This is a genomic window from Actinomadura sp. WMMA1423, from assembly GCF_006547145.1.
Lineage (GTDB): Bacteria > Actinomycetota > Actinomycetes > Streptosporangiales > Streptosporangiaceae > Spirillospora.
In genome coordinates this window covers 1,848,097-2,299,982 of the sequence record NZ_CP041244.1, presented here as the reverse complement: position 1 = coordinate 2,299,982, position 451,886 = coordinate 1,848,097, and the positions used below count along the sequence as shown (strand labels likewise).

Here is a 451,886-nt window from a genome sequence, read left to right as displayed (position 1 = left end):
TGCGCGCGTTCGACGACGAGCAGAAGTTCGTCTCGCAGACGTTCGTCGCCGTCCAGCCCGACGGCCTCGACCCGTGCGACCTGCGGATCCGGCACGGCGACGCGGCGGTGCGCGACCTCGTGGCGTCCCGGCTGCCGCTGTTCGAGTTCGCGGTGCGCAGCGCGATCGAGCAGCACGACCTCGACACGGTCGAGGGCCGGCTCGGCGCCCTGGACGCGGCCGCCCCCGTCGTCGCCGCCATCAAGGACCGCTCCCGCCGCCACATGTACGCGGTCAACCTGGACCGCTGGCTCGGGATCATGGACGAGCAGTTCGTGCTGCGCCGCGTCCGAGAGCTGGCCAACCGCGCGCACGCCCGGACCCAGGCGGGGCACGGCCGCGGCCGGGGCGGTGACCGGGGCCAGAACGGGAGCGCCCGCGGGCAGGACGGCAACGGCCGGGCGAACGGCACCGGCGCGGAGAACGGGCGGAACGCCGACGGGGCCGCCCAGGCGCCCCGGCGCCCCGCGTTCGACCCCGCCGACCCCGAGGTCCAGCGCGAGCGGGAGCTGCTGAAGCTGGCGGTCCAGCGCCCGGCGCTGCTCGGCCCGGCGTTCGACGAGGTCCCGGTCGAGGCGTTCATCGCGCCCCCGCACGCGGCCGTGCGGGCGGTGCTCGCCGACGCGGGCGGCGTCACGGCGGCCGGGAACGCGGCCGAGTGGGTCGCGCTGCTGCTGGAGCGGGCCCCGAACGAGCAGGTCAGGGATCTGGTGACCAGGCTCGGGGTGGAGCCCGTCCGCTCCGCCCAGGAATCGGATGACCGTTATGCCGCGGAATTGCTGGCCAGAATCCAGGAACGCCAGCTCACGCGCATGATCGCGAACGTGAAATCTAAACTCGGGCGGCTGAATCCGGTCGAGGCGGCCGAGGAGTACAACCGGCTCTTCGGTGATCTTGTCGCGCTTGAGCAGCAGAGACGGGTGTTGCGGGAGCGAGGGCTTGGATCGCAGTAGGCGGCCTCTCCGCGAAAATGGGTCCTGTGATCTAGGCCCCATTTGACGCAAACTGTCTGCGTGGGCCCTTCGGTGCTGCCAAGCGAGGCGCCATCGGTTGATCAGGTGGCGGACCTCGTCGCACGCGGCAGAGAGCGCGGCGGTGTGACCGTCGAGGACGTCGCTGCCGCGCTCGATCGCTCGGACTTGCCGGACGACTCCCTGGAGCGGGTCGTCCGGATGCTCGCAGAGCAGGGGGTGGAGGTCCTCGAGTCTCAGCAGGAGACCGAGGACGTCACGCGAGCGGATGAGGGAGACCTCGGCAAGCGGGCGCCGACGAGCGACCTGGTTCGGATCTACCTGAGAGAGATCGGTCGCGTACCGCTGCTCACGGCAGAAGATGAGGTAGAACTCGCGAAATCGATCGAGGCGGGACTGTTCGCCGAGGAGAAGATGGCGCGCACCGCCGTCCTCACCCGCGGCGAACTGCTCGACCTCGAACTGCTCTCCCGCGAGGGGGCGCGGGCGAAGCAACGGCTGATCGAGGCCAATCTGCGGCTGGTCGTCTCGATCGCCAAACGCTATGTCGGCAGGGGAATGCTGTTCCTCGACCTGATCCAGGAGGGAAATCTCGGACTGATCCGCGCGGTCGAGAAGTTCGACTACACCAAGGGGTTCAAGTTCTCGACCTACGCCACCTGGTGGATCCGGCAGGCGATCACCAGGGCGATCGCCGACCAGGCCCGGACGATCCGCATCCCGGTGCACATGGTGGAGACGATCAACAAGCTGGTCCGCGTGCAGCGCCAGATGCACCAGGACCTCGGCCGGGAGCCGAGCCCCGAGGAGATCGGCCTGGAGATGGGCCTGTCGCCCGTCCGGGTCGTGGAGATCCAGCGGATCGCGCAGGAACCGGTCTCGCTGCAGTCGCCGATCGGCGAGGAGGACTCCGACCTCGGCGACTTCATCGAGGACGCCGACGCCGTCGTGCCGATGGAGGCCGCGGCGTTCATCCTCCTGCAGGACCAGCTGGAGGACATCCTCGGCACGCTGTCGGAACGGGAGCAGCGCATCATCCAGCTGCGCTTCGGCCTCTCCGACGGCCACCCGCGCACCCTGGAGGAGGTGGGGCGCGAGTTCGGCGTGACGAGGGAGCGGATCCGACAGATCGAGTCCAAGACGCTGGCGAAGCTGCGCCACCCGTCCCGGGCCCAGATGCTCCGCGAGTACCTGGACTGAGGCGGGCCCGAGAGGCCGGCGGAGCGCCGGCCGTCCTCCCGGCCGGTCCGCCGGGAGGACGGCCGCCCGCGCCGGGGCCGGTCCGTGCGCGGTGCGGCGAGATGGTCGAGAACCGGCTTTTACGTCGCTTTTCGTCCGGAGCGTGTCCTACCGTGGTGACCATGCTGATCGTGACGACTGATGGCGTGGCCGGGTACGAGATCAGGAGCGTGCTCGGAGAGGTCCTCGGGGCGGCCGTCCAAGCCGATCAGGGCGGGGTGCCCCAGCCCGGGCAGGGCGGGAGCAGCGCGACGTTCCGGGTGACGGGGGAGAGGCCGGCCGCCGGCCTGGCCGCGGCGCGCCGCGAGGCGGTGGACCGGCTCGGCGAGGAGGCCCGCCGCAAGGGGGCGAACGCGGTGGTCGGCATGCGGTACGACACCGCCGCGCTGGGCGGCGGCGTCGAGGTGTGCGCCTACGGGACGGCCGTCTGGGCGGAGCCGGCCGCCAAGCAGCGCGAGCAGGCGCCGCAGTACCAGCAGCAGCCGCAGCACCCGGGGCAGCTGCCCCCGTACGGCGACCCGCAGGCCGGCGGCCCGCCGATGGCCGCGCGCAACCTCACGATGGGCCTGCACGACCGCCCGCGCTGAGGCTTCCCGGCGTGGGATGACTCACTGTCTCCGGGCCCACTTGACGTGCTGAGGTTAGCTTTCGCTAACTTAGGAAAGCCTAACCATGTTGCACGCCCTCTGGAGACCCTGATGCGTCCTGTGTCCGTCCTCGCGCTCGCCGGCGCCGCCGCGGTGTCGATGTCCCTTCTGACGGCGTGCGGCGGTGACGGGGACGAGGCGGGCGCGACGGGCGCCATCCCCGTGACGGCCACCGACGACACCTGCGAGGTCGCCAAGGCCGACCTGCCCGCGGGCAAGACCACCTTCAAGGTCACCAACAAGGGCTCGAAGGTCAACGAGTTCGAGGTGCTCAAGCCGGACGGCAAGATTCTCGCCGAGCGGGAGAACATCGGCCCCGGCACCAGCGTCGACTTCGTCGTGAACCTGCCCGCGGGCGAGTACAAGCTGCTGTGCAGCGCCGGGCAGACGGGCAAGGGCCCGTCCCGGAACGTCACGGTCAGCGGCGGCGCGGCGGGCGGGGCGGACGCGCGCCTGGACAAGGCCGCGGCCGACTACAAGGCCTTCGTCATCGTCCAGACCGACGACACGATCGCCAAGACCAGGAAGTTCGTCGACGCGGTCAAGGCGGGCGACGTCGACAAGGCCAAGGAGCTGTACGCGCCGTCCCGCGTGGGCTGGGAGACGATCGAGCCCGTCGCCGAGAAGTTCGGCGACCTCGACCCCAAGGTCGACGCGCGCGAGGCCGACCTCAAGCCGGAGGAGAAGAAGGACTGGTCCGGCTGGCACCTGCTGGAGAAGGCCCTCTGGAAGGACGGCTCCGTCAAGGGCAAGGAGAAGTACGGCGACCAGCTCCTGAAGGACCTCGACACGCTGAAGTCGCGGCTGCCCGGCCTCACCCTCGACCCGGTGAACGACATGGCGGGCGGCGCGAAGGAGCTTCTGGACGAGGTCGCCACCGGCAAGGTCACCGGCGAGGAGGAGGCGTTCAGCCACACCGACCTCGTCGACTTCAAGGCCAACGTGGACGGCGCCAAGAAGATCCACGAGCTGCTCAAGCCGGTCGTCCAGGAGCGGGACGCCCAGCTCGCGAAGGACCTCGACGACAACTTCGCCGCCGTCGAGGCGCTGCTGAAGAAGCACGAGAAGGGCGACGGCTACGTCTCCTACGACAAGGTGGGCGAGAGCGAGCGCAAGGAGCTGGCCGACGCGGTGAACGCGCTGGGCGAGCCCCTGTCCAAGCTCGCCGGCGCCGTCGCGAAGTGAGCGCGAAGTGATCGGGACGAGAGGAACCGTGGCGCCATGACCGGCGAAGGAACGCAGGAGCGGCCCGGCATGTCCCGCCGGCGGATGCTCGGGTTCTCGGGTGCGAGCCTGCTCGCCGGGGCCGCCGCCGGGGCCGGCATCGACCGGGTCGCCGCCGCGCAGGAGGACGACGGCGCGGCCGCCGCGATCGCCTTCCACGGCGCGCACCAGGCGGGCATCGCCACCCCCGTGCAGGACCGGCTGCACTTCGCGGCGTTCGACGTGACGACGGGCGACCGCGAGCGGCTCGTGCGGATGCTGAAGGAGTGGACCGCCGCGGCGGCCGCCATGACCGCGGGCCGGCCGGTCGGCGACGGCGCGGTCGGCGGCCCCGCGGTGGCGCCGCCCGACGACACCGGCGAGGCGCTCGGGCTGCCGCCGTCCCGGCTCACGCTGACGATCGGGTTCGGCCCGTCGCTGTTCGACAAGGACGGCGAGGACCGGTTCGGCATCAGGTCGCGCCGCCCCGCCGCCCTCGTCGACCTGCCGCACTTCCCGGGCGACAACCTCGACCCGAACCGCAGCGGCGGCGACATCGCCGTGCAGGCCTGCGCCGACGACCCGCAGGTGGCCGTGCACGCCATCCGCAACCTCGCGCGCATCGGGTTCGGCGTGGTCGCGGTCCGCTGGTCCCAGCTCGGGTTCGGCAAGACGTCCTCGACGACGCCGGACGCGCAGACCCCGCGCAACCTCTTCGGGTTCAAGGACGGCACCGAGAACATCGCCGGGACCGAGGGGGCGCTGCTCGACCGGCACGTGTGGGCGGCCGGGGGCGACGGCGCCGACTGGATGGCGGGCGGCTCCTACCTCGTCGCCCGCCGCATCCGGATGCACATCGAGACCTGGGACAGGACGTCGCTGCGCGAGCAGGAGGACATCTTCGGACGCGACAAGGGCGAGGGCGCCCCGGCCGGGCTGAAGAAGGAGCGCGACAAGCCCGTCCTCTCCGAGATGAAGCCGGACGCGCACGTCCGGCTCGCGCACCCCGACTCCAACCAGGGGACGCGCATCCTGCGGCGCGGCTACTCGTTCACCGACGGGTCGGACGGCCTCGGGCGGCTGGACGCGGGCCTGTTCTTCGTCGCCTTCCAGCGCGACCCGCGGACGGGCTTCATCCGCGTCCAGAAGTCCCTGGCCACCGACGCCCTGAACGAGTACATCCAGCACGTCGGGTCCGGCGTCTACGCGTGCCCGCCGGGCGTGCGGGAGGGCGGGTACTGGGGCGACACCCTCTTCGGCCGCCAGGCCTGAGCCCGCGCCGGCCCCGCTTTTCCGCCCCGCGGACCGGGGCGGGGAACGCCGTTACCAAGTCCGGGTGATTGAGCCGCTTTCCAGTGGATAAGACGGCATATGTTTTGTGTCGGCGTGGAGATTCCGCGTGCGACGACTGCGCACCGTGAACCGGACGAGGACGTGATGGACGAAGACAGGCAGCCCGCGGAGACGCGGCGCCCGGGCCAGGGCGACGAGGTGGTCCGCCCCACCTCGGTCGAGCGCGCGCGCCCCGCCTCGGCCGTGTCCGCACGGGATCTGAGCGGGCGCCCGATCGGCATGCGGCGCCCGATGGAGCCGCAGCGCGCCGGTGACGGCGGACTGGCCCACGTGGTGGAGGTCCTGCTGGACAAGGGGCTGGTGATCAACGCCGACATCATGGTGTCGGTCGCCGGCGTGGAACTGCTCGGGATCCGGCTGCGGGCGGCGCTCGCCTCCTTCGAGACCGCGGCGCGCTACGGCCTGGAGTTCCCCTCGGGGACGAACCTGGAGACGGCCGCCTGGAAGGAGACCGAGGACCCGAAGGAGACCTGCCCCGAGTGCAACAAGCGGTCTCCCACCAAGCAGCTGCTCGAGGAGTACTGCCCGTGGTGCGGCTGGCGCAGCGCCAAGGCACTGACCGAGGCCGCGCGCGCGGGCCGCGAGGACGACGCGCGGCGGGACGGCGAAGCCGGCTGAGATGCGATCTGGACCTCCGATGGGCCGGCCGTCGGCGCCCCTGCGCCCCACCCGCGACCCGCAGGTCACCCTGGACGACCTGCTGGAGGTCGTCCTGAACAAGGGCGCGGTGCTGCACCTGGACCTCATCATCGCGGTCGCCGACATCCCGCTGATCGGGGTCAACCTCCGGGCCGCCATCGCCGGCATGGAGACCATGCTGGAGTACGGGCTGCTGAAGCAGTGGGACGCCGACACGCGCGCCTGGGCCGAGCGGGCCACCGCCGCGACGCCCGACCTGGAGGAGGGCGAGCGGGTGGTGATCCGGTCGTTCGGCGGCCACTACGACGACCGCGGCTCGGCCCACATCTGGCGGCCCGGCACCCTCTTCCTCACCGACCGGCGCATCCTGGTCTACCGGCGGGAGCCGCGCGAGGCGCTCTGGGAGGCCCGGTTGGAGGACGTCGCCGCCACCCGGCTGCAGAGCGAGCGGACGCTGGGGGGCGAGGAGAGGCTGCGGGTGCGCGTGGAACTGGCCGACGGGGGCGGCGCTCTCCTGTCCGCCGCGAAGCCCGAGGAGTTCGACGAGAGCCTGCGCCGGCTCGCCCCGCACGTCCGGTCCCGCGAGCCCCGGCCCCTCGCCTCCGGGGACGACGCCCCCGAGTGCGAGGGCCACGTGTGGTACCACGAACCGCGCCGGGGCGGCGCGACGTGGCGCGGCGGCCGGGCCCGCGTGGAGAAGGGCCGCCTGACCTGGCAGTCGCCGACCGACGGGCGCCCGGCGATCGTCCTCGACACCGGTCGGATCAGCGATGTGCGGCTCGAACCCGGCTCCACCCCGTCCGGCGGCCTGGACCGCCTGGTCGTGGAGACTCCGGGAGAGCGGATCGTGCTGGCCGTCGAGAAGGCGTCGCGCTGGAGGCGGGCCCTGGCCCCGAGCGCCCCGGCGGCCGGCGCCGACCGTGACCGGAAGGAGGCCCATGGCCATCACCGTTGACGAGAACAGCCTGAAGAACGGCGTGCTCACGCTCGTCGTCACCCTGGTCGAGGTGATCCAGGAGGCGCTGGAGCGGCAGGCCGTGCGCCGGATGGAGGGCGGCGACCTCACCACCGAGGAGCTGAACCGGCTGGGCGACGCCCTGCTGGAACTGGACGAGGCCATGAAGGAGATCAAGTCCGAGCACGGCATCACCGCCTCGGTGGCCGACCTGCACCGCGGCCTGGACGAGGTCGTCGACGAGGTCGTCGACCGGCTGTCCAACCCCAGGCGCTGGGCCGAGGAGGTCGAGGGCGGGGGTGAGCGGCGGTGACCCGCGAAGCGCTGTACGTGTACGGGCTGGTCGCCGATCCCCCGGCGGGCGCGGAGCCGCCCGGCGAGGGGATCGACGGCGCGCCGCTGCGGCTCGTCCGCGCCGGGGACTGCGGGCTGGCCGCCCTCGTCCACGAGGCCCCGGCGCACCCCTACCAGGGACCGGACGACGATGTCCGCCGGTGGATCCGCGCCCATGACGACGCTGTGGAGGCCATGCGCCGCGAGGTGGGCGGCGTGCTGCCGATGACCTTCAACGTGCTGGTCGCCCCCGGCCCGGACGGCGACGCCGCGAGCCGCCTGCGCTCCTGGCTGCGGCAGAACCGCGACGACCTGCACGCCCGCCTCGACCGGCTGCGCGGGCGCGCCGAGTACCGCGTGGAGATCGTCCTGGAGTCCGCGGCCGTGCCCGCCGGCGACGACTCGGTGCGGGAGATCGAGGAGCGCATGCGCGACAGCCCGCCGGGCATGCGGCGGCTGCTGGGCAAGCAGCTGGAGGCCAAGCGCAGGGCGGCGGCGGAGTCCCTCGCCGACGAACTGCACGCCGACGCCCGGCGGCGGCTCGGCGCCGTCGCCGAGGACCTGGCCGACCGCCGGGCCGCGACGCGCCGTCCCGAGGAGACCGAGGTGCTCTCCCTCGCGCTGCTGGTGCACGACGACGATGTCGAGGACGTGGGGCTCATCCTCTCCGAACTGCAGGAGAGCCACCCGGCCGTCCGCGTGCGCTTCCTCGGCCCGTGGCCTCCCTACTCCTTCACGGGGGACGAACTCGAGACGCCGGACGCCGCCCCTGCCGCGCCCTCGCAGTGAAGCCCGACCCCGGCCGCCGGGACCCGGGCAGGGACCGCTCGCCGTGAGCGGCGCGGCACCGGCTAGCGCTGCTGGCCGCGCTCCGCGCGGATCCGCGTGACGACGTCGCCCGCGGCCGTCTTGATGGCCTCCAGTTCCTGGAGGTAGGCCCAGTAGTCGGGATGGGCGCCCGTGAGCCGCTGCGGCGCCCTCTCCAGCCGCTCGACGAGCGAGTCGAGCACGCGGGCGTGCTGGGGCGGGGCCCCGCCGGGCTGCGCCATGGCGAGCCGCTGTGCGTCGCGCACCGCGAACCGGACGCTCTCGGCGGGCCCCGCCGGATCCTCGGCGACGGCCCGCAGCTCGTCGACCCGCCCGGTGACCTGACCGGCGCGCCGGTCGGCGGCGTTCAGCTCGGTGCGCGCCGCGGTGAGCGCCTGCTGCGCCTGCTGCCACTCGGTGCGGCCCGCGTGGGCGGACGCCTCGTTCAGCCGCTCGCGGGCCCGCGTGACGCCCGCCTCGATCGACTCGGGGGCGCCCTTGAGGTCCTGCCAGCACGCCTGCGAGTAGCCGCGCACGAGGACGCGCATCGCCTCCTGGACGGGCCCCACGCGGTTCGCGACGGCGTCGGCCCGCGTCCGGACGGAGGAGAGCGAGTTGCGGACCTTCTGCGCCAGCAGGGGCAGCTCCGCGGCCGCCTCCAGCGCCCGCTCGGCGATGCCGCGGACCTCCTCGGCCTTGCGGATGGCGCCGTCCAGGCCGAGCCCACCGAGCCCCTGCGAGCCGAGCTGCGCCAGCACCTGCCGGGCGCGGCCGAGCTCCGCCTCCGGCTCGGAGGCGTCCATCCCGGCGGCCTTCGCCTCCGCCACGGCCGCGTCGGCGGCGGCCACGGCGTCGCGGGCGGCGGTGAGCCGGGGCGGGAGCTGGTCGAGAGCGGACTCCAGCCGGGCCATCCGCGGGGCGAGGCGCTCGGCGAAGCCGTTCAGGTCGCGGGTGATGTGCTGGAGCCGCTCGGTGGAGGCCACGAACGCGCGCCGCGCGGCGTCGTACTCGGCCGGTGACCGGTCCTGGTCATCGAGGTCGTGGGCGTCCAGGACGGAGATGTAGGCGATCGAGGCGGCGTCGGCGGCCTCGGAGAGCCGGGTGAACTCCCGGCGGGCGGGCTCGGCGGCCCTCGCGTCCAGGTCCTCGAACACGGTGACCCGGCCGTCGATGTACTTCTGCGCCTGGTCCATGTCGTAGAAGGCGGCCGCGGCCGCCTCCCTCGCCTCGACGGCGCCGGCCGCCGCCTGTGCACCGCGGCCGCCCCGGCGGCGCTGGTCGCCCGGTCCCCGCAACGCAGCCTCCCTTCGTCCGCCCCCCAGTCTGGCGCAACCCGCCCGGGTTTCGTCCATCGGCGAAGGCCTGCCGGGCCGGGGCGGCGAGCGAATCACAAAGATTGTCGCCATCCCTTCATAAAGGATGGAACGGATAGCATCACTGCTACGTCGATAAGGCTGGGCGCCGGTTCGGCGTCCGATCCGGCATGCGATCTTGGAGGCTCATCGTGCCCGTCAGCCTGAGCAAAGGCGGCAACGTCTCGCTCACCAAGCAGGCCCCCGGCCTGTCCGCGGTGATCGTCGGTCTCGGCTGGGACCTGCGCACGACGACCGGGACCGACTTCGACCTGGACGCCTCCGCGATGGTCCTGGACGCCTCCGGAAAGATCATCACCGACCAGCACTTCGTCTTCTTCAACAACCTGCGCACGCCGGACGGCGCGGTCGAGCACACCGGCGACAACACCACCGGTGCGGGCGAGGGCGACGACGAGCAGCTCAAGGTCAACTTCGGGGCGATGCCCGCCACGGCCGAACGGGTCGCGTTCGCGGTGTCGATCTACGACGCCGACAGCCGCGGGCAGAACTTCGGGCAGGTGCGCAACGCCTTCATCCGGGTCGTGAACCAGGCCGACGGGGCGGAGATGGCCCGCTACGACCTGACCGAGGACGCGTCGATGGAGACAGCGATGGTGTTCGGTGAGCTGTACCGCAACGGGACGGAATGGAAGTTCAGGGCGGTGGGCCAGGGGTACGCGTCCGGCCTGGCCGGCATCGCGGCCGACTTCGGCGTCAACATCTGAGCAGTCCGAGCAGTCCGGACAGCCCGAGCAGATCAGACAGGAAGGGAGCAGCCCGCACATGGGGGTTTCACTCGCCAAGGGCGGCAACGTCTCGCTGACGAAGGCCGCGCCGAACCTCACCGCGGTCACCGTCGGCCTCGGCTGGGACGTGCGCGCCACCACCGGCGCCGACTTCGACCTGGACGCCTCCGCGCTGATGCTGGCGAGCACCGGCAAGGTCATGTCGGACCAGCACTTCGTGTTCTTCAACAACCTGCGCAGCCCGGACGGCTCGGTGGAGCACACCGGCGACAACCTGACCGGTGAGGGCGAGGGCGACGACGAGTCGATCAACGTCGACCTCCGCGCGGTGCCGCCCGAGTGCGACCGCATCGTCTTCCCCGTCTCGATCTACGACGCCGACAACCGGCAGCAGAGCTTCGGGCAGGTGCGCAACGCCTTCATCCGGATCGTCAACCGGACCGACGGCAACGAGCTCGCCCGCTTCGACCTCACCGAGGACGCCTCCACCGAGACGGCGATGGTCTTCGGTGAGCTCTACCGGCACAGCGGCGAATGGAAGTTCAGGGCCGTCGGCCAGGGGTACGCCTCCGGCTTGGCGGGCATCGCCATGGACTTCGGCGTCAACGTCGGCTGACAGCCGGCGACCCCGCACCCCGGCCGCACCGCCCGGCCGCCCTCTCTAGCAGAAATACGCGCATGATTCTTCGCACCTTCGGGTGGTCCTTCGGCGTCACGGTCGTCGGCCTGCTCATCGCCTTTCTCTACGACGGGCCGACCGGGCTCGCGCTGGTCGCCGTGCTGGCCATCCTCGAGGTCTCGCTGTCGTTCGACAACGCCGTGGTCAACGCCAAGGTGCTCGACCGGATGAGCGACTTCTGGCGGAAGATCTTCCTCACCGTCGGCATCGCGATCGCGGTGTTCGGCATGCGGCTGGTCTTCCCCCTGCTGATCGTGGGGATCACCGCCAAGCTGAACCCCGTCGAGGCGGTCGACCTGGCGCTCAACGACTCGCACCGCTACCACGAGCTGATGACCGGCGCCTACCCGATGATCGCGGCGTTCGGCGGCATGTTCCTGATGATGCTGTTCCTGGACTTCGTGTTCGAGGAGCGCGCCGACAAGTGGCTGCCGTGGCTGGAGCGCCCGCTGGCCCGCATCGGCAAGCTCGACCAGCTGGCGGTCGTGGTGGCGGGCGGCTCGCTGGCGTTCGTGGCCTGGCTGTCGGCCGACGACCCGGGCAGCGTCATGATCGCGGGCGTCCTCGGCATGGTGACCTACATCCTGGTCAACGGGCTCGGTGAGCTGTTCTCCGAGGCGGGCGACGACGACGAGGACGAGGACGAGGAGCCGGGCGCGGAAGCGGAGAAGGGCGGCGGACGGTCCGGGCCGAGCTCCCTGGCCCTCGCCACCGGCAAGGCGGGGTTCTTCCTGTTCCTGTACCTGGAGGTGCTGGACGCCTCGTTCAGCTTCGACGGCGTCATCGGGGCCTTCGCGATCAGCACCGACCCGATCGTCATCGCGCTGGGCCTCGGCATCGGCGCCATGTACATCCGGTCCCTCACGGTGTTCCTGGTCCGCAAGGGCACCCTGCACGAGTACGTCTACCTGGAGCACGGCGCGCACTGGGCCATCGGCGCCCTCGCGGTCTGCATGCTGGTCAGCATCGGCCACCACGTCCCCGAGTGGATCACCGGGGGGCTCGGCGCGGGTCTGATCATCGCCGCGTTCGCCAGCTCCGTGGTCCGCAACCGGAGCCACGGCGGCGACTCTCCCGGGTCCGCCGGGGGCGGCGACCGGTCGCTGCACTCCACCCAGGTCTGACCGGCGTACCCGCCGCCCCGCGGCGCACATCGACCACCGAAGGAGTCGACGATGTCCATATCGCTACAGAAGGGGCAGAAGGTCTCGCTGGCCAAGCCGGGCGGGGGCACCCTGACCAGGGTCAGGATGGGCCTCGGCTGGGACGCCGTCGCCAAGAAGGGGCTGTTCGGCAAGGGCAAGGCGCAGTCCATCGACCTGGACGCCTCGTGCCTGCTCTTCGACGCCTCCGGCAACCTCGCCGACCAGGTGTGGTTCCGGCAGCTGCGCAGCAAGGACGGCTCCGTCCAGCACACCGGCGACAACCTGACCGGCGAGGGCGAGGGCGACGACGAGGTCATCAACGTCGACCTGCAGAGCGTCCCCGCGAACGTGACCCAGCTGGTGTTCACCGTGAACTCCTTCACCGGCCAGGACTTCACCCAGATCGCCAACGCGTTCTGCCGCCTGGTGGACGAGAGCACCGGCCAGGAGATCGCGCGCTACGACCTGAGCGGCGCGGGCCAGCACAACGCCCAGATCATGGCCAAGGTGTCGCGGGACGGCCAGGGCTGGTCGATGACGGCGATCGGCGCGACCGCGACCGGCCGTACGTTCCAGCACCTGCTGCCGGCCGTGGCGACGCACCTGTGACCTGGCCCGACTCCGCCGCCCGGGCGCGACCCCCCGCGCTCCCGGCCGAAAGCACCGTCTGACGGGGGGTTCATGCGGCATTTCGACCACATCGACGCCGCGCGTCGCAAGCACCTGTTCTACCGGCATCCGCGCCCGTTCGGCCGGCACGACGACCCGGCCGTGCTGGCGGTCGCGCTCGGCGCGACGCTGTACTGCCCCGCCACGCGCCCCCTCCTCGCCGCCGACATCGAGCGCGCGGCGAGGCGGGGCGTGATGAGCATGGTGGTGTGCCTGGAGGACGCGATCGGCGACGACGAGGTCGAGGCCGGGGAGGCCAACCTCGTGGCGCAGCTGCGGACGCTGCACGGCTGCTCCGGTCCGCGCGACGTGGAGGGCCCGCTGCTGTTCGTCCGCGTCCGCGACCCCCGGCAGATCGGCGACCTGGTCGGCCGGCTCGGCGACGCGGCCGAGCTCGTCAGCGGGTTCGTGCTGCCCAAGTTCACCGCGCCCGCCGGTGGAGCGTTCCTGGACGCGCTGGCCGACGCCTCCGACGCCTCCGGCCTGCGGCTGCTGGCGATGCCGGTCATCGAGAGCCCGGAGGCCGTGTACGCCGAGACCCGCTCGGAGATGCTGCACGACATCGCCCGGCTCCTCGCCAAGCACCGGTCGCGGATCCTCGCCGTCCGGCTGGGGGCGACCGACATGTCCGCCGCGTACGGGCTGCGCCGCCCGCCCGACCTCACGATCTACGACATCCGGCCCGTCGCGGGCGTGATCTGCGACGTGGTCAACATCCTCGGCCGCGCCGACGGCACCGGCCACGTGGTGACCGGGCCCGTGTGGGAGTACTTCGCGCAGGGCGAGCGGATGTTCAAGCCGCAGCTGCGCCAGTCGCCGTTCGAGCGGCAGCACGCGGCCCCGCTGCGGCAGCGCCTCATCACCTCCGACCTGGACGGGCTGATCCGGGAGGTGCACCTCGACAAGGCCAACGGGCTCACCGGCAAGACCGTCATCCATCCGAGCCACGTCGCGGCCGTCCACGCCCTGTCGGTGGTGACGCACGAGGAGTACAGCGACGCCGCCGACATCCTCGGCCTCGCCGGGGGCGGGGCGATGGCGAGCTCCTACGCCAACAAGATGAACGAGGCCAAGCCGCACCGCGCGTGGGCGCAGCGGCTGATGCTGCGCGCCCGGGTGTTCGGGGTGGCGGCCGAGGGCGTCACGTTCGTCGAGCTGCTGGAAGCGGCGGACAGCCCGTGACCGGTTCCTGGGTGGGCTCGCGGCTGGGCGTGCGCCTCGTCGACGGCGCGCGGCCGGCCGGTGCCGGGCTCTCGTCCCTCGTGGGGCTGGCCGTACGCCGCAATCCGAAGCGCGCGCATCTGCTGGTGTCCGCGGTGCTGGGCAAGCACGTGCCGACCGACCCGCGCCTCGTGTACGGGTCCGGGCTGCTGCTGGGTGAGCTCGTGCGCGCGCGCCTGCGGGGCGACGAGCCGTCCCGTCCCGGTTCGCTGCTCTCGGACGGCCTGCGCGGTGAGCCGAACGCCGCTGCCGCGCTACGAGACCTCATGCGGGTCCCACAAGCCCCGGTAGACGCGGTCGTCCTGGGCTATGCCGAGACCGCGACGGCCTTGGGGCATTCAGTGGCGGACGCTCTGGGCGGGGCCTACTACCTGCACTCCACGCGGCGTCCCGTCGAGGGGTTCACCCCCTACGGCGGGTTCGAGGAAGAGCACAGCCACGCCACGAGCCACCTGCTGCTGCCCGCAGGCACCGAGCCGCTCGATCGCGACGTACCGGTGGTGCTGGTGGACGACGAGCTCTCCACAGGCCGGACGGTGCTGAACACCATCGAGGCCCTGCATGCCGTTCGTCCCAGGAGCCGCTACGTGCTGGCCGCCCTGGTCGACCTGCGGAACCCTGCCGATCGGGCCCGCATGGACGATCTCGCCGTCCGCCTGGGGGTCCGCATAGACGCGGTGGCGCTGGCCGGGGGCCGGGTCGAGCTTCCGGAGGGCATCCTTGAGGCGGGGAAAGCGCTCGTAGAGGGGATCTCGTCCCCGCCGACCATGCCCCAGGGCGAGTCGGGCTTCGATGTCGCTCGTGTCGAGTTGGATTGGCCGACCGGAGTGCCGGAGGGCGGGCGCCACGGGTTCCTGCCCGAGCACCGCACGCGGCTGGAGAAGGAACTGGCCCGGATGGGCGACGTCCTAGCGGCGGGCCTCGGGGCTGATGCCTCCCGCGTCCTCGTCCTGGGCTTCGAGGAGCTGATGTACGCGCCGCTGCGCCTCGCGGAGGCGCTCGCCGATGCCCGGCCGGACGCGGACGTCCGCTACTCCACGACGACGCGTTCCCCAGTGCTGGCGGTGGACGACCCCGGCTACGCGATCAGGACCCGCCTCGTGTTCCCCTCCCATGACGACCCTGCCGACGGGCCGGGGGAGCGGTACGCCTACAACGTCGCCCCTGGGGCGGGCCAACGCCGCTTCGACAGGATCGTCTTCGTGGTGGACGACACAGGCGACACCCCGGCGCTAGCCGAGGGCCTCCTGGAACGGCTGCGCGCGCTCGCCCCCGTGACGGTCGCCACCGTCCCGTCCTACAGGAGGGCATCGTGAAGCCGCTGTACGGGCCTGACTTCGGCAGCTACCCGGCCGAGGACGTCGCCTGGCTGCTCAAGGACCTCTCCCAGGCGCGGCTGGAGGCGCCCACGGAGGAGCGCGAGGCGGCGATCCAGTCGGGACGGGCGCACTACGCCGAGTCGCTCCCGGTCGAGTACCAGCCGGGCCCGGAGTACCGGAAGCTCTTCCACGAGGCCCTGGCGGCGTCCGCCGAACGGCTCGCGTACGCGACCGGGCTGGTCACCGAGATGATCCTCGCCGAGCGCGGCCCGGACGCCGTCCTGGTGTCGCTGGCGCGGGCCGGGACGCCGGTCGGCGTCCTGATGCGCCGCTGGGCGCGGTACGCGCACGGCCTCGACGTCCCGCACTACGCGGTCAGCATCGTCCGCGGCCGGGGCATCGACACGGTCGCGCTGCGGTACCTCGCCGAGCACCACGACCCGGCGTCCGTCATGTTCGTGGACGGCTGGACGGGCAAGGGCGCCATCACGAAGGAGCTGACCGCCGCGCTGGCGGCCCACCCGTTCCCGTCCGACCTCGCCGTGCTGGCCGACCCGGGACGGTGCACCTCCCTGTACGGCACCCGCGACGACTTCCTGATCCCGTCCGCCTGCCTCAACTCCACCGTGTCGGGCCTTGTGAGCAGGACGGTCCTGAACGACTCCCTCATCGGGCCCGGCGACTTCCACGGGGCGAAGTTCTACGCCGAGCTCGCCCCTGACGACGTGTCGGCGGTCTTCCTCGCAGAGGTCTGCGAGCGGTTCGGTCAGGTGGCCGAACGCGTCGCCGAGGACCTGCCGGGGTTCCGCGCGGCCGACCGCGCCCCCGACTGGTCGGGATGGGATGCCGTGCGGCGCTGCGCCGACGCGGAGGGCATCGACGACCTGAACCTCGTCAAGCCGGGGATCGGCGAGACCACCCGGGTGCTGCTCCGGCGCGTCCCGTGGAAGGTGCTCGTGCGCGCCGACGCCGGGCCGGATGTGGCCCACATCAGGCTGCTCGCCCGCGAGCGGGGCGTGCCCGTCCACGAGGTCGAGCCAGGCAGGTTCCCCTACGCGTGCATGGGGTTCATCCATCCCCGGTTCGGCAAGGGGGCCGCGCAGTGACCGTCCTGGTGTGCTCCGACCTGGACCGCACGCTCATCTACTCGACAGCGGCCTTCGCCTTGGACGGCCCAGACGAGACCATGCCGCGCCTACTGTGCGTGGAGTTCTACCAAGGCGCGCCCCTGTCGTACATGACCGAGGCCTCCGCGCGCGCACTTGAAGCCCTCGCGAGGGCGTCCGCGTTCGTCCCGACGACCACGCGCACCCCCGAGCAGTACCGGCGCGTCCACCTCCTGGAGAAGCCGCCTCCGTACGCCATCTGCGCGAACGGGGGGCACATCCTCGTGGACGGTGAAGACGACCCGGACTGGGCGGCGGCCGTCCGGGAACGGGTCGCCGAAGGGTGCGCACCCCTCGCCGACGTCCAGCACCACCTCGCCGGCAGCGGCGGCGAGTTCGTCCTCAAGCGGCGCACCGCGTCCGACCTGTTCGCCTACACCGTCGTGGACCGGGCCGCCCTGCCGCCCGGCTGGGTCGAGGACCTCACCGGATGGTGCGCCGAACGCGGCTGGCGGACGTCCCTCCAGGGCCGCAAGGTCTACTGCCTGCCGGCGGGCCTGACCAAGGCCGCCGCCGCGCGGGAGGTCGCCCGCCGCGCCGGCGCGTCCACGATGATCGCCGCCGGGGACGCGCTGCTGGACGCCGAGCTGCTGGAGGCCGCCGACCTGTCGATCCGCCCCGCCCACGGGGAGCTGCACGACACCGGCTGGACGGCCGCCGCCACCGCCGTCACCGCCGCGCGGGGCATCGCCGCCGGCGAGGAGATCGCGCTGTGGCTCCTGGACCGCGCGGCGGCGCCGCAAATATTCACGGGACGTGCCCGCGGCCGGTAGACAACCGCCACCGCCGCGGGGGTCGCCGTGACCGCCATCTGAGGCGACAATCAAGATGCACCCTTCTCGCGCGCAGGGGAGGCCACCTGGACCACATGACCTCCCGTCTCACCGGCGACGAGACCGCGCTGTGGAAGGCCGCGGCCCGGGTCCTCGACGCGAACTGGACGGGGACCGCCACCGCCGCCTCGCCCGGCCTCTACCCGCACCAGTGGAGCTGGGACTCGGCCTTCATCAGCATGGGCCTCGCCCGCCACCGCCACGACCGGGCCGAGGCCGAGCTGCTCTCCCTGTTCCGCGGCCAGTGGGCGGACGGGATGGTCCCCCACATCGTGTTCAACACGCGCCTCGACCGGCGCGCCTTCTTCCCCGGGCCCGAGCTGTGGCGCAGCGACCGCCAGCCGGGCGCCCCGCGCGGAGTGCACACCTCCGGACTCACCCAGCCGCCGCTGCACGCCCTCAGCGCCCTCCGCCTCCACGAGTGCGCCGCCGACAGGGAGAGCAGCAGGGCGTTCCTGGCGCGCCTGTACCCGATGCTGACCGCCCAGCACGGCTACCTCTCCGACTGCCGCGACCTCGGCTCCAGCGGCCTCGTCGCCATCTGCCACCCGTGGGAGTCGGGCCTCGACAACAGCCCCGCCTGGGACCGCCCCCTCGGCGCGCTCCCGCTCCCGCCGTCGTCCTACGCGCCCGGCCTGCGCCCGCACACCCTGCCGACCGGCGAGGACTACGACCGCTACGTCCGGCTCGTCGCGCTCATGCGGGACGAGGGCTACCGGCCCGGCTACCTCCGCGACGCGCACCCCTTCGCCGTCGAGGACCCGCTCGTCAACGCCGTCTACCTCGCCTCCACGCACGCCCTGGCCGCCATCGCCGAGATCATCGGCGCCGACCCCGTCCCGCACCGCGAACGCGCCCAGCGCGTCCACCGCGCCGTCCTCGACCGGCTCTGGGACGCCGACACCGGCTGCTTCCGCGCCCGCGACCTGCGCGACGACCGGCTCCTCCCCGTCGTCACCGCCGGCTCGTTCGGTCCGCTCCTCGACCCCGACCTCCCGGAGCCGGTCGTCCGGAGCCTCGTCGACCTGTTGCTGTCGGCGCGCTTCGCCGGAGCCGCCGGCTACCCCGTCCCGACCTGCGACATCCAGGCGCCCGCGTTCGACCGCGCCGGCTACTGGCGCGGACCCACCTGGATCAGCACCAACTGGCTCGTCTGGTACGGCGCCCTCGGCCACGGCCTGCCCGTCGTCGCCGACCTGCTCTACGGCTCCACCATGCGGCTCGTCCGCCAGTCCGGCTTCCGCGAGTTCTTCGACCCCTTCGACGGGACCGGGCGCGGCAGCCACGACTACGCCTGGTCGGCGGCGCTGGTCCTGGACCTCCTCGGGGCCCGCCGCGCCTCCAAGGCCGCCTGATCGCCTACCGTGGGGGCATGCGCCTACACCGGGGCCCGCTGCCCGCCGAGGTCCGCGACGCTCTCGCGCTGGAACGCGGCGAGCGCGTTCTCGCGGCGGCCCCCACCCGCGGCGGGTCCTACGTCACCGCCACCGTCCTCGCCCTGCACGTGCCGGCCCCGTCCGGCGGCTTCACCCGCGTCCCCTGGGAGCGCGTGGACCAGGCCACCTGGAAGGACGGCTGGCTCCACGTGAAGGAGACCTCCGGCGGGGCCGAGCACCACGTCCGGCTCACCGACCCCGGCTCGGTACCCGAGACCGTCCGGGAGCGGGTCACCGCCACCATCGCCGTCACCCACCAGGCGATGCTGCCCGGGGGCGGGAAAGTGCGCATCGCCGGCCGGCGCCCCGCGGCCGGCGGCGATGTGCGGTGGACGTTCGTCTTCGATGCGGGGCTCGACCCGTCCGACCCGGGCCTGCGGGCCCAGGCCGAACAGGTCCTCGAAGAGCTGCGCCGTCAGACCGGCCTCTAGCCGGGGTACGGCTGCTCCTCCTTGCGGCCGCCCGTGACCTGCTCGGGCACCCGGTCCTTCAGGTGGCCCGCCTTGTCGCGCGCGGCCCCGGCGAACGTCTCGCCCTTCGTGCGCAGCTTCCCGGCGGCCTCCTGCACGTTCGGGTTCTCCGAGACCTGCTTGGACAGCTGCTTGAGCTGCTCGTACCGCTCGCGCCCGGCCTTCGTCCCGAAGACGTAGCCGATCGCGGCGCCTGTGATGAACATCGTGCGAGCCTTCATGTCCAACTCCTACTGACGGCGGAATCGTGACACCCCCTATACCCGCCATCGCGGCCTCAATCCCCGCGCGTGCGCGAACAGCCCCGGACATGCGCTAACCTAGACCCGCCGCCAGGGGCCACGGCCCTCACGGACGCACGGTCCCGCGTAGCTCAATCGGCAGAGCAGCCGGCTGTTAACCGGCAGGTTATTGGTTCGAGTCCAATCGCGGGAGCTTCCTTACCTCAGCGATACCCCAGCTCAGGCCCGCTTCCCGTGTGAGAAGCGGGCCCGACTCGTCTAATGAGTACCGAGCCGAGTATCAGACGCCTATTGGGCTGTGGCCCACCAGCAGTGCGATCTTGTCGAGCATCATCCCGCCGTCCGACAGCAGGCAGACGAAGCTGTGCCGCAGCTCACGGGGCGTCCAGGCGTCCGGGTCCATCCCCGTCGGCGCGATGACCTCCCAGCGGAACGCTCGCTGAACGGTCATCCCCCCCGCACGCCGCCGGTCTCACCGGGGAACAGCAGCGCTTCCGGGGCAAGTGGCTGAGAGAGAGTTGCCCAGAGGTCCTTCCCGCACGGTCATATGCCACGGCAGGCGCGAAGAACAGCAGAGGTCACGGGGCCGCACGAAGACGGAGATCGGTCACGGGGCCGAGCTGACCACGCCCGTTCCGCTGGCCGGTTCCCGACTTGCGCGGGGACTCCGCGCGGGGCCTCACGACGGGCCGGTGCGGGCAGGGAGCAGCGCCAGCCCGTCCGCCGGTCCAGGTTACGAGGCCCCCGCAAGTCCGGAACCATCCAGCTTCCGTAACGTCATGGTCCGGCAGGGACCGTTACGCCCGCCCAGCGGCTGCTCAATGAGATCTGGGAAACAAAGACCGGCCCCCGCGCACACGCGCGAGGGCCGGCCGATCAATCAAAAAACTCAATCGTCAATCAGTCGCACTTGGGGCACACCCAAATGGTGTTGCCGTTGTCGTCCTTCTTGCCGATCAAGCGTCCGCCGCAATTGCTGCACGTCATATGAATCTCTCCTTTATAGGCAACATTGTGATGCATTGGCAGTCCTTGGCCGCCAACAATGCGAGTTAAGCAGTCGGAGGCTTCAGATCTGCTTCATTTTTGCTTCGTCGCTGGTCACAGCTTGACCGACCTTGTTGGGTACTCCGGTGTCAACGACCTCATGACGGTCGATCGATCGGTGATGAACGAGACGTCACGCCTGAGTGCCGGCCCAGGGGGACGACCCCGGGCCCCCGGCGGGCGGATCTGTCATGCTCGAATCATGCTCGAACGGCATGAAAGTGAACGGGATCTCTGGGCGCGGCGACGGCGAGTTCACCGAACTCGCGCGCCTGGAAGCCCCCGCCGATGGGCTGTGGCGAAGGAACATCACGTTCCTGCTGGAGGCTACCGAAGCCTTGGACTTCCCGAAGATGGCCTGGACCGACATGGCCGCGATCTTCGGAGCATCGATCGCTGCGGCGCTGGTGGAACTCGCGTTCGGACCGCGTAACGAACTGCCTACCCTGGCGTCCGTCGTCCTGCGCAAGCAAGACGAGGTGTCCGAGGTGTGGCGGCTCGTGGTCACCATGCCCTTTCGCCTTTCCGAGGAGAAACTGAGCCGCGCCGTCCCCGGTGAGGAGCAGTCGGTCGCCACGACAATGGTGGAGATCGTCAACATGCTCAGCAGGGGCAGGTGGGGTTACCGCATCGCCGATGAAGAGTCGGTGATCTGGGCCGAACCGTGGTGTACCTGACCAGGTCGCGCCCGCATGACCGCTGCCTTCGCGGCGGTCATGCCACCTGAAGCCCCCCGGCCGCGGCCGGGGGGCTTCATGCTGAGCTTTGTGGCAGGCCCAGAGCACCCCTGGGAGGCGGCCGGGCGGAAGCGCGCTACTCGCGTCCTGCCTGCCGCATTCGGCAGGCAGGGCGGCGTGCTCCAGGCGGCATACCCATGCCGGTCAGCGTGGCCGGGGGATGTATTTTCGTTTGTCGCCGTTCGGGCGGGGGACCAGACTCGCTCTCGTGATGGACGTGCGCGGTGGGGTCCGTACGGGCGGGCGGGGGACGGTGACGTTGTGGCGTCCTGTCGGTCCCGCGGAACTGTCGTTGCTGCGTGCGTCGGGGTGGCGGGCCTGGCCGCCCCGGCTGCCGGATCAGCCGATCTTCTATCCGGTGCTGAACGAGGCCTACGCGGTGAAGATCGCTCGGGATTGGAACGTCCCGGCGTCGGGCGCCGGTTTCGTGACGCGGTTCGAGCTGGACGCGGGCTTCGCGCGCCGCTACCCCGTCCGGCAGGCCGGCGGGCGGAGCATCCTGGAGCTGTGGGTGCCGGCGGAGGAACTGGAGGAGTTCAACGCGCATCTCGCCGGGCCGATCCGTGTCGTCCGCGAGTTCCACCCCGGCTACGTCGGGCTGGCGATACAGGTCATGGAGGCGGCCGCGGGCCGGCGGCCCCCGGACGAGGTCACGGCGATGTTGGCGGTCGCGTCCGCGGCGACGTGGATCGGACTCGACCGGGCGCTGCGCTCTCCTGAGGTGGAGTACGGCGAGAGCGCTGCCATGGCGAAAGTCGGGCTGGTGGAGGACGAGCGGCTTTCGCGGCTCGTGGCGGCCTGCTCCCCGGACGGCCGCCGCCGGCAGTCGGCGGTCGCGGACCCGGTGATGCGCGCCGATGAGGTGCTGCTGCCCGCTCTGGTGCTGCGGACCGCCGACTGGGTGCCGCAGGTGCGCGAGCCTGCGCGCCGGTCGCTGGCCGTGGCGTTGCAGTCGGCGGGTGCCGCGGCGTTGTCGGCGGCGGCCGGTGCGGCGGTGGCGATCGCGTCGTGGGAACGCGGCGGACCTGCTCTGGAGGCCGTCGCCGGGGCGCTGCGCGCGGCGCCGGACGAGGTGCTGGCGTCAGTTCGAGGGCACCGGGACGCGGGGGTGCGGCGGCTGGCGTACCGATCGTGGTTGGCGTCGGGCCGCACCCGGTACGAGGAGGTCCTGCGCGCTGCTTTGGGTGAGCGGGATGTGGTCTGCCAGATGCAGTGTGCGGAGTGGCTGGTGTCCGATGCCCTCCGGCACCGGCGTGCCGACGTACTGGAGAAGCTGCTGAGCCGAGGCAGCGCGAGGTCCGGTGTCGAGGCGCTCACCGCACTGGTGGAACTCGGCCGTCCCGAAGCGGGTGTGGCTCACCTGGCGGATCGGTCGGCGATGATGCGCGCCACCGCGCAATGGGCCGCGCGTCGCGCCGGTCGCGTTCCCGCCGCGATCTACCGCGACGCCCTGGCTTCGGAGCGGGCGCCCGGCCGGGTCCGCGCGCTGGTCGCCGGGCTCGGGGAGTGCGGCACGCGCCAGGATGCGGATGTGCTCCTGCCCTTCCTGGAGGACGCGAGTCCCCGGGTGCGGGCCGAAGCGGTGCGGGCCGTGCGCCGCCTGGGCGGCCCCTCCGCTCCGATCGTCGGCATGCTCGCCGATCCCGCCCCGGTGGTCGTCCGAGCGGTCAAGCGGGCACTGCGGGGCGAGCCCGATGCGGTGCCCGCCTCCCGCCTGTGGGATCTGCTGGCCGCCGACTCGCCGCCGCACGTCCGCCTGGGGGCTTACGAGCAACTGCGCGGCATGGACACCTGGACCCGCGTCCAAGTCGACCTCCACCTCCTGGCCGCCCGGGACGCGGAACTCGGCGGTCGCGCGCGTACCGACCTGATCGAGTGGTCACGCCGCGGGGCCGCCACCGCGTACCGCATGCCGTCCGAGGAGACGGCGCTGCGCCTCGGACAGCTGATCGACATGGCCGAGACGGTGCTCGGTGCCGAGCAGGCCGGCCGGCTGCGCTGGCTCCTCGGCATCGGCTGACGTTCCCGCGTCACCGACCCGGGGCTTGCACGGTGCTTTCAATGATCTGATATGCCGGGGCCCGGTACGGCTGAACGGCAGTCGGGGGCTAATTCGAAGCGGTGGCCTGGTGAAACGGGGGCGGTGTTTCCACGGTGACGCCCATTCGGGCCTGCGGATCTTATGGCCGAATGCGGACGTCGTCCCTCAGTGCGGTTGGAGTTTCCGCGAGTAGCGTGTGTGGCAGGCTACTGAGAGTCCCTGAGTGGAGTGGCTTGCGGAGTGCGGATGAATATGGGGAGCAAAGAAGATCAAGAAATGCGGCGGAAGATCCTCGCGGAACTCCAGGAGGAACTTCGGCGTAAGCCGCTGACGATCGGCGTGGTCGGTGTTTCCGGGGTCGGGAAATCCACTCTGGTGAACACCATGTGCAAAACCGATCTGCCGACGAGCCCCACGGTGGCCTGTACGAGGGAATTCGAGAGCCAGGACGTCAGCATCACCGTGCGGGGCGGGGTCGTCGAGGGGTACCGGGCGAAGCTGAGGGTGGTCGACGCGCCGGGGCTGGGGGAGAGCGTCGAGCAGGACCCCGGTTACCTGGAGATGTACCGGCGCGAGCTTCCGAAGTGCGATGTCGTGCTCTGGCTCAGTGCCGCGAGGAACCGGGCGATCGCCCTGGAGCAGCAGTACCTCGCGGAGCTCGTCGGTGTGAACGACCGGATCGTCTTCGGTCTCAGCCAGGTCGACCTGGTCGATCCCCTCGACTGGAACACCGAGGTGAACCTTCCCTCCGGCGAGCAACGCAAGAACATTCAGGAGATCTGCCGGGACAGGTCAGAAAGATTCTCGGCGACGATCGGATCGACGGTGGAGTTCGTGCCCGTCTCCGCCGGCAGGAGATACAACCTCCAGCCCCTCTTCTCGGCTCTCCTGGAAAGGGCCCCCGACGAGCGCGCCTGGATATTCTCGGGCGTCAAGGCGTTCACCGCGGGGGACTGGGTCCCGGAGAAGTATCGGGGAAAGGTCATGAGGGGCTCGGGCGGGGCTGGGAGTTCCAGTAAGTGGGCGTCGCTGCTGAAGCTCTTCCAAGGAAAGTGGTGAGACGCCGCTTCGGCAGTCTTTCTTTGACGGGGTGGTTGCGGAGGCTCCACGGTGGAGATCCGCCGCCGACGGAGTTATAAGGGGTGAAAATGGCGGGCTCCGAAGAGAACATGATCCGCAAGGAGCTGGATCGCTACAGCGCGAGCGAGCAGAGGGAGATCGCGCGCACGCGGTCCTCGCTCGAGGACTGGGCCAGGAGACTCAAGGTCGTCAAGGACATCGCGATGTCGGTGGCGGACATCGTGAAACTGGCCAAAGAGTTGCTGGACTGGTGGAACGACCGGAGGTGACGGGGCACTTCACCGCCGCCTCCTGACGCGAGCCGGTCAGCGCAAGGAGGCGGCGAACTCCATCAGGCGGGCTGGGTCGCCGTAGGGGCTGATCAATAGGTCCGTGGCGCCGGCGTCGGCGAAGCGGCGCAGGTGGCGGGCGACCGTTTCCTCGTCTCCCGCGATGACCGTCTCGTGGACGCCGGACAGGCCCTGGCGGTCGAGGACCGCGCGGTAGGCGGGGAAGTCCGACGCCGGGCCGAAGAGGCCGGCCAGTTCGCGGCGGACGCCGTCCGGGTCGCGGGTGAGGGCGACCACCGCGCCCGCCAGCACGCGCGGCGCGGGGCGTCCCGCCGCCTCGGCGGCCTTGGTGATCGACGGGACGATGTGGTCGGCGATCGCGTCGGCGCCCACCCAGGTCGTCACGGTGCCGTCGGCGAGTTCCCCGGCGATCCGCAGCATCGCCGGGCCCAGCGCCGACACGAGCACGGGGGGTGGGGTCGTGCCGGGCGCGTCCACGGCTCCTACCGCGGTCAGCGTCTCGCCGCGGTAGTCGACGTCCTCACCGCGCAGCAGTGGACGCAGGGCGGACAGGTATTCGCGGACGTGCCGCGCCGGGCGCTCGTAGGCGATGCCGTGCGAACCCTCGATGACCTGCGGGTGACTCGGCCCGACGCCCAGGGTGAAGCGGCCGCCCGTCATCGCCTGCGCGGTGAGCGCCTGGCTCGCCAGCGCGAGGGGGTGGCGCGGGTAGGTCGGGACGATCGCGGTGCCCACCTCGATGCCGGGGACCTCGCGTCCGGCGACCGCCGCGGTCATGAGGGCGTCCCACGACGCCGTGTGCCCGAAGAAGACGCTGTCGAGGCCGGTGTCGCGGGCGAGGCGGACCTGGGCGACGAGATCGTCCAGGGGCGCCGCTCCGGCGATGGCGAACAGTCCGATGCGCATGAGCCGCTCCAAAGGTGAATCGGATCTTCCGGTTCTGGTTGTGCAGGATAACCTGAATCTCTTGTTCCGGTTACCGCTGGAGGAGGACGATGCGGGCCGACGCGAAGCGCAACCGCGAGCGGATCGTCAGCTGCGCCCTCGAACTGTTCGTGGAGCGGGGGCCCGGCGCCGGCATGGAGGAGATCGCGCGGGCCGCCGGCCTAGGCGTGGGCACTCTGTACCGGCACTTCCCGGACCGGAGAGCGCTTGTCGAGGAGATCGCGCGCACCGCCCTCCAGAGCCTCGGTTCGGAGATACGCCTGCTCCGCGAGCAGAGGCTTCCGCGCTGGGACGTGCTGGCCGAGGTGGTCGCCTTCTGCGCGGGCCAGCCCTTGGCCCTCGTGAAGTCCGTCGCCGAAGAGGACGAGATCCCCAAGGAGCGGCTCGCCCTGCAAGGCGAAGTCGACGGACTCCTCCTGGAGCTCGTCCGAGAGGTGCAGAAAGAGGGCACGATGCGCGACGACATCAGCCCGTCCGAGGCCGTCGAGATCCTCAGCACCGCCGTCTGCCGACCAGGCGCCCAGGCAGGCGACGCCGTCACCCGCGTGATGCTGGACGGCCTCAGATCCAAGAACTCGAAGTCGTGAGGTGGCCGGGGGCTGAGGCGGACTGCGGGGACTCTTCAAGCAGTCGAACGGCGCGTTCCACGGCCGCGGGATCGGCGGCGCGAATGAGGTCGCACAGCCCCTCGACGGTGCTGGACGAGATCAGGACTCGCCCGGACGCCCTCCACACCCCCTCGCGGTCCACCGTGATCGACCACCCGGGGAAGAGGTGTTGAAGCAGCAGCAACGTGACGCTCATTGTCTCCTCGCAAGCAGAGGCCCCGTTCCTGTCGCACCGGGGCCCGTGCGGTTCAGGTGGCGGGCAGCTTCGCCCAGACGACCTTTCCGCCCTCAACCAGAGGGCGGACGCCCCAGCAGTTGTCGACGTACTCGGCGACCAGTTGCAGACCCCGGCCCGAGATGGCGGTGGCATTCTGCGGACGGACGGCGGGGCGCCCCTCGCCTGCGTCCCACACTTCGATCACGAGATGCCCGTCCTGTGCGTCACGGGGGAGGCGGACGACGATCGGCCCCTCCCCGTGCCGGTAGGCATTGGTGACGAGCTCGCAGACGATCAGTCGGCCCAGATGGTCGTCGGTGATCCCCCAGTCGGCGAAGCACTTGGCGAGGAACTCTCGTGCGAGGCGGGGCGCGGTGGCGGTGGGGTCCAGGACGAGTATCGGGTTCTCGGGCGATGGCGCTGTCGCAGTCATCAGTACGACCTTCTGAAACGTCTCCGATTGGTACGGCACATTCAGCCACTAGGGCTGTACGGTGCGTAACAAAGCAGAAGAGTCCTGGCCACAAGTCGCAGGTGCGAGCCCCTCTTGGTTGTGTCCGGTTGAGTCGCGCTTGTGTGGCATGCACCCCCCGGGAGCCCAGATGGCGACACGCCGCAGACGAAGCACGACGAGTCCGACGCTGGTGGCGTTCGGGCGGCGCTTCAGGCGCTTCCGAGAAGCCAAGGAGTGGACCCAGGAGAGTGTTGCTTCGCGAGCGCACGGAGGGGCGGGGGTGAAGCCCCAGTACATCGGAGCCATCGAGAACGGCCGGGCCAGGTGCACCGAGAAGTTCGCCGCCGAGATGGACGAACTGCTGGGGGCTCGCGGCGAGTTGATCAGCCTGTGGCACGACCTCGCCATGGACTCTGTGTTTCCCGCATGGTTCGACTGGGTGGCTGTCGAAGGCGACGCGATCGTCCTCTCGTCCTACAGCCTGTCCGTGGTCCATGGGCTGCTTCAGGTGCCCTCCTACGCAGAAGCGATCCTTCATGGGGATAAGGACGCGGTGACGGCTCGCATGTCCCGGCAGGCGATCTTCACTCGCTCCGACCCGCCCCCACCGGACGCCTCGTTCCTACTGGATGCGCAGACGCTTGTTCGCCCGGTGGGGAACCCGGACGTCATGATCGAGCAGCTCGACCACCTTGCCGCGAGGATTGAGGAAGGGATGCAGATCCAGATCATCTCGTCCGATGGGACGCATCTGGGGAACACCCACTCGTTCACCATCGCGACGCTGGAGGACATGCAGCAGGTCGCTTACGTCGAGACGGTGGCGCGTGGATTCACGATGGCAGAACCAGCTGACCTTGTAGCCTTCGGAAGGGCGCTGCGGCAGGTTCAGGGGCTGGCGCTCCCCGTGGCGCAATCTCTGGACGAGATCCGCAGGAAGGCGCAGACGTGGAAGCAGGCAAGATCGTCATCTGGCGGAAGTCGAGCCGTTCGACCTCTACCGGAGGCGAGTGCGTAGAAGTGGCCGACCTCGGCGAGGGCATCGGTCTCCGAGACTCGAAGGACCCCGTTGGGGGGCACCTCGTCGTCACCCCCGAGAGCTTCGGGGCGCTGATCGCTGAGTTGAAGCGCTGACGTCCCCTCGCTCGGTGTTGGAGCGCCTGGCCCGTGTGCGGGTCGGGCGCTCTTTGTGTGTCGGTGCTGTTGGGCGCTTCGCGGCCTTCTCATACGGCTGGATGGTCGTTTCGGGGGTGATGATCGGGTAGATGGGGAGCGACGTGCCTTGCGGAGGGGGGCTGCGGCGGCATGCTCGCGCTGGTTCTGGCCTATGCCGTCGTCGCGGTCGTGGTGCCCTGGGCGCTCGGGCGGCATCGGCGTGTGATGGCGTGCGCCGCCGCGGTGCTCCCGGCGGCCACCGCCGGGTGGGCCGCCGCGCGGGTCGGGCGGGGAGAGCTCACGGCGACGCTGGACTGGGCGCCGGATCTGGGGCTGGTGTTCGACTTCCGGCTGGACGCCCTCTCCATCGTCATGCTGCTGCTGATCGGCGGGGTCGGGGCCCTCGTCCTCTGCTACGCGGGGTGGTACTTCGAGCGGTCCGAGAGGCTGATGATCGGGACGCTCGTCGCGTTCGCGGGGGCGATGACGGGGCTGGTGCTGTCGGACAACCTGCTGGTCCTGTACGTGTTCTGGGAGCTGACCACGCTCAGCTCGTTCGTGCTCATCGGCGCGCCGCGGCCGGAGCGGGCGGAGGACCGGCGGGCCGCCGCGCAGGCGCTGCTCACGACCACCGCGTTCGGGCTCGTCATGCTCGCCGGGTTCGTGCTGCTCGGGCAGACCGCCGGGACGTACCGGATATCGGAGATGGTGGCCGATCCGCCGGGCGGCGGCCTGGCGACCGCGGGGGTGGTGCTGGTCCTGCTCGGCGCGTTCGCCAAGTCGGCGCAGGTGCCGCTGCACGCGTGGCTCCCCGCCGCGATGGTGGCGCCCACCCCGGTCAGCGCCTACCTGCACGCCGCGGCGATGGTGAAGGCAGGCGTCTACCTGGTCGCGCGCCTGGCGCCCGCCTTCGCCGACGCCGGGGTGTGGCGCCCGCTGGTGGTGAGCGTGGGGCTGCTGACCCTGCTGACGGGCGGCGTCCTCGCGCTGCGGCAGCATGATCTGAAACGGCTGCTCGCCTACGGGACGGTGAGCCAGCTGGGCTTCCTCATGGTCCTGCTGGGGGACGGTACGCGGATCGCGGCGCTCGCGGGCACCGCGCTGCTTCTGGCGCATGGCCTGTTCAAGGCGCCGCTGTTCCTGACGGTCGGCGCGCTGGAGCACGAGACGGGCACGCGGCGCGCCGACCGGCTCTCGGGGGCGTGGGGACGGCTGCCGGTGCTGGCGGTCGCGGCGACGGCGGCCACGGCCTCCATGATCGGGTTGCCGCCCTTCCTGGGGTTCGTGGCGAAAGAGGCCGCCATGGAGGCCTTCGCGCATGGCGGTTGGGACGCGGTCGTCCTTGCCGGGGTGGTGGCCGGGTCAGCGCTGACCGTGGCTTACGGTGTGCGGTTCCTGTTCGGTGCCTTCGGTGGGCGGGCGGACCTGTCGCCCAGGGAGCGCTGGGGGCTGGTGGGGCCCGTCGTGGTCCTGGCCGTGGCCGGGTTCGTCCTGGGGTTCGTCCCCGGGGTGATGCAGAAGCTCGTCGGGCCGTACGCGGACACGCTGCCGGGCGACGGCGAGTACAAGCTCGCCCTGTGGCACGGGATCGCACTGCCGATCGCCCTGTCCATGCTCGCGCTCGTGCTGGGCGCCGTGGTGTTCTTCCTGTTCGGCCGGACGTTCCCCGTCAGGCGGGCGCGGTGGCGGATCCTGGACGCGCAGCGCGGCTACGACGCCGCGGTGGAGGGGATCCTCGCCGGGGCGCACGCGCTCACCGTGCGCGTGCAGATCGGCTCGCTGCCCGTCTACCTCGGTGCGATCGGGGCCATGGTGCTGGTCGTGCCCGGCTCGGCGCTGGTTGCGGGCCTGGCCCGGGGCACGTGGCCGGGCATCCCGGTCGACCGGCTCCGCGCCTGGGACGATCCCGCGCAGGTCGTCCTCGCGATCGTCGTGATCGTCTGCGCGCTCGCGGCGCTGCGGGCCCGCCGCAGGCTGACGGCGGCGCTGCTGCTGGCGGGGACGGGCTACGCGGTCGGCGGGCTGTTCGTGGCGCAGGGCGGGCTCGACCTCGCGCTGACGCTCTTCGTCGTGGAGACGCTGTCGCTGATCATGCTGGTGCTGGTGCTGCGGCGGCTGCCCGTCCGCTACCCGCCGCGGCGCCGCACGGGTCCGGCCAGGGCGGCGGCGGGACTGATCAGCGTGTGCCTGGGCGGATTCGTCGGGCTGTTCCTCGTGGTGGCGGCGTTCAGCCGGAACACCCCGCCGACCGGGGCCGGATACGCCCGGCTCGCGGCCGAGGAGGGGGCCGAGAACATCGTGAACGCGATCCTGGTCGAGATGCGGGCGCTGGACACCCTCGGCGAGATCGCGGTGCTGGGCGTCGCGGCGATGGGCGTCGTCGGCCTGGTGACCAGCGGGCGGCGGCTGCCGAGCGCGTCCGGCGGCGAGCGCGGGCCCGAGGAGGCGAAGAGCCGCTGGCTGGCGGCGCCGGGGCGGCCCCCGCTGGGCGGTTCCTCGGTGGTCCTGGAGGCGGCGGCGCGGCTGATCGGCCCGACGACGCTGGTGTTCTCCCTCTACCTGCTCGCCGCGGGCCACGACCACCCGGGGGGCGGGTTCGTGGGCGGGCTCGTGGCGGGCATGGCGTTCGTCCTGCGCTACCTGCCGGGCGGACGGCGGGAGCTGGCGAGCGCCCTTCCGGTGCGGCCGAGCGTGCTGATCGGCGGCGGGCTGGGACTGGCGGTCGCCACGGGCGCGGCCGGCTGGGCGGCCGGCGGGTTCCCGCACGGGGAGTTCCTCGAGGGCGAGGTCTGGCGCGCGTCACCGCCGGTCCTCGGTGAGGTGAAGGTGCCCACCAGCCTGTTCTTCGACATCGGCGTCTACCTGCTGGTGCTCGGACTGGTCCTGACGATCCTCACCACGCTCGGCGCGAGCCTGGAGGAGGAAGACGAAGGCGAAGAGGAGGAGACGGCATGACCGGGCCCGCGCTCGTCCTCGTGCTGGCGGTCGCCGTGCTGTTCGCGGCCGGATTCGACCTGCTGATGCAGCGGTCCCTCATCCGCGTCGTGGTCGGCTTCATGCTGCTCGGGCACGGCGCCAACCTCGTCCTGCTGCTGGCGGGCGGCGCCGCCGGGGCGCCGCCGCTGCTCGGCGGGAGAGCCGAGCGCGCGATGGCCGACCCGCTGCCGCAGGCCATGGCGCTCACCGCCATCGTGATCACGTTCGGCGTCACCGCGTTCCTGCTGGCGCTCGCCTACCGGAGCCGGCGGCTGCTCGGCGAGGACGAGGTGCAGGACGACGTCGAGGACCGCCGGATCTGCGCCGAGCGCCGCCGCGCGTCATGGGACGCCCCGCCCGAAGCGCACGACCCCCTGGAGGAGGACGAGAGCGGATGAACGTCCTGCTCCCCCTGCCGTTCGCGCTGCCGCTGCTGGGCGCGGCCCTCGCGATGGCCAGCCGCCGGCGCCGGTCCTGGCTGCGGATCCTCGCGCCGCTCGTCGGGGCGGGCGTGGTCGCGGCCAGCGTGGCGGTGCTGGTCGGCGTGGCGCGCGAGGGCGTCGTCGCCGTCCAGGCCGGGGGCTGGGCGGCCCCGCTCGGGATCACGCTCGTCGCCGACCGGCTCTCGGCGCTGCTGCTCGTGGTGTCCAGTACCGTGCTGCTGGCGATCATGCTGCACGCGGTGGCGGAGGGCGCGGGCGCGCTGGAGCGCCGGACCGAGCCGGGGGTGTTCCATCCCGCCTACCTCGCGCTGACCGCCGGGGTCAGCCTGGTGTTCCTCGCCGGGGACCTGTTCAACCTGTTCGTCGCCTTCGAGGTGATGCTCGCGTCGAGCTACGTGCTCATGACGCTCCAGCCGACGGCCGAGCGCCTCCGGGCGAGCATGACCTACACGGTCGTCAGCCTCACGTCCTCGATCCTGTTCCTGACCGCGCTCGGCCTCACCTACGCGGCGGCGGGGACGGTGAACCTCGCCGACCTGTCCGAGCGCGTCCCGGGCCTGCCGGCGGGCACCCGCACGGCGCTCGGGCTGCTGTTCCTCGTGGTGTTCGGGATCAAGGGCGCGATCGTGCCGATGCACCTGTGGCTGCCCGACAGCTACCCGGCCGCCCTCACCAAGGTCACCGCCGTGTTCGCCGCGCTGCTGACCAAGGCCGCGGTCTACTCGCTCATCCGCGTCCAGACGCTGGTGTTCCCCCGTGAGCACGGGTCGTGGGTGATGCTCCTGCTCGCCGCCGGGACGATGCTCGTGGGCACCCTCGGCGCGCTGGCCAACGACGACATCCACCGGGTGTTCTCGTTCACCCTCGTCGGCCACATCGGCTACATGCTGTTCGGCCTCGCGCTGTTCAGCGTCGCCGGGCTCACCGGGGCGATCCTCTACCTCGTCCACCACATCGTGGTGCAGGCGACGCTGTTCCTGGTCAGCGACCTGATACAGGCCCGCACGGGGGAGACGTCCCTGCACCGGCTCGGCGGCATGGCGCGCCTGTCGGCCTTCATCGCCGTGCTGTTCTTCATCCCCGCGATGAGCGTGAGCGGGGTGCCGCCGACGTCCGGGTTCGTCGCGAAGCTCGCGCTGTTCCAGGCGGGCCTCGGGTCGGGACGGCCGCTCGCGTACGCCGTCACGGGCTTCGCGGTGCTCGCGAGCCTCCTCACGCTCATGGCGATGGCGCGGATCTGGGCGCTCGGGTTCTGGCGCCCCCGCCCGGACGAGGCGGGCGAGCCGCCCGCCGCCGAGCCCTACACGCGCGGCGGTGTGCGGGCCATGCAGACGGTGACCGCCCTGATGGTCGCGGGCGGGCTCCTCATCGCCCTGTTCGCCGGGCCGCTGTCGTCGTGGAGCGCGCGCGCCGCCGCGGACCTGGTGGAGCCCACCGCCTACCGGCAGGCCGTGCTCGACGGGAGGACGCCGTGACCCGCGCGCTCCGCAGGATCGGCGCCCGGCTGGGCATGGCGGCGTGGCTGCTCGCGGTCTGGGTGCTGCTTTGGGGGAAGGTCGACGCCCTGACCGTCGCCGGCGGGATCGTCGCGGTGGCCGTCGCCTACGCGGTGAGCAGGCTGCCCGCCGTCCCGCTCGTCAGGCGGATCCGGCCGCTGCGCCTCGCCGAGGCCGGCGCGGAGCTCGCGTGGGACCTGCTCGTGTCGAGCCTCGTCATCGGCTGGCACGCGCTGCGGGCCCCCCGCCGGGTCAAGGGGGCCGTGATCGAGGTGAGCGCCACGACGCGCTCGGAGCTCGTCCTGCTCGCGGTCACGACGAGCATCTCCCTGCGCCCCGGGACCCTGCTCGTCGACCTGGACTGGGAACGGTCGATCCTGCGCATCCACGGCATGCCGGTCCGCGACCGGCGGGAGGCCGACGCCGTCCGCGACAGCGTGCTGCGCACGGAGCGCAGGCTCATGCAGGCCCTCGTGACACCCGAGGACACAGCGGAGGAGACAGGAGAACAGCGATGACCGCCGTCTACGCCGTCACCATGGCCCTGCTGGGCGCGGCGATCCTGATGACCGCCGCCCGGCTCGTCCGCGGCCCGACGTCCTTCGACCGGATCATGGCAGTGGACGTCATCGCGGTGCTGCTGGTCAGCGGGATCGCGGTGCACTCGGCCGTGTGGGGGGAGCCCGCGCAGGCCACGATCCTGGTGGCCGTCGTGCTGCTGGGGTTCGTCGGATCGGTCACCGCCGCGCGCCTCGCGGCGCGGCGGGAGGGGGGGTCGTGAACGCCGGCGACGTCGCCACCGCCGTCCTGATGCCCGCGGGCGCCGCCTTCTGCGCGGTGGGCGCGCTCGGCGTGCTGCGCTTCCCCGACCTGCTCACCCGCCTGCACGCGGCGACGAAACCGCAGACGATCGGGCTCGTGCTGGTCCTCGCGGGCGCGGCGCCGCAGGCGGAGTCCGTCGCGGCCGCCGCGCCGCTGCTGCTGGTCGCGATATTCCAGCTGCTCACCGCGCCCGTCGCCGCGCAGACGATCGGCGCCGCCGCCTACCGCGCCGGCGCCCTCGACCGGTCCGTCCTCACCATCGACGAGACCGGCCGCGAACCCTGAGCGCCGCCCCGCTCACTCCTCGGTGGCGGGGCTGCCGCCGGCGACGACCTCGGCGAGCAGGTCCTCCTCGGTGGCGCCGCGCCTCCAGTAGCCGGTGAAGGTGACCGCGCGGCGGTCGAGCCCGCGCTCGTTCACCAGGTGCCGGCGCAGCGCCTTGACCGCGGCGGACTCGCCCGCGATCCACGCGTAGGCGCCGGCCGGGACCTCCGCCGCGCGCACGGCCTCCAGGAGGCCGCCGGGGGAGACCCAGTCGACCCGCGCGGCGGACGCGGTGGGCAGGTCCTGCCGGTCGCCGGGATGCGGGACCTCGATCCACACCTGCGCGGGCGTCCCGGCGGGCAGCCACGCGAGGTTCCCGGCGATGGCGGGCAGCGCGGTCAGGTCGCCCGCCATCACGACGGGGGCGCCGGGCGGCGGCCGGAAGTCGTAGCCGCCGTTGTCGGGGCCGGTCGGGCCGAGGACGGTGACGCGGTCGCCCGCGCCCGCCGCCGCGGCCCAGCGGGCGGCCGGTCCCGACGCGCCGTCCATGTGCAGCGCGAAGTCCACGTCGAGCTCGCCGGGGCGCTTGTCGCGGACGGTGTAGGACCGCATGATGCCGCGCTCGGCCGGGTCCAGCGCCCGCCAGTCGGCGAACCACGTGTCGTCGCCGCGGCCGCGCGGCATCACGGGGGCGTCCTGGTGCGGGTGCGGCAAGAAGATCTTGAAGCGCTGGTCGCGCCCCGCGGTGACGAAGCCGTCCACCGACTCGCCCCCGAAGGTCACGCGCACCATGGACGGGCCGAGCCGCTCGGACCGCAGGACGCGCAGGTCGAAGAAGGCGTACGGGTGCGCCGGGGTCCTCGCCATCGCAGGCCTCTCAGACCGTCTTCTTCGCGGACCGGATGGACGCGGCGAGCGCCTCGACGACCGGCGCGCAGCCCTCGTAGGAGAAGCGCGGCTCGGCCTGCCAGGCGATGACCTGGCCCGCCTTCACCGCGGGCAGGTCCTTCCAGGACGGCTTGGAGCCGAGGTCCTTCGGCTGGAGCGCCTGCGTGCGGGAGTCGAGCAGGATGACGTCGGCCTTGTACTTGTCGGCGTTCTCCCAGCTCAGCTCCTCGAAGTAGCCGTCCTTGCCCGGCTTCTCCGGGACGATCAGTTCGACGCCGAGCTCCTTGAAGTAGATGAGGTCGGTGTTCTTGGCCGGGCTGGAGGCGTAGAAGAGGTCGGGGCTCGCTGACGCCGCCAGCACCTTCAGCCCGGGCTTGGCCCTGGCCGCCGCGCGCAGCGACTCGGCCGCCTTCTCGAACCGGGCCTTGGCGGCGGTCACCTTCGCCGACCTCAGGTCCGCGCCGAGCGCCGCGGCGAGCGCGGCGGTCCGCTCGATCGGCTTCGGCAGCGGGACGGCGCCCGTGGAGATGCCGGCGGAGGCCGCCAGCGCGAAGATCTTGTCCTTGCTCTCGGCCGGGACGTAGAACAGCTCGCCCGGCACGAACATGTTGTCGACGAGCAGCTCGGGGCGCAGCGCGGCGTACTTCTCGATGTTGAACTCGCCGTAGGCGTTGCCGATGATCTGCAGGCGGTCGACGGGCAGGTTCCCGGCCTGCGGGTCGGGCCTGCCGTCGGCGAGCTTCGTCGGGCCGTACACGCCGACGAGCTGCCGGTCCACGCCGAAGTCGTAGAGGGCGGCCGCGGCGCCGACGTACGCCACGACCCGCTGCGGGCGCGCCTTGAGCCGGATCCGCGTGCCGCGGTCGTCGGTGAACGTCCAGGCGCCGCCGCCCGGCGAGGCCGTCCCGCCCGCGTCGTCACCCCCTCCGCAGGCGCTGATGAGCGCCCCGAGCGCGAGCGCGCCGCCCGTGCCGAGCAGGCCGCGGCGGGTGAGGTGATGGGCCCCGATGTTAGACATTTCCGACGTTCTCCCAAATCAAGGTGCACGGCCGGATGGTCGGCCGATGGGAGCTTAGGTTAACCTAACCTAAGATCTTGTCCAGAGTGGGGACCGTCACGGTGGTCCCCGGCCGTCCCCCCGGAGCCCGCCACGTGTTGTCGACGAAGCCGCCGCCGGCCGCGCCGCCCGCGGAGCCGGTGCCCGCGCGGCGCCCGCCGGGCGCGCGGTGGGCCGCCGGACTCGCCGTCGCCCTGCTGCTCCTGCTCGCCTCCGTCGTACTGAGCCTCGGTGTCGGCGCGAAGCCGCTCTTGCCGGGCGAGGTCTGGGACGGGCTGCTGCACGCCGACTCGCCCGCGTACACGCTCGTCCGCGAGATGCGCCTGCCGCGCACCCTCCTCGGGCTGCTCGCGGGGACGGCGCTCGGCCTCGCCGGCGCGGTCATGCAGTCGCTCACCCGCAACCCGCTCGCCGACCCCGGCATCCTCGGCATCAACGCGGGCGCCGCCGCCGCGGTCGTGTCGGCCATCTCCTTCCTCGGCGTCACCTCGTTCACCGGGTTCGTCTGGTTCGCGTTCGCCGGCGCCGGGGCCGTCGCCGCGCTGCTCTACGCGGTCGGCGGCGGCCGGGCCGCCACCCCCGCCCGGCTCGCCCTCGCCGGGGCGGCGCTGAACGCCGCGCTCTACTCCTACGTGAACGCGGTGCAGCTGCTCGACACGGCGTCCCTCGACCGAATGCGCTTCTGGACGATCGGGTCGCTCGCCGCCGCGCAGGGCTACACCGTCGTCCGCGTCGCGCCGTTCGTCCTGGCCGGGCTGGTGGCGGCGCTGCTGCTGGCGCGCCCGCTGAACGCGATGGCGATGGGCGAGGACGCGGCCCGCGCGCTCGGCGCCCGCCCCGCGCGCGTCCGGATCGCCGCGATCGTCACCGTCACCCTGCTGTGCGGCGCGGCGACGGCGGCGTGCGGGCCGATCGTCTTCGTCGGGCTGATGGTGCCGCACCTCGTCCGCGCCCTGACCGGCCCCGACCTGCGCCGGCTGGTCCCGTACTGCGCGGTGCTCTCGCCCGCCCTGATGCTCGCCGCCGACGTCCTCGGCCGCGTGGTCGTGCGCCCCTCGGAGCTCCAGGTCGGGGTCGTGATGGTCGTCGCGGGCGGGCCGGTGTTCCTCTACTTCGTCCGGCGGCCGAGGAGGTCGCTCTCATGACCAGGGGGCCGCACTTCGCCGTCGTCCGGACGCCGGGAGCCTCGTTCCGGTTCCGGCCGCGCGCCCTGGCCGTCGCGGGGGCCTGCCTCGCCGTCGCGCTCGGGACGGGCGTGCTGCTCATCGGCAGCGGCGACTTCCCGATGAGCCCGGCCGACGTCGTCCGGACGCTGGCCGGGCGGGGCTCGCCCGCCGACTCGATCATCGTGAACGAGATCCGGCTGCCGCGGGTGGCGGCCGGGCTGGCGGTCGGCGCGGCGCTCGGGCTGGCCGGCGCGATCTTCCAGTCGCTGGTCCGCAACCCGCTCGGCAGCCCCGACATCCTCGGCTTCACCCAGGGCGCCGCCACCGGCGTCCTCGCTGTGATCGTGCTGACCGGCGCCGGCAGCCTCGCGGTCGCGGCCGGCGCGGCGGGCGGCGGCCTGCTCACCGGCCTCGCCGTCTACGCGGTCGCCGGACGGCGCGGCGCGCACGGGCAGCGGCTCATCCTCGTCGGCATCGGCGTCGCCGCGATCCTCACCGGCGTCAACGGCTACCTGATCACCCAGGCGCAGATCACCGACGCGGCCCGCGCCGTGCTGTGGCTGACCGGCAGCCTGGACGGCCGCGACTGGGCGGACGCGGCGCCCGTCATCGCGGCGCTCGCGGTGCTCGGCCCGCTCGTCCTCGCCGGGTGCGGGCGGGCGCTGCGGATGCTGGAGATGGGCGACGACGCGGCGCACGGGCTCGGCGTCCCCATCGAGCGGGTCCGGCTGCTGCTGCTCGCCGCGGCCGTGCTGCTGACCGCGCTCGCCGCGGCCGCGGCCGGGCCGGTCTCGTTCGTCGCGCTGACGGCGCCGCAGCTCGCCCGCCGCCTCACCCGCACGACCGGCCCGAACCTGCTCGCGGCGGCGTGCATGGGCGCCGCGCTGCTGGTGGCCGCCGACTGGGCGGCGCAGCGCGGATTCCCCGGCCACCAGCTCCCGGTCGGTGTGGTGACCGGGCTGCTCGGCGGCGGGTACCTGGTCTGGCTCCTCGTGACCGAACGCAAGACGGGACGGATGTGATGAAGGACGCGACCGCGCGGCTCGCCGGCACCGGGCTCACCCTCGGCTACGACAAGCGCACCATCGCCGAGGACCTCGACGTGGCGGTCCCGGAGGGCTCGTTCACGGTGATCGTGGGCCCGAACGCCTGCGGGAAGTCGACGCTGCTGCGGGCACTGGCGCGGATCCTCAAGCCCTCGGCCGGGACGGTCGTGCTCGACGGGCGGCCCATCGCCGACTGGCCCGCCAAGAGGCTGGCGCGGACGCTCGGGCTGCTGCCGCAGTCGTCCATCGCGCCGGAGGGCATCACGGTCGCCGACCTCGTCTCGCGCGGCCGGTACCCGCACCAGAGCCTGCTGCGGCAGTGGTCGAGGGAGGACGAGCGGGTCGTCGCCGAGTCGATGGCCGCGACGGGGGTCGGGGACCTCGCCGACCGGCACGTGGACGAGCTGTCGGGCGGGCAGCGCCAGCGCGTCTGGATCGCCATGGTGCTCGCCCAGCAGACGCCGCTGCTGCTCCTGGACGAGCCGACGACCTTCCTGGACATCGCGCACCAGATCGAGGTCCTCGACCTGTGCGCGCGGCTGCACGAGGAGGGCCGGACGGTCGTCGCCGTCCTGCATGACCTCAATCACGCCGCCCGCTACGCCACGCACATGATCGCGATGCGGGACGGCCGGATCGCGGCCGAGGGCGACCCGTCCGCCGTCGTCACCTCCGAGCTGGTGGAACGGGTCTTCCGGCTGCCCTGCCGGGTGATCGAGTGCCCGGAGACCGGGACCCCGCTGGTCGTCCCCGCCGCCCGCGCCCGCATCGCCGCGCCGAACTGAGGCGCCCGCGGGCGGGCCCCGCCGGACGGGACACCCCGGGAATCGTTGTAGCCTTCTAATGGTTGTATGGCTATAACGATTGGAGGCGGCGTGCCCGAACTGAGCCCCCGGCGCCGGCTTGCGGTGCTGGCCATCTGCTGTCTGAGCCTCCTCATCGTCAGCCTGGACAACACCATCCTCAACGTCGCGCTCCCGTCGCTGCAGCGCGACTTCGGCAGTTCGCTGTCGGGGCTCCAGTGGACGATCGACGCGTACCTGATCGTCCTGGCGTCCCTGCTGATCCTGTCCGGCTCGACCGCCGACCGGATCGGGCGGCGCCGCGTCTTCCAGACCGGGCTCGCCCTGTTCTCCGCCGGGTCGGTGCTGTGCAGCCTCGCGCCGTCCCTCGGCCTGCTCGTCGCGGCCCGTGTCGTGCAGGCGGTCGGCGGGTCCATGCTCAACCCGGTCGCGATGTCGATCATCACGAACGTGTTCACCGGCCCGCGCGAGCGGGCCCGGGCCATCGGCGTCTGGGGCGGTGTCGTCGGGCTCAGCATGGCGATGGGGCCCCTCGTCGGCGGGCTGCTGGTCGACTCGGTCGGCTGGCGGTCGATCTTCTGGCTGAACGTGCCGATCGGGCTGGCCGCGCTCGTGCTGACCGCCCTGTTCGTGCCCGAGTCGCGCGCCCCGCGCCCGCGCCGCCCCGATCCGCTCGGCCAGGCGTTCATGATCCTGCTGCTCGGCACGCTGACCTACGCGATCATCGAGGCGCCCGGCCGGGGCCTGGCCGACCCGCTGGTCTACGGCGCCGCGCTCGTCGCCGCCGCGTCCCTCGCCGGGTTCGTCGTGCACGCCCTTCGCGCCCCCGAACCGCTGATCGACCTGCGCTTCTTCCGCAGCGTCCCGTTCTCCGGCGCGACCGTCATCGCCGTCAGCGGGTTCGCGGCGCTCGGCGGGTTCCTCTTCCTCAACACCCTCTACCTGCAGAACGTGCGCGGGATGTCGGCGCTGCACGCGGGCCTGTTCCTGCTGCCGATGGCGGCGATGACCGCGGTGTCGGCCCCGCTGTCGGGACGGCTCGTCGGCGGCCGGGGCCCGCGGCTCCCGCTCCAGATCGCGGGGGCGGCGATGCTCGCGAGCACCCTGCTGTTCGCCGCGTTCGACGCCGAGACGCGCGACGGCACGCTGCTGGCCGCGTACGTGCTGTTCGGGCTCGGGTTCGGCATGGTCAACTCGCCGATCACCAACACCGCCGTGTCGGGGATGCCGCGCGCCCAGGCGGGCGTCGCCGCGGCCGTCGCCTCCACCAGCCGGCAGATCGGCCAGGCGCTCGGCGTCGCGGTCATCGGCGCCGTGCTGGCGGCAGGGACGTCCGCCGCGGGCGCCGCCGCGCCGGCCTTCGTCTCCGCCGCCCGTCCGGCATACTGGGTCCTCGCGGGGTGCGCCGCCGCCGTCCTGGTGCTGGGCACGGCCACCACGGGCCGGCGGGCCGCCCGCAGCGCCGCGCGCACGGCCGACCTGTTCGGCGCCGGCGAGCCGGCGCCGGACGCACGCGATGTGACGGGAGCCAGTGCGCGATGACCGAGCCCGCTGTCCAGCACGCCGAGACCGCCGCGCGGGCGTGGCACAACCTGCGGGTCCTGCTGCTCGAGCGCGGCGACCGGCGCCGCGAGGTCACCGAGGCGCTCGGCATGAGCTTCTTCCGGGTCAAGGCGCTGCGCCACATCGCCGCCGCGTCCGAGCCGCTGACGCTGCGCGGCCTCGCCGAGCTGCTTCTCACCGACCGCCCCTACGTCACCTTGGTGGTGGACGACCTGGTCGGGCGGGGCCTGGTCGAGCGGACCGAGAACCCCGCCGACCGCCGCTCCAAGATCGTGACCGCGACGGAGGCGGGGCGGGCCGCCGCGGCGGAGGCCGAGCGGATCCTGGACACCCCGCCCCCCTCGCTCTACGACCTCCCGGCCGAGGATCTCGCCGTCCTCGACCGGGTCGCGGCCCGTCTCGTCTCCGAAGGCTGACCGGGGGCCGGATCCGCCCCGGGTCCTCAGGAGCCCGCGGGGACCTTGTAGGTCTCGGCGGCCTCCGACTCCATGGGCTGCCGCTCGACGACCAGGCCGCCGAGGGCCTTGGCGTCGGTCCGCAGGATGTAGGTCTTGCGGGTGCCGGGCTCGTCCACCTTCGAGAAGTCCATGGGAGTTCCGTAGCCGCCGTCGTGGGCGGTGGTGGAGCGGTGCGCGTTGATCAGGCCCTCGCGGGTGAGGTCCTTGGCCGCGCACGCCTTCTTCAGCGCGTCCGCGAAGATCACCGCGCCCGTGTAGCCGTTGACGACCGCGCTGTCGCGCGGTTGTCCCGGGTACTTCCTGCCGTAGTCGTCCGCCAGCTTCCTGATCGGCGCCAGGTCGGAGGAGATGGGCGCCCCGGCGCTGGCCAGGTAGAAGTCCTTGAGCAGGGCGGGCGCCGCGGCGGTCTGCAGGAGCTGCGGCGAGAACCCCGAGTTGCTCGCCACGATCGGCGCCGTCATGCCCTTGGCGCGGGCGAGGCCCGCCAGCGACGCAGACTGCCGCGGCCCGGCGCTCATGAGGATCGCCTTGACGCCCGCGCTCTTCAGCGCCGCGACCTGGGCGGACATGTCGTTGTCGGTCGCCTTGATCTTCTGCTCGACCAGGGTCAGGCCGAGCTCGCCCGCCGCGTACTTGGACCCGGCGAGCGCGCTCTCGCCGTAGTCGCCCTCGAAGTACACGTGCCCGACCTTGTCGCCCTTCGCGATGCCCTTCTCCCGGGTCAGGAAGTCCAGCGCGTTGATCATGTCGATGTCGTAGGTGGTCCCGGTGACCTGGATGGACCTGCTGCCGAGCAGCGTCGTCGACCAGGCGTTCGGGATGACGAGCATCTTGTCGGCGGTGATGCGCCCCTTGAGGGCCGTCACCATCGGCGAGCCGACGAACTGGGCGAGGCCGATGACGCTCGACTGCATCTCGCTGTACCCGGCGACGGCCTTCTGCACGTCGTAGCCGTGGTCGCGGACGACCAGCTCGATCTTGCGGCCGCAGACGCCGCCCTGGGCGTTCAGCTGCTCGAAGTACATCTGCTGCGCCTGGGTGAGGCTCTTGCCGAGCGGCGCGTACACGCCGGTCAGGTCGGTCTCCGCGCCGACGCGGATCGTGTCGTCGGTGACTCCGGGGCCGGTCCTGACGCCGTCCTCGCCCGTGCCGCCCGACCCGCCGGACGCCTTGCCGCTGCAGCCCGCCGCCATGGCCAGCGGCAGCGCCGCGGCCAGTGCCGCCGCGACGAGCCGGGCCGCGCAGGGCCTTGTCATGCGTTTCATACCGGTTGCTCCTCTTGCTCGAATCGGGTGAGGGGACGGGCGGCCCGGCGCCGGACCGCTGCGGCGCGCAGCCGCGTCCAGGCCCCGGTCAGGCCGCCGGGCAGGAACAGCACGACGGCGACGACGGCGGCGCCGTAGAGGATCCGGGCGGCCTCGGCGGGGGAGACGCCGCCCGAGCCCGGCGCGGCGACGAGCGGCAGGTCGTCGCCGAAGCGGGTGAGGAGCTGGGGCAGGACGGAGACGAACACCGCGCCCGCGACGGCCCCGGCCGCGCTGCCGAGCCCGCCGATGACGATCATGGCGAGGTAGTCCAGGGACAGGAAGACGCCGAAGTAGTCGGGCACGGTCCGCCGGAACGCCAGCGCCAGCAGCGCCCCGGCCGCGCCCGCGTACATCGACGACAGCACGAACACGCCGGCCCGGTAGCGCGCCACCGGGACGCCCATCACCGCCGCCGCGGTCTCGTGGTCGCGGATGGTGTTCATGGCCCGTCCCGGGCGGCCGCGCAGGATGCCGCGCGCGATCCACACGGCGGGGACGAGCAGCGCGACGGCGAGGAACCACAGCCGCTCCAGCGCGCCCAGCGGCACGGCGAACACCACCAGTCCGGGCGCGTCGTCGAAGCGGAACCCGGCGATCTCCAGCGGCGGGACGTCCCGCCCGTTGAACCCGCCGGTGACGCTCTCGGCGTTGAACAGCAGGTGCTGCCCGATGAAGATCAGCGCGAGGGAGGCGATGCCGAGGTAGGTGCCGCGCAGCCGCCCGGCGATGGGGCTGAACAGCCCGCCCGCGACGCCCGCGAGGACGACCGCGCCGGCGAACGCCAGCGGGGTCGGCAGCCCGAGCCCGGCCAGCCGCGGCCCGGAGTCCGACGCCAGGTAGACGTACCCGTACGCGCCGACCGCCAGGAAGAAGGCGTGCCCCATCGACAGCTGCCCGGTGGCGCCGGTCAGCAGGTTCAGGCCGATCGCGCCGACCGCCGCCGACATCGCGAACAGGCCCGTCTGGAGCCAGAACGCGTCCAGGTAGAAGGGCAGGGCGAGCAGGACGAGGGTGCCCGCGGCGGCGGCCGCCAGGCGGATCCGGAGGTCAGACACGCGACAGCTCCCTCGTCCCGAACAGCCCGGCGGGGCGGACGAGCAGCACCGCGAGCATCACCAGGAACGGCGCCACGTCGCCGATGCCGCGCCCGAGGAACGCGAGGTCGCCCTGGTAGCCGGTCACCAGCGACTCGGTGAGCCCCACGGCGAGGCCGCCGACGAGCGCGCCCGTCGTGGAGTCCAGGCCGCCGAGGATCGCGGCCGGGAACGCCTTCATCGCGGCGAACGAGGTGGCCCGGTCCAGGCCCGGGGTGGGGAACACGGTCAGGAACAGCGCCGCCACCGCCGCGAGCGCGCCCGCGACCGCCCACGCGGCGAGCGAGACGCGGGTCAGCCGGACGCCCATGAGCGCGGCCGTCTCGCCGTCCTCGGCCGCCGCCCGCATCGCCACGCCCCACGGCGTGAAGCGGAACGCCAGCAGGAACGCGCCGATCAGGACGGCCGCGGTCACGAAGGCGGCGATGCGCGTCTGCGCGATGCCGACGCCCCCGACGTGGACGATCCGGTCGCCCCACGGATCGCCCAGCGACAGGACCTGCGTGCCGATCTCGCGGGTCAGCGCCGTGGTCAACACGATGTCGACGCCGATCGTGACGATCGCCAGCACCGAGTGGTCCTCGACCCGGGCGCGCCGCAGCACCAGCAGCTCCACCAGCGCCCCCGCGGCGGCCGCCGCGGCGACGCCCGCGCCGAGCGCCGGCAGGAACCCGATGTCGTCGTGCAGCACGGCCGTGACGTAGCCGCCCGCGAGCAGCAGCGACGCGTGCGCGAAGTTGACCACCTCGGTGGCCTTGAAGATGATCACGAAGCCGAGGGCGATCAGCGCGTACACCGATCCCGCCGAGACCCCGTTGACCACCAGCTCGATGAACGTGCTCAAGGATTTCCCTCCGAATCGGGGGCGGCCGCGGGCTCGTGCGCGGCGCCGAGATAGGCGCGGAGCACGGCCGGGTCGCGTTGCACCCGCGCGGGCGTGCCGCCCGCGATGCGCCTGCCGAAGTCCAGGACCGTGACCTCGTCGGCCAGCCGCATGACCATCCCCATGTCGTGCTCGACCAGCAGGACCGACAGGCCGAGGTCGGCGCGGGCGCGGGAGACGACCCCGGCCATTCGCCGCCGCTCCGCTCCGTTCATCCCGGCCACCGGCTCGTCCAGGAGCAGCAGCCGGGGTTCCATGGCGAGCGCGCGGGCCAGCTCGACCCGCTTGCGCACGCCGTAGGGCAGCAGCCCGACGGGCGCCGCCAGGTGCTCGCCGACGCCGACGAACCCGGCGATGTCGCGGACCCGGGCCCGGTGCCGGGCGTCCTCGCGGCGCGCCCAGGGCATCCGCAGGCCCGCCGAAACGAACCCGGCCCGGGTGAGGCGGTGCCGCCCGAGCATCAGGTTGTCCTCGACGGACAGGTGCCGCGACAGCGCGATGTTCTGGAACGTCCGGGCGACGCCGAGGGCCGCGATCCGGTGCGGCGGCAGCGCGGTCAGCTCCGCGCCCGCGAACCGCACGCTGCCCCCGCTCGCCCGGTAGACGCCGGACAGGACGTTGAAGCACGTCGACTTGCCCGCGCCGTTCGGCCCGATGATCGCGTGGATGCTGCCGGGCGCGACGGTGAAGCCCACCCCGTCCAGCGCCGTCAGCCCCGCGAACCGCACCGTCAGCCCGCTGACGCGCAGCTCGCCCGCGTCCGGCCCGGCCGTTTCGGATCCGCCCGCCTCCGATCCGCCCCCGCTCATCCGGCGGACCACCGCTCCAGCGAGGGGCCGTCCTCACGGCCGGGCGCGCCCGCGTCCTCGCCGCCGACGCCGAGGTAGCGGCGCCTCACCTCGTCGCTCGCCGCCAGCTCCGCCGACGGGCCGTGCAGCGTCACCGCGCCGACCTCCAGCACGTGCGCCGAGGACGACAGCTCCAGCGCCAGCGCCGCGTTCTGCTCGATCAGCAGGATCGCGGTGCCCTGCAGGTTGATCTCCCGGACGGTCTCGGCGATCCGCTCGGCCATCAGCGGCGCGAGGCCGAGCGTCGGCTCGTCCAGCAGCAGGACGGCCGGGCACGCCATGAGCGCCCGCCCGATCGCGAGCATCTGCTGCTCGCCGCCCGACAGCAGCCCGGCGCGCTGGCGCGCCCGCTCCGCCAGCAGCGGGAACAGCTTGAGCACCCGCGCGCGGGCCTTGGCCGCGTCGGACCGGCTCGGCGCGCCGAGCGCGCCCGCCCGCAGGTTCTCCTCGACGCTGAGCCGGCCGAACACCCTCCGGCCCTCCGGTACCTGCACCACCCCGGCCGCGACGACGGTGGCGGGGTGCAGCCCCACGAGGGGCCGCGCGCCGAGTTTCACCGTGCCCGCGTCCACCGCGCCGCGGTGGAACGGCAGCGTGCCCGAGATCGCGCGGAGCAGCGTCGTCTTGCCGGCCCCGTTCGCGCCGAGGACGGCCGTGACCGATCCCGCCGGGACGTCCAGCGAGACCTCGCGCAGGGCCCGCACCGCCCGCCCGTAGCTCACCGACAGCCCACGGACCGCGAGGGTCCCGTTCGCCATGCGCCCCTCCAGAAGACTCGTGTGACCGGCACCCCAGCACGGGGCCCCGACCTGCGTCCACGGGCCGCGGGCAAGACGTGGCGGGCGTCCAATCGAACATCGTTCGGGTTGTGCGGGGAGCACAGTGCGGGCCGATTCGGGCGGATGTTCGTCCTTCCGGGGGCCCAGGCGCGTATGACCCGTCATGAGGCAGACGGCACGGAACCGTTCGCGGCGGCCCGCCGCTCTCGCCGGCGCGCTCGCGCTGGCCGCCGCGCTCACGGGAGCCTGCGAGTTCGACCCCGCCCAGGTGGGCGCGTCCCGGCCCGCCGCGCAGGGCGCCCCGGCCGCGTCCGGCGCGCCCGCCGCGCGGACCCCCGCCAGGATCGACGAGGCCGAGTTCAAGGAGGACATGGAGTCCGCGGTGACGATCACCGACGACTACTGGCGGCGGCACTGGGACCGCCTGTTCACCGGCGAGTACGGCTCACCCCGGGTCGCCGGCCTCTACGACGGCCGCGACCCCGCCTCGGCGCCGGTGTGCGGCCGCGAGCGGCTCGAACCCGACAACGCGGCCTACTGCCCGGCCGGGGACTTCGTCGCCTGGGACGCCCACCTGATGCGGTCGGGGTACGCGCGCGGCGACGCGTGGGTCTACCTGGTGATCTCCCACGAGTGGGGCCACGCGATCCAGAACCGGCTCCGCCGCGGGCTGGTGTCGCCCGCCGCCGAGCTCCAGGCCGACTGCCTCGCGGGCGCGGTCCTCTACGGGTCGTCCGACGACGGGACGCTGAAGTTCGAGGACGGCGACGAGCAGGAGCTCGTGGAGGCCTTCAAGGTCATCGGCGACAAGGCGCCGTGGACCAAGCCCGGCGACCACGGCTCGGCCGTGCAGCGGCTGCGCAGCTTCTCGCGCGGCGGCGAGAACGGCGTGCGGGCCTGCTTCACCTGAGGCGGCGCTCCACCGACTCGACCTTGGCGTCGAGCGCGCCGGTCACGCCGGGCCGGATGTCGGCCTTGACGACGAGGCTCACCCGCGGCGCGCGGGCGGCGACCGCGTCGGTGGCGGCCTTCACCACGGCCATGACCTCGTCCCACTCGCCCTCGATCGTGGTGAACATGGCGTCGGTCCGGTTGGGCAGGCCGCTCGCCCGCACCACCCGGACCGCCTCGGCGACGAGCTCGCCGACCTCCTCGCCCGCGCCGAGCGGGGTGACCGAGAACGCGACGAGCATCGCGCACCTCCCGAGATCTAGGGCTGGACGACCTGCCGTACCACGATCTCATCCAGCCGCCGCTCGACGACCACCCCCACCGGCCAGTCGCGCACGAGGCAGCGCAGCAGCGCCGCCTCGTGCTCGGCGAAGGAGGCGTCGCAGCCCTGCTGCTCCAGGCTGGAGCGGATCGCCAGCACGTAGTCGGCGTCGGTGAAACCGGGGACCTCGCGGACCATCGCGGTGGTCGTGGCGCGGTGGGAGTTGAGCCCCGCGAACGAGCGGCCGCACCCGCAGCCGCCGTCGGGGTCGTCGCGGTCGCGGGCGCAGACCGTGCCGATGTGGACCAGCTCGCCTTCGATGCACCAGTCGAAGTCGTTGCCGCGGAATCCCTGGCTGGAGTTGGTGGCGGTGAGAAGTTTCAAGGCCATGCCCCCCTCGGCTCGTGGACGCCCGCCCACCGTACGACGAGGGTCTGACGTAACGTCGGAAGCATGAGCGACGACGACGTCCTGCTGCACCGCGACGGTCCCTTCACCACGATCACGATGAACCGGCCGCGCCGCCGCAACGCGCTCTCCCGCGCCTTCCTCGTCCGGCTCACCGAGGCGTTCCGGGAGGCCGGGGCCACCGACGCCCGCGGGCTCGTCCTCGCCGCGAACGGTCCCGTCTTCTCCGCCGGGCACGACTTCGCCGACATGGCCGGGGCGTCCCACGCCGACGTCCGCGACCTGCTGCGGGTGTGCACCGAGCTGATGCGGACGATCCAGTCCGTCCCGCAGGTGGTGGTGGCGCGGGTGCACGGCCTCGCGACCGCCGCCGGCTGCCAGCTCGTGGCGAGCTGCGACCTGGCCGTCGCCGCGCGGAGCGCGGGCTTCGCCGCGCCCGGCGGGAAGGGCGGGTGGTTCTGCCACACGCCCCTGGTGGCGATCTCCCGCAACGTCGGCCGCAAGCGCGCCGCCGAGATGGCCCTCACCGGCGAGGTCGTCGACGCCGCCACGGCCGCCGAGTGGGGCCTGATCAACTACGCGGTGCCGGACGAGGAGCTCGACAAGGCCGTCCACGACCTCCTGCGGCGCGCCACCCAGGGCAGTCCGCGCAGCAAGGCCCTCGGCAAGCAGGCGATGTACGCCCAGTTCGACCGTCCCGAGCAGGACGCCTACGCCTACGCGGTCGAGGTCATGGCCGCCTCCAGCCAGACCCCGGAGGCGCAGGAGGGCATGACGGCGTTCCTGGAGAAGCGCCACCCGGACTGGCCCGCTTAGCCTCGTGCTCTTCCCCGGCGGGGGGAGCCGCAATATCCCCTGCGAATTCCGCCAGTCATCATGGCGAACAATCATGAACTCGCCGCTTGACATCCAGAGCCGCATCCTGCAAACCCTGAATTAGGCCGCGCTCGACGAGCTTGCGGTTCAGTCTGACGACAGGCCGTTCGGCAGCGCCCACCGTGAATACGCCGCGAGCCGCGGAGCTGGCCTTACTCGCCGTGGCCCGCAATATCGGCCCATGCGCGCAACCCCTCTCAAAGGAATGCCGAGTTGCGCCAGAGCACGGCTGGAGCGGTGGTTGCGGGCGTCGGTCTCACAATTCGACACGGGCGACGCCGAGGGTGGCGAACGCACACGCCGGCGGCAGCGATATCGCTTCGGTTCTGATGCCGGTGCCCTGCGCCGAAGCGGCCTGACCCGGCGACCCGTATCGCGAGCACCTGCGGGCCGTCGCGTCTCCGATCCCACCGCCGTGGCGCCTCCCGTGAAAGATCGTCATCGCGGGCCGCCGCAGGCGGCGGCTCCAGGGTCGCCTCGCTCGGCCTTCACCGCCGGAGTCGTTCCGTGAGATATAACAGCATCGGTATAGGTATAAGGAAATTTGTTATTTGACCATCATACCGCCAGGTCGCACACTTGCTCACACATCAAGATCGGTCACAAGCGAAAAGGGGCGGACTGCCAGTCCACGGCGTCGGAAACTCGAAGGGAACAGGTCATGGTCGGTAACAGCGGCCCGGGCGAATCCACGAACACACCCCCCACTCTGAAGCGTGTGGCCATCGCCAGCATGGTCGGCACCACCCTGGAGTGGTACGACTTCTATCTCTACGGCACCGCGGCGGCGCTGGTCTTCGGCAAAGAGATCTTCTCGTCTCTCAGCCCCGTGTCCGGAACGCTTGCCGCATTCGCGACATTCGCGGTCGGATTCTTCGCCCGGCCCTTCGGAGGAATCATCTTCGGCCATTTCGGCGACCGGGTGGGCCGGAAGAACATCCTCGTCATCTCGCTGGTGACGATGGGGCTGGCCTCGACCTTGATCGGGCTGCTTCCCACCTACCATTCCATCGGCATCTGGGCGCCGATCCTGCTGGTGACCCTGCGACTCGTCCAAGGGATCGCCCTCGGCGGGGAGAGCAGTGGCGCGGTCCTCATGTCCGTGGAGCACGCGCCGAAGGGGCGCAGCAACCTTTTCGGCGGGCTCCCGCAGATGGGAGTGCCGGCCGGGCTCGTACTGGCCAATCTCGCCTACCTCGCAGCCACCTCGTTCTCGTCCGATGAGGCGTTCGTGGCGTGGGTCTGGCGGGTGCCGTTCATCGCGAGCACGATCCTCGTGCTCGTCGGACTGTTCGTCCGACTGCGAATCACCGAGTCACCGAGTTTCGTGGACGCGCGCGACCGGGACGAGATCGTCCGGGTGCCCGCGGTGGTCGCCCTCAGGACGGAGTGGCCGAAGATCATCGCCACGACCCTCATGGTCATGGCCGCCGCGACCTGTTCCTACGTCTTCACCGTCTTCTCGTTGTCGTACGGCTCGACCACTCTGGGGCTCGAGCGTCAGTCGCTCCTCGTGGGCATCACCCTCGGCAGCGTGGCGTGGCTGCTCTCCATCCCCTTCTGGTCGCGAGTCGCGGATCGCTACGGCCGCCGCCGGGTCTTCCTGTTCGGCTCCGTCGTGCTGCTGGTCGCGGCCGCCGCATACTTCCCCGTATTCGATGTCGGCACGATCGGCGCCGCCGCCGCGGCGTTCGCGTGCATGGCCCTGTCCACCCCCATCTCCCATGCCCTTCAGGGCAGCATCATGGCCGATGTCTTCCCGACGGCGACGCGCTATTCGGGCATGGGAATCATTCTCGGACTCGGTTCGCTGATCGGCGGGACGGCTCCCCTGATCGCCACTGCCCTGTTCGCCATCGAGAACACGACGCGCCTGGTCAGCCTCTATCTCGTCGGTATCTGTGCGATCAGCGTGGTCGCCGCGCTGGTCCTGTTCCGGCTGGCGCCGAAGATCGATGGGGGACAGCACCTCGGCGTCCCGGTTCCGCCGCTGGCGAAGGAGACCGAATCCGCCGCTTGACCCCCGTCGCGCTGTGCCTGGCGGTCAGCGGAGGCCAAGCCCGCACAGTGCCGCGAACGGCCCTCCCAAGGAAAGGAACGATCATTGTGGACCTGCTCGTCATCGGTGGCGGTTTCGCTGGAGTGTGGAGCGCGGCAGCCGCGGCCAAGGTACGCAAGGAGACAGGCTCGAAGCTGGACATCACGCTCATAGCGCCCGGTGATGATCTGGTCATCCGACCGCGACTGTACGAGGCCGACCCGGCCAGGATGCGAGTGCCGCTGAACCGCATCCTGGAGCCGATCGGGGTGCGGCACGTGAAGGCCACCGTGACCGGTCTCGACGTGGCCGGTGGTCTGGTCACGGCGGCCGATCGAGACGGAGGGCGACAGAGGCTCGGGTACGAGCGACTGGTGCTGGCCGCCGGCAGCCGGTTGCGCCCGGCCGGGGTTCCCGGGGCCGAACGGATCCACGACGTCGACACCATCGAGAGCGCGGCCCGTCTGGACGAGCACCTGCGAGGCTTGCCCGAAGGCCCGGGCCGCCTTACCGCGGTGGTCGTCGGAGCCGGTTTCACCGGACTCGAGGTGGCCACCGAGCTCGTCGGGCGGCTGGCTGCGCATTCGACCGGACCAGCTGATCGTCCACGAGTGGTCCTGGTCGAACTGGCCGATGAGGTCGGCCCGGACCTCGGCGCCGGCCCCCGCTCGGTCATCGTCTCCGCACTCGAACGATTGGGGATCGAGGTGAGGCTCGGGCAGAGCATCGCTTCGGTCGAGCCAGGCCTCGTGTCGTTCACGGACGGCGACCAGATCGCGGCGGACACCGTCGTCTGGACGGCCGGGATGCAGGCCAGTCCCCTCACGGCGGAGGTCCCAGGGCGGCGCGACAGGCTTGGCCGCCTCTACGTGAACGAGCACCTCCAGGTCCCGGAAGCTCCAGAGATCCTCGCGGCGGGCGATACCGCCGCCGCCGTCGCCGAGCCGGGCCAGTTGGTGCTGCAGTCCTGCCAGCACGCGATCCCGCTGGGAAAGTTCGCCGGTCACAACGCCGCTGCCGACCTGCTCGGCCTTCCGCTCGCACCCTTCGCCCCGGCGCCCTATGCCACCTGCGTCGACCTCGGCGCTGCCGGCGCGGTGCTCACAAGCGGCTGGGAGCGAACCGTCCAGAGCACCGGCGAGGTCGCCAAGAAGCGCAAGATCACCACGAATCGGGAACGCATCTACCCCCCGCTCGATGACGCCGAGGAGATCATGCGGGTGGCCGACTACCGGGTCGGCGTCCGGCCTCCTGGGGCCCGCATCTAGGCGTACGAGCGGCCCGAGTCCCGCCATGTCGGTGGGGGCCGAAGAGTCACCACCGGCATGGCGCCCGATGTGGGCGGCCGGACTTCAGACCACGAGGTGGCGGGCGAGCTGATGGAGATGCGCGCGAAATCTCTTCAAAGTGGCCGGATCGGTGGGTTCGTGGCGGACCGCGGAGGTGTCAACGATCCCTTTCTGGGAGAAAGCGAGGATGGTATAGGTGAGTGTGCGCATCACCATCCCGGCATCCAGATCATCGGCGATGGCCTTGCGTACCATTTCTATGGTCCGGCCGAGTTCGGGACCGCCGAACATGGTGTCCAGTCCGGGGATGTCATCGGCGTCGGACAGCCAACGCTGCATCCACAAGGCCCCGAGCTCGGGGGTCTCCATGCACAGATCCAGGTATTCGTCCAGCAGCCGGGTCAGGCCGTTCAGGTCCGGAGTGTAGACGGCATCGAGTGCTCGAATACGCTCGATGCGCCGCCGGTGGGCGCGACGCAGGACCGCCATGTAGATGTCGCGCTTACCGCCGTACCGTTCGGTCACCACCGCGAGATCGATGCCGGACGCCTCGGCGATCATCGTGTTGGTGACCGAGTCGTAGCCGAGGCCGCTGAGCAGCTTCGCAGCCACATTGAGCAGTTGTTCGGTGCCCGGCTCATCGATGTTGGTCATGATGCTCCCCTCGCAGATCGGCGGGCTCCACGTCCCATGGTAGGGGAGTTTTCGCAGGTCACTCGGTGGTCCGGCTTTTCCAGAGCGCGTCATCTTGCCTGCGGCCGGGCGCCGCGCACCGTCCGGCCGCGCACGGCCAGGTCGGTCGCCGGCGGATGTGGCGCTGCCGGGTAGGTAGGGCGGGCGGGACTCGAACCCGCGACCGGGAGATTATGAGTCTCCTGCTCTGACCAGCTGAGCTACCGCCCCGAGGCGTCCCCCGCACCGTCCGGGGCGTCCGCCGGCTGCAATCCTAGCGGCGGGCGTTTCACGGCGGCCACCGCGAACCGCGATCTCCTACCTGAGAGGGATGTCACCGGTTCTTCTTCGAGAGTGCCCCAGCCTCCACGCAGGGAGGAAATGGGCTCTTGTGGAGCAGGTCGGGGATGGCGGGGTGTTTCGGCGTCCGCCGGGCGCTGAGACACCTTCAAACCGCGTTCACCAACTTCTTCGCCAAGCGTGCCGCCTACCCGCGGTTCAAGTCGCGCAAGCGGTCGCGTTGCTCGGCCGAGTACACCCGCAGCGCCTTCACCTGGCGTGACGGGAGGCTGACGCTGGCCAAGATGGCCGAGTCGCTGGATGTCCGCTGGTCGCGTCCCCTGCCTGAAGGGTCGGAGCCGAGCACGGTAACGGTGTCGTGCGACGGCGCCGGACGCTGGTTCGTCTCGATCCTTTGCCAGGACACCATCCCCGCCGCTGCCTTCACGGACGCGGCGGTCGGGACCGACGCCGGGATCAGCTCCCTGGTGACCCTGTCCACGGGGGAGAAGATCGCCAACCCCCGGCACGAGCGCCGGGACCGCGCCCGCCTGGCCAAAGCACAGCGCAGCTTGTCCCGCAAAGCCCCCGGTTCGGTTAACCGGGACAAGGCGCGCCGCAAAGTTGCCCGGGTACCCGCGCGGATCGCCGACCGGCGCCGCGACTTCCTGCACAAGCTGTCGACCCGTCTCGTCCGTGAGAACCAAACGGTCGTGATCGAAGACCTCACCGTCGGCGACATGCTCAAGAACCACACGCTGGCCCGCGCCATCTCCGACGCGGCGTGGCGGGAACTGCGCCGCATGCTGGAGTACAAGTGCGCCTGGTACGGCCGCGACCTGGTCGTGGTCGACCGCTGGTTCCCCTCCACCAAGCTGTGCGGAACCTGCGGCACGACCCACGCGAAGCTGCCGCTGGACGTCCGCGAATGGACGTGCGAGTGCGGCAGTGTCCATGACCGCGATGTGAACGCGGCGCGCAACATCCTGGCCGCCGGGCTGGCGGTGTCCGCCTGTGGAGACGGTGTAAGACCTCAACGGGGTTCCTCCCGGACGGGGCGGTCGTCGGCGAAGCAGGAAACCCAGTGGGCGACCACCGGGACCCTCCGCCTTCAGGCGGAGGAGGAAGTCAAACCCTGTACCGAGTGACGGGCGCCGGTACCCGTCGGTAGGGTCCCGCGTATGTCCAGACGCATCCTCGCTCTCGTGCCCGTCCTGCTGGCGCTGGTCTTCGCCGGCGCCTGCGACGGCGGGTCCGGCGGGCCCGCTAAGAAGGCGGACTTCGACGCCGCCCAGACGCTCCGGCAGGCCTCGCAGGCCATGGGGGCGCTGAAGAGCGTCGCGTTCACCCTGGAGTCCGAAGGCAAGACGCCGGTGATGGTGAAGAGCGGCGACATGAAGCTGCTCCGCGGCGGCGACGCCGAGGGGACCCTGACGGTGGAGCAGCAGGGCCAGAACGTCGAGATGAAGGTCGTCGCGGTCGGCGACAGCATCTACCTGGACGCGGGGACGGGCGGCTGGCGCAAGCTGCCGAAGAGCCTGGCGGCGAGCGTGTACGACCCGGCGGCGGTGCTGGACCCGCAGCGGGGGATCGCGAAGCTGCTGTCGTCGGCGCGCGAGCCCTCGCCCGAGGCGGTGGAGAAGGTCGACGGCAAGGAGGCCTACCGGGTGGCCGCGAAACTGCCCAAGGAGCAGATCGCGGGCCTGATCCCGGGCATCGACGAGGACATGGACGGCCAGGTGTGGGTGGCCAAGGCCGACCACCGGCTGCTCAAGGTGCGGGGGGCGTTCCCGAAGGGTCAGGGCGCGGTGGTGATCAGGTTCACGGAGTTCGACGCGCCCTACAAGATCAGCGCGCCGCGGTGAGCGCGCGGCGCCGCGTCGCGATCGGGGCCGGCGGCGCGGTGGTGCTGCTGGCCGCGCTGGACGCCTACGTCGTCACGACGATCCTGCTGCCGGTCGTCAAGGACCTCGGCATCCCGGTGAACCGGCTGGAGCGGGTGACGCCGGTCCTCACGGGGTTCCTGCTGGGGTACGTGGCCGCGATGCCCCTGCTCGGGCAGCTGTCGGACAGGTTCGGGCGCCGGCCGGTCCTCCAGGTCTGCCTGGTGCTCTTCGCGGCCGGGTCGGTGGTGACGGCGCTGGCGCACGGCGTCCCGGTGCTGACGGCGGGCCGGGTGGTGCAGGGCGTGGCGGGCGGCGCGCTGCTGCCGGTGACGATGGCGCTGGCGGGCGACCTCTGGGAGGAGCGGCAGCGGCCGGTCGTGCTCGGCGCGGTGGGCGCGGCGCAGGAGCTGGGGAGCGTGCTGGGCCCGCTGTACGGGGCGGGGATCGCGGCGGCGCTCGACTGGCGGGCGGTCTTCTGGATCAACCTGCCGCTCGTGGCGGTGGCGATGGCTGCGGTGCAGGTCGCGGTGCCGGGCGGGCGGCGGGCCGGCCCTGAGATGAGCGAAGCGAACCGGGGGGTGTGGGGGGTCGACTCCCCACAGGAAGCGCGGCTGAGCGAAGCGAACCGGGGGGTGCGGGGGGTCGACTCCCCACCGGAAGCGCGGCCCGGTGTGGACGTCGTGGGCGGCCTGCTGCTGGCGCTCGGGCTCGGGCTGCTGGTCGTGGCCGTCTACAACCCGGAGCCGCAGGAGGCGGCGCTGCCGTCGTGGGGCCTGCCGGTGCTGGGCGCGGGCGCCGTGGTCCTGGTGCTGTTCGTGCTCTGGGAGATCAGGTCGAGGACGCGGCTGCTCGACCTGTCGGGCGTGCGGCGGGGGCCGCTGCTGGCGACGCTCGGCGTGAGCCTGCTGTCGGGCGCCGCCCTGATGGTGACGCTGGTGGACGTCGTGCTGGTCGCGCAGACCGTCCTGCACAAGGACGCGACGGACGGCGCGCTGCTGCTCACGCGCTTCCTCGTCGCGCTGCCCGTCGCGGCGGTGGCGGGCGGCCTGGTGGCGCGCCGGGTGGGGGAGCGGTGGCCGATGGCCGCGGGGATGGCGGTCGCCGCCGGCGGCTACCTGCTGATCGCCGGCTGGCCCGCGGACCTGGCGAGCGCGTCGTACGGGCCGCTGCCGAGGATGGACGTCGACCTCGTGGTGACCGGCCTCGGGCTCGGCCTGGTGATCGCGCCGGTGTCGTCGGCGGTGCTGGCGTTCGTCCCGGCGGCGCGGCACGGCGTCGCGTCCGCGGCCGTGGTGGTCGCGCGGATGATGGGGATGCTGCTCGGGATCTCCGCGCTGACCGCGTGGGGGTTCCACCGGTTCCACGCCCTCACCGCCGACCTGAAGCCGCCGCTGCCGTTCCTGATGTCCAAGGACGAGTTCGCGCGGCAGATGAAGATCTACAATGCGGCGCTCCAGGACGCGCTGCGGACCGAATACCAGGAGATTTTCTGGATCACCGCCGGCCTGTGCCTGCTGGGAGCGCTGCTCGCCCTGGCCACCGGAGCGCCGCACGGGACCGGGAAACCGCCGGAACGCGGGCCCCGGGACGATGGCCGGATTCGGTCATCGGCCCGCTATAACGGCCCTGAAATGGGAAATGATTCGGCCACCGGTGATGTGCCGATCAACGATCGCGGGAATATCCTGGGAAAGGACGGCTAAAGGCCTCTTGCCGGGAGGGCACACCCGGGGAGGTGAACGCAGATGCGCAGGTCCGGCATCGGCCCGGGAGACACGCCGCTCACCAGGCTGCGCCGGCGGCTCGGCCTGGAGCGCAGCGAGCTGCGCCGCCCGGTCGACCGCGTCCAGCGGCTGGCGGCCCTCGTCCTGCTCCTGCTCCTGCTCGCCGTCGCCCCGCCGCTCGCGGCCTGGACCGCGGCCTGGTCCTACTCCGCGGGGACCCGCGCCGAGCAGGCCGAGCGGGCGGAGCGCCGCCAGGTCGTCGCCACGGTCACCTCGACCGGCGGCATCGGCTCCTCCGGCGACCGCTACATCCACGAGACCGTCCAGGCCAGCTGGCCGGGCGCGAACGGCCGGCTCCACGTCGGGACGCTGCCGAGCTGGAAGAACGCCAAGGTCGGCGCGCACCGGACCATCTGGGTGGACCGGCAGGGCGAGCCGACCGTCCGGCCCCGCGCCCACAGCCGCACCGTCACCGACGCCGCGTACGCGGGCGGCGCCACCGTGCTCGGCTGCGCGGTCCCCCTCCTGTGCGCGTACGCCCTCGTCCGCCGCCGCTGCGACCGGCACCGCGACGAGTTGTGGGAGGCCGACTGGGCGCGCCTCGACGCCGCGGGCCACAACCCGCGCTCCTGATGTCGCCCGCCGGCCCTAGGGAATGAGGGCGCGGGCCGTCTGGATCAGGACGGCGTTGTCGCCGGCGGGCGAGCCGTCGGGCAGTTCGAGGGTGTCCTCCAGCCCGATGCGGACGTCGAGGTTCAGCCGGGCGGCGAGCCGCAGCACCGGCCAGGCGCCGCCCTCCTCGCCGTGCAGCAGGATCGGGCGCGACAGCCGGGACCCGAGGTCGTGCAGGAGCGCCTTGGCGGTGTCGGTCGCCGTCTCCGGGTCGGTGTCGGTGACCTCCGCGAGGATGCGCAGCACGTGGTGGGCGTGCGGCCAGCCCAGGAACCGCTCGACCGCGTCGGTGCCGGAGAAGATGCCGGCCTCGATCGCGACGCCGCGCTCGAAGAGCGCCTCGGCGACCAGCTCGGCGCCCTCCTCGTGGAAGTTCACCGACGCGTGGTCGGGGAGGACGGTCCAGGAGCGCACCAGCGCGGCGCGCTCGACCGGGTCGGGCGCGGCCCAGGCGCCGGTGGTCACGCCGACGGGCATCGACGGGACGGCGGCGCGGACGGCGGCGACGGTCTCGGCGACGCGGGGCGCGTGCAGCGTGTCGGCGCCCGCGTCGTCCTTCGGGTGCAGGTGGGCGTCCTCCGCGCCCACGTCGGCGGCGGCCCGGACCGCGGCGGCGATCTCCTCCGGGGACGTCGGCACGCCGTCGGTCCGGCTTCCGTTCGGGCAGACCTGGAGCATGCTTCCGATCATCTCAGGTCCGGGTCAGGGCGTGATCACGCAGGGGCCCCCGCCGCAGACGTCCACGACGGCGCCGGTCGTGAGGAACACCGCCTTCTGCCGGCGGGCCTCGGCGTTGCTGCGCGGATCCGAGTGGGGGTCGCGGCCCTCGGTCGGAGGCGTGTTCGTGAGCGGCGGGACCGGCGAGCCGCTGTCCCACACGACCATCGCGGATCCGTCGTGCGACGAGCCGAACGTCGGGATCCCCCAGTAGGGCGCCTTGTCCGGGGAGCGCCCAGGGACGACCGTGGGAGCGTGGACGCGGGCGCCGATGGTGCGCGCCTCGACCTCGGCGGCGACCGGGGCGACCTGGTGGTCGCCGAAGGCCACGTGCATCAGGACACGGTGCTCCGGCGTGTTCGGGAGCGGATCGTCGGTCATGTGCCAGGCGTAGCCGTTGGCCTCGCCGCGGTCCCACAGCATCTGGATCAGCGCGAGACCGATCTGCTGGTCGAGCCGGTCCGGGTAGAACAGGTCGAGGACCTTCGCGTACTGGGGGAAGTCGGCGCTGCGGTTGAGCAGCGTGCTGTAGTTCATCGCCGGGACGCCGAGGACGGCGCGCCGGATGTCGGGCGAGACGGCGGTGAGCGCGCCGCCCATGATGCCGCCCTGGCTGTTGCCGTCGTAGGTGAGCTCGGCCCCGGTGTCGATCAGGGGCGCGCCCGCGCCGTTCTGGAACGCCTTGTTCCCGGCGAACCCGCGGGTCATCGCGCGCCCGAGGAAGGTGAAGTTCACGAGGCTCTGCTGGAGGCGGTCCGCGACCGTCCGGAAGCGGGTGAGGTCGGCGAGCGCGGAGACCACGTTCGGGACGTCCTCGTCCGCCATGCCGATCCACTTGGTCGCGCAGAACACGAAGCCGTGCTCGGCGGCCATCGCCTTGACGTTGCCCGCGTCGACCTCTCCCTCGCCGCCGAGCAGCCCGTGCCCGTAGAGGGCGGGGCGCGCGGGCCGGGTGAGCGCCGAGCGCGGGATCTCGCACTGGAACGGGACCGCCTGGGAGTTGCCCGGCAGCCGCGAGGGCAGGCCGTCCGCGCCGCGGTGCAGGGACGAGCCGGGCACCCCGCCGTACTGGTCGAGGTAGCTCGGGGCCCAGACGACCCCCTTCACCTCGCGGGCGATCTTGTCGTCCACGTCGTCGGTCACCTGCGTGACGAGGAACGACGGGGAGCGGTCGCCGAGGCCGCGCAGCGCGTCGTCGCGCATGTGGAGCACGGGGCCCGTGAGGCTCTGGCGGCTCGCGACGGTGAAGTCCCAGGCGAGGTAGAGGCCGTCCCTGCCCACCCCGCGGGCCTGGAGCGCGGAGAGGACCCGCTTCTCCTCGCGCTGGCGCGCCGCGAGCGGGTCGCCGGGCGGCAGGTCCGGTCCGAGGATCTTGGCGAAGGAGGCGTTCGGCCCGATCGGGTTCCCCGACGCGTCGCGCAGGTTGCGCAGCGCGACGGCGTAGCGGTGGCCCTCGCGGAAGTTGCGGGCCGGGCGGACGATCAGCGCCCGGCGGTCGGCGGGCGCGTTCGCGTCCAGTTCCGCCCAGTACGGCCAGCGCTCGCCCGTCGCGGTGTCGACGATGACGATCGGGGCGTCGTCGCGCAGCGAGGCGCCGATGTCGGTGACGGGCGCGGCGCCGGTGCGGGCGAGGTCGAGGCCGGGGACCCGGCTGAGCAGCATGGAGCCGGGGGAGAAGCCGTCCGAGCGGTTCCACTCGCCCGGCGACACGGGAACGCCGAGCGAGTTCTTCAAGGTCGTGGTCAGGTGGACGCGGCGGCCGGTGGCCGTCCCGCCGTCGGCGACCGTGTGCCAGTCGTTCGGGAACGGCAGCAGGCACGCGGCCGGGTCGATCGGGTCGCAGCCGTCGCCGGTCTGGGCCGCGGCCGGCGGCGCGGCGGCCGGGCCGGTCAGCAGCGCGGCCGACGCGGCGAGCGCCGCGAGGGCCGACAGGGTGCGCTGGGGGAGACGCAACGTCCACCTCCGGAGATCCGCGGCGTTAGCGGGATCTTGGTCTCAGCGAACGCTCAGGTCAATGGGTGTCCAGAAGTGGTCAGCCCTCTTGTCGGCTGAGGTGGGGCCGTACGACCGCAGGACGACGGGCGCGCCCAGCGCGCCCTCGATCGTGTCCACGGGGTCGCCGAGCGGGGCGTAGACGGGGCGCGCCGCCAGGAGGCGGCGGGTGAGGGCGGCCTGGCGGTCCAGGTCGGGCGGTCCTGTCTCCAGGCGCCCGACGCGTTCGCCGTCCATCTCGTAGGAGCGGCAGACGCGCAGGTCTGGACGTGCCCCCGCTACATCCAGGTGCGTGACCGCCAGGCCGTCCACGCCGCCCGCCACCTCCAGCGCGTACCGGAGGGCGACGGCGTCGAGGTGTCCGACGCGGAACGCGCCCTGCCAGCGTCCCGTGCCGTTGTGCGGATCGGGGAGGTCCGCGGTCAGCGCCGGGTCCTCGGTGACGAACGGGCCGGGGCCGTGGCGCGTCGCGTACGCGCGCAGCACCCCGAGGCGCGTCGCGGACGCGCCGGCCTCGGCCAGCAGCGTCTCGGCGTTGGCGAACGTCGTGGTCGACCACGTCGTGTACGGGTGGAAGCCGTGCCACTCGTCCAGCAGCACGCCCTGGGCGCCCTCGAACACCACGTTCCCGCTGCGGAGCAGGGCGCGCAGGTGGCCGGGGCCGACGATGCGCACCCGCTCGGCGAAAGCCGTGAACGCGTCGGCGCAGGCCCCGGCGTCCGGGACGTCCTCGCCGCCGGGGAACGCCGCCAGGTACCAGTCGCGGACGGCGGCGAGGCGGCGCCGCAACCGGGCGGGCGACAGGCAGTCGCCCGCCCGCGGCGCGTCGCCGTGCTCCAGGGCGTAGGACGCGGTCTCGCCGATGCCCATCCCGCACGACCCGTGCCGGGCCGCGCCGCGCGCCGACTCCCTCGCGCGGTTGGCGGCCCGGTGGTAGGGCGTCGTCAGCAGGGCGTCCCGGTCGACGGTGAGCCGGTCGAGCGCGTCCGGGACGCCGACCGCCCGCAGGTGGTCGGCCTCGGCCGCGAGCGCCAGCGGGTCGACGAGCATGAAGCGCGACAGGTGCGTCCGGACGCCCGGCACGAACGTGCCCGAGCCGAACTGGGCGAAGGTGTGGTGCCGCCCGTCCGGGGCGACGACGTTGTGCGCCGCCTGTGCGCCGCCGTTGAACCGCACGACCGCCGTGACCTTCTCCATGGGGAGACGGCCCCTGAGGGGCGCGGGCGAGCCGGGGCCCGCGGGGGGCGCGCCGGTGCGGCAGAGGTGGTCGACCACCGTGCCCTTGCCCGCGTCGCCGTAGCCGAGGTCGACGACGATCATGTAGCCCATGGTCAGAGGCGGGTCGTCGCGGACGGGCCGGCGGAGTCCAGGCCTGGCGGCGTGGAGGAGACCGCGACCGGGGCGCGTGCGGCGTCCAGCCGGGCGAGCGCCCGCGACACCGACTCGCCGGCGTCCGATCCGGCCTCCGCCAGGTGCTCCAGGCCCTCGCCGAGGTCGATGGCGTCCTCGGCGAGCCCGATCGTCAGCGCGATCGTCTCGCAGACCGCGTCCAGGTCGTCCAGGTAGAGCACGTTCTGGCCGAGCAGCCCCTGCCAGAAGTCCTTCAGCTCGCGGCTGCCGGAATGGTAGGCGCCCTCCGGGATGATGAAGTACACGTCGTACCTGCGCTGCAGTTCGCGGACGAGTTCGGCGATCGGGACGTCCTCGTCAGGCTCGCCGCCGATCACCGCGGCGATCTCGCGCCGCTTCGCCTTCGGGTAGGCCAGCTCGTCCCCGATCATGAACAGGTAGCCGCGCTTCCCCCGCTTGTCGAAGCAGTCGATCGAGGTGTGCCGCGCCATGAAGTACATGGCCAGCTCGTAGGACTCGCGCATCTGGCCGCCGCCCCCGCCCTCGAGGAGGATCTTGCCGAGGTCGTCGTCCATGCGGTTGTCGGCCTCGAACTGCCCGATCTGCAGCGGCGCCCGGTCGCAGGTCGCGTCGCCGACCGCTCCGAACAGGATGTGCGGGTGCTCGACGTACCCCTTGCGCAGCAGCAGCCCGAGCAGGTCGGGGAGCTTGGACTGCAGGGTCCGCGGCACGGTGCCCATCGAGCCGGTCACGTCGAACAGCACGCCGATCGCGAGCGACTCGGGGTGGTCGCCTGAGTCCCGGCTCTCCCGGGCGGTCACGCCGCGCGGGTCGAGGTCGGGGTGGACGGAGGTGGCGCCGCCGTCGGAGTAGGCGAACGCGCTGGCGCCGGTGGACGCGCGGTAGCTCGCGCGGGCGGCGTAGACGTCGGTGGACCAGTTTCCGCTTCCCATGATCTGTCTCCTTCAGCGGGTGGCGGGCAGGTGGAAGGGGCGGAAGCGGCGCGGGCCGTAGAGCCGCTCCAGCAGCTCGTCGAGCTCGGCCAGCAGCCGCCAGGCGTCGGCGGGGCGCCGGTTCTGCGCCGGCAGCGTGCAGCCGCGCGCGAACGAGCGCATCGCCTTCGGGGCCTTGTCGCCCATCAGGTCGGTCATGCACCGGGTGGCCATGAAGATGTCGGTCGCCGGGCTCGCCGGCCGCCGTCCCGGCACCTCGGGCGGGTACCAGCCGGCGTACCGGTCGACCATCGCCGGGACCCGGCCCGAGGGGTCGGTGTGCGCGTAGCAGCCGGGGACGGAGTAGCACCAGTCGACCAGGACCAGGCCGTGCTCCTCCGGATGGATCATCACGTGGTCGGGGAGCACCGCGCCGTGCAGGACGCCCGCGCGGTGGGCGAAGCCGAGGCCCGCCAGCAGCCGCCGCCACATCCAGGCCGCGTCGCGGGGGTCGACGCCGCCGGGGTGGGCGCGCCGGACCTCGGCGAGGGTGTGGAAGCCGTCCAGCGCCTCGATCACGTTGACCTGCCGCTGCGTCCCGGTGGCGGCGTCCCGGTGCCGGAACGACTCGACCAGCCGCGGGACGTACGGCAGGAACCGGGCCTCGCCGTCCTTGGGGAGCTGGCGCAGCGCCACGGCCTCGCGTTCGAGCAGGTCGCCGTCGGCCGGGTCGCGCGGCATCTTCAGCAGCACCTCGCGTCCGGGCTCCGGACGCGCCGCGTACAGCAGCGCGAGGTCGCCGCCGGCGGGGTCGCCCTCCAGCCGGTAGGCGTGGCGGCGCGTGGTGATCAGCGTCTCGTCGCCGCGGTTGTAGGCGCGCCAGAGCGAGGTCAGCCTGACGAACGCCTCCCGGGTCCGGCCGGCGGTGGCGTCGGGGTGGACGAGCCGGGCCAGCCGCCGGTAGCGCCGCACCGCCTCCGCATCGTCGTCGCCGAACAGGTCCGCGGGCCCGCGCGCCCGGTCGACCCGCGCCAGCGCCTCCTCCAACTCACCGACGCTCATCTGTGCCTCCTGTGGGGGGCGACCCCCCCACGCCCCCCGGTTCGCTTCGCTCATCTGTGCCTCCTGTGGGGGGGCGACCCCCCACGCCCCCCGGTTCGCTCCGCTCATCTGTGCCTCCTGTGGGGGGGCGACCCCCCACGCCCCCCGGTTCGCTCCGCTCATCTGATCTCCTCCTCGCGACTGGGCCGCAGGAGGGCGGGGTGCAGGAGGCGGGCGTCGCCCGCGCGGTACAGGCGGGGGCGCGGGCCGCCGCGCCTGCCGCCGCGGTCGGACGTCGCACCGGTGCTCTCCACGAACCCGGGCACCGACAGGACCTTGCGGTGGAAGTTCCCCGCGTGCAGCTCCTCGCCCCACACCGCCTCGTACACCGAGCGCAGTTCGGGGATGGTGAACTCGCCGCCGCAGAACGCCGTGGCGAGCGGCGTGTACTCCAGCTTCCCGCGGGCCCGCTCCAGCCCGTCCGACAGGATCCGCGCGTGGTCGAACGCCAGCCGGCGGGTGGTGCCAGGGCGCTGGTCCCCGGACTCGGTCAGGCCCAGCGCGTCCACCGGGACCCACGCGGCGTCGGCGGCGTCGCCGCCCGCCTCGGGGTCCGGCAGTTCGGGCGCGAACGCCAGGTGGGCGACGGAGATGACGCGCATCCGCGGGTCGCGGCCGGGGGAGCCGTAGGTGCCGAGCTGCTCCAGGTGGACGCGGCCGAGCATCCCGCCCTTGGCGCTGAGCCCGGTCTCCTCGGCCAGTTCCCGGACGGCCGCGTCGGGCAGGTCCTCGGCGTCGGTGCCCTGGAGCGGGCCGCCCGCCTGGACGAACCCGCCGGGCAGCGCCCACATCCCTTCGTAGGGGGCGTGCCCCCGCCGCACCAGCAGGACGTGGAGGGCCCCGTCGCGGATGGTGAGCGCGACCACGTCCACCGTCACGGCGACCGGGTCGTAGTCGTGCGGATCGTAGTTCGCGAGGAACTCGCTCTCGTCGCGCCTCGGCTCGGGGGCCATCCGCTTCCTCCCGTCGATCTCGGGGTGAGTAAGTCTCAGGTTGAGTTCATCTCGGTATGAGAAGAACATAACCCCGACGGCGGCCGCTGTCCAGCCCGCTGCGGGAGACGGAACGAGGGCGCCGCCCCCCGGGAAGGGGGCGACGCCCTCGGTCGAGACGTCCTCAGGTGCCCGGCGGGTCCGCCGTTCGGCGGAACTTCACAAGATTGAAGTTCTCGGGTCCGGCCTCGTCAGCGCCGGTGCCGGCCGCCGTGCGGGGGCTCGTGGTGCTCCCCGCCCTGGCCGGGCCCGCGGGGCGGGCCGTACGGACCGCCCCGGTGGCCGCCGGAGTCGCGGCCCCCGGCGGGGTGGCCGCCGGACGAGTAGGGGTCCGGCACGCCCGGGTCGAGCGCGTACGGGTCGTCCGGAGCGGGCGGGTGCGGCTCGCCGGGGCGGGGGTCGCGGGCGAACTGGCCGCCCGGCTGCCGTCCCGTCGAGTAACGGCCGGTCGGGTAGGGGCTCTCCGGCGGCCCGGCCCGCCACTCGGCCTGCCAGGGTCCCGTCCCGTACGGCCCGGGGGCGGCGAAGGGGTCCCGCGCGCCGGGGGGCGGCGCCATGCCGGGGGGAGGGGCCATGCCGGGGGGCGGGGCAGGGGCGAGGCGCGCGGCGGCCGGGCGCTCGGGCGGCGCGTCCAGGAGCAGCTTCATCTGGCTCTTGCGGCGCCCGTAGAGGAGGTAGAGGACGAGCCCGACCGCCATCCAGACGGCGAAGTACCCCCACGTCCGCACGTTCAGGTTCAGCATCAGCCAGCCGACCGCGACGATCGTCACGAGGACGACCAGCGGCGCCGCGGGCATCCGGAACGGCCGGTGCAGGTGGGGCTGCGAGCGGCGCAGCGCCAGCACCGCCGCCGCGACGAACAGGAACGCGAACAGCGAGCCGATCACGACGAGCTGCTCCAGCGTGAGCACGTCGATCGTCTGCGACATCACCACCGCCGCGCCGCCGGCGATGAGCGTGGCGCGGGAGGGCACCTTGTAGCGGCTCATCGCGGCCAGGGGGCGCGGGAGCAGGCCGTCCCGCGAGATGGAGAACACGACCCGGGTCAGGCTGATCATCAGCACCAGGATCACGGTGGTCAGGGCGAGCATCGCGCCGACGTCGACGATCTTGCCCATCGCGCCGGCGCCGACCGAGTCGAACGCCGCGGCGAGCAGCAGCTTGTCGGAGTTCAGCTTGGCGATGCCGTCCATCCCCATCATGCCGACCAGCGCGAACGCGACGGCCACGTACAGCACGATCGCGGTGACCAGGGCGGTGAGGATCCCGCGGGGGACCTTGCGCGGCGCGTCGTCGGTCTCCTCCGACGCCGTCGCGATCAGGTCGAACCCGATGTAGGCGAACGCGATCGCGGGCGCCGCCGCGAGCATGCCCCAGGTCCCGAAGACGTGCGGGGTGCCGCCGCCGAACGCGCCCAGCACCGCGTCCAGCACCGTCTTGCCGCCCTCGGGCGCGGGCCGGGACGGGGGCAGGAACGGGGTGAGGTTGCCGGGGTGGAAGAACTTCAGCGCGGTCGCGATCACGAGCCCGATCACGATGACCTTGGCCATCACCATGAACCACAGGGACTTCAGGCTCAGCCGGCTGCCGCTGGCGAGCATCAGGACCACCAGCAGCAGGATGCCGAGCGCGAACAGGTCCGGCCCCTTCTGCTGCCCGATCAGCTCGCCGAGCCAGCCGGGGATCGGGACCCCGAAGTCGTGCAGGGCCTGCGTCGCGTACAGCGACCAGACCCGCGCGAGCACCGACGCGGCCAGCAGCAGCTCCATGATCAGGGCCCAGCCGACGACCCAGGCCCAGACCTCGCCGAAGGCGACGTAGCTGAAGGAGTAGGCGCTGCCCGCGACCGGGATGATCGAGGAGAGCTCGGCGAAGGCGAGCGCCGCCAGCACGCACACGCCGCCCGCGATGAGGAACGACACGAGCACGCCGGGCCCGGCGGTGGAGGACGCCTGCTCGCCGGCGATCTTGAAGATGCCCGATCCGATCATGACGCCGAGTCCGAGCACCACGAGATCGCGGGTCCGGTAGACCACGCGGAGCCGGTGCCGTCCGCCGTAGAGCCGGCCGGTCGCCTGCTCCACGGGCAGCCGGCGGAACATGTTGTTGCGCATGCGCATGTCCAAGGTCATAGGTGGGTCCCTCAAGGCCTGAACCCGCGCCGCTGTTCGCGAGGTGACGGCTTGTCGAAGCCCCTAAGAATTCACCAAGTATGGGCAAAATAGCAACGTTTTGTAGGTGTTTCCTGTAGTCGAGCCGTTGGCGGATCCTGCCAAACCGCAGGTCGACGACGTGCAGGGCCCCTCACGCTCGGCACATGGAGGCCGAATCCCTTTCTGGTGGAGCGTTCCGAGCGAATACGCCTCATTTCCAATGGGGAAAGCGCTTAATGATCTTTAGGGCGCATGGGCCGTCCGGACGGGGCGCGACCGGGGTCGGCCGACCCGGACGGTGGCGCGGGCCGAAGATCGATGACAACGTAGGGACGCCGCGTTCGTCTGGAGGTCCGGTGTTGCGCTCCCCGTCGCCCTCGCAAGCGTCGTCGCCCACGCAGGCGTCGCCCCCGTCCCGCACGCCGGCGCCGCGGGCGCGGACCCGGCGCCGCACGGCCGTCGTGGCCGCGCTGACGGTCGCCGCGTCCCTCACCGTCCCGGTCGCCGCGGGCGCCGCGCCGGCCCCGAGGCCCGCGCCGGGGCGCCCGGCGCCGGCCAAGAACCCGGTCGCGACCGGGTTCGGCGGAGCGGTCTCCACCGTCGACCCGGACGCCAGCCGGACGGCCCTGGAGGTCCTCAGGCGCGGCGGCAACGCGATGGACGCCGCGGTCGCGTCCGCCGCGACGCTCGGGGTCACCGAGCCGTACGTCTCGGCCATCGGCGGCGGCGGGTACATCACCTACTACGACGCGAGGACGCGCCGCGTCCACACCTTCGACGGCCGCGAGTTCGCGCCGAAGCGGATGCGGCCCGACTCCTTCGTCGACCCGGCGACCGGCAAGCCGCTGCCGTTCGACCAGGCCGTCACCAGCGGGCTGAGCGTCGGCGTGCCCGGCACCCTCGCCCAGTGGGACCTCGCGCTGCGCAGCTTCGGCACCCGCGACCTCGGCACCCTGCTGCGTCCGGCGATCAGGGTGGCCGACCGGGGCTTCGTCGTCGACCAGGAGTTCCACGACCAGACCGCGGTGAACGAGGCGCGCTTCCGCGACATCGCCCCGACCCGCGAGCTGTTCCTGCCCGGCGGGAAGGTGCCCGAGGTCGGCTCGGTGTTCCGCAACCCCGACCTCGCCGGCACCTACCGGCAGCTGGCGAGGCGCGGCCCGGACTGGTTCTACCGGGGCGGGCTCGGCGAGGAGATCGCCCGGACGGTGGCCAGGCCGCCGGTGGACCCGAAGGCGACCCGGAACGTGCGCCCCGGCCTGATGGAGCGCGGCGACCTCGCCGCCTACCGGGCGGTGCCCCGCAAGCCCACCCACGTCTCCTACCGGGGAGCGGACGTGTACGGCATGCCGCCGTCGTCGTCCGGAGGCTCCACGGTCGGGGAGGCCCTCAACATCCTCGGCAACTTCCGGCTCGACCCGCGCGACCCGGTGACGGCCCTGCACTACTACCTGGAGGCGTCCAAGCTCGCCTACGCCGACCGCGGCCGCTACGTCGGCGACGCCGACAAGGTCGACGTGCCGCTGGAGGAGCTGCTCTCCCCCGGGTTCGCCCGCGAGCGCGCCTGCCAGATCAAGCCGGACCAGGCCGCCGCCGCGCCGGTCGCCCCCGGTTCGCCCGACGGGCGCTACGAGCCGTGCGTCCCGGCGGGCACCCAGACCAGGGCGCTGGCGTTCGAGGGCCCGCAGACCACCCACCTCGTCGTCGCCGACAAGTGGGGGGACGTCGTGTCCTACACGCTGTCGATCGAGCAGTTCGGCGGCAGCGGCATCACCGTCCCGGGACGCGGGTTCCTGCTGAACAACGAGCTGACCGACTTCTCCTTCCAGCCGCCGGCGCCGGGCCAGCCGTCCGACCCGAACCTGCCCGGCCCGCACAAGCGGCCGCGCAGCAGCATGTCGCCGACCCTCGTGCTCAAGGACGGGCGCCCGATGCTCGCGGTGGGCACGCCCGGCGGTTCGACGATCATCACCACGGTGCTGCAGATCCTGATGAACCGCCTCGACCTCGGCATGGACCTGCCCACCGCGCTCGCCGCCCCGCGCGCGACGCAGCGCAACACCCCGCAGGTGTTCGCCGAGCAGGGGTTCATCGACCGGTACGGGCGCGACCTCGCGGCCCGCGGCCACCGGCTGGAGCTGTTCCCCGGCCCGCCGCAGGGCGTGATCGGAGCCGCCACCGGGCTGGAGTTCCTGCGGCCCGGCCTCGTCCAGGCGGTCGCCGAGCCGACCCGGCGCGGCGGCGGCAGCGCGCTCGTCGTCCGCCCGGCCCGTTGACACTTGCCTACCCGGGTGCGTGCCCCGGCCGGTGAACGGGAAGGAGTCGTGCCATGGCGCACTCATACGTGCAGGTGACGACCGCGACCGACTCCCGCGCCGAGGCGGCCGAGCTGGCCCGGTCGGCGGTCGCCGAGCGGCTCGCGGCCTGCGCGCAGCTGGTGGGCCCGATCGCCAGCACCTACTGGTGGGAGGGCGAGATCGAGTCGGCGGAGGAGTGGATGGTGCTCTTCAAGACGTCCGCCGACCGGTTCGACGAGCTGGCCTCCCTGATCACCGAGGGGCACTCCTACGACACCCCGGAGATCATCGCCACGCCGGTGGTGGCGGGCAGCATGGACTACCTCGCCTGGATCACCGAGCAGACCGAGCCGGGGGAGCGGGACGAGGCGATCGCCGAGGACGAGCAGGATTGATCGTGTGATGCCCGCCGTGGCAGGGTAAGGCTTCATTTACACGGCGGGGCGACGCCCTGCCGCGGCGGCGGAAGGCGGTCGAGGTGCACGAGATGAACGGGGTGCCCGAGGCCGGCGGGGCGAACGGGGCCGGCCGGGCACACGAGCCCGGCGTCCACGGGCTCGACGTGGTGGGCCAGGACCACGGCCTGTTCGGTCCCGGCTCGGTGACCTGGCACGTGATGGGCGAGCCCGTGCTGATCGTCGGCGGGATCAGGGCCCTGCTGCTCCAGGCGCTGCACCCGCGCACGATGTGGGGGACCGCGCAGAACTCCGAGCTCATGGACCCCTCCGCGGCCTGGTCGCGGCTCGTCCGCACGGTCGAGTTCGTCCGCGTCCGCACCTACGGGACGCACGAGGAGGTCGAGCGGGTGGGACGCCGCGTCCGCCGCCTGCACTCCAAGCTGACCGGCCTCGACATGCGCACCGGGGAGGCGTTCCCGGTGGACGACCCCGAGAACCTGCTGTGGGTCCACATGGGCGAGGTCGACTCCTACCTCGACGTGGCGCGCCGCGCCGGGGTGCCGCTGACCTCCCGCGAGGCCGACGAGTTCGTGGACGAGCAGCGCCGCGCCGCCGCGGTCGTCGGGCTCGACCCGGCGGACGTGCCGGCCACCGTCGCGGAGATGCGCGACTACTACGCGCGGATGCGGCGGCAGATCTGGGCGTGCCGGGAGGCGCGCGAGGGCCTGCGCCGCATGTTCAGCCCCGCCGTGCCGCGTCCGCTGCTGCCGCTCAAGCTCGCCGCGCCCGGCCTCGGGGTCCTGGTCGTGTCGACGCTGCCGCGCTGGGCCCGCCGCATGTACGGGCTGCCGGGGCTGCCGACGTCGGACCTGGCCGCGACGGTGACGCTGAAGGGCCTCTACCGCACCTCGCAGGTCGTCCCGGAGCGGTTCCGGTACTCGCCGGACGCCCGGCGGGCCAGGCGCCTCACGCGCGAGCAGGAGACGGGCCCGGCCACCTGGTCGATCGCCTCCTGAGCCGCACCCCCCGGGGGCGCGGCACGACCGCGGGCGCCGTGCCGGCCGACCGCCGGGCCGGACGGCGAGGACGCCCGGGGGCGTTCGCTCAGCCGCGGCGCATGAGGCGTCCGACGGCGGCCATCAGCTCGGTCGACATCGCCTCGCCCTTGCCCTCCTCGGCGCCCTCGGCCACGCAGTGCCGGACGTGCCCGTCCAGCAGGCCGAGCGCCACCTTGTCCAGCGCCGCCTGGACGGCGCTGATCTGGGTGAGGATGTCGATGCAGTAGCGGTCCTCCTCGACCATCCGGTCGATGCCGCGCACCTGCCCCTCGATCCGGGCGAGCCGCGTCTGCAGCTGGTCCTTCGTGGCGGTGTACCCGCGGGTGGGGGTCTCGCTTGTCGCCATCGCCGTCCTCGCAATCCTTTCGGGGGCGCACGCCCGGGTACCCCTGGGGGACATCCCCCAACAAGTACCTTATGTGTTCGACGCGCGCTCAGGGTGACGGCACGTTCCAGGCGCTGACGACCGGCCGGTCGTGCTCGGTGCCCAGTGCCGAGACGGTCCCGGTGTCCAGCGCGAACAGCCTCCCGAGCGCGGGCTCCAGGCCCAGCCACCGGGCCGTCAGCACCCGCAGGACGTGCCCGTGCGCGACCAGCGCGACGTCGCCGCCGTCCAGCAGCGGCCGCGTCCGCGCGAGGACCGCGTCCGCCCGCGCGCCGACCTGCTCCACCGTCTCGCCCGGGTGGGCGGCGTCGCCCGGGACCACGCCGTCGTCCCACAGGAACCATCCGGGCCGCTCCTCGCGGATCTCCTCGGAGCTGACGCCCTCGTAGCCGCCGTAGTCCCACTCCCAGAGGTCGGCGTCGGTCCCGTCCACCCGCAGGCCCGCGAGCTCGGCCGTGCGCCGCGCCCGCTCCGCCGGGCTGACCAGCGTCCGCGCGAAGCTCCGCCCGGCCAGCGCGCCGCGCAGCGCGGCGGCCTGCTCCTCGCCCCGCGCGGTCAGCGGCAGGTCCGTCCGCCCGGTGTGCCGGCGCGCCCGGCTCCACTCGGTCTCCCCGTGCCGCACCAAGATCAGTTCACCCATGCCCGGCTGTCTACCCGGCGGGCCGCGTCCGAAGAACCCCCGAACGGGTGAGGGGACGGGGGAGGCCGTCAGCCGAGGACCGAGGCGAGGGGCGTGCGGGTGAGGCCGTGGGCCTCGGCGACGTGGTCGTAGACGAGCGCGCCGGCGTGGGTGTTGAGGCCGAGGGCCAGGGCGGGGTCGGCCTTCAGCGCCTCGCGCCAGCCCAGGTCGGCGATCTGGACGGCGTAGGGGAGCGTCACCCCGGTCAGGGCGTAGGTGGAGGTGTTGGGGACGGAGCCGGGCATGTTCGCGACGCAGTAGAACGTCGAGCCGTGCACCTTGTAGGTGGGGTCGGCGTGCGTGGTGGGACGGGAGTCCTCGAAGCAGCCGCCCTGGTCGATGGCGATGTCGACCAGCACCGAGCCGGTCTTCATGCCGGCCACCAGCTCGTTGGAGATCAGCTTGGGCGCGCGGGCGCCGGGGATGAGGACGGCGCCGATGACGAGGTCGGCGGCGCGGGCCTCCTGCTCGACCGTGTAGGCGCTGGACACGAGGGTGTGCAGCCGGCCCTGGTAGATGGAGTCGATCTCGCGCAGCCGGTCGAGGTCGACGTCCAGGACGGTGACGTCCGCGCCCATGCCGACGGCGATCTGCGCGGCGTTGAGGCCGGACACCCCGCCGCCGATGACGACGACCTTGGCGGGCGCGACTCCGGGCACGCCGCCGGGCAGGACGCCGCGGCCCCCGTTGGACGACATCAGGTTGTACGCGCCGACCTGCGGCGCGAGCCGCCCGGCGACCTCGGACATCGGGGCGAGCAGCGGCAGCGAGCCGTTCGGGAGCTGCACGGTCTCGTAGGCGATCGCGGTGACGCCGGCCGCCAGGAGCGCGTCGGTGCACTCGCGCGACGCGGCCAGGTGCAGGTAGGTGAACAGGACCTGCCCCTCGCGCATCCGGTGGTACTCGGGCGCGACCGGCTCCTTCACCTTGAGGATCAGCTCGCCCTCGGTCCAGACCTCGTCGGGGCCGTCGAGGATCTTGGCCCCGGCGGCGGCGAAGTCGTCGTCGGGGATCGCCGAGCCGGTGCCGGCGCCCCGCTCCACGAACACCTCGTGGCCGTGCCGCGTGAGCTCGTGCGCGCCCGCGGGCGTGATCGCCACCCGGTACTCGTGGTTCTTGATCTCTCGTGGGACGCCGATCTTCACCGGGGGCTCCTCTGTCAACGCTGACCAGGACGTACGCCTCCAGCGTGCGGCGCCGGGACGAACTCCGGCTATGTGCAGTCTGTCAAGGCCTCGACCCTTTCGACGACATGGTGTAAAGCCCCGTCCGCCCGGCCCGGCCGTTGGAGCGATCCGGGACTAGGCCGCGCCGGGGGGCAGCCACTCGTCGGCGATGGCGACCGTCAGCTGCTCCAGCAGCGGGCCCGCGCGGCGGACGCGGCGCTCGTCGTCGGGCTCGATGTCGGCCAGCGCGTAGGCCGCCTGGATCCGGGCCTTGCGGAGCTGCTCGCCGGTGAGGCTCCGGCGGCCGGCCACCGCGACGACCGGCGCGCCCGCGCGGGCGGCGGCGCGGGCGACGTGGACCGGCGCGCCGCCGCGCAGGGACCGGGCGTCGAGGACGCCCTCGCCGGTGACGACCAGCCGGGCGCCGCGCGCCTTCTCGGCGAATCCCAGCAGGTCGAGCATCAGGGCCGGGCCGGGCTCGATCGTCGCGCCGAGGAAGGTGAGCGCGGCGAACCCGACACCGCCCGCCGCCCCCGCGCCGGGCAGGTCGCGGGCGGCCTTGCGGGCCGCCGCCTCGGCCAGGTCGGCCCACCGGCGCAGGCCCGTGTCCAGCAGGCGCACCTCGTCGCGGGTCGCGCCGCGGCGCGGCCCGTCCACGGCGGCGGCGCCGGTGCGGCCGAGCAGCGGCCCGGCGGGCTCGCCCGCCACCACCACCTCGATGCCCGACATGTCGGGAAGGCCGCGCAGGTCGAGGGCGTGCAGCGACCGCAGCGCCGCCCCGCCGGGCGGCAGGTCCCGGCCGAGCGCGTCGAGGAGCCGCCCGCCGAGGCCCTGGACGAGGCCCGCGCCGCCGTCGGTGCACGCGCCGCCGCCGAGGCCGAGGACGATGCGGCGCGCGCCGAGCCGGACGGCGTGCGCGAGCAGCTGCCCCGTCCCGAGGCTGGAGGCGGTGAGCGGGCGCTGCCGGCCGCCGGGCAGCCGCCGCAGCCCGGACGCCTCCGCCAGCTCGACCACCGCGCGGTCGCCGTTCAGCGCCAGCCGCGCCGTCACCGGGCGCCCGGTCGGCCCGCACACCTCGACCTCGACCCGCCGCCATCCGGCCGCCACCGCGGCCTCGACGGTGCCGTCGCCGCCGTCGGCCACGGGCAGCTCCACGAGCGCGACGCCGGGCCGCGCGCGGCGCAGCCCGACCGCGAGATGACGGGCCGCCCGCGCCGCGGTCAGCGCTCCCGGGAACCTGTCAGGCGCCAGCAGGACGTGACCTGGCGGAGACGGGTGGGAGGGAGAGTCCGCGGACACCACAGCCACGCCTTTCACGCCGGGGGGTAAGGCCCTACCTTCTGCTTACGCCATGAAGGCACTATTTGACACCCGCAACGGCCCCCGAGACTTCCGAACGGGCGAGTTCCGTCGCGGAGCGGTCACCGTGCGTCCCGGTGTTTCCCCGGCGGGGGCCGATCGCGCGCGGGCGATCCGGCGGGATCAGGTGACGCCGAGCCACTCCTCGATCGGATGGATGGCGAAGAAGACCACGAAAAGGGCGGCCACGATCCACAGGGCGGGGGAGACCTCGCGCGCCTTCCCGCGGGTGGCCTTGATGACGGCGTAGCCGACGATGCCCATGCCCAGCCCCGTGGTGATCGAGAAGGTGAAGGGCATCAGCACGATGGTGAGGAAGGCCGGGATCGTGATCTCCAGGTCGTTCCAGTCGACCTTGGCGACCTGCGTCATCATCAGCGCGCCGACGACCACCAGGGCGGGGGCCGCGGCCTGCGCGGGGACGGTCGCCGCCAGCGGGGTGAGGAACAGCGTCACCGCGAACAGCGCCCCGGTGGCGATGTTGGCCAGGCCCGTGCGCGCGCCCTCGCCGACGCCCGCGGCCGACTCGACGAACACCGTGTTCGCGGACGAGCTGGTGAGCCCGCCGAACGCGGCGGACAGGCCGTCCACCGACAGGATCCGGCCGAGCCGCGGCACCTCGCCGCTCTCGCTCACCAGGCCCGCCTCGTCGCTGATCCCGAGGATCGTGCCCATCGCGTCGAAGAACCCCGACAGCACCAGCGTGAAGAGCACGACCAGCGCCGTGATGACCCCGGCCCGGCCGAACCCGCCGAACAGGGAGATCTCGCCGAACAGCCCGAAGTCGGGGGCGGCGAACAGCTTGTCGGGCATGTCCGGGGTCACCACGCCCCAGCCGCCCTGCTTGACCGAGGCGTTCTCCTGGATGACGACGGCCGCGACCGTCCCGGCGACGATGCTGATCAGGATCGCGCCGGGCACCCGGCGCACGTACAGCACGATCATCAGCAGCAGGGTCGCGGCGAACACCAGCGTCGGCCACGTCTCCAGGCGGCCGCCCGTGCCGAGCGACAGCGGCGGGCTCGTGGCGCTGGAGGTGACGAACCCGGCGTCGTAGAGGCCGACCAGCGCGATGAACGCGCCGATCCCGACCGCGATCGCGTGCTTGAGCGCCAGCGGGATCGAGTTCATGATCCGTTCGCGGATGCCGGTGACCGCCAGCAGTACGATGACCGCGCCCTCGATCACGACGAGCCCCATCGCCTGCGGCCAGGTCATCACCGGCGCCGCCTGGAAGGCCACGACCGCGTTGATGCCGAGGCCGGCGGCCAGCGCCAGCGGGGCGTTCCCGACCAGCCCCATGATCACGGTGGTGACCGCGGCCGACAGCGCGGTCATCGTGGTCAGCTGCGGGATCGACAGGGTCGCCCCGGTGACGTCCTTCGCCCCGCCGAGGATGAGGGGGTTCAGCAGGATGATGTAGGCCATCGCGAAGAACGTGGTGACGCCGCCGCGCAGCTCGCGAGGGACGGTGGTATCGCGCGCGGTGAGGTCGAACAGCCGCTCCAGCGGCCCGGACCCGCCGGCCGGCGGTGAATCGTCGGCCGGTCCGGCCTTGGTCTTGGACATGAAGGGCGCTCCGCTTTCAACGGCAGGGTCTTCGGAAACGGCGTGCACAGGGTAGCCCTACAGGGGGCGCTTGTGGCCACCCCCTCCCGTGGGGGCCGCGAGCACCCGCTGAGCGGAGATTTCGGGAAGTGATTCCCGCCCTCCGCAGCGTGACGGGGGCGATGCGTCCGCTATAGCCTGCCCTGGTGCGAATGCGAGACTCCGCCGGGGCGACGGCCCTGGACTCCTACGCGTGGCTGCTGGCGTCCGTCCCCGAGCGGACCCGGTCGTCGTTCCGCGCGCGGATGCTCGGCCCCCTGGAGGAGTACGACACCACCAGGCAGGCCGATCTCGTGCACACGCTGGAGGTCTTCCTGTCCTGCTCGGGTTCCTGGAGCCGCACCGCGGCCCGGTTGCACGTCCACGTGAACACGCTTCGGTACCGAATCCGGAGAATCGAGGACCTGACCGGCAGGGATCTCGGCAGACTTGAGGACCGAGTCGACTTCTTCCTCGCCCTGCGCGCGGCGAGCACCTTGTAGGCGGTGGTCAAACGATGGATCGGGAGACACTGGGGCAGCGCATCCGCGCCCTGCGGATCCGGCAGGGCGTGAGCCAGGCGCAGCTCGCCTTCCCCGAGCTGTCCGACAGCTACATCTCGCTGATCGAGAGCGACAAGCGGGTGCCGGCGCCGAGCGTCGTCGAGCTGCTGGCCGCGAAGCTGAACTGCTCGGCGACCTACCTCGTCAGCGGCGTCAGCGAGGACGTCGTCGACGATCTGCGCGTCACCCTCGACTACGCCGAGATCGCGCTCAGCAACGGCGCGGCGGCCGAGGCGCGGGCCCGCTACTCCGAGGTGCTCGCCAGCGCCGACGCGGTCGCGCTGCCCGAGATGCTGCACCAGGCGCGCTGGGGCCACGCGCTCGCGCTGGAGGCCGAGGGCGAGCTGGAGGGCGCGATCGAGGAGCTGAAGGCCCTCACCGAGCAGGCCTCCGCCGAGGCCGACCTCGACCACTGGGCGAAGGTGCACGTCGCGCTGAGCCGCTGCCTGCGCGAGCGCGGCGACATCAGCGCGGGCGTCGAGGCCGCCGAGACGGCGCTGCGGCACCTGATCGCCACCGGCGCCGACTCCACCGACGCCGCCGTCGACCTCGGCGCGGCGCTGCTGTCGGCGTTCATCGAGCGCGGCGACCTCGTCCGGGCCCGCCAGCTCGCCGCCCAGCTCGTCGAGCGGGCCGAGCGGATCGGCAGCCCCCGCGCCCGGATGGTCGCCTACTGGGAGGCCGCCTACGTCGCGGAGATCCGCGGCGAGTACGACGAGGGCGTCGCGCTCGCCGAGCGGGCGCTGATGCTGGCCGGCGACGGCGAGGACCCCCGCAACCTCAACCGGCTCCGCGTGATCTACGCCGGGCTGCTGCTGCGGGCCCGGCCCGACCAGGCCGCCCGCGCCCGCGAGCTGCTCGCCCGGGTGCGCGGCGAGATCAGCGCCAGCTCGTCCGGCGAGATCGACGTCGCCTGGTGCCTGACCGAGCTGGCCCGGGCCGAGACCGCGCTCGGCCGCCCCGCCGAGGCGGTCGCGCTCGCCGAGGAGGCCCTCGACCTGCTCGGGGACGCCCCGCGCCGGGCCACCGCCGGCGCGCTGACCGTGCTCGGCGAGGCGTCGGTGCGGCTCGGCCGGCACGACCGCGCGGTCGAGGTGCTGACCCGGGCCGCGACCTGCCTGGAGGAGATGGAGTCCTCCCGGGAGGCCGCGCAGGCGTGGTTCGACCTCGCCGAGGTGCTCGCCGGGACGGGGACCTCCGACGAGCCCCGCATGGCCGCCTACCGCCGCGCCCTGACCTGCGTCGGGGTGTAGCCGAACCGTCCCGGGCGCTGCCGCGTCAATGAATAATGCTGCGGTTGGCCTGAGATGGGGGAGTTGTTCGTGTTCGGTGTTGTACGACCGTGCCGTCATGTTCTGTGCGGGTCGCTGTTCGAGGACTGGATGGCCCACCTGTGCGGGCTGTGCCTCACGCTGAGGGCCGAGCACGGCCAGGCGGCCCGGCTCGTCACCAACTACGACGGGCTGCTCGTCTCGGTGCTGGTGGAGGCCCAGTCCCCGGAGCTGTCCCCGCGTCGCAAGGCGGGACCGTGCGCCCTGCGCGGGATGAGGACCGCCGAGGTCGTCACCGCCCGGGCCCAGGGGGCCCGCCTCGCCGCCGCCGCCTCCCTGCTGCTGGCGGCGGGCAAGACCCGCGACCACGTCGCCGACGGCGACGGGCCGTACGCGCGCGGGCTCGTCGCCGCGGCGGCCGGGCGGATGGCCGACCGCTGGGACGCCGCAGGCGGCCGCTCGGGCGCCGCCGTGGGGTTCGACCCGGCGGTGCTGCGCGACGCGGTCGCCCGGCAGCCCGCACTGGAGGCGGCACCCGGTCTCGGGCTGCTCGACCTGACCGAGCCCACCGAGACGGCCGTCGCGGCGGTGTTCGCGCACACGGCCGTCCTCGCGGGCAGGGAGGCCAACGCCGAGGCGCTCGCCGAGGCGGGCCGCTTCTTCGGGCGCCTAGCGCACCTCCTCGACGCCGTCGAGGACCTCGCCGCCGACGAGGAGGCGGGCGCCTACAACCCGCTCCCCGCCACCGGCACCACCCTCGCCGAGGCCCGCCGGCACGCCGACGACGCGCTGCACGGCCTGCGGCTCGCGCTCGCCGACCTGGAACTGGAGCGGCCGCGCCTCGTCCGGGCCCTGCTGGACCGCGAGGCGGGGCGCTCGGTCGAGCGCGCCTTCGCCGGCTCCGTGAACCTGGCGAAGGGGCCGCGCCCCCCGCGTCCCGGATGGCCGATTCCCTGCTTCACCGGCTCGCTCGTGTGCGCCACCTGCGGGATCTTCCAGCCCGAGTGGAGCGAGCACCACGGCGACTCGTGCGATGACCGGTGCTGGTGCACCCGGCACGCCGACGGCTGCGACGGGAGTTGCTGCGACTGCTGCGACTGCTGCGACTGTGACTGCTGCGACTGCGACTGCAACTGCTGCGACTGCTGAGCGCGAGCGGCCGGCACCCGTCTGTTCCCGATCACCGTCTCTTCCCGATCAGCGTCTCTTCCCGATCACGGTCTGCCCGATCACGCCATGGCGCGACCCGGGACGTGCCATGGTGGCGGGCTCAGTAGGGTAGACGAAGCCCTTCGAATCACTAGAGAACCCGGCCATCCATGAACATGTTCAAGTCCCGCCGGCCGCTGCGCCGCCTCGGCCTGATCGCCACCGCCGCACTCGCCTTCGGCGCCTTCACCGCGCCGCCCGCGCTGGCCCACACCAAGCTCGTCGGCAGCACGCCCGAGAAGGGCAAGGCCGCGGACTCGGTCACCGAGGTCACCCTCGTCTTCAGCGACAAGATCAGCGTGGCGAAGGTCGTCGTCAGCGACGGGCAGAAGAAGGAGTTCCAGGCGGGCGCGGCCGAGCGGGCCGGGACCAAGGTCACGCAGAAGCTGACCGGCCCGCTGCCCGCGGGGTCCTACACGGTCGCCTACCGGGTCGTCGGCGAGGACGGGCACCCGATCGAGGGCGACGACCTGGCCTTCAGCGTCACCGGGGGCGGCGAGCCGGCCGCCTCGGCCGCGCCGTCGGAGGGCGGGGTCGGCGCCGCGGAGCAGACGGGTGCGGCGGCCAACGCCGACGAGCAGCCGCTGAAGGCCGACCAGGAGGACGCCGACTCCGACGAGGACTCCGGCCCCGGGATGCTCCTGTGGGTGCTGATCGGCGTGGGCCTCCTCGTCGGCGTCGGCATCGGCGTGGCCATCGTGTTCCGCGCCAAGCGCAAGCACCAGGCGGCCACCGGCGGTGAATAGGGGGAGCCTGGCCGTCTGGCGGGCGGGGGCGGCCGTGGTGGCCGCGTCCGCCGTCCTGCTGGTGGCCGGGCTCGTCCTCGGCGGCTCGGTCACCGAGAAGGTCATCCCCGGCCTCGGCGACGCGGGCGCGCTCACCCGGTGGGGCCTGCCGGTCTCCCGGACGGCGATGGACCTGCTGTCCGCGCTGACCGTCGGCGCCCTGCTGGCCGCGGCGGCGTTCCTGCCCGTCGAGGGCGGGCGCACCGCGCCGCGCCTGTCGAAGGACGCCCTCCGCTACCTCGGCGCCGCCTCCTGGATCGCCGCCGCCTGGGCCGCCGCCGCGGCGGCCACGCTGGTGTTCACCGTCGCGGACGTGCTCGGCCAGCCGGTCGGCGACGTCCTCACCGGCAGCGAGCTGAGCAGCTACGTCGGCTCGCTGCCGCAGGGCACCGCCCTCATGATCGTGGTGCTGCTCGCCGTGGTGGTGGCGCTGCTGGCGCGCACCACCACCACGCCCGCCGCCGCGTTCGGGCTGCTCGCCATGGCCGGGATCGCGCTGCTGCCCGCCCCGCTCACCGGGCACTCGGCCTCGGCCGCCAACCACGCCACCGCGACGACCGGCGTGGCCCTGCACGTCGCCGCGGTCGCCCCGTGGGTCGGCGGGCTCGCCATCGCGTGCGTCCACGCGCTGCTGCGCCGCGACCGGCTCCCGCTGGTCGCCGACCGGTTCAGCCGGATGGCCCTGTGGTGCTACGTCACCGTCGGCGCCAGCGGGCTGGTCAACGTGATCGCCCGCCTGCCGGACCCGCGGGAGCTCGTCGAGACCGACTACGGGCGCCTCGCCCTCGGCAAGATCATCGCGTTCTGCGTGCTCGGCTGGTTCGGCTGGTGGCACCGGAGGCGGACGCTGCCCGCGGTGGCGGGCGGCAGCCCGGGGGCGTTCGCCCGCCTGGCCTCCGTCGAGGCCGCCGTGATGGGCGCCGCCATGGGCCTGGCCGTCGCGCTGGCCCGCACCGCGCCGCCCGCGCCGGCCGAGCCGGAGTCCGCGGTCGAGTCGCTGCTCGGATACGACATGCCCCCGCAGGTCACCCCGGTGCGGCTGCTCACGCTCGGCCAGTTCGACCTGTTCTTCGCCGCCCTCGTCGTCGTGCTCGGCGGCCTCTACCTCGCCGCCGTCGTCCGGCTGCGGCGGCGCGGCGACTCCTGGCCCCTCGGGCGCACCGCCTCCTGGCTCATCGGACTCGCGACGATCGTCGCCGTCACCCAGACCGGCGTCGCGAGGTACGCGCCGATCCTGTTCAGCGTCCACATGGCGCAGCACATGGTCCTCAACATGCTGACGCCGATCTTCCTGGTCGTCGGCGCGCCGGTGACGCTGGCGCTGCGGGCGCTCAAGCCCGCCCGGCAGCGCGGCGACCGCGGCCCGCGCGAGTGGCTGACCGCCGTGCTGCACAGCCGGTACCTCGCGGTCGTCGCCCATCCCGCGGTCGCGACCCTCGTCTTCGTGGTGAGCACGTTCGTGCTCTACTTCACGCCGCTGTTCGAGGCCGCGATGCGCAACCATCTCGGCCACATCGCGATGATGGTCCACTTCCTGGCCAGCGGGTCGCTGTTCTTCTGGGTGCTGCTCGGCGTCGACCCCGCGCCGCGCAAGCTGCCCTACCCGGCACGGCTGCTGCTGCTGTTCGTCACGATGCCGTTCCACGCGTTCTTCGGCATCGCCCTGATGAACATGAGCCAGGCGCTCGCCCGCGGCTGGTACACCTCCGTCGACCCGCCGTGGGGCACCACGATCCTGCACGACCAGCACACGGGCGGCGCGATCGCGTGGGGCTTCGGCGAGGTGCCGACGTTCATCGTCCTGATCGTGCTGGCGTTCCAGTGGTACGTCCACGACCAGCGGCAGGCGCGGCGCATGGACCGCAAGGCCGACCGGGCCGCGGCGCCCGGCGGGCGCGCCGAGGACGACGAGCTCGCCGCCTACAACGCCCGCCTCGCCAGGCTCGCCGGGCGCGGCGGCGCGGCCGGCAAGGGCCGTACCGCCGAGGACAAGGGCGCAGCCGAGAAGGACGGCGCCGTGGAGGAGCAGGCCGGCGCGCAGGAGAAGGACCGGGCGTGAGCGCGGGCTCCCCCGCGCGGGGGAGTGCCCGGGCCGCCCGTTCTGCCAGGATCGAGGCGTGTTCGGAGTGCTCCGCCCGCTGATCGAGCCGGTGACCTGGCGGCGCTGGTCCCACCTCGTCGTGGGCGGCGCCCTGCTGATGCCGTACTGGTTCCTCGCGATCAGCGTGATTCCGCTGCTGCCTATGCACAACGGCCTGTTCAAGGCCGTGCTGATGCTGGTCGTGATGCCGGCCGCGGCGACGTTCGTCACCGGGCTCGTGCCGACGGTGCGGCTGCTGGAGAGCTCGCTCGCCAAGGAGCTGCTGAGGGGACCGGCCGCCGCGCTCGCCCCCGGCTCGGCGGTCTCCTGGGAGAGCCGCGTCCGAGCCGCCGCGTGGTTCACGCTGCACCTCGGCACCGGAGTGGTGGTCAGCGGGCTCAGCCTGGCCGTGCCGCCCGCCGCCGTCGTGATGGTCCTCGCGCCGGCGGTGCGCTGGGACACCCGGTTCCTGGAGTCCTGGGGCTGGCAGGGCGCCTGGCACCAGTGGCCGGCGCCGCCGATCGGGCTGGCGGCGCTGGCCCTGCTGCTCGCGCTGATCGTCGGGGCGGGCGCGCTGCTGGCCCGGCTCGCGCCGGTGTTCCTCGGGCCGTCGGCCGCCGAGCGGCTGGCCGGGATGCGGGCCGAGGCGGTCCGGCTCGCCGAGCGCAACCGGCTGGCGAGGGAGCTGCACGACTCGGTGGGCCACGCGCTGAGCGTGGTGACCCTGCAGGCCGGCGCGGCCGGGCGCGTGCTGGACAGCGATCCCGGGTTCGCCCGCGAGGCGCTCGCCGCCATCGAGGAGTCGGCCCGGGCGGCGCTGGAGGACCTCGACCACGTGCTCGGGCTGCTGCGCGACGACCGGTCCCGCCCGGCCCCGCAGGCCACGCTGAAGGACCTCGGGCGGCTGCTGGAGCAGACGCGGATCGCCGGGGTGGCGCTGGACGCGGAGGTGGGCCCTGAGGTGGAGCACGTCCCGGCGGCGGTGTCGCGGGAGGCGTACCGGATCGTCCAGGAGGGCCTGACGAACGCCCTCCGGCACGCGGGGAAGGTACCGGTGCGGCTCCGGCTCGGCACCGACGGAGAACGGCTGGAGGTCGAGATGACCAATCCGCTCGGCGCGACCCGCGGCGAGGGCGCGGGCCACGGCGGCGGCCGCGGCCTCGGCGGCGTCCGCGAGCGCGTCACCGTGCTGCGGGGCGAGATGAGCGCCGGGGCCGACGGCGACCGCTGGCGCCTGCGCGTGTCGCTGCCGCTAAGGTCCGGATCATGACGATCAAGGTTCTGCTGGTCGACGACGAGCGGCTGATCCGGGCGGGGCTAGCCGCCATCATCGACGCCGAGGACGACCTGGCCGTCGTCGGCGAGGCCTCCGACGGCTCGGAGGTGCCGGGGGAGGTGCGGCGGCTCCGCCCGGACGTCGTCCTGATGGACGTGCGGATGCCGCGGCTCGACGGCATCCAGGCGACCCGGCACATCCTCGCCACCGCCGCGGAGCCGCCGCGGATCATCGTCGTCACCACGTTCGAGAACGACGAGTACGTCTACGACGCGCTGAAGGCCGGCGCCCACGGCTTCCTGCTCAAGCGGACGCGGCCGGAGGAGATCCTGCAGGCGATCCGGATGGTCGCGCACGGCGACAGCCTGCTGTTCCCGGCCGCGATCCGGGAGCTGGCCGGGCGGCACGCGGCGTCCGGCGCCGGGGGCGCGGCCTGGCACGGCCGGCTGACCGGGCGGGAGGGGGACGTGCTGCGCCTGATGGCCAAGGGCCACTCCAACGCCGAGATCGCCGAGGAGCTCTTCGTGAGCCCGCAGACGGTGAAGACGCACGTCGGCAACATCCTCGCCAAGACGCAGGCCCGCGACCGGACGCAGGCGGTGATCTTCGCCTACGAGACGGCCTTCATCACGCCCGGGTGAGATGGCAGGGTGACCGCATGAGGGACTTCCGCTTCGGGTTCAACGTCTTCGACATCGCCTCCCGGGAGGACTTCGCCGAGCGGTGCCGCCGCGGCGAGCGGTACGGCTACGACGTCGCGCTCGTGCCCGACCACCTCGGCGCCCCGGCCCCGTTCCCCACCATGGTCGCCGCCGCGGACGCGACCGAGCGGCTGCGCGTCGGCGCTCTCGTGCTGAACGCCGGGTTCTGGAACGCCCACCTGCTCGCCCGGGAGGTCGCCACCGCCGACCGGCTCACCGGAGGGCGGGTGGAGCTCGGGCTCGGCGCCGGGCACATGAAGTGGGAGTTCGACGCGGCGGGCATCCCGTGGGAGCCGTTCGGCGCGCGGGCGGAGCGGATGACCGCGCTGATCGAGGACCTGGGCCGGCTGTTCGGCGGGGGCGACTACGCGCGGCACCGGCCGGTGGCCGAGTTCTTCGGGCTGGCGGAACTGGCGCCCGTGCAGCGCGCCGGGTTCGGCGGGTCGGGGCCGCCGCTGCTGGTCGGCGGCACCGGCGACACGGTCCTGCGGGCGGCCGCGCGCCACGCCGACATCGTCGGGATCGCGGGCGCGTACCAGATGAGGGGAGAGCCGCCCGGCACGTTCCGGTTCGGCACCGCCGAGGAGGCCGACGAGCGGGTCCGGTTCGCGCGCGAGCACGCCGGGGACCGGGCGTCGCGGATCGAGTGGAACGTGCTCGTCCAGCACGTGCAGGTGACCCGCGACCGGCGGGCCGAGGCCGAGCGGATGCGCGCCGAGCGCGTCCCCTACATGACGGTCGAGCAGATCCTCGACACCCCGTTCGTCCTGCTCGGGACGGAGGCGCAGATCGCCGAGCAGATCCGGGAGCGGCGCGAGCGGTACGGGTTCTCCTACATCACGGTGCACTCGCCCTTCATGGACGTCCTCGGCCCGGTGATCGAGCGGGTCTGAGCGCACCGGCGACGGGGCGGCCGGTGGGCCGGGCCCGGGCGGGCGGTGCGTTCCTCGGCCTGCAATTCGAGCAGGGCTTACACCTCATTTACCCACAAGTAGCTACAAAAGAGACAGAAAGGAACGAGAGCGACGATCGGGGGATCATGGACGCCGTTACCCTGTCCGGGCTGCGCAAGCCGAGGCCCTATCCGGCGGTGTCGGTGCTGATGCCGACGCACCGCTCCGCCCGGGACGGCCGGGAGGACCGCATCCGGCTGCGGAACCTCCTGGGCGAGGTCCGGCGCCGCCTCCACGACGATCCCAAGGTGGCGCCCGACGCCGCCGAGCACGTCGTCCGGGGGCTGGAGCGCGCCGCGGGCGAGGTCGATCCGCGGCACGCCTCCGACGGGCTGGTGCTGTTCGCCGCCCCGCACGGCGAGCACCACGCGTTCACGATCGGCCAGCCCGTGGACGAGCGGGTCGTCGTCGACAGCGGCTTCGCCACCCGCGACCTCGTCGCCGACTTCACCCGCACGCCGCGCTACTGGCTGCTGTCCCTGTCGGACCACTGCACGCGGCTCTGGAGCGGCCTCGGCTCGGAACTGGTCGAGCACGCCCGCGGCGGCTTCCCCGTCGAGCCGCCGCCGATCGACGAGGCGAGCGCCGGCCGGCTGGCCCGCCGTTCCGCCCAGGGCGGCGACGGGGAGCGCCGGCGCCAGGCCATGCGGGACGCGGTGTCCGCGCTCGAACACGTCCTGGCCCGGGACCGGCGCCCGCTGGTCGTCGCCGGCGTCACCCGGCACCAGGCGCTCTTCGACGAGGTCGCCGGACCGCACGTCACCGTGGCGGGCCGTGTCGACGGCAGCTTCGAGGGAGCCGCGCCGAGCACGCTCGCCGAGGCCGCCCGGCCCGCGCTCGCCGCCTACGAGGACCTCCGCGAGGTGGGGGTGCTGTCGGAGCTGGAGGCGGCGCGCAGTATCCAGCGGTACGCGGGCGGGCTGTGCGAGGTGACGGAGCTGGTCGAGGAGGGGCGCGGCGAGCACCTGGTCGTCGAGCGCGGCTACTACGCGTCCGCGGTGCGCAGCGGCGGCGAGCTGATCCCGGTGGACGGCATGCCCGGCGTGCTCAAGGGCGCGGACGTCGTCGACGACGCCGTGGACCACGTCATCGAGACGGCGCTGGAGTACGGGGGCGAGGTCACCTTCGTCTCCGACGGGTTCCTGATCGACCACGACCGGATCGCGCTGGTGACGCGCTACTGAGGGGCGGCCCCGCAGGACGGGTCGTGCCAGCCCACCCAGCCGAACGACCAGAACCGGCCCGCGTGCGGCCGCCAGCCCGCCGGGTGCGCGGGCCATGACGCCTCCGGCGCCGTCCCGTCCGGGAGGGGCACGACGACCGTGCACACGCCGGGCGCGGGCGGCCGCCCGGCGCGGACGTCGAAGGCGCCGATCCGCGTCCACCACACGGGGTACATCAGCGCGGTCCTGACCGCCCAGTTGAGCGAGGCGTCCGCGACGACCCCGCCGGACGCCGGGCCGGCGAGCGGGGGCTCGGGAGGGACGCGCCGCGCGTGCGGTCCCATGACGAAGGCCAGCGCCGCGAGGTTCACGCCCGCGACCGCCACGGCCGTCAGGGCCGTCCCGCTCAGCCTGGACGCCAGGAGAAGGACGCACAGCAGGGCGAGCGCGGTGAGCGTCGCCTCGCGCAGGTGCAGCGCGCCCCGGTCGTCGGTCAGGAACATGACCTCGGGGAAGTCGAACCCGATGAAGAGGTGGGTGCGGAGCCGCTCGCCCGCGTAGGCGGCGACCCAGAGGCCCGTTCCGCCCAGCAGGAGCGCGCCGCCCGCCCCCAGGCCGACCGCCCGGCGGGCGGTGAGGCGCGCGAGCGCGGCGGCTCCGGCCAGCGCGTACACCAGCGCCACGCACGCCAGGTAGCGGCCGTAGGCGAAGTTGCCCACCCGGTGCTCGTCCGGCAGGGCGGCCGAGGAGGCGTAGGCGATGCCGCACGTGACGGTGAGCAGCACGCCCGCCATGATCCTTTCCGCCCGGGGCGTCCGTCGCCGCACGAGGGACGCCGCGACGGCCACCAGCCCGGCCCCGGCGAGGCCCCAGGTGGACGCGATCAGGTACCAGAGCTGCCCCGCCGCGCCCGAGAGCGCCCATTCCTGCCCCGGAACCGTGGTCAGCCGGGACGTGAGGAGCCCGGCGAGGTCGCGCGTGCCGCGCGGATACAGCTCGGCGCGGATGTGCGCGTTCAGCGCCGCGCCCGCCGCGTATCCGGCGAGTGCGACCGCGCCGCCGGCGAGCGCGGCGCGGATCCTCCGGCGCTCTGGTGTGAACACCAGGGCCGTGCACACCAGAGCGGCGGCGTGGACGGCGAGCAGGACCGTCCCCCGGGTGTGCACGGCCGCCGCGAAGGACGCGACCAGGCTCGCGAGGGCGGCGTTCTGGATCCGGCCGTCGCGGACGAAGCGGTCCAGAGCCAGCAGCCAAGCCAGGAAGAGTGTCGGCAGGACGGCGTCGGCGAGCGCGAAGGCCCCGAAGAACGTCGTCGCGGGCAGCAGCGCCACCGCGAACGCCAGCGGCAGCGCGGACCGGCGGGCGAGCCCGAACCGGCGCGCCGCCGCGTACCCGAGCGGGAACAGCGCCGCGCCCAGCACCGCGTTGATCGCCATCACGGTCGTGTAGACCGTCGCGGGGTCGTGGGAGAACCAGTAGGCGGGCGCGAGCACGACGGGATACCCGCCCTGGTAGAAGGTGTTCCCGGACAGGTCGCCGCCGGGGCCGCCGGCCAGCAGGCGGGCGGCGAGCAGGTAGCCGGTCTCGTCCGGGTTCGCGGCGGGGCCCGTCCGCGGCCAGGCGAACCAGAGCCGGACGACCGCCTGCGCGAGCACGCCCGCCGCGAGCAGCCAGGGCAGCGCGCGGGGGGACCGCCGGGCGCGCCCCGGCGGGGCGGCCGGCGCCTGGAGGCGGGGTGGGAGCAGCGCGAGCGTCATGCGCCCCACGCTTCCGCCGGCTTGTCATGATCACGTGCCGGTGATGTCCGGATCTTGTGACACAGCGCACCAGATGATCGGGAGCGGCCGATAATGTGCGGGTGGCGAGCATTCTGTTCATCGAGGATGATCCGTCCGCGCGGGCGGCGCTGGAGCTGGCGCTGACCCGCCAGGGGCACGGGGTGACGTCCCGGGCCACCGGCGAGGACGGGCTGGAGGCGCTGCGGGCGCGGCGGCCCGAGATCGCGATCCTGGACGTGATGCTGCCCGGCATCGACGGCATCGAGGTGTGCCGCCGCATCCGCCGCGACGACGCGCTGCCGGTCATCCTGCTGACCGCGCGGGGCGACGACCTCGACGTCGTCCTCGGCCTGGAGGCGGGCGCCGACGACTACGTGGTCAAGCCCGTCGAGCCCCGCGTCCTGGACGCCCGGATCCGCGCGGTCCTGCGCCGCGCCGACCAGACCCGCCTGGACCGGTCCGTCTACGGCGGCCTCGTCATCGACCGGACCTCGCTGAAGGTCACCAAGGACGGCGCCGACCTCCGCCTCACCCCGACCGAGCTGCGGCTCCTGCTGGAGCTGACGCGGCGGCCCGGCCAGGCGCTCACCCGCCAGCACCTGCTGGCCGAGGTGTGGGAGCACACCTACCCGGGCGACTCGCGGCTCGTGGACGCGTGCGTCCAGCGCGTCCGCGCCAAGATCGAGGACGAGCCGGCCGAGCCGCGGCTGATCGAGACCGTCCGGGGCTTCGGCTACCGGTTCACCGCGCCGTGAGGTGGCGCCCGCGGTTCGGGCTGCGGATGCGGCTCGCGGCCGCGTTCACGGCGGTGGCGCTGCTGGCGTCCGTGCTCGCCTCCGGCATCTCCTACGTGCTGCTGCGGCGGGTGATGCTCCAGCGCGCCCAGGACGCGGTGCTCAACGACGTCCGCGACACCCTGGCCCAGCGGATCCCGCCGACCCTCCCGCCCGACGCCGAGCCGCTGATCTCCGGAGCCCTGGAGGAGGCGCTCGGCACGGCCGAGGGGCGCAAGGCGGTCGCGGTCCCGGTGCCGCTGCGCGGCGAGTCCGGCCTCCCGCCGCCGGGCTCGCTGGACGTTCCGGTGACCCGGGAGTTCGCCCGGCGCGCGCTGTGGGGCATCGTCTTCCAGCGTGTGAACCGGAACGGCACGCCCTACCTGCTCGTCGGCGCCCACGTCACCGATTACGAGACCACGGTGGACGAGCCGTGGCGGACGTCGCCGCCGGTGGTGTTCGTCTCCGCGAGCCTGCGCCGGGAGGCCGCCGACCTGCGGCTGTTCACCCGCACCCTGCTGATCGCGGACGCGGCGGCGCTGGCGGCCGCGCTCGGGCTCGCGCTGCTGGCCACCGGGGGCGTGCTGCGCCCGGTGCGCCGCCTCGGCGCCGCCGCCCGCGCGCTCGGCGAGGGGAGGCTGGACATCCGCGTGCGGGTGCGGGGCCACGACGAGCTCGCCGACCTCGCCGCCACGTTCAACCGCACCGCTGAGGCGCTGGAGCGGACGGTGACGGAGCTGCGGGCGATGGAGGCCGCGTCCCGCCGGTTCGTCGCCGACGTCTCCCACGAGCTGCGCACGCCGCTGACCTCGATGATCGCCGTGACGGGCGTGCTGGCCGAGGAGGCCGGGGAAGAGGGCGAGGGGGCCGCGGTCCGGCTCGTCGCGGAGGAGACCCGGCGGCTCGGCCGGCTCGTCGAGCACCTGATCGAGATCAGCCGGTTCGACGCGGGCGCCGCCGCCCTCGTCCTGGACGACGTCAACGTCGCCGACGCGGTCGGCGCGACCCTGGAGGCGCGCGGCTGGAGGGACGAGGTGGACGTGGAGGGCCCCGCGGACCTGTTCGTCCGGCTGGACCCGCGGCGGTTCGACGTCATCGTCGCCAACCTGGCCGGCAACGCCCTGAAGCACGGGCGCCCGCCCGTCTCGCTGCGCTTCGGGCGGCCCGAGGACCCGGACGCCGGCGGCGTCCGGGTCGTGGTCGCCGACCGGGGTCCCGGCCTCCCCGGCGACGTGGTCTCCGTGGTCTTCGACCGGTTCGTCAAGGCGGAGGCGGCGCGCTCGCGCAGCGAGGGCAGCGGCCTCGGCCTGTCGATCGCCAAGGAGAACGCACTGCTGCACGGGGGGACGCTCGAGGCCGCCGACCGGCCGGAAGGCGGTGCCGTGTTCACCCTGTGGCTGCCCGACGGAGACGCGGACGAGCGCCCATGAGACGAGCGCTCCTGGCGCTGGCGGCCTGCGCCGCCCTGGCCGGCTGCGGGATCCGGCCCACCGGGATGATCGGCGCGGGAGCCCCGCCGATCGCGCAGGGGCACACCGCCCCGATCACCGTCTACCTCGTGCGGGACGGGAAGCTGGTACCGGTGACGAGGCCCGGCCTGCCGGGCGAGCCGCACCTGGCCATCCAGCAGCTGACCGTTCCGCCGACCGAGAGGGAGAGGAGGATGGGCCTGCGCACCGACGTCCACGACGAGCTCGACGCGTACTCGGTCGAGGACGTCTCCAGCCCGGTCGGCCATCCCGCCCAGCTGGTCGTACGGCCGGCCGACCATCGGGCCGGAACGAAGGACTGGTCGCGGACGGCCAAGGCCCAGATCGCGTGCACGGCGCAGACGATCCAGGGCATCCGGCGCGTGAACCTGTGGAGCACGCTGAACCCGACCAAGAACAGATGGGAGTTCCTGACCTGCGGCCAGTTCTCCGACCTGCTCGATTGAGCGGCCCCGCGCGGACGCGGTGCGCTTCGCCGCGAGACGGCACGGGACGGGCCGCGGGGAAGGGGCGGCCAGATCCGGCCGCCGGCCCCCGGGAGAGATGAGGAACCATGAGCCGGTGGCCCGCCCGGTGGAAGGCCGCGACGGCGCTGGCCGCCGCGGCCGCCGTCCTGGCGGTCCTGGCGGCCGGGTTCCGGGCCGCCTACGGCATCCGGCCCACCGGGATCATCGAGGCGGGAGGCCCGCCTCTCGCGGCGGCCAAGGCCGATCCCATCACCGTCTACCTCGTCGAGGGCCGGCGGCTCGTCCCGGTCGTGCGTCCGGGACTCCCCGGCCGCCCGTATCTGGCCCTGAGCCAGCTCGGCGTCCCGCCCACGTCCGCGGAGGTGCGCAGGGGGCTCTCCACCGAGATCCCGGGGCCGGACGGGCTCAGCGTGCGGCAGGAGGGCCTGCCCGGAACGATGGTGGTCGACGTGATCGGTGAGGCCGGGGGCGTGGTTCCCGCCAGGCTCTGGTCGCGCCTCGCCAGAGGGCAGGTCGCGTGCACGGCGCAGACCATCCCCGGGGTGAAGCGGGTCGTCCTCACGGGCGTCTTCAACGCCGAGAGGTCGGCCTGGGCGGTCGTTCGCTGCCGGGATTACGAGGACCTGGTCGGGTGACGGCCCGCACGGGGACCCGGGACCCGCGGGTCAGCCCCGTGTCAGCCACTCGGCGGTGATGTCGCCGAGGACGGAGCGGACGGTGAGGATCGCGATGCCGAGGATCAGGACCGGCATCACCACCCACCGCTCCACCTTGCCGTCCGTCCGCGGGATGACGGGCAGCTCGATCCGCCAGGGCAGCGGCCAGAACACCGGACAGCCCCTCGGCGTCAGGCAGTCGCCCGCGATGTGGGCCAGGCAGCCGAGCGTCACCGCGAACCCGACGAAGCTCATGTCGATGTTGCGCATGAGCCAGACGGCGATCAGGGCCAGCGCGCAGTCGGCCAGCGCCGACTGCGGCTCCTTGCCCTCGAAGTCCAGCCCGATGCCGCGCAGCCCGAGGCCCACGATCATGAACAGGCAGGCCCACCAGGCCCAGAGGTAGTGGGTGGCCAGGGTGTCCATCGCCCAGCCGAGGCCGACCGCGAACAGGATCGAGTGGGTGGCCTGCCGGTGCCCGCCCGACACCTTCCCGATCCACTTGCACATGTGGTTGGTGATCGGCCCGAACGTGTTGGCGATCCGGCCGTTGTGGTGGTCGATGTCCGGCAGGATCGCGGCGCCCGCGCACACCACGGCGCCCGCCATGACCTGCTCCGGCGACAGCGTCACCGCGTGGTCGCCGAGCAGCCGCTCCTGCGCGATGACCGGGACGGCGGCCAGCCACGCCAGCGTGCCGCTCAGGGCATGCGTCTTGCCCATCATCGTGCCGTTCCCCCGCTTTCCAGCGCGTATCGCCGCCCGTCTCAGGGCGGGACTCTAATCCGCTCCTGATCGTTTTCGGCGAAGACGCGCCGTACGGGGCGTCACGTCCCTTTGATGCGCGGAGGGAGCCGCCGGTTCCGCCCTCAGACGGCGTTGCGCTCCCGGGCGGAGACGACCGCCCCGACGTTCTCCTCGGCCCACTCGGTGATGGCCCCGATGGGCCCTCGGAGCGAGTGGCCGAGCGGAGTGAGGGTGTACTCGACGCGCGGCGGCACCTCGGCGAAGACCTCCCGGGTGAGGAGGCCGTCGCGTTCCATGGCGCGGAGCGTCTGGGTGAGGACCTTCGGCGTGACGCCGCCGATCAGGTCGCGCAGCTCGGTGAACCGGCGGGTGCCGTCGCTCAGGATGAGCACGACGAGGACCGACCACTTGTCGCCGATCCGGTCGAGGATCAGCCGGGTCGGGCAGTCGGGGTCGAACGCGTTGCCCTTCATGGTTTCCCTAAGGTACCAATGTCTCGTTGAAGTAACCAGTATCCGATGGATACCTTCGTCGGCGACGACGTTCCAGGAGGTCATTCATGAGGATTCTGCTGATCGGCGCGACCGGCATGGTCGGCCGGCGGATCGCCGGCGAGGCCCGCGACCGCGGTCACGAGGTGACCGGCGTCACCCGGAGCGGGAACGAGGGGACGGCCGGGGCCGAGGCGGCCGACGCCGCCGCGATCGCCCGGCTGGCCGAGGGGCACGACGCCGTCGTGCTGAGCGTCCCGCCGCCCCGGGACGGGTCGGAGACCGAGGGGCCGCTGCTGGAGGTCACCCGCGGCGTCCTGGACGCCCTGCGGCGCTCCGGCGTCCGCCGCCTCGTCGTGGTCGGCGGCGCCGGAAGCCTGGAGGTCGCGCCCGGGGTCCGGCTCGTGGACACCCCCGAGTTCCCCGCCGTCTACAAGAGCGAGGCGCTCGCCGCGGCCGCGCAGCTCGGCGTCATCCGGGCGGAGGCGGGCGACCTGGACTGGACGTTCATCTCGCCCGCCGCGGTCATCGCGCCCGGCGAGCGCACCGGCGCCTTCCGCCTGGGCGGCGACCGGCTCCTCGCCGACGCCGACGGCGCCAGCCGCATCAGCGCCGAGGACTACGCCGTCGCCCTGGTCGACGAGCTCGAGAAGGGCAACGCCGTCCGGCGGCGGATCACGGTCGCCTACTAGGTCAGGATGGGATGAACCGCCAGGCGCTGGACTCCTCGCCCGGTTCGTAGGGGGAGTCCAGGCGCTTGGCGACGATGCCGGGCAGCCCCTGGTCGCGCGCCGCGTCCCGGACGGCGCCGCCCTCGCCGGGGAACCAGGGGGCCGTCTGCCACCGCGGACCCGACAGCCCGAGGCCGTCGAGCCGCTCCCGCCGCTCCCGGTACGGGACGTCCAGCAGCGGGTGCCCGTCCAGGTGCAGCACGTCGTAGAGCATGTAGGTCTCGCGGCCTTCGAGGACGGCCAGCTCCCCGTCCAGCAGGGCGGGCCGGACGCCGAACTCCGCGCCCAGCCGCGAGCCGAGCCCGCCGGGTCCGTCCACGGCGCGGCCGCGCCCGTCGGTGAACCGCGTCCGCCCGCCCTCGACGTAGGCGGCCAGCCGCCTGCCGCCCCAGGCGAACTCGAACCCCCACGCCTGCGGGTCGCGGGGCAGCCGGGCCCGCTCGGACGGGCGCATCGGGCGCAGCGACTCCGGCAGCGGCCCGGCGTCCGGGTCCGCGGGCGGGTCCATCCGGTGGATCATCCAGTTCTTCCCGCGCGTCCGGAACAGCACGTACCGGCCGGACACGCGCGAGCCGTGGATGACGACCTTCACCTCGCGCTCGGACCACTTCTCCGTCTCGTAGGTCCCGCGGTCCCAGACGGTCATCTTCCCGGCGCCGTACTCGCCGCGCGGGATCTCGCCCTCGAAGGCGGCGTACTCCAGGGGGTGGTCCTCGGTGTGCACCGCGAGGTGGTTGGTGTCCGGGCTCCACGGCAGGCCCTTCGGCACGGCCCACGAGACGAGCACGCCGTCGCGTTCGAGCCGCAGGTCCCAGTGCAGGCTGGTGGCGTGGTGCTCCTGGATGACGAACGTGTCGTCGTTCCCGCGCGGGAGGGCCGCGTCCTCGGGGACGGGCTCCGGCGTCCGCCCCGCGTCCCGCCTGCCCCGGTACTCGGCGAGCCGGTCGCCCTCGCGGGCCGGGGGAGCCGCGCGCTTCTTCGGCTTCTTCGGGGTCACGCCCGCTGCATACCCGCGCTCAGCGGATGAAGACGGCGTAGTCGGCGACATCGCCGGTGAGGGAGGGCGGGAGCCCCGCGACCGCGGACAGCTCCTCGGCCGACACGAACCCGCCCGTCTCGGACCGCACCCGCTCGATCACGGCCGCCAGTTCCTCGGTGATGCCGGGCAGCAGCGTCAGCGCCTCCGCGGAGGCGTGGTTGACGTCGACCAGCCCGCCGTCGTTGTACTCGCGCGGCAGGTCGGGCCGCCCGATGCGCAGCTCCCTGGCGAGCCCCGGGTCGGACGCGGCCAGCGCCCGCGCCCTCTCCCGCAGCAGCCGCTGCCGCTTGACCCGCTCCACCACGGCCTCGTTGTCGACGCCCGACAGCCCGTGGGGGTCGAACACCCCCCGCCGGATCAGGAAGGCGTGCCCGCAGCCCACCACCGCCAGCAGGGCCATGAGCATGCCGGTGAACCGCTGGTCGCCCCGCTCCCCGCCGGCGGCGGAGAGCTGGGAGACCAGCAGCGCGAACACCCCGGCGTACGCGACCGTGGACACCAGCAGGTGCAGGCTCCGGCGCCACAGCAGCACGGCGGCGAAGGCGAACGGCGTGCCGAAGCCGAGGGTCAGGAACGGCAGCGCCGCCCACGTCACGCTCAGCGCCGCCCGCCCCGGCGGCATGGTGTCGGACGGAACCCTCGGCTCGTACGGCGCTGGGGCGTTCATCTCTAGAGAGTCTCCCGGCCGGATGTGGGGCGAATCGGACTCTAGATCGAGGGGTGGGTCACGGCAGGGTGAGGATTTCGTGGCCGTCCTCGGTCACCAGCAGCGTGTGCTCGAACTGCGCCGTGCGCCCGCGGTCCTTGGTGACGACCGTCCAGCCGTCCGCCCACATGTCGTACTCGTGGGTGCCGAGGGTCAGCATGGGCTCGACCGTGAACGTCATGCCCGGCTCGATGACCGTCGTGGCGCTCGGGTCGTCGTAGTGCGGGACGACGAGGCCCGAGTGGAACGTCGTGCCGATCCCGTGCCCGGTGAAGTCGCGCACGACCCCGTACCCGAACCGCTTGGCGTAGGACTCGATGACCCGCCCGATCACGTTCAGCGCCCGGCCGGGCTTGACCGCGCGGATGCCGCGCATCGCCGCCTCGCGGGTGCGCTCCACCAGCAGCCGCGACTCCTCGTCGACGTCGCCGCACAGGAACGTCGCGTCGGTGTCGCCGTGCACGCCGTCGATGTAGGCCGTGATGTCGACGTTGATGATGTCGCCGTCGCGCAGGACCGTGTCGTCCGGGATGCCGTGGCAGATCACCTCGTTGATCGAGGTGCAGAGGGACTTGGGGAACCCGCGGTAGCCCAGCGTGGAGGGGTAGGCCCCGTGGTCGAGCATGAACTCGTGCCCGACGGCGTCGAGCTCGTCGGTGGTGATCCCGGGCCGGACGTGCCGGCCGACCTCCTCCAGCGCCTGCGCGGCGATCCTCCCGGCGACCCGCATCCGCTCGATGATCTCGGGAGACTTGACGTCGGGCTCGCCCGTCCGCGGTTGCTTCTTCCCCACGTACTCCGGGCGCGGGATGTTCGAGGGCACCTTGCGCATCGGGGAAACGCGCCCGGGCCGGAGCGACTGCGTCGTCATAGTGATGGAGTGTAGTCAGCGCCATCGGGGCAACAATGCCCTGCCGACGCGTGATCGAGAGGAGCGCCCATGACCGCCGACGACGGTGACTGGTGGTTCTGCCTGAAGCACATGAAGGTCGAGCACGGGGCGGGCTGCCCCGGCAAGGACCGCATGGGCCCGTACAGGACCGAGGGCGAGGCCGCGGACGCTCTCGCCCTCGCCCGCGAGCGCAACGAGGCGTGGCGCCGGCAGGACGGGGACTGACTAGTCCAGGACGGGGCCGGAGACGGCGTCGAGGAACCTGGCGATGCGGCGCCGGAGCCCGCGCGGCGTGCGCGCCGGCTCCCGGCCCGCGGCCGCGCTGACGAGGTGCTGCGCCCCGTCGAACGACATGAGGGCCCCGTCGGGCGGGACGGTCAGCGCCTCGTGGGCGAGGCCGCGCAGCTCGCGGTCGCCGCACTCCAGCGCGAGGACGGTCGCCCCGGTGCGGCGCGCGTCGTCGACCCGCTCCAGCAGCGGGACGGGCGCCTCGTCCTCGGCGACGACGAACAGCGTCTCGCCGCGCCGCGCCGCCTCCAGACGCTCCAGCCCGATCCGCAGGTGCGCGGGCGCGCCGGCCGGCGGCTCCCAGCGCACCAGCGTGGGCGCGAGGCCCGGGGCGCCGCCGAGCCGGCTCTCGTCGTCGAGGTGCGCCGCCAGATGCCACGGGTCGCCGGCGGGCGTGCCGACCAGGAGCAGCCCGCCCGGGGTCCGGGAGGTGACGCGCAGCGCCCGGCCGAACTCGTCGGTCCGCTCCAGCCAGCCCGTCGTCGACAGGACCTCGCGCAACATCGTCATCTGCTCGGCGTCCACGGGCTCCATGGTGCCTCACGCACCGTCGTGGGAAGGCCCCTTTCCGCGACGCGGGGGCTCGGCGGCGGGGGGCCCGGCGGCGGGGGCCCGGACCGCCGCCTGGCAGACTCGGCCGCATGACTGAGCAGCAGAAGACGCCCTACGACCTTCCCGACGCGAGCGGCCTGTCCATCGGCATCCTGGGCGGGACGGGGGACCAGGGCAAGGGCCTCGCGCGCCGCTTCGCGCTCGCCGGGCACCGGGTGACGATCGGGTCGCGCAGCGCCGAGCGCGCCCAGGCGGCCGCCGACGAGCTCGGCGCCGGCCTGCCGGTCTCCGGCGCGCCGAACCCCGTCGCGGCCGGGGAGTCCGACGTCGTGATCGTCGCGGTCCCGTGGGAGGGCCACAAGGCCACGCTGGAGTCGCTGCGCGCCGAGCTGGCCGGCAAGATCGTCGTGGACTGCGTGAACCCGCTCGGCTTCGAGAAGGGCAAGGGCGCGTTCGCGCTGCCGGTCGAGGAGGGCAGCGCCGCCGAGCAGGCCGCCGCCGTGCTGCCGGACAGCCGGGTCGTCGCCGCGTTCCACCACGTGTCGGCCAGGCTGCTGCTCGACCCCGGGGTGGACGAGATGGAGCTGGACGTCCTGGTGCTCGGCAACGACCGGGAGGCCACCGACCTCGTCCAGGCCCTCGCCGGGCGGATCCCCGGCATGCGCGGCGTCTACGGCGGGCGGCTGCACAACGCCCACCAGATCGAGGCGTTCACGGCCAACCTCATCTCCATGAACCGCCGCTACAAGGCCCACGCCGGACTCCGGATCACCGACGTCTGACCGGTCCCGGGCCGGTACGGTGCCAGGATGATGCCGGGATGAACGGTCGGGACGCCGCGCAGCGGCCCTTCGTGATGCTGCCGTCGGCCAAGGCGGGGCCGCTCCGCGCGGTGGCGAGGCGGATCCTGCTGGCGCTCTTCCTGCTCCTGTCGGTGGTGGCCGCCGTCTACGCCGACCGCGGCGGGTACCGCGACAGCGGCGACGGGCGGCTGTCCCTGCTCGACGCCTTCTACTACGCCTCGGTGACCGTGTCCACGACCGGGTACGGCGACATCACGCCGGTCAGCGACGCCGCGAGGCTCGTCAACATCGTCTTCATCACGCCCGTGCGCGTGCTGTTCCTCATCGTCCTCGTGGGCACGACCCTCGAGGTGCTGGCGGAGCGCACCCGCGACGACTGGCGCAAATCCCGCTGGAGGGCACGCGTGCGCGACCACGTGGTGGTGGCCGGTTACGGAACGAAGGGCCGCAGCGCCATCCGGACCCTGCTGAGCACCGGGGTGCCGCCCGAGTCGATCGTGGTCGTGGACCCGGACCCGCGGGTGGTGGCCGAGGCCGCCGAGGCGGGCTTCGCCGGGATCGTCGGGGACGCGACCCGCAGTTCGGTGCTCAGGCAGGCGTCGGTCCACCGCGCGAGCGAGATCGTGGTGGCGAGCGCCCGCGACGACACCGCGGTCCTGATCACCCTGACCGCCCGCCAGCTCAACCCGCGCGCCGGCATCCAGGCCGCGGTCCGCGAGTCGGAGAACGTCCCGCTGCTGCGCCAGTCGGGCGCCGACCACGTGGTGACCTCGTCGGAGGCGGCGGGACGGCTGCTCGGGGTCTCCACCACGCAGCCGAACGTCAGCGAGGTCATCGAGGACCTGCTGGACCAGGGGAGCGGCCTCGACCTCGTGGAGCGCGAGGTCCTCCCGGACGAGGTGGGCGGCCCGCTCAGGGCGGTCGGCGACCCCGCGCTCGCGGTGGTCCGCGGCGGCCGGCTGCTGCCGTTCGACCACGCGGGCTGCGCCGCCCTCGAACCCGGCGACCTGCTGATCGTGGCGCGGTCCTCCGCCCCGCGCGGCCGTCCGACCGGCCAGGACGGGACCGCCGCCCCCGGCGGCCCGGGGGAGCGGACTTCCTGACGCGGACGGGAGCGGTTTCGCCCCGCGCCGCGTCCTACTCCTGACGTACCATCGGCAGTGGCGACAGGCAGGGTGGAGATGAGAGAGAACCGGTCGGCAGACCCGTGGAGCGCGTTCCTGGCCCCTTCCGGGCGGAACGACGGGGTGCGGCCGCCGGGGGCGTCCCCCGCCGGCGAGGCCGGCATCGCGGGGTACATCGAGCCGGGCGCGGAGGACGCGTGCCGCCGCGTGCTGGCGCAGCTGCGGGCGGCCGGGGGCCCGATGTCGCTGGAGCAGATCCACCACGCGACCCGGCTCGGGCTGCTGGAGGTCGCGGACGCCGTCGACGCGCTGCGCGAGCGCGGCATGGTCGCGGTGGAGCGCGAGATCGACGAGGTCGTCCGGCTGACCGGCGAGTGACCGCGGCCCGATGATCGGATACGTCGTCGCCGTCTCGCTGAGCTGCCTCGTCGGCGTCGCCGAGCTGGTCAGCCGGTACCGCGACCGCCCCACCACGCTGGTCCGGGTGCCGAGCACCTGGGCGTACGTGCTGATCAACGGGGGAGCGGGCGCGGGCTCGCTGCTGCTCCTGCACACCTTCGACTGGCGGTTCGGCGTCCAGTCGGCGCACGTCGCGGAGGCGACGCAGGTGCTCGTGGCGAGCCTCGGCTCGATGATGGTGTTCCGCAGCGCGGTGTTCACCGTCCGGGTCGGCGACGAGGACGTCGCGGTCGGGCCGAGCACGCTGCTGACCTCGCTGCTGGCCGCCGCCGACCGGGGCGTCGACCGGATGCAGGCCAAGACCCGCGCGCACGAGGCGGGCGAGATCATGCGGGGCGTCTCGTTCGCCAAGTCCCGGCTGGCGCTGCCGACGTACTGCCTCGCCCTGCTGCAGAACGTGCCCGCCGAGGACCAGGCCGACCTGCGCACGGCCGTGGACGCCCTCGCCGGCAGCGAGATGACCGACGGGCAGATGGCCCTCAACCTGGGGCTGCTGCTGATGAACGTCGCCGGCCCCGACGTGCTGCGCTCCGCGGTCGACACGCTCCGCGACGAGATCACGACCGGCGAGGAGCCCCCGCGCCGCGTCCCGCCGCCGCGCGACGGCCAGGCCCACGAGGGCGGCCGGGCGCGGCCCGAGACGGTCCGCTCGGACCCCGACCAGTAACGAACGTCACACGGCACCGGGACGTCGTACGGCCCCGGCGCAGGGCGCCGGGAACGACACACGGCCGCGCCGGGAACGACACACGGCCGCGCCGGGGACGGCGCGGCCGTGCGGGGGTGGGCCCGGTCGTCGCGGGGGTTCCGCGCGGGCTAGTGGTAGGTGTGCTCCGGCGCCGGGAAGGTGCCGCTGACGACCTCGTCGGCGTAGGCGCGGGCGGCCTCGCCGAGCAGGGTGTTCATGTCGGCGAACTTCTTGACGAACTTCGCGGTGCGCGGGGTGAGGCCGGCCATGTCCTGCCAGACGAGGACCTGCGCGTCGGTCTGGCCGCCGCCGCCGATGCCGATCGTCGGGATGGACAGCGACGCGGTGACGCGGGCGGCGAGGTCCTCGGGGACGCATTCGAGGACCACGGAGAACGCGCCCGCGGCCTCCAGGGCCTTGGCGTCGGCCATCAGCTCGTCGCCGTCCTGGCCGCGGCCCTGCACCCGGTAGCCGCCGAAGGCGTTCACCGACTGCGGGGTGAGGCCGAGGTGGCCCATCACCGGGATGCCGGCCGCCACCATCGCCTCGGCCTGCGGGAGGACCCGGCGCCCGCCCTCCAGCTTCACGGCGTGGGCGCCGGTCTCCTTGAGGAACCGGGTGGCGGTCGTCAGTGCCTCGGCGACGCCCGTCTGGTACGAGCCGAACGGCAGGTCGGCGACGACCATGGCGCGCTTGGAACCGCGGACGACGGCCGCGGTGAGCGGGATCAGGTCGTCCACCGTGACGGGGATGGTCGAGTCGTAGCCGTAGACGACCATCGCGGCGGAGTCGCCGACGAGCAGCACGGGGATGCCGGCCTCGTCGAAGATCCGCGCGGTGAGCGCGTCGTACGCGGTGAGCATCGGCCACTTCTCGTGCCGCTCCTTGGCCGCGGCGATGTCGCGTACGGTCACCCTGCGCCCGCTCGTACCGCCGTAGAGTGCGGTCGGCTGCGCCGGTGATGCGACGGAAGAAGACATGCAGTACCTCCGCTGGTCTTGAGGCGCCACTGTGGCGTACCCAGACGCAATCGATGGTGCCACCTGACCGGCGATTCGGATACCCCTCCCCATTTCGAAAATTCTTCGCCGGATCGGGAAGAGATTCCGAAACGATACCGTTGCGTATCGACATGGACCCCCAGACGATCCAGCGCCGCCGGTGGTACATCCTCGGCGTCCTGACCATGAGCCTGCTGGTGGTGGTGCTCGACAACACCATCCTCAACGTCGCGCTCAAGACCATCGCCGACCCGGACAAGGGCCTCGGCGCCACCCAGAGCCAGCTCGAGTGGGCGATCAACTCCTACACGCTCGTCTTCGCGGGCCTGCTGTTCACCTTCGGGGTGCTCGGCGACCGGATCGGCCGCAAGCGCGTGCTCGTCGGCGGCATGGCGGTGTTCGCCCTCGCCTCGCTGGCCTCGGCCTACGCCCAGTCGCCCGAGCAGCTCATCTACGCCCGCGCCCTGATGGGCCTCGGCGGCGCCGCGGTCATGCCGCAGACGCTGTCGATCATCACCAACGTCTTCGAGCCGCACGAGCGCGCCCGCGCCATCGGCATCTGGGCCGGCGCGGTCGGCCTCGGCGTCGCCATCGGCCCGCTCACCGGCGGCCTGCTGCTCGCCCACTTCTGGTGGGGCTCGGTCTTCCTCATCAACGTGCCGGTCATCGCGGCCGGCGTCCTCCTGATGGCGTTCCTGGTGCCCGAGTCGCGCAACCCCGCCCCCGGCCGGCTCGACCCGGTCGGCGTGGTGCTGTCGGTCATCGGCCTGGTCGTCCTGTCGTACGGGATCATCCAGGGCGGCGAGAAGGGCGACTGGCTCCAGTTCCCCGTGCTCGGCCCGATCCTCGCCGGCGCCGCGTTCCTCGCGCTGTTCGTGTGGCACGAGGCCCGCACCGCGTCCCCCGCGTTCGACGTCCGGCTGTTCAAGGACGCGCGGATGTCGGCCGCCGTCGCGTCCATCGCGCTGTGCTTCTTCGCGGCGACCGGCGTGTTCTTCTTCGCCAACTTCTACATGCAGTCGGTGCGCGGCCTGACGCCGCTGCAGTCCGGCGCCATGGTGCTGCCCTTCGCGGTCGCGCAGCTCGCCTTCGCCCCGCGCAGCGCCGCGATGGTCCGCCGGTTCGGCGCCAAGGCGGTCTGCACGGCCGGGCTGCTGCTGGTCAGCGTCGCGCTCGCGAGCTACCAGTTCGTCGGCGTCCACACCTCCATGTGGATCCTCGGCGCGATCTTCTTCGTGCAGGGCGTCGGGATGGCCAACGTGATGCCGCCCGCAACCGAGTCGGTCATGTCGGCGCTGCCGCGCGAGAAGGCCGGCGCCGGATCGGCCATCAACAACACCGCCCGCCAGGTCGCGGTCGCGATGGGCGTGGCCGTGCTCGGCTCCGTCGTCGCCTCGGTCTACCGCGGCGACCTGCGCGACGAGCTCGCCGCGCTGCCCGCGGGCGCGCGGGAGGCCGCGGCCGAGTCGATCGAGGGCGCGCACGCCGTCGCCGCCGGGATGGGCCCCGCCGGCCAGGGCCTGGTCGGCCCCGCCGACGCCGCGTTCGTGCACGCCATGCACGCCGCCTCCGTCGCCGCCGCCGTGATCTCCTTCGTCGGCGCCCTGGTCGTGCTGAAGTGGATGCCGGGACGCGGCGCCGCCTCGCCCGCCCCGGCACCGGCCGAGCGGCGGCCGGAGAAGGCCGCCGTGTGACGCGGCCGGTGTGGCAGGGTGAGGGGATCATGACCGGGACCGAGCGGCGGCACGCGGGGCGGCCTCGCAGCGAGCGCGCCGACAAGGCCATCGTCGAGGCCACCCTGGACCTGCTGGCCGAGGAGTCGGGGGTGGCGGGCGTGTCCATCGAGGCGGTGGCCGCCCGCGCCGGCGTCGGCAAGACGACCATCTACCGGCGGTGGCCCAGCAAGGAGGCGCTGATCGTGCACGCGCTCGGCGCGGTCAAGGAGCCGCTGCCCGAGCCGTCCGGCGCCACCGCCCGCGACGAACTCGCCGAGATCGCGCGGCGCCTCGCGGGCGACCGGCACCGCCGCTACTCCCGGTGCTTCTGGAACGTCGTCGGCGGCGCGGAGAAGCACCCCGAGCTGTACGCCCGCTACCTGCAGGACGTCATCGAGCCGCGGCGCGACGTCGTCCGCAGGGTGATCCAGCGCGGGGTCGACTCGGGGGAGCTGCGCGCCGGCCTCGACGTGGAGGTCGCGATGTCGCTGCTGCTCGGCTCGCTGACCGGGAAGAGGCCGCAGGAGACCTTCCCCGAGGGGTACGCGGAGGCGGTCGTCGACACCCTCATCGGCGGCATCGGGAGCCCCCGGGCACGCCGACCGGAAGCGGACGAGGAGCCGTTTTCGGCGCGGTAAGCGCGATCTTCTCCCCTGAGCGGCGCGTCATGCCCCATACTGTCGCTGGGTAGTGGTGAGACGACCGGCTGTCTGGAGCGCGTAGGTGAGATCCGTCATGGCGCCGCGCGGCGATGCGCCCGCCACCGATTCGGCGTCCCGGACCCTTGTCCTGGGCATCGACGGTGCCCGGCACATCGTGCAGTGCGGCCCCAACGCCAAGGCCGTCCTCGGCCGTCCCCCCGAGGAACTGATCGGCCGCCCGGCCACCGACCTGGTCGGCGACGAGGCGAAGGCCGAGCTCGAGACGCTGCTCGAGGCCAACGACGCCGGCCAGGAGCGCAACGGCGTGATGGGCGTGCTGCGCGGCGACGGCGGCCCGCCCGCCGACGCCCTGGTCACGGTGCAGCCGATGCTCGGCGGCGGCCCGGGCGCCGGGCCCGCCGCGCTGCTGTTCGTCCGGGTCGAGCTGCCGCCGAGCGAGCGCTACCAGGACCCGGCCCTCATGCGCCGCGCCCTGATGGACGACCCGCTCACCCGGTTCGGGGCGACCCTCGACCTCGACCAGTCCGCCCGCGGCCTCGTCGACGTCGTCGTGCCGCACTTCTGCAACGTCGCGTCCGTGCTGGTGCTGGAGAGCCTGGTCGCCGCCGACGAGGTGCACGCCGAGTCCGGCTCGGCGGTGCTGCGCCGCATCGCGGTCACCTCCGACGACGGCAACCCGGCGTGGACGTCCACGTTCCCCGTCGGCGAGGTGCTCGTCTTCCCCGAGGGCACCCCGTACCGGCAGGTGATGGAGACCGCCCGGCCCGTCCACCTCCCGCACATCACCCTGGACGCCGCGAGCGAGATAGGCCGCCTGTGGCGGCGCGGCCCGGCGGGCGAGCTGCTGTCCGACGTCTCGATGGTGCTCCTGCCGATGATCGCCCGCGACACGCTGCTCGGCTTCATCGCCTGCACCCGCATCCCCGGGTTCCGCAAGTTCGACGCCTACGACGTCGAGATCGGCATGGAGTTCGCCGCCCGCGCCGCCATCGTCATCGACAACGCCCGGCTCTACAGCCGCGAGCGGGCCACCGCGCTCGCCCTGCAGCGCAGCCTGCTGCCGATGCGGCTGTCCGCGCCGTCCTCGGTCGAGGTCCGGCACCGCTACCTGCCGGGCAGCAAGCTCGTCGAGGTCGGCGGCGACTGGTACGAGTCGATCGCGCTGCCCGGCGCCCGCGTCGCCCTGATCGTCGGGGACGTGGCGGGGCACGGCGTCCGCGCCGCCGTCACCATGGGCCGGCTGCGCACCGCCCTGCACACGCTCGCGAACCTGGAGCTGCCGCCCGCCGACGCCCTGCACGTCATGCACGAGCTGATGATCGAGCTGGGCGAGCAGGAGCCGCACTTCGCCACCTGCGTGTACGCGGTGTACGACGCGACCACCGGCACCATCGAGATCGCCTCGGCCGGGCACCTGCCGCCGCTGCTGGCGAACCCCAGCGGCGACAACGAGTACCTGAAGGTCCCGCCCGCCCCGCCGCTCGGCGTCGCGGGCGGCGCCGCCATCGAGAGCCGCGAGTTCACCGTCGAGGACGGCAGCCTCTTCGTGATCTACACCGACGGCCTCGTCGAGAACCGGGGCCGCGACATCGACGACGGCCTCGCCCGCCTCCAGAAGATCTTCGGCCGCGACTCGGTCGACCGCTCCATGGAGGACCTCGCCAAGACCACCCTCGCGGGCGTCTACGCCGACCAGCACCGCGACGACATCGCCGTCCTGATCGCCCGGCTGCGCCGCCTCCCCCCGGACCGCTACTCCTCCTGGACGCTGCCCGCCGACCCGGCCGCCGTCCGCCGCGCCCGCGGCCTCGTCCGCGCCCGCCTGGCGGAATGGGGCCTGGAGGACCTCGACTACACCACCGAGCTGCTGGCGTCCGAGCTCATCACCAACGCGCTCCGCTACGCCCCCGGCGCGATCGAGCTGCGCCTCCTGCTGGAGCGCACCCTCGTCCTGGAGGTCCTGGACCGCTCGGCCGCCCTGCCGCGCCTCCGCCGCGCCGAGGACGACGACGAGAACGGCCGCGGCCTGCTGGTCGTCAGCCAGCTGGCCCACCGCTGGGGCAGCCGCCGCACCGCCGCCGGCAAGGTCGTCTGGTGCGAGCAGATCGTCCCCGGCGTGGACCCCGACGCCTCAGAACAGGTCCCCGCCTGGCCCGAGGAAGCCTGGCCAGGCCAACTCCACCACAGGGAGTAAAGGGGGGCTGTGTCTTCCCAGGGGGGCGACCCCCTGGAACCCCCGTCACGAGCCGGGCGATCCTCACGCCACGGTTTTGGTTCTTGTGCCCGTGCGGGTTGGTGCGTGGCGCTGCGGTCGCCCGGCTCGGCGGGTCGGGCGACCTCCAGGCGCTTAGAGCGCCTTCCGGCCGCCCAACCCGCACTGTCGCCCAGGTCTACTCCAAGAGCGTGACGGGGTGGCACGTCCAAGAGCGTTGGGCGTGGACGGTCCACACCCTCTTGGACTTGGTGCTCAGCCGGGGTGCGGGCAGGCGCGTGGAGCGAGTGCAGCGAGCGCAACGCGCATGCCCGCCGACGCAGGCGACCGCAGCGACGCCACACGAACCGCAACAGGCACGGAGACCGTAACGGCGGCGTGAGGATCGCCTGCGTCGCAACGGGGGTTCCAGGGGGTCGCCCCCCTGGGCTAGGACTGCTCTTTCCAGCGGTTGGTTATGGGGAGGCGGCGGTCGCGGCCGAAGTTCTTCGGGGTGATCTTGGGGCCGGGCGGGTACTGGCGGCGCTTGTACTCGGCGATGTCGACGAGGCGGATGGCGCGTTCGACCAGGTCCGGGTCGTGGCCGGCGGCGACGAGGGCGTCGCGGCCCATGTCGCGCTCGACGTAGTCGGTCAGGATCGGGTCGAGGAGGGCGTACTCGGGGAGGCTGTCGCGGTCGCGCTGGTCCGGGCGCAGTTCGGCGGACGGCTCCTTGACGATGATCGCCTCGGGGATGGGCTCCTGCTCGAACGGGTGCAGGAGCGGCGAGTCCGCGCCCACCTGGGCGTTGCGCCAGCGTGCGAGGTCCCAGACGGTGAGTTTGAAGACGTCCTTGATGGGGCCGAACCCGCCCGCGGAGTCGCCGTAGAGGGTGGAGTAGCCGGTGGCCAGCTCGCTCTTGTTGCCGCCGGTGAGCACGAGGTGGCCGTCCTCGTTGGACAGGGCCATCCAGACGTTGGCGCGGATGCGGGCCTGGAGGTTCTCCTCGGCCAGGCCGTGCAGGTCGAGCTGCTCCTCGAACGCCTCGACCATGCCGGCGATGGGGACGATGCGCGAGTTGATCCCCTGCCGCTTCACGAGCTCCTCGGCGTCCACGACGGAGCCCTCCGAGGAGTAGCGGCTCGGCAGCAGGACGGCGTGCACGTTCTCCGGGCCGATCGCGTCGGAGGCGATGGTGGCGACGAGGGCGGAGTCGATGCCGCCGGACAGGCCGAGGACGACCGTGCGGAAGCCGTTCTTGCGGATGTAGTCGCGGGTGCCGAGGACGAGCGCCGCGTACACCTCGGCGAGGTCCTCCAGGGGCCGCGCGACCGCCGGCTGCTCCGCGGGGTACGCGGGCAGCGGGTCGGCGGACAGGACGTGCCGGTCGATCGTGATCGTGGTGCCGTCCTGGGCGTCGACGCGGGCGGGGCCCTCGTCCGCGGCCGGGCCGGCGGCGGGCAGGTCGAGGTCGGCGACGAGGAGGTGCTCGACGAACTGGGGGGCGCGGGCGAGGGGGGAGCCGTCCGGGCCGACGATGACCGAGTCGCCGTCGAAGACGAGCTCGTCCTGGCCGCCGACCAGGTTGACGTAGGCGAGCGCGCAGCCGGCCTCGCGGGCGCGGTCGGCGCACAGTTCGAGGCGGACGTCGTCCTTGTTGCGCTCGTAGGGGGAGGCGTTGACCGACAGCAGCAGGCCCGCGCCCGTGGCGCGGGTGACGCCGACCGGGCCGCCGTCCTGCCAGAGGTCCTCGCAGATGACGGTGGCGACGTCCACGCCGTGCACCCGGACGACGGGCAGCCGGTCGCCGCGGGCGAAGATCCGGTACTCGTCGAACACGCCGTAGTTGGGCAGGTGGTGCTTGGCGGAGCGGACGAGCACCTCGCCGCCGTGCAGCCACGCGGCGGCGTTCAGCGGCAGCCCGGGCCGCCCGGCCCGGGTCCCGGTCGCCGGGGCGTCGAGGTAGCCGGTCACGACGGGCAGATCGCCGAGGCCCTCGTCGGCGAGGCGGCGGGCCAGGCGTTCGAGGACGTCGCGGGACGCCTCGACGAAGGACGCGCGCAGCGCGAGGTCCTCCACGGGATAGCCGGTCAGCATCATCTCCGGGAACGCGACGAGGTGCGCGCCGGCCTCGGCGGCGCGGCGCGTCCACGCCACTATCCGGTCGGCGTTGCCGTCCAGGTCGCCTACGGTCGAGTTCACCTGCGCGAGCGCGAGCCTTAGTTGTGCCACGGTCCAAGGGTAGAACGCCGGACCCGGTTTCGTCACTTTGACGAGAAGTGGGCGTCGAGCACGGCGGCCCGCCGCCGCCGGATCGCGGGGCCCAGGGCGAGCTGCGCCGCGGCGGCCGCCAGGGCGAGACCCGCGCAGGTCAGCCACAGTGCGGGCGCCCCTCCGGCGCCCAGCAGCTGGGTGCCGCCGAGCGGCGCCAGCAGGAAGCCGCCCGACCACGCCATCCCGTACAGGCCGCCGTACCGGCCGCGCAGCCGCGCGGGCGCGAGGTCGGCGACCACGGCCTGCAGGACGGACGCCGCGGTGATCTCCCCGAGCGTCCACACCAGGATCGTCGCGGTGTAGGCCTGCACGGAGGAGGCGAGCGAGGTGAGCCCGTAGCCGGCCCCGACCAGCACGAACCCCGCCACGAGCACGAGGCTGTGGTCGCGCCGGGCCAGCCACGCGTTCACCAGCGGCTGGACGATGATGATCAGCACGCCGTTGGCGGCGATCGCCAGGCCGTAGGAGCGCGGGCCGAGCCCGTCCTCCTTCATGGCGAGCGGCATCGTCGTCATGCCCTGCATGAGCACGAACGTGTAGACGAGGGTGACCAGCACGTAGCCGACCATCACCCGGTCGCGCAGGACCCGGCCGAACCCGCCCGCCGGCGCGGCGTGGACGTCCCGCACGCGCGTCTCCGGGACGGCCCGCCACACGAGGAGCCCGAACGCCGCGCAGGTGAGGGCGTCGATCCAGAACAGCCAGAGGAAGCCCTCCTGCGCGAGCGTCCCGCCGAGCACCATGGCGACCGCCCAGCCGAGGTTGACCGCCCAGAACAGCAGTCCGAAGGCGCGCGGGCGGTCGGCGGGGGAGATGATGTCGGCCACCATCGCCTGCGCGGCGGGCCGGTACATGTCCAGCAGGAGGCCGAGGACCAGCGCCGTCGCGAGGATGGCGGGCAGGCCCTGGGCGTAGCCGAGCGCGAGCATGGCCGCGCCGGTGCCGACGGTCGCGAACGTCAGCGTCACGCGGCGGCCGAGGCGGTCGGCGAGCGCGCCGCCCGCCAGCTGCCCGGCGAGCGACCCCGCGCCCAGCACGGCCATCGCCACCCCGGCCTGGGCGAGCGACAGCCCGCGCACGGTCGTCAGGTACAGGCCGAGGAAAGGCTCGACCATGGTCCCGAGGCGGTTGAGCAGGGTGCCCGCCCACAGCACCCAGAACGGCCGGGGGAGGCCGCCGACCCGGGGCGCCAGGAACGCCGCGAACCTGCCGGGAGCGGGACCGGCGGGAGTCTCTTCCAGAGTGGTCACTTTCCCGATGGTGGTGGCCTCGCGCGCGCCGAGACATTTATTTAGTCTGGGCTAAATGATCGAGTTCCTCCTCGCGCCGGACGACGTGGCGCGGGTGCGGTTCGCGTTCTCGCCGCTGTGGGAGCTGGTGCGCAGCGTGCGGGTGCTCGCCGACCCGTCCGGCCACGCGCTCCACCTGCCCTGGGTGCGCCGGGTCCGGCCCCGCCTGCGCGGGCTCGGCGTCGAGCCGCTGCTCGAGGTCGTCTCGGCCGCCGGGTACATCCCCGACTTCCTCACCCCGCCTCCGGACACGCCGCTGCCCGACCTCGGCGCGGAGCTCGCGACCGTGCGCGCCGCCCCGCCCGAGGTCGTCGCCGCGGAGCTGAGCTGGGCCGGGCCCGGCCGTCCGCTCGCTCCCGCCCGCCGCGCCATGGCCGCCGATCCGGTCCGCGCCCTGGAGACGCTCGCCGACCTCCTCGAGAGGTACTGGGAGGCCGCCGTGGAGCCGTTCTGGCCGCGCGTCCGCGACCTCCTGGAGGGGGACGTCCTGCGCCGCAGCGGAGCGCTGGCAGCCGAGGGCGCGGCGGGCGTGTTCGCCGACCTGCACGAGGCCGTCTCCTGGCGCGCCGGGACGCTCACCGTCGACCGCCCCTGGGACTTCCGCGGAGAGCTGGCCGGGCGCGGGATCCTTCTCGTCCCGAGCGCGTTCGTGTGGCCGCAGGTCTCGGTGATGGTGCCCCCCTACCAGCCGATGCTCAGCTACCCGCCGCGCGGCGTCGCGACGCTGTGGGAGACCGGCCCGGCGGAGGGGCCGCGCGCGGGCGCCCTGGCCGCGCTGATGGGACGCCGCCGCGCCGAGCTGCTCACGGCGCTCGCCACGCCCGCCTCCACCACCGACCTCGCGAGGCGGACGGGGGTGACCGCGGGGGCCGTCAGCCAGCACCTCGGCGTGCTGCGCGCCTGCGGCCTCGTCACGGGGCACCGCATGGGCCGCCGGGTCCTGTACGTTCGCACGCCGGCCGGGGACGCCCTCGCCGGCGCTCAGCGCAGCGACGCGAGCGCGTCCAGGCGCGGAGGCGCGGGGGAGGCGTCCGGTCCGTAGCGGCCGGACTCGGCGAGCCAGTCCATGTGCGCGCGCGGCGTGTCCAGCAGGACCTTGACGACCTGCGCGGCGGCGGAGCGCTGCGCGACCGTGAGGTCCAGCCGGTCGAGCATCTCCGGCAGCCTGCGCGCCGCCGACCACGCCTCCTCCAGCCGGTCGGCGATCCGGTCGGCCACCAGGGCGGCCGCCCGCGCCTCGTCCAGCCCGCGCGCCCTGGCGAGGACGGCGGGCAGGTCGTGGAAGTCGCCGCGCTCGGCCTCCAGATCGTGCGAGGCGAGGTCGTTGGCCCAGGCGAGCACGTCGGCGACGCCGTCGGCGAGGGTCTTCCAGGCGGGCGTGCGCAGCAGCCGCGCGGGCAGCTCGACGCCGAGGACGACTTCGATCAGGTCGAACAGGAACGGCCCGCACGCGCGGCGGCGCAGCGCCGGGTACTCCGCCTCGGTCGGGACGTGCCCGATCCGCCGGTTCACCGCCTCCTCGGCGCAGCCGTCGCGGTGCGCCTCCAGGTGCAGCATGAACCGGCGGCGCCAGTCGCGGCTCATCCCCTTGGACGTGGCCTGCCACAGCTCCACCAGCGCCGCCTCCAGCGGGCGGGCGCCGGGCCGGGCGTGGCCGCGCCGCATCGCGCGCAGCAGGTCGTCGCAGAGCGCGTGCACGGCGCTGCCGCTGTCGGCGAGCGGCGGGTGGTCCAGCGTGTCGTCCAGGGCCAGCGCCCAGGTGAGCCAGCGGGCGAACAGGTCCACGGCGGCGAGGTCGGCGGACGGCAGGACGCGGGCGGCGAGCCGCTCGCAGCGCGCCCGGCCGAGCGGGGAGGTGTCGGGATCCCCGAGCACCAGGCCGCGGCCGCGGGCCCAGGCCTCCACCTGCGCGCACAGCTGCCACGACTCCGGATGCATGGCCGACGGGGTGGCCAGGGCGCTCACCCGGTCGGTCATCGAGAGAAGAAGTGAGATGTCCACGACAGCGCCCACGCTAACGATCACCGCCGCGGCCGCCGATGATCGCCACGTCAATTTCCGGGAAACGGATATCCGGGGACGGTCACGGGCGAGTCAGCCCCGCCCCTGCCGCCCACCCGGGCGGCCGTGCGATAGTGCGGGGATCCGAAGACAGATGATCAGGAGGAAACGTGTCGAGACGGACGACACTCGGGGCGCTCGGCGCGGGGCTCGCGGCCCTGGCGCTGACGGCCTCGGCGTGCGGCGGCGACGAGGGCGCGACGGTGCAGGGCGTGAAGCTCATCGAGAAGGGCGCGCTCACCTCGTGCACGCACCTGCCCTACCCGCCCTTCCAGTCGGAGGACAAGAAGAGCGGCAAGGTCGTCGGCTTCGACGTCGAGCTCATCGACCTCGTCGCCAAGCGGCTCGGCGTCACCCAGAAGATCGTGGACACCCCGTTCGAGACGATGAAGACGGGCTCGGCGCTGAACGCCGGCAAGTGCGACATCCAGATGGGCGGCATGACGATCAAGCCCGACCGGGTGAAGTTCATGGACGTCTCCTCCCCCTACTTCGACGCCACGCAGTCGCTGATGGCGAAGAAGGGCAGCGGGATCACCTCCCTCGACGACGTCAAGGCCAAGAAGCTGAAGCTCGGCTCGCAGGCGAGCACCACCGGTGAGGACTTCGTCAAGGGCAAGGGCTTCGACCCCCGCTCGTTCGACAACTCCAACGCCGAGCTGGACGGCCTGCGCACCGGCCAGGTGGACGTGATCGTGCAGGACGACCCGGTCGTCAAGGGCTGGCTGAAGGACCCGGCGAACTCCGCCTTCGAGATCGCCGCGAACCTCAACACCGGCGAGCAGTACGGGTTCTGGATGCGCAAGGGCCACAACCCCGAGTTGGTGAAGATGACGAACGACGTGATCGCCAAGGCGAAGTCGGACGGGACCTACAAGCGGATCTACGAGAAGTGGATCGGTCCAATGCCGCCGAGCGCCGGCAGCGGCTCGTGACCGCCGAGCCGGCCGGGGCGGCGGTGCCGGGCGGGCTGACCCGCCGGCGCCGCCGGCAGCTCTCCCTCGGCGGCCAGTACGGGCTCTTCGTCGTCGTCGTGGTGGTCGTCGCGGCGCTCGCGGACTGGGGCACCCTGCGGCTGAACTTCGCCAACTGGGAGGTCGCGAAAAGCCTGTTCCCCGACGTCATCACGGTCGGGCTCCGCAACACCGCCGTCTACACCGCGGTCGGGTTCGGCCTCGGCCTCGGCGGCGGGCTGGTCGTCGCCCTGATGCGGCTGTCGTCGGTCCCCCCGTACCGGTGGTTCGCCACCGCCTACATCGAGGTCTTCCGCGGCCTGCCGCTGCTGCTGATCTTCATCTTCGTGGGCGTCGGGGTGCCGCTGGCCTTCCCGGGCACCAACATCCCCGGCGGCGCCGCGGGCCAGGCGGGCCTCGCCCTCGGCCTCGCCGCCGCGTACATGGCCGAGACGATCCGGGCCGGGATCGAGGCCGTCCCGAAGGGGCAGCTGGAGGCGGCGCGGTCGCTCGGCATGTCGCACACCCGCGCGATGCGCTCGATCGTCATCCCGCAGGCGTTCCGGATCATCATCCCGCCGCTGACCAACGAGCTGGTGCTGCTCTGCAAGGACTCCTCGCTCGTGCTGTTCCTCGGCATCACCCTCGGGGAGCGGGAGCTCACCAAGTTCGGCCGCGACCTCGCCGGCCAGCAGGGCAACACCACCCCGATCATCGTGGCCGGGGTCTGCTATCTGCTCATCACGATCCCGCTGAGCCTGCTGGCCCGGCGGCTGGAGGCGCGGCAGCGCAGGGGGCGGCGATGACGAGCCTCGTCGAGGACACCGGGAGCACGGCGGCCATCGAGATCAGCGGCCTGCGCAAGTCGTTCGGGTCGAACGAGGTGCTGCGCGGCATCGACTTCCGTGTCGAGGCCGGGGAGGTCGTCTGCGTGATCGGCCCCTCCGGCTCGGGCAAGTCCACGCTGCTGCGCTGCGTCAACCTGCTGGAGGAGCCCTCCGCCGGGACGGTCCGGGTCGGCGGCGCCGAGGTCACGGGCCCCGAGGTCGACATCGACGCCGTCCGCCGCCGGATCGGCATGGTCTTCCAGGCGTTCAACCTCTTCCCGCACCTGACCGCCCTCGGCAACGTCATGATCGCCCAGCGGAAGGTGCTGAAGCGGGAGAAGGCGGAGGCCGAGCGGATCGCCAGGGAGAACCTGGAGCGGGTCGGGCTGGCCGACAAGGTCGGCGCCTACCCGGCGCAGCTGTCCGGCGGCCAGCAGCAGCGCGTGGCGATCGCCCGCGCGCTCGCGATGGGCCCAGAGGTGATGCTGTTCGACGAGCCGACGTCCGCCCTCGACCCCGAGCTGGTCGGGGACGTCCTCGGCGTCATGCGCGGGCTCGCCGAGGCGGGCATGACGATGCTCGTCGTCACCCACGAGATGAGCTTCGCCCGGGAGGTGGCCGACCGGGTGGTGTTCATGGACGGCGGCGTGGTCGTGGAGGAGGGGCCGCCCGCCCAGGTGATCGGCGATCCCGGCCACGAGCGGACGAGGACCTTCCTTTCGCGCGTCCTCGACCCGGTCGCGGCGCGGATCGAGGACGGTCCCGCGTCGGATATGTTCCGATCACCGGCCGCGGACGCGTAACGTCGCGGTAACAGCGGCCGGGCATACTGCAGGTGTGGCCGGACCGCTCAGCACGGCCGGCATGCCGGGCCCGCGTCGTCGACAACGCAGTCTCGCCGACAGGGCAGTACCGAGGGAGAGGGCATTGGACCGTCAGCAGGAGTTCGTGCTCCGCACGCTGGAGGAGCGCGACATCCGCTTCATCCGGCTGTGGTTCACCGACGTGCTCGGGTTCCTGAAGTCGGTGGCCGTCGCCCCCGCCGAACTGGAGGGCGCCTTCGGCGAGGGCATCGGCTTCGACGGATCGGCGATCGAGGGCTTCGCCCGGGTCTACGAGGCCGACATGATCGCCAAGCCGGACCCGTCCACCTTCCAGGTGCTGCCCTGGCGGTCGGAGTCCCCGGGCGTGGGCCGCATGTTCTGCGACATCCTCATGCCGGACGGGACGCCGAGCTTCGCCGACCCCCGCTACGTCCTCAAGCGGGCCCTGGCGCGGGCCGCCGACCTCGGGTTCACCTTCTACACCCACCCCGAGATCGAGTTCTTCCTCCTCAACGACAAGCCCGAGGACGGCCGCGAGCCCGAGCCGGCGGACTCGGGCGGCTACTTCGACCACACGCCGCACAGCGCCGCGCACGACTTCCGGCGCAACGCCATCACGATGCTCGAGGCGATGGGCATCTCGGTGGAGTACAGCCACCACGAGGGCGCCCCCGGCCAGCAGGAGATCGACCTCCGGTACGCCGACGCGCTCACCACCGCCGACAACATCATGACGTTCCGGCTCGTCATGAAGGAGGTCGCGCTGGAGCAGGGCGTGCACGCCTCCTTCATGCCGAAGCCGTTCACCGAGTACCCCGGCTCCGGCATGCACACCCACATGTCGCTCTTCGAGGGCGACCGCAACGCCTTCTACGAGCCCGGCGCGGAGTACAAGCTCTCCAAGGCGGGGCGGGCGTTCATCGCCGGGCTGCTGCGGCACTCCGCGGAGATCACCGCCGTGTGCAACCAGTGGGTCAACTCCTACAAGCGCCTGTGGGGCAACGTCGGCTCCGCCGCGGGCCTTGGGGGAGAGGCCCCCTCCTACATCTGCTGGGGGCACAACAACCGGTCCGCGCTGATCCGCGTCCCCATGTACAAGCCGCACAAGGGCCACTCGACCCGCATCGAGTTCCGGTCGCTGGACACTGCCGCCAACCCCTACCTGGCGTTCGCGGCGATCCTCGGCGCCGGCCTCAAGGGGATCGAGGAGGGCTACGAGCTGCCGCCGGGCGCCGAGGACGACGTCTGGGCCCTCACCGTGGCCGAGCGGCGCGCCCTCGGCATCGAGCCGCTGCCGCAGAACCTGGACGAGGCCATCCACGCGATGGAGCGCAGCGAGCTGATGGCCGACGTCCTCGGCGAGCACGTCTTCGACTTCTTCCTGCGCAACAAGCGCCAGGAGTGGGAGGACTACCGCCGCCAGGTGACCGAATTCGAGCGGAAGCGGCTGCTGGCCGTCCTCTGAGGGCCCTTACGGGAATACGGTTGGTCCTGTGACCGAGTCCTGGACTTCCGACCGCCGTCCCTCGCTCGCCGGACGCCTGGCGCGGCTCGGCTTCACCCACGCGGCGCGGGCCGAGCGGCTGATCGCCGAGGCCGAGCGGGACGGCTCGGCGCCCGGCGACGGCCTGCTCGACGCCCTCGGCGGCACCGCCGACCCCGACCTCGCCCTCGACGGGCTGCTGCGCCTGCTCCCGGCGGCCGGCGGCGACCTGCGCGCGGCGCTCGTCACCGAACCCGGGACGCGCGAGCGGCTGACCGCCGTCCTCGGGGTGAGCGCGGCGCTCGGTGACCACCTGGCCCGGCATCCGGACCACTGGCGGGTGCTGCGCGACGGCGTCGCGGGCCCGCTCGGAAGCCCCCGCGCCGGCCTGCTGGCCGCCGTGGGCGCCGACCCGTCCGCTGAGGAGCCGGTGGCCCGGGACGAGGACGCGCTCCTCGCGCTCCGCGTCGCCTACCGCCGCCGCCTCCTGGCCCTGGCGGGACGCGACCTGATCGGTCTGGCGGACGTCGCCGAGGTCGCCGCGGAACTGGCCGACCTCGCCGCCGCCGCGCTGGAGGCCGGCCTCGCGATCGCCCGCGCCGAGGTCCCCGGCCACGAGGCGTGCCGGCTCGCCGTGATCGGCATGGGCAAGTGCGGGGGGCGCGAGCTGAACTACGTCAGCGACGTCGACGTGGTCTTCGTGGCCGAAGCGCGGGAGGGGCGGGACGAGGACGCCGCGCTGCGCACCGCGACGCGCCTCGCGTCGGCGATGATGCGGGCCTGCTCGGCCACGACCGAGGAGGGCGCGCTCTGGGAGGTCGACGCGGCGCTGCGCCCGGAGGGCAAGGCCGGGCCGCTCGTGCGGACCCTCGCCAGCCACCGCGCCTACTACGAGCGGTGGGCCAAGACGTGGGAGTTCCAGGCGCTGCTGAAGGCCCGTCCCGTCGCGGGCGACGCGGACCTCGGCGCCCGCTACCTCGAGACGATCACCCCGATCGTGTGGAAGGCGGCCGAGGGGGAGAGCTTCGTCGAGGACGTCCAGGACATGCGGCGCCGCGTCGAGACCGACCTGAACCAGCGCACCGCCGACTCCGAGCGGCAGCTCAAGCTCGGCCCGGGCGGCCTGCGCGACGTCGAGTTCGCGGTGCAGCTCCTCCAGCTCGTCCACGGCCGCGCCGACACGACGCTCCGCAGCCCGACCACCCTGGACGCCCTCGCCGACCTGTCCCGGGGCGGCTACGTCGCGCGCGACGACGCGGCGGCGCTGGCCTCCGCGTACCGGTTCCTGCGGCGCGTGGAGCACCTCGTCCAGCTGCACCGGCTCCGCCGCACCCACCTCGTCCCCGACGACGAGGCCGGCCTGCGCCGCCTCGGCCGCGCCCTCGGCCTGCGCACCGACCCGGTCGGGGAGTTCACCGCGCTGTGGCGGCGGCACGCCCGGGAGGTCCGCCGCATCCACGAGAAGCTGTTCTACCGGCCGCTGCTGCGGGCCGTGGCGCGGCTGCCCGGGGAGGAGGCCCGGCTCACCCCGGAGGCGGCCCGGGCCCGGCTGGAGGCCCTCGGCTACGCCGACCCGGGGGGCGCGCTCCGGCACATCGAGGCGCTGACCGCGGGCGTGTCCCGGCGGGCCGCGATCCAGCGGACGCTGCTGCCGGTCATGCTCGGCTGGTTCGCCGACGCGCCCGACCCCGACGCGGGCCTGCTCGGTTTCCGGCAGGTCAGCGACGCCCTCGGCACGACGCCCTGGTACCTGCGGCTGCTGCGCGACGAGGTCACCGTCGCCGAGCGGATGGCGTGGGTGCTCGGCTCCAGCCGCTACGCCACCGACCTGCTGCTGCGCGCCCCCGAGGCGGTCGCCCTCCTCGGCAGCGACACGGGCCTGGCGCCGCGCCCCTTCGAGGCCCTGCGCGCGGAGGCGCTCGCCGCCGTCCGCCGCCACAACGAGGCGCCGGCGGGGCCCGCCGCGCAGGAGAAGCGGGCGAGCGGAAGCCCGGCGGAGGAGGCGGCCGGGGTGGTGCGGGCGCAGCGGCGCCGCGAGTTGTTCCGCGTGGCCGTCGCCGACCTGCTCGGCCTCGTCGACGTCCGCACGGTGGGGGAGGCCCTCACCGGCATCTCCACCGTCACCGTCGAGGCCGCTCTCCAGGCCGCGATCAACAAGATCGAGATGGAGTCCCGCGGGCCGCTGCCGACCCGGATGGCGATCGTCGCGATGGGCCGCTTCGGCGGCCACGAGCTCGGCTACGGCAGCGACGCCGACGTGATGTTCGTGCACGACCCGCTGCCCGGCGCGGACGAGCGCGCCGCCGGGCGCGCCGCGCACGCCGTCGCCGAGGAGCTGCGCCGCCTCCTCGCGCTGCCCGCCCCCGACCCGCCGCTGGTGATCGACCCGAACCTGCGGCCGGAGGGGCGGCAGGGGCCGCTCGTGCGCACCCTCGCCTCCTACGCCGCCTACTACGCCCGCTGGTCGGAGCCCTGGGAGGCGCAGGCGCTGCTGCGCGCCGACCCGATGATCGGCGATCCCGGGCTGTGCGAGCGGTTCCGCGCGCTGATCGACCCCGTCCGCTGGCCGGAGGACGGGATCGGCGAGGACGCCGTCCGGCAGATCCGGCGGCTGAAGGCGCGGATGGAGTCCGAGCGGCTCCCGCGCGGCGTCGAGCGGCGCCTGCACACCAAGCTCGGGCCGGGCGGGCTCGCCGACGTGGAGTGGGTCGCGCAGCTGCTCCAGCTCCGGTACGCCCACGAGGTCCCCGCGCTGCGCACCACCCGCACCCTGGACGCGCTGGACGCGGCGGTCGACGCCCGCCTCCTGGACGCCGAGGACTCCGAGGTCCTGTCGGAGGCGTGGTGCATGGCCACCCGGATCCGGGGGGCGCTCATGCTGGTGCGGGGCCGGGCCTCCGACCTGCTGCCCACCGACCACCGCCGCGAGCGCAGCGCCGTCGCCCGCGTCCTCGACTATCCCGGGACCGGCGACCTCCTGGAGGACTACCGGCGGCACGCCCGCCGCGCCCGCGCCGTCGTGGACCGCGTCTTCTACGGCGCCGAGTGAGCGCCGGAACCGGGTGATCCACGCGGGGCCGCGGGGCGGCGTGTACTCCCTGGGATGTACGTGGGCCCGGAGTTGTACGCCGGTCAGGGCCGGGTGGCGCCTCCGGTGGCGGCGGAGCCCGCCCCGGAGCCGCCCGCGCGCCGCCCGGTCCACTGGTGCAGCCGGCCCGTGACGTGGGCCCGCGCGAGTATGAGCGGCGCCGGGCAGCGCGTGTACAGGATCCACGACACCCAGAGCGCGCCGCCGATGAGCGCCATGCCCGCCACCGCGTCCAGCACGTAGTGGTTGGCGGTGGACAGGATCACGATCACGGTGGTCGCGGGGTAGAGCACGCCGAGGAGCTTGGCCCACGTCTGCGACGCCAGCTTGACCAGGACGAGCCCGCACCACAGCGACCAGCCGGCGTGCATGGACGGCATGGCCGCGTACTGGTTGGTCAGGCTCCCGGAGGCGTCGCTGGCGTACAGGCCGAGCGAGTGCAGCGCGGTCACCGGGTCGACGAAGCCCTCGCTGTGCAGGAACCTCGGCGGCGCCAGCGGGTACAGCCAGAACCCGATCAGCGCCACGCCGGTGGCGACCATGATGGAGGTGCGGAGCCACCGGTAGTGCTGCGGCCGGTAGCGGTACAGCCAGACCACGACGGCGAGCGTCACGATGAAGTGCATCGTGGCGTAGAAGACGTTGGCGGTCCGAGCCAGCCAGGGCACGGTCAGCAGCGTCTGGTTGAGGTGCAGCTCGATGTCCAGCCCCAGATAGCGTTCGACGCGCAGGATCTCGTCGGCGTGCGCGAACGCCGGCCCGGTGCCGTCCTGAACCAGGACGATGCGCGTCAGCGTATAGCCGGTGTAGAAGATGACGACCAGCAGGAGCTCGCGCCAGACAGGGGGCGCGGTGAGGACCCGGCGCCGCGTCGCGGTGGCGCCGGCCTCGCTTCTGCGAGCCGCTGGGGGGGCGGGTTGAGCCATGGTACCTATCTTCGCCGCAGGGCCCCCGAATGAGATCACCGCGACGAATGGTCTTCATCTCAGACCTGAGTAGTACGACCCTGATGCGGTATCCGGACTTTCGGGGGAGGGCCTCAGGGACGCCGGGGTGATCCCGCCGCCGCCACCCCTCCCGGGGAGCCGATGGAGTCGGCCAGGAGTCAGCATAGGGGGCCCTGGGTAGATCCCGATCGCTTCACGCGATGCGAACGGGGGGAATGAATGGCCAGGTATCGGGGGAGATCCGGCGCGGTGCCGGCGGTCGGCACGGCTCTGGCCGTCTTAGTGCTCCTCTCCCTCTCCGGAGGGACGGGACGCGCCCGCACGGCGGGCGGCGCTCCGGCGGCGGCCGGGTCCGGGGCGGGTGACACCCCGCCCGCGGTCGTCCTGGCGGGCACCGCGCCGCAGCCGGCCTGGGGGCGCTGCACCGGCCTGCCGGCCCCGGGGCCCGGGAGCAAGCGGCCCCGCGGGTTGCGGTGCGCGACGCTCCAGGTGCCGCTCGACCACGCGCGGCCCTCAGGGGAGCGGATCGGCCTCGCGCTGATCAAGGTGCCGGCGACCGACCCGCGCGGCCGCATCGGCTCGCTGGTGTTCAACTTCGGCGGCCCCGGCGGTGAGGGCGTCGACACCCTCGCCCAGAGCGCGGACCAGTACGCCGAGCTCCGCTCCCGCTACGACCTGATCGGCTTCGACCCGCGCGGCGTCGGCCGGAGCGACCCGGTCGCCTGCGTGGACGCCCGCCGCATGGACGCGCTCGCCGCCATGGACGACAGCCCCGACACCGCCGCCGAGGAGCGGGCCTACACGGCGGGCCGCGCCGCCTTCGTGCGCGGCTGCGAGGCCCGGTCGGGGCGGCTGCTGCCGCACGTCGGGACCGTCGACGCGGCCCGCGACCTGGAAATGGTCCGCGCCGCCGTCGGCGACGAGCGGCTCCAGTACTTCGGGGTCTCCTACGGCAGCAGGCTCGGCGGCAGCTACGCGCACCAGTTCCCCGGCAGGGTGGGGCGGGCCGTCCTGGACGGGGCCGTCGACACCGGGCTCAGCTCCGCGGATCTGGCGCGCCAGCAGGCGGCCGCGTTCCAGCGCGCTCTAGGCGCCTTCGGCGACGCCTGCGCCCGGCTCGGCACGAAGGAGTGCCCGCTCGGTAAGGACGGGCCGTCCGTCGTCGCGTCCACCGGCCGGTTCCTGGCGGGCCTCGACCAGAGCCCGCTGCGCACCTCGTCCGGGCGGAGGCTCACCCAGAGCCTCGGCACGACCGGCGTCGCCGCCGCGCTGTACTCGCGGGACGCCTGGCCGTACCTCGCCCAGGGCCTGGTCGACGCGGTGAAGCGCCGTGACGGGAGCCTGCTGCTGATGCTCGCGGACGCCCAGAACGGGCGGCGCCGGGACGGCGCCTACAGCGGCCTCTCCGCCGCCAACACCGCCATCACCTGCGCCGACAGCACCGACCGCTACACCGCCGGGGACGTGCGGCGGCTGCTGCCGCGGTTCCGCGCCGCCTCACCGGTCTTCGGGGCGTCCCTGGCGTGGGGGCTGCTGCAGTGCACGGGCTGGCCGGTACCGGGAGACCCCGCATCACGCGAGGTGTCCGCTCCGTCCGCCGCGCCGATCCTCGTCGTCGGCAACACCGGCGACCCCGCCACGCCGTACGCGTGGGCGCCCGCGCTCACCCGGGCGCTCGGCGGCCGGGCCGCCCTCCTCACGCTCGAAGGGGAGGGGCACGGCGCCTACGACACCGGCGACCCCTGCGTCCGCGAGGCCGTGCACGCCTACCTGCTGCGCGGCACGGTACCCGAGCGGGGCGCCACCTGCCGCTAGCCGTGGAGCGCGGCCGGGCGGCGCCCCGGCCGCGCTCCGAAGGTCCCGACTCCTACACGACCTGGTCGACCTTCGTCGGCTCGCGGAGGGCGTTGCCGACGGTGCAGTACTTCTCGTGGACGCGGGCCGCCACGGCCTTCAGGACGTCCTCGGCCTCGCCGTCCCCCTCGGGCAGCTCGACGTCGTAGGTGACCGTGATCGTGCCGAGCGTGCTCGTCGCGATCTTGTCGGCCTGGACGGTGGCGGCGAGCCGCGCCATCCGGTGCCCGCGCTTGGCCGTCAGCGGCTCGACGGTGACCAGCTCGCAGCCGCCGAGCGCCGCCAGCAGCAGCTCGACCGGCGTGAAGACGCCCTCGGAGTCCCCATCGCCGATCGCGACCGCCGCGCCCCGGCCGTTGACGGCCCGGAAGCCGTCCTCGGTGCGCTCAACCCTGACCTCAGCCATGGAATCCCCTTCGATCGACGGCCTCGCCCGCCTGAACACCGGCCCGCCCCGCGTTCTTCCCTACGTCCCGAGCCTCTGCTGCTCCTCGGCGACGATCTGCCGGGCGAGGTCGCGCTCGGAGATGTCGACCGCGTCGGGGGTCTGCTCCGCGAGGTCGCTGCGCCGCGCGTACTCGTCGAACAGCATGGTCTTGACGTGCAGTATCTCCAGCATCCGCTCGTCCACACCGCCGGGGGTGAGCAGCCGGTGCACCTGGACGGTCCGCACCTGCCCCATCCGGTGCGCCCGCCCGATCGCCTGCGTCTCCATCGTCGGCTTCACCTGCGGCTCGCAGAGGATCACCACCGACGCCGCCTGGAGGTTCAGCCCGACGCCGCCGGCCTGGATCTGGGCGAGCAGCACGGCGTGCCCCGGCTCGGCGGTGAACGCGTCCACGATCTCCTGCCGCCGCGCCGGCGGGGTCTCGCCCGAGATCGGCCCGCGGGTCTCCGGACCGAGCGCCTCCCCGACGGCGGCCAGCACGTCGCGGAAGTAGGAGAACACCACGACCTTCAGGTCGTTCTCGGCGGCCTCGACCACCAGCTCCTTCAACCGGTCGAGCTTGGCCGACCTCTTCGGGACGGCGTAGGCCGCCCGGCGCATCGCCATGAAGTTGCCCGCCGCCACGGCCTTGCGGTAGGCGGCCGCGTCCGCCCGGCTGAACTCCTCCAGCTCGTCGACGTGCACGACCTCGGGCAGCTCGACGAGCACGTCCCGCTGGTTGCGCCGCAGGTAGACCGGCGCCACGGCCGACCGGAACGCCCGCGCCCCCACCGCCGCGTCGTGCGGGCGGATCCGCTCGGCGACCTCGGGCCGCAGATGGGCGACGAGGCTCCGGAACTCCTCGACCCGGTTCTCCATCGGCGTCCCGGTGAGGAACAGGACGTTCTCCGCCCTGCGGCACCACTGCGCGACGGCGCGGGCGCGGCGCGTCTCGTGGTTCTTGGCGTAGTGGGCCTCGTCCACCACGAACATGCCGACCTCCACCTCCTCCGGGACGTTCAGGGCGTGCAGCGTGGCGAGCGTCGTGACGGCGATGCCGCCGTCCCCGGCCCACTTGCGCAGCGCCCCCGCCCGGCCGGACCCGTGCACCGGATGCGCGGCGATCGTGCTGCGGGTCTCGATCTCCCGGAGCCAGTTGATCAGCACGCTCGCCGGGCACGCCACCAGGAAGTGCGTCACGCCCCGCGCCCGCAGATGGGCCATCGCGGCGATGGCCTGGACCGTCTTCCCGAGCCCCATCTCGTCGCCCAGGATCACCCGCTTCTGGACGAGCGCGAACCGCGCCCCGAACGCCTGGTACCCGCGCAGCGACACCCGCCGGAACCGGTCGTCGAGCGGCTGGGCCTTCACCCGCGCCGCGAGGTCGCCCGGCAGGAACCCCTCGGCGGCGTCCTGCTCCGGCTCCGCCGACGCGAGCTCGGCCAGGAGCGTCTGGTAGTCGGCCGCGCGCAGCTCGAAGTCGATCCACGCCTCGTCGGCCGACACGTGCGGGCGCAGCAGGTCGACCGAGGCCTGGGAGACCAGCAGCCGGGTGCCGCGCGCCTCCTCGGCGGCGAGCGCCTCGGCGAGCTCGCCGACCGCCGACCGCGCCCGCTCGCGCCGCGCGGGCGGGGCGAGGAGCCTGCGCCACCACGACCCGGCGGGCCGCGCGTCCTGCACCAGCGGCCCGACGCGCTCGTCGACCTCCTCGGCGACCGCGCGCGCCCGCGGCAGCTCCGGCCCGGCGTTCACCAGCCGGTGCAGCGCGACGACGGCGGGCGTCATCGCCTCGTCCCGCCGGTCGACGTCGAGCCGCACCGTCACCGACCGCTCGGCCGCCTCGGCCAGGCTCCCCGCCGCCGCGTGCAGCTGCTGCGCCGTCTGGGGACCGATCCCCGGCAGCAGCTGGAGCTTGTAGGGGGTCGAGGCCAGCACGTCCGCGACGTTGCCGAAGCCCGCCTCCTCCAGAGGCCCGAGCCGCAGCCGCCCGTCCGTGACGTCCTTCAGCCGGGCCAGCGGAATCGACGCGAGCTGCTCGCGCGCCGCCTCGCTCCGCAGCGGCGCCAGCGCCGCGCGCACGTCGGCCAGCGCCCGCCGGTGGTCGGCGACCAGCCCCCGCGCGGCGTCCAGCAGCGAGAACCCGCCCCTCAGGACGTCCTTGGCCTCGTACGCCATCCCGCCCCCTCACCCGCGCGCTCGGCCCACATGATGCCAGCCCCGCGCCAGTGCCACGGCCACCTCGTCCCAGTGCCCGCACGACACGATCCGATCTACCAAGCCCCCCACGGTAGGCCGCCCCACCGACACCCCGGCGGGGCAGCGCGGCTTCAGGGCGCGTAGGGCTCCGCCAGGGTCATGGGAGTGCGCGCGATCTCCAGCGCCTCACCCTGCGGAGCAAGCTTGGAGGCACGCTCCAGCTTCGGCATCGATCGCCTCGCCGCCCCAAGGCCGACCACAGAAAGGCCGTCGGCCGTGCCCTCCGGTGAAGGAAGGACACGGCCGACGGCCCGCAGACGGCCCAGGAGAGCGGAAACTCGCTCTGACCTGCGGCGATCCTAAATGTCGTAGTAGAGCTCGAACTCGTGGGGGTGGGGGCGCAGGCGGATGGGGTCGATCTCGAACTCGTTCTTCATCGTGATGTAGGTCTCGATGAGGTCCTGGGTGAAGACGCCGCCTTCGAGCAGGTAGTCGTGGTCGGCCTCCAGGGCGGCGAGGACCTCGGGGAGGCTGCCGGGGACCTGCGGGATGGCGCGGGCCTCCTCGGGCGGCAGCTCGTAGAGGTCCTTGTCGACCGGCTCCGCGGGCTCGATCTTGTTCTTGATGCCGTCCAGGCCGGCCATCAGCATGGCCGAGAAGGCCAGGTAGGGGTTGCAGGACGGGTCCGGCACGCGGAACTCGATCCGCTTGGCCTTCGGGTTGGAGCCGGTGATCGGGACTCGGATGCAGGCCGAGCGGTTGCGCTGGGAGTAGACCAGGTTGACCGGGGCCTCGTAGCCGGGGACCAGGCGGTGGTAGCTGTTCACCGTCGGGTTGGTGAAGGCCAGCAGGGACGGGGCGTGCTTGAGCAGGCCGCCGATGTAGTAGCGGGCGTTGTCGGACAGCCCCGCGTAGCCGACCTCGTCGTAGAAGAGGGGCGAGCCGTCCTTCCACAGGGACTGGTGGCAGTGCATGCCCGACCCGTTGTCCGCGAAGATCGGCTTGGGCATGAACGTGACGGTCTTGCCGGCCGCGCGCGCGACGTTCTTCACGATGTACTTGTAGAGCAGCAGGTTGTCGGCCGTCTTCAGCAGCGTGTCGAAGCGGAAGTCGATCTCGGCCTGGCCGGCGGTGCCCACCTCGTGGTGCTGCATCTCGACGTGGATGCCCGACTCCAGGAGCTGGGCCACCATCTCCGAGCGCAGGTCGGTGTAGTGGTCCATCGGCGGGACGGGGAAGTAGCCGCCCTTGTAGGGGGGCTTGGCGCCGAGGTTGCCGCCGGGCTCCTCGCGGCCGGTGTTCCAGGCGCCCTCGACGGAGTCGAGGTAGTAGTAGCCCGCGTTCTGCTTGGTCTCGAAGCGGACGTCGTCGAAGATGTAGAACTCGGCCTCGGGGCCGAAGTAGCAGGTGTCGGCGATGCCGGTGCCGCGCAGGTACTCCTGGGCCTTGCGGGCGATGTTGCGCGGGTCGCGGCTGTAGGGCTCGCCGGTCAGCGGGTCGTGCACGAAGAAGTTCAGGATGAGCGTCTTGTGCTGGCGGAACGGGTCCACGACCGCGGTGCTCGGGTCCGGCAGCAGGAGCATGTCCGACTCGTGGATCTCCTGGAAACCGCGGACGGACGACCCGTCGAACATCAGCCCGTCGGTGAAGACGCTCTCGCCGAAGCTCTCGACGGGGAACGTGAAGTGCTGCATCTTGCCCGGCAGGTCCACGAACCGGCAGTCGACGAAACGCACACCTTCGTTCCTGATATAGCTCAGGACCTCTTCGGCGCTGCTGAACATCCAGCCTCCTCAGGGCGGTTCTCGGCTTAGACGACGTTATGTCCGCGCCGTTTCCCGGCCATGTCTCGTATGTTTCCGCTGTGTTACGGGTCACTCCGGGCTTCCCCCGGGAGCCGCGTCCGAACCTTCGGAGGGACGGGATAGCGTAGGGCCATGAGCGGTGGTAAGGCGGCCGGGCCGCGGTGGACGCAGACCTGGCTCGGCGGCGCGCGCTCGGCGGGGGCCGACCTCGGCGAGCCCGGCAAGCGGATCGGCCTCCCGGAGAGCGGCAGCGGATCCGTCGCGCCCTACGGCCGCCGGCTCCTCGCCCTGTTCATCGACTGGGGCCTGTCGATGCTGGTGGCGAGCCTGCTCGCGCGCTCGTTCGGGTGGGAGCCCGCCGAGCGCAGCTCGTGGACGCTGCTCATCTTCGGCCTGCAGGCGTGGGTGCTCACCGCGTTCCTCGGCACGACGATCGGCAAGCGGCTGTGCGGCATCCGCGTCGCCCGGCTGGACGGCCGCCCGGTCGGCCTCGGCTGGGCCCTCGCCCGGACGCTGCTGCTGCTCCTGGTCATCCCCGCGCTGATCTGGGACCGCGACTACCGCGGCATGCACGACCGCGCGAGCAACACCGTCGTCGTCACCATCTAGCCGGAGCGGTCACCATCTAGCCGGAGCGGGAGCGCCGGCGGGGCCGGTCGGGGAGCTGGAAGAGCCGACCGGAAAAGGAAAAGCGCCCCCGAGGGGGCGCTTTACGTTCGGGGGGTCAGCGCAGCTTGGGCTTCGGGCCCTTGGGCATCTTCGCGCCTCTGGGCATCGGGCCCTTCGGCATCTGCATCGACCGGGGGAGCGCCTGGAGCCGGTCGTTCAGCTCGGCGACCTGCCCCTTGGTGAGGTTGCGGGGCAGCTTCATCAGGTGGCGCTGCAGCTTGTCGACCGGGATCTGTCCCTCGTCGTCGCCGACCTGGATGTCGTAGATCTCCATCTGGCTGACGGCGCGGGCGATGCGCTTCTTCTCCGCGCCGAGCAGTGGGCCGACGCGCCTGCGGGGGCCCTCCGAGACGAGCACCACGCCGGGTCGCCCCACCACGCGGTGCACCATGTCGAGGTTCCGGTTGCCGCTGACCGCCTCGGTCACCGACCAGTTGCCGCGCATGTTCTTCAGGATCGCGGCGGCCGCGCCGGGCTGGCCCGCGATCACCTTGTACTGGGCGCGCTGCGCCAGCTGCCCGAAGACGATCATGCCGACGGCGAACGCGGCGAGGACGCCCAGCGGGATGAAGAACCACAGCTGGCCGATGATCAGCCCGATGAGGATGACGACGACCAGCGTCCCGATCGCGGAGGCGAACACGATCGGCAGCGCCTTCGGGTCGGCCTGGCGGAGCACCTGGGCGACCATGCGGATCTGCTTGAGGCGCCCTGGACTCTCCTGGGCCCCGTCCGTGGGCTTTTTCGACATGCGTCCAAGGATAGTCGGGTCGGGCCGCCGCCCCGCCAGCCCGGTCGTCAGCCGCGCGCGGAGACGGCCTGCTTGTAGAGGCGGCCGGCGCGGTAGCTGGACCGCACGAGCGGTCCGGACATCACGCCCGCGAAGCCGATCTCCTCGGCCTCGGCCGCCAGCTCCACGAACTCCTCGGGCTTGACCCACCGCTCCACCGGGTGGTGGCGGGGGCTCGGCCGCAGGTACTGGGTGATCGTGATGAGCTCGCAGCCGGCCTCGTGCAGGTCGCGCAGCGCCTGCGAGACCTCCTCGCGGGTCTCGCCCATGCCGAGGATCAGGTTCGACTTGGTGACCAGCCCGTCCTCGCGCGCCCGGGTGATGACCTCCAGGGAGCGCTCGTACCGGAACCCGGGCCGGATCCGCTTGAAGATCCGCGGGACGGTCTCCACGTTGTGCGCGAGCACCTCCGGCCGGGCCGAGAACACCTCGGCGAGCTGCTCGGGGACGGCGTTGAAGTCGGGGATCAGCAGCTCGACGCCGCAGCCGGGGACCGCGGCGTGGATCGCCCGGACGGTCTCGGCGTACAGCCAGGCGCCGCCGTCCTCGAGGTCGTCGCGGGCGACGCCGGTGACGGTCGCGTACTTCAGCCCCATCGTCGCGACGGACTCGGCGACGCGGCGCGGCTCGTCGCGGTCGAGCGCGGCGGGCTTGCCGGTGTCGATCTGGCAGAAGTCGCAGCGCCGGGTGCACTGGTCGCCCCCGATGAGGAAGGTGGCCTCGCGGTCCTCCCAGCATTCGAAGATGTTGGGGCAGCCGGCCTCCTGGCACACCGTGTGCAGGCCCTCGGACTTCACCAGGCCGGTGAGCTCGCGGTACTGCGGGCCCATCTTCATCCGGGTCTTGATCCACTCGGGCTTGCGCTCGATCGGGGTCTGGCTGTTGCGCGCCTCGACGCGCAGGAGCTTGCGTCCCTCAGGTGTCACCGTCGTCACGGCTCCCAGCGTACGTCGCGATCAGCGGTCCCGGCACACCGGCGCCCGTCGGCGGGAGGGGCATCGAAGGCGTATCGGAGCGATCTCGAACGTATGACGGTACTCCGCCCGTGCAGCCGATTCGCGTGTTTCGGCCATCTACGTCAATGGATCTCTCTAGGGTGACTCCCTGTCGTCACGCAACAGCGTCAGCAGGAGGACCACCGTGGGTCTGGCAATGTCGTACCTCAGGGTGCCGCCCGTGCTGGAGGGCGAGCCCGATCCCGGGCGGATCGCGCGCCACGTCTTCGGCGACGCGAACTGGCGGCGGCGCGGCGCGGGCGCGCTGTTCGAGCTCGGCCGGGCGTGGCAGGCGATGCACTACCTCGTGACCGGAGACCCGTGGGAGGGCCGCCAGCCCGAGGCCGACGTCGTGTGCGGCGGGCGGCTGCTCACCGAGGACGGCGCCGACGAGCTCGGCATGGACGTGATCTACCTCGCCCCCGAGCGGGTCAAGCCCGCCGCCGACCACCTGGCCGCGACGCCGTTCGCCGAGATCGCCGGACGCTACGACCCGGCCGCGATGGTCCACGCCGGCGTCCAGGACGCCGGGCGGCTGGACTCCGCCGCCCGCGAACGGGTGTTCCAGCCCGCCTACGCGGGACTCGGCGAGTTCTTCCGGCTCGCCGCCACCGAGGGCCAGGCCGTCTACAAGGTGATGGCCTGACCGCTCGCGGGGCGACCGGGTCCAGGGCGACGGTCTGACCGTGTTCAGGGTGGCCGCCCGCAGAGGGCCGGCTGCGGGATGAGCGCCTACGGGGCGACGGCCTGAGCCGGGACTCCGAGCTGCGCCGTGGTGCGGTGGAACGTCTCCGCCGCGCCGAGCGCCTCCGCCAGGTGCCGTTCGACGAGCGGGACGATCTCGGCGACCGTCACGTCACGGCCCAGTTCGAGGCTGAGGCTGGTCGACTGGGCGTCGCGGATCCCGCAGGGGACGATCCGGTCGAACCAGCTCATGTCGGTGTTGCAGTTGAGCATGAAGCCGTGCATCGTGACGCCGCGCGCCACCCGGATCCCGATCGAGCCGATCTTGCGGTCCGGCGTCCCGGGGATCCACAGGCCGCTGCGCCCCTCCACCGTCGCCGTCCGCAGCCCGAGGTCGGCGCAGACGTCCATCATCATCCGCTCCAGCAGCCGCACGTAGCCGACGACGTCCACCGGGTCGGGAAGCCGGACGATCGGGTAGCCGGTGAGCTGCCCCGGGCCGTGCCAGGTGATCTTCCCGCCGCGGTCGACGTCGACGACCGGGGCGCCGGGGTCGCCGAACGGGCGGTCGAGCGCCTCCGTCCGCTTGCCCGCCGTGTAGACGGGCCGGTGCTCCAGCAGCAGGACGGTGTCGGGGATGGCGTCGTCCACCCGCAGCGCGTGGGTGCGCTTCTGCAGCTCCCAGCCGTCCTCGTAGGGGACGGCCGCCGAGCCGAACCCCGCATGCACCACTACCAGCTCGCGTACGTCCACATCGCTCACACGGGCAAGCTTATGCCGTGACCGCCCGAGCCGCTCCTCAGAACGAGGCGAGCAGCCGGGGTTCCAGCCGGTACTCCTTCGCCGTCCCCGGCCCGTCCGGCTCGATCCTGTAGGCGCCCGCGTCCCGCCGGTAGGAGACGGCCTGGACGAACTCGGCGCCGACGTAGTGCAGGCCCACCGCCTCGTCGGCCGCGTACCCGCCGGGCAGGGTCCCCTCGCCGACGAGCTGCTGGAGCAGCGGGCGACGCTGCGGGTCGCTGTCGTAGTGGACGCCGCACGAGTACGGCAGGAGGCCGAGGCCGTCGGTCAGCGGCCGCAGCTGCGGCCCGAACGAGTCGGTGTTGCCGCCGACGTGCCAGCACAGCGCGCCCGCGCTCTGCCCGGACAGCACGACGCCCTCCAGCCACGCCTCGCGCATGATCTCGTCGAGGCCGTGCAGCCGCCACAGGGCCAGCAGGTTCGCGACGCTGCCGCCCGACACGTACAGCAGGTCCTGGCCGAGCAGGTGCGCCCGGACGTCGGGGACGTTCGGCATCGGGAACAGCGCGAGATGGCTGACCTCGGCGTCCATCGAGGAGAACGCGGCGTAGAAGCGGGCGACGCACCCCGCGTCGTCGCCGACGGCGGTCGTCAGGAAGCACACCCTCGGGCGGTCCTGGCCGGTCAGGTCGAAGGCGTAGCGCAGCAGCGGGCTCGGGGCGAGCCCCTCCCTGCCGTCGGGCACGAAGCTGCCGCCGCCGATGGCGAGGATGTGCGGCTGTCCGTCGGTGCTCATGCATCCCCCTAGTAGGCCGTCCCGGGTAGGCCGTCCGTCTCATCGCCACCGTATGGCCATCGAAGGAGGCCGCCCGGGACTTTGACGTTTCTTGGGAGTCACAGCACGGCCGCGAGGGCCGAGTCGACGTCCTCGTGCGCGAACCCGAACCCGGCGTCCAGCAGCCGGCGCGGCAGGACCCGCTGGCTGACCAGCGGACCCTCGTCGGCGAAGCCGCCCAGGGCGGCGCGCAGCGCGAACTTCGGGACCGACAGCCGGGCGGGCCGGTGCAGGGCGCGGCCGACCGCCTTGGTGTAGGCGTCGTTGGTCACCGGGTTCGGCGCGGTCAGGTTGACCGGCCCGGCGATGTCGGCGTCGATGAGGAACCGCAGCGCGGCGATCTCGTCGGGGAGGGAGATCCAGCTCGTCCACTGGCGGCCGTCGCCGAGGTCGCCGCCGAGGCCGAGCTTGAAGAGCGAGAGGGTGCGCCCGAGGATGCCGCCCTCGCGGGCCAGCACGACGCCCGTCCGCGGATGGACGACCCGCACCCCCGCGTCGCGCGCGGGCGCGGCGGCGGCCTCCCAGTCGCGGACGAGGTCGGACAGGAACCCCTGCCCGGCGGGGGAGTCCTCGTCGACCTCCCGGTCTCCGGTGTCGCCGTAGAACCCGATCGCCGAGCCGCACACCAGCACCCGGGGCCGGGGCGAGGCGGTCGCGATCGCCTCGGCGAGCGTGCGGGTGCCGACCAGCCGGCTGTCGCGGATCTTCTGTTTGTAGGCCTTGGTCCACGGCCGGTCGCCGACCCCGGCGCCCGCCAGGTGCACCACGGCGTCCGCGCCCTCCAGCGACTGCTTGTCGACGCAGCCGTCGGCCGGGGACCAGCGCGCCTCTCCGGGCCCGGACGGCTCCCTGCGCACCAGCCGGACGACGTCGTGGCCGTCCTCCCGCAGCGACTGCACCAGCGCCGAGCCGATGAGACCCGACGAGCCCGTGACGGTGACCCTCATACCCCCAGCGTAGAGGGAGGGTGGCGCCCTGTGGCGGACTCCGCGGCGGGTCCCGCGTTTCCCCGGAACGCGCGGGACCCCGCCGCCCGTGCGGGCGCGGCGGGGTCCGGCGGACGCGCGGGAGGGTCAGAGGCCGAGCTCGGCCTCGAAGTTGCCCTCCTCCAGGCGGTGCTTGACCGTGGCGAGGAAGCGGGCCGCGTCCGCGCCGTCGATCAGGCGGTGGTCGTAGGTCAGCGCCAGGTAGACCATCGACCGGACCGCGATGACCTCGCCCAGCTCCGGGTCGTCGATGACGGCCGGGCGCTTGACGACGGCGCCGGTGCCGAGCATGGCGACCTGCGGCTGGTTGAGGATCGGGGTGTCGAACAGGGCGCCGCGGCTGCCGGTGTTGGTCAGCGTGAACGTGCCGCCCGCCAGCTCGTCCGGGCTCACCTTGTTGGTGCGGGTGCGCTCGGCGACGTCGGCGATCCGCTGCGCGAGGCCGCCCAGGTTGAGCTGGCCCGCGTTGTGCACGACCGGGACCATCAGGCCGCGCTCGGGGACGTCGACCGCGATGGAGAGGTTCTCCACCTCGTGGTAGGTGACCTCGTTGGTCTCGCTGTTGATGACCGCGTTCAGCTTCGGGTGCGCCTTGAGGGCCTCGACCGCCGCCAGCGCGAAGAACGGCATGAACGACAGCTTGACGCCCTCGCGGGCCTGGAAGTCGGCCCTGGCCTGCTCCCGCAGCCGCGCGATCTTGGTGATGTCCACCTCGACCACGGTGGTGAGCTGCGCGGACACCTGCAGCGACTCGACCATGCGGCGGGCGATCGTCTGCCGCATGCGCGACATCTTCTCGGTCCGGCCGCGCAGCGCCATCTGCTCGGCGGGGGCGCCGGCGGGCGCCGGGGCGGCGTGGCGGCCGACGGGGGCCTGGGCCTGGGCCGGGGCGGGGGCCGCCGGGGCGGCGGGCGCGGCCGGACGCTGGGCGGCCTGCTGGGCGGCGCGGGCCGCCTCCAGGACGTCCTGCTTGCGGATGCGGCCGCCGACGCCGGTGCCCTTGACCGTGCCGAGGTCCACGTTGTGCTCGGCCGCCAGCTTGCGCACCAGCGGCGTGACGTACGGGCCGTCGCCCGGCTCCGCCTGCTGGGCGGGCTGCTGGGGCGCCGGCTGCTGCTCCGGGGCGGGCTGCTGCTGGGCCTGCGGCTGCGGTGCCGGGGCGGGCGCCGGGGACGGCGGGGCCGCGGGCTGCTGCTGCGCCGGCGGGGGCCACGCGGCGGGCGGCGGGGCCTGCTGCTGCTGGGCCTGCTGCGGCTGCTCGGCCTGCTGCGGGGCCTCCTCCTGCTGCGGGGCCTCCTGCTGGGGCTCCTGCTGCGGCTCCGCCTCCTGCTCCTCGGCGGCGGGGGCGCCGCCGCCGGACGGCGCCTCGCCCTCGTCGCCGATGACGGCCAGTTCGGCGCCGACCTCGACGGTCTCGTCCTCGGCGACGGTGATGCTCGTGAGGATGCCCGAGGCGGGCGAGGGGATCTCGGTGTCGACCTTGTCGGTGGACACCTCCAGGAGCGGCTCGTCGGTCTCGACGCGCTCGCCCTCCTTCTTGAGCCAGCGGGTGACGGTGCCCTCGGTGACGCTCTCGCCGAGCTGGGGCATGGTGACGGAGACCGGCATGTCTCAGCGACTCCTTCGGAATACTTGTGCGGCTTGTCAGCCGTGCACGTGCAGTGGTTTGCCGGCGAGGGCGAGATGCGCCTCGCCGACCGCCTCGGACTGGGTCGGGTGGGGGTGGATCAGCTGGGCGACCTCGCCGGGCAGGGCCTCCCAGTTGTAGATGAGCTGCCCCTCCGCGATGAGCTCGCCGACGCGTGCGCCGACCATGTGGATGCCGAGGACGGGGCCGTCCGCGGCCGCGATCACCTTGACCTCGCCCTGCGTCCCCAGGATCTTGCTCTTGGGGTTGCCGGCGAGGTCGTAGGTGACCTCCTTGATCTCGTACCCGCGCTCGCGGGCCACGGCGGACGTGATGCCGACCGAGGCCACCTCGGGGTCGGAGTAGGTGATGCGAGGGACGCCGTCGTAGTCGATCGGCGGCGGGGTGAGCCCGCCCAGCCGCTCGGCGACGAGGATGCCCTCGGCGAAGCCGACGTGCGCCAGCTGCGGGGTGGGGACGAGGTCGCCGACCGCGGAGATCGTCGGGACGCTCGTCCGGCAGTACTCGTCGACCTTGACGAACCCGCGCTCGGTCTCGACCCCGGCCTCGGCCAGGCCGATCCCGTCGGAGACCGGCCCGCGGCCCACCGCCACCAGCAGCAGCTCCGCGTCGATCGTCTTGCCGTCCTCGAGGGTGACCGAGATGCCGCCCTGGGTCGTCTTGGCGCTCTGGAACCGGGTGCCGAGCTCGAACTTGATGCCCCGCTTGCGGAAGGCGCGCTCCAGTCGCTTGGAGCTGGACTCCTCCTCCAGCGGGAGCAGGTGCGGCAGCGCCTCGACGATCGTGACCTCGGCGCCGAACGAGCGCCAGACGCTGGCGAACTCGACGCCGATGACGCCGCCGCCGAGGATGACGACCGAGCCGGGGACGTGCTCCAGCCGCAGGGCGTGGTCGCTGGAGATGACGCGCTCGCCGTCGATCTCCAGGGCGGGCAGCGACTTCGGCGCGGACCCGGTGCCGAGCACGATGTGCGCGCCCTCGATCCGGCGGGTCCCCTCGGCGGTGTCGACCTCGACCGCCGTGGGGCCGGCCAGCCGCCCGGTGCCGTGCACGACCTCGATGCCCCGGGACTTGATCAGCCCGGTGAGGCCCTTGACGGTCGTCGAGACGACCTTGTCCTTGTAGGCGTTCACTCCGGCGACGTCGATGCCCTCGAAGGTGGTCCGCACCCCGAACTTCGCCGCCTCGCGGGACTGGTCCGCCACCTCGGCCGCGTGCAGCAGCGCCTTGGTGGGGATGCAGCCGCGGTTCAGGCACGTTCCGCCGAGCGACTCGTCCCGCTCGACGAGCGCGACGGACTTGCCGAGCTCGGCGGCGCGCAGCGCGCACGCGTACCCGCCGCTGCCGGCACCTAGGACGACGATGTCGAAGGGGCCGTTGTTGGCCACTGGACGCTCCCTTTCCCCGGTTGTGGCGCCGCGTGGATCGCGGCGCCCTGGGCGGGGCGGGGCGCACCGGTACCCGGGCCCCCACCGCCACAAGAAAACCTATTCTGTTCTCCGCCCGCTCACAGCGTGCGGGGCCCCCGCGGGATTCCCCGGCGCCTTACAGGACGCCCGCGGCGACGTCCTCGGCGATCTGGACCAGCGTGCGGGCCGCCGCACCGGTACCGCCCTTCGGCGTGTACCCGTACGGCTCGCCCTTGTGGAAGGCCGGGCCCGCGATGTCGAGGTGCGCCCACTTGACGCCGTCCGGCACGAACTCCTTGAGGAACGTCCCGGCTACCAGCATGCCGCCCCAGCGCTCGCCGCTGATGTTGGCGATGTCGGCCACCGCCGAGTCGAGGCCCTTGCGCAGCTCCGGGGGGAGCGGCATGCCCCAGGAGGGCTCGCCCGCGCGCTCGGCCGCCGCGACCACCTTCTCACGCACGCCGTCGTCGTTGGCCATGACGCCGGCGGTCCGCGTGCCGAGGGCGACGAGCTGCGCGCCGGTCAGGGTGGCGACGTCCACGATGAGGTCGGGGGAGTCCTCGCCGGCGCGGACGAGGGCGTCGGCCATGACGAGCCGGCCCTCGGCGTCGGTGTTGAGGACCTCCACGGTCTTGCCGCCGTAGATGCGCAGCACGTCGGACGGGCGCTGCGCGGTGCCGCTCGGCATGTTCTCGGCGATCGCGAGGTAGCCGACGACGTTGACCGCGGGACGCAGCTCGGCGATGGCGGCGAGCGCGCCGAGCACCGCGGCGGCGCCGCCCATGTCGGACTTCATCCAGTCCATCGCCTCGCTGGGCTTGAGGGACAGGCCGCCGGAGTCGAACGTGATGCCCTTGCCGACGAGGGCGAGGGTCTTGGACGCCTCGGGGTGGGTGTAGGCGAGCCGGACCAGGCGCGGCGGGTTCACCGATCCCTGCCCGACGCCCGCGATGCCGCCGTACCCGCCCTCGACGAGGGCCTTCTCGTCCAGCACCTCGATGGCGAGGCCGGTCTCGGCGGCGACCCGCTCGGCCTCGCCGGCGAAGTCCTCGGGGGACAGGTGGGACGGCGGAGTGTTCACCAGGTCGCGGACGAGCTTGACGGACGCGGCGAGGGTGCGGGCGCGCCCGACGGCGGCCTCCTCGGACCCGGACGCGATCAGGCGGATCTCCTCGACCGGGCTCTTGCGGCCGTCGCCGGTGCGGAAGGAGTCGAAGGAGTAGGCGCCGAGCAGCGCGCCCAGCGCGACGGCCTCGACGTCCTCGGCGCCCGAGGCGGGGAGCGCGACCGCGACCCGGGCGGTGCCGGCGAGGGAGCGGACGGCGGCGCCCGCGGCGCGGCGCAGGTCCTCGGCGGTCGGGCTCCCGCCCAGCCCGGCGGCCACGATGACCTTGGCGGGGACGGCGCCGAGCGACGGCAGCCTGGTCACCTCGCCGGCCTTGCCCGTGGCGCCGAGCGCGTCCAGCGCGCCGGCGAGTCCGCCGTCCATCGCGCGGTCGAGGGCTTCGGCACCGGCTGCCGGCGCGGCGCCCGCCTCCGCGGGGGCGACGCCGATCACGATCGCGTCGACGTCGAGGCCGGCCAGGTCTGCGCTGTCAAGGCTGATGCTCGTCACGTAGCCCGATGTTAGTCCTCCTGGTGACCGGTTTCGCCCTTTTGGATCAAGCATTGCCCGCCCGGCCGCCCCCCGGCCTGCGCTTCCCCGCGGCCCGGCGGCGGCTCCCCCCGGCCGCCGCGCCCTCAGGGGAGCGCCGCGAGGGCGACCAGCGCGGCCGTCGCGGCGACCTCGACGAGGGCGCCGAGCACGTCGCCGGTCACCCCGCCGAGGCGGCGGACGGCGCGGCGGAGCGTCAGCAGGGCCGCGGCCAGCCCGGCGGCCACCGCCGCCGCGCCGTGCAGGGCGCCGCCGAGGCCGCCGGCGGCGGCGCCCGCGGCCGCGCAGGCGGCGAGGACGGCGGCCGTGACGGCGATCGCCGCGCGCGTCGGCACCGTGCCCGCCACCAGGGCGCCGAGCCCGCCGGGGCGCGCGGACGGCACGCCCCGGCGGCAGGCCCAGGCGAGCGTCAGCCGGCCGGCGGCCGCCGCGACCAGCGCGGCGGCCGCCGGGTGCGGCGCCGAGGCCAGGGCCGCCGCCTGGACCAGCAGGGCCAGCAGCAGGGTGACGACGCCGAACGGGCCGATGTCGGACCGCTTCATGACCGCCAGCGCCTCGGCGGCGGGGCGCCCGCTGCCGAGCCCGTCGGCGAGGTCGGCGAGTCCGTCCAGATGCAGGGCGCGGGTGGCGGCCGCCGTGGCGGCCACCGCGAGCGCCGCCGCGAGCAGCCGGGAGAGGCCGAGCGCGTCGCCGGCGAGCAGGACCAGCGCGGCCGCGCCGCCCGGGATCAGCCCGGCGGCGGGGGCGAGCAGCATCGCCCGGCGCGCGGCCTCCCGGTCGACGCGCCCGGCCGGCAGCGGGACGACGGTGAGCAGCGTGACCGCCAGCCGCAGGCCCGCGGTCATCCGAGCTCCATGACGCGGCCCGCGACGACCAGCGCGGCCTCCTCGGACTCGGCGGCGAGCCGCTGGTTGGCGAGGCCGAGCACGTCGCGGAAAGCGCGCCCGGACGCGGTCGTCGGCACCAGTGAGAGCCCGACCTCGTCGCTCACCGCGACGACCCGCGCCGCCGTGCCCCGCCAGGCCGCGACGAGCTCGTCCACCAGCGGCAGCACCCGCGACGGCTCCTCCCAGGCGTCCGTCTCCGCCATCGCGGCCGCGAGCCAGGTGCCGACGCCGTCCACTAGGACCGGGCCCGTCGCCGACGCGAGCACCTCCGCGAGGCCGGCCGTCTCCACCGTGCGCCACCACGCCGGGCGGCGGAGCCGGTGCGCGGCGACGCGCTCGGCCCATGCGGGGTCGTCGTCGCGCACCGGGCCGGTCGCGACGTAGAGGACGTCCGGGCACGCGGCCAGGCGCAGCTCCGCCTCGGCCGACTTGCCCGACCGGGCGCCGCCGAGCAGCAGCGTCCGGAACGGGCCGTGCTCCGGGCGCTTCCAGAAGGCCATGCACCGGTCCAGTTCGGACGGCGAGGGCAAGCGGTGGTCGACGTGGACGGCCACGATCCGGGTCCCGGGTGTCACGGCCCCGGTCCGGCGCAGGTACCCCAGGTGCTCCGGCGAGCCGGCCAGGTCCAGCAGTACGGCCTCGTACTCGGCGCCCGGGGGCGGCTCCGGCCTCGTCCCCGGGCCCGCCGCCACCAGCGCGCGCCCTCCGCCGGGCGCGAGGACCTCGTACCCGCCGGGCACGTCCGTGCGCGGCAGGTCCTCCAGCGCGACGCCGTCGACCACGGCGGCGAGCGGCCCGTGCCGGACGCCCGCCGCGCGCAGCCGGCCGCACGAGGCGCACCGGCACCCCGGCGCCGGCCAGCCCTGTGCGGCGGCGATGCCGCGAAGCTCGATGTTCATCCCGTCCGGAACTCTACGGTTACGCTCGGTTCGAAGGATCATGACGTCCCCCCTCTGGAGGAGTCCGGTGGGCAACCCCCCGAACGCGCCCTGGCCCCCGCAACCCGGCCGGGGCGGGCAGCAGCCGCCCTACGGTCCGCCCGGAGTCCCGCCGGGCGGACCCGCGCCGGGACCGCCTCCCGGGCCCGGCTGGCAGCCGGGGCCGTACCCGCCGCCCGGGACGCCGCCGCCCGGACGCCGGGGCGGCGGCGGTCTGGTGATCGCGCTGGTCGGCGCCGGGCTCGTCCTGCTGCTGGTCGCAGGCGGGGTGTTCGCCCTGGTCGTCCGGGACGGGGACGGCGGAGACGACGGCGGCGGGGCCCAGCCGCTGCGGGTCGGCAAGATCGCCGGCGGTGCGGAGGCCACGCCGCTCGCGGACGGGAGCCTCGTCATGGCCCGCCCGGGCGTCACGGCCCCGGTCGTCGACATCTACGAGGACTTCGCCTGCCCGCCGTGCGGCGCCTTCGACCGCATGCACGACCCGATGCTCAAGCGGCTGGCCGTCGAGGGCCGCGCCAAGGTCGTCTTCCATCCGATGCTGATCTTCACCGCGGGGCAGGAGCCGACCCACGGCAACTCGCTGCGGGCCGCGGCGGCCCTGCGATGCGTCACCGACGGCGCGCACTGGCTGTCCTACCAGGACGCCCTCTACGCCCACCAGCCCGCCTCCGAGAACACTACGGGCTACCGGATCGAGGAGCTGGTCTCCTACGCGGCGCCGCTCGGGCTGACGAGCGACGACTTCACGTCGTGCGTGCGGAGCCAGCGGTATGCGGAGAGCGTGAAGGTCGTCAGCGCAGGCTACGTGTCGTCGTCCAATGTGAGCGGCACGCCCACCGTGCGCGTCAACGGCCGGGGTCTGGGCTCGTCCGACACCGAATCCCCGGACGCGCTGCGCCGCGCCATAGAGGCGGCCTCCTGACCGGCTAGTCTCACCGCGACGAGGGAGGTCGAGGGCGATGGCGTGGAGCTGGCGGCTGGAGAAGGCCGACGGGCACATGATCGGCATGTCGGAGGAGACCTTCTCCACCCAGGCCGACGCGGAGAGCTGGCTGGGGGAGAACTGGCGGGGGCTGCGCGCGGACGAGGTCGACAAGGTCGCCCTGCTGGACGGCGACACCGTCGTGTACGGGATGAGCCTGCACGACCCCGAGTGACGGGCAGGGCTGAAGGGCCGGAGACGGCGAGGGCCGCGGAGCGTCGCGCTCCGCGGCCCTGCCGTGCTCAGGGGCGCCTGCGCGGGCTGACGGTCTTGGCCGGGTCGCGGATGACGCTCCCGCCGAGGATCTCGTCGATCCGCTTCATCACGTCGGCGTCGAGCTTCACCCCGGCCGCCTTCACGTTGTCGGCGACCTGCTCGGGCCGGGACGCGCCGACGATCGCCGCCGAGACGTTCGGGTTCTGCAGCGTCCAGGCGATCGCGAGCTGCGCCATCGACAGGCCGAGGTCGTCCGCGACCGGCCGCAGGTTCTGCACGCGGGTCAGCAGGTCGTCGTCCAGGTAGCGCTTGATCATGTCGGCGCCGCCCTTGTCGTCGGTGGCGCGCGACCCCTCCGGCAGGGGCTGCCCCGGCTTGTACTTGCCGGTCAGGACGCCCTGCGCGATCGGCGACCAGACGATCTGCCCGACGCCCTCGCGCTCGCAGAGCGGGACGACCTCCTCCTCGATGACCCGCCACAGCATCGAGTACTGCGGCTGGCTGGAGACGATCCGGTCGAACCCCATCTCGTCGGCGATCTTCAGGGCGCGCTCGATCTCCTCGGCCCGCCACTCCGAGACGCCGACGTAGAGGACCTTGCCCTGCCGGACGAGGTCGTCGAAGGCGCGCAGCGTCTCCTCGAGCGGGGTCTCGTAGTCGAACCGGTGCGCCTGGTAGAGGTCCACGTAGTCGGTCCCGAGGCGGCGCAGGGAGCCGTGGATCGACTCGAACACGTGCTTGCGCGAGAGCCCCCGGTCGTTCACGCCGGGACCCGTGGGCCAGTAGACCTTGGTGAAGATCTCCAGCCCCTCGCGGCGCTGCCCCTTCAGCGCGCGCCCGAGGACCTCCTCCGCGCGCGTCCCGGCGTAGACGTCGGCGGTGTCGAACGTGGTGACGCCCTCGTCGAGGGCCGCCCGCACGCACGCGCGCGCCGCGTCCTCCTCGACCTGCGAGCCGTGGGTGAGCCAGTTGCCGTACGCGATCTCGCTGATCTTCAGACCGCTCCGGCCCAGGTTTCGGAACTCCATGTTCCCGACCCTAGCCCCGGGGCGATCGTGCGGTGAGCGGAGAACGGCCACGCCCGGGGCGCGTCCGACCCCGGCCCCAAGGCCCTGACCTCAGGCCGGACCTCGGGACCGGCCCTCAGTCCCTGCCCTCAGACCTTGTCCTTCTCACCGACCCGCACCCGCGGGTTCGGGATCCGCAGCCGGCGGATCTGCATCGCGCGCATGGCGGCGTACATGCCGACCCCCTTGGGGTCCTCGTCGGGGTAGCGCTCGGCGGCCAGCCGCTTGATGCCGCGGCTCAGCATCAGGCCCTCGCCGAACACCACGACGAGCAGCAGCGGCGGCACGAACAGCACCAGCAGCTTGGCCGCCGGGATCGGCAGCATGCTCAGCAGCACCAGCGCGAACATGACGTACATCAGGTAGGAGCCGAACGTGCGGCGGGCGTCGACGTAGTCGCGCGCCAGCCGCCGGACGGGGCCCCTGTCCCGCTTGAGCAGGTGCTTCTCGTCGCCCTTGGCCATTCCCTGGCGGGCCCTGGCGCGGTCGGCGGCCTGCCGCTCCCGCACCTTGCGGTAGGCCTCCTTGCGGGTCGACGGCGCCGTGATCGGCTGGCGGCGCCGCTTCTCGGCCTCGCTCCGCTTGGGCGTGGGACGGCCCTTGCCGCCGGGCTTTACTACCTGAGGAGGATCCGGCGGGGCCTCCGGGGTACGACGCTTGAACACAGGGATCAGCCTACCGGCTGCGAACATCGTGGCTGCCTCGCGCGTTAACGCGTAGGGTGATAAGAACCCCAGCAGTGGTCATTGAGCCCAGTTCACGACTGAGGCGACAGCACGAAGGGACCGGCGCCGCGCGATGAGCGTGATGAAGCGAATGTCGATGATCTTCAAGTCCAAGGCGAACAGGGCCCTGGACCGGATGGAAGACCCTCGGGAGACCCTCGATTACTCCTACCAGCGCCAGCTGGAGATGCTGCAGAAGGTCCGTCGCGGGGTCGCCGACGTCGCCACCTCGCGCAAGCGTCTCGAGCTGCAGATCAACCAGCTCGAGCAGCAGCAGAGCAAGCTGACCGACCAGGGCAAGAAGGCGCTGCAGGTGGGCCGCGAGGACCTCGCCCGCGAGGCGCTGACCCGCCGCTCCGGCCTGGAGAGCCAGCTCAACGATCTGCGCGGGCAGTACCAGCAGCTCCAGGGCGAGGAGGAGAAGCTCACGCTCGCCTCCCAGCGGCTGCAGGCCAAGGTCGACTCCTTCCGCACCCGCAAGGAGACGATCAAGGCGACCTACACGGCCGCCGAGGCGCAGACCAAGATCAACGAGGCGTTCTCCGGCATCTCCGAGGAGATGGGCGACGTCGGCCTGGCGATCCAGCGCGCCGAGGAGAAGACCGACACGATGAAGGCCCGCGCCGGCGCGATCGACGAGCTGCTGGCCTCCGGCGCCCTGGAGGACTTCTCCGGGCCGAAGGACGACATCCAGGCCGAGCTCGACCGGATGGGCTCCGGTCCCGGCGTCGACATGGAGCTCGAGCGCCTCAAGGCCGAACTCGGCCAGGGCCCCGCGCCCAAGGAGCTGAACCAGGGCACGCCGACCGCGCAGCCGCACCAGCAGCAGGACACCCCCCAGCAGGCGCCGTGGCCGCAGAACCCCGGGGGTGCCCAGTGATCGTCCGCCTGATGGGCGAGGGCCAGCTGGACGTGGCCGAGGAGGAGCTGTCCTCCCTCAACACCCTCGACGCCGAGCTGGAGGCGGCGATCGAGTCGGGTGACGAGACCGCGTTCCGTGCCGCGCTGCACGCCCTGCTGGACAACGTCCGCAAGGTGGGCAGGCCGCTGCCGCCGGACAGCCTGGAGCCGTCCGAGCTGATCCTGCCCCCGGCCGACGCGCACATCGACGAGGTGCGCTCCATGCTGGGGGACGAGGGCCTCATCCCGGACTGACCCGGCCGCGGCCGCGGGCCGTCCCCTCCCGGGCCGACCTGCGCGCGAACGGGAGGCGGTGTTATGGACATCCGGGCACAAAACCCGCGCCCTGGGCGTTCATACAAGTGAATAGGAGCAAGGACTGGGGGTGGCCGCATGGCCAGGACGCGCTACGCCTCCGACCGGGGGCTGACATCGCGGATGCTCGTGACGATGTTCCTGCTGGGGCTGGTGTACGTCGTCTTCGTGGGGGCTTTTTTCGTTTTCGTACCGCAATGGGCCGTAGTCGCGCTGGTCTTCGCGGTGCTGTTCCTTCTCGCCCAGTACTTCTTCTCCGACCGGATGACGCTGTTCGCCATGCACGGCCGGGTCGTCTCCCCGGAGGAGGCGCCCGAGCTGCACGGCGTCATCGACCGCATCTGCGCGATGTCGGACGCCCCGAAGCCGCGGGTCGCGATCGCCGACACCGACGTGCCGAACGCGTTCGCCACCGGCCGCAACCAGAAGAAGGCCGTCGTCTGCGTGACGACCGGCCTGCTGCGCCGGCTCGACCCGGTCGAGCTGGAGGGCGTGCTCGCGCACGAGATGGCGCACGTGGCGCACAAGGACGTCGCGGTCATGACGATCGCCTCGTTCCTCGGCATCCTCGCCGGCCTCATCACGCGGTTCGGGCTCCAGTGGGGTCTGTGGGGCGGGTTCGGGCGCCGCAGCAACGACCAGAACACCGGGCTGATCCTGCTCGCGGTCGTGGCGGCCAGCGCGCTCGCCTACGCGGTCAGCTTCCTGCTCACCCGGGCCCTGTCGCGCTACCGGGAGCTGTCGGCCGACCGCGCCGCCGCGCTGCTGACCGGCCGCCCCTCGGCCCTGGCCAGCGCGCTGACGAAGGTCAGCGGCGAGATCGCGCGGATCCCGACCAACGACCTGCGGTCCTCGCAGGCGTTCAACGCGTTCTTCTTCACCCCGGCCCTCGGCAGGGGCTTCAGCGTGTCCTCGCTGTTCTCCACCCACCCCTCCCTGGACCGGCGGCTCGCGCAGCTGTCGAAGATCTCCGAGCAGCTCAGCAGGGGAGTGTGATCCGTGGGGTTCCTGGACACCCTGCTCGGCCGGTCCAAGCCGGCCAAGCCCGACCTCGACCAGATCTTCGGGCTGTCGACCGCGGCCGTCACCCTGGAGGCGGCGACGGGGTTCACCCCGACCGGGCTCGGCTCGGTGTGCTTCCGCGCGGCCGAGGGCGGCGCGTTCGCGCGGCTCCAGTCGGACGTCCAGGAGCTGCTGGACGCCGACGAGGGCCCCAAGGTCCAGATCAGCACCGACGGCTACGGCTACACCTGGCTGCTCGCCGAGCACCGGCCCGAGGAGCTGCCCGACCTCGTCACCGACCTGCACGCGGTGAACGCCACGCTCGAGGGCGGCGGTTTCGGCCCGCACCTGCTGTGCTCCCTCGCCGGCTTCAAGGGGCCGGACGGGCAGCGCCTCGCGCTCGTCTACCTCTACAAGCGCGGCACCTTCTACCCGTTCGCGCCGCTCCCCGGAGACAAGCGCGACAACGCGCTGGAACTCCAGGTGCGCGGCGCGATCGGCGCCGACCTGCGGTTCGAGCAGGACCTCGGCCGCTGGTTCCCCGTCTGGGGCGCCCCCGGCCTGTAGTCCCTCCCGGCCTCCGCCCGCGCCCGGTCAGGGCAGGGCGAGCATCTGGTCGAGGGCGATGCGGGCGTAGTGCGCGGTCTCCTCGTCCACCTCGATGACGTTCTCGACCCTCCCGGCCGCCAGCGACTCCAGCGACAGCACCAGGTGCGGCAGGTCGATCCGGTTCATCGTCGAGCAGTAGCAGACGGTCTTGTCGAGGAACATGACGTTCTTGTCCGGATGGGCGTTCGCGAGCCGCCGCACGAGGTTCAGCTCCGTCCCGACGGCCCAGGACGATCCGGGCTCGGCGGCCTCGATCGCCTTGATGATGTACTCGGTCGAGCCGATCCGGTCGGCGGCCGTGACGACCTCGTGCCTGCACTCGGGGTGCACGATGACGTTCACCCCGGGCACCCGCGCGCGGACGTCGTCCACCGACTCCTTGCTGAACCGCCCGTGCACCGAGCAGTGGCCGCGCCACAGGATCATCTTGGCGTCCCGCACCTGCCGGTGCGTGAGGCCGCCCTCGCGGCGGTGCGGGCTGTAGACGACGCAGTCGTCCAGCGAGAAGCCCATCTCCAGGACGGCGGTGTTGCGGCCGAGGTGCTGGTCGGGCAGGAAGAGGACCTTCTTGCCCTTGGCGTAGGCCCAGTCGAGGGCGCGCCTGGCGTTGGACGAGGTGCACACCACTCCGCCGTGCCGCCCGACGAACCCCTTGATGTCGGCCGAGGAGTTCATGTAGGTGACGGGGACGACGTCGTCGGCCACCCCCGCGTCCTCCAGGACCTCCCAGCACTCCTCGACCTGGTCGAAGGTCGCCATGTCGGCCATCGAGCAGCCCGCGCCGAGGTCGGGCAGGATCACCCGCTGGTGGGCGGCGGTGAGGATGTCGGCCGACTCGGCCATGAAGTGGACGCCGCAGAAGACGACGTAGGGCGCCTCGGGACGGGCGGCGGCCCGCTGGGCCAGCTTGAACGAGTCGCCGGTGACGTCCGCGAACTGGATGACCTCGTCGCGCTGGTAGTGGTGGCCGAGCACGAACACCCGGTCGCCGAGCGACTCCTTGGCGGCGCGGGCCCGCTCGACCAGGGCGGGGTCGGACGCCGGCGGCAGGTCGCCGGGGCAGTCCACGCCGCGTTCGCTCGCGGGGTCGGCGCCGCTGCCGAGCAGCAGCAGCGGAAGGTCGCGCACTGGGGTGGTCACGGCGGTCTCCCTTCGCGACGGGACTTATCGTCGCTTTGACGACTAATGATGGCACATCCCCGGGATGCCGGCGGTGTGACGTAGACCGCACCCGCCCTTGGCGTTAAACATCGCCGAGAAGCGGAATGGCCATGTAGCGAGGTACGTTGTCCTACGGGAAGAGGCGTGAGACGTCTTCGAGGACAAGCGACAGTCCGCCGCGACCGCGGCGCAGCGAGACCCGGGAGCTGAACACATGACGGTTTCAGGCGAGACCACGCAGGAGACCACGCAGCAGGGCGTCATCCTCACCGACGCCGCCGCCGAGAAGGCCAAGGGCCTGCTCGAGCAGGAGGGCCGCGACGACCTTGCGCTGCGTGTCGCCGTGCAGCCGGGCGGCTGCTCAGGTCTGATCTACCAGCTCTTCTTCGACGAGCGGGAGATGGACGGCGACCAGATCCAGGACTTCGGCGGCCTTTCGGTGCGCGTCGACCGGATGAGCGCGCCCTACCTGACGGGCGCCACCATCGACTTCGTCGACTCGATCGAGAAGCAGGGCTTCACGATCGACAACCCGAACGCGTCGGGTTCCTGCGCCTGCGGCGACTCCTTCAACTGACGCGCCCACCGGGCGTGCGCGAGGGGCGGCCGGGCCGATGGTCCGGGCCGCCCCTTTCGGCTGCCCTCGGCCGAGGACGCGGCGAAGTGTCGCAGGGCGGCCGTCTGTGGTGCGATGGTGAGTAGCCTGACGGGTTCGAACAGCCGGTGAAACAGCCGGACGACCACGACGAGGAGAGCGACGCCGTGCGCATCGCCGTGACCGGTTCCATTGCGACCGACCATCTGATGTCCTTCCCCGGGAGGTTCACCGACCAGCTCCTGCCCGACCAGCTCGACCGGGTGTCGCTGTCCTTCCTGGTGGACGAGCTGGACATCCGCCGCGGCGGCATCGCCGCCAACATCTGCTTCGGCATGGGCAGCCTCGGCAAGGAGTCCATCCTCGTCGGCTCCGTCGGCGACGACTTCGCCGACTACCGCTCCTGGCTCGAACGGCACGCGGTCGACACCGCCTCGGTGCACGTGTCCGAGATCCACCACACGGCGCGCTTCCTGTGCACCACCGACCAGGACCAGAACCAGATCGCCAGCTTCTACGCCGGCGCGATGAGCGAGGCCCGCTCCATCGAGCTCGGGCCCGTCGCCGACCGGGTCGGCGGCCTCGAACTGGTCGTCATCAGCCCGAACGACCCCGAGGCGATGCTCCGGCACACCGACGAGTGCCGCGGCCGCGGCATCCCGTTCGCCGCCGACCCGTCCCAGCAGCTCGCCCGGATGGGGGGCCCGGAGGTCCGCCGCCTCATCGACGGCGCCGCCTACCTGTTCAGCAACGAGTACGAGAAGGCGCTCGCCGAGGAGAAGACGGGCTGGTCGGGCGAGGAGATCCTGTCCCGGGTCGACGTCCGCGTCACGACCCTCGGCGCCAAGGGCGTCGTCATCGACCGGGAGGGCGAGGAGGGCGTGCACGTCCCGTGCGTCCCGGTCGACTCGGTCGTCGACCCGACCGGCGTCGGCGACGCCTTCCGCGCCGGGTTCCTGTCGGCGACCGCCTGGGGCCTGCCGCTCGAGCGCGCCGCCCAGGTCGGCAACGCCATCGCCGCGCACGCCCTCGAGGCCGCCGGCCCGCAGGAGTACACCCTCGGCCGCCGGGCGTTCCTCGACCGCTTCGCGGCCGCCTACGGCGCCGACGCCGCGGCCGACATCGAGCCCCACGTCGTCTGCCCGACCCCGTGACCCACGCGTAGCGGCCCCGTGACCGGGGCGTGCGCAGAGGGCCGCGCCGGAAGGCGCGGCCCTCTGCGTTTCTTCGGGCTTCGGTGCCCCCGCCTTCGCGGGGCCTAGGACCTGTCGAGAAGTGGGCCGGGAGTGTGGAACACGCCTTAGTAGGTGCGGCGGATGTGGAAGCCCCAGCCGCCCTGCTGGAGCGTCTCCTCGCGGACGAAGTCCTGGGACTTCATGCGGCACCAGGCGGGGACGTCGGTGCGGGCGGCGGCGTCGTCGGCGAGGACCGCGACGACCTGGCCGACCGGGACCTCCCGGATCCGCTCGGCCAGCATGATGATCGGGATGGGGCACTTGCGGCCCAGCGCGTCGATGACGAGCACGGGCGGCGGGCCCTCGGGCTCCGCGGGGGGCGGCGCCGGGGCGCCGGTCGGGGGGCCGGTCTTGGTGCGGCCTCGGAACCTCATGGGCGCGACCGCCTCCCTGTCTCGAGAGTGTTCATCGTCGCCTGGCGGAGGCGGGCGACGGCATCGGGAAGCACCGTGAGGAAGCGGTCGACGTCCTCCGAACCGACGCCTCGCGGCAGCGATACCCGCACGTTCCCATGCGTAATCACTCCCATCGCCTCCAGCACATGGCTTGGACGCAGCGTATCCGCCGTGCACGAGCTGCCGGAGGAAACCGCGAAACCCAGCCGGTCCAGTTCGGTCAGCAGCGCCTCGCCCTCCACGTACAGGCACGAGAACGTGACCAGGTGCGGGAGGCGCCGGACCGGGTCGCCGACCACCTCGACGTCGGGGACGCTCCGCCGTACCTCCGTCCGGATGCGGTCCACCAGGGCGGAGACGCGCGGCGCGTCCGCCGCCATGTCGGCGCGGTAGGCCACCAGCGCGGCCGCGGCCGCCGCGATGGCCGGGACGTTCTCGAACCCGGGGACGCGGCGCCCCTCGCGCTCGTCGCCCGGCAGCGGCGAGCGCCACCGGGTGCCCTTGCGGACGGCGAGCACGCCCACGCCGGCGGGGCCGCCCCACTTGTGGGCGCTGCCGGCCAGCAGCGACCACCCGCCGGGGACGTCGGCCCGGCCGAGGGACTGCGCGGCGTCGACGAACAGGGGCACGCCCGCGGCGCGGCAGGCCTCGGCGGCCTCGGCGACGGGCTGGAGGGTGCCGACCTCGTGGTTGGCCGACTGCAGGCAGGCCAGCGCGGTGTCCGGGCGCAGGGCGGCGGCGAACTCCGCCGCGTCGACGCGGCCGGTCCGGTCGACGCCGACGAGGGTGACCTCGCCGCCGTCGCGCTCGTGCAGCTCGGCGGCGTGCAGGACGCTGGAGTGCTCGACGGCGCCCGCCACCATGTGCCGCCCGGCGCGCCGGCGCGCCTGGAGCCCCCCGAGGACCGCCAGGTGCACCGCCTGGGTGCCCGAGGAGGTGAAGAACACCTCGTCGGACCGGGCGCCCAGGACGCCGGCGACACGCGCGCGGGCGCGGTCGAGCAGCAGCCGGGCGCCGCGGGCCGTCCCGTACAGCCGGGCGGGATCGGCCCACGCCTCGTCCAGCGCCTCGAGCAGGGCGGCGCGCGCCGCCGGGTGCGGCGGCTCGGTGGACGCGGCGTCGAAGTACCCGCCCGCGGTGCTCGGTCGTGCCACGTGAGAACACTAACCGGGCACCCGATCGGGGGTTCGCGCGACCCTCGCGCTAGGGTGTCCACCACACGTGTAAACACCGATCTCTCCGCCCGGCCGACCGGGCTTTCATCCGTGGGGAAGGCATTCCGTGAGTCCGACCCGCTCTAGGGAGCGGCGTACGCCTGTGCGCAGTCGCCGCGCATTGAAAAGCGCCGGCGCGCTAGGGCTGCTGGCGCTCTCCGCGACCGCGTGCAGCGGCAGCCGCCTGGGCATGCCCGAGCCGATCAGCGTCCAGGGCGAGCGCATGCTGAAGCTCTGGCAGGGCTCCTGGATCGCGGCGTTCGCGGTCGGGGCCGTGGTCTGGGGCCTGATCATCTGGGCGGTGCTGTTCCACCGCAAGCGCTCCGACGACCTGCCGCCGCAGGTCCGCTACAACATGCCGATCGAGATCCTCTACACGGCGGTCCCGTTCGTCATCATCGCGGTCCTGTTCTACTTCACCGCCAGGGACGAGAACTTCGTCGAGAAGACCACCAAGGATCCCGCGGTGGTCGTCGACGTGACCGGGTTCCAGTGGAGCTGGCAGTTCGACTACAAGGAGAAGGACACCGCGGGCAAGGAGAAGACGGTCGCCTCCGTCGTCGGCCAGCCCGTCGCCCCGAACGGGCCCGCCGCCGCCAAGCCGGTGATGACGATCCCCTCGGGCCAGACGGTGCGGGTCCGGCTGCACGCCAACGACGTCATCCACTCGTTCTGGGTGCCGGCACTGATCTACAAGAAGGACGTCATGCCGGGCTACACCAACGAGTTCGAGTTCACGGCGAACAAGCTCGGCACCTATGAGGGCCGCTGCGCCGAGCTCTGCGGCGTCGACCACAGCCGGATGCTGTTCCAGCTGAAGGTCGTGACCCCCGAGCAGTACCAGAAGTTCATCGCCGATTCGAAGCAAGCACTGGCCGCGGGAGGTGCCAAGTGACCGCGACGAGTCACGCACCGAGCGCGCCGATCGCCGCGCCGCGGACGAGCAAGGGGCGCATCATCGCCTCCTGGATGTCGTCCACCGACCACAAGGTGATCGGCTACCTCTACCTCATCACCTCGTTCGTGATGTTCCTGTTCGGCGGCGTGCTCGCGCTGCTGATCCGCATGGAGCTGTTCGAGCCGGGCCTGCAGTTCGTCAGCAACGAGCAGTACAACCAGCTGTTCACCATGCACGGCACGATCATGCTGCTGATGTTCGCGACGCCGCTGTTCGCGGGCTTCACCAACGTCATCATGCCGCTGCAGATCGGGGCGCCCGACGTGGCGTTCCCCCGGCTGAACATGCTGGCGTACTGGCTGTTCCTGTTCGGCAGCCTGATCGTCATCGCGGGCTTCCTGACCCCGGGCGGCGCGGCCAGCTTCGGCTGGTTCGCCTACGCGCCGCTGTCGGACGCGGTCCGCTCGCCGGGCGTCGGCGGCGACATGTGGGTGATGGGCCTGGCGATGTCGGGCTTCGGCACCATCATGGGCGCGGTCAACTTCATCACGACGATCCTGTGCATGCGGGCGCCGGGCATGACCATGTTCCGGATGCCGATCTTCACCTGGAACGCGCTGCTGACCTCCATCCTCGTCCTGCTGGCGTTCCCGGTCCTCGCCGCCGCGCTGCTGGCGCTGGAGGCCGACCGCAAGCTCGGCGCGCACATCTTCGACGCCGCGCACGGCGGCGCGCTGCTGTGGCAGCACCTGTTCTGGTTCTTCGGGCACCCGGAGGTCTACATCATCGCCTTGCCGTTCTTCGGCATCGTGACCGAGATCCTCCCGGTGTTCAGCCGCAAGCCCGTCTTCGGCTACATCGGCCTGGTCTTCGCGACCATCACCATCGCCGGCCTGTCGATCACCGTGTGGGCGCACCACATGTTCGTCACCGGCCAGGTGCTGCTGCCGTTCTTCTCCTTCATGACGTTCCTCATCGCCGTTCCCACGGGGGTGAAGTTCTTCAACTGGGTGGGGACCATCTGGCGAGGGCAGTTGACGTTCGAGTCGCCGATGCTGTGGTCGCTGGGCTTCCTCGTGACGTTCCTGTTCGGCGGGCTCACCGGCGTCATCCTGGCGTCGCCGCCGATGGACTTCCAGCTCTCGGACTCCTACTTCGTCGTGGCGCACTTCCACTACGTCGTTTTCGGCACCGTGGTGTTCGCGATGTTCGCGGGCTTCTACTTCTGGTGGCCGAAGTTCACCGGCAAGATGCTGAACGACACGCTCGGCAAGATCCACTTCTGGCTGCTGTTCATCGGCTTCCACGGCACGTTCCTGCTCCAGCACTGGCTGGGCGCCGCGGGCATGCCGCGCCGGTACGCGGACTACCCGAGCGAGTTCCACGGGCTGAACGAGATCTCCAGCATCTTCTCGTTCGTGCTCGGCGCGTCGATGCTGCCGTTCTTCTACAACCTCTACATCACGTGGAAGCGGGGCAAGCGCGTCGAGGTCGACGACCCGTGGGGCTACTCCAACTCCCTGGAGTGGGCGACCTCCTGCCCGCCGCCGCGGCACAACTTCAACTCGATCCCGAAGATCCGTTCCGAGCGGCCGGCGTTCGACCTGCACCACCCGCACGTGGGTGCCAAGGGCGAGCTGGCCGGGACGAAGGGGGAGTAGCCGATGCGCGTCCAGGCGTTCATGTTCTACGGGTGCGCGGTGTTCTTCCTCGCCACCGACGTCGTGTACTGGCTCTGGTCCAACGACTGGACCGGCACGACGGCGCTCGGGCTCGCCGTCGGCCTCGCCGGGCTCATCGGGTTCTACGTCCACTTCACGGTCCGGCGCCTCGAGCGCGCCAACGCGGGCCCGCTGTACGAGGACGACCCCGAGGGCGAGATCGCGGACGCGGCGGGCGAGCTGGGCTTCTTCAGCCCGCACAGCTGGTGGCCGCTGTTCGTGGGATTGTCGGCCACGGCCGTGGCGCTCGGCGTCGTGTTCGGCTGGTGGCTGGTCATCCTCGGCGCCGCCGCCGCGATCCTGACCTCGATCGGTATGGTCTTTGAGTACTATCGGGGCCATTTCGCCCACTGATCAGTAAAAGAACCCCATCAAGGGCCGGTGTCCGCTTTTTAGCGGGTACCGGCCCTTTCACACATACTGGACGCCGCTCCAGCGATGGGGCTGGGCAGCGGACCGATCGTCCAGGGGAGCGACCGGGGGGTCCCATGCGGGTGGGTGGCTCGAGACCGGGAGGCCGGGGGCGGTGTACGGCCGTCCTCGTAGGCGCGGGCGTGGTGGCGGGTGCCGCGGCGTGCTCGGGAGGCGTCGGACCGGACGCCGGGAACGAGGTGAAGCTCGCGGTGTCCCCGGGCGGGGGCGGCGGGAGGCTGAGTCCGGAAAGCCCCATCGCCGTCGAGGTCCGGCAGGGCACGATCGAGGACGTGACGGTGTCGGCGAAGGGCGGCGTGGTCGAGGGGGACCTGAACGCCGACAGGACCAGGTGGCGGTCCCGGTGGTCGCTGAAGCCGGGCACGGCGTACACGGTCGCCGCCACCGCCCTCGGAAAGGACGGCCGGACCCGTACGGTCCGCAGTGCCTTCACGACGGCCAAGGCGGACAAGACCAACGGCGTCACGATCGAGGCGCCGTTCAACAGGGAGACCGTCGGCGTCGGCATCCCGATCATCGTCCACTTCACGCGTCCGGTGCAGGACCGGGCGGCGGTCGAGCGGGCCCTGGAGGTCACCGCCGACAAGACCGTCGAGGGCGCCTGGAGCTGGTTCGGCGCCCAGGAGGCGGTCTTCCGGACGAGGCAGTACTGGCCCGCCCACACGAAGGTGTCGTTCAAGGCGCACCTGAGCGGCGTGCGCACCGGCCAGGGCGTGTACGGGGGGAAGGACTACGGCGTCGACTTCAAGGTCGGCGACTCCCACGTGTCGACGGCCGGCGAGGACAGCCACAAGATGGTCGTGAAGATCAACGGGAGGAAGGCCCGCACGGTCCCGACGAGCATGGGACGCGGTGGGGTCCGCAAGTACACCACCACCAACGGCGTCCACCTCGCGATGGGCAAGGAGGACCCGACCGTCATGACGTCGGAGTGGGACGGCTGCGGTCCCGGCTGCGCCGGGTACTACAGCCTGACCGTCTACAAGTCGGTGCGGATCTCCGACAGCGGCGAGTACGTCCACAGCGCGCCGTGGTCGGTGGGCTCCCAGGGGAGCGAGAACGTCAGCCACGGCTGCATCAACATCAGCCCGTCCAACGCGAAGTGGTTCTACAACCTCGCCCAGCGGGGCGACCCGATCACGGTGACCGGGAGCAGCCGGCAGCTGGAGCCGGAGAACGGCTGGGGCTACTGGCAGGTCAAGTGGCAGAACTGGGTGAAGGGCAGCGCGCTGAAGCGGTCGGTCACGACGGCTCCGCACGTGGACGCGGCGACCCTGTCGGCGCAGCGGGGGGCGCAGGCCCCCGGCGGCCGGGCCGAGGGCAACTGAGCGCCGGCTAGCGCAGCGGCGGCGGGACCCGGACGCGGTGCAGGCGCGCCCAGTCGCGGGCCATGGCGATCCGGTCGGGGCCCGAGGGGTGGGTGAGCCACAGCAGGTACTCGGCCGCGTCGGGGTCCAGGTCGGAGATGTTGCGCACGGACAGCGCGTGCTGCATCGACACGAACGTCGAGGGGTCGCGGGCGAGGTCCAGCGCGTGGACGTCGGCGCGGGCCTCGATGCGGCGGCTCACGAGGTTCTGGACGGGGGCGGCGAGCGTCGTCCCGGCCGTCACGAGTGCGAGGAGGAGCGCGATGGACCTCGGGTCGGCCGCCCCGCCGCCGCGGCGCGCGTCCGGGGCCGCCCCGCCGGGGCCGGCCCCGGCGGGATCGAGCCCGGCGCGCCGCAGGAGGCCGGGGGACGTCATCAGCAGGTACAGCAGGCAGAGGGCCCCGGCCACGCCGAGCGCGCCCACGAGCGTGCCCCACAGCACGTCGTCGCGCTTGGCGTGGCCGAGCTCGTGCCCGACGATCGACTCGATCTGGGCGGGCGGCGACTTGAGCAGCGTGTCGTACAGGACGATGCGGCGCGTGGAGCCGAACCCGGACACGTAGGCGTTCAGCGACGTCGTCCGGCGGGAGGCGTCCGCGACGAGGACCTGCTTGACGGGCACGCCGTCCCGCCGGGCCATCGCCAGCAGGTCGCTGCGCAGCTCGCCCGCCGGCAGCGGGTGGAACCTGTTGAACACCGGTTCGACGGCGAGCGGGTAGACGAACGAGACGAAGACGACGAGGACGAACCCGCCCGCGGCGGCGCCGGTCCACCAGTAGCGCGGGAAGCGGCGTACGAGGGCGTAGAGGAGCAGCAGGGCGATCGTGTAGATGACCCACGTGACCGCGAGGGACTTCACCTGGTCGACGAGCCACGAGGGCCAGCTCTGGGTGGAGAGCCCGTAGCGGCGCAGCACCGACTCGCCCCAGATGTCGAACGGCAGCCCGGCGACGCGCAACAGCGTGGTGAGGGCCAAGGTCGCGACGATGACGCGCAATGGTCGGCGCCGGAGGCGCTCCGGGGGGTGTGGGGGGTCGCCCCCCCTCGAAGAGAACGGCCGTCGGCGTGTTCTGACGGTGGCCCAGCCGATGAAGCGCGCGCCCAGCGGGGTGAAGCCGAGGAGCAGGACCAGGGCGAGGCCCACGGCGAGCCCGGTGTAGGCGGGCGGGTTGACGGCCGAGTCGAACGCCTTGGAACGGGCGATCTCGGCGGGGGTGAAGTCGAGCGCGGGGTCGGCTTTCACACGTCCGCCGGGGACGTGCCCGGGCAGCGGGGTCCACGGCGTGGTCTGGGCGAGGACGGCCGCGACCCCGGCGAAGAGCACGGCGGCGGTGGCGGCGGCGGCAATCCGGGGCCGGCGGGCCGGGGCGGGGCCGCGCGCCTCGCCCGCGGTGTCCTCGGCGCGGCCCTCGTCCGTCTCCGCCTCGCTCATGCGAGCTCCTCTTTCACGTAGTCGCGCCAAAGTGCGGTGAAGCGTTCCCGCGTGAGGCCCAGCACGTCGCGCAGCGCCGCGGCCTCCGGGGCGCGCCCGGCGGCCCGGTAGAGCCGGACGAGCGCCGCCTCACCGTACCGGTCGGCGACCATCCGGCAGGCGAGCCAGGCCTCCTGGTAGGACTGGGAGAGGCGGGGGGAGCCGCCGGCGAACGCGGCGGCGGCGGGGAGCGCGGACGGCGCCCGCCCGGCGGAGACCTCGCGGCGCAGCTCGCCCGCCGCCGACCGCGTGCTGATCTTGACGCGCCGGTAGCCGACGTAGTCCGCGAAGCCCTCGATCAGCCACAGCGGGGTGCGCCGGTCGCGGGCGCCGCCGGTGGCGACGTGGGTCAGCTCGTGCGTGAGGACCACGTTGCGGCCGAGCTCGTTGAGGCGCCCGAAGGTGCCGGGGGAGATGATGACGCGGTCCTCGCCGCGGCCGTCCCCGGGGGCGATGGTGGCGAGCGCGGCGATCTGGCCGAGGCTCTGCCCGGGGCCGGCGAGCGCGGAGGCGAGGGAGGCGTCGGCGGGGACGAGCGCGACGACCCGCTGCGCCCACCCCTTGCCGACCACGGAGGTGACGACCGGGACGGCCGCGTCCAGCCGCTCGGCGATGCGGGCGAGGCCGGTTCCGTCGCCGATGACGAGCCCGGCGCGGCCCCTGACCACCGTCAGGGGGCCGCTGTCCCAGATGTCGGCGTCGTCGGTGAGGCCGCGGGCGGTCCCGTCGCCGACGATCGTCCACGTCCCGCCCCGCGGGGCCAGCGTGAGGTAGCGGGTGCGGGCCACGTCGCTCCTGTCGAAGCCGCGCAGCCTGTAGCGCACCTCGACCCGGACGACGGCGCTGCCGCCGTCCATGGCCTCGGTGCCGGCGACGCGCTCCCTCCAGCCCTCCAGGGGAAGCTTCCGCAGGTTGTCGAACATGAGGGTGTGGGCGTCCTGGAAGGCGGCGGGCGCGTCGCCCACGGTGGCGAGGAACGCCGTGCGGTCGCCGTCGCGGACGGCGCGGGCGCGGTTGGCGAGGACGGCGGCTGCCGACTCCGGGCTGAACGTCCCGGCGACGCGGGCGGTGGGCCCGCCGGGCGCGCCCGCGCCGGCCGTCCCGCCGCCGGAGCGCGAGCCGGCCAGGCCCGCGCCCCCGGCGAGCAGGACGGCGGCCCCGCCCGCGCCCAGGGCGAGGACCTTGCGCCGCGTCACGGGGGCGTCCTGCCCGGGGCCTTCCTCCATGGGCGCGATCCTATGCAGGGAGCGGCGAGGGAGACGGCATCACGACCGGTAGTCCGGGTAGCCGTAGCCGACGACACTGTCTTTGGAACGTTCCTTTACGCGGACGGCGTTGTCGGTGTTGCCCTCGACGGCCTCGATCGTGCCGTCGTCGATCTCCTCGACGACCATGCCGACGTGCTGGATGTCGTCGAAGGACTTGCCGCCGTCCCACGCGTAGAAGACGATCGCGCCGGGCCTCGGCTCGGTGCCCCAGCGTCCGTGCTCGGCGAACCAGCGGGCGTGCGCGATCGTCCAGGCGTCGCTGCCGATCTGGTCGCCGAAGCCGATCTGCTCGCCGACCCAGGAGACGAACATGTCGCACCAGTTCGCGTCGCTGTAGCCGTCGAGGGAGCCGCCGTCGCGCGCGAGCGTCTCCCGCGCGCGGGACGTGGACATGTACCACTCCTGGAACTTGGTCTCGCCGGCGCCGTCCTCCTCGATCCCCACCTGCGAGCGGGCGAGCCTGATGGCCTGCGCGGCGGTGGGCCGCGACTTCGCGGCCGCCTCGCCGGACGGCTCACCGGTGGCCCTGGGCGACGGCCGCGCGGACCGCTCCCTCTTCGGGGCCTTCGGGGCGGCGCTCGCGGGCTTGTGCCCGGACGGGCGGCTGGACGGTGCGCCGGGCGCCGTCAGGCCGGGGGCGAGGTCGGCCGCGGCGGCGGACCTCACCGGGGCGGGACCGAAGGGCAGGACCGACGCCTGCGCGGTCGCGGCCGCGGTGCCGAGCACGGCGGCGCCGACGACGACGCCGCCGGTGGTCCGCCACGTGACGGCCAGGGAGCGCGGCCTGCGGTGCTTGCCATGGGATTTCTTGCGGTGTGCACGGGGCACGGGGGTTCTCCTTCCATGCCGCCTACCGGGTTAGCTGACGGGTTCGGGCGTGGAAGCCGCCCTACGGCCGCGCGGAGGCAGGCCGATTCACCCCGAAAAGGACACAGTGGGTCCCCGGCTCCGCGTCGGCCGACCGTGCGGGGCACGGCGGTGCGCGGACTCGGCGGTGACGTGCCCGGGGGCGGGCACGCCGGTTCGGATGGGGGAGCTCGGCGGGCGGGGGCGCCCGCGGAGCACAGGGGGTCCGGGGCGTGGCCGGGTGGCGGCCACGCCCCAGGTACCGCTGCGGGATTCACTCCTTCTCTTCCAGACGCCTACCGGGTTAGCTGACGGGTTCGGGCGTGGAAGTGGCCCTACGGCGGCTCTCACCGGAACTTCGGGAGAGACGCGCCGATTCACCCCGGTGCCGGAATGCCCGTCCGGAGAAGACTCTCCGGACTCCGGCGGATATGGGTCCCCGGTTCCGCGTTCGGGCGGATTCGGCGCTGCCGCTGCGATCCTGGGGGCGATATGGGGCCCGGCGCGGGACCTGTCTCCCGCGTGCGAACGAGCGGCGCCTGATGTTGTGCGCGGACGGCGGCCCGTCTCCGGGGGCCGTCCGGGGCCTGCCCCGCGCGGTTCACCGCGGCAGCGCTCTCAGCGCCATGCACGCTGCGGGCGTGCGCACGGTGGGCGGGGTCGGCCCGGTCTGCGTCGAGACCGTGCGGCGCCTTCGGGCGCCGCGGGACGGCACGTGGGGCGCGCCGTCCTGGGGGAGCGACGCGTGGATCGCGCCGCCGTCACGCGGGTGCTGGATGCGCCGCGTGGGACCGGGGCGCCTGGGGGGCGCCCTGGGGCCACGGCGTCTGGAGGGCGCCGTGAGTGGTGACAAGGTACCAAAGCCCCAAGAGAAGGCAAACCCCCACAAAATCAACAACGGACCAGGTCAAGCCTGGTCCGTTGTCGGTGAGGGCTCTGTCACACCCGCGCGGCGGGGGTGTCAGGGCGCCGCGTCAGGGGCGCCCGGCGCCGTAGTAGTTGCTCAGGTAGTAGCCGGAGGTGATGTCGCTGATCTTGACGACGTCGCCGGTGCTCGGAGCGTGGATCATCTTGCCGCCGCCCACGTACATGCCGACGTGGCCGAGGTTGCTGAAGAACACCAGGTCGCCCGGCTGCAGGTTGCTCTTGTCCACCCGCTTCGTCGCGGCGTACTGGGTGTTGGTGGTGCGGGTGATGCCCACGCCCGCGGCGCCCCAGGACTTCATGGTCAGGCCGGAGCAGTCGTAGGTGCCCGGGCCCGTGGCGCCGTAGGAGTACGGCTTGCCGAGCTGGGCGTAGGCGAAGTCGAGCGCCTTGCGGGCCGACCCGCTGGCCGGGCCGTTGTAGGTGCCGCCGGTGCCGCCGCGCCCGTTGCCGCCGCCGCCGCCGGAGTTCGTGCCCCCGCCGAGCCGCCGCACGAGCGACTTCTGCTTCTGGACCTGCTTGTCCAGCTCCTGCTTCTGCTTCTTCAGCTCGTTCTGCTTCGACTTCACCTCGTCGTAGGCGGTCTTCGCCTGGGACTGCTCGCGGCGGAGCCGCTGGGCCGTCGCGAGGAACTGGGTGAGCTGGGAGCTGCGCTCCTGTGACAGGTGCGAGAAGACGGCCGCCTGGTCGAGGATCGACTGCGGGTCGTTGCTGCCGACGAAGCCGGTGACGTCGGTCGAGTCACCGTTCTTGTAGGCGGTCGCCGCCATCTGGGCGATCTTGGACCGCTGCTCCTCGAAGCTGGCCTGCTCCTGCTTGCTCGCCCTGGTCGCGGCGTCGAACTTCTTCTTGGCGACCTTGAGCTTCTCGCGGTTCTGGTTGAACTGCTCGACCTTCTGGTCCATCTTCTCGTTGAGCTTGTCGAGCGTCTTCTGAGCCTGCGCCCGGGTCGGTTTGGGCTCGGCGTGCGCCACCACCGGGGAGCAGGTCAGGGAGACCGTCACGGTCAGGCCGGCGACGGCCGCCAGGCGCCGGGAGACGCCTCGGCCCGCAGAGCCTGCCCTGCGGCCAGGCCGCTGCGCCGGTGCCCCGATGAGATCTTTGGCCACGGTCGGTTTCGCCCCTCTCGTCCACGACGTCAGCGGACGACATTAGCGAGGGGCAACAGCCGTCACAACCGATTCATCACTCTTTGATTGACATCTATGAAGAATGTCCACTTTGCGTGACGTCATGATCACGTACGGCGAGCCTTGCCTTATGAGAGCCTTATGGTCGCCTTATGGGGGAACCGCCGCCACGACACGCCCGGCGCTAGGAGCGGCCCAGCCTCCGCAGCAGCAGGGAGGACGGGCAGGGGCGCGCGCCGGCGCGCCGGGCGGCGTCGGCGACCTCCCGGTCGGCGGACACCACGACCACCGACCGTCCCGGCGGCTCGGCGCGAACGAGCTCGCCGATCAGCTCGTCCGCCGTCTGCCCCGGATGGCTGAACAGCACCCGCACGCCGCGCGGCGCCGCGATGGCGACCGGGGCCTCCAGCTCCGCGCCGTCGAACACGCACGTCACCTCGGCGCGCGTCTGCGCGGCAAGCCCGCCTAGCCCCGACAGCAGCCGGCTGCGCTGGTCGGCGAGCGGCAGCTCCCCGTACCCCGTCTTGGTGACGTTGTAGCCGTCCACCACCAGGTGCACCTGCGGAAGCGTCAGCAACCGGTCCAGCAGCTGCGGGTCGCTGTCGGACAGGGCCCGGCCGGGCAGCGCGCGGTGCGCGAGCCGGTCGGGCTCCAGCCCGCCGACCGCGTCGGCGGGACGGCCGATGGTGGAGGGCAGGGCCAGCTCCCGGCGGACGCCCTGCGCGGCGTCCACAAGGGTGTCGAGCAGCATCCGCAGCCGGACGTCGTCGACGTTGCGGCCCTCGCGCGCGGCACGCCTGGCGGCCTCGGCCGCCTCCTCGGCCCGCGCGGCGCGGGCGCGCAGCCTGCGCAGCTCCTTGTCGGCGGCGGCGGTCGACTCGCGGGCCGCGGCGAGCTCGCGGTCGGCGTCGGCGGCGACCGTGTGGGCGCGCTCCTCCGCGGCCCGGTACCGGGTGCGCGCGTCGTGCAGCTTGCGGCGCAGCTCCGCGACCTCGGCCTTGGCGTCGCGCAGCTCGGCGCGCAGCTTGGCCAGCTCGGCGCCGCGGGCCTCGCGGGTCGCGGCCAGCTCGGCCCGCAGCGCGTCGATGCGGCGCTCGGCCTGCTCCTCCTCGGACGCGGTCGCCGAGCGCGCCAGCTCCTCGCGCGCCGATTCGACGAGCCCGGTCCACCCCGCGGGGCGCAGCAGGTAGGCCAGCACCGCGATGCGCACCGGGTCGGCCGCGGGCGGCACGTCCCCGCCCTCGACCGCCTCCACCAGGTCGGCCTGCGCCTCCCGCAGCGGCACGGCGACCCGCCGCCGGAACTCCTCGTCCTTCTCCAGGGCCGCCGCGATGTGCTGGCCCGCGAGCTTGGCGCGCTTGCGCCGCTCGAACCGCGCGAACCGGCGCAGCGGCGCGGGGACCTCGTCGGCCGGCAGCGCCCCGATCAGCTCGGCGGCGGCCTCCACCACGCCCTGCCGCACCGCCTCGGGCAGCGGGCGGGCCAGCTTCTCCGCGGGAGCCCCGCCACCGGGGGTCGCTTCGGGGCCGCTGTCGATGATCCCGCTCCTTCCGGGCTGCGCCGCCGGTGGGCTGTGTGTTCCCGAGCGCATCCGCCCTAACCAGGACGAACGTGTGATCGGACGGATCGCGCCGAACCCGCGGCGGGATGCCTCCCGCCCGTCCCCGCGGCCCCCGACCGGCGGGACGTCCCGGCGCCCCCCAACCCTAGCGGCACGAAGTTCTGTCGGTGGGGTCCTCTACGGTCGCGCACATGACGGCTGCGCACGGTGTCCACGGGCACGGTGGTCAGGGATCCGGCGTCCAGGAGCCCGGCCTCCAGGGGCGCGGGGACCGGGGCCACGGGGTCCGGGGCCACGGCGTCCAGGGCACCCTGGACGATCTCGGCACCCCGCTCCGCGACGTCACCTTCGTGGTGGTCGACCTGGAGACCACCGGCGGCTCGGCCGCCGACTCGGCCATCACCGAGATCGGCGCGGTGAAGGTGCGCGGGGGAGAGGAGCTCGGCGAGCTCGGCACGCTGGTCGACCCCGGCGGGCCCGTCCCGCCGTTCATCACCGCCCTGACCGGCATCACCACGGCGATGGTGACCGCCGCGCCGCGCATCGAGTCGGTGCTGCCGGCGTTCCTGGAGTTCGCGCGCGGCTGCGTCCTCGTCGCGCACAACGCCTCGTTCGACATCGGGTTCCTCAAGGCGGCGTGCGCCGCGAACGGCTACGCCTGGCCCGCCTTCGCGGTCGTCGACACGGTCGACCTCGCGCGCCGCGTCCTGTCCCGCGACGAGGTGCCCAACTGCAAGCTCGGCACGCTGGCCCGCTTCTTCCGCACCTCCAACGAGCCGACGCACCGGGCCCTCGCCGACGCCCGCGCCACCGTGGAGGTCCTGCACGGCCTGATCGAGCGGCTCGGCTCGTTCGGCGTCACCTCGCTGGAGGAGATGCGCGGCTTCGCCAAGGCGCCCACCCCAGAGCAGCGCCGCAAGCGCCACCTCGCCGACGACGTCCCGTCCACCCCGGGCGTCTACCTGTTCGAGGACCACGCCGGCGAGGTCCTCTACGTGGGCAAGAGCGGCGACCTGCGCTCGCGCGTGCGCAGCTACTTCACCGGCTCGGAGACGCGGTGGCGCGTCCGCGAGATGGTCGGCCTCGCCGAGAACGTCCGCACGATCGTGTGCTCGACGGGGCTGGAGGCCGAGGTCCGCGAGCTGCGGCTGATCGCCGAGCACAAGCCGCGCTACAACCGCCGCTCCAAGTTCCCCGAGCGGGCGATCTGGCTGAAGCTGACGGTGGAGCCGTTCCCGCGGCTGTCGATCGTGCGGGAGTGCCGCGCCGACGGCGCCCGCTACCTCGGGCCGATCTCCTCGCGGCGGCAGGCCGAGGAGGCGCGCGCCGCGCTGCACGAGGCCGTGCCGCTGCGCCAGTGCACCCAGCGGATGACGCTCCGCCTGATCGAGCGCGGCAGGACGCGCGCGTGCGCGCTCGCCGAGCTCGGCCGCTGCGGCGCGCCCTGCGACGGCCGCGAGTCCGCCGACGCCTACGCCGTCCACGCCGGGACGGCCCGCTCGGTCATGGAGGGCGACGTGCGGCCCGTCGTCGCCGCCGCGCAGGTCCGCATCGACCGGCTGGCCTCCGAGCTGCGCTACGAGGAGGCCGCCGCCCAGCGCGACCGGCTCGCCGCGTTCGTGCGGGCCGCCGCGCGGGGGCAGCGGCTCGCCGCGCTGGCCCGGCTGCCCCAGCTCGTGGCGGCCCGTCCCGCCTTCGACGGCGGCTGGGAGCTGTCGGTCGTGCGGTACGGCAGGCTCGCCGCCGCCGGCACCGTCCCGGCGAACGCCCGGCCCCGCCCCTACGTCGACGCGCTCATCGCGACGGCCGAGACGGTGTTCCCGCCCTCCGGCGAGGCGCCCGGCGGCGTCGCCCTCGGCGCGCCCCCCTCGCAGGGCGCGACCGCCGAGGAGATGGAGTGCGTCCTGCGCTGGCTCGACCTGCCCGGCGTCCGCCTGGTCGAGGTCGACGGCCCGTGGACGTGCCCGCTGCACGGCGCCGAGGGGCTGCGCGAGTGGATCGACAAGGCCTACGACAGGTCGTACGCGCGCCCCGAGGCGCCCCATCGCGGGCCTCGCCGCCCACTAAGGTGACCGTGTACACCCGGCAACCGGAGGACGACCCCGCATGGCACTGCCTCTCTATGACAGTCAGCCTGCGCGGCGCGTCCCCTGGGTGACGTACCTGCTGATCGCGGTCAACGTGGTCGTCTTCCTGCTCACCCCGATGTCGAACTTCGCCGCCTGGTACGGCACGGGCTCGGTCCGCGAGTGCAAGGCGACCTACTTCACGTTCGAGTACGGCGCCGTGCCGAAGGAGCTGACCACCGGAGACCAGCAGCCGGTGCCGACCGGGGTCGTGCACGAATGCGGCCCCGAGAAGTTCGGCAAGGCGCCCTGGACGACGGCGTTCACCTCGATGTTCCTGCACTCCAGCGCCCTGCACCTGCTGGGCAACCTCGTCTTCCTGTTCGTCGTCGGCATGGGGGTGGAGGACCGCCTCGGCCGATGGCGCTTCCTGCTCGCCTACCTGGTGTTCGGGCTCGTCGCCGTCTACGGGTTCGCGTGGACGTCGCCCGACTCCACCGTCCCGCTCATCGGCGCGTCCGGCGCGATCGCCGGGGTGATGGGCGCCTACGTGATCCTCAACCCGCGGGGCCGCGTCGTCAGCTGGGTGCCGCCGGTCATCGTGATCCGGCTGCCGGTGTGGGTGGTCCTCGGCTACTGGTTCGTCCTGCAGTGGCTCTCCCTCGGGGACGAGAAGAGCAACGTGGCCTACACCGCGCACATCTACGGCTTCGTGGCGGGCGTGGTGTTCGCGCTCCTGGCCCGCCGCGCCGGCCCGGCCCGGCGCCTGGCCGCGCTCAGCCGCGGCTGACCCGGCCCCCGCGCGGGCGTCCCCTCGCGGCCGCGCGGCCGGCCCCCGGTAGGGTCGGAGCGTCCGAATCTGTGGGGAGGGTGCAGTGGTCACTGCGATCGTGTTCGTCAAGGCCGACGTCGCGCGCATCCACGAGGTGGCCGAGACGATCGCCGCGCTGGACGGCGTCAGCGAGGTGTACTCCATCACCGGCGACCACGACCTCATGGTGATGGTCCGCGTGCGCCGCCACGAGGAGCTCAACGACGTGATCCCGGGCCGCCTCAACAAGGTCCCCGGCATCGTCGGCACCGAGACCCACATCGCGTTCCGCACCTACTCCCAGCACGACCTGGAGCAGGCCTTCGCCCTCGGCCTCCCCGACGCCGACTGACCGGCCTAGGGGCCGACGACGAGGGCTACGCGGTCGATGCCCGCGCCGCAGGGGCGGGCGGCGTAGCCGGGCGACTCGCGGTAGACGGCCCCCGGGGGCCAGCTCGCGGTGTTGGACGCCATGACCCGGCCGGGGGCGTTGACGACGAACGCGGGCGCGGGGATCTTCCGCAGCGCCGGGACGACCTCGTTCTCGAACGTCCGGGCGAACACGTCGGCGGCCGCGACCCCGGCGAACGCCCCGCCGACGCGCACCGGCGCCGACAGGGTGAGGACGTACTCGTCGCTGCACAGGTAGTCGACGTAGGGGCCGCAGACGGTCCGCTCGGCGCCGTCCTCGGGGCCGGTGAACCACTCCCAGGCGGTGTAGTCGTACAGGGCGCTGCTCTCGGGGTTCAGATCGCGCAGCAGCTGGGACGGCCGCCCGGCCGGGCCGGTCTGCCACCACTCCATGTACCAGGCGGCGTCGGCGAGCAGGCGCGGCGCGGCGATGAAGCCGAGGCCGCAGACCAGCGGGCCGAGCCGGGCGTGCAGCAGCGGGCGCAGCCCGGCGAGGTCGTCGCGGGCCGGGGCGCGGCCGGCGCGCCGGACGTCCTCCAGGCACCGCTGCGCGGCGTCGCGCACCTGCGCCACGGTCGTGAAGACGCCGTCCAGGGTCGCGCGGACGTGGGCCGCCGCCGCGCCGACGGCCGGTGGCTCGGCGGGCATGGGTCCCCCTCGGGGTCTCAGAGTGCGAGCCGTCGTTCAATCAGACGTTCTACCGCATTCAGGACGTGACTTTCAGCGACATCGCGGGCCCGGCCCTCGTCGGCGGCCTCGATCGCCCCGACGAGCGCGGCGTGCTCGGCGTCGACCGCGCCGCGCCGGTCGGGCAGGTCGTGCACGGCCCAGACGAGCGGCCCGATCTCGGCCTGGAGCCGGATCTCCTCCCGGGTGAGCCGGCCGGACTGGGAGGCGGCGGCGACCTCCAGGTGGAGCCGGCCGTCGAGCCTGCACATCGAGGCGGCGGAGCCGGTCCCGGCGATCTCCTCGAGCGAGCGCCGCAGCCGCCGGACGTCGCCGGGCAGCGACCGCGCGGCGGCGAGGCGGGCGGCGGCCCCGGCGATGGCGGCGTAGTGGTCGCCGAGGTCGCGGAGTTCTTCCGCGCTGAGCGAACGCAGCCGCTCGTCGAGGTCGAACGCCCTGGCAGGGGCCCGGACGAAGCTGCCGCCCCCGCGTCCACGGCGGGTGTCGATGAGCCCCTGTTGACGCAAGGCCATCAGCGCTTCGCGTAGGGTGACCGTTGATACACCGAGATATGCCGACAGATCGGTCTCACTGGGCAGCTGCTCGCCGTCGCCGAGGAGGCCGAGCGCGATCGCGTCGCTGAGGCGCCGTACGACCGCGTGCACCCGCGCGGTGTTGTCTACGGGAGCGAACACGACGAGGTGCGCGCTGTCCATGGGCCCCCTCCCGGTGTTGACACAGTGATACCGGAACATCACTTGAACTTAAACCTATGAATCCATATGTTTTCGGTCATGCCGGCTTCAGCGGTGAGGATCCGCGATCTGCGCAAGACCTTCGGCCCCGTCGAGGCGGTGGCGGGCGTCGACCTCGACATCGGGGACGGCGAGTTCTTCTCCATGCTCGGCCCGTCCGGGTCGGGGAAGACGACCGTGCTGCGGCTCATCGCGGGCTTCGAGCGGCCGACCTCTGGAACGATCGAGCTCGGCGGCAGGGACGTGACGTCGCTCGCGCCGTTCGACCGTGACGTCAACACCGTCTTCCAGGACTACGCGCTCTTCCCGCACCTGGACGTGCTCCGCAACGTCGAGTACGGCCTCAAGGTGCGGCGGGTGCCGAAGGCCGAGCGCCGCGAGCGGGCGCTGGAGGCGCTGCGCAGCGTCCGGCTCGACGGGCTCGGGTCGCGCCGTCCCGCCGAGCTGTCGGGCGGGCAGCGCCAGCGGGTCGCGCTCGCCCGCGCGCTGGTGAACGAGCCGAAGGTGCTGCTGCTCGACGAGCCGCTGGGCGCGCTCGACCTGAAGCTGCGCGAGGAGATGCAGGTCGAACTGAAGAGCATCCAGCGCAGGGCCGGCATCACCTTCGTGTTCGTCACCCACGACCAGGAGGAGGCGCTGACCCTGAGCGACCGGATCGCGGTCCTCGACGGCGGCCGGGTCCAGCAGGTGGGCACGCCCGCCGAGGTGTACGAGCGTCCCGCCACCGAGTTCGTCGCGGGCTTCGTCGGCACGACCAACCGCATCGGCGAGGTCTGCGTGCGGCCGGAGAAGATCCACGTCCACGCCGGCGGCGCGGACGAGCCGGGCGCGCCGGACACGGGGGACCGGCAGGCGCTCGGCACGGTCGCCGAGGTCGTCTACGCGGGCGCGGTCACCCGCTTCGTCATCGACCTGGAGTCGGGGGACCGGGTCGTCGCGCTGGAGCAGAACCTGCGGACCTCCTCCATGGACGTGCTGGGCCGGCGCGGCGCGCGCGTCCGGATCAGCTGGCACGAGGCGCACGAGTTCCACGTGTCGGGGGCCGGCGCCGCGCCGGCCCCCACCCCCTGAAAACCCCCGAAAAACCCCCACAATAAGGAGTTCCCCATGTGGTCCACGCGCATGGCGCTCGCCACCGCGGCGACGCTGGCGATCGGACTGGCGGCCGCCGCCTGCGGCGGCGACTCGGGCGGCAAGGCGACCGCGGCCGGGCAGGGCGGCTTCACGGTCCCCAAGGTGCCCATGCAGCAGTCGCTCGGCAAGGGCGAGGGCCAGGTCAACCTGGTCGCCTGGGCCGGGTACGCCGAGGACGGCTCCAACGACCCCAAGGTCGACTGGGTCACCCCGTTCGAGAAGCAGACCGGATGCAAGGTCAACACCAAGGTCGCCGGCACGTCCGACGAGATGGTGACCCTCATGAAGACCGGCGAGTACGACGCGGTCTCCGCCTCCGGCGACGCCTCGCTCCGGCTGATCGCCTCCGGGACGGTCGCGCCGGTCAACACCAAGCTCGTGCCCAACTACGCCGACGTGTTCGCCGGGCTGAAGGGCAAGCCCTGGAACTCGGTGAACGGCACCGCCTACGGCATCCCGCACGGCCGCGGCGCCAACCTGCTGATGTGGCGCACCGACAAGGTCAAGACCGCCCCCGACTCGTGGGGCGCGGTGTTCGACGCGAACTCCCCGTACAAGGGGAAGATCACCGCCTACGACTCGCCGATCTACATCGCCGACGCCGCGCTCTACCTGATGTCGGCCAAGCCCGAACTCGGCATCAAGAACCCCTACGCGCTCGACCAGAAGCAGTTCGACGCGGCCGTCGAGCTGCTGAAGACCCAGCGCGGGCTCGTGGGCGAGTACTGGTCCGACTACACCAAGGAGGTCCAGGCGTTCAAGAGCGGCGACTCGGTCCTCGGGACGACCTGGCAGGTCATCGCCAACCTCGCGCAGGGCGAGAAGGCGCCGGTCGAGGTCACGCTGCCCAAGGAGGGCTCGACCGGCTGGTCGGACACCTGGATGGTCGGCGCGAAGTCCGAGCACCCCAACTGCGCCTACAAGTGGATGGACTGGATCGTCTCCCCGAAGGCCAACGCGCAGGTCGCCGAGTGGTTCGGTGAGGCCCCGGCCAACGCCAAGGCGTGCGCGGAGACCGCGGACAAGAAGTTCTGCGACACCTTCCACGCCACCGACGAGAGCTACTTCTCCAAGGTGCACTTCTGGACGACGCCGATCGCCCAGTGCCTCGACGGGCGCAAGGACGTCAAGTGCGTCGACTACTCCAAGTGGACCCAGGCGTGGACCACGATCAAGGGATGACCGCCCCCGCCGCGACCGGCGGGAAGGACGGCCGCCCGGCGCCGGGGACCCGGCGCCGGGCGGCGGCCCTGCTGTACCGCCGCCCCCGGCTGCGCCTGTCGCTGCTGCTGTCGGCGCCGCTCGCCTGGCTGGTCGTCGTCTACCTCGGCGCGCTCGCCGCGATCTTCCTGACCGCGTTCTGGACGACCGACGTGTTCACCGGCGACGTCGTCCGGCAGTTCACGCTCGCCAACTTCCAGACGCTGCTCGACGAGCCGGTGTACCGGACGGTCGCGCTGCGCAGCCTCGGCGTCGCCGCCGCCGTCACCCTCATCGACACCGCGATCGGCCTCCCGATGGCGCTGTACATGGCCAAGGTCGCCAGGCCGCGGTACCGGCCGTACCTGGTGATCGCGATCCTGGCGCCGCTGTGGGCCGCCTACCTCGTCAAGGCGTACGCGTGGCGGGTCATGCTGGCGGAGGGCGGCCTGGTCGACGAGGTGCTGGGGCCGTTCGGGCTCTCCGGGCCCGGCTACGGCCTCACGGCCACCGTGGTCGTGCTGGCCTACCTGTGGCTGCCGTACATGATCCTGCCGGTCTACGCGGGCCTGGAGCGGCTCCCGGACTCGCTGCTGGACGCCTCCGGCGACCTCGGCGCCCACCCGCTGCGCACGTTCCGCTCGGTCGTGCTGCCGCTGGTGTTCCCCTCCCTGGTGGCCGGGTCGATCTTCACGTTCTCGCTGTCGCTCGGCGACTACATCACCGTGAAGATCGTCGGCGGGCGCAGCCAGCTGCTCGGCAACGTCGTCTACGACAACATCGGCGCCGCCAACAACCTGCCGTTCGCGGCGGCGGTCGCCACGATCCCGGTGGTGGTGATGCTCGGCTACCTCGCCGCGGCCCGCCGCACCGGCGCGCTCAGGGAGCTGTGATGACCCTCTCCCCCGCCGCGCGGATCGCGCTGCGCGTCATGATGTCCCTCGGCCTCGCCGTCATCTACGTGCCGCTGCTGGTCGTGCTGGTCAACTCCGTCAACGCCGACACGACGTTCGGCTGGCCGCCCTCGGGGTTCACCGGGCGCTGGTGGTCGCAGGCCCTGGACAACGAGGGCGCCCGGCAGGCCGTCCTCACCAGCCTCAAGGCGGGCCTCGGCGCGACCGCCGCCGCGCTCGTCCTCGGCACCATGGCGGCCTTCGCGGTCGCGCGCCACCGGTTCTTCGGGCGCGAGACGGTGTCGCTGGTCGTGGTCCTCCCGATCGCGCTGCCCGGCATCGTCACGGGCATCGCGCTCAGCAACGCCTTCCAGGTCGTGCTGAAGCCGCTCGGGATCGGGCTCGGCCTGTTCACCGTGATCGTGGGGCACGCCACGTTCTGCGTCGTCACGATCTTCAACAACGTGCTCGCCCGGCTGCGGCGCACCGGCACGAACCTGGAGGAGGCGTCCGCCGACCTCGGCGCCGACACGTTCCAGACGTTCTGGCACGTCACGTTCCCGGCGCTGCGCTCGGCCCTGCTGGCCGGGGCGCTGCTGTCGTTCGCGCTGTCCTTCGACGAGATCATCGTGACCACGTTCACCGCCGGGCCGGGCGCCCAGACCCTGCCGATCTGGATCTTCAACAACCTGTTCCGGCCCAACCAGGCCCCGGTCGTCAACGTGCTGGCCGCGGCCCTGATCGTGCTGTCGGTGATCCCGATCTACCTCGCGCAGCGGCTGTCCAGCGGGGCCCGCGGCGTCACGTGAGCCGTGCGCCCGCATGCCCGCGGAGCCGTGTGAGCGCCTGCGCGGGCGTCAGCCGCGCAGGCGCCGGGAGGCCTCGATCCAGCGGTCGAGCAGGGCGCTCGCGGCCCCGGAGTCGACCGCGGCCGCGGCGCGCCCGTAGGCCTCCCGCAGCGTCGCGGTGAGGTCGGCGGCGGCCGGCGCCCCCTCGTAGGCGGTGATGAGCGCGGCGGCGTTCAGCAGCACCATGTCGCGGACGGGCCCCGGCCGCCCCGCGAACGTCTCGCGCGCCACCCGCCCGTTGAAGGCCGCGTCGGCGCCGCGCAGGTCCTCCGGCTCGGCCGGCGGGATGCCGAGGTCGGACGGGTCGAAGGTCGTCTCCGTCGCCGTCCCGTCGCGGACGACCCACACCGTGGAGGTGCCCGTGGTGGTCAGCTCGTCGAGCCCGTCGTCGCCCCGGAACACCAGCGAGGAGCAGCCGCGCGCGGCGAACACGCCCGCCATCACGCCCGCCATCCGCGGGTGGAACACCCCGACCGCCTGGGCCAGGGGGCGCGCCGGGTTCGTCAGCGGGCCGAGGAAGTTGAAGACCGTGGGCGTGCCCAGCTCGCTGCGGGTGCGCGAGGCGTACTTCAGCGCCGGGTGGTAGAGCGGAGCGAAGCAGAAGGTGATGCCGACCTCGTCGGCGACCCGCGCGGTGGCCTCGGGGGACAGGTCGATCGCGACGCCGAGGTGCTCCAGCAGGTCGGCCGCGCCGCACGAGGACGACGCGGCGCGGTTGCCGTGCTTGACGACCCGCACGCCCGACGCGGCCGCGACCACGGCGGCCATCGTGGAGACGTTGACGGTGTGGGCGCGGTCGCCGCCCGTCCCGACGAGGTCGGCGATGTCGCCGGGCACGTCGATGGGGGTGGCGTTGTCCATCATGCCCTCGGCGAGCCCGGTGACCTCCTCGACCGTCTCGCCCTTGGCGCGCAGCGCCACGGCGAAGCCCGCGATCTGCACGTCGGTGGCCTCGCCGGACATGATGCTGTTCATGGCCCAGGAGGTCTCCTCGCTGGACAGCGAGTCGCCCGACACGAGGGCGTTGAGCAGTGCGGGCCAGCTGGTGCGCGCGTCCATGTCGCCTACAGGGTCGTGGTGGTCAGCGTCGTGGAGGTGGTGCCGTCGGAGAGGTGGTGCCGCGGGCTACGGTGCGGGGGTCACAGGGCCGGAAGGCGGTTCTGGACCCGCTGCCGCATGAGGCCGGCGAGAGCGTTCGCGAGGCCCATCGGGTCGATCGGCAGGCCCACCACGGCGTCGGCGCCCGACCAGGTGGCGAGCCAGCCGTCGTCGCGGCGGCCGATGATCGCCAGGACGGGCGGGCAGTCGTACACCTCGTCCTTGGCCTGCCGGCACACGCCGAGGCCGCCCGCGGGCTGCGCCTCGCCGTCGACGATCAGGACGTCGACGCCGCCCTTGTCGAGCCGGGCCACGACGGCCGGCTGGGTGGCGCACTCCTCGAACTCGACCTTCGGGAGGCCGGCGGCGGGACGGCGCCCGATCGCCATCCGGATCTCGGCGCGCGTGTTCGCGTCGTCGCTGTAGACGAGGACCTTCATCGGGCTCTCCGGGGCGGTGCTCATGGACGTGAGGGTACCGGGTCGCGGCGCCGGTGACACGCTCGGGGAACCCTAGATGGGGGGTCATGCGTCAGTCACTGGATAGGGGCGCAATAATGCTGGCGTGACAGCATCCGCGATAGAGACAACACCTCACGCACGGGCGAACCGTCCCAATCTGGTCAGCGTGGGGACGATCGTTTGGCTGTCGTCCGAGCTGATGTTCTTCGCGGCGCTGTTCGCGATGTTCTTCACGATCCGCTCTGTGACGATCGGCCAGTCCGGCCACCACGCGTGGCCCGGCGCCCCGCTGGACCTGCCGCTCTCGGCGATCAACACGACCGTCCTCGTGCTCTCCTCCGTGACCTGCCAGATGGGCGTGTTCAAGGCCGAGGCGGGCAAGGTCGGGCGCGACGGGAGCCTGCTGAACGTGTCGCGCTGGGGCCTGCGCGAGTGGTACGTGCTCTCCTTCCTCATGGGCGCCTACTTCGTCGCCGGCCAGGGCTACGAGTACTCCCAGCTGGTGACCAAGGACGGTCTCACCTTCTCGTCCTCGGCCTACGGCTCGGTCTTCTACCTGGCCACCGGCTTCCACGGCCTGCACGTCATCGGCGGCCTGGTCGCGTTCCTGTTCCTTCTCGGGCGCACCTACGCCGCCAAGCGGTGGACGCACGAGCAGGCGACGAGCGCGATCGTCGTCTCGTACTACTGGCACTTCGTCGACGTGGTGTGGATCGGCCTGTTCTCGGTCGTCTACCTGCTCGACCTCTGACCGACCCGACCCACCCGACATGACCCGAACGGGGACTTCCGTGAAAAGGATCACCGCATGGCGACGGCGCCCGTGGGCGGGCTACGCCGTCGTGCTGGCGGCCCTGGCGGCGATCGGCGCGATCTACGCCGGCTTCTCGCCGCGGACTGACCGAGCCGAGGCGCAGACCACCGCCCAGGCGGCGCAGGACCTGAAGAACGGCCAGCAGCTCTTCAACAAGAACTGCGCGAGCTGCCACGGGCTGAACGCCGAGGGCACCAAGGACGCCAAGGGCAACCCGATCGCCCCGAGCCTCATCGGCGTCGGCGCGGCGTCCGTCGACTTCCAGGTCGGCACCGGCCGCATGCCCGCGGCGAACCCCGGCGCGCAGATGCCGCGCAAGACGCCGATCCCCGAGTTCAACACCTCGATCAAGACCGACTACGAGGAGAAGGACAAGCGGGAGGCGGCCGAGAAGCAGAAGGCGCAGGCCGAGAAGAACCTGTCCGACCTCAGCGCCTACGTCGCCTCGCTCGGCGGCGGCCCGGCGGTCCCCCCGGCGTCGGCCGTGGACCCGAAGACCGGCGACGTCGCGCTCGGCGGGAAGCTGTTCCGCACCAACTGCGCGCAGTGCCACAACTTCACCGGCCAGGGCGGCGCGCTGACCGGCGGCAAGTACGCGCCCTCGCTGTCGAACTCCGACGTCACGCCCACCCAGATGTACGAGGCCATGCTGACCGGCCCGCAGGCGATGCCGGTGTTCAACGACACCACGCTCACGCCGAAGGACAAGCAGGCGATCATCGCCTACCTCGTCCAGACGCGCGAGGAGCCGAACCCCGGCGGCAACGGCCTCGGCCGCATCGGCCCGGTGACCGAGGGGCTGGCCGGCTGGCTGGTCGGCATCGGCCTGCTGGTCCTGGCCGCCATGTGGATCACCGCGAAGAAGCCGAAGAAGCTGAAGAAGTCATGAGCGACGACAACAAGGACGACAACAACGGCGCGGCGGGCCGGCCCGGCCCGCGCGAGCGCGTGATCGGCACGCCGTCCCCCGCGCGGGAGAAGGCGCTGCTGGCCGAGGACGACATCTCGGCGCCCGCGGGCGTGGGCGAGCAGCTCGACGAGGCGTCGGCCAAGCGGGCCGAGCGGATCGTCGCGACGCTCTTCCTGGTCGCGTTCGCCTCCAGCGTGGCGTTCATCGCCTACTTCATCGGCTGGAGCGGCCGCGACGGCGGCATGCACGGCGTCACCAGGGCCCGCGAGTCCAACCTGTGGCTCGGCGGCCTGATGGCGCTGTCGTTCCTCGCGCTGGCCTTCGGTGTCACCATCTGGGTGCGCCGCCTGATGACGAGCAAGCCGATCGTCCAGGAGCGGCACGAGATGGCCGCCGACGAGGAGACCCGGGCGGCCTTCACCGAGGACTTCCTGGAAGGCGCCGACGACAGCGGCATCACCAAGCGGCCCCTGCTGCGCCGCACGCTGCTGCTGGCCGCCGCGCCGCTCGGCCTGGCCCCGCTGGTGCTGCTGCGCGACCTCGGCCCGCTGCCGGAGAAGCGGCTCCGCCACACCTACTGGGGCGAGGCCGTCAAGAAGGCGCAGGCGGAGGGCAAGAAGGGCGTCCGCCTGGTCGTGGACGGCACCAACAAGCCGCTGCTCGTCAGCGACTTCTCCTCCCCGGGCTCGATGATCACCGTCCTGCCCGAGGGGATCGAGGAGGAGGTCCCCGAGGACCAGGTGCTGACGCAGGAGGCCAAGGCCGTCACCATCCTCATCAACGTTCCCGCCGACCAGTTCAAGCCCGCCAAGGGGCGCGAGAACTGGCACGTCAACGGGATCGTCGCCTACTCCAAGGTGTGCACGCACGTCGGCTGCCCCGCGGCCCTGTACGAGCAGACCACGCACCACATCCTGTGCCCGTGCCACCAGTCGACCTTCGACGCCACCGACGCGGCGAAGGTCATCTTCGGGCCGGCGGCCCGGTCGCTGCCGCAGCTGCCGCTGGCCGTCGAGGACGGGTACCTCGTCGCCACGAGCGACTACCACGAACCCGTCGGACCGAGCTTCTGGGAGCGCGGATGAGCGAGGCGACAGCCCCGAAGGCGGTCGAGGCGCCGCTGACGTTCCTCGACGACCGCCTCGGCTCCACCACCTTCTTCAAGCGGAACATGAAGAAGGTCTTTCCGGACCACTGGTCCTTCATGCTGGGCGAGATCGCCCTGTACTCCTTCATCATCCTGCTGCTGACCGGGACGTTCCTGACGCTCTGGTTCCAGCCGAGCATGACGGAGACCGTGTACGACGGCTCGTACACGAAGCTGCAGGGCGTGACGATGTCCGAGGCCTACGCCTCGACGCTGCACATCAGCTTCGACGTGCGCGGCGGCCTGCTCATGCGGCAGATCCACCACTGGGCCGCGGTCCTGTTCATGGCGTCGATCCTCGCGCACATGCTGCGCGTGTTCTTCACCGGCGCCTACCGCAAGCCGCGCGAGCTCAACTGGCTGATCGGCATCGGCATGTTCACGCTGGGCATGCTGGAGGGCCTGTTCGGGTACTCCCTGCCCGACGACCTGCTGTCGGGCACCGGCCTGCGCATCACGCAGGGCGTGGCGGAGTCGATCCCGGTGGTCGGCACCTACATCTACATGTTCCTGTTCGGCGGCGAGTTCCCCGGCCAGGACATCGTCCCGCGCCTGTACATGCTGCACATCCTGCTGATCCCGGGCCTGCTGCTCGGCATGGTCACCGCGCACATGATGATCATGTGGGTGCAGAAGCACACGGCGATGCCGGTCAAGCACCAGAGCGAGCACCAGGTGTACGGCTACCCCTTCTACCCGGTCTTCATGGCCAAGACGGGCGCCTACTTCCTGTTCACCTTCGGCGTCCTCGCGCTGCTCGGCGCGTTCGCGCAGATCAACCCGATCTGGCTGTTCGGCCCGTACGACCCCGGCGCGATCTCCTCGGGCTCCCAGCCCGACTGGTACATGGGCGTCCTGGAGGGCGCGCTGCGCATCATGCCGAACTGGGAGGTCTCCGCCTGGGGCCACACGGTCAGCTTCAACGTGCTGATCCCGGCGCTGGTGCCGCTCGGCATCGTGTTCGGCGGCGCGGCGGCCTGGCCGTTCGTGGAGCAGTGGGTGACGGGCGACAAGCGCCACCACCACGTGAACGACCGGCCGCGCAACGCCCCGGTCCGCACGGCGACGGGCATGGCGGCGGTCGCCTTCTACGGGCTGCTGTGGCTCGCCGGCGCCAACGACGTCATCGCGGAGAAGTTCCATGTGTCGCTCTTCGCGACGACGTGGTTCTTCCGGGCCGCGTTCTTCCTCGGGCCGATCGTGGCGTTCATCGTCACCAAGCGGATCTGCCTGGGCCTGCAGCGCCGGGACGCCGACGTCGTCGGGCACGGCGTGGAGAGCGGCGTGATCATGATGTCGCCGGACGGGAAGTTCTCCGAGCGGCACGAGGCGCCGCGCGACGAGGAGCGGCACGTCCTGCTCTCCAAGGAGAACGCCCGGCCCGAGGCCCCGGCCCGGGACGCCCGGGGCATCCCGGCGCCCGGCACCAAGGGCCCGATCGGGCACCTGCGCTCGCGCCTCAACCGGGCGTGGACGTTCGACGACATCCCCGTCGAGGAGCACGAGCACCCGCACGGCGAGCAGGCGGAGATCGAGGGCGGCGCCGCGTCGCACGAGGTCCGGCACTGACCGTCCGCGCATCGGGGGCCCGTCACCGCGCAGCCGGTGGCGGGCCCCTCCGCGTGCCGCGGGGGCGGCGGCACGGCCCGCGGGGCGGTCGGCGATGACCAGGACGCTGTTCGTCACCAACGACTTCCCGCCGCGGCCGGGCGGCATCCAGGCGTTCGTCCACGGCCTCGCCGTGCGGCGCCCGCCCGGTTCGGTCGTCGTCTACGCCCCGTCCTGGAAGGGTGCGGCGGAGTTCGACGCGAGGCAGCCCTTCCCGGTCGTCCGGCACCCGGGGACCCTCATGCTGCCGGAGCCGGGGGTGCTGCGGCGCGCCGCCGACGTGCTGCGCGCCGAGCGCTGCGACACGGTCGTGTTCGGGGCGGCGGCGCCGCTCGGCCTGCTGGCCCCGGCGCTGCGCCGCCGCGGCGCGGAGCGGCTGGTCGGCATCACGCACGGGCACGAGGCGGGCTGGGCGTCGCTGCCGGTGGCGCGCAACCTGCTCGGCCGCATCGGTGACGGCGTCGACGTCCTGACCTACCTCGGCGAGTACACCCGGTCCCGGATGGCGCGCGCGCTGTCGCCCGAGGCGGCGGCGCGGATGGCCCGGCTCGCCCCCGGCGTCGACGAGGCGCTCTTCCACCGCGGAGCCGGAGGCGAGCGGATCCGGGCGCGGCACGGGCTGGCGGACCGCCCGGTGGCGGTGTGCGTGTCCCGGCTGGTCCCGCGCAAGGGGCAGGACACGCTCATCCGCGCCTGGCCCCGCGTCCTGGAGTCCCTGCCGGACGCCGCCCTGCTCCTCGTCGGCGGCGGCCCCTACCGCGGCGACCTGGGACGACTCGCCGCGTCCCTCGGAGTCGACCGCTCGGTCGTCTTCACCGGCGGCGTCCCCTGGGAGGAGCTGCCCGCGCACTTCGACGCGGGCGACGTCTTCGCCATGCCGTGCCGCACCCGCCGCCGCGGCCTGGACGTGGAGGGCCTCGGCATCGTGTACCTGGAGGCGTCCGCCACCGGCCTCCCCGTCGTCGCGGGCGACTCGGGCGGGGCCCCCGACGCCGTCCTGGACGGTGAGACGGGCCTCGTGGTGCCGGGACGCTCCGTTCCCGGCGTCGCCGAGGCGGTGACGGGCCTTCTCCGGGATCCGCGGCGGGCCCGCGCCATGGGGGACAAGGGCCGGGCCTGGATCGAACGGGAGTGGCGGTGGGACGTCCAGGCGGGCCGCCTGGACAGGCTGCTCACCCCCTGAACGTGACCGTCCCCGGGGCGAGGGCCCGCCCCCGCGCCGTAGGCGGGCCCTCGCCCCGGGGACGGCGGCTCAGTGGCGCCCGGTCGCGCCGGGCCCGCGAGTGCGCCGTCCCGGGCCCGGGCACCCGCGGGTGCCCGAGCCCGGAACCGCGCCCTGGGCGCATGCCCCGCCCCCGGAGACCGACTCCACGCGGACCGCCCCTGCCGAGGTGGGGTGGGTGTGATCCGCCACCGCCCGTCCCGGTGCCCTCGTGGGAGAGAACCTGGAGTCGGGCACGCCGTGCGGGACGGCCGGCGGGAACGGATCGGGTCCGCGTGGACGGGAGCGCGGGGCACGGCCCCGGCGTCCGGCACCGTGGGGCCCGGCCCCGCGACGATGCCCGGCCGCGGACGCGCAGGAGGCGTGGACGGCTCCCGGGGAGATCCCGTGTCGCGGTGATCGTGCCATCGGAGCCCACCTCCTGCCGCTGCTTGCGTCCGCGGTCGCTGACGTTTCCGAAGCTAGAGCCGTTCGCGGCCCGCCCGCGACGCCATTAATGCGCACTTAATGAGCGGATCAGCCATCGCTAAGCCGTCGTCCGCCGGAGGGCCGATCGGCGGGTGGGGAAGGGGGGCGCGGGCGGTGCCTCGTCCGGCACCCGGGCCCTTCGCGGGGAGCGCTCGGTGCCGTCCCCGCAGGGGCTCGAGCTCCCGCCCCTGCCCCGGACGGGTGAACGGGAGGAGGCCCTCCGCGCGTATTCATGGAGAGCGGAAGCGCCGTGCGGGACAAGGGAGATTGGCCTTTTTTGGCACCGATTAACATCTAACCGGCTTCAGGGGCGTATGCTCCCGGAGTGATCGGGCGGGTTCGCGAGAATCCGTCCGGGGATCGCGGTGGGAGCGAGCGGGCTCCGACGCCGCGTTCCCGCAATGTCTCAGCAGGACGGCCGCCGGGCGACGCGCCCGGCGGCACGGAACCTCTCGGCGTTCGCCGTGCTCTCCGTCTCCTCCACAGGAGACGACATGGCGCGACGCGATTACGGGCATGCGTCCCGGAGCCAAACGCATGCTTCACCGTGGGCGGAGACGTCCGCGCGCCCGTCCTCGGGACCTGAGCCCAGGCGCGGGCTCTGGTCCGAGGACCCCCAGTGGCCGGAAGGCTCCTGGTGGTCGGAGCAGCCGGACGGGGCCGAGCGGGGGCGCAAGGCGTCCCGGCGCGAGCCGAGGCCGGCGCGGCGCGAGACGAAGCGGCGCGAGGCCAAGGCCCGCGACCGCCGCTCGGCCGAGGGCTCCGAGCGGCCGCGTCCCCGGCCGCGGGCGCAGTGGCCCGAGCCGCCCGAACGGCGCGGCGGCGGGAGCGAGCCCTTCGACGCGCGCGGCGGCTACGACCCCGCGGGCTACGACGCCCGCACGAGGCGGGACCCCCGCACCGAGCGGCGGGACGCCCGGACGGAGCCGTTCGACGCGCGCAACGGCGGGCGGGACGCCCGCGCCGGGCGGCGGGACGCGCGGACGGAGGCGTTCGACGCGCGCACCGGGCGGCGGGACGCGCGGACGGAGGCGTTCGACGCGCGCACCGGGCGGCGGGACGCGCGGACGGAGGCGTTCGACGCGCGCACCGGGCGCCGGGACGCGCGGACGGAGGCGTTCGACGCGCGCACCGGGCGCCGGGACGCCCGCACCGAGGCGTTCGACGCGCGCAACGGCGGGCGGGACGCCCGCGCCGAGCGGCGGGACGCGCGGACGGAGCGGTTCGACGCCCGCACCGAGCGGTTCGACGCCAGGAGCGAGCGGTTCGACGCCAGGAGCGAGGGGCTCGGCGGGCCGGCCGCACGGTCCGGCCGGGACCGGTCCCGCGAGTTCCCCCCGCGCGGCGGGCGGTCCCGCCGCACGGAAGGGCCGCGGCCGGGTCCCCGCGCGGAACGGCGGCCCGAGCGCCGGCCCGCGCGTCCGGCGCGCCCGGAGCCGCGGCGCCGCCAGTCGCCTCCGCGTCCCGGCCCGAAGGCGACGCCGCGCCGCGGCAGGCGGCCCACGGACCGGCTGAGCATCGGCGCGATCGTCCTGTCCACCGCGGTCGGCCTGTCCCTGCTGGGCATCGCCGAGCGCGCCCTGCTCGACGGCGGACCGGTCGGCGGGTCCTCCGGCCCGGTCGGCTCGCAGCGCGCGATCAAGCCGCCGCGGCCCGGCACCGGGACGCCCGCGCAGCCGCGGCAGCCGCAGCAGCAGCCCCCGGGCACCGGCGGCGCGGCCGCCCCGCCGGCGAGCCCCGACCTCGGGGTCCTCGCCACGCAGGTGCGGAAGCTGACGCTGGCGCAGCGGGGCGCGGCCGCGCGGCAGGCCTACGGGGCGGCGCTGACCCGGCAGCCGTTCGTCGGCGTCACCCGCCAGAGCGCCGACAAGACCTGGGTCTTCGGCACGAGCGCGATCCCCGTCCCGCCGACCAGCGCGGCCGCCCCCGAGCTCGCCTTCTACGCCGCGCACTGGACGGGCGGGCGGTGGCAGACCGCGCTGTCGGGCGGGACGGCGTTCGCCACGCTCCTCGGAACCGCCCCCGCGAACCTCATGTCGGCGTCGGAGTCGCGCCTCGTGCGCAAGTACGGCGCGCTGAGCTCCGCGCAGGCCACCACCCTGCTCAACGGGACGCGGGCGGGCGACCGGCTGATGCTGCCCTGGAAGATCGGCCAGGCGTGGTCGATGACGACCTCCGACGACGCCACCACCTCGCGCCCGCTGGCGTCGCTGGCCTTCTCCGGCGGCGACGGCCGCGTCCTCGCCGCGGGCGCCGGCCGCCTCTACCGGTTCTGCTCCAGCGAGGCGGGCGCGGTCGTCATGGTGATCCACCCGAGCGGCCTCGCGTCCACGTACTACGGGATGCGCGGCGTGACCGAACTGCGCGACGGCAGCGTCGTCGAGCAGGGCGACACGCTCGGACGCACCGGCACGGCCCGTCCCTGCGGCGGCGCGGCCGCGCCCCGCGCCGAGGTGGGCTTCGGGCTGCGGCGCGGCGGCGGCGCGGTCCCGCTCGACGGCGCCGCGATCGGCGGCTGGACGTTCCAGGAGCGGGCCAAGCCGCTTCTCGGCTTCGCCCAGCGCGGCGTCCTCCAGGTTCTTCCCGGGGGCCTGCTGGCCAACCTCGGCCCGGTCCCCGCTGCGGACGACTCCCCGTCGTCATCGCCGTCCCCCGGCAAGAAGCCGAAGAAGGACGGCGCCGGATCGGCCGGCGTCCCGACGCCGGCCGCAACCTAGAAGTGGAGTCCGAGCGGTGCGAATTCGCAACAGTGATGATCCCGCGGTGCCCGCCTGGGCGCTGCGCCTGGTCCTCGCGGGCGCGGTGCTGGTACTGGTCGGCGCGGCGACCCCGCAGGGCGCCGTCGCGGTCGCGAACGTGCAGTACTTCCTCAGCTTCTACGCCGGCGTCTTCGCGCTGGTGTCGCTGACCACCGCCGTGATGAGCGGGGTGCTGGCCACCGAGCGCCTCATCCTGAAGATCCGGCACCGGGTGCTCGCCCAGGCGGTGCACCGCGCCTCCGCCGTCATCGCGACCGCGATGCTGGTGGCGCACATCACGGTGAAGGTGATGAGCGGCCTCGCGCTGCCCGTCCAGATCGTGGTGCCGGACGGCGGCGCGATCGGCCTCGGCACCATCGCCTTCGACCTGATGATCCTCATCGTGATCACCGGGCTGATGCGGGCGCGGTTCGCGATCCGCGGCAAGGCCTGGGTGTGGCGGTCGATGCACGCGATCGCCTACGTGTCCTGGCCGATGGCGATCGTGCACGGCCTGATCACCGGGCGGTCCGCGGCGCCGTGGGTCGTGCTCAGCTACGTGATGAGCGTGGTGTTCGTCGCGCTCGCGCTGGTCACCCGCATGGTCGTGGTGATCAAGCCGCGGGACGTGCACCTGGCGGGCGAGGAGGTCGAGTCGTTCTCGCTGCCGGACGGCGCGGGCCGCCGCCGCGACCGGCGCGCCATGGCGGCGCGCGAGCACGAGGAGGGGCGCGCCGCCGCGCTGGCCCGCGCCCGGGCGCGGGAGGCCGGGTTCGACGACCCGCGCGACTCCGGCGACGCCCGCGACTACGACGACGCCCGCGACTACGACGACGCCCGCGACTACGACGACGCCCGCGACTACGACGACGCCCGCAGCTACGACGACGCCCGCGACTACGGCGGCCGGCGGGCCTCCCGCCAGACCGTCGCCGACCCGCGCGGCATGCCCGTCACCGGTCTGGGCAATGACACCGAGGTCCTGCGATGACCTCGACCGTCACCGTCTCCAACATCGGCGGCCCCAGGCTGACGCTCGGGTTCGACCGGTTCGACCGGCTGGACCTCGACCGGCACCTCGCGGTGCACGGCAGGCTCCGCGCGCCGGCGCTGGACGACCTGGTCCAGATGGCGGAGCAGGTCGACCTGAGGGGACGCGGCGGCGCGGGCTTCCCGTTCGCCCGCAAGCTGATGGCGGTCGCGGCGCGGGTCAACTACCCGACCGCCGACCAGACCGCGCTGCTGCCCGGCGAGCGGGGCGACGAGCGCGGGTCCAGCGAGGACGTCGTCGTGGTGGTGAACGGCGCCGAGGGCGAGCCCGGCAGCTCCAAGGACAAGGTCCTGCTCGGCCGGGCCCCGCACCTGGTGCTCGACGGCGCGCAGATCGCGGCGAACGCGCTCGGCACCCAGCGGATCGTGCTGGCCGTCGAGAGCGACGAGGCCGCCCGGTCGGTGCGCGCCGCGATCAGCGAGCGGCGGATGCCGGCCCGGGTCGTCCGGCTGACCGAGCGGTTCATCTCGGGGGAGAGCGGCGCGGTGATCCGCGCGATCAACGGGGAGACGCCGATCCCGCCGGGCGTCAAGGTCCGCGCGTCCGACTCCGGGGTGGACGGCTACCCCACGCTGCTGTCCAACACCGAGACGTTCGCGCAGCTCGCGGTGCTCGTCTCCCTCGGCCCCGACCTGTACGCCTCGGCCGGGACCGACGACGAGCCGGGCACCACGCTGCTGACCATCGGCGGGACCCAGGTCGTCGAGGCCCCCCTCGGCACGCCGCTGCGGGCCGTCCTCGACCACTGCGACGTGCCCGCGTCTCCGGGGGTGCTCGTCGGCGGGTACCACGGGATGTGGCTCGACCAGGCCGCGGTGTCGCGGGCGGTGCTGTCGCGCGCCGGGATGCGGCGCGTCGGCGGGACGGTGGGCGCCGGGATCATCCTGCCGCTCACCCAGGGCACCTGCCCGCTGGGCGAGGTCACGCGGATCGCCTCCTACCTGGCCGCCCAGTCCGCCGGGCAGTGCGGGCCCTGCCGGCTCGGGCTGCCCGACGTCGTCCGCTCCCTCATGGCGCTCACCGAGGGGGCCGGGACGGTGGAGGACGTCCGCCGCGCCGCCGGCGTCGGCCGGGGCCGCGGCGCCTGCACCCACCCCGACGGGACGGCGAAGTTCGTCCTGTCGGCGATGGAGGCCTTCACCGCCGACATCGACGCGCACCGCTGGGGCGGGGGGTGCGGCCAGTCGACCTACGGGGTCCTGCCGCTCCCGGTGCCGGACGGCACGGAGGGGCGGGTCGCGATCGACTGGAGCCGGTGCGACGGGCACGGCCTGTGCGCCTACCTCGTGCCCGAGCTGATCCAGCTCGACCGGTACGGCTTTCCCGTCGTGCTCGGCACCGACATCCCCTCGTGGATGGAGAAGGACGTCCAGAAGGCGGTCGCGATGTGCCCCGCATTGGCACTGCGCGTCGTCGGCGGGATCCCCGGAGCGCCCACTCGGCGCTGATTCCGCCGCGCGGAAAAAATGACAACAGGTGGACTTCGTTGAACCCGCGAGCGGGGCGGTGCGTATCTAAGGAAGAACCCGCGCCGGGTCCGTCGAGAGATCCTTGAAAGGAGGGACGAGAGCCCTTGAGGAAATCCTACGGAATCGCCGGAAAGCGCACGCTCCCGCGCCTCGGCAAGGGACGCCTGATCCTGGTCCTGGCGGCCGCGGCCGCCGTCGTGGCGGCCTTCGCGGTCATCATGAACCCGGTCGGCGTGCCCGCCAGCGGCGCGGCGAACCTCGGTGGCACCGTGAACACGCGCTGGGGCCGGCTCAGCACCCTCGACCGGCAGCTTCTGGTCAAGGTCCGGCAGGCCGGCCTGTGGGAGATACCCGCCGGCCAGCAGGCCTCGCAGCGCGCCTCGAGCCCCCGGGTGAAGCAGGTCGGCGAGATCATCATGCGCCAGCACATACAGCTGGACGCCGACGTCCGCGCCGAAGCCCAGAAACTCGGCGTGCTCCTTCCCAACGAGCCCAACGGGAGCCAGAAGAGCTGGCTGAGGGAGATGTCGGGCAAATACGGCGCCGACTGGGACAAGACGTTCGTGCTGCGGTTGCGTGCCGCCCACGGCCAGGTCTTCACGATCATCGCCAAGGTGCGCGCGGCGTCCGAGAACACCGAGATCCGCGCCTTCGCCGAGCGGTGCTTGAAATTCGTCAACACGCACATGTCGCTGCTGGAGAGCACGGGCCTGGTTCCCAGGCGCGCCCTGCACTGACGTACACCCCGCAAAGGGAGCACTTTTTCCATGGGACGAAAGAAGAAAGCCTTCGCCGCGGTGATCCCGGCGTTCGCCCTGGTCGCGACGGCCTGCGCGGGGACCCCCGGCGCGGCGGCGCAGCCGTACACCCCGGTGACCACGAAGGCGGCGAACCCGGCCGCCTACCCGGCTCGGCCCGCCGACGGCTCCGGCATCCCGAAGCTTCAGGGTGCGGGCCAGACGACCCCGCCGACCGACCCGCAGGGCGGTCAGCAGCCCGGTGGCCAGCAGCCCGGCGGTGGCCAGACGGGTGATGGCGGCCAGATGGGCGACGGTGGCCAGATGGGTGACGGTGGCCAGATGGGCGATGGCGGTCAGATGGGCGACGGCGGTCAGATGGGTGACGGCGGTCAGATGGGCGATGGCGGCCCGATCGACGGCGGCCAGACGACCCCGCCGGCCGACCCGCAGGGCGGCCAGCAGCCCGGTGGCGGCCAGAACGGGGGCCAGAACGGCGGGCAGAACGGCGGGCAGAATGGCGGCCAGAATGGCGGACAGAACGGCGGGCAGGCACCGGCGAATCCGGAGTTGCGCGCGGACCAGTTCGTCGACATCCGCAAGGCGCCGCGCGTGCGGCAGCCGCGCCGCAGCCGCCAGGCCTCGACCGGCGTGTTCGCGTCCAGCTGCGGTGTGAACGAGGGCCAGGCCCACAGCAACCCCGACAACGTGCTCGCGGCCCCCGGCGTCGTCAACGGCGCGCACCACATCCACGACTACGTCGGCAACCTCGACACCAACGCGTTCTCCACCGACGAGACCTTCGCCGCGGCGGGGACGACCTGCACCAACGGCGACAAGTCGGCCTACTTCTGGCCGGTGATCCGGCTCCGCAACGGCCAGGACAACTCCGACCGGGCGCAGCAGAGCACGGCGGACGGCAACGTCGGCAGCATCGTCACCCCGGCGAGCGTGAAGCTCCAGTTCCTCGGCAACCCGCGCAGCAAGGTCACCGCGATGCCGCGGTTCATCCGGGTCGTCAGCGGCGACGCCAAGGCCGTGGTGAACGGCCGGGCGAACGCGCACGCCAACTGGACGTGCAGCGGCTTCGAGAACCGGGCGTTCGCCGACAAGTACCCGCTGTGCCCGCGGGGCAGCAAGGTGCTGCGCGTGCTGAACTTCCCGAGCTGCTGGGACGGCCAGAACACCGACAGCGCCAACCACCGCGACCACATCAAGTTCCCCGACCAGGCGACGGGGCAGTGCCCGCAGGGCACGAAGGCGGTGCCGCAGCTGCGGATGACGCTGGCCTACAACCTGCCGGCCAAGCCGCTGGCGTTCGCGCTGGACAGCTTCCCCGAGTCGGGCCACGACCCCGTGACCGACCACGGCGACCTCATCAACGTGATGGACGACCAGCTCATGGCGAAGGCGGTCAACGCGATCAACGGCAAGGCCGGGACGCGGATCAAGCGCCGCCGCTGAACACCACCCGATCCGCCGGGACCCGGTCGCGCGTCCGCGCGTCCGGGTCTCCGGCGTCCTACGATCGCGGCATGAACATCGTGATCGCGGGCGGGCACGGGCAGATCGCGCTGCGGCTGTCCCGGCTGCTGGCCGCACGGGGGGACACCGTGCTGAGCATCATCCGCAACCCCGGCCACGCCGGGGACGTCAGGGACACCGGAGCCGAACCGGTCGTGTGCGACCTGGAGTCGGCGACCGCCGACGAGGTCGCCGGCCATCTGGCCGGGGCCGACGCGGTCGTCTTCGCGGCGGGGGCGGGGCCGGGCAGCGGCGTCAGCCGCAAGGACAGCGTCGACCGGGCCGCCTCGGTGCTGGCGGCGGACGCGGCCGAGCGGGCGGGCGTCCGCGGCTTCGTGCAGATCTCCGCGATGGGCGCCGGCGAGCCGCCCGCGCCCGGGCGCGACGAGGTCTGGGAGGCCTACATCAGGGCCAAGGGCGAGGCCGAGGACGACCTGAGGCGCCGCGACGCCCTGGACTGGCTGATCCTGCGGCCGGGCCGCCTCACCGACGACCCGCCCACCGGGCTCGTGGCGCTGGCGGAGCCGCCGATCGGGCACGGCGCGGTCACCCGCGACGACGTGGCCGCGGTCATCGCCGCCCTGCTCGACGCGGGCGGCGTCCGCCGCCTCACGCTGGACCTGCTGAACGGCTCCACCCCGATCGAGGACGCCGTCGCCGCCCTGCGCCCGGCCCCCGGAGGCGGGCCGGGCGCGTGAGCGCGGGCGGCGCCCCGGTTCAGCCGGTGTAGAGGGCGTCGATCTCGTCGGCGAAGTCCTTCATCACCACGTTGCGCTTCACCTTCAGGCTCGGCGTCATGTGGCCGGCCTCCTCGGTGAAGTCGACGCCGAGGATGACGTGCTTCTTGATCGCCTCCGCCCGGCTGACCGACTTGTTGGCGTCGGCGACCGCGGCCTCGACCTCGGCGACGAGGTCGGGGTCGCGGCGCAGCTCGTCCACCGTCATCGCCTCGGGCTTGCCGTGCCGGGCCTTCCACGGGCCGAGCGCCTCCTCGTCGAGGGTGACGAGCGCGCTGATGAACTTGCGGCCGTCCCCGACGACGAGGCACTGGCTGATCAGCGGGTGCGCGCGCAGGCGGTCCTCCAGCGGGGCGGGCGCCACGTTCTTGCCCGCCGCGGTGACCAGGATCTCCTTCTTCCGGCCGGTGATCTTCAGGAAGCCCTCGTCGTCGAGGGAGCCGAGGTCGCCGGTGTGGAACCAGCCGTCCTCGAGGGCCTCCTTGGTGGCGGCCTCGTTGTTCCAGTAGCCGCCCATGACGTTGATGCCGCGCACGAGGACCTCGCCGTCCTCGGCGATCCGCACGTCGACGCCCGGGATCGGCGGCCCCACCGTGCCGATCTTGAGGGCGGAGGGCCGGTTGACGGCGGCGGGCGCGGTCGTCTCGGTGAGGCCGTAGCCCTCCAGGATCGTGATGCCGACGCCGCGGAAGAAGTGCCCGAGGCGCTCGCCGAGCGCGGCGCCGCCGGACACCGCGTACTGGACCCGGCCCCCGACCGCGGCGCGCAGCTTGCGGTACACGAGCACGTCGAAGACCTTGTGCCTGGCCTTCAGCCCGAACCCGGGGCGGCCCTCGTCGAGCGCCCGGCTGTAGGCGACCGCGGTCTCGGCGGCCGCCTTGAAGATCTTGCCCTTGCCATCGGCCGCGGCCTTCTGCTCGGCGCCGTTGTAGACCTTCTCGAAGACGCGCGGGACGGCCAGCAGGAACGTCGGCCGGAACGAGGCGAGGTCCGGCAGCAGGTTCGGGACGTCGCTGTGCCCGAGCACGATGCCGCCCTCGATGGTGGCGACCTCGATCAGCCGGGCGAACACGTGCGCCAGCGGCAGGAACAGGAGCGTGGAGCTGCCCTCGACGGCGACCTCCGCGATCGCCCCCTGCACGGCGTTGCGCGCGGTGGACACCAGGTTCCCGTGCGTGATCTCGCAGCCCTTGGGGCGCCCGGTGGTGCCCGAGGTGTACACGAGCGTGGCGATGTCGGCCGCGCCGCGGGAGCGGCGGCGCTCCTCGACCACGTCGTCGCCGACGTCCGCACCGAGCCTCGCGACCTCCTCGACCCCGCCCGCGTCGATGCCCCACACGTGCGCCAGCCCCGGCAGCCGGTCCCGGATCTCCGCCACGGTCGCGACGTGCGCGTCGGTCTCGGCGAACACGGCCTTCGCCCCGGAGTCGCCGGCGATCCACTCGATCTGCTCGGCGGAGGACGTCTCGTAGATCGGCACGGAGACCGCGCCCGCCGCCCAGATCGCGTAGTCCAGGACGGTCCATTCGTAGCGGGTCCGCGACAGCAGGCACACCCGGTCCCCGGGCTCGACGCCGGCGGCGACCAGGCCCTTGGCGACCCCCGCCGTCTCGGCCGCGAACTCCGCCGCGGTGACGGCGCTCCACGCGTCGCCGCTCTTGCGGCGCAGCACGATCCGGCCGGGCTCCTGCGCGGCCCGGGTGAAGGGCGCGTCGGTCAGAGTGGCGGAGTCGGGTACCTCCACCATCGCGGGGACGCTGAACTCGCGCACGGCCCACTCCTGTAATAGGTCTTCGAGGTCGGCGGGGCCCGCGCGGACCGGCCGCTCGGCCGGCGGCGTGCGGGTCCCTGGAAGCCGCATGATACCCACGAGTAGGAACAATGCCGCGAGCCGCGGCGGTTAACGGCCCGGCAAAGACCGCCCGCCCGGCCCCGGGGCGCGCCGCCGGTTCGCCTACGCTTGGGCCGGTCGCACAACGCACGCGGGTCCCGGGGGTCGCCATGCCGCTGCTCGAAGTGATAGCGCTGACCGTGGCCGACGCCCACGCGGCGCAGGAGGGCGGCGCCGACCGCATCGAGGTCGTCGCCGACATGGCCGCGGACGGGCTCACCCCCGATCCCGACCTGGTGGCGGCCGTGCGGGACGCCACGTCGCTTCCGATGCGGGTGATGCTGCGCGCCAACGCGGGGTTCCGCACCACCGGAGCCGAGCTCGACCGGCTGCGGCGCGCCGCGGCCGGCCTCGCCGACGCGGGCGCCGACGGGTTCGTGCTCGGCTTCCTCGACTCCTCGGGACACGTCGACGCGGGCGCCACCGGCAAGCTCGCCGCCGACACCGACCCGCTGCCCTGGACGTTCCACCGGGCGCTCGACCACGCCGCGGACCCCGCCCAGGCCTGGAGCGCCGTCCGCGGGTTCGGCGGCCGCCTCGACACGGTGCTCACGGCCGGCTCCGCCCGCGGCGTGGACGCCGGGGTCGACGTCCTCGTCCGGCGCGCCGCCGGCGACCCCGCCGCGGCCGAGATGATCATGGCGGGCGGGGGGCTGCGCCGCAAGCACGTCGCCGTCCTGTCCGCCGCGGGGATCAGCGCGTTCCACGTCGGCACCGCCGTGCGGCCTGACGGCGACTGGGAGGCCGAGGTGGACCCGGTCCTGGTCCGGGAGTGGCGCACCCTCGTGGCGGCGGCCGCCGGCTGACCGTGCCCGCCGCCGGGCGTGCCCTCCCCCTTGGCGGGCCTTTCCCTTGACCCGCCCGTTCAACGGAGCGGGGTGCGCGATTACATTCGGTTCATGAGGATCCATGTGGTGAGCGACGTCCACGGCCGTGCGGACGCGCTGGCGGGCGCGGCGGACGGTGCGGACGCCCTCATCTGCCTGGGCGACCTGATCCTGTTCGTCGACTACCACGACCACGGGCAGGGGATCTTCGCCGACCTCTTCGGCCAGGACAACGCCGACCGCTTCATCGCCCTGCGCACCGAGAAGCGCTTCGACGAGGCCCGCGAGTTCTCCCGGGGCCTGTGGGCCTCGCTGGACGGGGACGCCAGGCCGCACATCGAGCGCGCCGTGAACCGGCAGTACGCCGAGCTGTTCGCGGCGATGCCCGCCCCGGCGTACCTGACCTACGGCAACGTCGACGTCCCCCGCCTCTGGGACGCGCACCTGCGCGACGGCCACCGGGTCCTGGACGGCCAGACCACCGAGATCGGCGGGCTGCGCTTCGGGTTCGTCGGCGGGGGACTGCGCACCGAGTACCGCACCCCCAACGAGCTGGACGACGAGACGTTCGCCGCCAAGGTCGAGGCCGTCGGCGAGGTGGACGTGCTCTGCTGCCACATCCCGCCCGCCGTCCCCGAGCTGCTGTACGACACGGTGGCGCGCAGGTTCGAGCGCGGCAGCGAGGCGGTGCTGGAGGCGATCCACCGCACCCAGCCGAGGTACGTGCTGTTCGGGCACGTCCACCAGCCGCTGGCGAGCCGGATCCGCCTCGGCCGCACCGAATGCGTGAACGTGGGGCACTTCCGCGCGCGCGGTGTGCCCTATGTCCTGACGGTGTGACCCATACTCTCCTAGGGACAGCGGGCCCGCAGGGGCCCGGGGCGAGCCGGAGGGAGACGCAGATGGCGGACCGCACGAGTTCCTCCATCACGGTCAAGGCCGGGAAGTCCGAGATCATGGCGGTGATCGCCGATCTCGAGGCGTACCCGGGGTGGGCGAGCGGCATCCGCGAGTTCACCGTGCAGGACAGGGGCGAGGACGGGCGGGCCTCGCGCGCCCGGCTCACCTTCGACGGCGGCCCGTTCAGCGACACCGTCGGGCTCGCCTACACCTGGGAGGGCGACGACCGGGTGACGTGGGAGCTGGTGGAGCCGGGCACGGTCGTCACCGGGCTGCACGGCGCCTACGGCCTGGCGGAGCGGGACGGCGTCACCGAGGTGACCTACGAGCTGGCCGTGGACGTGCGGATCCCCATGATCGGCATGGTGAAGCGCAAGGGCGAGAAGCGGATCATCGACTCGGCCCTCAAGGGCCTCAAGCGCCACGTGGAGGGCTGAGCCCGCCCGCTGGTGGCCGCCCGATCACGGCGCGGAGGCGATAACGGCGCGGAGGCGATACCGTTCACGCCGACGACGGATGGAAGATGGAGTCATGAGCGACCAGTCGGGCGACGTCCTGGACGAGGCGGCCAAGCTCCTCGACGCGTTGATGAAGCGCGTGGGCGGGGGCGGGCGCGCGGGCCGGGAGGAGCCGGCCGGAAACGTGTGGGACCGTGCCATCGCCGACGAGGCGTCCGCGGGGCCGTCCGCGGCCGGGCACGGGCCGCACATCGCCACCGGCGCCCCGGAGTGCCGCGACTGCCCGATCTGCCGGGCCATCGCGATCAAGCGGGAGTCCGGCGGCGACGTGGGACGCCACCTGCGCGAGGCGGGGCGGTCGCTGCTGGCCGCCGCGCTGGACGTGGCCGCGGCGTTCGACCGGACGGGCGGCGCCGGCCGGCCCCCGGCCGCGCGCCCCGACAGGCCGCCGGATGGGTCGCGGGGGGCGAGGGCGGGTACGTCCGATCGGTCGGAACGTCCCGATCCGGGCGACCCGTGGTCGGCCGCCACCGGCGGCGGCCCCATCGACATCGGGTAGGGCGGGAGTGGCTCCAGCCAGGGGCGACGCGAGGAGGAGGAAGGGTTACATGACCCTGACCATCGGCGTGGATGTGGGCGGCACGAAGGTGGCCGCGGGGGTCGTCGACGACCGGGGGACGATTCTGGAGAAGGTCCGCCGGCCGACTCCCTCGACGAACCCCAAGGAGACCGCCGAGACCATCGCCGAGGTCGTCGAACTGCTCAAGGGCAAGTACGAGGAGGTCGCGGCGGTCGGGCTCGGCACCGCGGGCTTCGTCGACGAGACCCGCTCCACCGTGCTGTTCGCGCCGAACCTCGCCTGGCGCGACGAGCCGATCAAGGAGAAGGTGGAGAGCCTCGTCGGGCTGCCGGTCGTGGTGGAGAACGACGGCAACGCCACCGCCTGGGGCGAGGCGCGGTTCGGCGCCGGGCGCGGCGAGAACTTCCTCGTCCTGGTGGCCCTCGGCACCGGCATCGGCGGCGGCATCATCATCAACGGCGAGCTCTACCGGGGCCGCTTCGGCATCGGCGCGGAGATGGGGCACTTCCGGGTCGTCCCGGACGGGCGCCGCTGCGGCTGCGGCAACCGCGGCTGCTGGGAGCAGTACGCCAGCGGCAACGCCCTCGTGCACGAGGCGCGCGACCTGGCCCGGGTGGCGCCCGCGATGGCGGGCCGCCTCCTGGAGCTCGGCGGCGGGCGGCCCGAGGGCATCAGCGGCCCCGAGGTGTCGCAGGCGGCCCGGGAGGGCGACAAGGCGGCGCTGGAGTGCTTCCGGACGATCGCGCACTGGGCGGGCCAGGGCCTGGCCGACCTCAGCGCGATCCTCGACCCGGGCGCCTTCATCATCGGCGGCGGCCTGTCGGACGCCGGCGACCTGCTGCTCGACCCGATCCGCTCCGCGTTCGAGGACGCGCTGACCGGCCGCGGCCACCGCCCGCTGCCCGACATCCGGATCGCCGAGCTGGGGTCCGCGGCGGGCATCGTCGGCGCCGCCGACCTGGCCCGCGTCCGCCCGTTCCAGGACGTGGTCGTCTAGGCGTGGCCGCCGTCCGGCTGCTCTCCTACAACGTCCGGTCGCTGCGCGACGACCCGGCCGCCGTGGCCCGCGTCGTCCGGGCGAACGCCCCCGACGTCGTGTGCGTGCAGGAGGTCCCGCGCTTCTGGGGCTGGCGGCGGCAGCGCCGGCGCCTCGCGCGCGCCTGCGGCCTGCGGGTCGCGGCGGGGCGGCGGGCCTGCGGGCTCGCCGTCCTCACCGTGCCGCACGTGCGCCGCGTGGCCCGCGAGTTCCACCTGCTCACCCCGGAGCGGGGCCTGCACCGCCGCGCCCTCGCGATCGCCGTCCTGGAGGTGGGCGGCGCCCGCCTGATCGCCGCGAGCACCCACCTGGATCTCGTGGACGGCCCGCGCCTGCGCCACGTCCACGAGATCTTCTCCCACCTGGACCGCGCCCGCCGCCGCCACGGCGCCCCGGTGGTCCTCGCGGGGGACGTCAACGAGGAGCCGGGCGGCCGGTCCTGGACGCTGCTCGCCGAACGCTTCCAGGACGCCTACGCGGCCGCCCCGGTGGGCGGCGAGCCCACCTTCACCTCGCGGGCCCCGAAGCGCCGCATCGACGGCGTCTTCGCCGACCCGGCCGTGCGGATCACCGCGTGCGGGGTCCCGCCGGACGGCGCCGGCGACCACCCCCGGGCCACCGACCACCGGCCCGTCCTCGCCGAACTGGCCGTCGAACCGCTCTAGACTATGGCGCCGTCGTCGGGGTCGCGCGGCTCGTCGCCCATGCGCAGGACGAGGGTGACGAACCCGCCGATGAACGCGGCGACGGCGAGGAAGGCGGCCCAGCCGGGGACCTCCCAGTCGAGGATGACGGTGACGAGCAGGTAGACGGGGCCGCCGATCAGCGCGATCCAGGCGCCCTTGGTGAGCGGGTCGGCGCTCGGCAGCGGCGGGGGAGGGGGCGGGACGTAGTGGCCCTCTTCGTCATCGTCGCCGCCGGCGGGGAACTCCGGCGCCTCGGCCGGCCTGATCACGCGGGCGCGGGGGAGCCGCCCGGTGCGGTCCTCGCCCTCGCCCGGGGGGTCGGCGGGCTCGCGGATGTTCTCCTCGTCGGGCCACGGGACCTCGTCGCCCTCGGGGACGGTGTCGAACCCGGCGACGATCTCGGCCCAGATGGCGTCCTCGTCGCGCTCGGCGGCGCCGCCCGGCTCGGCGGCGCCCGCCCGCGGGTCGGCGAGGCCGGTCTCGGTGCGCTCCAGCGCGTCCAGGCGGTCGGCGTCCGGGCGGTCGGCGTCGCCGGGGCCCTCCAGCTCGCCGTCGGAGCCGCGGGCGGAGGCCTCGCGCAGCCGCCCGAGGTGGACGCGCAGGATGCCCTCGGCGGCCGGCTTCATCTCGACGTCCACGTAGAGCCGGTCGAGGACGTCGCCCGCGACGGGCTCCGCGACCGTCTCGGCGATCTCCGGCAGACCGGACTGCGACGCCGCGTAGGCCGCGACCCCCGCCTCGCCGAGGGCCGCCAGCATCGCGTCCGCGAGATGCGGCGCGAGGTCGACCAGTGGGGCGTAGGTGTCCGCTGACAGTCCATTGCCACGGCGACTCACGGGGCCGGCTCCTTCGACGACTCCGGCGTGAACGACGGCACCGGCATGGCGGCCTCCGCTCCCCCCATTGACATGTGGTGTCCGGTGGCGCCCCGCGCGGAGGCGCTCCCGGACACCCCGAAACGTGTGTCCCACGGTATTCGCTGCGCCGCCCGGGACAAGCCCTCCGGCGCACCCGATTGAGATTTACCGCTCCGAGCCTACGTTCATTCCCGGCCCGCCGCCGGTGCGCGGGTCCCGCTGACGGGTACCGGCCGGTAGATCGGTGGGACGGAGAGTGGGAGGATGTCCCATCATCCCCCGTCGGCCAGGGCCGGGCAGTCCCGCCCGGAGGCGTCCGGTCCGAGGAAAGGTGCCCGCGAACGATGCTCTGGTTCTGGATCCTGCTGAGGATCGTCCTCTCCCCGGTCATGTACCTGCTGTGGTGGCCGCGGAACCGGGGGGCCCGCAACGTCCCGAAGCGCGGGCCGGCGCTGATGGTGAGCAACCACCTGTCGTTCGCCGACCACTTCTTCGGCCCGCTGCCGCTGATGCGCCCGATCTTCTTCATCGGCAAGGAGGAGTACTTCACCGGCCGGGGGATCAAGGGGCTGATCAGCAAGGGGTTCTTCACCGGGGTCGGGGTGGTGCCGGTCGACAGGACGGGCGGCTCGGCGGCCGAGGCGGCGCTGCAGACGGGGCTGCGCATCCTCGGCGAGGGCAAGCTGCTCGGCATCTACCCCGAGGGCACCCGGGCGCCCGACAACCGGCTCTACCGCGGCAAGACGGGGGTCGCGCGGCTGGCGCTGAAGTCGCGGGTGCCGGTGATCCCGATGGCGATGGTCAACACCTTCGAGCTGATGCCGCCGGGCAGGCCCTACCCGCGGCTCGGGATCCGGCCGGGCGTGCGGTTCGGCAAGCCGATGGACTTCTCCCGCCACTACGGCCGCGAGGACGACCACGAGGTGCTCCGCGAGATCACCGACGAGATCATGATGGCGATCCGGGCGCTGTCCGGGCAGGAGTACGTCGACCGCTACAGCGCCGAGGTGAAGGCCGAGATGGCCGGCAAGGAGGTGCGTCCGGTGGAGGACGACGACGGAGGGCTGAGTGACCGCGGCTGAGCCGCGCGGCACGGGCCTGGAGACCGCGCTGTGGCGGGCCGTCGCGGTGTACCGCGGCCTCGCGCTGTGCTACGCCGCGATCCTGATCGTCATGAACTCCGGAGGCTACGCCCATCCCCTCGGCGGGTGGGCCGTCCTCGCCGTGATGGCCGCGTGGACCGGGTACGCCTCGTTCGCCTTCGGCCCGGCCTCGTTCGCCCCGGGCGGCCCGGGCCGCCGCGCGCGGCCGCTGCTGGCCGCCGACCTCGCCGCCGCGGCGGCCTGCGTCCTGGCGACGGCGTGGGTGGAGACGGCCGGGAACATCGCCGCCGGGCGCCCGACGCTGCCGGTGTCGTGGGTGGCGGCCGCGGTGCTGTCGTGGGCGGTCGCGGGCGGGCGCCGGGCCGGCGTCGCCGCCGCCGCCGTCCTCGCCGCCGCGAACCTGGCGGTGCACGCGCTCGCCGGGACGGCCGGCGGCATCGGCGGGACGACGTTCAACGGCATCGTGCTGCTGTTCTTCGCGGGCCTCGTCGTCGGGCACGTCGTCCGGCTGGCGCGGCAGGCGGAGGCGCGGCTGGCGCGGGCGGTCGAGCTGGAGGCGGCGACCCGGGAGCGGGAGCGGCTCGCGCGCCGCATCCACGACTCGGTCCTGCAGGTCCTCGCGATGGTGCAGCGGCGCGGCGGCGAGCTCGGCGGCGAGGCGGCCGAGCTCGGCCGGCTGGCGGGCGAGCAGGAGGCGGCCCTGCGCGCCCTCATCGGGGCGGCCTCGGTGCCGCCGCCGAGACCCCACGGCGCGGGCGCCGAGACCGATCTGCGCCCGCTGCTGACCGGGCACGCGTCGACCTCGGTGACGGTCTCGACGCCCGCCACCGAGGTGCGCCTGGCGCCGCACGCGGCCGGGGAGGTCGAGGCGGCGGTGGCGGCCGCGCTCGACAACGTCCGGCGGCACTGCGGCGACGGCGCCCGCGCGTGGGTCCTGCTGGAGGACGGCCCGGGCGAGGTCACCGTCAGCGTCCGCGACGACGGCCCGGGCATGCCCCCCGGGCGGCTCGACCGGGCGGCGGCGGACGGGCGGCTCGGCGTCGCCCAGTCCATCCGCGGCCGCATCGCCGACCTCGGCGGCACCGTCGCGATCGCCTCCGCGGTGGGCGAGGGGACCGAGATCGAGATGACCGTGCCGCGGGCTAGGGTGTGAGCGTGAGCGAGGTTCCCCTCCGGATCATGGTCGTGGACGACCATCCGATGTGGCGCGAGGCCGTGGCCCGCGACCTGGCCGAGGCCGGCCACGACGTGGTCGCGACCGCCGGGGAGGGCCGCGCCGCCGTCCGCATCGCCGCCGCCGCGCGCCCGCAGGTCGCCGTGGTCGACCTCCAGCTGCCCGACCTCAGCGGGGTCGAGGTGACCAGGCGCCTCGCCTCCGCCGAGCCGCCCGTCCGCGTGCTGGTGCTGTCGGCCAGCGGCGAGCAGCAGGACGTCCTGGAGGCGGTCAAGGCGGGGGCGACCGGCTACCTGCTCAAGTCCGCCGCCCGCGACGAGTTCCTGGACGCCGTCCGCCGGACCGGCGAGGGCGACGCCGTCTTCACCCCCGGGCTCGCCGGGCTCGTCCTCGGGGAGTACCGCCGCCTCGCCGCCGCCCCGGCCCGCGAGGACGACGACGCCCCCCGGCTGACCGAGCGCGAGACCGAGGTGCTGCGCCTCGTCGCGAAGGGGCTGACGTACAAGCAGATCGCGCAGCGCCTCGTCCTGTCCCACCGGACGGTGCAGAACCACGTGCAGAACACCCTCGGCAAGCTCCAGCTCCACAACCGCGTCGAGCTCGTCCGCTACGCCATCGAGAAGGGCCTCGACGAGGAGGAGTAGCACGGGGCGAACCGCCGGGGCCGCGCCCGCGTCCAATCGCGCAAAAGTGCATCGCGATGGGAGCGCGCCATGGCGGAGGAGATCCTGGGCCCCCAGTTGGGGTTCCTCGCGGCCCACATCCTGGTCGGGCTGGTTCTTCTGAAGATCCTCCGGAGCCGCCGGGCCGCGGTCCGGCGCGGCACGCCCCCCTTGCGCGGGCTGCACCCGTACGAGGTCGCCTACCTGCACGGCGGCGGGCGGCACGCGATCGCGGCCTCGATCACGGCGCTGCGGCTGGACGGCGCCGTCGACGCCTACGCCGACGGCCGGCTGATGGCCACCGGTCCGTCCGCCTCCGGCCCGCACGCGGCCGGCAAGCCGCTGGACGCGGCCGTCTTCGGGGCGATCGCGGTCGGCCGGGCCGGGACGCTCGCCGAGCTGACCGCCGAGCCGGGCGTGCGCGCGGCGCTCGACCAGCTCCGCGACGGGCTCGTCGCGCTGGGCATGCTGCTCGCGCCGAGCGGGCGCCGCCGGCTGCGGCGGTTCCAGCTGGTCATGTTCGGCTGGGTGCTGGTCGGCTTCGCCGCCTTCGTCATCAGCGACGCCTTCAGCGGGTTCCCGGCCAAGGCCGTTCCGGTGGTCGCGCTGATGGGCCTCGGCCTCGGAGCCCTCGGCCTCGACACCGACGGCGAGCGGACGGAGGAGGGCAAGCAGGCCGTGGAGCGGCTCAAGGAATCCGAGACCGGCCTCGATCCGAAGCACACGCCGTCCTACACCGGGCTGCCGGCGGAGGCCGCGCTGATGGGGGTGGCGCTGTTCGGCACGGGCGCGCTGATGGCGGTCGACTCGGCGTTCGCCCAGACCGTGGGGCTGGGCCGCTATCTGGAGATGACCCGGGTCGCGGCCATCTCCGGGAGCATGTCGGGGTCGTCCTCCTCGGGCGGTCACGTGTGCTCGGCGACCGCCTCGGTCTGCTCGTCGTCCTCCTGTGGTGGCGGCGGCTCGTGCGGCGGCGGTAGCGGCTGCGGCGGTGGGGGCGGCTGCGGTGGAGGCGGAGGAGGCTGCGGTGGCGGAGGAGGCTGCGGTGGGGGGAGCTGACGTGCGGCTGGGCGTGGGGATCGGCTGGCGCCCCGAGATCGCCGGATTCGTGGGCGCCCTGCCGGGGCTGCGGTTCGCCGAGGTGATCGCCGAGTCGGTGCACCCGGCGGACCCGGCGCCCGAGCTGCTCGCGCTGCGCGGCCGGGGCGCGGCGGTCGTCCCGCACGGGGTGCGGCTGTCGCTCGGCGGCGCCGAGCCCGTGGCCGCCGAGCGCGTCGCGCACCTGGCCGCCTGCGCCGAGGCGCTCGGCGCGCCGCTGGTGAGCGAGCACGTCGCGTTCGTCCGGGCGGGCGGGGTCGAGGCCGGGCACCTGCTGCCGGTCCCGCGCACGCGGGCCGGCCTGGACGCGCTGACCGCCAACATCCGCCGCACGCAGGCGGAGTTGCCCGTCCCGCTCGCCGTGGAGCCCATCGCCACGCTCTTCGACTGGCCGGACGCCGAGTACACCGAGGCCGACTTCCTGACCGAGCTGCTGGAACGCACCGGCGCCCTCCTCCTGCTCGACGTCGCCAACGTGTACGCCAACGCGCGCAACCGGGGCGAGGACCCCGTCCGCCTCCTCGACCGCCTCCCTCTCGACCGCGTCGCCTACTGCCACGTCGCGGGCGGCTCGGAGGAGGGCGGGAGGTACCACGACACGCACGCCGCCGCCGTCCCCGCCGAGGTCCTGGACCTGGTCGGGGAGCTGTGCGCGCGGCACCGGCCGCCCGGCCTCCTGCTGGAGCGCGACGGCCGCTACCCGCCCGCCGCGGAGCTGCGGGCCGAGCTGGACGCCATCGCCGCCGCCTCCGGCCTGGCGCACGTCACCCGGGCGGATCCGGCCCATGAGCCGATGGCGCACGAACCGGTTCGCCGATGAGTGATCCCGACCCGGAGCTGGCGGCGGCGCAGGAGGCGCTCGTCCGGGCGATGACGGCGGGCGGGCCGATGCCGGACGGGTTCGACGCCGAGGCGGTGCGGGCCGCGGCGCACGGGATCCTGCTCAAGCGCGCGGGCGAGGTCGCCCGCGCCTGGCCCGCCCTGGCCGCCTCGTACGGGACGTCATGGAAGGGCGCCTTCGCGGCGTGGGCGGCCGAGCGTCCGACGCGCGGCTCGTTCCGGGACGGCTGGGACTTCGCGCGAGATCACCGCGACCGTCTCGCGGGCGGCGCGGCGCGGGAACTGGCGCTGGCCGAGGTCCGGTGGTCCTATGACGGGCGGGAACCGCCGCGCCCGCGCCGGGCGGGGGCGCGGCGCCTGCCCGGAGGTGTGGCGGTGGGGTTCCGGGGGCGGCTCCGCGTCCTCGGGCGCGGCCCCTCCGGCTGAGAGGGCGGATCCGGGAGATCGAAGTGCCGCGGGCCCCCGCCACGGGTTATGGTCTAGACCAATGTCGGCGTGCCGGGAGATTCCGAGGCCCGCGCCGCCGTGCGACGACTAGTCTGGGAACCTCGATCGAGGGAGGAGTCCGGTGGCGGGAGAAGGTGACGGCATGCGCGTCGGAGTGCTGACCGGGGGCGGCGACTGCCCCGGCCTGAACGCGGTGATCCGCGCGGTCGTCCGCAAGGGCGTCCAGGTGTACGGCTACGAGTTCGTCGGCTTCCGGGCCGGCTGGCGCGGGCCCCTCGAAGGCGACACCGTGGCCCTCGACGTCCAGGCCGTGCGCGGGATCCTGCCGCGCGGCGGGACGATCCTCGGCTCGTCGCGGACCAACCCGGTGAAGGTCGAGGGCGGCGTCGAGCGGATCAAGGACAACCTCGCCGGCCTCGGCGTGGACGCGCTGATCGCCATCGGCGGCGAGGACACCCTCGGCGTCGCGCGCGAGCTGTACGCCGACGGCGTCAACGTCGTCGGGGTGCCGAAGACGATCGACAACGACCTGAACGCGACCGACTACACCTTCGGCTTCGACACCGCGGTGAACATCGGCATGGAGGCCGTCGACCGGCTGCACACCACCGCCGAGAGCCACCACCGCGCGCTGATCTGCGAGGTCATGGGCCGGCACGCGGGCTGGATCGCGCTGCACGTCGGCATGGCCGCCGGCGCCAACGTCATCCTCATCCCCGAGCGGCCCTTCGACATCGAGAAGGTCTGCGAGTACGTCGAGAGCCGGTTCAAGACCCGCTACGCGCCGATCATCGTGGTGTCGGAGGGCGCGCACCCGATCGACGGCCAGATGCAGCTCCAGACGGGGGAGCGGGACGCGTTCGGCCACGTCCGGCTCGGCGGCATCGGGCAGGCCCTCGCCGACGAGATCGAGAAGCGCACCGGCAAGGAGGCCCGCGCCACCGTGCTCGGGCACATCCAGCGCGGCGGCACCCCCACCGCGTTCGACCGGGTCCTCGCCACCCGCTTCGGCCTCCAGGCCATCGACGCCGTCAAGGACGGCGACTACGGCAAGATGGTCGCCCTCCAGGGCACCGACATCATCCGGGTCGGGCTCGACGAGGCGACCAAGGAGCTCAAGACCGTCCCGCTGGAGCGCTACTCCGAGGCCGAGGTCTTCTTCGGCTGATCCGGGTCCCCTCCGGCCGGTCCGCCTCGCGCGGGAACAGGGAATCCGGGTCGCGGTGTTGCCCACTCTGGGCCACACTGGAAGTTCTCCGGTGCGTCCGACCCGTTCGTTCGCCTTGTCCCTGTTCCCGCCAGGAGGATCACGCATGACCACGCTCGACACCGCGCCGGCGGAGGTCCGGGAGCAGTCGCCGGTCGACGGCGAGCCGTGCGTGCTGCTCAAACTGGGCGAGGTCGTCCTCAAGGGCAAGAACCGCGAGCAGTTCGAGCGCCGCTTGGCCGACAACGTGCGCACCGCCGTCCGGCCGATCGCCCGTGTCGACGTCATCCGGCGGCACGGCGTGTTCATCGTCCGCAAGCACGACGCCGACCTGGCCACCATGGAGCGGGTCGCCCAGCGGATCACCGACGTCATGGGCATCGCGCGCGCGCACCGCGCCTGGCGGGTCGGCAAGGACCTCGCCAGCGTCGAGCGCGCCGCCCTGGAGCTCATGGACGGGCGCACCGGCACCTTCGCCGTCCGGTCGCGGCGCCGCGACAAGCGCTTCCCGATGACCTCCACCGAGCTCGACCGGCACATCGGCGCGCTCGTCGCCGACCGCTACGGCCAGCCCGTCCGGCTCAAGGACCCCGAGCACACCCTGTCGATCGAGGTCGACCGCGACGAGGTCTTCGTCTACTCCGGCGGCCTGCCCGGCCAGGGCGGCCTGCCCGTCGGGATGAGCGGCCGCGGCCTCGTGCTGATGTCGGGCGGCATCGACTCGCCCGTCGCCGCGTACCGGATGATGCGCCGCGGCCTGCGCGTCGACTACCTGCACTTCTCCGGCATGCCGTTCACCGGCCCCGAGTCGATCTACAAGGCGTACGCGCTGGTCCGCGAGCTGGACAAGTTCCAGACCGGGTCGCGGCTGTTCGTCGTGCCGTTCGGCAAGGCGCAGCAGCAGATCAAGTCGTCCGGCGCCGACCGGCTCGCGGTGATCGCGCAGCGGCGGCTGATGCTGCGCACCGGCGAGGTCCTCGCCCGGCGGCTGCGCGGCTCCGCGCTGATCACCGGTGACGCCCTCGGGCAGGTCTCCAGCCAGACCCTCGCCAACATCACCGCGCTGGACGACGCCGTCGAGCTGCCGATCCTGCGGCCCCTCGTCGGCATGGACAAGATCGAGATCATGGACCAGGCGCGCCGCATCCGCACCCTGACGATCTCCGAGCTGCCCGACGAGGACTGCTGCACCCTGCTCGCGCCCCGCCGCGCCGAGACCCGGGCCAAGATCGGCGACCTGCGCCAGATCGAGAAGCGCCTCGACGTCGGCGAGCTCGCCGACCAGCTCGCCGCCTCCGTCCAGGAGCACCGCCCCGCCTACGGCGGTGTTTAAATGCAGTCACGGCCCACTCCGCTCGCCTGGCGGCTCGCTGCGTGACCGGGCCTGGGCGAACGCGGCATCGCTTCGCGATCTGCCCGGTTCCGCTCGCCTCCGGCTTCGCTCCACCGGGCAGGTCACGCGTTCGCGCGCGTGGCCGGGGTCACTTCGCGACAGGGCCTACGCCTTGTGCCGGGCCACTTGGGTCCGCGCGGCGATGCACGGCTTCGACCGGGTCGTTCCACCCGGCTCGCCCCGGCCTGACCTGGGACGGCGGGCCTGACCTGGGCGCTTTGGGTCCGCGCGGTCCGATGCACGACTTCGACGGGCCGTTCGATTCCCGCCCCGCCTCGGACCGGCCGTTCCACCCGGCTCGCCTCGGCCTGACCTGGGACGGTGGGCCTGACCTGGCCGGACGGGGCTCGGTGCCTCAGTGGGCGTCGAAGTCCGTGCGGCGCGGCGGTTCGGGGCCGTCCGGGCCCAGCAGGGTGATCCGCTCGATGCGGACGATGCGGAAGCGGCGTCCCGCGACGGCGATGCCGTTGCGGCGGGTGCGGTCCTGCATCAGCTCCGCCGCCTCGGCGAAGCGGGCGACGTCCACCGCGGCGGGGCTCTCCACCGCGGGCACCACGTGCCGGAAGTAGGTGGCGAGCGAGTCGCGGGCCTGCTGCGGCGCGTCGTACAGCCGGCCCACGGGCCGCCAGCGCCGCTCGCCGCGCTCGGCGACGGTGAACGCGGGCGCCAGCACGACCGGGGTGAGGAACGCGCCGGATGGCTCGTTGCCCGTCGCCGCCGCCGCGTCGAGCACCTGGCAGAGCAGTTCGGCGGTCGCGAGGTCGGACCCCGGGCCGTCCTCGGCCAGCAGCTCGTGGGCGCGGGCGGGCGGGACGCGGCCGGACGCGGGCAGCGGGTCCAGGTCCGTCGGGCGGGGCGGCTCGGGGCCGTCCGGGCCGGTGCGGACCAGCTGCTCGATCCGCACGATCCGGAACCGCCGCCTGCCCGCGGTCACCTCGTCGACCGGCTCGCGCCGCAGCGTCCGGGCCGCGGCCGCCAGGCCGCCCGCCCCCGCGCCGAAAGCCGCCCGGTCCTCCAGGTGGTCGGCGAGGATCTCGCGCGCGCCCTGCGGCAGCGGGTCGAACGGGCACACGACCTGCCAGCCGTCCGGGACCTGCTCCGCGGCCGTGAACACGGCGCCCAGGGCCACCAGCTCCGGATAGGCGGACAGGGCGCGGCGGGCGTCCGCCAGCAGGACCGCGGCCACCGGATCGACGCCGTCCAGGTCCTCCGGGAAGAGCCGCCCCCCGGCGTCACCATCTCCCGTCGTCATGCCGGTCATCATCCTCGCCGCGCCGCGCCCGGCCAATGGTTCAGACCAATTCGTTACCGCGCTGTGCGCCTTCCCCGCCGCCCTTCGCGCCCTTCCCGCGGCGGTTCCGCCGGGCCGGCGCCACGATGACCACGAGGCTCGCCGCCAGCAGTACGAGGCCGCCCAGCGCCGCGCCGCCCAGCCGCTCGCCCAGCAGGACCGTGCCGAGCACGGCCGCCACCGCGGGCTCGGCGAGCGTCAGGGTCGTCGCCGTCGTCGCGGGCGTCGTGCGCAGGCCCCGGGCGAACAGCAGGTAGCCGCCGCCGGTGGTGACCACGCCGAGGTAGAGCGCGATGAGCGCGCCGCTCCCGGTGAGCAGCCAGCCCGTCGGCCCCGCGAGCAGGACGGGGACCAGCGGGAGGGCCGCCGCCGCGAACAGCGCCCCGGCGACGGCCCGGTCCTCCTCGCCGCGGGTGATGAGGACGGACGCCACCGTCGCGTACACCGCGTACGACAGCCCGGACAGCAGGGCCAGGCCGATGCCGAGCGGCTCGGCGCCCGCGTCCCGGCCGCCGCCGACGAGCAGCGCGCAGCCCGCGACGGCCCCGGTCGTGGCGATCGCCCACCGCCCGGTGAGCACGGACCGGCGCGCGAGCAGGCCGATCACGCCGCTGAACACCGGCGCGCCGCCGATCGTGACGACGGTTCCGACCGCGACGCCGGTGCGGCCCGCGGCGACGAAGAACGCCGTCTGGTAGACCGTGATGGCGACCGCGCCGAGGCCGACGAGCGGCAGGTTGCGGCGGTTTCCCAGCAGGCGGCGCAGCCCGGCGCCGCCCCGGGTGGACGCGGCGAGGGCCAGCAGCACCAGGCCGCCGATGATGATGCGGACCGCGGCGATCGAGTAGGGGGACGCGCCGTCCGCGAACGTGCGGACGGTGCCGGTCGTCCCCCACAGGGCCGCCGCGAGCAGGACGTCGGCGCCGCCGCGCCGGGCGCCGGAGGACGAGGAGTGCTCTTCGGACGCGCGCCGAAGAGAGGTGTTGTGAGACACGGAGAAGGGCTCCTGGGCTCGAATCGGGAGAAGGATCCGGATTCGGGGCGCAGGACGGCACGGCCGGGCGCACACCGGCGCCGGGCCGTGTCGGGATTGCAGGAATGCGGTCGCCGCGCCCCGTCAGGAGCGCGGCGGGCCGCAATCAGGTGCCCAGTAAGCCATGGTTCAGGACGATACCCGCTCGGCGTGCCCGCGGGCCCCCGCCCGGGGGCGGGAACCGGGCACGGCGGTCAGGCGGGCACGGCGTCGGGGTCCGCGCTCCTGGTCAGGGAGCGGCCGACGATCGGCGGCAGGTCGCGCACGAGCTTGGCGAGCTCGCGCAGGTCGCCGTCCACCAGGGCCTGCGGGCCGTCGCACAGCGCGGTCTCCGGGTGCGGGTGCACATCGATGATCACGCCGTCGGCGCCGACCGCGATCGCGGCGCGCGTCAGCGGCAGGACGAGGTCGCGGCTGCCGCCCGAGTGCGACGGGTCCACGATGACCGGCAGGTGGGAGAGGCGCTGCGCCACCGGCACCGCGGAGATGTCGAGGGTGTTGCGGGTCGCCCGCTCGAAGGTGCGGATGCCCCGCTCGCACAGCACGATGTCGAGGTTGCCGCGCTGCGCGACGTACTCGGCCGCCATCAGCCACTCCTCGATCGTCCCGTTCATGCCGCGCTTCAGCATGACGGGCTTGCCGGACTCGCCGGCGGCCTGCAGGAGGGCGAAGTTCTGCGCGTTGCGGGTGCCGATCTGGAGCATGTCGGCGTAGGAGGCGACGAGCTCGACGTCGGCGGCGTCCACGACCTCGGTGACGATCGGCATGCCGGTCTCCTCGCGGACGTCGGCGAGGATGCGAAGCCCCGCCTCCCCGAGGCCCTGGAAGGCGTACGGGGACGTCCGCGGCTTGAATGCGCCGCCGCGCAGCAGCGTCGCTCCGGCGGCCTGCGCCATCTGCGCCGCGCCGAGGGTCTGCTCGGGGGTCTCCACCGCGCACGGGCCCGCGATCAGCGTCATGCCGCCGGGGCCGATCGGGACCCCGCCGACCCGGACGACCGACCGCTCGGCGTGGTTCTCGCGGCTCACCAGCTTGTAGGGCACCGAGATGCGGACGACGTCGCTCACGCCGCGCATGGCGCGCAGGTTCAGCGAGCCGAACTGCTCGACGTCGCCCACCAGCCCGACGATGGTCCGCTCCACGCCGCGGCTGACGAAGGCGTCGCCTCCCGCCGTCTCGACCAGTGAGACGACGGCTCTGACATCCGCTTCGCTGGCCTCCGGGGCCATGACGACGACCATGGGTGTGCTGCCTCTCCTTCAGGCCCCGGGAGGCCGGCCGGTCCCGGAACGGCGAAAGCCCCGGGCCGGCCGGCCCGGGGCTTTCGCCTTCGTGGTCTGTCAGCGCAGCGTCTGGCAGACCAGCCGTCCGGGCTGGTCGGGCCAAAAGAAATACACGACGTTGCGCATGGGGAAAGCGTAGCCGATGTCCGGGGGCGCGGCCCGCACGCACCCCGGATATGGCCCAGCTCACTCCGGGTGGCAGGATGGCCGCGTCATGAGCGACCCCGAACAGCCCGCGCCGCAGCCGGGCGAACTGCCGCCCGGGCAGTACGTCCCCCGGGGCTGGCCCGTGCTGCACTACGGCCCCGTGCCGAAGTTCCGTCCCAAGGACTGGGACTTCCGCGTCTTCGGCGCCACCGAGTCGGGGGAGCAGCACCGCTGGGCCTGGGACGAGTTCGACGCGCTGCCGAAGGCCAGATCGGTCGCCGACTTCCACTGCGTCACCAAGTTCACGATCCCGGACAACGAGTGGGAGGGCGTCCCCGGCGCCCTGGTCACCGAGCTGGCGCCGCCCGCACCCGACGTCACCCACGTCATGGTCTGGGCCGAGTACGGCTACAGCGCCAACATCCGGATGAGCGACTTCCTCGCCGAGGGGACGATGTTCGCCACCCACCGCGACGGCGAGCGCCTCAGTCCCGACCACGGGTTCCCCGTCCGCATCGTCATCCCGCACCTGTACGCGTGGAAGAGCGTGAAGTGGGTCCGGGGCGTGGAGTACCTGGTGAAGGACCGCCGGGGCTTCTGGGAGGAGCGCGGCTACCACAACGTCGCCGACCCGTGGCGCGAGCAGCGCTACTCCTACCAGGAGGACGAGGGCGAGTCGCCCCCGCTGTGACCGGTCCGGGGGCGGGCCCGCCCCGGCGGGCCGAGCGTGTCCCATTCGAGACCTCGGTATATCGGCAACAGGCGCACCCGCGGCGATGATAGCCATTACCGTACGTTTCCATGGACCTACCGTCCGTCACAGATGCCGTGGTGTACGCCGCGGCGGCCGGGGTGAGCGGGGTCTGGGCGCCGCGCCGGTGGTGCCTCCTGCCGCGGCGGGGGGCCGCCGAGCCGGCGGAGGCGACGGCGTTCGCCGCCCTGCACCTGATCGCGCACGCCGCGCCCCCGCTGCGGGCCGGGCTCACCGGCGACGCGGCGCGCAGGGCGGCCCGGCTGCTGCGCTCGCTGCTCGGCGCCGAGGCGGTCGCGATCGTGGCGGTGCGCCCGCCGGACGATCCCGGCGGTCTCGACGAGCCGGCGGGCCCGGGCGGGCCGGGCGAGGCGCCCGCGCAGGGCGGCCCGGCGGGGCCGTGCGATCCGTCCGGGCCGGGCGCCGGCGCGCGGGACGCCCCGCGGCTGCTGGCCTGGGACGGCGCCGGCCGCGGCGCCCACGCCGACGGGGCCGTCGCGCACGCGCTGCCGGTCCTCGCCACCGGCAGGCCGCGGGTCATCGCGCCCGAGCCGCTCGCCTGCGGCGACCCGCACTGCGGCGTCCAGGTGGCGATGATCGCCCCGCTCACCGTCGAGGGCCGCGTCGAGGGCGCGCTGACCGCGTACTGGCCGAGCCCGTCCACCGCGCGCGTCCGCGCGGTCGGGGAGGCGGCCCGGCTCGTCACCGGCCAGCTCGAGCTGGCCGGGCTCGACACCGCCCGCGTCCTGCTCGCCGAGGCCGAGCTGCGGGCGCTGCGCGCGCAGATCTCCCCCCACTTCGTCTACAACTCGCTCACCACGATCGCCTCGTTCGTCCGCACCGATCCCGAGCGGGCCCGCGGCCTGCTGCTGGACTTCGCCGACTTCGCCCGCTACTCGTTCCGCAACCCGCGCGACTTCACCACCCTCGCCGACGAGCTGCGCTCGATCGACCGGTACCTGCTGTTGGAGCGCGCCAGATTCGGCGACCGGCTGCGGTGCCATGTCGAGATCGCGCCCGAGGTGCTGCCGGTCGCCGTGCCGTTCCTGGCGCTCCAGCCGCTCGTGGAGAACGCCGTCCGGCACGGCATGGCCGGCGGGCGCGAGGCGTTCCACATCTCGATCGTGGCCCGCGACTCGGGCGCCGAGGCCGCGATCAGCGTCGAGGACGACGGGATCGGCATGGATCCCGAACGGCTCGAAGAGATCCTGTCCGCGCCGCTCGGACGCCCCGGGCCCACCGGATGGGGGAGCGTGGCGACCCACGACCGGCCCGAGGGCGGCCCCGGCATCGGCCTAGCGAACGTCGACGCGCGCATGCGCCAGGTCTACGGCGAGGAGTACGGGCTCACCGTCGAGACAGCGCTCGGCGCCGGAACCAAGGTCAATCTGCGCGTTCCGAAGTACCGTCCCGGCGTCTTTCCCGGCTGAGGCGTGATCCCGCGACACGCCACTCACTTTGTGGAACCGATTGCGGACAGACGGTAATCGCGGCAAAGTCGCCCTCATGCTGCACGTCCTCGCCGTCGACGATGAACGCCCCGCCCTGGAGGAGCTGACCTACCTGCTCCGCAAGGACCCGCGGATCGGGCGGGTCAGCGGCGCGGGCGACGCCTCGTCCGCGCTGCGCGACCTGAGCCGGATGCTCGTCGACGGCGAGCACCTCGACGCCGTGTTCCTCGACATCCGCATGCCGGGGCTCGACGGCCTCGACTTCACCCGGCTGCTCACCGGTTTCGCCGCGCCGCCGCACGTGGTGTTCGTGACCGCGCACGACGACTGCGCCGTCACCGCCTACGAGCTCGGCGCCCTCGACTACCTGCTGAAGCCCGTCCGCCCCGAGCGGCTCGCCGAGTCCGTCCGCCGGGTGGCGGCGGCCGTCCGCCGGACGTGCCGGCCCGCCGGCGAGGCCGCCCCCGACCCCGACGACGAGATGATCCCCGTGGAGCTCGGCGGCCGGACGCGCCTGGTGTCGCGCCGCGCGGTGACCCACGTCGAGGCCCAGGGCGACTACGTGCGGCTGCACACCGCCGACGGCGGCTTCCTGGTCCGCATGCCGCTGTCGGCGCTCTCCAAGCGCTGGGAGGGGGCGGGCTTCATCCGGATCCACCGCAGCACCCTCGTCGCGGCCGCCCACATCACCGAACTGCGCTTCGACGGCGGCCGGGCGGCCGTCCAGATCGGCGACGAGCTGCTCCAGGTCAGCCGCCGCCACACCCGCGAGGTCCGCGACCTGTTCGTCCGCAAGTTCCACCAGGCCGACGACGGCGCCGAAGCCGGAAGCGCGGCGAGCACCGGGGAGGGCGGCGATGACCGATGAGCGCCGCGAAACCGCGGCCGGCGCGGCGGCCGTCCGCCCCCGCGCCCTCCCGGAGGGCACGGCGCCGGACACCTCCGGCACCGGAACCCCCACATCCGACCAGCCGGACCCCGATCCGCCCGATACCGCCCCGCCCACCACCCCGCCGCCCGCCGGTCCACCCACCCCCGACGTGCCCGCCACCGATCCGGCGCGCGCCGACCGGACCGTTTCCGGTTCGTCCATCGGGGGCGCGGAGACCCGTGCCCTCATCCGCGCCCAGCTGCGCACCGCGCTCGGCACCGGCGCGTTCGTCGTGATCGTGGTGACGGCGCTTCCGGCGCTGACGGCGCTGGTCCCGGCGGTCGCGCGGGCCCGGGTGCACGGCGTCCCGCTGCCCTGGCTCCTCCTCGCGTTCGGTGTCCAGCCGGTCTGGATCGCGGCGGCGTTCCGCCAGCTCGGCCGCGCCGAACGCGCCGAACGCGAGCTGCCGAGACCGGCGGGCCCGCGATGACCGCCGTGGCGGTCGCCGCGGCGCTCCTCGCGCTGCTGGTGACGACCGCCGCCGTCCGCACGGGCGACCGCCGCTCCGCCTGCACCGCCTCCGACCTCCTGAGCGCCTCACGGGGCATCAGCCCCTGGCGGAACGCCTCGGCGATCAGCGGCGAGTACCTGTCCGCCGCCGCGTTCCTCGGCACCGCCGGGCTGGTGCTCGCCTACGGCGCCGACATGCTGTGGCTGCCGGTCGCGGCGACCGCCGGGTACGTCCTGCTCCTGGCCTTCGTGACCGCGCCGCTGCGCAGGTCCGGCGCCTACACCGTCTCCGACTTCGCCGAATGGAGGCTCGGCTCCCCGGCCGTGCGGCGCATCGTCACCTGCTGCGTCTGCTTCATCTGCTGGTTCTACCTGCTGCCCCAGTTCCAGGGCGCGGGCGTGACCCTGCGCGTGATGACCGGCGCCCCCGTGTGGGCGGGATGGGCCGTCGTCGTCGCGGCCACGCTGCTGCTGGTCACCTCCGGCGGGATGTGCAGCATCACCGCCGCCCAGAGCCTCCAGTTCTGGGTGAAGACGGTCGCCTTCGCCGTACCTGCCGTGGCGCTGCTCCTCATGTGGAACATGGACGGCCGCCCCGACCCCGTCGGCGAGGGTCCCGCGCGGTTCGCGCACACCACACGGGTCCACGTGCGCACCGAGGTCGCGGTCGTCGCCCCCGCCGCCGTCATCGTCACCGCCCGGGGACGCGTGGACGGCGTACGCCGCGACGGCGCGGCGATGACGCTCACCGAGGGCCGGCACGCCATCGGCCGGTCCACCGAGATCGTCTTCCCGGCCGGCGCTCCGGTGCCCCATGCCGAGAGCCTGCCCGTCCAGGACGGCACCACCTGGGCCACCCCGTCCGGCCGCGGGCAGGAGCACGGCCTCTACCGCACCTACTCGGCGATCCTGGCCATCTTGCTGGGGACCATGGGCCTGCCCCACATCCTCATGCGCTTCTACACCAACCCGAGCGGAAGCGCCGCCCGCCGCACGGCGGCGCTGGTGCCGGTCCTCCTCGCGCTCTTCTACGCCTTCCCCGCCGTCTACGCGGCCATGGGCCGCATCTACGCGCCCGAAGTCCTGATGACCGGCGACACCGACGCGACCGTCCTGCTGCTGCCCCGAAGCATCCCCGGACCCGCGGGCACGCTGCTCACCGCGCTCATCACCCTCGGCGCGCTCTCGGCGTTCGTCTTCACCTCCTGCGGCCTCGTCATCGCGATCGCCGGGACGGTCACCCAGTGCGCCCGCCGCAGCGGCGCCGCGTCCTTCCGCACCGCCACCGTGCTCGCGCTCGCCGTCCCCCTCGCCCTGCTCCCCAGGATCGGCGCGCAGAGCGCCGCGACGCTCGTCACCCTGGCCTTCTGCGTGTCGGCGTGCTCCCTGTGCCCGCTACTGCTCCTCGCCATCTGGTGGCGCGGCCTGACCGCCGCCGGAGCCGCCGCCGGCCTGCTCGTCGGCACCGGCCTCGCCGTCGCGGCCGGCGTCCTCCACCTGTACGAGGCCCCCCTGACCGGCTGGTCCGCCGCCGCCGTCGCCGAACCCGCCGCGCTGATCGCCCCCGCCGCGTTCGGCGTCATGGTCGCGGTGTCGCTCCTGACCCGCCGCCGCGTCCCCCGCCACACCCACCGCGCTCTGGCGAGACTGCACCTCCCCGAGGACGTGTTCGGGCGTTGAGTCCCACCTTGCGCCTTTGGCGACGGCCCCGCATGGCGCGCCCCGGAGCCCCGAGCCGCTCGTCCCGCCCCACGGACCGCTCATCGAGCGACTACGCTCCGTATATCTCTGACTACGCACCGTTCATCGAGTGCCGCTTGTCCCACCGCCCACGGGGGGCGCCGCCCCTCTAATGTTCTCAGTGGCACCACACGCCACACCGCCCTCGGAGGAGCGGGCGGCCCCCCGGCCGCGAACCCCTCCCACAAGTGCAAACCCGGAGATCCGGCGCCACATGCCGGATCGTGAGTCGCAGGATCCCGTACCGGGGGGGTGGGATCCCGCGACCTGTGGCTCGGGCGTCGCTGGACAGTCGGGGGGTTGTCCAGCGGCGCTCGAGCTCATTGCTTTTTATCCTCCTTCGGGCCTGAAGGCCCTCCATCGTCTAAAAAGCGGGCGATCGCTGGCATCGCTCCGGCTCGCCTTGCGGCTCGCTGCGCGATCAGATTCTCGCTCCGCTCGAATCTGCCTTCGGACGCGATCGCAACCATTCAGGTTGTTGCGTGGTGCTGTGACGGCTGGGGGTCGTTGCAGTAGTGGGGTCCTGTTGGTGCGCCGGGCTCGCCTGGCGGCTCGCCGGGCGACGGAGTTCCCGTTTTGTCTTGCGGCGTGTTCACCTATCGGCGCTCGCAGAAGGGCCACTCGTCGCCAGTCACTGCACCCGGTGCCCCCTGAACTCGGTTCAGGGGGTGTCGCGTAGGCGTTTTAGGGTTTCTATGTCTTTTGCGTGGGGGGCAGGGGCTCGGCCCGGGGTTTCGATGATGAAGGGGACGCCTGTGGTGGCGGGGTGGTGGAACAGGTCGGCGAAGGGGGACTCGCCTATCTGGCCCGCGCCTATGTTCTCGTGGCGGTCCTTGGCGGAGGCGCAGGCGTCCTTGGAGTCGTTGGCGTGGACCAGTTTCAGGCGGCCCTCGCCCACGGCGGCCACCAGGGCGTCGAGGGTGTGCTTGGCGCCGCCCGGGGCGGTCAGGTCGTGGCCCGCTGCGAAGGCGTGGCAGGTGTCGAGGCAGACGCCGAGCTTCGGATGGTGGTCCAGGCGCTCGAAGAAGGGGCCGAGGTCCTGGACCTTGGCGCAGAGCATGTTGTTCTGGCCGGCCATGGGTTCCAGGAGGAGGTCGGGGCCGTCCTCGGGGATCTCGTCCAGGAGGGGGAGGACGTGCTCGCGGACCTGGGCCATGGCCTCGTCGTAGGTCCGGGTGACGGCGGAGCCGGTGTGGACGACGACGCCGCGGGCGCCGATGGCGCGGCCGCGGGTCAGGGAGTGGCGGACGGCCGCGAGCGACCTCTCCAGCGTCTCCGGGGTGGGGGAGCCGAGGTTGACCAGGTACGGGGCGTGGACGTAGACGGGGAGGCCCTCGTCCCGGAGCCTGGCGTCCTCGGCGGGCCTGCCTTCGGGCAGGGCCCACCCGCGCGGGTTGGAGACGAACACCTGGACGGCCTCGGCGCCGATCTCCGCGGCGTACTTCAGGCCGCCGGTGGCGAGGCCGCCGGCCACGGGGACGTGGGCCCCGACGGGGCTGATGGGTGGGCTCATGGCCCGTCCAGCCTAGTCGGTCAGGGCCCCCGGACGATCGTGATGGTGGAGCCGCGCGGGGCCTCGCCGCTGCTCGGGGCCTGGAAGCGGACGACGTTGCCGCCGAAGCCCGTCACGTTCACCCGGAAGCCGGAGTCCTCCAGGGCGCGCCTGGCCTCGCCCACCCGGCGGCCGGTCAGGTCCGGGACCGGGACGTTCTGGTTGCCGTCGCCGTCCTTGCAGCCGATCTGGAGGCCGCCCGTGTCGATGAGGCAGTCGCGCTTGTTGACGACGATGGTGACCTCGTCGCCGCGGGAGACGCCGGTGCCCTCGGACGGGTCCTGGCTGATCACCGTGTCGGGGTCCTTGCCCTGCACCTGCTTCTTCTCGACGGTGACCTTCAGGCCCATCGAGCGCAGCTGGTTGGCGGCGGCGTCGCCGTTCTGGCCGACGAGGCCGGGCATCGACATGCCGGCGGACACGACGACGGCGACCGGCTCGTCGGGGGTCTGCTTCTCGCCGGCGCCCGGGTCGGTGCTGATGACGTCGCCCTTGGCGACGGTCTGCGAGGGGGTGGTGCTCGTCCGGCCGACGGTGAAGCCCTTGTCCTCCAGGGTCTTCTTGGCGTCGGCGACGGACTTGCCCTCGACGTCGGGCACCTCGCGGGGCGTGATGCCCTTGGACGGCGTGAGGGTGACCGTCTGGCCCTTGGCGACGCGGGACCCCGCGGGCGGGTCGGACTTGGCGACGCCGCCCTTGTGGACGCGGTCGCTGTAGACCGCCTTGGCGGTGCGCACGTCCATGCCGTCGGACTCGAGCTGGTCGCGGGCGTCGGCGACCTTCATCCCGATGATGGAGGACGGGACGTGCTCGTACTGGCCGGACGTCTGGTACCAGACGGCCCAGCCGAGGATGACCGCCGCGAGCAGGCCGATGGCGACCAGGACGTAGCGGCCGGTCAGCGCCCCGAGGGCGCGGTCGGTCCTGGTGGGGCGCGCGGCGTGCTCGGGCGCCATGGTGTCGGCGTCCAGGAGGGCGGTGCGGCCGTGGGCCGGCGGGGCCTGGAGCACGCTCGTCGCGTTGCGGGACGACTCCTCGACGCGGCGGTCGAAGTCGCGCGGCAGGCCGCCGTACACCTCGGCGACCTCGGCCAGGTACTGGTTGGCGTCGTGCGGGCGGCGGGCCGGGTCGTGGCTCGTGGCGTCGGTGACCAGGGCGTCGACCCGCGCGGGCAGGCCGGGGACGACGCTCGACGGCGGCGGCACCGTCTCGTTGACGTGCTTGTAGGCGACGGCGAGGGGCGTGTCGCCCTGGTGCGGCAGCCGTCCGGTCATCAGCTCGAACAGCATGATCCCGGCGGCGTACACGTCGGAGCGGACGTCGGCGTTGCCGGACAGCACCTGCTCGGGCGCCAGGTAGCCGACCGTCCCGATGATCATGCCGGTCTTGGTCATCTTGCTGGCGGTCTCGGCCCGCGCGAGGCCGAAGTCGGCGACCTTGACCTGGCCGTCCTCGGTGATCAGCACGTTCTCGGGCTTGACGTCGCGGTGCACGAGGCCGGCCCGGTGCGCGGCGCCGAGCGCGGCCAGCACCGGCTGCATGATCTCCAGCGCGGCGCGCGGGCCGAGCCGGCCGAGCGAGTTCAGCGCGTCGCGCAGGGTGCGGCCGGCGACGTACTCCATCACCAGGTAGACGTGCTCGCCGTCGGTGCGCTGGTCGTAGACGGCGACGACGTTCGGGTGCGACAGGGCCGCCGCGGCCTTGGCCTCGCCGATGAAGCGGGCGACGAAGTCCTCGTCGGAGGCGAGTCCCGCGTGCATCACCTTGATCGCGATGATGCGGTCGAGCCTGAGGTCGCGCGCGAGGTAGACCGTGGCCATGCCGCCGCGGGCGATGCGGGACTCAATGCGGTAGCGCCCGTCGAGCACGCGCCCGACGAGTGGATCAGCAACCGTCGTGTCCATCGGTGCGAGTTTACGGCCCGATCCCCATGGATCTCATCACTCGCGAGTATGAGCATCGATGAGTCCGGGGTCCGACTCCCGAGGGGCGCCCGGTTCGGGGGTGACGGGCGGGACGCGGCGCCGGAGCGTCCGCGTGCTGCGGGAGACGGCCACACCGGTGAGGCACAGCAGCCCGCCGGCCAGGGTGACCAGGCCGGGGACCTCGTCCAGGAACAGCCACGACATCAGCACCACGAGGGCGGGCGCGGCGTAGGTGGTGGCGCCCATCTTCCCGGCGGACGTGCGGGCCAGCGCGTACCCCCAGGTCGTGAACGCGAGCGCGGTCGGGAAGACGCCCAGGTAGACCATGTTGAGGGTGGCGCCGGTGGGGGCGTCCGCGGCCTCCGAGACGAGCTGCCCGGAGAACGGCAGGCAGGCCACCGCGCCGATCGCGCAGGCGAACGTCGTGAACTGGAGCGACGACGCGTGCCTCAGCGCGGGCTTCTGGGCCACGACGCCCGCGGCGTAGGTGACCGCGGCCGCCAGGCAGAGCAGCACCCCGCCGACGGACGAGCGGCCCTCGCCGGACATCGACAGCCCCACGACGGCGGCGCCGGTGAACGAGACGGCCATGCCGAGCATCAGCCGCGACGACAGGCCCTCCTTCAGCAGCCAGCCGCCGAGGAGCGCGATGAGGATCGGCCCGATGTTGACGACGAGTGCGGCGGTGCCGGCGTCCACCAGCTGCTCGCCCCAGTTCAGGACGACCATGTAGCAGCCGAACCACAGCAGGCCCGAGGTGACGATGCCCGGCCAGGCGCCCTTGGGCGGCAGGCCCTCGCGGCGGGCGAGCCAGAGCGCGCCCAGCACCACCGTCCCGGACAGGAGGCGGCCGAGGGCCAGGGCGCCGGGGCTGTACTCGGCGCCCGCGCTGCGGATCGCGACGAAGGCCGAGGCCCAGAAGACCACCGTGACCGTTGCCGCCGCCACCGCGAGTTTGTCGACGCGCGCGCCGCTGTCCTGCTGCATGTCAGGCACCTTAGGTAGGGGACGTTTCCATCGACACCGAAGCGATCCGCGCGGCTGCGGCCGTGGTGGACGGGTCCAGTCTGCGATGCCCGACATTTCAGGTCCAGCGAATATTTCTACACGTGGATCTTTAGCATCGCTACGACGTCGCGAGACCCTCGAACGGGGAGGAGGCCTGGGCGTGGCGGCGCTTGGGGATGCGCCCGGCGAGCCGCGCGAGCCTGCCGCCCTCCACCGCGTGCCGCATCGCGGCGGCCATCCGCGCGGGGGACTGCGCGCGGGTGACGGCGGTCGCGAGGAGCACGGCGTCGCAGCCGAGCTCCATGGCCAGGGCCGCGTCCGACGCCGTGCCGAGCCCGGCGTCCAGGATCACCGGGACGCCGGCGCGCTCCACGATCAGCTCGATGTTGTGCGGGTTGCGGATCCCGAGCCCCGACCCGATCGGTGAGCCGAGCGGCATCACGGCCGCGCAGCCGAGCTGCTCCAGCCGGTGCGCCAGCACCGGGTCGTCATTGGTGTAGGGCAGGACGGTGAAGCCGTCGTCGACGAGCTGCTCGGCGGCCTCGACCAGCTCGATCGGGTCGGGCAGCAGCGTGCGCTCGTCGGCGATCACCTCCAGCTTGACCCAGTCGGTGCCGAGCGCCTCCCGGGCGAGCTTGGCCGTCAGGACGGCCTCGCCCGCGGTGAAGCAGCCGGCGGTGTTCGGCAGCACCCGGATGCCGCACTCGGCCAGCACGTCCAGCACCGAGCCGCGCGCGGACGGGTCCACCCTGCGCATCGCGACGGTGGTGAGCGCGGTCCCGGACGCGGTGAGCGCCTCGCGCAGCACCGCCATGCTGGGCGCCCCGCCCGTTCCCATGATCAGCCGCGAGTCCAGCTCCTCGCCCGCGATGACCAGCCTGTCGGTGCCCGGCCCCGCCGCCGTGCTCTCCGCGTCCCTGTTCCTCGTGTCCATCCTCATCCTCCCTGGACCGCGGTCAGCACTTCGACGCGGTCGGCGTCCTTCAGGGGCGTGGCCGCCCAGGCCGAGCGCCGGACGACCTCGTCGTTCAGCGCCGCCGCCACGCCCGTCGCGGCGGCCGTGACGGACGCGACGACCTCGGCCACGCTCGCGCCGTCGGGCAGCTCGCGCGGCTCACCGTTGACGATCACCTTCATGCGCTCACCTCGGGGGAGAAGCGGTCGGGGGCGAACGGCCCGGCGACCTCGGGGACGGGCCCGTCCAGCAGCATCGCGGACAGGATGTCGGCGCTCACCGGGGCGAGCAGGATGCCGTTGCGGAAGTGCCCGGTGCCGACGAGCAGCCCGGGCAGCGAGGTCCGGCCCATCACGGGCGCGTTGTCGGGGGAGCCGGGCCGCAGCCCGGCGGTGACCTCGGCGAACTCCAGCTCGGTGATGCCGGGCAGCAGCTCGCGGGCGTCGCGCAGCAGCTCCCACAGCCCGCCGGCGGTGACGCGCGTGTCGAAGCCCAGCTCCTCCTGTGTGGCGCCGAGGACGATCTCGCCGTCCGCGCGCGGAACCAGGTAGACCGAGGACCCGCGGACGAGGCCGCGGGTCGGGCGCCGCAGGAACGGCGTCCGGGTGCGCAGCCGGATCACCTGCCCCTTCACGGGGCGGACGGGTGGAACGGTCCCGGGGGGCAGGCCGCCGAGGTCGCCCGACCACGGTCCGGCGGCCAGCAGCACCCGGTCCGCGCGGATCACGGTGCCGTCGTCCAGGCCGACGCCGACGGCCGCGTCGCCCTCGACGACGACGCGCGCGGCCCGCCGCCGGACGAGGCGGACGCCCAGCCGCTCGCACGCGGCCAGCAGGGCGGGGGCGAGCCTGCGGGGGTCGATCGAGCCGTCGCGCGGGGCGAGCAGGCCGCCGCGGACGCCGGGCGCGAGCATCGGCTCCAGCCGCCTGCACTCGCGGCCGGTGAGCGCCTCCGCGGGGATGCCGAGGTGCTCCTGGAAGCGGCGCAGGTCCTCCAGGTACCGCAGGTCGTCGGAGTCGAACGCGACCTCGATGATCCCGTCGGTGCGGTAGCCGGTCTCCAGGCCGGTCAGCTCCTCCAGCTCGGCGACGAACGCGCCGTAGCGGTCGCGGGAGGCGAGGCCCAGCCGCAGCAGCGGCTCCTCGCCGTAGTTCAGCTCGCTGACGGGGGTCAGCATGCCCGCCGCGACGGAGGAGGCGCCCGACGCGGGCGCGGGGTCGACGAGGGTGACGGCGGCGCCGCCGGCGGCGGTGCGCCAGGCGGTGGCCAGGCCGACCACCCCGGCACCGATGATCGCTGTCTCCATGCGCGCTCCCTTCGCCGGCATGATCCGGATCAGGTCGTGGCGGTCGGCGGCCCGTTCAGCCGCCCTCTCAGCCCGGTCGAACCGGACTCCCGCGCTCTGTGCTGTTCTGTGCTGTTCTGCGCTGTGCTCTCGCCCCACCATACGACCTCGGCGAACGGGACGAACGGCTGGACACCTGTCCACCCGCCTGTCCGCCCGCGGATCGCGCCCCGTTAGTGTGGCCTTCCATGGAGAGGGTCATCGTCGTGGGTGGCGGGCTGGCCGGCGTGCGCGCCGTCGAGGCCCTGCGGAGCAAGGGGTACGAGGGCGCGCTGACCCTCCTGTCGGCGGAGCGGCACCGGCCCTACGACCGGCCGCCGCTGTCGAAGGCCGTCCTCGCGGGCGAGTCGGACGACACGACCGTCGACGCCGACTGGGAGGCGCTGCGCTGCGAGCTGCTGCTCGGCGAGCGCGCCACCGGACTCCGGCTCGACGAGCCCGGACGCGGCGGAACGGTGGCCTCGACGGCGGGCGTCCTCCCCTTCGACGGGCTGGTGGTCGCGACCGGCGCCGCCCCGGTCACCCTGCCGGGGGACGGGCGGCAGCACGTGCTGCGCACCATCGACGAGGCCCGCGACCTGCGCGCCCGGCTCACCCCGGGCGCCCGCATCGTGATCGTCGGCGCGGGCTGGATCGGCGCCGAGGTCGCCACCACCGCCGCCCGCAAGGGCTGCGCGGTCACGGTCGTGGAGGCGGCCGACACCCCGCTGGCCGGCGCGATCGGCCCGGAGGTCGGCGCGCTCACCGCCCCCTGGTACGCCGAGGCCGGGGTCGAGCTGCGCACCGGCGTCAAGGTCGCGGAGGTGCGGGGCGGCGGCCTGGACCTCGCCGGGGGCGGCCGGATCGACGCCGACGAGGTGGTCGTGGGCATCGGGGTCCGGCCCGTCCTGTCGTGGCTGGAGGGCTCGGGGCTGCTGCTGGAGCGCGGCGTCGTCACCGACGCCTCGTTCCGGGCCTGCACGGGCGACGAGCCCCCCGGCTCGCCGCGCCCGGACGTCGTCGCGGTCGGCGACTGCGCCGCCTGGTGGTCGCACCGGTACGGGCGGCGGCTCCTCGTCGAGCACTGGGACACCGCCCTGAACGCCCCCGAGACCGCCGCCGCGGCGCTCCTCGGCCAGGACGCCGCCGCCTACGACGCCGCCCCGTACTTCTGGTCGGAGCAGTTCGGGCGCATGGTCCAGTACGCGGGCGACCACTCGGCGTCCGAGCGGCTCGTGCGCCGGGGCGACCCGTCCGGCCGCAAGTGGGCGGTGGCGTGGCTGACCGGCGACCGGCTCGACGCGGTCCTGACCGTCGACCGGCCCCGCGACCTGGTGCAGGCGCGCCGGGTGATCGCGGCGGGGACGCCGGTGGATCCGGAGGCGATCGCCGATCCGGACGTGCCCGTCCGGCAGGCCGTTCGCGGATAGCGAGCGGCGGGGACCGGTAACGGCTGCGCGGCGGGTTTGATTCTTCCGAAGGCGTGGTAGCAAGGGGGCGTGACGCAGATGCACGCAACCGTTGACAGCGCACTGGACCCCCGCACCGACGCTCTGGCCGGCGAGTGGCTCACGCTCAAGGAGACCGCCGACAGGCTCGGGATCAAGCCCAACCGGATCAAGCAGCTCATCCACGAGCACCGCATCCTCGCGGTGCGGCGGGGCGGGGAGCCGATGGTGCCCGCGGCCTTCATCTCAGGCGGTCAGGTCATCAAGGGTCTGCCCGGCACGCTGACGCTCCTGTCGGACGCCGGCTTCGACGACGTCGAGACGATCCGGTGGCTGTTCACGGCCGACGACACCCTGCCGGGGACGCCGGTGGAGGCGCTCACCGAGAACCGGGGGACCGAGGTCCGCCGGAGGGCCCAGGCGCTCGCCTTCTAGGCCGCCTCCGGCGCCGGACGACGCACGTGACACGATCGCGGGGTCGCGCGCGGTGGACGACACGCGCGCGATCCCATGATCATCTGTGGAAAGGACGTTCCCCGGCCGTGTCCAGGCACCTCCCCACCGAGCGCGCCGTCGCGCTGCGCGCCCGTCTCAGCCGCTCCCGCCTCTACCTGTGCACGGACGCGCGGGAGCGCCAAGGGGACCTGCCCGACTTCCTCGACGCCGTGCTCGCGAACGGCGTCGACATCGTCCAGCTCCGCCAGAAGGGCCTGGAGGCCCGGCAGGAGACGGCCCACCTGGAGGTGTTCCGCGCGGCGTGCGAGCGGCACGGGGCGCTGCTGGCCGTCAACGACCGCGCCGACATCGCCCGCGCCGTCGGGGCGGACGTGCTGCACCTCGGCCAGGACGACCTGCCCGTGCCCGCCGCGCGCGAGATCGTCGGCGGCGACATGCTGATCGGCCGCTCCACGCACTCCGGGGAGCAGGCGTCGGCGGCGGCCGCCGAGCCCGGCGCCGACTACTTCTGCGCGGGGCCGGTGTGGCCGACGCCGACCAAGCCCGGCCGGCCCGCGCCGGGGCCCAAGCTGCTGGAGTACGTCGCGGCGCACCGCGTCGCGCGGCCGTGGTTCGCGATCGGCGGCATCGACCTCGGCAACCTCGACGAGGTCCTCGCCGCGGGCGCGGAGCGCGTCGTGGTGGTCCGGGCGCTCACCGAGGCAGGCGACCCGGGCGCCGCCGCGGCGGAGTTCGCGCGCCGGCTGGCCGCCCGCCCCCTCGGCACGGCCTGAACCGGACAGATGAGCGATCCGCGCGATTTGACGCGGATCACGGTGCGGGGCCCCGGTCCGATCACCGACAATGGGGATCATGAGCGTGGGACCCGACGACGACCGCCCGGTGGACCTGGACGACGACCTGGAGATCCTCCCGGACCAGACGTCCGACGACACCGACACCGGGTGGGGCGAGTGGCGCTCCGGCGACGACGACTCCCGCCTCCTGGAGGACCGCCCGCCGCACTGGTGACGGCGGGCCGGCCCGGCCGGGCCGGTCAGACCAGGACGCCGAGGAGGAACCCGGCGGCCACGACCGCGCCGAGCGCGACCATCATCCGCCACCGGTAGTGCGGGATCCGCGTCGGGCGCGGCTTCGGCGCCGGGGCCTGCCCCTCGCGCAGCGCCCGGACGATCTGCGACGCGGTCGGGCGCGCGGCCGGGTTTTTGTCCAGGCAGCGGGCCGCGAGCTCGCGCAGGGGGCCCTCCTCCATGTCGCCGAGGTCGGGCCTGCGCGAGGTCACGCGCCGCATGACGGCCGCGCTCGGCCCGGTTCCGAACGGCGGGCGCCCCGTGGCGGCGAACACCATCGCGGCGCCCCACGCGAACACGTCGGCGGGCGGCCCGACCGGCTCGTCCTCGATCTGCTCGGGCGCCATGTAGGCGGGCGTCCCCACCGGGCCGGTGGTCAGCGGGGTCGCGTCGGCGGTGCGGGCGATGCCGAAGTCGATGACCTTGGCGCCGTCCGGGCCGAGCAGCACGTTCCCGGGCTTGAAGTCGCGGTGCACGATCCCGGCGCGGTGGATCGCGGCCAGCGCGGCGGCGGTCCGCAGCGCGAGCTTGCGGAGCCGCGGCGGGCTGAGCGGGCCGCGGTCGGCGACGACGTCCTGGAGCGAGGGCCCCTCGACGAACTCGCTGACGATGTAGGGGCGGTCGCCGGTCATGTCGGCGTCCAGGACGCGGGCGGTGTGGCGCCCGGACACCCGCAGGGCCGCGTCCGCCTCCTTGACGAAGCGGCTGCGCGCCCGCTGCCCGGCCGCCACGCCGCCGCGCAGCAGCTTGACGGTGACCAGCTCGCCGTCGCCGTCCCGGCCGAGGTAGACGACGCCCTGGCCGCCCTCGCCGAGCCGTCCGAGCAGCGTGTAGTCGCCGAGGCCGCGCGGGTCGTCGGGCCCGAGCGGGGCGTCGGGCCGGTGGTCGCAGCCGTGCGCGGCGCGCGCGGCGCCGCGTCCGGGACCGGGGCGCCCCTTGGCGGGGCGGCCGGCGTGCCCGGCGTGGGCCTGCCCGGCGCGCGCGGTGCGGCCGGGGCGGCTGGAAGAGGAACGCGGGGGATGGGGGTCCGTCCTCCCGCGGGAGGTGTCGTGCGGCACTGGGGACTCCGACTCGGCGGGGGCGGACGAAGATCTCCCCATTTGTACCGCGTAACGGCGGAGCGGGGCAGGGGAACGGCGATCTTCGCCGTCAGCGGCACGTTCCGAGGGTCCCGCTCCGCGCGATCCGCCGGGACGAGTCGCCCACCATGATCTTGTAGCAGCCGGCGGCGACCCGCCACGCCTCCGCCTCCACGTTCCAGTAGGCGAGCGAGCGCGGCGACAGGGGGAACGTCACCTTCGCGCTCTTCCCGGGCGCGAGGGCGACCTTGGCGTACCCCTTGAGCTGCTTGGGCGGCTGCGGGACCTCCACCCCCGGGGACGGCATGCCGATGTAGAGCTGCGGCACGGCCACACCCGGGCGCCGCCCGGTGTTGGTGACGGTCACCTGCACGGCCTTGGAGGTCACGACGAGCCCGCTGTAGCCGAACGTGGTGTAGGACAAGCCGTGCCCGAACGGGAACCGGGGCGCGATCCCCTTCGCGTCGTAGTGCCGGTAGCCGACCATGACGCCCTCGGAGAACGTGGTGCTCTTGCCGAGGCCGGGATACTGCGCCGGGTTCCCGGACGCGGGCGCGTCGTTCTCGCCGACGGGGAACGTCACGGGAAGGCGTCCACCGGGGTCCACGTCACCGTACAGGACGCGCGCCAGGGCGTCTCCCGCCTCCTGGCCCGGATACCAGGCCTCGACGATGCCCCTCACCTGCCCGGCCCAGGGCGTGAGGACAGGTCCGCCGGTGTTCAGTACGACGATCGTGTTGGGGTTGGCCTTGGCGACCTCCGAGATCAGCCCGTCCTGGTCGCCCCTGAGCGGCTCGCCGCACCGCAGCGTCAGGCACGACTTGTCGAAGAACTCGCCCTGGCTGTCGGTCGCGAACACGATGGCGAGGTCCGCGCCGCGGGCCGTCTCGGCGGCGCCCCTGTGGTCGTCGCCGTCGTGGTAGGCGACCCTGGCGCCGGACCCGGCGCGGCGGGCGATGCCCTCCTGCGCGCTCACGGTCGCGAAGGGGACGACCTTCGCCGAGCCGAAGCCGCTCGGGCTCTCCCGGGCGGCCCGCCCGATCAGCGCGATCGACCTCGGGGCCGTGAGCGGCAGGACGCCGTCGTTCTTCAGCAGCGTGATCCCGCCCTCCTCGATGGTCCGGGCCGCGTTCCGGCTCGCCGTCCGGTCGATCCGGGTGAGGTCGTTGGGGTACGCCTGGCGGTCGAACAGCCCGAACCTGAACATCGTCCGCAGGATGTTGCGCACGTGCGCGTCGATCGTCGCCTGCGCGACCTTCTTCTGCGCGACGGCCGTCTTCAGCAGGAACGCGTTGTACCTCCTGCCCACCGGCAGTTCCATGTCGAGGCCGCCGTTGGCGGCGCCGGCGGTGTCCTGCGCGGCGGTGTGGTCGGACGGGACGAACCCCGTGAACCCCCACTCCGACCGCAGGATCCCGTTGAGCACGGCGCCGTCCTGGCACGCCCACCGGCCGTTCAGCCTGCCGAACCCGCACATCACCGTCGCGGCGCCCGCGTCCTTCACCGCGGCCTCGAACGGCGGCAGGTAGATCTCGCGGAGCGTGCGCGGGTCGACGTTCATGGTCAGCGACAGCCGGTCGGTCTCCTGCGTGTAGACGGCCATGTGCTTGACCGAGGTCATCACGCCCCGCGCCTGCGCGCCCTCGATCCACGGCACGGCGAGGGTCGCCGACAGGTAGGGGTCCTCGCCGAAGCCCTCGAACGTGCGGCCGTTGCGGGGGGTGCGCAGGACGTCCACCGTCGGGCCGAAGACCAGGTCGTTGCCCCGGTGCCTCGCCTCCCACGCGACCGTCCCGCCGTACAGCCGGGCCGCCCCCGGGTCGAAGGCCGCAGCGAGCGCGATCGGCGCGGGCAGCGCGGTCGCCCTGCCCTGCCGTACGCCGGCCGGGCCGTCGGCCATGAGCAGCGGCGGGACGCCGAGCCGGTCGATCCCGCCGCCGGTGTCGGCGTGCGCGTCCTCGGAGAACCCGCCGAGCGGCCCGCCGAACGGGTCGTCCGCCGCCAGCATCGCGATCTTCTCGTCGGCGGTCATCTCCGGCAGCAGCAGCGCCGCGCGCCGGTCGGGCGCCAGCGCGGCGTCGCACCACGGCCGCCGGGCGGGATCGCCGCAGCGCCCCGCCGCCGCCCGCGCCTCCCCGGTCGCCGGGGATCCGGCGAGGACCGCCGTGAGCGCCAGCGCGGAGGCGACCGCGAGCGCCGCGGGCAGCCCGCGTCCCGGCCTCATCCGCCCGCCCCGTCCCGGCCCTGCCCCTCGTCCCGGCCCGGCCCCTCGTCGCGGGCGTGGTCCTCGTTCTGGACCCGCAGGGAGTTCAGCGCGAAGGCAACCATGTGGTAATGGCCGATCAGCATCACCAGCTCGATCAGCTCGCGCTCCCCGAAGCGCGTGGACAGCTCCGTCCACGTCGCGTCGCTGATCGTGCCGCGCCCGTGCAGCTCGTCCGCCGCGGCGAGCACCATGCGGTCCTCGCGGCTCCAGCCGTGCCCGCCCGGATCCCGCCGGAGCGCGGCGATCTCGTCCTCGGTGAGCCCCGCGTCCAGCGCGACCCGCCGGTGGTGGTCCCACTCGTAGGCGCAGGACCGCAGGTGCGCCGTCCGCAGGATCGCCAGCTCGCGGTCGCGGGCGCCCAGCGTCCCGTTCATCAGCAGCATCGAGCCGAACCCGATCCACGACCGGAACAGCTCCGGGTGCCGGGCGAGCGTGGTGATGACGTTCAGCGGACCGATCGTCTCGGTCACGGCCCTGACCGTGTCGTCCCACTCCTCCTCGGGGAGCGGGTCGACGCGCGGGACGCGGTCTCCTGGGGTGTCGGCGCACATGGCGACATTTCTGCCACCAATCAGTGGGAAAGTTCTAGTGCGCCGGGGAAACTTGGCCGGATCGTGTCATCGGGACCGCCGGTGGCGGAGGGCGCCCAGGTGACGGGGCGGTTCAGGTGCTGCGCGCGGTGGCCGCCACCGCGAGCTCCGCCAGCGCCTCCCGGGCCCCCTCGGTGATCGGGGCCGCCGCCAGGGCCCGCTCCGCCTCGCCCAGGTAGCGCTTGATCATGTCCTCGCACGCGGCGAGGCCGCCGGTCTCCTCGATGATCGCGCGCAGCTCGTCGACGCCGGGGCGGTCCAGCGCCGGGTCGCCGAGGCGCCGCTCGAGCGCCGCGGACTGGGCGGCGGACGCGCGCTCCAGGGTGAGCGCGACCAGGACGGTCCGCTTGCCCTCGCGCAGGTCGTCCCCGGCGGGCTTGCCGGTCTGGGCCGGGTCGCCGAACACGCCGAGCACGTCGTCGCGGAGCTGGAAGGCGATGCCGAGCGGCAGGCCGTAGCCGGTGAGCGCGGCCGCCACGTCCGGCCGGGCGCCGGCCAGCGCCGCGCCGAGGTGCAGCGGGCGCTCGATCGTGTACTTGGCGCTCTTGTACTCCACCACGCGCAGTGCCGTCTCGACGTTCGCCTGGCGGCGCGTCCCCTCCAGCATGTCGAGGTACTGGCCGCACATGACCTCGGTGCGCATCAGGTCGTAGACCGCCCGGCCGCGCAGCCTGCTCGCGCCGTCCAGCCCCGAGGTCTCGAACATCTCGCTCGACCAGGCCAGGCACAGGTCGCCGAGCAGGATCGCGGCGCCGCCGCCGAAGGACTCGGCGTCGCCGGGCCACCCGTGCGCGCGGTGCAGGGCCTCGAACCGCCGGTGCGCGGACGGCTGGCCGCGCCGGGTGTCGCTGGAGTCCATCACGTCGTCGTGGACCAGGGCGCTCGCCTGGAGCAGCTCCAGGGACGCGGCGGCGGCCACGATGCCGGGGCCGTCCTCGCCGCCCGCCGCGCGCCACCCCCAGTAGCAGAAGGCGGGACGGAGCCGCTTCCCGCCGCCGAGAAGGGCGTCCAGGGCCGACAGCAGCGGCTCGAGGTCGTCGCTGATGGCGTGCAGGGCGGGGCGCCGGCGGTCGACGAAGGCCAGCAGCGCCTCGTCGACCTCCTTGCGGATCTGGGCGGTCGACATGCCGTGATCGTATCCAGCTGGGCGCTTTTACACCCTCAGGCGAGAACGTGACATGTCACTGCATCTCAAGAAATGTAGACATAAGGCCCGTCCGGTGTGGCGAGCATCACGCGGATCGGCGGGCCGGGGCGCCGCCGCCTGGACCCGTCCCGCCGGAGGGCGCTTCTGTAGGCTTGAGAAATGCGACGCGTACGCCCCGACCGGCCCCCCACCGTCCGAGAACTGCTCGCCTCCGGCGAGCGCTCGTTCTCGTTCGAGTTCTTCCCGCCCAAGACCGACAAGGGCGCGCGGAACCTGTGGCGCGCGATCCGCGAGCTGGAGTCGCTGCACCCGACGTTCGTGTCGGTGACCTACGGCGCGGGCGGCGGCACCCGCGACACCACCGTCGACATCGTCGAGCGCATCGCCACCGACACCACCCTCACCCCGGTCGCGCACTTCACCGCCGTGAACCACTCGCAGGCGGAGCTGCGCAACCTGGTCGGCCGGTTCGCCGCCGCCGGCGTCCGCAACGTCCTCGCGCTGCGCGGCGACCCGCCCGGCGACCCGATGGGGGACTGGGTCAAGCACCCGGAAGGCGTCGAGTACGCCGCCGACCTCGTCCGGATGATCCGCTCCTACGGCGACTTCAGCGTCGGCGTCGCCGCGTTCCCCTACAAGCACCCGCGCTCGCCCGACATCGAGAGCGACACCCGCCACTTCGTGGACAAGTGCCGGGCCGGCGCCGACTACGCGATCACCCAGATGTTCTTCCGCGCCGAGGACTACTTCCGGCTGCGCGACCGCGTCGACGCCGCCGGCGGCGACGTGCCGATCCTGCCGGGCATCATGCCGGTCACCCAGCTCAGCACGATCGAGCGGTCCGAGCAGCTGTCGGGCGCGCCGTTCCCGCCCGAGGTGCGGGCCCGGTTCGAGGCCGTCGCGGGCGACCCGGAGGCCGTCCGCCGGCTCGGCATCGAGCACGCCGCCGAGCTGTGCGGCGAGCTGCTCGACCAGGGCGCGCCGGGGATCCACTTCATCACGTTCAACAAGTCGACGGCGACGCGCGAGGTCTACTCGCTGCTGGACGGCGCCGGGTACGGCGCGAGGGGCAGCGTCCCGCCCATCACCGCGTAGCGGGGCCCGCCGCCCGGGAACTCGAAGTCGGTCAGCAGGTCGACCATGCCGACCGAGCGGTAGAGGTTGCGCGCCGGGGTGTCGGGCCGCCTGTCGAGCGTCGACAGCACGACCGTGCGCTCCGGCCGCCCCCCGCACAGGGCGTTGAGGAGCGCGCGGCCGAGGCCCCTGCCCTGCGCCTGCGGGTGGACGTGCAGCTCGGCGACCTCGAAGGCGTCCTCCAGCCACGACTCGGCGTGCTCGGGCCCCTCCCGGTCGGAGAGCGCCTGGTGGACGACGTCGTGCCACCACTGGCCGCGTGCTCCGTGGAACCCGTAGGCGAAGCCCTGGACGGGCGCCGGCATGACGGGCAGCGCGCCCCGCCGCTCGGCCACGAACGCCCGGAACCCCGGATACGAGGCGTGCCGCTCCATGATGGTGTGCCGGCCCGGGAGCTGCTCGTTCGGCGGCTCCATCGCTGCCGCGTACACGTCCAGCATGGGGCTCAGCCTGCGTAGGAAGGCGCGTTCGTCGATCTCGCGCAGCTTCGGGTCCCTCACCCGACAGAGACTAGACCCGCGTGACCGTCCGCTGGGTGGCGGAGAGCCGATCGTAGAGGTCCCAGAGGATCCGGTCGGCGGCCTTCCGCAGCGTCCCGCGGTTGGCGTCGAGCTGCCCGCCCCATTCCCGCGCCTCCGGGCCGAGCCACGCGTCCGTCCCGCCGAGCGTCCGCACGGGCGCGTCCAGAGCCCGCCGGAGCCGGTCGATGCTGCCGTAGGCGTCCGCGTACGCCTGGTAGAGCTGCTGGTACTCCGGATTCGGCTGCTCGGCCGGGGAGAGCCGGGCCGCCGCGGCGCCGCTGATCGGCGGGGGCAGGCTGCCGGGAGGCGGTGGAGCGGCCATGGCGACCTCTCAGGCGGTGTCGGCTTTTCAGGCGGTGTCGGCTTTTCAGGCGGTGGCGGTGGACGGGTGCAGGTCGAGCTTGGCGATCGCCTCGCGGGTGCGGGCGCTCATGTCCGCGCCGAGGAGCACCTGGACGGCGACGGGGCGGACCCCGGCGCCGTCGGCCTCGGCCAGGAAGGCGCGCAGCCACCTCACGTCCATCGGCAGGTGGTGGCTGGACGTGCCGATGGACTGCTGCACGGCCATCAGCCTCGCCCTGTCCCCCTGAGCGGCCTTCAGCAGTTCGGCGGCGGACGCCGGGCCGAGCCGCTCGTACAGCTTCTCGGTGTAGTCGGGGTCGCCCGCGTTGGCGATCAGATGCCTCCACACCGAGTCCGGGACGGGGCGGCCGTCCTGGAGCGACGCCTTCACGGCAAGTGCGTCGGTCCTCGCGGCGCGGGCCGCGGCGGGCCGATCGGGAAAGTCGCCGAGACCGCCGGCGCCGTGCGGGGTCGGCTCGGGCACCGCCTTCGCGGGCGCGGTCCGGTGCGGCGGCGCCTTCACCGGGCGCGGCGTCCCCACCGGGCCGCCGCCGGTCCCGCGCGGCGACGGAGCCGGGGCGGGCGCCGGCGGCACGTCGACGCCGCCGCCGGGGGAGGGATGGGTCACCGCGAAGTTGTACCGGCGTGTCAGCATCCCGAGCTGCTCGGCGGCCCACCGCGCCACCTCGTCGGCCTGCCGGTACCCGGCCGCGGAGACGCCGGGCGGCGGGCGATGGCCGTTCAACCAGCCCTGGATCGCGTTCTGCGCGTCCTGGAGCTGCCTGATCACCTGGTTGAGCGCGGGCGGGTCGATCCCCCGGAACTCAGGGTCGCGCGCCGCCGGACCCGTCCGCATCTGCGCCGCCATCACCCCTCCGGAGGCCGCCCTTCGCCGCTTCCCGACTCCCCAGAATCACACCCGTGTCACTGGCTGTCGAGTGCCCTGCGCACCGATTCGGCATCGCGCGCCACGACGGCGGTCTCGCCCGCCACGACGATCGGACGCTGGATCAGCACCGGGTTCGCCACCATGACCTCGATCCAGCGGGCCCGGTCGTGCTCGAGGTCCTTGAGCCCGAGCTCCTTGGCGACCGGCTCGTTCAGCCTGGCCACGTCCCACGGCTCGGCGCCGATCCGGGCGAGGACCTCGTCCAGCTCCCGTGCCGTGGGCGGGCGGTCCAGGTACCGGCGCTCGGTGTACTCCACACCGGCCTCGTCCAGCGCGGCCTTGGCGGCGCGGCTCTTCGAGCAGCGCGGGTTGTGCCACAGTTCCATCACTCCGCCTCTCCCCATCTCCACCCTCTGGGCCACTGGGCCACTGGTTCACTCGACCTCCGCGGGGGTGCCCCCGGTGATCCTCAGCAGTTCGCCGTACGACGTGGGGAAGACGGTGTGCGGGTGCCCGCCCGCCGCCCACACCTCGTCGTACCTGTCGAGCCAGACGTCCACCAGCGTGCGGACCGGCGACGGATGGCCGATCGGCGCGACGCCCCCGATCGGCTGGCCGGTCGCCTCCCGGACGAACTCCGGCGTCGCCCGCCGCACCTTCGCCGCGCCCACGAGCGCCGCGACCTTCACCGTGTCGACGCGGTGCGCGCCGCTGGTCAGCACCAGCAGCGGCGACCCGTCGGCGTCGAACACCAGGCTGTTGGCGATCGCGCCGACCTCGCAGCCCAGCTGCTCCGCGGCGGCCTGCGCCGTCCGCGCGGAGTCGGGAAGCTCGACGACGGCCCCCGCCGCGCCCAGATCGAGCAGAGCCTTCGCGACGATTTCGGCGTTCGGATGCATGGGTAGAACTTTAAGGTCAGTGCATGCGAGGGAGACCGATCGACGTGCGGAAGAGCGCGGTTCTACTCATCGCGGCCGTCGCCCTGACGGGCTGCAACGACACCGACGCGGCGGCCCCCGCCCCGTCGAAGGTGGCGCCGGAGGCGTCGCCGTCCAAGGCGCCGGCGACACCCAAGCCCAGCCCGGCGCACCGCAAGCTGAAACCGGGCGCCAAGGGGCCCGACGTCGAGGCGCTCCAGCGCCGCCTCAAGGAACTGCACTACGACCCGGGCAAGGCGGACGGGAAGTACGGGCCGTCCACGGAGACGGCGGTGTGGGCCTTCCAGGCGGTGAACCGGCTCAAGCAGAAGAGCACCCTGACAACGTCGTTCTGGAAGGCCCTGGACGCTCCCAAGGAGCCCGTCCCGGTGGCCAAGAAGCGCGAGAAGAACCGCGTCGACGTGGACCTGAAGCGGCAGTACCTCGTCCTCTACAAGAACGGCGGCCCGCGGCTCATCACGCACGTCTCGTCGGGGTCGGGGGAGTACTACTGCGCCAAGGACCGGGGCGCCACCGTCGCGCGCTGCCGCTACGCCACCACCGGCACGGGCGACTTCCGGACGGGGCGCCGCGCCTCCGGCTGGGAGACCTCGCCGCTGGGGCAGCTCTACAACCCCATCTACTTCAACGGCGGCATCGCCTTCCACGGCGCTCTGGACGTGCCGAGGTATCCGGCGTCGCACGGCTGCGTCCGCATGCCGATGCACATCGCCGAGTACTTCCCGGGCCTGGTCGGGACGGGCGTCCCCGTGCACGTCAGGCGGCCTCGCTAGCCGCCGGCCGGGCTCGCCGCCGTGCCGCCGTCAACCCCTCTGACCTGGGGGATACGCCACGTGTTCGAACACGTTGACGAATCGCCGTCAGGGCGGTTTACTGTGAAGCGCGTCGAACTTATGTTCGATGTGGTGCGGGACTCGCGGCCCGCGCCAGGGCGACGTCCCCGCCGATCGCGGTGTTTCGGCGGGACGGACGGCCGGGCGGAGTGAGGGGAAGCTCTCCGCCCGGCCGGCCCGAGCCCCGGAAGGAGGCAGTCATGTCCGGAACGATGACCGCACGCGGGATCCACTCCGCAGCCCAGTCCGTCCCGTCCCCGAGTCCTCGCCCACGCCACCGCCCGATGCCCGCGCCGCGCCCGGCGCACACGGCCGTCGGGCAGCTGCACGCCGCCCGCATGGGCCTCGCCGAGGCGGCCGAGGCCACCTCGCCCGCCGTCCGCTACGTGTGCGCCCACCTGGCGGCGCTGCGCGCCGCCGCCGCCGTCCTGGCGTCCCGGGAGCCCCTGGAGACCCACCGCCGGGGCCGCCCGCGCAGCGTCTGGGTGCTGCTGCCCGAGGCCGAGCCCGCCCTGCGCGAATGGGCCGCCTTCTTCGCCGCCGGCGCCGACAAGCGCGCCGCCGCCGAGGCGGGCCTCCCGCGCGCCGTGACCCCGCGCGAGGCGGAGGAGCTCCTCCACGACGCCGAGGTCTTCGTCACCCTCGTCGAGGACACCCTCGGCATCGACGGGCAGCCCACGCTGCCCGTGCCCGAGGCCGGCTGAGCCATCACCGAGGCCGTCCCATTCCCTCCCCGGGCCGGCCTCCCGCCGGAGGACGGGACGCCGCCCCGCCACGGGCGGCGGCGTCCGTCCTCCGGCGGCGTCTCCCTGGACCGATCGCGCCGGCGGGGCCGCACCCCCCGAGCCGGCCCCGCCGGCGCGATCCCACCCTGGCTCCCGGCGCGGGGGAGGGCGGTTGGTAGACATGCCGGATGGCAGACCTACCGGCGCCCACCGGCCCGCGGCCGACCGCCCCGCCGCCCCTGGACGGCATGCGCGTCATCGAGCTGTCCAGCTTCGTCGCGACCCCCCTCGGCGGGATGACCCTGGCGCAGCTCGGCGCGGACGTCATCCGCGTCGACCAGATCGGCGGCGGGCCCGACATCGACCGGTGGCCGCTCGCGCCGTCCGGGCGGAGCCTCTACTGGGCCGGGCTGAACAAGGGCAAGCGCTCGGTCGCCGTCGACCTGCGCTCGCCCGAGGGGCGCGATCTCGTCGCCGGGCTCGTCGCGGGCGCGGGCGTCGTCCTCACCAACGCGCCGCCGCGGCCGGGGCTGGGCTACGAGGAGCTGAAGGCCGCGCGCCCCGACCTGATCCACGTCCGGCTCCAGGGGACGCGGGACGGCGGCAACGCCGTCGACTACACGGTGAACGCCGCCATGGGGTTCCCGTCGATCACGGGGCCGGCGGGCCTGGAGGCTCCCGTCAACCACGTGCTGCCCGCCTGGGACGTCGCGTGCGGCCTCTACATGGCCGTGGGGCTGCTCGCGGCGGAGCGGCACCGGCTGCGCACCGGCGAGGGCACCCGGATCCAGGTCGCGCTGCAGGACGTCGCCCTGGCCACCGCGGGGAACCTCGGGTACCTCGCCGAGGCCCAGCTCGGCGATTCCAGGGCACGCCTGGGGAACCACCTCTTCGGCGACTTCGGACGCGACTTCGCCTCGGCGGACGGACGGGTCATGGTCGCGATCCTCACCGCCAGGCACTGGCGCGACCTCGTGGACGCGACCGGCCTCGGCGAGGTGGTCGCGGCCCTCGAACGCGCCCTCGGCGCCGACTTCAGCCGCGCCGCCGACCGCTACGGCCACCGCGAGGCGCTCGGGGGCGTGCTCGCGTCGTGGTTCGCGTCCCGCACCTGCGAGCAGGTCGCGTCCGGGCTGAAGGGGACGTCCGTCCTGTGGTCCCGCTACCGCGACTTCGCCGAGGTGGCCGCCGGGCTGCGCGACGAGCCGCTCATGGCGCCGCTCGACCAGCCGGGCGTCGGCCCGCACCTGGCCCCGGGCTCACCGGTGCGGCTCGGCGACGCCTCCCCGCCCCCGGTCCCCGCCCCGGCCCTCGGCGAGCACACCGGCGAGGTGCTCCGGGACGTCCTGGCCCTGCCCCCCGAGCGCGTCGAGGCCCTGCGCGCCAGCGGGACGATCATGGGTTTGTGATCGGCGCGGCCGTGGAAATCCTTCTGGCAGGCATTCCGAAATGTGGGTTTCGTCTGGCCTGCAGGTGAAGGTCCGGCCAGCGTGCCCCGCCGCGTCCGTACGACGAAGGGATCCGCCGGATGGCCCTCGACGCCGCCCCGGAGCAGTCCGCGCCCGACCACATCCCGCACCCGCTGGACAGCGACGCCGACGGCGTCAACCGGCCGGGGCTGCACAAGAACGCGCGTTACCACGAGATCCGCGAGACCGGCACCGGCGTCGCCGAGGTGCGGCGCCACGATGGGACCACCGCCAAGCTCGTCACGCGCTACCACGACGTCGAGCAGGTGCTGCGCAACCAGGAGGCGTTCTCGCGGGAGGCCGCCCTCGACGCCGACGCCGTCGACCTCGAGGGGACGATGCTCGGCCTGGACCTGGACGGGCACGCGGCCGTCCGCGGCGCCGTCAGGGACTGGTTCTCGCCGCAGGCCACCGAGAGGCTGCGGCACAAGGCGCGGGAGCGGGCCGCCGCGCAGCTGGCGGAGATGCTCGCCGGCGAGGAGCCCGCCGACCTCGTCACCGCCTTCGCGCTGCCGTTCTCGCTCGACCTGATCTGCGACATGATGGGGCTGCCGCGGGAGGACCGGCTGCGCTTCCACGCGTGGGGCGACGCCTTCCTCGGCACCAGCGCGCAGACCCGCGTCGACGCGGCCGACGCGCAGATGGCGATGGTCGGCTACCTGAGCGGCCTGGTGGAGGAGCGGCGGCGCGACCCGTCCGAGGACCTGCTCTCCCAGGTCGCCTCCGGTGCCGCGCACCTGCCGTTCGACCGGCAGGTCAAGCTGCCGCTGACGCTGGTGCTCGGCGGCTGGGAGACGGTGGCGAGCAGCATCGGCACGCAGATCCACGTCCTGCTCACCCACCCCTACGAGGGCCACGAGACCGCCTACGCCTACCTCACCGCCCACCCCGAGGCGGTCCCCGGCGCCGTCACCGAGCTGGAGCGCCTGTTCTCCACGACCGCGGCGGACGACCTGCCGCGCAGGGTCACCCGCGAGGTGACGCTGCCGAGCGGAGAGCGGCTCCGGCCCGGGGACCTCGTCATCCCCTCCCACGACGCCGCCAACTGCGACCCGCGCGTGTTCACCGACCCGCACCGCATGGACTTCGGGCGCGCGCCGAACCGGCATCTGTCCTTCGGCTACGGGCCGCACCACTGCATCGGGCGGCATCTCGGGCACATGGAGGTGGTGACGGCCGTCGAACTGCTGACCCGCGAGCTGCCGTCCCTGCGCCTGGCGGCGCCCTCGGACGAGATCACCCGCAAGCCGGGCCACGTCATCAACGGCCCCTCCGCCCTCCCCGTCGCCTGGAGCGCCCCCGCGGACTGACGAGGCCCCCGCGCGCTGACAGAGCGGCTGCGGAGCGGTGAGGCGGCCGCTGCGCCCCGTCCGCCTGCCGGGGACCGGACCCGGTCTCCGGCAAGGGCGGACGGGGGATGGTTCGTCCCGGTATGAGATTGTTAGGGAGGCGAACCAAGGGAGGGCACGGTGGCGGGGCGGGACGGGCGCGGGCTGGTCCCCCTGCTGGCCTATCTCGGCGTGATGGCGTACTCGCTGTCGATGGCCGTGGTGACGCCCGCGCTGCCGCAGATCCAGGCGGGCCTGCACACGACTCCGGCGGGCGCGGCGTGGGCGCTCACGGCGATGACGCTGTCCGCCGCCGTCGCCACCCCGGTCGTCGGGCGGCTCGGCGACCTCTACGGGCCGCGCCGCGTGCTCCTCGCCGTGCTCGCCGTCGCGACCGCCGGGACGGTCGTCGCGGCCCTGGCCGCGACGGTGCCGGTCATGCTGGCCGGACGGGTCCTCGGCGGCGTCGGCGGCGGCGTCTTCCCGCTCGCGTACACGATCATCCGGGACGTCCTGCCGCCCGGGCGCCGGGCCCCGGCCGTCGGCCTGATGTCGTCGATGCTGGGCCTCGGCGGCGCCGTGTCGTGGTGCCTGGCCGGGCCGGTCATCGACTTTCTCGGCTGGCGGTGGCTGCTGTGGGTGCCGGTCATCGGCCTGGCGCCCGGCCTCGTCCTCGCCTGGCGGTTCGTGCCGCATAGTGGCCGCGCCCCGGCCTCCCGTGCGGCGGCCGCGCGCGTGGACTGGTGGGGCGCCGCCCTGTTCGCCGCCTGGCTGGTGGCCGCGCTCACCGCCCTCACCGAGGGGATGGAGTGGGGCTGGACGTCCCCCGGCGTCCTCGGCCTGCTGGCGCTCGCGCTCGCCGCGGCCGCCGCCTGGGTGCGGGTCGAGGGCCGCGTGCCCGAGCCCCTGATCGACCTTCGCCTCATGCGGGTGCGCGGCGTGTGGACGGCGAACGCCGCCTCGCTCCTGTCCGGCTACGCGCTGATGGCGGGCGGGCTGCTGTTCCCGCTGCTCGTCCAGCTCCCCGAGGACACCGGGTACGGGTTCGGCGGGACGGCCACGCAGGCGGCGCTGCTCCAGCTCCCCGCCAGCGTCGGCATGACCGTGGCGGGCATGACGGCGGGCCTGCTCGACCGGCGCGTCGGCTCGCGCGCGGTGCTGCTCGGCGGCGCGTCGCTGACCGGCCTCGGCTACGCGTTCGTGGCGGTCGAGCACGGCGCCATGTGGCACCTCTACGTCGGGGGCCTGGCGCGGGGCATCGGCCTCGGCTTCGCCTACGCCGCCGTGGCGACCCTGGTGGTCGCGGCCGTGCCGGCGGGGGAGACCGGTGTGGCCACCGGCATCAACACGCTGCTCCGCACGGTCGGCGCGTCCCTCGGGACGCAGGTCAGCGCGGTCATCGTCGTGATGGTCCCCGGCGAGGGCGGGTTCTCCGCCGGGTTCGCGGTGAGCGCTGCCGTCGTGGCGGCCGTCCTCCCGCTGGCCCTGCTCGTCCCGCGCCCCGGACGGCGCCGCGGCGGAGCGGGGCCCGGACGCGGGACGGGGTCCGGCGCGGTGCCGGACCCCGTCACGGTCGTGCGGTGAAGCGGGTGGAGCGGTTCCAAGCGGTGGAGCAGGCGGGTCGGATCAGAACGACTCGACGGCGCGGCGCGCCTCCGGGTCGAGGACGCCCCAGCCGATCAGCTCCTCGGTGAGCTCGGTCGGTGACTTGTCATAGATGACCGCGAGTGAACGCAGGTCCTCCTGACGGATGGACAGGACCTTTCCGTTGTAGTCGCCCCGCTGGCTCTGGATCGTCGCGGCGTAGCGGGCGAGAGGACCGGCCTTGTCTTTCGGAAGCTGCTGCAACCGCTCTAGATCGATCACGAGCTTGGGTGTAGGCCCGAGCGGGCTCGGCGCGGCTCCGCCGGGCAGCAACTCGGAAACCGGCACGCCGTAGAAATCGGCGAGCTCGGCCAGCTTCTGAACGGTGACGGCGCGGTCGCCCCGCTCGTACGAACCCACGACGACGGCCTTCCAGCGGCCGCGTGACTTCTCCTCCACGCCGTGCAGGGACAGGCCCTGCTGGGTGCGGATGGCGCGCAGGCGCGCGCCGAGAGCCTTTGCATATTCAGACGGCATTCTGCGGCCCCCAGGCTCACTCTCGTCGTCGTCGGACCCCGGCTCGTCACCGGGGGGAGACAGATTCGCGAAGCCAGGGGGCCCCAAGAGTCTGTCTCCAGGGATGGTTACGGACAGTGACGGTAAAACGGGTACGGCCCCAGGTCAAGCTGATTGGAAAAAAGCGGTCGAATCCGCAGGACTCGATCCGGCCGGTCCGGATCGCCCACGCCCCGTGCACGCGGGGTCGCGGCGGGCTTGCCGGGCGCCCGGGCCCTCCTCTGGTAATGCCCCGAATGTGACCCCTCTCACCTGCGAAGACGCACACCGGGCCGGCGTGCGGGGCAAGCGTGACCGGCTGCTAACGTGTGGGGGACACAACGTCCTTTAAGGCCCGTCCCGTGAGGCGGGGAAGGAGGTTCCGCGGTGAATGCTGCCTCCAGGCAGGAGCAGCGCGTGGCGGACGGTGACCCCCGGCCCAAGGCCGTTCTGGAGGGTCCCGACATCCGGCGCGCACTGACCCGCATCGCACACGAGATCCTCGAGCGGACCAAGGGCGGCCACGACGTCCTGCTGCTCGGCATCCAGACCCGCGGCGTCACGCTGGCCGAGCGGCTCGCCGGGGCGCTGCGCGAGGTCGAGGGCCGCCCGGTGCCCTGGGGCTCGCTCGACGTGACCATGTACCGCGACGACCTGCGGATGCGGCCCGCCCGCGCCCTCGGCCGCACGGAGCTGCCCGCCGAGGGCATCGACGACAGGGTCGTCGTGCTCGTCGACGACGTGCTGTTCTCCGGGCGGACGGTGCGCGCCGCGCTGGACTCGCTCAACGACCTCGGCCGGCCCCGCGCGGTCCAGCTGGCGGTGCTGGTCGACCGCGGGCACCGGCAGCTGCCGATCCGCGCCGACTACGTGGGCAAGAACCTGCCCACCTCGATGCGCGAGACCGTGAAGGTCCTGCTGGACGAGAACGACGGGCGCGACGCGGTGCTGCTCGGCCCGACGGGGGGTGCCGAATGAACCGCCATCTGATCTCCGCCGCCGACCTGAGCCGCGACGACGCGCTGCTCGTCCTCGACACCGCCGAGGAGCTCGCGCGGATCGCGGACCGCTCGATCAAGAAGCTGCCGACGCTGCGCGGCCGGACGGTCGTCAACCTGTTCTTCGAGGACTCCACCCGCACCCGCATCTCGTTCGAGGCCGCGGCCAAGCGGCTGTCCGCCGATGTGATCAACTTCTCGGCCAAGGGCTCCAGCGTGTCCAAGGGCGAGAGCCTGAAGGACACCGCGCTCACGCTGGAGGCGATGGGCGCCGACGGCGTCGTCATCCGGCACAACGCCTCCGGCGCGCCGCACCGGCTCGCCGGCTGGGTGCAGGGCAGCGTGGTCAACGCCGGCGACGGCACCCACGAGCACCCCACGCAGGCGCTGCTGGACGCGTTCACGATGCGCAAGCGCCTGGGCGACCTGGAGGGCCGCAAGGTCACCATCGTCGGCGACGTCCTGCACAGCCGGGTGGCACGATCCAACGTCCTGCTGCTCGACACGCTCGGCGCCGACGTGACCGTGGTCGCGCCGCCGACGCTGCTGCCGGTCGCGATCGACACCTGGCCGTGCTCGGTCTCCTACGACCTCGACGCCGTCATCCCCAAGAGCGACGTCATCATGATGCTGCGCGTCCAGCAGGAGCGCATGAACGCCGCCTACTTCCCGACCGTGCGCGAGTACAGCCGCCGCTACGGGCTCGACGCCGAGCGCATGGGCGAGCTGCCCGACCACGCGATCGTCATGCACCCGGGGCCGATGAACCGCGGCGTCGAGATCGCCGCGGAGGTCGCCGACTCGGTCCGGTCCACGATCGTCGAGCAGGTCGCCAACGGCGTCAGCGCGCGCATGGCCGTCCTCTACCTGCTGCTCGGAGGCTCCGAGCCCGCCATCGGCCAGGAGGTCCCCCAGTGAGCACCCACATCATCAAGGGCGCCCGGATCCTCGGCGGGAAGGCCGCCGACATCCTCGTCCGCGACGGCGAGATCGCCGCTGTCGGCACCGGGCTGGAGGAGGCCGGCGCCGAGGTCGTCGACGCCGCCGGGCTGGTGGCCCTGCCCGGTCTGGTCGACCTGCACACCCACCTGCGCGAGCCGGGCCGGGAGGACGCCGAGACCGTCGAGTCCGGGACGCGCGCCGCCGCGATGGGCGGGTACACGGCCGTCCACGCGATGGCCAACACCGACCCCGTCGCCGACACCGCCGGCGTGGTGGAGCAGGTGTGGCGCCTCGGGCGCGAGGCCGGGTACTGCGACGTCCAGCCGGTCGGGGCCGTCACGCGCGGCATCGCCGGCGAGCAGCTCGCCGAGCTCGGCGCGATGGCCGACTCCGCCGCCGGGGTGCGGGTGTTCTCCGACGACGGGCACTGCGTGTCGGACGCGGTGATCATGCGCCGGGCCCTGGAGTACGTGAAGGCGTTCGACGGCGTCGTCGCCCAGCACGCCCAGGAGCCGCGCCTCACCGAGGGCGCCCAGATGAACGAGGGCGAGATGTCCGCGGCGCTCGGCCTGCGCGGCTGGCCCGCGGTCGCCGAGGAGGCGATCATCGCCCGGGACGTGCTGCTCGCCCAGCACGTCGGGTCGCGGCTGCACGTGTGCCACGTCTCCACGGCCGGCTCCGTCGAGATCATCCGGTGGGCCAAGAGCCGGGGCTGCCCGGTGACCGCCGAGGTCACCCCCCACCACCTGCTGCTGAACGACGCGAGGGCCGGGTCCTATGACCCGATCTTCAAGGTCAACCCGCCGCTGCGCACCGCGGGCGACGTCACCGCGCTGCGGCACGCCCTCGCCGACGGGACGATCGACTGCGTCGCCACCGACCACGCCCCCCACCCGGTCGAGGCCAAGGAGACCGAGTGGGCCGTGGCCGCCATGGGCATGATCGGCCTGGAGACGGCGCTGCCGGTCGTCCAGGAGGCGATGGTCGAGACCGGCCTGCTCGACTGGGCCGGGGTCGCCGACCGCATGTCCGTCCGCCCCGCCCGCATCGGCCGCCTTTCCGGACAGGGTCGTCCGCTGGAGGCAGGTTCGCCCGCCAACATCACGCTGTACGACCCGTCGCCCCGCCGCGCCGTGGACCCGTCCGCCATGACCTCCAAGAGCCGCAACACCCCGTTCGCGGGGCTGGAGCTGCCCGGCCGGGTCGTCGCGACGTTCCTGCGCGGCAGGCCGACCGTCCTCGAAGGGAAGCTCCAATGAACCCTGCTCTGCTCGTTCTGGAAGACGGCAGGGTGTTCCGCGGGGCCGCGTACGGGGCCGAGGGCGAGACCTTCGGCGAGATGGTCTTCAACACCGGCATGACCGGCTACCAGGAGACCCTTACCGACCCCTCGTACGCGCGCCAGATCGTGGCGATGACGTCCCCCCACATCGGCAACACCGGCGTCAACGCCGAGGACCCCGAGTCGCGCCGCATCCAGGTGGCGGGCTACGTGGTGCGCGAGCCCGCCCGCGTGGCGTCCAACTGGCGCGCCACGGGCTCGCTCGGCTCCGCGCTGCGCGAGCAGGGGGTGGTGGGCATCGCCATCCCCGGCACGCGGGCGCTGACGCGGCACCTGCGCGACAGGGGCGCCATGCGCGCCGGCATCTTCAGCGGCGCGGACGCCGCCCTGCCCGGCGAGGACGCCCTCGTCGAGCGCGTCCGGCAGAGCCCCTCGATGGAGGGCGCCGACCTGGCCCGCGACGTCTCCACCCGGGAGCCGTACGTCGTCGCGGCGCGGGGGGAGAAGCGCTACACGGTCGCGGCCGTCGACCTCGGCATCAAGTCGATGACGCCGTACCGGATGTCCGAGCGGGGCTGCGAGGTGCACGTCCTGCCCGCGGCCAGCACCGCCGCGGACATCCTCGCCCTCGCTCCCGACGGCGTGTTCTTCTCCAACGGCCCGGGCGACCCGGCCGCCGCCGGCTACGCGGTGGACGCGCTGAAGGGCGTCCTCGACACCGGCACCCCGTTCTTCGGGATCTGCTTCGGAAACCAGATCTTCGGCCGCGCGCTCGGCCTCGGCACCTACAAGCTGAGGTTCGGCCACCGGGGCATCAACCAGCCCGTCCAGGACAGGGCGACCGGCAAGGTCGACGTCTCGGCCCACAACCACGGGTTCGCGGTCGACGCGCCCGCGGACGGCCCGTTCGGCACGCCCTACGGCCCCGGCGAGGTCAGCCACGTGAACCTGAACGACGGGTGCGTCGAGGGGCTCAGGCTCCTGGAGCGCCCGGCGTTCAGCGTCCAGTACCACCCGGAGGCCGCGGCCGGCCCGCACGACGCCTCCGGGCTCTTCGACCGTTTCTGCGACCTGATGGAGGCGTCGAAGTAATGCCGCGCCGCGAAGACCTGCACTCCGTCCTGGTCATCGGCTCAGGGCCGATCGTCATCGGGCAGGCGTGCGAGTTCGACTACTCCGGCACCCAGGCGTGCCGGGTGCTGAAGGCCGAGGGCCTGCGGGTCACGCTGGTGAACAGCAACCCGGCCACGATCATGACCGACCCCGAGTTCGCCGACGCGACCTACGTCGAGCCGATCACCCCCGAGGTGGTCGAGAAGATCATCGCCAAGGAGCGGCCGGACGCCCTGCTGCCCACCCTCGGCGGCCAGACGGCCCTGAACACCGCCATCGCGCTCTACGAGGGCGGCGTCCTCGCCAAGTACGGGGTCGAGCTGATCGGCGCCGACGTGGACGCGATCCAGGCCGGCGAGAACCGGGAGCGGTTCAAGGAGGTCGTCGCCAAGGTCGCCCGCGAGCAGGGCCTGAACGCCGAGTCGGCCCGGTCGGTCATCTGCCACTCGATGGCCGACTGCCTGGCGGCGGCGGGCGGGCTCGGCTACCCCCTCGTCGTCCGGCCGTCCTTCACGATGGGCGGACGGGGCTCCGGCTTCGCCCACGACGAGGACGACCTGCGCCGCATCGCGGGCGCCGGGCTCGACGCGTCCCCGACCGGCGAGGTGCTCCTGGAGGAGTCGATCCTCGGCTGGAAGGAGTACGAGCTCGAGGTCATGCGCGACCGCCACGACAACGTGGTGATCGTGTGCTCGATCGAGAACCTCGACCCGATGGGCGTGCACACCGGCGACTCGATCACGGTCGCGCCCGCGCTGACGCTGACCGACCGCGAGTACCAGAACATGCGCGACGTCGCGATCGCGGTGATCCGCGAGGTCGGCGTCGACACCGGCGGCTGCAACATCCAGTTCGCCGTCCACCCCGGCACCGGCCGGATGATCGTCATCGAGATGAACCCGCGGGTGTCGCGGTCCTCGGCCCTGGCCTCCAAGGCCACCGGCTTCCCCATCGCCAAGATCGCGGCGAAGCTGGCCATCGGGTACACGCTGGACGAGATCCCGAACGACATCACCCGGGAGACGCCCGCCTCGTTCGAGCCGACGCTCGACTACGTCGTGGTGAAGGTGCCCCGGTTCGCGTTCGAGAAGTTCCCCGGCGCCGACGGCACGCTCACCACGCACATGAAGTCCGTCGGCGAGGCCATGGCCATCGGGCGGTGCTTCACCGAGGCCCTGCAGAAGGCCCTGCGGTCGCTGGAGCAGAAGGGCACCTCGTTCAGCTGGGCGGGGGAGGCCGACGCCGCCGCGCTGGTCGAGTCGGCCAGGCGCCCCCACGACGGCCGGCTCCGGGACGTCCAGCGCGCGCTCTGGGCCGGAGCCGCCATCGAGGAGGTCTACGAGGCGACCGGCATCGACCCCTGGTTCCTGGACCAGATCGCCGCCATCAACGAGGTCGCGGACGAGATCCGCACCGCCGACGACGCGCTCACCAGGGACAAGCTCCTGCGCGCCAAGCGGCACGGGTTCTCCGACGCGCAGATCGGCGAGCTGCGGAACCTGTCCGAGGAGGTCGTGCGCGAGCTGCGGCACGCGCTCGGCATCCGCCCGGTCTACCTGACCGTCGACACCTGCGCCGCCGAGTTCGCCGCGCAGACGCCCTACCTCTACTCCGCCTACGACGAGGAGACCGAGGTCCCGCCGGGGGCGAAGCCGAAGGTCATCATCCTGGGCAGCGGACCCAACCGCATCGGCCAGGGCGTCGAGTTCGACTACTCCTGCGTCCACGCTTCGTTCACGCTCGCCGAGGCGGGCTACGAGACCGTGATGGTCAACTGCAACCCCGAGACGGTCTCCACCGACTACGACACCTCCGACAGGCTCTACTTCGAGCCCCTCACGCTTGAGGACGTCCTTGAGGTCGTCTACGCGGAGCAGCAGTCCGGGGAGGTCGCGGGCGTCATCGTCCAGCTCGGCGGGCAGACCCCCCTGGGGCTGGCCCAGAAGCTGAAGGACGCCGGCGTGCCGATCGTGGGCACCTCGCCGGAGAGCATCCACCTCGCCGAAGAGCGCGGCGCGTTCGGGCACGTCCTGCACAGGGCGGGCCTGCTCGCTCCCAAGCACGGCACGGCCACCTCCTACGAGGAGGCCCTGGAGATCGCCGCCGAGATCGGCTACCCCGTGCTCGTCCGCCCCTCCTACGTGCTGGGCGGGCGCGGCATGGAGATCGTGTACGACGACGCCACGCTGGAGTCGTACATGGCCCGCGCCACCGAGGCGAGCCCCGAGCACCCCGTCCTGGTCGACCGCTTCCTCGACGAGGCCATCGAGATCGACGTCGACGCCCTGTTCGACGGCGAGGAGCTGTACCTCGGCGGCGTGATGGAGCACATCGAGGAGGCCGGCATCCACTCCGGCGACTCGGCGTGCGCCCTGCCGCCCATCACGCTGGGGCACGACGACATCCGCCGCATCCGCGAGTCGACCGAGGCGCTCGCGCGCGGCGTCGGCGTGCGCGGGCTGATGAACGTCCAGTACGCGCTGTCGGCGGGCGTCCTGTACGTGCTGGAGGCGAATCCGCGGGCCTCCCGCACGGTGCCGTTCGTCTCCAAGGCGACCGCCGTGCCGCTCGCCAAGGCGGCGGCCCGCGTGATGATGGGCGCCACCGTCGCCGAGCTGCGCGCCGAGGGCATGCTGCCGGAGGCCGGCGACGGCGGGACCCTGCCGCTGGACGCGCCGATCGCGGTGAAGGAGGCCGTCCTGCCGTTCGACCGCTTCCGCAACGAGCACGGGCAGGGCGTCGACATCGTCCTCGGCCCCGAGATGCGCTCCACCGGCGAGGTCATGGGCATCGACGAGGTGTTCGGCACCGCGTTCGCCAAGTCGCAGCAGGCCGCCTACGGGTCGCTGCCGACCAAGGGGCGCGCGTTCGTGTCCGTGGCGAACCGCGACAAACGGCACATGGTGTTCCCGGTGAAGCGGCTGGCTGACCTGGGCTTTGAGATTCTTGCCACGGAAGGGACCGCGGAGGTCCTGCGCCGCAACGGCGTGCGTGCCAAGATCGTGCGCAAGCACAGCGAGGGTCCGGGCCCGTCCGGCGAGCCCACGATCGTGCGGCGCGTCCTGGACGGCGAGGTCGACCTCATCGTCAACACTCCCTTCGGCAGCCCGGGCCAGTCCGGGCCGCGGCTCGACGGCTACGAGATCCGTACCGCGGCCGTGCTGCGGGGCGTACCGTGCGTCACGACCGTCCAGGGGCTCGCGGCGGCCGTGCAGGGCATCGAGGCCGTCGCGGGCGGCCAGGTGGGGGTCCGCTCCCTCCAGGAGCACGCCGAGCGGCTCAGCGGCGCGCACGGCCGCGCCGGCGCGCCGGGCCCGGACGGCGCGGCGCCCCCGGGCGGTGTCGTGCCCCCGGACGGTGAAGGCGCCGTGTCGCCCGGCTGACAGGACCGGGCGGGCCGGGCGGGCGGATGCCGTGCGCCCGGCCCGCCCGGCGCACGCGACGAGGAGAGGGAGACGGGTGTCCGACACGCCGGTGCAGACCTCGGCGACGGTCCTGACGGTCCGCCAGGTGCAGGACTACCGCGCGATGACGCTGGTGGCCCCGGCCATCGCCGAGCGCTTCAGGCCCGGCCAGTTCGTGGCGCTCGCGGTGGGCGGCGAGCACACCTCCCGCCTGGTCCGACGGTGCTTCGGGGTCCACGAGGTCAAGTCCGACTACGGCGGCACCGTCGAGCTGGTGTTCGCCGACACCGAGCCCGGCACCGCCTGGCTCGCCGGCCGCCGCTCCCGCGACCAGCTCGACCTCGTCGGGCCGCTCGGCCGCCCGTTCCGGCTGCCACGCGACCCCGTCACCTGCCTGCTCGTGGCCGGGGGGCCCGGCGGCGCGGCCGTGTTCGCGCTGGCCGACTCGCTCCTGCGGCGCGGCTGCCAGGTGCACTTCGTGCTCGCCGGCGCCTCCGCCCGGCAGGTGTTCGGGTCCCGGATGGCGCAGCGCATCGGGGACAGCTCGTCCGTCGTCACCGAGGACGGCTCGATGGGGGAGAAGGGGGTCGTCCGCGACGTGCTGCCCCGCGTCATCGAGGAGACGGGCGCCGACGTCGTCTACGGCTGCGGCCCGACCTCCCTGCTCCGCTCGGTCACCCAGATCGCCGGCCTCTTCGGCCTGCCCTCGCAGGTGTCGGTCGAGGAGTTCCTCCAGCAGACGGGCGCGTGCGGCATCGGCGTTTGCATGACGTGCATGCTCCCCGTCCACGGAGAGGACGGGGTGACCCGCATGGTCCGCGCCTGCGCGGACGGCCCCGTCCTGCGCGGCGACCGCGTCCGCTGGGGCGACCTCGGAACCATCCCGTTCGACGCGCTCGGCGCGCCGCGCGTCCTGAGCGTCTCTGAAGGGGGCTCCCAGTGAGCGACCGGGTCACGACCACCCTCGGGCCTCTGGAGCTCCCCAATCCCGTTCTGACGGCCTCCGGGTGCGGCGGGACGGGACGGGAGCTCGCCCAGTTCTTCGACCTCACCCGTCTCGGCGCGTTCGTCACGACCTCGGTGATGGCGCAGGCGCGCGCGGGGCGTCCCACGCCACGGGTGACCGAGACCCCGAGCGGCCTCCTGACCGCCATGGGCCTGCCGGGCCCCGGCGTGGAGACCTTCCTGGAACGCGACCTGCCCTGGCTCATCGAGCAGGAGGTCCGCACGATCGTGTCCGTCGCGGGCAACAGCGTCGAGGAGTACGGCGACCTCGCGCGCCGCCTCCGCCACGTCCCCGGCGTCGCCGCGATCGAGGTCAACGTCGCCTGCCCGAACGTCGAGGACCGCGGCCGCATGTTCGCCTGGCACCCGGCGGCCGCCGCGTCCGTCGTCCGGGCGGTGCGCGCGCACGCCCGGCCCGGCCTCCCGGTCTTCGCCAAGCTCGCCCCCGACGTGACCGACATCGTCACGATCGCGCTCGCCTGCGTCGACGCGGGCGCCGACGGCCTCACCCTGATCAACACCATGGAGGCCATGGCGATCGACCCGCGGACGCTGCGTCCGGCCCTCACGGGCGTGTCGGGCGGCCTGTCCGGCCCCGCCGTGCGGCCCGTCGCGGTCCGCTGCGTGTACCAGGTGCACGCCGCGCTGCCCACCACCCCGATCATCGGGGTCGGCGGCGTCTCCACCGGCCTGGACGCCCTGGAGTTCATCCTCGCCGGGGCCTCCGCCGTCGCCGTCGGCACCGCCCTGTTCCACGACCCGACGGCCGGGCCCCGCGTCCTGCGGGAGCTGGAGGAGGCGCTCGCGGCCCGCCGCATCGGCCGCCTCGCCGACGCCGTCGGCCTCGCGCACAAGCCCGCCGGGTACGTCCCGCCCCAGGTGCGCCCGCAAGAGTCCGAGAAGGAGAAGCTGTGACCGCCGCCCCCATCGCCGTCGCGCTGGACGCGCCCGACCTGGAGACGGCCGCGCGCTGGGCCACCCTGGTCACGCCGCACGTCTCCACCGTCAAGGTCGGCCTGGAGCTGTACCTGCGCTACGGGCCGGACGTCGTCGCCAGCGTGCGGGGTGCCAGCCGAGTCCAGGTCTTCCTCGACCTCAAGCTGCACGACATCCCCGCCACCGTCCGCGGGGCCGCCCGCGCCGTGGCGCGCCTCAAGCCGGCCTACCTGACCGTGCACGCCGCCGGAGGGCCCGCGATGATCCGCGAGGCGGTGGAGGCCGTCCCCACCACCAAGATCGCCGCGGTCACGGTCCTGACGTCGCTCGGGGACGCCGATCTCGCCGCCCTCGGCCTCGCGGGGCCCGCCCCCGACGCCGTCCGCCGGCTGGCCGTCCTCGCCGTCGAGGCGGGCGCACAGGCCCTCGTGTGCTCCCCGCAGGAGGCCGCGGCCGTCCGCGCCGAGGTCGGCCCGGACATCACGCTCATCACGCCCGGCGTCCGCCCCGCGGGCTCCGGCAACCAGGACCAGGCCCGCGTCGCCACCCCCGAGGACGCCCTCGCCGCCGGCGCCGACCTGCTGGTCATCGGCCGCCCCATCACCGCCGCCCCCGACCCGGGCGCCGCCGCGGCCGCCATCGCCGCCGCGCTGCGCCGCACGTCCGCCCGCACGCCCTGAGCGGCCCGCGCGCATCGCCCGGACGCCATTGGTGCGCGGGTGCACTGAACGCTTTGGAGGCGAGTTTTGTGGCGCGCGCGATCGCGCTTTGTGGTTTTAGCCGCATGCGAATGCGGGGGCCGAGTGGCCGCTTTGCGATACGCGCCGAACGGTGAACTCGGTCACGCGGAGGGGCGATTGCGGACCGGGGGGAGTCTCCGGCGGCACGGCCGACGCTTCCGCGTCAGTGGGGGTGCCCTGGCGGCGGGCTGAGGGAGCTGGTGCGGTGCGGGTGTCCTCCGGGCCGAGCGAACGATCTTGGCGGTGTGTTGTCGAGGATGACAGTAACGGTGCTGGGGCGACGTGCGGAACGGCGGGGCGTGACGAGTGTCACTCGGTCGGGATCACTTGTGGGAGCCCGCGCCGGGGCGGCCGGCGCGGCTTCGCGAGGGGGTGGCGGGACCGCGGCGGAGGGGCCGTCCGCAAGCGCGAAGCGCAGCGGCGGACGGGTGCCGAGTGCCACATGTACGGCCAGAATGGGCGGATTTTCACGATCATGCGAAAGTCCCAGCAAGGCAAGGGGATGCGGCGCGGAGGGGCCGGAGTTGGGTACACTCTGTATTCAGGACACTCCGAGGAGTGATTTTCGTGAATTTGTGGTGGGCTAAACGGCACTTCACGTTGCCTTATGGGTGGTGAACTCGCTAGTTTCCCAACCCGTCCGACTCCGTCGAGTGGAAACCTGAGGTGACCCGGCGTGGCTCTTCCGCCCCTAACCCCCGAACAGCGCGCCGCAGCCCTGGAGAAGGCTGCCAAGGCGCGCAAGGAGCGGGCCGAGGTTAAGAACAAGCTGAAGCACGGTGGAACCTCGCTCGCCGAGGTTCTCAAAGAGGGTCAGTCCGACGACGTCATCGGAAAGATGAAGGTGTCGGCCCTTCTGGAATCGCTGCCCGGTGTGGGCAAGGTCCGTGCGAAGCAGATCATGGAGCGCCTGGGCATCGCCGAGTCCCGCCGTGTGCGGGGCCTCGGCGCCAACCAGCGCGCATCCCTGGAGCGTGAGTTCGGCGGAAGTGCGAACCGCTGACGTGCGACTCACGGGCGGGCGCGGCGGTCAGGCCGCCGCGGCCGGCTCGGGGCGACCCGGGAACGGCACCATCCCGTCCGGCTCCGGCGCACCCATAGCTGCGCCGGAGGGCTCCAGGCCGAATGGCCCGCTCGCGCGGCGGCTGACGGTCCTGTCCGGGCCGTCGGGCGTCGGCAAGAGCACGGTCGTCGCCGAGATCCGGCGCTCACACCCCCGGGTGTGGCTGTCGGTCTCGGTGACCACCCGGGCCCCCCGCCCGGGTGAGACCGACGGTGTGCAGTACTTCTTCGTCGACGACGCCGGTTTCGACCGGCTCGTCGCCGAAGGGGAGCTCCTCGAATGGGCCGAGTTCGCGGGCAACCGCTACGGAACCCCGCGCCGGCCCGTCGAGGAACGCCTCGCCCGCGGCGAGCCGGTCCTGCTGGAGATCGACCTCCAGGGCGCCCGGCAGGTGCGGCGGTCCATGCCCGAAGCGCGGCTGGTGTTCCTCGCCCCCCCCAGCTGGGAGGAGCTCGTCCGCCGCCTCACCGGGCGCGGCACCGAGCCCCCCGAGGTGATCGAGCGGCGCCTGGACGCCGCCCGCGTCGAACTCGCCGCCGAGAAGGAGTTCGACGTCACACTCGTCAACACGTCGGTGCGGGACGTGTGCGTAGAGCTGCTAGCCTTGATGGCTGACCAGTAGCCGTTTCATCTAGCGGAAGGCCACCGAGTGGCAGCCAGCAACGAGGGCATCACCAACCCCTCGATCGACGAGCTCCTCGAGGTCGTCGACACCAAGTACGGCCTCGTGAGCATCGCGGCCAAGCGCGCCCGGCAGATCAACGCCTACTACGCCCAGCTGGGCGAGGGCCTGCTGGAGTACGTCGGCCCGCTCGTCGAGACGCAGGTCCAGGAGAAGCCGCTGTCGATCGCGCTCCGCGAGACCCGTGAAGGCCTCCTGAACGCCGAGCCCATCGAGGGCTGAGCCGGCCAGGGCGGGCGGCCCCGGAGGGTGCTCGACCCGCTCGCCGTCTCCTGGGGCGCCCGGCGTTCGCGTGCGGGACCCCGGCGTGAGTGTGGTCGGTGTGTGATGGGATCGTGGGCCGTATGACCTCCCCCAAGCCGCGCGTCGTGCTCGGAGTGAGCGCCGGGATCGCCGCTTACAAGGCGTGCGAGCTGCTCCGGCGGCTCACCGAGTCGGGCCACGACGTCACCGTCGTGCCGACCGCGGACGCGCTGCGCTTCGTCGGAGAGCCCACCTGGGCCGCCCTGTCCGGCAAGCCGGTGTCGCCGCGGGTCTGGGACGGGGTCGCCGACGTCCCGCACGTCCGGCTGGGCCAGCAGGCCGACCTGGTGTTCGTCGCGCCGGCGACCGCCGACCTGCTCGCCAAGGCGGCCCACGGGCTCGCCGACGACCTGCTCACCAACACCCTGCTGACCGCCCGCTGCCCCGTCGTGTTCGCGCCCGCGATGCACACCGAGATGTGGCAGCACCCGGCCACCCAGGCCAACGCCGCGACCCTGCGGGCGCGCGGCGCCGTCGTCGTGGAGCCCGCCTCCGGGCGCCTGACCGGCAAGGACACCGGGCCCGGGCGGCTGCCCGACCCGGCCGAGCTGTTCGAGGTCGCCCGGCACGTGCTGGCCCGCGGCGCGGCCGGGCGCGACCTCGCCGGACGGCACGTGGTGGTCTCCGCCGGCGGCACCCGGGAGGCCATCGACCCCGTGCGCTTCATCGGCAACCGCTCGTCCGGCCTGCAGGGCTACGCCCTCGCCCGGACCGCCGTGGCCCGCGGCGCCAGGGTGACGCTCGTCTCGGCGAACGTCGCCCTGCCCGACCCGGCGGGCGCCGAGACCGTCGCCGTCGGATCGGCCGAGGAGATGCGCAAGGCGGTCGTGGAGGCCGCCGGGTCGGCCGACGCGGTCGTCATGGCCGCCGCGGTCGCCGACTTCCGCCCGGCCGGCTACCGGGGCTCGAAGATCAAGAAGGCCGAGGGGGCGGAGCCGGAGCCGATCCGGCTCGTCAAGAACCCCGACATCCTGGCCGAGCTGGGCGGGAGCCGGCGCCCCGGCCAGGTGATCGTGGGTTTCGCCGCCGAGACCGACGACGTCCTCGCCAACGGCCGGGCCAAGCTCGCCCGCAAGGGCAGCGACCTCCTCGTCGTCAACGAGGTCGGCGAGGACCTGACCTTCGGCCGCCCCGACAACGCGGCGACGATCCTCGGCGCCGACGGGTCGGCCACCGAGGTGCCGCGCGGCGCCAAGGAGGCGCTCGCCGAGGTCGTCTGGGACCTCGTCTCCGCGCGGCTGGAGCGCACTCCCTCCGGCGTAAGTCGGGGTGAGGGGCGCTGATCCCGCTAGACTTCTGCCCCTAACATCGTGGGGAACCCATGGCGGGGGGCGGCATCCCTCGCCGAACTCGACAAAGAATCCGTTCTGCGACGTCAGTCAGCAGCCGCTGCAAGGAGTTCACGTACGTGTCTCGCCGCCTGTTCACCTCCGAGTCGGTGACCGAGGGTCACCCGGACAAGATCGCGGACCAGATCAGCGACGCGATCCTCGACTCGATGCTCAAGGACGACCCGAAGAGCCGGGTCGCCGTCGAGACGATGATCACGACGGGTCAGGTGCATGTGGCCGGTGAGGTCACCACCGAGACCTATGTGGACATCCCGGGCGTGATCCGGGAGAAGATCCTGGAGATCGGCTACGACTCGTCCAAGAAGGGCTTCGACGGCCACTCCTGCGGCGTCTCGGTCTCGATCGGCGCGCAGTCGCCCGACATCGCGCAGGGAGTGGACGACGCCTACGAGACCCGCGAGGGCGAGGGCGTCGACGACCTCGACCGGCAGGGCGCCGGCGACCAGGGCCTGATGTTCGGCTACGCCACCAACGAGACCCCCGAGCTGATGCCGCTGCCGATCACGCTGGCGCACCGGCTCGCCCGGCGGCTGTCGGCGGTCCGCAAGAGCGGCGACGTGCCCTACCTGCGCCCCGACGGCAAGACCCAGGTCACCATCGAGTACGACGGCGACCGCGGCGTCCGCCTCGACACCGTCGTCGTGTCCAGCCAGCACGCTCCCGACATCGACCTGAAGGAGCTCCTGGCCCCGGACGTGAAGGAGCACGTCGTCGACCCGGTGCTCGCCGAGTTCGAGCTCGACACCGAGAACTACCGCCTGCTGGTGAACCCCACCGGCCGCTTCGAGATCGGCGGCCCGATGGGCGACGCCGGCCTCACCGGCCGCAAGATCATCGTGGACACCTACGGCGGCATGGCCCGGCACGGCGGCGGCGCGTTCTCCGGCAAGGACCCGTCCAAGGTGGACCGCTCCGCCGCGTACGCGATGCGCTGGGTCGCCAAGAACATCGTCGCCGCGCAGCTCGCCGACCGCGCCGAGGTGCAGGTCGCCTACGCGATCGGCAAGGCCCACCCGGTCGGGGTGTTCGTGGAGACGTTCGGCACCGAGAAGGTCGCCCCCGAGAAGATCGAGAAGGCGATCGGGGACGTGTTCGACCTGCGCCCGGCCGCGATCGTCCGCGACCTGGACCTGCTCCGCCCGATCTACTCGCGCACGGCCGCCTACGGCCACTTCGGCCGCGAGGAGCCCGACTTCTCCTGGGAGTCGACCGACCGCGCCAAGGACCTGGCCTCCGCCGCGGGCCTGTAACCGGCGAACCGGATCACGGAGAAGGGCCCCGGGGCACCCCGGGGCCCTTCTCGTCGTGCGGTGCCGTCAGGAGGGGCAGTGGTTGCCGCGGTGCAGGCCGTAGCGGGCGGCGATGGTGTAGCGGCCCGGGGCGCCCGCCTCCAGCCGGACGAACTCGCCTGCGCGCGCCAGGCAGGCGTCCCCGCCCGTGGCGCTCAGCCAGGGGGACCAGGAGATCCGCATCAGGACCGATCCGCGCGACGGCATGTCGACGACGAGCTTGCCGGAGTCGAGCGTGCTGACGAAGGCGGGCCGGTCGACCAGCGGCGTGGGGCTCGCCACGCGGTACAGGCGCCAGTGCTCGTCGCGCCAGATCTCCGTCAGGTACGGCTGGCCGCGCTCGACGAGGGCGGCCTCCTCGTGCGCCGACCAGTCGACCTCCTGCTCGGGCAGGACGACGTACTGGACGGCCCACTTGTGCAGCCAGTCGCGGTACGAGGCGGGCGTCAGCGCGCCCTCCTCGTAGAACAGCCCGTGGCGCTCGGCGTCGACCTGGCGGTTCCATCCGCGGGCGAGCGCGAAGTGGCGGCTGAGGCCGGAGGACTCCCAGTGGGAGCGCAGCGGGACGACCTCGATGCGCGCGCCGCCCGCTCCGACGGCGTTCAGCTCGCCGACGAGGCCGCGGGCGTGGTCGGCGGCGGCGTCCGCGGGTTCGGTGTGGATGACGTCGTCGACGGGCTTCACGACCTGCCAGGACGCCGTGACGATGAACGCCAGCGACAGCACGGCGATCCGGAGCCGCCCGTGCGCGCGCGCCACGGCCGACAGCAGGAACATGCCGCCGAACAGCAGCGAGAGCCGCTCGACGTTGCTGCCGATGGGGGTGGGGATCAGCCAGGTCAGCAGGATCCCGGCGAGGTAGACGCCGGCGCCGACCCGCACCAGCGTCCAGCTCTTCGGCGCGCAGAACAGGATCGCGGCGACGCTGGTGACGGCGGGCAGCACGATCGCGTTGAGGGAGATCGGCTGGACGCCGCTGAACGGGAAGAGCAGGCTGGTCGTCCCGACGACGACGGGGAGGCCCACGGCGAGGCAGGCCCCGGCGCGGCGGCGTCCGGTCAGGAACAGCGCGGCGGCGAGCACCAGCAGGAACAGGCCCGCGACGGGGCTCGCGAGTGAGGCCAGCATGCCCAGGACCACCATCGCGGCGGCGCGCAGGGCGGGCGTCCCGCGCGGGGTGAACGCCACGACGGCCGCCATGAGCGCGAACATCAGCCCCAGGCCGAACGTGACGCGGCCCGAGGCGGCGTTGCAGGCCAGCGCGAAGGCGGCCCAGAGCGACGCGGGAAGCGCGACCGGGGCCCTGAACTGCTTGAGCAGGTACCCGGTGAGCGCGGCGCAGATCGTGCCCGTCACCACGGCGACCGTGCGGATGCCGAACAGCGCCATCAGGTACGGCGACATGACGCTGTACGAGGCGGGGTGCATCCCGCCGTACCAGGCGAAGCTGTAGGCCGCGCCGGGGTGCTTCCAGGCGAAGTCCGTCCACGCGGCCTGGGCCGCCAGGTCGCCGCCCTCCGTGGCGAGGAACAGCCCCCACACCAGATGGAAGACGGCCGCGGCCAGCGTGGCGGCCACCACGGGGTGGCGTGCCCGCTTCTTCCATCTGGAGGCTGCTGAGGGGTTTGGGGAACGGCGTGACGCCCCGCCGCTGGCCGGGGAGTCCGTCCGCTCATGGGCATGAGCTGTGGTCACTTCGCCTGCAGGGGCTCGTCGGACGGCGGGGGTGCGGACGGGCGTCGGGCAATGGGCCGGAGGACGCGCACCCGTTCAAACGGCTCAACACTAGCGCGCGGGATCGGCTGTCGGATCGATCTGGTAGGACGGGGACGTGACGAAGGACGGCGGGGGAACGGACCTGATCCCGGGGCTGGACGCCCTCCCGGGCGCGGCCGCCGGCAGGCCGGACAAACCGGGAGGGGCCGCCGCGCCGGGCAAGCCGCCGGGCAAGAAGGGGGCCCGCCGGCCGGCCGCCGAGCTGCCCGTCGCGCGGATCGCGGTCGACATGTCGCTCCCGCATCTGGACCGTCCTTTCGACTACCTGGTCCCCGTGGAGCTGGACGCCAAGGCGGTCCCCGGGTGCCGGGTGCGGGTGCGCTTCGCGGGCCAGCTCGTCGACGGCTTCCTGCTGGAGCGGGTCGCCGAGAGCGGCCACGGCGGCAAGCTGCTGTTCCTGGAGCGGGTGACCTCCTCCGAGCCCGTCCTGGCACCGGAGATCGTCGCGCTGGTGCGGGAGGTGGCCGACCGGTACGCGGGGACTTTCGCGGACGTCCTGCGGCTTGCCGTCCCGCCCCGGCACGCCCGCGTGGAGGGCGAGCCCGTGGACCGGCCCGTCCCGGAGCAGGACGTTCCCGTCTCGCCGGAGGCCCCCGATCCCGGCCCATGGCGGGAGTACCCCGCGGGGGAGTCGTTCCTCGGCGCGCTCAGCGGCGGGAGGGCGCCGCACGCCGTGTGGACCGCCTTGCCAGGCTCCGACTGGACGGAGGCCATAGCGCGCGCGGTGGCCGCCACGCTGAGCGGCGGACGGGGCGCGCTCGTCGTGGTCGCCGACGGCCGTGACGTGGCGCGTGTCGACGCGGCGCTTGAGGCGGAGCTGGGGAAGGGCCTTCACGTCGCCCTGACGGCGGAACTGGGCCCGGCGGAGCGCTACCGCAGATGGCTCGCCGTCCTGCGCGGCAAGGCACGTGCGGTCGTCGGCACCCGCGCCGCCATGTTCGCGCCCGTCGCCGACCTCGGGCTGGTCGTGCTCTGGGACGACGGTGACGACGTCCACGCCGAGCCCCACGCGCCGTATCCCCACCCCCGTGATGTGCTCGCCCTGCGCGCGCACCGGTCGGGGGCCGGGGCGCTGATCGGCGGGTTCACCCGGACCACCGACGCGACCCAGCTCGTGGAGACCGGCTGGGCGCACGCCCTCGCCGCCGACAGGAACGGCGTCCGGGCGTGGATGCCGCGCGTCCGCTACGTGGGGGAGGACGCCCAGCTCGCCCGCGACGCCGCAGCCCGCACCGCGCGTCTGCCGAACGTCGCCTTCGAGGCCGCACGGCAGGCGCTGGAGACCGGGCCCGTCCTGGTCCAGGTGCCCAGGCGCGGTTACGTTCCCGGCATCGCGTGCGGGAGGTGCCGCACACCGGCGCGCTGCCAGGCCTGCCAGGGCCCGCTGGCACTCGCCTCCTCGCACGCGGCCCCGTACTGCGGCTGGTGCGGCCACATCGCGGGCGACTGGCACTGCCCTGAATGCGGCTTCTTCCAGGTGCGCGCCCTCGTGGTGGGCGCCAAACGCACCGCGGAGGAGCTCGGCCGTGCGTTCCCGGGCGTGCCCGTGCGCACCTCAGGGCGCGACGCCGTCCTCGACCGGGTCGGTCCGGAACGGGCGCTCGTGGTGGCGACCCCTGGAGCCGAGCCGCCCGCGGAGGGGGGATACCTCGCCGCGCTGCTGCTGGACGGCTGGGTCCTCCTCGGGCGGCCCGATCTGCGCGCCGGTGAGGAGACACTGAGACGCTGGATGAACGCGGCGTCGCTCGTCCGCCCGCAGGGCCCGGTGATCGTGGCCGCCGAGGGGACGCTGCCCGCCGTCCAGGCCCTCGTGCGCTGGGACCCCGTCACGTACGCGGAACGGGAACTGGCCGAACGCAGGGAAGTGGGTTTCCCGCCCGCCGCGCGTATGGCGTCGTTGACCGCATCCCCGGCCGCCATCAGGGAGCTTCTGGCCGACACCCGCCTGCCCGACGGCGCGGAGGTTCTCGGGCCCGTTCCCGTCCCCCAGGCGGGCACCGAGGCTCAGGAGAAGGAGCGCGCGCTGATACGCGTCCCGCGCGCCGCAGGGCCCGCTCTGGCGCGCGCGCTGAAGGAAGCCCAGGGAGTACGCAGCGCCCGCAAGGCCGCGGAGACCGTGCGAGTCCAGATAGACCCCCTGGAACTGATCTGACGCTCAGCTCGGCTGCCGGAACCGATCTGGTGCCTGGCACTGAACCGGCCACTTGCGGCTGGGCTGACCCATAGGGTTCTGGCGTGGCCGACAACTGGGTGGAGACCACCGCGGGCGACCTGCGCCGGTGGTCGGACGAACGCGGTGAGACGCTCGACGAGCAGGGCGTCCGCATCCTGCTCGACCTGGCGCGGGAGGAGATGGGCCTCGCGGGCCCTGACGCGCTGGAGCCGCGGCACGTGCGCGAGCTGCTCCTGGAGGTCTTCCCCGAGTCCGTGGTCGCCGGGCGCGACGACGTCCCCACCATCCTGGACGCCCTCCGCCGGATCGTCGCCTACCTGCGCGACACCGGCGCCGTGACCGCGGCGGCCGCCGGCGGGCTGGAGGCCGAGATCGACCGGACCGGCCCCGGTTTCGCGGAGGTCGTCGCCGCCGTCGACAGCGAGGAGCGGCAGGCGGCCGCCGAGGTCGTCGCCGGGCTGATGCAGGCCGACGGGATCGACCTCGACGACCAGGACGCCGTCGACGCGTGGGTGCGCGACTTCGAGGCGCGGCCGGAGGAGGAGCGCTTCGCCCTGACCGAGGAGTACCTGCGGCAGGCCGGGGAGCTGGTGGTCCCGCCCGTGCGGCTCGCGCCGCAGGCCGAGGTCGCGGACGCGGCGCGCCGCTCCGGCCTCACCGGGGCCGTCCTCGCCCTGGCCCGCTGGGCCGGGGAGCGGCCGCTGACCGAGCACGGCACGCTCACCGAGGCCGACGCCGAGGAAGCGCGCCTCGCCCTCGGCCTCGACTCCCCGCGGCGCCACGGGCGGATGGAGGACGAGGGCGCGCTGGAGCGGCTCTGGTGGGCCGCCGTCGAGGCGAAGGTCATCGGCGCCGAGAAGGGCGCGGCCGCCCCCGGCCCCTCCCTGGCGGGCCTGGAGTCCGACGACGACGTGGCGCTGCTCACCGCCTGGCTGCCGCTGTTCGACGCCATCGTCGTGCCCGGCCACGACTACGCCGACGGCCTGGACGCCGTGGAGCTCGTCCAGAACGAGCTGACCGGCGTCCTCATCCACCTGTACGAGCAGGAGGAGCCGCACGGCCCCGAAGCCCTGGCCGACGCGCTGCTGGGCCACATCGAGGAGGCCTACGACCTCACCGACGCCGACACCATGTCCGAGCTGGTGGCGGACGCCCTGGCCCTGGAGCTGGAGACCCTGGAGGACTGGGGCGTCATCGAGGCGTCCGGCACGGGACGGGCGTTGACGCCGCTCGGTGTGTGGGCCGTCCGGGAACTGCTCCTCGCGGACGGGTTCACCGCCCCCGTCATAGGTGAGCTGGCCGGCGCCCGCGCGTCCGACCTCATCGCCGGGCTCACCTGGTACCGCCCGGAGGCCGCCGACGAGGAGATCGACGGCTGGCTGGCGGCCCACGACCCCAAGGACGCCGCCGCCGACCTGCTGGACGTCATGAGGACCGGCGGACCGGGCGCCCGCAACCTCGCCGCCGCCGTCCTGCACCGCGTCGGCCCCGAGGCGGCCGGCGTGGTCCGCGCCGCGCAGGAGCACCCGCTGGTGTCGCCCTACGCCGCGATGTGGCTGAACGCCGCAGGCGACCCGGCGGGGCGGGAACTGGCCCGCGAGGAGTACCTCTGGGTGTTCGTCGACACGGTCGCCGGGATGCTGGAGACCGCGGACCCGGAGGAGGCGGTCGAGGCGGCGCTCGTCGACGCCCCGCCGGAAGCGGAGATGAAGGCCATGGTGGACGAACTTTGGCGCACCCATCATCCCGGTGTGGCCGACGTCCTGGAGGCGTTGGGCGCGCACCACCCCGACAAAGCCACGGCCAAGGCAGCCCGTACCGCCGCCTACAAGGCGCGTTCGGCCCGCCAAGGCGCGCACCGCGGCGTGTGACCGCGGCGCCGCTCGTGAACGCGGCGTGAATGTTCAGGGTGCGCGCCTCCGTAGACTGGAGGGCGCGTCCCGGTTCCCAGTGACGCTCGAAGACCCAGTGACGCTCGAAGCATCGGCGACACTCGCAGGAAACGGAGTCCCCGTTGGCCGTCAAGCCCATCCGCCTCTTCGGCGACCCCGTGCTGCGCACGCCCGCGGAGCCGGTGAAGGACTTCGACAAGGAGCTGCGCCAGCTCGTCAAGGACCTCACCGACACGATGATCGACGCCCCCGGCGTGGGTCTGGCCGCCCCCCAGCTCGGCGTCGGGCTGCGCGTGTTCACCTACTACGTCGACGACCGCCTGGGGCACGTGGTCAACCCGACGCTCGACCTGTCGGACGAGCAGGAGACCGGCGACGAGGGCTGCCTCTCCCTGCCCGGCCTGGCGTTCCCCACGCCCCGCTCCATCGGCGTCGTGGCCAAGGGCTTCAACATGCACGGGGAGCCGATCACGCTGGAGGGCACCGACCTGCTGGCCCGCTGCGTCCAGCACGAGACCGACCACCTCGACGGGATCATCTTCATCGACCGGATGGACGCCGAGCAGCGCAAGGCCGCGATGAAGGCGATCCGGGAGGCCGAGTGGTTCGGTGAACCGGCCCCCGTCGTGAAGGACTCGCCGCACCGCACCCTCGGGAAGGCGATCTAGATGCGGCTGGTCTTCGCCGGGACGCCCGAGACCGCGCTCCCGGCCCTGACGGCGCTCCTGGGCTCCTCGCACGAGGTCGCGGCGGTCGTCACCCGGCCGGACGGTCGTTCGGGCCGTGGGAGGCATCTGAGCGCCGGCCCGGTCGCGTCCCTCGCCGCCGAGGCCGGCGTCGAGGTGCTGAAGCCGGCGAAGGCCCGCGACCCCGAGTTCCTCGACCGGCTCCGGGAGATCGCGCCCGACTGCTGCCCGGTCGTCGCCTACGGCGCGCTGCTGCCCCGCGAGGCCCTGGAGATCCCCCGGCACGGCTGGGTGAACCTCCACTTCTCGCTGCTGCCCGCCTGGCGCGGGGCCGCGCCCGTGCAGCGCGCGATCCTGCACGGCGATGACGTGACGGGTGCGGCCACGTTCCAGATCGAGGAGGGCCTCGACACGGGACCGGTCTACGGCGTGCTCACCGAGCCGATCCGGCCGACCGACACCAGCGGCGACCTCCTGGGGCGGCTGGCCGTCGCAGGCGCCGACCTCCTGCTGGACACCATGAACGGCATCGAGGCGGGCGTCCTGGAGCCGCGGCCCCAGCCGACCGAGGGGGTCTCCCACGCGGCGAAGCTGACACCCGAGGACGGCCACGTCGACTGGAAGAGCCCGGCCCTGCACATCGACCGCCTGATCCGCGCCTGCACCCCGGCGCCGGGCGCGTGGACGAACTTCAGGGACGCGCGGGTCAAGCTCGGCCCCGTCCGCCCAGCGCCCGACGGCGGGACCCTCGCACCCGGTGAGATCAGCGCGGGGAAGAACGAGGTGCTGGTCGGCACGGCCACGCATCCCGTCGCGCTGGGCGAGGTGCAGCCGCAGGGCAAGCGCCGCATGGCCGCCGCCGACTGGGTCCGCGGCCTCGACCTCGCCGACAAGGACGCGCTCCACTGATGCCCCCTGCCCGAAACCACCGACGCGCCCCGAACCGCCGCCCGGGCGGTCCCCGCAAGACGGGCCGCCCCCAGGACCTCGTGCGCCGCACCGCGTTCGACGTGATCCGGGCGGTCGAGACCCGCGACGCCTACGCCAACCTCCTGCTGCCCGCGCGCCTGCGCGACCGCGGCCTGACCGGACGCGACGCCGCCCTCGCCACCGAGCTGACGTACGGGACCCTGCGCGGCAAGGGGACCTACGACGCGGTGCTCGCGCTGTGCAGCGACCGCGAACTGCGCCGCATCGACGCCCCGCTCCTGGACGTCCTGCGCATCGGCGCCCACCAGATCCTCGCCACCCGCATCCCGCCGCACGCCGCCGTGGGGACGACCGTGGAGCTGGCCCGCTCGGTCGCGGGCCCGGGCCAGGCCAAGTTCGCCAACGCGGTGCTCCGCAAGGTCACCACGCGCGACATGGACGCCTGGCTGGAGATCGTGGCGCCCGCCGACGCCGACGCCACGACGCGCCTGTCGATCGCCCACAGCCACCCGAAATGGATTGTCTCCGCCATGCGGGACGCCGTAGGGCGGGACGAGATCGCCGAACTCCTCGCCGCCGACAACGCCCGCCCCCGCGTGACGCTGGTCGCGCGCCCCGGCCGGGCGACCCTCGAAGAGCTGTACGACGCGGACGCGGAGCCCGCCCCCTACTCGCCCTACGCCGCTGTCCTGGCCGAGGGCGACCCGGCGGGTATCGCGGCTGTCCGGGAGGGGCGCGCCGCAGTCCAGGACGAGGCCAGCCAGATGGTCGCCCTGGCGCTTACTCAGGTTCCCCTGGACGGCCGTGACGCGCGCTGGGCAGACCTTTGCGCCGGGCCCGGAGGCAAGGCCGGGCTGCTGGCGGCCCTGGCAGCCCAGCGCGACGCCCGGCTCCTCGCCGCCGACGTCCAGCCGCACCGCGCCGCGCTCGTCCGGGACGCGGTCGACGACCGGGCGGGCGTCGTCGCCGCCGACGGCACCGCCCCCGCCTGGCACCCGGCCTCGTTCGACCGCGTCATGGTCGACGCCCCCTGCACCGGCCTCGGCGCGCTCCGCCGCCGTCCAGAGGCACGCTGGCGCCGCGGCCCCGAATCGGTCGCCGAACTCGGGCCGCTCCAGCGGAAGCTGCTCGCCACGGCACTCGAGTCCGTGCGGCCCGGCGGCGTGGTCGCCTACGTCACCTGCTCGCCCCACCTGGCGGAGACCCGCGTGGTGGTCGACGACGTCCTGCGCGGACGCGACGACATCGAGAGGGTCGACGCTCCGGCGGTCCTGGCAGGGATCGCGCCCGGCCTCACCGGCCTGGGGGACGGCCCGTACGCGCAGTTCTGGCCCCACCGCCACGGCACGGACGCGATGTTCCTGGCGCTCCTGCGCCGTACCGACCAGCCCACCACGGACCAGCACCGGACCTGACACTCCGCACCTACCTCGGGAGGGTTTCCGCTGACCGGCTTCATGCTCTTCATGTCGTACCTGGGCAGCGCGGCCTTCTACGTCCCGGTGCTCCTGGCGCTGTTCTGGTGCGTGGCGCCGCGGCTCGCCGCGAGGGCGGCGGTCGTGCTGCTGTTCGGCGCGATGCTCAACGCCCTCCTCAAGCTGGTCTTCCACGCCCCCCGCCCGTACTGGACGGATCCGAACATCCAGGGCAAGCAGTCGCTGTCGTCCTTCGGGATGCCGTCCGGCCACGCCCAGAACAGCGTCGCGGGCTGGGGCTTCTTCGCCGCCCAGACCAGGCGGTGGTTCCTGTGGGCGGGCGCCGTCGTCATCATCGTCCTGATCGGGGTGTCCCGCGTCTACCTGGGCGTGCACTCGGTGGGGCAGGTCCTGGCGGGATGGGGCGTGGGCTTGGCCGTGCTGGTCGCCGCCCTCGGGCTGGAGCCCATCGCCGTCCCGTGGTGGCGCCGCCAGCACCTGGCCGTGCAACTGGTGCTCTCCCTCGCAATCTCCCTGCTGCTGCTGGCAGCGGCCTGGGGTGCGGTACGGCCGTTGCAGAACTGGCAGTGGCCGCATGCATGGGCCGATGCCGTCAGAGCGGCCGGGGGCGTCGCCGCTCCTGTGACACTGGTCGACTCGGCCCAGGCGTCGGGCGCGCTCTGCGGCCTGCTCATGGGCCTGTCGATCGTCGCGTGGCGCGGCTGGTTCGACCCGGGCGGCAAGGCCTGGCAGCGCCTGGGGCGCCTCCCGGTGGGCCTCGCCGGGGCCGCGGTCATCGCCGTGTTCGAAGGGACGAACCTGATCCAGGCGTTCGTCGTCCAGGCGCTGCTCGTTCTGTGGGTCACGGCCGGCGCGCCCGAGGTCTTCGTCCGCCTCCGCCTGGCCGCCCGTTCCACCCCCGGCCTCACCCAGGCGGGTGACGAGCGGGCGGGGCTGCGCCAATAGACTCGGGGCATCATGGCTCCTCAGATCGCACCCAGCATCCTGTCCGCCGACTTCGCCCGCCTGGCCGAGGACGTCGCGCGCATCGCCGACTCCGCCGACTGGGTCCACGTCGACGTCATGGACAACCACTTCGTCCCGAACCTCACCCTGGGACTGCCCGTCGTGCAGGCGCTGCTCCAGAGCAGCGCGCTGCCCCTCGACTGCCACCTGATGATCGAGGACCCCGACCGCTGGGCGCCGCAGTACGCCGAGGCCGGAGCCGGGAGCGTCACCATCCACGCCGAGGCGTCGAAGGCGCCCATCCGCACTCTGCGGACCATCCGCGCCGCGGGCGCGCGCGCGGGGCTGGGCGTCAACCCGGCCACCCCGGTGGACGGCTTCGAAGACCTCCTGGGCGAGATCGACATGCTGCTGCTGATGACCGTGGAGCCGGGCTTCGGCGGCCAGAAGTTCCTGGACGTCGTCCTGCCGAAGGTCCGCCGCGCGCGGGAGCTCATCAAGGGCCGCGACCTGCCCGTCTGGCTCCAGGTGGACGGCGGCGTCAGCGCCGAGACGATCGAGCGCTGCGCGGAGGCGGGAGCCGACGTGTTCGTCGCCGGCAGCGCCGTCTACGGGGCCGACGACCCGGCGGAGGCCGTCCGCAGGCTGCGCGCCCAGGCGGAAGAGGCGACGGCCAAGGCGGACTGGTGAACGCCCCCGCCGAGCGCGGGGGAGCCCTGCTTCCCCCCACGATGACACTGGCCTGCGCCGCCGTCCTGTTCGACGTCGACGGCACCCTGGTCGACTCGACGCCCCTCGTCGAGCGCGCGGGCCGTGCGTGGGCCGTCGAGTACGGCATCGACCCCGACGAGTTCATGTCGGGCGCGCACGGCCGCCGCACGAGCGACCGCGTCGCCGACTTCCTCCCGGCCGAGCAGGTCCGCGAGGCCACCGCACGCCTGGACGCCTTGGAGGCGGCCAGTACCGACGGCATCACCGCCCTGCCCGGCGCCGTCGAACTGCTGGCGGACATGAGCGGCCTGCTCCACGCTTTCGTCACGTCCATGGACCGGGGGCAGTTCAAGGTCCGCACCGGCGTGGCCGGCATCCCCGCTCCGCCCGTCGTGGTGACCGCCGAGGACGTGCCGGACGGCAAGCCGGACCCCTCCGGCTACCTCCAGGCGGCCCGCCGCCTCGGCGTGGAACCGTCCGCCTGCGTGGTCGTCGAAGACGCCCCCGCCGGGATCGCGGCGGGCCGTGCCGCAGGGGCCACCGTCATCGCGCTGGTCACCAGCCACCCGGAGGAGGCCCTGGGCGAGGCCCACCACGTGGTCCAGAACCTGAGCCGCGTGAGGTCCGTCCCGACCGGCCTGCACCTGACGCTCGGCTGAGCGCCCCGGCCCCTGGAGCGCCCGGCCCCGGCGGTGTCACCCGGCCCCGGCGGTGTCACCGGGCCCCGGCGGTGTCACCGGGCCCCGGCGGTGTCACCGGGCCCCGGCGGTGTCACCCGGCCCTCGCGGTGTTCCCGGCCTCCGAGGCCTCGATGCCGAGCGAGGCGTGGAACATCGAGTGGACGCGGAACCGGCGCACCGCGGCGAGGTTGATGTGCTGCACCTGGTGGCTGCCGAGGAACCGCCCGTCCTGGGACGCCCGCGCGGTCAGCAGGCCCGACCGCCAGAGGATCTCGATCAGCTCGTTCGGGTCGCACGAGGCGAGCCATGACTCGGTCCCGTGGGTGGGGACGTCGCCGCAGGCCAGCTCCAGGCACAGCAGTTCGAGCTCGCCGCGGTCGAAAGCGGGCGGACGGCTGCGGAACACCTCGAACACGCTCAGCAGCCCCGGGTACTGGGAGCGGTACTCGGCGGCGATGTCCTTCGTCCGCTCGGCGGAGTACCCGTACTCCGACCGCTCGATCGCCGAGTACGGCACGGGAAGCCGGGCGCCGCGGGCCCTGGCCTGCTCCAGCGCCTCCGAGCAGAACTGGATGAGCTCCCTCGGCCGGTACAGCGTCCGGTCGACCATGTAGCCGAACGAGCCGCGGCCGAGCGCGCCGTCCCGTCCCCGGCCGGGCGGCGGCGGGGCGAAGACCGCCGACCAGCAGGCCCGGTCCCCGGCGCGTTCGAGGGCCTCCACGTCGAACCCCTTCTCGTGGGCCGAGTGCCGGATGCGCCTGGCGATCAGTTCGAGCAGCGACTCCTCCGACCAGTAGATCTTCTCCAGCAGGTCCCGGTGCTTCTGCGCGTCCTCGTAGAGGGCCGGGATGTCGTCGTACAGCTCCTGCCGCAGCGAGATGTAGACGCGCAGGTTCGGATGCAGCGCGTTTATGGACACGCACGCCTGGAACAGCCCGGACACGAACGCCTTGGCGTCCTCGGAGGAGTCCCAGCCGCGGTCGAGCTCGTCCACGAGCACCACCACGCGCTGGTTCCCGAGCACCTTGCGCAGCGCGGGCAGCAGGTTCTGGATCTCCTCCAGCTTGTAGAGGCGGTCCAGCTCGCGGGTCCGCATGCCGGCCTCGATCGGCCCGAGCTTCACGGCCTCCAGGCGCTTGAGGTAGGAGACCAGCATCGACAGGGGCCCGAGCTGCTGGGCGCCGTGGTTGTCCCTGATGTAGTTGTGGATCTCCCGGCCGCCGCCCTTGGTCAGCCGCATCCCCTTGCGCGCCAGGGCCTTCATGACCAGCACGTGGATCAGGTACTTCCACGCGGCGGCGTAGGCCCCCTGCTTGACCCACGAGCCGGCGTTCTCCGACGCCATCGTGGAGCTGAGCAGCTCGTAGGAGTAGTCCTCGGGCGACAGCTCGATGACGTGGCTTCCGGCGGACCGCTCCCGCTTGGCCAGCACCTGGAAGATCGCGCTCTTCCCGGCCCCGCGGTTGCCCATCAGGATCGTCTTCTGCCCGGACCGCACCCGGTGGTAGGCGGGGGACTCCACGAAGTACTTCTCCAGCCCCCGGGATATGTCGCGCTCGGCGGACGGCGTTCCGAAGTCGAGAACATCAAGGATCTTGGGCGACAGGTTCAACTTCGCCATGTGCCTTCCCGAATGAATGGCAGGGGATCTGTTAACAAGTTGCACCGCGCACCCCGCCCCCGGCAAGACCTGCCGTCCGCCGCCGCCCCGGGCCGCCGGACGCGGTGGTGCGCCGGGCGGCCGCCCTCCCGGCGGCGGGGCCGGCGTCCGGAGCGGCGGCGCGCGCCCGGCGGAGTTTGTGGCGACCGCCACACGGGCGCGGAATGGAATGCATGGCACACTGGTTGGCAAAGCATGAACGCGTGCTCCGGGGTCGGTGAAATTCCGAACCGGCGGTTACAGTCCGCGACCCGGCCGAAGCCATCGGCCGGTTGACCCGGTGAAACTCCGGGACCGACGGTGAAAGTCCGGATGGGAGGCAGCGCGCGGTACACCCCTGGCCAGGGGTGTATTCGGACGCACGTACGTCCCCGCGTCCCCCGGAGCCACTGATCTAGGAGGCCCGGGAGATGTTCACCGGCATCGTCGAGGAGCTCGGCGAGATCGTGGCGGTCGATCCCCAAGGGGACTCGGTCGCGCTCGCGGTCCGCGGGCCGCTGGTCACCCAGGACGCCGTCCACGGCGCGTCGATCGCCGTCAACGGCGTCTGTCTCACCGTCGTGGCCGTCAAGGACGGCGTCTTCACCGCCGACGTCATCAAGGAGACGCTCGACAAGTCCAGCCTGGGCGTGCTCGCGCCGGGTTCCAAGGTCAACCTGGAACGGCCCGTGCGGCTGTCGGACCGGCTCGGCGGCCATCTCGTCCAGGGCCACGTCGACGGCGTCGGCGCGATCATCTCCCGCGAGCCGGGGGAGCGGTGGGACGTGGTGACGGTGTCCCTCCCCGCCGATCTGAGCCGCTATCTGGTCGACAAGGGCTCCATCACCGTCGACGGGATCAGCCTCACGGTCGTCGAGGCCGGCGCCGACCGGTTCAGCGTGGCCCTCATCCCGACGACGCTCGCGCTGACCACCCTCGGCCACAAGCAGCCGGGCGACCCCGTGAACCTCGAAGTGGACGTCGTCGCCAAGTACGTCGAGCGCATGCTGGGAGACCGGTCGTGAACTGGCTCGGCGCCGGTTTCGAGGTCTTCGGCGAGCACATCCTGTGGACCGACCTCGTCGGCAACGTCCTCTCGCTCGCCGTCGTGTGGCTCGCGATGCGCAAGACCCTCTGGACATGGCCGGTGCAGCTGGTCGGCGCGCTCCTGCTGCTCGCCGCCTCCCTGCACGCGCACGTGCCGGGCAACGCGCTCAAGCAGATCCTCTTCTGCGGGCTCGCCCTCTACGGGTGGTTCATGTGGACGCGCGGACGGAGCGAGGGCGCCGGGCTGGCCGTCCGGCAGGCGACGCTCAGGGAACGGGTCGTGCTGGTCGCCGCGCTGCTGGTCGGCACGGCGGTGGTCGCCCAGCTGTTCGTGCACCTCGACTGGCTGAAGATCGCCTGGTCGCCGTGGGCGAACGCCTACATCTTCGTCGGCAGCGCGGTCGCGACGTTCGCGCAGAGCCGCGCCCTCGTCGACTTCTGGATCGTCTGGGTGCTGGTCGACCTGGTCGGGGTGCCGCTGGCGCTCAAGTCCGGTCTGTACGTCTCCGGCGCGGTCTACGGGATCTTCTTCGTGATGGTGATGGTCGGGTTCAGGAACTGGCTCCGGGAGTCCCGGGGCGTGCGCAACTCCAGGCAGAAGGCGGTGACCGCATGAGCGGCAACGACACACGGATCGACGACGCGGTGCTCCGGGAGGCGGTGCTCCGCGAGGAGGCACCCCACGGCACGGGTCCCGAGACCACGGCGCTCGCGACCACGGCGCTCGCGACCACGGGGATCTTCGACTCCGTCGAGTCCGCGGTCGCCGACATCGCCGCGGGGCTGCCCGTCGTGGTCGTCGACGACGAGGACCGCGAGAACGAGGGCGACATCATCTTCGCCGCGTCGAAGGCGACGCCCGAGCTGCTGACGTTCACGATCCGCTACACCAGCGGCGTCATCTGCGTCCCCATGGAGGGCGCCGACCTCGACCGGCTCCAGATCCCGCTGATGACCGCGCAGAACACCGAGCGCATGCGCACCGCGTACACGGTCAGCGTGGACGCCCGGCTCGGCGTCAGCACCGGCATCTCCGCCGCCGACCGGGCGCACACGATCCGCACGCTGTGCGACTCGGCGTCGGAACCGCGCGACCTCGTCCGCCCCGGCCACATCTTCCCGCTCCGCTACCACGAGGGCGGCGTCCTGCGCCGGCGCGGCCACACCGAGGCCGCCGTGGACCTCGCCCGGCTCGCCGGGCTGCCCCCGGCCGGGGTCCTCGCCGAGGTGGTGAACGAGGACGGCACCATGGCGCGCCTCCCCGAGCTCCAGGTGTTCGCCAAGGAGCACGGGCTGAAGCTCGTCTCCATCGAACAACTCGCCGAGTACCGCAGGCGCATCGAGTCGATGGTCACCCGCGTGGTCGAGACCCGCCTCCCCAACCGGTACGGGATGTGGCGCGCGGTCGGGTTCTCCAGCGCGATCGACGGCGGCGAGCACATCGCCCTCGTGCTCGGCGACCTCGGCGACGGCGAGGACGTCCTGGTCAGGGCCCACTCCGAGTGCCTCACCGGCGACGTCCTGCACTCCGAGCGCTGCGACTGCGGCACCCAGCTGGACGCCGCCATGGAGCGGATCGCCGAGGAGGGGCGCGGCATCGTGCTCTACCTGCGCGGGCACGAGGGACGCGGGATCGGCCTGCTGGCCAAGCTCCAGGCGTACGCGCTCCAGGACCACGGCTCCGACACCGTCGACGCCAACCTGGAGCTGGGGCTGCCCGCCGACGCGCGGGAGTACTCCAACGCCGGGCACATGCTGCGCGAGCTGGGCGTACGCTCGGTGAGGGTGCTCACCAACAACCCGGACAAGCTCAAGGGCCTGGACGGCTTCGGCGTGGACGTGCGGGGCCGCGAGGCCATGCCCGTCATCGTCACCGAGCACAACCGGCGCTACCTGACGGTCAAGCGCGACCGTCTCGGCCACCAGATCGAGCTGGGCGACCAGGACGAGCCCGGACACCGGAGCGAGGGAATGCGATGAGCGGCGCGGGACGCCCCGAGGACATCACGGTCGACGCGGCGGGGCTCACGCTCGGCATCGTGTGCACCCGCTGGCACGAGCGGGTCACCGACCGGCTGCTGGAGCGGGCGCTCGCGGCGGCGAAGGCGTGCGGCGCGGACGAGCCCGTCGTGGCCCGCGTCGCGGGCGCGCTCGAACTGCCCGTGATCGCCCAGCAGCTGGCCCGCGACCTCGACGCCGTCGTGTGCCTGGGCGCGGTGGTCAGGGGCGCCACCGCCCACTTCGACTACGTGTGCGACTCGGTGACCGCCGGTGTGACCCGCGTCGCGCTGGACGAGTCGACTCCGGTGGGCAACGGGGTCCTCACATGTGACACCATTGAGCAGGCACTGGAACGCAGCGGGCTGCCGGGCAGCTCCGAGGACAAGGGATGGGAGGCGACTGTGGCCGCACTCGACACGGCACTGACCCTGCGAGGTCTGCGGCATCACGGTCACGCCGGGCACGGCCTGGAGCATCTGGGCTCCTAGGCGTGGAGCGGCGCCCCGCCATGGGGCGGCTCCCAGGAGGCGAGCACTTCCCAGAAGGCGAGCACTTCCCAGAAGGGGAGCATCGGCGCTCCTGAGCAATCCCGGTATCCCGTACGCATCCTCATCGAAAGGCCGATCCGTGCTGTCACTCGTTCTGCCCAAGGGGTCGCTGGAGAAGGCGACCATGCAGCTGTTCGACGCCGCCGACCTCACCGTCCAGCGCGGCTCCGACCGCGACTACCGCGCCTCCATCGACGATCCGCGCATCGACCGCGTCCGCGTCCTGCGCCCGCAGGAGATCCCGACCTACCTCGAACAGGGCCTGTTCGACCTCGGCATCACCGGCCGCGACTGGATCACCGAGACCGACGCCGACGTGGTCAGCCTCGGCGAGCTGAAGTATTCCAAGGCGACCTCCAACCCGGTCCGCGTGATCATGGCGGTGCCCGAGGGCGCGCCCTGGCGGTCGGTGGCCGACCTGCCGGAGGGCGTGCGGATCTCCACCGAGTTCCCGGCGATGACCAAGCGGTTCCTCGACAGGCACGGCGTGAAGGCCACGGTCGTCCCGTCCTACGGCGCGACCGAGGCGAAGGTCCCCGACATCGTGGACGCGATCGTCGACCTGACCGAGACCGGCTCCTCGCTGCGCAAGAACGGCCTGCGCATCCTCGACACGCTCCTGACCAGCTACACCGAGCTGGTCGCGAACCGCGAGGCCTACGAGGACGCCGAGAAGCGCGCCGCGATGGAGGACATCGCCCTGCTGCTCCAGGGCGTGATCCGCGCGCGGGGCAAGGTGCTGCTGAAGCTGAACGTCGCGCACGCCGACCTCCAGCAGGTCCTCGACATCATGCCCGCGATGTCGTCGCCGACGGTCACCTCGCTCGCCGGCGGGGAGTCCAACGCCGTGGAGTCGGTGGTCGCCAAGCGCGGCGTCAACACGCTGATCCCGGCGCTGAAGGCGGCGGGCGCCCACGACATCCTCGAGATCCCCATCGCGAAGATCGTTGGCTGACGACCCGGGCCTGCCGGCGGTGTGGCGCCCCCGCACCACCCGGCTCGTCGCCTACACCACGGCGGGCGTGATCGTGCTGGGCATGGTCGTGCTCGCCGTGGTGGTGGCGCCGCAGTTCAAGCTGTTCGACCGGGTCCTGATGGTCGCCTTCGGCGCGGCGGTCGCGTGGGTCCTGCACATGCTGGCCCGCTGCCGCGTCAGCGCCGACGAGTCCGGCCTGACGGTCGTCAACGCCTTCAACACCCGCCGCCTCGAATGGCCCGAGGTCGTCGACGTCTCCATGTCGACCGGCGACCCGTGGCCCACCCTCGACCTGGCCGACGGCACCTCCCTCGGCGCCATGGGCATCAACGGCGCCGAGAAGACCCTCGCCGCCCGCCAGCTGGCCGAACTCCGCGCCCTCCTCCACACCCGGGGCGAAGCCCCCGACCCCGCCTGACCCGGCTCCCGGGGTCACCAGGCGGTCAGGGCGGTGATGGCGCCGGCCGCTATGAGGGCCGCGGCCCAGAGGCGGTCCAGGTTGAACCAGGCGCGGCGCAGGACGGCCAGGCCGACGATCTCGTAGACGAGGACGGCGATCACGCCGGCCACGGCGAACATCGACAGGGTGTGCACGGCGGTGACGAAGACGCCGGTCGACAGGGCGCTGCCGGAGGACGAGGCCAGGCCGTGGTCGTGGCCCGCCGGGGCCGTCCCGGCCGAGGTGAGCACGGGCAGCAGCATCAGGCCCGCGCCGTGCACCGACGACATCAGGAACGACCAGCCGGCGAGCTGCCACAGCGAGATGCGCATGCCGACCCACCGGAAGTGCCGCCGCGACAGCAGCCGCCACAGGCCGAACCCGACGAGCACGGCCCCGCCGCCGATCGCGACCGCGCGGGTCGCGACGACGGAGCGGGTGAGGGCGACCAGGACGGCGACGGCGCCGACGGAGGCGGCGTGGCCCGCGGCGATCGCCGGGAGCGACTGCAGCACGAGCGACCGGCTGCGCTCCTGGAGGCCGCGGGCCACCGCGAACAGCCATCCCATGGCCGGGTTGAGGCCGTGGAACGCGCCGAGCGCGACGAGCGCCGCGAGCGACCCGTCGTTCACGGGTAGCAGTAGGAGTCCGAGGAGGCGTCACCGCCCTGGAGGCGCGTCTGGTGAGGCCGCAGGCCCCGGAAGTCGTCGCCGCCGGGGAAGAACCGCTCGTCGAACGAGAAGCCCTCCGGGGTCGAGTCGAGCTTGGCCATCCACGCGCCCACTCCGTCGGGGTAGAACTGGTCGTCCCACGAGCCGTAGAGCGAGTTGGTGACGTAGACGCGCCTGCCGTCGCGGCTGACCTCGACCATCTGCGGCCCGCCCGCGAGGGGACGGCCCGGGTCGGCGGGATGCGGGGTGCGGCTGACGATGCCGCCGATCCGCACCGAGCCCGCCTCGACCGGGTGGAACGGGTCGCTGACGTCGTAGCGCTTCAGCTCGCCGGTGCCCCAGCACGAGACGTACAGCCACTGGTCGTCCACGGACAGGTCGATGTCGGTGATGAGCGGGGGCACCGCCCCGAACGGGCGGATGACGGGCGGCAGGTCGTCCGGGTCGGCCGGCTCGGCGGGGATCGTGATCACCTTCGTGGCGGCCCACCGGTCGCCGTCGCGGTGCCAGACCCACACCGACGCGGACAGGTCCTCGACGCTGACGACCACGCCCGCGAACCCGTACAGCTTCGTCGGGTCGTGCGCCGGACGCAGCTCCAGGACCATCTGGTGCTCGTCCCCGAGGTCGACGGTCTGGACGTGCTTGCGCTTGCGCAGGTCGAAGAAGTTCAGCGAGTGCCCGTACTTGCGGCCGAGCAGCAGCTCGCCGACGACACCCTCCTCGATCATGGACGGGGTGCCCCACTCGGACGCGACGAGCACGTCGTGCGCGATGTGCCACCAGGCGTCGTAGGCGAAGTACTGCGGGCCCCGGTCGACCTCCCACCGCCCGAGCACCTCGAACGAGGTGTGGTCCAGCAGCGCGATGCCGCCCGGCCCCTCCTCTCCGTTCGCCCCGCCGAGGGCCGTCAGGTAGAGGCCCTCCGGCCCGCAGTGGACGGTGTGCGGGCGCGAGTACCCGGCGCGCTTGGCCAGCTCGTCCGCCTCCAGCGTCTTGACGATCTTCGGCGCGGTGGGGTCGTCCTTGGTGTCGATGACGTACACCCGCGACGACCGCAGCCCCGGGACGATCAGGTACCGGCGCTCGACGTGCGGGTGCGGGGACCCGGGGCACAGGGCGCTGCTGCACGCGTTCCACCCGAAGTGGTGCAGCTCGTCGCCGAGGTAGGGCAGCTCGGTCCACCCCACGACGGAGCCGTAGGAGCCGGAGCCGGGGTCGACGTCGAGAACCGCGATCGCGTCCGGCTTCTCGGCGGCCCGGTCGAACGCCGCGACGTAGGCGAGCTTCTCCGGCGGCGCGGAGGCGGCGTCGCGCGGTGACGCGTAGAACGTCGGGTCCGGCTTCCACAGTGCCATGGGGGTCCTTTCGGGGCGGAGGCGACCGGGTGCCGGTCGGCGGTGTCCATCTGTCGGTGGCGGCGGGCAGGGGCGAGGAGGGAGCGTCAGGCGACGGTGACCGGGTGCCGTACGACGGCGCCGAAGAGATAGCCGAGCGTGTTGTAGGGGGCGGTCGTGGGCTGGGCCGCGCCCGTCTCGTCGGTCGCGCGCGCCAGGAGTTCGTACCGGCCGGGCCGTTCCGGGCGCCACGGCAGGTCCCAGCGGACCCAACTGCGGGGGTTCGGGTGACGGTCCCGCAAGCGCGCGCGGCGCCACGTCCGGCCGCCGTCCACGCTGACGTCGGTGTGCCGGATCCGGCCGTTCCCCGACCACGACCGGCCGTGCAGGGCGTGCGGACGGGCGGGCACGGTGGCCTCCCACGGCAGCTCGAAGGCCGACTTGACGTTCATGCGGGTCAGGGGCGCGGACCCCTCCTCGGGGTAGCCGGGCACGAAGAGCCGGTAGTAGCGGGTGTTCCACGGCGAGAAGAGCGGCTCGTCGGCGACCTGGATGTCCCCCAGCCACTTGATGGATGCGATGCCCGCCCACGAGGGCACGACCAGGCGCACCGGAAAGCCGTGGTCGGGCGGCAGGGGAGCGCCGTTCATCTCGTAGGCGAGGAGCGCGTCCTTCATGGCCTTCGCCACCGGTAGGGGACGCCGCACGCGGCCCAGGTTCTCGCCCTTGTCCACGAACTCAGCGTCCAACCCGCGCGGCAGGATGTCCACGGCCTCAGGGGTGATACCTGCGCGACGCAGGACGGTCGCCAGGCGGACCCCGCGCCAGCGGGCCACACCCACCGCGCCGAGCCGCCAGGCCGTCCCCGAGACCTCCTGGCCCTGCTGGGACGTGTAGAAGCCGCGCCCGTTGCCCGTGCACTCGATGAACGCGGTGACGGTCTCGGAGGGGAGCCGGAGGAGGTCCTCGTAGGTGAACTCGACGGGACGGTCCTCGGCGGGAGCGCCGCGCAGGCCGGTGCCCCACAGCCTCAGCCGCCAGGTCCGCGCGTCGATGAGCGGTGTGGCGACGTGGTTGCGGACGAAGAACCGGTCGGCGGGCGTGAGGTACCCCTGCCCGCGCATGGCCTCCCACCGCATCTCGGCGTTGGTGCCCTGCGGGATGAACAGCTCCGGGGGCAGCGGCTTCACGATCCCGGCCGCCGCGCTCGCCGGCCGCGGACCGAACGCCGCGGTCAGCCCCCCGGGCAGGCCCGCGGACAGCCCGGCGGTCAGTCCGGCCCCGGCCGACAGGCGCAGCAGCCCCCGCCGGGACGGGAGGCGGACGCGCTCGTAGTTCGCCTCGTCGGTCAGGTCGGTCAGGTCGGTCGGGTCGCTTCCGCCGGCCAGGTGGTGGTCACCGGTTCGCATGGCTTCGATGCTGCTCAGCCCGCGTCCAAAAGTCAACTTTCCCTACTGTTTTAACAGGTATTTTGCCCGGCATGGGCCGGCGGAACGCGGCGAACCGGCCGTCCCTCCGAACCCCCGCATGTCCGGCGTGAACCGGATGTGTGACTTGGGTCTCGGGCTGAGTAGCCTGTGATCCGTGGGGGAGGCGGCGCCGATGACGGTGGACCAGGTCGGATCGCCCGCGCGGCTCGCGGGCCTGCTCGACGGGCACGGCTACCTGTGCGACGAGGGGCTGGCCACGGCCTGCTTCCTCGCGCTGCGGATGGGGAGGCCCCTGTTCCTGGAGGGGGAGGCCGGAGTCGGCAAGACCGAGCTGGCCAAGACCCTCGCCCGGGGGCTCGACGCGCCGCTGATCCGGCTGCAGTGCTACGAGGGGCTCGACGCTTCGCAGGCGCTCTACGACTGGGACTTCCCCCGCCAGCTCCTGCACCTGCGCGCGGCGGAGGCCGCGGGCGTCAGCGACGTGTCGCGGCTGGAGGGCGAGCTCTACGACCGGCGCTTCCTGCTGGCGAGGCCGCTGCTCCAGGCGCTGGAGACGTCCCCGAGCGTGCTGCTCGTCGACGAGCTCGACCGCGCCGACGACGAGTTCGAGGCGTTCCTGCTCGAGGTCCTCAGCGACTTCACGATCACCGTCCCGGAGCTGGGCACGATCCGGGCCGAGCGGCCGCCGGTCGTCGTGGTGACCTCCAACCGGACCCGCGAGGTCCACGACGCGCTGAAGCGCCGCTGCCTCTACCACTGGCTGGAGCACCCGTCGTTCGACCGCGAGGTCGCGATCATCAGGCGGCGGCTGCCGGAGGCGTCGGAGCGGCTGGCCGGGCAGGTGGCGCGGGCGGCGCAGCGGATGCGCGAGAGCGACCTGCTGAAGCCGCCGGGCGTCGCCGAGAGCCTCGACTGGACGGAGGCGCTCGTCGCCCTCGGCGTGCGCGACCTGGACCCGGGGACGGCCGCGGTGACGCTCGGCGCCGTCCTGAAGTACCGCGAGGACCAGCAGCGCGTGCTCGGCGGCGCCGCCGGGCTAGAGGCCCTGCTCAACGGGGGCTAGCCGTGGACCGGGACGTCACCGAGACGATGGTCGGCTTCGCCAGGACGGTGCGCGCGGCGGGCGGGGCGGCCGATCCCGAGCGGGTCCAGGCGATGCTCGCGGCGCTCGGCCACCTCGACGTCCTCGACCCCCGCGACGTGTACTGGGCGGGCCGGCTCACCCTGTGCGCCGACCCGGACGACCTCGCCCGCTACGACCGCTGCTTCGCCGCGTACTTCTCGGGCGCGACGGCCCGGCCGGGCCGCAGGCCGCCGCCCGTGGTGGCGCGCCGGGTGCCGGCGGCGGAGCCGGGCGGGACGGGCGGCGACCGGGAGGGGGATCTCGAGGCGGCCACGGCCAGCGAGGTCGAGGTGCTGCGCGACCGGGACGTGGCGCGGCTCGGAGCCGCCGAGCGCGCCGAGGTCGCGCGGCTCATCGCCCTGCTGGACGCGGGGGCCGAGCGGCGCAGGTCGCGGCGGTTCGCCCCCGCGGCCTCCGGGCGGCTCGACCCGGCGCGCACCGTCCGGGAGACCCTGCGGCGCGGCGGCGAGACGTCCCTGCTGAGGCACCGGAGCCACCGCACCCGGCCGCGGCGGGTCGTGCTGATCGTGGACGTCAGCGGATCGATGAGCCCCTACGCCGACGCGATGCTGCGGTTCGCGCACGCCGCCGCGCGCTCCGGCGGGCGGGACGTCGAGGTGTTCAGCGCCGGGACGCGCCTCACCCGCCTCACCCGCGAGCTGCGGCACCGCGACCCGGACGCGGCGATGGCGGCGGCGTCCGCTGCCATCCCGGACTGGAGCGGCGGCACGCGGCTCGGCGAGGAGCTGAAGGAGTTCCTCGACCGGTTCGGGCAGCGCGGGCTGGCGCGGGGCGCGGTCGTGGTGATCGCCTCGGACGGGTGGGAGCGCGGCGACGCGGGCCTCCTCGGCGCGCAGATGGCGCGGCTGCACCGGCTCGCGCACCGGGTGGTGTGGGCGAACCCGCACAAGGCGCGGCCCGGGTACGAGCCGCTCACCGCGGGTATGGCCGCGGCGCTGCCGCACGTGGACGACTTCACCTCCGGGCACAGCCTGGCCGCACTGGAGGAGCTGGCCCGCATCGTCGCGGGCGCCGGAAAGGGGAGGGCTCATGCGTGACGTGCTCGGCGACATCGCCGGCTGGTACGGGTCCGGGCGGACGTTCGCGCTCGCGACCGTCGTGAACACCTTCCGCAGCGCGCCGCGCCCGCCGGGCGCGGCGATGGCCGTCTCGGCGGACGGGGAGGCGGCGGGCAGCGTGTCCGGCGGCTGCGTCGAGGGCGCCGTGTACGAGCTGGCGCGGTCGGTGCTGGAGACCGGCGAGCCCGTCGTCCAGCGGTACGGGGTGAGCGACGACGACGCGTTCGCGGTGGGCCTGACCTGCGGCGGCATCCTGGACGTGCTGGTGGAGCCCGTCGGCCCGGACACCTTCCCCGAGTTCGCGGAGGTCGCCGCCGCGATCGGGGCGCGCGAACCGGTCGCGGTCGCCACCGTCGTGGCCGGGCCGGGGCGGATCGGCGCCCGCCGCGTGATCTGGACCGACCGGGCGTCGGGGTCCCTCGCGCCCGGCGCCCCGCACGCGGCCCGCCTCGACGCGGCGGTGGACGACGACGCGCGCGGCATGCTCGCCCAGGGCCTCACCGGGCAGCGGCACTACGGGCCCGAGGGGGAGCGGCGGCTGGACGACCTCAGCGTCTTCGTGCACTCGTTCGCGCCGCCGCCCCGGCTGCTGGTGTTCGGCGCGATCGACTTCGCGGCCGCCGTCGCCCGGATCGGCAAGTTCCTCGGCTACCACGTGACGGTGTGCGACGCGCGGCCGGTGTTCGCGACGCCCAAGCGGTTCCCCGAGGCCGACGAGGTCGTCGTGAAGTGGCCGCACAAGTTCCTGGAGGAGACGCGCGACGCCATCGACGGGCGGACGGCCATCTGCGTCCTCACCCACGACCCGAAGTTCGACGTCCCGCTGCTGGAGGTGGCGCTGCGCACGGAGGCGGGCTACGTCGGCGCCATGGGCTCGCGCCGCACCCACGAGGACCGGTTGTCGAGGCTCCGCGAGGCCGGCCTGTCCGGCGCCGAGCTGGCCCGGCTGCGCTCGCCGATCGGCCTGGACCTCGGCGCCCGCACGCCCGAGGAGACGGCCGTGTCGATCGCGGCGGAACTGGTGCAGCTGCGCTGGGGCGGCTCCGGCCGCCCCCTCACCGACACCAGCGGCCGCATCCACGCCGAGTCGGACTCCTGAGGCCCGCGCGGGCCGCCTCCATGAAATGGCGGCGCGGGCGCACTACCCTCGCGGGATGACGTTGCGCCATGAGGAGTCCCCGGCCGGGCTGCTGCTCGCGGCGGGGGAGGGCAGCCGGTTCGGGCGGCCCAAGGCGACGCTGGAGCTGGACGGCGAGCGGCTCGTCGACCGGGGCGTCCGGACGCTGCGCGACGGCGGCTGCTCCCCGGTCCTGGTGGTGGCGGGGGCCGCGCAGATCGAGGTCATCGGCGCCGTCGTCGTCCCGAACCCCGACTGGCGCGAGGGCATGGGCTCGTCCCTGCGGGCCGGGCTCGCCGCGCTGCCGCCCCGCTGCCCCGCCGTGGTCGTCGCGCTGGTCGACCAGCCCCTGGTGACGCCCGCCGCCGTCGCGCGGCTGATCGCCGCCTACGAGGAGGGCGCCGGGATCGCGGTCGCCGCCTACGGGGGAGCGCCGCGCAACCCCGTCCTGCTGACCGCGGGGCACTTCGCCGGCGTCGCCGAGGCCGCGGTCGGCGACCAGGGGGCGCGCGGCTACCTGCGCGCCCACCCGGAGCTGGTGACGCCGGTCCCGTGCGACGACGTCGCCGCCCCCGACGACATCGACACCCCGGACGACCTGTCCGCGCTCAACCGCCTGCGGGCAGAACGCTCTCGTCCAGCGCCCCGCAGTCGACCGCGCGGCGCAGCCGGGCGGTGAGCGCCGTGATCGTGGCGGGCTCGTCCAGGACGCCGTTCGCGCTCCCCGCCTGCTCGTGCCAGGCCCGCACCCGCCCGATCACGTCGTCGACCCCGCTCAGGTGGAACGCGTACACCGCCGCGTACCGGCTCGGCAGGTGCGCGGGATGCAGGTCCCAGCCCTGGTAGAACCCGTGCGCCAGCGAGTGCCGGACGTGCCCGGCGTGCACGGCCCACGTCGCGTTGACCTCGTCGGGCCCGTCGTTGCGGGGGATGACGTTGGTGGAGCCGTCCGAGAGCCGGACCCCGGTGCCCGCCAGCGACACCTGCATGATGTGCCGGGCGAAGTCGCAGGCGGGGTGGTCGAGCCGCTGCTCGTGCGGAGGCAGCCCGAGCGCGGCGGTGTAGTCGAACACGCCGAAGTGGGCGGCGGTGATGCGTCCCTGCGCCTCGGTGACGAACGACTGGAGCCCCATCCGGTTCTCCTTGTCGTCCATCAGCACCTGCGGCGTCTCGATCTGGATCTCGAAGCGCAGGATGCCCTGCGGCAGCCCGAGCGAGGTCTCCAGCCGGTCCAGGAACTCGACGAACAGCCGGACGTGCTCGATCGAGGTCACCTTGGGGAAGGTGATGGTGAACCCGCCGGGCAGCCGGCCGAGCCGGTCGCGCAGCGCGGTCAGGAACCCGTCCAGCGTCCGCATCGCGCGCTCGTGGCCGCCGTCGGCGAACGACTTGACCCGCAGCCCCCAGTAGTGCGGCAGGCCCTTCACCTGGTACGCGGCGCCGATCGCCTCGACGACCTGGTCGACGTGGGCGTCCTCCTCGGTGTCGTCGCGGACCCCGTAGCCGTCCTCGAAGTCGATCCGCACGTCCTCCACCGGCTCGGCGGCGAGCTTCGCCGCGACGCGCTCGCGCACCGGCCCGGCGAGCTCGGGGTCGAGCCCGAACGCGGCGCCGAACGACCCGGCGCCCGGCGTGTGGGTGTTCAGCAGCCGCAGCGCCTCGGCGCCGAAGTCGGCGGGCGTCGAGCGGGAGAACCGGTCCGCCGGGACGTACACGGTGTGGACCGGCTGGCGGCCCTCCGCGCCGCCGGGGAAGCGCTCGCCATGGGCGTCGCGGACGGCGGCGATGCGCGCGGAAAGGTCGTCGCATGAGGAGACGCTGAGGTTCACCCCGCAATGATCCCCCAACCCCTGCCTGCTAGGGAACCGGTACCGCGTGATCAGGACGCCTGGACGCCCCAGGTCCCGGTGAACTCCTCGCCCGGCCCGAGGTCCACGACGCCCTCCCCGGACGCGAACGCGTTGGGCGGGCACGTCATCGGCTCGACGCCGAGCCCGCTGCGCGGGTCCGGGGCGTTGTCGGCGGTGTAGATCTCCATCCACGGGTGCGACTCGTCGGCCCAGAGCCGCACCGTGCGGTCGGCCCCGGCCAGGGTCACCCAGGCGCGTCCGTGGCCGTCGCGGTTGAGCGCGGTGTAGGCGTTGTCGATCCGCCGGTCGCCGAACACGGGCCCGGTCCGCAGGTCGTAGGGGGTGCCGGTGACGTCCTCCGACGGCCCCGACGGGATCATCCGGTCGTCCACCGGGAGGTAGCGGTCGGCGCCCAGCGTGACGGAGCAGCCGTCGATGGGCTCGCCGACCGTCAGGTAGGGGTGCGCGCCGTGGCCGTAGGGGGCGGTCCTGGTGCCGGTGTTGCGCGCCGTCATCCGCACGCGGAGCCCCGCGTCGGCGTCCAGGGTGTACTCGGCCTCCAGGTCGAGGCGGAACGGGTACCCGGCGGTGCCGAGCAGCCGGTGCGTGAGCCGCACCCGGTCGGGCTCGTGCTCGGCCGCCGTCCAGGCCGCCCAGCGGACGAGCCCGTGGATCGCGCAGTCGCGCTCCGGCTCGGACAGGTCGAGCCGGTGCTCCGAGCCGCCGTAGTCGTAGCGGCCGCGGTCGACGCGGTTCGGCCACGGGACCAGCAGGTGCCCGAACGCGGCGGGGGCCGGCTCGTCGGCGCCGTGCGTCAGCACCAGCGCGCGCCCCTCGTGCGTCAACTCGCGCAGGCTCGCGCCCGACTCGGTGACGACGGCCTGGTAGTGCCCAGCGCCGATGGCGTACTGCTCGCCGGTGAGGGCGGACTTCTCCCCGATGATCGACTCGCTCATGCGGGCGACGTTACCCCCGGAGCGGCTGCGCCGGTTCGGCCAGGGCGCGCAGGGCGTCGGTGAAGACGTTCGCCGGCGGTTCGACCAGCCCCGCGCCGACCTGGCCCGTGCCGGCCTCGCGCCCGGCGATGCCGGTGTCGATGACGGGCAGGATCCCGGTGCGCACGACGCGGGTGACGTCCACGCCGACCGGCGTCCCGCGGAACGACAGCAGCGGGATCTGCAGCATGGGGTGCTCGGCGAGGGTGATCTCGTACATCCGCTGGGTGGCGGCGACCGCGTCCGGGACCTCCCCGCCGACGAAGCGGACGATCGCGGGCGCGGCGGCGAGCGCGAAACCGCCCATCCCGGCCGTCTCGGTGATCGCCGAGTCGCCGATGTCGGGGTTGGCGTCGTCCGGGCCGTACCCGCCGAGGTAGAGGCCGTCGGGGACGCCCGCGGGGCCGGTGAACCAGCGGTCGCCCGTCCCCGACACCTGGATGCCGAAATCGGTGCCGTTGCGGGCCATCGCGACGACGAGGCTCGACCCCGGCACGCCGCGGGCCGCGTCGGCGCACGCCTTCGCCGCCGCCATGCCCGCGTTGAGGAAGAAGTGGTCGTTGCCCGCCGCGAACCTCAGCGCCTCGGCGGCCCTCGCGCGGGGCACCTCCTCGGCCGCCGCGAGCGCGGGCGCCAGCTCGCGCAGCAGCAGCGACGTCGCCGCCCGGTTGCGGTTGTGCAGCTCGTCGCCCATCTGGAGGGCCTGCGCGATGAGCGCCATCAGGTCGACCGGCCCGTGCCGCCGCACGGCCTCGCGCAGCGCCGGACCGAGCACCTCGCCCATCCACGCCAGCCGCTCGATCACCTCCGGCCCGTACGCCCCGTACCGCAGGACCTTGCCGAGGCCCTCGTTGAGCGAGCAGTAGGACGTGCCGCCGTGCTCGGCGTCCTCGACCACCAGCATCCACATGGACGGGCTGACGACGCCCGCCATCGGGCCGACCGCGGCGTGGTGGTGGCACGGCTCGAACACCGCCGCGCCGCGCTCCAGCTCGCGCTCCGCGCCGCGCGGCGTCTCGGCGAGCCCTTCCAGCAGCATCGCGCCGACGAGGGCCCCGCGCATCGGACCCGAAGCGCGCTCCCACTCCAGCGGCGGGCCCGCGTGCAGGAACCGTCCCGGTTCGAGGCCGAGCACCTCGCGCGCGGGACGCACGTCCACCAGGTGCGGGCGCGCCGTCACCATCCGCTGGACGGCGCGCGCGTTGGCCTCGGCGTGGCCGGGTTCGCCGAGGACCGCCGCCAGCGCGGCCTCCGTCCCGGCGGGCGGCGGCCGCCAGTCGACCGCCTCCACCGGGACGGCCTGGTCGGCGAGGGCGCTCGCGAGCACCTCGACGCCGGTCGCGACGACGCTCGGCTCGCGGGACAGCAGCCCGCCCAGCCGGTGCGCGCGGTGCGCATCCCGGTGGTCGCTCATCGGGGCATCCCTTCGACGGTCGACCCGTTCACCAGCGCCAGGGCGTGCCGGGTCGCCTCGGCGTTGGAGGCGAAAACGTCCGCGCCCGCCTCGCACAGCGCGAGGGCCTGCCGGTCGCGGCCCTGCGGATCCGCCGGCGTCCCGCAGAGCGACACGACGGCGTCGAGGTCCGGGCGGTCCCGCAGCGCCGCCGCGATGGCCGGGGCGAGCGCGGCGGCCGGGTCGGGCTCCGCGCCGTACCCGAGCACCACGTCCAGGAGCAGGACGCCGCAGCCCTCGTCGGCCGCCTCGGCGCGCAGCGCCTCCAGCCGAAGCGTCGGATCGATCATCGGGTGCGCGCGGCCCCGCGTGTAGGCGTCGTCGCCGAAGTCGGTGAAGCGGTGGCCGCGCGACTCCAGCTCCCATCCGAGCACGTCGCGGGCGATCATCTCGGCCTCGTCGCGCAGCGTGCCGCCCGCGAACAGCCCGCGCAGCGCCCGCCCGGGCCGTGCCCGCCCAGACGGCCCTTCTCCGGGCGCGGCATGCCGCGGCGACACCCAGCGCGGCCACGTCGGGACGGGGCGGCCGAGCGCCCTCAGCGCCTTCTCCGCCGCCCGCGTCAGGTCGTCCTCGCCGGGCAGCGGCAGCGCGAACACCACCGGGGTGTCCAGCCGCCGGGCCGCCTCCCGGATCAGGTCCAGTACCTGCGGCGCGGGCGGCTTGGACACCAGCACGATCAGCTCGGTGCCCGGGTCGGCGTCCAGCGCGGCCAGCGCGGCCAGCGCCGACCGGCCGCTCACCTCGGGCGACAGGTCCCGGCCGCCGACGCCGAGCACGTGGCTGACGCCGGTCCCGGCCGCGTCCAGCAGGCACATCAGCTGCTGCGCGCCCGTCCCGGACGCCGCGACGACGCCCACCGGGCCGGGCCGCACCGCGTTGGCGAACCCGAGGCCCGCGCCGCCGACGACGGCCGTCCCGCAGTCCGGGCCCATCACGATCAGCCCGCGCCGCGCCGCCGCCTCCTTCAGCGTGATCTCCTGCGCGACCGGCACGTTGTCGCTGAAGATCATCACGTTGAGGCCGGCGTCGAGGGCGTCCATCGCCTCGGGGAAGACGTGCGGCCCCGGCACCGACAGCAGCGCCACGGTCGCCTCGCCGCGGGCCGCCGCGGACCCGGTCGTCCGGGCCGGTGCGGGCGCGCCCAGGATCCCGCCCTCCGCGGGCGGGCGCGACGCCTCGCGCAGCAGGCCGTCCAGCGCCTCCCGCGCCCCGTCCAGCCCGCCGTCCGCCGTGTCGTCGATCACGCGGATCGCGACGACCAGGTCGTCCGGCCCGGCGTCGTCCGGCACGGCGAAGCCCATGCGGCCGAACATCTCGCGGTTCAACTCGGTCCCCATCGCCACCATGGCCGCCGCCACGCCGGCCCGCTCCGACAGCAGCCGGCTCACCCGCATCAGCGTGACCGAATCGTGGTAGCCCCCCCGCCGCACCTCGACCCGGTCCGTCATGCGGTGGCCCTCGGCGCGCCCGGCCGTTCTTCGAGGTGCCGCCGTTCTCGGAGGTGCCGCATCTGGAGGTGCTGGACGGGCAGGTGCGCGGAGGCGGCGAGGGCGAGGACGGCGCGGCATCCGGCGAGGACGCCGTGCGCCAGGTCCGCGCCCGACGTGTGGCCCACCGCGAGGAGGCGGCGGACGGCCGCCTGCGGCGGTTCGTGGCCCGCGACGCAGCGCAGGACGGCGGTCACCTCGGCGCCCGCGTTGCCCGCCGCGGCGCAGTGCAGCAGCGTCGCGGCCAGCGCGGTCGTGCGGGTCCCGGCGTCGGCGGTGACGGCCGCGCCGAGCCAGTCGGCCAGCCGCACCGCGCTCTCGCCGCGCCGGACGGCGCCGCCGACCGTCCGCAGCGAGGTCAGCAGGCCGCACAGGATGTCGTCGCCGCTCGGCGTCAACCCGGGGCCGAGGCCCACGATCCGCTCGGCCGCCTCCACGGCGCCCGCGAGGTCGCCCGCGGCGCAGCACGCCGCGAGCGCGTCCGGGTCGGGGTGGCCGGCGAGGCCGCCGCCCGCGGGCCCGGCGGCGGTGAGCGCGCCGGCCGCGGCCAGTTCGGCCTCCAGGGCGCGCAGGCCCCGCGACAGCGACGCGGCCTGCATCCCGCCGAGCACGGGGGAGGGGTCCCACCAGCGCCGCACGCGCACGGTGAGGCCCTCCATCTCGATCCGCCCCTCCCCGACGAACGCGTCCGCGCCCTCGCGCACGGACCGGAACGGGTGGTCGCGCCTCGTGGCGACGACCACCACCGCGTTCGGCAGGCGGCCGGCGTCGGAGGTGACGACGGCGAGCACGCGCGGCTCCGCGCCCCCGGGCCCGCCTCCCCGCATCTCCAGGTACACCGCCGCCGGGAAGGCGGCGATGACGCGGGCGGGGCGGCGCGGCGGGTCGAGCAGCGGCCGGAGCGCGAGGCTCGCGGCGCCGGCGGCGGGGGGCCGCGCTCCGGGGCGGGCCGGGAGCCGGATCGGGTCGCGGACGAGAGCGGTCACGGATCCTCCCGAGGCCGGTGTCGGCGGCCGCCCGGCGTGCGGACGGCCCGGCCTCCGGCATGACGGTAGAACGGGCCCGGCATTGGACGTATGGATAAATCTGCCAAGGATGGTTGTCATCGTTCGTCTTTGTTGTCAGTGTTGATCAGAAATCGGTAGCGATCACGCCGTTACGGGCGATGTACGCACCAAAAGCGAGGTGACCCCTGGCATGAGTTACACGACTGCGGACCCGGGCCCACCGGCCCTCCGGCTCGCGAGTACCGGAACACTGACCTACGGCCTCTCGGTCGGCGAGGTCCTCGGCGTCAGCACCCTGAACGGCGCCCGCCTCATCGCCGGACGGGCCGGACTCGAGCGCGTCGTCCAGCGGCTGAACGTGATGGAGGTCCCCGACATCCTGTCGTGGGTCAAACCGAACGAACTGCTGCTCACCACCGGCTACCCCCTCCGCAACACCCCCCAGTCGCTCGACAACCTGGTCGCCGACCTGGACGAGCGCGGCCTCGCGGCGCTGGCCATCAAGCTCGGCCGCTACCTCGACTCCCTGCCCGCCGAGATGATCGCGCAGGCGGACCGGCGCGGCTTCCCCCTGATCCTGCTCCCGAACGACGTCGGCTTCGACGACATCCTGAACCAGGTGCTGACCGACATCCTGAACCGGCAGGCGGCCGTCCTCGCCCGCACCGAGGAGGTGCACCGGGCGCTCGTGCAGATCGTGCTGTGCGGCGGCGGCCTCCAGGAGGTCGTGGACGAGGTCGCGACGCTGCTGGACGTGGCGGTCGTGGTGCTGGACGGCGAGCAGCGGGTGCTCGCGGGCGCCGGCCCCGACGAGCACGTCCAGGCGATGCGGGCCTTCGACGCGGGCCGGCACGCGGCGTGCGGCCGCGGCGGCTGCGGCATCATCGGCGCGCACGGCACCGGTGACCACCTGGTCGTCCCCGTGATGGCGGGCGGCTTCGACCACGGCCGGATCGTCGCGTTCAGCCCCGCCGGCACCCTGCGCGGCACCGACCTCGGCATCCTGGAGCGCGCCGCGACCGTGGCCGCGCTCGTGGTGACCAAGCAGCAGGCCGTCGCGGCCGTGGAGAGCAAGTACCGCGCCGACTTCCTGCGCGACATCCTCGCGGGCCGCGCGGGCGGCGACGACCGGATCGTGTCGCACTGCGGCGGGTTCGGCTGGGACCTCGACCGGCCGATGATGGTGGTCGTCGCTGAACTGGACGGGCGCCCGCGCGGTGCCGCCGCCCAGGAGGCCGAAGGCAAGGGCCGCGGGAAGGCGGCCGAACCCGACGGCGGGGCGCGCGGCGTCCGCGGCGCCGAGGAGAGGGCCGCGCAGGAGCGGCTCGCCGCCGCGTGGACGACGGCCGTCCGCCGGCACGACCGGGGCGCGGCCGTCGCGAGCTTCGCCCACGAGGTCGTGGCGATCGTCGGCGCCGAGGGCGACGACCCCGCCGAGTGGACCGCCGGACCGGTCCAGGCGATGGTCAAGGAGGCCTCGTCGATCTTCGCCGAGCACCTGCCGGTGCGGCGGACGTTCTCCACCGGCATCAGCCGGACGGTGACCTCGCCCGCCGCGCTGCCCGAGGCCTACGAGCAGGCGGTGAAGGCCGTGCGGGTCGGGCGCCAGCTCAACGGCGCGGGAGCGCGGGCGCACTTCGACCAGCTCGGCGTGTACCGGCTGCTCAGCCTCGTCTCCGACCCGGACGAGCTGCACGCGTTCGTCCGCGAGACGCTCGGCGACCTCGCCGCCGACGACGAGCCGGAGCTCGTCGACCTGCGCCGCACCCTCCAGGTGCTGCTGGAGACGAACCTCAACGTCGCGGAGACGGCGCGCCGGCTCCACTTCCACTACAACACGCTGCGGTACCGCATAGGCAAGCTCGAAAGGATGCTCGGAGCGTTCACCGAGGACGCCCATCTGCGGCTCAACCTCACCCTCGCTCTTCACGTGCTGCGCATGCGGGGTATCTGAGGGTAGCGGCGACGTCCCGCCGACCCGGGACGCCGCACCGGAGCCGGGGGCCGCCGTCCCGGAACGGCCCGCCGGCGCACCGTCCGGTCCTCCCAATCCTGGACGCGCGGTTTGGCAGATGTCGCCGATGCCCGCCCACCAGGGTAGATCTACCTTGCCCGCATGAAAGGCCCGCGGGGACGCGGCCGGCTGAGCAGGAGGACCCCCATGGCGATCGGCTGGAAGCTGCACGGCGACGGGCGGACGCCGCCGCCCGGGGAGGTCGTGCGGCCGGACGAGCGGCTCTCGTGGCCGCGGACCGCGGGCATCGGCGCCCAGCACGTGGTCGCGATGTTCGGGGCGACCTTCGTGTTCCCGGTCGTGATGGGCCTGGACCCCAACCTGGCGATCATGATGTCCGGGGTCGCGACGATCCTGTTCCTGCTGATCGTGGGCGGCCGGGTGCCGAGCTACCTCGGCACGAGCGCCTCGTTCGTCGGCGCCGTCGCGGCGATCCGCGCGGCGGGCGGCGACAGCGCCACCGTGACCGGAGCGATCTTCGTCGCGGGCCTGGTGCTCGCGGCGGTCGGCGTGCTCATCCACGTCGTCGGCGGCGAGGTCATCCACAAGGTGTTCCCGCCGGTGGTGACCGGCGCCGTGGTCATGCTGATCGGGTTCAACCTCGCCCCGGTCGTCGCCACCGTGTACTGGCCGCAGGACCAGTGGGTGGCGCTGGCGACGCTGGCGTTCGCGGTGCTCTGCGCGGTGCTCCTGCGCGGCTTCTGGGCGCGGATCACGATCCTGCTGGCGCTGGTGTTCGGCTTCGTCCTGTCCTGGCTGCTCGACGCCACCGCCGGGAAGATCACCTCCGTGCTGCCCGGGCAGAACCTGCTGGACGGCGCCGGCAAGCCGTGCGCGGCCGAGGGCCCCTACTGCGTCGCCACCGCCTTCCCGCACGAGCGGGTGAACTTCACGAACGTGAAGGGCGCCGACTGGTTCGGGTTCCCCGACCTGCACGCCCCCGACTTCAAGACCTCGGCGATCCTGCTGGCGCTGCCCGCCGTCATCGCGCTGATCGCGGAGAACACCGGGCACGTCAAGGCCGTGGCCGCGATGACGCGCGACGACCTGGACCCGGTCCTCGGCCGGGCCATCGCCGCGGACGGCGTCGGCACCGCCCTCGCCACCGCCGTGGGCGGCTCGCCCACCACCACCTACGCCGAGAACATCGGCGTCATGGCGGCGACCAGGATCTACTCCACCGCCGCCTACTTCGTCGCCGCGATCGTGGCGATCCTGTTCGGGCTGTGCCCGAAGTTCGGGGCCCTCGTCGCCGCGACGCCCGGCGGCGTCCTCGGCGGCATCACCGTCGTCCTCTACGGGATGATCGGCCTGCTCGGCGCGAAGATCTGGATCGAGAACCGGGTCGACTTCGCCGACCCGGTCAACCTCGTCCCGGTCGCGGCGGCGATCATCCTCGCGATCGGGAACGTGACGCTCCAGGTCACCGACGACTTCCCGCTCCAGGGCATCGCGCTCGGCACCATCGCCGTCCTGGTCGGCTACCACGTCCTGAACGTGCTGCGCAGACCGGAGGACACGGGCGGCGGCATGATCGCCCCGGGGGAGGAGGAGATCGGCGGCCCCGTCCGGCACGCCGGGCGGGAACCGCGCCGACCGGGTACACCTACCTCCGAGAACCACACCACCGACACACCGAACAACGATGCGAGCTGACGGGGCGGCGCGGTGAAACCACCTCCGTTCGGGTACCACGCGCCGGGCACGCTCGGCGAGGCCCTGGACGTCCTGGCCGCCGCGCCCGGCGGGAAGGTGCTCGCGGGCGGGCAGAGCCTCATCCCGCTGCTGAACATGCGGCTGGCCGCGCCGCCGGACCTGGTCGACATCAACCGCGTCGCCGAACTGGACACGCTGCACGTCGGCGACCAGGGCGTGCGGGTCGGCGCGCTCGCCCGGCACGCGCGGGTGGAGCGCTCGGCGGAGGCGGCGGCCGTGCAGCCGCTCCTCGGCCGGGCGCTCCGGCACGTCGCGCACCCGGTGATCCGCAACCGGGGCACGGTCGTCGGCAGTCTCGCCCACGCCGACCCCGCCGCCGAGATGCCCGCCGTGCTGGCCGTCCTCGGCGGGACGGTCGAGGCGGCGTCGGCGCGGGGGCGCCGCACCATCCCCGCCGGCGCGTTCTTCCGCGGCCCGCTGGAGTCGGCGCTCGAACCCGGCGAGCTGGCCGTCTCGGCGTTCTTCCCGGCCGCGCCGCCCCGCACCGGGACCGCGTTCGCCGAGACGGCGCGGCGGCACGGCGACTACGCGCTCAGCGGCGTCGCGGCCGTCGTCGGCCTCGACGAGGACCTGCGGGTCGCCTCCGCGCGGGCGGGGTTCCTCGGCATCGCGCCGACCCCGCTCGTGCTCGACCTCACCGCCGCCGCCGGGCCCCGCGGGGACTGGGCGGCGGCGGCCGCGCACGTCCGGGAGCGGATCGACCCCGAACCCGACATCCACGCGGGCGCCGGCTACCGGCGCCACCTGACCGGCGTGCTCGCCGAGCGCGCCCTGAACGCGGCCGCGGCCGAGGCGCTGCGGAGGGCGGAGGACTGATGGCGGAGAGCTTCGAGGTCGCGCTGACCGTCAACGGGACGCACCGCACGGCCCGGGTCCCGGCGCGGCGGCTGCTGTCGGACCTGCTCCGGCACGACCTCGGGCTCACCGGCACCCACGTCGGGTGCGAGCACGGCGTCTGCGGCTGCTGCACCGTCCTGCTGGACGGCGACCCGGTCCGCTCGTGCCTGATGCTCGCCGTCACCGCCGCGGGCCACGAGGTCACGACCGTCGAGGGGCTCGCGGAGCCGGACGGGACGCCGTCGCCGGTGCAGCGGGCGTTCCGCGAGTGCCACGGGCTGCAGTGCGGCTTCTGCACGCCCGGCTTCCTCTGCACCGTCACGGCGCTGCTGCGCGAGACGCCGCGCCCCACGGAGGACCAGGTCCTGGAGGGGATCTCCGGGAACCTGTGCCGCTGCACCGGGTACCAGAACATCGTCAAGTCGGTGCACCGCGCCGCGGACCTGCTCAATGGGGAGGCGTGAATGGGGACCCGGGTCTTCGGTGAGCCGGTCGAGCGGCGCGAGGACGGCAGGCTCCTCACCGGGCGCGGCCGCTACCTCGACGACCTCGGCCGGGACGCGCTCGCGGCGGCGTTCGTGCGCTCCCCGCACGCGCACGCCCGGATCGCCGACATCGACGTGTCGGAGGCCCTCGACGTCGAGGGGCTGGTCGCCGTCTACACCTGGGAGGACCTGCCGGGGAAGGTCGGGGACCCGCTGCCGCTCCTCATCCCGCACCCCGCGCTCACCCACGGCCGCACCGGTTACCCGCTCGCCCGCGAGACCGTCCGGCACGTCGGCGAGCCGGTCGTGATGGTCGTGGCCCGCGACCGCTACCTGGCCGAGGACGCCGCCGAGCGCATCCGCGTCGAGTACGAGCCGCTGCCCCCCGTCGTCGGCATCGAGACGGCCGAGCGCGCCGAGCATCTCGTCCACGACGACGTGCCCGGCAACGTGGGCGCCGTCCTGGTCCAGGAGAACGGCGACGCGGCGGCGGCGATCGACGCCGCGCCGCACGTGCTTGCGTTCCGGCTGTCCATCGAGCGCAGCGCGTCCATGCCGCTGGAGGGCCGCGGCGTCTACGCGCGGTGGGACGCCGACGACGCGTCGCTGCGCGTGTACTCCTCGACGCAGGCCTCCACCAGCGTGCGGGCGGCGATCGCGGCGCGGCTCGGCATGCCGAACGGCAAGGTGGAGGTGATCGCGCCGGACGTCGGCGGCGGCTTCGGCGTGAAGATCGTCCACCCGTGGCCCGAGGAGATCCTGGTGCCGTGGGCGGCGCGGCTGCTGGACCGCGAGATCAAGTGGACCGAGGACCGCCGTGAGCACTTCGTCTCCGCCGCGCACGAGCGCGGGCAGCTCCAGGACGTGCGCGTCGGGTTCGACGACGAGGGCCGCGTCCTCGGCCTGGACGTGCGGATCCTGCACGACCACGGCGCCTACACCCCGTACGGGATCATCATCCCGATCGTCACCTCCACCCAGCTGCTCGGCCCCTACAAGATCGGCGCGTACCGGGCGGAGGTCGTCAGCCTCTACACCAACACCCTCATCGTCACCCCGTACCGCGGCGCGGGCCGCCCGCAGGGGGTGTTCTGCATGGAGCGGACGATGGACCGCATCGCCCGCCACCTCGGCCGCGACCGCGCCGCCGTGCGCGCGGCCAACTTCATCCAGCCCGACGAGTTCCCCTACGACCAGGGCCTGACCTTCCAGGACGGCCGCCCGCTGATCTACGACTCGGGGAACTACCCGGAGCTGCTCGGCAAGGCGCTGGACCTGATCGGCTGGGACGTCTTCGAGGCCGAGCGCGCCGCCGCCGCGTCCCGGGGCCGCCGCATCGGCATCGGCCTCGGCGTCTACGTCGAGGGGACGGGCGTCGGCCCCTACGAGGGCGGGCACGTCGAGATCGACACCGCGGGCCGTGTGCACGTGTCGACCGGGCTCACCTCGCAGGGCCAGGGCCACGAGACCGTGTTCGCGCAGATCGCCGCCGCCGAGCTGGGCGTCCCCATCGAGGACGTCAACGTCACGACGGGCGACACCCGGCGGTTCGGGTACGCGGTGGGCACGTTCGCGTCCCGCGCGGCGGTGATGAGCGGGAACGCGATCGCGCTGGCGTGCCGGAAGGTCCGCGGGAAGGCGCTGCGCATCGCGGGAGAGGCCCTGGAGGCCGACCCGGACGACCTGGAGATCACCGACGGGGTCGTGCACGTGCGCGGCGACCGGTCGGCGGCCGTCCCGCTGCGGACGGTGGCGGTCCTGTCGAACCCGCTGCGCTACGCGTTCGACGAGGAGGCCGCCGCGGCGACGCAGTTCGCGGTGGGCCGCCCGGTCACCGAGCCGCCCGTCGCCGCCGGGGACGAGCCCGGCCTGGAGGGCCGCGACTACTACTCGCCGGTGCGCTCCACGTTCGCCTCCGGCGCGCACGCCGCGATCGTGGAGGTCGACCCGGACACCGCCGAGGTCGCGATCCTGCGGTACGCGGTCGTCCACGACTGCGGGCGGCTCATCAACCCGATGGTGGTGGAGGGCCAGATCCACGGCGGCGTCGCGCAGGGCGTCGGCGGCGCCCTGTACGAGCGGATGGTCTACGACGAGTCGGGGCAGCTGCTCAACGCCTCGTTCATGGACTTCCTGATGCCGTACGCGACGGAGGTGCCGCGCATCGAGACCGACCACCTGGAGACGCCGTCGCCGCTGAACCCCCTCGGCATCAAGGGCGCGGGGGAGGCCGGCGTCATCCCGGTGTCGGCGGTGATCGCCTCGGCGGTCGAGGACGCGGAGGGGATCCGGGTGGACGCGATGCCGCTGTCCCCGGACTCCCTCTACACGCTCCGGCTGCGCGCCGCGGACGACCCGTCCCTGCGCGTTCCGGAGGGCGCCGAGGTCGCCTGACGGTGCGTCCACCCGTTCGGGCCGGGCCGTCAGGCCGTTCGAGTCCGGCCGGCCGGGGGCGTGCCGTTCGTGGCTGGCGGGGTCGGCTCGGGAAAGCAGGGGACCTCGACCCCGCCAGCGTGTTGACCTTAGGCACAGAGCCCCCCGGGACTCCCGCCCAACCGAGTTTCCTCCGGGAAGGTCGCTTTCAGGCGTGCGACGGCTGGTCGGGGGCGTTTCCGCCCAGGGACCTCGGCAGGTAGTTCTCGACCGCGGCGGGCCGGAAGCCGGCCTGCCTGATCCAGCCGAGGATCATCTGGAACTCCTGGGCGAGCCCCTTGCGGTAGTGCATGAGGATGATGTCGCCGGGCTTGAAGCCCTTGCCGCCGTCGCCGCGCGCGAAGCCGTTGTAGCCGACGCCGGGCCCGGAGGTGCCGTTGTAGAACTCCGCCGACCACAGCAGCACCGACTTGATGCCGCATTCCTTCGCGGCCTGCAAGGTGGTCTGGTTGTAGCTGCCGAACGGAGGGCGGAAGACCTGGGGACGGCGCCCGTACTGCTTCTGGATGGCGTCGGAGGAGTCGCAGATCTCCTTCTTCTGCGACTCGGCGCTGAGCGTGGCCATGTTGGGGTGCGTGACGGTGTGGTTCTCCATCTGCGAGCCGGCGTTGCGCATGGCCCAGAAGTACTGCCCCTGCCCCTTGATGTAGGTGGAGGTCAGGAACGTCAGGATGGGGACCTTCTCCTTGCGGACGAGGTTCACGAACTCCGAGTCGTAGGTGTAGCCGTCGTCGATCGTGAGGAAGACGACGCGCTCCTGCGTCTCGATGCGCTTGATGACGGGCGGCAGGCCGCCCGCCTCCGGCTTCGGCATCGTCCACGACCCGGGCTTGGGCGTCGCCCACTGCTGGTCGTCGAGCACGGACGCGAGCTGCGTCCGCATGGACGGGCCCGAGCCGCCGCCGAACCCGGCGGTCGCCACGGGCCAGGCGCCCGCCGCCACGCCGAGCACACCGGCGGCGACCATGGCGATCACGGGCGTCTTCGCTGGCATCGGCCGCGTACTCCGTTCGCTCGGGGGGCTTGCGGTCCGCTGCGGGTGCAGTGGGTCCGCATCGGTTGACGCGCGAGCGGCGGTCGAGGTTCGCCCCGCACGGAACCTGGCGGACATATCTGACCATTCCCAGGGCGCCGGGGAGCGCATCTGCCCAATCCTCGGCGTGTACTCGGCAGAAGTTGCCGTTCGGCGAGGCCGCGGGGTTCTCTAAAGTCGGGTCATGCAGCTCACCGGCAGTGCCAGCGTCGCCGCGCCGCTCGACCGCGTCTGGGACGCGCTCCAGGACCCGGCCGTGCTGGCGAGGACGATTCCCGGGTGCCGCTCCCTGGAGGAGAACGGGGACGGCACCTACCGCATGACGGTCACGGCGGGCGTCGCGTCGATCCAGGGCACCTACGTGGGGCAGGTCGAGCTGGCCGACCCCGACCCGCCGCGCTCGTTCGTGCTGCGGGCCCGCGGCCAGGGCGCGCCCGGCACGGTGGACGCCACCGTCCGCGTCCGGCTCTCGGACGGCGGCGGCGCCACCCGCATCGACTACGACGCGGACGCGGTCGTCGGCGGGATGGTCGGCGGCGTCGGGCAGCGGATGCTCGGCAGCGTCGCCAAGCGCACCGCGGGCGAGTTCTTCTCCGCCGTCGAACGCGACCTCATCGCCCCGGCACCGGTCCCGCCCCTGGCCCCGGCCGCGGAGCCGCCGCCCGGGTCCCCGGCGCCCGCCGCCGGGCCCGCGGCCCCGGGACGCGCCGTCTACCCGGGACGGGCCGCGGCCGAGCCGGCGCCCGCGGGGGCCTGGCTCCCGATGGCCGCCGCGTTCGGAACCGGCGGAGTGGTCGCCCTCGCGGGCGTCGCGGTCGGCTACCTCATAGGCCGCCGCTCCCGCTGAGGCGCGCCGCGCGACCCCGGAAAGGCGAGGGCACCCGATGACGGCGACGGCGGGCGCCCCGGACACCGCTGCCCGGGACGCCCGCCGTTCGAGGCGGTCAGTCGGCGCCTGCTAGCCGACGCCGACCAGGTCGACGACGAAGATGAGCGTCTCGCCGGGCTTGATGGCGGGGCTCGGGCTGCGGTCGCCGTAGGCGAGGTGCGGCGGGATGACGAGCTTGCGGCGGCCGCCGACCTTCATCCCGGCGATGCCCATGTCCCAGCCCTTGATGACGCGGCCGGAGCCGAGCTCGAAGTCGAGCGTGCCGCCGCGGTTCCAGGACGCGTCGAACTCCTCGCCGGTCGACCACGACACGCCGACGTAGTGCATCGACACCTGCGAGCCCTTGACGGCCTCGGGGCCGTCGCCCTCGGTGATGTCGGTGATGTCGAGGTAGGCGGGCGGCTGGCCCTCGGGGAAGTCGATCTCGGGGCGTTCAAGCGCCATGAACGGGCTCCAGCGGTCTTGTCGGATGGACGGACGGAACAGAGCTGCTCAGCCTATCCGCACCCGGGTCACGAAAGAACGCCGCCTCCGTTGGCAGATTGCGACGGTTTCCCAGGTGGGCGGCGTCCGGTAGACCCTTGTCATGGCGAAGCGGCTGCGGATCGGCATCGACACGGGCGGGACGTTCACCGACGTCGTCGCGCTGGACGGGGACGGCGCCCTCGTCACCACGAAGACGCCCTCGACGCCCGCCGACCCCGCCGAGGGCTTCGCCGACGGCGTCGCCAAGATCCTCCGGATGGCGGGCGCGGGGCCCGGGGACGTCGCGGCGCTGTCGCACGGCACCACGGTCGCGACGAACCGGCTCCTGGAGGACCGGATCGACGACCTCGGCCTCGTCACCACCGAGGGCTTCGAGTCGATCCTGGAGATCGCCAGGCAGAGCGTCCCTGACGGCTACGGCAACAGCTACTTCTGGGTGAAGCCGCCGCGGATCGTCCCCGCGCACCGGGTGCGGGCGGTCGGCGGGCGGCTCGACCACACCGGCGCCGAGCTGCGCCCGTTCGACGAGGAGTCGGCGGTCGCCGCGGCCCGCTGGTTCCGCGACCAGGGGATCCTCGCGATCGGGGTGTGCTTCCTGCACTCCTACGCCGACCCGTCGCACGAGCTGGCGATGCGGGACGTGCTGGCCCGCGAGCATCCGGACGCGGTCGTGTCGCTGTCGTGCGAGGTGCTGCGCGAGTACCGCGAGTACGAGCGGTCGGTGACGACGCTCGTCGACGCCGCCGTCAAACCCGCGATGAACGGCTACCTCGCGCGCATCGCCGAGCGCGTCGCGTCGCGGCTGCTGGTGATGAAGAGCAACGGCGGCGTGCTCTCGGCGGACGAGGTGGCGCGGCAGCCGATCACGACCGTCCTGTCCGGCCCGGCCGCCGGGGCGCTCGGCGCGGCGTTCGTCGTCTCGCGCAGCGGGCACGGCTCGGTGGTGACGCTGGACGGAGGCGGGACGTCCACCGACGTCGCGGTCGTCCTGGACGGCGAGCCGACCCTCACCACCGAGGGCTCGATCGGCCGCCATCCCGTGAAGATCCCGATGATCGACATCGTGACCGTCGGCGCGGGCGGCGGATCGGTCGCGTGGCGCTCGCCGGAGGGTGCGCTGAAGGTCGGCCCGCGCAGCGCCGGGGCCGATCCCGGACCGCTCTGCTACGGGCGCGGCGGGGCCGAGGCCACGGTGACCGACGCGCACGCCGTCCTCGGGCGCATCCCGCCGCACCTGCTGGGCGGCGAGGTGCCGCTGGACGTTGACGCCGCCCGCCGCGGCCTGGGGGCGCTCGCCGCGGAGCTCGGCCTGCCGGTCGAGCGGGCCGCCGCCGGGATCCTGGAGATCTCCGCGTGGAACCAGGCCAACGCCATCCGGCAGATCACCGTGAAGCGCGGCCTGGACGTCCGCGACTACCCGCTCGTCGCGTTCGGCGGCTCCGGGCCCCTGCTGGCGTGCCGGCTGCTCGACGTCCTCGGCCTGCCCGCCGCCGTCATCCCGGAGAACCCCGGCAACCTGTCGGCGTTCGGGCTGCTCACGGTGGACGTGAAGAACGACTACGTCCGGACCCGCGTCGTCCGCGACGCCGAACTCGACCCCGCGCTCCTCGCCGAGGTCTACGCCGACCTCGAAGCCGAGGCGGCCGGGGCGCTGGCCCGCGAGGGGTTCCCCGAGGACCGCCGCCGCTTCGCCCGCTCCGCCGACCTGCGCTACTACGGGCAGGCGTTCGAGGTCCGGGTCGCCGCGCCCGCCGGGCCGCCGGACGAGGGGCTGCGCGCCGAGGTCGTCCGCCGGTTCCACGACGCGCACGAGGCCCTCTACGGCTACTGCTACCGCGACGACCCGCGCCACCCGGTCGAATGGGTCAACCTGCGGGTCTCCGGCATCGGCCCGATCGAACGGCCGAGCCTGCCCGAGCGGCCGCCCGGGGACGGCGACGCCTCCCGGGCCCGCACCGGCACCCGCAGGGTCTACTTCGACGCCTGGGAGGAGTCGGCGGTCTACCGGCGGGAGAAACTCGCGCCCGGCGACACCGTCGAAGGACCGGCGGTGATCGAGGAGTTCGGATCGACGCTCCCGCTGCACCCCGGCTTCGCAGCGATCCTGGACGGCCACGGCAACCTGGTGGTGACCTCCCGATGACCGACCCGATCCTGCTGGAGATCGTCGAAGGCACGCTGGCGTCGGTGGAGCGCGAGGTCGAGACGGCCATCGCCCGCACCGCCCGCTCCCCGATGATCCGGGACGCGCACGACTTCCGCGCCGGGATCCACGACCGGCGCCTCCGCAAGCTGACCGGACGGTCGTACTCGGCGCTCGTCCAGCCCGTCGCCCGCGACTTCCCGCCGGAGGAGATGCGCCCCGGCGACGTCTTCTTCCACAACGACGTGTACCTCTCCGAAGGCGGCATCGGGCACCTGCCGGACCTGTGCGTGACGGTCCCGGTGTTCCACGGGGACGAGGTGGTCGCGTTCGTCCAGGCGTTCGGCCACCACGACGACATCGGCGGCGCCGTCCCCGGATCGATGCCGAGCCACGCCCGCAGCGCGTTCGAGGAGGGCCTCATGGTCCCGCCGATCAAGCTGTGGGACCGGGGCGTGCCGAACCGGGCGGCGCTGGCCATCATGACCCGCAACTCGCGGATGCCCGACTCGCTCGCCGGCGACCTGGACGCCGAGTGCTCGGCGTGCCTGATGGGCGCCCGCCGCCTCGGCGAGCTCTTCGCCCGCTACGGCCGCGCCGACGTGGAGGCGTGCTTCGACGCCATCATCGACCGGACCACCGAGACGTTCCGCCGCGAGCTGCTCGCCAAGATCCCGGACGGGACGTTCGTGTGGGAGGACTACGCCGAGCACGACGGCGTCGACCCGCCCCGCCTGCACGCGCAGCGCATCACGCTGACCGTCGACAAGGCGGCCGCCGTCCCCCTGACCATCGACTTCACCGGGACGTCCCCGCAGGCGAAGGGTCCCATCAACCACGCCGGGGACTATTCGGACGGGGTGTTCCTGAAGAAGTGGCTGGCGCCCGTCCTGCGCAACCTCGCCGACACCCCCGAGCGCGCCGCCGAACTCGACGTCAACGAGGGCGTGGTGCCGCTCATCGAGATGCGGTTCCCGGAGAAGGGCACGCTGCTCACGCCCGTGTTCCCCGCCCCGACCAACGCCCGCACGTTCGTCATCCTGCGGCTGCTCGGCGTCCTCGCGGGCGTCCTGGCCAAGGCGACCGGCGGCCGGATGCCCGCCGACCAGGAGACGATCCGCTACACGGGCGTCTACGGGGAGGACGACCGCGGCCCCTACCTGATGCGGGAGGTGCTCGGCGGCGGCTCAGGCGGCCGCTACTACGCCGACGGCGAGGACACCATCCACGTCGTGCCCGACTCCCGCAACATCCCCGCCGAGTTCGCCGAGGCCCGCTGGCCCTTCGTCGTCGAACGCCTCGGCCTCGCCGTCGACTCCGGCGGCCCGGGGGAGCACCGCGGCGGCCTCGGCTACGACAAGCACATCCGCATGCTCCGCGACGCCCACTACATGTCGATCGCCGACCGCTCCATCCTGTCGTGCTGGGGCGTCAACGGCGGTCGCGCGGGACGCCCGTTCCGCGTCGACATCGACGGCGAGGAGATGGACGGCCTCGTGGACGACAGGCCCGTCCGCGCCGGGCAGGTCATCCGCATCCGCACGACGGGCGGGGGCGGCTGGGGCGACCCGCTGAACCGCGACCCCTCCCGCGTCGCCGCCGACGTCCGCGACGGCAAGGTCTCCGTGACCGGCGCCCGCGACGACTACGGCGTGATCCTGACAGACGGAGCGGTGGACACCGAGGCGACCGGGACCCTCCGCGCCCGCCTGCGCGCCGAACGCGGCCCCGTCCCCTTCTTCGACCGAGGCCCCGGCTACCCGCAACTAGCCGACGGCGCCCCCTCCGCCGAAGTCGACTCCCTCACCCCCTGACCACTCCGGCGCGCCCCTTCGAACCCTCCCCGCGCACGTCTTCGCCACAGGGATGGCCTCCTACGACCAGCCCGACCGGATACCGGTCTAGTCACATCGGCAGATGCCGAGGGGCGCGTTGGTTATAACATTGGATGCATGGGGCTGTTCGAGATCCAGGCTGAGCCGGAAGTCGTCGACTGGCTCATGTCGCTCGCGCCTGCTCAGCCGGCGCGTGCCGACGTGGTGTGCGGCATGCTCGCGATCGAAGGCACCTGCCCCGGCATGCCTCTGTCCCGGCCTCTTGGTGACGGCGTGTGGGAGCTGCGGATCAATCTCCACCCTCAGGACATCCGGATCACCTACTGGTTTCCCGGGCACGACCTCATCAGCGTCATCGAGAGTCCGGAGGGACCATGAGCAGTCAGCGGAGCGGCCCGCACATTCTTCTCGGCGACCACCCCGGCTTGGCCGCCAGGCGAGACACCGACGAATACCGGATCGCCCACGAGGAGGCGCGCCTGGCGATCGCCCTCGGCCGTGCCGTCTACGCTCGGCGGACCGAGCTGCGCATGTCCCAGACCGAACTGGCCCGCCGCGCCGGGATGCGTCAGCCCGCGGTATCCCGCATCGAATCCGGCGGAGGGGGAGTTCCGACCCTGGCCGTACTGAACCGGCTCGGGCACGCCCTCGGCCTGCGGTTCCGGGTCATCGTCGGGGAAGGCGACGCCGGCGCGGCAGAGACCGAACTGCGCGCCACCGCATGAGGCCCCCGGCTGACCGCGCATGTTGACCCCATAGCCCCGGCCGCGACTTCCACCTCACGGAACGACGAGATTCCGGCCGCCGCGTCGCGGATCTTCGTGGCGCTAATGAAGCATGGGCGAGGGCTCACGGGATGATCCGGGCCCAGACCCATTTGCCGCCGCCTGGGTCGCGCGTCGCCCCGCACGCGGCGGACAGGGCCTGGACGATGTGCAGGCCCCAGCCGCCGTTGTCGTCGAACGCCTCTTTGGACAGGTCGAGATCTTCGAGGGTGAGTTCGACCTTCGGCTTGGCGTGCGGAAGGTCGGGCGCCCCGTCCCACACGGCGATGATGACCCCGTGCGCGTCCCGGCTGACCTGGAGCCGCAACTCCGCGCACGGCGTCCGCTGGGCCGCATTGGTGACGAGCTCCGAGACGATGAGCAACGCATCGTCAAGAATGTGCGAATAACCCCATTTATGAAATCGCGCCCCCGCAAGCGTCCGCGCCATCCCCACCGCCGCCGCGGACCCCATCAAGGGAATGATCATTTCTCCGGCCGCCGTTGCCATGGATGCCTCGCCCTCGCCTGGACTTCGAATTTCCTAGGACAAGAATGACTGTGGCGCTCTACTGTTTTGTGTTAGCGAACCCAAACAAAACAGGAGTGTCGATGACCATCGTCCGCGATCCTCTTGAACCGAAGATCTCCTTGTGGCACTTCCTAGCCTTCTACCTGCGGTTTCTGCGTGAGAGAGAAGGGATGTCGCTCACTCAGTGCGGCAAGACCATTGGTGTTGCGCGCTCGACTGTTTCGAACATCGAAGCGGGGCGTCAGCGACCCCAGGAAGACCAACTTGCGAGATTGGATGAGAAGTATGGCACCGGAAGGCTATTGCAGCTCTTGCTGTGGTATGCCCGAAATACTCACGATCCCCACTGGGGGCGTCAGCTAGTTCCATACGAGGAGCAGGCGACCGCGTTCAGGGCCTACCACGGGAAGTCGATTCCCAGGCCGTTTCAAACCGAGGACTACATGCGTGCCCTGGCCACGGCAGGTGCCCCTGGTGATGCCGACGACACCGTCGCCAGGCGTCTGGCTCGTCAACAGGTCTTGCTCGACCGGGAGAAGCCGCCGTTCTTCTACTTGATCCTGGAAGAGGAGGTGCTTCGCACCTCCGTCGGGGGTCCACAGGTGATGAAAGCTCAGCTCGCACACCTTCGAGGGATGATGGACCTGCCCCAGGTCATTGTTCGCTTCGTTCAACCTGTGGCAGGTGCTCACGAAGGGTTCGACGGTCCCTTCCAGATCATCAGCCTGGAACGCCGGGATGTCGCGTTTGCGGGCGCCCAATACGGCGGGCGGCTGATCGAAGCCCCGGGCGAGGTGCGGGATCTTTGGGCTAGGTTCGACCGTATCGGCGCGAAGGCCCTTTCGGAGGATGCCTCGCGCGTCCTGGTCGAGCGGTACTTGGAGCAGGTCACATGAACGTCCAATGGCGAAAGAGCACTCGCAGCAGCGGTGTCAACGATGAAGACTGCGTTGAGTTGGGGCGTCTCGCGCCGGGGGCGGGGATCGGCGTGCGTGATTCCAAGGACCCGGAGGGTGGTCACCTTGCGCTGAGCTTGGCGGAGTTCGCGGGGCTGGTCGAGCGGATCAAGGGGCGCCCGGGGCGGTGACGGTGGCCTGACCGGGCCAGGTGCCGGGTTCGGCGAGTTCGATGACGTTGCCGAGGTTGTCGCTGATGAACGCGATGCGCTGACCGAGCTCCTCGATCGTCATGGGGTCGCCGATCACGTTCGCGCCCAGGTCGCGCAGCTCGGTGACGGCCGCGTCGAGATCGGTGACGGCGAGGCAGAAGTGGTGCAGGCGCGCCGGGGCCATGGTCGACAGGACGTCGTCGGTCGGCTCCTGGCGGACCGACGCGACCGCCATGAGTTCGATCTTGACGTTCCCGTGGACGAGGAAGACGAACGTCATGCCGTGGACGTCGAACCGCCGGTCGACGGTGAAGCCGAGCGTCCGGGTGTACCAGGCGATGGTGGCGTCGAGGTCCTCGGGGGTGAGGTTGATGCCGACGTGGTCATGGGAGAAGGAGAGGCTCATGTGGTCAACTTCGCCCACCGCCGGGCCCGCTGCAAGAGACGGATCAACGGTAGGAACACGGATACCACCCGCCTCCGGCGGTGACCGGCGAGGAGCGACGCATGGCCACTGACAAGGCGCCCCTAGGCGCCACACTGCGCTCGTCGGCCGCCCCCGCCTCGGCTCGCGGATGCACGCCGCCGACCCCGATGACTTCGCGCCGACCGAGCAGGTCGCCGCATTGCGGCGGTCGGCCCGGACGACCGGTGCCGAGCTGGAGATCTTCCGCTACCCGGGCGTCGGCCACTTCTGCACCGACCCCGAATCGCCCGACCACGACTCCGTCGCGTCCGAACTGACCTGGAGCAGGGTGCTGGACTTCCTAGCCTTGACGTGACCCTCGGCAGTCCCCGCGGCGGTCCTCTGGCACCCCGGACCACCTCTAGTACCATCGGTGATACCAGATCCACGTACGCAGGGAGAATCTCGGCATGGCCTTCGCAGCTCGCCTTCCCGACGACCTGGACGCCTGGCTCGATGAGGCGGCCACGGCCGAGCAGCGGTCCAAGAACGCGATACTGATCGCCGCTCTCGAGGAGTACCGGCAGCGCCGGGAACTCGCCCACGTCCTCGGACTCGCCGACGAGACGGCACGCGACCACCGGAACCTGCTGGACCGGCTGGGCGACGCGTGAGCGTGCGCTACCTGACGGGCGAGGAGATCGTCGCCGTCGGGCGCCGGGCCGTCGGCGAGCACCTCAACGTGCGGGACTTCGGGCTGGTCGCGTCGGCGGCCGCTCGGCCGGCCACGGTGACCTTCGGCGTGGACCCCTACCCCACCCTTTTCGAGAAGGCCGCCGCGCTGCTGCACTCGCTCACCACCTCTCACCCGTTCACTGACGGGAACAAGCGGGTCGGCTTCGCGGCGAGCGACGTCTTCCTCAAGCTGAACGGGGCGCGCTTCGCCCCCGAAGCCGAGGACGAACTGTTCACCGCCGTTATGGACGTCGCCACCCATGACCTGAACGACGTCCCGGCCATCGCCGAGCGGATCGAGCGCCTGGTACGGGCGTCTGGCGCTCGGTAGGCGCCCGCATTCGTGGAAGTCCCGCCGCGCGGCGACGGCGTGAGATGCGCACTCTCCGCATCTGTTCGAGTGCGATGTGTGATACGGAAATGTCGGTTTGCTCTCAGGCGCGGGGGAGCGGCATGAAACGCGAATCCGGGGGGACTGATCTCGGCCGAGCGGCGATCGCTTTCGTGCTTTCGGTGTGAGGGCGCGAGTTCGCTGATCGCCCGCCTGGTGTTAGGAGAAGAAGGCAGATGACCGTGTCGCAGCAGCAACCGGTGACCCCCGGAGACGACCTCCTCTCATCTCCGTCCGAGGACCGCGCGCACCGGATCCGCCGATCCCTTGAGCGGCTGATCGGTGTGGCGGCGACGGAGGGCAACGAGGTCACCCCCCTTCGCAACGGGGATGAGATCTTCCCGCGGATGCTGGAGGAGATCGCCGGAGCACGGCGGACCATCGACATGATGACCTACGTCTACTGGCGCGGAGACATCGCGAACCGATTCGCCGACGCGCTGTCGGAGCGCGCCCGCGGCGGCGTCCGCGTCCGGCTGCTGCTGGACGGCATAGGCGCCTGGCAGATCGAGAAGGACCTGGTGCAGAAGATGGAGCGGGCGGGCGTCACGGTCGCCTGGTTCCGCAAGCCCGTCTACGTCTCGCCGTTCAAGCAGAACCACCGCTGCCACCGGAAGGTGCTGGTGGTGGACGAGCAGGTGGCCTTCACCGGCGGCGTCGGCATCGCCGAGGAGTGGTGCGGGGACGCCCGCGACGAGAGCGAGTGGCGCGACAGCCACTTCAGGGTCCGCGGGCCCGCGGTGGACGGGATCGCAGCCGCGTTCGCGCAGAACTGGGCCGAGTGCCACGACGTCCTGTTCGACGAGCGGGACACCTTCGTCGGGCACGAGCCGGTCGGTGACGCCGTGGTCCAGGTCGTGCGCGGGTCGGCCAGCGTCGGCTGGCAGGACATGCAGACCCTGCTCCGCGCCATCCTCCAACTGGCCGAGAAGCGGCTGCGGATAGCCTCCGCCTACTTCGCCCCCGACGACTACTTCGTCAATCTGCTTTGCGAGACCGTCGCGCGCGGGGTCGAGGTGGACATGCTCCTCCCCGGCCCGCACGCCGACAAGCGCGTGAGCCGCCTGGCCAGTCAGCGGCATTACGAGGACCTCCTGAAATGCGGTGTGCGCATTCATCAGTTCCAGCCGGCGATGCTGCACACGAAGATCCTCACCATGGACGGGATCGTCTCGCTCATCGGGTCCACGAACTTCAACCGGCGCTCCATGGACCACGACGAGGAGGTCATGCTCGCCGTCATCGACCAGGAGCTCACCGCGACCCTGGACGGTCACTTCGAGGAGGACCTCGCCCGCAGCAAGCAGATCGACCACGCGCGATGGGCGCGGCGGTCCGTCGGGCAGCGCGCCAAGGAACTGTCCATCACGCCTATCCGCCGCTTCCTTTAGAGCGCGCGCCCGGCAGGAGGACGGGCCCTGAAGCTGTACGGGGTGAAGGTGGCGCCGTCCACGAGGAGGTCGCAGCGGTCGAGAGTGGCGTCGGCCGTGAAGTGCTCCTGCTCGCGGACGGCCCAGTCCTCCCAGGCTCCGGCGTACTCGGGGCCGTCCCGGTCGAGGGCGCGGGCGCGCCGCAGGTCGTACGGCGCGTCGATCCAGATCCGGTAGGCGGCGGGTCCCTTCGCCCACGCGGACCCGACGCCCTCCAGGACGAGGACGGGCGCGGGCGGGATCCGCTCCTCGGGCCCGTAGCGGTCGCGGTGCCAGTCGTAGCGGCGCAGCAGGGCGGGGCGCCCGTCGCGGAGCGGGTCGAGCACGGCGCGGCGGAGCGGCCGCCACCAGGTGAGCGGATCCGCGTCCCACGGCACCCGGAAGTCGTCCGAGCGGACGACCGGGGCGCCGACCAGGACCTCCGCCAGGTGGCTCGCGAACGTCGACTTGCCCGCGCCGCTGGGGCCGTCCACCGCGACGATCCGGACAGGGCCGCAGGACGGCGGCAGGGCGAGCAGCCGCGCGGCGAGCGCGGCGTACGTCACGCCGGCGTACGGTCCCGCGCGGGAGGGCTCCCGGGGGTCGGGATCGTCGGGGCGGGGCTCAGCGGGGTCCGGCACGGACGGCATACTTCCAGGTACCCGCGCCGCGGCGGAGCCAGCCCGAAGGAGAACGCCCTTGCCCGGACCGCTCGAAGGCGTCGTGATCATCGATCTCAGCCGTGTCGTGGCGGGCCCGCAGGCCACCATGACGCTGGCCGACCTCGGCGCCCGCGTGATCAAGGTCGAGCAGCCGGGGGCCGGCGACGAGACCCGCGGCTGGGGCCCGCCGTTCGCGGGCGAGGACCGGGTGAGCACCTACTACCTGTCGATCAACCGGAACAAGGAGTCGATCACCCTCGACCTGAAGTCGGACGAGGGCGCCGGCGTCCTCGCCCGGCTCGTCCGGCACGCCGACGTGCTCGTGGAGAACTTCAGGCCCGGCGTCCTCGCCCGGCTCGGCTTCCCGGTCGAACGGCTGCACGAGCTGAACCCGGGGCTGGTCGTCCTGTCCATCACGGGGTTCGGGCACGGCGGCCCCGAGGGCGGGCGCCCCGGCTACGACGCGATCATGCAGGGCGAGGCCGGGATCATGAGCGTGACGGGGCCGCCCGGCACGCCGAGCAAGGTCGGCCTGTCGATCGCCGACATCCTCGCGGCGGGCAACGGCGTCGCGGGCGTGCTGGCCGCCCTGTACGAGCGGACCCGGACCGGGCGCGGCACCGTCGTCCGCACCTCGCTGCTGGCGTCGGTGGTCGGCGCCCACATGTTCCAGGGCACGCGCTGGACCGTCGCCCGGGAGGCCCCCGAGTCGGTCGGCAACGACCATCCGTCCATCGCCCCGTACGGGACGTTCCGCTGCAAGGACGGGCAGCTCCAGATCGGCGTCGCGAACCAGAACCTGTGGCGCAGGTTCGCGCCGATCGTCGGACTGGACCCCGATGACGCCCGCTACGCGACGATCCCCGACCGCGCGGCCCGGCGCGCCGAGCTGACCGCCGACATCGAGCGGGCCCTCGCGCATGACACGCGCGACGCGTGGCTCGCCCGGCTCGGCGAGGCGGGCGTCCCGGCGGGGGCGATCCGGTCGATCGACGAGGTGTACGAGTGGGAGCAGACCCGCTCGCAGGGCCTGGTCATCGAGGTCGAGCATCCGCAGCTCGGGCCCATCGAGCTGCCGGGCCCGCCGCTGCGCTTCGACGGCGCCCCGCCACGCGGGCACACCGCGCCTCCGCTGCTCGGCGAGCACAACGACGCGGTCATGGCCTGGCTGGAAGGTCTCGAGGAGCCCGAGTGACGCGGCGGGCGTCCGGGTGTGAGGATCATGGTGCGTTGACGGCGAAGGGGAGGGGCCAGTGATGGATCTGCTCGGCGGGACGGGCGGCCCGGTGCGGATCGCCGGACGTGAGCTTCCGCGCGACGAACTGCTCGGCCGGGCGTCCGCCGTCGCCGCGGAGATCCGGGGCGCGGACGCGGTCGCCGTGCACGCCACGGCGTCCCTGGAGACGGTCGCCGCGGTCGTGGGAGGCCTCCTCGCGGGCGTCCCGGTGGTGCCGCTGCCGCCCGACTCCGGGCCCGCCGAGCGCGCGCACATCCTCGGCGACTCCGGCGCGAGCCTGCTCCTCGCGGCGGACGGGACGGACCGCGCCGACGGCGAGCCGCCGCTCGTCCCGGTCGACTCCCTGCCGCGCAATGGAAGCGCCGGGGGCGGCGACGTGCCCGCCGACGCGACCGCCCTGATCCTCTACACGAGCGGGACGACGGGCGCTCCGAAGGGCGTGCTGATCTCGCGGGGCGCGATCGCCGCCGGGCTCGACGCCCTCGCCGAGGCCTGGGCCTGGACGCCCGGGGACGTCCTGGTCCACGGTCTGCCCCTGTTCCACGTGCACGGCCTCGTGCTCGGAGTGCTCGGACCCCTGCGGGTCGGTTCCACCCTCGTCCACACCGGACGTCCCAAGCCGGAGCTGTACGCGGCTGCGGCGCGCGACGACGGCGGCAGCCTGTTCTTCGGCGTCCCCACCGTCTGGTCGAGGACGGCGGCGGACCCGTCCACCGCCGAGGCACTGCGCGGCGCCCGGCTGCTCGTCTCCGGCAGCGCGCCCCTGCCCGTGCCCGTCTTCGAGCGGCTCTCGGCCCTCACCGGGCACCGGCCGGTGGAGCGGTACGGCATGACCGAGACCCTCATCACGATCAGCGCCCGCGCGGACGGCGACCGGCGCCCCGGCTACGTCGGCACGCCGCTGCCCGGGGTCGAGACCCGCCTCGCCGCCGAGGACGGCTCGGCCGTCCCGCCGGACGGGGAGACCCCCGGCGAGCTGCATGTCCGCGCGCCGCTGCTGTTCAAGGGGTACCTCAACCGGCCCGAGGCGACCGCGGAGTCCTTCACGCCGGACGGCTGGTTCCGCACCGGCGACATCGCCACGACCGGCCCGGACGGCTGGCACCGGATCGTCGGGCGCGCCTCCACCGACCTCATCAAGAGCGGCGGCTACCGGATCGGCGCCGGCGAGATCGAGAACGCGCTGCTCGCCCACCCCGCCGTGCGGGAGGCCGCCGTCGTCGGCACCCCGCACGACGACCTCGGCGAGCAGGTCACCGCCTACGTCGTCGCCGACGAGGTGGGGGAGAAGCAGCTCATCGACTTCGTGGCCGAGCGCCTGTCGGTGCACAAGCGGCCCCGCGTCGTCCACCTGGTCGGGTCCCTGCCCCGCAACGCCATGGGCAAGGTCGTCAAGTCCCGCCTGGGCGAGCTCTAGGGAGGACCTCCGCGAGGACGGGCCGGACCAGCTCGCGGGCGAACGACTCGGGCAGGTCGGGTGCGTCCTCGCCCTCGGCGAAGTAGTGCAGGAAGCCCTGCTGGAAGCACGCGCCCATGAGGAGCGCGGCCGCGGCCCGCGTGTCGGCGGCCGGGGCGACCCGGCCGAGGTCGCGTTCGGCGTCCAGGTAGCGGGCGAGGGCCCGCACCGGCTCCTGCGGGCCCGCGCCGTACTTGCGCAGCGACTCGCGGGTCGCCCGCATCAACCTCGGCTGCGCCGCCATCGAGACCATCATCGGGAACGTGCGCCGGTAGAAGCGCAGCCCGCCGTGCACGATCGAGACGAGGTTGGACTCCACGGTCCCCTCGCCTGGGACGCCCCTCGCGGTGAACGGCGGCATCCGCTCCTTCAGCACGCTGACCATCAGCTCCTCCTTGTCGCGGAAGTGCTTGTAGAGCAGTGCCTCCGAGTAGCCGGCCGCCTTCGCGATCTCCTTGGTGGTCGCGCCGGCGACCCCGTGCCGCCGCATGATGTCCGCCGCGGCGTCCAGGATCCGTTCGCGCGCGCTCAATGGCCCCCCTTGACAGGTGAGTGAACACTAACCACGATAGGGGTTAGTAAGTGTTCACTCACCCCCTTGGCCGCTCGCCGGCGGACCGACTCGACCGGGGGTCCGGGCAGGAGGACAGGGACATGATGAGGCTCACGGTCTTCGGGGCGACCGGCGGAACCGGCGTCCAGCTCGTCCGGCGGGCGCTGGACGCCGGGCACGAGGTGACCGCCGTCGCCCGCGACCCCGCGGGCCTGCCCGGCGAGATCCGCGCCTGCGCCGACGTCGTCGAGGCCGACGTCATGGATCCGGGCGCGATCGAGGAGGCGGTGAAGGGGCGCGACGCCGTCCTCACGGCGATCGGCACCCGCGACGGCCGCCGCCCGACCAGCGTCTGCGCGGACAGCACCCGCGCCATCACCGAGGCCATGCGGGCGGCCGGGACCGAGCGGTTCGTGCTGACCAGCGCGTCCGGGCCGCACGCCGGGCCGGGCGACGACCCGCTCACCCGATTCGTGGTCAAGCCGCTCGTCCTCGGCCCGCTCCTCAAGCACGCCTTCACCGACATGCGCGCCGCCGAGTCGCTCACCCGCGGCTCCGGCCTCGCCTGGACGATCGTCCGCCCGCCGCGCCTCACCAAGGGCCCCGGCAACGGCCGCTACCGGAGGGCGGTCGACCGCAACGTCCTCGGCGGCGCGTCCATCGCGCGCACCGACCTGGCCACCGCGCTCCTCGACGTCACCGGCGACCCGTCCACGATCGGGCACGTGATCAGCGTCTCGGGCTGAGCCGGCGACCCGGCTCGCGTCTCCGGCATGACAGCTGTCACGCCGATCGCCTGACAGGCGCCGCCGGAACCGGTGACACACGCTTCTACCGGGGACGCCCGCAAGATCGCGACGCTGGGGGCATGGAGACGAATCCGGCCATCAGCGTCGACGGGCTCCGGCAGCGCTACGGGGACTTCGAGGCCGTCGCCGGGATCTCGTTCGAGGTCGCGGCGGGCGAGCTGTTCGCGCTGCTCGGCACGAACGGCGCGGGCAAGACCACCACGCTCGAAACCCTGGAGGGGCACCGGGCCGCCCACGGGGGCGCGGTCCGGGTCCTTGGCCACGACCCGCACGGGGAACGCCGGAAGGTCCGCCCGCGCATGGGCATCATGCTCCAGGACGGCGGCTTCTTCCCGGACCTCACCGTCGCCGAGACCGTCGAGCACTGGCGCGGCTTCACCCCCTCCGCCCGCGACCGGGGCGAGGCCATCGCCATGGCGGGCCTCGCGGAGAAGGCGGGCGTGCGGGTGCGGCAGCTGTCCGGGGGCCAGAAACGCCGCCTCGACCTGGCGCTGGCCCTGCTCGGCAGGCCAGACGTCCTGTTCCTGGACGAGCCGACGAGCGGCATGGACCCCGAAGCCCGGCGCGCGACCTGGGACGTCGTCAGGGACGTGGTGGCGGACGGCACCGCGGTCCTGCTCACCACCCACTACCTGGAGGAGGCCGAGCACCTCGCCGACCGGCTCGCGATCCTGCACCGCGGCCGGATCGAGGCCTTGGGCACGGTCGCGGGCGTCGTCGCGGGGCACGGCGACACCATCTCCTTCCGGCTGCCGGAACGCCTTCAGGTCGCCGAACTGCCCCGTCTGCGCGGTGCCCGCGCCGACGTCCGGGTGGAGGGCGGCCGCGCCGTCGCGTCCTACACCCTCCCGCCCGGCGCTCCCCGGACCGGCCCTCCGCCCTCTGGCCCCTCGGCCAGCGACGTCACCGCTGCCGGGCTCCAAGCGGGCCTCTACGAGCTGCTGCGCTGGGCCGACGAGGAGTGCGTCCGGCTGGACGGCCTGCGGGCGCGCAGCGCCTCCCTCGAAGACGTCTTCCTGCGCACCGCCGAAGGAGCCGCCCGATGAGCCCCGCCCTCCCGCGAGCCACCGCCCTCCCGCGAGCCACCGCCGTACTGCGCGTCGCCCGCCTCGACCTCACCCTGCTCTGGCGGAACCGGACCGCCCTCTTCACCGCCGCCGGCCTGCCGGTCCTGTTCGCGGCCATGCTCGTCCCGGTCCGCGGCCAGAAGATCGACGGCGTGGACGGCGCCCTCCTCCAGGGCACCGGCCACCTGGGGTTCTTCCTCGTCTTCGCCGTGTTCATGAACCTCGTCAACGTGTTCACCGCCCGCCGCGAGGACCGCACCCTCAAGCGGCTGCGCGGCACCGCCCTGTCGGACGCGGAGATCGTCGCCGGCGGCGTCCTCACCGCGACCGCGCTGTACGCGGTGCAGGCCGTCGCGCTGCTGGTGCTGCTCGGCGCCGCGATGGGCGGCCGGGTCCCCGCCGACCCCGTCCTCGTGCTGGCGGGGCTCGCGGGCGGCGCCGCCGTGTTCGCGATCCTGGCGTTCGCGGTCTCGGGCGTCACCCCGAACGCCGAGCTGGCGCAGCTCACCGTCCTGCCGATCATGTTCGGCTGCATGCTCGGCGCCGGGGTCGTGCTCCCGCTGGACGGCCTGCCCGGATGGCTCCAGGAGGCCTGCCGCTGGGTCCCGCTCAGCCCGGTCGTGGAGATCGTCCGGACCGGGTACTTCGGCCAGGACTTCGTGCACCGGGCAGGCCACCCGGCCGTGGGCCTGGGCGAGGGCTGGCTGACCTGCGTGCGGCCGTTCCTCCTCCTGGCCTTCTGGGTCGCGTTCGGCCGCATCCTGGCCACCCGGTGGTTCCGGTGGGAGCCGCGGCACGCCTGACCAGCCCGGGCCCACGGTTACAGTGCGATGCGAGGAGGAACGAGGACATGGCGGTCGCGACCACGGCGGACATCGAGGAGCAGGCCGCCCGCAGGCTGGAGCGCTACCGGCGGGTGACGTACCGCTCGTTCATGTTCGCCGCCGCGGGCTTCGTCCTGCCGGGTCTCTACGGGCTCGAGACCGCCTACACCCGCGGCGACGCGGGCCCGCCCCTGATCGCCGCGGTCGTCGCGGGGCTCGCCCTGCTCGCCTGGTGCTACGCGCGGCTCGTCCGGGCGGGGCTCGAAGGGACCGCGTCCAAACGGGACACCCTGATCAGCGCGGCCGTCGCCGCCGCGCTGAGCCTCATGCTCCTCAGCAGCCCGTGGTTCAGCGTGATCCCCGTGTTCTGGGTCTCGGCGGTGGTCCTGGCCCCGATGGGACGCGGCAGGATCGTCGCGCTGTGCGCGGGCACCGGGGCGTACTGCGGGCTGGTCGCCACGGTGGCCGCGGAGCGCCTGTACCCCGAGAGCGACGCCCCCTGGTACGTCGTCTTCCCGGTGCTGTGCGCGCTGTACACCGCGGTCTCCGGGTTCGTCGTGTTCGTCAACCGGTACCAGCGCCGCATGTGGGAGCTGCACCAGGAGGCCTACGCGGCCCGCGACGCCCTCGCGCGGCTCGCGGTCACCGAGGAGCGGCTCCGCTTCTCCCGCGACCTGCACGACCTGCTCGGCCACAGCCTGTCCCTCATCGCGGTGAAGAGCGAGCTGGCCAAGCGGACCGTGCGCGACGACCCTGACCGGGCGGGCACCGAGATGGCGGACGTCCAGCACGCGGCCAGGGAGGCGCTGCGGGAGGTCCGCGCCGCCGTCCGCGGCTACCGGGCCGTCGAGCTGGACGCCGAGGTGGCCGGGGTCAGGGCCGTCCTGGAGGCCGCCGGGGTGCGCTGCGAGATCGGCCGCCTGCCGGACGGGCTGCCGCCGGAGGTCCGCTCGGTGCTCGCCTGGGTGATCCGCGAGGGCGCGACCAACGTCATCAAGCACAGCGAGGCGCGGCACTGCACGATCACTCTGGACGTGTACGGCGCGCGTGCCCGGGCCTCGGCCGAGGACCCGGCACATGGTGGGCCCGCCGGCGACGCCGCTCGCGGCGCTCCCGCCGACGCCCTCTACGGTGACTCCGTGGTTCTGGAGATGCGCAACGACGGCGTCCGCGGCGCCGGGACCGCCGACGGGGCGGGACTGACCGGCCTCGCCGAGCGCGTCGCCGTGCTCGGCGGCGAGATCACGGCCGGCCGGCACGGCCGCGACGGGTTCCTGCTGCGCGCCGCCGTCCCGCTGCCGCCCGGGGGCGGGCCCGAGGCGAGCGGCACCGCCGGCGGCCGGGCGCACCCGGTCGGGAGGCCCGCGTGATCCGGGTCCTGCTCGCCGACGACGAGCACCTCATCCGCGGCGCCGTCGCCGCGCTCCTCGGCCTGGAACCCGATCTGGAGGTCGTCGCCGAGGTCGGCCGCGGCGACGAGGTGGCCGCCGCCGTCGCCGCGCACGCCCCGGACGTGGCCGTCCTCGACATCGAGATGCCGGGCGCGGACGGCCTCGCCGTCGCAGAGGAGCTGCACGCCTCCGGCGCCCCCTGCGCGGTGTGCATCCTCACGAGCTTCGGCCGCCCGGGCTACCTGCGCCGGGCCATGTCCGCCGGGGTCCGCGGCTTCGTCGCCAAGGACGCCCCGACCGACGAGCTGGCCAGCGCCATCCGCAAGATCCACGGCGGCGGCCGCTACCTGGACGCCGAACTGGCCGCCAGCGCGATGGCCGCCGGCGACAACCCGCTCTCCGAGCGCGAGCGCGAGGTCCTGCGCCTGGCCGGCGCCGGCGCCGAGACCGCCCGCATCGCGGCCGACCTGCACCTGTCGGAGGGGACCGTCCGCAACTACCTGTCCACCGCCATGGCGAAGATGGGCGAGCCCACCCGCGTCCGCGCCGCCCGCGCCGCGATCGACATGGGTTGGATCTAGGCTTGGGGCGTGAGCGAGCCATTGGTCGAGCGCATGCAGGGATTCGGCGAGACGATCTTCGCTGAGATGTCGGCCCTCGCCGTCCGGACCGGGGCGATCAATCTCGGGCAGGGCTTTCCGGACGAGGACGGCCCCGCCGGGGTCCTGGACGCGGCGGTGGAGGCGATCCGGTCGGGGGCGAACCAGTACCCGCCCGGTCCCGGGCTGCCCGAGCTGCGGGAGGCCGTGGCGGCGCAGCGGCTGGAGCGGTACGGGCTGTCGTTCGATCCGGCGACCGAGGTGTTCGTGACCGTGGGCGCCACCGAGGGGATCGCCGCGTCCGTGCTGTCGCTGGCCGGGCCGGGCGACGAGGTCGTCGTGTTCGAGCCTTACTACGACTCGTACGCGGCCGTGATCGCGCTCGCGGGAGCGGTGCGCAGGCCCGTCACGCTGCGGCCCGTCGAGGGGCGTTTCACGTTCGACCCGGACGAGCTGCGCGCCGCGGTCGGCCCCCGCACCCGGGCGATCCTGGTGAACTCGCCGCACAACCCGGCCGGCACCGTGTTCACGCGGGAGGAGCTGGAGGCGATCGCCCGCCTCTGCCGGGAGCACGACCTGGTCGCGATCACCGACGAGGTCTACGAGTACCTGACGTTCGACGACACCGAGCACATCCCGCTGGCGACCCTCGAAGGCATGCGCGAGCGGACGGTCTCGGTGTCCTCGGCGGGCAAGTCGTTCTCGGTGACCGGCTGGAAGACCGGATGGGTGACGGCGCCCGCCCCCTACGTCCGGGCCGTCCAGACCGTGAAGCAGTTCCTCACCTACGCGGTCAGCGCCCCCTACCAGCGTGCCGCCGCCTACGCGCTGCGCAACGAGATCCCGTGGGTGGAGGAGCTGCGCAAGTCGCTCCAGGCGAAGCGGGACCGTCTCATCACCGGCCTGGAGGAGGCCGGCTTCACGACCTTCCGGCCGCAGGGCACCTACTTCGTGCAGGCCGACATCCGCCCGCTCGGCTTCACCGACGGCAGGGAACTCGCCCGCGCCCTCCCCGAGAAGGCGGGCGTCGTCGCGATCCCGAGCCAGGTGTTCTACGACCACGCCGAGGCGGGTGCCCATTTCGTCCGGTTCGCGTTCTGCAAGAAGGACGAGGTCATCGACGAGGCCGTGAGCCGCCTGGCGCGCCTGCGCTGAGCGGTCCGGCGCGCCTGCGCTGAGCGGTCCGGCGCGCCCGCGCCGGGCGGGCCCGTCCGGCGCAGGCGGCGGGGCATTGCCGGAAAGTGCCGAAGAAACGGCGTTCGTTGGGCGGAATTCGCCCGTGAGCGGTGCCCGCCGCGCGGGTTAGCGTCCGTCCCGTGACCTGGGGCCATCGGGAAGAACGCGAGGGGACGCTCACCGGCGAGCGGATCCTGATCGCGCTCGGCGGCAACGCCATGACCGCGCCGGACGGCAGCGCCACCCCGGACGCGCAGGCGGCCGCGATCGAGGACGCGATGGCGCATGTCGCCGAGCTCGCCGCGGCGGGCGCGCGGGTCGCGCTCACGCACGGCAACGGCCCGCAGGTCGGCAACCTGCTGATCAAGAACCAGCTGGCGGCGGGCGTGGTGCCGCCCGTCCCGCTGGACTGGTGCGGCGCGCAGACCCAGGCCACCGTCGGCGTCATGATCATGAACGCGCTGGAGCGGGCGCTGGCCGCGCGGGGCGCCGCCCGGCCCGTGTCGACGGTGGTCACGCGGACGCTCGTGGACGTCGCGGACCCCGGTTTCCTGGCGCCCGCCAAGCCGATCGGCCGCTACTTCCCGGAGGAGGAGGCCCGCCGCTCGATGGCGCTGGGACAGGTCTGGAAGCATTTCGGGGACCGGGGCTGGCGGCGCGTCGTCGCCTCTCCCGAGCCGCTGGAGATCCTGGACGCCGGCGCGGCGGCCCTTCTCCTGGACGCCGGGCACGTCGTGGTCTGCGCGGGCGGCGGGGGAGTGCCCGTGGTCCGGGCGGACGGGGCGCTGTGCGGCGTCGAGGCCGTCGTCGACAAGGACCTGGCCGCGCAGCTGCTGGCCCGCCGCCTGGAGGCCACGACGCTCGTGATCGCCACCGACGTGGAGAACGCGATGACCGGGTTCGGGACGCCGCAGGCCCGCCCGCTGCACCGCACGACGGTCGCGGAGCTGACGGAGCTGGCCGCCGCCGGGCACTTCGCCGGAGGCAGCATGGGCCCGAAGGTCGAGGCGGTGCGGCGGTTCGTCGCGGCCGGCGGGCGGCGCGCCGCGATCGCCTCGCTGCCCCGGCTCGGCGACGCCGCGCACGGCAGGGCGGGGACGGTCGTCGAGGGCTGACCCCGGGTAGAGACCGATCACCGGAGCGGCCGGCGATCATCCCAGACGACGATCGCCCAGCGGCGATCGACACAGACCAGCGACAGCACGGACCGAGGAGCGATGACGGTGCCCGATCCGATCGAAGTCCGCAAGATCCCCATCGAGAGCGTGACCGACGCGTCCGGGCTCGCCCGGCTGATCGACGACGGCGTCCTGGAGGCCGACCGCGTGCTCGCCGTCGTCGGCAAGACCGAGGGCAACGGCGGCGTGAACGACTACACGCGGCTGCTCGCCGACCGGGCGTTCCGCGAGGTGCTCCTCGCCAAGGGCACCCGGACGGCGGAGGAGGTGGCGCGGGTCCCGCTGGTGTGGTCGGGCGGCACGGACGGCGTCCTCAGCCCGCACGCGACCGTCTTCGCGACCGCCGACCCCGCCCGCGTCCCCGTCTCCGACGAGCCCCGGCTGTCGGTCGGCGTCGCGATGAGCGAGGTCATCCTGCCCGAGGACATCGGCCGCCCCGCGATGGTGGAGACCGTCGCCGCCGGCGTCCGCGAGGCCATGAAGACAGCCGGTATCGACGATCCGGCCGACGTCCACTACGTGCAGACCAAGACGCCGCTGCTCACCCTCGACACGATCAACGACGCGAAGACCCGCGGCCGCGACGTGGTCACCGAGGACACCCTCAAGTCGATGGACATCTCCAACTCCACGACCGCGCTCGGCATCGCCGTCGCGCTCGGCGAGATCGAGACGCCGTCCGCCGGGCAGATCCACAAGGACCTGTCGCTGTACTCCTCGGTGGCGTCGTGCTCGTCCGGCGTCGAGCTGGACCGGGCGCAGATCGTGGTCGTCGGCAACGTGCGCGGCATCGGCGGCCGGTACCGGGCCGGGCACGGTGTGATGAAGGACGCGCTCGACGCCGACGGGATCTGGGACGCCGTCCGCTCGACGGGCCTGGACCTGCCCGAGCGGCCCCGGACGGCCGACCTCGGCGACCGGCTCGTCAACGTGTTCATCAAGTGCGAGGCGGACCCGTCCGGCTCGGTGCGCGGCCGCCGCAACATCATGCTGGACGACTCCGACGTGCACTGGCACCGGCAGATCAAGGCGTGCGTCGGCGGCGTCGCGGCGTCGGTCACCGGCGACCCGGCGGTGTTCGTGTCGGTCGCGGCCGTCCACCAGGGGCCGTCGGGCGGCGGCACCGTCGCGGCCATCGCCGACCTCGGCTGAGGGGGGCGGGACGGCACCGGAGAAGGCGCGCGGATACGGAGAGTATCCGTAGAGCGGCCCCTTGTGGTCGCCGGAGGCTATAGCCTTCCTGCCGTGTCCGGACTGACCATTCCCGAACCGCAGTTCCCCGGGGACGACGGGAGCGCCGACCCGCGGCTGTGCGAGGCGCTCGCCGGGTACGCGTCCGGCCGCGTCGGCGCCCACACGGTGCTGCGGCGGCTCCAGGGGGCGCGGCTGCTGGTGCCGATCGTCGCCGTCCTCACCGAGGAGGAGCCCGCGGCGCCCGGCGAGCTGCGCCGGGAGAAGTCGAGCGACATGGCGCTGCCCACCCTGATCGGCGACGACGGCAGGCGTGGCGTGCTCGGCTTCACCTGCACCGAGACGATGAAGGCGTGGCGCGCCGACGCCCGCCCGGTCGCGGTGCGGGCCGGCGACGCCTGCCGCGCCGCGCTCGACGAGGGCGCCGACGCCCTGGTCGTGGACGTGGCGGGCCCCGTCCCCTTCGCCGTGGACGGGCTGCGCCTGCACCTGCTCGCCGACGGCGGCCCCGTACCGCCGCCCCACGAGGACCCCGACGTCCTGGCCGCCGTCGAGGCCGCGTTCGGGTCCGACCCCTCGGTCAGCGGCGTCCGCGTCGTCGAGGGCACCTCCGCGGAGATCGCCGTCCGGTTCGCCGTCGTCCCCGGCCACGACGAGCGCGTCACCGTGCAGCGGGTCTCCGACCGGCTCGCGGAGCTGCTGCGCGGCCGCATCGTCGGCGGCGTCGAACTGAACGTCCTGCGCCGGTAGCGGCCGCCCGCGGCGCCCGCGATCTCCGGCGCCCGATAATCGTTGGCGTCGCCCGCGAGGGCTCTGCCAACCTGGCGCCATGATCGACGTCGACGCCTTCATCAACGACGGGTACGTCCGGGTGGAGCAGGCGTTCCCCCGCGAGCTGGCGGCCGAGTGCCGCGGCATCCTGTGGCGCGAGACCGGATGCGACCCCGACGACCCCGCGACGTGGACGCGCCCGGTGGTGCGGCTCGGCGACCACGCCGAGGCGCCGTTCAGGGCCGCCGCGAGCACCGACCGCCTGCGCGCCGCGTTCGACGCCGTCGTCGGCGAGGGCGCCTGGCTGCCGCGCGGCGGCCTCGGCACGTTCCCGGTGCGGTTCCCCAGCGACCAGCCGCCCGGCGACGACGGCTGGCACATCGACGCGAGCTTCGCCGGCGACGACCCGGCCGACTTCATGTCCTACCGCGTGAACGCCGCCTCGAAGGGCCGCGCCCTGCTGATGCTGTTCCTCTTCTCCGACGTGGGGGAGGACGACGGCCCGACCCGCATCCGGGTCGGCTCCCACCTGGACGTGGCGCCGATCCTGGAGCCCGCGGGGGAGGCAGGCCTCACGTTCATGGAACTGGCGGGCAAGGCCGTCCCCGCGACCGAGCACCGTCCCCTCGCCCACGCCGCGGGAGAGGCGGGCGACGTGTACCTGTGCCACCCGTTCCTCGTGCACGCCGCGCAGGCGCACCACGGCACGCGCCCCCGGTTCATGGCCCAGCCGCCGCTGATCCCCCGCGGGCCGCTTCCCGAGTCGTCCCCGGTGCGGATCGCGATCGAGCGGGGGCTCGGAAGGTAGCGCGGGCGAGGGCTCGGGCGCTCCTAGTACCAGGTCGTCGGGAGGCCGTGGGACGGGGCCTCGCCGAGGACCACCCGGTCTCCGCCCGGCCACAGCCGCAGCGTGACGACGTGCAGGACGTCGAGCCGCGAGGCGTCGCGGCCCTCGAACGACAGGTGCGCGACGGGCGCGCCGGGGGTGGCCGCGGCTCCGGCCTCCTCGATGCTCCGGTCGACGCGCGCGGCCTCCTCGTCCGACAGGTAGGCGCGCATCGTCGAGTGCCACACGACCGTGACGGCGCCCTGCCGTGGGGCGAGCCCTTCCAGGAAGTCCGCGGCGCCCGCCTTCACGACCGTCGCGGGGACCGCGGCGGCCACCTCGAACGCCGCCCGCAGCCGCGCGACCCGCGCCGCCTGGTCGGGCCACACGTACGACAGGAGCCGCCGCCGCGCGGCGGGCGAGGCCGCGTCCAGGGGGTTCGGGTCGCATCCGCGCCGCTCGGCGATGGCGAGGGGCGCGTCGACCGGGGGCAGGCCCCGCCAGGCGTCCGGCAGGACGACCGGCGACTCGGGCCCGTACGCGCCGCCCTCGTGCAGGAGCCGGAAGCGGTCGGCCCGCAGGTTCAGGCCCGCGCTGGCCCCGATCTCCAGCAGCCTGATCGGCAGGGGCCCGCCGGGCAGGGGCCTGAGGTGCAGGCGCGGGACGGCGGCGCGCGGGGGCGCGGGCCGGCAGGCGTCCGCGATCGTGAGGAGACCGCCGACGAGCGGGGCCGCCCGCCCGACCTCGTTGGTCTGCGGCGGGTCGGTGAGGCCGTCGCGGATCTCCGCCGCGTGCTCGGACAGCACGTCCCGGAACGCGGGCCAGGCCTCCAGCGGGTCCTCCGTCCCGCCCGCGGTCGGGTAGTGCGCGGCGAGTTCCGGGACCCGGCCCTCGAGGACGAGCCGGTGGACCGTCCCCAGCATCCCCAGGATGTGGCCGGTCTCCGTCCGCTCGCCGAGCACCTCCACCGCGGCCCGGCCCGGATCGCGGGCCGCCCGCGTGAGGAGCTCGGCGTACATCGGAGACCCCAGCTCGGCCGACGCCCGCGCCTGGGCGAGCAGCGCCCGTTCCGTGTCGGCCTTCCTCATCTCCACCTCACCCAGGGAGCCTCTCAGATGCTGGACCGGCGTCACGGGCGGGCGCGCGGACTCAATAGGATTCACCCATGCTGCGCTGGTTGACCGCGGGGGAGTCCCATGGCCCGGCCCTGACCGCGATCGTGGAGGGGCTGCCGGCCGGTGTGCGCGTGACCTCGGGGGACATCGCCGAGGAGCTGCGCCGCCGGAGGCTCGGGCACGGGCGGGGCGCCCGGATGAAGTTCGAGCAGGACAAGGTCACGATCATCGGCGGCGTCCGGCACGGCGTGACGCTGGGCGGGCCGGTCGCGATCGAGGTCGGCAACACCGAGTGGCCCAAGTGGGAGACGGTCATGTCGGCCGACCCCGTGGACGCCGACGTCCTCGCGGCCCAGGCCAGGAACGCGCCGCTGTCGCAGCCGAGGCCGGGCCACGCCGACCTGGTCGGCATGCAGAAGTACGGGTTCGACGACGCCAGGCCCGTCCTGGAGCGGGCGAGCGCGCGGGAGACGGCGGCGCGGGTCGCGCTCGGCACCGTCGCCAAGGCGTTCCTCAAGCAGGCCCTCGGCGTGGACGTCCTGAGCCACGTCATCGCGCTCGGCGAGGTCGAGGCGCCCGAGGGCGTCCTGCCGGAGCCCGCCGACCTGGCGCGGGTCGACGAGAGCCCGGTGCGCTGCTTCGACTCCGAGGCGTCCGCGCGGATGGTCGCGCACATCGACGAGACCAAGAAGGCCGGCGACACGCTCGGCGGCGTCGTGGAGGTCCTCGCCTACGGCCTCCCGCCCGGCCTCGGCAGCCACGTCCACTGGGACCGGCGCCTCGACTCCCGGCTCGCCGGGATCCTGATGGGCATCCAGGCGATCAAGGGCGTGGAGCTCGGCGACGGGTTCACCACCGCGCGCCGCCCCGGGTCGCGCGCCCACGACGAGATCGACGCCACCCCCGAGGGGATCCGCCGCCGCACCAACCGCGCCGGCGGCGTCGAGGGCGGCATGACGACCGGCGAGGTGCTGCGGGTGCGCGCCGCGATGAAGCCGATCTCGACCGTCCCGCGGCGGCTCGACACGATCGACGTCACGACGGGCGGGCCCGCCAAGGCGATCAACCAGCGCAGCGACGTGACGGCGGTCCCGGCCGCCGGGGTCGTCGCCGAGGCGATGGTCGCGCTCGTCCTCGCGGACGCGGCGCTGGAGAAGTTCGGCGGCGACTCCGCCGAGGAGACCGCCCGCAACCTGCGGGGCTACCTGTCCTCCCTGACGATCAAGTGAGCGGTGCCATGCGACCGAAGGCCGTCATCATCGGGCCGCCCGGCTCGGGCAAGACCACGATCGGGACCGCGCTCGCCGACCGGCTCGGCGTCGCGCTGCGCGACACCGACGCCGACGTCGAGCGGGCCGCGGGCAAGCCGATCGGCGAGATCTTCATCGACGACGGCGAGGAGCGCTTCCGGGAGATGGAGCGGGCCGCCGTCGCCGACGCGCTGGCCGGGCACGAGGGCGTCCTCGCGCTCGGCGGCGGCGCCGTCCTCGCGGCCGAGACGCAGGAACTGCTCGCCGGGCACACCGTCGTCTACCTGCGGGTCGGGCTCTCGGAGGCGATCAAGCGGGTCGGCCTGGCCTCGGCGCGGCCGCTGCTCGTGCTGAACCCGCGCAGCCAGATGCGCAAGCTTCTGGAAGAGCGCCTCCCGATCTACGAGCGGCTCGGCACCGTGCACGTCGACACCGACGGCCGCGAGCCCGCCGACATCGTCGAGGAGGTCGTGAAGGCTCTGGAGGACGCCGCGCCCGGTGAGCGCGGTGAGGCGCCTCCCCGCGATGAGCCGTCCGCCCGCGAGGGGGACGAGTGACACCGACCCGGGTGCACGTGGGGGGCGCCGACCCCTACGACGTCGTCATCGGGACGGGGGTGCTCGGTGAGCTGCCCGCCATGGTCGGGGAGCGGGCCCGGGCCGTCGCGGTCGTCCACGCCGAGGGGCTGCCGGAGATCGCCCGCCCCGTGTGCGGGGCGCTCGAGCAGGCCGGGTACACCGTGCACGCGCTCCCCGTCCCCGACGGCGAGGCCGCCAAGGAGGTCGGCGTCCTCGCCGGCCTGTGGTCGGCCTTCGCCCGTCTCGGCATGACCCGCAGCGACGTCGTCGTCGGCGTCGGCGGCGGCGCCACCACCGACCTCGCCGGGTTCGCGGCGGCCTCGTGGCTGCGCGGGGTGCGGGCCGTGCTCGTCCCGACGACGCTGCTCGCCATGGTGGACGCGGCGGTCGGCGGCAAGACCGGCATCAACGTCCCCGAGGGCAAGAACCTCGTCGGAGCGTTCCACCCGCCCGCCGGCGTCCTGTGCGACCTCGCCACGCTGGTGACGATGCCGCGCGAGGACTACATCAGCGGCCTCGCCGAGATCATCAAGGCGGGGTTCATCGCCGACCCGCGGATCCTGGACCTGGTCGAGGACGACCCGAAGGGCGCCGCGGCCCCTGACGGCCCCCACACCCGCGAGCTCGTCGAACGGGCCGTCCGGGTCAAGGCCGGCGTCGTCTCGGCCGATCTGAGGGAGAGCGGCCTGCGCGAGATCCTCAACTACGGCCACACGCTCGCGCACGCCATCGAGAAGAACGAGGACTACCGGTTCCGCCACGGCCACGCCGTCGCGATCGGCATGGTGTACGCCGCCGAGCTGTCCCGCCTCGCCGGGCGGCTGCCCGCCGGCGCCGTCCGGCGGCACCGGGACGTCCTGGAGTCGGTCGGCCTGCCGGTCTCCTACGCCGCCGACTGGCCTGGCCTGCGCGCCACCATGACCATCGACAAGAAGTCGCGCGGCGCCACGCTCCGGTTCGTCGTCCTCGACGGCGTCGCCGAGCCCGGCCGCCTCGAGGGCCCGGACGAGGCCCTGCTCGCCGCCGCCTACCGGGAGATCGCCCGATGACCCGCGTCCTGGTCCTGAACGGCCCGAACCTGCGCCGCCTCGGCGTCCGCGAGCCCGACAAGTACGGGACGGCGAGCTTCGACGACCTGGTCGCCGTCTGCCGCGCCGCCGGCCGCGGCCTCGACCTGAACGTCGAGGTCCGGCAGACCGACGACGAGGCCGAGATGATGCGCTGGCTGCACGAGGCGGCCGACGAGCGCCTGCCCGTCGTGCTGAACCCCGCCGCGTTCACGCACTACTCCTACGCGCTGCGCGACGCGGTCGCCCAGCGCACCGCCCCGCTCGTCGAGGTGCACATCACCAACCCGGCCGCGCGCGAGGAGTTCCGCCACACCTCCGTCGTCGCGGGGGTCGCCACCGGCACCATCGCCGGCTTCGGGACCATGTCCTACGTCCTCGCCCTCCAGGCCGTGGCCGAGCTGGTCGCCGAGAACTCCTGACCCCCCGGGGGCCCTAGCCCTCCTCGGCCGCGCTGCGGGCCATGGCCTTGAGTTCGGCGACGACGTCGTCCAGCGGCGCGACGTCGCGGTGCGCGCGGCACAGGATGGTGGCGCCCTCGACGGCGGCGACGATGAGGCGGGCCAGCCGTGACGCGCGCTCGTCGGGGACGCCGGCGTTGCCGAGCCCGGTGGTGAGGGTGTCCTGCCAGCGCCCGAACGCCGCCGCCGCGGCGGCGGCGAGCTGCGGGGCCTCCTCGTGGGACTCGACGGTGACGGCGACGACGGGGCAGCCCGCCCGGAACCCGCTCTTGATCAGGACCTGCCGCCACCAGCCCACGAAGGCGTCGACGGCGGACGCGGCGTCGCCCCCCTCGGTGGCGGCGAGGATGCCGGCGTTCAGGAAGTCGCCGGCGTAGCGGACGGCCTCCTCGGCGAGCTGCACCTTGCCGCCGGGGAAGTGGTGGTAGATCGACCCGCGCGGGGCGCCGCTGTGCGCGATGACGTCGCGGAACCCGGTGCCGCTGTAGCCGCGCTCGCGGAAGAGGTAGGCGGCGCTGCGCACCATGCGTTCCCTGCTGTCCGTCCCCATGCAACGATTATGACATTCATCATACGGTTGCCGCGTTGACCTGACGATCGTCATGGAGAAGTTCGGCCATGCCGGGCGACCCGCCCGCTACTCACGAGTAGGGTCGACTGCACCACGGGTGCCGGGAAGCACGGATGCAGGGAGAAGGAGACCTTCGTGATCGACCTCCAGCGCGACGGAGACGTGTACGTCCTGCGGTTCGACGCGGGTGAGAACCGGTTCGGGCCGGACTTCCTCGACGCGGTCGAGGGGGCCCTCGAGTCGGTGGCGAAGAACGACGGGCCGGGCGCGCTCGTCACCGTCGGCACCGGCAAGTTCTACTCCAACGGCCTCGACCTGGACTGGCTCGGCGCCAACCAGGACGGGTTCGAGGAGTACCTGCGCCGCGTCCACGCCCTCTACGCGCGCGTCCTGACGCTGCCGATGCCGACGATCGCGGCGCTGAACGGGCACGCCTTCGCGGGCGGCGGCATGCTGGCCCTCGCCCACGACTTCGCCGTCATGCGCACCGACCGCGGCTACTTCTGCCTGCCCGAGGTCGATCTCGGGATGAGCTTCACCCCGGGGATGAACGCGCTGATCACGGGCCGGCTGCCCAAGGCGACGGCGCACGAGGCGATGGTCACCGGCCGCCGGTACGCCGCCGAGCAGGCGCGCGAGGCCGGGATCGTGCAGCGCGTCGCGCCCGAGGAGGAGGTCCTGCCCGCCGCCGTGGAGTGGGCGGCGTCGCTGGCGAGCAAGAACGGCGCGGTGGTGGCGACGATCCGCACCGCGATGTACCGGCAGGTGCTGGACGCTCTGAACGGTCCCGCGCTGCCCTGAGCCCTCGTCCGGGCCCGGCGGGGGGAGTCTGACGGGGGAGTGGGCCGCGGGCGCGCGGCGGGAGTAGGTTACGTTCGACTGGAATCTGATTCGGTTTAGGGAAGTCCAGGGAAAGGGGCGCGGGAGACCATGCGCATCGGGATGGCGCTCAGCTACTCGGGCGGTTTCAAGGAGACCGTCGAGGAGCTCGCCGACTACGAGAAGGCCGGCCTCGACATCGTCTACGTCGCGGAGGCGTACAGCTTCGACGCGGTGAGCCAGATGGGTTACATCGCCGCAAAGACGGAGCGCGTGGAGATCGCCTCCGGCATCCTCAACATCTACTCGCGCACCCCCACCGCGATCGCCCAGACGGCGGCGGGGCTGGACTACGTCTCCGACGGGCGGTTCACGCTCGGCATCGGCGCGTCGGGGCCGCAGGTCATCGAGGGCTTCCACGGGGTCCCCTACACCGCGCCGCTCGGCCGCACCCGCGAGATCATCGAGATCTGCCGCAAGGTGTGGCGCCGCGAGCGCGTCCAGCACGACGGCAAGTACTACCACCTGCCGCTGCCGGAGGGGCAGGGCACCGGCCTCGGCAAGGCGCTCAAGCTCATCAACCACCCGGTGCGCGCCGACATCCCGATCATGGTCGCCGCGATCGGCCCGAAGAACGTCGAGCTGACCGCCGAGATCGCCAACGGCTGGGAGCCGATCTTCTACATGCCGGAGAAGGCCGCGGACGTGTGGGGCCCCTCCCTCGCGGCCGGGAAGGCCAAGCGCGACCCGGCCCTCGGCGAGCTCGACGTGGTCGGGCAGTCGCCGCTCGCCATCGGCGACGACGTGCAGGGCTTCCTGGAGTTCGGCCGCCCGATGGCCGCCCTCTACATCGGCGGCATGGGCGCCAAGGGCAAGAACTTCTACAACGACCTCGCGCGCCGGTACGGCTTCGAGAAGGAGGCCGAGGAGATCCAGGACCTCTACCTGGACGGCAAGAAGGACGAGGCCGCCGCGAAGGTCCCGCAGGAGCTGCTGGAGAAGATGTCCCTCATCGGCCCGGAGGGGCACGTCCGGGAGCGCCTCGCCGCGATGAAGGAGTCCGGCGTCACCACGCTCAACGTCGCCCCGATCGCGGGCGACCACAAGAGCCGCCTCGCCCTGATCGAGAAGGTCAAGGAGATGGCCGCCGGCCTCTGACGGTACGCCTACGCCGGCGGAGGAGGGCGAGCCGCGGGCCCGTCCCGGGCCCGAACGGCGGGACGTCCAGCTCGGACAGGACGCGGAGCACGACACCACCGCCGAACAAGGCGGCCCCCCATTTCAGGGAGGTGCCGGGATCGCCCACCGAGCCGGCGGGGCGCGGATCGAGGCGGCCGCGCGGGTCGTACACGACCTGCACGCGTTCGCCTCGGTCCGCGACCCTGGACCCGGTCGTCATCGTCCGCACCCGCGGCTCGGCGCAGGCGAGGTCATGCTTGTAGTAGACGTTCGTGGTCGTGTTCCCGTTGCCGTCGGTGCTGGTGACCTCGCGCCGGTCGACTTTCTGGACCGTGCACACCGTGGTCCGGCCACGCTTGTGCAGAGCCTGGGCCGACACCGCGCCCGCGACCATGGACGCCCCGATGACCAGCAGGAAGAACGCGCCGAAGAAGACCAGGACGTTCTCGTAGCGCAGCTGGGTGAAGACCAGCAGGGCGTATCCGGCCATCATCATCACGAAGAGCAGCGCCGTGCCCGCCCAGTTGTCCGCCAGCGGGGACGGCCCGTAGGCGGCCAGGGCGGCCCGGGCCACGATCAGCGTGATGCCGGTCAGGGGCGCACCGAGTGCCAGTAGCGCCGCCGGGGCCCAGTCCGGCCGCTTCCCATACCCCGCCATCGGAACCCGTTCCGTCGTCCATCCGTGTCCCTGGATGAGATGCACGGATCCGCCGACCGGATCCGTTCTTTCCGCGGCCGGCGGAACCGTGCGGGGGCGGCTCGGGAGGGGCGGGCTCAGAGCGCCGCGTCGACCTCCTCGGCGACGCGTTCGCCGGAGCGGACGGCGCCGTCCATGTAGCCCGTCCAGTAGCCGGACGTCTCGGTGCCCGCCCAGTGGATCGGGCCGCACGGCTCCCGCAGCGCGGGGCCGAACGCGGTGAGCGCGCCAGGCGGGGCGACGCCGACCGGGCCGCCGCCGCTCCAGGTCTCGTTGTCCCAGCGCTGGAAGGCGGTCAGCTTCGGGTTCGCGGCCTTGTCGCCGAACAGCTTGGTGAACGAGTCGAGGCCCGCCGCCCGGACGTCCGCGGCCGGCGCGCCGTCCAGCCTGCGGATGTTGGCCTGGTTCATGAAGCCCATCAGGATCCCGCGCGACCCGTCCGGCGGGCTGTTGTCGAACGTCGCGTCGATGGCGCCGCTGTCGGCGACGGCCTGCCCGGTCAGCCCGTCCGCCCGCCAGAACGGCGTGTCGTAGACGGCGACGAACTTGGCGACCGAACCCATCGGGTAGCGCTGCATGAGCTGCGCGCGGCTCGCGGGCAGCGCCGGCGAGAAGTCGATCTTCCCGGCGATCGCGGGGGACATCGCGACCACGACCCGCTTGGCCGACACCGTGATCCCGTCGGCGGTGACCGTGGCGCCGCCCGGCTCGGTCACGATCGACCGCACCGGCGCGTTGTAGTGGATGATGTCGCCGAGCCGCGCCGCCAGCCGGACCGGCACCTCCTGCGAGCCGCCCACGAACCGCGACTCCTGCGCGCCGTCCTTGGTGTTGATCAGCCGGTCGATCGTCCCCGGGTTGGTCTCGTTGCCCGCGGAGGCCGCGTAGTTCAGCAGGTAGAGCAGCGAGACCTCCTGCGAGCGCATCGACAGGGTGGAGGAGGCGAACGCGTCCATCAGGAACCGCGCGCCGCCGCTCAGCGAGTTCGACCGCGACCAGGTGTAGAAGGTCTGCGCGTCCCACTCCTGGGCCTTCGCCGCCTTCCACGGCTCGCCGACCGGCACCTCCTTGACCATGCTGCCGAGCTTCAGCAGCGCCAGCTCGAGGTCGACCACGCCCCAGTCCGGCGGGACCGCGCCGAGCAGGCCGTCCGTCGCGTAGAGCGACCGCTTGCCGTCGCGGTAGTAGACGTTCTTGCCCTCGTTGTAGGTGGCGTAGGTGTCGACGCCCATGTCCTTGGCGAGCGCGGCGATGCGGTCCTGCGTGGGGCCGATGAACTCGGCGCCGCCCTCGTTGGTGGTGCCGTCGCCGAGCGGCATCCCGTAGACGCGGCCGCCGGGCCGCTCGCGCGCCTCGAGGACGACCACGGACCGGCCCGCCGCGACCAGGTCGCGGGCGGCGGTGAGGCCGGACAGCCCCGCGCCGACGATCACCACGTCCGCGGTGAGGGGCGCGCCGAGGGGGGCCGTGCGGGCGGTGGCGGACGGGGCGGCGGCCGCGGTGACGACCGCTCCGGCGGCGGTGAGCGCGCCTGTGCCCAGCAGTCTTCTTCGGCTGACTCGGGTCAAGGGGTATCACTCCTGGGGGGAAGTCCATGCGGGGGGACGGACAGGACGGAGCACACGCCGGGTCACGCTAGGCCAGCCCTCGACCAAAAGTCGAGGGTTCTTCATGTTCGTGACCGCGTTGAGACGGCCCCCCGATGGCGGCCTCCGGCGATCATCTAGAGTCCTGCCATGGGGGAGACTCACCACGCGCGCCGCCGCCGCCTCGCCGCGCTCGTCGCCGACCGGGGCGCCGCCGCCCTGCTCGTGACCAGGCTCGTCAACGTCCGCTACCTCACCGGCCTGGACAGCTCGCGGGCCGCGCTGCTCGTCCCGGCCGACGGCCCCGCCGTCCTCGCGACCGACGGGCGCTACGCCGGGATGGCCGCGCAGGTCTGCCCGGAACTCCCCGTCGTCGTCGACCGGCAGGTGGCCGAGGCGCTGGTCGAGCGGGCGGCGGGGGACGGCCACGGCCGGGTCGGCTTCGAGGCCCACGACCTGACCGTCGAGCACCACGCCGCCCTCCTGGAGACGGCCCGCCCGGAGACCCGCCCGGTCGAGCTGGTGCCGCTCGGCCACCTCGTCGAGGAACTGCGCATGGTCAAGGACGAGGAGGAGATCGGCCTGCTGCGCGAGGCGTGCGCCGTCACGGGCCGCGCCTTCGAGGCCGTCCTGCCCGAGATCCGCGCCGGGGTCACCGAGCGCGCCGTCGCGATCGCCCTCGAGCGGGCCATGGTCGACCACGGCGCCGACAGCCCCGCGTTCGAGTCGATCATCGCGTCCGGCCCCAACGGCGCCGTCCCGCACCACCATCCGGGCGGCCGCGAACTCCAGCGCGGCGACCTCGTCACCATGGACTTCGGCGCCCTCTACGGCGGCTACCACGCCGACATGACCCGGACCGTCGCGATCGGCGAGCCCGCGGCGTGGCAGCGCGACCTCTACGACCTCGTCCACCGCGCCCAGGCGGCCGCGCTGGCCGCCGCGCGGCCCGGCGCCGAGACCAAGGACGTGGACGCCGCCGCCCGCGACGTGATCGCGGAGGCCGGGCACGGCGAGGCGTTCACCCACGGCCTCGGGCACGGCGTGGGCCTGGAGATCCACGAAGCGCCGCTCATGGGGTACGACAAGACCGGTAAGCTGATGGATCGGGTTCCGATCACCGCGGAGCCGGGGGTCTACCTCACGGGCCGGGGCGGGGTCCGCATCGAGGACACGCTGGTGGTCCGGGCGGACGGGCCGGAGCTCCTCACCACAACGACCAAGGACCTGCTCGTCCTGTAGGACGCGCGGGCCCGCGACCGGGAGAACAACGCAGTGGCGACGACGAACGACCTGAAGAACGGCATGACGCTGAACCTCGACGGCCAGTTGTGGACCGTCCAGGAGTTCCAGCACGTCAAGCCCGGCAAGGGCGGCGCGTTCGTCCGCACCAAGCTGAAGAACGTGCTGTCCGGCAAGGTCGTCGACAAGACCTTCAACGCCGGCACCAAGGTCGAGGTGGCCAGCGTCGACAAGCGCGAGATGCAGTACCTCTACCGCGAGGGCGAGGACTTCGTCTTCATGGACACCGAGACCTACGACCAGCCGCACATCCCGGCGGCCACCGTGGGCGACGCCGCGAACTACCTGCTCCCCGAGCAGAACGCCGTGATCGCCTTCAACAACGAGAACCCGCTCTACGTCGAGCTGCCCGCCGCCGTCGTGCTGGAGATCACCGAGACCGAGCCCGGGCTGCAGGGCGACCGCTCCACCGGCGGCAGCAAGCCCGCCACGCTGGAGACCGGCGCGCAGATCCAGGTCCCGCTGTTCATCACCACCGGCGAGAAGGTCAAGGTCGACACCCGCTCCGGCGAGTACCTCGGCCGCGCCTGAGATGGCGGCGCGCACCAAGGCCAGGAAGCTCGCCCTGGACATCCTGTTCGCCGCGGAGCTGCGGGAGGAGGAGCCGACGGCGGTGCTCGCCGCCCGGGGGCGTCCGAACCAGGACGAGCTCGCCGAGTTCCCGCACGCCGTCCGGCTGATCGAGGGCGTCCAGGAGAACCGGGAGCGCATCGACGAGCTGATCGCCACCTACGCGACCGGCTGGACCCTCGAACGCATGCCCGTCGTCGACCGCAACATCCTGCGGATGGGCGCGTTCGAACTGCTCTGGGTGGACGACGTCCCCGACGGCGTGGCGGTGAGCGAGGCGGTCCGCCTCGCCACCGAACTGTCCACCGACGAGTCCCCCCGCTTCGTCAACGGCCTCCTCTCCCGCCTCCAGCAGCTGAAGCCGTCACTCAGTCTCTAGGCTTTTCTCTCCTCCTTCGGGCCTGGCGGCCCTCCATCGTCGAGAAAAGCGGGCGATCGCTGGCATCGCTCCGTCTCGCCTTGGCGGCTCGCTGCGCGATCAGGTTCTCGCCTCGCTTGAACCTGCCTCCGGACGCGATCGCAACCACTGGGGTCGTCGCGTGGTTGCGGTGGCGGCTGAGGTAGGCGCGGTGCTTATTGCAGTGCCGCCAGGCCCGAACAAGAGTGCGCTGCAATAAGCTCTCCTTGATGACCAACGTTAGGGGAGCGGCCGTGACCGGCCGGCAGCAGAAACGGGTGCGGGGCGGGAGCCGGGTGCGCAACGCGGTCCTGTGGGACGCCCTGCGCGTGGTCCTCGACCGCATCACCCCCGAGGCCGGCCTGAGCGACGTCGTCGACGTCGGCGGCGGGACCGGCGGGTTCGCGGTGCCGCTCGCCGAGCTGGGGCACCGGGTCACGGTGGTCGACTCCAACCCGGACGCGCTGGCCGCGCTGGAGCGGCGCGCCGCCGAGTCCGGGGTGCGGGTCCGCGCAGTGCAGGGCGACGCCGTCGACCTGCCCGACCTGCTCGGCCCGGACGCCGCCGACCTCGTGCTGTGCCACAGCGTCCTGGAGTACGTCGACGATCCGGACGCGGCGATGGCGGCGCTGACCGGGGCCGTCCGCCCGGGCGGCTCGGTCAGCGTGCTGGTGGCCGGGCAGATCGCGGCCGCGCTGCACCGCGCCGTGTCCGGGCACTTCGACGACGCGCGGCGCGTGCTGACCGACCCGTCCGGGCGGTGGGGCGAGGGCGACCGCATGCCCCGCCGGTTCACCCGCGAGTCGCTGTCGGCGCTGGTGCGCGGCGCGGGGCTGCGGGTCGCCGAGCTGCACGGCGTCCGGATCTTCGCCGACCTGGTGCCGAGCGGCCTGGTGGACGGCGACGCCGACTCGGCGGAGGCGCTGATCGCGCTGGAGTCCGTCGCGGCCGTCCACCCCGTCCTGCGGGACCTCGCCACCCAGCTTCACCTGGTGGCCGACAAGCCGGCGGGCTAAGACCGTGCACGCGGCGGATCGGGCGACCCTCCGGAAGGCCACGGCCCTCCGGGCGGCTCCGCGGCGGGGCCCGCGCGCGGCGCGGCCGCCGGGCGGGGAGGCCGCGTGAGCCGCAAGCAGCAGCTGCACAGGCCCGGGCCGCAGCCGGGCCCGCCCGCCGACGACACCGGCTGCGCCATCCTGCACGTCGACATGGACGCCTTCTTCGTCAGCGTCGAACTGCTCGAACGGCCCGAGCTGCGCGGGCGCCCGGTCGTCGTGGGCGGGGCCGGGCCGCGCGGGGTGGTGTCCGCCGCCTCCTACGAGGCCCGCGGGTTCGGCGTCCACTCGGCGATGCCGATGACGCGGGCGCGGCGGCTGTGCCCGCAGGCGGTGGTGCTGCCGGTGAGCCACGGCAAGTACTCCCGCGTCTCGGCCGCCGTCTTCGAGATCTTCCGCTCCGTCACGCCGCTGGTGGAGGGACTGTCCCTGGACGAGGCCTTCCTCGACGTGGCGGGCGCCCGGCGGCGGCTGGGCCGTCCCGCGGCGATCGCGCAGCTCATCCGCGACCAGGTCCGCGACCAGCAGGGCATCACCTGCTCGGTCGGCGTCGCGAACACCAAGTTCGTCGCGAAACTGGCCTCGACGCGGTGCAAGCCCGACGGGCTGCTCGTGGTGCCGGCCGACGGCGTCGTCGACTTCCTGCATCCGCTGCCCGTCGCGTCCCTGTGGGGCGTCGGCGAGCGCACGGAGCAGGCGCTCACCCGTCTCGGGCTGCGCACCGTCGGGCAGCTCGCGCAGGTGCCCCTCAGCACGCTGCAGCGCGAACTCGGCAACGCGCTGGGCAGGCACCTGCACGAGCTGGCGTGGGGACGCGACCCGCGCGAAGTCGTCCCGCACACGCCCGACAAGAGCATCGGCGCCGAGGAGACCTTCGACACCGACGTCGACGACCCCGAGGTCATCCGGCGGGAACTGCTGCGGCTGGCGGAGAGGGTCGGCGCGCGCCTGCGCGAGAGCGGGAACGCCGGCCGGACGGTCAGCGTCAAACTCCGGATGGCCGACTTCAAGACGATCACTCGGTCGCGCACGCTGGCCGAGCCCACCGATCTCGCTCGTGTGATCTATGTCACAGCCCGCGAGCTGTATGAGGGGGCGGGCCTGGAACGGGTACGACTCCGACTGGTCGGGGTGCGGGTGGAGAATCTGGGCCCCGCCGGCGAGGCCCCCCGTCAGCTCGCCTTCGACGAGCCGGACAACGGCTGGCGTGAGGCCGAGCGAGCCATGGACCAGGTCGCGCACCGGTTCGGCCGCGGCGCGGTGCGTCCCGCCGCGCTTGTCCGGCGTGCGGCGGAGGGTGACGCACGGGACGGCAGGGACGGAAGACAATGAAAGAAGGCTGTGAGGTGACCGGCTCCGGGTCCTTGGGGGGCCGTTCGCTTTCGTACGCTCGAGAGTCCTCGTATTCTGGGCATATCACCGTTGACGTTCGCGTCCCGCATCGGATACTCCGTCGCGGAGCTGTCGCTGGGAGGTGCCGTGCCGCTCTCTGAGCACGAGCAGCGCATGCTCGAACAGATCGAATCGGCGTTGTACGCCGAGGATCCCAAGTTCGCTCACGCGGTTCGCTCGACCAACCCCCAGGTCCACTACAAGCGTCGGATCATCAAGGCCGCCATGGGCTTCGTGGTGGGCGTGTGCGCGCTGATGGCCGGTCTCGTGGTCAACGCGGGCACGGTCACCATCGCGATCAGCGTGACGGGTTTCCTGCTGATGGTCGCGTGCTGCGTGTGGGCGCTGACGAGCTGGAAGCGCATGGCCGGCATCGGCAACGAGCCCGCGAGGGGCGGCGGCCGGCAGGCGCGCCCGGCCAAGGCGGGCTTCATGGAGCGCATGGAGGAACGCTGGCGCCGCCGCACCGAGGGTGACTAGCTCCCGGCCCTGAAGACGACTCGTCCCGGCCGCGCGTGGGTCCTCCCACCGGGCCGGGACGAACGCGTGTCCGGGAGGATCACGCCTCGCGAGCGCCGAGGCCGCCGAGGCCGTCGGCGATCGTGCCGGCCACGAGCCGCGCGTACCCGCCGCCGGGGTCGAGGTCGGGGTCGAAGATGCAGACGTCGGCGCCGACCGCGCCGGGGGCCAGCTCGCCGAGCAGCGCGGCCAGCCGCCGCGGGTCGAGTCCGCCGGGCGCGGGGCTGTCGACGGCGGGCATGTGCGCCGGGTCGAGGACGTCGATGTCGACGTGCAGCCAGTAGCCGTCGAGGCCGTCCGCGGCGACGGTCCCGCGGACGACGTCGAGCGCGCCGGCCGGGTCGGCGATCCACTGGCTCGCCGGCACCACCCCCGCCAGGACCTCGCTTGCTTCGCCGAGCTCCTCGTCGTCGTCGCGGCACCCGACATGGACGGAGTCCTCCGGGGCGAAGTAGGGCGACAGGCCCTCGATGTCGGACACCGCCTTCCAGTGCAGGCCGACGGCGGCGGCGAGGTCCTCACCGGCCACGCTCGCGCAGCGGTGCGAGTTGCCGGGGTGGCGGAAGTCGGTGTGGCCGTCGATGTGGACGAGGCCGTAACGGCCCCTGCGGGCGAGCGCGACTCCGGCGCCGACGAGGACGCTGCAGTCGCCGCCGAGGACGAGCGGGGCCCGCCCCTGGTCGATGACCGCGCCGATCCGGCCGGCCAGCCGGGTCGCGTGGTCGACCAGGGCGTCCTGGTTGCGCACTCTCCCCGAGCCGGAGACCCAGTCGTCGACGTACCGGCCCGCGATGACGACACCGGCGTCCTCGGCGCCGTCGCGGAGGAGCCTGGTGTGCAGCCCGGCTTCGCGCAGCGCCTCGGGCGCCTTGGCGCACCCGGGGACGCTGGTGGCGCGCGGGGGCCGCAGGCCGAGGTTCGTCGGAGCCGCGAGGATGGAGATCATCACTGGTCCCCCGTGGTGAGGTGCCCGGTCAGCCATTCGATCGCCCGCGGGTAGCGGTACTCGATGCGGGCGTGGGTGCCGTCGAACAGTTCGAAGTGGATCCGCTCGGCCGGCACGCCGGCGTCCGCGAGCGCCTGGTGGAACGCGGACGCGCCGTGGTCGAGGTGGTACTCGTCCTGGCGTCCGGCGTCGATCCAGACGGCCCGCATCGACCGGAGCGCGTCGGCGCGGTCCGGCGCCATCCGCACCGGGTCCCAGGCCAGCCAGCGCCGCCAGACCTCGGGGACGATCCTGCCGGTCGCGGGATCGAACGGCAGACGCACCGTGCCGTCGGCGTCCGAGGAGTACGCCGCCGCGTAGCCGTAGGTCTCGATCAGCAGTTCGTCCAGGTCGTGCAGGAGCGGGACCTCACTGTTCCGGAAGTACTCCAGGAACCTGTCGTACGACCCGTCGAACTCGTCCCGCAGCCGCCTGGCCAGCGCGGGGAAGGACGGCGTGTACGAGACGTCGAAGAGCGCGTCTCCCGCGTGCGAGGCGAAGGCGCCGAACAGGTCGGGACGCAGCATCGCCGTCACCATCGCCCCGTACCCGCCGCTGGACTTTCCGGTGATGGCGCGGGCGTCGCGGTGGGCGAGGGTGCGGTAGTGCTCGTCGACCCACGACACCACGTCGGCGCACAGATAGGTGTGGTAGGCGCCGATCGCCGGCGAGTCGAGGTACTGGCTGCCGCCGTAGGCGGTCCAGGCGTCGACGAACACGACCAGCGCGGGCGCCACGTCGCCACGCGAGAAGAGCGCGTCGACCAACTCGGGAAAGGTGCGGCGGAACGGCGTCCTGTTGCGCCACATGGAGATGGTCCCGCAGTAGCCCTGGATGACGTAGACCGTGGGATAGCGGGCGTGATCGCCGTAGCCGGGCGGGGTGTAGACCCACAGCGGCCGCTCGTGCGGATCGCCCAGCGGATTGCCGCGCAGCGCCTCGCTCACGATGACGTGCTCGTGCAACTCCCCTTCGAGGTCCTCTGACCACGGCATCATGCGGCCTCCCTGTTCCGGCGGATTTAACCGATGAAGAAGTTAGGTGGTTACGTGTTTGCGTGTCAACCGGTGATGGGGTTTCCTGGTTAGGGCGAGAACCTCGGGAGCGGGCATGCGAGAACTTCCTGCGGCGGTGCGACCCGTCGTCGCCTTCCTCAACACCGTCGACGTCGAGGACGGCACCGACGTGTTCGGCGACGGCCCGGAGGCGCTGGCGGACTGGCTCGTCGGGCAGGGGCTGTGCCGCTCCAGGCCGTCCGTCCGGGCGGCGGACGTCCGGGCGGCGGTCGACCTCAGGCGCGGGCTCCGCAGCCTGGCGCTCGCCAACACCGGCGAACCGGTCGACACCGAGGACGTGCGGGCCGCGCAGGAGGTCCTGGCCACCCTGACCCTCACCATGCGGCTTCCGGCCGGCCCGGACGCGGCGGAGAGCGGACCCGGCCTCGACGCGGGCGGCGGGCCGTTCTCCGAGGCCCTGGGCCGGATCGCCGCCGCCTACTTCGCGGCGTCGGCCCGGGGCGAGTGGTCGCGGGTGCGGCGCTGCCCGGCGCACGACTGCGCCTGGGTCTTCTGGGACTCCTCCAAGAACGCGTCCCGGCGGTGGTGCTCGATGCGGGTGTGCGGCAACCGCGCGAAGGCGCGCGCGTACACCGAGCGGCGAGCGGCAGGCCCCGCCTGAACCTCGGCGTTCGCGCCTACCTGCGGCGCAGGCGGGACGGCAGCTCGTTCAGGCGGGACGCGACGTCGTTCAGCCGGGCCGCCAGGGCGTTCACCCGGGCGGTGGCGTCCAGGGCGCGGTCTCCGGCGGTCCGCAGCGCGGAGCGGCTCTGCGCCATCGTCGACGGCGGCAGCAGGCGGGCGCGCCACCGGGCCCGGCGGCCCACGGACGCGGCGAACGCCTCCCGGACGGTCCGCACGTCGGCGCGCAGCCGCTCGGCCGGCTCGAGGGAACCGGTCCGCGAGTAGCGCGCCAGCTCCTCGGCGCGGGCGATCCGGGTCAGGGCCCGCACGCTCGTCGCGTCCATCTCCAGCAGCTCCCCGAGCCGCCGGGCGGCCGCTCGGGGCGAGTCGCTGGCCCGCCATTCCAGCCCGTGGTCGAGGGCGTCCGCGCGCATCTCCAGCCAGGCGGCGTGCGCGGCTCCGGCCGGATCGGGGGTCCGCGGCCCCCGGCCGGAACCCGGAGCGCCGCCCGGGCCGGATGCCCGCGTCCGCCGGACGGGCTCCATGCCGGCCGGATCGGGCGCGCCGTCCCGCCGCGCGGGCACCGGCGTGGAGGCGGCCGAGGAGGCCAGCGCCGCCCAGCGGCGCCACCGGGTGACGATCCGCAGCACCATCGGCACGGCGAGCAGCAGCAGCACCAGCAGGGCCCCGGCTAGCCACGGCGCCGCGGAGAACCCGCCGTCGTCCTCCTGCTGGACGCCGGTCGGGCCGCTCGCGCCCTCGTCGTTGCGGTGCCGGGGACCGTTGGTCGCGGCGGCCGAGCCCTCGTCCGGGGACGAGGAGTCCGGCGCCTGCGTGGTCTGCTCGCCCGGCTCGCCGCCGCTGCTGACGGCGGGCTGGCTGTAGACGGGCGCGAGGGCCGTGCCCTGCCCGCCCGCACCGCTCGGCGTCGGCTCGAAGCGCACCCACCCCGAGCCCTCGAAGTACAGCTCGGGCCAGGCGTGCGCGTCGCGCGACCGCACCACCCACTCGCCGGGCTTGACCTCGCTGCCCGGCGTGTAGCCCATCGCCACCCGGGACGGGATCCCGAGGATCCGCGCCATCAGCGCCATCGAGGCGGCGAACTGCTCGCAGTAGCCGCGCCTGCCGTGCAGCAGGAAGTCGACGAGGTCGCTGCCGTGCTGCGGCGCGGGCGCGGACAGGTCGTAGGTGAACCCGCCGCTGATGGTGAACCAGCGCTGCAGCCGCACCGCCTGGCCGAGCGCGGTCGCCGACCCGGCCGTGACGTCCGCGGCGAGCTTCCTGACCTGCGGCGGGACGTTCTTGGGCACCGCGGTGTAGTGCGCGACGACCTCGGGCGGGTAGGGCCCCGCGGCGGCGAGCTCCCCGGCGGTGGGCTGGGGGAGCAGGCTCTTGACGGTGTAGGAGCGCCCGCTCGCCGAGTCGCGCAGCGAGTAGATCATCAGCGACGCGTCGTGCACCCGCCAGTCACCCTTGATCGACACCTTGGTCGGGGCGTACGGCACCGGCAGGAACGTCATGTTCCTGACCTCCGGCCGCACCCGGACCTCGGTCGTCACCTCGCGGGCGGGCGCGGCGGTCAGCCCCGGCGGCGGGGGCAGGGCGCGGTCGCCGCTCACCCGGTCCTTGGAGCTGCTCTTCAGGGGGCTGTAGGTCCACCGGTCGCCGTCGAACCGGTCGAGGGCGTAGAGGCGCAGGTAGCCGGGGCTCTCTGGGGCGTCGCTGCGGTAGGTGAGGACGGTCGAGTCGTCCAGCCTCGTCAGCTCGCGCTTCAGGCTGACCAGCGGGTCGGGCGTCGTCACGGTCTGCGTGCCCGGACCGGAGCCGCCTCCCATGCCGAACACGCCGCGCGGGTGCAGGCCCGGCACCGCCGCCGGCAGCAGCACGGCGACGGCGACGGTGCCGGCCGCGATCCGGCGGCCGCTCGCCGCCAGCGCCGAGGAGTCGGGCCGGTCGGCGGGGTCTCCGGGCGGCGGCTGCGCGCCCGCCAGCGGCACCTCCCGCGGGCGGCGGCGCGTCGTCACCGTCCGCCCCCACCCGCCGACCTGCTCGCGGGCGTCGGCCATGAGCAGGGCGAGGAAGCCGAACGCGCCGACGCCGAAGGCCAGCCAGCCGACCCCGTCCTCGCGGATCGCGGCGGGCACGCTGTACATGGCCAGCAGCGGCAGCCCGGCGGGCGCGGCGCGGCGCAGCCGCACGGCCAGCAGGTCCACCAGGACGGCGACGAGGCCGACCCCCGCGGCGGCCAGCATCGCGATGCCCGGGACGAGCGGGACGGGCGCCGCGTACCGGTTGGCCGCCCGCCAGCCCTCGTCCGAGAGCTCGCCGAGATGCCGCACCGAGTCCGGGGACGGGATGACCCCGAGCCACGACTCGGCGCTCGCGAAGGCGAGGTTGAGGTAGAGCAGCAGCGCCGCCAGGCCGAACAGCAGGCCGACGGGCGCGGGCGTGCGCAGCCGCCGCGACAGCAGCCCGCCGGCGGACGCGGCCAGCACCGCGCCGAACCCCGCCCAGAACCAGCTCGCCCTCTCGAACAGCGGGTACAGGCCGATCGAGCCGGCGAGCGTCGCCAGCGCGGCCATCACCGTCATCCGGACCCTCATGCGCTGCCCTTACTCATGCACGCCCTCACTCTTGCGCCCCGCCTCAGCCCTTGCTCATGCGCCGTCCCGGACGAAGCCCTCGTCGGTCTTTCCGGCCCGCGCCCACGCTCCGGCCAGTTCCGCCGCCGACCGCACGGTCACCACCCGCCAGCCGCCCGCGCGCAGCAGCCCCGCGGCCGTCACGCGGGCGGTCCCCTCGCCCGCTCCGTTCGCCGGCGCGCCGTCCGCGCCGCCGTCGCGCTGCGCTCCGGGACCGCCCTGGACCAGCACCGCGACGCACGTACCGGTACCGCGCCGGGCCGCGGCGATCGCGCGGGCCTCGTCGTCGGACAGCACGCCGAAGACCCCGACGACCAGGCCGTCGCCCTCCCGGCTGCCGCCGCGGCCGCGCAGCGCGGCCAGCCCCGCCGACAGCGACCCGCCCTTGGAGCGGCGCGCCACGGCCAGCGCGTCGAGCAGCAGCCCCTCGAACGCGCCCTCGGACGGACCCGCCGGCAGCGCCTCGCCGCCGTCGGTCACGTACCGCAGGCTCATCCCCGTCCGGACGAGGTGGACGCCGATCGACGCCGTCGCCGAGACGGCCTGCTCGAACGAGCCGCCGGGCCCGTCGCCCCAGTGCGCGGAGCGCCGGGTGTCGAGGAACAGCGTGCCGCTGCTCTGGAAGTGCTGCTCCTCGCGCCGCACCATCAGCTCACCATGCCGGGCGGTGGACCGCCAGTGCACGCGCCGCAGGTCGTCGCCGTGCCGGTACTCGCGCGGAGCGACGTCGTCCTCGCCCGCCGCGGAGACCGCGCGGGCCACGCTGTCGCCGCCGCCCGTCCACGCGCCCGACAGCCGGCTCGGCGGCAGCGGCACGATCGCCGGGGTCACCGTGAGCGTGTCGGACAGGCTGAACGAGCGGACCAGCTCCACCATCCCGAACGGGTCGGCGAGCCGGACGGTCAGCGGCCCCACCCGGTAGCGGCCCCGCACGTCCGAGCGGATCCGGTAGCCGAGCTCACGGAACGCGTGCGGCTCGATCCGCTCCAGCACGAACCGCGCCCGCCCGCCGAGCGCGTAGGGGACCCGGTCCTCCACCATCAGCAGCCCGCTCGGCAGCCGCGAGACGTTCTCCAGCCGCAGGTCGACGCGGGACTCGTGGCCGACCGGCAGCCGCGCGGGCTCCAGCCGGCGCGCGCACGCCAGCCGGTACCGCGTCCGCGCCACCGCGACCGTGCACAGCAGCGGCAGCGCCAGGACGAGCACCCCGGCGCGCAGCAGGTCGCGCTCCCCGAGCGCGATCGCGCAGGCGATCGCGGTCGCGCCCGCGGCCACGAAGGACCGCCCGCGAGTGGTGAGGCCGGCCAGCGCCCGTCGCACCGGTCACCTGCCGGGGGAGGGCACCGGCAGCCGCTTGACCAGGTCGGTGACCACCTGCTCGGGGCGGCGGCGCTCCACCTGCGCCTCGGCGGTCGGCAGCAGCCGGTGCGCGAGGACGGGGGCGGCGAGGTCCTGGATGTCGTCGGGGACGACGTAGTCGCGGTCGTCGAGCGCCGCGTACGCGCGCGCGGCCCGCACCAGGTGCAGGGTCGCCCGCGGGGACGCGCCGAGCCGCAGATCCGGGTGCCTGCGGGTGGCCGAGACGAGGTCGATCGCGTACTGCCGCACCGCCGGCGCGACGTGCTGGCCGCGCACCACCTCGATGAGGTCGCGGACGTCGGCGGCGTGCGCGACCGGGGTGAGCCGGTCGAGCGGGGACGTCTCGCCGTGCGTGTCGAGCATCTCCAGCTCGGCCGCCGGGTCCGGGTAGCCCATCGATATGCGCGCGGTGAACCGGTCGCGCTGCGCCTCGGGGAGCGGGTAGGTGCCCTCCATCTCCACGGGGTTCTGCGTGGAGATGACCATGAACGGCGGCTCCAGCTCGTAGGTGGTGCCGTCGACCGTGACCTGGCGCTCCTCCATGCACTCCAGCAGCGCGGACTGCGTCTTCGGGGACGCCCGGTTGATCTCGTCGCCGACCACGATGTTGGCGAACACCGGGCCCGGCTTGAACTCGAACTCGCGCCGCTCCTGGTTGTAGGCGCTGACCCCGGTGATGTCGCTGGGCAGCAGGTCGGGCGTGAACTGCACGCGCCGCACCGAGCAGTCGATCGAGCGCGCGAGCGCCTTGGCGAGCATCGTCTTGCCGACCCCGGGCACGTCCTCGATGAGAAGGTGCCCCTCCGCCAGCAGGACCGTCAGCGCGAGCCGCACCGCCGAGGGCTTGCCCTCGATCACCGACTCCACGGCATCCCGGATCTTGTTCGCGACCTGGGCGAGCCCGTCGAGCCCGCCTCCCGCCGCGTCGCGCCCTCCGCCGCGCCGGGCGGGGCGGGATGCCGGGGGGTCGGTCTCCATGAACGACTCGCCGTGCGTGCCTACTGCCACCAAACCCTCCTCAGCCGTTCCAAACGACAGTACGTCGTCGGAACGCCCACTGCGATGTTCATGTGGAACGCGAGCCAATTGTGCTCTACGGGGGCGACGACATACGACGCGCGCGACGCACCACTTCACTCCACCGGGCCCCTCCGGCCCCTCCCGCGTCCCGGTGCGAGGGCCCCCTCGGCGGGTGCGCGCCGCGGCGGCGCGCGGAGGGGGCGCTGGTGGGCCCCACTCCACACCACCCTCGTTGACCTGCGGTTTCTTCGCGGAAAACGGCGCGTGGACGGTGTTTTTCTTGTTGACGGTGGGGAAGAGTGGAGTAGAGTGGGGCGCCGTGGGGGGCAGTAGCGCCCCACGCGGCGCGGGAGGTGGGGCCCGGTGTTCCTCGGCACCCACTCGCCGCGCCTCGACGACAAGGGACGACTGTTCCTGCCGGCGAAGTACCGCGAGGAGCTGTCGGGGGGATTGGTGATCACGAAGGGCCAGGAGCGCTGCCTGTACGTCTTCCCCATGGCGGAGTTCCAGCGGATAACCGAGGCTCTGCGTGCCGCGCCGGTCACCGAGAAGGCGGTCCGGAGCTACAGCCGGGTCTTCTTCGCCAGCGCCTCCGACGAGGTACCCGACAAGCAGGGCCGCGTCACGATTCCTCCGCCGCTGCGCAAGTACGCGGGCCTCACCCGCGACTGCACGGTCATCGGGGCGAACACGCGTCTGGAGATCTGGGACACCCAGGCATGGGAGACCTACCTGGAGCAGGAGGAGCAGACCTTCTCCGACGTCTCGGAGGAGGTGTTGCCAGGGATTCTCTGAGATACGACTCGTCGGTCCGATGACCGGCTCTGGCCCACGTTCGGCCAGGTCTCCAGCCGCTCTCCAGCCAGCTGGCGCAGCTTCCCCGGCGCCAGACGGCGACCCCCCGCGGGCAACGCGGTGATCTTCCTCCAGGGCAGCGGATGGGGACCTGGCCGGGCGAGGCCGCCGCCGGGGGCGCGGAACGGTCCGGTCCGGCGATGCCACACAGTCCGCGAGCGAGGTGGCAGTACAGGGGGGGTGGAGCATGGACGCGCACATGGAGAACGACGCGGCGGGGAACGCCGCGCACGACCGGGGTCCCGACGGCGGCCACGTGCCGGTCATGCTCGACCGCGTCCTCGAACTCCTCGTCCCCGCCGCCGAGGCCGTCACCGGCCGCACCCCCGTCTACCTCGACGCCACGCTCGGCATGGGCGGCCACGCCGAGGCGATGCTGCGGGCCGTGCCGTCGCTGCGGCTCATCGGCCTCGACCGCGACACCACGGCGCTGGAGCGCTCCGCGCGCAGGCTCGCCCCGTTCGGCGACCGCGTCACGCTGGAGCACGCCGTCTACGACGAGATCCCCGCTGTGCTGCGGCGGCTCGGCGTCCCGCTCCTCGACGCGGTCCTGTTCGACCTCGGAGTGTCCTCCCCGCAGCTCGACGAGGCCGACCGCGGCTTCGCCTACTCCTACGACGCCCCCCTCGACATGCGGATGGACCGCACCCAGAACCTCACCGCGGCCGAGGTCGTCAACGCCTACCCGCCCGCCGAGCTCGCCCGCATCCTGCGCGAGTACGGCGAGGAGCGGTTCGCCCAGCGCATCGCCGCCGCGATCGTGCGCGAGCGCGAGCGCGCCCCGCTGGAGTCCACCCGGCGGCTCGCCGACCTGGTGCGCACCTCGATCCCCGCCGCGACCCGCCGCACCGGCGGCAACCCGGCCAAGCGCACCTTCCAGGCGCTGCGCATCGAGGTGAACGGCGAGCTCGACACCTGGCGCCGGGCGCTGCCCGCCGCCCTGGACGCGCTCCCGGTCGGCGGCCGGGTCGTCGTCCTGTCCTACCACTCGCTCGAGGACCGCATCACCAAGCAGGTCCTCGCCGCCCAGGCGGCCGACACCACCCCGCCGGACCTGCCGGTCACCCTGCCCGAGCACGAGCCGAGGTTCCGGCTCCTGACGCGCGGGGCCGAGCTGGCGTCCGACGAGGAGACCACGACCAATCCAAGGGCCGGATCGGTGCGGATGCGCGCCGCGGAGCGGGTCCGGGAGGCGATATGACGACGACGAGCAGGCGGCCGCCGACCAAGGCGCCGAAGAAGAGGGCCGCTGAGCGCCCGGACGCCGCCGCCCCGGCCGCGCCCGCCAAGGGCTCGCGCGCCGGCGCGTCGCCGGGGAGCGGGCCCGCCGGGACCGCGCCCGCCAAACCGGCGGCGCCCGCCAAGGCGGCCGCGGGCAAGGCGGCCGTGAAGCCGCGGCCGAAGGCCTCGCCCGCGACGGGTGCGAAGAGCACCAAGGCCGCGAAGAGCACCAAGGCGGCCATGGGCGCGGACGTCGCGACGGGCGCGAAGGGCACCACGGGCGCGGCCGCTTCGCGGCGCACCGGCCAGGCCGCGCCGCGCGCCCCGTTCGTCCTGCTCATCATCGGGCTGCTCGGCGGCGCGCTGGTCAGCCTGCTGCTGCTCAACACGGTCCTCGCCAAGGACGCGTTCACGCTCACGCGGTTGCAGCAGAGCAACAAGCGCCTCGAGCAGCAGCGGCAGGCCTACGAGGAGGAGATCGCCCGCGAGGGGTCGCCGCAGCAGCTGTCGAACAAGGCCAAGGGGCTCGGCATGAGGCAGGGCAAGGAGCCGGCCTTCTTCTCCACCGAGCCGGGCCGGTCCGGCGGAGCGATCCGTCCCGTCCCGCAGGCCGCCGCGGCGTCGGCAGGCGCGGCCGGGGTCCTCGGCGTCCCCGGCACCGTGGTGCCCGGCGACGGCGCGGGCGCCCAGAGCGGCACGGGAGCCCGGAACGGCACAGGCGCGCAGAACGGGCACGGGGCGCAGGCCGGGAACGGCGCGCGGACCGGGCACGGGGCGCCGTGAGCGGGCGCGGGGCCGGCGGGGAGCGGGTGGAGCGGTGACCAAGGGCCCGGGACGCGGCAGCGCCGGGCCGCCCCCCGGCCGCAGGCGCGGCCCGGACGGTCGCGGCCCCCGCGGCGCGGCCGGGCGCGACGACAAGAGCGGCCCGGGCGCGGCGCGCGCGTCCGGGCGTCAGACCGGGAGTGCCCCGCGCCCTCCCGCGGGACGTGGCGACGGTCCGGGGCGGACGGGCGCCAAGGGAGGCGGCGCCCGCCGGCCCGCCCGCAGCGGCATGGTCCCCGTCCCTCGCAAGGAGGCCGCCCGCAAGGAGAGCACGCGCAAGGAGACCTCTCGCAAGGAGACCTCTCGCAAGGAGACCTCTCGCAAGGAGGCTCCTCGCAAGGAGACTCCGCGTAAGGAGGCCGCGCGTAAGGAGAAGGGGAGCGAGCGCGCCGCCGGCGCCGCGACGCCCACCAGACGCCCCGCGCGCAAGAAGCCGCCCGCCGGGGAGGGCCGCACGGCCCGGAGCGCCCAGAGCACGCGGCCCAAGAGCGACGGCGCGGCCCCGCGCCGCCCGCGCCCCGGCGGCGGCTCCGGACGCCGGCCCCCGCCCGGCCGCCCGCCGCGGCCCCGGGTCCCGTTCCACCGGCGCGACCCGCTCAAGCGGCTCAACGTCGGGCTCCTCGTCGTCGCGTTCGTGCTGTCGCTGTTCGCCGGGCGGCTCGTCCAGCTCCAGACGATCGAGTCGGACAAGTACACCGAGCAGGCGATGCTGCAGCGGATGCGGGAGATCACGCTGCCCGCCGTCCGCGGCGACATCACCGACGCGCAGGGCAACCCGCTCGCCATGACGGTGGAGGCCCGCGCGATCTTCGCGGACCCCTCGCTCATCAAGGCCGACAAGCGGCGCCCGATCGTCGACGCGCTGGCCCCGGCGCTCGGGCTGAACCCCGCGACGCTGCTGAAGCAGATCAGCAAGCCCGACACGAGGTTCGTGTACCTCGCGCACGGCGTCCGCCCCGACCAGGCGCGGCTGGTCAGCTCGTGGAACTTCCTCGGCATCGGTACTTTGCCGGAATATCGCCGGGAATACCCCAACGATTCGCTGGCAGCGGGCGTCATAGGTTTCGTGAACGACACGGGGCGCGGGGCCGCCGGCCTGGAGAGCTCGATGAACGACGTGCTCGCCGGCAAGGCCGGCTGGCAGCGGGTCGAGATCAGCCCGGAGGGGCAGCACATCCCCATGGGCGAGGACCAGAAGCGCCCGTCCGTGCCGGGCCGCGGGATCCGCCTCACGCTCCAGCGCGACCTGCAGTTCAAGGCGCAGCAGGCTATCGAGCAGCAGGTCAGGGCGACCCGGGCCAAGAGCGGCACGGTGATCGTCATGGACCCGCGCACCGGCCGGCTCCTGGCGATGGCGTCCGCGCCCGGCTTCGACCCGAACGACTACGCCGACTCCGACCGCTCCCGCTGGGGCAGCCCCCTGGTGCAGGACGCCTACGAGCCGGGCAGCACCGGCAAGGTCGTCACCGCCGCGGCGGTCATGGAGCACGGCGGGGTCACCCCCCAGACGCCCTACACAGTCCCCGACAGGATCAAGAAGTGGGACGTGGTGTTCCACGACTCGCACGACCACGCGCCGGAGCGGCTCACGTTCGCCGGCGTGCTCGCCAAGTCCAGCAACGTCGGCACCATCATGGCCAGCGAGAGCATCAACGAGCAGCAGCTCTACCGGACGCTGCGCGACTTCGGGTTCGGGCGCCGGACCGGCCTGCCCCTGCCCGGCGAGACCCCCGGCCTCCTGGTGCCGCCGAACAAGTGGTCGGGCACCGACCGCTACCCGATCGCGTTCGGCCAGACGGTCTCGGTGAACGCGGTGCAGATGGCGAGCGTGTACTCGACGATCGCCAACGGCGGCGTCCGCGTCGCGCCGAACCTCGTCGCGGGCACCGTGGGGGAGCACGACAGGTTCACCCCGGCCCCCGAGCCGGAGCGCGAGCAGGTGATCAGCGCGAAGACGGCCCGGCAGATCAGCGACATGCTGGAGGGCGTCACGACGGACGAGGGCACCGCCCCGAAGGCGCAGATCAAGGGGTACCGCGTCGCCGGCAAGACCGGCACCGCCGAGAACGTCAACCCGCGCTGCGGCTGCTACAGCGGCGGCGGCTACACCGCCTCGTTCGCCGGGTTCGCGCCCGCGGACGACCCGCGGCTGGTCGTGCAGGTCGTCCTGCGGGATCCGAGGCGGGGGAGCCACTATGGTGGCGATGCGGCGGCACCGGTGTTCAAGGACGTGATGAGTTTCGCGCTTCAGTCCGAGAGGATCCCGCCGACGGGGAGCAAGCCGCCGATCATCGAGATCCGCGCCCGAGACTGAGCGCAGCGAGTACCCTCCTCGCCTGTGAGTCCACCACCCGTGTCCCACCAGTCCCGAACCGTCCGCAACGAAAGAAACGCCATGCGTCCCACCACCAACCCGGCTCGTCCGCTGAGCGGACTCGCGGCGCTTCTAGGAATCGGACATGACGGACGGGACGGCGGGGCCCCCTGGGACGGGGTGTCCGCCACGGGGATCACGCACGACTCGCGAGCCGTGCTGCCCGGCGACATCTACGCGGCGCTGCCCGGCGCCACGGCGCACGGCGCCCAGTTCTCCGCCCAGGCCGCGGACGCGGGCGCCGTGGCGGTCCTCACCGACCCCGACGGGTACGACCGGGCCGCGGCGACGGGCCTGCCAGTCCTGGTGACCCGAGACGTCCGGGCGCGGCTGGGCGAGGCGGCCTCCTGGGTGTACGGCGACCCGGGCGGCGACATCACCCTCATCGGCGTGACCGGCACCAGCGGCAAGACCACCACGGTGTTCCTGCTGGACGCGGGCCTGCGCGCCGCCGGGATCGAGACGGGCCTGGTCGGCGGCGTCGAGATCAGGGTGGGCGGCGACCGGGTGCCGAGCGCGCTCACCACACCGGAGGCGACCGACCTGCACGCGCTGCTGGCGATGATGCGCGAGCGCGGCGTCGGCGCGGCCTCGATGGAGGTGTCCAGCCACGCGCTCGTGCAGGGCCGGGTCGGCGGGGCCCGCTACGAGGTCGCGGTGTTCACCAACCTGTCCCAGGACCACCTCGACTACCACCCGACCATGCAGGACTACTTCCTCGCGAAGGCCCGGCTGTTCACGCCGGAGTACTCGCGGGTCGGCGTGATCAACCTCGACGACCACTACGGCCGCGAGCTGCTGGAGATCACCACGATCCCCGCGACGACGTTCTCACCCTCGGGGGACCCGGCGGCCGACTGGCGGGCCGAGGACGTCCGCGTCGGCGCCGACGGCAGCGTGTTCCGCGTCGTCGGGCCCCTCGGCATCGAGGCCGACGGCGAGGTCCGGCTCGCCGGGCCCTTCAACGTCGCCAACGCCCTGGCCGCGATCGTGGCGCTGGTCGAGGCGGGCATCCCGCTGCAGGCGGCGGTCCGGGGGGTCGCGTCCCTGCCCGGCGTCCCGGGGCGGCTGGAGCGGGTCGACGAGGGCCAGGACTTCGTGACCCTCGTCGACTACTCGCACAAGCCGGGCGCCGTCGAGGCCGTCCTGAACGCGCTGCGGCCCGTCACCGAGGGCGAGCTCACGGTGGTGATCGGCTGCGGCGGGGACCGCGACCGCGGCAAGCGCCCGCTCATGGGCGAGGCCGCCGCCCGGCTGGCCGACATGGCGTACTTCACCAACGACAACCCGAGGTCGGAAGATCCACTGGCCATCCTTGCCGCTATGGTCGAGGGCGGGCTCAAGGTGCCGCAGCCGGAGCGCGCGCACATCGTCGTGGAGCCCGACCGCGCCGCCGCGATCGACCTGGCCGTCGGCCGCGCCCGCCGCGGCGACGTCGTCGTCGTCGCGGGCAAGGGCCACGAGCAGGGCCAGAACGTGGCGGGCGAGGTGCACCCGTTCGACGACCGGGAGGTCGTCCGCGCCGCGCTCCGGCGCCACGCAGAGGCGCTCAGGCGCCGCGCACAAGGGATAAGAGGGGACGGGACGCAGGCGTGATCCCACTTCCGCTGTCGACGATCGCGGAGATCACGGGAGGGACCCGGCACGGGCCGCCGGACCCGGGGGGAGGCGGCCGCGCGGCGGGCGGTCCCGCGGGGGGCGATCCAGTGGTGACCGGTCCCGTGGTGATCGACTCCCGCGCGGTGGAGCCCGGAGCGCTGTTCGCCGCGCTGAAGGGCGAGCACGTGGACGGCCACGACTACGCGGCCGGGGCCCTCGCGGCCGGGGCGGCGGGCGTGCTCGCCCAGCGCCCGGTGGACGGCCCCTGCGTGGTCGTCGACGACGTCCAGGAGGCGCTCGGACGGCTCGCCAGGGGCGTCCTGGAGCGGCTGCCCGGCGTGACGGTCGTCGCGGTCACCGGCTCGGCCGGCAAGACCTCCACCAAGGACCTCATCGGCCAGGTCCTGAGCGGCGCGGGCCCGACGGTCTACCCGCCCGGCTCGTTCAACAACGAGATCGGGCTGCCGCTCACCGTGCTGCGCGCCGACACCGCCACCCGCCACCTCGTCCTGGAGATGGGCGCCCGCGGCATCGGCCACATCGCCTACCTGACCGGGATCGCGCGCCCCGACGTCGGCGTCGTGCTGAACGTCGGCACCGCGCACGTGGGCGAGTTCGGCAGCCGGGAGAACATCGCCCTGGCCAAGGGGGAGATCGTGGAGGCGGTGCCCGAGGGCGGCACCGCCGTCCTCAACGCCGACGACCCGCTGGTCAGCGCGATGGCGTCCCGCACCCGGGGCAAGGTCGTCACCTTCGGCCGCTCGCCGGGCGCCGTGGTCCGCGCCGAGGACGAGACGCTCGACGACCAGGGCCGGGCGAGCTTCACCCTGGTCACGCCGGAGGGCTCGGCGCGGGTCGCGCTGCGCCTGCACGGCTCGCACGCCGTCCCGAACGCGCTCGCCGCGGCCGCCGCCGCGCGCGCGGCGGGGCTGGCCCCCGGCGCCGTCGCCGAGGCGCTCTCGGCGGCCGTGCCGGTCAGCCGGTGGCGGATGGAGGTCACCGAGCGGGCCGACGGGGTGACCGTGGTGAACGACGCCTACAACGCCAACCCCGACTCGACCCGCGCCGCGATCGACGTGCTCGTCCACCTGGCCCGCGACCGCCGCGCCTACGCGGTACTGGGCGAGATGGCCGAACTAGGTGACTCGTCCATGGCGGAACATGCCAGGATCGGGCAGCATGTCGCGCGCAGCGGGATCGCCGGGCTCGTGGTGGTCGGCGCGAACGCGGCGGCGATGGCCGAAGGGGCCGGGCAGGTTGCGTCATGGACGGGAGAGTGCGTACAGGTGGATGACGTCGGCGCGGCGGTGACCGTGCTCCGGGAGCGGCTCGCGCCGCGGGACGTCGTGCTGGTGAAGGGCTCCCGCGTGGCCGGCCTGGAACGGGTGGCCGAGGCGATCCTCGCGGAGGACGGCCGATGACCAACATCATCATCGCCGCGGGGATCGCGCTGATCTTCGTGATGGTCGGCACACCGGTGTGGATCCGCATCGTCAACCGGCTCGGCTACGGCCAGATGATCCGCGACGAGGGCCCCGAGGCCCACCTGAACAAGCGCGGCACCCCCACCATGGGCGGGACGGTCTTCATCGTCGGCTCGCTCGTCGGCTACGCGGCCGCGCACCTGTTCACCGGAGAGGTCCCCACCATCTCCGGCATCCTCGTGCTGTTCCTGATGACGGGCCTCGGCCTCGTCGGGTTCGTGGACGACTACATCAAGGTGTTCAAGCAGCGCAGCCTCGGCCTGCGCAGCGGCGCCAAGATGATCGGCATCATCCTCGTCGGAGTCGTGTTCGCGGTCGGCTCGCTGAACTTCCCCAACGGCTACGACGTCACCCCCGCCGACCCCCACCTGTCCTTCCTGCGCGACTTCGGCCCCTCGATCGGCCCGTACCTGTTCGTGGTGTGGGCGCTGCTGCTCATCGCGGCCATGTCCAACGGCGTCAACCTCACCGACGGCCTGGACGGCCTCGCCGCGGGCCCGGCCGGGATGGTGCTGGCCGCCTACGTGGTCATCGGCAACTGGCAGCTGCGCAACAGCTGCGCCGCCGCCCTCGCCCCCAACTGCTACAGCGTCCGCGACCCCCTCGACCTCGCGGTGGTCGCCGCGGCCGTGCTCGGCGGCGTGTTCGGCTTCCTGTGGTGGAACGCGCCCCCCGCGAAGATCTTCATGGGCGACACCGGCTCGCTGGCCCTCGGCGGCGTGCTGGTCGGCCTGGCCATCCTCACCCGCACCCAGTTCCTGCTCGCCATCCTGTGCGGGCTGATCGTGATGATCACGCTGTCGGTGATCATCCAGGTCGGCGGGTTCAAGATGACCGGGAAACGCGTGTTCAAGATGGCTCCGCTCCAGCACCACTTCGAGCTGTCGGGCTGGGCCGAGACCACGATCGTCGTGCGCTTCTGGCTGATGTCCGCGACGTTCGTCGCGATCGGCATCGGGCTGTTCTACCTGGAATGGATGCCGAAGAAGTGAGCGACCCCGCCTGGGAGAACCGCCCCTTCGACGGCCATGCCTGGGAGGGCCTGGAGGTGTGCGTGGCCGGGCTCGGCGTGTCCGGCCGCGCCGCCGCCCGCGTCCTGGCCGCCCGCGGCGCCCGCGTCACCGTCGTGGACGCCCGCGACGGCGAGGAGCAGCGCGGGCACGCCGCCGAGCTGGAGGCGTGCGGTGTCGCGGTCCGGCTCGGCGACGGCGAGTCCCTCCCGGCGGGCACCGGCCTGGTCGTGACCTCGCCGGGCTGGCGGCCGGACGCCCCGCTGCTCGCCGCGGCCGCCGCGGCCGGCATCGAGATCATCGGCGAGGTGGAGCTGGCGTGGCGACTGCGGCCGCGGGACGCGGCGCCCTGGCTGGCGATCACCGGGACGGACGGCAAGACCACCGTCGTGCGGATGCTGGCCTGCATGCTCACCGCCGCCGGGCACAAGGCCCTCAGCGTCGGGAACGTGGGGACTCCGATCGTGGAGGCGGTCGCGGGCGGTTCCGGGGGGTCTGCGGGGTCGTCCCCCCAGGAGCAGAGCGAGCCGTATGACGTGCTGGCGGTGGAGCTGTCGAGCTACCAGCTGCACTGGTCCAGCTCCGTCGCCCCCTACGCGGCCACGGTGCTGAACGTCGCGCCCGACCACCTCGACTGGCACGGCTCCATGGACGCCTACGCCGGCGCCAAGGCCAAGATCTTCGCGCCGGGCTGCGTCGCCGTCTACAACGCCGACGACGACACCTCCTCGGCGCTCGCCGAACGCGCCGAGGGCGTGTCCCGGCGGGTCGGCTTCACGCTCCAGGTCCCGCGCCCCGGTGAGCTCGGCGTCGTGGAGGAGCTGCTGGTCGACCGCGCCTTCACCGGCGACCCCGCGAGCCACGCCGCCGAGTTGGCCGCGCTCGGCGACGTCCGGCCGTTCGCGCCGCACAACGTCGCCAACGCGCTCGCCGCCGCCGGCCTGGCCCGCGCGTTCGGCGTGCCGCCCGAGGCCGTCCGCGAGGGGCTGCGCGCGTTCGTCCCCGACCCCCACCGCATCCAGCACGTCGCCGACATCGAGGGCGTGGCCTACGTCAACGACTCCAAGGCGACCCAGCCGCACGCCGCCGCCGCGTCCCTCGCCGCCTACGAGAGCGTCGTGTGGATCGCCGGCGGCCTCCTCAAGGGCCTGGACGTCGACGACCTGGTGCGCTCGTGCGCCGGGCGGCTGCGCGGCGCCGTCCTGATGGGACGCGACCGGCACCGGATCGCCGAGGCACTCGCGCGACACGCCCCGGATGTCCCTGTCGTGGACGTCCCCGACACCGACACTGGGGCGATGGACCGCGTCGTCGCCCACGCCTCCGGCCTCGCCCGCCCCGGAGACACCGTGCTCCTCGCGCCCGTCGGGGCCTCCTTCGACATGTTCGCCAACTATCCGGCCCGCGGGGACGCCTTCATCGCGGCGGTCGAGCGCCTCTCCCGGGGCGACCGGTAACGATGACCACCGCGGCCGGGGAGGACGGCGCCGCCCGGCGTCCGGGGCCACGGGAGCAGGTGGTCGCCGCCGTCGGGCTGCTCGACCGGCCCCTCACCTCCTACTACCTGGTGCTCGGCTGCTCTGTGATGCTGCTCGCGCTCGGCCTGACGATGGTGCTGTCGGCCTCCAGCGTGAAGCAGCTCCAGGCGACGGGCTCGGCCTACACGCTGTTCCAGAAGCAGGCCATGTGGGTCGCGATCGGGCTGCCCGGCATGTGGCTGGCCTCCCGGCTGCCGGTGAAGACGTTCCGCGCGCTGGCCTACCCGCTGCTGCTGCTGTCGGTCGTCGCGCTGGCGATGGTGCTGATCCCCGGGCTCGGGCGCAGCGCGGGCGGCGCGACCCGGTGGGTCGCCCTCGGCCCGGTGCAGGTCCAGCCTTCGGAGCTGGCCAAGCTCGCCCTGGTGCTGTGGGGCGCCGACCTGCTGGCCCGCAAGGACCGGCTCGGCCAGCTCACCGAGTGGCGGCCGCTGCTGGTCCCGCTGATGCCGGGCGCCGGGGTGCTCGTCCTGCTGGTGATGCTGGGCAGCGACCTCGGCACCACCCTGGTGCTCCTGACGATCTTCCTGGCGCTGCTGTGGGCCGTCGGCGCGCCCGGACGGCTGTTCGTCGGCATCGCGGGGCTCGTGGCGCTGCTCGTGTCGATCCTCGTCCTCGTCGAGCCGTACCGGATGCAGCGGCTCACCGGGTTCCTCGACCCGTCCGGCAACCAGCTCACCACCAACTACCAGGGCACGCAGGGGCTGTTCGCGCTCGCCTCGGGCGGCCTGTTCGGCACCGGCCTCGGCGAGGGCCGCGCCAAGTGGGACTACCTGCCGCACGCCGAGACCGACTTCATCTTCGCGATCGTGGGGGAGGAGTTCGGCCTCGTCGGCACCCTCGTCGTCCTCGGCCTGTTCGGCATGCTCGCCTACGCGGGCCTGCGGATCGCCAAGCGCGTCAAGGACCCGTTCACCCGCCTCGCCGCCGCGGGCGCCACGGCGTGGCTGGTGGTGCAGGCGATCGTGAACATCGGCGCCGTCATCCGCGTCCTGCCCATCACGGGCATCCCGCTCCCGCTGGTGTCCTACGGGGGCTCGGCGCTCATCCCGACCCTCTTCGCGCTCGGCATGCTGCTCGCGTTCGCCAAGCGCGAGCCCGGCGCGCGGCAGGCACTCTCCGCACGGGGTCCCGGACCGGTCGTGAGGGCTCTAAGCTGGCTGGGTCTGGCACGGCGTTGAAATCCCCCCTTCACACCACGCTGAGGAGTTGTCAACGGACATGAGGGTTGTCCTGGCCGGCGGCGGCACCGCCGGACACATCGAGCCCGCCCTGGCGCTCGCCGACGCGCTGCGCCGCAACGACCCGAACACCGGGATCGTCTGCCTCGGGACCGAGCGGGGCCTGGAGACCCGCCTCGTCCCGCAGCGGGGCTACGAGCTCGCCCTGATCCCCCCGGTGCCGCTGCCGCGGACGCTGACCCCGCAGCTGCTGTCGGTGCCCGGGCGGCTGCGCGGCGCGATCAACGCGGCCGCGTCCGTCCTCGACCAGGCCCGGGCCGACATCCTGGTCGGCTTCGGCGGCTACGTCGCCACCCCCGGCTACCTCGCGGCGCGCAAGCGCAAGGTTCCGATCATCGTGCACGAGGCCAACCCGAAGCCCGGCCTGGCCAACAAGCTCGGCGCCCGCTTCACCGAGCACGTCGCGGTCTCGCACGCCGACTCGCCGCTGCCGAACGCCCGGTTCGTGGGCATCCCGCTGCGCCGCGAGATCGCGACGCTCGACCGGCTCGCCATGGGCGACAAGGCCCGCTCCTACTTCGGGCTGCTCCCCGACCTGCCCACGCTGCTGATCTTCGGCGGCTCGCAGGGCGCCCGCTCGCTGAACCAGGCCGCCGTGGCCTCCGCGCCGTACTTCCGGCAGGCGGGCATCCAGGTGCTGCACATCGTCGGGCCGAAGAACACCGAGGAGCCCGAGCCCGCGGCGGGCGGCCCGCAGTACGTCACCATCCCCTACTGCGACCGCATGGACCTCGCCTACGCCGCCGCCGACATGGCGATGTGCCGCGCGGGCGCGATGACCTGCGCCGAGCTGGCCGCGGTCGCGCTGCCCGCCGTGTACGTCCCGCTCCCGATCGGCAACGGCGAGCAGCGGCTGAACGCCGAGCCGATCGTCGCGGCGGGCGGCGGCATGCTGGTCGACAACGCCGAGCTGTCCCCGGACTGGATCGCCCGGCACCTGCTGCCGGTGCTGGCCGACCCGGCGCGCGTCGCGCACATGTCCGAGGCCGCGGGCCGGATGGGCCGCCGCGACGCCGACGTCGCGCTCGCCCAGATGGTCTACGAGGTGGTCCGGTCCGCGGGCGCCGCCCGATGAGCCTGATCGACCCGGGGGAGGTGGTGCCGGCCGGCGAGCTCGGCCGGGTCCACTTCATCGCCATCGGGGGAGCCGGGATGTCCGGCGTCGCCCGCATCATGCTGCGCCGCGGCATCGCCGTGTCCGGCAGCGACGCCCGCGACTCCGAGCTGCTCGCCCAGCTCGGCGACCTCGGCGCCAAGGTCTTCGTCGGGCACGACGCAGCGCACGTGGGCGACGCCGACACCGTCGTGGTCTCCACGGCGATCCGCGACACCAACCCCGAGCTGGTCGCCGCCCGCGCGCGGGGCCTGCGCGTCCTGCACCGCTCGGCCGCGCTCGCCTCGCTGATGGCGGGCCGCCGCGCGGTCGCGGTCGCCGGCACGCACGGCAAGACCACCACCACCTCGATGCTGACGGTGGCGCTCCAGCACGCCGGCGCCGACCCGTCCTACTGCATCGGCGGCCAGCTGGTCACCACCGGCCTCGGCGCCGACGAGGGCACCGGCGACGTGTTCGTCGCGGAGGCCGACGAGAGCGACGGCTCGTTCCTCATGTACACCCCGCGCATCGCGGTCGTCACCAACGTCGAGGCCGACCACCTCGACAACTACGGCGGGTTCGAGAAGGTCAAGGAGAACTTCGCCCGCTTCGTCGACCGGGTGGAGCCGGGCGGCACCCTCATCGCCGGCGCCGACGACCCGGTCGCGATGGAGCTGGCCGGGCGGGCGCGCGATCGCGGCCTGACCGTGCTGACCTACGGCGAGGCCGAGGGCGCCGACCTGCGCGTGACCGGCTTCACCCCGCGCGGCCTCGGCTCCCGCTTCCGGATCGAGGGCGGCGGGGAGTTCGCGCTGGCCGTGCCGGGGCGCCACAACGCGCTCAACGCGGCCGCAGTCGTCGCGGTCACCCGGTCCCTCGGCCTGGACGACGACCCGGTGCGCGCCGGCCTCGCCGCGTTCGGCGGGGCGATGCGGCGGCTGGAGCGCAAGGGCGAGGCGGGCGGCGTCGAGGTGTTCGACAGCTACGCCCACCACCCGACCGAGCTGACCGCCGACCTGGACGCCACCCGCGACTACCTCGGCGAGAAGGACGCGGGGACGGGCGGGCGGGGCCGCATCGTCGCGGTGTTCCAGCCGCACCTGTACAGCCGCACCCGGTTCTTCGCCGCCGAGTTCGGCGCCGCGCTCGGCCTCGCCGACGTCGCGGTCGTCCTGGACGTCTACGGCGCCCGCGAGGACCCCGAGCCCGGCGTGACGGGCGCGCTGGTCGCCGACGCCGTCCCGGCCGGGACCGAGACCGTGTACGCGCCCGAGCGGGACGAGGTGCCCGGCATCGCGGCGTCCCTCGCCCGTCCAGGCGACGTGGTCATCACGCTGGGCGCCGGGGACGTGACGCAGCTCGGCCCGCTCGTCCTGGAACGCCTCGCCGGGGCGTAGGGCCTGCCGGGGTGGGAGCCTTGCCGCGTCACGGGTCTCGCGGGGGGACGGGCGTCCGGGGGGAGGCGGGGCGTGACACGCCGCCGCCCGCGCGGTCGGCGGCGGAACCGGCGATCACTGCCAGGCTTGGGTCATGACCGAGGCGCACACGAGCCGCCGCGGCTCGCCGGACCCGGACCTGGAAGAGGAACCGGAGCCGGACCCGGATGCCGCGGCGCCGGCCGGGCGCGGCCGCGCGACCCGCTGGAAGGTGGTCTTCGTCACCCTCCTGGTGATCGGGGCGCTCGGCGCGGTGTCCTGGGTGCTGCTCGGGTCGAGGCTGCTGGTGGTGCGGCACGTCGAGGTGACGGGAACCCGCCTCGCCACCGCCGACCAGGTGGTGGCCGCGGCCGGGATCGACCTCGGCACGCCGATGGTCCGGCTCAGGACCGGCGCCGTCCGGGACCGCGTGGAGCGACTCCGCGAGGTCGAGTCGGCGGCGATCGAGCGCCGCTGGCCGGGGACGGTCCGCGTCGTCGTCCACGAGCGCGAGCCGGTGGCGGTGTTCCGGGGCGCAGGCCGCTACCACCTCCTCGACCGGCACGGCGTGACGGTCGCCGACGAGGCGTCCCGCCCGGCGGGGCTTCCCACGCTCACGGTCGCCTCGCCGGGACCGTCCGACCAGGCCACGCTCGCGGCGCTCACCGTGCTGTCCGGGCTGCCCGAACGCCTCGGCGGCAGGGTCACCGAGGTGGAGGCCGGAGGGCCGGAGGCGGTGACCCTCTACATGAAGGGCGGCCAGACGGTGGTGTGGGGCGCGGCGGAGCGGGCGGCCGAGAAGATCAGGTTGCTGGACGCCGTGCGGCGGACCGCGGCCGGGCGCGCCGTGCGCACCGTCGACATCAGCTCGCCCGAGGTCCTCAAGACGCAGTGACGGAGCGGGCGGGTCCATGGCGGCGAGGAGGCCGCCGGGGCCGGAGAAGCGGCCCGGGACGGGTGAGGAAGTGGACCAGGGTGGGTGAAGTGGACAGGGCTGACGACCGGGCGGAGCGGGCAGGTCGCGACACGCCGACCGAGTTCGGGGGAGGTTAGTTGACCCTGGCGGTAAGGCCGCCCTACTGTCCGTATCAGTCATCAGGTTGACATAACTGTAAGCCTCAAGTTGAGGGTGAGGGTTTACCCCACCCGTTGCGCACAGCTCGGAAACCAAAGGTCGGGAACACCGCGGCGGCACGGTCGGCAGACCGGGCAGGGCGGTCGGAGAGAGCGGAAAGGCCCCTCGTCGTGGCAGCACCGCAGAATTACCTCGCGGTCATCAAGGTCGTCGGAATCGGCGGCGGCGGCGTCAACGCCGTCAACCGGATGATCGAAGAGGGACTCAAGGGCGTCGAGTTCATCGCGATCAACACGGACGCCCAGGCGCTGCTGATGAGTGACGCCGACGTGAAACTGGACGTGGGCCGCGAGCTCACCCGGGGCCTCGGGGCCGGAGCCAACCCCGACGTCGGCCGCAAGGCCGCCGAGGACCACCGGGAGGAGATCGAGGAGGTCCTCAAGGGCGCCGACATGGTCTTCGTCACCGCCGGGGAGGGCGGCGGGACCGGTACCGGCGGCGCTCCGGTGGTCGCCAACATCGCCCGCTCGCTCGGCGCCCTGACGATCGGCGTGGTCACCCGCCCGTTCAGCTTCGAGGGCAAGCGCCGCGCGATGCAGGCCGAGGCCGGCATCGAGACGCTGCGCGACGAGGTCGACACCCTCATCGTCATCCCGAACGACCGGCTGCTGTCGATCTCCGACCGGCAGGTCAGCGTGCTGGACGCCTTCAAGGCGGCCGACCAGGTGCTGCTGTCCGGTGTCCAGGGCATCACCGACCTCATCACCACCCCGGGCCTGATCAACCTCGACTTCGCCGACGTCAAGTCCGTGATGTCCGGCGCCGGCTCGGCGCTGATGGGCATCGGTTCGGCGCGCGGCGACGACCGCTCGGTCGCCGCCGCCGAGATGGCGATCTCCAGCCCGCTGCTGGAGGCCAGCATCGACGGCGCGCACGGCGTGCTGCTGTCCATCTCCGGCGGCTCCGACCTCGGGCTGTTCGAGATCAACGAGGCGGCGCAACTGGTGTCCAACGCGGCCGCCCCCGACGCCAACATCATCTTCGGCGCGGTCATCGACGACGCGCTCGGCGACGAGGTCCGGGTCACGGTGATCGCGGCGGGTTTCGACGAGGGGCGCCCTAGCAAGCCGGTTCCCGAACCGGAGAGCAAGCGGCTGCCCCCGCCCCCGCGTCCCGTCCCGCCGCCCGCGTCCCCGCCCAACCCGATCCCGAGCCGGGTCGGGCGGTCCGAGCCCCCGGCACCGCAGCAGCAGTCGGTGGCGCAGGCCGCCGCCGCGCCGCCGCCCCCGGCCCCCGCGCAGCAGCGCCCCGAGACCGACCGGGCGCAGCCGCCCGCGCGGAGCCAGGACGACCGGTCCGCCGGGCGCGGCGAGCAGTCCCGCTCCGAGGGGGCGGCGTCCGGGCAGCCGGGGCCTCCGGCCGACCGGGACGCCGGTTCCTCCGGCGGAGAGTCCGGCGGCTCGCGCGCTCCCGCGCCGCGCCAGCCCTCCGAGCAGCCCTCACCCCGCGTGCACGCGGGCGAGAACGACGGCGGCCCCGCCTCCGGGCAGCGCCGCCGTCCCGTGGTGTTCGACGAGGACGACGACCTCGACGTCCCCGACTTCCTGAAGTGATCACCCCCGTCGCCCTGGGCGGCGGCGTCGGCGCCGGCTTCACCGGCCGGTCCGGCGGCGTGAGCAGGCCCCCCTTCGACTCCCTGAACCTCGGCGGCGCGGTCGGTGACGACCCGGCCGCCGTCCTGGCCAACCGGCGGCGCGCCGCCGCGGCGCTCGGCGCCGACCCCGAGCGGACCGTCTTCATGCGGCAGGTGCACGGCGCCGACGTCGCGTTCGCCGACTCGACCGACCTGCCCGGCCCGGTCGACGCGGTCGTCACGACCGTTCCCGGGCTCGCCCTCGCCGTCCTCGTCGCCGACTGCGCGCCCGTCCTGGTGGCCGACGCGGCCGCCGGGGTCGTCGGCGCCGCCCACTCCGGCCGTCCCGGGACGGCCGCCGGGGTCGTCACCGCGCTGGTGAAGGCGATGTGCGAGCGCGGCGCCGACCCCGCCCGGATGACGGCGGCCATCGGGCCCGCCGCGTGCGGCCGCTGCTACGAGGTCCCCGCGGAGATGCGGGACGAGGTCGCCGCCACCGTCCCCGCCGCGTACGCCACCACGTCCAAGGGCACCCCCGGCCTCGACATCCGCGCCGGCGTCGCCGAGCAGCTCGCCTCCGCCGGGGTGGCCCGCGTGACCGCCGACGGCCGCTGCACGATCGAGGACCCGGGCCTCTTCTCCTACCGCCGCGAGGGACGCACCGGCCGCTTCGCCGGATATGTCTGGCTCAAGGAAGGCACGTGACCGACCGGGACCGCCCCGCCGGAGGGGACGACATCACCGACGCGGCCGACGCCGCCGACGGGGCCGACACCTCGGGCGGCGACCGCGCCCCCGCCGGGGGCCGCACCGCGGACCGCGCCGCCGGCGACCACACGGCCGGCGAGCGGCGCGCCGAGATCGCCGAGGGCCTGGCCGCCGTGCGCGCGCGCATCTCCGCCGCGTGCGCCGCCGCCGGCCGGGACGCCGGCGAGATCACGCTGATCGCGGTGACCAAGACGTTCCCCGCGTCCGACGTGCGGCTGCTCTCCGGGCTGGGCGTGACCGAGGTCGGGGAGAACCGCGACCAGGAGGCCCGCCCCAAGGCCGCCGAATGCGCCGACCTCCCGCTCACCTGGCACTTCGTCGGGCGGCTCCAGACCAACAAGGCGCGCGCGGTGGCCGGCTACGCCGACGTCGTGCACTCGGTGGACCGGTCGCGACTGGTCGGCGCCCTCGCCGACGGCGCCGCCCGCACCGGGCGCGCCCTCCGCTGCCTCGTGCAGGTCTCCCTGGACGAGGGCGGGAAGGCGGGCGAGGTGGGGGAGCGGGGCGGGGCCGCCCCGGGCGACGTGCCCCGGCTCGCGGACGAGATCGCCGCCGCCCCCGGCCTGGAACTCGGCGGGGTGATGGCCGTCGCGCCCCTCGGAGCGGACCCGCTGCCGGCCTTCGCCCGGCTCGCGGAGACGGCGGAGCGAATGCGGCGGAACCATCCGGGCGCCCGGATCGTCAGTGCGGGTATGAGCGGCGATCTGGAGCAGGCGATCGCGTGCGGCGCGACACACCTGCGGATCGGTACGGCGTTGCTCGGCGGCCGACGGGCAATCGTCAGGTAATGTCCCCCCAGTGGTACCTGCCCGAACGCAGGGCGCCACGACGGAACAGTCCAATGGCGGGGCCGGACGCGCCCGGCGCCGCGGCCACAGGACACGGAGGGACGTATGGCCAGCGCGATGCGCAAGATGGCGGTCTACCTCGGCCTTGTGGAGGACGACCGTTACGACGACAAGTACGGCGACTACGACGAGTACGAGGTCTACGACGAGGAGACCGACACCGGGCAGGGCCGCCGTCGTGAGGACGAATCCGGCGGTCAGCTTACCCGAGCGGAAGAGGCCGCGGACCGGGATCGCGACCATCACGCCACGTCGACCCTGGAGCGGCGCTCCGTAGCACTGTACGAGTCCGGTACCACCGACCTCGCGCGTATCACTACGCTGCATCCGAGGACCTACAACGAGGCCAGGACGATCGGGGAGCACTTCCGGGAGGGCACGCCGGTGATCATGAATCTGACCGAGATGGTCGACAGCGACGCCAAGCGTCTGGTCGACTTCGCGGCAGGTCTCGTGTTCGGCCTGCACGGCAGCATCGAGCGTGTTACCAACAAGGTGTTCCTGCTTTCGCCCGTCAACGTCGAGGTGACGGCGGAGGACAAGGCCCGGATGGCAGAACGAGGGTTCTTCAACCAAAGCTGAGAGTCGCATGCGAGAGTGTCCGTGAACATCGTTGGATCCGTCCTGCAGGGCGTCCTCTACCTGTTCCTGCTGTTCCTGATCGGCAGGCTGGTCCTGGAGGTCCTGCAGTCGTTCGCTCGGCAATGGAAGCCGACCGGGGTGGTGCTGGTGATCGCTGAGGCGACCTACACGGTCACCGATCCGCCGCTGAAGCTGCTCAGGCGTTTCATCCCGCCCATCCGGCTGGGTAACGTTGCCCTGGACCTCAGCTTCACGGTCCTCATCCTTGTGGTCTGGGTCTTGATCGTCTTCGTCGGTTCCATATTCGGCGGAGGTTAGGTCGATCGGATACCGTCCTTCGGGGACAGACTCCAAGCGCGCCAAGGAGACGAGAACATGCCGCTGACACCCGCCGATGTGCGGAACAAGCAGTTCAGTACCACCAGGCTGAGGCCGGGGTACGACGAGGAGGAGGTGGACGCCTTCCTCGACGAGGTCGAGGCCGAGCTCGACCGCCTCATCCAGGAGAACGAGGAGCTGCGGGCCAAACTGGCCGAGTGCCTGCGCGGCAAGGTTCCCGCCATGGCGGCTCCCATCGTGGAGCCCAAGCCGGACGTCCAGAAGATCCCCGAGCCGCCGCGCCCCGAGCCGCAGCCGCAGCCCGAGCCGGAGCCCGTCCTCGGCGGCCTCGGCATGTCCCACGCCCCCTCCGGCGAGGACAACATGGACACCGCGGCCCGCGTGCTCGCGCTCGCGCAGCAGACCGCCGACCAGGCGATCGCCGACGCCCGCCGGGAGGCCGACGAGACGCTCGGCCGCGCCCGCCGCGAGGCCGAGGAGATCCTCGGCAAGGCCCGCCGGCAGGCCGACCAGATCGTCAGCGAGGCCCGCTCCCGCGCCGAGGCCCTCGACCGCGACGCCCAGGAGCGGCACCGCCAGGTCATGGGCTCGCTCGTCCAGCAGCGCGAGGAGCTCGAGCGCGAGGTCGACAACCTGCGCGCCTTCGAGCGCGAGTACCGCAGCCGCCTGAAGGTGTACCTGGAGGGCCAGCTCCGCGACCTGGAGGCGGGCAGCACCGAGACGGGCGCGTTCGCCGCCGTCCCGGGGGCGGCTCCCGTGCAGGCGCAGCAGAACTCCCCGCAGGCCGGTCCGCAGACGGGCCCGCAGAACGCCCTTCCGCACGCCGACAACCGCAACGGCGCCCCCGCGCCGGCGCCGGGCACGTTCCCCTCCCCCGAGCACACCCAGCAGGTCCAGCACTCGGCGACGGGCGCCTTCCACTCCGGCGGCGACAACCCGCCGCACGACAGGCGCTGACACCGGCGCCACAGGCGATAGTGTCGTTCCGATCGCCGCGCCGGGGATGGCGCGCCGCCATCCCCGCGGCGCCTGGCGACCGTGCCCCGGGCCGGCCGCCGGCCCTCTCGCGCGGCCCGGAGCCTATGCGGTCTGAACGAGTGGGAGTGACCCTGTGATCATCCTGAGTGGCGTTCTCGTGGTGGTGGCGATCGCCCTGCTGGTAGCGGGAATCGTCGCGGGCAACGGAGACAGCGCCCAGGTCTTCGGCCTGGACGCCCTGGCGGTGATCTACATCTCGATCGGCGTCAGCATCGTCTCAGCGGTGTGCCTGGCCATCGGGGTGTTCCTGCGGCGCAAGGAGCTGTTCGGCCCGGGCGCCTCGCCGGGCCCCGCCCGCCCGAGCAGGAAGGCGCAGAAGGCCAAGAAGGACAAGCGCGACAAGCAGGACAGGCGCAAGAAGGGCGCCCCTGCCGCGCCCGTCCCGGCCGAGAGCGCCGCGGGCGCCTCGGAGGCCAAGCCCCCCGCAGACCCCGCCGACGACGAGGTCGACGTCCCCGCCCCGGCCGCCGACGTCCCCGACGACGCGCTGGTCTTCGTCGTCCGCGGCCGCAAGCGCTACCACCTCGACACCTGCCGGCAGCTCGCCGGCCGTGAGACCGAGGAGCTCACCTACGCCGAGGCCAAGGAGGAGGGGTTCAGCCCCTGCACCGCCTGCCTGCCCGACACCGCACTGGCGGCGCGCGCCGCGGCGACGGCACCCGCGTCCTCGGACGCCGGCAAGGCGACGGCACCCGCACCCGCGATCCGCGAGCCCGGTGGGGAGCGTTCCGAGGGCGGCCTCGCAGGGCTGGCCAAGCCCGCGCCCGCCTCGTTCGACAAGCCCGGTTCGTTCGACAAGCCCGCCTCGTTCGACAAGCCCGGTTCGTTCGACAAGCCCGGTTCGTTCGAGGAGCCGGGAGCCTTCGACAAGCCGGGCGCCTTCGACCGGACGGCCGAGATCCCGCTGACCGGGGAGCGCGGCGCCGAAGGGACGGGGGCCGGGGACGCCGGCACCGACGACCGGGACCGGGACCGGGAGCGGGAGCGGGAGAGCGACAGGGACGCCCCGAGGCGGAGCCCCGCGGGCCCCACCCTCACCGACATGCCCGTCGCGGGCCTGTTCGACTCCCGCGACAGCGCCGCGGAGGCTCCCACGGCCGCGGAGAAGGCCGAATCCGCCGCGGACGAGGCCGACGACCGGCGCACCGCGGAACGGGACGCTGAGACCGAATCGGCGGCCCCCGACGACACCGCCGACCTCGGCGCCGCGCCGTTCGGCGGCCCGGGCGCCGAGGACGCGCCCGCTCCGGAGCCCGAGCCGTCCGCCGGCCCGGAGGCCGGCGAGGCCGGCGAGGCCGACCACGACGGCCCGCAGGTCCGCATCCTGAGCGGCACCAAGCGCTACCACCGCGTCGACTGCGCCCTCATCGAGGACATCGGCGACGAGGCCGACGACCTGGAGTCGCTGTCGCGCGCGGAGGCCAAGGCCCGGGGCTGCACGCCCTGCCTGGTCTGCCAGCCCGACCGCGAGCACGCCCGCGACTGACACGTGCCGGGGCGGCCGGAGCCGCCCCGGGGGGTCAGCGTCCGCGGTGCCGCTCGTCGCGCAGCTCGCGCAGGCGGTCCCGCCGCGCGTCCCGCCGCTCCTCGCGGTGCAGCCGCCGCATCTCCTCGTGGTGCTCGCGGTGCAGTTCGTGATGGCGCCGCCGGGCACGGCCCCGCTTCTCGCCCGCGGCGCGGCGCTCCACCGAGATGCCGCCGAACAGCAGCATCCCGGTCAGCCGGATGACGGGCGCGTCCGGGTCGAGGGTGTCGTCCTCAGGAAGATCGGTGCCGCCGAAGACCGAGAAGTTGGAGCCGACGACCCGCACGCCCGGCGGCACGACGACGTTTACGCCGCCGAACACGCACGTCACGTTCAGGGTCACCTCGCCCCTGCTGAGGACCGCCTGCCGGAAGTCCAGCTCCGCGCCGCCGAAGACGCAGGTGATGGTCGTGGTCGGTTCGACCAGCCAGCGGCCCTTGCGCTCCACCCCGCTGAACACCGCCACGAGGTGCGGCGACTGCGGCGGGGGCGGCGCGAGGGGCCGCTCCTTGCGCAGGTCGACCCGCGGGCCCGCCGCGTGCTGCGAGGGCAGGTCGCTGAGCACGGGCTCCAGTTCGGCGTACGTCCTGGCGTTGTAGACGACGTCGATGCGCTCGGCGTGCTCCTCCGGCGTGATGCGCCCCTCCGCCAGGGCCTCGCGCAGGCGGTCGGCGACCTCGTCGCGATCGGCGTCGGACGCCCGCATGCTCGCGGGGGAGTGCCGCGCTGCCGGCTCGGAACCGGAGGGCGGCTCGGAGCCGGACGGCTGCTCGGGAAGATTCACGGGTCCATCATCGCAAACGCGATGTGTCGCGAAAAACCCCAACACGAAAGTTCTCGCGCGCCGCGGCGCCCCCGCCGCGGCCGGACCCGGACGGGCCCCGGCCGCGGCGGAGGGACTCACGCCTCGCGCGGTCGGCTCACGCCTTGCGCAGGTAGTACGTGAGGCCGAGCTCCTCGTCGCGGGTGGCGGTCAGGCCCTCGGGACGGCCCTCGGTCACCGTGGCCGCGAGGACCTCGGCGGCCACCTCGTCGCCGTGGCCGCGCAGGGCCTCGGCGAGGTCGGTGCCGGTGGCCTCCCACCACAGGTCGATGCGGTCGGTGACCTCCAGTCCCGCGGTCTTGCGGCCCTCCTGGACGAGCCGGACGGCCTCCCGGACCAGGCCCGCCCGGCGCAGCTCGGGCGTGACCGTGAGGTCGAGCGCGACGGTCTCGCCGGCGGCGCTCTCGACGGCCCAGCCGCTGCGCGGGCGCTCGGTGACGATCACGTCGTCGGGGCCGAGCGGCACCGCGCCGACCCCGTCGGCCTCGACCTCGGCGGAACCCGCCCGCAGCGCCCGGACGAGCGCGGCCGGGTCGGCGGAGGTGATCGCCTTGGCGACCTTCGGGGTGTCCTTGGCGTACCGCTTGCCGAGCTCGCGGAAGTTGGGCTTGACCTCGTAGTCGACCAGGTCGCCGCCGATCGAGGACAGCTCCTCGAACCCGAGGACGTTGAGCTCCTCGGAGATCTGCGCGCGCAGCTGCTCGGGCAGCGCGGACCAGCCCGGGGCGCCGACGAGGGCGCGGCCGAGGGGCTGGCGGGTCCGCACGCCGCTCGCGGCCCGCGCGGACCGGCCGAGCTCGACCAGCCGGCGCACGAGCGCCATCCGCTCGGTCAGCTCCTCGTCGAGGAGGCCCTCGTCGACCGCGGGCCAGTCGGTGAGGTGCACCGACTCGGGCGCGTCCTCGGGCCGGATGACGTCCCACACGTGGTCGGTGATGAACGGGACGATCGGCGCCATCAGCCGGGTGAGGGTCTCCAGGCACTCGTAGAGCGTCGCGAACGCGGCCGAGCCCCCGGGCGTCTCCGGGCCCTCCCAGAAGCGCCGCCGGGAGCGCCGCACGTACCAGTTGGACAGGTCGTCCACGAACTGCGAGAGCCGCCGTCCCGCGCGGGCGGTGTCGAACTCCTCCAGCGCGGCGTCGACCTCGCGGACGGTGCGGTGCAGCTCGGCGAGCGCCCAGCGGTCCAGGAGCGGGCGGTCGGCCGGCGCCGGGGCCTCGGACAGCCGGTCGGGCGTCCACGCGCGCCCCTGCGCCTGAGCCGCGTTCGCGTACAGGACGAAGAAGGACGCGGTGTTCCAGTAGGTCAGCAGGACCTTGCGGACGATCTCCTCCAGGGCGCCGTGCCCGACGCGGCGGGACGCCCAGGGCAGCCCGCTCGCGGCCATGAACCAGCGCACCGCGTCGGCGCCGTGCTGGTCCATCAGGGGGATGGGCCGCAGCACGTTGCCGAGGTGCTTGCTCATCTTGCGGCCGTCCTCGGCGAGGATCAGGCCGAGGCAGACGACGTTCTCGTAGGACGAGCGGTCGAACACCAGCGTCCCGACGGCCATGAGCGAGTAGAACCAGCCGCGGGTCTGGTCCTGGGCCTCGCAGATGTACTGGGCCGGGTAGGCGCTCTCGAAGACCTCGTTGTTGCGGTAGGGGGCTCCCCACTGCGCGAACGGCATCGACCCCGAGTCGTACCAGGCGTCGATGACGTCGGGCACGCGGCGCGCCTCCGCGCCGCACCGGGGGCACGGGAACACGACGTCGTCCACGTACGGGCGGTGCGGGTCGAGCGCGGACAGGTCGCCGCCGGACAGCTCGCCGAGCTCCTTGAGCGACCCGACGCAGGTGATGTGCTCCTCATCCTCGCCGCAGACCCACAGCGGGAGCGGGGTGCCCCAGTAGCGGCTGCGGGACAGCGACCAGTCGACGTTGTTGCGCAGCCACTCCCCGTACCGGCCGTGCTTGACGGTCTCGGGGTACCAGTTGGTCTTCTCGTTCTCCTCCAGCAGGCGGTCCTTGATCTGCGTGGTGCGGATGTACCAGGCGGGGAGCGCGTAGTAGAGCAGCGGCGTGTGGCAGCGCCAGCAGTGCGGGTAGCTGTGGTCGAAGTGCCCGCCGCGGTACAGCAGCCCGCGCGCGCGCAGGTCGTCGGTGAGCGGCTCGTCGGCGTCCTTGAAGAACTTGTGCCCGACCAGGGGCACCTCGCGCAGGAACCGCCCGTCCGGCCCGATCGGGTTGACGATCGGCATGCCGTAGCGCTTGCAGACGGTCATGTCGTCGCCGCCGAAGGCGGGAGCCTGGTGTACGAGGCCGGTGCCGTCCTCCACCGTGACGTAGTCGCCCAGGACGACGTAGTGCGCCTCGGGGATGTCGACGAGCTCGAAGGGCCGCTGGTAGGTGGTCCGCTCGAGCTCGGTGCCCTGGAAGGTCGCGAGCCGCTCGGCGCCCTCCCCGAGGACCTGGTCGACGAGCGGCTCGGCGACCACGAGCACCTCGTCGGAACCCTCGGGGCGTGCCGCCACGTACGTGACGTCCGGGTGGACGGCCACGGCGGTGTTCGACACCAGCGTCCAGGGGGTCGTCGTCCAGATGAGCAATGCGGCGCCCATCTCGGCCAGCGGACCGGACGTGGCGGGCATCCGCACGTACACCGACGGGCTGGAGACGGTCTCGTACCCGCCCGGCTGGCCCAGCTCGTGGTCGGACAGGCCGGTCCCGCAGCGCGGGCAGTACGGCGTGATGCGGAAGTCGCGGAACAGCAGGCCCTTGTCGAACACCTGCTTCAGGGACCACCAGACGGCCTCGACGTAGTCCGGGTCCATCGTGCGGTAGGCCTGGTCGGTGTTGACCCAGTACCCCATCCGCTCGGTCATCTCCTCGAAGGCGTCCACGTGGCGCAGGACCGATTCGCGGCAGCGGGCGTTGAACTCCGCGACGCCGTACTCCTCGATGTCCTTCTTGCCGGTGAGGCCGAGCTCCTTCTCCACGGCGACCTCGACGGGCAGGCCGTGGCAGTCCCAGCCGGCCTTGCGCGGGACGTGGTGGCCCTTCATGGTCTTGAAGCGCGGGAAGACGTCCTTGAAGACGCGGGCCTCCACGTGGTGGACGCCCGGCATGCCGTTGGCGGTGGGGGGACCCTCGTAGAACACCCACGGCGTCCCGGACGCGGTGCGCTCCAGCGACCGCTCGAAGACCTTGTTCTCCTGCCAGCGGCGCAGCATGTCCCGCTCGAGGGCGGGCAGATCGACCTGCGCGGGCAGCGGCCGAAAACCTCGGCTCACGATGGCGGACCTCCGGATCGACGTGAACACGTTGACCGGAGGGACGAGGCGGCTGCCCCGCGGTACCACCCTCCTTGACCGCGCCCGACCGGCGCGGCCCGCTTCGTTCCAGTCTCGGCGGCCGGGTCTACTGGGCCCCTGGGCGGGGCGGTTCCTCCGGCGGCTCCGGGGTGATCAGACCGCCGCGCTCGCCCCCGGGCTCGCACCGTCCCCGGGTCGCTCATGGCTGCTTGCGGCGGCAGGTGTCCCCATCAATGCCTGCCTTGCGACTTCTGGTGCCGACTTTAACGCACGCCGGACCCCGGCTCTTCCCCTTTTCCGGCTTGGCGACACGGTTCCTTTGCGATCTCCTGCGCCGCCGTGGAGTTTCCATGCGTTCGGCGACCGGGCATAAGCGGTCGGTAACACGGCCCAGCTTGTTCACCGTGCCCGAGAGAGGGGACCGATGCTGCCCGCACTGCCCGTCGAGGCGACCAGCGCAGGGGAGGCCGACATGGCCGGCGCGAGGAGGGGCGGGACGCCCGCCGCGAGCAAGAGCCGGGGCACGGCGCGGCCGCCCCGGGGCGGCGCGGCCCCGGGAACGGGCACGGCCGGAGCGGGCCCGGCGGGGACGTCCCCGGCAGGAGCGGGGCCGGCGGGAGCGAGCCCGGCGAGAACGGGTGCGGCGGCTCCGAGCACCCCTGGAACGAGCACCGGCGGAAAGGGCGCGAAGAAGGGCGCCGCCGGAAAGGACGCCGCCGAACCGGCCGCCGCGAAGACCCCTGGGAAAGGTACCGCCGTGAAGCCCGGCAAGGGCCGGTCTGCGGGCAGGGGCGGCACGGCGGCCAAGGGCGGTGCTGCGGGTAAGGGCGGTGCTGCGGGCAAGGGCGGGGCGGCCGGGAAGTCCGGCGTCCCGGCGGCGGACGAGCGGGAACCCGCGAGGACGGCGGCAGCGGAGCTGCCGGTCCGCGAGGGCGAGCACCAGTGGACGCCGGGCGAACTGGCCGAGGTGCGGGCCGGCCTCGAGGAGCAGGTCGAGACGCTGCGCGGCGAGATCGCCGCGTCCGCGAGCCAGATCGCCGAGGGGGACACCAACGACGGGGCGGGCGACGACCAGGCCGACGCGGGCGCCAAGACCTACGAGCGCGAGCACGAGCTCGCACTGGCCTACAATTCACAGGACCTGCTCGCCCAGATAGAGCGGGCCGTCCAGCGGATGGACGCCGGCACGTACGGGATCTGCGAGTCCTGCGCCAGGCCGATCGGCAAGGCGCGCCTCCAGGCCTTTCCGCGTGCGACCCTGTGTGTGACATGCAAACAACGCGAGGAACGTCGCTGAGCGACTCAACGAACCCAGAGCGGCAGGCCGGGGAGACCGCGGGGTCTCCCCGGCCGCGCCGCGTCGGCGTGCTGGTCGCCGTGGCCCTGGCCGCGCTCGCCGCCGACATCGTGTCCAAGATCATCGTGGTGCGGACGCTGCAGGACCGCGAGCCGGTCCGGCTGCTCGGCGGGCTGCTGACGCTGCGCGAGACCCGCAACAGCGGCGCCGCGTTCTCCATCGGCACCGGCTACACCATCGTGTTCACGCTGATCGCCTGCGGAGTGGTGGTGGCGATCCTGCGGACCGCCCGCAACCTGCGCAGCGTGCCGTGGGCGATCTGCCTCGGGCTGCTGCTCGGCGGCGCGGTCGGCAACCTCATCGACCGCCTGCTGCGGGCCCCGGCGCCGCTGAAGGGCCACGTCGTCGACTGGATCCAGCTGCCGCACTGGCCGGTGTTCAACCTGGCCGACTCGGCGATCGTCTGCGGCGGCGTCCTGGCCGTCCTGCTGGCGGCGCGCGGCCTCCAGGTCGACGGCACGCGCCTCAAGGAGGAGGCCCCGCGCCCGGACGAGTCCCCCCGGACTGACAGGACCCCCGACACGGACGAGACCCCCGATACGGTCGAGGCCGCAGGCTCCGGCGACGCCTCGGCCGCGGAGGCCCCCTCCGGTAAGGACGGCACCGGCAAGGGCGACACGGGCAAGGCCGACACGGGCAAGGGCGACACGGGCAAGGCCGACACGGGCAAGGGCGACACGGGCAAGGCCGAGGGCGCCCGGGGCGAGGCCGCAGGCGAGGCCGCGGCCCCCTCGCCGGAGGACGGGGCCGAGGTGCGGGCTCCGGAGGAGAAGTCCTGATGGGCGACGTACGAAGCCTCCACGTGCCGGACGGCCTGGAGGGCGAGCGGGTCGACGCCGCCCTGGCACGCCTGTTCGGGCTGTCGCGCGGCAGCGCCGCCGACATGATCGCCGCCGGTGACGTCGTGCTGGACGGGGCTCCCGTGGCCACCAAGTCCGAGCGTCTGCAGGCCGGCGCCTGGCTGGAGGTCACGCTCCCGCCGCCCCCGGCGCCGCCCGCCCCGGTCGCCGAGCCCGTCCCCGGGATGGGCGTGCTGTTCGAGGACGACGACATCGTCGTGGTGAACAAGCCGGTAGGCGTCGCCGCGCACCCGACCACCGGCTGGACGGGCCCGACCGTCCTCGGCGGGCTGCTCGGGGCCGGGCACACGATCGCCACCAGCGGCGCGTCCGAGCGGCAGGGGATCGTGCACCGGCTGGACGCCAACACCACCGGCGCGATGGTCGTGGCGAAGAGCGAGGTCGCCTACTCCCGGCTCAAGCGCGCCTTCAAGGAGCGCCGCATCGACAAGCGCTACCAGGCGCTCGTGCAGGGCCATCCCGACCCGTTCCGCGGGACGGTCGACGCCCCCATCGACCGGCACCCCTCCGGCGACGGCCGGTTCGCGGTCGTCGCGGGCGGCAAGCCGTCCGTCACCCACTACGACACTGTGGAGGCGTTCCGGGCGGCGACGCTGCTCGACATCGACCTGGAGACGGGCCGCACGCACCAGATCCGCGTCCACATGTCCGCGATCCGGCACCCGTGCGTGGGCGACATGGCCTACGGCGCCGACCCCACCCTGGCCGAGCGCCTCGGCATCAGGCGGCAGTGGCTCCACGCCGTCCGGCTCGGTTTCGAGCACCCCACCAAGGGCGAATGGGTGGAGTTCGAGAGCCCCTACCCCGACGACCTGGCCCGCGCCCTGGAGATCGTCGCGGCGGAGTCCTGACCGGGCGGCGGGCTCAGAGGCCGAGCAGCCGCAGCCCCGCCGCGACGCCCGCCGCGACGACCAGCACCACCAGGAAAGGCGCGCGCAGCAGGAGCGCGGCCACGGCCGCGCCGAGGCCCGCGAGCCGAGCGGCGTCGAACTCCAGGGCGCGGCCGTCCGCCACCGCCTGGACGGCGATCAGCGCGGTCAGCAGCGCCACCGGGACCAGCTCGGTGAACCGGCGGACCCGCGGATCGTCCAGCACCCGGCGGGGCGTGACGAGCCCGGCGAGCTTCAGCGCGTAGCAGCCGAGCCCGGTGGCGATCACCGCGATCCACACGCTCACGGCGCCGCCCTCCGGCCGAGCAGGGCGGGCAGCGCCGCGACGGCGGCCAGCATGACCGGCACGCCCGGCGGCAGCACCGGCGTCGCCGCCACCGCGATCAGCGCCGCCGCGACCGCGACGCGGACCGCCGTCCGGCCGCTGGTCAGCCGCGGCCAGAGCAGGGCCAGGAACGCCGCCGGGCCGAGGACGTCCAGGCCCACGGCGTCCGGGTCGCCGAGCCGCGCCGCGCCCGCCGCGCCCAGCAGCGTGGTGAGGTTCCAGGCCAGGTAGAGGCTGATCGCCGTCGTGTAGAACCCGGCGCGGGCCGCGTCCCGGCCGCGCTGCGCCGTCGCGACGGCGGCCGTCTCGTCGATGACGACCTGCGCGGTCACGAGCCGGCGCAGCCCGCGCACGCCGAGCGTCGAGGCGAGCCGCATCCCGTACAGGCCGTTGCGCCCGCCGAGCAGGACGGCGCCGAGGGTCCCGGCGACCAGCCCGCCCCCGCCGCCGATCACCCCCGCCAGCGCGAACTGGGACGCGCCCGTGAACGCCAGCAGGCTCAGCGCGCACGCCTGCGCGACCGTGAGCCCCGCCGTGACCGCCGCCGCGCCGAACGCCAGGCCGGAGACCCCCACGGCGATCCCGACGCCGAGCCCGGCGCGGATCGCCGCGGCCCGCGCGCCCTCGTCCGCCGCGTCCTCGCCCGGGGGGTCGTCCTCCTGGACGGCGGCGCCCTCGTTCGCGGCGACCGCGTCCTCGTCCGGGGAGGGCGGGTTCTCGTCCGGGACGTCCTCGCCGGCCGCCCGGGCGGAGCCGGGCGCGCTCATCGGCCGGACTCGGCCGCGTCCAGGCCCGCCTCGATGATCGCGTTCACGATGGGGGCGAGCCGGTCCGGGCCGAGGGACGGGGCGCGCACCGCCATGGCCTCCACGATCCGCCGCTCGCGCCCGGGGTCGCGCCCGGCGAACCCCCCGACGGGCTTGAGCCGCTGGACGGCGGCGGCGATCGCGGTGCGGTGCTCCAGCAGCGTCGCGAGCGCCGCGTCGAGGCCGTCGATCGCCTCGCGGGCCTCGGCCAGCGTGGTGACGGCGGCGGGGGAGGGCAGCTCGACGCGCAGCTCGCCGGACGGCCCGCCGGCCGGGCGGTCCGTCTCCGCGTGCGCGGCGTCGATCACCTGGTCGTGCATCTGGGGTCCCCTCTCGTGCGGCGGCCCGTCCGGACGAGGGGAGAACGCCCCGGGCCGCGCCTGATCAGCGAAAAAGGCGGGTCTCAACAGAAAAGGCAGAGTCCGTGGGGGACTCTGCCTCGGCCGGCTCCGGGGTCGTCGCTCAGGTCGCCAGGGCGACCGGCTCACCCGGAGCCGGCTGCGTAAACCTGGATCGGCGACGTTCCACGGAGGAGATCGTATGCCGAGCCGTTCCCGATGGCCAAACTCCGGACGTCCCGTCCCGGGTTTCGAGACGACCGGAAGGGGGCCGGGGGGATTGGGCGCGTCGGGGCGCGAGTGACGGGGGATGCGGGTTAGGCTCTCAGAGCCGCGTCGTTCCGGCGCCCAGCCGGCCCGACGTCTTCCCCCGGTACCGATGCCGCGACCACGTGCGGATCCCGCACGTGGGCGGTCGCATGCGACGAGCAGGAGGCGCAGCACGCATGGCCGACTCTTTCGTTCACCTGCACGTTCACACCGAGTACTCCATGCTCGACGGAGCCGCCCGGTTGAAGCAGATGTTCGAGGAGGTCGGCCGGCAGGGGATGCCGGCGATCGCGATGACCGACCACGGCAACATGCACGGCGCCTACGACTTCCACAGGCAGGCGACGGCGGCCGGCGTCACCCCGATCATCGGCATCGAGGCCTACATGGCGCCGGAGTCCCGGTTCCACAAGAAGAAGGTCCAGTGGGGCGAGCCGAGCCAGAAGCGCGACGACGTCTCCGGCGGCGGCCTCATCAACCACATGACGCTGTGGGCGCGCAACCGCGCCGGCCTGCACAACCTCTTCAAGCTCTCCAGCCGCGCCTACACCGAGGGCTTCGTCTTCAAGTACGCCCGCATGGACGAGGAGCTGCTCGCCGAGCACTCCGAGGGCCTGATGGCCACCACGGGATGCCCGTCCGGCAAGATCCAGACCCGGCTGCGGCTCGGCCAGTTCGACGAGGCGCTGAAGGCCGCCGCGAACTTCCAGGACATCCTCGGCAAGGAGAACTACTTCCTCGAGCTGATGGACCACGGCCTCGACATCGAGCGCCGCGTCCGGCAGGGCCTCATCGACATCGGCAAGAAGCTGAACATCCCGCCGGTCGTCACCAACGACTCCCACTACACCCACGAGTCCGAGGCGACCGCCCACGACGCGCTCCTGTGCGTCCAGGTGGGCAAGCAGCTCGCCGACCCCGACCGGTTCCGCTTCGACGGCAGCGGCTACTACCTCAAGACCGCCGACGAGATGCGCGCCATCGACTCCTCCGACATCTGGGCCGAGGGCTGCAGGAACACCCTGCTGATCGCCGAGCGCGTCGACCCCGCCGGGATGTTCGAGTACCGCGACCTCAGCCCCCGCTTCCCCGTCCCCGAGGGCGAGACCGAGGAGAGCTGGTTCCGCAAGGAGGTCTGGAAGGGCCTGGAGCGCCGCTTCCCGGACGGCCTCCCGGAAGGCTACAAGGAGCAGGCCGAGTACGAGATGGGCGTCATCCTCGGCAAGGGGTACCCGTCCTACTTCCTCGTCGTCGCCGACTTCATCATGTGGGCCAAGGAGAACGGCATCCTGGTCGGCCCGGGGCGCGGCAGCGCCGCGGGCTCGCTGATCGCCTACGCGATGGGCATCACCGACCTCGACCCGATCCCGCACGGGCTGATCTTCGAGCGGTTCCTGAACCCCGAGCGCGCGTCCATGCCCGACATCGACATCGACTTCCCTGAAGACCGGCGGGCCGAGGTCATCAAGTACACGACCGAGAAGTGGGGCGCCGACAAGGTCTCGTTCATCGCCACCTTCGGCACCATCAAGGCGAAGGCCGCCATCAAGGACGCCGGCCGCGTCCTCGGCTTCCCCTACGCGCTCGGCGACCGGATCTCCAAGGCGTTCCCGCCCGCCGTCATGGGCAAGGACATCCCGCTCTCGGGCATCTTCGACGACAAGCACCCGCGCTACGGCGAGGCGGGCGAGCTGCGCAAGCTGTACGAGGAAGAGACCGACGTCAAGCAGATCATGGACCTGGCGCAGGGCCTGGAGGGCCTGATCCGCCAGACCGGCGTGCACGCCGCCGGGGTCATCATGTCCGGCGAGACGATCACCGACCACATCCCGATCATGCGCCGGGACGCCGACGGGGCGATCATCACGCAGTTCGACTACCCGACCTGCGAGTCGCTCGGCCTGCTGAAGATGGACTTCCTCGGCCTGCGCAACCTGACGATCATCGACGACGCGCTCCAGGGGATCCGGAAGAACAAGGGCGTCGAGGTCGACCTGCTCGCCCTCCCGCTGGACGACCAGAAGACCTACGACCTGCTCGCCCGCGGCGACACCCTCGGCGTCTTCCAGTTCGACGGCGGCCCCATGCGCTCCCTGCTCCGCCTGATGAAGCCGGACAACTTCGAGGACATCTCCGCCGTCGGCGCCCTGTACCGGCCGGGCCCGATGGGCGCGAACTCCCACACCAACTACGCGCTCCGCAAGAACGGCCAGCAGGAGATCACCCCGATCCATCCGGAGCTGGAGGAGCCGCTCAAGGAGATCCTCGACACCACCTACGGCCTGATCGTCTACCAGGAGCAGGTCATGGCGATCGCGCAGAAGGTGGCGGGCTACACGCTCGGCAAGGCGGACCTGCTGCGCCGCGTCATGGGCAAGAAGAAGAAGGCCGAGCTGGACGCCCAGTTCGTCGGGTTCGAGCAGGGCATGATCGACAACGGCTTCTCCAAGGAGGCCGTGAAGACCCTCTGGGACATCCTCGTCCCGTTCTCCGACTACGCCTTCAACAAGGCGCACTCCGCCGCGTACGGCCTCGTCTCCTACTGGACGGCCTACCTCAAGGCGAACTACCCGGCCGAGTACATGGCGGGCGTGCTCACCTCCGTCGGCGACGACAAGGACAAGAGCGCCCTGTACCTGTCGGAGTGCCGCCGGATGGGCCTGAAGGTGCTGCCGCCCGACGTCAACACCTCCGAGGCCGACTTCACCCCGCTCGGCGACACCGAGATCCGGTTCGGGCTGTCGGCCGTCCGCAACGTCGGCACGAACGTCGTGGACGGGATCGTCGCGGCCCGCCGGGAGAAGGGCGCCTACACCGACTTCAACGACTTCCTCAGCAAGGTCCCGCCGCCGGTGTGCAACAAGCGGGTCGTGGAGTCGCTGATCAAGGCGGGCGCGTTCGACGAGCTCGGCCACCAGCGCAAGGCGCTGCTGATGGTGCACGAGCAGGCCATCGACTCGGTCATCGACATCAAGCGCAAGGAGGCCGTCGGCCAGGACTCCCTGTTCGGCGCCCTGGAGGACGACGGCGGCGAGGACGCGTTCGCCGTCGCGATCCCCGAGGCCGAGGAGTGGGACAAGACCACCCTCCTCGCCTTCGAGCGGGAGATGCTCGGCCTGTACGTGTCGGACCACCCGCTCCTCGGCGTCGAGCACATCCTCGAACGGGAGGCCGACTGCACGATCGCCGTCCTGAACGGGGGCGAGCGCCCCGACGGCCAGGTGGTCATCGTGGCGGGCCTGCTCTCCGGCCTCCAGCGCAAGGTCACCAAGCAGGGCAACTCCTGGGCCATGTTCCAGCTGGAGGACCTCGGCGGCTCCATCGAGGTGATGTGCTTCCCGTCGTCCTACCAGCTGTGCTCGACCCTCCTCGCCGAGGACGCCATCCTCGTCGTCAAGGGCCGCCTGGACCGCCGCGAGGACGTCGCGAAGATCATCGCGATGGAGGTCGTCCAGCCCGACCTCAGCGTGACCGACGCGACCGGCCCGCTCTCGGTGACGATGCCGCTCGGCCGCCTCACGCCCCCCACGGTCTCGCGCCTCAAGGAGGTGCTGATCACCCACCCCGGCACCGCCGAGGTGCACCTCCACGTCCAGAACGGCCCCCGCACCACGGTCGTCCGCCTGGACGACAGACTCCGCGTGGCCCCGTCCCCCGCCCTGATGGGCGACCTGAAACAACTCCTAGGCCCCTCCTGCCTGGGTTGAGTTTCCATTGCGTTTCTCTCCTCCTTCGGGCCTGGCGGCCCTCCATCGTCGAGAAACGCGGGCGATCGCTGGCATCGCTCCGTCTCGCCTTGCCGCTCGCTGCGCGATCAGGTTCTCGCAAGCTCGAACCTGCCTTCGGACGCGATCGCGATCCCTGGGGTCTCCGGTGGCTGGGGTGCGGGTTGCGGTCCGTGCGCCACTACCGCGGTGGGGCCTCAGGGCCTGTGACCTTGGGCAGCGCGTCGCGCTCTTGCCGGGGCCGCAGGGGATTGTCGGGTGGACGCGCCCGCCGGGTCGGGGGCAGCTCAGTGAGCACCGTGATGCGGTCTCCTAGGTTGTGGACCAAGGCCCGAAAACCCTAAGAAACCGCCATAAGCTCAGCTTTCCAGTTGACGAAGCGGCCCAGGCCGTCGAAGTGGGCCTGGGCGGTGCCGCCGCCGGGGAGGGCGACTTCGGTGAGGACGTCGCTCTGGCGGTAGGGGACGCGGTGGTGCGCGAGGAGGCCGGCGAGGGTGAGGCGGGGCTCGTGGGGGAACAGGCTCGCGGCGTTGGCCACCAGGCGGGGCAGGGGGACGGGGTCCCACTGGGCGGGCGGGGCCTGGGGGTCGTCGACGTGCAGGTAGGCGGAGCCGCCGTCGTAGCCCGCGCCGATGTACCCGGCGCCGCCGAGGACGCCGCCCGCGGCCATGGCGATCAGTTCGCCGCCGTGCCCGGCCGGGCCCTCGTACCAGGACAGGTCGATCTCGGGGGTCGTGAACTCGGTGATGCCGAGCCGTTCGCCGATGGCCCGGATGCCCAGGGTCGGGGCGACCGCGGGGTGCGCGTCGCCGAACTGGGGGTTGGCCCAGCCCCACAGCCAGGTGCGCTCGCGGGCGGCGTAGCTGCCCAGCAGCGAGACGCGGACCGTGACGCCGCCGCTGGTGTAGGTGCGGGCGGTCAGGTCGGCGCTCCAGTCCTCGCGCGGCAGGAACTCGGCGAGCGTCTCCTGCTGCTGCAGGACGACGGCCGCCAGCGCGGCGCCGAGGCGTTCGAACGCGGGGCTGAATCCGGACATGTCGGGCACATTATCCCAGTAATCGGGGCTGTCGTGGGCGGGAATCGGACACCCTTCGAGAGTCGATCGGCTGACCTGGGCAGGCTAGGCTTTCGCTGTCGGACGACTTGCAACTAGGAGCGTACGAGGTGCGGCGACCCACCGGGAGGCTCTTGGCGATCTGGGCGGTCACCAGCGCCGTCGTCACGCTGCTGGGGCCGCTCGCGGGCCTGCTGTGGGCGGCGGTCGTCCCGAAGGTGACCTATGTGGTCGTGCAGGGTGAGGCTCTGCTCGCCTCGCCGGAGGACCAGGGCCCGATCACCGTCGACGCCCGCTTCGCGTTGATCGTCCTCGTCGCCGGGATCGGCTGCGGCGCGGTCGCCTATCTGGCGGGCGGGCGCGGCAACGACTCCGCGCTGCTGCTCGGGCTGGCCGTCGGCGGCGCCGCCGGGGCCGTGCTCGCCTGGAAGACCGGGAACCTGGTCGGGCTCGGGCACTTCGAGGACGCGGTCCGGCACGGGCGCGACGGCACCACCGTCACCGGCGTCGCCGACCTGCGCGCCAAGGGCGTGCTGGTGTTCTGGGCCCTGGGGGCGGTCGCCGCCTACGGGCTGCTGGAGCTGGTCGTGCGGCGGCTACCCGCGGGCGATGAGGGCGACGCGGGCGCCGGTGAGGCGGACGAGGTCGGCGGGGACGAGTTCGATCTGGAGTCCGCGCCGGCCGGCCGAGACGTAGACGGTCGCGAGCCCTGACACCGACTCGTCCACCACGGTCGGCAGCCGCCTGCGCTGCCCGAGCGGGCTGATCCCGCCGACGACGTACCCGGTGGCGCGCTCGGCGTCGCGGGCGTCGGCCATCCGCGCCTTCTTGCCGCCGGCCGCGGCCGCGAGCGCCTTCAGGTCGAGGGTCGACGACACCGGGACGACGCCCACGGTGAGGTTCCCGTCGACCTCGGCCAGCAGCGTCTTGAAGAGCCGGTCGTGCGGGACCCCGAGGGCGTCGGCCGCCGCCTCCCCGTAGGACTCGGCGTTCGGGTCCACCTCGTAGGCGTGCAGGGTGAACTCGACGCCGGCCTTCGCGGCGGCGACGGTCGCGGGGGTGCCCCTGCCGCCCTTGCCCTTGGCAGTGCTCATGGGGGCAGTCTGCCGCGGCCGCTCAGTTCGGTGTGAACGACCCGTCGAGGAACTGCCCGGCGGGGATCATCGGGAGCACGCCCAGGATGCGGTTCTCCCTGGCCAGCAGGTCGCGCTCGGCCGCCAGCCGCAGCGCCGCGTCCTCGCACTCCAGCAGGCGCTGCTTCTCGTGGACGTCCAGGACGAGCGACGCCGCGATCGCGTGCGACAGGGCGACGGGGTCCTGCGGCGGCTCGGCCTCCGCCGGCCCGCCCGCGACGATCGCACCGCCCGCCCCGGCCGCGCCGAGGCGGTGCCGGTAGCGACGGAACAGCCGCCGGACCCGCGCCGCGAGGGGGCCCGCGCCGGCGCCGGACTCCTCGGACAGGAACTCGACCTCGCCCCGAAGGTAGGGCCGGGACCGGTCGAGCTCCTTCACCCGGAAGCGCCGCGCCCCGACGGCGACGATGTCGTACCGCCCGTCCGGATGCGGTCTCACCTCGCGGAGCTCGGCGACGCAGCCGACCTCGGCGAGGCGGTGCGCCGCCCCCTCGCCGACCTCGTGCCCGAGCTCGATGGCGACGACGCCGAAGGCGCGGGGCTCGGGCCGTTCGAGCAGGTCGCCGACCAGCCGGCGGTAGCGGTCCTCGAACAGGCGCAGGGGGAGCACCTGGCCGGGGAACAGCACGGTGCCCAGGGGGAACAGGGCGAGCCGCTCGGTCACATCTTCTCTCCCGCGCTCCTGGGCGCCACCGAGGCGCCCTCGCCGCAAGGGTACGTCGATAATGATGATCTTGATAAGCGGTGTTCCCTCCCGCCGTGAGGCCTTGAGCCGCGGGGGCCGCGGCCCGGCGAGCCAATCCGGTGGATTGGCTCTGGTACCGCCGATCAGGCGCCTTGTAGCGTCCGGTCCCATGAGGATCTTGGTCGTGGACGCCTTCGCCGCCAGCCCTTTCTCCGGCAATCCCGCCGGGGTCTGCCTGCTCGAGGAGCCGGTCCCGCCGGAATGGATGCAGCGGGTCGCGACGGAGATGAGGCACTCCGAGACCGCGTTCGTCCGGCCGCTCGGCTCCGAGAATCCCGGGGCCGACTTCGAACTGCGGTGGTTCACGCCGAAGGTCGAGGTCGCGCTGTGCGGGCACGCCACCCTGGCGAGCGCCCATGCCCTCTACGAGGCGGGCGCGGTCGCTCCCGACCGTCCGATCCGGTTCCAGACCCTCAGGAGCGGGGTCCTGACCGTCACCAGGGACTCGGGAGGCGGGCTGTCCATGGACTTCCCCGCCCAGCCCGCCGAGCCCGCCGAGCCCCCGGAGGAGCTCGCCGAGGCGCTCGGCGCCAGGATCGCCGGAGCCGGGAAGAACGCGCAGAACGACTGGCTCGTGGAGGTGGACGGCGAATCCGTCGTCCGCGGCCTCACCCCCGACATCGCGGCGCTCGGGCGGATCGACGCGCGAGGGGTGATCGTGACGGCCGAGGGCGCCCCGGACGGGCGGCACGACTTCGTGTCCCGCTTCTTCGGCGCCCGGACGCTGGAGGGCGACGGGGAGGACCCGGTGACCGGCTCGGCGCACTGCGCCCTCGCGCCGTTCTGGGCCGCCCGCCTGGGCCGGAACGAGCTGCTCGGCTACCAGGCGTCCGCGCGCGGCGGGTATGTCCGGGTCGTCCTGCGGGGGGATCGGGTGGTCCTGTCCGGAACGGCCGTGACCGTCCTCGACGGGGCCCTGCGGATCGCGCCGTGACATGCGTCTCGGCACGTGAGACGGTGCGCGAGGGGGCGGAGGCACTCCGTAGACTGGGCGGGTGATTTCCCGTATCGACCTGCGCGGCTCGCTTCCCGGCGACCTGCGCTCCGTGCTGCCCCGCGCCGACTTCGACGTCGAGGCCGCCCTGGACAAGGTGCGGCCCATCTGCGAGGACGTGCGCCATCGGGGCTCGGCGGCGGTACGGGAGCTCACCAGCCGGTTCGACGGCGTCGAGCTGGAGCGCGTCCGCGTCCCGGTCGAGGCCGTGCACCGGGCGCTCGCCGGTCTCGACCCCGCCGTCCGCGACGCCCTGGAGGAGAGCATCCGGCGCGCCCGGGCGGTGCACCGGGCCCAGCGCCGCGCCGACGTCACCACGCAGGTCGTTCCCGGCGGCACCGTCACCGAGCGGTGGATCCCGGTCGGGCGCGTCGGCCTGTACGTGCCGGGCGGCCGCGCCGTCTACCCGTCCAGCGTGGTCATGAACGTCGTGCCCGCGCAGGAGGCGGGCGTCGGCTCCCTCGCCGTCACCTCGCCTGCGCAGAAGGAGTTCGGCGGGCTGCCGCACCCGACGATCCTCGCCGCGTGCGCGCTGCTCGGCGTCGACGAGGTGTACGCGGCGGGCGGCGCGCAGGCGATCGCCATGTTCGCCTACGGCACCGACGAGTGCCCCCGCGCCGACCTCGTGACCGGGCCCGGCAACGTCTACGTCGCCGCCGCGAAGAGGCTGCTCAAGGGCGTGATCGGCATCGACGCCGAGGCGGGCCCGACGGAGATCGCGATCCTCGCCGACGGCACCGCCGACCCGGTGGAGGTCGCCGCCGACCTGATCAGCCAGGCCGAGCACGACACGCTCGCCGCCGCCGTGCTGGTCACCGACTCGGTGCGGCTCGCCGACGAGGTCGAGGCCGAGCTGAAGGCGCAGGTCGCCCGGACCAGGCACGTCGAGCGGATCACCGAGGCGCTGGCCGGGCGGCAGTCCGGCATCGTCCTGGTCGACGGCGTCGACGACGGCCTGAGGGTCGTGGACGCCTACGCCGCCGAGCACCTGGAGATCCACACCGCCGACGCCGCCGCGGTCGCCGCCCGGGTGCGCAACGCCGGGGCGATCTTCGTGGGACGGCACGCGCCGGTGTCGCTCGGCGACTACCTCGCCGGGTCCAACCACGTCCTGCCGACCGGCGGGTGCGCCTGCCACTCCTCCGGCCTGTCGGTCCAGTCCTTCCTGCGCGGCGTCCACGTCGTCGAGTACGACCGCGACGCCCTCGCCGGCGCCACCGCGCGCGTCGTCGCGCTCGCCGAGGCCGAGGACCTGCCCGCCCACGGCGCCGCGCTCAAGGCCCGCTTCGACTGGGGGATCCCTTCGTGACCTCGCTCAACGACCTGCCGCTGCGGGACGACCTGCGCGGCCGGGAGCCCTATGGCGCGCCGCAGCTGGCCGTCCCGTACGCGCTGAACACCAACGAGAACCCCTACCCGCCGTCCGAGGCCCTCGTGAAGGCCCTCGGCGAGGCCGTCATGGACGTCGCCGGGTCGCTGAACCGCTACCCCGACCGCGACGCGGTCGCGCTCCGCGAGGACCTCGCCGCCTTCCTGGACACCGACACGCCCGGCGTGGGGCTGACCGGCGCCCGGGTGTGGGCCGCGAACGGCTCCAACGAGATCATCCAGCAGATCCTGCAGGCGTTCGGCGGGGCGGGCCGCACCGCGCTCGGCTTCGAGCCGTCCTACTCGATGCACCCGATCATCACCGCGGTGTCGGGGACCCGCTGGGTGGACGCCTCCCGCGACGAGGACTTCGGCCTCGAACCCGAGCGCGCCGTCGCGGCCGTCGAGGAGCACCGGCCCGACATCGTGTTCCTCACCTCGCCCAACAATCCGACCGGCACGGCGCTGCCCCTCGCCGCGATCGAGGCCGTCCTCGCCGCCGCGCCCGGCATGGTCGTCGTCGACGAGGCCTACGCCGAGTTCCGCCGGGCGGGCACCCCGTCCGCGCTGACGCTGCTGGACGGCCACCCGCGCCTGATCGTCACCCGGACGATGTCCAAGGCGTTCGCGATGGCCGGGACCCGGCTCGGCTACCTGGCCGCCGATCCCGCGGTGATCGACGCGCTGCTCCTCGTCCGGCTGCCCTACCACCTGTCGGCCGTCACCCAGGCCGTCGCGCGCACCGCCCTCGCCCACGGCGAGGAGCTGCTCGGCGGCGTCGAGGCCCTGCGCCGCGAGCGCGACGACCTCGTGGCCTGGCTGCGCGCCGAGGGGCTCAGGGTCGCCGACTCCGACGCCAACTTCGTCCTGTTCGGGACGTTCCCGGACCGCCGCCGGGTCTGGGAGGGCCTGCTCGAACGCGGCGTGCTGATCCGGGAGGTGGGGCCGCCCGAGTGGCTGCGGGTCAGCGTCGGCACCCCCGCGGAGATGGCCGCCTTCCGCACCGCGCTCCGGCAGGCGCGAGCGGCCGCCCCCGCCGACGGCGGCCCCGGAAACAGTGACGCCAACACCCGCAACACCGGAAACAGCGACGCCGGGAACAGTGAGGAGAGTCTGTGACGCGCAAGGGACGAGTCGAGCGCGGGACCAAGGAGACCCAGGTCCTCGTCGAGATCGACCTCGACGGCACCGGGCAGGTCGACGTCGCGACCGGCGTGGGGTTCTTCGACCACATGCTGGCGCAGCTCGGCAAGCACGGGTCGTTCGACCTGACCGTCAAGACCACCGGCGACCTGCACATCGACAGCCACCACACCATCGAGGACACCGCGATCGCGCTCGGCGCGGCGTTCCGCGAGGCGCTCGGCGACAAGGCCGGGATCCGCCGCTTCGCCGACGCCTCCATCCCGCTCGACGAGGCGCTCGCCCAGGTCACCGTGGACGTCTCCGGGCGCCCCTACCTCGTGCACGTGGAGCCGGACGGCATGGCGCCGATGATCGGCCCCGAGTACGACACCACGATGACCCGGCACATCCTCGAGTCGTTCGTGTCGAACGCGCAGGTCGCCCTGCACGTCCACGTCCCCTACGGGCGCAACGCCCACCACATCGTCGAGGCGCAGTTCAAGGCGCTCGCCCGCGCCCTGCGCGACGCCGTGGCGTTCGACCCGAAGGTGCACGGCATCCCCTCGACCAAGGGGGCCCTGTAGCCGTGGAGATCGGTGGCCTGCACCTCACCTACGGCACCGTCGCGATCTTCGCGGTCGCGGTGTTCCTGCTGGCCGGCGTGTACAGCTTCGTGAAGCAGGGCCTCAAGGTCGCCGCGCTGCTCCTGCTGGTGCTGGCCGGGCTGGCGTTCGCCGGGGGAGTGATGTGGTCGTGAAGAAGATCGTCATCCTGGACTACGGGTCGGGGAACCTGCGCTCGGCCGAGCGGGCCGTCGCCCGCGCCGGCGCGGAGGTGACCGTCACCGCCGACCGGGACGCCGCGCTCGCCGCCGACGGCCTGGTCGTCCCCGGCGTCGGCGCGTTCGCCGCCTGCATGGCGGGTCTGCGCTCGGTGCACGGCGACCAGATCATCGGACGCCGCCTCGCGGGCGGGCGCCCCGTCCTCGGCATCTGCGTCGGCATGCAGATCCTGTTCTCCAAGGGCATCGAGCACGGCGTCACCACCGAGGGCTGCGACGAGTGGCCCGGCACGGTCGACCGCCTGAACGCCCCGGTCGTCCCGCACATGGGCTGGAACACCGTCGACGCCCCCGAAGGCTCCGCGCTCTTCGAGGGGCTGCGCGGCGAGCGGTTCTACTTCGTCCACTCCTACGCGGCCCGCAGCTGGGACCTGGAGTCCGACCCGTCCGGCACCATCCCGGCGCCGCTGGTCACCTGGGCCGAGCACGGCGACCGCTTCGTCGCCGCCGTCGAGAACGGCCCGCTGTGCGCCACCCAGTTCCACCCGGAGAAGTCCGGCGACGCCGGCGCGCAGCTGCTGCGCAACTGGCTCGCCACCCTGGCCTGAGCATCCGTCCCGTCCGAGCATCCGTCCCCACCGCCTCGATAGGGTTTCCGCATGACTTTGACGCTCCTTCCCGCCGTCGACGTCGCCGACGGCCGGGCCGTCCGGCTGGTGCAGGGCGAGGCCGGCACCGAGACCTCCTACGGCGCGCCGCTGGAGGCGGCCCTCGCCTGGCAGGAGGCGGGCGCGGAGTGGATCCATCTGGTGGACCTCGACGCGGCGTTCGGACGCGGGTCCAACCGGGAGCTGCTCGCCGAGGTGACCGGGAAGCTGGACGTGAAGGTGGAGCTGTCGGGCGGCATCCGCGACGACGCGTCGCTGGAGGCGGCCCTCGCCACCGGGTGCGCCCGCGTGAACATCGGCACCGCCGCCCTGGAGGACCCGGCCTGGTGCCGCAAGATCATCGCCTCGCACGGCGAGCGGATCGCGGTCGGGCTGGACGTGCGGGGCACCACGCTGGCCGCGCGCGGGTGGACGCGCGAGGGCGGCGACCTGTGGGAGGTCCTCGCGCGCCTGGAGGACGACGGCTGCCCCCGGTACGTGGTCACCGACGTCACCAAGGACGGGACGCTCCGCGGCCCCAACACCGGCCTGCTGCGCGAGGTCTGCTCGCGGACCGACAAGCCCGTCATCGCCTCCGGCGGCGTCTCGTCGCTGGACGACCTGCGCGCGCTGGCCGGGCTCGTCCCGGCCGGCGTGGAGGGCGCGATCGTCGGCAAGGCGCTGTACGCGGAGGCGTTCACGCTCCAGGAGGCCCTGGAGGCCGTGAAGTGACCGTCGCCGTGCGGGTGATCCCCTGCCTGGACGTCGACGCCGGGCGCGTGGTCAAGGGCGTCAACTTCCAGAACCTGCGGGACGCGGGCGACCCCGTCGAGCTGGCCCGCCGCTACGACGCCGAGGGTGCCGACGAGCTGACGTTCCTCGACATCACCGCCTCCAGCGCCGACCGCTCCACGACCTACGACGTGGTGCGGCGCACCGCCGAGCAGGTGTTCATACCGCTGACGGTCGGGGGCGGCGTCCGCACCGTCGAGGACGTCGACCGGCTGCTGCGCGCGGGCGCCGACAAGGTCTCGATCAACACCGCGGCGATCGCGCGGCCGGAGTTCCTGCGCGAGGCCGCGCACCGGTTCGGCTCGCAGTGCGTCGTCCTGTCGGTGGACGCCCGGCGCGCCGCGGGCACCCCCTCCGGCTTCGAGGTCACCACGCACGGCGGCCGCAAGGGGACGGGCATCGACGCGATCGAGTGGGCCCGCCGCGGCGCGGAGCTCGGCGTCGGGGAGATCCTGCTGAACTCGATGGACGCCGACGGCACCAAGGCCGGGTTCGACCTGGAGATGCTGCGCCGCGTCCGGGAGGCCGTCACCGTCCCGGTGATCGCCAGCGGCGGCGCGGGCGCGGTCGAGCACTTCGCCCCGGCCGTGCTGGCGGGCGCGGACGCCGTCCTCGCCGCCAGCGTCTTCCACTTCGGGGAGATGACGATCTCCGATGTCAAGGCCGCGCTGCGCGAGGCCGGCACGCCCGTTCGCTGAAAGGCGACAATCCCCCCGCAGGACGGAAACACCAGCATGACCATCGCTTTCGCGACCTGTTCCCTGCTCCCCGATGGAAGTGACGACGTCCAGGACCTGATCCGGGCCCTCGCCGACGAGGGCGCGGACGCCGAGCCCGTCGTCTGGGACGCCGGCGCCGACTGGGCCCGGTACGAACTGGTCGTCATCCGCTCCACCTGGGACTACACCGACAGGCGGGACGCGTTCGTGGCGTGGGCGGAGAGCCTGCCGCGCGTCCTCAACCCCGCCGCGATCATCCGGTGGAACACCGACAAGCGCTACCTGCGCGACCTCGCCGGCGCGGGCGTCCCCGTCGTCCCGACCCTGTGGGACCCGGACGACATCCCGTCCGAATGGCCCGAGTACGTCATCAAGCCGGCCGTCTCGATCGGGGCGGGCGACACGGCCCGCTGGGGGCCGGGCGAGGAGGACGCCGCCCGCGCCCACCTGCGCTCGCTCCGCGAGGCCGGCCGGACGGTGATGGTCCAGCCGTACCTGTCCGCGGTCGACACGGCCGGCGAGACGGCGCTGGTCTTCTGCGGCGGCGAGTACAGCCACGCGGGCCGCAAGGCGCAGATCCTCACCGCCGGAGCGGGTGTCCAGGGCTGGGTCCGGGACGACCCGACGCGCGGTCAGGTGACCCCGTCCACGGCGACCGGGGCGGAACTGGAGGTGGCGGGCCGCGCCCTTGCGGCCGTCCCGCAGGGCGAGGACCTCCTCTACGCCCGCGTCGACCTGATCCCCGGCCCGGACGGCGCCCCGATGCTCATCGAACTGGAACTGACCGAACCCGCCCTCTACCTCCGCGACGCGCCCGGCAGCGCGGAGAGGTTCGCCAAGGCGATCGTCTCCCGGCTGGCCTGAGCCTCCCGGGACGGCGCTAGGTGGCCTCCTCGTCGGGTGCGGGGGCGGCGGCCTCGGGGGAGCGCTCGGCGACCGGGAGGATGATCGCGGACGGGCGGCCGGGGTCGTGGAAGACCTCCTGCCGGGCGGTGACCATCCTCGTCGCGGCGGTGGCGATGGGCTCGCCGGTGCCGGGGTTGACGGCGACCTTGGGGTGGGCGCCGCTGGTGACGTGGACGCGGACGCTGTGTCCGCGCTGGAACCGGTGGCCGGCCGGCCACAGGTCGACGACGAGGCGCAGCACCCCGTCGGTGCCGACGGGGACCGCCGAGGCCGCGGGCAGGCGCAGGCCGCCCTCGCAGACGTTGCGGGACGTCCCGTCCGGGGAGACGTCGCAGAGCCGGACGACGAAGTCGGTGTGCTCGCGGTCGGAGCGGACGAACAGGTCGGCGCCGACCGGGCCGATGACGTCCAGGTCGTCGGCGAGCGGCGGCGAGGTGAACACCAGCACGTCCGGGCGCCGCTCCAGCGGGCGGTTGTCGACCGGGCGGGAACTGCCGAGCAGGGTGGGCCCGCCGAGCGCGGGCGTCGGGCGGGCCGGGTCGAAGCGGTACTTGCTGGGCCGGGCCTCGCGCGGGCCGTCCTCGCCGAGGCCGCCGCCCGCGTGCAGGTGCCAGCGCGTCTGCCGCATGCCCGGCGGGGGCCAGTCGCGGTAGTGCCGCCATTCGCGGGCGCCGGTGACGTAGACGCGGACGGGGTCGCGCCGCAGCCCGGAAGGGTCGCCCTGGAGGTGGGCGCGGAACCAGGCGAGCGACTCGCGGATCGCGGGCAGGCCGTGGCGCGCGTCGGTGTGCCACCAGGGGCCGATCGTGAGGTACGGGGTGCGCCCGGCGGCGCGCAGCGCCAGGTAGTCCTTGATCATCCAGGGCAGGAACACGTCGTACCAGCCGCCGAGGAGGGTGGCGGGCGCCGCGACCTGGCCGACGGTGCCGCTGAAGTCGCGGCTGTCCCAGTAGCCGTTCGCGGCCCCGTGGCCCTCGAGCAGGTCCTGGTAGAAGCGCATGGGCTCGCCCCCGGCCAGCACGTCGAGTTCGGGGAGCGGCCGGCCGGAGCGGGCGGCGCGCTGGACGCGGCGCCGCGACATCAGCGGCGCGGTCAGCATGCCGAGCCGCCGCTGCTGCCGGTGGGTGAGATCGGTCCAGGTGAGGGTGGACTCCAGGGCGAACGACCCGCCGACGTAGGCGGCGTCCCGGAACGTGGACGCGGTGATCTGCAGCGACATCGCCTTCAGTTCGGGCCCGGCCTCGGCCGCGATCGCCCACGCCGCGTAGCCGAGGTAGCTCGGCCCGAACGTGGCGAACGAGCCGTGGAACCAGGGCTGCCGCTTCAGCCACTCGACGGTGGCGAGCCCGTCGGCGCGCTCGCTGCCGAGGGGGTCGAACTCCCCGCCGGACCCGGAGGTCCCGCGCGCGCTCTGCACGACCAGCTGGAACCCGAACGGGACGAAGACCAGGCCGTTGGCGAGGGCGGCCGGTCCCCGCCGCCCGTAGGGGGTCCGCACGAGGATCGTGGGCGGGTTCTTGACCCCGACGGGGACGTACCGGTCGGCGAGGAGCGTGACCCCGTCCGGCATGGCCACCGGCAGGTCGCGGTGGACGATGTAGGGGGCCAGCCCACCCGGCCAGGGCAGTCCGCTTGGCCAGGACAGCCCGCCGGGCCGCGGCAGGCCTCCGGGCCACGGCAGTCCCCGGGGCAGCCTGATCGACGGCACGGGCAGTCGGTCCCAAGGCGCCATCGCTGTCTCCGAACGGCTGTCTCCGAACGCTCTTCGCTACTCCTTAGTAAGGTACCCACCCGGGCCGGGGCCTGCAGCTTCAGGCCCCGGTGAGCAGGTTCCACGGGTCCGGAGCGGCGCTGAGCGCGGCGCCGAGGTCGTCGGCCCAGGCGGTCTCGTTCCCGTACTCCTCGCGCCACGACCACAGCCGCAGCGTGACCAGGCGCAGGGGGTGCTCCTCGGTGGCGCCGAGCGCGCCGTGCACCTGGTGGGCGATCTCCGCCACCCGGCCCGCGGCCCGCGACGCGTTGGCCTTGGCCGCGGCCACCGCGACCGGATCGCCGGGGGCGCCGACGGCCGCGCGCACCGCGACGTCCGCGACGGTCGCCTCCCCGGCCAGCTCCGCCAGCATCTGCCGGACGGCCTGGAACCGCCCGATCGGCCGCCCGAACTGCTCCCGTTCGCCCGCGTACCGGACCGACAGGTCCAGCGCCCGGGCCATCGCGCCCGTCAGCTGGACCGCCCGCGCCAGCGCGCCCCGCCGCCGCAGCTCGGCCGCGTCCACCCCGCACGGCGCCGCGGCCCGCACCGGGGCGGCGGACAGGACGACGTCGTCGCGCGGCTCGCCCGCCACGTTGGCGCCCTCGCTGATCCGCGCGTGCGCGGGGTCGACGGCGGCGACGAGACCGCCCCCCAGCACCACCAGGGACCGCGCCGAGCGCGCCCAGGGGACCCGGAGGAACGTCCCGCTCAGGGTGAGGCCGCCGCGGGCCGCGACGGCCTCGACCTCGCCGGACACGGCGGTGAGCGCGCCGGGGGCCGCCCGCAGCCCGGCGTCGGCGAGGAGCCCCCCGGCCAGCAGGGTCTCGGCCAGCGGCACGCTCGCGGCGCGGTACCCGGCCGCGCGCAGGACGGCGGCGGCGTCGGGGAGGCCCCCGCCGCTGCCGCCCGCCTCCTCCGGCACCCCGACCAGCGTCAGGCCCGCCTCCTCAAGCGCCCGCCAAGGGTCTCCGGCGCCGGCGAGGATCTCGTCCGCGGTCTCTTCCAGAAGCCCCATCAGCGCACTCCCAGGCCCCGGGCGACGATGCCACGCAGGATCTCGTTGGTGCCGCCCCGCAGCGTGAACCCGGGCGCCTGGACGACCGACTCCGCCAGCGCGCGGGCCAGCGGGTCGGGGGAGCCGGGGTCCGGTTCCACGCCCGCGTGCTCGCGCGCCGCCTCGATGACCTCGCGCTCGAACCGCGTCCCGAGGTCCTTGACGAGGGCCGCGGCCAGCTCGGGCGTCTCGCCCCGGGCGAGCGCTCCCGCGACGGCCAGCGACGCCTGCCGCAGGGCCCACAGCCGGGCGGTCAGCCCGCCGAGCGCCCGCCGCGCCCCGGGATCCGCGGCGCGGCCGCTCAGGAGACGGATCAGCAGGAAGGTGCTGAGCAGCCGCTCAGGGCCGCTGCGCTCGTAGGCCAGCTCGGCGGTGACCTGCCGCCAGCCGTCCCCGGGACGGCCGAGGACGAGCCCGTCCGGCACGAACACGCCGTCGAGCGCGACCTCGTTGAAGTGGTGCCCGCCGGACAGCCCCCGGATCGGCCTGATCGCCACGCGGTCGTCGGGCAGGGGCACGATGAACTGGGTGAGGCCCGCGTGCCGGTCCTGCGAGCGGGGCGCGCTCCGGGCCAGCACGAGGATCGCGTGCGCGAGGTGGGCGCCGCTCGTCCACACCTTGGTGCCGTGCAGCCGCCACCCGTCCGCCTCGCGCTCGGCGCGGGTCCGGACCGAGGCCAGGTCGGAGCCGGAGTCGGGCTCGCTCATCCCGATCGCGAAGAAGCACTCGCCGCGCGCGATCGCCGGCAGGAACCGCCTCTTCTGCTCCTCGGTGCCGTGGGCGAGGATGGACGGGCCGGTCTGCCGGTCGGCGATCCAGTGCGCCCCCACCGGGGCCCCGGCGGCCAGCAGCTCCTCGATCACCACGAACCGCTCCAGCGGTGAGCGGCCGTGGCCTCCGTAGCGCTCCGGGAGCGTCATGCCGAGCCAGCCGCGCTCGCCCAGCAGGCGGCTGAAGGCGGGGTCGGCGCCGGTGAGCCAGCTGTCGCAGCGGGCCGTGAAGGGCGTCTCGGCCAGGAACTCCCGCACCCGGGCCCGCAGCCCGGCGGTCCCGGGCGGGAGCGTCCCGGGGGTCAGGCCGGGCAGTGCCGCCACATGCACCTCCTCTGTCCAGGGGGACGTTACAGACGTCCCCCGACGCCTCTGTCAGCGGCCCCTTACAGGCCGCCGTCTGGCGGGGCGGGCGGTTCTCTGGGATCGTCTTTCTGGGATCTTTACCGTTCCGCACGCGCGTGCCGCGCAGGCGTTCCGCGCACGCGCTCCGCACGGGGGAGAAGACATGTGGCCCGGGTCCAACCCGCCGATGGGACCGCCGCCCGTGGGACCGGGGCAGCCCGGGCCGGGGCTGCCCGAACCGGGATGGGCGCCGCGCAGGCAGCGCATCAGCCCGAGCGCCGGCTGGTACGCGCTGCCGGTCGTCCTGGTCCTGGTCGCCGTCATCGGCCTGTTAACGACGCTCGTGGTCCTGTGGGACGAGTCGGAGGCCGCGCAGGGCCCGGCGTCCGTGGGGGACGCGGAGTCCGGGGTGGCCGTCCGGCTGACGGAGGGCTACGACTACTACGTCTACGTCCGCGAGGGCGGCGCGTCCCCGTACGCGTGCCGGATCGAGTCGGGGGAGCAGTCCGGGCCCGTCACGCTCACGAGGAGGAACTCGTGGAGCGCGTCGAACCGCACGTCCTACCGCTACACGGCCACGTTCACCGCGCCGGTGTCGGGTGACGCCCGGCTGACCTGCCGGGGCGCCGACGGGCCGATCCTCGTGACGCCGGACGAGAGCGCCAACGGCTACCTCGGCTTCGCCGTGCTCGGCGCGCTCGGCCTCGGCGGCCTGGCCGCCCTCGCGTTCATCGTCACGATCCTCAGGCGCAGCGGAGCCAAGCGCAGGGCCGCGACGGCGTCGGGCCCCTACTACTGACGGCCCGGGGCCCGCCCCGGTTCGCCCCGGCCCGCGGCTCAGGCCGTGAGCTCGCGCTCCAGCGGCGTGCGGAAGCGGGGGATCGCGCGGACGCCGCCGTACCACTCCGCCACGCGCGCCGCCTCCCGCTCGACGGCGGCCCCGGCGTCGGCGCCGACGTCCTCCAGCAGGCGGACGGCGATCTCGCCGTCCCGGCGCTGCGCCCAGCCGCCGACGATGCGGCCGTCCCACCAGACCGAGGGCCCGATGTTGCCGTTGCGGTCGAACAGCCGCGGACCGTGGCCGCCGAGGAACCAGCCGCGCTCCTGCCAGCCCATGGGGGTCGGGTCGAGCGCGGGCAGCAGCGCCGCCCACGGCTCCGGCGCGGGAGAGGGCTCCAGGTCGTCGGACAGGACGATGCCGCCGCCCCCGCCGAGGTCGACCTCGGTGACGTCCAGGAGCGCCAGGGCCTTCCTGACGTCGCCGGCGGTCCAGCCCGTCCACCACTTCAGGTCCGAGACCGGCGCGGGGCCGAACGCGCGCAGCCAGCGCCGGACCAGGGCGGCGCGGGCCTCCTCGGCCGGGAGCTCCTCGATGCCGCCGGGGAGCCACGTCTCGACGGGCGACCACATGTACTGGCTGCTCGTCCACGACCCGTTCGGCCGCCCCCGCACGATGCGGCCCTCGCAGCCGAGCGTGACCAGGACCCAGGTGGTGATGCTCGTGGGCCGCGAGTAGGACTTGCCGGGCGCCGGGTCGACCTGCGTCCGCAGGAGGGGGACGTCCGCGCCGAGCTGCGCGCCCGTCGCCTCACCCCGCGCCAGCAGCGCCCGGTGGGCGGCCTCCTCCGCCTCGGCGAGCAGGGCGGGGGCGTCGGCGACGTCGCTGCCGCGCTCGATCATCCGCGCGTAGGTCCTGCGCTGCTTGGCCGCGAGGGAGTCGGCCGTGGACGCCTGAAGGACCGGGACCAGCTCCGTCGGCGCGACGAACATCGTCCGGCGCATCGCGAGCATGCGCAGCAGCGTGCGGTCGTCGTAGAGGGCCTTCTCCACCGCCGCGGGCACGGCGTGGACGCTGCGGGCCGCGACCGACAGGAAGACGGTGGCCGGGTCGGTGGCGTGCAGCACCACCATCGACCGGGCGATGTCGAGGACGTCGTCGGTCCTCGCCGGGGGGCAGAGCCGGTGGCGGAGCGCGAGCCGGGCCCGGCGCTCCGCCACGTTCATCGAACGCATGAGCGAATCCTAGCCGGATCAGCCGTTGTTGGAGATCCTCACCACCACCTGGTCCTTGGTGACGGACTGCACCGAGACGTCGAACCCCTCGGCCTGCTGCCCGTCCCCGGCCGGCACCGTCACCGTCTGCCCGCCGATCCTGAGGGTGACCAGCTCGCCCTGGACCTTCACCAGCTCGGCCTTCACACCGAGGATGGACGCGCTCGCCTCGACGCCGCGGTCGAAGGTCACCGTGCACGAGTTGACGTCGCAGGAGGTCTTGCTGTTCTCGCCGCCGCACGCGGCCGCGGCGCCGAGGGGCAGCAGGACGAACGGGAGTACGGCCAGCTTCCGCCGAAGGGGAAAGGAGGTCGAGGTCATGCCGGGGAGTCTAGGCGGGCGCCCCGGCCGCCCGCGCCCTCCGCGAGGCGGATCCGGGCGGCGCGAATGTGGCACCTCGCGGTGATGGCGCTGGATCTCCGGATGACCTCGTGTTTCGCTGGACGGGTGAACTTCACTGGGGGGACGGACCCCGCCGGGTGGCCGGGCGGGGACGAGATGGACGCGCCGATGCTCGGCCCCGTGGTGTGCGCCGCGCTCGGCATCGAGGCGCGCGCGGTCCGGCGCGGCCTGACCCGCACGCCGGTCGTGGTCGTCGGCTACCGGGCGCGCCGCGCCGACCGGCTGCCCGCGGCGTGCGCCGCCCTCGTCGTCGCCGGGTTCGGCGGCGCGCTCGACGAGCGGCTGCGGCCCGGGGACGTCCTCGTCGCGGACGAGATCCGCGGCACCGGCGCGGGCGAGAAGGCGGTGCCGTGCGCGGCGCCGCGCCTGCTCGCCGAGGAGCTGATCCGGGACGGTCTGAGCGCCCAGGTCGGCCCCCTGGTGACCACCGGCCACGTCGTCCGCGGCGCGGAGCGCGCGCTGCTGGCGGCGCAGGGGGCGCGGCTGGCCGACATGGAGTCGGCGGTCGTCGCCGAGCGCGCCGGGACGCTGCCGGTCGCCGCCGTCCGCGTCGTGGTCGACGGCCCGGGGCACCCGCTGCGGCACCCGGGCATCGTCCGGCGCGGGCTGGCGGGACGGCGCGTCCTGGCCCGGATCGGCCCCGCCCTGGAGCGCTGGAGCGTGCTGCTCGTGCGGGGCGAGGAGGGCACGAGCGAGGGAAGCGCGGCCGGGCGGGCCTGACCGCGGCTCAGCCGTGCCCCGAGCCGTGGTCCGGCCCGTGGTTGTCGCCCTGGACGATCTTCCCGCCGAGCTCCCCGCGCAGCGACTCCAGGGTCTGCTGCTGGCTGACCGCGACCCAGCGGGCCCCCACCAGGTACGTCCCGCCCCAGGGCTTGGCCTCGGCCAGCCAGGCGTTCATGCCGGTGTCGGAGGTGAAGCTGAGCAGGACGTAGCGTCCCCGGGAGGTCTTGCAGTTCCCCTGCTCCAGATCCTTGACCTTGCGCTTGCCGGTCAGGGAGCAGTCCGTCTGCTGCGCCAGCTCGGCCAGGCTCGCCGGCTTGGCCTCCTTGCCGCCGCCCGACGCGTCGGACTTCGCCGAGCAGCCGGCCGCCAGCGGCAGCGCCAGCGCGGCGGCGCACAGCGGCAGCGCCTTCACGAGGCCGGGCCTGCTCGGGCGGAGCCTCGTCAGGCCGAGCTTCATCAGGCCGAGGGGGTGTCGGGAACCCATCGCTCTTCCTCTCCAGGGTGAGACGCGCGATTCGCCGGGGTTGAAACACGCGATTCGAGGGAGCAATACGCGCCCCGCCCCGGGAAGGTTCATCCGGGCTCAGGCCGCCATGCGGTCCAGGCCGCCACCAGGCGGGGTCAGGTCATCAGGCGGGCGCCGGCGGCGGCGCGGACGCCGGGGTCCTCGGCCTCGTCGTGCTGGAGCCGCCGCAGCCGCAGCGACGTCTCGCGGGTCAGCGGCGCGGTCCGGGCGGCCTCGGCCCGGACGCCCTCCTCGCAGTCCCACAGCCCCTCGGCGGTGTAGGACTCGGCGGTGTGCGGGGCGGTTCTCGTCAACGCGGTCAGGATGCGGGGTCTCAGATAGGCGTAGGTGGACTCGGTCCAAGCGGTCTTCAACAGCGGGACGGCCTCGCCCGCGCGCAGCCGCCCCAGCCCCTCGATCGGGCTCGCGGCGTCCGCCCAGTCGCGCCGGGCGACGGCGCCGTTCAGCTCGTCCATCAGCAGCGGGATGTCCTGGCGGGTCCCGTAGCGGGCGAGGATGCGCAGCCCCATGTCGGCGCACCCGCCCCGCTCCGCGGCCCACATCCGCGCCCGCGGCAGCGTCTCCGGCCCGTACTCCCGCAGCGCCCGGCACACCGCCCCGCCGAACCTGCTCGGCCGCTGGGGCAGCAGTTCCTCCGCGAGGTCCAGCAGCGCGAGCGTCCGGCGGCGCCCCAGCTCGAATATCGCCGCTATGGCGCCCTCGCCGCGGCGCCGCGCGAGGTCCAGCAGCTCGGCCTCGCTCTGCTCCTCCCGGCCGGAGGCGGGGACCATCGCGCGGCGAGCCGCCCGGCCCGCCTCCCGCTGCCGCGCCAGCGCCTCGGCCACCCGCGGCTGCCGCGCCGCCCACGCCTCGATCACCGGGTTGTACCGGCCCGGGACCAGCAGCGCCAGGTCGGCGTCGTCGCACCGCGCCGCGACCAGGGAGTCCAGGCCCGCCGCGAGCGAGGGGTCCCCGAGGTCGATGAGCTCGGCGACCGCGTCGAACCACTGCGCGCCCTCCTCGGCGTACCGGCGCAGCGGCGCGGCGGCCTCCCGCCGGCTCAGCCGCACCAGGTCGGCCAGCACGCCCAGCGCCAGGTCGACCCGCCACTCGTCGGGGTCGGTGTGGTCGGACGGATCGAACAGGTGCTCCGCGACCGGCCCGGCGGGCAGCTCGAGATCCACCATCAACCGGGCGTAGTAGAGCCGCCGCGACTCGCACTGCCGATCCCAGCGTGGATCACGCCGGACGCAGGCGTACACGTACTCGCCCGCGCCGCGCGTGTCCGCCGCGCGGCGCGCGGCCCTTCCGAGTCCCCGCTGCAGCTGACCGTGCAGCGTGCCCGCCGATTCCAACACGACCTCGTTGCTCACCCCAGCAGAATGCGCACCCAACCAGATATCGGGCAAGTGCTTTAGCCCGCGTTTACCCAGGAAGCAGCCCTGTGGAACCTGTCACAGGCTCCGCTGGGCGATCCAGGAGGCGTGCAGATCGGCGTAGACGCCGGGCTCGGCGACGAGTTCGGTGTGCGGTCCGCGCTGGACGATCCGCCCCGCCTCGAAGACGATCACCTCGTCCGCCGCCTCGGCCGTGGACAGCCGGTGCGCGATCGAGATCGCCGTCCGGCCCCGCGTCACCCCGTCCAGCGCCCGCTGGAGCCGGACCTCGGTCGCCGGGTCCACCGCGGAGGTCGCCTCGTCCAGGACGAGCAGGTCCGGGTCGGCGATGTAGGCGCGGGCCAGCGCGACGAGCTGGCGCTCGCCCGCCGACAGCGACTCCCCGCGCTGGCCGACGGGCGTGGCGAGGCCCTGCGGCAGGCCGTCCAGCCAGTCGGCGAGGCCCAGCTCGGTCAGCGCGAGGACGAGGTCGCCGTCGGACGCGTCAGGCCGCCCGTAACGGATGTTGTCGGCGAGCGAGGCGTCGAACAGGAACCCGTCCTGCGGCACCATGACGATCCGCTCGCGCAGCGACGAGAACCGGACGCGGTCGAGCGGCACGCCGTCCACGAGGACCCGGCCGGACACCGGGTCCATCAGCCGGGTGAGGAGCTTGGCGAACGTCGTCTTGCCCGACCCGGTCTGCCCGACGATCGCGACGCGGCTGCGCGGCGCGATGCCGACGCTCACGTCGTGCAGGACGGGCGGCCCGCCCGGGTAGGCGAAGCCCACCGACTCGAACCTCACCTCGATGGGGCCGCGCGGCAGCGCCTCGCCCTTCTCGCCCGGGTCGGCGACGTCCGGGACGGTGTCCAGCACGCCGAGCACACGCCGCCAGCCCGCGATCGCGTTCTGCGCCTCGTTCAGGACCTCGGTGGCGGTCTGCATCGGGCTGACGAACAGCGTGACCAGGAACAGGAACGCGACCAGCCGCCCGGCCGACAGCTCCCCGGCGACGCCGAGCAGCGTCCCGGCGATCACGACGGCGGCGGTGGCGAGCGCCGCCACCAGCTCGCTGACCGGGAACGTGAGCGCGACCATCGCCTGCGCCCGGGTCTGCGCCGACCGGTAGGACTCCACGGTCTCGTCCACCCGCCGGCCGGTGCGCTCCTCCGAGGCGTAGGCGCGGATCACCGGGGCGCCCACGACCGACTCGCTGACCGCCGCCAGCAGGTCGCCCATCCGCTCCCGGACCCCCATGTACGCCTTCGACAGGATCCGCTGGAAGCGGCGCAGCGCGAACGCCAGCGGCACGAACGCCGCCCACACCAGCAGCGCCAGCGGCCACGAGTAGACGACCATCAGCACGCTCGCCACGACCAGCTGCCCGATCGAGACGATGAACATCAGCCCGCCCGACTGCATGAACTGGCTGATCTGGTCGACGTCGCCGGTCACCCGCGACACCAGCGCGCCCCGCCGCTCCCCGCTCTGGGTGAGCATCGACAGGTCGTGGACGTGCCGGAACGCCCGCACCCGCAGCGACGCCAGGCCGCCCTCGGACGTCCTGTACAGGCGCACGTTCATCAGGTACGCGCACACGGCCGTCACCAGGACGGCCGCCGCGCACAGCAGCACCGCCGTCCGGATGAAGGCCAGGTCGGGGCCGTCCGGGCGGCCGAGGCCCTTGTCGATCGTCTGCTGGACGGCGACGGGCACCACCACCCGCCCGGCCGTCGACACCAGTGCGAGCGCCAGCGTCCCGGCCAGGCCGGCCCGGAACTCCGGGCTCAGCCGCAGCCCGCGCCGCAGCGTGCTGAGCGCGCCCTCCGCGGCGGTGTCGCTCAGTCCCGGCGCGCTCGGCTTCGAGGCCGCCGTGTCGGTCACCGTCGTCATGCCAGGGCCTCCTCGCCGCCCTCGACCGCTTCCTGCTCGGCCTCCGCCCGCTCGTAGGCGTTGACGAGGTTGCGGTAGCCCTCCGAGCTCTCCAGCAGTTCCGCGTGGGAGCCGCGCGCGACGACGCGGCCGTGCTCCATGTAGACGACCTCGTCGGCCAGCGCGATCGTGGCCTTGCGGTAGGCGACGACCACGACGGTCGCGCCGCCGGCCTCCTCCGACTGCGCCTCCCGCAGGCTGTGCAGGATGCGCGCCTCGACCTGCGGGTCGACGCTGGACGTCGCGTCGTCCAGGACGAGCAGCCGGGGCCGGCGCACCAGCGCCCGCGCCAGCGCCAGCCGCTGGCGCTGGCCGCCCGACAGCGTCGCCCCCCGCTCGCCGACCCTCGTGTCGAGCCCGTCCGCGAGCGCCGCGACGAACCCCTCGGCCTGGGCGAGGCGCAGCGCCTCCCAGACCCGCTCGTCCGGGACGTCGAGGCCGAGCGTCACGTTGCCGCGCACGGTGTCGTCGAACAGGAACGTCTGCTGCGGGACGAGCGCCGCCGTCGCCGCGACCCCGCCGCGCCTCACGTCCCTCAGGTCGACGCCGTCCAGCAGGACCGAACCGTCCGCGGGGTCGACCAGCCGGACCAGCAGCGAGGTGAGCGTCGACTTGCCCGACCCCGTCGGCCCGACGACCGCGATCGTCCGGCCGGGCGCGGCGGCGAACGAGACGTCGTGCAGGACGCGGCGCCGCGCGCCCTCTCCGCCCGCCCCTTCTCCGCCTGATGTCTCGTAGGCGAACCTCACCTCCCGGACCTGGAGCTCGGTCGCCGCGCCCCCGGAACGGTCCAGCGAGGCGTCGCCGAACGGCAGGGACCCGGTCGCGTCCAGCACGCCGCGGACACGCCTCCATCCGACGACGCTGCGCGGCACCTCGCCGAGCACCCACCCCAGCGCCCGGATCGGCCACGACAGCAGCGTGAACAGGTAGGCCACGTTCACCAGGTCGCCCGGCGACATCGCGCCCGAGTCCAGCCGCACCGACCCGATCAGCAGGACGGCCAGCACCCCGAGGTTCGGCAGCGCCTCCAGCACCGGGTCGAACAGTCCGCGGATGCGGCCGACCGCGATGTTGGCGTCCCGCAGCTCCCGCGCGCGCTCGGCGAACCGCTCGGTCTCCGCCGACTCCCGGCCGAGGGTCTTGACCACCAGGCCGCCCTCGAAGCTCTCGTGCGCGACCTCGCTGACCTCCGCGCGCAGCTGCTGCGCGCGGGTCGCCACCGGGGACAGCCGCCGCTGGTACACCACGTTGATGAGGGCGACCGCCGGGAACACCAGGAACCCGACCCCCGCCACGACCACGTCGGTGAACAGGATCGACACCGCGGCGATCAGCAGCATGAACACCACGCCGACGGCCATCGGCAGCGGCGCGATCGGCGCCCACACCGCCTCGACGTCGGCGTTGGCGTTCGACAGCAGCTGCCCGGTCGGGTGCCGGTGGTGCCACGCCAGCGGAAGCCGCAGGTACTGCCGGGTCACCGAGCGCCGGTAGGACGCCTGCAGGCGGTACTGCATGAGCCCCGCGTAGAACCGGCGCCCCGCGACGCCGAGGGCCTTGAGCAGCGCCACGGCCAGGATGAGGGCGGCGGCCCCGGCCAGCGCCCCGGCGGTCGTGCGCCCGGACTCGAACGCGGGCAGCACCACGTGGCCGGTCGCCCAGCCGAGGACCTGCGCGGTGCCCACGGTCATCGCCGCGTACAGCGCGCTCGCGAGCACCGACAGCGCGAACACCCGCGGCTCGGCCCTCACCGCCACCCACAGGACGCCCATGCCCTCCCTGAGGACATGGGGGCTGACGCGTCTGGACGCAGGTGGCACGGCGACTCCTCGATCACGGCGGCGCCCGGGAACTGGCCCCCGTGGGACCGCGGCGGGGGGTTTGCGGGGCTGGATAGTGCCTACCATCCGGCCGGGGCGCTTATTCCCGGCCGCCCCGCCACGGCCTACGATCGGTCGATGAGCACGCCCGAGGACCGCTCCGCGCCGTCCGCCCGGAAGCAGGACGTTCCCGCCCCTCAGCAGGACGCCTCCGGCCCGGCGGACCCCGGCCCGGTCCGCCGCGAACGGCTGCTGCTGGCCGCCGCGCTGGCCGAGGCGGGGCCGGACGCGGCCACCGAGTGCGCGGGCTGGACCGCCCGCGACCTGGCCGCCCATCTGGTCGTCCGCGAGGGGCGCCCCGACGCGGCGCCCGGGATCCTGCTGCCCCCGCTGTCGTTCTACACCGAGCGGGTGCGGCGGCGGACGGCCCGCGCCGTCCCGTTCGAGCGGCTGGTGGAACGGTTCGCGCAGGGACCGCCGAAGTTCTCGCCCTACGCCCTTCCCGGAGTCGACAAAAACGCCAACGCCGTCGAGTTCTTTGTTCACCATGAGGACGTCCGGCGCGCCCGTCCCGACTGGGAGCCCAGGGACATCTCGCCGGAACTCGAAGAACTTCTCTGGCGCAGGATAAGAATTGCCCGCTTTGTCCTACGAAAAGTTCAGGTCGAGGTAACGTTCGTCCAGCCTGACGGGCGGGCCGCCCGGGTGTCGGGCGGCGGCCGCGGCGCCGTGCGCGTGCACGGCCCGGTAGGCGAGCTGGTCCTGTGGGCACTGGGCCGCAGGGACGTCGCGAGGGTCCGCCTCACCGGCGCCACGGACGCTGTCAAGACCCTGACCGAGACGGGTTGGAGTCTTTAACGGGCAGGTAACGGCACGGTTCGCCGAGAGGAGAAACGCAAGTGATGCCGCTCCTCCGCTTTACGTGGAACCGGTGATACGGTGGGGCGGTCGGTTGCAGTCGTGGTTCTCGATCGTTCAGGCGCCCGCGAACTGATGGCAGCGGGCGTTTTGGCTTTTCCGGGACCGTACCGGGGGCGAGAGCGTTCCGCAGCGACCGCACGGGCCCGCGAGGTGTGGGCCCAGGTTTTGCCGCAAGGAGAAAGACATGCCCCAGCAGGGCACCGTGAAGTGGTTCAACGCCGAGAAGGGCTTCGGCTTCATCGCCGTGGACGGCGGCGGGCCGGACGTCTTCGTGCACTACTCGGCCATCCAGAGCTCCGGGTACCGCACCCTGGACGAGAACCAGCGCGTCCAGTTCGAGGTCACGCAGGGTAACCGTGGCCCGCAGGCCGACCAGGTCGTCCCCCTGTAACGCCCGCCAGCCGTACGTGGCAGAGCCCGCCCCCCACCGCCAGGGGGAGGCGGGCTCTGTTTAATTGCGTTTTTCTCCTCCTTCGGGCCTGGCGGCCCTCCATCGTCGATAAACGCTGGCGATCGCTGGCATCGCTTCGTCTCGCCTTGCGGCTCGCTTCGCGATCAGGTTCTTGCTTCGCTCGAACCTGCCTTTGGACGCGATCGCCGATCTTCCTGTTGTTGCGGGGTTGCGGCACCGGCTGAGGTAGGTGCGCCCCTCCCGGGCGGGGCGGCCTTCGGGCCTGGCGGCCCTGGGCCTCGCGTCTGCTGCGGGGCTTGCCTTTGGGCCTGGCGGCCCTTGGCTTCGCGGTTTGTGCATGGGGGTCCCTGGGGCTTGTTGGGTGCGGGGCTTGCCTTCGGGCCTGGCGGCCCTTGGCTTTGCGGTTGGTGCATGGGTGTCTTTGGCTCTGGGCCGGGCGTCTGTGGTGGGGGGCTTGCCTTTGGGCCCGGGGGCCCTTGGCTTTGTGGTTCGTGCATGGGGGCTTCGGGCCTGGCGGTCTTGGGCTCGGCAGGGGTGCTGGGTGCGGGCTTTGGGGCGGTGGTCCTTGGCTTCGCGGGTAGTGGGTGGCGGAGCTTGGGCTCACGGTCTGGGTTGTGCGGTCTCGGGGGTCGTGTTCGGTGCGGGGTTGTCTTTGGGCTGGTGGCCCTTGGGGGCGCGGTCGGTGCGGGGCGGGGGGCTGCAATAAACTCGGGCCATGTCCGTGGGAACGTCCGATGGTGGGGAACGGGGCTCGTTGTGACGCCTGGGCGTGAGCGTGGGCTGGCGGCGGTGTTGTGCGCTGCGGGGGCCGGGCTTGTTCTGCTTGCCGCTGGGCGGGGCTGGGCCACGGTCAAGGCGCAAGGGTCCATCACGCCGTTCACGTTGCACCTGACCGGGGGCGACCTTGGGGGTGCGCCTGGGGCCCTTGGGTGGGCCGGGCTTGCCGGGCTTGCGGCGCTGCTGGCCACGCGGGGGCGCGTTCGGGCTGGTGTGGGGGTGCTCATCGCCCTTTTCGGGGTTGGTGTCGCCTACGCGTCCACGGTGGCCGTGCAGCGGTCCAGTGTGCTGGCGGCCGCTGGTGAGAAGAGCGCTCTGCTGCGGCTCGGTGCGGATCCCTTGGTGGACGTCAATCTTTGGTGGCTGGTGTCGGTCGCCGGCGGGGTCGTGCTCGTGGTCTCCGGAATGGTCATCGCCGTGCGTTCCGCGCGCTGGCCCGGCATGTCCGGCCGCTATGAGCGCGCGGCGCCGCGCCGGGTGGCGGAGGACGACCCGTCCGCCATGTGGAAGTCGCTCGACCGCGGCGAGGACCCGACCGCGCACGAGCGGTCGTGAGCACCGACGGTGGCGGGGTCGTGCTCGTGGTCGAGCACGACCCCGCCGTCGCCGAGTTGGAGCGCCGCTACCTCGTCCGAGAGGGCTTCGACGTCGAGATCGAGGCCGACCCCGCGCGGGCGCCCGCGGCCGTCCTGCGCTGCCGGCCCGACGTCGTCGTCCTGGATCTGTCCACGTGCGCTGTTCCCGCCGAGCTGTACAGGCGGGTCGTCGAGGCCGCCCGGGGCGCTCCTGTCGTCGCACTCAGCGGCCCTCTTGACGCTGCTGGTGCGCATGCCTTCGGCGAGTACCGCGTCGAGCGGCCCTTCGGGCCTCGTGTCCTTGTCGCGGCGGTCGCCGAGGCGCTGCGCGCCGGTGGTCCCGCCGAAGCGCCCGGGCCTCTGCGCGCCGGGCGGATCGCGCTCGACCAGAGCGACCGCGCCGCCCTCGTCGGGGAGCGCCGCGTCGCGCTCACCGTCACCGAGTTCGACCTCCTCGAGTTCCTGATGGCCAACCCCGGCCGCGTCTTCACCCGCGACCAGCTCCTCGACGCCGCGTGGGGGCCGGGAGCCGGCGCCGGGAGCCGCACCGTCGACGTCCACGTCGCGCAGCTGCGGGCCAAACTCGGGGACGGCAGCCCCATCAGGACGGTGCGCGGCGTCGGCTACGTGCTGGATGCTTAAGGTGGACGTCGTGACTCACGTATCCGTGCCCGGGAAGATGGGTTTGCGGGCGCTGGCGCCGCACGCGGCGGTGCTCGGTGGGGTCGTGGCCGGGGTCCTGGTCGTGACGTTCGGGGCGGATCCCAATGAGCCCGGGCATTACCCCGGGTGTCCCTTCCTCGGGCTGACCGGGTTCTACTGCCCGGGGTGCGGGATGACGCGGCTCGTCTACGCGCTGGCGCACGGGCGGGTCGGCGTCGCCTTCGGGCTCAACCCGCTGCTCTTCGTCATGCTCCCGGTGTTCGGGTACCTGTACGTGCGGTGGGCGGTCAGGAGCGCGCAAGGGCTGCCGATGCGGTCCGCCCTGTTGCAGCCGGCCGTCGCGTATTCGTTCGCCGGCCTTCTCATCGTCTACTGGATCGTGCGCAACCTGCCGTTCGCGCACGTGCTCGCCCCCTGACGCGCGCGGCCCGGCCAGGGGGAGCCCGGACGGCCCTCCCGGGTGCGGGGGGCGTCGGAGGGGGCGGCTACGATCGGTGCACGGAACGACCTGAAATAGGGGGCCTGCGACCTTGAGCGTTTTGGACGAGATCATCGACGGCGTCCGGGCCGATCTCGCCGACAGGCAGCGCGAGGTCCCGCTCGACGCCCTCAAGGAGCGGGCCGCGAAGGCCCCGGCCCCCAGGGACGCGCTCGGCGCGCTGCGCGGGCAGGGCGTCTCGGTCATCGCCGAGGTCAAGCGCAGCAGCCCGTCCAAGGGCGCGCTCGCCGCCATCGCCGACCCCGCCGCGCTCGCCCGCGACTACGAGGCCGGCGGCGCCAAGGTGATCAGCGTGCTGACCGAGCGGCGCCGGTTCGGCGGCAGCCTCGCCGACCTCGCCGAGGTCCGCGCCAACGTCGACGTCGCCCTCCTGCGCAAGGACTTCATCGTCACCTCCTACCAGTTGTGGGAGGCGCGGGCCGCGGGCGCCGACATGGCGCTGCTGATCGTCGCCGCCCTGGACCAGGACGCCCTCGTCTCGCTGGTCGAGCGCGCCGAGTCGATCGGGCTGGTCCCGCTCGTCGAGGTCCACACCGAGGAGGAGGCCGCCCGCGCGGTGGACGCGGGCGCCAAGGTCATCGGCGTGAACGCCCGCGACCTGCGCACCCTGCAGGTCGACCGCGGCGTGTTCGCCCGGGTGGCGCCGCTCATCCCCAAGGACGTCGTGAAGGTCGCCGAGTCCGGGGTGCGGGGCCCGCACGACCTGCTGGCCTACGCCTCCAGCGGCGCCGACGCGGTGCTGGTGGGGGAGAGCCTCGTGATCGGCAAGGACCCGCGCGCCGCCGTCGCCGACCTCGTCGCCGCGGGGGCACACCCGGCGCTGCGCCAGAGCGGCTGAAGATAGGCTACGGACATGCAGGTCGAACCGCTCCGGGAGCGATGGCGGGGCTGATCCAGGACCCCAGAGATCCGATCACCCGCCTCTCCCACGACAGGACGCGTTTTCTCATGACCATGGACACCGCCTCGCGCGGTGCTGGAGCCCTGCCCGACGCCACGGGCCACTTCGGCCGCTTCGGCGGGCGGTTCGCGCCGGAGGCCCTGATGGCGGCCCTGGACGAGCTCGCCCGCGAGTTCGAGACCGCCAAGAACGACCCCGCCTTCAACGCCGAGCTGGAGGACCTGCTCGCCAACTACGCGGGCCGCCCCAGCCTGCTGACGGAGGCCGCGCGCTTCTCCGAGCACGCGGGCGCCCGGGTGCTGCTCAAGCGCGAGGACCTCAACCACACCGGCTCACACAAGATCAACAACGTGCTCGGCCAGGCGCTGCTCACCAAGCGGATGGGCAAGGGCCGCGTGATCGCCGAGACCGGCGCCGGCCAGCACGGCGTCGCCACCGCCACGGCCGCGGCGCTGCTCGGCCTGAGCTGCACCGTCTACATGGGCGAGGTCGACACCGAGCGGCAGGCCCTCAACGTCGCCCGGATGCGGATGCTCGGCGCCGAGGTGGTCCCCGTGCGGACCGGCAGCCGCACCCTCAAGGACGCCTGCAACGAGGCGTTCCGCGACTGGGTCGCCACCGTCGACGACACCCACTACTGCATCGGCTCGGTGATGGGCCCGCACCCGTTCCCGCTGATGGTCCGCGACTTCCAGCGCGTCATCGGCGTCGAGGCCCGGCGGCAGTGCGTGGAGATGACCGGCGCCCTGCCGGACGCGGTCGTCGCCTGCGTCGGCGGCGGCTCCAACGCGATCGGCACCTTCCACGCCTTCGTCGGCGACGAGTCCGTCCGGCTGTACGGCTTCGAGGCGGGCGGCGACGGCGTCGCCAGCGGCAAGCACGCCGCGACCCTCGTCGGCGGCTCCCTCGGCGTCATCCACGGCATGCGGACCTACCTGCTGCAGGACGACGACGGCCAGACCCTGGAGACCCACTCGATCTCCGCCGGGCTCGACTACCCCGGCGTCGGCCCCGAGCACTCCTGGCTGCACGACACCGGCCGCGCCGAGTACCGCGAGATCACCGACGCCGAGGCGATGGACGCGTTCGCGCTGCTGTGCCGCACCGAGGGCATCATCCCGGCGATCGAGTCCGCGCACGCGCTCGCCGGCGCGCTCAAGGTCGGCAAGGAACTGGGCCCCGACGCCACGATCGTCGTCTGCCTGTCCGGACGGGGCGACAAGGACATGCACACGGCCGCCGCCTTCTTCGGCCTGATGCCCGAAGGAGAGAACGCGTGACCGTCCAGACCGCCTACGACAAGGCCAAGGCCGACGGGCGCGCCGCCCTCGTCGGCTACCTGCCCGCGGGCTTCCCCACCTACGAGGGCGCCGTCGAGGCGGCCCGGACCATGGTGGACGCGGGCTGCGACGTCATCGAGATCGGCCTGCCCTACACCGACCCGATGATGGACGGCCCCACCATCCAGGACGCCGTCCACCGGGCGCTCGTGGGCGGGGTCCGCCTCGCCGACGTCTTCCGCACGGTCGAGGCCGTCGCCGCCACCGGCGTCCCCACCCTCGTCATGACGTACTGGAACCCCGTCGACCGCTACGGCGTCGACCGGTTCGCCCGCGACCTCGCGTCCGCGGGCGGAGCCGGCCTGATCACCCCCGACCTCACGCCCGAGGAGGGCGGGGAGTGGCTGGAGGCCTCGGACGCCCACGGCCTCGACCGGGTGTTCCTCGTCGCGCTCAGCTCCACCGACGAGCGCATCGAGACGATCACCGGGGCGTGCCGCGGCTTCGTCTACGCGGCCTCGCTGATGGGCGTCACCGGCGCCCGCTCCGCCCTCGACACCGGCGCCCCGCGCCTGGTGGAGCGGACCCGCGCCGTCCTGGACAAGGCCGGCCGGGCCCTGCCGGTCGGCCTCGGCCTCGGCGTCGGCACCGGCGCCCAGGCCGCCGAGGTCGCCGGGTTCGCCGACGGCGTGATCGTCGGGTCGGCGTTCATCCGCCGCCTGCTGGACGCGCCCGACCTCGCCTCCGGCCTCGCCGGCGTCCGGGCGCTCACCGAGGAGCTCGCCGCGGGCGTCCGGCACCACCGCTGATCATTGCGGACGGCCCCCGGCGTCCGCGCGGGACCGGCGAAAACCCGGCCCCGCGCGGACGCCGCCGCACGTCGCGGGAACTCGGGGCGGTCCCGCCGTAGTTGAAGGCTTGTGGCGCAGCCGCTCTCCAATAGGGTGTGACCGCCGGCACAGGCGGTCGCGGGAGGATGACGATGACGCAAGAGATGACGGCGAAGAGCCGGGCGGGGGCCGCGGGGCAGCCGCTGCCCCCCGTGTGGCTCCAGGCCGCGGCGTGGGTGCTGACCCTCGCCGGCCTCGGCATCTCCGTCTACCTGACGATCTCGCACTACGACGAGGGCGCCCTCGTGTGCTCCGCGTCCCGGACGGTGGACTGCCACGCCGTCACCACGAGCGAGTACTCCACCCTGGCGGGCGTCCCGATGCCGCTGTTCGGCCTCGCGTTCTTCATCGCGTTCGCCGCGCTGCTGACGCCGTGGGCGCTGCGGTCGACCTGGCCGCCGCTGCGCTGGGGACGGGTCGCGTCCGTGTCGGTGGGCGTGCTGTTCGTGGTCTACCTGGTGACCGTCGAGCTGGCGATCCTGCACAAGATCTGCCTGTGGTGCACCGGTGTCCACGTCATCACCGTCCTGCTGTTCCTCCTCGTCCTGGCCGACGAATTCCGGCGGGTCGGCCAGGTCGACTAGTCTCGCCGTCGTAGCGCGCCGCACGGTGCCGGCGCGGTTCCGCACGCATAGGAGAACCAATGAGCAAGGCCGCACGAGAGCGGTCCGCGAGGGAGCGCCTGGCCGCAGAGCGCAAGCGGCAGGCGGCGCGGGAGAAGCAGCGGCGGCTGCTCGCCATCGTCCTCGGGTCGGTGGTGGCCGTGGCGGTGATCGTGGTCGGAGCCGTCCTCATCATCGACCAGAAGAACAAGAACGGCCGGGCCGAGGTCCACAAGGGCGCGCTCGCCCCCGTCAGCCGCCAGGCCGACGGGTCCATCCTGATGGCGCAGTCCGGGGTCAGCAAGCCGCAGCTGGAGGTCTTCGAGGACTTCCAGTGCCCGATCTGCAAGCAGTTCGAGCAGTCCACCGGCAAGACCATCCAGGACCTCGCCCAGCAGGGCAAGGTCAAGGTCGTCTACCGGCCCTTCCACCTGTTCGGCCAGCAGAAGGACCCCGTCCGCATCAACTCGCTGCGCGCGGCCGAGGCCGCGCTGTGCGTCCCCGCCGGCCAGTGGGTCTCCTACCACGACGCGCTCTTCAAGTTCCAGCCCAACGAGGGAGAGAAGGGCTTCTCGCCCGACGACCTCGTCAAGTGGGGCAAGGACGTCGGCGTCACCGACGCGAACTTCGAGAAGTGCGTGCGGGACGAGCAGAAGAAGTCCACGGTCGACGCGATGACCAAGTACGCCCTGCAGGACCGCGGCGTCCAGGGCACGCCGACCGTCTTCCTGGACGGCAAGCAGCTCGACGCGTCGCAGTTCATGAACCCCGCCGCCCTGCGGGCCACGATCGACTCCGCGGCCGCCGGCAACAAGTGACCGGCCGCGTCCGGGACGCCTGAGACACCCGAGCGCGACGCCGCGCCGCCCCTTCCGGGACGGCGCGGCGTCGCGCTTTCTCACCGCCCGGCGGCTCCCCGCCCGCTACTCTCGTAGACGCTGACCAACACGCAGCGTGGCGATCGGGGGATCGATGAGCGAGCAGGGCAGGGAACCGTCCGCGCGCGAGCGGCTGGCGGACGAACGGAGCCGGGCCGCGGCCCGGCAGCGGCGCCAGAGGCTGATGCTCGTCGTCCTCGGCGCTCTCGCCGTGGCGGCGGTCGCGGTCGTGGTGGCCGTCGTCGCGCTCACCCGCGACGGCAAGAAGCCCCTGGAGAACTCCTACAAGGGCGCGCTGGCGCCCGCCACCCGACAGCGCGACGGCTCCGTGGCGATGGCGCAGCCGGGCGTCGCCTCGCCGGTCCTCGACGTCTGGGAGGACTTCCAGTGCCCCGCCTGCAAGGCCATGGAGGAGCGGATCGGCGCGACCATGAAGCAGCTCGCCGCGCAGGGCAGGCTCAAGGTCGTCTACAGGCCGTTCCAGCTCTTCCAGCAGGACCCGCTCATGGCCAACTCCCGGCGGGCGGCGAACGCCGCCGCCTGCATGCCCGCCGACCACTGGGTCAGGTACCACGACAAGCTCTACGCCGAGCAGCCGCCCGAGGGCAGGACGGGCTTCGCCGACCAGGACCTGATCGGCTGGGCCGAGCAGCTCGGCGTCACCGCCCCCTCCTTCGCCGGCTGCGTCCGCGGGAACCAGAAGATCAAGACGGTGGACCAGGCGAGCGCCCAGGCGGGCAGGGCGGGCATCGACGCGACCCCGTACCTCGCGCTGAACGGCAAGAAGGTCGCGGGTGACGTGTTGGCCTCGCCGGACGACCTCAGGAAGGCCGTCGCCGACGCCGGTGGCGGGTCGCCCGCGCCGGGGAGCACGCAGTCCAGTGCCACGGCCGGCGGCGAGGCGGCGGGCACGGCTTAGATGACGATCTCGTCGCGGTCCTAGAGAGGGCGCGCGCCGCGCCCCGGAGGCGGTAACGTCAACGGTCATGCACCCGGTCGCCTACATACCGAGTCCCTCGCAGGGCGTCTGGCACCTCGGCCCCGTGCCGCTGCGCGCCTACGCCATCATGATCATCCTCGGCATCGTCGTCGCGGTCTGGCTGGGCGAGCGCCGCTGGGCCGCCAAGGGCGGCACGCCCGGCGTGATCATCGACGTGGCCGTATGGGCGGTGCCGTTCGGCCTCGTCGGCGGACGCCTGTACCACGTGATCACCGACTACCAGCGCTACTTCGGGGAGAACGGCGAGCCGCTTCGGGCGCTGGAGATCTGGAAGGGCGGCCTCGGCATCTGGGGCGCCGTCGCGCTCGGCGCGCTCGGCGCGGTCATCGGCTGCCGCCGGCGCGGGATCTCGGTACTGGCGCTCGGCGACGCGGTGGCGCCCGGCATCGCGCTCGCGCAGGCGATCGGACGCTGGGGCAACTACTGGAACCAGGAGCTCTACGGCCGCCCGCTGGACACCTTCTGGGCCCTGAAGATCGACGAGAACCACCGTCCGATGCTGGACGGCGGACCGGGCCTCGACCCGAAGTACGCCGACGTCGCGACCTACCACCCGACGTTCCTGTACGAGTCGCTGTGGTGCGTCGGCGTCGCGGTCCTGGTGATCTGGGCCGACCGCCGCTACAAGCTCACGCACGGCCGCGCGTTCGCCCTCTACGTCGCCGCCTACACCGTCGGGCGCGGCTGGATCGAGGCGCTGCGCATCGACGACGCCCACCACATCCTCGGGCTGCGGCTGAACGACTGGACGTCCATCGTCATCTTCCTCGGCGCGGTCGCCTACCTGTACCTGGCCCGCGGCCGCACCGGCCCCGAGAACGTCGGCGCCCCGGCCACCGCCGCCGCGGCGCCCGCCGCGCCCGCCGCGGAGACCTCTGAGGCGCGGGGCGGCGCGGAGGACGACGCGCAGAAGGACGCGCAGAAGAACGTCCGGGTCATCGAGAAGCCGGCGGTCGAGGACGCGATCGCCGAGAACGCGAAGGCCACCGACGAGGTACCGGCCGTGGAGCCCTCGGCGCAGGCCGAGCCCGCGCAGGCCGAGCCCGCGCAGGCCGAGCCCGCGCAGGCCGAGCCCGTGCTGGACGAGCCCGCGCAGGCCGAACCCGTGCTGGACGGAGCCGCTCAGGACGAGGCGGTCCAGGACGAGCCCGCGCTGGGCGAGGACGCTCAGGACGGGACCGCGGAGGCCCCGGAGCCGGGGGTCGGGGAGCCCGCGGCGGACGGTGCGGAGGCGGAGATCGTCGAGACGCCCGAGCCGGAGGCCGGGGCCGCGCAGGAGGATCCCGCGCCCGAGACGAAGGGCGCCGGCGCGGTGGAGCCGGAGGCGGAGAGCGCGCCGGAGAGCGGCCCCGAGGCCGTGGACGGCGGCGACGCCCCCGCCGCCGAGGCCGCGGAGGCGGCCGAGGACAATGATGCCGACGGTGCCGCCGGCCACGATCGCGTGGAGAAGGGGGAGCCCGTCAAGGACGGGAAGTAGGCAGGGCGACGGTGTCCGACGCAGGCGAGAAGGCCGGGAAGCACGGCGTGCGGCCGGAGCAGCACCACCAGCACCGGGACGTCACCGGCGGCTGGCTGCGGCCCGCGGTGTTCGGCGCGATGGACGGGCTGGTCTCCAACTTCGCCCTGATCGCCGGGGTCGCGGGCGGCCAGGCCACCCAGAAGGTCGTGCTGCTGGCGGGCCTCGCGGGCCTGGCCGCGGGCGCGTTCTCGATGGCGGCGGGGGAGTACATCTCGGTCGCCTCCCAGTCGGAGCTGGCGGAGGCGGAGATCGAGGTGGAGCGGCTGGAGCTCGCCCGCCACCCGGCGGCCGAGCAGCGGGAGCTGGCCGAGGTCTTCGAGGCGCGCGGCGTCGATCCCGAGACCGCCGCCGAGGTCGCGCGGCAGCTGTCCCGCGACCCCGACGAGGCGCTGGAGGTGCACGCCCGGGAGGAGCTCGGGGTGACGCCCGGCGACCTGCCCTCGCCCGTCCTGGCGGCCGGCTCGTCCTTCCTGTCGTTCGCGGTCGGCGCGCTGCTGCCGGTGCTGCCGTACCTGCTGGGCGCCACCAGCCTGTGGCCGGCGGCGGGCCTCGCGGCGCTCGGGCTCTTCGGCGCCGGGGCCCTGGTGTCGCGGATCACGGCCCGCGCGTGGTGGTTCGGCGGGACGCGGCAGCTGCTGTTCGGCGCCGCCGCGGCGGTCATCACCTACGGGTTCGGCGCGCTGATCGGTAGTAACGGGCTGTAGCCCAAGGAATCTGGGCGAAACAACCTTTTGGGCGCGCGGGGGCGCCCCGGACCGCTAAGCTCCGGGGCTGTGATCGAGGCTCGTGACACCGGTTCCGCGGAGGCCGCCGAGGGCCGCCGGCGGGACTTCTGGCCGTCGGACGACTCCGGCCGCAAGCTCCCCAGTCCGAAGCTGCTGTTCGGCGCGGCCGCCGCGCTGGTCGCGGTGATCGTGGCGGTCGTCGCCGTGGTCCTGCTGACCGGCGGCGGCGACGAGGCGAAGCCGCAGAAGCAGTCGATGCCGACCGCCTACGCGCCGGACTACCTGGGCGAGGGCTTCGCCAAGCTCGCCTCCAGGTCGAGCGACACCCGCCCGATCACCGAGGGCGAGGCGTTCTCCGCCAAGACCCTGAAGTCGGGCAAGTACGCGTTCACGCTGGCCGAGTCCCAGCTGAGCTCCGACTGCAAGGGGGCCACCTGGGGTGGCCGCCTGCAGGGCGACCTCGCCAAGTTCCAGTGCAGCCAGATCGCCCGCGCCGCCTACGTCAGCGAGGACAAGAAGTACGTCGGCCAGTTCGCGGTGATCAACCTGGTGAGCCAGGAGGGCGTCCAGCAGGTCCTCCGCGACCTGGAGCCGGCGACCAACGCGGGCTGGGTGTCCCCGCTGCAGCCGAAGGGCGTCCCCGCGTTCGGGCCCGGGTTCACCGCCGCCTACACCAAGACCTACGGCCACTACGCCGTGGTCACCTGGGTGGCGCGGGCCGGGGGAGCGCAGCCCGCCTCGCTCAACGAGATGATCGATGTGAGCCTGGTCATCGAGAACGCCGCCGACTTCCTGTACGGGCGCCTCGACCTGGTCTCCGGCGGGAAGACCGGGCAGTGAGCCGTCCGGGGGCGGCCGTGCCCGCGGCCGGCGGCGAGTAGTCTGCGCGGTCGTGGACCCCGATGAGCACCGCCGCGGCTCCGGGCGGCCTCCGGCGAACCGCCCGGGCCGCCGGCAGCCCGCCGCGCGCAGGACGCCGCAGTCCCGAGGGGGCGGCCAGCGCCGCACCCCGCCGCCCCGCCGGCCCGCGCCCCGCCGCGAACGCCCCGCTCCGCCGCCTCCCAGGACGCCCTACGACGACGTCCCCTACGAGGAGGACGCCTTCCAGGACGACGCGTTCCCACCCGCGGACGTCCACAGCGGCTTCCCGCCCGACGGCCCCGCCGACGGCGCGCCCCGCGCCGGGAGGCCGGACAAGCGCGGCAAGAGCCCGCAGAGCAAGGGCAAGCAGGGCAAGGGCAAGCAGGGCAAGGGCAAGCAGGGCAAGGGCAAGCAGGGCAAGAGCAAGCGCGACAAGGCCAAGCCTGGCAAGGCGAAGAACGCCGGCGCGCCTTCGGGGCGTCCCGGAGCACCGGATCGCCAGGGCGGCCCGGCGCGGCGCGCGGGCGGCCCGGGCGCGAAGCTCTACTTCGTCGCGGCGGCCGTCCTGGGGGTCCTGGTCCTGCTCGGCGCCGCGGCGATCGCCCTGAGCGGCGACGACGCCCCGGCACCGAAGGGGCGGGCCGACGCGAGGATCGGGCGGGCCGCCGGAACCGGCCCGTCGCCGATCTCCTACTCGAGCTCGCCCTCCAGCTCCGCCTACGCCGGGATCGCGACCCGCGGCAAGGACCCGAGCCCCCTGACGGCAGCCGAGGCGTTCCCGTCCTCGGCGGCGAAGCTGCCCCTCCCGGACGGGAAGGTCGTGGTGAAGCTGCGGGCCAAGCGCCTCGACGCCGACTGCGCAGCCGCCGTCTGGGGAGCGTCCGTCGCCGAGGAACTCGGCAAGGGAGGCTGCACGCAGGCCGCCCGCGAGATCTACTCCGACACCGAGCACGGGTACGCGCTGGCCGTCGCCGTGTTCAACCTGGCGGGCTCGGCGGACGCCGACCGGTTCGTCGCCAGGCTGGAGACCACGATCGGCGCGGGCTTCGTCCGGCCGCTGGAGGCCGCCGCCCCGCTGGACTCCTTCGGGCGGGGCTTCGGCATGGCCCGGGGCCTCGCGATGGGGCACTTCGCGGTGGTGTCGTGGGCGCAGCGCCTGGACGGCAAGGGCGACGAGAAGGACGAGAACCTGCTGTCGCTGCTGATCGAGGGCGGCAAGGCCCCGGCGGTGCTCGGCCGCGCGGCCCGCGGAGCCGGCTGAGTCCGGTCCCCGTGCGAGACCCGGGGCGGTCCCGGGTTTGGGGCGGTGCCCATCTCGGGTAGGTCTGGGCGTGGTGCCGTAAACGCCCGGTCCCGGTGACGATCCTCACCGAGGTCACGGCGTTTCGCGGCGGGACCGAGCCGGTAGCCTGGTCTAAACCACTTGGAGATGACGCACGTCCGATCGCGCCGACGAAGTTCGCGATCCGGTACAGCCGGGCATGATCCCGGCAGTGATGTAATGTCATCTCACCGCTGCAGGGCCAACGTCGTCCCGTGCCGCACTGACATCGAAGCAGTGACACGACGACGGGAGGGTTGATGGCTGCTGCTGCCCTCACACCTGATGGCCGTGTACAGGGACGCCCCCAGCCCCAGGGCCTGTACGACCCGGCCAACGAGCACGACGCCTGCGGCGTCGGCATGGTCGCCGACCTGCACGGACGCAAGAGCCACGACATCGTCCAGAACGCCCTGGACGTGCTGAAGAACCTCGACCACCGCGGCGCGGTGGGCGCGGAGCCGGACGACGGCGACGGCGTCGGCATCCTCGTCCAGATCCCGGACGCGTTCTTCCGCGAGGTCTGCGACTTCCCGCTCCCGGACGCCGGCGGCTACGCGGCCGGCGTCGCCTTCCTGCCCGTGGACGTCGACGAGAGGGCCGCCGCGGTCGCCCACGTCGAGACGCTGTGCGTGCAGGAGGGCCTGTCGGTCCTCGGCTGGCGCGAGCTCCCCCACGACCCCGACTTCACCGGCCCGGCCGCCCGCCGGGTCATGCCGCACTTCGCGCAGCTGTTCGTCGCCCCCGCGACGGGCGGCCCGCACGAGGGCAAGACCGGCCTGGAGCTGGACCGCGCCGTCTTCTGCATGCGCGAGCGCGCCGAGCAGGACGTGCGGGTCTACTTCCCGAGCCTGTCCAGCCGGACGGTCGTCTACAAGGGGATGCTGACGACCCCGCAGCTGGAGCCGTTCTTCCCCGACCTGTCGGACCGCCGCTTCACCAGCGCGATCGCCCTGGTCCACTCGCGGTTCTCGACCAACACGTTCCCGGCCTGGGAGCTGGCCCACCCGTACCGGTTCATCGCCCACAACGGCGAGATCAACACCGTGAAGGGCAACCGGAACTGGATGCGGGCCCGCGAGGCGCTGCTGAAGTCCGACCTGCTCCCCGGCGACATCTCCCGGATCTTCCCGGTGATCGACATCGAGGCCTCCGACACCGCGTCGTTCGACGAGTGCCTGGAGCTGCTGCACCTCGGCGGCCGGTCGCTGCCGCACGCGGTGCTGATGATGATCCCGGAGGCGTGGGAGAACCACACCGAGATGGACGCCGAGCGCCGGGCGTTCTACGAGTTCCACTCCACGCTGATGGAGGCGTGGGACGGCCCCGCCAGCGTCAGCTTCACCGACGGCACCGTCGTCGGCGCGGTCCTGGACCGCAACGGGCTGCGCCCGGGCCGGTACTGGGTGACCGACGACGGCCTGGTCGTGCTGGCCAGCGAGGCCGGCGTGCTCGACATCCCCGCCGACAGGGTGGTCCGCAAGGGCCGCCTGCAGCCCGGCAAGATCTTCCTCGTGGACACCGCCGCGGGGCGGATCGTCGAGGACGACGAGGTCAAGGCCGAGCTGGCCGCCGAGCACCCCTACGGGCAGTGGCTGCACGAGGGGCTCGTCCGGTTCGAGGAGCTGCCGCAGCGCGAGCGGGAGATCCCGACCCACGAGACGCTCGTCCGGCGCCAGCAGACGTTCGGCTACACCCTCGAAGAGCAGCGGATCATCCTGACGCCGATGGCGCGGACGGGCGCGGAGCCGATCGGGTCGATGGGCACCGACACCCCGATCGCGGTGCTGTCGGAGCGCCCGCGGCTGCTGTTCGACTACTTCAAGCAGCTGTTCGCGCAGGTCACGAACCCGCCGCTGGACGCGATCCGCGAGGAGCTCGTCACCTCGCTGCAGTCCACGCTCGGCCCGGAGGGCAACCTGCTGGAGCCCGGCCCGGACTCGTGCCGGCGCCTGGTGCTGCCGACCCCGATCCTGGACAACGACGAGCTCTCCAAGATCATCCATATCGACGACGAGGGGTCGCTGCCGCACCTGGCCGCCTACGTCGTGCACGGCCTCTACGAGGTCGCCGGCGGGGGAGAGGCCCTCCAGGCCCGCCTGGAGGAGATCAACTCCGAGGTCAGCCGGGCCATCGAGGCCGGCGCGCGGATAATCGTGCTGTCGGACCGCGGCGCCGACTCCGCCCGCGCCGCGATCCCGTCGCTGCTGCTGACCGGCGCGGTGCACCACCACCTGATCCGGGAGAAGACCCGCACGCAGGTGGGCCTGGTGATCGAGACGGGCGAGGCCCGCGAGTGCCACCACATGGCGCTGCTCATCGGGTACGGCGCGTCCGCGATCAACCCGTACCTGGCGATCGAGACCGTCGAGGACCTCGTCCGCGGCGGCGCGCTCGAGGGGCTCGACCCGGCCAAGGCCGTCCGGAACCTCGTGAAGGCCTACGGCAAGGGCGTCCTGAAGGTCATGTCGAAGATGGGCGTGTCCACGGTCGCGTCCTACACCGGCGCGCAGATCTTCGAGGCGATCGGGCTGGGCGGGGACGTGGTGTCGCGCTGCTTCACCGGCACCACCTCCCGGCTCGGCGGCGTCGGCTTCGACGTGCTGGCCCGCGAGGTGTCCGAGCGGCACGCCCGCGCCTACCCGCCCGGCGGCAACGAGCTGGCGCACCGCACCCTGGAGGTCGGCGGCGAGTACCAGTGGCGCCGCGAGGGCGAGCCGCACCTGTTCAACCCGGACACGGTGTTCAAGCTCCAGCACGCCACCCGCACCCGCCGCTACGAGATCTTCAAGGAGTACACCTCCAAGGTCGACTCGCAGGCCGAGGAGCTGATGACGCTCCGCGGGCTGTTCAGGCTCCGGGAGGGCGACCGGGAGCCGGTGCCGATCGAGGAGGTCGAGCCGGTATCGGAGATCGTCAAGCGGTTCTCCACCGGCGCGATGTCCTACGGTTCCATCTCGGCGGAGGCGCACGAGACCCTCGCGATCGCGATGAACCGCCTCGGCGGCAAGTCCAACACCGGCGAGGGCGGCGAGGACCCGGCGCGCTTCACCCCGGACGAGAACGGCGACCTGCGGCGCAGCGCGATCAAGCAGGTGGCCTCCGGCCGGTTCGGCGTGACCTCGGAGTACCTCACCAACTCCGACGACATCCAGATCAAGATGGCGCAGGGCGCCAAGCCCGGCGAGGGCGGCCAGCTGCCCGGCCACAAGGTCTACCCGTGGATCGCCAAGACGCGGCACTCCACCCCGGGCGTCGGCCTCATCTCGCCGCCGCCGCACCACGACATCTACTCGATCGAGGACCTCGCCCAGCTCATCCACGACCTGAAGAACGCCAACCCGGCGGCGCGCGTGCACGTCAAGCTCGTCTCCGAGGTCGGCGTGGGCACGGTCGCGGCCGGGGTGTCCAAGGCGCACGCCGACGTGGTGCTCATCTCCGGGCACGACGGCGGCACCGGCGCGTCCCCGCTGACGTCGCTGAAGCACGCCGGCGCGCCCTGGGAGCTCGGGCTCGCCGAGACGCAGCAGACGCTGCTGCTGAACGGGCTGCGCGACCGCATCGTCGTGCAGACCGACGGGCAGATGAAGACCGGCCGCGACGTGGTCGTCGCGGCGCTGCTCGGCGCAGAGGAGTACGGCTTCGCGACCGCGCCGCTGGTGGTGTCGGGCTGCATCATGATGCGGGTCTGCCACCTGGACACCTGCCCGGTCGGCGTCGCCACCCAGAACCCGGTGCTGCGGCGGCGTTTCGCCGGCAAGCCCGAGTTCGTGGTGAACTTCTTCGAGTTCGTCGCCGAGGAGGTCCGCGAGTACCTGGCGGCCCTCGGGTTCCGGTCGCTGGACGAGGCGATCGGCCACGTCGAGATGATCGACACCCGCGAGGCGGTCGAGCACTGGAAGGCCGCCGGGCTCGACCTGGCGCCGATCCTGCACGCCCCCGAGCCCTGGGCGGGCGGGGCCCTGCACCGCGTCACCGAGCAGGACCACGGGCTGGAGAAGGCCCTGGACAACACGCTGATCCAGCTCGCCGAGGGCGCGATCTCGTTCGGCGACCCGGTGCGGCTGGAGCTGCCGATCCGCAACGTCAACCGGACGGTCGGGACCATGCTCGGCCACGAGGTGACCAAGAAGTGGGGCGGCGGCGGCCTCCCCGACGACACCGTCGACGTCTCCTTCACCGGCTCGGCGGGCAACTCGTTCGGCGCGTTCGTGCCGCGCGGCATCACGCTGCGGCTGGTCGGCGACGCCAACGACTACGTCGGCAAGGGCCTGTCGGGCGGGCGGCTCACGCTGCGTCCCCCGGCGGACGCCGGGTTCGCGGCCGAGGAGCAGATCATCGGCGGCAACGTGATCCTGTACGGGGCCACGTCCGGCGAGCTGTTCGCCCGCGGCGTCGTCGGCGAGCGGTTCTGCGTCCGCAACTCCGGCGCGACCGCGGTCGTCGAGGGCGTCGGCGACCACGCCTGCGAGTACATGACCGGGGGCCGCGCGGTGATCCTCGGCCGGACGGGCCGCAACCTCGCGGCCGGCATGTCCGGCGGCATCGCCTACGTCCTGGACCTGGTGCCCGAGCGGGTCAACGGCGAGATGGTCGACCTGGAGCCGCTGGACTCCGCGGACGTGGAGTTCGTCCGGACGCTTACCGAGCGGCACCTGGCCGAGACCGGCTCGGCGGTGGCCCGGCGGCTGCTGGAGGACTGGGACGCCACGGCCGCCCGCTTCACCAAGATCATGCCGCGCGACTACCGGCGGGTCCTGGACGCCATGGCCAGGGCCGAGGCCGAGGGACGCGACGTCGACGAGGCCGTCATGGCCGCGGCGCAGAGCTGAGAGGGGGACTTCCGAAATGGCTGACCCGAAGGGCTTCCTGACCGTCGGGCGGGAGCTCCCGAAGCGCCGCCCGGTCGACGTGCGCATCAAGAGCTGGTCGGAGGTGTACGAGGACTTCGGCACCGACCGGCTGGAGAAGCAGGCGAGCCGCTGCATGGACTGCGGCATCCCGTTCTGCCACCAGGGCTGCCCGCTCGGCAACCTCATCCCCGAGTGGAACGACCTCGTGTACCGCAAGGACTGGCACGAGGCCGTGGAGCGGCTGCACGCCACCAACAACTTCCCGGAGTTCACCGGGAGGCTGTGCCCGGCCCCGTGCGAGAGCGCCTGCGTCCTCGGCATCAACCAGGACCCGGTGACCATCAAGCGGGTCGAGGTCGAGATCATCGACCGGGCGTTCGCCGAGGGCTGGGTGCGCCCGGTGCCGCCGGCCGTGCAGACCGGCAGGCGGGTCGCCGTGGTCGGCTCGGGGCCCGCGGGCCTCGCCGCCGCCCAGCAGCTCACCCGCGCCGGGCACGACGTCACGGTGTACGAGCGCGCCGACCGCGTCGGCGGCCTGCTGCGCTACGGCATCCCCGAGTTCAAGATGGAGAAGCGGCACCTCGACCGGCGCCTCGCGCAGATGCGGGCCGAGGGCACCGCCTTCCGGACCTCGGTGAACGTCGGCGTCGACCTCACCGCGGACGAGCTGCGCGCGTCCCACGACGCCGTCGTCCTGGCGGGCGGCGCCACCGTCTGGCGGGACCTCCCCGTTCCGGGGCGCGAGCTCAAGGGCGTCTACCAGGCGATGGAGTACCTGCCGCCGTCGAACAGGGCGCAGGAGGGCGACTACGAGGAGTCGCCCATCTCCGCCAAGGGCAAGCACGTCGTCGTCATCGGCGGCGGCGACACCGGCGCCGACTGCATCGGCACCGCGATCCGGCAGGGCGCGGCGTCGGTCACCCAGCTGGAGATCATGCCGCAGCCGCCGCAGGCGCGCCCCGACGGCCAGCCGTGGCCGACGTACCCGATGCTGTTCAAGGTGGAGAGCGCCCACGAGGAGCTCGCCGGCATGGGCGGCGACCGCGTCTACGCCGTGTCCACCACCGAGTTCCTGGGCGACGCCGACGGCAACGTCCGCGCGCTCAGGCTGGTGGAGGTCGGCGGCCCGCAGACGGGGTTCGCGCCCGTCGAGGGCACCGAGCGGGAGATCCCCGCAGAGCTGGTCACCCTCGCCATGGGCTTCCTCGGCCCGCAGCGCGAGGGGCTGCTCGAGCAGCTCGGCGTCGAGCTGGACCAGCGCGGCAACGTGGTCCGCGACGGCGACTACCGGACGTCGGTGGACGGCGTGTTCGCCGCGGGGGACATGGGCCGCGGCCAGTCCCTGATCGTCTGGGCCATCGCCGAGGGCCGCGCCGCCGCGCACGGCGTCGACGCCTACCTCGGCGGCCGGACGGACCTGCCGTATCCGATCCCGCCGACGGCGCGTCCGATCGCCTGACCCGCGCGCGTGAGCAAGGCCCTGGAGGGTTCTCCTCCAGGGCCTTGCCGTCGTCCGGGGTCCGTCATCGGGCGGCGGGGCGCCGCAGCAGGGGCAGGAGAGCCACGGCGACCACGACGTGGATGACGGCCAGCGCGGCGCGGGTGGCGGGGCTGGCCTGCTCCAGGCCGAGCGGGACGAACGACAGCGCCAGCACGGCGCCGGCGAGGACGCTCCAGACCACCCGCGCGTGCCGGGTGAAGCGCTCCAGCAGCGCCATCGAGCCCCAGCCCAGCAGCCCGAACACCAGGGTGAATACCGCGATCTCCGGGACGATCATGTGGTGCGGCTCGGTCTTGCCGGGGTCGGTGAGCAGGAAGTCCGTGCCCGCCGCCGCCGCGCCCAGGTAGACGGCGGTGTTGGCGGCGACCGCGGCGGCGACGGCCGCGGCGCGGGTCTTCCGGACGCTCCGGGCCGCCGCGGGGGTGCGGGTGCCGGTGGCGGTCGTGGCGGCGGTCGTGGTGGCGGTGGCGGTGGCGGCGGCGGGGGTCGCGGTGGTGGCCATTGCGTGCTCCTTCGTTCGTTCCCGTTCGTTCCTTGCTGCTGCTCCACAGCCTCTCCTAGAAAAATCGAACTGTCAAGACAAAATTTTTTGTCCGTGAAAAGTCCGAGGAGTGTGCCAGCATCGGGGGATGGGGAACGCTCAGGGGACGCAGGGAGCGCCGCCCACGCTGGACACCGGCGTCCTGCGCCGGATGAGGATCGCCCGCGACGCCATGGACCGCGAGTGGGCCGAGCCGCTGGACGTGTCCGCCGTCGCCGCCCGCGCCGGATACTCGCGCTACCACTTCGTCCGGCTGTTCCACGAGGTCTACGGCGAGCCGCCGGGCGCCTACCTCGCCCGGCGCCGCATCGAGCGGGCGCAGCACCTGCTGCGCACCGCCGACCTCACCGTCACCGAGATCTGCATGCAGGTCGGCTTCACCAGCCTCGGGACCTTCTGCACCCGCTTCAAGCAGCAGACCGGCACGACCCCCACCGAGTTCCGCAGGCGGGCCCGCACCGGGGACGCCGCCGCCATCCCCGGATGCTTCGTGCTGCTCTGGGCGGGCGGCTTCCGCGAGCGGCCGGCTCCCGGTGGCGGCGAGACGCCCGCGGGCGGCGAGATGACCTCGGGCGGCGAGATGTCCGCGGCCAGCAAGAATCGAGAAGGCCGGGCGGCCCGCGGCGCCCTAGCGTGAACGCATCATCCCAGTTCACAAGGAGACACCGGCATGATCACCAAACTCGGGCTGGCCACCGTCTGGGTGCTCGACCAGGACTCGGCGAAGGCCTTCTTCACCGAGAAGCTCGGCCTGGAGGTCCGCGACGACATGACCCTGGGCGAGGGCGGGATGCGCTGGGTCACCGTCGGCGCCAAGGACCAGCCCGAGCTCAGCCTCGCCCTCATGGTGCCCGGCCCGCCCACCATGGACCCCGGCTCCGCCGTCCAGATGAAGGCCCTCATCGCCAAGGGCGTCCTCGGCGCCGGCGCCTTCAACACCGACGACTGCCAGGCCGAGTACGAGCGGCTCTCGGCCCTGGGCGTCGAGTTCGTCCACCCGCCCGAGAAGCGCCCCTACGGGATCGAGGCGGTCTTCCGGGACGACTCGGGCTGCTGGTACAGCCTCACCCAGCCGTTCGACCAGCTCGACGAGACCGTCCCCTGGAACGACTGCGTGGACTGAACGGACCCCCTCAGCCCGTGAGGCGGGCGCCGAGCTCGCGGAGCACGTCCACGAGCCGCTCCACGTCGGCCTTCGTCGTCCGCCAGTTGACCGGCGCCGGACGGAACACCGTCATGCCCCGGTAGGTGGTGGTCCCCGCGTAGACGCGGCCGTCCGCGAGCAGCGCCTCGCCCAGCCGCGCGTTCAACTCGTCCAGGCCCTCCTCCGGGAACCCGGCCGGGCGGTACCGGAAACACGCGATGCAGAGCTGCACCGGCGCGAGCAGCTCCATGTCGGGCGCCGCCTCGACCAGGCCGCCGAGATGGGCGGCCACGTCGAGGTGGCGCTCCACCATCTCCCGGTAGCCGTCCCGCCCGTAGGCCCGCAATGTCGCCCAGATCGGCAGCGCCCGCGCGCGGCGCGACGACTCGGGGCCCAGCATGTTGTAGTTGATCCGCTCGTCGTCGGAGTCCGGCAGGTACGCCGCGCCCCACGCCCCGAACGCGCGGCTCAGCCACGCGGGGTCCCGCACGAAGCAGAACCCGCTCTCGTACGGGACGTTCAGCCACTTGTGGCCGTCCGCCGCCACCGAGTCCGCCCGCTCGACGCCGCGCGCGAGATGCGCCGTCCGCGGGCTGAGGGCCGCGAACAGCCCGAACGCCCCGTCCACGTGGAGCCACGCCCCGTGCCGCTCCGCGAGGCCGGCCAGCTCCGCGACCGGGTCGCTGTCGCCGGCGTTCACCTCGCCGAGGTTCGCCACCACCACCGCGCGGCCGCCCGCCTCGGCCAGCGCGGCGTCCATCGCCGCCAGATCGACCCGGCCCGCGTCGTCGCGGGCGAACGTCCGGACGGTGTCACGGCCGCAGCCCAGCACCTGCAGCGCCTTGCGGGTGCTGACGTGCACCAGCCCGCTGCTGAACACCGGCATCGCCGGGAGCCCCGCGAGCCCCTGCGACGCGACGTCCACCCCGTGCTCGGCCGCCCACCACTGCCGTGCGCAGGCCAGTCCCGTCAGGTTCGCGAACGTCGCACTCGGCGTCAGGACGCCGCCGAACTCCGCCGGAAGCCCGAACAGCTCCTTCAGCCACCGCAGGACGACCGTCTCCGCCCGCGCCGCCAGCGGCGACGTCAGCCACAGCCCGGTCGCCTGGTCCAGCAGCGAGGCCGCCCAGTCGCCCGCCATCGCCGCCGGCGTCGACCCGCCCACCACGAAATGGAAGAACCGCGGCCCCGAGGAGTGCGTCGCCGCCCGCGTGCCGACCCGCACGAGCCGCTCGACCGCGGCCACCGCCCCGTCCCCCCGCGCCGGCAGCGGTCCGTCGAGCTCGTCCAGCAGCGGGTCCATCGCCCGGTCGTGGACGGGACGCTCCGGCAGGCTCGCCAGATACGGTCCCGCCGCCCGCGCCACCACCGCGAGCGGGTCACCGGCCTTGTCATGCTCGTCCAGCGGATCACTCATGGCGCAAGGAGATCACGGACCCGGTCTCGGGGGAAACGCCCTGAAGGGTCGAAAGGGGGCAGCTTGTAGTATTCGTGCTGGTCGGATACGGTCCCGCCTGGGTTCGCCCCCGCGGTCGCCGACGCTCCGGCGGCTCCCGCCGCGCCCGCGGCGACCGCCCGGGCCGCCAGCTCCCGCACCCCGCGACGCGGGACCTCAGGGGCCCGGCCACCCACCGCTGGGGTGGCCGGGCCCACCGCGTCCGTTTCCTACAAGACGCGCGCCCTCCGCCCGCCCTAGCGTCGGCACCATGAAGGTCCTGCACGAAACCGGCCTCGCGCGCGCCGCGGAGTTCATGCGCCTCAACGGCCGCCTCATCGACCGGCACCGCTTCGCCCTCCACTTCCGCGGCGGCCCCGCCGAACCCGTCCTCGCCGCCCTCAGGGCCTACGAGAACCCCGACGGCGGATACGGGCACGCCCTGGAACCCGACCTGCGCGGCGAGGCCAGCCAGCCCGTCCCCACCCAGCACGCCCTGCAGTTCCTGCACGAGGCGGGCGCCGACCACGACCCCGCCGTCACGCGCACCGCCGGCTACCTTGCCTCCATCACCGCCGACGACGGGGGAGTGCCGTTCGTCCTGCCGACCGTCCGCGACGCGCCGCACGGCCCCTGGTGGCAGACCCCCGACGACCCGCCCGGCGCCGTCAACCCCACCGCGACCCTCGCAGGCCTGCTCCACAGGGCCGGAGCCGACCACCCCTGGCTCGCACCCGCCACCGACTTCTGCTGGCGCTACCTGGAGGCCCCCGGCGCCGAACCCGGCGGCTACGACGTCCTCGCCGTCCTGACCTTCCTCGACCACGTCCCCGACCGCGACCGCGCGGCCGCCGCCTTCGCCCGCGTCCGCGACCTCCTCGCCGCCCACGCCCGCAGCGACCACCAGGGCCCGCTCGACTTCGCGCCCGAACCCGGCGGACACGGGCGCCGCCTCTTCGGCGCCGCCGACATCGACGCCGCCCTGGACGCCCTCATCGACGAGCAGGACGACGACGGCGGCTGGGACGTCGCCTTCCCCATCTGGACACCGATCACCCGTCCCGAATGGCGCGGCTTCGTCACCGTCGAACGCCTCAGGACGCTGCGCGCCTACGGACGCCTCAAGCCCTGACCGCCTCCAGGCGGGTCACAGCAGGTTCCGGACGGGCTCGCCCGCCAGGTCGCGCACCTCGTGCGCGAAATGGGCCTGGTCGGCGTAGCCCGCCGCGAACGCGACCTCCGCTAGCGGCCTGCCCGCCCGCGCGAGGCCCAGCGCCCGCTGGAACCGCAGCACCCGCTGCAGCGTCTTCGGCCCGTAGCCGAACGCCGCCGCCGACCGGCGCCGCAACTGCCGCTCACCGATCCCGAGCGCGTCCGCGACATCACCCACCGAACCGCTCGCCAGGCCCGCGACCACCGGCGCGACCAGCGGATCCACCGGGCCCGTCCGCTCCCGCACCGCCGCGACCAGCACCCCGCGGCGATCCTCGGCCGCAGCCACGGCCTCCGCCAGCCGGTCGGCCTCCCCGCCCCACAGCTCCCGCAACGGGACGCGCCCGTTCCGCAGCGCGTCCGCCGGGACGCCCAGCACCGGCGGCGCGGTCCCCGGCGCGAACCGCACCGCCGCGATCTCCTCGCCCGGCCGCATGACCGCCGGCATCGGGCCCGTGTCCGGCCCCGCCACCACGATCCCGCCGCCCGTCCAGATCAGGTCGACGCAGCCGTCCGGGAGCACGCGCTGGACGAACGGCTCGGCGTCCGGCGGCAGCGCCGACGTCCACGAGCAGGCCAGACCCGGCTCCCGGTACTCGCGATAGCCCGTGGGGTTCACCCTTCCTGCATACCACCCGCATTCACGGGCAGGGGCACAGGACACGACGAACCACCGGAGGAGACCAGTGCCGAACAACGATCTTCAGGGCAGGACCATCGCCTTCCTGTGCGCCCCCGAGGGCACCGAGCAGGTCGAGCTGACCGAGCCGTGGAAGGCCGTGGAGCAGGCCGGCGGCACCCCGCGCCTCGTCTCCACGCAGTCAGGCCGGCTCCAGGCGTTCGACCACCTGGACAAGGGCGACACCTTCCAGGTCGACACCACCGTCGACGTCTCCGAGCACACCGAGTTCGACGGGCTCGTCCTGCCCGGCGGCGTCGCCAACCCCGACTTCCTGCGCACCGACCCCGACGCCGTCGCGTTCGTCCGGGCGTTCTTCGACTCGGGCAAGCCCGTGGCCGTCATCTGCCACGGCCCCTGGACCCTCATCGAGGCCGACGCCGTCCGGGGCCGGACCCTGACGTCCTGGCCGAGCCTCCGGACCGACCTCCGCAACGCCGGGGCGACCTGGGTGGACGAGGAGGTCAAGATCTGCGAGGACGGCCCCAACGTGCTGGTCAGCAGCCGCAAGCCCGACGACCTCAAGGCGTTCTGCCAGGCCGCCGTGGAGGCGTTCAAACGGTGACGCGGCCACATGTGGTCTAGACCTCTGACCTAGACCACTGGGTGAACCCCAGGGGACCATATCCTGCACGAATATCCGTACCGGCAAGTAACTAAGTACGGTTGTGCACGTGACCCGTCGAGCGAAGATCGTCAGCACCATCGGTCCGGCCTGCTCCAGCAGCGAGCAGATCAACGCCCTCGTCGAAGCCGGCATCGACGTCGCCCGCCTCAACATGAGCCATGGCGAGCACGCCGTCCACGAGGAGGTCTACCACCGGATCCGCGCCGCCGCCGACGCCACCGGACGGGGCGTCGGCATCCTCGCGGACCTGCAGGGCCCCAAGATCCGCATCGGGCGCTTCCCCGACGGCCCCGTACGGCTCACCCTCGGCGACGAGTTCACCATCACCACCGACGACGTCCCCGGCACCCGCCGCGAGGTGTCCACCACCTACGAGGGGCTGCCGGGCGACGTCAGCGCCGGCGACACCGTCCTCATCGACGACGGCCGCGTCGCCCTCGAGGTCACCTCCGTCGACGGCCCCCGCGTCAACACCAAGGTCACCGTCGGCGGCATGGTGTCCGACAACAAGGGCCTCAACCTGCCCGGCGTCCCGGTCAGCGTCCCCGCCCTCACCGAGAAGGACGAGACCGACCTGCGCTGGGCCCTGCGCCTCGGCGTCGACCTCGTCGCCCTGTCCTTCGTCCGCACCCCCGCCGACGCCGACATCTGCTACCAGATCATGGAGGAGGAGGGCGTTCGCGTCCCCCTCATCGGCAAGATCGAAAAGCCCCAGGCCGTCGAACGGCTCCCCGAGATCGTCGCCGCCTTCGACGGCATCATGGTGGCCCGCGGCGACCTCGGCGTCGAGATGCCCCTCGAACAGGTGCCCATCGTCCAGAAGCGCGCCATCGAACTGTGCCGCGAGAAGGCCCGCCCGGTCATCGTCGCCACCCAGATGCTCGAATCCATGATCTCCGCGCCCCGCCCCACCCGCGCCGAGACCTCCGACGTCGCCAACGCCGTCTTCGAGGGCGCCGACGCCGTCATGCTCTCCGGCGAGACCAGCGTCGGCCAGTACCCGATCGAGTCCGTCCGCACGATGAGCCGCATCGTGCAGACCGCCGAGCAGGCCTCCCTCCAGGCCACCCACACCCTCGAGCGGATGCCCGAGACCGTCGGCGGGGCCATCGCCCGCGCCGCCGCCGAGGTGGGCGCCATCGTCGGCGCCGAGGCCCTCGCCGCCTTCACCATGTCCGGCGAGACCGCCCGGCGCCTGTCGCGCTACCGCTCGCCCATCCCGCTGCTGGCCTTCACCTCCGTGCCCGCCGTCCGCGGGAGGCTCGCCCACGTCTGGGGCGTCGAGACCTTCATCGTCCCCCAGGTCGACCACACCGACACCATGGTCCGCCAGGTCGAGCAGGCCCTCCTCGAACTCGGCCGCTTCCAGAAGGGCGACAAGGTCGTCGTCGTCGCCGGCTCGCCCCCCGGCACCGCGGGCTCGACGAACGCCCTGCGCGTCCACAGCCTCGGCGACGCCATCGCCGTCCCCCACTGACCACCACCCCTGCCGGGCACCGCGCGACCCGCACCCCGCGCGGTGCCCGGCTCCTCTACGCCGCCCGCTTGAGGCCGCCCCCGGAACGTTGCGCACCGGGCACGCATCACCGCCCGATCTCATTTCCACGACGCTCCGGAAACCCACCCCGCCCTCAGTACTTGGGCCCGACGAACTCGTCCAGCCGCGCCACCGCCCCCTTCTTGGCGACCGAGATGTTCCTCGCGTTCATCTGCGTCCACTCGACCCCGAGCCGGTCCAACGCGTCGGTGAACAGGCGCTGGATGTCCAGCGAGACGTTCGTGAAGTTGTACCGGGGATACTCGTACCACCGGTCCTCGTTCTTGAGCGGCCGCCGCACCCGGTTGACGAAGCGGCACCCATCGGAGTGGAGCAGCCCACGGACGAAGTCCTCGGCGAACCCGTTCACGATCTCCTGCTGCCAGGGGTGCAGTTCGATCTTCCGCTCGTGCTTCTTGCCCGGCCCGTGCTGGGGGAAGAGGCAGGGCCAGTGCTTGGAGTGGCTGTTGACCTCGACGCAGCCGATCCGCTGGATGATCCGTACCTTGTTCCCCGGCCGGACGGCGCCGACGGCCGCGGCGCACTGCTCGATCAGCCCCGGCCAGGCGTCGGCGCAGGCGATCCGGAGAGCCCAGACCATCTTGCTGCGGTCGCCCACGGGACTGATGCAGCCGTCACCCAGATAAAGGCCGAGAAGGTAGGCGTAGGAGTCCCTCGGTTCGGGCGCGCTTGGTAATTCGGTGCATCGCGGGCATTCCCGGTAGGGCCCGGCATAGAGATCGCGCTTCTGCTCGGTCCGCAGCCGCCATTCGCGGATCGCGCCGCGAGAAGCGCCCGTTCGGCGGCTGACCTCGCTGATCGTGAGGCCTTGGCCCAGAAGCGCCAGAGCGCGTTGACGCATGGTGATGTCATACATGCGCACAGTGTCACGGGCGCCTACGACAAAGCCCGTTGCCTGCTCGTTGGCGCAGGGGTCGTCAAGGGGTGCCGAAAAGCCGGATTAGTGGCTATCTGCCGAGAAGTGCCCCGAGTGGGATTCGAACCCACACTTGATGTGGTTTGAGCACATGGCCTCTGCCTATTGGGCTATCGGGGCAAATGTCCTAATAATTTGGACATCTAGATTGTTCGTGAGGGGCGGGCTCTCGGGGGAGCCCTGCGGGAACCAGGGTAGCGGGTTTCGGTAGGCTCGTGGGCGTGGAGAGCGCTCGGCGGGTTGTGATCGCGGAAGACGAGGCCCTGATCAGGCTTGACCTGAAGGAGATGCTTCAGGAGGACGGCTACGAGGTGGTCGGGGAGGCCGGGGACGGCGAGACGGCCGTCCGCCTCGCCGGGGAGCTGAGGCCGGATCTCGTGATACTCGACGTGAAGATGCCGGTGCTGGACGGCATCTCGGCGGCCGAGCGGATCTCCGTGGAGCGGATCGCGCCGGTGGTGATCCTCACCGCGTTCTCCCAGCGCGAGCTCGTCCAGCGGGCGACGGAGGCGGGCGCGATGGCCTACCTCGTCAAGCCGTTCTCCAAGACCGATCTCACGCCGGCGATCGAGATGGCGGTGAGCCGGTACACCGAGCTGCGCGCGCTCGAGGCCGAGGTCGCGGGCCTGCAGGAGCGGCTGGAGACCCGCAAGGTGGTCGACCGGGCGAAGGGGCTGCTGCAGCAGGCCCACGGGTGGTCCGAGCCGGAGGCGTTCCGGTGGATCCAGAAGACCTCCATGGACCGGCGGCTCACGATGCGGGCCGTCGCCGAGGCGGTCGTGGCGGGCGCCTCCGGAGGTCATGGCGAGTCGGCCGCGGGCTGACCCCAGGTCCCGCCGCATCCCGGGTTTGTCAAGGTCCAATGCGCTGGTGCGCGAGCGGACCCTGATCGTCACGTTTCGTAATCGTCCCAGGCAACGCGTGGTGTCCGATGGGCACGGGGGAGTAACGAACGAGTAACCCTTCGATCCGGGGGTCCTGTTCTGGGGTGGGTCGACGGTGTACGACATAGCTGGTCCCCGAGTGACCGTTTCCTCCAATCGAGGCGGCGGCGTCGGGGCTTCACTCGTACCCGATCCCCTCCCGGATCCGGATGGAAAGGTTGGGCACCTTGCGGCGCAACAAGATGAGGATCACCGGCGCGGTTGCGGTGAGCGCGGCGCTCGCGCTCAGCGCCGTGGCGTGTGGTGACGGCGATAGCGGCTCCGACGGCGGCAACGAGGTCACGATCGGGTTCATGGGCGACCTGACCGGTGAGAACTCGGGCCTGGTGATCCCGCCCAAGCAGGGCGCGCAGCTGGCGATCGAGCAGTACAACGCCACGAACCCCAAGGTCAAGATCAAGTTCAAGACCTACGACAGCCAGGGCAAGCCGGAGCAGGCGACGACGCTGGCGCAGGGCGCGGTCAAGAACGACAAGATCGCGGCGCTGATCGGTCCGGCGTTCTCCGGTGAGTCGCAGAGCGTCGCCCCCATCCTGGAGGAGGCCAAGATCCCGAGCGTGTCGCCGTCGGCGACCAACATCACGCTCGGCGAGAAGGGCTGGAAGTACTGGCACCGGGTCGTGGCCGACGACGCCGCGCAGAGCGAGGGCGCCGCGAACTTCCTGGTGAACTCGGTGAAGGCGAAGAAGCTCTTCACGGTCTCCGACAACCAGGACTACGGCAAGGGCCTCGCGGACGCGATCGCCAAGGCCGCCGGCTCCAAGGGCGCGCAGACCCAGACCGACGCGGTGGACGACAAGGCGACGGACTACTCCTCGACCGTCAACAAGATCAACCAGTTCAAGCCGGACGCGGTCTACTTCGGCGGTTACTACGCGGTGGCGGGGCGGCTGTTCAAGCAGCTGCGCGAGGCCGGCTACAAGGGCAAGATGATGTCCGGCGACGGCTCGCTCGCGACCGGTCTGATCGAGGGCGCCGGCAAGGAGAACGCGCAGGGCGCGCTGCTGAGCTGCGGCTGCCTGATCGACGCCGAGGGCAAGACGAACCCGAAGGCCAAGAAGTTCGCCGACGACTACAAGGCGAAGTACAACTCCGAGGTCGCCATCTACTCGACCGAGGGCTTCGACGCCGCGACGGCGTTCATCGAGGCGGTCAAGGCCGGCAAGACCGAGCCGGAGGACATCAACAACTTCCTCAAGACCGAGGACATCCAGGGCGTCGGGAAGCAGATCAAGTTCGCCGACAACGGCGAGCTGGCGGTCAACGACATCTTCATCTACGAGGTGAAGGACGACAAGCTGCCGCTGCTCGGCAACAGCAACGAAGCGAAGGTCTCGTAGGCGTCACCACGCCCGGACCGACCGCCCCCGTCCGCGGGGGCCCCTGATGGCGCGGGAGCGGGAGCGCTACAGCGCTCCCGCTCCTTTTGACGAAGGCGACCGAAGGTGCTCGACGACTTCATCAATCAATTCTGGCCGTCGACCGTCGACGGCCTGGCGCTGGGCGCGATCTACGCGCTGCTGGCGCTGGGCTACACGATGGTCTACGGCGTGCTCCGGCTGATCAACTTCGCGCACGCCGACATCTTCATGGTCGGCACGTTCGCGGCGCTGTGGACGGCGCGGACCCTGGACCTGTCCGCCGTGGGCGGCGTCGCGCTGATCGGCGTGGTGGCGCTCATGGCCGTCGTCAGCGGCGTGGTGGCGGGCGGCGGCGCGATGCTGCTGGAGGTGGCGGCCTACCGGCCGCTGCGCAAACGGGGGGCGTCGAGACTCGCGGCGCTGATCTCGGCGATCGGCGCGTCGATCTTCATCCAGCAGCTGATGGGCACGGTGATCATCAGCAAGGTGTTCGGGACGTCGAAGGAGGGCGGCAAGCTCGATGTCAACGAGCACTTCAAGAAGCTGTCCGACGTCGTGGACTTCGGGCCGATCCTGATCCGCAACGACCAGCTGATCGTCTTCATCGGCGCGGTGCTCATGATGGTCGCGCTGGACCAGTTCGTGAACCGCACGAAGCTCGGCCGCGGCATCCGCTCGACGGCGCAGGACCCGGAGACGGCCGTGCTGATGGGCGTGAACATCGACCGGGTGGTGCAGGTGACTTTCCTGGTCGGCGGTGTGATGGCCGGGGTGGCCGCCGCGCTGTACTTCCTGCGCTTTGAGAGCACGAACTACTTCGTCGGCTTCCTGCTCGGCATCAAGGCGTTCACGGCGGCGGTGCTCGGCGGCATCGGCAACATCCGCGGCGCCCTGGTCGGCGGGTTCACCCTCGGGCTGCTGGAGATGTACGGTTCGAGCTTCTTCGGATCCCAGTGGCGCGACGTGGTCGCGTTCTCCGTGCTCATCCTTGTCCTGATGTTCCGTCCCACCGGCATTCTCGGTGAGTCCCTCCAGCAGGCGCGCGCATGAACCTCACGAAGAACGGAAACGGCAAGGGCGGCGCGGCCGGCCTCCGCTCGCGCGGGGACATGTTCTCCCTGGACCCGCTGCGCGACTGGTGGGCTGGTGCGCCCGGCGCGGTGCGGTGGGTGGTGTACCTCCTGCTGATCGTCGGCGGGCTGCTGCTGCCGAGCGAGGCGATCGGCTCGTTCATGGCGCCGAGCGGCAGCGACTGGGCGTCGATGCTGAGCAGCCAGATCGCGATCTACGTGCTGCTGGCGATCGGGCTGAACGTGGTGGTCGGCATGGCCGGCCTCCTGGACCTCGGGTACGTGGCGTTCTACGCGGTGGGCGGCTACACGATGGCCATCTTCGCGACGCGCTACGGGTGGAACTTCTGGGAGTCGCTGGGGCTGGCGATCGCGTTCTCGGCGCTCGCGGGGGTCATCCTCGGGGCGCCGACGCTGCGGCTGCGCGGCGACTACCTCGCGATCGTCACGCTCGGCTTCGGTGAGATCGTCAAGCGGACGGCGAACAACAGCTCGTTCGTGAACGGGCCGCGCGGCGTGCAGGAGATCCCGCACCCGCCGTCGCTGTCGGAGTTCGAGATCCTCGGTGTGCAGCCGCTGAAGTACGGGCTGCTGGACGCGCGGCCGTACTACTACCTGCTGCTGCTGTTCATCGTCCTCGCGATCATCTTCGTGAAGCGGCTGGAGCGGTCGCGGGTGGGGCGCGCGTGGGCGTCGATCCGGGAGGACGAGGACGCGGCGGAGCTGATGGGCGTGCCGACGTTCAAGTTCAAGCTGGCGGCGTTCGCGATCGGCGCGGCGATCGGCGGCAGCGGCGGCGTGGTGTTCGCCGGGCAGATCACCTCGATCAACCCGCAGAACTTCGAGTTCCTGGTGTCGGCGCTGATCCTGGCCGGCGTGGTGCTGGGCGGTTCCGGCAACCTTCCGGGCGTCATGCTGGGCGCGGCGGTGCTGGCGTGGCTGCCCGAGCGGTTCCGGTTCCTGCACGACTACCGGATGCTGATCTTCGGTGCGGCGCTCGTGGCGATGATGATCTTCCGTCCGGAGGGCCTGTGGCCGTCTCGGCAGCGGAAGGCGGAGCTGGCCGAGGGCACCGGCGGCATGGGCAGCATGGGCGCCGAGGTGGCCGGTCCGGGCCAGTCCGACGCGGTCGCCGTGGAGGAGGGCAAGTGAGCGAGGCGGAGGGCGGTGCGCCCGTCCTGGAGCTGCGGGACGTCGTCATGCGGTTCGGCGGCGTGGTCGCGCTCAACAAGGTGGACATCACGATCCGCGAGGGCGAGATCTTCGCGCTGATCGGCCCGAACGGGGCGGGGAAGACGACGGTGTTCAACGTGACCACCGGCGTCTACCGGCCGACCGAGGGGCAGGTGGTGTTCCGCGGGAAGCGCATCGACGGCAAGAAGCGGTACACGGTCACGAAGCTGGGTGTGGCGCGCACGTTCCAGAACGTGCGGCTGTTCCACAACATGACGGCGATCGAGAACGTGATGGTGGGCGCGGACGCGCACCACCGGACGGGGTTCGTCGGGGCGGCGCTCGGGCTGCCGTGGCACCACCGCGAGGAGCGCCGCGGGCGCGAGCGGGCGCAGGAGCTGCTGGAGCTCGTGGGCATCCCGCACCGCGGCGCGGAGGCGGCGAAGAACCTGCCGTACGGCGACCAGCGGCGGCTGGAGATCGCGCGGGCGCTGGCGACCGAGCCGAAGCTGCTGCTGCTGGACGAGCCGGCGGCGGGCATGAACCCGGCCGAGAAGGTGGCGCTGCAGCAGCTGATCCGCGAGATCCGCGACACCGGCGTGACGGTGCTGCTGATCGAGCACGACATGAGCCTGGTCATGGGCATCAGCGACCGGGTCGCGGTGCTCGACTTCGGCCAGAAGATCGCGGACGGCCTGCCGGCCGAGGTGCAGAACGACCCGCGGGTCATCGAGGCGTATCTGGGGGCTCCGGCCGATGCTTCTTGAGATCAGTGACATCCACGTCCACTACGGGAAGATCGCGGCGTTGAAGGGCATCAGCGCGGAGGTCGGCCAGGGGGAGATCGTCACGCTGATCGGCGCGAACGGCGCCGGGAAGACGACGACCCTGAAGACCGTGTCGGGGCTGCGCTCGCTGTCGTCGGGCGCGATCCGGTTCGACGGCGAGGACATCAGCAAGATGCCCGGGCACAAGCGGGTGCTGGTCGGCATCGGGCAGGCGCCGGAGGGCCGGGGGATCTTCCCCGGCATGACGGTGGAGGAGAACCTGCTGATGGGCGCCTACGCCCGCAAGGACGACTCCGCCAAGGAGCTGGCCGAGGCGTACGAGCTGTTCCCGCGGCTGGCCGAGCGGCGCAGGCAGATGGGCGGCACGATGTCCGGCGGCGAGCAGCAGATGCTCGCGATCGGGCGGGCGCTGATGGCCAAGCCGAAGGTGCTGCTGCTGGACGAGCCGTCGATGGGGCTCGCGCCCATGCTCGTCCAGCAGATCTTCTCGATCATCCAGGAGATCAACCGGCGCGGGACGACGGTGCTGCTGGTGGAGCAGAACGCGCAGCAGGCGCTGCAGATCGCGCACCGGGCGTACGTGCTGGAGACCGGCCGCGTGGTGAAGTCGGCTCCGGCGGCGGACCTGCTGGACGACCCGGAGGTCCGGGCGGCGTACCTGGGCGGCGAGCTCGGCGAAGGCGCCGGTCCGGCGGCCGGAGCGGCGGGCGGGCCGGTGAAGGGCTCCGCGTCCGCGAAGGACTCCGCGTCCGCGAAGGACTCTGAGGTGGACGGGCCGGAGTAGCGGCTCGTCCGGGTCTCAGGCCCGCTCGGTCCGGTTCGTCCGGGCCGGGCGGGCCTCGCGCGTCGCGGGGGTCAGGGCAGCGGGATCTCGGCGGGGGCGGGGTCGCTCGTCGCGCCGACGGGCGGCGAGCCGTACAGGCGGACGGCCTTGGTCTTCGCACCGCGCGGGACGTCGAACCACAGGTCGAACTCGACGCGCATGGACGCGCCGACCGAGAGCCGCTCCGGCTGCCGCTTGATCATGGTGGCGTTGACGTCGGGGGAGTAGGTCCCGCCGTCGGTGGTGACGAGCCGCTGCTTCCAGGTGTCGAAGACCTGGATGTCGCGCCCGGTGTTGACGGCGAGGACGCGGACGCGCGTGAAGGCGCCCTTGGCGTTCATGGCGGCGTGGGTGCCCATGACGTCGGTCATGGCTTCGCGGAAGCCGACGACGGTGAAGCGCATGTCGGCGCTCTTGCCGGTCTTGCCCTCGGGGACGGACTCGCCCTCGCGCGCCCTCTCGGCCGGGATCTTGTAGTCGGGCGGGGAGGTGGCGTGCCCGGAGCCGGAGCACCCGGCGAGCGGGAGGGTCGCGGCGAGGATGAGCGCGGCGGCCGCGAGGGCGTTGCCCGCGCGGGGCCGGGTGCGCGGGCCGCGGGTGCGCGTGTCAGCGTGGCGCATGTCTCGGAAGGTACGGCCGGCGGGCGGGCCGGGTGAACGGGCGGGATCGTTTCGCAACGCAACCGCAACCGGTGACGGACCTACGCCGGTGTCGGCGCGGCGGGGCGCCGGCCCCGGGCATGTGTTGACCCGGGGTCACCTTTGGGGCCGTACGAACCTTCCCCGGGCGCGTACGTTGTCTACTCGGTGACCCCGGGCCGGTCTGATCCACGCTACAGACCCGGGGCCGCGCATCGCAAAGAAAGTGCGGATCAAGGCGCGTCCACGGCCGAACGGAGCGCCGCGGCCGGCCGGGGCGCCCGGGCCGGGCGAGGTCTCAGCCGCCGGACGGGGCGTCCCGCAGCATGCAGGTGAGGCGCGCGGTGCAGACCCTCCGGTCCTGGTCGTCGGTGATGACGATGTCGTAGGTGGCGAGGGTGCGGCCCCCGTGCACCTGGGTGGCCACGCCCGTCACCCACCCCTCGGTCGCGGACCGGTGGTGGGTGGCGTTGATCTCGATCCCGACGGCGATGCGGCCCGGGCCCGCGTGCAGGGCCGCGCCGGCGGAGCCGATCGACTCGGCCAGGACGCAGGAGGCGCCGCCGTGCAGGAGGCCGTAGGGCTGGGTGTTGCCCTTCACCGGCATGCGGCCCACCACGCGCTCGGGCGACGCCTCCAGGTACTCGAGGCCCATGGTCTTCGCCAGGTCGCCGTGCGCGTCGAACTCGCCCCCCGCGAGGATCTCCGCGATCGGGTCCCGCGGGTTCGCGCCGTCGGTGTCAGTCACTTACGCCTCCACAAAACTGTCGTACGCGCAGACTAGAGTCCTGGTGTGGCGACCTCACCGACGACCCCTGACAAGCGCGACCGGCTCCTCCTGCTCGACGGCCACTCCCTGGCCTACCGGGCGTTCTTCGCATTGCCCGTGGAGAACTTCTCCACGACCGACGGGCAGCCGACCAACGCCGTCTACGGCTTCACCTCCATGCTCATCAACGTCCTGCGCGACGAGCAGCCGTCCCACATCGCGGTGGCGTTCGACCGCTCCGAGCCGACGTTCCGGCACGAGCAGTACGTGGAGTACAAGGCGGGCCGCCAGAAGACGCCCGACGAGTTCCGCAGCCAGGTCAGCCTGATCTTCGAGGTGCTCGACGCGCTGCGCATCCCGCGGCTGTCGGTCGCCGGGTTCGAGGCGGACGACATCATCGCCACGCTGTCCGTCCAGGCCACCCGCGCGGGGATGCGGACCCTCATCGTCACCGGCGACCGCGACGCGTTCCAGCTCGTCGACGACTCGGTGACGATCCTGTACCCCGTCCGCGGCGTGTCCGAGCTCGCCCGGATGGACCCGGCCGCCGTCGAGGCGAAGTACGGCGTCCCGCCCGAGCGGTACCGCGAGCTCGCCGCCCTCGTGGGAGAGAGCAGCGACAACCTGCCCGGCGTCCCCGGCGTCGGCCCGAAGACCGCCGCCAAGTGGCTCACCAAGTACGGCGACCTCGACACGCTCGTCGCCCGGGTCGGCGAGATCAAGGGCAAGGCCGGCGACAACCTCCGCGAGCACCTGGCCGGCGTGCTGCGCAACCAGCAGATCAACAAGCTCGACTGCGAGGTCGGCCTGGAGCTCGCGCCGCCGCAGCTGACGATGGGCCAGTGGGACCGCGAGGAGATCCACACCCTGTTCGACTCGCTGCAGTTCCGCGTCCTGCGCGAACGGCTCTACGCCACGATCTCGACCGCCGAGCCCGAGGCCGAGGAGGGCTTCGACGTCGAGGTCGAGGCGCTCGAACCCGGCGCGCTCGGCGCCTGGCTCGACGCCAACACCGCCGAGCGGACCGGCGTCGCCGTCACCGGCACCTGGGGCCGCGGCACCGGCGAGATCACCGCGCTGGCGCTGGCGTCCAAGAAGGGCCCGGCCGTCCACATCGACCCGGCCGAGCTGATCGAGGACGACGAGCGCGCCCTGGCCGCCTACCTCGCCGACCCCGCCCGCCCCAAGGCGATCCACGAGGCCAAGGGCCCGATGCTGGCGCTCGCCGCGCGCGGCATGCGGCTGGAGGGCCTCACCAGCGACACCGCGCTCGCCGCCTACCTAGCGCTGCCCGGCCAGCGGACGTTCGACCTCGCCGACCTCGTCCTGCGCTACCTGCACCGCGAGCTGCGCAGCGAGACCGAGGACTCCGGCCAGCTCACCCTCGACGGCTCCGGCGAGGAGGAGGCCGCCGAAGCCCTCGCGGTCCGCGCCCGCGCCGTCACCGAGCTCGCCGACGTCCTCGACAAGGACCTCGAGAAGCGCGGCGCCACCCGCCTCCTGCACGAGGTCGAGCTGCCGCTCGTCGGCGTCCTCGCCGGCATGGAGCGCGCGGGCATCGCCGTCGACGCCGACCACCTGGCCGGCCTGTCGGCGTCCCTGGGCGGCCAGGTCAAGGAGCAGGAGCAGCTGGCCCACGCCGCCGTCGGCCGCGAGTTCAACCTCGGGTCGCCCAAGCAGGTCCAGCAGGTCCTGTTCGACGAGCTGAACCTGCCCAAGACCAAGCGCACCAAGACCGGCTACACCACCGACTCCGAGGCCCTCACCACCCTCCTGGAGAAGGACGGCCACCCCGTCCTGGAGCACATCCTGCGATGGCGGGAGGTCGCCAAGCTCAAGAGCATCGTCGACTCCCTCATCCCGATGGCCGACGACGCCGGCCGCATCCACACCACGTTCAACCAGATGATCGCCGCCACCGGCCGGCTCTCCTCCACCGACCCCAACCTGCAGAACATCCCGATCCGCACCGCCGAAGGCCGCCAGATCCGCGAGGCCTTCGTCGTCGGCGGCGGCTACGAGTCCCTCCTCACCGCCGACTACTCCCAGATCGAGCTGCGCATCATGGCGCACCTCTCGGAGGACGAGGCCCTCCTGGAGGCGTTCGGCACCGGCGCCGACTTCCACACCATCACCGCGTCCCGCGTCTTCGGGCTCCCGCCCGAGCAGATCGACTCCGAGCTGCGCGCCCGCATCAAGGCCATGAACTACGGCCTCGCCTACGGCCTGTCCGCCTACGGGCTCTCCCAGCAGCTGCGGATCTCCCCCGACGAGGCGCGCGGCCTCATGGAGGAGTACTTCGAGCAGTTCGGCGGCATCCGCGACTACCTGCGCGACATCGTCGCCAAGGCCCGCCACGAGGGCTACACCGAGACGATCCTCGGCCGCCGCCGCTACCTGCCCGACCTCAACTCCGACAACCGCCAGCGCCGCGAGATGGCCGAACGCATGGCCCTCAACGCCCCCATCCAGGGCTCCGCCGCCGACATCATCAAGGTCGCCAGCCTCAACGTCGACCGCGCCCTGCGCCGCGCCGGCCTGACCTCCCGCATGCTCCTCCAGGTCCACGACGAACTCGTCTTCGAGGTCGCCCCGGGCGAACTCGACGAACTGAGAACCCTCGTCAGCACCGAGATGGCCGGCGCCTACGCACTGCGAGCCCCCCTCAGCATCTCCATGGGCACCGGCCGCACCTGGCAGGATGCTGCTCATTAAATTGCTTTTCTCTCCTCCTTCGGGCCTGGCGGCCCTCCATCGTCGATAAAAGCGGGCGATTGCTGGCATCGCTTCGTCTCGCCTTGCGGCTCGCTTCGCGATCAGATTCTTGCTTCGCTTGAATCTGCCTTCGGACGCAATCGCGACCATTGAGGTCGTCGCGGGGTTGCGCAGGTGGCTGAGGTTGTTGCGCTGGTGGGTGGGGGTGGCTCGCCTTGCGGCTCGCTGTGTTGGAAGATTCTCGCGCGTTTGAACCTGCTTTCGACATTTCCGCGTTACTGGAGTTGTGGGGGTGGGGTCCGGCGTGTGGTAGCGGCTTTCGTGGGCTCTGGCACTGCTCATGGCTCGCTGTGCGGTCTGGTTCTCGTGGGGGGCGAAGCTGCCTGGGGGCGTTCGTCTGGTGGGTGTGGCGGGAGCGTTTGGTGGCGGCGCGTGTGGAGTCGCTGCGGGTGGGCGCGCCCGACGATGAGCTGGGGGGACGGCGCGGATCGTCCTCACGGCGCGGCCCTGAACGTCGACGCTTTGATCCGCTGCTCGGCCTGCTGCGGCCGGTCGATCCCCCGTCGGCGCCTTGAAGGTGCGGGCGTTCCGGCCTTGCGTGCGTCTCCCGCTCTGGCGTGGCTCTCTAGTGGCGTGTGGGCGCCTGGACGCGTCGACCGCCGCGCGCCTTCGGGCGTGGTGGCGGTGCGGGCGGGTGTGCGTGCCTCGGCCTTGGTAGGGCCCTGGATGAGTCCATTGCCACACGTCTTCGAACATGGTGGGGCGAGGTCCGCTGGGTCGGACGTCGGTGGCAGTGCCGGGTTCGGCTGGGTCTGCGTGGATGACGGTGCGATGCCCGGCGGGTTGTGCTCGCTCGGGTGAGCGGCGGGTAGGGCGGGCTGCTCGGCCGTTACTTGGTTGCAGAGGTCGGGTGGGGGCGGAGGTGGGCTGCGTCGCTGCGTAGAGGTGATGGTCGGCGGCCAGGGGTGCTGGGGCGTTCCTGGGTGAGGTCGCCGCAGGTCACGGTAACGGGCTCCCTCTTTCTTGCTTCGGGTGCCGGTCGTTGTCTTTCGGTCGGTGGTTGGAGTGGGGGCGTGTTCTGGGTTGTTTTTGTGGCATGTGTCGCTTTTGTTGGTTTTGTTGTGTCTTGTGTATTTGGGGGGGTGGGTCGGGGTGGTGGGGGTTGCTGTCTTCGGGGGCGGATGGGGTTTGGTGGGGGCTTTTCCTCCTTGGTGGGATAAAGGGCGCGGTGGGGGTGGGGCGTGGGTATAACTCGGGTAGTCCGGTAGGTGTCATTAGATGTCCGGGGGGTCGTACGCTGTCCCCCTGGTCCTGTTCGGGTCTACCGGCGGGGGTAACGTGCCTCTCCTTCACAAGATCGCTGGAGTTGTGGTCGTCTGCGCCGTGGTTCTGGGGCTGACGCTTCCCGGGAGCGGGAAGGAGCGGGCGAGGGAGAAGGCGGCCCGGCAGGTCGGGGCCGCGTCCGGGGCGACGCCCGCCGCCCGGGCGGCCAAGGCGGGGGCCGCGCCGGTGCCGGGGGCGCCCGCGGCCTCGGGGAGTGCCTCTCCCTCCGCGTCGGTGACCGCGCCCATCCTGGCGGCGGCGCCCGCGGCGGCCGCGGCCAAGGCGAACGAGCTCGGGCAGGTCCCGGTGCTGATGTACCACCGGATCATGAAGAAGCCGCAGCTCTCGCTGGACCGGTCGAGCAAGGAGCTGTACGACGAGCTGACCGGGCTGGCCAAGGACGGCTACTACCCGATCACGGCCGCCGAGTTCGTCAGCGGGCGTATCGACGTGCCGGCGGGCAGGCATCCGGTGGTGCTGACGTTCGACGACAGCACGCCCGGGCACTTCGGGCTGGACCCGCAGGGCAACCCCATGCCCGACACGGCGGTGGCGGTCATCCAGCAGGTCGCCCGGGAGAACCCCGGGTTCCGGCCGACCGCGACGTTCTACCTGAACAAGGAGCTGTTCGGGATGGGCGACACGCAGGCCGCGGCCGGGCTGCGCTGGCTCCAGCAGCACGGGTTCGAGCTCGGCAACCACACGGTGTCCCATCCGAGCCTCACCGGCATGTCCGAAAAGGGCGTGCACAAGGAGATCGGCGACATGGAGGACCGGATCGTCCGGCTCACCGGGGCGCACACGACCACCTTCGCGTACCCGTTCGGGGCCGTGCCGAAGAAGAAGGCCTGGGCCGAGAAGCAGGACGGCCGGTACGCCTTCCAGGGGATCTTCCTCGCCGGGTGGCGGCCGTCGGTGTCCCCGTTCGACGCCGACTTCGACCGGTGGAACATCGACCGGGTGCGCTCCGAGGGCAAGATCAAGGAGAACGACTGCACCAAGTACTGCTCCACGGCCTGGCTCGAGTACCTGGACAAGAACCCCGGTGAGCGGTACACATCTGACGGGGACCCGAACACGGTGACGTTTCCCAAGGCGGCCGAGGACCGGCTCGCCAAGCGGTACAGGGGCTACGCGCGGACGTACTGACCACGCCCGCCCGCCGTGGATTGACCACGGGAGTTCGGTCCCATATCCTGATCGCTGCGCTGTGGGCCTGCGCGCGCTTCGGACGGAGCAGGCTCGCGCTCGGTCAGGTCGGCGACATCGGTTCGGTTCATAGACGCGGCAGTGGTCGCGTTCCATTCCGGTCCTCGGCAGGGCGGATAACGGCCCTCCGCGCACAAGCCCATCACGACTTCCATGTCCGTACCGGAGCCAGCCGACACATGACGAGCAGCACCGAGGCCACCTCGACCACCCCGCAGGTAGCGGTCAACGACATCGGGTCCGAGGAAGCCTTCCTCGCCGCGATCGACGAGACCATCAAGTACTTCAACGACGGCGACATTGTCGAAGGCACTGTCGTCAAGGTCGATCGTGACGAGGTCCTCCTCGACATCGGCTACAAGACCGAGGGCGTCATCCCCTCGCGCGAGCTGTCCATCAAGCACGACGTCGACCCGAACGAGGTCGTCTCCACCGGAGACCACGTCGAGGCCCTCGTCCTCCAGAAGGAGGACAAGGAGGGCCGGCTGATCCTGTCCAAGAAGCGCGCCCAGTACGAGCGCGCCTGGGGCACGATCGAGAAGATCAAGGACGAGGACGGCATCGTCACCGGCACGGTCATCGAGGTCGTCAAGGGCGGCCTCATCCTCGACATCGGGCTGCGCGGCTTCCTGCCCGCCTCGCTGGTCGAGATGCGCCGGGTCCGCGACCTGCAGCCCTACGTGGGCCGCGAGCTCGAGGCCAAGATCATCGAGCTGGACAAGAACCGCAACAACGTGGTCCTGTCCCGCCGCGCCTGGCTGGAGCAGACGCAGAGCGAGGTCCGCCAGACCTTCCTCAACACCCTGCAGAAGGGCCAGGTCCGCAAGGGCGTCGTGTCCTCGATCGTCAACTTCGGCGCGTTCGTCGACCTCGGCGGCGTCGACGGTCTGGTGCACGTCTCCGAGCTGTCCTGGAAGCACATCGACCACCCCTCCGAGGTCGTCGAGGTGGGCCAGGAGGTCACGGTCGAGGTCCTGGACGTCGACATGGAGCGCGAGCGCGTCTCCCTGTCGCTCAAGGCGACCCAGGAAGACCCGTGGCAGCAGTTCGCCCGCACCCACCAGATCGGGCAGGTCGTCCCGGGCCGGGTCACCAAGCTGGTGCCGTTCGGCGCGTTCGTCCGCGTCGAGGAGGGCATCGAGGGCCTGGTGCACATCTCCGAGCTGGCCGAGCGCCACGTGGAGATCCCCGAGCAGGTCGTCCAGGTCGGCGACGAGATCTTCGTGAAGATCATCGACATCGACCTCGACCGGCGCCGCATCAGCCTGTCGCTCAAGCAGGCCAACGAGGGCGCCGCGGGGATCGAGGAAGAGGACTTCGACCCGACCCTGTACGGCATGCCGGCCGAGTACGACGACCAGGGGAACTACAAGTACCCCGAGGGCTTCGACGCCGACACCGGCGAGTGGCTCGAGGGCTTCGACGAGCAGCGCGAGACCTGGGAGCGGCAGTACGCCGAGGCCCGCGGCCGCTTCGACGCCCACCGCAAGCAGATCGAAGAGGCCCGCAAGGCCGAGGCCGAGGCGGGCGCCGAGCCCGCGGGCGGCGGCGGCGGTGGCGGCGGGGAGACCTCCTACTCCGGCGGCGGCGAGAGCGAGTCCGGCGGTGGCGCACTCGCCACCGACGAGGCGCTCGCCGCGCTGCGGGAGAAGCTCTCCGGCGGCCAGTGAGGCCCTGACGCGCCGTCCGCGCGAGGCCGCCACGGCGGTCCCGCGCGGCGGGCGGTGACATACTGAGCACGGCCGGAGAACGATCTTTCGGGATCGGCCTCCGGCCGTGCTTCGGTTGCGCCACCATGACGTCCTAGGCGCGCGCCGGCCCCGGCGCCCCGCAGCACCCCTTGTCCCGAAGGTCCGCTCGTCCCCCGGGAGCACTCGTTCAATTGGCCAGCACAGACGTAGGCACAAGGACCGGCGGCCCGGAGGCGGTCGGCCCCCCGATCGTCCCGCAGGGCCCCGCCAGACTCGCGCTGATCGCCGTCACCGTCGCGGTGCTGGCGCAGACGCTGCGCTTCTCTCTGCCGCAGCTCGACCACTTCGCCGACGAGGCCGGGACACCGGCCGCCGCCGGCGGGGTCCTCGTGGTCTACCTCGCCGGGTTCGCCGCCCCGCTGATCCGCCGCCTCGCCGGCCCGCGCGGGCTGCTGCTCGTCGGCGTCGGCGGGCTGTTCGCCGTCCGGCTGCTCGCGCAGGCGGTCGATCCGCGCATCTGGCTCGCTTTCGCCGGCACCGCCGTCGGCATGATCGCCGTCGCCGCCCTGTACGAGGGCGCCCGCGGCCTGTCGGGGGTGGGGTTCGCGACGGCGACCGTCGCGGGTCTGTCCATCGACACCGCCGTGCGGATGTGCTTCGCCACCTGGGACCCGGTGTGGCGCGACGGCATCGGCCCGTGGCTGGCCTGCCTGGCGTTCGTCGGCGTCGGCGCCGCCGCGCTCTACCGCGAGCTGGCGTCCGGGCCCGTCACCGCGCCCGGCGTCTCGTGGCGGGACGCGCTCGGCGCCGCGGCGTTCGGGCCGTTCCTCGCGCTGCAGGTCCTCGTGCTCGCCAGCCCCGCGTTCGTGGCCTCGTCGGGATGGCAGTCGCTGACCGGCGCGCACGTCGCGATCGTCATCGGGCAGGGCCTCGCGCTGGCGTTCCTGGCCTCCGGGCTCGCCGTGCGGGCCGTGCCGGGCGGCGTGTGCGTGCTCGGCGGGACCCTCCTCGGCGTGGGCGCGGGAGCCGTCGCCGGGACGTACGCGATCTCCGGCATCGAGGTCGTCCCCATCGTGATCATCGGCCAGGTGCTGTCGGCGTGGCTGCTGGCGGTCGCGTGCCGGGCGCCGCTGCGCCGCGCGGGGACCGGCGGGCCCGTCTGGCGGGTGGACGCCGGCGCCGCGCTCGGCGGCCTGCTCGTCGCCGCGATCCTCATCCCGTACCAGGTCAGCGCGGTGTCGCCGCTGCCCGTCCCCAACAACGTGCTGCCCGGCATCGCCGGCATCGCGCTCGGCGCGCTCGCGGCGATCGCCGCGGCCCGCGGCGGCCCGCTGCCCGCCCGCGTCCCGCTGCGCGCCCTCACCGCCGGCGGTGCCGCGCTCGTGCTGCTGGCCGGCACCCTCGTGTTCACCGTCGCCGCCCCGGACGGGGAGGCCCCGGCGGCGCCCGCCGGCGGCCACGTGCGGGTGCTCAGCTACAACATCCACGACGCGGTCGACCAGTCCGGCCGTCTCGACCCCGAGGGAATCGCCCGCGTCATCGAGGGGCAGCACGCCCAGGTCGTCCTGCTGCAGGAGGCCGGGCGCGGATCGCTGCTGTCGGGCACCACCGACGTCGCGGTGTGGCTGTCGCGGCGCCTCGGCATGAACCTGGTCTGGGGGCCCGCCGCCGACGGCCAGTTCGGCAACGCGATCCTGACCTCGCTGCCGGTGCGCAGCTCCGGGACGGGCCGGATGCCGAGGGGCGACTGGTCGCAGATCCGCGGCTACGTGTGGGCGCGGCTCGCCGTCGGCGGCACCACGATGGACGTGTGGTCGACGCACCTCGAGGGCGGCGACGACCAGCGCGGCGAGCGGTTCCGGGAGATCGCGGCGCTGCTGCGGGCCTGGGGCGGCGCGCCCCGCACGCTGATCGGCGGCGACTTCGACGCGGGCGCGGGCAGCCCGGAGCTGACCGCGATGACCGACGGCACCGACCTGCGCAACACCGCGATCGGCGGCGAGCAGTACCCGACCAGGCCGGACGGCACGAGCACCGACTGGGTCTTCGGGTCCGACGGGGTGCTCGTCACCGACTACTCCGTGCCCGAGTCCGAGGCGTCCGACCACTACCCGGTCGCGGTGACCGTCCGGATCGGGCGTTGAGCGGACGCCGCTGTGTTCTCAACAGTCCCGGCCCACTTCGCTCGCCTGGCGGCTCGCTACGTGACCGTGCCTGGGCGAACGCGGCATCGCTTCGCGATCTGCCCGGTGCCGCTCGCCTCCGGCTTCGCGGCCCCGGGCAGGTCACGCGTTCGCGCGTGTGGCCGAGGCCACTTCGAGAAAGGCTCCAGGGTCACGAGATGAGTGAAGCGAGCAGGGGGGTGCGGGGGGTCGGTCACCTGCGGGGAGGCTGTCCATGAGCGCCGAGACGGTCGTGATCGAGCGGGCGGCCCCCGCGGACGCGGGCGAGCTGATGACCGTGCAGCGGGCCGCCTACGTCAGCGAGGCGCAGCTGTACGGCGACCCGTTCATCTCGCCGCTGGTGGAGTCGGCCGAGCAGTTGCGCAAGGTGCTGGCGGGCGACGCCGTGGTGCTGAAGGCGGTGCTGGACGGCAGGCTCGTCGGCGCCGTCCGCGCCCGGTTCAACGAGCGGACGTGCCTGGTCGGGAGGCTCGTGGTCGTCCCCGACCTGCAGGGCCGCGGCATCGGGCGGAGCCTGATGACGGCGCTGGAGGCCGAGGTCGCCGGGCGCGCCGACGCGTGCGTGCTGTTCACCGGCCACCTGAGCGAGGCGAACGTGCGCCTGTACCGGAGGCTCGGCTACGCCGAGACGCGCCGCGAGCGCGTCGCCGCGCACCTCACGCTGGTGCACATGCGCAAACCCCTCGTCCCCGCCGGAACCGCCTAGCGGTCGCGCCGCTAGGGTGAGTCCCGTGCTGAAAGTGGGACTCACCGGCGGGATCGGCTCGGGCAAGAGCGAGGTGTCGAAGCGGCTGCGCGAGCACGGCGCGCTCGTCATCGACGCCGACAAGATCGCCCGGGAGGTGGTGGCGCCGGGCACCCCGGGCCTCGCCGCCGTCGTGGCGGAGTTCGGCGAGGACGTCCTCCTGCCGTCCGGGGCCCTCGACCGGGAGAAGGTCGGCCGCATCGTGTTCGCCGACTCCGCCCGGCTCGCCGCCCTGAACGCGATCGTCCACCCGCTGGTGGGGGAGCGGATGCAGGAGCTCATGGACGCCGCCCCCGCCGACGCGGTCGTCGTCTACGACGTCCCCCTCCTGGCGGAGAACGGCCTGGCCGGCATGTACGACGAGGTCGTCGTCGTGGACGCCCCCGAGGAGGTCCAGCTCGACCGCCTCGTCGCCCGCCGCGGCATGACCGAGGAGGACGCCCGCGCCCGCATGGCCAACCAGGCGTCCCGCGAGGACCGCCGCGCCGTCGCCACCCACGTCATCGACAACTCCGGCTCCCTCGCCGACCTGAAGACCCGGGTCGACGCCCTCTGGGAGTCCCTCACCCGCCGCGCCTCCTAGAACGGGGCGTCGAGGGGGAGGCGGTGGACCTCGGCCAGGTAGGCGTCGAGTTCCCCCGGCTCGAAGCGGCACATGCCCACGGCGTACCAGAACTCGGCCGTGGCGTTTCCCTCCCACTTGTAGCGGCCGTCGGGGGCCAGGGCCGCCCAGCCCTCGGCCAGGCCGAGGAGGGTGGCGCGGCGCGCGGGGGCGTCGCGGTCGGTGACGTCCCAGAGGATGATGGCGCCGTCGTCGCCCGCGGTGGCGAGGAGGGAGCCGTCGGGGCTGAAAGCCGCGGACCAGACGCGGCGCGTGTGGCCGGTGAGGGTGTGCAGCAGGCGCCCGTTGGACGGGTTCCACAGGCGCACGACCATGTCGTCGCCCGCGCTGGCGAGCACGGCCCCGGACGGGTGGAACGCCGCGGTCCACAGCCGTCCGGTGTGCTCGGTGAGGGTGTGCTGGAGATCGCCCGTGGACGGGTCCCAGAGGCGGACGGTCCCGTCGTTGCTCGCGCTGGCGAGGGTCTCGCCGGACGGTGAGAACTTCACCTGGTACACCCGGTCGCCGTGGCCGCGCAGCGCGGCGGCGAGCTCGCCCGTGCGGGGGCTCCAGAGACGGACGAGGCCGTCGTCGCAGCCCGTGGCGACCAGGGCGCCGCCGGGCTGGAAGTCGATGGAGCGGACGCGGCCCCGGTGGTCGGCCAGGTTGACGATCTCGCGGCCGCTCGTCCAGTACCAGAGCCGGACGGAGTCGTCGTCGTTGGCGGTGGCGAGGACGTCGCCGGACGGGGCGAACGCCTGCGCCCAGACGTGGTCGGTCTCGACGTTCAGCTCGCGTTCGAACGTGCCCGTCCCGGCCTGCCACAGGTGGACGCCGCCGTCGTTGGTGGCGGTCGCGAGCTGGGAGTCGCGGGTGTTGAACGCGGCGGAGGTGAGGTTGTCGGCGACGCCGCGCAGCTCGCGGATCCGGCGGCCCGAGCGCGGGTCCCACAGCCGGACGAGCCCGTCGTTGCCGCTGCTGGCGAGCAGGCCGCCGTCCGGGCTGAACGCGACGCCGGTGACGCGGCGGCCGTGGCCGCGCAGCACCACGCGGCACTGGCCGGTCTCGGCGTCCCACAGCCGTGCCGTGCCGTCGTTGCTGCTGGTGGCGAGCTGCGTGCCGTCCGGACGGAACGCGAACGGCCACACGGCGCCGCGGTGCCCTGCCAGTTCGAGGCGCTGCCGGCCGGTGCGGGGGTCCCACAGGCGCACGGACCCTGCGCTGTCGGCGGTGGCGAGCCGGCCGCCGTCCGGGCTGAAGGTGGCCTGGTAGATGCCGCCGCCGTGGCCGGTCAGGGCGGCGCGCTGGCGGCCGTCCTCCCAGAGGCGGACGGACCCGTCGGTGTCGCCGGTGACGAGGAGGCCGCCGTCGGGGTGGAACGCGATCGCGTAGACGCGGCCGGTGTGGCCGAGGAGCTCCTGGCGGATCTCGCCGGTGCGGATGTCCCAGAGGCGGACGACGCCCGCCTCGTCTCCGGCGGCGAGCAGGGAGCCGTCCGGGTGGAAGACGGCGCGGAACACCGCGCCGTGGTGCCCGGCGAGCTCGCGGCGCAGCGCGCCGGTGGCGAGGTCCCAGACGCGCAGCGTGCCGCCGGCGTCGCCGGTGACCATGAGCGAGCCGGCGGGGTCGAACACCGCGGTGTAGACGGGGGCGGTGTGCCCGGCGAGCTCGTGCAGGAGCACGCCGGACACGGTGTTCCACACGCGGATGGTCCCGTCGGCGGCGCCGGCGGCCAGGAGGTCGCCGCCCGCGGGGGAGCGGCCTCCGACGACCACGGGCCACACGCCGTCGGGGTGGACGGGGAGGGTGTGCGCGGTGTGCCCGGTGGCGAGGTCCCAGAGCCGGACGGTGCCGTCGGCCGACCCGCTCGCGAGGAGGGCCCCCGCGGCGTCGAACGCGACCGCGTAGGCGCGGTCGGTGTGGCCCTGGAGGTTGCGCAGGGGCGTGCCGGTGACGGCGTCGCAGACGAGGACGCCGCCGTCCTCGCTGCCGACGGCCAGGACGGAGCCTCCGGGGCTGTAGGCGAGCGGCTGCGGGAGGCGGCTGGTCTGGAAGTGGAACCCGTAGGGGACGCCCACCGCGGCCGGGGCGACCTGGATGTCGATGGGGCGGCCCGGCGCGATGGCCGCCTCGCGCAGCTCGGGGGCGGTCGCGACGCGGTCGGGGAGCACGGCGTCCACGAGGGCGGCGCGGGTCCAGTGGCTGCCGTCCACGGCGACGTCCCGCAGGTCGGCGCGGGCGAGGCGGGCCCGGGACAGGTCGGCGCCGCGCAGGTCGGCGCCGGTGAGCGTGGCCTCGTCCAGGCGCGCCCCGGCGAGGGAGGCGTCCCGCAGGACGGCGCGCGAGAGGTTGGCGCCCACCAGCTGGGCGTCGGTGAGGTCGGCGCCGGTGAGGTCGACCTCCTGGAGGTCGCGGTAGGACAGGTCCTCGCCCTGGAGGCGGGCGCCGCGCAGGTCGGTGTGGGCGGGGGTCCGCAGCCGCGTCGTGATGCGGATCGCGTTGGCGCGTGCCATGTCGTCGGCCTCGGGGTCGGCGAGGACGGCCGCCGTCCACTCCTGGCAGGCGCGGGTGTCGGCGAGGTCGCACAGGAAGTCGACCGCGAGCTGGGTCAGGGCGCGGCGGCTCAGGGCGGCGGGAGCCTCGCCCTTGGCGAACTCGTCGGCTATGTGCCGGGCGACGAGCCACTCCATGACGGACTGGTGGATGAACCCGAACAGCCCCTCGGGCGTGCGCACGAGAAGGCTCCCGGCGCCGACGGCGTGCGTCACCTGGTGCGGTGACATCCGCCCCGCGGTGAGGCCGGTGAGGGCGTCGGCGACGTCGGCCAGCTCGGCGAGGCGCAGGAACTGCTCGTTGCCCTCCCAGAGCCGCAGCGCGAGCGTGCCCACCGCCTGCCACATGTCCTCGGCCTTCATCCCGGACGGGCCACCCGCCCCGCCGACCCGCTCCGCCTCGTACGCCAGCCAGGACGACAGGATCTCCTGGTAGAGGTCGGCGGGGCTGACGGCGCGGCGGGCCTGCGCGACCGCGCGCAGCCGGTCCTCGGGGAGGTCGGCGATGAACGACAGCATCCGGGGGTTGGACGTCAGCGCCAGCAGCTCCTCGATCCCCGACAGCAGGCTCAGCCGGTCCTCCGCCGCGCCCTCGTCGCCGTACCGGTTCACCAGGTACGAGCGGACCTGCGTGGGCGCGAACTCCTCCAGGGACAGCACGCGCCGGTGCGGCAGCACGCCGACCTTCTCGCCGAGGGCGGTCAGCACCTGCGCCTGGGACTTGAAGTGCTGCGTCCGGCTCGCCACCACGATCTTCGCCTTGTCCTGGGCGGCCTGCAGCAGCGTGTCGAGGTGGTCGGCGGCGCGGTCGTAGGTCATCCGCGTGACCAGCTCGTCGAACCCGTCGAAGAGCAGCACGATGCGGCCCTGGCGGAGCATGTAGTGGAACGCCTTGAGGTCGATCAGCTCCTCGCCGTGGTTGGCCAGGTGCGCGGCGACCAGCCCGTCCACCGAGTGCGCCTTGTCGAGCGCCCGCAGCTCGATGAGGATCGGGACGACGTGCGGCAGCTCCTCGGGGATGCGGCGGGCCAGCTCCCGCAGGGCGAAGGTCTTGCCGCGGCCGAAGTCGCCCAGCAGCAGCAGGAACCGCCCGTGGTCGGCGGCCAGCAGCCGCAGCATCTCGCCCACGACGTCGTCGTGGACGTCCGTGCCCGGGCGCCTCTCGTCGTCCGGCCCGCTCTCCGGGAGGAACCGGTCGACCTCCCGGTAGCGCTGCGGCACGTACAGGGACGGCGGGTAGAGGCCGCCCGCCGACAGCCTCCGCGTCTGGGCCGCGACGTACTCCGACAGGTCGACGAGCCCCTGGAACTCGGTGAGGCTGCGCACCCGGATGCCGCGGCGCAGCGCGTCGTCGCGCACGGACCGCGCCGGGGCCGGCCCCAGGTACACCAGCTCCGACCCGTGGTCGGACCCGTCGGCGTGGACGTGCCGGACGAACGCGTCGACGTCGGCCTCGGTCACCTGGCCCACGTGGGCGCCGATCCGGTACTGGCGGACGAAGCCGTCCTCCAGGTGGGTGAGCAGCAGGTGCGGCGGCTCGGACCGGCCGTCCTCGCGCGCGGGCGGGGTGACGCGCCGGATCATGGCGCGCTCGAACCGCGTCTCGCACGCCTCGGTCAGCCGGTCGAGCAGGCGGCCCGCGGGGTCGGGGACGGGGTCGGCGGTGCCGTCCCCGCCGGGGCCGGGTTCCGGGGCGGGAGGGGCCGGAGGGGTCTGCGCGCGGGGCGGCGGGAACGTTCCGTTCACGGCCGTCCAGGACCGTTCGAGCCGCTCCGGGCCGCGCCTGCCGGCCTCCTCGGGGACCCAGCGCTCCAGCCCGTTCCCGTGCACGACGACGAGCTGGTGCCGGCCGGGGCCGAGCGCCGGGACGGACGGGACGCCGCTGCCCGCCAGCAGGGGGACGGCGCCGTACTCCGACTCCGTCCCCTGGAAGAACAGGTTGACGTGGGAGGCCAGGAGCGTCTCCACCGTCTCGGGGTCGCGCAGCGCGCCCGGCTCCCCGGCGATGGGCGTGTGCTCGACCGCGCCGAGGCGCAGCCAGCCCTCGGCCTCGAAGTGCCGCAGCCGCTCGTTGAACCAGGCGGCCTGCGCCTGGCCGACGCGCCCGTACCGGTCCTCCTCGCGGTGGGTCTGCGGCAGCGTCGAGTTGAGCCCGGCCACGACGACCTTCAGATCGGGCACGGGGAACAGGGTCCACGGCTGGGCGCTGTCGAAGATGAGCGCGTCGATGCCCTGGTAGAACTCCTTGAACAGGCCCGCGTAGTGCCGCCACTTCGGCCAGTACGGCGGCTGGGGCTCGATGTCGTCGGCCTCGCAGCTGGAGAAGTACGCCTGGCACGCCGCCCGGGTGACGTCGTGGGTGCCCGGCACCACCACCACGCGCTGCGCCTCCAGGCCCAGCAGCGCGCGCAGGCTCGTCAGGAACGACAGCGCCTCGGCGAACTCCTTGCGGCTGCCCGAGTGGGTGATGTTGCCGGTGACGACGAGCAGGTCGGGCCGCGGGACGCCGGAGTCGCCGAGCCGGGTCACATCGCTCCAGATCCGGTCCTGCAGCTCGGTGGCGGTCGTGGGCTCGCCGGGGTCGGCGAGCGTCCGGCCGAACCGGGGGCCGGAGACGTGCAGCACGGTCAGCCGCTCGCGCGGCTCGTGCGCGGTCTCGGCGGCCGGGAACGCCGGTGCGGCGACCGGCGCCCGCCGGGCGGGCCGCTCCCCGGCCGGCTCGGGCCTCCCGCCCCCTCCGGGACCGTCAGACTCCTCCAGGCGGCCCACGAGCGGCTCCCGGCCACCGTGCGGCGGCAGGTGGCGGTTCGGGCCCCCTCCGGGGAAGCCAGGGCCGTCCAAGGGGCGCGCGTGGCCGGCGAGGGCCTCCTGGATGCGGCGCATCAGCAGCCGCCGCGCCTCGTCCGGCTCGTCGACCCCCACCAGGTCCACGTAGGTGATCGTGGACAGCAGCCCGTCGATCGGGCAGTCCTCGATGCGGACCGTCACCAGCTTGCGCGCCGGGTCGTCCGGGTCGGCGCGCAGCGCCGCCATCCACTCCATCCGCCCGTAGCGGGAGCGCAGGTAGTTGCGCGACAGCACCGCCACCACGACCTTCGCCTCCGACAGGCCCCGGTCCATGTAGTCGATGAAGTTGGTCCCGGGCACGAAGTCCCAGGCCTGCATCATCGTGCGGTGCCCGGCCGCCTCCAACTGCCAGGCGATCCACGACGCCCACCGCTCGTCGGCCGGCGAGTAGCTGATGAAGAAGTCGGTCGGACGCTCCTGGGGGTGGCCGGGGGTTGTCATGGCGCCAGTATCGCGCGGCGCACGCCGAAAGGCAGCGCGCTTGGCCGCCTGTGGAGCCTGGCCGCGCGCACCGATCGCGGCGGACCGGCCACGGGAGGCCTTCGGGATCACCGCGCGCCGCCTGTGGAATCATGACGCGCGTGCCGCCCGCCCCGACACAGGTCCTGCGACGCGCCGCCGGCTCCCTGAGCGTCCTCGACTGGATCCGCATCGCCGTGCTGGTGCTCGGCCTGGTGTTCGTCGCCACCGGCCTGCTGCCCGCCGACACGGCCCGCTCCAGCGTCGGACGGATCGCGCCCCTGCTGCTCTTCCTGTTCAGCGTCATCATCCTGGCGGAGCTGACCAAGGAGGCGGGGGTCTTCGACGCGATCGCCCAGCGGATGGCCCAGGCCGGGCGGGGCAACTACGTCGCGCTGTTCCTGCTGTGCGTGGCGTTCGCGTCGCTCACCACCGTCTTCCTCAACCTGGACACCACCGCCGTACTGCTGACTCCGGTCATGCTGGCGCTGGCGGCGCGCGCGCGGATAGCCACCCTGCCGCTCGCCATGACGACGGTGTGGCTGGCCAACACCGCGAGCCTGCTGCTCCCGGTGTCCAACCTCACCAACCTCCTCGCCGCCGACCGCGTCGCGCTGGAGACCCCCGCGTTCGCGGCGCGCATGTGGGTGCCGCAGCTGGCGGTCCTGGCCGTGACGATGGCCCTGCTGTGGGCGTTCTACTGGCGGCGGCGGATGCGCGGCGAGGAGTCCTACGACCCGCCCGAGCCGGTGCCCGTCCAGGACCGCGTGCTGTTCTCCGCCACCGGTGCCGCGTGCCTGCTGTTCATCGGGGCGATCCTCGCGGGCGTGCACACCGGGATCCAGCTGGGCGTGGCCGCCACCGCCGCCGCCGTCGTGGCCGTGGCCGCCTTCGCCGTGCGCGACCGGTCGGCGCTGCGCCCCGCGCTCATCCCCTGGCAGCTGCTGGTGTTCGTCACCGGGCTGTTCCTCGTCGTCCCCACCCTGGAGCGGTTCGGGCTGGACGACGCCATGCGCGGCCTGATCGGCGACGAGGGCGGCGCGGTCGGCGCCTTCCGGGCGGCGTTCTCGGGGGCGGGCCTGTCGAACGTCCTCAACAACCTGCCCGCCTACGTCGCCGGGGAGTCGGCCGTGCCCGCCTCGAACAGGGACCAGCTGCTCTCCCTGCTCGTCGGGACCAATGTGGGGCCCGTCATCACGCCCTGGGGGTCGCTGGCCACGCTGCTGTGGTTCGAGTGGTGCCGGCGCTGGGACGTGCGCGTGCCGATGCGCACGTTCGTCCTGGCGGGGACGGTCCTGGCCGTGGCGGGGACCGCCGCCGCCGTCGGAGCCCTGCTGCTGACCGCCTGACCGCCTGACCTCCTGACCGGCCGCCGTCCGGCGAGGCGGTCAGCGGGTGAAGCGGTCAGCGGGTGAAGCGGTCAGCGGGTGAAGCGGTCAGCGGGTGAAGCGGCCCGGCCCGTCCTGGGGGTCGATCTTCGCCGTGGTCTCCAGGAGGCGGTCGAGCAGTTCGGGGCGCGCCGCGACGAACCCCAGCTCGGACGCCGGGCGGTCGATGCCGAGCTCGTAGGGCGCCCCGTCCAGGCGGCGCAGCTCCGCGCCCGCCTCGGCCGCCACCAGCGCCCCGGCGGGCAGGTCCACGATCTCGGGCAGGTAGCCGACGATGCCGTCGATGTCGCCGCGCGCCAGCATCGTCCACGCCACCAGCGGCGCCCAGAGCTGCAGCATGCGCGCGCAGCGCAGCTCCAGGGCCGAGCGCATGGCGAACGCGACCGGATCGTCGGCGCCGACCTGGTGGCCCTGCGTCCAGGCGAGCAGCGGGTTCTTGTCCCGTCCCGGCCTGGGGCGGTCGGCCAGCGCCAGGGGCCTGCCGTCAGGTCCCAGCGTGCCCCTCCCGCGCACCGCCGACCACGTCCGGCCACTCACCGGATCGTGTACGACGCCCAAGACCGGCTCGGCGCGCGCGCACAGCGCCAGCCCGACCGCGTACACCGGCATGCCGATCGCGACGTTGTTGGTGCCGTCGAGCGGATCGACGAGCCACACCATGTCCTCGCCGGGCGCGCCGTCCAGGATCCCGGACTCCTCGGCGATGATCCGGTGGCCCGGATACGCGCCCCGCAGCCGCCCGACGATCAGGTCCTCGGCGGCGGTGTCCAGCTCGGTCACCACGTCCCCGCCGTCGCCCTTGGGCCGCACGCCCAGGGGGCCGTCCACGCGGGCGCTGAGCAGCTCGCCCGCCGCCTCCGCCGCCTCCACCGCCACGCGCCGGGCCTCGGAGAGATCGACCGGAAGGGCCGCTGACGGGGTCGTGGGTCTCATCGGGCCTCTCCAGTCGGATCCGGCGGCCGGCTACCGGCGCGGCGAGCAGTGGGCGGTGGCGATCCTGCGGGCCGAACGCCGCAGGGCCCGCACCGTGTCGGCGTGGTCCGAACGGGTGCGGCGAACCTTGTGGCTGGGGAGGTCCAGGGGGCCGAGCGACAGGTCGCCCCCGCCCGGCGTCTGCCGGCCCAGGGCCACCGTGGCGGCGTCTCGGCCGTCCTCTATGAGCGTGCTGTGGAAGACGCCCGCGGGCAGAGTGTAGGACTCCCCGGTCCGGTGCGTGGTGGAGTTGGCGGGGGCGCACTGGACGGTGCGCCCGGTGGCCCTCAGCTCGTCCATGTCGCCCTGGCTCACCACCTCGAAGACCTGCTGCGTCCCTGTGGCGGAAGACCCCGTGGCGGACGACCCTGTGGCGGAGGACTCGCTGACCTCCATCCGCACGTTCCGGACCGTCCCGTACAGGACGAAGCTGAGCAGGTCCCAGCTGTGGCAGTGCACCGGCGACGTGGTGGACGGCGCCGGGAGCACCTCGGGCGTCCAGATGTGCAGGCACACGCCGAGATCGCCGCTGCGTTCCAGGGGAAGGCACAGGAAGCCCAGCGGGTGCCGCACGGCGGCGATGTCCGGGCGGCCCGCGGCGGCGTCCTCCAGGACCCCGTCGAGGACGCGCCCCGCCCATGCCGGCAGCGTCCGCGCCGCGGTACCGGCGCGGATCTCCTCGCGGATCTCCTCGTACCTCACTCCGGCGGCCTCACCCTTCGCCGAGACGCGTTCCCGGTGGCCTCGCGGCCCCTCGCCCTGCCCGCCCGCGCCGCACCCGCCCGGGCCGCGGCCGGCCGGCCCCGGCCCGGTCACTCGTACGGGTCCTTGGCGCGCAGGGCCTTACGTATGATCTCGATGACATCGCGGTCGGTATAGCCCTGCGCGAGGTCGATTCCGATGACCTCGAAGAGCTTGCGCACTTCCTCCACGGTCGGCTCGTCGTCCAGGGGCGCCAGCCTGGCCTGCTCCACCGGCACGCGGCGCGCCTGGTCGAGGCTGGTCTGGAGTTCCGCGCTCACCCAGCTGTAGTAGAACTTGGCGCTCTCCACGACCAGGGCCTCGCCGCGCGGGTCGTCGCGGGTGACCACGACACGGGACGACGCCAGGTCGTACCGCAGCGTCGTCATCGTCTGCGCGAGGCCGATGTCGATGTCGAGCATCGCGAAGCGCTGCTTGTGCCAGCACGCCGCCAGGATGGTGGCGTACGCCTCCTTGCGGGTGCGCTCCAGCGTCCACGGCTCGCCCGTGGCGTCCGGGCCGTCCGACACCGACCGGCGGTGGCGCGCGTACGCCTCGCACACCTCGACGTTCGTGGGGTCGAGGATCTCCAGGCGGAACAGCAGCGTCCGCCGCTCCCGGCGCGCGGCCGCCACGCACTCGGGCAGCGTCCTCGCGCGGATGTAGGTGCCCGTGCCGCCCTTGAAGAACCAGCGGTCGGTGTCGCGGCGGGCCTCGGCGAGGACCTGCGCCACCTGGGCCCCGCTGATGACCCGGACGACGGTGGTCTCGTCCAGCGCGCGCTTGGTGTCGGACAGGACGCTCTCGAACGCCTCGATGTGGGTCAGCTTGGCGTCGAGCTCACCGAGCGTGGCCGACGAGGCGCGCAGCGTGTCGCGCACCTCCGCCTCGACCGGGATGCGCCGGCCGCGGTCGCGCAGCACCGACGTCGCCAGCAGGCCGATCACCGCGAGGATTCCGCTGTTGGTGATCTCCGTCTCGTTCGGCAGGTTCACCCCGAGGCCGAGCACCGCGACGACGATCGCCAGGACCAGCGCGATCACTGCGTCGGCGTTCTTCCCGAACCAGTTGCCGAATCGGCCCATTGTGCGGTTTCCCCGTCCTCGTCGGCGCCGGGGGCGCTCGGGAGGCGTCTGGGGGGTCGCCCCCTCGAACGGCACCCCCTCGAACGACACGGCCGGCGCGGTCATCGTAACCACAGCCTCCGACCGCTGGAAAAGCCCCGCAGGTAAGGGGTTCGCTCACCTGTGCGACCAGGTGCCCTTCCGATCGCTATAGGCTCGTCGCCATGCGCGTGCGGGGCTGGTGGTCGGGGGCATGGCCCACCCGGCGTTCCCGTGCCTTCGACATCGCGATCGCCGTGACGCTGGCCGTGGGCGACGGCGTGTTCCTGTGGTTCGCGGAGCAGAAGTTCTGGCTCCCGCCCGCCGCCGTGGCCGTCTGCAGCGTCATCCTCGGGCTGACCCTGATCGTGCGGCGCTCCCATCCGGTGGGGCTGTGCGTGTTCGCGATGGTGTTCGCCACGATCACCGGCGCCGGGGCGTTCGCCACCCTCGTGATCCTGTACTCGCTCGCCGCCTACACCGCCTCCCGCAGGACGGTGGTGGGCGTCGCGCTCGCCGGCTACGTCGCCGGCCTGGTCTTCCCCGGCCCGACTGCGGCGACGGAGTCCTTCCTCGCGCAGTCGATCTTCGGGATCGCGTTCGTCGGGGTCCCCGTGCTGCTCGGCCTCTACATGGGCGCGCGCAAGCAGCTCCTCGCCTCCCTCCAGGAACGCGCCGCGCGGCTCGAACGCGAGCAGCACCTGCTCGCGGAGCGCGCGCGGGGCGAGGAGCGCACCCGCATCGCCCGGGAGATGCACGACGTGGTCGCCAACCGCATCAGCGTGATGGTCGTGCACGCGGGCGCGCTGAAGGCGATCGCCGTCCGCGACCCCGAGCGGGCCGCCGAGACCGCCTCCGTCATCGGCGACATGGGGCGGCAGGCGCTGGAGGAGCTCCGCCACGTCGTCGGCGTGCTCAGGCAGGGGGAGGAGGCCCTCCCGCAGCAGGCGGTGACGCTCGCGCACCTCCGCGAGCTGGTCGGCCAGTCGGGCGCCGCGGGCCTGCGCGTCGACCTGAAGGTCCGCGGGGAGGAGCGGCCCATGCCCCCCGCCGTCGGGCGGACGGTGTACCGGCTCGTCCAGGAGGCCCTCACCAACGTCCACAAGCACGCCGGGGCCGCCGAGACCCGCGTGGAGCTCGGCCTCCTCCCCGAGGCGGTCGAAGTGGAGATCACCAACGACCCGCCCACCGCGCGGCCCGAGCACCGGCTGCCCTCCGGGGGGAACGGCCTGCTCGGGCTGCGCGAGCGCGTCACCGCCCTCGGCGGCAGCTTCGACGCCGGGCCCCGCGGCGGCGGCTACGCCGTCCGGGCGAGGCTCCCGCTGCCCGCCTCCTGACCCCCGGGGCGCCCGCCGGGCCGCTCGGCCGCGGAATGTCGGACCCCCTGCATACAGTTGGTACACAGGGAGAACGCCGGATCCAGGGGAGTGTCGATGCGCCCAGTCACGGACCTGCGGCGCCGCGTGGCGCCGTTCGAGGTCGTCACCGAGATGACGCCGTCGGGCGACCAGCCCACGGCGATCGCCGACCTCGCCGCCCGCGTGGAGCGCGGCGAGAAGGACGCGGTGCTGCTCGGCGCGACCGGTACCGGCAAGACCGCCACGATCGCCTGGCTGGTCGAGAAGCTGCAGCGGCCGGTCCTGGTCATGCAGCCGAACAAGACCCTCGCCGCCCAGTTCGCCAACGAGCTGCGCGAGATGCTGCCGAACAACGCCGTCGAGTACTTCGTGTCGTACTACGACTACTACCAGCCCGAGGCGTACATCCCGCAGACCGACACCTACATCGAGAAGGACTCCTCGATCAACGACGAGGTCGACCGGCTGCGGCACTCGGCGACCAACTCGCTGCTGACCCGCCGCGACACCGTCGTCGTCGCGTCGGTGTCGTGCATCTACGGCCTCGGCACCCCGCAGGAGTACGTCGACCGGATGGTCCGGCTGAAGGTCGGGCAGGAGATCGACCGCGACGACCTGCTCCGGCAGCTCGTCGGCATGCAGTACACCCGCAACGACCTCGCCTTCACCCGCGGCACGTTCCGCGTCCGCGGCGACACCGTCGAGATCATCCCGCAGTACGAGGAGCTCGCCGTCCGGATCGAGATGTTCGGCGACGAGATCGAGAAGCTCGCCACCCTGCACCCGCTCACCGGCGAGCTGATCACCGAGGACGAGGAGCTCTACGTCTTCCCCGCCTCGCACTACGTCGCCGGCCCCGAGCGCATGGAGCGGGCCATCGGCCAGATCGAGGCCGAGTTGGAGGAGACCCTCGCCGTGATGGAGCGGCAGGGCAAGATGCTGGAGGCGCAGCGGCTGCGCATGCGCACCACCTACGACATCGAGATGATGCGGCAGGTCGGCACCTGCTCGGGCATCGAGAACTACTCCCGGCACATCGACGGCCGCGGCCCCGGCACCGCCCCCAACACCCTCCTCGACTACTTCCCGGAGGACTTCCTCCTCGTCGTCGACGAGTCCCACCAGACGGTCCCGCAGATCGGCGCCATGTACGAGGGCGACGCGTCCCGCAAGCGGATGCTGGTCGAGCACGGGTTCCGGCTCCCGTCCGCCATGGACAACCGTCCCCTGAAGTGGGAGGAGTTCCTCGACCGGATCGGCCAGACCGTCTACCTGTCGGCGACGCCCGGGCCCTACGAGATGAACCGCGTCAAGGGCGACGTCGTCGAGCAGGTCATCCGCCCCACCGGCCTGATCGACCCGGAGATCGTCGTCAAGCCGACCAAGGGGCAGATCGACGACCTCATC

Annotated in this window: 420 protein-coding genes, 3 tRNA genes, 3 pseudogenes and 4 riboswitches (2 of these 430 only partly in view); of the genes and pseudogenes, 284 read left to right on the top strand and 142 right to left on the bottom strand. The window is 73.4% G+C overall.

What is annotated here, in order from left to right; genetic code table 11:
- The 9 genes and pseudogenes from dnaG to FKD65_RS10635 all read left to right on the top strand — a co-directional run.
- Positions 1-992: the 3' portion of a DNA primase gene (gene dnaG / locus FKD65_RS10675; RefSeq protein WP_141577297.1), read on the top strand. The gene continues 985 nt to the left of window position 1, outside the view; the window shows 992 of its 1,977 coding nt (coding positions 986-1,977); its start codon lies beyond the left edge, outside the window; it ends in the stop codon at positions 990-992.
- 105 nt (positions 993-1,097) lie between these two features.
- Positions 1,098-2,210: an RNA polymerase sigma factor RpoD gene (gene rpoD / locus FKD65_RS10670; protein ID WP_240810074.1), complete on the top strand. Its 1,113-nt coding sequence runs from the start codon at positions 1,098-1,100 to the stop codon at positions 2,208-2,210.
- 161 nt (positions 2,211-2,371) lie between these two features.
- Entirely contained in the window at positions 2,372-2,836 is a 465-nt protein-coding gene (locus FKD65_RS10665; protein WP_141577296.1) for a YbjQ family protein, read from the top strand.
- A 111-nt stretch (positions 2,837-2,947) separates the two neighbouring features.
- Positions 2,948-4,081: an iron uptake system protein EfeO gene (gene efeO, locus FKD65_RS10660; protein ID WP_141577295.1), complete on the top strand. Its 1,134-nt coding sequence runs from the start codon at positions 2,948-2,950 to the stop codon at positions 4,079-4,081.
- Between the two features lie 36 nt (positions 4,082-4,117).
- Positions 4,118-5,371, top strand: coding sequence for an iron uptake transporter deferrochelatase/peroxidase subunit (efeB, locus tag FKD65_RS10655; protein ID WP_141577294.1), 1,254 nt, complete (start codon positions 4,118-4,120; stop codon positions 5,369-5,371).
- 312 nt (positions 5,372-5,683) lie between these two features.
- Positions 5,684-5,851, top strand: a pseudogene (locus FKD65_RS46585) (gas vesicle protein); the annotation flags it as partial.
- A 238-nt stretch (positions 5,852-6,089) separates the two neighbouring features.
- Positions 6,090-7,046 carry a gas vesicle protein gene (locus tag FKD65_RS10645; RefSeq protein ID WP_205718627.1) on the top strand — a complete coding sequence of 319 codons (957 nt, stop codon included), beginning with the start codon at positions 6,090-6,092 and terminating at the stop codon, positions 7,044-7,046.
- Positions 7,030-7,359, top strand: a complete 330-nt coding sequence (locus FKD65_RS10640) for a gas vesicle protein K (protein ID WP_141577293.1) — start codon at positions 7,030-7,032, stop codon at positions 7,357-7,359. Before FKD65_RS10645 ends, FKD65_RS10640 begins: the two co-directional genes overlap by 17 nt.
- Positions 7,356-8,168 (top strand): GvpL/GvpF family gas vesicle protein, encoded by an 813-nt coding sequence (locus FKD65_RS10635; protein ID WP_141577292.1) that lies wholly within the window; start codon positions 7,356-7,358, stop codon positions 8,166-8,168. Before FKD65_RS10640 ends, FKD65_RS10635 begins: the two co-directional genes overlap by 4 nt.
- 62 nt (positions 8,169-8,230) lie before the next feature.
- On the opposite strand, the gene FKD65_RS10630 is transcribed toward FKD65_RS10635, so the two are convergent.
- Complete coding sequence (locus FKD65_RS10630; protein WP_141577291.1) at positions 8,231-9,481, bottom strand: molecular chaperone DnaJ; 1,251 nt, start codon at positions 9,479-9,481, stop codon at positions 8,231-8,233.
- 209 nt (positions 9,482-9,690) lie between these two features.
- Between FKD65_RS10630 and FKD65_RS10625 the strand changes: the two genes are divergently transcribed.
- The 10 genes from FKD65_RS10625 to FKD65_RS10585 all read left to right on the top strand — a co-directional run bounded on the left by FKD65_RS10625 (position 9,691) and on the right by FKD65_RS10585 (position 19,186).
- Positions 9,691-10,266, top strand: a complete 576-nt coding sequence (locus FKD65_RS10625) for a TerD family protein (RefSeq protein WP_141577290.1) — start codon at positions 9,691-9,693, stop codon at positions 10,264-10,266.
- 58 nt (positions 10,267-10,324) lie between these two features.
- Entirely contained in the window at positions 10,325-10,903 is a 579-nt protein-coding gene (locus FKD65_RS10620) for a TerD family protein (RefSeq protein WP_141577289.1), read from the top strand.
- A 62-nt stretch (positions 10,904-10,965) separates the two neighbouring features.
- Complete coding sequence (locus FKD65_RS10615; protein WP_141577288.1) at positions 10,966-12,090, top strand: DUF475 domain-containing protein; 1,125 nt, start codon at positions 10,966-10,968, stop codon at positions 12,088-12,090.
- Positions 12,091-12,141: 51 nt separating this feature from the next.
- Entirely contained in the window at positions 12,142-12,720 is a 579-nt protein-coding gene (locus FKD65_RS10610; RefSeq protein ID WP_141577287.1) for a TerD family protein, read from the top strand.
- A 72-nt stretch (positions 12,721-12,792) separates the two neighbouring features.
- Positions 12,793-13,962: an HpcH/HpaI aldolase/citrate lyase family protein gene (locus tag FKD65_RS10605; RefSeq protein WP_141577286.1), complete on the top strand. Its 1,170-nt coding sequence runs from the start codon at positions 12,793-12,795 to the stop codon at positions 13,960-13,962.
- Complete coding sequence (locus FKD65_RS44125; RefSeq protein ID WP_168221004.1) at positions 13,959-15,317, top strand: phosphoribosyltransferase family protein; 1,359 nt, start codon at positions 13,959-13,961, stop codon at positions 15,315-15,317. The genes FKD65_RS10605 and FKD65_RS44125 overlap by 4 nt, the downstream gene beginning before the upstream one ends.
- Positions 15,314-16,426, top strand: a complete 1,113-nt coding sequence (locus FKD65_RS44120; RefSeq protein WP_240810073.1) for a cysteine protease StiP family protein — start codon at positions 15,314-15,316, stop codon at positions 16,424-16,426. The genes FKD65_RS44125 and FKD65_RS44120 overlap by 4 nt, the downstream gene beginning before the upstream one ends.
- Positions 16,423-17,259 (top strand): HAD family hydrolase, encoded by an 837-nt coding sequence (locus tag FKD65_RS10595; RefSeq protein ID WP_141577285.1) that lies wholly within the window; start codon positions 16,423-16,425, stop codon positions 17,257-17,259. Before FKD65_RS44120 ends, FKD65_RS10595 begins: the two co-directional genes overlap by 4 nt.
- Before the next feature lie 95 nt (positions 17,260-17,354).
- Positions 17,355-18,674: a hypothetical protein gene (locus FKD65_RS10590; protein ID WP_141577284.1), complete on the top strand. Its 1,320-nt coding sequence runs from the start codon at positions 17,355-17,357 to the stop codon at positions 18,672-18,674.
- A 17-nt stretch (positions 18,675-18,691) separates the two neighbouring features.
- Entirely contained in the window at positions 18,692-19,186 is a 495-nt protein-coding gene (locus FKD65_RS10585; RefSeq protein ID WP_141577283.1) for a hypothetical protein, read from the top strand.
- Here FKD65_RS10585 and FKD65_RS10580 read toward each other — a convergent pair.
- On the bottom strand, positions 19,183-19,446 hold the full coding sequence (locus tag FKD65_RS10580) for a YtxH domain-containing protein (protein WP_141577282.1): 264 nt from the start codon (positions 19,444-19,446) through the stop codon (positions 19,183-19,185). The genes FKD65_RS10585 and FKD65_RS10580 overlap by 4 nt on opposite strands.
- A 141-nt stretch (positions 19,447-19,587) precedes the next feature.
- Between FKD65_RS10580 and FKD65_RS10575 the strand changes: the two genes are divergently transcribed.
- A tRNA-Asn gene (locus FKD65_RS10575) sits at positions 19,588-19,660 on the top strand.
- An 87-nt stretch (positions 19,661-19,747) separates the two neighbouring features.
- On the opposite strand, the gene FKD65_RS44115 is transcribed toward FKD65_RS10575, so the two are convergent.
- Positions 19,748-19,918 (bottom strand): hypothetical protein, encoded by a 171-nt coding sequence (locus FKD65_RS44115; RefSeq protein ID WP_168221003.1) that lies wholly within the window; start codon positions 19,916-19,918, stop codon positions 19,748-19,750.
- A gap of 811 nt (positions 19,919-20,729) precedes the next feature.
- Here FKD65_RS44115 and FKD65_RS10570 point away from each other — a divergent pair.
- The 5 genes and pseudogenes from FKD65_RS10570 (at position 20,730) to FKD65_RS10555 (ending at position 24,641) form a co-directional block, all read left to right on the top strand.
- The gene (locus tag FKD65_RS10570; RefSeq protein ID WP_141577281.1) at positions 20,730-21,191 is read left to right on the top strand and encodes a hypothetical protein; all 462 of its coding nucleotides are present in this window, start codon (positions 20,730-20,732) and stop codon (positions 21,189-21,191) included.
- A 271-nt stretch (positions 21,192-21,462) separates the two neighbouring features.
- Positions 21,463-21,834 (top strand): annotated as a pseudogene (locus FKD65_RS10565) (ADP-ribosylation/crystallin J1); the annotation flags it as partial.
- A 30-nt stretch (positions 21,835-21,864) separates the two neighbouring features.
- Positions 21,865-23,271 (top strand): HEAT repeat domain-containing protein, encoded by a 1,407-nt coding sequence (locus FKD65_RS46580; protein ID WP_368367270.1) that lies wholly within the window; start codon positions 21,865-21,867, stop codon positions 23,269-23,271.
- Between the two features lie 297 nt (positions 23,272-23,568).
- Positions 23,569-24,351, top strand: coding sequence for a GTPase family protein (locus FKD65_RS10560; protein WP_168221002.1), 783 nt, complete (start codon positions 23,569-23,571; stop codon positions 24,349-24,351).
- An 89-nt stretch (positions 24,352-24,440) separates the two neighbouring features.
- Positions 24,441-24,641 (top strand): hypothetical protein, encoded by a 201-nt coding sequence (locus tag FKD65_RS10555; RefSeq protein WP_141577279.1) that lies wholly within the window; start codon positions 24,441-24,443, stop codon positions 24,639-24,641.
- Positions 24,642-24,677: 36 nt separating this feature from the next.
- Here FKD65_RS10555 and FKD65_RS10550 read toward each other — a convergent pair whose 3' ends face one another.
- On the bottom strand, positions 24,678-25,568 hold the full coding sequence (locus FKD65_RS10550; RefSeq protein ID WP_141577278.1) for an LLM class F420-dependent oxidoreductase: 891 nt from the start codon (positions 25,566-25,568) through the stop codon (positions 24,678-24,680).
- An 89-nt stretch (positions 25,569-25,657) separates the two neighbouring features.
- On the opposite strand from FKD65_RS10550, the gene FKD65_RS10545 reads away from it, so the two are divergent.
- Positions 25,658-26,194, top strand: coding sequence for a TetR/AcrR family transcriptional regulator (locus tag FKD65_RS10545; RefSeq protein ID WP_141577277.1), 537 nt, complete (start codon positions 25,658-25,660; stop codon positions 26,192-26,194).
- Between the two features lie 269 nt (positions 26,195-26,463).
- On the opposite strand, the gene FKD65_RS10540 is transcribed toward FKD65_RS10545, so the two are convergent.
- Positions 26,464-26,865 carry an ATP-binding protein gene (locus FKD65_RS10540; protein ID WP_141577276.1) on the bottom strand — a complete coding sequence of 134 codons (402 nt, stop codon included), beginning with the start codon at positions 26,863-26,865 and terminating at the stop codon, positions 26,464-26,466.
- 148 nt (positions 26,866-27,013) lie between these two features.
- Between FKD65_RS10540 and FKD65_RS10535 the strand changes: the two genes are divergently transcribed.
- The 8 genes from FKD65_RS10535 (at position 27,014) to mnhG (ending at position 34,063) form a co-directional block, all read left to right on the top strand.
- Positions 27,014-27,904, top strand: a complete 891-nt coding sequence (locus FKD65_RS10535) for a helix-turn-helix transcriptional regulator (RefSeq protein ID WP_141577275.1) — start codon at positions 27,014-27,016, stop codon at positions 27,902-27,904.
- Entirely contained in the window at positions 27,835-28,020 is a 186-nt protein-coding gene (locus tag FKD65_RS10530) for a DUF397 domain-containing protein (RefSeq protein WP_368367242.1), read from the top strand. The genes FKD65_RS10535 and FKD65_RS10530 overlap by 70 nt, the downstream gene beginning before the upstream one ends.
- A gap of 171 nt (positions 28,021-28,191) precedes the next feature.
- Positions 28,192-30,996, top strand: a complete 2,805-nt coding sequence (locus tag FKD65_RS10525; protein ID WP_141577274.1) for a Na+/H+ antiporter subunit A — start codon at positions 28,192-28,194, stop codon at positions 30,994-30,996.
- Positions 30,993-31,415, top strand: coding sequence for a Na(+)/H(+) antiporter subunit C (locus FKD65_RS10520; RefSeq protein WP_141577273.1), 423 nt, complete (start codon positions 30,993-30,995; stop codon positions 31,413-31,415). The genes FKD65_RS10525 and FKD65_RS10520 overlap by 4 nt, the downstream gene beginning before the upstream one ends.
- Entirely contained in the window at positions 31,412-32,935 is a 1,524-nt protein-coding gene (locus tag FKD65_RS10515) for a Na+/H+ antiporter subunit D (protein ID WP_141577272.1), read from the top strand. The genes FKD65_RS10520 and FKD65_RS10515 overlap by 4 nt, the downstream gene beginning before the upstream one ends.
- Positions 32,932-33,474, top strand: a complete 543-nt coding sequence (locus tag FKD65_RS10510) for a Na+/H+ antiporter subunit E (protein ID WP_141577271.1) — start codon at positions 32,932-32,934, stop codon at positions 33,472-33,474. The genes FKD65_RS10515 and FKD65_RS10510 overlap by 4 nt, the downstream gene beginning before the upstream one ends.
- Complete coding sequence (locus FKD65_RS10505) at positions 33,471-33,737, top strand: monovalent cation/H+ antiporter complex subunit F (RefSeq protein ID WP_141577270.1); 267 nt, start codon at positions 33,471-33,473, stop codon at positions 33,735-33,737. The genes FKD65_RS10510 and FKD65_RS10505 overlap by 4 nt, the downstream gene beginning before the upstream one ends.
- Positions 33,734-34,063 carry a monovalent cation/H(+) antiporter subunit G gene (gene mnhG, locus FKD65_RS10500; RefSeq protein ID WP_141577269.1) on the top strand — a complete coding sequence of 110 codons (330 nt, stop codon included), beginning with the start codon at positions 33,734-33,736 and terminating at the stop codon, positions 34,061-34,063. The genes FKD65_RS10505 and mnhG overlap by 4 nt, the downstream gene beginning before the upstream one ends.
- Before the next feature lie 12 nt (positions 34,064-34,075).
- Here the strand turns inward: mnhG and FKD65_RS10495 are convergent, their stop codons facing one another.
- Together FKD65_RS10495 and FKD65_RS10490 are read right to left on the bottom strand one after the other, a co-directional pair.
- The gene (locus tag FKD65_RS10495) at positions 34,076-34,909 is read right to left on the bottom strand and encodes a siderophore-interacting protein (protein ID WP_141577268.1); all 834 of its coding nucleotides are present in this window, start codon (positions 34,907-34,909) and stop codon (positions 34,076-34,078) included.
- Positions 34,910-34,919: 10 nt separating this feature from the next.
- Positions 34,920-35,948, bottom strand: a complete 1,029-nt coding sequence (locus FKD65_RS10490) for an ABC transporter substrate-binding protein (protein ID WP_141577267.1) — start codon at positions 35,946-35,948, stop codon at positions 34,920-34,922.
- Between the two features lie 86 nt (positions 35,949-36,034).
- Here FKD65_RS10490 and FKD65_RS10485 point away from each other — a divergent pair, with 86 nt between their 5' ends.
- The 5 genes from FKD65_RS10485 to FKD65_RS10465 all read left to right on the top strand — a co-directional run bounded on the left by FKD65_RS10485 (position 36,035) and on the right by FKD65_RS10465 (position 40,981).
- Positions 36,035-37,132, top strand: coding sequence for an iron ABC transporter permease (locus FKD65_RS10485; protein ID WP_240810312.1), 1,098 nt, complete (start codon positions 36,035-36,037; stop codon positions 37,130-37,132).
- Entirely contained in the window at positions 37,129-38,175 is a 1,047-nt protein-coding gene (locus FKD65_RS10480; RefSeq protein ID WP_141577266.1) for an iron chelate uptake ABC transporter family permease subunit, read from the top strand. Before FKD65_RS10485 ends, FKD65_RS10480 begins: the two co-directional genes overlap by 4 nt.
- Positions 38,175-38,984, top strand: coding sequence for an ABC transporter ATP-binding protein (locus tag FKD65_RS10475; RefSeq protein WP_141577265.1), 810 nt, complete (start codon positions 38,175-38,177; stop codon positions 38,982-38,984). The genes FKD65_RS10480 and FKD65_RS10475 overlap by 1 nt, the downstream gene beginning before the upstream one ends.
- A 90-nt stretch (positions 38,985-39,074) precedes the next feature.
- Positions 39,075-40,544, top strand: coding sequence for an MFS transporter (locus tag FKD65_RS10470; protein ID WP_141577264.1), 1,470 nt, complete (start codon positions 39,075-39,077; stop codon positions 40,542-40,544).
- Positions 40,541-40,981 carry a MarR family winged helix-turn-helix transcriptional regulator gene (locus tag FKD65_RS10465; protein ID WP_141577263.1) on the top strand — a complete coding sequence of 147 codons (441 nt, stop codon included), beginning with the start codon at positions 40,541-40,543 and terminating at the stop codon, positions 40,979-40,981. Before FKD65_RS10470 ends, FKD65_RS10465 begins: the two co-directional genes overlap by 4 nt.
- Positions 40,982-41,007: 26 nt before the next feature.
- Here FKD65_RS10465 and FKD65_RS10460 read toward each other — a convergent pair whose 3' ends face one another.
- Genes FKD65_RS10460 through FKD65_RS10440 form a run of 5 tightly spaced genes read right to left on the bottom strand, consistent with a single transcriptional unit; the run spans position 41,008 to position 45,913 of the window.
- Positions 41,008-42,288: an ABC transporter substrate-binding protein gene (locus FKD65_RS10460; protein WP_205718625.1), complete on the bottom strand. Its 1,281-nt coding sequence runs from the start codon at positions 42,286-42,288 to the stop codon at positions 41,008-41,010.
- A complete protein-coding gene (locus FKD65_RS10455; protein ID WP_141577262.1) occupies positions 42,285-43,385 on the bottom strand; it encodes a branched-chain amino acid ABC transporter permease in 1,101 nt (366 codons plus the stop codon). Before FKD65_RS10455 ends, FKD65_RS10460 begins: the two co-directional genes overlap by 4 nt.
- A complete protein-coding gene (locus tag FKD65_RS10450; RefSeq protein WP_141577261.1) occupies positions 43,378-44,268 on the bottom strand; it encodes a branched-chain amino acid ABC transporter permease in 891 nt (296 codons plus the stop codon). The genes FKD65_RS10455 and FKD65_RS10450 overlap by 8 nt, the downstream gene beginning before the upstream one ends.
- Positions 44,265-45,116, bottom strand: a complete 852-nt coding sequence (locus tag FKD65_RS10445) for an ABC transporter ATP-binding protein (protein ID WP_141577260.1) — start codon at positions 45,114-45,116, stop codon at positions 44,265-44,267. The genes FKD65_RS10450 and FKD65_RS10445 overlap by 4 nt, the downstream gene beginning before the upstream one ends.
- Entirely contained in the window at positions 45,113-45,913 is an 801-nt protein-coding gene (locus FKD65_RS10440) for an ABC transporter ATP-binding protein (protein ID WP_141577259.1), read from the bottom strand. Before FKD65_RS10440 ends, FKD65_RS10445 begins: the two co-directional genes overlap by 4 nt.
- 184 nt (positions 45,914-46,097) lie before the next feature.
- On the opposite strand from FKD65_RS10440, the gene FKD65_RS10435 reads away from it, so the two are divergent.
- Complete coding sequence (locus FKD65_RS10435) at positions 46,098-46,844, top strand: hypothetical protein (RefSeq protein WP_141577258.1); 747 nt, start codon at positions 46,098-46,100, stop codon at positions 46,842-46,844.
- On the opposite strand, the gene FKD65_RS10430 is transcribed toward FKD65_RS10435, so the two are convergent.
- Positions 46,837-47,127, bottom strand: coding sequence for an MTH1187 family thiamine-binding protein (locus tag FKD65_RS10430; protein ID WP_141577257.1), 291 nt, complete (start codon positions 47,125-47,127; stop codon positions 46,837-46,839). The two genes, FKD65_RS10435 and FKD65_RS10430, sit on opposite strands and share 8 nt — an antisense overlap.
- A gap of 17 nt (positions 47,128-47,144) precedes the next feature.
- Positions 47,145-47,537 carry a hypothetical protein gene (locus tag FKD65_RS10425; protein ID WP_141577256.1) on the bottom strand — a complete coding sequence of 131 codons (393 nt, stop codon included), beginning with the start codon at positions 47,535-47,537 and terminating at the stop codon, positions 47,145-47,147.
- A gap of 63 nt (positions 47,538-47,600) precedes the next feature.
- Here FKD65_RS10425 and FKD65_RS10420 point away from each other — a divergent pair, with 63 nt between their 5' ends.
- The 3 genes from FKD65_RS10420 (at position 47,601) to FKD65_RS10410 (ending at position 51,737) form a co-directional block, all read left to right on the top strand.
- On the top strand, positions 47,601-48,371 hold the full coding sequence (locus tag FKD65_RS10420; protein ID WP_141577255.1) for an enoyl-CoA hydratase-related protein: 771 nt from the start codon (positions 47,601-47,603) through the stop codon (positions 48,369-48,371).
- Between the two features lie 778 nt (positions 48,372-49,149).
- Positions 49,150-50,451, top strand: coding sequence for an MFS transporter (locus tag FKD65_RS10415; RefSeq protein ID WP_205718624.1), 1,302 nt, complete (start codon positions 49,150-49,152; stop codon positions 50,449-50,451).
- An 86-nt stretch (positions 50,452-50,537) separates the two neighbouring features.
- Positions 50,538-51,737: an NAD(P)/FAD-dependent oxidoreductase gene (locus FKD65_RS10410; RefSeq protein WP_205718623.1), complete on the top strand. Its 1,200-nt coding sequence runs from the start codon at positions 50,538-50,540 to the stop codon at positions 51,735-51,737.
- A gap of 84 nt (positions 51,738-51,821) precedes the next feature.
- On the opposite strand, the gene FKD65_RS10405 is transcribed toward FKD65_RS10410, so the two are convergent.
- Positions 51,822-52,412, bottom strand: coding sequence for a TetR/AcrR family transcriptional regulator (locus tag FKD65_RS10405; RefSeq protein WP_141577254.1), 591 nt, complete (start codon positions 52,410-52,412; stop codon positions 51,822-51,824).
- Positions 52,413-52,587: 175 nt separating this feature from the next.
- Positions 52,588-52,661: transfer RNA gene (locus tag FKD65_RS10400), tRNA-Ile, on the bottom strand.
- Between the two features lie 176 nt (positions 52,662-52,837).
- Between FKD65_RS10400 and FKD65_RS10395 the strand changes: the two genes are divergently transcribed.
- From FKD65_RS10395 to FKD65_RS10380, 4 genes are read left to right on the top strand one after another with little or no spacing between them, the layout of a single operon-like run.
- On the top strand, positions 52,838-53,857 hold the full coding sequence (locus tag FKD65_RS10395) for a transposase (protein ID WP_240810072.1): 1,020 nt from the start codon (positions 52,838-52,840) through the stop codon (positions 53,855-53,857).
- Positions 53,858-53,890: 33 nt separating this feature from the next.
- Positions 53,891-54,574, top strand: coding sequence for an LppX_LprAFG lipoprotein (locus FKD65_RS10390; RefSeq protein ID WP_141577253.1), 684 nt, complete (start codon positions 53,891-53,893; stop codon positions 54,572-54,574).
- Positions 54,571-56,298 carry an MFS transporter gene (locus FKD65_RS10385; protein WP_141577252.1) on the top strand — a complete coding sequence of 576 codons (1,728 nt, stop codon included), beginning with the start codon at positions 54,571-54,573 and terminating at the stop codon, positions 56,296-56,298. Before FKD65_RS10390 ends, FKD65_RS10385 begins: the two co-directional genes overlap by 4 nt.
- 42 nt (positions 56,299-56,340) lie before the next feature.
- Positions 56,341-56,952 (top strand): hypothetical protein, encoded by a 612-nt coding sequence (locus FKD65_RS10380; RefSeq protein WP_141577251.1) that lies wholly within the window; start codon positions 56,341-56,343, stop codon positions 56,950-56,952.
- 15 nt (positions 56,953-56,967) lie between these two features.
- Here FKD65_RS10380 and FKD65_RS10375 read toward each other — a convergent pair whose 3' ends face one another.
- The 7 genes from FKD65_RS10375 to FKD65_RS10345 form a co-directional block, all read right to left on the bottom strand.
- Entirely contained in the window at positions 56,968-57,681 is a 714-nt protein-coding gene (locus tag FKD65_RS10375) for a 3-keto-5-aminohexanoate cleavage protein (RefSeq protein WP_205718622.1), read from the bottom strand.
- Positions 57,682-57,693: 12 nt separating this feature from the next.
- The gene (locus tag FKD65_RS10370) at positions 57,694-59,661 is read right to left on the bottom strand and encodes a hypothetical protein (protein ID WP_240810071.1); all 1,968 of its coding nucleotides are present in this window, start codon (positions 59,659-59,661) and stop codon (positions 57,694-57,696) included.
- 42 nt (positions 59,662-59,703) lie between these two features.
- Complete coding sequence (locus tag FKD65_RS10365) at positions 59,704-61,020, bottom strand: adenylosuccinate synthetase (protein ID WP_240810070.1); 1,317 nt, start codon at positions 61,018-61,020, stop codon at positions 59,704-59,706.
- An 11-nt stretch (positions 61,021-61,031) separates the two neighbouring features.
- Positions 61,032-62,003 (bottom strand): hypothetical protein, encoded by a 972-nt coding sequence (locus FKD65_RS10360; RefSeq protein WP_141577249.1) that lies wholly within the window; start codon positions 62,001-62,003, stop codon positions 61,032-61,034.
- A gap of 12 nt (positions 62,004-62,015) precedes the next feature.
- Complete coding sequence (locus tag FKD65_RS10355) at positions 62,016-63,044, bottom strand: molecular chaperone DnaJ (RefSeq protein WP_141577248.1); 1,029 nt, start codon at positions 63,042-63,044, stop codon at positions 62,016-62,018.
- Between the two features lie 158 nt (positions 63,045-63,202).
- Positions 63,203-64,036, bottom strand: coding sequence for an NUDIX domain-containing protein (locus FKD65_RS10350; RefSeq protein WP_141577247.1), 834 nt, complete (start codon positions 64,034-64,036; stop codon positions 63,203-63,205).
- A gap of 230 nt (positions 64,037-64,266) precedes the next feature.
- Positions 64,267-66,207 (bottom strand): amino acid permease, encoded by a 1,941-nt coding sequence (locus FKD65_RS10345; protein ID WP_240810069.1) that lies wholly within the window; start codon positions 66,205-66,207, stop codon positions 64,267-64,269.
- A 377-nt stretch (positions 66,208-66,584) separates the two neighbouring features.
- On the opposite strand from FKD65_RS10345, the gene ggt reads away from it, so the two are divergent.
- From ggt to FKD65_RS10330, 3 genes are all read left to right on the top strand, one after another.
- A complete protein-coding gene (gene ggt, locus FKD65_RS10340; protein WP_240810068.1) occupies positions 66,585-68,504 on the top strand; it encodes a gamma-glutamyltransferase in 1,920 nt (639 codons plus the stop codon).
- Positions 68,505-68,557: 53 nt separating this feature from the next.
- Positions 68,558-68,920 (top strand): divalent-cation tolerance protein CutA, encoded by a 363-nt coding sequence (gene cutA / locus FKD65_RS10335; protein WP_141577245.1) that lies wholly within the window; start codon positions 68,558-68,560, stop codon positions 68,918-68,920.
- 92 nt (positions 68,921-69,012) lie between these two features.
- The gene (locus FKD65_RS10330) at positions 69,013-69,939 is read left to right on the top strand and encodes an oxygenase MpaB family protein (RefSeq protein ID WP_141577244.1); all 927 of its coding nucleotides are present in this window, start codon (positions 69,013-69,015) and stop codon (positions 69,937-69,939) included.
- A gap of 88 nt (positions 69,940-70,027) precedes the next feature.
- On the opposite strand, the gene FKD65_RS10325 is transcribed toward FKD65_RS10330, so the two are convergent.
- The 5 genes from FKD65_RS10325 to FKD65_RS10305 form a co-directional block, all read right to left on the bottom strand.
- The gene (locus FKD65_RS10325) at positions 70,028-70,327 is read right to left on the bottom strand and encodes a metal-sensitive transcriptional regulator (RefSeq protein ID WP_089312530.1); all 300 of its coding nucleotides are present in this window, start codon (positions 70,325-70,327) and stop codon (positions 70,028-70,030) included.
- Positions 70,328-70,415: 88 nt separating this feature from the next.
- Positions 70,416-71,006, bottom strand: a complete 591-nt coding sequence (locus FKD65_RS10320) for a histidine phosphatase family protein (RefSeq protein WP_141577243.1) — start codon at positions 71,004-71,006, stop codon at positions 70,416-70,418.
- A 68-nt stretch (positions 71,007-71,074) separates the two neighbouring features.
- Entirely contained in the window at positions 71,075-72,190 is a 1,116-nt protein-coding gene (ald, locus tag FKD65_RS10315) for an alanine dehydrogenase (RefSeq protein ID WP_141577242.1), read from the bottom strand.
- A gap of 156 nt (positions 72,191-72,346) precedes the next feature.
- Positions 72,347-73,510 (bottom strand): glycerate kinase, encoded by a 1,164-nt coding sequence (locus tag FKD65_RS10310; RefSeq protein ID WP_240810067.1) that lies wholly within the window; start codon positions 73,508-73,510, stop codon positions 72,347-72,349.
- 183 nt (positions 73,511-73,693) lie between these two features.
- Positions 73,694-75,139, bottom strand: coding sequence for an NCS2 family permease (locus FKD65_RS10305; RefSeq protein WP_141577241.1), 1,446 nt, complete (start codon positions 75,137-75,139; stop codon positions 73,694-73,696).
- A 203-nt stretch (positions 75,140-75,342) separates the two neighbouring features.
- On the opposite strand from FKD65_RS10305, the pseudogene FKD65_RS10300 reads away from it, so the two are divergent.
- The 9 genes and pseudogenes from FKD65_RS10300 to FKD65_RS10260 all read left to right on the top strand — a co-directional run.
- Positions 75,343-75,660, top strand: a pseudogene (locus FKD65_RS10300) (PucR family transcriptional regulator); the annotation flags it as partial.
- Positions 75,661-75,674: 14 nt separating this feature from the next.
- Positions 75,675-76,973, top strand: a complete 1,299-nt coding sequence (locus FKD65_RS10295; RefSeq protein ID WP_141577240.1) for a helix-turn-helix transcriptional regulator — start codon at positions 75,675-75,677, stop codon at positions 76,971-76,973.
- A gap of 69 nt (positions 76,974-77,042) precedes the next feature.
- A complete protein-coding gene (locus FKD65_RS10290) occupies positions 77,043-78,140 on the top strand; it encodes a DUF5685 family protein (RefSeq protein WP_141577239.1) in 1,098 nt (365 codons plus the stop codon).
- Between the two features lie 170 nt (positions 78,141-78,310).
- On the top strand, positions 78,311-78,946 hold the full coding sequence (locus tag FKD65_RS10285) for a copper resistance protein CopC (RefSeq protein WP_141577238.1): 636 nt from the start codon (positions 78,311-78,313) through the stop codon (positions 78,944-78,946).
- The gene (locus tag FKD65_RS10280) at positions 78,939-81,044 is read left to right on the top strand and encodes a cytochrome c oxidase assembly protein (protein WP_141577237.1); all 2,106 of its coding nucleotides are present in this window, start codon (positions 78,939-78,941) and stop codon (positions 81,042-81,044) included. The genes FKD65_RS10285 and FKD65_RS10280 overlap by 8 nt, the downstream gene beginning before the upstream one ends.
- Before the next feature lie 58 nt (positions 81,045-81,102).
- On the top strand, positions 81,103-82,335 hold the full coding sequence (locus FKD65_RS10275; protein ID WP_240810066.1) for a sensor histidine kinase: 1,233 nt from the start codon (positions 81,103-81,105) through the stop codon (positions 82,333-82,335).
- Positions 82,332-82,982 (top strand): response regulator transcription factor, encoded by a 651-nt coding sequence (locus tag FKD65_RS10270; protein WP_141577236.1) that lies wholly within the window; start codon positions 82,332-82,334, stop codon positions 82,980-82,982. The genes FKD65_RS10275 and FKD65_RS10270 overlap by 4 nt, the downstream gene beginning before the upstream one ends.
- Positions 82,983-82,999: 17 nt before the next feature.
- Positions 83,000-83,935 (top strand): TIGR03621 family F420-dependent LLM class oxidoreductase, encoded by a 936-nt coding sequence (locus FKD65_RS10265; protein ID WP_141577235.1) that lies wholly within the window; start codon positions 83,000-83,002, stop codon positions 83,933-83,935.
- Between the two features lie 146 nt (positions 83,936-84,081).
- On the top strand, positions 84,082-85,179 hold the full coding sequence (locus tag FKD65_RS10260; RefSeq protein WP_141577234.1) for a hypothetical protein: 1,098 nt from the start codon (positions 84,082-84,084) through the stop codon (positions 85,177-85,179).
- On the opposite strand, the gene FKD65_RS10255 is transcribed toward FKD65_RS10260, so the two are convergent.
- Entirely contained in the window at positions 85,173-86,915 is a 1,743-nt protein-coding gene (locus FKD65_RS10255) for a hypothetical protein (protein ID WP_141577233.1), read from the bottom strand. The two genes, FKD65_RS10260 and FKD65_RS10255, sit on opposite strands and share 7 nt — an antisense overlap.
- A 101-nt stretch (positions 86,916-87,016) precedes the next feature.
- On the opposite strand from FKD65_RS10255, the gene FKD65_RS10250 reads away from it, so the two are divergent.
- From FKD65_RS10250 to FKD65_RS10235, 4 genes are all read left to right on the top strand, one after another.
- The gene (locus tag FKD65_RS10250; RefSeq protein WP_168220999.1) at positions 87,017-87,691 is read left to right on the top strand and encodes a response regulator transcription factor; all 675 of its coding nucleotides are present in this window, start codon (positions 87,017-87,019) and stop codon (positions 87,689-87,691) included.
- Positions 87,688-89,139 carry a HAMP domain-containing sensor histidine kinase gene (locus FKD65_RS10245; RefSeq protein WP_240810065.1) on the top strand — a complete coding sequence of 484 codons (1,452 nt, stop codon included), beginning with the start codon at positions 87,688-87,690 and terminating at the stop codon, positions 89,137-89,139. Before FKD65_RS10250 ends, FKD65_RS10245 begins: the two co-directional genes overlap by 4 nt.
- Positions 89,136-89,645, top strand: a complete 510-nt coding sequence (locus FKD65_RS10240) for a hypothetical protein (protein ID WP_141577230.1) — start codon at positions 89,136-89,138, stop codon at positions 89,643-89,645. Before FKD65_RS10245 ends, FKD65_RS10240 begins: the two co-directional genes overlap by 4 nt.
- Positions 89,646-89,752: 107 nt before the next feature.
- Positions 89,753-90,301: a hypothetical protein gene (locus FKD65_RS10235; RefSeq protein WP_141577229.1), complete on the top strand. Its 549-nt coding sequence runs from the start codon at positions 89,753-89,755 to the stop codon at positions 90,299-90,301.
- 30 nt (positions 90,302-90,331) lie between these two features.
- On the opposite strand, the gene FKD65_RS10230 is transcribed toward FKD65_RS10235, so the two are convergent.
- Positions 90,332-91,048: a metal-dependent hydrolase gene (locus FKD65_RS10230; RefSeq protein WP_205718621.1), complete on the bottom strand. Its 717-nt coding sequence runs from the start codon at positions 91,046-91,048 to the stop codon at positions 90,332-90,334.
- Positions 91,049-91,191: 143 nt separating this feature from the next.
- Positions 91,192-91,542, bottom strand: a complete 351-nt coding sequence (locus tag FKD65_RS10225; RefSeq protein ID WP_141577227.1) for a helix-turn-helix domain-containing protein — start codon at positions 91,540-91,542, stop codon at positions 91,192-91,194.
- A gap of 86 nt (positions 91,543-91,628) precedes the next feature.
- Between FKD65_RS10225 and FKD65_RS10220 the strand changes: the two genes are divergently transcribed.
- A complete protein-coding gene (locus tag FKD65_RS10220) occupies positions 91,629-92,252 on the top strand; it encodes an NAD(P)-dependent oxidoreductase (RefSeq protein ID WP_141577226.1) in 624 nt (207 codons plus the stop codon).
- A gap of 1 nt (position 92,253) precedes the next feature.
- On the opposite strand, the gene FKD65_RS10215 is transcribed toward FKD65_RS10220, so the two are convergent.
- From FKD65_RS10215 to map, 3 genes are read right to left on the bottom strand one after another with little or no spacing between them, the layout of a single operon-like run.
- Positions 92,254-93,288 (bottom strand): DNA polymerase ligase N-terminal domain-containing protein, encoded by a 1,035-nt coding sequence (locus FKD65_RS10215; protein WP_240810064.1) that lies wholly within the window; start codon positions 93,286-93,288, stop codon positions 92,254-92,256.
- Between the two features lie 19 nt (positions 93,289-93,307).
- The gene (locus FKD65_RS10210; RefSeq protein WP_141577224.1) at positions 93,308-93,997 is read right to left on the bottom strand and encodes a helix-hairpin-helix domain-containing protein; all 690 of its coding nucleotides are present in this window, start codon (positions 93,995-93,997) and stop codon (positions 93,308-93,310) included.
- Positions 93,998-94,055: 58 nt separating this feature from the next.
- Complete coding sequence (gene map / locus FKD65_RS10205; protein ID WP_141577223.1) at positions 94,056-94,907, bottom strand: type I methionyl aminopeptidase; 852 nt, start codon at positions 94,905-94,907, stop codon at positions 94,056-94,058.
- Positions 94,908-94,976: 69 nt separating this feature from the next.
- Here map and FKD65_RS44110 point away from each other — a divergent pair, with 69 nt between their 5' ends.
- Positions 94,977-95,153, top strand: a complete 177-nt coding sequence (locus tag FKD65_RS44110; protein WP_168220998.1) for a hypothetical protein — start codon at positions 94,977-94,979, stop codon at positions 95,151-95,153.
- Here FKD65_RS44110 and FKD65_RS10200 read toward each other — a convergent pair whose 3' ends face one another.
- Complete coding sequence (locus tag FKD65_RS10200; protein WP_141577222.1) at positions 95,154-95,750, bottom strand: hypothetical protein; 597 nt, start codon at positions 95,748-95,750, stop codon at positions 95,154-95,156.
- A gap of 107 nt (positions 95,751-95,857) precedes the next feature.
- On the opposite strand from FKD65_RS10200, the gene npdG reads away from it, so the two are divergent.
- The 4 genes from npdG to FKD65_RS10180 all read left to right on the top strand — a co-directional run bounded on the left by npdG (position 95,858) and on the right by FKD65_RS10180 (position 98,821).
- Complete coding sequence (gene npdG / locus FKD65_RS10195; RefSeq protein ID WP_141577221.1) at positions 95,858-96,550, top strand: NADPH-dependent F420 reductase; 693 nt, start codon at positions 95,858-95,860, stop codon at positions 96,548-96,550.
- A 38-nt stretch (positions 96,551-96,588) separates the two neighbouring features.
- Entirely contained in the window at positions 96,589-97,674 is a 1,086-nt protein-coding gene (locus tag FKD65_RS10190; protein ID WP_205718620.1) for a TrkA family potassium uptake protein, read from the top strand.
- A gap of 78 nt (positions 97,675-97,752) precedes the next feature.
- Entirely contained in the window at positions 97,753-98,073 is a 321-nt protein-coding gene (locus FKD65_RS10185; RefSeq protein WP_141577220.1) for a hypothetical protein, read from the top strand.
- 10 nt (positions 98,074-98,083) lie between these two features.
- Positions 98,084-98,821 (top strand): hypothetical protein, encoded by a 738-nt coding sequence (locus FKD65_RS10180; RefSeq protein ID WP_141577219.1) that lies wholly within the window; start codon positions 98,084-98,086, stop codon positions 98,819-98,821.
- A gap of 149 nt (positions 98,822-98,970) precedes the next feature.
- Here FKD65_RS10180 and panB read toward each other — a convergent pair whose 3' ends face one another.
- Complete coding sequence (gene panB, locus FKD65_RS10175) at positions 98,971-99,822, bottom strand: 3-methyl-2-oxobutanoate hydroxymethyltransferase (protein WP_141577218.1); 852 nt, start codon at positions 99,820-99,822, stop codon at positions 98,971-98,973.
- 152 nt (positions 99,823-99,974) lie between these two features.
- On the opposite strand from panB, the gene FKD65_RS10170 reads away from it, so the two are divergent.
- The 3 genes from FKD65_RS10170 (at position 99,975) to FKD65_RS10160 (ending at position 104,414) form a co-directional block, all read left to right on the top strand.
- Positions 99,975-101,537, top strand: coding sequence for an MFS transporter (locus FKD65_RS10170; protein WP_141577217.1), 1,563 nt, complete (start codon positions 99,975-99,977; stop codon positions 101,535-101,537).
- Between the two features lie 29 nt (positions 101,538-101,566).
- The gene (locus FKD65_RS10165) at positions 101,567-102,196 is read left to right on the top strand and encodes a TetR/AcrR family transcriptional regulator (protein ID WP_141577216.1); all 630 of its coding nucleotides are present in this window, start codon (positions 101,567-101,569) and stop codon (positions 102,194-102,196) included.
- 85 nt (positions 102,197-102,281) lie between these two features.
- The gene (locus tag FKD65_RS10160) at positions 102,282-104,414 is read left to right on the top strand and encodes a SpoIIE family protein phosphatase (protein WP_240810063.1); all 2,133 of its coding nucleotides are present in this window, start codon (positions 102,282-102,284) and stop codon (positions 104,412-104,414) included.
- A gap of 447 nt (positions 104,415-104,861) precedes the next feature.
- On the opposite strand, the gene FKD65_RS10155 is transcribed toward FKD65_RS10160, so the two are convergent.
- Together FKD65_RS10155 and FKD65_RS10150 are read right to left on the bottom strand one after the other, a co-directional pair.
- Complete coding sequence (locus FKD65_RS10155) at positions 104,862-106,643, bottom strand: NAD+ synthase (RefSeq protein ID WP_141577215.1); 1,782 nt, start codon at positions 106,641-106,643, stop codon at positions 104,862-104,864.
- A 32-nt stretch (positions 106,644-106,675) separates the two neighbouring features.
- A complete protein-coding gene (locus FKD65_RS10150; RefSeq protein WP_368367241.1) occupies positions 106,676-107,935 on the bottom strand; it encodes an MDR family MFS transporter in 1,260 nt (419 codons plus the stop codon).
- A gap of 55 nt (positions 107,936-107,990) precedes the next feature.
- Between FKD65_RS10150 and FKD65_RS10145 the strand changes: the two genes are divergently transcribed.
- The gene (locus FKD65_RS10145; protein WP_141577214.1) at positions 107,991-109,016 is read left to right on the top strand and encodes a DUF5937 family protein; all 1,026 of its coding nucleotides are present in this window, start codon (positions 107,991-107,993) and stop codon (positions 109,014-109,016) included.
- Here the strand turns inward: FKD65_RS10145 and FKD65_RS10140 are convergent.
- On the bottom strand, positions 108,956-109,975 hold the full coding sequence (locus FKD65_RS10140; protein WP_141577213.1) for a terpene synthase family protein: 1,020 nt from the start codon (positions 109,973-109,975) through the stop codon (positions 108,956-108,958). The genes FKD65_RS10145 and FKD65_RS10140 overlap by 61 nt on opposite strands.
- A 170-nt stretch (positions 109,976-110,145) precedes the next feature.
- On the opposite strand from FKD65_RS10140, the gene FKD65_RS10135 reads away from it, so the two are divergent.
- The 5 genes from FKD65_RS10135 to FKD65_RS10115 all read left to right on the top strand — a co-directional run bounded on the left by FKD65_RS10135 (position 110,146) and on the right by FKD65_RS10115 (position 117,171).
- Positions 110,146-110,970 (top strand): ABC transporter substrate-binding protein, encoded by an 825-nt coding sequence (locus FKD65_RS10135; protein ID WP_141577212.1) that lies wholly within the window; start codon positions 110,146-110,148, stop codon positions 110,968-110,970.
- Positions 110,928-111,794: an amino acid ABC transporter permease gene (locus FKD65_RS10130; RefSeq protein WP_141577211.1), complete on the top strand. Its 867-nt coding sequence runs from the start codon at positions 110,928-110,930 to the stop codon at positions 111,792-111,794. Before FKD65_RS10135 ends, FKD65_RS10130 begins: the two co-directional genes overlap by 43 nt.
- Positions 111,791-112,618, top strand: coding sequence for an amino acid ABC transporter ATP-binding protein (locus tag FKD65_RS10125; protein ID WP_141577210.1), 828 nt, complete (start codon positions 111,791-111,793; stop codon positions 112,616-112,618). Before FKD65_RS10130 ends, FKD65_RS10125 begins: the two co-directional genes overlap by 4 nt.
- Before the next feature lie 124 nt (positions 112,619-112,742).
- Positions 112,743-114,104: a type I glutamate--ammonia ligase gene (glnA, locus tag FKD65_RS10120; protein WP_141577209.1), complete on the top strand. Its 1,362-nt coding sequence runs from the start codon at positions 112,743-112,745 to the stop codon at positions 114,102-114,104.
- A 28-nt stretch (positions 114,105-114,132) separates the two neighbouring features.
- Positions 114,133-117,171: a bifunctional [glutamine synthetase] adenylyltransferase/[glutamine synthetase]-adenylyl-L-tyrosine phosphorylase gene (locus FKD65_RS10115; RefSeq protein WP_141577208.1), complete on the top strand. Its 3,039-nt coding sequence runs from the start codon at positions 114,133-114,135 to the stop codon at positions 117,169-117,171.
- 83 nt (positions 117,172-117,254) lie between these two features.
- On the opposite strand, the gene FKD65_RS10110 is transcribed toward FKD65_RS10115, so the two are convergent.
- Complete coding sequence (locus FKD65_RS10110) at positions 117,255-118,136, bottom strand: phosphatase PAP2 family protein (protein ID WP_141577207.1); 882 nt, start codon at positions 118,134-118,136, stop codon at positions 117,255-117,257.
- A gap of 240 nt (positions 118,137-118,376) precedes the next feature.
- Here FKD65_RS10110 and FKD65_RS10105 point away from each other — a divergent pair, with 240 nt between their 5' ends.
- Positions 118,377-119,972: an alpha/beta hydrolase gene (locus tag FKD65_RS10105; RefSeq protein WP_141577206.1), complete on the top strand. Its 1,596-nt coding sequence runs from the start codon at positions 118,377-118,379 to the stop codon at positions 119,970-119,972.
- Between the two features lie 52 nt (positions 119,973-120,024).
- Here the strand turns inward: FKD65_RS10105 and FKD65_RS10100 are convergent, their stop codons facing one another.
- The 3 genes from FKD65_RS10100 to glnA (FKD65_RS10090) form a co-directional block, all read right to left on the bottom strand.
- Positions 120,025-120,417, bottom strand: a complete 393-nt coding sequence (locus tag FKD65_RS10100) for an OsmC family protein (RefSeq protein ID WP_141577205.1) — start codon at positions 120,415-120,417, stop codon at positions 120,025-120,027.
- A 60-nt stretch (positions 120,418-120,477) separates the two neighbouring features.
- On the bottom strand, positions 120,478-122,613 hold the full coding sequence (locus FKD65_RS10095) for a DEAD/DEAH box helicase (RefSeq protein WP_141577204.1): 2,136 nt from the start codon (positions 122,611-122,613) through the stop codon (positions 120,478-120,480).
- Positions 122,614-122,993: 380 nt separating this feature from the next.
- Complete coding sequence (gene glnA, locus FKD65_RS10090; RefSeq protein WP_141577203.1) at positions 122,994-124,418, bottom strand: type I glutamate--ammonia ligase; 1,425 nt, start codon at positions 124,416-124,418, stop codon at positions 122,994-122,996.
- 153 nt (positions 124,419-124,571) lie between these two features.
- Here glnA (FKD65_RS10090) and FKD65_RS10085 point away from each other — a divergent pair, with 153 nt between their 5' ends.
- On the top strand, positions 124,572-125,048 hold the full coding sequence (locus FKD65_RS10085) for an RDD family protein (protein WP_141577202.1): 477 nt from the start codon (positions 124,572-124,574) through the stop codon (positions 125,046-125,048).
- A gap of 115 nt (positions 125,049-125,163) precedes the next feature.
- Here FKD65_RS10085 and FKD65_RS10080 read toward each other — a convergent pair whose 3' ends face one another.
- A complete protein-coding gene (locus FKD65_RS10080) occupies positions 125,164-125,859 on the bottom strand; it encodes a DUF4191 domain-containing protein (protein WP_141577201.1) in 696 nt (231 codons plus the stop codon).
- Positions 125,860-125,906: 47 nt separating this feature from the next.
- Positions 125,907-126,833, bottom strand: coding sequence for a lipoyl synthase (gene lipA, locus FKD65_RS10075; protein WP_141577200.1), 927 nt, complete (start codon positions 126,831-126,833; stop codon positions 125,907-125,909).
- Between the two features lie 205 nt (positions 126,834-127,038).
- Between lipA and FKD65_RS10070 the strand changes: the two genes are divergently transcribed.
- A complete protein-coding gene (locus FKD65_RS10070) occupies positions 127,039-127,539 on the top strand; it encodes a DUF1877 family protein (RefSeq protein WP_141577199.1) in 501 nt (166 codons plus the stop codon).
- 86 nt (positions 127,540-127,625) lie between these two features.
- Here the strand turns inward: FKD65_RS10070 and lipB are convergent, their stop codons facing one another.
- The 8 genes from lipB to FKD65_RS10030 all read right to left on the bottom strand — a co-directional run bounded on the left by lipB (position 127,626) and on the right by FKD65_RS10030 (position 136,636).
- Entirely contained in the window at positions 127,626-128,339 is a 714-nt protein-coding gene (gene lipB / locus FKD65_RS10065) for a lipoyl(octanoyl) transferase LipB (protein WP_240810062.1), read from the bottom strand.
- Between the two features lie 37 nt (positions 128,340-128,376).
- On the bottom strand, positions 128,377-129,114 hold the full coding sequence (locus FKD65_RS10060; RefSeq protein ID WP_141577198.1) for a peptidase E: 738 nt from the start codon (positions 129,112-129,114) through the stop codon (positions 128,377-128,379).
- Positions 129,115-129,212: 98 nt separating this feature from the next.
- A complete protein-coding gene (locus FKD65_RS10055) occupies positions 129,213-130,100 on the bottom strand; it encodes a TIGR01777 family oxidoreductase (RefSeq protein ID WP_141577197.1) in 888 nt (295 codons plus the stop codon).
- A 126-nt stretch (positions 130,101-130,226) separates the two neighbouring features.
- Positions 130,227-131,747: a 2-oxoglutarate dehydrogenase, E2 component, dihydrolipoamide succinyltransferase gene (gene sucB, locus FKD65_RS10050; RefSeq protein ID WP_141577196.1), complete on the bottom strand. Its 1,521-nt coding sequence runs from the start codon at positions 131,745-131,747 to the stop codon at positions 130,227-130,229.
- A gap of 36 nt (positions 131,748-131,783) precedes the next feature.
- The gene (gene lpdA / locus FKD65_RS10045; RefSeq protein ID WP_141577195.1) at positions 131,784-133,175 is read right to left on the bottom strand and encodes a dihydrolipoyl dehydrogenase; all 1,392 of its coding nucleotides are present in this window, start codon (positions 133,173-133,175) and stop codon (positions 131,784-131,786) included.
- Between the two features lie 157 nt (positions 133,176-133,332).
- Positions 133,333-134,865, bottom strand: a complete 1,533-nt coding sequence (locus FKD65_RS10040) for a leucyl aminopeptidase (protein ID WP_141577194.1) — start codon at positions 134,863-134,865, stop codon at positions 133,333-133,335.
- Positions 134,866-134,936: 71 nt separating this feature from the next.
- A complete protein-coding gene (locus FKD65_RS10035) occupies positions 134,937-135,695 on the bottom strand; it encodes an adenosylcobinamide-GDP ribazoletransferase (protein WP_141577193.1) in 759 nt (252 codons plus the stop codon).
- On the bottom strand, positions 135,692-136,636 hold the full coding sequence (locus tag FKD65_RS10030; protein WP_141577192.1) for a bifunctional adenosylcobinamide kinase/adenosylcobinamide-phosphate guanylyltransferase: 945 nt from the start codon (positions 136,634-136,636) through the stop codon (positions 135,692-135,694). The genes FKD65_RS10035 and FKD65_RS10030 overlap by 4 nt, the downstream gene beginning before the upstream one ends.
- A gap of 67 nt (positions 136,637-136,703) precedes the next feature.
- On the opposite strand from FKD65_RS10030, the gene FKD65_RS44885 reads away from it, so the two are divergent.
- A complete protein-coding gene (locus FKD65_RS44885; protein WP_205718619.1) occupies positions 136,704-137,597 on the top strand; it encodes a thioredoxin domain-containing protein in 894 nt (297 codons plus the stop codon).
- A 37-nt stretch (positions 137,598-137,634) separates the two neighbouring features.
- Positions 137,635-137,832 carry a hypothetical protein gene (locus FKD65_RS10015; RefSeq protein WP_141577190.1) on the top strand — a complete coding sequence of 66 codons (198 nt, stop codon included), beginning with the start codon at positions 137,635-137,637 and terminating at the stop codon, positions 137,830-137,832.
- Positions 137,833-137,899: 67 nt separating this feature from the next.
- Here the strand turns inward: FKD65_RS10015 and FKD65_RS10010 are convergent, their stop codons facing one another.
- Together FKD65_RS10010 and FKD65_RS10005 are read right to left on the bottom strand one after the other, a co-directional pair.
- On the bottom strand, positions 137,900-138,901 hold the full coding sequence (locus tag FKD65_RS10010; protein WP_141577189.1) for an aldo/keto reductase family protein: 1,002 nt from the start codon (positions 138,899-138,901) through the stop codon (positions 137,900-137,902).
- A gap of 128 nt (positions 138,902-139,029) precedes the next feature.
- Entirely contained in the window at positions 139,030-139,605 is a 576-nt protein-coding gene (locus FKD65_RS10005; protein WP_240810061.1) for a DUF3043 domain-containing protein, read from the bottom strand.
- A 133-nt stretch (positions 139,606-139,738) separates the two neighbouring features.
- Between FKD65_RS10005 and FKD65_RS10000 the strand changes: the two genes are divergently transcribed.
- The 4 genes from FKD65_RS10000 (at position 139,739) to FKD65_RS09985 (ending at position 142,449) form a co-directional block, all read left to right on the top strand.
- Positions 139,739-140,545: a PspA/IM30 family protein gene (locus tag FKD65_RS10000; protein ID WP_168220997.1), complete on the top strand. Its 807-nt coding sequence runs from the start codon at positions 139,739-139,741 to the stop codon at positions 140,543-140,545.
- Positions 140,542-140,820, top strand: a complete 279-nt coding sequence (locus FKD65_RS09995; RefSeq protein WP_141577187.1) for a hypothetical protein — start codon at positions 140,542-140,544, stop codon at positions 140,818-140,820. The genes FKD65_RS10000 and FKD65_RS09995 overlap by 4 nt, the downstream gene beginning before the upstream one ends.
- Before the next feature lie 138 nt (positions 140,821-140,958).
- Positions 140,959-141,876 carry a zinc metalloprotease HtpX gene (htpX, locus tag FKD65_RS09990; RefSeq protein ID WP_141577186.1) on the top strand — a complete coding sequence of 306 codons (918 nt, stop codon included), beginning with the start codon at positions 140,959-140,961 and terminating at the stop codon, positions 141,874-141,876.
- Between the two features lie 3 nt (positions 141,877-141,879).
- Positions 141,880-142,449, top strand: a complete 570-nt coding sequence (locus FKD65_RS09985; RefSeq protein ID WP_141577185.1) for a hypothetical protein — start codon at positions 141,880-141,882, stop codon at positions 142,447-142,449.
- Positions 142,450-142,476: 27 nt separating this feature from the next.
- On the opposite strand, the gene nadA is transcribed toward FKD65_RS09985, so the two are convergent.
- On the bottom strand, positions 142,477-143,631 hold the full coding sequence (gene nadA, locus FKD65_RS09980) for a quinolinate synthase NadA (protein WP_141577184.1): 1,155 nt from the start codon (positions 143,629-143,631) through the stop codon (positions 142,477-142,479).
- Between the two features lie 235 nt (positions 143,632-143,866).
- Here nadA and FKD65_RS09975 point away from each other — a divergent pair, with 235 nt between their 5' ends.
- Together FKD65_RS09975 and FKD65_RS09970 are read left to right on the top strand one after the other, a co-directional pair.
- Positions 143,867-144,229, top strand: a complete 363-nt coding sequence (locus FKD65_RS09975) for an iron-sulfur cluster assembly accessory protein (RefSeq protein ID WP_141577183.1) — start codon at positions 143,867-143,869, stop codon at positions 144,227-144,229.
- A 185-nt stretch (positions 144,230-144,414) separates the two neighbouring features.
- On the top strand, positions 144,415-145,401 hold the full coding sequence (locus FKD65_RS09970) for a carbohydrate kinase family protein (RefSeq protein WP_141586691.1): 987 nt from the start codon (positions 144,415-144,417) through the stop codon (positions 145,399-145,401).
- Between the two features lie 146 nt (positions 145,402-145,547).
- Here the strand turns inward: FKD65_RS09970 and FKD65_RS09965 are convergent, their stop codons facing one another.
- The gene (locus tag FKD65_RS09965) at positions 145,548-145,856 is read right to left on the bottom strand and encodes a sulfurtransferase TusA family protein (protein WP_141577182.1); all 309 of its coding nucleotides are present in this window, start codon (positions 145,854-145,856) and stop codon (positions 145,548-145,550) included.
- The gene (locus FKD65_RS09960) at positions 145,853-147,031 is read right to left on the bottom strand and encodes a cysteine desulfurase family protein (RefSeq protein WP_141577181.1); all 1,179 of its coding nucleotides are present in this window, start codon (positions 147,029-147,031) and stop codon (positions 145,853-145,855) included. The genes FKD65_RS09965 and FKD65_RS09960 overlap by 4 nt, the downstream gene beginning before the upstream one ends.
- A 163-nt stretch (positions 147,032-147,194) precedes the next feature.
- On the opposite strand from FKD65_RS09960, the gene coxB reads away from it, so the two are divergent.
- From coxB to FKD65_RS09940, 4 genes are all read left to right on the top strand, one after another.
- On the top strand, positions 147,195-147,986 hold the full coding sequence (coxB, locus tag FKD65_RS09955; protein ID WP_141577180.1) for a cytochrome c oxidase subunit II: 792 nt from the start codon (positions 147,195-147,197) through the stop codon (positions 147,984-147,986).
- A gap of 74 nt (positions 147,987-148,060) precedes the next feature.
- On the top strand, positions 148,061-149,650 hold the full coding sequence (gene ctaD, locus FKD65_RS09950; protein ID WP_205718811.1) for a cytochrome c oxidase subunit I: 1,590 nt from the start codon (positions 148,061-148,063) through the stop codon (positions 149,648-149,650).
- A gap of 3 nt (positions 149,651-149,653) precedes the next feature.
- On the top strand, positions 149,654-150,064 hold the full coding sequence (locus tag FKD65_RS09945; protein ID WP_141577178.1) for a cytochrome c oxidase subunit 4: 411 nt from the start codon (positions 149,654-149,656) through the stop codon (positions 150,062-150,064).
- Between the two features lie 200 nt (positions 150,065-150,264).
- The gene (locus tag FKD65_RS09940; RefSeq protein WP_240810060.1) at positions 150,265-151,470 is read left to right on the top strand and encodes an Ig-like domain-containing protein; all 1,206 of its coding nucleotides are present in this window, start codon (positions 150,265-150,267) and stop codon (positions 151,468-151,470) included.
- A 7-nt stretch (positions 151,471-151,477) separates the two neighbouring features.
- Here FKD65_RS09940 and FKD65_RS09935 read toward each other — a convergent pair whose 3' ends face one another.
- The 5 genes from FKD65_RS09935 to FKD65_RS09915 form a co-directional block, all read right to left on the bottom strand.
- On the bottom strand, positions 151,478-152,941 hold the full coding sequence (locus FKD65_RS09935) for a M48 family metallopeptidase (RefSeq protein ID WP_141577176.1): 1,464 nt from the start codon (positions 152,939-152,941) through the stop codon (positions 151,478-151,480).
- Positions 152,938-154,206: a hypothetical protein gene (locus tag FKD65_RS09930; RefSeq protein WP_141577175.1), complete on the bottom strand. Its 1,269-nt coding sequence runs from the start codon at positions 154,204-154,206 to the stop codon at positions 152,938-152,940. Before FKD65_RS09930 ends, FKD65_RS09935 begins: the two co-directional genes overlap by 4 nt.
- A gap of 39 nt (positions 154,207-154,245) precedes the next feature.
- Complete coding sequence (locus FKD65_RS09925; protein WP_141577174.1) at positions 154,246-155,076, bottom strand: CHAP domain-containing protein; 831 nt, start codon at positions 155,074-155,076, stop codon at positions 154,246-154,248.
- A gap of 5 nt (positions 155,077-155,081) precedes the next feature.
- A riboswitch (cyclic di-AMP (ydaO/yuaA leader) is annotated at positions 155,082-155,217 on the bottom strand.
- A gap of 155 nt (positions 155,218-155,372) precedes the next feature.
- Positions 155,373-155,571, bottom strand: a riboswitch (cyclic di-AMP (ydaO/yuaA leader).
- 497 nt (positions 155,572-156,068) lie between these two features.
- Positions 156,069-157,127 (bottom strand): C40 family peptidase, encoded by a 1,059-nt coding sequence (locus tag FKD65_RS09920; protein ID WP_240810059.1) that lies wholly within the window; start codon positions 157,125-157,127, stop codon positions 156,069-156,071.
- A gap of 205 nt (positions 157,128-157,332) precedes the next feature.
- Entirely contained in the window at positions 157,333-158,739 is a 1,407-nt protein-coding gene (locus FKD65_RS09915) for an NYN domain-containing protein (protein ID WP_141577173.1), read from the bottom strand.
- Between the two features lie 161 nt (positions 158,740-158,900).
- On the opposite strand from FKD65_RS09915, the gene FKD65_RS09910 reads away from it, so the two are divergent.
- The 3 genes from FKD65_RS09910 to FKD65_RS09900 all read left to right on the top strand — a co-directional run bounded on the left by FKD65_RS09910 (position 158,901) and on the right by FKD65_RS09900 (position 161,938).
- On the top strand, positions 158,901-160,781 hold the full coding sequence (locus FKD65_RS09910; RefSeq protein ID WP_141577172.1) for a DEDD exonuclease domain-containing protein: 1,881 nt from the start codon (positions 158,901-158,903) through the stop codon (positions 160,779-160,781).
- A gap of 34 nt (positions 160,782-160,815) precedes the next feature.
- On the top strand, positions 160,816-161,565 hold the full coding sequence (locus FKD65_RS09905; protein ID WP_141577171.1) for a rhomboid family intramembrane serine protease: 750 nt from the start codon (positions 160,816-160,818) through the stop codon (positions 161,563-161,565).
- Between the two features lie 85 nt (positions 161,566-161,650).
- The gene (locus FKD65_RS09900) at positions 161,651-161,938 is read left to right on the top strand and encodes an Lrp/AsnC family transcriptional regulator (RefSeq protein WP_141577170.1); all 288 of its coding nucleotides are present in this window, start codon (positions 161,651-161,653) and stop codon (positions 161,936-161,938) included.
- Positions 161,939-161,943: 5 nt separating this feature from the next.
- On the opposite strand, the gene FKD65_RS09895 is transcribed toward FKD65_RS09900, so the two are convergent.
- A complete protein-coding gene (locus FKD65_RS09895; RefSeq protein ID WP_141577169.1) occupies positions 161,944-162,645 on the bottom strand; it encodes a hypothetical protein in 702 nt (233 codons plus the stop codon).
- 17 nt (positions 162,646-162,662) lie between these two features.
- Positions 162,663-163,379 (bottom strand): FadR/GntR family transcriptional regulator, encoded by a 717-nt coding sequence (locus FKD65_RS09890; protein ID WP_141577168.1) that lies wholly within the window; start codon positions 163,377-163,379, stop codon positions 162,663-162,665.
- A gap of 78 nt (positions 163,380-163,457) precedes the next feature.
- Here FKD65_RS09890 and FKD65_RS09885 point away from each other — a divergent pair, with 78 nt between their 5' ends.
- Genes FKD65_RS09885 through FKD65_RS09870 form a run of 4 tightly spaced genes read left to right on the top strand, consistent with a single transcriptional unit; the run spans position 163,458 to position 167,454 of the window.
- Positions 163,458-164,489, top strand: a complete 1,032-nt coding sequence (locus FKD65_RS09885; RefSeq protein WP_141577167.1) for an ABC transporter ATP-binding protein — start codon at positions 163,458-163,460, stop codon at positions 164,487-164,489.
- A gap of 36 nt (positions 164,490-164,525) precedes the next feature.
- Positions 164,526-165,734 carry an ABC transporter substrate-binding protein gene (locus FKD65_RS09880; RefSeq protein WP_205718617.1) on the top strand — a complete coding sequence of 403 codons (1,209 nt, stop codon included), beginning with the start codon at positions 164,526-164,528 and terminating at the stop codon, positions 165,732-165,734.
- Positions 165,731-166,645 (top strand): ABC transporter permease, encoded by a 915-nt coding sequence (locus tag FKD65_RS09875; RefSeq protein WP_141577166.1) that lies wholly within the window; start codon positions 165,731-165,733, stop codon positions 166,643-166,645. The genes FKD65_RS09880 and FKD65_RS09875 overlap by 4 nt, the downstream gene beginning before the upstream one ends.
- Positions 166,645-167,454: an ABC transporter permease gene (locus FKD65_RS09870; protein WP_141577165.1), complete on the top strand. Its 810-nt coding sequence runs from the start codon at positions 166,645-166,647 to the stop codon at positions 167,452-167,454. Before FKD65_RS09875 ends, FKD65_RS09870 begins: the two co-directional genes overlap by 1 nt.
- 48 nt (positions 167,455-167,502) lie before the next feature.
- Here FKD65_RS09870 and trpD read toward each other — a convergent pair whose 3' ends face one another.
- The gene (trpD, locus tag FKD65_RS09865; RefSeq protein WP_141577164.1) at positions 167,503-168,552 is read right to left on the bottom strand and encodes an anthranilate phosphoribosyltransferase; all 1,050 of its coding nucleotides are present in this window, start codon (positions 168,550-168,552) and stop codon (positions 167,503-167,505) included.
- 80 nt (positions 168,553-168,632) lie between these two features.
- Positions 168,633-169,055 carry a response regulator transcription factor gene (locus FKD65_RS09860; protein WP_141577163.1) on the bottom strand — a complete coding sequence of 141 codons (423 nt, stop codon included), beginning with the start codon at positions 169,053-169,055 and terminating at the stop codon, positions 168,633-168,635.
- Between the two features lie 163 nt (positions 169,056-169,218).
- On the opposite strand from FKD65_RS09860, the gene FKD65_RS09855 reads away from it, so the two are divergent.
- From FKD65_RS09855 to FKD65_RS09805, 11 genes are all read left to right on the top strand, one after another.
- Positions 169,219-169,803, top strand: coding sequence for a heme-copper oxidase subunit III (locus FKD65_RS09855; protein WP_205718616.1), 585 nt, complete (start codon positions 169,219-169,221; stop codon positions 169,801-169,803).
- Between the two features lie 40 nt (positions 169,804-169,843).
- On the top strand, positions 169,844-170,755 hold the full coding sequence (locus tag FKD65_RS09850) for a c-type cytochrome (RefSeq protein WP_141577161.1): 912 nt from the start codon (positions 169,844-169,846) through the stop codon (positions 170,753-170,755).
- Positions 170,752-171,861: a ubiquinol-cytochrome c reductase iron-sulfur subunit gene (locus tag FKD65_RS09845; RefSeq protein WP_141577160.1), complete on the top strand. Its 1,110-nt coding sequence runs from the start codon at positions 170,752-170,754 to the stop codon at positions 171,859-171,861. The genes FKD65_RS09850 and FKD65_RS09845 overlap by 4 nt, the downstream gene beginning before the upstream one ends.
- On the top strand, positions 171,858-173,492 hold the full coding sequence (locus tag FKD65_RS09840) for a ubiquinol-cytochrome c reductase cytochrome b subunit (protein WP_141577159.1): 1,635 nt from the start codon (positions 171,858-171,860) through the stop codon (positions 173,490-173,492). The genes FKD65_RS09845 and FKD65_RS09840 overlap by 4 nt, the downstream gene beginning before the upstream one ends.
- Before the next feature lie 94 nt (positions 173,493-173,586).
- Positions 173,587-174,714: a glycosyltransferase family 4 protein gene (locus tag FKD65_RS09835; protein WP_141577158.1), complete on the top strand. Its 1,128-nt coding sequence runs from the start codon at positions 173,587-173,589 to the stop codon at positions 174,712-174,714.
- A gap of 1,001 nt (positions 174,715-175,715) precedes the next feature.
- Entirely contained in the window at positions 175,716-177,938 is a 2,223-nt protein-coding gene (locus FKD65_RS09830) for a peptidoglycan DD-metalloendopeptidase family protein (RefSeq protein ID WP_141577157.1), read from the top strand.
- A gap of 16 nt (positions 177,939-177,954) precedes the next feature.
- A complete protein-coding gene (locus FKD65_RS09825; RefSeq protein WP_141577156.1) occupies positions 177,955-178,950 on the top strand; it encodes a hypothetical protein in 996 nt (331 codons plus the stop codon).
- Positions 178,947-180,458 carry an NADH-quinone oxidoreductase subunit NuoF family protein gene (locus FKD65_RS09820; RefSeq protein ID WP_141577155.1) on the top strand — a complete coding sequence of 504 codons (1,512 nt, stop codon included), beginning with the start codon at positions 178,947-178,949 and terminating at the stop codon, positions 180,456-180,458. The genes FKD65_RS09825 and FKD65_RS09820 overlap by 4 nt, the downstream gene beginning before the upstream one ends.
- 125 nt (positions 180,459-180,583) lie before the next feature.
- On the top strand, positions 180,584-181,216 hold the full coding sequence (locus tag FKD65_RS09815) for a DUF4142 domain-containing protein (RefSeq protein ID WP_240810058.1): 633 nt from the start codon (positions 180,584-180,586) through the stop codon (positions 181,214-181,216).
- A 30-nt stretch (positions 181,217-181,246) separates the two neighbouring features.
- Positions 181,247-182,680, top strand: a complete 1,434-nt coding sequence (locus tag FKD65_RS09810; RefSeq protein ID WP_141577154.1) for a DUF1996 domain-containing protein — start codon at positions 181,247-181,249, stop codon at positions 182,678-182,680.
- Positions 182,681-182,751: 71 nt separating this feature from the next.
- Positions 182,752-183,438, top strand: coding sequence for an NAD(P)H-binding protein (locus FKD65_RS09805; protein ID WP_141577153.1), 687 nt, complete (start codon positions 182,752-182,754; stop codon positions 183,436-183,438).
- A 19-nt stretch (positions 183,439-183,457) separates the two neighbouring features.
- Here FKD65_RS09805 and FKD65_RS09800 read toward each other — a convergent pair whose 3' ends face one another.
- Positions 183,458-185,248, bottom strand: a complete 1,791-nt coding sequence (locus FKD65_RS09800; protein WP_141586683.1) for a long-chain fatty acid--CoA ligase — start codon at positions 185,246-185,248, stop codon at positions 183,458-183,460.
- Between the two features lie 230 nt (positions 185,249-185,478).
- Between FKD65_RS09800 and FKD65_RS09795 the strand changes: the two genes are divergently transcribed.
- The 6 genes from FKD65_RS09795 to FKD65_RS09770 all read left to right on the top strand — a co-directional run bounded on the left by FKD65_RS09795 (position 185,479) and on the right by FKD65_RS09770 (position 189,834).
- Positions 185,479-186,174, top strand: a complete 696-nt coding sequence (locus FKD65_RS09795) for a copper homeostasis protein CutC (protein WP_141577152.1) — start codon at positions 185,479-185,481, stop codon at positions 186,172-186,174.
- Between the two features lie 93 nt (positions 186,175-186,267).
- Positions 186,268-187,035 (top strand): metallophosphoesterase, encoded by a 768-nt coding sequence (locus tag FKD65_RS09790; protein ID WP_141577151.1) that lies wholly within the window; start codon positions 186,268-186,270, stop codon positions 187,033-187,035.
- A 62-nt stretch (positions 187,036-187,097) separates the two neighbouring features.
- Positions 187,098-187,532 carry an SRPBCC family protein gene (locus FKD65_RS09785; RefSeq protein WP_141577150.1) on the top strand — a complete coding sequence of 145 codons (435 nt, stop codon included), beginning with the start codon at positions 187,098-187,100 and terminating at the stop codon, positions 187,530-187,532.
- 94 nt (positions 187,533-187,626) lie between these two features.
- Positions 187,627-188,112 (top strand): hypothetical protein, encoded by a 486-nt coding sequence (locus tag FKD65_RS09780; protein ID WP_141577149.1) that lies wholly within the window; start codon positions 187,627-187,629, stop codon positions 188,110-188,112.
- A 49-nt stretch (positions 188,113-188,161) separates the two neighbouring features.
- Complete coding sequence (locus FKD65_RS09775) at positions 188,162-189,130, top strand: ROK family glucokinase (RefSeq protein WP_141577148.1); 969 nt, start codon at positions 188,162-188,164, stop codon at positions 189,128-189,130.
- Between the two features lie 2 nt (positions 189,131-189,132).
- Positions 189,133-189,834 carry an endonuclease/exonuclease/phosphatase family protein gene (locus FKD65_RS09770; protein WP_141577147.1) on the top strand — a complete coding sequence of 234 codons (702 nt, stop codon included), beginning with the start codon at positions 189,133-189,135 and terminating at the stop codon, positions 189,832-189,834.
- Here the strand turns inward: FKD65_RS09770 and FKD65_RS09765 are convergent.
- Positions 189,831-190,691: a hypothetical protein gene (locus FKD65_RS09765; RefSeq protein ID WP_141577146.1), complete on the bottom strand. Its 861-nt coding sequence runs from the start codon at positions 190,689-190,691 to the stop codon at positions 189,831-189,833. The genes FKD65_RS09770 and FKD65_RS09765 overlap by 4 nt on opposite strands.
- Before the next feature lie 365 nt (positions 190,692-191,056).
- Here FKD65_RS09765 and FKD65_RS09760 point away from each other — a divergent pair, with 365 nt between their 5' ends.
- The 8 genes from FKD65_RS09760 (at position 191,057) to thiI (ending at position 198,576) form a co-directional block, all read left to right on the top strand.
- A complete protein-coding gene (locus FKD65_RS09760) occupies positions 191,057-191,794 on the top strand; it encodes a 1-acyl-sn-glycerol-3-phosphate acyltransferase (RefSeq protein ID WP_141577145.1) in 738 nt (245 codons plus the stop codon).
- On the top strand, positions 191,781-192,968 hold the full coding sequence (locus FKD65_RS09755; protein WP_240810057.1) for a MacS family sensor histidine kinase: 1,188 nt from the start codon (positions 191,781-191,783) through the stop codon (positions 192,966-192,968). Before FKD65_RS09760 ends, FKD65_RS09755 begins: the two co-directional genes overlap by 14 nt.
- Positions 192,969-192,994: 26 nt before the next feature.
- The gene (locus tag FKD65_RS09750; protein WP_141586679.1) at positions 192,995-193,633 is read left to right on the top strand and encodes a response regulator transcription factor; all 639 of its coding nucleotides are present in this window, start codon (positions 192,995-192,997) and stop codon (positions 193,631-193,633) included.
- Positions 193,634-193,702: 69 nt separating this feature from the next.
- Positions 193,703-194,710 carry a TIGR04222 domain-containing membrane protein gene (locus tag FKD65_RS09745; RefSeq protein WP_141586677.1) on the top strand — a complete coding sequence of 336 codons (1,008 nt, stop codon included), beginning with the start codon at positions 193,703-193,705 and terminating at the stop codon, positions 194,708-194,710.
- Positions 194,697-195,569 (top strand): DUF692 domain-containing protein, encoded by an 873-nt coding sequence (locus tag FKD65_RS09740; RefSeq protein WP_205718615.1) that lies wholly within the window; start codon positions 194,697-194,699, stop codon positions 195,567-195,569. The genes FKD65_RS09745 and FKD65_RS09740 overlap by 14 nt, the downstream gene beginning before the upstream one ends.
- Positions 195,566-196,015, top strand: coding sequence for a hypothetical protein (locus FKD65_RS09735; protein WP_141577144.1), 450 nt, complete (start codon positions 195,566-195,568; stop codon positions 196,013-196,015). The genes FKD65_RS09740 and FKD65_RS09735 overlap by 4 nt, the downstream gene beginning before the upstream one ends.
- Positions 196,016-196,178: 163 nt before the next feature.
- Positions 196,179-197,204, top strand: a complete 1,026-nt coding sequence (locus FKD65_RS09730) for a 6-phosphofructokinase (RefSeq protein WP_141577143.1) — start codon at positions 196,179-196,181, stop codon at positions 197,202-197,204.
- Between the two features lie 145 nt (positions 197,205-197,349).
- A complete protein-coding gene (thiI, locus tag FKD65_RS09725; RefSeq protein WP_141577142.1) occupies positions 197,350-198,576 on the top strand; it encodes a tRNA uracil 4-sulfurtransferase ThiI in 1,227 nt (408 codons plus the stop codon).
- A gap of 415 nt (positions 198,577-198,991) precedes the next feature.
- On the opposite strand, the gene FKD65_RS09720 is transcribed toward thiI, so the two are convergent.
- The 3 genes from FKD65_RS09720 to aroF form a co-directional block, all read right to left on the bottom strand.
- Positions 198,992-199,888: a DUF5954 family protein gene (locus FKD65_RS09720; protein ID WP_141577141.1), complete on the bottom strand. Its 897-nt coding sequence runs from the start codon at positions 199,886-199,888 to the stop codon at positions 198,992-198,994.
- Between the two features lie 40 nt (positions 199,889-199,928).
- Entirely contained in the window at positions 199,929-200,921 is a 993-nt protein-coding gene (locus FKD65_RS09715) for a DMT family transporter (protein ID WP_141577140.1), read from the bottom strand.
- A 233-nt stretch (positions 200,922-201,154) separates the two neighbouring features.
- Positions 201,155-202,201 carry a 3-deoxy-7-phosphoheptulonate synthase gene (aroF, locus tag FKD65_RS09710; RefSeq protein WP_141577139.1) on the bottom strand — a complete coding sequence of 349 codons (1,047 nt, stop codon included), beginning with the start codon at positions 202,199-202,201 and terminating at the stop codon, positions 201,155-201,157.
- Between the two features lie 256 nt (positions 202,202-202,457).
- Here aroF and FKD65_RS09705 point away from each other — a divergent pair, with 256 nt between their 5' ends.
- The 5 genes from FKD65_RS09705 (at position 202,458) to FKD65_RS09685 (ending at position 207,653) form a co-directional block, all read left to right on the top strand.
- The gene (locus tag FKD65_RS09705; protein ID WP_141577138.1) at positions 202,458-203,081 is read left to right on the top strand and encodes a sulfite oxidase-like oxidoreductase; all 624 of its coding nucleotides are present in this window, start codon (positions 202,458-202,460) and stop codon (positions 203,079-203,081) included.
- 110 nt (positions 203,082-203,191) lie between these two features.
- On the top strand, positions 203,192-204,571 hold the full coding sequence (locus tag FKD65_RS09700) for a sensor histidine kinase (protein ID WP_141577137.1): 1,380 nt from the start codon (positions 203,192-203,194) through the stop codon (positions 204,569-204,571).
- A 76-nt stretch (positions 204,572-204,647) separates the two neighbouring features.
- Complete coding sequence (locus FKD65_RS09695; RefSeq protein ID WP_141577136.1) at positions 204,648-205,460, top strand: LytTR family DNA-binding domain-containing protein; 813 nt, start codon at positions 204,648-204,650, stop codon at positions 205,458-205,460.
- The gene (locus tag FKD65_RS09690) at positions 205,450-205,953 is read left to right on the top strand and encodes a hypothetical protein (protein WP_141577135.1); all 504 of its coding nucleotides are present in this window, start codon (positions 205,450-205,452) and stop codon (positions 205,951-205,953) included. The genes FKD65_RS09695 and FKD65_RS09690 overlap by 11 nt, the downstream gene beginning before the upstream one ends.
- A complete protein-coding gene (locus FKD65_RS09685; protein ID WP_141577134.1) occupies positions 205,950-207,653 on the top strand; it encodes a cation acetate symporter in 1,704 nt (567 codons plus the stop codon). The genes FKD65_RS09690 and FKD65_RS09685 overlap by 4 nt, the downstream gene beginning before the upstream one ends.
- A gap of 721 nt (positions 207,654-208,374) precedes the next feature.
- Here FKD65_RS09685 and FKD65_RS09680 read toward each other — a convergent pair.
- The 6 genes from FKD65_RS09680 to thiO form a co-directional block, all read right to left on the bottom strand.
- Positions 208,375-209,226, bottom strand: a complete 852-nt coding sequence (locus tag FKD65_RS09680; protein WP_141577133.1) for a deoxyribonuclease IV — start codon at positions 209,224-209,226, stop codon at positions 208,375-208,377.
- A gap of 20 nt (positions 209,227-209,246) precedes the next feature.
- Positions 209,247-211,169: a Stk1 family PASTA domain-containing Ser/Thr kinase gene (pknB, locus tag FKD65_RS09675; protein WP_141577132.1), complete on the bottom strand. Its 1,923-nt coding sequence runs from the start codon at positions 211,167-211,169 to the stop codon at positions 209,247-209,249.
- A 36-nt stretch (positions 211,170-211,205) separates the two neighbouring features.
- Positions 211,206-212,177, bottom strand: a complete 972-nt coding sequence (locus FKD65_RS09670) for a DMT family transporter (RefSeq protein ID WP_141577131.1) — start codon at positions 212,175-212,177, stop codon at positions 211,206-211,208.
- Positions 212,178-212,316: 139 nt separating this feature from the next.
- Complete coding sequence (locus FKD65_RS09665; RefSeq protein ID WP_141577130.1) at positions 212,317-213,132, bottom strand: thiazole synthase; 816 nt, start codon at positions 213,130-213,132, stop codon at positions 212,317-212,319.
- 2 nt (positions 213,133-213,134) lie between these two features.
- Positions 213,135-213,335 (bottom strand): sulfur carrier protein ThiS, encoded by a 201-nt coding sequence (thiS, locus tag FKD65_RS09660; RefSeq protein WP_141577129.1) that lies wholly within the window; start codon positions 213,333-213,335, stop codon positions 213,135-213,137.
- Positions 213,332-214,459 (bottom strand): glycine oxidase ThiO, encoded by a 1,128-nt coding sequence (gene thiO / locus FKD65_RS09655; RefSeq protein WP_141577128.1) that lies wholly within the window; start codon positions 214,457-214,459, stop codon positions 213,332-213,334. The genes thiS and thiO overlap by 4 nt, the downstream gene beginning before the upstream one ends.
- A riboswitch (TPP riboswitch) is annotated at positions 214,449-214,562 on the bottom strand. Its footprint overlaps the gene before it by 11 nt.
- 124 nt (positions 214,563-214,686) lie before the next feature.
- Here thiO and FKD65_RS09650 point away from each other — a divergent pair.
- The 4 genes from FKD65_RS09650 to FKD65_RS44105 all read left to right on the top strand — a co-directional run bounded on the left by FKD65_RS09650 (position 214,687) and on the right by FKD65_RS44105 (position 217,392).
- Entirely contained in the window at positions 214,687-215,907 is a 1,221-nt protein-coding gene (locus FKD65_RS09650; RefSeq protein ID WP_141577127.1) for an NAD(P)/FAD-dependent oxidoreductase, read from the top strand.
- 78 nt (positions 215,908-215,985) lie between these two features.
- On the top strand, positions 215,986-216,360 hold the full coding sequence (locus FKD65_RS09645; protein WP_141577126.1) for an Rv2175c family DNA-binding protein: 375 nt from the start codon (positions 215,986-215,988) through the stop codon (positions 216,358-216,360).
- A 107-nt stretch (positions 216,361-216,467) separates the two neighbouring features.
- Positions 216,468-217,154, top strand: coding sequence for a thiamine phosphate synthase (gene thiE, locus FKD65_RS09640; RefSeq protein WP_141577125.1), 687 nt, complete (start codon positions 216,468-216,470; stop codon positions 217,152-217,154).
- Between the two features lie 79 nt (positions 217,155-217,233).
- Positions 217,234-217,392 carry a hypothetical protein gene (locus tag FKD65_RS44105; protein ID WP_168220996.1) on the top strand — a complete coding sequence of 53 codons (159 nt, stop codon included), beginning with the start codon at positions 217,234-217,236 and terminating at the stop codon, positions 217,390-217,392.
- Between the two features lie 25 nt (positions 217,393-217,417).
- Here the strand turns inward: FKD65_RS44105 and FKD65_RS09635 are convergent, their stop codons facing one another.
- The 4 genes from FKD65_RS09635 to FKD65_RS09620 all read right to left on the bottom strand — a co-directional run bounded on the left by FKD65_RS09635 (position 217,418) and on the right by FKD65_RS09620 (position 222,512).
- Positions 217,418-218,509 carry a serine/threonine-protein kinase gene (locus tag FKD65_RS09635; RefSeq protein ID WP_240810056.1) on the bottom strand — a complete coding sequence of 364 codons (1,092 nt, stop codon included), beginning with the start codon at positions 218,507-218,509 and terminating at the stop codon, positions 217,418-217,420.
- Positions 218,510-218,600: 91 nt separating this feature from the next.
- Positions 218,601-220,754: a beta-glucosidase gene (locus FKD65_RS09630; RefSeq protein ID WP_141577123.1), complete on the bottom strand. Its 2,154-nt coding sequence runs from the start codon at positions 220,752-220,754 to the stop codon at positions 218,601-218,603.
- Positions 220,751-221,347: a carboxymuconolactone decarboxylase family protein gene (locus FKD65_RS09625; protein WP_141577122.1), complete on the bottom strand. Its 597-nt coding sequence runs from the start codon at positions 221,345-221,347 to the stop codon at positions 220,751-220,753. The genes FKD65_RS09630 and FKD65_RS09625 overlap by 4 nt, the downstream gene beginning before the upstream one ends.
- 112 nt (positions 221,348-221,459) lie before the next feature.
- Positions 221,460-222,512 (bottom strand): polyprenyl synthetase family protein, encoded by a 1,053-nt coding sequence (locus FKD65_RS09620; RefSeq protein ID WP_141577121.1) that lies wholly within the window; start codon positions 222,510-222,512, stop codon positions 221,460-221,462.
- 180 nt (positions 222,513-222,692) lie between these two features.
- On the opposite strand from FKD65_RS09620, the gene metF reads away from it, so the two are divergent.
- Positions 222,693-223,628, top strand: a complete 936-nt coding sequence (gene metF / locus FKD65_RS09615) for a methylenetetrahydrofolate reductase [NAD(P)H] (protein ID WP_141577120.1) — start codon at positions 222,693-222,695, stop codon at positions 223,626-223,628.
- Here the strand turns inward: metF and FKD65_RS09610 are convergent.
- The 5 genes from FKD65_RS09610 to FKD65_RS09590 are packed head-to-tail and all read right to left on the bottom strand — an operon-like array spanning position 223,565 to position 226,318.
- Complete coding sequence (locus FKD65_RS09610) at positions 223,565-224,167, bottom strand: GNAT family N-acetyltransferase (RefSeq protein WP_141577119.1); 603 nt, start codon at positions 224,165-224,167, stop codon at positions 223,565-223,567. The two genes, metF and FKD65_RS09610, sit on opposite strands and share 64 nt — an antisense overlap.
- A 10-nt stretch (positions 224,168-224,177) precedes the next feature.
- A complete protein-coding gene (locus FKD65_RS09605) occupies positions 224,178-224,510 on the bottom strand; it encodes a hypothetical protein (RefSeq protein ID WP_141577118.1) in 333 nt (110 codons plus the stop codon).
- A gap of 45 nt (positions 224,511-224,555) precedes the next feature.
- Positions 224,556-225,398, bottom strand: coding sequence for a hypothetical protein (locus FKD65_RS09600; RefSeq protein ID WP_141577117.1), 843 nt, complete (start codon positions 225,396-225,398; stop codon positions 224,556-224,558).
- Positions 225,399-225,454: 56 nt separating this feature from the next.
- Positions 225,455-225,805, bottom strand: a complete 351-nt coding sequence (locus FKD65_RS09595) for an arsenate reductase family protein (protein WP_141577116.1) — start codon at positions 225,803-225,805, stop codon at positions 225,455-225,457.
- Between the two features lie 48 nt (positions 225,806-225,853).
- Entirely contained in the window at positions 225,854-226,318 is a 465-nt protein-coding gene (locus tag FKD65_RS09590) for a YbaK/EbsC family protein (protein WP_141577115.1), read from the bottom strand.
- A 23-nt stretch (positions 226,319-226,341) separates the two neighbouring features.
- Between FKD65_RS09590 and FKD65_RS09585 the strand changes: the two genes are divergently transcribed.
- The 5 genes from FKD65_RS09585 (at position 226,342) to FKD65_RS09565 (ending at position 232,296) form a co-directional block, all read left to right on the top strand.
- Entirely contained in the window at positions 226,342-227,130 is a 789-nt protein-coding gene (locus tag FKD65_RS09585; RefSeq protein WP_141577114.1) for a L,D-transpeptidase family protein, read from the top strand.
- 260 nt (positions 227,131-227,390) lie between these two features.
- A complete protein-coding gene (locus FKD65_RS09580) occupies positions 227,391-227,894 on the top strand; it encodes an SAV_6107 family HEPN domain-containing protein (RefSeq protein ID WP_141577113.1) in 504 nt (167 codons plus the stop codon).
- A gap of 209 nt (positions 227,895-228,103) precedes the next feature.
- Positions 228,104-229,324, top strand: coding sequence for a CoA transferase (locus FKD65_RS09575; protein ID WP_141577112.1), 1,221 nt, complete (start codon positions 228,104-228,106; stop codon positions 229,322-229,324).
- A 119-nt stretch (positions 229,325-229,443) separates the two neighbouring features.
- Positions 229,444-230,694, top strand: a complete 1,251-nt coding sequence (locus FKD65_RS09570; RefSeq protein ID WP_141577111.1) for a cytochrome P450 — start codon at positions 229,444-229,446, stop codon at positions 230,692-230,694.
- Between the two features lie 159 nt (positions 230,695-230,853).
- Positions 230,854-232,296 carry an MFS transporter gene (locus tag FKD65_RS09565; RefSeq protein WP_240810055.1) on the top strand — a complete coding sequence of 481 codons (1,443 nt, stop codon included), beginning with the start codon at positions 230,854-230,856 and terminating at the stop codon, positions 232,294-232,296.
- A 42-nt stretch (positions 232,297-232,338) separates the two neighbouring features.
- On the opposite strand, the gene FKD65_RS09560 is transcribed toward FKD65_RS09565, so the two are convergent.
- A complete protein-coding gene (locus FKD65_RS09560; RefSeq protein WP_021597992.1) occupies positions 232,339-232,833 on the bottom strand; it encodes a transcriptional regulator in 495 nt (164 codons plus the stop codon).
- A 435-nt stretch (positions 232,834-233,268) separates the two neighbouring features.
- Between FKD65_RS09560 and pyrR the strand changes: the two genes are divergently transcribed.
- The 13 genes from pyrR to metK all read left to right on the top strand — a co-directional run bounded on the left by pyrR (position 233,269) and on the right by metK (position 247,921).
- A complete protein-coding gene (gene pyrR, locus FKD65_RS09555) occupies positions 233,269-233,829 on the top strand; it encodes a bifunctional pyr operon transcriptional regulator/uracil phosphoribosyltransferase PyrR (protein WP_141577110.1) in 561 nt (186 codons plus the stop codon).
- Positions 233,826-234,767: an aspartate carbamoyltransferase catalytic subunit gene (locus FKD65_RS09550; RefSeq protein ID WP_141577109.1), complete on the top strand. Its 942-nt coding sequence runs from the start codon at positions 233,826-233,828 to the stop codon at positions 234,765-234,767. The genes pyrR and FKD65_RS09550 overlap by 4 nt, the downstream gene beginning before the upstream one ends.
- Positions 234,764-236,050 carry a dihydroorotase gene (locus FKD65_RS09545; protein WP_141577108.1) on the top strand — a complete coding sequence of 429 codons (1,287 nt, stop codon included), beginning with the start codon at positions 234,764-234,766 and terminating at the stop codon, positions 236,048-236,050. The genes FKD65_RS09550 and FKD65_RS09545 overlap by 4 nt, the downstream gene beginning before the upstream one ends.
- The gene (gene carA, locus FKD65_RS09540) at positions 236,047-237,165 is read left to right on the top strand and encodes a glutamine-hydrolyzing carbamoyl-phosphate synthase small subunit (RefSeq protein ID WP_141577107.1); all 1,119 of its coding nucleotides are present in this window, start codon (positions 236,047-236,049) and stop codon (positions 237,163-237,165) included. Before FKD65_RS09545 ends, carA begins: the two co-directional genes overlap by 4 nt.
- The gene (gene carB / locus FKD65_RS09535; protein WP_240810054.1) at positions 237,165-240,569 is read left to right on the top strand and encodes a carbamoyl-phosphate synthase large subunit; all 3,405 of its coding nucleotides are present in this window, start codon (positions 237,165-237,167) and stop codon (positions 240,567-240,569) included. The genes carA and carB overlap by 1 nt, the downstream gene beginning before the upstream one ends.
- Positions 240,570-240,645: 76 nt before the next feature.
- Positions 240,646-241,533 carry a dihydroorotate dehydrogenase electron transfer subunit gene (locus FKD65_RS09530; protein WP_141577106.1) on the top strand — a complete coding sequence of 296 codons (888 nt, stop codon included), beginning with the start codon at positions 240,646-240,648 and terminating at the stop codon, positions 241,531-241,533.
- Positions 241,530-242,510: a dihydroorotate dehydrogenase gene (locus tag FKD65_RS09525; protein WP_141577105.1), complete on the top strand. Its 981-nt coding sequence runs from the start codon at positions 241,530-241,532 to the stop codon at positions 242,508-242,510. Before FKD65_RS09530 ends, FKD65_RS09525 begins: the two co-directional genes overlap by 4 nt.
- Entirely contained in the window at positions 242,507-243,211 is a 705-nt protein-coding gene (pyrF, locus tag FKD65_RS09520) for an orotidine-5'-phosphate decarboxylase (protein WP_141577104.1), read from the top strand. The genes FKD65_RS09525 and pyrF overlap by 4 nt, the downstream gene beginning before the upstream one ends.
- A 736-nt stretch (positions 243,212-243,947) precedes the next feature.
- A complete protein-coding gene (gene mihF, locus FKD65_RS09515) occupies positions 243,948-244,274 on the top strand; it encodes an integration host factor, actinobacterial type (RefSeq protein WP_021597647.1) in 327 nt (108 codons plus the stop codon).
- Between the two features lie 94 nt (positions 244,275-244,368).
- Complete coding sequence (gene gmk, locus FKD65_RS09510; RefSeq protein WP_141586670.1) at positions 244,369-244,956, top strand: guanylate kinase; 588 nt, start codon at positions 244,369-244,371, stop codon at positions 244,954-244,956.
- A 27-nt stretch (positions 244,957-244,983) separates the two neighbouring features.
- Entirely contained in the window at positions 244,984-245,238 is a 255-nt protein-coding gene (gene rpoZ, locus FKD65_RS09505) for a DNA-directed RNA polymerase subunit omega (RefSeq protein ID WP_021597645.1), read from the top strand.
- Positions 245,239-245,360: 122 nt separating this feature from the next.
- Positions 245,361-246,602, top strand: a complete 1,242-nt coding sequence (coaBC, locus tag FKD65_RS09500) for a bifunctional phosphopantothenoylcysteine decarboxylase/phosphopantothenate--cysteine ligase CoaBC (protein WP_141577103.1) — start codon at positions 245,361-245,363, stop codon at positions 246,600-246,602.
- Positions 246,603-246,727: 125 nt separating this feature from the next.
- Positions 246,728-247,921 (top strand): methionine adenosyltransferase, encoded by a 1,194-nt coding sequence (metK, locus tag FKD65_RS09495; protein ID WP_141577102.1) that lies wholly within the window; start codon positions 246,728-246,730, stop codon positions 247,919-247,921.
- Positions 247,922-247,987: 66 nt separating this feature from the next.
- Here the strand turns inward: metK and FKD65_RS09490 are convergent, their stop codons facing one another.
- A complete protein-coding gene (locus FKD65_RS09490; RefSeq protein WP_240810053.1) occupies positions 247,988-249,538 on the bottom strand; it encodes an MFS transporter in 1,551 nt (516 codons plus the stop codon).
- Between the two features lie 253 nt (positions 249,539-249,791).
- Between FKD65_RS09490 and FKD65_RS09485 the strand changes: the two genes are divergently transcribed.
- The 8 genes from FKD65_RS09485 to FKD65_RS09450 all read left to right on the top strand — a co-directional run bounded on the left by FKD65_RS09485 (position 249,792) and on the right by FKD65_RS09450 (position 259,168).
- The gene (locus FKD65_RS09485) at positions 249,792-251,888 is read left to right on the top strand and encodes a primosomal protein N' (RefSeq protein WP_141577100.1); all 2,097 of its coding nucleotides are present in this window, start codon (positions 249,792-249,794) and stop codon (positions 251,886-251,888) included.
- A gap of 83 nt (positions 251,889-251,971) precedes the next feature.
- Positions 251,972-253,780: a hypothetical protein gene (locus FKD65_RS09480; protein WP_141577099.1), complete on the top strand. Its 1,809-nt coding sequence runs from the start codon at positions 251,972-251,974 to the stop codon at positions 253,778-253,780.
- Positions 253,781-253,923: 143 nt separating this feature from the next.
- Complete coding sequence (def, locus tag FKD65_RS09475) at positions 253,924-254,469, top strand: peptide deformylase (RefSeq protein ID WP_141577098.1); 546 nt, start codon at positions 253,924-253,926, stop codon at positions 254,467-254,469.
- Positions 254,470-255,396, top strand: a complete 927-nt coding sequence (gene fmt, locus FKD65_RS09470; protein ID WP_141577097.1) for a methionyl-tRNA formyltransferase — start codon at positions 254,470-254,472, stop codon at positions 255,394-255,396. It abuts the gene before it with no gap.
- The gene (locus tag FKD65_RS09465; RefSeq protein ID WP_141577096.1) at positions 255,396-256,832 is read left to right on the top strand and encodes an RsmB/NOP family class I SAM-dependent RNA methyltransferase; all 1,437 of its coding nucleotides are present in this window, start codon (positions 255,396-255,398) and stop codon (positions 256,830-256,832) included. Before fmt ends, FKD65_RS09465 begins: the two co-directional genes overlap by 1 nt.
- Before the next feature lie 51 nt (positions 256,833-256,883).
- On the top strand, positions 256,884-257,798 hold the full coding sequence (locus tag FKD65_RS09460) for a phosphatase PAP2 family protein (protein ID WP_168220995.1): 915 nt from the start codon (positions 256,884-256,886) through the stop codon (positions 257,796-257,798).
- Positions 257,799-257,810: 12 nt separating this feature from the next.
- Positions 257,811-258,488: a ribulose-phosphate 3-epimerase gene (gene rpe, locus FKD65_RS09455; RefSeq protein WP_141577094.1), complete on the top strand. Its 678-nt coding sequence runs from the start codon at positions 257,811-257,813 to the stop codon at positions 258,486-258,488.
- Positions 258,485-259,168, top strand: a complete 684-nt coding sequence (locus tag FKD65_RS09450; protein ID WP_240810052.1) for an HAD-IA family hydrolase — start codon at positions 258,485-258,487, stop codon at positions 259,166-259,168. Before rpe ends, FKD65_RS09450 begins: the two co-directional genes overlap by 4 nt.
- A gap of 112 nt (positions 259,169-259,280) precedes the next feature.
- Here the strand turns inward: FKD65_RS09450 and FKD65_RS09445 are convergent, their stop codons facing one another.
- Positions 259,281-260,810, bottom strand: coding sequence for a hypothetical protein (locus tag FKD65_RS09445; RefSeq protein WP_168220994.1), 1,530 nt, complete (start codon positions 260,808-260,810; stop codon positions 259,281-259,283).
- 238 nt (positions 260,811-261,048) lie between these two features.
- A riboswitch (FMN riboswitch) is annotated at positions 261,049-261,179 on the top strand.
- An 80-nt stretch (positions 261,180-261,259) separates the two neighbouring features.
- On the opposite strand from FKD65_RS09445, the gene FKD65_RS09440 reads away from it, so the two are divergent.
- The 6 genes from FKD65_RS09440 (at position 261,260) to FKD65_RS09415 (ending at position 265,818) form a co-directional block, all read left to right on the top strand.
- Positions 261,260-261,853: a riboflavin synthase gene (locus tag FKD65_RS09440; protein ID WP_141577093.1), complete on the top strand. Its 594-nt coding sequence runs from the start codon at positions 261,260-261,262 to the stop codon at positions 261,851-261,853.
- Positions 261,850-262,491, top strand: coding sequence for a nicotinamide riboside transporter PnuC (gene pnuC, locus FKD65_RS09435; RefSeq protein WP_141577092.1), 642 nt, complete (start codon positions 261,850-261,852; stop codon positions 262,489-262,491). The genes FKD65_RS09440 and pnuC overlap by 4 nt, the downstream gene beginning before the upstream one ends.
- On the top strand, positions 262,488-263,855 hold the full coding sequence (locus FKD65_RS09430) for a bifunctional 3,4-dihydroxy-2-butanone-4-phosphate synthase/GTP cyclohydrolase II (protein ID WP_141577091.1): 1,368 nt from the start codon (positions 262,488-262,490) through the stop codon (positions 263,853-263,855). Before pnuC ends, FKD65_RS09430 begins: the two co-directional genes overlap by 4 nt.
- Positions 263,852-264,364 (top strand): 6,7-dimethyl-8-ribityllumazine synthase, encoded by a 513-nt coding sequence (gene ribH, locus FKD65_RS09425; protein WP_141577090.1) that lies wholly within the window; start codon positions 263,852-263,854, stop codon positions 264,362-264,364. The genes FKD65_RS09430 and ribH overlap by 4 nt, the downstream gene beginning before the upstream one ends.
- Positions 264,365-264,503: 139 nt before the next feature.
- Entirely contained in the window at positions 264,504-265,379 is an 876-nt protein-coding gene (gene hisG / locus FKD65_RS09420) for an ATP phosphoribosyltransferase (protein WP_141577089.1), read from the top strand.
- Positions 265,372-265,818 (top strand): PH domain-containing protein, encoded by a 447-nt coding sequence (locus tag FKD65_RS09415; protein ID WP_240810051.1) that lies wholly within the window; start codon positions 265,372-265,374, stop codon positions 265,816-265,818. Before hisG ends, FKD65_RS09415 begins: the two co-directional genes overlap by 8 nt.
- 14 nt (positions 265,819-265,832) lie before the next feature.
- Here the strand turns inward: FKD65_RS09415 and FKD65_RS09410 are convergent, their stop codons facing one another.
- From FKD65_RS09410 to FKD65_RS09400, 3 genes are all read right to left on the bottom strand, one after another.
- Positions 265,833-266,471: a hypothetical protein gene (locus tag FKD65_RS09410; protein ID WP_141577088.1), complete on the bottom strand. Its 639-nt coding sequence runs from the start codon at positions 266,469-266,471 to the stop codon at positions 265,833-265,835.
- Positions 266,468-267,868 carry a selenium-binding family protein gene (locus tag FKD65_RS09405; RefSeq protein WP_141577087.1) on the bottom strand — a complete coding sequence of 467 codons (1,401 nt, stop codon included), beginning with the start codon at positions 267,866-267,868 and terminating at the stop codon, positions 266,468-266,470. The genes FKD65_RS09410 and FKD65_RS09405 overlap by 4 nt, the downstream gene beginning before the upstream one ends.
- Before the next feature lie 86 nt (positions 267,869-267,954).
- Positions 267,955-269,256: a sulfite oxidase gene (locus tag FKD65_RS09400; RefSeq protein WP_141577086.1), complete on the bottom strand. Its 1,302-nt coding sequence runs from the start codon at positions 269,254-269,256 to the stop codon at positions 267,955-267,957.
- Between the two features lie 193 nt (positions 269,257-269,449).
- Here FKD65_RS09400 and FKD65_RS09395 point away from each other — a divergent pair, with 193 nt between their 5' ends.
- The 4 genes from FKD65_RS09395 to FKD65_RS09380 are packed head-to-tail and all read left to right on the top strand — an operon-like array spanning position 269,450 to position 273,275.
- Positions 269,450-270,340, top strand: coding sequence for a MoxR family ATPase (locus FKD65_RS09395; RefSeq protein ID WP_141586661.1), 891 nt, complete (start codon positions 269,450-269,452; stop codon positions 270,338-270,340).
- Positions 270,341-270,342: 2 nt separating this feature from the next.
- On the top strand, positions 270,343-271,458 hold the full coding sequence (locus FKD65_RS09390; RefSeq protein WP_368367236.1) for a VWA domain-containing protein: 1,116 nt from the start codon (positions 270,343-270,345) through the stop codon (positions 271,456-271,458).
- Complete coding sequence (locus tag FKD65_RS09385) at positions 271,451-272,578, top strand: XdhC family protein (protein ID WP_141577085.1); 1,128 nt, start codon at positions 271,451-271,453, stop codon at positions 272,576-272,578. The genes FKD65_RS09390 and FKD65_RS09385 overlap by 8 nt, the downstream gene beginning before the upstream one ends.
- Before the next feature lie 55 nt (positions 272,579-272,633).
- Positions 272,634-273,275: an NTP transferase domain-containing protein gene (locus FKD65_RS09380; RefSeq protein WP_141577084.1), complete on the top strand. Its 642-nt coding sequence runs from the start codon at positions 272,634-272,636 to the stop codon at positions 273,273-273,275.
- On the opposite strand, the gene FKD65_RS09375 is transcribed toward FKD65_RS09380, so the two are convergent.
- From FKD65_RS09375 to FKD65_RS09355, 5 genes are read right to left on the bottom strand one after another with little or no spacing between them, the layout of a single operon-like run.
- Complete coding sequence (locus FKD65_RS09375; protein WP_141577083.1) at positions 273,205-274,425, bottom strand: aldolase; 1,221 nt, start codon at positions 274,423-274,425, stop codon at positions 273,205-273,207. The two genes, FKD65_RS09380 and FKD65_RS09375, sit on opposite strands and share 71 nt — an antisense overlap.
- A gap of 50 nt (positions 274,426-274,475) precedes the next feature.
- The gene (locus FKD65_RS09370) at positions 274,476-275,402 is read right to left on the bottom strand and encodes an aldose 1-epimerase family protein (RefSeq protein WP_141577082.1); all 927 of its coding nucleotides are present in this window, start codon (positions 275,400-275,402) and stop codon (positions 274,476-274,478) included.
- A gap of 10 nt (positions 275,403-275,412) precedes the next feature.
- Complete coding sequence (locus FKD65_RS09365; RefSeq protein WP_141577081.1) at positions 275,413-276,855, bottom strand: DUF1116 domain-containing protein; 1,443 nt, start codon at positions 276,853-276,855, stop codon at positions 275,413-275,415.
- Positions 276,852-278,342 carry an FdrA family protein gene (locus FKD65_RS09360; protein ID WP_141577080.1) on the bottom strand — a complete coding sequence of 497 codons (1,491 nt, stop codon included), beginning with the start codon at positions 278,340-278,342 and terminating at the stop codon, positions 276,852-276,854. The genes FKD65_RS09365 and FKD65_RS09360 overlap by 4 nt, the downstream gene beginning before the upstream one ends.
- Complete coding sequence (locus tag FKD65_RS09355; RefSeq protein ID WP_240810050.1) at positions 278,339-279,367, bottom strand: DUF2877 domain-containing protein; 1,029 nt, start codon at positions 279,365-279,367, stop codon at positions 278,339-278,341. Before FKD65_RS09355 ends, FKD65_RS09360 begins: the two co-directional genes overlap by 4 nt.
- Before the next feature lie 211 nt (positions 279,368-279,578).
- Between FKD65_RS09355 and FKD65_RS09350 the strand changes: the two genes are divergently transcribed.
- The 5 genes from FKD65_RS09350 to cutA (FKD65_RS09330) all read left to right on the top strand — a co-directional run bounded on the left by FKD65_RS09350 (position 279,579) and on the right by cutA (FKD65_RS09330) (position 286,834).
- Positions 279,579-281,342, top strand: a complete 1,764-nt coding sequence (locus tag FKD65_RS09350) for a PucR family transcriptional regulator (RefSeq protein ID WP_141577078.1) — start codon at positions 279,579-279,581, stop codon at positions 281,340-281,342.
- 207 nt (positions 281,343-281,549) lie between these two features.
- On the top strand, positions 281,550-283,058 hold the full coding sequence (locus tag FKD65_RS09345; RefSeq protein ID WP_141577077.1) for a uracil-xanthine permease family protein: 1,509 nt from the start codon (positions 281,550-281,552) through the stop codon (positions 283,056-283,058).
- A 12-nt stretch (positions 283,059-283,070) separates the two neighbouring features.
- Positions 283,071-283,934 carry a xanthine dehydrogenase family protein subunit M gene (locus FKD65_RS09340; RefSeq protein WP_141577076.1) on the top strand — a complete coding sequence of 288 codons (864 nt, stop codon included), beginning with the start codon at positions 283,071-283,073 and terminating at the stop codon, positions 283,932-283,934.
- Positions 283,934-284,419: a (2Fe-2S)-binding protein gene (locus tag FKD65_RS09335; protein WP_141577075.1), complete on the top strand. Its 486-nt coding sequence runs from the start codon at positions 283,934-283,936 to the stop codon at positions 284,417-284,419. The genes FKD65_RS09340 and FKD65_RS09335 overlap by 1 nt, the downstream gene beginning before the upstream one ends.
- Complete coding sequence (gene cutA, locus FKD65_RS09330) at positions 284,420-286,834, top strand: aerobic carbon-monoxide dehydrogenase large subunit (protein WP_141577074.1); 2,415 nt, start codon at positions 284,420-284,422, stop codon at positions 286,832-286,834. It abuts the gene before it with no gap.
- A gap of 187 nt (positions 286,835-287,021) precedes the next feature.
- Here the strand turns inward: cutA (FKD65_RS09330) and FKD65_RS09325 are convergent, their stop codons facing one another.
- On the bottom strand, positions 287,022-287,867 hold the full coding sequence (locus FKD65_RS09325) for a polysaccharide deacetylase family protein (protein WP_141577073.1): 846 nt from the start codon (positions 287,865-287,867) through the stop codon (positions 287,022-287,024).
- A 223-nt stretch (positions 287,868-288,090) separates the two neighbouring features.
- On the opposite strand from FKD65_RS09325, the gene FKD65_RS09320 reads away from it, so the two are divergent.
- Positions 288,091-288,753, top strand: a complete 663-nt coding sequence (locus tag FKD65_RS09320) for a carbon monoxide dehydrogenase subunit G (RefSeq protein ID WP_141577072.1) — start codon at positions 288,091-288,093, stop codon at positions 288,751-288,753.
- Positions 288,754-288,864: 111 nt separating this feature from the next.
- On the opposite strand, the gene FKD65_RS09315 is transcribed toward FKD65_RS09320, so the two are convergent.
- Positions 288,865-289,239, bottom strand: a complete 375-nt coding sequence (locus tag FKD65_RS09315) for an FKBP-type peptidyl-prolyl cis-trans isomerase (RefSeq protein ID WP_089312346.1) — start codon at positions 289,237-289,239, stop codon at positions 288,865-288,867.
- A 142-nt stretch (positions 289,240-289,381) separates the two neighbouring features.
- Here FKD65_RS09315 and FKD65_RS09310 point away from each other — a divergent pair, with 142 nt between their 5' ends.
- The 4 genes from FKD65_RS09310 to FKD65_RS09295 all read left to right on the top strand — a co-directional run bounded on the left by FKD65_RS09310 (position 289,382) and on the right by FKD65_RS09295 (position 293,984).
- Positions 289,382-291,424, top strand: coding sequence for a hydantoinase/oxoprolinase family protein (locus FKD65_RS09310; protein ID WP_141577071.1), 2,043 nt, complete (start codon positions 289,382-289,384; stop codon positions 291,422-291,424).
- Positions 291,421-293,238, top strand: coding sequence for a hydantoinase B/oxoprolinase family protein (locus FKD65_RS09305; protein WP_141577070.1), 1,818 nt, complete (start codon positions 291,421-291,423; stop codon positions 293,236-293,238). The genes FKD65_RS09310 and FKD65_RS09305 overlap by 4 nt, the downstream gene beginning before the upstream one ends.
- A gap of 138 nt (positions 293,239-293,376) precedes the next feature.
- Complete coding sequence (locus FKD65_RS09300; protein WP_141577069.1) at positions 293,377-293,637, top strand: type II toxin-antitoxin system RelE/ParE family toxin; 261 nt, start codon at positions 293,377-293,379, stop codon at positions 293,635-293,637.
- On the top strand, positions 293,634-293,984 hold the full coding sequence (locus FKD65_RS09295; protein ID WP_141577068.1) for a helix-turn-helix domain-containing protein: 351 nt from the start codon (positions 293,634-293,636) through the stop codon (positions 293,982-293,984). Before FKD65_RS09300 ends, FKD65_RS09295 begins: the two co-directional genes overlap by 4 nt.
- A 124-nt stretch (positions 293,985-294,108) precedes the next feature.
- Here the strand turns inward: FKD65_RS09295 and FKD65_RS09290 are convergent, their stop codons facing one another.
- Complete coding sequence (locus tag FKD65_RS09290) at positions 294,109-294,534, bottom strand: ATP-binding protein (RefSeq protein ID WP_141577067.1); 426 nt, start codon at positions 294,532-294,534, stop codon at positions 294,109-294,111.
- Between the two features lie 101 nt (positions 294,535-294,635).
- On the opposite strand from FKD65_RS09290, the gene FKD65_RS09285 reads away from it, so the two are divergent.
- Positions 294,636-295,451, top strand: a complete 816-nt coding sequence (locus FKD65_RS09285) for a helix-turn-helix transcriptional regulator (RefSeq protein ID WP_168220993.1) — start codon at positions 294,636-294,638, stop codon at positions 295,449-295,451.
- Positions 295,448-295,642, top strand: coding sequence for a DUF397 domain-containing protein (locus FKD65_RS09280; RefSeq protein WP_141577065.1), 195 nt, complete (start codon positions 295,448-295,450; stop codon positions 295,640-295,642). Before FKD65_RS09285 ends, FKD65_RS09280 begins: the two co-directional genes overlap by 4 nt.
- Here FKD65_RS09280 and FKD65_RS09275 read toward each other — a convergent pair.
- Positions 295,620-296,069: a VOC family protein gene (locus tag FKD65_RS09275; protein ID WP_141577064.1), complete on the bottom strand. Its 450-nt coding sequence runs from the start codon at positions 296,067-296,069 to the stop codon at positions 295,620-295,622. The two genes, FKD65_RS09280 and FKD65_RS09275, sit on opposite strands and share 23 nt — an antisense overlap.
- 169 nt (positions 296,070-296,238) lie before the next feature.
- Between FKD65_RS09275 and FKD65_RS09270 the strand changes: the two genes are divergently transcribed.
- The 4 genes from FKD65_RS09270 (at position 296,239) to FKD65_RS09255 (ending at position 298,586) form a co-directional block, all read left to right on the top strand.
- Entirely contained in the window at positions 296,239-296,445 is a 207-nt protein-coding gene (locus tag FKD65_RS09270) for a dienelactone hydrolase family protein (protein WP_141577063.1), read from the top strand.
- 94 nt (positions 296,446-296,539) lie between these two features.
- On the top strand, positions 296,540-296,743 hold the full coding sequence (locus FKD65_RS09265; protein WP_141577062.1) for a hypothetical protein: 204 nt from the start codon (positions 296,540-296,542) through the stop codon (positions 296,741-296,743).
- Positions 296,740-297,135: a type II toxin-antitoxin system death-on-curing family toxin gene (locus FKD65_RS09260; protein WP_205718613.1), complete on the top strand. Its 396-nt coding sequence runs from the start codon at positions 296,740-296,742 to the stop codon at positions 297,133-297,135. Before FKD65_RS09265 ends, FKD65_RS09260 begins: the two co-directional genes overlap by 4 nt.
- A 236-nt stretch (positions 297,136-297,371) precedes the next feature.
- Positions 297,372-298,586 carry a phosphatidylserine/phosphatidylglycerophosphate/cardiolipin synthase family protein gene (locus FKD65_RS09255; RefSeq protein WP_141577061.1) on the top strand — a complete coding sequence of 405 codons (1,215 nt, stop codon included), beginning with the start codon at positions 297,372-297,374 and terminating at the stop codon, positions 298,584-298,586.
- Here the strand turns inward: FKD65_RS09255 and FKD65_RS09250 are convergent.
- Positions 298,583-299,245 (bottom strand): hypothetical protein, encoded by a 663-nt coding sequence (locus FKD65_RS09250; RefSeq protein ID WP_240810049.1) that lies wholly within the window; start codon positions 299,243-299,245, stop codon positions 298,583-298,585. The genes FKD65_RS09255 and FKD65_RS09250 overlap by 4 nt on opposite strands.
- Positions 299,246-299,303: 58 nt before the next feature.
- On the opposite strand from FKD65_RS09250, the gene FKD65_RS09245 reads away from it, so the two are divergent.
- Together FKD65_RS09245 and FKD65_RS09240 are read left to right on the top strand one after the other, a co-directional pair.
- A complete protein-coding gene (locus tag FKD65_RS09245) occupies positions 299,304-300,461 on the top strand; it encodes a CaiB/BaiF CoA-transferase family protein (protein WP_141577060.1) in 1,158 nt (385 codons plus the stop codon).
- A gap of 61 nt (positions 300,462-300,522) precedes the next feature.
- Positions 300,523-301,920, top strand: coding sequence for an acyl-CoA synthetase (locus FKD65_RS09240; protein WP_141577059.1), 1,398 nt, complete (start codon positions 300,523-300,525; stop codon positions 301,918-301,920).
- Here the strand turns inward: FKD65_RS09240 and FKD65_RS09235 are convergent.
- Positions 301,895-302,491, bottom strand: coding sequence for a TetR/AcrR family transcriptional regulator (locus FKD65_RS09235; protein ID WP_205718612.1), 597 nt, complete (start codon positions 302,489-302,491; stop codon positions 301,895-301,897). The two genes, FKD65_RS09240 and FKD65_RS09235, sit on opposite strands and share 26 nt — an antisense overlap.
- A 122-nt stretch (positions 302,492-302,613) precedes the next feature.
- Between FKD65_RS09235 and FKD65_RS09230 the strand changes: the two genes are divergently transcribed.
- The 10 genes from FKD65_RS09230 (at position 302,614) to FKD65_RS09185 (ending at position 312,326) form a co-directional block, all read left to right on the top strand.
- Positions 302,614-303,258 (top strand): NAD(P)-dependent oxidoreductase, encoded by a 645-nt coding sequence (locus tag FKD65_RS09230; protein WP_240810048.1) that lies wholly within the window; start codon positions 302,614-302,616, stop codon positions 303,256-303,258.
- Positions 303,259-303,380: 122 nt separating this feature from the next.
- Positions 303,381-304,367, top strand: a complete 987-nt coding sequence (locus tag FKD65_RS09225) for an ABC transporter ATP-binding protein (protein ID WP_141577058.1) — start codon at positions 303,381-303,383, stop codon at positions 304,365-304,367.
- Positions 304,364-305,191: an ABC transporter permease gene (locus tag FKD65_RS09220; RefSeq protein WP_141577057.1), complete on the top strand. Its 828-nt coding sequence runs from the start codon at positions 304,364-304,366 to the stop codon at positions 305,189-305,191. Before FKD65_RS09225 ends, FKD65_RS09220 begins: the two co-directional genes overlap by 4 nt.
- A gap of 47 nt (positions 305,192-305,238) precedes the next feature.
- Complete coding sequence (locus tag FKD65_RS44880) at positions 305,239-306,582, top strand: sensor histidine kinase (protein WP_240810047.1); 1,344 nt, start codon at positions 305,239-305,241, stop codon at positions 306,580-306,582.
- On the top strand, positions 306,579-307,184 hold the full coding sequence (locus FKD65_RS09210) for a DNA-binding response regulator (protein ID WP_141577056.1): 606 nt from the start codon (positions 306,579-306,581) through the stop codon (positions 307,182-307,184). The genes FKD65_RS44880 and FKD65_RS09210 overlap by 4 nt, the downstream gene beginning before the upstream one ends.
- 9 nt (positions 307,185-307,193) lie before the next feature.
- A complete protein-coding gene (locus FKD65_RS09205) occupies positions 307,194-308,357 on the top strand; it encodes a pyridoxal phosphate-dependent aminotransferase (RefSeq protein ID WP_141577055.1) in 1,164 nt (387 codons plus the stop codon).
- A gap of 161 nt (positions 308,358-308,518) precedes the next feature.
- A complete protein-coding gene (locus FKD65_RS09200) occupies positions 308,519-309,493 on the top strand; it encodes a carbamate kinase (RefSeq protein WP_240810046.1) in 975 nt (324 codons plus the stop codon).
- Positions 309,494-309,595: 102 nt separating this feature from the next.
- The gene (locus FKD65_RS09195; RefSeq protein WP_240810045.1) at positions 309,596-310,708 is read left to right on the top strand and encodes a ring-opening amidohydrolase; all 1,113 of its coding nucleotides are present in this window, start codon (positions 309,596-309,598) and stop codon (positions 310,706-310,708) included.
- A 93-nt stretch (positions 310,709-310,801) separates the two neighbouring features.
- A complete protein-coding gene (locus FKD65_RS09190; RefSeq protein ID WP_141577054.1) occupies positions 310,802-311,497 on the top strand; it encodes an SseB family protein in 696 nt (231 codons plus the stop codon).
- Positions 311,498-311,576: 79 nt separating this feature from the next.
- Positions 311,577-312,326: a phytanoyl-CoA dioxygenase family protein gene (locus FKD65_RS09185; protein WP_141577053.1), complete on the top strand. Its 750-nt coding sequence runs from the start codon at positions 311,577-311,579 to the stop codon at positions 312,324-312,326.
- Positions 312,327-312,349: 23 nt separating this feature from the next.
- Here the strand turns inward: FKD65_RS09185 and FKD65_RS09180 are convergent, their stop codons facing one another.
- Entirely contained in the window at positions 312,350-313,432 is a 1,083-nt protein-coding gene (locus FKD65_RS09180; protein ID WP_141577052.1) for a DUF2332 domain-containing protein, read from the bottom strand.
- Positions 313,433-313,509: 77 nt separating this feature from the next.
- Here FKD65_RS09180 and aroC point away from each other — a divergent pair, with 77 nt between their 5' ends.
- From aroC to aroQ, 4 genes are read left to right on the top strand one after another with little or no spacing between them, the layout of a single operon-like run.
- Positions 313,510-314,688, top strand: a complete 1,179-nt coding sequence (gene aroC, locus FKD65_RS09175) for a chorismate synthase (RefSeq protein ID WP_141577051.1) — start codon at positions 313,510-313,512, stop codon at positions 314,686-314,688.
- Positions 314,689-314,696: 8 nt separating this feature from the next.
- Entirely contained in the window at positions 314,697-315,266 is a 570-nt protein-coding gene (locus tag FKD65_RS09170) for a shikimate kinase (RefSeq protein WP_141577050.1), read from the top strand.
- The gene (aroB, locus tag FKD65_RS09165) at positions 315,263-316,336 is read left to right on the top strand and encodes a 3-dehydroquinate synthase (RefSeq protein ID WP_141577049.1); all 1,074 of its coding nucleotides are present in this window, start codon (positions 315,263-315,265) and stop codon (positions 316,334-316,336) included. Before FKD65_RS09170 ends, aroB begins: the two co-directional genes overlap by 4 nt.
- Positions 316,333-316,776, top strand: a complete 444-nt coding sequence (aroQ, locus tag FKD65_RS09160) for a type II 3-dehydroquinate dehydratase (protein WP_141577048.1) — start codon at positions 316,333-316,335, stop codon at positions 316,774-316,776. The genes aroB and aroQ overlap by 4 nt, the downstream gene beginning before the upstream one ends.
- A 13-nt stretch (positions 316,777-316,789) precedes the next feature.
- On the opposite strand, the gene FKD65_RS09155 is transcribed toward aroQ, so the two are convergent.
- Positions 316,790-317,365, bottom strand: a complete 576-nt coding sequence (locus tag FKD65_RS09155) for a TetR/AcrR family transcriptional regulator (RefSeq protein ID WP_141577047.1) — start codon at positions 317,363-317,365, stop codon at positions 316,790-316,792.
- A gap of 156 nt (positions 317,366-317,521) precedes the next feature.
- Here FKD65_RS09155 and FKD65_RS09150 point away from each other — a divergent pair, with 156 nt between their 5' ends.
- Both FKD65_RS09150 and FKD65_RS09145 read left to right on the top strand, forming a co-directional pair.
- Positions 317,522-318,187 (top strand): enoyl-CoA hydratase-related protein, encoded by a 666-nt coding sequence (locus tag FKD65_RS09150; protein WP_141577046.1) that lies wholly within the window; start codon positions 317,522-317,524, stop codon positions 318,185-318,187.
- 129 nt (positions 318,188-318,316) lie between these two features.
- Positions 318,317-319,363, top strand: coding sequence for an LLM class F420-dependent oxidoreductase (locus FKD65_RS09145; RefSeq protein ID WP_141577045.1), 1,047 nt, complete (start codon positions 318,317-318,319; stop codon positions 319,361-319,363).
- On the opposite strand, the gene FKD65_RS09140 is transcribed toward FKD65_RS09145, so the two are convergent.
- Complete coding sequence (locus FKD65_RS09140) at positions 319,338-320,042, bottom strand: hypothetical protein (RefSeq protein ID WP_141577044.1); 705 nt, start codon at positions 320,040-320,042, stop codon at positions 319,338-319,340. The two genes, FKD65_RS09145 and FKD65_RS09140, sit on opposite strands and share 26 nt — an antisense overlap.
- Before the next feature lie 116 nt (positions 320,043-320,158).
- A complete protein-coding gene (locus FKD65_RS09135) occupies positions 320,159-321,649 on the bottom strand; it encodes a flavin monoamine oxidase family protein (RefSeq protein ID WP_205718611.1) in 1,491 nt (496 codons plus the stop codon).
- Between the two features lie 168 nt (positions 321,650-321,817).
- Between FKD65_RS09135 and FKD65_RS09130 the strand changes: the two genes are divergently transcribed.
- From FKD65_RS09130 to FKD65_RS09105, 6 genes are all read left to right on the top strand, one after another.
- Positions 321,818-322,909 (top strand): Xaa-Pro peptidase family protein, encoded by a 1,092-nt coding sequence (locus tag FKD65_RS09130; protein WP_141577043.1) that lies wholly within the window; start codon positions 321,818-321,820, stop codon positions 322,907-322,909.
- Between the two features lie 33 nt (positions 322,910-322,942).
- Entirely contained in the window at positions 322,943-323,500 is a 558-nt protein-coding gene (gene efp / locus FKD65_RS09125) for an elongation factor P (RefSeq protein ID WP_141577042.1), read from the top strand.
- A gap of 1 nt (position 323,501) precedes the next feature.
- Complete coding sequence (nusB, locus tag FKD65_RS09120; RefSeq protein ID WP_141577041.1) at positions 323,502-323,918, top strand: transcription antitermination factor NusB; 417 nt, start codon at positions 323,502-323,504, stop codon at positions 323,916-323,918.
- Between the two features lie 248 nt (positions 323,919-324,166).
- The gene (locus tag FKD65_RS09115) at positions 324,167-324,952 is read left to right on the top strand and encodes a methyltransferase domain-containing protein (RefSeq protein ID WP_141577040.1); all 786 of its coding nucleotides are present in this window, start codon (positions 324,167-324,169) and stop codon (positions 324,950-324,952) included.
- A gap of 105 nt (positions 324,953-325,057) precedes the next feature.
- Complete coding sequence (locus FKD65_RS09110) at positions 325,058-326,323, top strand: DNA polymerase IV (RefSeq protein ID WP_141577039.1); 1,266 nt, start codon at positions 325,058-325,060, stop codon at positions 326,321-326,323.
- Positions 326,324-326,470: 147 nt separating this feature from the next.
- A complete protein-coding gene (locus FKD65_RS09105) occupies positions 326,471-326,863 on the top strand; it encodes a DUF3040 domain-containing protein (RefSeq protein WP_141577038.1) in 393 nt (130 codons plus the stop codon).
- Positions 326,864-326,942: 79 nt separating this feature from the next.
- Here FKD65_RS09105 and FKD65_RS09100 read toward each other — a convergent pair whose 3' ends face one another.
- Positions 326,943-327,848, bottom strand: coding sequence for an arginase family protein (locus tag FKD65_RS09100; protein WP_141577037.1), 906 nt, complete (start codon positions 327,846-327,848; stop codon positions 326,943-326,945).
- Positions 327,848-328,885 carry an alpha/beta hydrolase family protein gene (locus tag FKD65_RS09095; RefSeq protein WP_141577036.1) on the bottom strand — a complete coding sequence of 346 codons (1,038 nt, stop codon included), beginning with the start codon at positions 328,883-328,885 and terminating at the stop codon, positions 327,848-327,850. The genes FKD65_RS09100 and FKD65_RS09095 overlap by 1 nt, the downstream gene beginning before the upstream one ends.
- Positions 328,886-328,997: 112 nt before the next feature.
- Here FKD65_RS09095 and FKD65_RS09090 point away from each other — a divergent pair, with 112 nt between their 5' ends.
- A complete protein-coding gene (locus FKD65_RS09090; RefSeq protein ID WP_141577035.1) occupies positions 328,998-329,564 on the top strand; it encodes a CGNR zinc finger domain-containing protein in 567 nt (188 codons plus the stop codon).
- A 16-nt stretch (positions 329,565-329,580) separates the two neighbouring features.
- Here the strand turns inward: FKD65_RS09090 and FKD65_RS09085 are convergent, their stop codons facing one another.
- Genes FKD65_RS09085 through FKD65_RS09075 form a run of 3 tightly spaced genes read right to left on the bottom strand, consistent with a single transcriptional unit; the run spans position 329,581 to position 334,575 of the window.
- Positions 329,581-332,169, bottom strand: coding sequence for a DUF3488 and transglutaminase-like domain-containing protein (locus FKD65_RS09085; protein ID WP_240810044.1), 2,589 nt, complete (start codon positions 332,167-332,169; stop codon positions 329,581-329,583).
- A gap of 54 nt (positions 332,170-332,223) precedes the next feature.
- Positions 332,224-333,528, bottom strand: coding sequence for a DUF58 domain-containing protein (locus tag FKD65_RS09080; RefSeq protein WP_141577034.1), 1,305 nt, complete (start codon positions 333,526-333,528; stop codon positions 332,224-332,226).
- A 3-nt stretch (positions 333,529-333,531) separates the two neighbouring features.
- A complete protein-coding gene (locus tag FKD65_RS09075; protein ID WP_240810043.1) occupies positions 333,532-334,575 on the bottom strand; it encodes a MoxR family ATPase in 1,044 nt (347 codons plus the stop codon).
- 375 nt (positions 334,576-334,950) lie between these two features.
- On the opposite strand from FKD65_RS09075, the gene mraZ reads away from it, so the two are divergent.
- The 3 genes from mraZ (at position 334,951) to FKD65_RS09060 (ending at position 337,446) form a co-directional block, all read left to right on the top strand.
- On the top strand, positions 334,951-335,382 hold the full coding sequence (mraZ, locus tag FKD65_RS09070; RefSeq protein WP_089312308.1) for a division/cell wall cluster transcriptional repressor MraZ: 432 nt from the start codon (positions 334,951-334,953) through the stop codon (positions 335,380-335,382).
- 259 nt (positions 335,383-335,641) lie between these two features.
- Complete coding sequence (gene rsmH / locus FKD65_RS09065; protein ID WP_141586638.1) at positions 335,642-336,643, top strand: 16S rRNA (cytosine(1402)-N(4))-methyltransferase RsmH; 1,002 nt, start codon at positions 335,642-335,644, stop codon at positions 336,641-336,643.
- Positions 336,640-337,446, top strand: a complete 807-nt coding sequence (locus FKD65_RS09060; protein ID WP_141577033.1) for a LapA family protein — start codon at positions 336,640-336,642, stop codon at positions 337,444-337,446. Before rsmH ends, FKD65_RS09060 begins: the two co-directional genes overlap by 4 nt.
- Before the next feature lie 168 nt (positions 337,447-337,614).
- On the opposite strand, the gene FKD65_RS46575 is transcribed toward FKD65_RS09060, so the two are convergent.
- Positions 337,615-337,794 (bottom strand): hypothetical protein, encoded by a 180-nt coding sequence (locus tag FKD65_RS46575; protein WP_368367235.1) that lies wholly within the window; start codon positions 337,792-337,794, stop codon positions 337,615-337,617.
- Here FKD65_RS46575 and FKD65_RS09055 point away from each other — a divergent pair.
- The 16 genes from FKD65_RS09055 (at position 337,715) to FKD65_RS08980 (ending at position 357,008) form a co-directional block, all read left to right on the top strand.
- Positions 337,715-339,799 carry a penicillin-binding transpeptidase domain-containing protein gene (locus FKD65_RS09055; RefSeq protein WP_141586636.1) on the top strand — a complete coding sequence of 695 codons (2,085 nt, stop codon included), beginning with the start codon at positions 337,715-337,717 and terminating at the stop codon, positions 339,797-339,799. The two genes, FKD65_RS46575 and FKD65_RS09055, sit on opposite strands and share 80 nt — an antisense overlap.
- A gap of 81 nt (positions 339,800-339,880) precedes the next feature.
- Positions 339,881-341,455, top strand: coding sequence for a UDP-N-acetylmuramoyl-L-alanyl-D-glutamate--2,6-diaminopimelate ligase (locus tag FKD65_RS09050; protein WP_141577032.1), 1,575 nt, complete (start codon positions 339,881-339,883; stop codon positions 341,453-341,455).
- Positions 341,452-342,879 carry a UDP-N-acetylmuramoyl-tripeptide--D-alanyl-D-alanine ligase gene (gene murF, locus FKD65_RS09045; protein WP_141577031.1) on the top strand — a complete coding sequence of 476 codons (1,428 nt, stop codon included), beginning with the start codon at positions 341,452-341,454 and terminating at the stop codon, positions 342,877-342,879. The genes FKD65_RS09050 and murF overlap by 4 nt, the downstream gene beginning before the upstream one ends.
- Positions 342,876-343,934, top strand: coding sequence for a phospho-N-acetylmuramoyl-pentapeptide-transferase (gene mraY / locus FKD65_RS09040; protein ID WP_141577030.1), 1,059 nt, complete (start codon positions 342,876-342,878; stop codon positions 343,932-343,934). The genes murF and mraY overlap by 4 nt, the downstream gene beginning before the upstream one ends.
- A complete protein-coding gene (murD, locus tag FKD65_RS09035) occupies positions 343,916-345,409 on the top strand; it encodes a UDP-N-acetylmuramoyl-L-alanine--D-glutamate ligase (RefSeq protein WP_141577029.1) in 1,494 nt (497 codons plus the stop codon). Before mraY ends, murD begins: the two co-directional genes overlap by 19 nt.
- Before the next feature lie 2 nt (positions 345,410-345,411).
- On the top strand, positions 345,412-346,668 hold the full coding sequence (ftsW, locus tag FKD65_RS09030) for a putative lipid II flippase FtsW (RefSeq protein WP_141577028.1): 1,257 nt from the start codon (positions 345,412-345,414) through the stop codon (positions 346,666-346,668).
- A 40-nt stretch (positions 346,669-346,708) separates the two neighbouring features.
- Positions 346,709-347,803: an undecaprenyldiphospho-muramoylpentapeptide beta-N-acetylglucosaminyltransferase gene (murG, locus tag FKD65_RS09025; protein ID WP_141577027.1), complete on the top strand. Its 1,095-nt coding sequence runs from the start codon at positions 346,709-346,711 to the stop codon at positions 347,801-347,803.
- The gene (murC, locus tag FKD65_RS09020) at positions 347,800-349,221 is read left to right on the top strand and encodes a UDP-N-acetylmuramate--L-alanine ligase (RefSeq protein WP_141577026.1); all 1,422 of its coding nucleotides are present in this window, start codon (positions 347,800-347,802) and stop codon (positions 349,219-349,221) included. Before murG ends, murC begins: the two co-directional genes overlap by 4 nt.
- Before the next feature lie 133 nt (positions 349,222-349,354).
- Positions 349,355-350,134: a cell division protein FtsQ/DivIB gene (locus FKD65_RS09015; RefSeq protein ID WP_141577025.1), complete on the top strand. Its 780-nt coding sequence runs from the start codon at positions 349,355-349,357 to the stop codon at positions 350,132-350,134.
- 350 nt (positions 350,135-350,484) lie between these two features.
- Positions 350,485-351,927, top strand: a complete 1,443-nt coding sequence (gene ftsZ, locus FKD65_RS09010; RefSeq protein ID WP_141577024.1) for a cell division protein FtsZ — start codon at positions 350,485-350,487, stop codon at positions 351,925-351,927.
- Positions 351,924-352,652, top strand: coding sequence for a peptidoglycan editing factor PgeF (gene pgeF, locus FKD65_RS09005; RefSeq protein ID WP_141577023.1), 729 nt, complete (start codon positions 351,924-351,926; stop codon positions 352,650-352,652). The genes ftsZ and pgeF overlap by 4 nt, the downstream gene beginning before the upstream one ends.
- A 155-nt stretch (positions 352,653-352,807) precedes the next feature.
- Entirely contained in the window at positions 352,808-353,503 is a 696-nt protein-coding gene (locus FKD65_RS09000) for a YggS family pyridoxal phosphate-dependent enzyme (RefSeq protein ID WP_240810309.1), read from the top strand.
- 105 nt (positions 353,504-353,608) lie between these two features.
- Complete coding sequence (locus tag FKD65_RS08995; RefSeq protein WP_141577022.1) at positions 353,609-354,145, top strand: cell division protein SepF; 537 nt, start codon at positions 353,609-353,611, stop codon at positions 354,143-354,145.
- Positions 354,146-354,166: 21 nt separating this feature from the next.
- Positions 354,167-354,463, top strand: a complete 297-nt coding sequence (locus FKD65_RS08990) for a YggT family protein (RefSeq protein WP_089312594.1) — start codon at positions 354,167-354,169, stop codon at positions 354,461-354,463.
- 57 nt (positions 354,464-354,520) lie between these two features.
- Positions 354,521-355,441 carry a DivIVA domain-containing protein gene (locus FKD65_RS08985; protein WP_141577021.1) on the top strand — a complete coding sequence of 307 codons (921 nt, stop codon included), beginning with the start codon at positions 354,521-354,523 and terminating at the stop codon, positions 355,439-355,441.
- 154 nt (positions 355,442-355,595) lie between these two features.
- Positions 355,596-357,008: a hypothetical protein gene (locus tag FKD65_RS08980; protein WP_141577020.1), complete on the top strand. Its 1,413-nt coding sequence runs from the start codon at positions 355,596-355,598 to the stop codon at positions 357,006-357,008.
- A gap of 34 nt (positions 357,009-357,042) precedes the next feature.
- Here FKD65_RS08980 and FKD65_RS08975 read toward each other — a convergent pair whose 3' ends face one another.
- Positions 357,043-357,831, bottom strand: a complete 789-nt coding sequence (locus FKD65_RS08975; protein WP_368367234.1) for a DUF1707 domain-containing protein — start codon at positions 357,829-357,831, stop codon at positions 357,043-357,045.
- Positions 357,832-357,967: 136 nt separating this feature from the next.
- Complete coding sequence (ileS, locus tag FKD65_RS08970) at positions 357,968-361,141, bottom strand: isoleucine--tRNA ligase (protein WP_141577019.1); 3,174 nt, start codon at positions 361,139-361,141, stop codon at positions 357,968-357,970.
- Positions 361,142-362,078: 937 nt separating this feature from the next.
- Between ileS and FKD65_RS45445 the strand changes: the two genes are divergently transcribed.
- Genes FKD65_RS45445 through FKD65_RS08955 form a run of 3 tightly spaced genes read left to right on the top strand, consistent with a single transcriptional unit; the run spans position 362,079 to position 364,230 of the window.
- The gene (locus FKD65_RS45445; protein WP_240810308.1) at positions 362,079-362,459 is read left to right on the top strand and encodes a TraR/DksA C4-type zinc finger protein; all 381 of its coding nucleotides are present in this window, start codon (positions 362,079-362,081) and stop codon (positions 362,457-362,459) included.
- On the top strand, positions 362,432-363,298 hold the full coding sequence (gene lspA / locus FKD65_RS08960) for a signal peptidase II (RefSeq protein WP_240810041.1): 867 nt from the start codon (positions 362,432-362,434) through the stop codon (positions 363,296-363,298). The genes FKD65_RS45445 and lspA overlap by 28 nt, the downstream gene beginning before the upstream one ends.
- The gene (locus tag FKD65_RS08955) at positions 363,298-364,230 is read left to right on the top strand and encodes an RluA family pseudouridine synthase (protein ID WP_141577018.1); all 933 of its coding nucleotides are present in this window, start codon (positions 363,298-363,300) and stop codon (positions 364,228-364,230) included. The genes lspA and FKD65_RS08955 overlap by 1 nt, the downstream gene beginning before the upstream one ends.
- Positions 364,231-364,243: 13 nt before the next feature.
- Here FKD65_RS08955 and FKD65_RS08950 read toward each other — a convergent pair whose 3' ends face one another.
- From FKD65_RS08950 to FKD65_RS08940, 3 genes are all read right to left on the bottom strand, one after another.
- Entirely contained in the window at positions 364,244-364,555 is a 312-nt protein-coding gene (locus tag FKD65_RS08950) for an AzlD domain-containing protein (RefSeq protein WP_141577017.1), read from the bottom strand.
- Positions 364,552-365,199: an AzlC family ABC transporter permease gene (locus tag FKD65_RS08945; RefSeq protein ID WP_141586624.1), complete on the bottom strand. Its 648-nt coding sequence runs from the start codon at positions 365,197-365,199 to the stop codon at positions 364,552-364,554. Before FKD65_RS08945 ends, FKD65_RS08950 begins: the two co-directional genes overlap by 4 nt.
- A 158-nt stretch (positions 365,200-365,357) precedes the next feature.
- Positions 365,358-365,720, bottom strand: a complete 363-nt coding sequence (locus tag FKD65_RS08940) for a chorismate mutase (protein WP_141577016.1) — start codon at positions 365,718-365,720, stop codon at positions 365,358-365,360.
- A 464-nt stretch (positions 365,721-366,184) separates the two neighbouring features.
- Between FKD65_RS08940 and dnaE the strand changes: the two genes are divergently transcribed.
- Positions 366,185-369,715 (top strand): DNA polymerase III subunit alpha, encoded by a 3,531-nt coding sequence (gene dnaE, locus FKD65_RS08935; protein WP_141577015.1) that lies wholly within the window; start codon positions 366,185-366,187, stop codon positions 369,713-369,715.
- A 358-nt stretch (positions 369,716-370,073) separates the two neighbouring features.
- Here dnaE and FKD65_RS08930 read toward each other — a convergent pair whose 3' ends face one another.
- The gene (locus tag FKD65_RS08930) at positions 370,074-370,769 is read right to left on the bottom strand and encodes a DUF6882 domain-containing protein (protein WP_141577014.1); all 696 of its coding nucleotides are present in this window, start codon (positions 370,767-370,769) and stop codon (positions 370,074-370,076) included.
- A gap of 128 nt (positions 370,770-370,897) precedes the next feature.
- Between FKD65_RS08930 and FKD65_RS08925 the strand changes: the two genes are divergently transcribed.
- A complete protein-coding gene (locus FKD65_RS08925) occupies positions 370,898-371,500 on the top strand; it encodes a hypothetical protein (protein ID WP_240810040.1) in 603 nt (200 codons plus the stop codon).
- Here the strand turns inward: FKD65_RS08925 and ybaK are convergent.
- Both ybaK and FKD65_RS08915 read right to left on the bottom strand, forming a co-directional pair.
- Positions 371,384-371,881, bottom strand: a complete 498-nt coding sequence (gene ybaK / locus FKD65_RS08920) for a Cys-tRNA(Pro) deacylase (protein ID WP_141577013.1) — start codon at positions 371,879-371,881, stop codon at positions 371,384-371,386. The two genes, FKD65_RS08925 and ybaK, sit on opposite strands and share 117 nt — an antisense overlap.
- Before the next feature lie 22 nt (positions 371,882-371,903).
- Entirely contained in the window at positions 371,904-372,584 is a 681-nt protein-coding gene (locus FKD65_RS08915; protein WP_141577012.1) for an LON peptidase substrate-binding domain-containing protein, read from the bottom strand.
- Between the two features lie 190 nt (positions 372,585-372,774).
- Here FKD65_RS08915 and FKD65_RS08910 point away from each other — a divergent pair, with 190 nt between their 5' ends.
- From FKD65_RS08910 to FKD65_RS08875, 9 genes are all read left to right on the top strand, one after another.
- Positions 372,775-373,599: a PhzF family phenazine biosynthesis protein gene (locus FKD65_RS08910; RefSeq protein ID WP_141577011.1), complete on the top strand. Its 825-nt coding sequence runs from the start codon at positions 372,775-372,777 to the stop codon at positions 373,597-373,599.
- 61 nt (positions 373,600-373,660) lie between these two features.
- Positions 373,661-374,968, top strand: coding sequence for a histidinol dehydrogenase (gene hisD, locus FKD65_RS08905; RefSeq protein WP_141577010.1), 1,308 nt, complete (start codon positions 373,661-373,663; stop codon positions 374,966-374,968).
- Positions 374,965-376,146, top strand: a complete 1,182-nt coding sequence (locus tag FKD65_RS08900; protein ID WP_141577009.1) for a histidinol-phosphate transaminase — start codon at positions 374,965-374,967, stop codon at positions 376,144-376,146. The genes hisD and FKD65_RS08900 overlap by 4 nt, the downstream gene beginning before the upstream one ends.
- Complete coding sequence (hisB, locus tag FKD65_RS08895; RefSeq protein WP_141577008.1) at positions 376,143-376,736, top strand: imidazoleglycerol-phosphate dehydratase HisB; 594 nt, start codon at positions 376,143-376,145, stop codon at positions 376,734-376,736. Before FKD65_RS08900 ends, hisB begins: the two co-directional genes overlap by 4 nt.
- A 2-nt stretch (positions 376,737-376,738) precedes the next feature.
- Positions 376,739-376,909 (top strand): hypothetical protein, encoded by a 171-nt coding sequence (locus FKD65_RS44100; protein WP_168220991.1) that lies wholly within the window; start codon positions 376,739-376,741, stop codon positions 376,907-376,909.
- Positions 376,900-377,541 (top strand): imidazole glycerol phosphate synthase subunit HisH, encoded by a 642-nt coding sequence (gene hisH, locus FKD65_RS08890; protein WP_141577007.1) that lies wholly within the window; start codon positions 376,900-376,902, stop codon positions 377,539-377,541. Before FKD65_RS44100 ends, hisH begins: the two co-directional genes overlap by 10 nt.
- A 51-nt stretch (positions 377,542-377,592) precedes the next feature.
- Positions 377,593-378,312 (top strand): bifunctional 1-(5-phosphoribosyl)-5-((5-phosphoribosylamino)methylideneamino)imidazole-4-carboxamide isomerase/phosphoribosylanthranilate isomerase PriA, encoded by a 720-nt coding sequence (gene priA / locus FKD65_RS08885; protein ID WP_141577006.1) that lies wholly within the window; start codon positions 377,593-377,595, stop codon positions 378,310-378,312.
- The gene (gene hisF, locus FKD65_RS08880; protein ID WP_141577005.1) at positions 378,309-379,070 is read left to right on the top strand and encodes an imidazole glycerol phosphate synthase subunit HisF; all 762 of its coding nucleotides are present in this window, start codon (positions 378,309-378,311) and stop codon (positions 379,068-379,070) included. The genes priA and hisF overlap by 4 nt, the downstream gene beginning before the upstream one ends.
- Before the next feature lie 36 nt (positions 379,071-379,106).
- On the top strand, positions 379,107-379,955 hold the full coding sequence (locus tag FKD65_RS08875; protein ID WP_141577004.1) for a RimK family alpha-L-glutamate ligase: 849 nt from the start codon (positions 379,107-379,109) through the stop codon (positions 379,953-379,955).
- Between the two features lie 16 nt (positions 379,956-379,971).
- Here FKD65_RS08875 and FKD65_RS08870 read toward each other — a convergent pair whose 3' ends face one another.
- The 3 genes from FKD65_RS08870 to FKD65_RS08860 all read right to left on the bottom strand — a co-directional run bounded on the left by FKD65_RS08870 (position 379,972) and on the right by FKD65_RS08860 (position 383,898).
- Positions 379,972-381,729 (bottom strand): CocE/NonD family hydrolase, encoded by a 1,758-nt coding sequence (locus FKD65_RS08870; protein ID WP_205718610.1) that lies wholly within the window; start codon positions 381,727-381,729, stop codon positions 379,972-379,974.
- Positions 381,730-381,808: 79 nt separating this feature from the next.
- Positions 381,809-382,765, bottom strand: a complete 957-nt coding sequence (locus FKD65_RS08865) for an acyl-CoA dehydrogenase family protein (protein ID WP_141577003.1) — start codon at positions 382,763-382,765, stop codon at positions 381,809-381,811.
- Positions 382,765-383,898 carry an acyl-CoA dehydrogenase family protein gene (locus FKD65_RS08860; protein WP_141577002.1) on the bottom strand — a complete coding sequence of 378 codons (1,134 nt, stop codon included), beginning with the start codon at positions 383,896-383,898 and terminating at the stop codon, positions 382,765-382,767. Before FKD65_RS08860 ends, FKD65_RS08865 begins: the two co-directional genes overlap by 1 nt.
- Before the next feature lie 184 nt (positions 383,899-384,082).
- Between FKD65_RS08860 and FKD65_RS08855 the strand changes: the two genes are divergently transcribed.
- On the top strand, positions 384,083-384,718 hold the full coding sequence (locus FKD65_RS08855; protein WP_168220882.1) for a hypothetical protein: 636 nt from the start codon (positions 384,083-384,085) through the stop codon (positions 384,716-384,718).
- Between the two features lie 38 nt (positions 384,719-384,756).
- Here FKD65_RS08855 and FKD65_RS08850 read toward each other — a convergent pair whose 3' ends face one another.
- Together FKD65_RS08850 and FKD65_RS08845 are read right to left on the bottom strand one after the other, a co-directional pair.
- Positions 384,757-385,932 (bottom strand): winged helix DNA-binding domain-containing protein, encoded by a 1,176-nt coding sequence (locus FKD65_RS08850; RefSeq protein ID WP_141577000.1) that lies wholly within the window; start codon positions 385,930-385,932, stop codon positions 384,757-384,759.
- 18 nt (positions 385,933-385,950) lie between these two features.
- Positions 385,951-386,292: a hypothetical protein gene (locus FKD65_RS08845; protein ID WP_141576999.1), complete on the bottom strand. Its 342-nt coding sequence runs from the start codon at positions 386,290-386,292 to the stop codon at positions 385,951-385,953.
- 126 nt (positions 386,293-386,418) lie between these two features.
- On the opposite strand from FKD65_RS08845, the gene FKD65_RS08840 reads away from it, so the two are divergent.
- Entirely contained in the window at positions 386,419-387,093 is a 675-nt protein-coding gene (locus FKD65_RS08840) for a 1-hydroxy-2-methyl-2-butenyl 4-diphosphate reductase (protein WP_168220990.1), read from the top strand.
- A gap of 7 nt (positions 387,094-387,100) precedes the next feature.
- On the opposite strand, the gene FKD65_RS08835 is transcribed toward FKD65_RS08840, so the two are convergent.
- The 4 genes from FKD65_RS08835 to FKD65_RS08820 form a co-directional block, all read right to left on the bottom strand.
- Positions 387,101-387,580, bottom strand: a complete 480-nt coding sequence (locus tag FKD65_RS08835; RefSeq protein WP_240810039.1) for a hypothetical protein — start codon at positions 387,578-387,580, stop codon at positions 387,101-387,103.
- Between the two features lie 137 nt (positions 387,581-387,717).
- Entirely contained in the window at positions 387,718-388,974 is a 1,257-nt protein-coding gene (locus FKD65_RS08830; RefSeq protein WP_240810038.1) for a hypothetical protein, read from the bottom strand.
- Positions 388,975-389,055: 81 nt separating this feature from the next.
- On the bottom strand, positions 389,056-390,873 hold the full coding sequence (locus FKD65_RS08825; protein ID WP_141576997.1) for an ABC transporter ATP-binding protein: 1,818 nt from the start codon (positions 390,871-390,873) through the stop codon (positions 389,056-389,058).
- Entirely contained in the window at positions 390,870-392,687 is a 1,818-nt protein-coding gene (locus FKD65_RS08820) for an ABC transporter ATP-binding protein (protein WP_240810307.1), read from the bottom strand. The genes FKD65_RS08825 and FKD65_RS08820 overlap by 4 nt, the downstream gene beginning before the upstream one ends.
- Before the next feature lie 186 nt (positions 392,688-392,873).
- Here FKD65_RS08820 and FKD65_RS08815 point away from each other — a divergent pair, with 186 nt between their 5' ends.
- The 17 genes from FKD65_RS08815 (at position 392,874) to FKD65_RS08735 (ending at position 412,871) form a co-directional block, all read left to right on the top strand.
- Positions 392,874-393,593: a TIGR03085 family metal-binding protein gene (locus tag FKD65_RS08815; RefSeq protein WP_141576995.1), complete on the top strand. Its 720-nt coding sequence runs from the start codon at positions 392,874-392,876 to the stop codon at positions 393,591-393,593.
- A gap of 247 nt (positions 393,594-393,840) precedes the next feature.
- A complete protein-coding gene (locus tag FKD65_RS08810; RefSeq protein WP_018657218.1) occupies positions 393,841-394,047 on the top strand; it encodes a cold-shock protein in 207 nt (68 codons plus the stop codon).
- 432 nt (positions 394,048-394,479) lie between these two features.
- Complete coding sequence (locus FKD65_RS08805; RefSeq protein ID WP_368367233.1) at positions 394,480-395,400, top strand: Trp biosynthesis-associated membrane protein; 921 nt, start codon at positions 394,480-394,482, stop codon at positions 395,398-395,400.
- Positions 395,397-396,062, top strand: a complete 666-nt coding sequence (locus tag FKD65_RS08800) for a response regulator transcription factor (RefSeq protein ID WP_141576993.1) — start codon at positions 395,397-395,399, stop codon at positions 396,060-396,062. Before FKD65_RS08805 ends, FKD65_RS08800 begins: the two co-directional genes overlap by 4 nt.
- 10 nt (positions 396,063-396,072) lie before the next feature.
- On the top strand, positions 396,073-396,501 hold the full coding sequence (locus tag FKD65_RS08795; protein WP_240810037.1) for a DUF2752 domain-containing protein: 429 nt from the start codon (positions 396,073-396,075) through the stop codon (positions 396,499-396,501).
- 112 nt (positions 396,502-396,613) lie between these two features.
- Positions 396,614-397,420 carry an indole-3-glycerol phosphate synthase TrpC gene (trpC, locus tag FKD65_RS08790; RefSeq protein ID WP_141576992.1) on the top strand — a complete coding sequence of 269 codons (807 nt, stop codon included), beginning with the start codon at positions 396,614-396,616 and terminating at the stop codon, positions 397,418-397,420.
- Between the two features lie 110 nt (positions 397,421-397,530).
- A complete protein-coding gene (gene trpB, locus FKD65_RS08785) occupies positions 397,531-398,763 on the top strand; it encodes a tryptophan synthase subunit beta (RefSeq protein WP_141576991.1) in 1,233 nt (410 codons plus the stop codon).
- Positions 398,760-399,572, top strand: a complete 813-nt coding sequence (gene trpA / locus FKD65_RS08780) for a tryptophan synthase subunit alpha (RefSeq protein ID WP_141576990.1) — start codon at positions 398,760-398,762, stop codon at positions 399,570-399,572. The genes trpB and trpA overlap by 4 nt, the downstream gene beginning before the upstream one ends.
- Before the next feature lie 173 nt (positions 399,573-399,745).
- A complete protein-coding gene (locus FKD65_RS08775) occupies positions 399,746-400,237 on the top strand; it encodes a vitamin K epoxide reductase family protein (protein ID WP_240810036.1) in 492 nt (163 codons plus the stop codon).
- Positions 400,238-400,296: 59 nt separating this feature from the next.
- Positions 400,297-401,073: a thioredoxin domain-containing protein gene (locus FKD65_RS08770; RefSeq protein WP_141576988.1), complete on the top strand. Its 777-nt coding sequence runs from the start codon at positions 400,297-400,299 to the stop codon at positions 401,071-401,073.
- A gap of 154 nt (positions 401,074-401,227) precedes the next feature.
- Positions 401,228-402,052 (top strand): thioredoxin domain-containing protein, encoded by an 825-nt coding sequence (locus FKD65_RS08765; protein ID WP_141576987.1) that lies wholly within the window; start codon positions 401,228-401,230, stop codon positions 402,050-402,052.
- 67 nt (positions 402,053-402,119) lie between these two features.
- Entirely contained in the window at positions 402,120-403,610 is a 1,491-nt protein-coding gene (gene lgt, locus FKD65_RS08760) for a prolipoprotein diacylglyceryl transferase (RefSeq protein ID WP_141576986.1), read from the top strand.
- A gap of 11 nt (positions 403,611-403,621) precedes the next feature.
- Positions 403,622-404,356 (top strand): VIT1/CCC1 transporter family protein, encoded by a 735-nt coding sequence (locus FKD65_RS08755; RefSeq protein ID WP_240810035.1) that lies wholly within the window; start codon positions 403,622-403,624, stop codon positions 404,354-404,356.
- A 69-nt stretch (positions 404,357-404,425) separates the two neighbouring features.
- The gene (locus FKD65_RS08750; RefSeq protein WP_141576985.1) at positions 404,426-405,217 is read left to right on the top strand and encodes a hypothetical protein; all 792 of its coding nucleotides are present in this window, start codon (positions 404,426-404,428) and stop codon (positions 405,215-405,217) included.
- A 52-nt stretch (positions 405,218-405,269) separates the two neighbouring features.
- On the top strand, positions 405,270-406,499 hold the full coding sequence (locus FKD65_RS08745) for a hypothetical protein (RefSeq protein ID WP_141576984.1): 1,230 nt from the start codon (positions 405,270-405,272) through the stop codon (positions 406,497-406,499).
- Positions 406,500-406,819: 320 nt separating this feature from the next.
- The gene (gene gltB, locus FKD65_RS08740) at positions 406,820-411,391 is read left to right on the top strand and encodes a glutamate synthase large subunit (protein ID WP_141576983.1); all 4,572 of its coding nucleotides are present in this window, start codon (positions 406,820-406,822) and stop codon (positions 411,389-411,391) included.
- A 16-nt stretch (positions 411,392-411,407) separates the two neighbouring features.
- Positions 411,408-412,871: a glutamate synthase subunit beta gene (locus FKD65_RS08735; RefSeq protein WP_141576982.1), complete on the top strand. Its 1,464-nt coding sequence runs from the start codon at positions 411,408-411,410 to the stop codon at positions 412,869-412,871.
- Between the two features lie 64 nt (positions 412,872-412,935).
- On the opposite strand, the gene FKD65_RS44095 is transcribed toward FKD65_RS08735, so the two are convergent.
- Positions 412,936-413,415 (bottom strand): DUF6069 family protein, encoded by a 480-nt coding sequence (locus tag FKD65_RS44095; protein WP_168220989.1) that lies wholly within the window; start codon positions 413,413-413,415, stop codon positions 412,936-412,938.
- 127 nt (positions 413,416-413,542) lie between these two features.
- On the opposite strand from FKD65_RS44095, the gene FKD65_RS08720 reads away from it, so the two are divergent.
- Positions 413,543-414,091, top strand: coding sequence for a helix-turn-helix transcriptional regulator (locus FKD65_RS08720; RefSeq protein WP_205718609.1), 549 nt, complete (start codon positions 413,543-413,545; stop codon positions 414,089-414,091).
- A 33-nt stretch (positions 414,092-414,124) separates the two neighbouring features.
- On the top strand, positions 414,125-414,577 hold the full coding sequence (locus tag FKD65_RS08715) for a VOC family protein (protein ID WP_141576980.1): 453 nt from the start codon (positions 414,125-414,127) through the stop codon (positions 414,575-414,577).
- Between the two features lie 10 nt (positions 414,578-414,587).
- Here the strand turns inward: FKD65_RS08715 and FKD65_RS08710 are convergent, their stop codons facing one another.
- A complete protein-coding gene (locus FKD65_RS08710; RefSeq protein WP_141576979.1) occupies positions 414,588-416,015 on the bottom strand; it encodes a pyridoxal-dependent decarboxylase in 1,428 nt (475 codons plus the stop codon).
- A 289-nt stretch (positions 416,016-416,304) separates the two neighbouring features.
- Here FKD65_RS08710 and FKD65_RS44090 point away from each other — a divergent pair, with 289 nt between their 5' ends.
- Positions 416,305-417,165: a hypothetical protein gene (locus FKD65_RS44090; protein WP_168220988.1), complete on the top strand. Its 861-nt coding sequence runs from the start codon at positions 416,305-416,307 to the stop codon at positions 417,163-417,165.
- Between the two features lie 15 nt (positions 417,166-417,180).
- On the opposite strand, the gene FKD65_RS08700 is transcribed toward FKD65_RS44090, so the two are convergent.
- Positions 417,181-417,864, bottom strand: a complete 684-nt coding sequence (locus FKD65_RS08700; RefSeq protein WP_141576978.1) for a helix-turn-helix transcriptional regulator — start codon at positions 417,862-417,864, stop codon at positions 417,181-417,183.
- A gap of 67 nt (positions 417,865-417,931) precedes the next feature.
- Between FKD65_RS08700 and FKD65_RS08695 the strand changes: the two genes are divergently transcribed.
- Positions 417,932-418,489 carry a type 1 glutamine amidotransferase domain-containing protein gene (locus FKD65_RS08695; RefSeq protein ID WP_141576977.1) on the top strand — a complete coding sequence of 186 codons (558 nt, stop codon included), beginning with the start codon at positions 417,932-417,934 and terminating at the stop codon, positions 418,487-418,489.
- 109 nt (positions 418,490-418,598) lie between these two features.
- Positions 418,599-420,029: a pyruvate kinase gene (pyk, locus tag FKD65_RS08690; RefSeq protein ID WP_141576976.1), complete on the top strand. Its 1,431-nt coding sequence runs from the start codon at positions 418,599-418,601 to the stop codon at positions 420,027-420,029.
- Between the two features lie 154 nt (positions 420,030-420,183).
- Here the strand turns inward: pyk and FKD65_RS08685 are convergent, their stop codons facing one another.
- Complete coding sequence (locus tag FKD65_RS08685) at positions 420,184-420,966, bottom strand: transcriptional regulator (protein ID WP_141576975.1); 783 nt, start codon at positions 420,964-420,966, stop codon at positions 420,184-420,186.
- Positions 420,967-421,072: 106 nt separating this feature from the next.
- Positions 421,073-421,146 (bottom strand) — tRNA-Leu (locus tag FKD65_RS08680).
- A 101-nt stretch (positions 421,147-421,247) separates the two neighbouring features.
- Between FKD65_RS08680 and FKD65_RS08675 the strand changes: the two genes are divergently transcribed.
- The 6 genes from FKD65_RS08675 (at position 421,248) to FKD65_RS08650 (ending at position 427,146) form a co-directional block, all read left to right on the top strand.
- Positions 421,248-421,850 (top strand): ANTAR domain-containing response regulator, encoded by a 603-nt coding sequence (locus FKD65_RS08675; RefSeq protein WP_302931592.1) that lies wholly within the window; start codon positions 421,248-421,250, stop codon positions 421,848-421,850.
- Positions 421,851-422,137: 287 nt separating this feature from the next.
- Entirely contained in the window at positions 422,138-423,310 is a 1,173-nt protein-coding gene (locus FKD65_RS08670; protein ID WP_205718608.1) for a branched-chain amino acid ABC transporter substrate-binding protein, read from the top strand.
- A 105-nt stretch (positions 423,311-423,415) separates the two neighbouring features.
- Positions 423,416-424,381, top strand: a complete 966-nt coding sequence (locus FKD65_RS08665; protein WP_141576974.1) for a branched-chain amino acid ABC transporter permease — start codon at positions 423,416-423,418, stop codon at positions 424,379-424,381.
- Positions 424,378-425,553: a branched-chain amino acid ABC transporter permease gene (locus tag FKD65_RS08660; protein WP_141576973.1), complete on the top strand. Its 1,176-nt coding sequence runs from the start codon at positions 424,378-424,380 to the stop codon at positions 425,551-425,553. Before FKD65_RS08665 ends, FKD65_RS08660 begins: the two co-directional genes overlap by 4 nt.
- 47 nt (positions 425,554-425,600) lie before the next feature.
- A complete protein-coding gene (locus tag FKD65_RS08655; protein ID WP_141586601.1) occupies positions 425,601-426,341 on the top strand; it encodes an ABC transporter ATP-binding protein in 741 nt (246 codons plus the stop codon).
- Positions 426,331-427,146 (top strand): ABC transporter ATP-binding protein, encoded by an 816-nt coding sequence (locus FKD65_RS08650; RefSeq protein WP_141576972.1) that lies wholly within the window; start codon positions 426,331-426,333, stop codon positions 427,144-427,146. Before FKD65_RS08655 ends, FKD65_RS08650 begins: the two co-directional genes overlap by 11 nt.
- A 71-nt stretch (positions 427,147-427,217) precedes the next feature.
- On the opposite strand, the gene FKD65_RS08645 is transcribed toward FKD65_RS08650, so the two are convergent.
- Together FKD65_RS08645 and FKD65_RS08640 are read right to left on the bottom strand one after the other, a co-directional pair.
- Positions 427,218-427,805, bottom strand: coding sequence for a DUF4352 domain-containing protein (locus tag FKD65_RS08645; protein ID WP_141576971.1), 588 nt, complete (start codon positions 427,803-427,805; stop codon positions 427,218-427,220).
- 316 nt (positions 427,806-428,121) lie between these two features.
- Positions 428,122-428,478, bottom strand: a complete 357-nt coding sequence (locus tag FKD65_RS08640) for a PaaI family thioesterase (RefSeq protein ID WP_368367269.1) — start codon at positions 428,476-428,478, stop codon at positions 428,122-428,124.
- 138 nt (positions 428,479-428,616) lie between these two features.
- On the opposite strand from FKD65_RS08640, the gene polA reads away from it, so the two are divergent.
- The 6 genes from polA (at position 428,617) to coaE (ending at position 439,041) form a co-directional block, all read left to right on the top strand.
- The gene (polA, locus tag FKD65_RS08635; RefSeq protein ID WP_141576970.1) at positions 428,617-431,307 is read left to right on the top strand and encodes a DNA polymerase I; all 2,691 of its coding nucleotides are present in this window, start codon (positions 428,617-428,619) and stop codon (positions 431,305-431,307) included.
- 1,383 nt (positions 431,308-432,690) lie between these two features.
- Complete coding sequence (locus FKD65_RS08630; protein WP_240810034.1) at positions 432,691-433,779, top strand: polysaccharide deacetylase family protein; 1,089 nt, start codon at positions 432,691-432,693, stop codon at positions 433,777-433,779.
- Between the two features lie 239 nt (positions 433,780-434,018).
- Complete coding sequence (rpsA, locus tag FKD65_RS08625) at positions 434,019-435,509, top strand: 30S ribosomal protein S1 (RefSeq protein ID WP_141576968.1); 1,491 nt, start codon at positions 434,019-434,021, stop codon at positions 435,507-435,509.
- A 212-nt stretch (positions 435,510-435,721) separates the two neighbouring features.
- Entirely contained in the window at positions 435,722-437,674 is a 1,953-nt protein-coding gene (locus FKD65_RS08620; RefSeq protein WP_141576967.1) for an endonuclease/exonuclease/phosphatase family protein, read from the top strand.
- A gap of 253 nt (positions 437,675-437,927) precedes the next feature.
- Positions 437,928-438,419 carry a GNAT family N-acetyltransferase gene (locus tag FKD65_RS08615; RefSeq protein ID WP_141576966.1) on the top strand — a complete coding sequence of 164 codons (492 nt, stop codon included), beginning with the start codon at positions 437,928-437,930 and terminating at the stop codon, positions 438,417-438,419.
- Between the two features lie 25 nt (positions 438,420-438,444).
- Complete coding sequence (gene coaE, locus FKD65_RS08610) at positions 438,445-439,041, top strand: dephospho-CoA kinase (protein ID WP_141576965.1); 597 nt, start codon at positions 438,445-438,447, stop codon at positions 439,039-439,041.
- Here the strand turns inward: coaE and FKD65_RS08605 are convergent.
- On the bottom strand, positions 439,038-444,899 hold the full coding sequence (locus tag FKD65_RS08605; protein WP_141576964.1) for a TIR domain-containing protein: 5,862 nt from the start codon (positions 444,897-444,899) through the stop codon (positions 439,038-439,040). The two genes, coaE and FKD65_RS08605, sit on opposite strands and share 4 nt — an antisense overlap.
- 131 nt (positions 444,900-445,030) lie before the next feature.
- Here FKD65_RS08605 and FKD65_RS08600 point away from each other — a divergent pair, with 131 nt between their 5' ends.
- A complete protein-coding gene (locus tag FKD65_RS08600) occupies positions 445,031-446,266 on the top strand; it encodes an SLC13 family permease (RefSeq protein ID WP_141576963.1) in 1,236 nt (411 codons plus the stop codon).
- 87 nt (positions 446,267-446,353) lie between these two features.
- On the opposite strand, the gene FKD65_RS08595 is transcribed toward FKD65_RS08600, so the two are convergent.
- Genes FKD65_RS08595 through FKD65_RS08585 form a run of 3 tightly spaced genes read right to left on the bottom strand, consistent with a single transcriptional unit; the run spans position 446,354 to position 449,103 of the window.
- Complete coding sequence (locus FKD65_RS08595; protein ID WP_141576962.1) at positions 446,354-447,238, bottom strand: inositol monophosphatase; 885 nt, start codon at positions 447,236-447,238, stop codon at positions 446,354-446,356.
- Positions 447,239-447,268: 30 nt separating this feature from the next.
- Positions 447,269-448,093, bottom strand: coding sequence for a hypothetical protein (locus FKD65_RS08590; protein WP_240810033.1), 825 nt, complete (start codon positions 448,091-448,093; stop codon positions 447,269-447,271).
- Complete coding sequence (locus FKD65_RS08585; protein WP_141576961.1) at positions 448,090-449,103, bottom strand: hypothetical protein; 1,014 nt, start codon at positions 449,101-449,103, stop codon at positions 448,090-448,092. Before FKD65_RS08585 ends, FKD65_RS08590 begins: the two co-directional genes overlap by 4 nt.
- 203 nt (positions 449,104-449,306) lie before the next feature.
- Between FKD65_RS08585 and FKD65_RS08580 the strand changes: the two genes are divergently transcribed.
- Both FKD65_RS08580 and uvrB read left to right on the top strand, forming a co-directional pair.
- Positions 449,307-450,458 (top strand): sensor histidine kinase, encoded by a 1,152-nt coding sequence (locus tag FKD65_RS08580; protein WP_141576960.1) that lies wholly within the window; start codon positions 449,307-449,309, stop codon positions 450,456-450,458.
- 96 nt (positions 450,459-450,554) lie between these two features.
- On the top strand, positions 450,555-451,886 hold the 5' portion of the coding sequence (gene uvrB / locus FKD65_RS08575; protein ID WP_141576959.1) for an excinuclease ABC subunit UvrB. Its footprint extends 786 nt past the window's final position; only the first 1,332 of its 2,118 coding nucleotides appear in the window; its start codon is at positions 450,555-450,557; the stop codon falls past the right edge of the window.

Excerpts from the sequence above, each read along its gene's own strand:
- FKD65_RS10560 (WP_168221002.1), top strand. The coding sequence starts at position 23,569 with ATGCGGCGGAAGATCCTCGCGGAACTCCAGGAGGAACTTCGGCGTAAG.
- FKD65_RS09830 (WP_141577157.1), top strand. The coding sequence starts at position 175,716 with ATGGCGCGACGCGATTACGGGCATGCGTCCCGGAGCCAAACGCATGCT.
- FKD65_RS10535 (WP_141577275.1), top strand. The coding sequence starts at position 27,014 with ATGCACCCCCCGGGAGCCCAGATGGCGACACGCCGCAGACGAAGCACG.
- glnA (WP_141577203.1), bottom strand. The coding sequence starts at position 124,418 with ATGTTCAGCAGCGCCGAAGAGGTCCTGAGCTATATCAGGAACGAAGGT.
- FKD65_RS08580 (WP_141576960.1), top strand. The coding sequence starts at position 449,307 with ATGCGCGTGCGGGGCTGGTGGTCGGGGGCATGGCCCACCCGGCGTTCC.
- FKD65_RS09790 (WP_141577151.1), top strand. The coding sequence starts at position 186,268 with ATGAGGATCCATGTGGTGAGCGACGTCCACGGCCGTGCGGACGCGCTG.
- FKD65_RS09665 (WP_141577130.1), bottom strand. The coding sequence starts at position 213,132 with ATGGACACGAGGAACAGGGACGCGGAGAGCACGGCGGCGGGGCCGGGC.
- htpX (WP_141577186.1), top strand. The coding sequence starts at position 140,959 with ATGGCCAGGACGCGCTACGCCTCCGACCGGGGGCTGACATCGCGGATG.
- FKD65_RS09735 (WP_141577144.1), top strand. The coding sequence starts at position 195,566 with ATGAGTGATCCCGACCCGGAGCTGGCGGCGGCGCAGGAGGCGCTCGTC.
- FKD65_RS10640 (WP_141577293.1), top strand. The coding sequence starts at position 7,030 with ATGGCCATCACCGTTGACGAGAACAGCCTGAAGAACGGCGTGCTCACG.
- FKD65_RS09320 (WP_141577072.1), top strand. The coding sequence starts at position 288,091 with ATGCAGCTCACCGGCAGTGCCAGCGTCGCCGCGCCGCTCGACCGCGTC.
- FKD65_RS08605 (WP_141576964.1), bottom strand. The coding sequence starts at position 444,899 with ATGACAACCCCCGGCCACCCCCAGGAGCGTCCGACCGACTTCTTCATC.
- FKD65_RS09605 (WP_141577118.1), bottom strand. The coding sequence starts at position 224,510 with ATGGCCGCTCCACCGCCTCCCGGCAGCCTGCCCCCGCCGATCAGCGGC.
- FKD65_RS09570 (WP_141577111.1), top strand. The coding sequence starts at position 229,444 with ATGGCCCTCGACGCCGCCCCGGAGCAGTCCGCGCCCGACCACATCCCG.
- FKD65_RS09680 (WP_141577133.1), bottom strand. The coding sequence starts at position 209,226 with ATGAGCCCACCCATCAGCCCCGTCGGGGCCCACGTCCCCGTGGCCGGC.
- FKD65_RS09845 (WP_141577160.1), top strand. The coding sequence starts at position 170,752 with ATGAGCGACGACAACAAGGACGACAACAACGGCGCGGCGGGCCGGCCC.
- FKD65_RS09870 (WP_141577165.1), top strand. The coding sequence starts at position 166,645 with ATGACCCTCTCCCCCGCCGCGCGGATCGCGCTGCGCGTCATGATGTCC.
- FKD65_RS10035 (WP_141577193.1), bottom strand. The coding sequence starts at position 135,695 with ATGACCGCGGGCCTGCGGCTGGCGGTCACGCTGCTCACCGTCGTCCCG.
- ftsW (WP_141577028.1), top strand. The coding sequence starts at position 345,412 with ATGACCACCGCGGCCGGGGAGGACGGCGCCGCCCGGCGTCCGGGGCCA.
- FKD65_RS09945 (WP_141577178.1), top strand. The coding sequence starts at position 149,654 with ATGCGCGTCCAGGCGTTCATGTTCTACGGGTGCGCGGTGTTCTTCCTC.
- FKD65_RS08775 (WP_240810036.1), top strand. The coding sequence starts at position 399,746 with ATGACGCAAGAGATGACGGCGAAGAGCCGGGCGGGGGCCGCGGGGCAG.
- FKD65_RS10285 (WP_141577238.1), top strand. The coding sequence starts at position 78,311 with ATGAACATGTTCAAGTCCCGCCGGCCGCTGCGCCGCCTCGGCCTGATC.
- FKD65_RS08595 (WP_141576962.1), bottom strand. The coding sequence starts at position 447,238 with ATGAGACCCACGACCCCGTCAGCGGCCCTTCCGGTCGATCTCTCCGAG.
- mraY (WP_141577030.1), top strand. The coding sequence starts at position 342,876 with ATGACCAACATCATCATCGCCGCGGGGATCGCGCTGATCTTCGTGATG.
- nusB (WP_141577041.1), top strand. The coding sequence starts at position 323,502 with ATGGCGGCGCGCACCAAGGCCAGGAAGCTCGCCCTGGACATCCTGTTC.
- cutA (WP_141577074.1), top strand. The coding sequence starts at position 284,420 with ATGGGGACCCGGGTCTTCGGTGAGCCGGTCGAGCGGCGCGAGGACGGC.
- FKD65_RS09060 (WP_141577033.1), top strand. The coding sequence starts at position 336,640 with ATGACGACGACGAGCAGGCGGCCGCCGACCAAGGCGCCGAAGAAGAGG.
- FKD65_RS09275 (WP_141577064.1), bottom strand. The coding sequence starts at position 296,069 with ATGAGCCTCTCCTTCTCCCATGACCACGTCGGCATCAACCTCACCCCC.
- FKD65_RS10225 (WP_141577227.1), bottom strand. The coding sequence starts at position 91,542 with ATGAAGGGCAACGCGTTCGACCCCGACTGCCCGACCCGGCTGATCCTC.
- FKD65_RS08685 (WP_141576975.1), bottom strand. The coding sequence starts at position 420,966 with ATGTATGACATCACCATGCGTCAACGCGCTCTGGCGCTTCTGGGCCAA.
- trpB (WP_141576991.1), top strand. The coding sequence starts at position 397,531 with ATGACCATGGACACCGCCTCGCGCGGTGCTGGAGCCCTGCCCGACGCC.
- FKD65_RS10330 (WP_141577244.1), top strand. The coding sequence starts at position 69,013 with ATGAACGGGGTGCCCGAGGCCGGCGGGGCGAACGGGGCCGGCCGGGCA.
- FKD65_RS09285 (WP_168220993.1), top strand. The coding sequence starts at position 294,636 with ATGACCATCGTCCGCGATCCTCTTGAACCGAAGATCTCCTTGTGGCAC.
- FKD65_RS09895 (WP_141577169.1), bottom strand. The coding sequence starts at position 162,645 with ATGCCCGCCGAGCCACCGGCCGTCGGCGCGGCGGCGGCCCACGTCCGC.
- FKD65_RS10435 (WP_141577258.1), top strand. The coding sequence starts at position 46,098 with ATGAGGCAGACGGCACGGAACCGTTCGCGGCGGCCCGCCGCTCTCGCC.
- FKD65_RS10170 (WP_141577217.1), top strand. The coding sequence starts at position 99,975 with ATGGACCCCCAGACGATCCAGCGCCGCCGGTGGTACATCCTCGGCGTC.
- FKD65_RS10320 (WP_141577243.1), bottom strand. The coding sequence starts at position 71,006 with ATGGGTGAACTGATCTTGGTGCGGCACGGGGAGACCGAGTGGAGCCGG.
- FKD65_RS44095 (WP_168220989.1), bottom strand. The coding sequence starts at position 413,415 with ATGGCCACCACCGCGACCCCCGCCGCCGCCACCGCCACCGCCACCACG.
- FKD65_RS09460 (WP_168220995.1), top strand. The coding sequence starts at position 256,884 with ATGTCGTACCTGGGCAGCGCGGCCTTCTACGTCCCGGTGCTCCTGGCG.
- FKD65_RS10265 (WP_141577235.1), top strand. The coding sequence starts at position 83,000 with ATGAGGGACTTCCGCTTCGGGTTCAACGTCTTCGACATCGCCTCCCGG.
- FKD65_RS10375 (WP_205718622.1), bottom strand. The coding sequence starts at position 57,681 with ATGATCGGAAGCATGCTCCAGGTCTGCCCGAACGGAAGCCGGACCGAC.
- FKD65_RS09930 (WP_141577175.1), bottom strand. The coding sequence starts at position 154,206 with ATGGAGGAAGGCCCCGGGCAGGACGCCCCCGTGACGCGGCGCAAGGTC.
- FKD65_RS09315 (WP_089312346.1), bottom strand. The coding sequence starts at position 289,239 with ATGGCGCTTGAACGCCCCGAGATCGACTTCCCCGAGGGCCAGCCGCCC.
- rpsA (WP_141576968.1), top strand. The coding sequence starts at position 434,019 with ATGACGAGCAGCACCGAGGCCACCTCGACCACCCCGCAGGTAGCGGTC.
- FKD65_RS09095 (WP_141577036.1), bottom strand. The coding sequence starts at position 328,885 with ATGATGCCGTGGTCAGAGGACCTCGAAGGGGAGTTGCACGAGCACGTC.
- FKD65_RS09225 (WP_141577058.1), top strand. The coding sequence starts at position 303,381 with ATGGAGACGAATCCGGCCATCAGCGTCGACGGGCTCCGGCAGCGCTAC.
- FKD65_RS09670 (WP_141577131.1), bottom strand. The coding sequence starts at position 212,177 with ATGCAGCAGGACAGCGGCGCGCGCGTCGACAAACTCGCGGTGGCGGCG.
- FKD65_RS08870 (WP_205718610.1), bottom strand. The coding sequence starts at position 381,729 with ATGGCGCCTTGGGACCGACTGCCCGTGCCGTCGATCAGGCTGCCCCGG.
- FKD65_RS09395 (WP_141586661.1), top strand. The coding sequence starts at position 269,450 with ATGACGGTGGACCAGGTCGGATCGCCCGCGCGGCTCGCGGGCCTGCTC.
- FKD65_RS08875 (WP_141577004.1), top strand. The coding sequence starts at position 379,107 with ATGACCATCGCTTTCGCGACCTGTTCCCTGCTCCCCGATGGAAGTGAC.
- FKD65_RS08645 (WP_141576971.1), bottom strand. The coding sequence starts at position 427,805 with ATGCGCCACGCTGACACGCGCACCCGCGGCCCGCGCACCCGGCCCCGC.
- FKD65_RS09180 (WP_141577052.1), bottom strand. The coding sequence starts at position 313,432 with ATGAGGAAGGCCGACACGGAACGGGCGCTGCTCGCCCAGGCGCGGGCG.
- FKD65_RS10015 (WP_141577190.1), top strand. The coding sequence starts at position 137,635 with ATGGCGTGGAGCTGGCGGCTGGAGAAGGCCGACGGGCACATGATCGGC.
- FKD65_RS46580 (WP_368367270.1), top strand. The coding sequence starts at position 21,865 with ATGGAGGCGGCCGCGGGCCGGCGGCCCCCGGACGAGGTCACGGCGATG.
- FKD65_RS09230 (WP_240810048.1), top strand. The coding sequence starts at position 302,614 with ATGATGAGGCTCACGGTCTTCGGGGCGACCGGCGGAACCGGCGTCCAG.
- FKD65_RS08825 (WP_141576997.1), bottom strand. The coding sequence starts at position 390,873 with ATGACGACGGTGACCGACACGGCGGCCTCGAAGCCGAGCGCGCCGGGA.
- FKD65_RS09600 (WP_141577117.1), bottom strand. The coding sequence starts at position 225,398 with ATGGCGGCGCAGATGCGGACGGGTCCGGCGGCGCGCGACCCTGAGTTC.
- FKD65_RS09730 (WP_141577143.1), top strand. The coding sequence starts at position 196,179 with ATGCGCGTCGGAGTGCTGACCGGGGGCGGCGACTGCCCCGGCCTGAAC.
- efeB (WP_141577294.1), top strand. The coding sequence starts at position 4,118 with ATGACCGGCGAAGGAACGCAGGAGCGGCCCGGCATGTCCCGCCGGCGG.
- FKD65_RS08955 (WP_141577018.1), top strand. The coding sequence starts at position 363,298 with ATGGGCGACGTACGAAGCCTCCACGTGCCGGACGGCCTGGAGGGCGAG.
- dnaE (WP_141577015.1), top strand. The coding sequence starts at position 366,185 with ATGGCCGACTCTTTCGTTCACCTGCACGTTCACACCGAGTACTCCATG.
- FKD65_RS09310 (WP_141577071.1), top strand. The coding sequence starts at position 289,382 with ATGGCGAAGCGGCTGCGGATCGGCATCGACACGGGCGGGACGTTCACC.
- FKD65_RS09890 (WP_141577168.1), bottom strand. The coding sequence starts at position 163,379 with ATGGACAGCGCGCACCTCGTCGTGTTCGCTCCCGTAGACAACACCGCG.
- FKD65_RS44105 (WP_168220996.1), top strand. The coding sequence starts at position 217,234 with ATGAGCGTGGGACCCGACGACGACCGCCCGGTGGACCTGGACGACGAC.
- FKD65_RS09810 (WP_141577154.1), top strand. The coding sequence starts at position 181,247 with ATGGGACGAAAGAAGAAAGCCTTCGCCGCGGTGATCCCGGCGTTCGCC.
- FKD65_RS09255 (WP_141577061.1), top strand. The coding sequence starts at position 297,372 with ATGACCGTGTCGCAGCAGCAACCGGTGACCCCCGGAGACGACCTCCTC.
- FKD65_RS10525 (WP_141577274.1), top strand. The coding sequence starts at position 28,192 with ATGCTCGCGCTGGTTCTGGCCTATGCCGTCGTCGCGGTCGTGGTGCCC.
- FKD65_RS10430 (WP_141577257.1), bottom strand. The coding sequence starts at position 47,127 with ATGCTCGTCGCGTTCTCGGTCACCCCGCTCGGCGCGGGCGAGGAGGTC.
- FKD65_RS09295 (WP_141577068.1), top strand. The coding sequence starts at position 293,634 with ATGAGCAGTCAGCGGAGCGGCCCGCACATTCTTCTCGGCGACCACCCC.
- FKD65_RS10230 (WP_205718621.1), bottom strand. The coding sequence starts at position 91,048 with ATGATGGGCAAGACGCATGCCCTGAGCGGCACGCTGGCGTGGCTGGCC.
- FKD65_RS09835 (WP_141577158.1), top strand. The coding sequence starts at position 173,587 with ATGACCAGGACGCTGTTCGTCACCAACGACTTCCCGCCGCGGCCGGGC.
- FKD65_RS09575 (WP_141577112.1), top strand. The coding sequence starts at position 228,104 with ATGGCAGACCTACCGGCGCCCACCGGCCCGCGGCCGACCGCCCCGCCG.
- FKD65_RS09750 (WP_141586679.1), top strand. The coding sequence starts at position 192,995 with ATGGTCGTGGACGACCATCCGATGTGGCGCGAGGCCGTGGCCCGCGAC.
- FKD65_RS09115 (WP_141577040.1), top strand. The coding sequence starts at position 324,167 with ATGACCAACGTTAGGGGAGCGGCCGTGACCGGCCGGCAGCAGAAACGG.
- thiI (WP_141577142.1), top strand. The coding sequence starts at position 197,350 with ATGACCACGCTCGACACCGCGCCGGCGGAGGTCCGGGAGCAGTCGCCG.
- FKD65_RS09145 (WP_141577045.1), top strand. The coding sequence starts at position 318,317 with ATGCGCATCGGGATGGCGCTCAGCTACTCGGGCGGTTTCAAGGAGACC.
- FKD65_RS10000 (WP_168220997.1), top strand. The coding sequence starts at position 139,739 with ATGAGCGTGATGAAGCGAATGTCGATGATCTTCAAGTCCAAGGCGAAC.
- FKD65_RS10200 (WP_141577222.1), bottom strand. The coding sequence starts at position 95,750 with ATGGAGCCCGTGGACGCCGAGCAGATGACGATGTTGCGCGAGGTCCTG.
- FKD65_RS09055 (WP_141586636.1), top strand. The coding sequence starts at position 337,715 with ATGGTCCCCGTCCCTCGCAAGGAGGCCGCCCGCAAGGAGAGCACGCGC.
- FKD65_RS10390 (WP_141577253.1), top strand. The coding sequence starts at position 53,891 with ATGTCCAGACGCATCCTCGCTCTCGTGCCCGTCCTGCTGGCGCTGGTC.
- FKD65_RS10395 (WP_240810072.1), top strand. The coding sequence starts at position 52,838 with ATGGCGGGGTGTTTCGGCGTCCGCCGGGCGCTGAGACACCTTCAAACC.
- FKD65_RS10110 (WP_141577207.1), bottom strand. The coding sequence starts at position 118,136 with ATGGCTCAACCCGCCCCCCCAGCGGCTCGCAGAAGCGAGGCCGGCGCC.
- FKD65_RS08765 (WP_141576987.1), top strand. The coding sequence starts at position 401,228 with ATGAGCGAGCAGGGCAGGGAACCGTCCGCGCGCGAGCGGCTGGCGGAC.
- FKD65_RS09300 (WP_141577069.1), top strand. The coding sequence starts at position 293,377 with ATGGGGCTGTTCGAGATCCAGGCTGAGCCGGAAGTCGTCGACTGGCTC.
- FKD65_RS09360 (WP_141577080.1), bottom strand. The coding sequence starts at position 278,342 with ATGACGGACCGGGTCGAGGTGCGGCGGGGGGGCTACCACGATTCGGTC.
- FKD65_RS09705 (WP_141577138.1), top strand. The coding sequence starts at position 202,458 with ATGAGCGACCCCGAACAGCCCGCGCCGCAGCCGGGCGAACTGCCGCCC.
- FKD65_RS10520 (WP_141577273.1), top strand. The coding sequence starts at position 30,993 with ATGACCGGGCCCGCGCTCGTCCTCGTGCTGGCGGTCGCCGTGCTGTTC.
- murD (WP_141577029.1), top strand. The coding sequence starts at position 343,916 with ATGGATGCCGAAGAAGTGAGCGACCCCGCCTGGGAGAACCGCCCCTTC.
- FKD65_RS09975 (WP_141577183.1), top strand. The coding sequence starts at position 143,867 with ATGACGGTTTCAGGCGAGACCACGCAGGAGACCACGCAGCAGGGCGTC.
- FKD65_RS08600 (WP_141576963.1), top strand. The coding sequence starts at position 445,031 with ATGACGCGCGTGCCGCCCGCCCCGACACAGGTCCTGCGACGCGCCGCC.
- FKD65_RS09645 (WP_141577126.1), top strand. The coding sequence starts at position 215,986 with ATGCACGCAACCGTTGACAGCGCACTGGACCCCCGCACCGACGCTCTG.
- FKD65_RS10270 (WP_141577236.1), top strand. The coding sequence starts at position 82,332 with ATGACGATCAAGGTTCTGCTGGTCGACGACGAGCGGCTGATCCGGGCG.
- FKD65_RS10665 (WP_141577296.1), top strand. The coding sequence starts at position 2,372 with ATGCTGATCGTGACGACTGATGGCGTGGCCGGGTACGAGATCAGGAGC.
- FKD65_RS08805 (WP_368367233.1), top strand. The coding sequence starts at position 394,480 with ATGGGTGTCTTTGGCTCTGGGCCGGGCGTCTGTGGTGGGGGGCTTGCC.
- FKD65_RS10235 (WP_141577229.1), top strand. The coding sequence starts at position 89,753 with ATGAGCCGGTGGCCCGCCCGGTGGAAGGCCGCGACGGCGCTGGCCGCC.
- FKD65_RS10355 (WP_141577248.1), bottom strand. The coding sequence starts at position 63,044 with ATGAGCGTCGGTGAGTTGGAGGAGGCGCTGGCGCGGGTCGACCGGGCG.
- FKD65_RS09915 (WP_141577173.1), bottom strand. The coding sequence starts at position 158,739 with ATGCGCTCGGGAACACACAGCCCACCGGCGGCGCAGCCCGGAAGGAGC.
- FKD65_RS09385 (WP_141577085.1), top strand. The coding sequence starts at position 271,451 with ATGCGTGACGTGCTCGGCGACATCGCCGGCTGGTACGGGTCCGGGCGG.
- FKD65_RS44880 (WP_240810047.1), top strand. The coding sequence starts at position 305,239 with ATGGCGGTCGCGACCACGGCGGACATCGAGGAGCAGGCCGCCCGCAGG.
- FKD65_RS09380 (WP_141577084.1), top strand. The coding sequence starts at position 272,634 with ATGACGTTGCGCCATGAGGAGTCCCCGGCCGGGCTGCTGCTCGCGGCG.
- FKD65_RS09595 (WP_141577116.1), bottom strand. The coding sequence starts at position 225,805 with ATGGAACTGTGGCACAACCCGCGCTGCTCGAAGAGCCGCGCCGCCAAG.
- FKD65_RS10610 (WP_141577287.1), top strand. The coding sequence starts at position 12,142 with ATGTCCATATCGCTACAGAAGGGGCAGAAGGTCTCGCTGGCCAAGCCG.
- FKD65_RS09965 (WP_141577182.1), bottom strand. The coding sequence starts at position 145,856 with ATGAGGTTCCGAGGCCGCACCAAGACCGGCCCCCCGACCGGCGCCCCG.
- FKD65_RS08710 (WP_141576979.1), bottom strand. The coding sequence starts at position 416,015 with ATGAGTGATCCGCTGGACGAGCATGACAAGGCCGGTGACCCGCTCGCG.
- FKD65_RS09685 (WP_141577134.1), top strand. The coding sequence starts at position 205,950 with ATGACCGCCGTGGCGGTCGCCGCGGCGCTCCTCGCGCTGCTGGTGACG.
- FKD65_RS09445 (WP_168220994.1), bottom strand. The coding sequence starts at position 260,810 with ATGGCGAAGTTGAACCTGTCGCCCAAGATCCTTGATGTTCTCGACTTC.
- FKD65_RS08660 (WP_141576973.1), top strand. The coding sequence starts at position 424,378 with ATGAACCTCACGAAGAACGGAAACGGCAAGGGCGGCGCGGCCGGCCTC.
- FKD65_RS09130 (WP_141577043.1), top strand. The coding sequence starts at position 321,818 with ATGGGGGAGACTCACCACGCGCGCCGCCGCCGCCTCGCCGCGCTCGTC.
- FKD65_RS10490 (WP_141577267.1), bottom strand. The coding sequence starts at position 35,948 with ATGTCTAACATCGGGGCCCATCACCTCACCCGCCGCGGCCTGCTCGGC.
- FKD65_RS08770 (WP_141576988.1), top strand. The coding sequence starts at position 400,297 with ATGAGCAAGGCCGCACGAGAGCGGTCCGCGAGGGAGCGCCTGGCCGCA.
- FKD65_RS09405 (WP_141577087.1), bottom strand. The coding sequence starts at position 267,868 with ATGGCACTGTGGAAGCCGGACCCGACGTTCTACGCGTCACCGCGCGAC.
- FKD65_RS10405 (WP_141577254.1), bottom strand. The coding sequence starts at position 52,412 with ATGACCAACATCGATGAGCCGGGCACCGAACAACTGCTCAATGTGGCT.
- FKD65_RS10480 (WP_141577266.1), top strand. The coding sequence starts at position 37,129 with ATGACCAGGGGGCCGCACTTCGCCGTCGTCCGGACGCCGGGAGCCTCG.
- FKD65_RS09720 (WP_141577141.1), bottom strand. The coding sequence starts at position 199,888 with ATGACGACGGGAGATGGTGACGCCGGGGGGCGGCTCTTCCCGGAGGAC.
- FKD65_RS09280 (WP_141577065.1), top strand. The coding sequence starts at position 295,448 with ATGAACGTCCAATGGCGAAAGAGCACTCGCAGCAGCGGTGTCAACGAT.
- FKD65_RS09910 (WP_141577172.1), top strand. The coding sequence starts at position 158,901 with ATGACGGCTGCGCACGGTGTCCACGGGCACGGTGGTCAGGGATCCGGC.
- FKD65_RS10080 (WP_141577201.1), bottom strand. The coding sequence starts at position 125,859 with ATGTCGAAAAAGCCCACGGACGGGGCCCAGGAGAGTCCAGGGCGCCTC.
- FKD65_RS09880 (WP_205718617.1), top strand. The coding sequence starts at position 164,526 with ATGTGGTCCACGCGCATGGCGCTCGCCACCGCGGCGACGCTGGCGATC.
- thiS (WP_141577129.1), bottom strand. The coding sequence starts at position 213,335 with ATGAAGGTGATCGTCAACGGTGAGCCGCGCGAGCTGCCCGACGGCGCG.
- npdG (WP_141577221.1), top strand. The coding sequence starts at position 95,858 with ATGACTGAGCAGCAGAAGACGCCCTACGACCTTCCCGACGCGAGCGGC.
- FKD65_RS44110 (WP_168220998.1), top strand. The coding sequence starts at position 94,977 with ATGACCGCCGACGACGGTGACTGGTGGTTCTGCCTGAAGCACATGAAG.
- map (WP_141577223.1), bottom strand. The coding sequence starts at position 94,907 with ATGACGACGCAGTCGCTCCGGCCCGGGCGCGTTTCCCCGATGCGCAAG.
- FKD65_RS09370 (WP_141577082.1), bottom strand. The coding sequence starts at position 275,402 with ATGAGCGAGTCGATCATCGGGGAGAAGTCCGCCCTCACCGGCGAGCAG.
- aroC (WP_141577051.1), top strand. The coding sequence starts at position 313,510 with ATGCTGCGCTGGTTGACCGCGGGGGAGTCCCATGGCCCGGCCCTGACC.
- FKD65_RS09170 (WP_141577050.1), top strand. The coding sequence starts at position 314,697 with ATGCGACCGAAGGCCGTCATCATCGGGCCGCCCGGCTCGGGCAAGACC.
- FKD65_RS09015 (WP_141577025.1), top strand. The coding sequence starts at position 349,355 with ATGACCGAGGCGCACACGAGCCGCCGCGGCTCGCCGGACCCGGACCTG.
- FKD65_RS10350 (WP_141577247.1), bottom strand. The coding sequence starts at position 64,036 with ATGGCCCCCGAGCCGAGGCGCGACGAGAGCGAGTTCCTCGCGAACTAC.
- FKD65_RS09560 (WP_021597992.1), bottom strand. The coding sequence starts at position 232,833 with ATGCCGTCTGAATATGCAAAGGCTCTCGGCGCGCGCCTGCGCGCCATC.
- FKD65_RS09875 (WP_141577166.1), top strand. The coding sequence starts at position 165,731 with ATGACCGCCCCCGCCGCGACCGGCGGGAAGGACGGCCGCCCGGCGCCG.
- FKD65_RS10475 (WP_141577265.1), top strand. The coding sequence starts at position 38,175 with ATGAAGGACGCGACCGCGCGGCTCGCCGGCACCGGGCTCACCCTCGGC.
- FKD65_RS09775 (WP_141577148.1), top strand. The coding sequence starts at position 188,162 with ATGACCCTGACCATCGGCGTGGATGTGGGCGGCACGAAGGTGGCCGCG.
- FKD65_RS10585 (WP_141577283.1), top strand. The coding sequence starts at position 18,692 with ATGCGCCTACACCGGGGCCCGCTGCCCGCCGAGGTCCGCGACGCTCTC.
- FKD65_RS10255 (WP_141577233.1), bottom strand. The coding sequence starts at position 86,915 with ATGACGCTCGCGCTGCTCCCACCCCGCCTCCAGGCGCCGGCCGCCCCG.
- FKD65_RS10620 (WP_141577289.1), top strand. The coding sequence starts at position 10,325 with ATGGGGGTTTCACTCGCCAAGGGCGGCAACGTCTCGCTGACGAAGGCC.
- FKD65_RS10295 (WP_141577240.1), top strand. The coding sequence starts at position 75,675 with ATGGATCGGGAGACACTGGGGCAGCGCATCCGCGCCCTGCGGATCCGG.
- cutA (WP_141577245.1), top strand. The coding sequence starts at position 68,558 with ATGGCGCACTCATACGTGCAGGTGACGACCGCGACCGACTCCCGCGCC.
- FKD65_RS09935 (WP_141577176.1), bottom strand. The coding sequence starts at position 152,941 with ATGAGCGAGGCGGAGACGGACGAGGGCCGCGCCGAGGACACCGCGGGC.
- lspA (WP_240810041.1), top strand. The coding sequence starts at position 362,432 with ATGCAAACAACGCGAGGAACGTCGCTGAGCGACTCAACGAACCCAGAG.
- FKD65_RS08995 (WP_141577022.1), top strand. The coding sequence starts at position 353,609 with ATGGCCAGCGCGATGCGCAAGATGGCGGTCTACCTCGGCCTTGTGGAG.
- FKD65_RS09805 (WP_141577153.1), top strand. The coding sequence starts at position 182,752 with ATGAACATCGTGATCGCGGGCGGGCACGGGCAGATCGCGCTGCGGCTG.
- aroF (WP_141577139.1), bottom strand. The coding sequence starts at position 202,201 with ATGGTCGTCGTCATGGCCCCGGAGGCCAGCGAAGCGGATGTCAGAGCC.
- FKD65_RS08985 (WP_141577021.1), top strand. The coding sequence starts at position 354,521 with ATGCCGCTGACACCCGCCGATGTGCGGAACAAGCAGTTCAGTACCACC.
- gltB (WP_141576983.1), top strand. The coding sequence starts at position 406,820 with ATGGCTGCTGCTGCCCTCACACCTGATGGCCGTGTACAGGGACGCCCC.
- FKD65_RS10580 (WP_141577282.1), bottom strand. The coding sequence starts at position 19,446 with ATGAAGGCTCGCACGATGTTCATCACAGGCGCCGCGATCGGCTACGTC.
- FKD65_RS10445 (WP_141577260.1), bottom strand. The coding sequence starts at position 45,116 with ATGAGCGGGGGCGGATCGGAGGCGGGCGGATCCGAAACGGCCGGGCCG.
- FKD65_RS08845 (WP_141576999.1), bottom strand. The coding sequence starts at position 386,292 with ATGACCTCGACCTCCTTTCCCCTTCGGCGGAAGCTGGCCGTACTCCCG.
- FKD65_RS10220 (WP_141577226.1), top strand. The coding sequence starts at position 91,629 with ATGAGGATTCTGCTGATCGGCGCGACCGGCATGGTCGGCCGGCGGATC.
- FKD65_RS09290 (WP_141577067.1), bottom strand. The coding sequence starts at position 294,534 with ATGGCAACGGCGGCCGGAGAAATGATCATTCCCTTGATGGGGTCCGCG.
- FKD65_RS09270 (WP_141577063.1), top strand. The coding sequence starts at position 296,239 with ATGCACGCCGCCGACCCCGATGACTTCGCGCCGACCGAGCAGGTCGCC.
- FKD65_RS10100 (WP_141577205.1), bottom strand. The coding sequence starts at position 120,417 with ATGGCTGAGGTCAGGGTTGAGCGCACCGAGGACGGCTTCCGGGCCGTC.
- FKD65_RS09590 (WP_141577115.1), bottom strand. The coding sequence starts at position 226,318 with ATGCATCCGAACGCCGAAATCGTCGCGAAGGCTCTGCTCGATCTGGGC.
- FKD65_RS08585 (WP_141576961.1), bottom strand. The coding sequence starts at position 449,103 with ATGGGCCGATTCGGCAACTGGTTCGGGAAGAACGCCGACGCAGTGATC.
- FKD65_RS10105 (WP_141577206.1), top strand. The coding sequence starts at position 118,377 with ATGGCCAGGTATCGGGGGAGATCCGGCGCGGTGCCGGCGGTCGGCACG.
- FKD65_RS10125 (WP_141577210.1), top strand. The coding sequence starts at position 111,791 with ATGACGAGCCTCGTCGAGGACACCGGGAGCACGGCGGCCATCGAGATC.
- FKD65_RS09140 (WP_141577044.1), bottom strand. The coding sequence starts at position 320,042 with ATGGCGGGGTATGGGAAGCGGCCGGACTGGGCCCCGGCGGCGCTACTG.
- FKD65_RS10360 (WP_141577249.1), bottom strand. The coding sequence starts at position 62,003 with ATGGGAAGCGGAAACTGGTCCACCGACGTCTACGCCGCCCGCGCGAGC.
- FKD65_RS08815 (WP_141576995.1), top strand. The coding sequence starts at position 392,874 with ATGAGCACGCCCGAGGACCGCTCCGCGCCGTCCGCCCGGAAGCAGGAC.
- FKD65_RS08735 (WP_141576982.1), top strand. The coding sequence starts at position 411,408 with ATGGCTGACCCGAAGGGCTTCCTGACCGTCGGGCGGGAGCTCCCGAAG.
- FKD65_RS09465 (WP_141577096.1), top strand. The coding sequence starts at position 255,396 with ATGCCCCCTGCCCGAAACCACCGACGCGCCCCGAACCGCCGCCCGGGC.
- FKD65_RS10505 (WP_141577270.1), top strand. The coding sequence starts at position 33,471 with ATGACCGCCGTCTACGCCGTCACCATGGCCCTGCTGGGCGCGGCGATC.
- FKD65_RS10615 (WP_141577288.1), top strand. The coding sequence starts at position 10,966 with ATGATTCTTCGCACCTTCGGGTGGTCCTTCGGCGTCACGGTCGTCGGC.
- carB (WP_240810054.1), top strand. The coding sequence starts at position 237,165 with ATGCCGCGCCGCGAAGACCTGCACTCCGTCCTGGTCATCGGCTCAGGG.
- FKD65_RS09780 (WP_141577149.1), top strand. The coding sequence starts at position 187,627 with ATGAGCGACCAGTCGGGCGACGTCCTGGACGAGGCGGCCAAGCTCCTC.
- FKD65_RS09585 (WP_141577114.1), top strand. The coding sequence starts at position 226,342 with ATGCGAGGGAGACCGATCGACGTGCGGAAGAGCGCGGTTCTACTCATC.
- FKD65_RS10605 (WP_141577286.1), top strand. The coding sequence starts at position 12,793 with ATGCGGCATTTCGACCACATCGACGCCGCGCGTCGCAAGCACCTGTTC.
- FKD65_RS09090 (WP_141577035.1), top strand. The coding sequence starts at position 328,998 with ATGCGAGAACTTCCTGCGGCGGTGCGACCCGTCGTCGCCTTCCTCAAC.
- FKD65_RS09050 (WP_141577032.1), top strand. The coding sequence starts at position 339,881 with ATGCGTCCCACCACCAACCCGGCTCGTCCGCTGAGCGGACTCGCGGCG.
- FKD65_RS10460 (WP_205718625.1), bottom strand. The coding sequence starts at position 42,288 with ATGAAACGCATGACAAGGCCCTGCGCGGCCCGGCTCGTCGCGGCGGCA.
- FKD65_RS10645 (WP_205718627.1), top strand. The coding sequence starts at position 6,090 with ATGGGCCGGCCGTCGGCGCCCCTGCGCCCCACCCGCGACCCGCAGGTC.
- FKD65_RS09760 (WP_141577145.1), top strand. The coding sequence starts at position 191,057 with ATGCTCTGGTTCTGGATCCTGCTGAGGATCGTCCTCTCCCCGGTCATG.
- FKD65_RS09185 (WP_141577053.1), top strand. The coding sequence starts at position 311,577 with ATGATCGACGTCGACGCCTTCATCAACGACGGGTACGTCCGGGTGGAG.
- FKD65_RS09625 (WP_141577122.1), bottom strand. The coding sequence starts at position 221,347 with ATGTGCGCCGACACCCCAGGAGACCGCGTCCCGCGCGTCGACCCGCTC.
- FKD65_RS10040 (WP_141577194.1), bottom strand. The coding sequence starts at position 134,865 with ATGCTTGATCCAAAAGGGCGAAACCGGTCACCAGGAGGACTAACATCG.
- FKD65_RS09325 (WP_141577073.1), bottom strand. The coding sequence starts at position 287,867 with ATGCCAGCGAAGACGCCCGTGATCGCCATGGTCGCCGCCGGTGTGCTC.
- metF (WP_141577120.1), top strand. The coding sequence starts at position 222,693 with ATGCGACGCGTACGCCCCGACCGGCCCCCCACCGTCCGAGAACTGCTC.
- FKD65_RS08640 (WP_368367269.1), bottom strand. The coding sequence starts at position 428,478 with ATGGGCCTCGAGTACCTGGAGGCGTCGCCCGAGCGCGTGGTGGGCCGC.
- FKD65_RS10545 (WP_141577277.1), top strand. The coding sequence starts at position 25,658 with ATGCGGGCCGACGCGAAGCGCAACCGCGAGCGGATCGTCAGCTGCGCC.
- FKD65_RS08820 (WP_240810307.1), bottom strand. The coding sequence starts at position 392,687 with ATGGGCGTCCTGTGGGTGGCGGTGAGGGCCGAGCCGCGGGTGTTCGCG.
- FKD65_RS10095 (WP_141577204.1), bottom strand. The coding sequence starts at position 122,613 with ATGGCGTACGAGGCCAAGGACGTCCTGAGGGGCGGGTTCTCGCTGCTG.
- FKD65_RS10240 (WP_141577230.1), top strand. The coding sequence starts at position 89,136 with ATGAGACGAGCGCTCCTGGCGCTGGCGGCCTGCGCCGCCCTGGCCGGC.
- FKD65_RS09630 (WP_141577123.1), bottom strand. The coding sequence starts at position 220,754 with ATGAGGCCGGGACGCGGGCTGCCCGCGGCGCTCGCGGTCGCCTCCGCG.
- FKD65_RS08655 (WP_141586601.1), top strand. The coding sequence starts at position 425,601 with ATGCGGTTCGGCGGCGTGGTCGCGCTCAACAAGGTGGACATCACGATC.
- panB (WP_141577218.1), bottom strand. The coding sequence starts at position 99,822 with ATGTCTTCTTCCGTCGCATCACCGGCGCAGCCGACCGCACTCTACGGC.
- trpD (WP_141577164.1), bottom strand. The coding sequence starts at position 168,552 with ATGGACGCGCGCACCAGCTGGCCCGCACTGCTCAACGCCCTCGTGTCG.
- FKD65_RS09085 (WP_240810044.1), bottom strand. The coding sequence starts at position 332,169 with ATGAGGGTCCGGATGACGGTGATGGCCGCGCTGGCGACGCTCGCCGGC.
- FKD65_RS09905 (WP_141577171.1), top strand. The coding sequence starts at position 160,816 with ATGGCACTGCCTCTCTATGACAGTCAGCCTGCGCGGCGCGTCCCCTGG.
- FKD65_RS09650 (WP_141577127.1), top strand. The coding sequence starts at position 214,687 with ATGGAGAGGGTCATCGTCGTGGGTGGCGGGCTGGCCGGCGTGCGCGCC.
- FKD65_RS09840 (WP_141577159.1), top strand. The coding sequence starts at position 171,858 with ATGAGCGAGGCGACAGCCCCGAAGGCGGTCGAGGCGCCGCTGACGTTC.
- FKD65_RS10030 (WP_141577192.1), bottom strand. The coding sequence starts at position 136,636 with ATGAACATCGAGCTTCGCGGCATCGCCGCCGCACAGGGCTGGCCGGCG.
- FKD65_RS09220 (WP_141577057.1), top strand. The coding sequence starts at position 304,364 with ATGAGCCCCGCCCTCCCGCGAGCCACCGCCCTCCCGCGAGCCACCGCC.
- FKD65_RS10570 (WP_141577281.1), top strand. The coding sequence starts at position 20,730 with ATGAAAGTGAACGGGATCTCTGGGCGCGGCGACGGCGAGTTCACCGAA.
- FKD65_RS09885 (WP_141577167.1), top strand. The coding sequence starts at position 163,458 with ATGCCGGCTTCAGCGGTGAGGATCCGCGATCTGCGCAAGACCTTCGGC.
- coaBC (WP_141577103.1), top strand. The coding sequence starts at position 245,361 with ATGACCTCCCCCAAGCCGCGCGTCGTGCTCGGAGTGAGCGCCGGGATC.
- FKD65_RS10345 (WP_240810069.1), bottom strand. The coding sequence starts at position 66,207 with ATGACCTTGGACATGCGCATGCGCAACAACATGTTCCGCCGGCTGCCC.
- FKD65_RS09305 (WP_141577070.1), top strand. The coding sequence starts at position 291,421 with ATGACCGACCCGATCCTGCTGGAGATCGTCGAAGGCACGCTGGCGTCG.
- FKD65_RS10380 (WP_141577251.1), top strand. The coding sequence starts at position 56,341 with ATGCGCAGGTCCGGCATCGGCCCGGGAGACACGCCGCTCACCAGGCTG.
- FKD65_RS10185 (WP_141577220.1), top strand. The coding sequence starts at position 97,753 with ATGAGAGAGAACCGGTCGGCAGACCCGTGGAGCGCGTTCCTGGCCCCT.
- FKD65_RS09700 (WP_141577137.1), top strand. The coding sequence starts at position 203,192 with ATGGACCTACCGTCCGTCACAGATGCCGTGGTGTACGCCGCGGCGGCC.
- FKD65_RS10210 (WP_141577224.1), bottom strand. The coding sequence starts at position 93,997 with ATGAACGCCCCAGCGCCGTACGAGCCGAGGGTTCCGTCCGACACCATG.
- FKD65_RS09690 (WP_141577135.1), top strand. The coding sequence starts at position 205,450 with ATGACCGATGAGCGCCGCGAAACCGCGGCCGGCGCGGCGGCCGTCCGC.
- ctaD (WP_205718811.1), top strand. The coding sequence starts at position 148,061 with ATGTCGTCCACCGACCACAAGGTGATCGGCTACCTCTACCTCATCACC.
- ribH (WP_141577090.1), top strand. The coding sequence starts at position 263,852 with ATGAGCGGCGCGGGACGCCCCGAGGACATCACGGTCGACGCGGCGGGG.
- FKD65_RS09440 (WP_141577093.1), top strand. The coding sequence starts at position 261,260 with ATGTTCACCGGCATCGTCGAGGAGCTCGGCGAGATCGTGGCGGTCGAT.
- FKD65_RS09580 (WP_141577113.1), top strand. The coding sequence starts at position 227,391 with ATGTCCGGAACGATGACCGCACGCGGGATCCACTCCGCAGCCCAGTCC.
- pknB (WP_141577132.1), bottom strand. The coding sequence starts at position 211,169 with ATGGACACGACGGTTGCTGATCCACTCGTCGGGCGCGTGCTCGACGGG.
- FKD65_RS10540 (WP_141577276.1), bottom strand. The coding sequence starts at position 26,865 with ATGACTGCGACAGCGCCATCGCCCGAGAACCCGATACTCGTCCTGGAC.
- ybaK (WP_141577013.1), bottom strand. The coding sequence starts at position 371,881 with ATGAGCACTGCCAAGGGCAAGGGCGGCAGGGGCACCCCCGCGACCGTC.
- FKD65_RS08720 (WP_205718609.1), top strand. The coding sequence starts at position 413,543 with ATGGGGAACGCTCAGGGGACGCAGGGAGCGCCGCCCACGCTGGACACC.
- FKD65_RS10145 (WP_141577214.1), top strand. The coding sequence starts at position 107,991 with ATGATCGAGTTCCTCCTCGCGCCGGACGACGTGGCGCGGGTGCGGTTC.
- FKD65_RS09860 (WP_141577163.1), bottom strand. The coding sequence starts at position 169,055 with ATGAGCACCGCCCCGGAGAGCCCGATGAAGGTCCTCGTCTACAGCGAC.
- FKD65_RS10495 (WP_141577268.1), bottom strand. The coding sequence starts at position 34,909 with ATGGCGAGGACCCCGGCGCACCCGTACGCCTTCTTCGACCTGCGCGTC.
- FKD65_RS10440 (WP_141577259.1), bottom strand. The coding sequence starts at position 45,913 with ATGGCGAACGGGACCCTCGCGGTCCGTGGGCTGTCGGTGAGCTACGGG.
- FKD65_RS10010 (WP_141577189.1), bottom strand. The coding sequence starts at position 138,901 with ATGGAGTTCCGAAACCTGGGCCGGAGCGGTCTGAAGATCAGCGAGATC.
- FKD65_RS09240 (WP_141577059.1), top strand. The coding sequence starts at position 300,523 with ATGGATCTGCTCGGCGGGACGGGCGGCCCGGTGCGGATCGCCGGACGT.
- priA (WP_141577006.1), top strand. The coding sequence starts at position 377,593 with ATGACTTTGACGCTCCTTCCCGCCGTCGACGTCGCCGACGGCCGGGCC.
- murG (WP_141577027.1), top strand. The coding sequence starts at position 346,709 with ATGAGGGTTGTCCTGGCCGGCGGCGGCACCGCCGGACACATCGAGCCC.
- FKD65_RS10180 (WP_141577219.1), top strand. The coding sequence starts at position 98,084 with ATGATCGGATACGTCGTCGCCGTCTCGCTGAGCTGCCTCGTCGGCGTC.
- FKD65_RS10365 (WP_240810070.1), bottom strand. The coding sequence starts at position 61,020 with ATGATCGTCGTCGACCTCGGCTACGGCGACGCGGGCAAGGGCACGGTG.
- FKD65_RS44090 (WP_168220988.1), top strand. The coding sequence starts at position 416,305 with ATGAAGGTCCTGCACGAAACCGGCCTCGCGCGCGCCGCGGAGTTCATG.
- sucB (WP_141577196.1), bottom strand. The coding sequence starts at position 131,747 with ATGCCGGTCTCCGTCACCATGCCCCAGCTCGGCGAGAGCGTCACCGAG.
- FKD65_RS08650 (WP_141576972.1), top strand. The coding sequence starts at position 426,331 with ATGCTTCTTGAGATCAGTGACATCCACGTCCACTACGGGAAGATCGCG.
- FKD65_RS44115 (WP_168221003.1), bottom strand. The coding sequence starts at position 19,918 with ATGACCGTTCAGCGAGCGTTCCGCTGGGAGGTCATCGCGCCGACGGGG.
- FKD65_RS08910 (WP_141577011.1), top strand. The coding sequence starts at position 372,775 with ATGAGGATCTTGGTCGTGGACGCCTTCGCCGCCAGCCCTTTCTCCGGC.
- FKD65_RS08715 (WP_141576980.1), top strand. The coding sequence starts at position 414,125 with ATGATCACCAAACTCGGGCTGGCCACCGTCTGGGTGCTCGACCAGGAC.
- FKD65_RS10060 (WP_141577198.1), bottom strand. The coding sequence starts at position 129,114 with ATGAGCACCGACGGACAGCCGCACATCCTCGCCATCGGCGGCGGCAGC.
- FKD65_RS09820 (WP_141577155.1), top strand. The coding sequence starts at position 178,947 with ATGACCTCGACCGTCACCGTCTCCAACATCGGCGGCCCCAGGCTGACG.
- lgt (WP_141576986.1), top strand. The coding sequence starts at position 402,120 with ATGCACCCGGTCGCCTACATACCGAGTCCCTCGCAGGGCGTCTGGCAC.
- FKD65_RS08615 (WP_141576966.1), top strand. The coding sequence starts at position 437,928 with ATGAGCGCCGAGACGGTCGTGATCGAGCGGGCGGCCCCCGCGGACGCG.
- FKD65_RS08835 (WP_240810039.1), bottom strand. The coding sequence starts at position 387,580 with ATGGGTTCCCGACACCCCCTCGGCCTGATGAAGCTCGGCCTGACGAGG.
- FKD65_RS10190 (WP_205718620.1), top strand. The coding sequence starts at position 96,589 with ATGAACGGTCGGGACGCCGCGCAGCGGCCCTTCGTGATGCTGCCGTCG.
- FKD65_RS10325 (WP_089312530.1), bottom strand. The coding sequence starts at position 70,327 with ATGGCGACAAGCGAGACCCCCACCCGCGGGTACACCGCCACGAAGGAC.
- FKD65_RS09695 (WP_141577136.1), top strand. The coding sequence starts at position 204,648 with ATGCTGCACGTCCTCGCCGTCGACGATGAACGCCCCGCCCTGGAGGAG.
- FKD65_RS09335 (WP_141577075.1), top strand. The coding sequence starts at position 283,934 with ATGGCGGAGAGCTTCGAGGTCGCGCTGACCGTCAACGGGACGCACCGC.
- FKD65_RS08865 (WP_141577003.1), bottom strand. The coding sequence starts at position 382,765 with ATGGGGCTTCTGGAAGAGACCGCGGACGAGATCCTCGCCGGCGCCGGA.
- FKD65_RS10085 (WP_141577202.1), top strand. The coding sequence starts at position 124,572 with ATGAGCGGTGGTAAGGCGGCCGGGCCGCGGTGGACGCAGACCTGGCTC.
- rsmH (WP_141586638.1), top strand. The coding sequence starts at position 335,642 with ATGGAGAACGACGCGGCGGGGAACGCCGCGCACGACCGGGGTCCCGAC.
- FKD65_RS10055 (WP_141577197.1), bottom strand. The coding sequence starts at position 130,100 with ATGAGGGTCACCGTCACGGGCTCGTCGGGTCTCATCGGCTCGGCGCTG.
- FKD65_RS10420 (WP_141577255.1), top strand. The coding sequence starts at position 47,601 with ATGAGCGACGACGACGTCCTGCTGCACCGCGACGGTCCCTTCACCACG.
- FKD65_RS10550 (WP_141577278.1), bottom strand. The coding sequence starts at position 25,568 with ATGCGCATCGGACTGTTCGCCATCGCCGGAGCGGCGCCCCTGGACGAT.
- thiO (WP_141577128.1), bottom strand. The coding sequence starts at position 214,459 with ATGGAGACAGCGATCATCGGTGCCGGGGTGGTCGGCCTGGCCACCGCC.
- FKD65_RS09795 (WP_141577152.1), top strand. The coding sequence starts at position 185,479 with ATGCCGCTGCTCGAAGTGATAGCGCTGACCGTGGCCGACGCCCACGCG.
- FKD65_RS09265 (WP_141577062.1), top strand. The coding sequence starts at position 296,540 with ATGGCCTTCGCAGCTCGCCTTCCCGACGACCTGGACGCCTGGCTCGAT.
- FKD65_RS09100 (WP_141577037.1), bottom strand. The coding sequence starts at position 327,848 with ATGATCTCCATCCTCGCGGCTCCGACGAACCTCGGCCTGCGGCCCCCG.
- FKD65_RS10555 (WP_141577279.1), top strand. The coding sequence starts at position 24,441 with ATGGCGGGCTCCGAAGAGAACATGATCCGCAAGGAGCTGGATCGCTAC.
- FKD65_RS09430 (WP_141577091.1), top strand. The coding sequence starts at position 262,488 with ATGAGCGGCAACGACACACGGATCGACGACGCGGTGCTCCGGGAGGCG.
- FKD65_RS09785 (WP_141577150.1), top strand. The coding sequence starts at position 187,098 with ATGGCGGACCGCACGAGTTCCTCCATCACGGTCAAGGCCGGGAAGTCC.
- FKD65_RS10515 (WP_141577272.1), top strand. The coding sequence starts at position 31,412 with ATGAACGTCCTGCTCCCCCTGCCGTTCGCGCTGCCGCTGCTGGGCGCG.
- FKD65_RS08850 (WP_141577000.1), bottom strand. The coding sequence starts at position 385,932 with ATGCGTTCGATGAACGTGGCGGAGCGCCGGGCCCGGCTCGCGCTCCGC.
- FKD65_RS09195 (WP_240810045.1), top strand. The coding sequence starts at position 309,596 with ATGACGGTGCCCGATCCGATCGAAGTCCGCAAGATCCCCATCGAGAGC.
- FKD65_RS08810 (WP_018657218.1), top strand. The coding sequence starts at position 393,841 with ATGCCCCAGCAGGGCACCGTGAAGTGGTTCAACGCCGAGAAGGGCTTC.
- fmt (WP_141577097.1), top strand. The coding sequence starts at position 254,470 with ATGCGGCTGGTCTTCGCCGGGACGCCCGAGACCGCGCTCCCGGCCCTG.
- carA (WP_141577107.1), top strand. The coding sequence starts at position 236,047 with ATGAACCCTGCTCTGCTCGTTCTGGAAGACGGCAGGGTGTTCCGCGGG.
- FKD65_RS08930 (WP_141577014.1), bottom strand. The coding sequence starts at position 370,769 with ATGTCCGGATTCAGCCCCGCGTTCGAACGCCTCGGCGCCGCGCTGGCG.
- FKD65_RS10165 (WP_141577216.1), top strand. The coding sequence starts at position 101,567 with ATGACCGGGACCGAGCGGCGGCACGCGGGGCGGCCTCGCAGCGAGCGC.
- rpe (WP_141577094.1), top strand. The coding sequence starts at position 257,811 with ATGGCTCCTCAGATCGCACCCAGCATCCTGTCCGCCGACTTCGCCCGC.
- FKD65_RS09550 (WP_141577109.1), top strand. The coding sequence starts at position 233,826 with ATGAACCGCCATCTGATCTCCGCCGCCGACCTGAGCCGCGACGACGCG.
- FKD65_RS09620 (WP_141577121.1), bottom strand. The coding sequence starts at position 222,512 with ATGTCGACCGCCCAGATCCGCAAGGAGGTCGACGAGGCGCTGCTGGCC.
- FKD65_RS09400 (WP_141577086.1), bottom strand. The coding sequence starts at position 269,256 with ATGCGAACCGGTGACCACCACCTGGCCGGCGGAAGCGACCCGACCGAC.
- aroQ (WP_141577048.1), top strand. The coding sequence starts at position 316,333 with ATGACCCGCGTCCTGGTCCTGAACGGCCCGAACCTGCGCCGCCTCGGC.
- FKD65_RS10305 (WP_141577241.1), bottom strand. The coding sequence starts at position 75,139 with ATGTCCAAGACCAAGGCCGGACCGGCCGACGATTCACCGCCGGCCGGC.
- FKD65_RS10590 (WP_141577284.1), top strand. The coding sequence starts at position 17,355 with ATGACCTCCCGTCTCACCGGCGACGAGACCGCGCTGTGGAAGGCCGCG.
- FKD65_RS09745 (WP_141586677.1), top strand. The coding sequence starts at position 193,703 with ATGGCGGAGGAGATCCTGGGCCCCCAGTTGGGGTTCCTCGCGGCCCAC.
- FKD65_RS10260 (WP_141577234.1), top strand. The coding sequence starts at position 84,082 with ATGGACGCCGTTACCCTGTCCGGGCTGCGCAAGCCGAGGCCCTATCCG.
- FKD65_RS09155 (WP_141577047.1), bottom strand. The coding sequence starts at position 317,365 with ATGGGGACGGACAGCAGGGAACGCATGGTGCGCAGCGCCGCCTACCTC.
- FKD65_RS08940 (WP_141577016.1), bottom strand. The coding sequence starts at position 365,720 with ATGCACGACCAGGTGATCGACGCCGCGCACGCGGAGACGGACCGCCCG.
- FKD65_RS08855 (WP_168220882.1), top strand. The coding sequence starts at position 384,083 with ATGTGGCCCGGGTCCAACCCGCCGATGGGACCGCCGCCCGTGGGACCG.
- efeO (WP_141577295.1), top strand. The coding sequence starts at position 2,948 with ATGCGTCCTGTGTCCGTCCTCGCGCTCGCCGGCGCCGCCGCGGTGTCG.
- FKD65_RS09350 (WP_141577078.1), top strand. The coding sequence starts at position 279,579 with ATGAGTTACACGACTGCGGACCCGGGCCCACCGGCCCTCCGGCTCGCG.
- murC (WP_141577026.1), top strand. The coding sequence starts at position 347,800 with ATGAGCCTGATCGACCCGGGGGAGGTGGTGCCGGCCGGCGAGCTCGGC.
- FKD65_RS09365 (WP_141577081.1), bottom strand. The coding sequence starts at position 276,855 with ATGAGCGACCACCGGGATGCGCACCGCGCGCACCGGCTGGGCGGGCTG.
- FKD65_RS10425 (WP_141577256.1), bottom strand. The coding sequence starts at position 47,537 with ATGGCCTTGAAACTTCTCACCGCCACCAACTCCAGCCAGGGATTCCGC.
- FKD65_RS10465 (WP_141577263.1), top strand. The coding sequence starts at position 40,541 with ATGACCGAGCCCGCTGTCCAGCACGCCGAGACCGCCGCGCGGGCGTGG.
- FKD65_RS09345 (WP_141577077.1), top strand. The coding sequence starts at position 281,550 with ATGGCGATCGGCTGGAAGCTGCACGGCGACGGGCGGACGCCGCCGCCC.